The sequence below is a fragment of the Nocardioides oleivorans genome (genome assembly GCF_004137255.1).
GTDB classification, from domain to species: Bacteria; Actinomycetota; Actinomycetes; order Propionibacteriales; family Nocardioidaceae; genus Nocardioides; species Nocardioides oleivorans.
In genome coordinates this window covers 1974511-2422783 of sequence record NZ_SDWT01000001.1, presented here as the reverse complement: position 1 = coordinate 2422783, position 448273 = coordinate 1974511, and the positions used below count along the sequence as shown (strand labels likewise).

The window sequence follows — 448273 nt, the reverse complement described above, 5'->3', positions numbered from 1 at the left end:
GTGTTGAGCTCGAGGTAGGTGTCCTGCACGTCCTCGGGCATGGTCGCCGTGGTGCCGCGGGCCTGCGCGACCGCGTTCTCGTAGCTCGAGCCGGGCTCGATGCCGTAGTCGTCGGCGACCTGCATCGCCTGCGCCCGCAGGGTCAGCAGCTGCACGGTCCCCTGGCGGATGAAACCCATCGGCAGCTCGGTGCCGCTGGAGGCGAACTGGTCGCCCAGCGCCGTGCACATCTCCTCCGCGGTCTGGTCGACCTGGCGGACCGTGAGCTCCTCGTCGCCGACCCTGGCCGCGATGCCGGGGGCGGCACTGCCGCAGCCGGTCAGCAGGAGCCCGGCCACGACTGTCGTCGCGGCCGCCATCAGGCGAGGCTTGGTCACGGTCACTCCTTGCTCGAGGCGGCAGGGACGGCGGGAGCCGGTGCCGCAATGATGTCGTCGATCACACCGCGGGCCCATTCAAGCAGGGCCACGCCCGAGACCGGGTGCACGGGGAAGCCGGTGCCCTGCGGGCGCGGCACGAGGATCGTGCTGACCGGGGCCTTGACGACGCTGCGCGGGTGGAGCCGGTTGAGCCGTACGACGCGCGACTCGGGGAGGTCGACCGGCGCGAACCTGACGTACTTGCCGGCCACCGTCACCTCGCCCACGCCGACCTGGCGGCAGCGCGCGCGGAACCGCGCCACGATCAGCAGCGAGTCGACCGCCTCGGGCGGGTTGCCGTAGCGGTCGACGAGCTCGGCGCGGACCTCGTCGACGTCGTCGTCGGTGCGCACCTCGGCCAGGCGCTTGTAGATCTCGAGGCGCAGCCGCTCGCTCGGGATGTAGTCGTGCGGCAGGTGCGCGTCGACGGGCAGCTCGATGCGGACCTCGGCGGCCACCTCGTCCTCGCCGCCGCCCTTGAAGTCGGCCACCGCCTCGCCGACGAGGCGGACGTAGAGGTCGAAGCCGACGTCGGCGATGTGGCCGGACTGCTCACCGCCGAGCAGGTTGCCCGCGCCGCGGATCTCGAGGTCCTTCATCGCGATCGCCATGCCACCGCCGAGGTCGGAGTGCTGGGCCAGCGTCGCGAGGCGCTCGTGGGCGGTCTCGGTGAGCGGCTTCTCGGCCGGGTAGAGGAAGTAGGCGTAGGCCCGCTCGCGGGAGCGGCCGACGCGACCGCGCAGCTGGTGCAGCTGCGAGAGGCCGAGGGTGTCGGAGCGCTCGATGATCATGGTGTTGGCGTTGGACACGTCGAGGCCGGACTCGACGATCGTGGTGCACACGAGCACGTCGAAGCGCTTCTCCCAGAAGTCGAGCATCACCTGCTCGAGGGCGTGCTCGCCCATCTGGCCGTGCGCCGTCGCGACCCGCGCCTCGGGCACCAGCTCGCGGATCCGGGCGGCGGCCTTCTCGATCGACTGCACCCGGTTGTGGATGTAGAAGACCTGGCCCTCGCGCAGCAGCTCACGTCGCACGGCCGCGATCACCTGGCGGTCCTCGTAGGCGCCGACGTAGGTCAGGACCGGGTGCCGCTCCTCCGGCGGGGTGGTGATCGTGGACATCTCGCGGATGCCGGTCACCGCCATCTCGAGCGTGCGCGGGATCGGCGTCGCGCTCATCGAGAGCACGTCGACCGACGTGCGCATCCGCTTCATCTGCTCCTTGTGCTCGACACCGAAGCGCTGCTCCTCGTCGACGATGATCAGGCCGAGGTCCTTCATCCTGATCTCGGGGTTGAGCAGGCGGTGGGTGCCGACCACGATGTCGACCGAGCCGTCGGTGATGCCGGCGATGACCTCCTTGGCCTCCTTGTCGGTCTGGAACCGCGAGAGCCCCTTGATCACGACCGGGAAGCCCGACATCCGCTCGGCGAACGTCGACATGTGCTGGGTCACCAGCAGCGTCGTCGGCACCAGCACGGCGACCTGCTTGCCGTCCTGGACGGCCTTGAACGCCGCCCGGACCGCGATCTCGGTCTTGCCGTAGCCGACGTCGCCGCAGACCAGGCGGTCCATCGGCACCACCCGGCGCATGTCGGCCTTCACCTCGTCGACCGTCGTCAGCTGGTCGGCGGTCTCGGTGAACGGGAAGGCGTCCTCGAGCTCGCGCTGCCAGGGCGTGTCGGGGCCGTAGGCGTGGCCCTTGGTCGCCTGGCGGGCGGCGTACAGCTTGATCAGCTCGGCCGCGATCTCGCGCACCGCGCGGCGCGCCTTGTTCTTGCGCTTGGTCCAGTCGCCGCCGCCGAGCCGGTCGAGGCTGGGGTTCTCGCCGCCGACGTAGCGGGTGACCTGGTCGAGGGTGTCGGCCGGGACGTAGAGCATGTCGTTGGGCCCACCGCGCTTGCTGGGGCCGTACTCCAGGACGAGGTACTCGCGGACCGCGCCGCTGATCTCGCGCTGCCTCATCTCCACGAAGCGACCGACGCCGTGCTGCTCGTGCACGACGTAGTCGCCGGCCGTGAGCTCGAGCGGGTCGATCTGGCGCTTGCGGCGTGCCGGCATCTTGCGCATGTCGCGGGTCGAGGCCTTCTGCCCGGACAGGTCGTCGCCGGTGACGATCGCGATCCGTGCCTCGTCGTCGACCAGCCCGTTGACGACGTGGCCGCAGGTCACCGTGACGACGCCGGCACCGGCCGGCTCGCCCTCCTCGACCAGCCGCGCGGCGATGTCGTTCTCGCCGAGGAGCTCGACGAAGCGCTGGGCCGGACCGTGTCCGGCGTGGACCACGACGACCTCGACACCGTCGGTGACCCAGCCGCGGATGTCGTCGACGGCCTTCTGGAGGTCGCCGCGGTAGGCCTCGGCCGGGTGGGTGGGCAGGCTGCGGCCCGGGACGCCTCCACCGTCGGACGTGTCCGGACCCGGCTCGTCGTCGGTGTCGATCCCGAAGGGGCTCACGGACCACCACGCGTGGCCGAGCCCGAGGGCGTGCAGCCGCACGTCGGCGATCTCGCGGTAGGACGCCGCGCCGAGGTCGATCGGCGCGGTGCCACCGCCGGCGGCCGCGGCCCACGACGCACCGAGGAACTCCTCGCTGGTCGCGACCAGGTCGTGGGCGCGGGTGCGTGCCCGCTCGGGGTCGAGCACCAGCACGGTCGTGCCGGCCGGGAGCAGGTCGACGAGCAGCTCCATCGAGTCGACGAGCGCGGGGGCGAGGGACTCCATGCCCTCGACGGCGATGCCGGCGGCCATCTTGTCGGTGAGCTCGAGCAGCTGCGGGTGCGCCTGGCCGAGCTCCGCGGCGCGACGGCGTACGTCCTCGGTGAGCAGCAGCTCGCGGCACGGCGGCGCCCAGAGCCGGTCGACCTTCTCCAGCGTGCGCTGGTCGGCGACCGAGAAGGCGCGGATCTCCTCCACGTCGTCGCCCCAGAACTCCACGCGCAGCGGGTGCTCCTCGGTGGGCGGGAAGACGTCGACGATGCCGCCGCGCACGGCGAACTCGCCGCGGCGCTCCACCATGTCGACGCGCGAGTACGCCGCCTCCGCCAGCCCGCGCACGACCTCCTCGAGCGGGCGCGAGGTGCCCGCCACGAGCTCGACCGGCTCGATGTCGGCCAGGCCCGGGACCTGCGGTTGGAGCAGGCTGCGGATCGGGGCGACGACGACCTGGAGCGGCCCGTTGCTGGCGTCGGTGCCGGGGTGTCGCAGCCGGCGCAGCACCGCCAGCCGACGGCCGACCGTGTCGCTGCGCGGGCTGAGCCGTTCGTGCGGGAGCGTCTCCCAGCTCGGGTAGTAGGCCACGGCGTCGGGGTCGACCAGGTCGGCCAGCTCCTCGACGAGGTCCTCGGCCTCCCGCGACGTCGCAGTGACGGCGAGCACGGTGCGACCGCGCTCGACGAGGCCGTGCACGACGAACGGGCGGACCGCGCCGGGACCGGTGAGGTCGAGGGAGCCCTGCACGGACGCGTCGGCCAGTGCGCCGCCCAGGGTGGGCGCCGACACGAGGCGTCCCGCGACGGCGGTCAGGGGTGTGGCGGCGGGGGTGGCAGGAGGTGTGGCAGGAGGTGTGGCGGGGGGTGTGGGGGACACCGGGGCTCCCTTCGAGAGCACGCAGAACGACCCCAGACGCCGGGCGCATGGGGGTGTTTGAGAGTCTACGTCTGCTGTCCGACAGCGGCGCACGAGGGAATCGACGGGGCGACTCACCGGAAGCGGGGGGTTTGTCCCGGACGTCCTGCGGGTAGCAAGGACATCAACGCCGAGTGCCTGGCACTCGACGACCCAAGACGTTCACCTGAGAGGAACACGGGGACACATGCGCATCAATCGTCTCGTCGCCGGCGCGGTCAGCGCCGGCCTGCTCGGCCTCACGCCGATCGCCATCGCTTCGCCCAGCAGCGCCACGGAGAACCTGACCGCCACGGTCACGGCCACTCCGAGCTCCACCGCCGTCACCTACGGTGACGACTTCTACGTCAGCGTCGACCTGGTGGGCTCCGACGGCCGCAGCGTGAGCTACGGCAACTCCACGCTCTTCGCCATGGAGGCCGGCTCGGCCGCGTGGGTCCCGGTCGCCACCGGCCAGTACGCCTCGAGCTCGTTCTACGACGTGAAGCCCAAGGCCAACACCGCCTACAAGGTCGTCTACAACGGCTACGCCGCCACCTCGACCTATCAGAACAACTACGCCGCCGCGGAGTCCGCGCCCTTCACCATCGGCGTCGCGCGCAACGTGTCGATCGACCAGGCGAAGGCCAAGCTCACCGTCAAGGGCAAGGTCAAGCCGGACTACAAGAAGAAGAAGGTCAAGATCACGATCAAGAAGGGCAAGAAGTACGTCAAGTACAAGACGATCAAGACGGACAAGAAGTCCAAGTTCCAGATCCGTCTCCCTGCCCCGCGTCGTGGCAACAAGCTCTACTTCAAGATCACCGTCCCCGGTGACTCGAAGTTCCTGGGCTACAGCGAGGTCTGGTACACCTACAGCTACTGAGCCACCCAGCTGCCACCGACGGCGCGTCGTCCACAACTTTGGACGGCGCGCCGTCGTCGTACGTCTGGCACAGTTTCGTCATCGGCCCGACCGACCCCCGACCGACAGGACCCCCGGACATGAGCACGACCACACGCCTCCTCGCCGGCGTGACCACCGCAGCGCTGATCGGTGTCGTCCCCGTCGCCCTGAGCGCACCCGCCCGTGCGGCCGAGCCCGAGACCACCTACACAGTGGCCGAGCCGAGCATGACGGCCGTGGAGTACGGCGGGTCCTTCGACGTGGCGGTGGACCTCGACAGCACGACCGGCTACTCCCCCACGGGTGGTACGACGACCCTGCAGGCGCTCCCGGCCGGTGCGTCGTCGTGGACGACGGTGGCCACCAGCAGCTCGCCGGGCAGCGACTTCTACGCCGTGGAGCCGGCGATGAACACGACCTACAAGGTCGTCTACTCCGGCTTCACCGCCTCCTCGTCGTCGGCCGACAGCTTCGCCGCCAGCGAGTCCACGGAGTTCCAGGTCAGCGTCAGGCGCCGGATCACCCACCCGTCGGGCGGGCTCCTCCTCAAGGGCAAGGTGACGCCGGGCTACGCCCGCAAGAAGGTCACCATCAAGGCGAGCCGGTCGAGGACCGGCTCCTACAAGGTCTACCAGCGGATCCGCACCGACGGCGCGGGCAAGTACCGCATCAAGCTGCCGGCCCGCGACGGCATCTGGTACTGGCAGGTCTCGGTGCGCGGCGACGCGCGCTGGGGGGGCAACAGCTACATCTGGCAGACCGAGGTCTTCCACCGCGGCTGACGGCGAGCCGCGTCGCGCCGCTGCTCAGTCGCTCGCGGGCGGCGGCGGGCCCGCGTCCACCTCGGCCTGCGAGCGCAGGATGCAGAACTGGTTGCCCTCGGGGTCGGCGAACACGACCCACCCGGTGCCGGGGCCGTACTGCCCGCGCTGGTCGTCGAGCTCGGTGGCACCCATCGCGCGGACACGCTCGATCTCCTCGTCGCGACTGCCCTCGCGCGGACGCAGGTCGAAGTGGATCCGCTTGGCCGGCAGCACCTCGTCGGGCACCTCGATGAAGAGGATGCTGTGGCCCGTCCCGGGGTCGAGGATCATGCACTCCTCGTGGCCCGGCTCGTTGGGGTCGTCCTCGACGTCGACGTAGCCGAGGAGCTCCTTCCACCACTCCGAGAGCTGGTAGGCGTCCTGGCAGTCGACGGTCGTGTGCGACACGAAGGAGGTCATGGCCCCACGCTCGCGCGTCGTACCGCGGTCGCGCAACCGGATACCTGAGGACGCGGCGTACGTCCGACCCCCAGGATCCCGTACGCCAGGTCCTCAGGTGTCAGTCGGTGCCGTGGCGCCGGACGAAGTCGACGATCTCCTCGGCGAGCTCGGGGCGGCACACGATGAGGTCGGGCAGGGACGTGTCGTCCTCGTTGTAGACGATCGGCGAGCCGTCGACGCGGCTGCAGTGCAGGCCGGCCGCACGGGCGACCGCGACGGGCGCGGCGTTGTCCCACTGGTACTGGCCGCCGGCGTGGACGTAGGCGTCGGCGACGTCGCGCACCACGCTCATCACCTTCACGCCCGCACTGCCCATCGGGACGAGCTCGGCGTCGAGCTCGGCGGCCAATGCCTCGACGAAGGCCGGCGGACGGCTGCGCGAGACCGCGATGCGCGGGCGGTCGGAGGTGCGTGGCGGCACGACGCTCGGCCGGCCGGTGCTGAAGGTCTCCCCCAGGGCCGGCTGGGCGACGGCGCCGGCGACCAGGTCGCCGTCCTGCCAGAGCGCCACGTGGACGGCCCAGTCGTCGCGCGGCGGCTCGGAGAACTCACGGGTGCCGTCGAGCGGGTCGATGATCCACACGCGGCTCGCGGTCAGGCGCGACTTGTCGTCCGCGGCCTCCTCCGACAGCACCGAGTCGTCGGGGCGGTGCTGGGTGAGCACCCGGTCGAGCTCGGCCTGCGCAGCGGCGTCGCCGGCGTCCTTGAGCGCCTTGCCCTCGAGGCCGGCGGCCTCGGCACCGGCGCGTACGTCGAGCAGGACGGCACCGGCCCGCTCGGCCGCCCAGACGGCGAAGGCGTGGTCGTCGAGCGTGGTGGGGTCGATCATGGACGCCACCCTATCGACGTCCTTTCACCGCTCCCGACGTGCTCTCCCTGCGCGGTCGAGGCACCCGCCCGCCGCTGTCACCGGGGCGGTCGATCTGGTGCCACATCGCGACCGCCTCGAGCTGGTTGCGGGCGCCGAGCTTGGCCCGCAGCGCCTTCACGTGGCTGCGCACCGTGCCGTGCGCCACCCCCAGGGTGTCGCCGACCTCGGCGACCCGACGGCCGGAGGCGAGCAGCTCGAGCACGCGCCGCTGCTGCGGGGAGAGGGTCGCCATCATCGCGGTGATGCTGCGGCGACGGGCCAGCGCGCGGGCCCACGAGGCCTGGAGCGCGAGCCGGCCGGACGGGTCCATCGAGGACGTCCCGGCCATGAGGCGCTCGACGACCTCGGCGAGCTGGACCACCGAGGTCGTCACGGTGACCACGTCGACCGCGTCGCTCGCGAGGAGACCGCCCCACTGGACGGCGCCGTCGTCGGAGGTGACCACCACGACGCGTACGTCGCCCTCGCGGACGAGACGGGTGACCTGGTCCACCACCTCGGCCCCCTCGACGCCGTCGAGGATCACCACCAGGTGGCGCGTCTCCCCGGGAGCGGTGACTCCCGCGCCCCGGTCACGGATCGCCGGCTCCCACGCGTGGGCCTCCGCGCTCGTGCCCACCGACGACAGTGCGGCGGCGACTGCCTGCGCCACCAGCAGGTGGGGGGACACCACCCAGACGGGTCCCTGTGATGCCATCGCACCTCCCTCCCTGGCCGTGGACGGCTGACGGAGCAAGCCTCCCGGTTCGTGGGAGCGCTCCCGAGGGCCTGATACCAACGTGCACAGAATTGGGGACGGCTCAATTTCTCCCATCAGGTCTCGTGTAGGCCGCGCTGAGCGTGGATGTGCGGATCTCGAGGCCGGTCTTGCGGGCGCCTTGATGCTGGCTTGAGCGTTACTCCGGAGCCCCTGCGCAAAAGGGGCATAGACCACGTTTGCCGCATATCGGGTACCTGGCACACACTCCTCGACAACCCCCCACACGAGCTCCTCCGGTCAGCACCCGGCGCGGCTCAGCAGCTCGCTACATCCAGGCAACAACTCGATCAACGGCTCGATTCTCTGTGGGGGGAAAGACATGCGCGACACAGCGCAGTACGTGGGGGGACAGCACCAGCGCGTGGGGACGCGCGGTGTCGGTGTCCTGGCATTCATGGTCCTGGTGTGGACCGGGAGGGGCGGCCTGCCGTCCCTCGGGGCTGCGAGTGCGCAGTCCCAGTCGGTGGCGGACGGACTGGTCGGCGGCATCTTCGTCGCCGGCGCCGCGCTGGCCGCCGTGGTCAGCTGGCGTCGTCACCAGGCGACGGCCGGCTGGACCTTCGCCGTGGGGGCGCTGGTCGCCCTCCAGTCGCTGGTGGTGGCGCTGCCCGCCATCGCCAGCCCGCCGCCGCGGGTCGCGGCGGACTTCACGCTCCTGCTCGCCATCGGCCTCTTCGGCCTGGTGTGCGTGCTCGGCGCGCTCCGCGGCCTGCGCCGCGAGCCGCAGGTGGGCGACGACGTGTTCGGCGTCGGGATCGGGATGGGAGTGCTGGCCGCCGGCCACCTGCTCCTCCTGGTGCCGATGGACAGCCCGCCGCCGATGCCCATGCTCGTCCTGCTGGGCGTGCTGGTCAGCACGCACCTGCTCACGGTCGCCCTGGTCGCGGTCCAGCGGGTGCTGCCCGCCGCCACCGTCCGGCTCCTGGCCGCCACCGTCCTGGTGGTCGCCGCCGGGATGGTCGTGAAGCTCGCCGAGCTGCACGGCACCGCCTGGGACGTGCTCACCTCGCTCGGGTTCGCCGCCGTCGGCGCCACCTGGTCGGCTGCCGCGTGGGGCTGCATCCAGGGAGCCTCCGAGCGTCAGGCCGACCGGCAGCGCCGGGAGATCGCGTTCGCCGTCCAGGCGACCGAGCGCGATCGCCGCGAGCGGATGCACGAGCTGCGCAGCACGCTCGCCGGACTGGTGCAGGGGTCGTCGCTGCTCGACGACCTCGACCTGCCCGCCGAGACGCGGCAGCGGCTCCTGGGCTCCGTCCGACGCGAGCTCGACCGGATGATGCGCCTGGTCTCGGGCGAGGAGGAGCAGGCCACCGACATCGACCTCGAGGACGCGCTCGGCCGGATGGCCGACCTCCAGCACCTCAAGGGCCGCACCGTCGAGCTGCACACCAGCGGCGACGCGGTCCACGCCCGCTACGACACGCTCGCGGAGGTCGTCAACATCCTCGTCGACAACGCCGCGACGCACGGCGGGACCGACGTCAGCCGGATCGAGGTCGTCCAGCGCGACGAGGAGACCGTCGACATCACCGTGTCCGACCGGGGTCGCGGCATCGCCGAGGACGACCGCGAGCGGATCTTCGGCTGGGGCGACCGGGGCGAGGACTCCCCCGGTGAAGGCATCGGGCTGAACCTCGCGCAGCGCCTGGTGGAGGAGGAGGGCGGGTCGCTCCGGCTCGCCGAGGAGACGGGTCCCGGGTCCGCGTTCGTCATCTCCCTGCCGGCCGCGCGCCGGTCCTCGGAGAACGCCATCGACGCCGGCTCGCTCTTCCTCGAGGAGGTGGACCATGTCGCAGGGCACCTCGCGCGCTGACCACCGCGTCCTCATCGTCGACGACCACGTCCTGTTCGCGGAGTCGCTCGAGCTGGCCCTCTCCCTGGAGGGCTACGACGTACGCCGCCTCGAGCTGCCCGAGGAGGGTGGCTCGATGGCGACCGTGCGGTCCCTCGCGCTGCGGGCCAACCCCCGCACCGTGCTGCTCGACCTCGATCTCGGCAGGTTCGGCGACGGGATGAACCTCATCGCGCCGCTCGCCCGGGCCCACGCCAACGTCGTGGTGCTCACCGCGTCGGAGGACGTCGGCCGGTGGGGCGCGTGCATGCGGATGGGAGCGCGCAAGGTGCTCCCCAAGAGCGGCGCGCTCCAGCAGGCGCTCTCCACCGTGCGCCGCCTGCACCAGGGCCTCCCGGTCGTGACCCGCGAGGAGCTCGAGGGACTCCTCGAGGTCTGGGCCCGCGACCGTCAGGTCAGCGACGACATCCGGCGCCGCCTCGACCTGCTCACCCCGCGCGAGCGCCAGGTGCTCGGCTCGCTCATCGACGGGCACACCGTGCGCGACATCTCGCAGAAGAGCGTGGTCTCGGAGGCGACGGTCCGCACCCAGGTCAAGTCGATCCTCGGCAAGCTCGAGGTCTCCTCACAGCTCGCCGCGGTGGGGATGGCCAACCAGATCGGCTGGAAGGTCGGCGTGTGATGGGAGGCATCGGGGGGGTCCGGGTCTTCTCGGGCGGGCCGGTCGCAGCCGAGGAGCTGCGCGACATGACCGAGCGGCTGCGACACCGCGGACCGGACGCATCGGGGACGTGGACGGGCGACGGTGTCGGCCTGACCCACACCCGGATGGCCATCATCGACGAGCAGCACTCGCGCCAGCCGATGCAGTCCGCGGACGGCCGGTGGGTGGTGGTGCTCGACGGCGAGATCGTCAACCACGACAGCCTGCGGACCCAGCTGTCGTACCCCTTCGGCTCGCACGGCGACACCGAGGTCGTGGTCGCCGGGCTCTCGATCGAGGGGATCAGCTTCGTCGAGCGCCTGCGCGGCCAGTTCGCCCTGGTCGCCCACGACCGGCGCACCGACACCACGCACCTCGTGCGTGACCGGCTGGGGATCCTGCCGCTGCACTACCGCCACGTGCCCGGTGGCATCGCCTTCGCGTCCGAGGTGAAGGCCCTCCTGACGATCGGCCCGACCCCGGGCGTGGACCACCGCAGCCTCGACACCTACCTCGCCACCCACTACGTGCCGGCCCCGGACACCCTGTTCGAGGGGGTCAAGAAGGTGCGTCCCGCACACCGCGTGTCGGTGATGCCGGGTGGGCACCTCGAGGAGGTCCAGTACTGGACACCGCCGGAGTCCGACGCCGACGGCACCTGGACCGCCAGCGACGCGGTCGAGGCGGTCGGCGACGGCGTCCGCGAGGCCGTGCGCGGGGCCCTCGTGGCCGACGTGCCGGTGGGCGCCTACCTGTCCGGCGACCTCGGCAGCGCGCTCACGGTCGCCCAGATGCGGCAGCTGCGCGGTGACGAGCCGGTGCACACGTTCTCCGCCGGCCTCGGCGCGCCCACCGACGACGACCGGGCCTCGGCCCGTCGGGTCAGCGAGCTGCTCGGGACCCGCCACCACGAGGTGCACGTGCACCCGCACGAGCTCGAGGAGCTCTGGAGCAGGCTCACCTGGCACCGCGACGCCCCCATCTCCGACCTCGCCGACGTGGCGGCCTTCGGGCTGGCTCGTGCCGCGCGCGAGCACGTCGGCGTGGTGCTCTCCGGCGACGGCGGCGAGGAGCTCTTCGGCGGCCACGGGCGCTACCGCTACGCCCGCTTCGCCGAGCGGACGCTGGCCCTGCCGGCACCGATGCGCAGCCGGCTCGCCGGCTCCGTGCAGCGCCGGATGGGTGCGCCGTTCACCGCCGCCGAGCGGCACCGGCTGCTGGGGGCCGCAGCGCCCGCCGAGCGGCGTACGTCGCCCGCGCTGGGCAGCGACGCCGTCGACCGGATGCTGCGCCACGACCTGCGCCACGACCTGCCCGACCACCTCCTCGAGCGCTCGGACCGCATGTCGAAGGCCGCCTCGCTCGAGGTGCGACCGGCGCTGCTCGACCACCGGCTCGTCGAGCTGGCCTTCCGGCTGCCGACGTCGCTCAAGGTCCGAGCGGGCTCCACGCAGTGGGTGCTGCGCGAGGTCGCGCGCCCGCTGCTGCCGGACGAGGTCATCGACCCGCGCAGGTCCGCCTCGCGACCCGACCTGGCCGGCTGGATGCGCGACGGGCTGCGACGCGGCGCCCGCGACCGGCTCACCGGCTCCGGCTCCTGGGTCGCGCAGACCCTCGACCGGTCGCTCGTCGGCGACCTCGTCGACCGGCACGAGCGCGGCGACCGGACCGCCCGCGACGTCGACGTACGCCTCTGGACGCTGCTCGCCCTGGAGACCTGGCACGAGTGCTTCTTCGGCACGCCGCCGACGCTCCCGCTGCCGCGTCAGGCGTCGCCTGCGGTCACCCGGGTGCCGACGTCCTGATCACCACGGCCGCCGGTGCGCCGGCACTTCCACAGGACTGCACCCGGGCATGCTGCGACGGCCGAGGCGGGGGAACCTCGACCGCCGCTGCTGGTCCGGTGGAGGTCCGGGTGACGAGGCGTGGGGGTCCTCGTCACGCAATCGGCCACCTGCAGGACGTCCAGTGCCGTGATGGCCTAGACAGCGGACCAGCGGTGGTGCACATCTCGAGACTAGGTCTCGCCACCGGCGGTGCCCATCCCTCTGATCGGGTATCTCCCGGCCCTGCACGGCTTTCGCTCATTTGCGGCATGAACCGATCGGAAGTCGTTCCTAGGCTCGCCCCCAGATCAGCATCGGATCGCCTTGGGCGGCGATCCCCAGGGGGGTTGGTGGGGATGACTCAGGTCGTGAACGACGTGGTGGGCGCGGACACCGCCCTGCTGCGGACGCCGATCCCGGCGCCGCGTGGCATCCGTTCGGCAGCCCGGTTCGCGCCGGCCGACGTGCCCCTCCCCCAGCTCGTCGCGTCGATCCCGACGATCCCGTCGGTGTCCACCGTGCCGGTCTCGCCGGCGACGCTCGTGCGCCGCCCGTCGAGCGGCCTGGCACTCGCCCTCGACGTGCTGATCTCCCTCGCGCTCGCCGCGACGGCCGTGGCCCTCGGCATCGCGTCGGTCACCGTCGCAGCCGTCGCCGCAGCCGGGTGGCCACTCCTGCTCGTGGCCACCGGGCGCTACCGCCGCCCGGCCCTCGGCCAGGGACGCCTCGTCCGGCCCGGACTGGTCCTGCGCACCGGCGGACGCGCCGCCGTGGTCGCGCTGGCCGTGTCGCCGATGCTGTGGACCACCCACCTGATCGCCTTCGCCACGCTCGTCGCCGCGTGCGCGGTCGCCAGCGCGGTCCCCGCCTTCGTCGGCGTACGCCGCCGGGGCCTGCGCCTGGTCCTGGCCGGCCGTCCGCGCGACGTCCGCGAGGCCCTCGAGTCGATGTCGCCGGGCACGGGCCACGAGGTCGTCGCGGCCTGCCTGACCCGGACCTCGAAGGAGTCGCTGGGCGACCTGCCGACCTACGTCGGCTTCGAGAGCTCCTCGTCCGTGGCGCACCACCACGGCGCCGACGCGCTCGTCGTGCTCCCCGGGGCGGGCCTGGAGCCCGTCGAGGTGCGCCGGCTGCACTGGTCGCTCGCCGGCGTCGGCACCGAGCTCTACCTCGGCACCGGCCTCCTCGACGTCGAGCCGCAGCGCACCCGGGTCGTGTCGTCGGGTGGCCTCGACGTCCTGCACGTCACGCAGCCCGCGCTCGACGGTCCGCGTCGCCTGGTCAAGGACGTGGTCGAGCGCTCGGTCGCCCTCGTGGCCCTCGTCGTCGCGCTGCCGGTGCTCGCCGCGCTGTGCCTCGCGATCCGCCGCGAGACGCCCGGCCCGGCGATCTTCCGCCAGCAGCGCATCGGCCGCGACGGCGTGCCGTTCACCATGCTCAAGCTCCGCTCGATGGGGATCGAGGCGGAGGAGGAGAAGTCGGGCCTGTCCAACGAGGGCGACGGCGTCCTGTTCAAGATCCGGCTCGACCCGCGCATCACCCCGCTGGGACAGAAGCTCCGCAAGTTCTCCCTCGACGAGCTGCCGCAGCTGTGGAACGTCGTCCGGGGCGACATGTCGCTCGTCGGCCCGCGACCGGCGCTGCCGGGCGAGGTCGCCCGCTACGACGTCGACCCGCGCCGCCGCCTCGTGGTGAAGCCGGGGGTGACCGGGCTGTGGCAGGTGTCGGGACGCTCCGACCTCACCTGGGCCGAGTCGGTGCGCCTCGACCTGAAGTACGTCGACAACTGGTCGCTGCGACTCGATCTCACCATCCTGGCCCGCACCGTGCAGGCGGTCCTCGGGCACCGCGGGGCCTACTGACCGCTCTCGCGGCCGGCTGGTCCACACACCACAAGACCCACAACTGAACGAACTACCTGGTACACCGGCCGTGGGGGCGGCGACACTATGACGAAGAAGCCCGTGAAGGCGGGGGCACTGAGGCTCGTCCTGCTGGGGGCGGTGACGAGCCTGGTCCTCGCGGGCTGCGGCAACGACACGACACCGGACGACGGCTCCACGCCGTCGGCCGGTGCCTCCACGTCACCGGGCGCCGACGACGGCTCGTCGTCGGGGACGGGTGACGGCACGGGCAACGGGAAGGCCGGCGGCCGGGGTTCCGGCACGTCGTCGGGATCGCCGGGCGCCAGCCCGTCGACGCCCGGCTCCACGGACGGCTCCTCCACCGACGCCACCGACCCCACCGACTCCTCGACCGGCACCACCGGTGACGGCTCGGGCGCCGGGCTGGAGATGCCCGAGGCGCCGGAGGAGACGGTGGACAGCCTCTCCGAGCTCCTCGAGCCGGTGGGCTCGGCACCACTCGTGTCCACCCCGCTCCCCCGGGCCGCGCAGGCGCAGGGACGGCTGGTCGCGAGGTTCCCGACCGTGCTGCGCCCGGTGCGGTCCAGCCGGGTGGAGTCCAGCGCGATCTCCCCGTCCGCGGGCCGGCTCCAGGTCAGCCTGGTCGCCTCGTCGGCGCTCTCGCCCGAGCAGCTGCTGGTCGCCTACCGCGCCCGTCTCGCCGCTCGCGGGCTCGTCGAGCTCTCCACCCCGGTGACCGACCCGGGCTCGGTGGCCGCGGCCTTCCGGCGCGGCCGGAGCACGGTCACCATCACCGCGACCGGCGCCGGCGCGCGGACGTCGTACGTCGTCCACGCGACCCTGCACACCGGGGGCGAGTGAGCCGATGTACATCACCGTCCGCGACCGGCCCTCGTCCACCGACAAGGCCGCCGCCTCCGGCGCGTCGACCCGTCCACCGGTCGGCCGGGTCGTCATCGTCCTCGGCGTCGTCTCGCTGCTCACCGACGTCTCCTCGGAGTCGGTCTCGGCGATCCTGCCGCTCTACCTGACCATGGTCGTGGGCCTCTCGCCCGTGGCCTACGGCCTGATCGACGGCCTCTACCAAGGCGTCAGCGCGCTCGTCCGGCTCGGCGGCGGCTGGCTCTCGGACGCCTCCGACCGCCCGAAGTGGGTGGCCTTCCTCGGCTACGGCCTGTCCGCCGTCGCCCGCATCTTCCTGCTCTTCGCCTCCGGCGCCGCGGGCATCGCCGCCGTGGTGACGGCCGACCGCATCGGCAAGGGCATCCGCACCGCACCGCGCGACGCGATGATCAGCACCTCCACGCCCAGCGAACACCTGGGCCGGGCGTTCGGGGTGCACCGGATGCTCGACACGATCGGCGCCGCCCTCGGCCCGCTGATCGCGTTCGGGCTGCTCATGCTCGTGCCCGACGGCTACTCCGTCGTCCTGGTCGTCTCGCTCGCCTTCGCCCTCGCCGGCGTCGCCCTGCTGGGCCTGCTCGGACCGGACGTGCGGGCACGCCGCGAGCAGGAGAAGGCAGCCGCCCCGACGCCGCCGCCGTTCAAGTGGCGCGACCTGGCCGACCGTCGACTGCGCCCGCTCCTCGTCGTCTCCGGCGTGCTCGGCCTGCTGACCGTGGGCGACGGCTTCATCTACCTCGCGCTGCTCGACCACGGCGGGGTCAACGTGTCGTGGTTCCCGCTGTTCTACGTCGGCACCAACCTCGCCTACCTGCTGCTCGCGGTCCCGATCGGCCGGCTGTCCGACCGGATCGGCCGGGCCCGCATCCTCGTCGTGGGGCACCTCGCGCTGGTCGGCGCCTACCTCTGCTCGGTGCTGCCGACGTCGACGGCCGCCGCCACGGTCGGCACCCTCGCCCTGCTCGGCACCTTCTACGCCGCGACCGACGGCGTCATCGCGGCGATCGCGGGCCGGCTGGTCCCGGTGCAGGCGCGCACGAGCGGCATCGCCGCAGCCCAGACCGTCGTCGCCGTGGCCCGCATGCTCGCCTCCGCCGGCTTCGGCCTGCTGTGGTTCCTCCTCGGCCCGGCCGTCGCGATGGGCACCGTGGCCGCGCTGCTGGTGGTGGCGGTGCTCGCCGCGGCGACCCGGATCTCCCGCCTCGACGGAGCCGAGGTCACGCCGTGATGCGGTCGTGAGCACCCGCGTCCGCATCCTGGCGTTCATGGCCATCGTGGTGGTCCTGGTCGTCGGCGCCGGGGTCTACGTGCTGCGCGAGGGCAGCGAGGTCCGTGCCGAGCGGGCCGCGGAGCCCGCCGCCCCGCAGGCCCCGGTCGCCGACGTCGCCGACGGACCGCGGATCGTCTTCCGCCACACCGGCATCGACAACGAGTACGGCGTCGTGGCGATGGTCGCCCTCGACGACCCCAGCGGACCCCGCGCCTTCACCGGGGTGGCGTGCGACCGGGTCGCCGCCCGGCCCGACGGAGCCTCGTGCCTGGTCACCGACCGCGGGGTCGTGACGTCGTACGAGGACAAGGAGCTCGACGCCGACTGGGACGAGGTCGACACCACCGCGCTGCCCGGCATCCCGAGCCGCACCCGGCTCTCCCCCGACGGCACGCTGGCCGCGACTACGGTCTTCGTGTCCGGCCACTCCTACATGTCGACCGGCTTCTCCACCGCGACCGAGGTGCACGAGTTCGGCGGCGGCAAGCGGTGGGGCAACCTGGAGAAGTTCCAGCTCGTCATCGACGGCAGGCCGGTCAACCCGCTCGACCGCAACATCTGGGGAGTCACCTTCGTCGACGACCGAGCGTTCTACGCCACGGTCGGGACCGGGGGCACCACCTACCTGGTCCGGGGCGACCTCGAGGCGCGCACCCTGACGGCGGTCTCCGAGCACGCCGAGTGCCCGTCCATCTCGCCCGACGGCACCCGGGTCGCGTTCAAGGTCGACGTCGACCCCGGGCGCAAGATCGTGTGGCAGATCGCGGTCATGGACCTCGCGACCGGGGACCGCACGCTCCTCGCCGACGGACCGCGCGGCCTCGACGACCAGGTGGCCTGGCTCGACGACGACACGATCCTCTACGGCCTGCCCCGCGCCGACGAGCCGGGCGTCACCGACGTCTGGTCGGTCGCCGCCGCGGCCGACGCCACGCCGGAGCTGCTCATCGAGCAGGCGTGGTCGCCGACCGTCGTGCCGTGACCGGCTACTCCGTCGGCAGCGAGATCGCGGCGCCGTCGGCGTACCGGTTGCGGGCCCAGACGCTGCCGTTGGGCTGGCCGCGCCCGTGCAGGCTGTTGCTCGGCCCGAAGACGCCGCACTTGTTGGTGCTGCCGCGCGCGAAGACGTTGTCGGTCACGGTGAGGTTCGCGGTGTCCGGGTAGGGCTTGCCGGGGTAGTAGCCGGGATTGAGGCAGTAGCCGGCCTGCCGGTTGATCGACTGCCCGGTGCCGCTGAACGTCGAGGCGAGGAAGTTGTAGGTGATCGAGATGTTCTGGATCGGGTCGTAGTCGCCGTAGAAGCCGATCACCGCCGAGCACCCGGCGTCGTCCTCCGGGCTCGACACCGTCTCCCAGTCACCGCAGCTGCCGTAGTTGTGGTTGATCGTGAAGTTGCTGGTGCCGTTCCCGCCGAAGGCGTTGTAGTGGTAGGCGCCGCCGAGCTCCATGCCGTGCACCCAGCTGTCCTTGGCCACGCAGTTGAGCTCGCACTTGATCACGGCCTGGCCGCCGTGGGAGTTGACCCGGGTCGCGTAGAAGTTGGAGCGACCGAGGTTCTCCCAGAAGGGCAGGTCCGTCGGGGCGATCTCGGTGTCCTCGACGACCGTGGGTCCGTAGCTCGTCTTCTCCGCGAAGATCACGCCCTTGACCAGCGAGTTGCGGATCGTGACGCACGGGGTCGACGGCGAGGTGGTGCCGTTGCCGGCCTCGATCACGAGGGTGCTGTTGACCTGCTTGGAGTCGATGACGACGCCGCAGGAGCGGATGGTCGTGGGGCCGGTGTACGGCGTCAGGGTCACCGGCGCGCGGGTGTCACCGGGCAGGCCGTGCGGGTAGCCGGTGTTGTGGGGTCCGGGCCAGCAGCCGCCCCACGGGTCGGGTCCGCCGGGCGTGTTCGCCGCGCCCATGCACACTCCGTTGGGGGTCGGTGTCGCGGTCGGGGTGGTCGTCGTCCCGTCCCTGCCCGGTGCGAACCGCACGTCGACCCAGTAGTTGTCCTTCGACGGCGAGGCGTGGTTGGGGAACCCGGTGCCGCGCTTGGAGCGGTAGACGCCGTTCTTGCCCGCCTGGGCGGTGAGCTGGTCGGTCGAGCGGGTGTCGGCGAGACCGCGCCGGGTCACCGCGAAGCGTCCGCTCGCGGCGTAGGCCGAGACGACGTAGGTCTTGCCGGGCTTGAGCGCCACCGGCTGCGAGAACCGGACCTGCACCCAGCCGGTCCCCTTCGTCCTGGTGAACGACGCGCTGGCCAGCAGCGTGCCGCGTGAGCTCCAGAGCGAGCCGGTGCGCGGGGTGGCCGACTTCGCGCCGGCCATCTTCAGGACGCGGACACCGACCGCCGATCCGGCGACCTTCGGGGAGAACCGCATGCCGACCTCGCGCCTGGACCCGTGGTGCGAGCGGATCTTCGCCTTCGGCATGCCTCCCGGGAAGAGACCGACCGTGCTCGCCGCACGGGCCTCCTGCACCGAACCGCCGTCGAGCCGCTCCGGACCGGCGAGGGCGCCGTCCCCGGTGCTGACGGCCAGTCCCACGGCGACCACGCCGACCGTGACGAGGGCCAGCCTCGCTCGCAGCGGGAGCCGGTCCGGCCGGCTGGGGGGACGGACGGAGGGCATCGGGGACGAAGAGGGCATGGCGGATCACCTCGGGGGGCTCGGGGGTGCCGTCCGCCATCGTGCGACAGTCCCGGGACCCGTGCCAAGGGCAAACGGCTCGCGGGAGGCGACAAAGAATGGGTATATCCGCGCCTCGCAGGGCTGGTTCAGCCGGCGTCGACGGCCGCGGCGACCCAGGCCGGACCGCGCTCGGCGCGCATCAGCCGGGGCGACAGGAGCGCCTTCAGCGCCACCGTCGTGCCCGCCTTGCCGAGCGCGACACGGATGCCCTCGCGCGCGACCGTGAGCGCCCAGAAGGCCGAGCCCACGACGCGACCGCGGTGCCGGGAGACGAGGCGGACCCGGTTGGTCAGCAGCAGCGCCCGCAGGCCGGGAGCCGTGCCGGAGGGCCCCTCGAGGTGCACCGCCCGTGCCTCCGGCACGTAGCGGGTGCGCCAGCCCGCGTCGCGGACCCGCAGGCCGTAGTCGGTCTCCTCGGAGTAGAGGAACCACGACGGGTCCCACGGCCCGACCTCGGCCCAGCAGCGGGCGCTGATCAGCTGGGTCGAGCCCTCGGCCCAGTCGGTGTCGACCGCGGCGTCGTACGACGCCGGGTCGGTGACGACCTCGCCGAGCGCCGGGACCCGGCCGGCCCGCGTGGCGCCGAGGAAGGCCTCGCCCATGGCCCGGGTGAGGGTGGGCTCGCGCCGCAGCGACCAGATGAGGCGACCGCCCGCATCGGCCAGGCGCGGCACGGCGACCCCGACCCGCGGCTCGTCGAGGGCGTCCATCAACGTGGCCGCGCAGCCCGGCTCGAGCCGGACGTCGGGGTTGAGCACCAGGACGGCGTCGTGCGGCGCGGCGGCCGCCACCCCGGCGTTGATGCCGGCGGAGTAGCCGAGGTTGCCGCCGGTCTCGACCACGGTGGCTCCGGGCAGCAGCTCGCGCACCCGCGCGACGGTGTCGTCGGACGAGGCGTTGTCGGCGACCACGAGCTCCCAGTCGAGCCCCGCGAGGCCGGCGTCGAGCGAGGCGACGAGGGCGGGCAGGAGCGGAGCGCTGTCGTAGGTCACCACGACCACGGCCACCCGTCGGGCGCCTCCCCCGTCCACCACCTGACGAGAGTCGCAGCGCAGCGGTCCGGCCGCGCACGTCGAGCGTGGAACATCCCACAGATTGGGTGTGCGCATGCACGCCGTCGCTGGGATCGTCGAGGCGTGACCGGTCTCGACCACGTGCTCCTGACGCGCTTCAACCTGCCCACGGGCGGGGTGGAGGGGCTGGTGCGCGCCCGCGAGGGCTGGCTGCGCGAGCGGATCGACCTGTTCGAGCGCTACTGCGCACCGTCCGTGGCGGCCCAGCAGGGGGCGAAGGTCACCTGGATCGTCTACCTCGACCCCGCGAGCCCGGCGTGGCTGCTCGAGCGGATGGCGCCGTACGCCGCCAGCGGGCTGCTGCACCCGGTGCTGCGCGAGCACGTCGGCGTGCCCGAGCTGCGTGAGGACATCGCCGCCGCCGTCCCCGAGCCGGGTGAGGCGCTGCTGACGACCAACCTCGACAACGACGACGGCATCGCCGTCGACTTCTGCGCCCGGCTGCAGGCGGCTGCGTCCGCCACCACCCACACCCGGGCCGCGCTCTACGTCACGCGCGGCCTGGTGCTGTCCGACGACGGCCTCTTCCAGCTCGACGACCGGCACAACGCCTTCTGCTCGGTCCGCGAGGGCTGGGACGAGCCGGTGACGAGCTGGTCGGAGTACCACAACGAGCTGCCCCGCGTGATGCCGACGATCGAGCTCGACGGCTCGCCGTCCTGGCTCCAGGTGGTCCACGGTGGCAACGTCAGCAACCGCGTCCGCGGCCGCCTCGTCGCGCCCAGTGCCCACCGCAGCCGGTTCGCCGTGCCGCTCGAGGTGCGGGAGCCGTCGGCACGCGAGCTGCTGGTCGACCGCGCGGTGACCTCGCCGCTGCGGCGGGTCCGCGACGGCAGCCGGGCCACCGCCCGCCGGGCCGGCCTGCGGGTGCTCGGCAAGGACGGGTACGCCGACGCCAAGGCGACGCTGCGCACGATCCGCTCCGGCGGCCCGGACGGTTCGTCGCTGCTCAACCTGTGCTTCCACGGCATCGGCGAGCCCGCGCGCGAGCTCGAGCCGGGCGAGGAGTCGTACTGGATCGACGCTGCCACCTTCGCCGAGATCCTCGACGTGGTGAAGGGCCGACCCGAGGTGCGGCTGAGCTTCGACGACGCCAACGCCTCCGACGCCGAGATCGCGCTGCCCGAGCTCCGGGCCCGCGGGCTGACCGCGTCGTTCTTCGTGGTCGCCGGACGCCTCGACCAGCCCGGCAGCCTCACCACCGCCCAGGTGCGCGAGCTGCACGCCTCCGGCATGACCATCGGCAACCACGGCATGACCCACTGCCCGTGGCGCGGGCTCGACCGGCGTGACCAGGACGTCGAGTACGTCGCTGCGCGCGAGCAGATCGCCTCGGTGATCGGGGCACCGGTCCTCGACGCGGCCCTGCCGCTCGGCCGCTACGACCGGCGGGTGATCGACCGGCTCCAGGGGCTCGACTACCGCTCGGTCCACACCAGCGACCGGCGATGGGCGCGCGAGGGCAGCTGGATGCAGCCGCGCTACAGCCTCCACCGTGGCGACACCGCCGCCTGGGTCGAGCAGGAGCTGCTCCGTCCACCGTCGCCGGCGGCCCAGGCCAAGGGCGCCCTGGTCGGCGCCGCCAAGCGCTGGCGCTGAGCGCTCCCACATTTGGGGGAAGTCGCCCTCGCACGCGGCCCCGGGCGGCGGCCCGGGTGGTGGACTGGCGCGAGACCGTCCGGAGGGGGACACCGTGGGGCTGACGATCGCGTGCGTGTACAACGACGTCGAGGTGCGACGGCACTGCCTCGACCGCTCGATCGCCGCAGCCGCCACCAGCGGCGTCGAGGTGCAGTACCTCCCGATCGACAACACCACCCACCAGTTCGCCTCTGCCGGCGCGGCGCTCAACCACGCCGTGCGGCTCGCCGAGCACGACGTGGTCGTCCTCGCCCACCAGGACGTCTACCTCCACGACCTGCCCCGGCTGGCCGAGGCGGCCGCCGCCCTCGACGACCCGGACTGGGGCGTCCTGGGCTCCTGCGGCCTGACCTCCTCCGGCGAGCTCGTCGGCAGGCTCCGCGACCGGGTGATCCTCATCGGCGCGCCCGCGCCCGCCCCCGTCGAGGTCCAGACCCTCGACGAGGTGCTCCTCATGGCGCGCCGCGAGACGTTCCTCGAGCACCCGCTCAGCGAGGACCCGCTGCTCGCCTGGCACGCGTACGCCGTCGAGTACGCCCTGCGCATGCGGGCCCTCGGGCGCCGCGCGGGCGCCGTCGACACCGCGATCACGCACAACAGCCTCACCGTCAACCTCGCCCGTCTCGACGACGCGCACCTGCACGTGGGCGACCTGTTCCCGGCCGAGCTGCCGATCCGCACGACGTGCGGCACCGTGACCGGCCGGCGCGACTGGCGCGACCTCCCGGTGCTGCGATCGCAGCGGTGGCGCAGGACCTGGCTCAAGCAGTCCGCCGCGGCCGCGCGCGTCCACGCCGCGACCGGTCAGCAGGTGGTCATCGCCGACATCGCGCACGAGGTCGACGTCATCGACTTCTCCCACGGCGACCCGCTGCACCTGGTCAACGCCGACCCGACGGGCGCGTTCGCCCGGGTGGCCGGGGCGACGACCGTCCTCGACCGCCGCGACCGGCCGGTCGTGATGGCGGCGACCCGCCTCGACGCCGTCGCCGACACCGTGGCGCCGCTGTCCGAGCGCGACCACGTGCTCGTCACCGGACTCACCCTCTGCGACCTCCCCGGCCTGTGGCCGGCGCTCAGCGGGCAGCGGTCCTGGCTCGCCGGCGTCCAGTGGGGCGAGGTCTGGCTGGTCGGCGGACCGTCGGCGACGCACCTGCCGCAGGAGTGGGGCCGCCCGCAGGCCGTCCCGCTCCGCGTCGGCTGAGGCCGACGACCGAGGTCAGACCAGCGCGGGCGTGCGGTCGGCTGCCGCGGCGGTGCCCGCCTGCGGGTCCGGTTCGGCGTACGTCGTCGCCGAAGCCGTCGTGGCGACCGCGAGGCGGCGGTTGCGCCGGCGCTCGAGCCAGCAAACGAGCGCGATCGTGATCGCGGCGCCGCTCATCCCGGTGGCGGCCGCCGCACGGAGCGGGTTGCCGCCGATCTGGTAGATCAGCGGGGCCTTCGTGGCGGGGCGCGAGGAGACCCGCATCCCCGGGACGATGCCGAGCTCGTCCTGGCGGGTCGCCAGGGAGTCCGCGATCTCGGCGATGGTCGTGTCGGAGCGCCGGGTCACCTCCTCCGGCGTCGGAGCGGCCACCTGGACGTCGATGTAGCTCGCGGTCATCTCGCGCCGCCACTGGGTGCCGAGGTTGGGCACGCGCACCTGGACGCCGTCGGTGATCCCCTGGCCGACCATGTTGGTCTCGACCGACGCGGTCAGCATCGGGCTCTCGCCGCCGTTGACGTCGTCGACGACGACCCCGACGAACGGGTAGAGCGTGAACCGCGGGTCCTCGAGGTAGTTGGGGAACTCGGGGTCCTGGGGACCGATCAGCAGCACGTTGAACTGGGTCCAGTAGACGGGTTGCTGGTGGGTGGCGACGTAGACCATGCCGAGGCTGATCACGGCGCCGACGAGCATGACGTACCAGCGGCGCAGGGCCGCGACGATGAGGTCCCGGGACGTCATGGCTGGTGGTCGACCCGGCTCAGGCGCGCGAGGCGATGAAGTCGGTGAGGCTGCCGACGGTCTCGAAGACCTCGCCGGTGAAGTCCTCGTCGTCGATCTCGATGTCGAAGCGGTCCTCGAGGGCCGCGGCGAGCTCGACGACGCCGAGGGAGTCGAGCTCGGGCAGCTCGCCGAAGAGGCCGGTGTCGCGGGTCATCGACCCGGCGCGGTCCTCGATGCCGAGGGTGCGGGTGAGCACCTCGACGACCCCCGCGAGGGTGGTGTCGGTGGAGAGGTCGGTGCTGGCGGTCATGGCGGTGCTCCCTGGTGCTGTCGGTTCGGATGTCACGGGCTCTGGCGTCACAGGAGGACCTCGGCGGGCGCGTCGTGGCCGAGGAACGCGGTCGGGCTGGCGGTGAGGCCGTAGGCGCCGGCCTGGAAGATGACGACGAGGTCGTCCACCTCCGGGCGCGGCAGCTCGACGTGGTCGCCGAGCAGGTCGAGCGGGGTGCAGAGGCAGCCCACGACCGTGACCGGGGCGGCGTCCGACCCGGATCCCGTGTCGCCGAGCCGGTTGCCCAGCGCCATCGGGTAGTTGCGGCGGATCACCTGTCCGAAGTTGCCGGAGGCCGCGAGCTGGTGGTGCATGCCGCCGTCGACGACGGCGTACGCCTGTCCACGCGACTCCTTCACGTCGACCACGCGGGTGACGTAGACCCCCGACTCGCCGACGAGGTAGCGGCCGAGCTCGAGGCACACCTCGGCCTCGGGGAGCTTGTCGGCCACCTGCTCCTCGAGGAGCGCGCCGAGCTGCTCGCCGACGTGGGCGAGGTCGAGCCGCTCGTCCTTCTCGAAGTAGGGGATGCCGAAGCCGCCGCCGAGGTTGACGTAGCGCGCCTCGTCCGGGAGATGCGCGGCGAGCTCGAGGACCAGCTCGACGGTGCGGGCCTGGGCCTCGACGAGGATGTCGGCGCGGAGGTTCTGCGAGCCGGCGAAGACGTGGAAGCCGAGCACGTCGACGTCGGTGCGCGAGACCTCCCCGAGCAGGGAGGGCACCATCTCGGCGTCGACGCCGAACTGCTGGGGGCCGCCTCCCATCCGCATGCCGGAGCCCTTGACCGCGAAGGCCGGGTTGACCCGGATCGCGGCCCGCGGCAGCACCGCGAGCTCCTTGCCGGTGCGGACCAGACGCTGCATCTCGGTGCGCGACTCGACCTCGACGATGACGCCTGCGGCCACCGCCCGGCGCAGCTCGGCGTCGGTCTTGCCGGGGCCGGCGAAGCTGATCCGCGACGCGTCGTGGCCGGTGTCCAGCGCGACCGCGAGCTCGCCCGCAGAGGCGACGTCGAGGGAGTCGACGAGCCCGGACAGGTGCTGGACCACGGCGGGCATCGGGTTGGCCTTGACGGCGTACCCCAGTCCGACGCGGTCGGGCAGCGCGGCCCGCACCTCGGCGACCCGGGCCGTGATCGCGGCGCGGTCGTAGGCGAAGAAGGGCGTCGAGCCCACGCGCGCGGCCAGTCGGCCCAGCGGGATCCCGGCGACGACCAGCTCGCTGCCGTCGCGGCCGAACGCGGCCAGGTGGTCCTCGGTCCTCATGCCTGCTCCCCTGCTGTGTCGAGCGCTGTCTCGAGCTGCTGGCGCAGCAGCACCCGGTCGAACTTCCCGTTGGGACTGCGCGGCAGCTCGGGGCGTACGACGACCTCCGCCGGCACCATGTAGAGCGGGAGCGTTCGGCGCATGATCGCCAGCAGCTCGGTCGTGTCGACCGTGTCGCCGCCGTAGGGGCTCACGAGGAGCACCACCCGGTGGCCGAGGCCCGGCTCGGGCAGGCCGAGCGCGACGGCGTCGGTGACCAGGCCGGAGTCGTAGGCGACCTCCTCGATCTCCGTCGGGGAGACCCGGTAGCCGCTGGTCTTGATCATGTCGTCGGTGCGCCCGACGAAGTAGAGGTAGCCCTCCTCGTCGCTCACCACCCGGTCGCCGGACCACACCGCGAGCTCGGGCGCGCGCCAGTCGGACTCCGGTCCGGGCACCGGCTTGAAGCGCTCGGCGGTCTTCTCCGCGTTGCCCCAGTAGCCCATCGCGACGAGGGGGCCGCGGTGCACGAGCTCGCCCTCCTCGCCCGGCCCGCACGGCGTGCCGTCCGGCTTCACGACGAGGATCTCCGCGTTCGGGATCGCCTTGCCGATCGAGTCGGGGCGGGCGTCGACCTCGGCGGGGTCGAGGTAGGTGGAGCGGAACGCCTCGGTCAGGCCGTACATCAGGAACGGGCTGGCCGACGGGAAGATCTCGCGCAGCCGGTCGAGCGTCGCGCGCGGCATCCGGCCGCCGGTGTTGGCGAGGTAGCGCATCGACGCGGTCGCCTCCGGCGGCCACTCGACGGTGACCAGCTGCAGCCACAGCGGCGGCACGCAGGTGAGGCCCGTGACGCCGTGCTTCGCGCACAGCCTCGGCACGTCGCGCGGCAGCAGGTAGTTGAGCAGCACGACGTGAGCTCCGGCGGAGAAGGCGGTCGTGAGCTGGCTCAGGCCGGCGTCGAAGCTCAGCGGCAGCGCCGAGAGGATCACGTCGTCCTCGGAGTTCGCGAGGTAGGTGCTGACGCTCTCCGCGCCGACCAGCAGGTTGCGGTGGCTGAGCACGACGCCCTTCGGACGGCCGGTGCTGCCGGAGGTGTAGAGGATGGCGGCCATGTCGAGGTCGACGGTGGAGCCGGTCAGGTCGACGGGCGCGAGGTCGGCGAAGTCCGCCAGGGCGTGCACGAAACCGTCGGACGTGCCGGGCTCGGCGTCGACGAGCAGCACGTGCTCGAGGGCCGCGCACTCCTTCGCCTCCTCGCGCACCGACTCCCAGCGCTGGCGGGTCGTGACCAGCACCCGCACGCCGCAGTCGCCGAGGATGTAGGAGACCTGCGGCGCCTTGAGCACCGGGTTGACCGGCACGAAGACGCCGTCGGCGACCGAGGTGCCGAAGATCGAGGCGACGGTGTCCGGGCGCTTGTCGAGGAAGATCGCCACCCGGTCGCCGCGGTCGAGGCCGAGGTCGGCGAGGACGGCACCCAGGTGCGCGACGCGGTCCCAGAGCTCGGCATAGGTGAGCGACGAGCTGCCGTGGGTCAGTGCCGTGCGCTCGCTGCGCAGGTGCGCCTGCTCCTCGACGAGGTGGTGGAGGCGGGTGCGGGTCGCGGGTCGGGTCGGGTTCACCAGGGCACGCATGTCAGCTCGCTGTAGAGGTAGTCGATGGACGAGGCCGGGGTCTGGTGCGGGCTGCGGTACATCCGGCGGCGCGGCGCGCGCTGGGGCCGCGACAGGCGCGGCGGCCGGCCCGCGACGCGGTGCTCGGCGAGGGTCACGAGGGTGCGGTGCCGCAGGAGGAGGTGGCGGTACGGCGCGTGGCCGGCGCGGGCGAGCACGGCGGGGTCCGAGACGTGGAGCAGCGTCGCGAAGACCGGCATCCGCTTGCGCCGGTCGCGGCGAGCGACGACGTAGCAGGACTCCTCGCCCACCTGGACGACGAAGTGCCAGGCGGCGCCGGCGTGGCGGTGGTCGCGGTAGACCGCGAGCTCGTGCTCGGGCAGCGCCCGCTCGATGTCCGTGGGCCGGGTCAGCACCCGCACGCCCCGACGTGAGGGCAGCGGCACGTTGGGCACCATCGCCGAGGTCGTGTCGAGGAACTCGAAGCCGAGGCGGGTGTTGAGGTCGACGACGTTGCCGCTGGGCGACAGGTCGACGAAGTCGTAGCCCTTCTGGCGCAGCATCGCCCGCACCAGTCGTACGCCGTGGGCGCGGTGCTCCTCCAGCACGCACCACGCGGCGAGGTTGCAGACCTTGCGGGACCCGGTCCCGTCCGCCACCGGCCGCTCGGAGTAGAAGGCGAGGTAGACGCCGACGATGTCGTCGCCCTGGCGCAGGAGGAAGCCGTGGTTGGGCGCGTCGACGGTCCACGTCGGCAGCGCCGAGCGCGCCCACAGCCGGCCGCTGAGGCGACTGTTCAAGTGCCGGTGCAGGAACTCACCGACGGCCTGGACGTCCTCGTCCCGGATGGGAGCGACGTCCACCCCCCTGGGTCCGTCAACCATGGGACCACCGTAGGAACAAGCACGCCCCAGTCGCCCGGTGCGAGGACCACGTACCCCATTTGTGGGAAGGGGTCCACGAGCCCGGCCGACCGGCCCGAGGTCGTGGAACTCTCGGGGTCGAGCTGATCACGCAGAAGCAAGGGGGCAGCGTGGAGCTGCGGGTTTTCTGGCGCACGTTGGTGCGCCGCTGGTACCTCTCACTGGTGGTGCTGGCACTCACCGTCGGAGCGACCACCTACGTCGTGCGCGACGTGGTGGGTCCGACCTACGAGGCCGAGGGCTCGGCCCTGGTCTTCCCACCGGCGACGTCGATGAAGAAGGAGGGCGAGACCACCACGGTGGGCAACCCCTACCTCGAGCTGGCCGGCGTCAACCAGGCACGCGACGTGGTCATCCGGACACTGAAGTCGCGCACCGTCCAGACGCAGTTCGCGGAGGACTTCCCGGGCACGTCCTACGAGGCGACGCCCGACTTCACCAACAGCGCGCCGATCATCCTGTTCGACGTCGAGGGCGACACCACGGCCGGCACCTCGGCAGCGCTCGAGGAGCTGATGGGCCGGGTGCCGCAGATCCTCGACGACCTCCAGGGTGGCCTCGGGCTGCCGCAGGAGGGACTCGTCACGGCCCGCAAGCTGACCCAGGACTCGCGTCCGGCGGTGGTGCGCAAGGGCCAGATCCGTGCCGGTCTGATGACCACCGCGGTCGCGGGCGGTCTCGGCCTGCTGCTGCTGGCGCTCGTCGACTCGCTGCTGCTCGCCCGGGCCCGTTCCCGTGCGCTGCGGGCGGCCCGCGAGGCCGAGGAGGTCCGGCTCGCCGAGGAGGAGGCGGCGGCTGCGCCGCTCGACCCCTTCGACGACCCCTACGAGGACGCGTCCGAGGACGTGGCCGAGGACGAGGTGGACGACGAAGTGGACGACGAGGACGAGGTCGACGACCCGGTCGAGGTGGACGACGACGTCGAGGAGCCGGTCTACACCTACCGGATCCCGGTGGAGTCCGAGCTGGCGGTGAGCCCGGCCCGCTCGAAGTGGCTGCACAACGGCTCGGGTCCCCGTGACAGCCACCGCTTCCGGGACGCCCCGGTGGCCAAGCCCCGGACGAGAGCAGCCGGCAGGAACCGATGAACGACGCCGTCTCACGGCGCGGATTCGACGCGACGTCCCTGCTCACGATCTACCTCGTGCTGCTGTGGGGCATCCCGTCGTCGATGGTGGTGCCCTCGCTCGGCAGCGCGGGCAGCCCGTCGAACCTGCTCGGTGTCGGTGCGTTCTTCTGGTGGCTGTGGTTCCACGTGCGTCGCACCGAGCCGCACACCACCGGTTTCCAGCCGGTGCGGGCGGCGATGCTCGGCTGGCTGCTGGTGATGTTCCTGGTCTACGCCCACGCGATGTCCGGGCCGATCCCCGGTGACGAGGTCAGCGTCGCCGACAACGGGATCCTCCGGCTGCTCGGCATGGCCGGGATCCTGCTGCTCGCCAGCGACGGCATCACCACCTACGACCGGCTCCACACGCTGCTGCGTCGCCTCGCCCTCGCCGCCGGTGCGGTCGCCATCCTGGGCTTCGTCCAGTACGTCACCCACCAGCTGTGGATCGACCGTCTCTCCATCCCCGGGCTGACCTCGGCCGCCGTCACCGAGCTCGGGGCACGCGCCGGGTTCGCGCGCCCGAGCGGCACGTCGGCCAGCGCGATCGAGTACGGCGTGGTGCTGGCGATGGCGCTGCCACTGGTCATCTCCCTCGCCGGTGGGACCTACCACCGGTGGGCCTTCCGGCTGATGCTCGTGCCGATGATCCTCTCGATCTACCTCTCGGTCTCCCGCTCGGCCTACCTCTGCGCGGCCGTCGGGCTGCTCGTCCTCGCCTTCTCGTGGACCAACCGGCAGCGGCTCCAGGCGCTCGGGTTCATGGCGGTGGTGTCGACGGCGCTCTACGTCTCGGTGCCGGGCCTGCTCGGCGCGATCCTCGGGCTCTTCTCCAACGCCGACTCCGACCCGAGCGTCGCCTCGCGGACCGGCAGCTACGAGGTGGCCGGCGCGTTCATCGCCAACAGCCCGGTCCTGGGCCGTGGCTTCGGCACCTTCCTGCCCCGCTACTGGATCCTCGACAACGGCTACCTCGGCCTCCTCATCGAGGGCGGGGTCCTCGGCCTCGGCGGCCTGCTGCTCCTCCTCGCGACCGGTTTCTTCGCCGCTCGACGGGCCGGCAACGGCGTACCCCTCGAGGACCGGCAGCTCTCCCGTGCCCTGATGGCCTCGATCCTCGCCGGCGCCACGTCGTTCGCCTTCTTCGACACCTTCGCCTTCCCCCAGACCTCGGGGTGCGTGTTCCTGGTCCTCGGCGTCGCCGGCGCCATGCGACGGCTCGCGGTCGACGAGCCCGGCGCGCCCGAGCCCCAGGCCCCGGACGAGACGCCGGACGCCGAGCCGGACGCCGAGCCGGACGTCATGCGCTCGGCATCGCCCGTGGTCCCTCCCGCATGACGTCCTGACCGGGTTCCGTCTTCGCGGGACAAGGTCCGGTGGGCTCGCCCAGTGCGGTGTCCGTGATGTGCCACGCGCGTCGCCAGGACCACGCTGTCAGGTCGCCCGGAGCCCGCTGCTGACGATCGGCTGGTCGGCGGACACCGAGCGGTCGAGCACGTCGCCGAGACCCGCCTCGAACGTCTCCCAGGAGAACAGCTCCTCGGCACGCAGCGCCGCGCGGATGCCGAGGACCTGGCGGCGGTCCACGTCGGCGACGAGGCGGGACACCTCGCGGGCGAAGGACTCGATGTCCTCGCGCGGGACGAGGACGCCGGTGTCCCCGAGCTGGTGGGCGACCCCGCCGACGTCGAAGGCGACGACGGGCTTGCCCTGGAGCATCGCCTCCATCACGACGAGCGGGAAGGGGTCGTCTCGCGAGGGCAGGGTCATCACGTCGAACTCCGCCACGGCGGCGGACGGGTTCGCGGAGTGGCCGGGGAACTCGACACCGGCGATGGTCGCGGCCTCCGCCGGCGGCTCGCCGTCGCCGACCCAGACGAAGCGCAGGCTGCCGGGCGGCGAGCAGGAGACGAGGAGCCGGGCGACCTGGAGCCAGAGGTCCACGCCCTTGCGGTGCTCGACGGCGCCGACGCACCCCACGACGACTGGACGACGGGCCGCCGCCGGGAGCAGGGCTGCAGGAGCGGGTACGACGTCCAGCACCCGTGTCGCGTCAGGGATCGACAGCAGCAGGTCGACCTCGTCGCGTGGTGCGCCGAGCGCGACGAGGGCGTCGGCGACGCTGGGCGAGCACGCCACCAGGCGCACGCGCCCGGTCGGCAGGCCGGGGATGCCGACCCGGTCGAGGAACCCGCGGAGGACCTCGCCCGACTCGTGGACGTGCAGCACGGAGGGCTTGCGCAGGATCGACGCGGCACGGACGTAGCCGGCGGACGAGGTCGAGTTGACGTACACGACGTCGGGCCGGTGGGCGGCGACCACGGCGAGCGCGGTGGCGACCTCGAGGGTTCCGGCGACGCGGGTGCGGAGACGACCCTGCCGCGACCACAGGCGCCGCAGCACCCGCCACAGCGGGGGCACCCGGGTCGGCGCGACCCGGGCGAAGTCGTCGACGAGCGGGCCGGGGCGCTGCGAGACGATCCGCACCCGGTGACCCTGCTCGACGAGCCCGCGCGCCACGAGCGCGGCGATGCGGGGCGCCCCCGTGCGCGACGCCTCGTGGCTGACGAGGAGCACCCGGCTCATGACGTGGCCCCCGCCGCGCGAGCGCGCAGCGAGCGCGCCCGGCCGAGGAGGTCGCGCGCGGCCAGGTAGCCGACGTCGGCCAGGCGTTCCCACCACGCGTCGTCGTGGGCGAGGGTCGTGCGGTAGACCTCCTCCAGCGTGGCGGCACCCGCCTCCAGGCTGTACCGCTCGCGCACGAGGTCGACGCCCCACTGGCCACGTCCGCGGCGCTCGTCGGTGTCGAGCAACGGCTCGAGCTGGGTCCAGAGGTGCGCGACCGGGTCGGCCGGCGCAGTGGTGCCGTAGTAGCCGTCGACGAGGAACTGTCCGATGGTGTCGGGACCGGCGGCGAGGCTGAAGCCGTGGTCGCCGAGGACGACGAGCGGGCTGCCGTGGGCCATCACCCGCAGCGCGGATCCGCCCATCGCGAGCCCGACGTCGGCAGCGGCATAGGCAGGGCGGGGGTCGGCGAGCGCCCCGGTGAGGAGCACACCCTCGCGGCCGAGCTCGCGGTTGACCTCGGCCGCACGGCGGGCGACGGCTGCCATGCCGCTGCCGTCCCCGACCAGCACCAGCCGGGCGGCCGGCGCACCGGGCGCGAGCAGCGCGTCCATCGCGAGCATCAGCCCGGGAAGCTTGGCGACGCCGTGCTCCTGGCCCGGCGGGAGCTCGTCGATCCGGCCGACGACGACCAGCAGCAGCTCGTCCTCCCGGATGCCGAGCTCCGCCCGGAAGCCCTTGCCGGCGACCTCGTCGGGGTGGTCCTGGTCGAGGTCGACCGGCGGCTCGAGGAGGTAGGACCGGGCACCGTGCACCTCGACCGCCTCGCGGTGCAGCCCCCCGGTGCCGACGACCAGGGGCGTGCGACCGGTCGTGGTGAACTCGTTGTCCATCAGCCAGTTGAGCACCACCGGCACCCGCCGCCCGGACAGCCCACAGGCGAGGACGGCGCTGCGGCCCAGCCAGGCGGCGAAGACGTGCAGCACGTCGAGGTCGTGCTCGCGCGCGATCGCGGCCAGCTGTCGCGCCCGGCCGAAGAGCCCCGCGCCCGCCGGGATGCGTACGACGTCGAAGCCGGCCGCCTCGGCCCGCGGCAGCACCGACACCCGAGGCTGCTCGTCGACCGCCACCAGGACGACGTGGTGGCCCTGCGCCCGCAACGTGCGGGCGAGGTCGATCGCGTTGAGCGGGCAGCCGCCGAGGGCGAGGCCCTCGAGGACGAACCCGATGCGGAGCGGCGCGCTCACCGGTGCGCCCCACGGTGGCGCGGGCGACGCCCGGGCAGCCTGCGGAGCAGCCGGCCGACCTCCGGGAGGTCGTGCTCGATCATCGACCGGGCGGCCACGAGGTAGACCGCCACAGCCACGAGGCCGCCGGTCAGCAGCCCCATCCCGGGTCCGTCGATCACCCGGTCGCACACCCAGGCCGCGGCTCCGGCGACAGCCGCCGCACCGGCGGGGCGCAGCAGGGCCCGACCCATGGCCGCAGGCAGCGGGCCGAGCCCCGACCGCATCGCCCAGAGGTAGCCGGGCACGGAGACGAGGAGCACGACGACCACGTGGGCCCAGGCAGCACCGACCAGGCCGCCCACCTCGATGCCCCAGATCATCGCCGGCACGAGCGCGGTGATCCAGGCCACCTGCACGAGCAGCAGCTGCGTGGTCGCCCCGATCGCGACCAGCAGGTTGACGTAGAGCAGGGTGAAGGCGAAGCAGGCGCCGTAGACGGCGAGCACGGACAGCACCGGCCCGGCGGCGTCCCACTGGGCACCGAAGACGGTGTGGACGAGGCTCGGTGCCATCGCCACCGTGCAGAAGGCGATCGGGAAGGCCACCAGCGCGACCAGCCGGGTCGCCGAGACGAGCGACTCGACCAGCCGCTCCCGGTCGTCGCCGACACGGCCGAAGGCCGGGAGCACGACGCCGTTGAGCACCGAGCCGAGCACGGCCGTGGTCCAGTTAGCGACGTTGAAGGCGATCATGTAGACGCCCACCTGCTCGGCGGTCAGCAGCCGGCCGAGGACGAGGTAGTCGGCGTTGAGCAGCGTCCAGTTGATCAGGTTGGCCAGCGCCAGCGGCAGGCCGAAGCGCATCAGCGGCCCGACCAGTCCGCGCCGCCACTCCGGGCGGTAGCGACGCTCGAGGAAGTAGACGAACACCAGCCCGGTCACGACCTGCCCGACCACCCGCGACCACGCGAACGCGGTCGCACCCTGACCGAGCAGGGCCAGCACGACGAGCACGACGTTGGCCGGCACGAACCCGGCGAGCGTGCCGATGAGGATGCGGTCCTGGCGGAAGCCGCGCACGAGCTGCGCACCGGGCACGGCGAAGAGGCCGGTGAGTGCCAGGCAGATCGACATGACCCGGAGCGGCCCGGCCGCCGCGGGCATGCCGAGGAGGCTCGCGAGCGGACCGGCGAAGACGGCCATCAGTGTCGCCAGCGTGAAGCTGACGAGGATGGAGATCGACGACACCGTGCCGGCGATCTCGTCCGGCTCCATCACCGACCGCGCGACCGCGGAGGCCATGCCGAGCTCGGCCAGGCTGGTCACGACGACGAACACCGCCAGCGCGATCGCGAACACGCCGAACTCGTCCGGCGAGAAGATCCGCGCCACCACGGCGGTGACGAGGATGCCGGCGACGCGCATCACGATGTTGCCGGCCGCCGCCCAGACGACGCCGCGCCCGATGTCCCTGCGCAGGTCCTGCTCTGCTGCCTGCTCGGTCTCGGTCTCGGTCTCGGTACCGGTGTCGGTCTCGATCTCGACTTCGTTGTCGACCGGGTCCCCCGACACGGTCGTCTCCCCCACTGTCACGCGTCTGCCCCCTGGTCAGGTCGCGAACGGGTGCTCAGGCGTCATGGCGACGCCCGGAACACCACGTCCACGAAGTAGTTGGTGGAGTTCCACGACCCGTTGGGGAACCCTCCCGAGCTGCCGTAGCGGTAGCGGCCGTTGTTGCCGGCCGGTGCCGTCAGCGGACCCACGGTCCGCGCCGAGGCGAAGTAGTTGCCGGTGGCCGAGTAGCGACCGTTCGGCGCGAAGTAGGACACGACGTAGGTCGACCCGGCCGTGACCGCCACCGGCGTGGCGAACGTCGCCGTCTGCCAGCCCGTCGCGGTCTCGCCGGTGAAGGTGACCTGGCCGAGGCGGTTGCCGCTCGCGTCCCACACCGACCCGGTGTGGGTGCCGGTGTTGCCCGCGCCCTTGTAGAACTTCACCCCGGTGACGGTGCCGTCCTGCGACGGCGTGAACGCCGTCCCGAGCTCGACCGCGTCCGGGTCGTTGACCGCCGCTGTCGCCGGCGTGAGGCCGTCGAAGAGCGAGACCGTGTTGGGCGCCGCCGTGCGGAAGCTCCAGGTCTGCGTCGCCAGCGCCGCGCCCTCGGTCGAGGTCGCACCCGACAACGTCACGGTGTAGGGCGTGTCCGTCGCGAGAGCAGCGGTCGGCGTGAAGGTCACCGTCCTCCCGTCCGTCGACAGCGCAGCGGTGCCCGGCACGTTGGTGCTGCCGGTGGCGAGCGTCATCGACCAGCCGGTGGCCAGCGGTGCGGTGACCGTGATCGACGGCTTGGTAACGACGGCGACGTCCGTAGCCCCCGGGACCGGGGTCTGGGAGTCGACGGCGATGCTCGCCGCCTCCCGCTGGAAGACCAGGTCCACGTAGTAGTTCGCGGCACCCCACGAGTACGACGGGAACCCGCCGCCGCTCGCGTAGAGGTAGCGGCCGTTGTTGGCCGCCGGCGCCGTCAGGTCGCCGGCCGTCCACGGGTTGTCGAAGAAGTTCTGCGTGTAGGAGTAGTGGCCGGCGGGGGCGTAGTAGGAGACGACGTACTGCGTCCCGGCGGTGACCGCGATCGGCGTCGTCAGGTTCGCCGTCTGCCAGCCCGACGCGCTCTCACCGGTGAACGTCACCGTGGCCAGACGGGTGCCCGTCGAGCTCCACAGCGACCCGGTGTGGGTGCCCGTGTTGCCGGCTCCCTTGTAGAACCTGACGGCCGAGACGTAGCCGTTGCGGCTCGGGGTCACCACGACGCCGAGCTCCACCGGGGCGCCGTCGTCTGCCGACTCGACCGCGGGCACCTCGTCGCCGAACAGGCTCTGCGAGGTCAGCGAGTCGGAGCTGCGGGTGCTGAACGTCCACGCCTGCGGGGCCAGCGCGGCTCCGTCACGGGAGACCACACCGGTCAGCGAGACCGAGACGACCGCGTCGGCCGGAAGCTGGCCGGTCGGGGTCCAGGTGAGCAGGGTGCCGGCCGCGTCGAGGACGGCGCTGCCCGGCAGGGTGGACCCACCGCTGGTGACGGTCATCGTCCAGCCGGCCGCGTTGACCGGAGCCGTGAAGCCGACCTTGACCTTCGACCCGCGCGGGACGCTGGTCGCACCGGGCGCCGGGTCCTGCCCGGTCACCGCGATCGCGGGGGCGACCTTCTCGAAGACCACGTCGACGAGGTAGCTCGTCGTCGAGGAGTTGTTGGGGACGCCGGTGCCGTAGGTGTAGGCGCCGGCCGTCGAGGTCACCGTGAGCGGCGAGCGCGACAGGTTGGCGGCCGAGAACGCACCCGGCGTCGCCGAGTAGCGCCCGCCCGGGGCACGGTAGGAGGCGATGTAGGCCGTGTCCTTGCGGACCGTCACCGGCGAGGCGAAGGTCAGCGTCTGCCACCCGGTCGTCGACTCGTCGGTGAACGTCCCGGTCGCGAGCACCGATCCGTCGGCGGCCCAGAGCGTGCCGGTGTGCGAGCCGGTGTTGTTGACGCCCTTGTAGAACCGGATGCCGGTCACCTGACCGTTGGTGTCCGGGGTGAACCGGACGCCGAGGGTCACCGGGTCGCGGTCGGAGTCCTCCATCAGCGTCGGGGTCAGCGAGTCGTCGAAGAGCGTGCACGGGCAGACCCCGGGCGCGTTCGGCGGCTTGACGGTGGTGAAGGACCAGGTGTCGCCGGAGCTCACCGGGTTGCCCGAGGTGTCGGTGCCGCTCACCTTGGCGGTGTACTTCACGAAGCCCGCCAGGGCGGCGTTCGGGGTGAAGGTGACGGTGCGCGTCGTGGCGTCGTACGCCGTCGTGCCGGGCACGGTCGTGCCGTTGGCGTCCTTCAGGACGAGCGCCGCGGTGCCCGCGGTGAGGGGCTTGGAGTAGCGCGCACTGACCTTCGTCGTGGCGGGCACGCTGGAGGAGCCCGGCAGCGGTGACTGGTTGAGCGCGATCAGCGCCGAGCTGTCGGTCGTCGTGAAGCTCACGTCGACGTAGTAGTTGGCGTTCTGGTAGCTCTGGCTGGGGAACTGGCCGGGGTTGGCGAAGACGCCGCCCGCCGGGGCGCCGTAGCCGCCGTCGACCATCAGCGCCGCGGTCTCGCGCGGCTTGGCCGAGAAGCCCCAGCTCTCGAGCGCGTAGTTGCCGTTGGGCGCGGTGTAGGAGGCGATGTAGGTCTGACCCGCGGCTACCGCGACCGGCGTCGGGAAGGTCACGCTCTGCCAGCCGGTGGCCGACTCGCCGGAGAAGGTGGCCTGGCCGAGGCGCTCGCCGGCGCTCGACCAGAGCGATCCGACGTGGGTGCCGGAGTTGCCGGCGCCCTTGTAGAAGCGGACGCCGGTCACGAAGCCGTCGGCCAGCGGCACGAAGCGCACGCCGACCTCGACGCCCGCGGGGTCATTGGCGGCGGCGACCTTGGGCACCTCGTTGCCGAAGATGCTGCAGGGGCACTGGGCGTTGAAGGCGCGGGTGACCGCGGTGCCGATGTTGGCCGAGTCGTCCATCGCGCGGACCCGGATCGGCGAGCTGCCGAGCCCCTTCTGGCGGAAGGTGTAGGTCCACGACGTGGTGCCGGTGGCGGCACTCCACGAGACGCCGCCGTCGGTGGAGACCTCGACGCCCGCGACGCGGCCGCCGGTGTCGGCGGCAGTGCCGGTGACGGTGACGTTCTGGCCGTTGGGCTGGTTGACGCCCGCCGCCGGGCTGGCGATCGTGACGGTCGGCGCGACCGTGTCGGTCGACTTCGTCGCCGCGACCAGGCCGCTCATCAGCGTGGAGGGCTGGGCGCCCATGTCGGCGAACAGGTTCACCTGCGCCTGCTGCATGCGGACGTCGGCGGGCTCGGCCGTCCACGACGAGTCGTGGTAGGCGTCGAGGCCCCAGGCCCACTGCACGGTGCCGGCGCTGAAGACCAGCGCACCGCTGGGTGCCTTGTACATCGTCAGGTTGTGGCGCGTCGTGCCCGCGACCACGGTGTTGCCGAAGTCGGTGAGGTACTCGGGGACCGCACCGGTGGTCGTCGACAGGCGCACGAGTCCCGAGGGCCGCGAGCCGTTGTCGACGTCCTCGTTCGACTCGTAGCCGACGGTGTGCGGCGCGAGCGTCGCCATGCCGCTGGAGAGGTTGGCGATCGAGGTGTTGCGCCAGAGCCGGTACTTGCCCTCGGCGGCGCTCACCGTCATCGCGAGGTCGCTGAAGTTGACCTGGTACTGGGTGCCGATGAGCGCGTTCTCGGGCACGCCGGCGCCACGGCTGGTCGGTGCGAAGCGCGGGTCGCGCCACGTGCCGGTCCACTCCGGGTCCGGGTCGACCTTGTCGTTGCTCCACGTCTCCTTGTAGGACGTCAGCGTGCGGTAGGCGGTGCTCGTGCCGTCGATCGAGGGCTGGTAGCGCGTCTTCCAGTAGCCGTCGTTGCCGGACAGGAACTGGATGTTCACCCCGGCGTCGCGGGCGGCCTCGATGTTGGCGCGCTGCCCCTTGCTCCAGTACTCGTCGTGGCCGACGGTGAGGAAGACCTTGTGGTTCTTCAGCAACGTGCCGCGGCGATCGGTGTCGACGCCCGCGAAGTAGCTCACGTCGTAGCCGTTGCGCTCCATGAAGCGGACCATGGCGTACTCCGACGACATGAAGAAGTCGCGCCCGTGCTCGCGGCCACGGGTGAGCACCGGGCGGTTGTAGCTGACCTTGTAGGCGCGCCCGTGCGAGCCGCCGCCGTAGAAGTAGGCGCCGCCGTAGGTGTTGTAGGCCTGCCAGGTCGGGTCGGAGGTCTGGAAGAGCACGTCGGAGGTGCTCGAGTCGTCGCGCACGACGAACGTGATGTGGCTGCCGTCGCCGGTGGAGCGCTTGATGTGGGCGATGTAGACGCCCGACACGGCGGTCGACGGGACGGTCCAGCTGGCCGAGACCTTCCAGTTGCCGCAGTCGTAGAGGTCGGTCTGCACGTCGGTCACGCAGGCCGGCTGGATCTGCGGCAGCGAGGCGCTCGGCGTCACCGAGGCGACCTTGCGGGCGCCGAGGCCGCCGTAGTAGCCCATCCGGTAGATGTCGACGGTGTAGGCCGAGGCGGTGGTGTCGATCTTGAAGTCGACCTTCTGCCCGACGTTGACCGAGATGTCGGTCGCGAAGCCCTGGATCGCGGGGTCACCGGCGCCGTCGATCTCCCACACGTCGGGGTTGGTGCCCGGCTTGGAGTTCTCGCAGGCGATCTTGTTGCCGCCGGCGGCACACGGGTCGGCGGCGTTGGCGGCGCTCGGACCACCCAGCACGACCGGCCCCAGGAGGGCGTTGAGCGAGGCGACGAGCACGATCACGGCCGCCTTCACACCCCACGAACGTGACTTCCCCGTCAGCGTCATGCCCATGTCTCCACAACCCCTCGTCGCACGCCAGTCGCGCGATCCTGATCTTGGTCCGGCCCCGGTCGACCCCTCGGGGGTCGGGACCGGATATCCCCACAATTCGGTGTGGGCCTCACCCGTGGACGACGGTCGCCGCGGTGGCGGCCGCAGCGACCGCGGCGGCACCGCGCTGGCGCGGGATCCGTACGCCGCTGATGTGCAGCGGCGGCGGGTCGACGACCTTGCTGACCCGGTGCGCGGCAGCCGAGGCCAGGTCACGGCCCTTGAGGCTGTCGGCGTCGCGCGAGATGCACAGGTCACGCAGCGCCAGGTCGAGCGCGATCGTGAGCTGGTGGTCGTCGACGTGCTCGCCGTGCTTGGCCCGGCGGGGCACGAGGATCGGGAACTTGCCGTTCTCCAGGGCCATCAGCGCGATGCCGGTGCCGGCGTGCGCGACGACGACGTCGGCCTCGCTGATCGCCTGGCGCATCTCCTCGGACGGCACCTTTGCCCGCCCGTCGATGCCGAGCCCGCTGGTGTCGGTGCAGCCGGTCTGCCAGAGCACCTGCGCGCCGGCGGGCACCAGCGGCACCAGCCGCTCGAGCAGCCGGCGGAACCCGTAGTCCTCCTGGGTGCCGAGGCTGACCACCATCGACCGCACCGGACGCGGGTCGGTCGGGGCGACGTCGTACAGCTCCCAGGGCGAGGCGAGGTAGTGCCAGGCGCCCTTGTCGAGGTCGCTGGACTGGCTGAAGGTCTTGATGCCCGGCATCGCGGCCATCGCGCGACCCGACAGCGACGGCTCGTCGCGGCGGGTGGCGCTCTCGATGTAGACCGTCTCGATGCCGCGCATCCGTGCCTGCGGGAGCACCGCCAGCGCCAGGGCGGCGCCGGTGCTCACGACGAGGTGCACGTCGTGGAGGCGGAACAGCTTGCGGGCCGCGACGGTGTTGCGCGCGACCGCTCGCAGGTCGCGGGGCGGGCACGGCTCCATCCAGTGGACCTGCTCCCCCGCGAGCATCGACTCGGTCTGCGGGGTCCGCACGGTCACCCACACGACGTCCGTGCCGACGCCGAGGCGCGGGCGCAGGGTGTGGAGCTGCATCAGGTGGCCGCCGTCGTTGGCGACGAGCAGGGTGGTCACTTCGCGGTCCCTCCGTCCGTGGTCCCGACGACGTTGCGCAGCACCTCGACGACCCGGTCCTGCATGGCCTCGGTCAGGTGCGGGTGCATCGGCAGCGAGAGGATCTCGCCGGCCGCGCGCTCGGCCACCGGGGCGGTCCCGAGCCCCAGCCCGAGGTGGGCGTAGGCGCCGGTGAGGTGCACCGGGTAGGGGTAGTGGATGCCGGCGCCGACGCCGGCGCCGTTGAGCTCGGCGAGCACCCGGTCGCGGTCGGCGACGCGGACGACGTAGAGGTGCCACACGTGCTGGCCGTCGGCGCCGAGCAGCGGACGTCGTACGCCCGGGACGTCGGCGAGCAGCTGGTCGTAGCGGGCGGCGGCGCGCACGCGCAGCTCGTTCCACTTCTCCAGCCGGTCGAGCTTGGCACGGAGGTAGACCGCCTGGATCGTGTCGAGGCGGGAGTTCATGCCGATGACGTCGTGGACGTAGCGCACGGCCGAGCCGTGGTTGCGCAGCCGCCGGACCTCCGAGGCGATCGCGGCGTCGTCGGTGGTCACCGCCCCTGCGTCGCCGGCGGCACCGAGGTTCTTGCCGGGGTAGAAGCTGGTCGCACCGATCGTCGCCAGGCCACCCGAGCCGCGACCGCCGAGGCGGGCTCCCTGTGACTGGGCGGCGTCCTCGACGAGGGGCACGCCGGCGGCGTCGCAGACCTCCTTGAGCCGCGCCATCGGCGCGAGCTGCCCGAACAGGTGCACCGCGACCACGGCCTGGGTGCGGTCGGTGATCGCCGCCTCGACCAGGTCGGGGTCGATGAGCAGCCGCTCGTCGTCGCAGTCGACCAGCACCGGGACGGCGCCGATCCGCGAGACGGCCTCGGCCGTGGCGATGAAGGTGTTGGCCGGGAGGACGACCTCGCCCCCGGGGCCGACCCCGGCCGCGCGCAGGGCGAGCTCGAGCGCGTCGGTGCCGTTGCCGACGCCGACGGTGTGCTCGACGCCGACGAACTCGGAGTAGGCGTGCTCGAAGTCGGCGACCGGCGGGCCGTCGACGAAGGACGTCGTCGCGAAGACCGCGGCGATGCCGGCCTCGACCTCGGCCGCGACCTCGGCGTGCTGCGAGGCGAGGTCGACGAAGGGGACGTTGCTCATGTGAGGACTCCTGTGCGGATGGGTCGGGCGGGCACTCCGGCCCAGGTCTCGCCGGCAGGGACGTCGTGGAGCACGACGGCACCCATGCCGACGGTGGCGCCGGCGCCGATGTGGACGCCCTCGCGGATCGAGGCGTTCATGCCGATGTAGGCCGCCTCGCCGACCTCGACGTCGCCGCCGAGGGAGGCGCCGGCGCAGATCGTGGCGTAGTCGTGGACGGTGCAGCCGTGCGTGAGCGTCACCTGCGGCATCAGCACGACGTGGTCACCGACCTCGACGTCGGCGGTGAGCACCACCCCGTCGAGGGCGATCGAGCCCACTCCGATGTGGCAGCTGCCCGGCAGCACCACGCGCGGGTGGATCATCGAGCGGTAGCGCGAGGCGTCCATGCCGAGCATGCCGAGGCGCACGGCGACCCGCCTGCGGTGCCGGCCCTTGCCGAGGGTGAGCAGCACGCCGTGGTCCACGAGCTGGGTGACCAGGTCGACCGAGCCGATGACCGGGGTGAGCCCGTGCAGGGTGCCCCAGACCGCCGGGTTGTCGTCGACGATGTCGAGCGGGCCGTCCTGGTGCAGCAGCACCGCGACGGCGGTGGCCTCGCGCGCCAGTCCGCTGGCGCCGACCATCAGCAGGCCGCTCACGGTCGCCACGCCGTCGCGAGGGCGTCGCAGACCCGGGCCTGCTCGGCGTCGGTCATCTGGTGGAAGAGCGGCAGGATCAGCGTCTGGTCGTTGAGCCGCTCGGTGACCGGCAGCGGGACGTGCGACCGGTCGCGGTGAGCGGGCTGGCGGTGGGCCGCCATGATCCCGCGACGCGCGGAGATCCCGGCGTCGGCGAGGTGCATCATCAGCTCCTCGCGGTCGAGCGGGTGCTCGGGGAGCACCTCGAGCCAGCACGACTGGAAGTTGGTGGTGCCCCAGGCGGGGTCGCCGACCATCCGCAGCCCGGGCAGCTCGGCCACCGCGTCGGCGTACGTCGCTGCGAGCGCGCGGCGACGGGCGACCATCTCCGGGAGCCGGCCGAGCTGGACGATGCCGACGGCGGCCTGCAGGTCGGTCATCCGGTAGTTGAAGCCGACCTCGGCGTAGGACTCCGGCGGCGCGAGGACCGACGCGTGCCGATCGGCGGCCGAGACGCTCATCGCGTGCTCGCGCAGCTGCTTCGCGCGGGCCGCCCACTCAGGACGGGAGGTGGTGAGCATGCCGCCCTCACCGGTGGTGAGGAGCTTGCGCGGGTGGAAGGACCAGGCGGCGATCTCGGCCTCGGCACCGACCGGGCGCCCGTGCGAGGTCGAGCCCGCGGCGCAGGCGGCGTCCTCGATCACGACGATGCCGCGCGGGTCGCACCAGGCGCGGATGGCGCGGAGGTCGAGCGGGACGCCGCCCTGGTCCACAGCGATCACCGCGCGCGTCCGCGGGGTGACCACCGTGGCGATCGTGGCGGGGGTGAGGTTGCCGGTCGTCTCGTCGACGTCGGCGAAGACGGGCGTGGCGCCGACGTAGGTCGGGGCGTTGGCGGTCGCGACGAACGAGAACGACGGGACCACGACCTCGTCGCCGGGGCCGATGCCCGTGACGACGAGCGCGAGGTGGAGGGCCGTGGTGCAGTTGCTCACCGCGATCGCGTGGGCCGCCTGCTGGGAGGCGGCGAAGGCCTCCTCGAAGGCGGCGACCCGCGGACCCTGGGCGACCCAGCCGGAGCGGAGCACCTCTGAGACCGCGGCGACCTCCTCCTCGCCGAGCCACGGCTGCATCACGTTGATGCGGGTGAGCTGCTGGTCGAGGCTCATGACGCCACCGCCTGCGGGGTGCGACCGGCGGCGATCTCCTCGCGCTGCGGGCGCCACCACTCGACGAGGTCGCGGAGGCCGTCCTCGAGACCCGTCGCGGCGACGAAACCGAGGTCACGCTCGGCCGCGCACGTGTCGGCCAGGCGGCGGACTACGCCGTTCACCCCGCGCTCGGGCCCGTGCTCGACCGGCAGGTCCGAGCCCATGACCTTCAGCAGCGTCTCGGCCAGACCGAGGAGACTGGTCTCCTCGCCGCGAGCGATGTTGTAGACCCCCTCGACGACCGACGACGACGCCGCGAGCACGTTGGCCTGGGCGATGTCGGTGGTGAAGACGAAGTCCATCGTCTGTCGACCGTCGCCGAAGATCAGCGGCGGCAGGCCGTCGTCGATGCGCTCCATCCAGCGCACCAGCACCTCGGTGTAGAGGCCGTGGACGTCCATCCGCGGGCCGTAGACGTTGAAGTAGCGCAGCGCGACGTAGTCGAGCCCCTGCATCGCCCGGAAGCTCTTGAGCATGCCCTCGTTGAAGGTCTTGGCGGCCCCGTAGAACGTGTCGTTGGCGTAGGGGTGCTGCACCTCGGGCGTCGGGAACTCCTCGGCCAGGCCGTAGACGGAGGCCGACGAGGCGGCGACGATCTTGTCGACACCGGGCGTCGCGGCGGCGGCCTCGATCACGTTGAACGAGCCGTCGACGAGCACCTCGAGCGCGAGCCGCGGCTCCTCCGCGCATTGGGTGATCCGGATGGCGGCCTGGTGGAAGACCAGGTCGCACCCCTTCGTCAGGTCGTGGACCAGGTCGCGGTCGCGGATGTCGCCGCGCACGAGCGAGAAGCCGCTGCGGTCGATGGACTGCGCGAGGTTGGCCTCACGGCCGCGGACCAGGTTGTCGAGCACCCGGACCTCGGCGGCGCCGGCGTCGAAGAGCTGGTCGACGAGCGTGGAGCCGATGGTCCCGGCGCCTCCCGTGACGAGGGCGGTCGCCCCCTGGAGCGCGGTCATCGGACTCCCTCCAGGACCGACGAGGCGGCGGCCTGCTGCGGCACCGGCGGTGGTCCGGCGGGCACCATCACCCCGTCGGCGTACGTCGTCCCGGCCTGCTCGGCGAGCCGGTGCGAGGCCTGCTCGAGCACCTCGAGGACCCGGAGTCCGGCGCGACCGTCGGTCAGTGCCGGGCGTCCCTCGCGGATCGCGGCGGCGAACTCGGTCACCATCGCGCCGAGCGCCTCACGCTCGGGCAGCGCCGGCGACCAGGTGTCGCCGAGCCGGTAGGAGACGCGCGAGGCGGTCGGGTCCTCCCCGCCCACCGACGTACGGGCCAGGTCGACGCCGCGGTCGAAGACGCTCAGCCGCTGCTGCGGGTTGAGGTCGTCCCACAGCAGGGTGCGACGCGACCCGCCGATCACCATCTGGCGGATCTTGGTCGGGCTGAGCCAGTTGACGTGGACGTGCGCGAGGCCGTCGTCGGGCAGCGGGAGCGTCAGGTGGCCCACGCACGCGCGACCCGCGCCGATCGGGTCGGCACCCGTCGCGCCGATGCCGGTGCTCGGCAGCCCGCCCGGCAGGACGTGGTCGAGGATCGCGAGGTCGTGGGGCGCGAGGTCCCACAGCACGTCGATGTCGGGCTGCACGAGGCCGAGGTTGATCCGCACCGAGTCGATGAAGTGGATCTGGCCGAGCTCGCCGCTCTGCACGAGGTCGCGCATCTTCTGCACGACGGGCGTGTAGCAGAACGTGTGGTCGGTCATCAGGACCAGGCCCTGCGCCTCGGCCAGGTCGACCATCTCGCGGCCGCGGGCGACGCTGTCGGCCAGCGGCTTCTCGACGACCACGTGCTTGCCGGCGCGGAGGGCCTGCAGCGCGAGACCGTGGTGCGTGCGCGCCGGGGTGGCGATCGCGACGGCCTGGATCTCCGGGTCGTCGAGGACCCGCTCGAGGCTGTCGGTGACCCCGACGTGCGGGCCGGCGACCTTGCGGGCCCGGTCCAGGTCGAGGTCGCAGACCAGCTTGAGGTCCCAGTCGGGCGAGCCAGCGAAGTTGCGGACCAGGTTGGGTCCCCAGTAGCCGGCGCCGATCACGGCGATCCCCATGGGCTGGTGCGGGGTGGTGCTCATCGTGCTTCCTCCAGTCGTCCGTCGATCTCCACGTAGACCTCGCCCGAGACCGGGCAGATCCACCGGTCGCGGTTGTCGGACACCAGCGGCACTCCGCTGCGTCCGACCCACCCGACCTGTCGTGCGGGGGTGCCCACCACGAGGGCGTGGTCGGGCACGTCACGGGTCACCACCGACCCGGCACCGACGCTCGCCCAGCGGCCGATGCGCACCGGTGCGACGCACACGGCGCGGGCGCCGACAGCAGCGCCCTCCTCGATCGTCACGCCGACCGCCTCCCAGTCCTCGGCGCCCTTGCGGCGCCCGTCCGGCGTCACGGCGCGGGGGTAGGTGTCATTGGTCAGCACCACGGCGGGACCGATGAAGACGCCGTTGCCGAGCACCGCGGGCTCGTAGACGAGGGCCTGGTTCTGCACCTTGCAGCGCTCGCCGAGGCGGGCACCGGGGCCGATGTAGACCCCGCGACCCAGGATCGTGTCGGCGCCGACCTGGGCGCCGGACCGGACGACGGCCTGGTCCCAGACCTGGGCGCCGGGGCCGACGCGAGCGCCGTCCTCGACGGTCGCCGTCGGCGCGACGATGGTGCGGGCGCCCGAGTGGGGCCTCGCGCTGGACAGGGTCATGAGCGTGAGCTTTCGTCTCGTTGCCACGTGGTGAAGTCCCCAGCCCTCAGCGCCTTGCGGGCGCCGAGCTGGGAGGCGACGTGGATGGCCACGAACACCGGGAGTCGGAGTGCCAGGCCGGGGCGGCTGACCGCCAGGCCGAGCAGGGAGCGGGCGCCGGTGCGGGAGGCGGGACGGCGTACGCCGAGCTGCGCGGCCTGCGCGTTGCCCGTCACGATGCGGATCCGGCGGCGGACCAGGTCGCGCACGGTGCGCGGCGGGTGCACGACCGCGACCGCGCCGGGGACGATGCGGCGCTCGTCGCCGCTGAAGGAGTCGGACATGCCGAGGTCGTCGCTCATCATCCGCGGCAGCGCGGTGACGCGGGCCTGGCCCTGCTCGGAGAGGACGACGACGCCGCGTCCGAAGAGCCCGGCCTCGACCTGCGGGAGCGCCTCCCAGACGTCGTAGTACCAGCGCACCAGCGGTGAGCAGCCGGCCTTCGGCACGTCGCGCCGCGGCGCGGTCGCCAGGACCTGCTCGCGGGTGATCGGCTCGAGCAGCTGGAGCGCGTCGGCGCCGCTCAGCTGGATGTCGGCGTCGAGGTGGATCCGCGGGAAGACGTCGGTGGCGGCGTTGCCGACCCGGACGGCCTCGGCCTTGGACGGCTGCTGGATCTCGATGACCCGCGCGAACGGGTCGGCGCTGCGGGCGACGTCGGCGGTGCTGTCGGTGCAGCCGTTGCAGACCACGACGACGTCGAGGTCGTCAGCGGTCGTGCCCTCCCGCAGCGCACGGAGGTTGCGGCCGATCGAGGCTGCCTCGTTGTGCGCCGGGATGATGACGCTGGCAACTGCCATCTCAACTCCCCCAAGTCGCGTGCGCCGGACCCCACGTCCCGCGCACAGTCAGATCCTGTGGACCGCGGGGCCCCGAGTGGGGGCTCGTCGGGTGCTTTCGCCGAAATTGGGGAGTGCGGTGCCGACCTGGAGTCGTCAGCCGGGCTGGGCCATGGCGTAGGTGATGTCCAGCGAGCGCAGGTTGCGCAGCCCGAGGACGAGCAGGTCCATCTCCAGGACGGACCAGCCGTCGTCGACGGCCGTGCCGTCGACGGTGGTGCTCAGGGCGCGGTAGAGGTCGAGGGGTCGCTTGCGCAGCTCCTGGTGGAGCGTGGCCTCCATGGCCTGCTGGAGGTACTCGTGCTGCACCTCCGGCCCGGAGCCGTAGACGTACGCCGGGTCGGCGCCGTTGGTCGCGGCCAGGCGGGCGAAGGTGTCCCAGTCGACGGCGATCAGGTGGTCGACCCGCCGGCCCGACCAGGCCTCCACTGCCGCCACGGTGGCGCTGGGCCGCTCGTCGGCCGCCGTCGCCCGCACGCCGCTGCTCGCGGGCAGCGTGTCGACCCGCGCGGACAGGCCGTCGGCCGCGACCTCGACGAGCATCACGGCCTCGACCGACTGGTCGCCGTCGAGCCATGGCACGTCGGGACCCGCGGCGCCGGGGCGCGTGCCGACCATGAGGAAGGTCCGGCCCGCGGCCTCCGGCGGTCGGTCGGTCAGTCCGGCGAAGGCGCCGTCGATCCGCTCGAGGCGGCCCACGACGACGGCGTTGGCGAGGATCCCCGCGAGCGCGACGACGAGCACCAGGACGGCCACGACCCACGCCAGTCGGCGTACGACGCTCCGTCTGCGCCGGGTCGGCGGCTCGGGCGCGAGCGGCGGGTCCGAGGCGCGCCGGGGCGCGGGGATCCTGATGGTCCCCGGACCGGTCGTACCGCGCGGGCTCGCGCTGCTCGTCGCCATCGTGTCCTTCCCCCTCGCCGGCACCTCGCCGACCTCTCGACGCTAGGGGGCGACGGCCTCCGGCTCATGCCCCAGATGAGGGACACCGGTGCGCAGGGTCAGGAGTTGAAGCGCTGCTGGGTCTTCTCGAGGCCGTCGGTGATCAGCGACTCGATCGCGTCGGCGGCGTCGGCGACCTGGAACGGCAGCTCCTTGCGCTCGACGGTGGAGTAGTTGGACAGCACGAAGTCGGCGACGTCCTGGCGACCGGGCGGTCGGCCGATGCCGGCGCGGACCCGGTGGAAGTCGCCGGTGCCGAGCGAGGAGCGCATCGACTTGAGGCCGTTGTGGCCGTTGTCGCCGCCGCCGAGCTTGACCCGCAGCGTGCCGAAGGCGATGTCGAGCTCGTCGTGGATCGCGATGACGTGGTCGGGCGCGACCTTGTAGAAGGTGGCGAGGGCCTTCACCGGGCCGCCGGACTCGTTCATGTAGCCCCGGCCTCGGGCGAGCACGACCCGCGGTCCACCGATGGAGAGCCGGCCCTCGACGACGTCGGCGCGGCCCGACTTGTGCGACCGGAAGGGCGAGCCCATCCGCGAGGCCAGCTCGTCGGTGACCAGGTAGCCGATGTTGTGGCGGTGGCCGGCGTAGGACGGACCGGGGTTGCCGAGGCCGACGACCAGCCACACGTCGCTCGTCTCGCTGACCTGCTCGCTCACGTCCTCATCCTTCCATCGGCGCCGGCGCCACGTCGTCGTACCGCCTGTCCACCACGGGATGCAGACGAATGGGCACTTCCCTCGGTCGGCTGACCGGGGGAAGTGCCCATCTAGCGGCATCCCGTGGTGGACAGGCCACCACGGGATGCCGGTGGATCACTCGGAGTCGGTGCCCTCGGCAGCGTCCTCGGCGATGGCTTCTTCCTGGGCCTCGGCGATCTCGTCGTCGGACGGGTCGTGCTCGATGCCGGCCTCGGCCTCGGCCTCCTCCAGCTCGGCCTCGAGGGCCTCGGCGGAGATCTGCTCGGTCACGTTGACGATGAGCAGCTCCTCGTCGGCGAGCAGCGTGGTGCCCGACGGGAGGTCGAGGTCCTTGGCGAGGATCTGGGTGCCGATGGCAGCGCCCTCGACGGAGACCTCGAAGAACTCGGGGATGTGGGTGGCCTCGGCCTCGACGGAGACCACGGTGTTCTCGGTGACGACCAGGGTGTCGGGGGCGGCGTCGCCGGTGACGTGGATCGGGACGTCGACGGTGACCTTCTCGCCGCGGACGACGGCGACGAAGTCGAGGTGCTCGATGACGCGGCGGATCGGGTCGACCTGGATGTCCTTGGTCAGCGCGAGCTGCTCGGAGCCCTCGATGTCGAGCGCGAGGAGCGCGTTGGCGCCGCCGTGCTTGAGGGCCATCATCGTCTGGTGGCCGGGCAGGATCACGTGGACCGGCTCGTTGCCGTGGCCGTAGACGACGGCGGGGATCTTGTTGTCGCGGCGGATCCGGCGGGCCGCGCCCTTGCCGAACTCGGTGCGGGACTCGGCGACGATCTTCTCGGGGGCAGACATGGGGTTCTCCATCTGTCGGTGGGGTGGTCTTCTCGGGCCCTCTCGAGCCCTGGTCGGTGGGCCCGGCGCTCCGGAGACGACGAACGCCGCGCTCCGGATCGTGAGCGCGGCGCAGTGGATCTGACCGGCCCGTCGATCACGGAGTCCCAGTCGTACGTCTGAGCTCCCTCGCCGAGGCAACCCGGAAACCCTAGACCCGGCGACGGCCCCGGGTCGAATCCCGGGCGCGCGGCCCGACACCGGGCCCCTAGGGTGGCCGGGTGCCCCTGATGCTCCCCGAGGCGCGCGAGCGCGCCACCCTGCTGACCGACGTCCACACCGAGGTCCACCTCGACCTCACCTCGACCGACGACTTCCTCGTCGAGGCGACGATCTCCTTCGGCTGCACCCAGCCGGGAGCGACGTCGTTCCTCGAGCTCAACGGCGGCTCGGACGTCACCCTCGACGGACAGCCGGCGCCGTACGCCGACGGGCGCATCGCGCTGGCCGGCCTCGGCGCGACCAACACGGTCCGGGTCACCGCGCGGATGCCGTACGTCCACGACGGCGACGGCATGACCGAGACGATCGACCCGGCCGACGGCGAGCGCTACCTGTCGGCGCACACGTCGATGGACATCACCCAGAAGGTGATCCCCTGCTTCGACCAGCCCGACATCAAGTCCACCTTCTCCGTGTCGGTCACCGCTCCGTCGCACTGGACGGTCCTGGCCAACGGCGCCCTGGAGTCCCGCGACGGCGACACCTGGCGCTTCGCGACGACGCCGCCGTTCTCGACGTACCTCTTCACCGTCCAGGGCGGGCCGTGGGTCTCGGTCACTTGGGACGAGCCCTACGCCCCGGCGCCCGGCGGCACGCTGCCGTTCGGCTGGCACGCCCGCGCGTCGCAGGAGCGCGAGCTGCGCCGCGACGCCGACGAGCTCAGGCGGATCACCAGCGCGTGCTTCCAGCACTACACGACCGTCTTCGAGCCGGAGTACCCCTACGCCGACTACCAGCAGGTCTTCGCACCCGGCCTCAACTGGGGCGCCATGGAGTTCCCCGGCTGCGTCGTCTTCCGCGACTCCTTCCTCTCCCCCGGCACGCCGACCGAGCTGGAGAAGGAGTGGGTCGCCTCCACCATCGCGCACGAGATGGCGCACATGTGGTTCGGCGACCTGGTCACGATGAGGTGGTGGGAGGACTCATGGCTCAACGAGTCCTTCGCCGACTTCATGGGGTTCGACGTCGCGGGCATCGCGGCCGGCTACACCGATGCCTGGACCTCGGCCGCCATCACCCGCAAGCCGACCGGCTACCGCGCCGACCGCCGTCGATCGACGCACCCCATCGCGGAGGACACCGACAAGATCGTCGACGTCGACACCGCCTTCGCGAACTTCGACATGATCACCTACGCCAAGGGCAACTCCGCGCTCGCCCAGCTCGGGCACTGGCTCGGCGAGGAGGACTTCCTCGCCGGGGTGAACCGGCACCTCACCGCCCACGCCTTCGGCAACGCCGACCTCGCCGACTTCCTCGACTCCCTCGACGCCGCCACCGACAAGGACGTCCGCGGCTGGGCCGAGTCGTGGCTGCGCACGACCGGCTTCGACACCCTCGTCGTCACGCGTGAGGGCGACGTGCCCGTGCTGACCCGCGAGGGTTCGCGGTCGCACCGCATCACCGTGTCGGCGTACGACGACGCGATGGCGCTCGTCGGCACCGAGGACGTGCTGGTCGGGGACGAGCCCGTGCGGCTCGACGCCTTCGCCGGACGAGTCGTGGTGCCGAGCTCCGGCGACGAGACCTTCGCCGTGGTCCGACCCGACGACGAGTCGTGGGCCGCGATCACGGCCGGCCTGTCATCCGTGGAGTCCCCGTTGACCCGGGCGATGCTCTGGTGGACCGCCGTCGACCTGACCGAGGCCCACGTGATCCCGGTGGCCGACCTGGTCGCGCTCGCCGACCGCCACCTGCGGCCCGAGACGCACCCCGTCGTCTTCGAGGGCGTGATGCGCAACCTGCAGCTGATCGCGCGCCGCTACTCGACGCCGTCCGAGGTGGCCGGGCACCTTGCCGTGATCGCCGACATCGCTCGAGGGGCGGTCGATGGTGGCGACCCGGCCCTGGCGCCCGGCGCCTCCCGGGTGCTCGCCCGGCTCAGCGCCGACCGCGACTTCCTCGTCGGCTGGCTCGGCCAGGACGACGTCGACCCCAGCGTGCGCTGGGCCGCCGTGCACCGGCTCGCCGAGCTCGGCGACCCCTCGCACATCGACCCCGAGTCCGAGCGCGACAAGTCGGTCTCCGGCCACCACTCCGCGCTCCGCGCCCGGGCCGCGGTCCCGACGCCGGAGGCCAAGGAGGAGGTCTGGGGCAGGCTGATGGGCGGCGAGCTCGGCAACCACGAGTTCGACGCCGTCGGCGAGGGCTTCTGGGGCTGGGAGCAGGCCGACCTGCTGCGGCCCTACCTCCAGCGCTACGTCACCGACGGCCTCGACCTCGCCCGCCGATCCGGCCAGGCCATGTCGGACGTCATCGGCGACGCCTTCCCGACCCTGCCGCTCAGCGTCGACGTACGCCGCGAGCTCCGCGCCGCGGTCGCCTCGGCCCTTGAGGCCGGGGACGTGCCCACGGTCCTTGCGCGCTCGTGGAACGACTCGCTCGACGACCTCGACCGGACGTTCTGAGCGAGGGCGGTCACCGGATATCCGGTGACCGCCCCGCTTGTCGGCCCAGATCTGGGTGCCGAAGCGGGAGACTCGGGTGCACAGCACCCGGATCGGCTCAGGCGTGCCCGTCGAACATCGAGGTGACGGAGCCGTCCTCGAAGACCTCGCGGATGGCGCGGGCGATGAGGGGCGCGATCGAGAGCGTCGTGAGCTTGTCGAACTGCTTGTCCGCGGGGATCGGGAGCGTGTTGGTGACCACGACCTCGATGGCGGAGGAGTTCTTGAGCCGGTCGACGGCGGGGTCGGACAGGATCGGGTGGGTCGCGGCGATGACCACGCCCGCGGCACCGGCCTCGACGCAGGCCTCGGCCGCCTTCACGATCGTGCCGCCGGTGTCGATCATGTCGTCGGTCAGGATGCAGATCTTGCCGCTCACGTCACCGACGACGCGGTTGGCGACGACCTCGTTGGCCACGTCGATGCGACGGCTCTTGTGGATGAAGGCCAGCGGTGCGCCACCGAGGCGGGCCGACCAGCGCTCGGCGACCTTGATCCGGCCGGCGTCCGGCGAGACCACGGCGAGCGGCTGGTCGCCGTACTTCTGCTTGACGTAGTCGGTGAGGATCGGCAGCGCCATCAGGTGGTCGACGGGGCCGTCGAAGAAGCCCTGGATCTGGTCGGCGTGGAGGTCGACCGTGATGAGCCGGTCGGCTCCGGCGGTCTTGAACAGGTCGGCCATCAGCCGCGCCGAGATCGGCTCGCGGCCGCGGTGCTTCTTGTCCTGGCGGGCATAGCCGTAGAACGGCATGACGACGGTGATCCGCTTGGCCGACGCGCGCTTGAGGGCGTCGACCATGATCAGGTGCTCCATCACCCACTCGTTGATCGGAGCCGTGTGGCTCTGGATGACGAAGGCGTCGCACCCGCGCACCGACTCCTCGTAGCGGACGTAGAGCTCACCGTTGGCGAAGGCTCGTGCGTCCTGCGGGACGAGCCCGCACTCGAGGAGGTCGGCGACCTCGTGCGACAGCTCGGGGAAGGCCCGGCCACTGAAGACCATCAGGTTCTTCTCGGTGGTGCGCTTCATTCCGGTCACGCCACGCAACTCCTCGCTCGGGGGGCTGTTTCGGAGGTGTTCGGCATGATTCTGACCCACCCGCGGGCCATCCCCAAGACCGGGGTCACTGGTCGGTCACTCGGCGGACTTCTCCTGCTGTTCACGTGCCGTTCGGGCCGCCTCGCCCTGCGCCGTACCGGCCCGCTTCGACTCGCTCCAGCCCTCGAGGTTGCGCTGCGCGGAGGCGCTCACGGCCAGCGCACCGGCCGGCACGTTGCGGCGTACGGTCGTGCCACCCGCGGTGCCGGCCCCGTCCCCCACCGACACCGGCGCGACGAAGGTGTTGTTCGACCCGGTCCGGGCGTGGCGGCCGATGACGGTGCGGTGCTTGGCCACCCCGTCGTAGTTGGCGAAGATCGTCCCGGCGCCGATGTTGGTGCCCTCACCGATCTCGGCGTCGCCGACGTAGGACAGGTGCGGGACCTTGGCACCGTCGCCGATCTGCGCGTTCTTGGTCTCCACGAAGGTGCCGATCTTGCCCGCGATGCCGAGCTGCGTGCCGGGGCGGAGGTAGGCGAAGGGCCCGACGGTGGCCCGGTCGCCGATGACGGCGAGCTCTCCATGGGTGCGTACGACGCGAGCGCCGGCGCCGACCTCGCAGTCCTTCAGCGTCGTGTCGGGGCCGACCACGGCGTCCTCGCGCACGACGGTCGCGCCGAGGAGCTGGGTGCCGGGCAGGATCACCACGTCGGGCTCGAGCACAACGTCGGCCTCGATCCAGGTCGTCGCCGGGTCCATGACGGTCACGCCGTCCTTCATCCAGCGGGTGACGATGCGGCGGTTGAGCTCCTTGCCCAGGTCGGCGAGCTGCGCGCGGTCGTTGGCGCCCTCGGTCTGCGCGACGTCGTCGATCAGGTGCGCACCGACCGTGAGACCGTCCTCGCGGGCGATGCCGACGGCGTCGGTGAGGTAGTACTCGCCCTTGGCGTTGTCGTTGCCGATCCGCGGCAGCGCGGAGACGAGGAACTCGGCGTCGAAGGCGAGGATGCCGGAGTTGATCTCGTCGATCTCGCGCTGCTCCGGCGAGGCGTCCTTCTCCTCCACGATCGCCTCGACGTCGCCCTCGTGGTTGCGCACGATGCGGCCGTAGCCGAACGGGTTCGGCACCCGCCCGCTCAGGATGCTCACCGCGCGCTGGGCGGCCTCGTGCTCGGCGGCGAACGCCCGCAGCGACTCCCCCTCCAGCAGCGGGGTGTCACCGGCCGCGACGATCACGGTGCCGGTGGTCGTGCCGGACGCCTCCATCGCGATGCGTACGGCGTGCCCGGTGCCGTCCTGCGTCTCCTGGACCGCCAGCACGGCGTTCGGCATGAGGTCGATGATGTGCGGGCCCACCTGGTCGCGCTGGTGGCCCACGACGGCGACGACGCTGGTCGGCTCGACAGCCGCCACGGCGGTGAGCACGTGGCCGATCATGGAGCGACCGGCGACCGGGTGCAGCACCTTCATGGTCTTCGACTTCATGCGGGTGCCGCCGCCGGCGGCGAGGACGATGACGGTGAGGTTGTCCATGGCCGCAGTGTGTCACCGCCCGGTGACGGGCCGGCCCATCGAGTCGCACGCCGTCCCCGCACCCGCCCCTGGACTTCCACCCGCACGCGTGGAAATCCATCGCGGCGGCCCGGGCACGTCGGTGAGCATGGGGTGATGGAGGACGAGGACTACGCGCGCGGGCTGTTCCGCATCCTGGGCGCGCAGCCCGACCCGGACCTCGAGCCGGGACGCCTGGGCGACGACTGGATCGACCGCTCCGACGGCTTCGGCACGGAGGTGCAGGTGACGTCGGTCGAGGTGGTCCCGGGCCCGTACGGCGCGCAGCTCGAGGTCGGCTTCCGGCTCGAGGTCCCTCCGGGGCTCGACGTGCCCGAGGGCGGGTCCGTCCGGTTTCCGCTGGACGAGGAGTGGCGCGTGCTCTGCGGTTTCGCCGAGCCCGAGGACTACGCGCCACGCATCGCGAGCCGGCTGGTGCGGGCAGCGCGGGACCACGTGGTCGCCCACATCGAGCCACCGCGGCCCGGCTACGAGCCGCCGGCCTCGGACAAGCAGCGCGCGATCCTGCTGCACGTGCTCGGGCGGGTCGGAACGGTCGAGGAGCTGGGGACGGATCGCTTCGTCGTACGTCGCGGAGCGGACGGCCACGTCGAGCACGAGCGAGAGGTCACCGTGATCCTCACCCCGGAGCAGTGGGAGCAGGTCCTCCGCCGCCACGGCCCGGTGAGGCACGGCGGGTTCGACCATTACGAGGAGACGTTCGCCTCGGCGCCGGAGGAGGAGCGGTTCTGGGTCTTCTGGGAGGGCGACCTCGTGTCCTCGACCCGCGAGGAGCTACCACCGGCGACGACACCCTGGCCACCGCTGCGCGAGGTGAGGCAGCGGCTGGCCGAGGCGCGGGCGAGCGGCACGACGTACGGCTGGTTCGCCTACGAGCCCTTGCGGGACGAGGAGCTCCCCGGGTAGGAGTCGAACCTACGTCGCTAGTCCTGATTCAAAGTCAGGCGGGCCCTGCCGGCAGACCAACCGGGGATAGGCGACCAAGCCTAGGGCCCGCCTCGGGCGGGGCTGCCGAGGCCCGGCAGACCAACCGGGGCCGACACATCTTCACCACACCTCCACGCGGATCCGGGCGATCCCTGATGCCGGTGGGTACGACGCCCCGCTAGCGTGGCGGTCGTGACGGGGGAACTGACACCGGGGGCCGGACGGCCGCCGGTCATCGCGACTGCGGGCCTGACCAAGCACTACGGCTCGGTCCATGCGCTGACCGACCTGACGGTCGAGGTCGGGCCGGGCGTGACGGGTCTCGTCGGCGCCAACGGTGCCGGGAAGTCGACGCTGATCAAGATCCTGCTCGGCCTGCTCGAGCCGACGCGCGGTCACGCGCTGGTGCTCGGCCACGACATCGAGCACCAGGGCCAGGAGATCCGCCGGCTGGTCGGCTACATGCCCGAGCACGACTGCCTGCCGCCCGACGTCAGCGCCAGCGACTTCGTCGTGCACATGGCGCGGATGTCCGGGATGGGCGCCTCCGCCGCGCGTGAGCGGGCCGCCGACGTGCTGCGCCACGTGGGGCTCGACGAGGAGCGCTACCGGCCGATGGGCGGCTACTCCACCGGCATGAAGCAGCGCGCCAAGCTCGCCCAGGCGCTCGTGCACGACCCGCGGCTGGTCTTCCTCGACGAGCCGACCAACGGCCTCGACCCGGCCGCCCGCAACGACATGCTCCGCCTCGTCGGCCGCATCGGGAGCGACTTCGGCATCGCCGTCCTGGTCACCTCCCACCTGCTCGGCGAGCTCGAGCAGGTCAGCGACCACGTGATCGTCCTCGACGGCGGCAACCTGCTCCGGTCGAGCGCCACGACCGACTTCCTGCGCCAGACCGGGAGCCTGCTGGTCGAGGTCGTCGGCACCGAGACCGAGCGCGACCGGCTCGGCGAGGCCCTCGCCCAGCGCGGGCTGGCCTGCCGCCCGCGCGGCAAGGTGGTCGCGATCGACCCGCCGCCGCCCGAGCTCGCCGGGGAGGGTGTCGCCCACGACCTGATCCGCGACGTCGCGGCCGACCTCGGCCTCGGCCTGATGCGCCTCGAGCCCGACCGTGGTCACCTCGAGGACGTCTTCCTCGAAGGAGGCGTGCGTGTCTGACACGAGCGGACGCTCCGGCGTCATCCACGACCTCGGCTACCGCCACTACGACGGCGCCCGCGAGGGCACCGGCGCGATCGCGCGCACGCTGTTCGTCACCGGCCTGCGCCACGCGTACGGCCTGGGGCGCTCGGGCAAGTCGAAGGTGATGCCCTTCCTGCTGCTGGCCATGTCGGTGCTGCCGGCGGCGATCATCGTCGGCGTCGTGGTGCTCACCGGGCTCGGCAGCCTGCCGGTCACCTACGCCGACTTCACCAACCAGACCAACCTGCTCGTGAGCCTCTTCGCCGCGGCCCAGGCGCCCGTCCTCTTCTCCCGCGACCTGCGGCACCGCTCGATCGTGCTCTACCTCGCGCGCCCGCTGTCGGCATCGGTCTTCGCCCTCGTGCGCTGGCTCTCGCTCACCGTCGCGATCTTCCTCTTCACGCTGGTGCCGACCGCCCTCCTCCTCGCGGGCGCGCTGCTCGCCGGGCTCGACACGAGCGACCAGCTCAGCGACGTGGGCAAGGCCCTCCTCCTGCAGGTGGTGCTGGCCGCGCTGGTCGCCGGTCTGTCCGGGCTGATCTCGTCGGTCTCGCTGCGCCGCGGCTTCGCGGTCGTCGGCTCGGTGATGGTGCTGATCGTGCTCGCCTCGGTGGTCACCGTGATCCAGGCGATCTCCCGCGAGCAGGACTCCGAGGCCGTGGGCGTCTGGGCGGGGCTGCTCTCGCCGTGGTCGCTCTACAGCGGGCTCGGCCAGGCGTGGGACGCCGGCGTGCGCAACCCGGTGACGGTCGACGGCGCCTGGGCTCCGGCGTACGCCATCGTGGCCCTGCTGCTGGTCGGCGGCTGCCTCCTCGGGCTGGTCGCCCGCTTCCGGAAGGTGGGCTCGCGATGAGCGACCTGGTCCTCGAGTCGGCCTCGCGCTGGTTCGGCAACGTCGTCGCGGTCAACGACGTCTCGCTCTCCATCGGCCCCGGTGTCACCGGGCTGCTCGGCCCCAACGGTGCCGGCAAGACCACCTTGATGGCGATGATGGCGGGCTTCCTCGCCCCGTCCGCCGGCTCCGTCACGCTCGACGGGCAGCCGGTGTGGCGCAACACAGCGATCTACCGCCAGATCGGGCTGGTCCCCGAGAGGGAGCTGAGCTTCGGCTACCTCACCGGCCGCCAGTTCGTCCGCGCCAACGCCGACCTGCACAAGCTGCCCGACGCGGCCGCGGCCACCGAGCGGATCCTCGAGGTCGTCGACATGGTCGAGCCGGCTGCCCGCCGCCTCGACACGTACTCCAAGGGCATGCGACAGCGCGTGAAGATCGCCGCCGCGCTGGTCCACGACCCCGCCGTGCTGCTGCTCGACGAGCCGTTCAACGGCGTCGACCCGCGCCAGCGGATGCACCTGATGGACCTGCTCCGCCGCCTCGGCGACGAGGGCAGGACGGTGCTGTTCAGCTCGCACATCCTCGAGGAGGTCGAGCGGCTGGCGCGCCACATCGAGGTCGTCGTCTCCGGCCGGCACGCCGCCTCCGGCGACTTCGGCGCCATCCGGCGGCTGATGACCGACCGCCCGGTGCAGTACGCCGTCCGCTCGAGCGACAACCGCCGCCTGGCCGCGCTGCTCATGGCGGAGGCCTCGGTGCGCGCGGTGAGCCTGGGCAGCGAGCACCTCGACGTCCAGGTCGACGACCTCGGCAGCTTCGCCGTCGGGCTCCCCAGCCTGGCCCGGCAGCACGACCTGACCCTCTTCGAGCTCTCCCCCAGCGACGAGTCGCTGGAGAGCGTGTTCGCCTACCTGGTGGCCCGATGATCAACGCAACCATCGCCCGGCTCGCGCTCCAGGCGCTGCTCGGCCGACGCCGCTTCTACCTGCTGCTCGCCTTCCCGGTGCTGCTGATCGGGCTCGTCGCCCTGGTCGCCGCGCTCACCGACGGCGAGGCGGCCTACGAGCTCATCCCCGGCCTCGGCTACCCCTTGGTCCTGCCGCTCGTCGCGATCCTCGCGGCGTCGTCGGTGCTCGGGCCGGAGGTCGACGACGGCTCGATCGTCTACCTGCTCTCGAAGCCGGTCAGCCGGCACGGCATCGCGATCAGCAAGTGGCTGGTCGCCCTCGGAGCGACCCTGACGGCCGGCTCGCTGTCGATCTTCGTCGCCGCGCTCGTCACCGGCGACAGCACCCGGGCGGTCGCACTGCTGGTCGGCGCCGCCGTCGCCGGGACGGCGTACAGCGCCCTCTTCCTGGCCATCTCGTCGGTCACTCGCCACGCGGTGATCGCGTCGCTGATGTTCGTCCTGATCTGGGAGAGCCTGCTCGGCAACCTCTTCACCGGTGTCGCCTGGCTCAGCATCGGCCAGTGGGGCCTGCGGATCGGGCACGAGGTCTCCGACCAGCTGCCCGACCCGGCGAACCTCGCGTGGGCGATCATCGCCAGCGCGGTCGTGACGGTGGTCGGCGTGTTCTTCGCGGGCGACCGGTTGCGGTCCTTCTCGCTCCGCGGCGAGGACTGAGCCACGCCCTAGGCTGGGCGGATGAAGCGGCTCGTAGCACTGCTCGTCGTCCCCCTCGTGGCAGCCCTGCTGGCCACTCCGGCCGCTGCGGCACCGGCGCCTGACCGCGTCCAGGCCCGCGACGTGCGCGGCGTCGGCGTGTGGGAGATGCGTGGGGCCACGAAGGCGCTGCGGAAGTCGCGCGCCGGGTGGTACCACGCGTGGACGGCCGAGCCACCGGCGTACGTCGGCCGCACCCGCGCCGCGTTCGTGCCGATGATCTGGGGCGCGGGCTCCGTGACCGACGAGGCGCTCGCGTCGGCGAGGCAGCACGGTCCGTGGCTGCTCGGATTCAACGAGCCCGACCTCGGCGAGCAGGCGAACATGAGTGTCGAGCAGGCGCTCGACCTGTGGCCGCGGCTGGAGTCCACCGGTCTCCAGCTGGTCAGTCCCGCGGTCGCCTACGGCGGCGCCGACGCGGGCGGGTGGCTCGACGGCTTCATGAGCGGCGCCGAGCAGCGCGACCTGCGCGTCGACGCCGTCGCACTGCACTGGTACGGCGGCGACTGGCGGCCGCGGCGAGCCGTCGGGCAGCTCACCGACTACCTCGACGCCGTGCACGACCGCTACGGCAAGCCGATCTGGCTCACCGAGGTCGCCCTGATGCGCTTCGACGACGGACCGCGCGTGCCGTCCGGCAAGGTCCAGGCGCGCTTCGTGAGGCTGATGTCGCGAGCGCTCGCGGAGCGCGAGTGGGTGAGCCGGTGGGCGTGGTTCGGGCTGCCCGCCTCGGCGAAGGGCGCGAGCAGTGGCCTCTACCGGCCCGGCGCGCGACCGACCACGGTCGGCAAGGCCTACGCGGCACTGCCGTAGGCGGCCCTCACGTCCTGGCGGGCGCCGCAGGGATAGGCTCGATTTCGTGGACCTCCCCGTGATGCCGCCCGTGCAGCCGATGCTCGCGAAGAGCGTCAGCGGCGTGCCCGACCCGGCCAGGCACGGCGGGCTGAGCTTCGAGCCGAAGTGGGACGGCTTCCGCTGCCTGGTCTTCAAGGACGGCGACGAGATCGAGCTCGCGAGCCGCAACACCAAGCCGCTCACCCGCTACTTCCCCGAGGTCGTCGAGGCGTGCCGGCAGCAGCTGCCCGACCGCATCGTGCTCGACGGCGAGATCTTCGTCGGCCTCCAGGGGCCGGACGGCTGGCGGCTCGAGTTCGAGACGCTCCAGGAGCGCATCCACCCGGCCGCGAGCCGCGTCGACAAGCTCTCCGTGGAGACGCCCGCCGGCTTCGTCGCCTTCGACCTGCTGGCGCTCGGCGACGAGTCGTTCATGGACCGCCCGCTCTCCGAGCGCCGCGCCGCCCTCGTCGAGGCGCTGTCCGGGCTCGACGGCACCGGTCCGTGCTTCCTCACCCGCACCACCGAGGACCCCGCCGAGGCCGAGAGGTGGTTCGAGGCGTTCGAGGGAGCCGGCCTCGACGGTGTCGTCGCCAAGCCGCTCGGGTCGTCGTACGAGCCCAACAAGCGCACCATGCTCAAGATCAAGCACGAGCGCACCGCCGACGTGGTGCTGGCCGGCTACCGCGAGCACAAGACCTCGACCCCGGAGGAGCCGCTGATCGGCTCGCTGCTCCTGGGGCTGTACGACGACGACGGCGAGCTGCAGCACATCGGCGTCTCGGCCAGCTTCACCGCCGCGAAGCGGGCCGAGCTGTTCCACGAGCTGCAGCCGCTGGTCTGCGCCATCGCCGACCACCCGTGGGGCCGCTGGAACGAGTTCCTCACCGCCAACCCCGACCGCGTCCCCGGCACGCAGAGCCGCTGGAGCGCCGGCAAGGACCTCGGCTTCACCGCGCTGCGCCCCGAGCGGGTGCTCGAGGTGAAGTACGACCACATGGAGGGCCGCCGGTTCCGGCACACTGCGCACTTCAAACGGTGGCGCACCGACCGCGACCCGGAGAGCTGCGGCTACGCCCAGCTCGACGAACCGGCAGGCTACGACCTCACCAGGATCCTCAGCACCGACGCAGGCACGCACCCAGGAGGCACGCGATGACCGACGACATCCATGACGGGCAGGGCACCTACGACGTGGTGCTGCTCGTCGAGCAGGCACTCACCCCCGCCGACGCCCGGCAGGTCCGCTCGCTCCACTCCGAGATCGAGGACCAGGTCGTCTACCACGTCCTGCTGCCGCTCGAGGACGCCGCGGCCAGGGTCGAGGCGTCGATGGGCACACTCGGCGCCGGCGACCTGATGGCCGCCCCCGCGCTCACGATGACCGACGTCGACCTCGAGTCGCTGCGCCGCGAGTGCGAGGAGACGTCCTCGGCCGACCTCCAGCAGACGCTCAAGGTCATCGACGCCGCGGGCGGCACGGCGACCGGCAGGGTCACCTCCGAGCCGCCGGTCGACGCGCTGGCCGCGCTCGTCACGTCGGTCGATGCTCGCGAGGCGATCATCCTGACCCGCTCCCACGTCGTCGCGGAGTTCTTCCACGTCGACTGGACCTCGCGCGCCCGTCGCAAGCTCGGCGTACCCGTCCTCCACCTCATCGAGCACGAGAACTTCGACGAGCAGGCCTCCGGCACCGGCGAGGGCGTCACCGGCCTCTGACGGCCGGGCAGCCTGGCTCAGCGGCGCGTGATCCGGCGTACGACGGCTCGGCGCAGGATCGCGGCCGCCTCGCGCCCGCCGACGGTCTGGGCGAGCGGGGTCGAGCCGGCGCGGCGGGCCTGCTCGAGGTCGCGGCGCACCTGCTGGAGCGTGGACCGCTGGGTGTCGCGGGCCTCGCGGGCGGCGAGGGTCGACTCGGCCTTGGTGTGGTCGAAGGTGAGCGCGACGGCGTCGGCGTAGCGCGCGGTGTAGTCGGCGTGGACCTCGTCGAGCCGGGCGAGCGTGGCCTCGTCGTGCGGTGAGGTGGTCAGCACGCCGAGCAGCTGCCAGACCTCCTCGGCCATGTCCTTGAGCCAGTCGGGGGTGGCGACGTCGTCCCAGCCGAGCTGCGACTTGCGCATCGAGGGCTCGACGAAGTCGTCGACCGGGTGGTGGTCGGTGCTGGCCAGGTCGGTGTCGAAGGAGAGCGCGAGCTGCTCCTGCACCGGCGCCAGCGCGGCCCGCCAGTCGGCCAGCAGGTCGACGTACTTCACGAAGGCGCGCCTGGAGGCGCGGCCGGCCTGCTCGGTGAGGAGCGCGGCGTGCACCCAGCCGGCGACGTTGGACGTCTCCTTGGTCAGCCGCAGCTCGTCGGACTGGCTGGAGAGGTAGGCGATGTCGCGCGAGCCGACGACCTCGGCCGGGTGGCGCAGCGCGGTCAGCCAGCGCAGGTCGGCGCCGAGGTCCTTCGACGCCTCCTCCCAGGCCCGGGCGAACCAGAACGCGTGCGGGTCCTTGACGACGACCTGGTCGGCGTCGAGCTGGCCGGACAGCCACTCGCGGAGCTCGGCGGTGGTCTCGCCCGAGGCGAGGTAGTCGGCGACGAGCTGGACCGCGGCGGGTCGGCTGTCGATGTTGAAGAGCGCGAGCTCCTTGAGGTGGCGCTTGTGGAAGTCGATGACCCACTGCGGCTCGTAGAACCCGCGCGGGTTGGTCTCCGACGCCTCGACCTCGGGCTGCGGCACGTGCAGGCCGAGCCGCTTCAGGGTGCCGGCGAGGGAGCTGGTGCCGCTGCGGCCGGAACCGGACACCAGGACCAGCGGGGTGGAGGACATCGGCATGCGGCTCACCCTATCGGCCGCTCGCCCGGCCTCTAGGATCGTGGCGACCCGCTCGCAGAGACAGGACTGAGGGACACGTGGCGCTCACCGACAAGCTCGGGGGGAAGGTGCGCTCGGCCGTGCGCCGGGCCCGCCGCGACGGCCCGCTCGACATCGTCCTCGTCCTCTTCAACGCCGACGGGATGGGCGGCACCGCCCGGTCCGGCATCGAGCAGGCGAACGCGCTGGCCGGGCTCGGCGAGGGCCACCGGGTCCGCATCCTCAGCGTCACGCGGAGCGGTAGGTCGACCCACTACCGGCTGGCGGACGGCGTCGAGGTGACCTATCTCGTCGACGTACGCGGCCCGCGGCCCGTCGCGGTCGGCGGCGCCCACCCGGCCGAGCTCGCCGAGCGGGAGTCGGTGATCGTCCCGCGCAGCTGGGACGCGCTCTTCAACGGCCTCACCGATGCCACCCTGCGCGAGGCGCTCGGCAGCATCGACGCCGACGTCCTCGTCACCACCACCCCCGAGCTCCTCGCCGTGGTCGCGCAGCTCGCGCCTGCCGACGTCGCGCTGGTGCACCAGGAGCACCGCGCCTCCTCGAGCCGGGTCAACGACCTCGGCGCACTGCTGGAGTTCGCCCCGCGCGCCGACATCGTGGTCTCGCTGACCGAGTCGATGTCGCGCTGGCTCGCCGGGCGCCTCGGCGGTGCCGCGCCGGAGCTCCTCGTCATCCCGAACCCGCTGCCCGCCCAGGCACAGCAGCGGTCACCGCTCGACCAGAAGACCTTCGTGACGGCCGGCCGACTGGCGCCGGAGAAGCAGTTCGAGCACGTCGTCGACGCCTTCTGGCGCATCCGGGACGAGGTGCCGGGCTGGCGGCTGCGCATCTGGGGCGACGGCCCGCGCGCCGACAACCTCGCCGCCCAGGTCCGCAAGCTCGAGCTCGAGGACCGCGTCGACCTGCCCGGCTCGACCGACGACCTGGCCGCCGAGTGGGCGCGCACGAGCGTCGCCGTCCTCGCCTCGCGAGGTGAGGGCTACCCACTTGTGCTGCAGGAGGCGATGTCGGCGGGCGTGCCAACGGTGTCGTACGACTGCCCCTCCGGTCCGCGCGAGATCATCACCCCCGACGTCGACGGGCTGCTCGTCCCGCCCGGCTCCAAGGCGGCGCTGGCTGCCGCGATGCTGCGGATCGCGACCGACGACGAGCTCCGCACCCGTCTCGGCGCCGCTGCGCTCGAGCGCTCGAAGCGCTGGGACGGCCCGACGCTCGCCGCCCAGTGGGTCGACGTCTTCCGGCGCGCGGTCGCCCGCCGCGCCGACCCCCTCGCCCCGCGCCGCGTCCTGCACGGCCTGCGCCCGGGGCCGCTGGGTGACCTGCCCGAGACCACGGGCGCGCGCGGCGTCACCCCCGCCGAGTGCCGTACGACGACCCTGCGCGCGCTCACCTCGGCCGCCGCGGCGACCGGGGACGGGTGGTTCGTGATGCCCGCTCGCGGCCTCGACCCGCACCCGGTCGTCGTCGTCCCCTCGTCGCGGCGCGCCGCCTTCCTGAGCGCGCTGGCGGGCGGGGACGTGCCCGACTGGCTGTCGGTCCGCGACCCGGCCGAGCGCGGCTGGCCCGAGCGCCGCGGAACGGTCGCCGCGATGACCGCCGAGCTCGCGAAGGCCCGCACCGCCTCGCTCTTCCTCGAGCCGTGGCCGATGCGCGGCGGCCACGACGGCCTCCTGGGCGAGGGCGTGGAGATCGGCGTGCAGTTCTGGGAGGAGTCGCCCGAGGGAGACCTCCTCGCGCCGGGCCTCAACCGCTACGGCGACCGCGTGCCTGCCGGGTCGCCCCGCACCACGATCGCCGTCGAGGGAGTCGACGTACCCACCCTCGAGGTGATGGCGCTGCCCACCGTCGACGACTGCCGCTTCGACGTCGACGTCGTCTACACCTGGGTCGACGGCGACGACGAGGCGTGGCTCGACGCCCGCGACGAACGGCTCACCGGTCTCGGCCGGACGCCCGACCAGCGGGCCAGCGGGGTCGCGCGCTTCCGCAGCCGCGACGAGCTGCGCTACTCGATGCGCAGCATCCACCTCTTCGCCCCGTGGGTCCGGCGGATCCACCTCGTCACGGCCGGGCAGGTGCCGACGTGGCTCGACACCTCGCACGACAGGATCCGCCTCGTCGACCACCGCGACATCCTCCCGGCCTCCGCGCTGCCGACCTTCAGCTCGCACGCGATCGAGACCCGGCTGCACGCGGTGCCCGACCTCGCCGACCACTTCGTCTACGTCAACGACGACGTCTTCCTCGGCAGGCCGCGGCGCCCGGAGCACTTCTTCACGCCCGGTGGGCAGTACGCCGCCTTCGTCGCCGACCACCGCGCGGTCGGCCTCCCCGGCACCGACGACCGTCCCTACCTCTCGGCCGCGCAGAACAACCGCCGCGTGCTCGCCGATGCCTTCGGGGTCGCGCTGACCAACACGATGATGCACAGCCCGCACCCCCAGCGGCGCTCCGTCCTCGAGGAGGTCGCGGCCCGCTTCCCGGCCGAGGTGGCGGCCACCACGGACGCGCCGTTCCGCTCGGAGACCGACCTGTCGCTGCTGTCGTCCTTCGCGCAGAACTACGGCCTCGTCACCGGCCAGGCCTTCCGCGCCGGCGCCCACCACGGCTACGTCGACCTCGGCCACCAGCAGCTGCCCGTCCAGCTCAAGCAGATGCTCAAGCGCGACCGCGACTTCTTCTGCGTGGCCGACAACCACGTCTCCGCCTTCGACGCCGAGCGCGCCGACCGCCTGCTGCTCGACTTCCTGGCCGAGTACTTCCCGATCGCCGCCCCCTGGGAGCTCGCGTGAGCGGTGCGTGAGCCACATTCCTGACCGCCGGAATGTGGCTCACTCACCGCTGGCACGGGTGTCGGCGTACGACTGGCCGCTGGGCGGTGAGTGAGCCACATTCGTGACCGCCGGAATGTGGCTCACTCACCGCTCGTCTGCGTGCCGGCAGCGTGACCGGAGCACTCAGCACTCAGTCGGCGATCCGGTTGCCGTCCTCGTCCCAGTGGGACTCGACCTTCTTCGACGGCTGCACGCGGGGCGGCTCACCGGGCATCTTCGGGTGGTCGGGCGGGTAGTTCAGCTCGACGGGGTGGGCGTCCCAGAGGTCGAGGAGCGGCTGGAGCGAGTGGTGCTCGTCGTCGATCGTCGCCCAGGGGTCGCCGTGGGACGCGAGCCGCTCGGGCACGGTGAACAGGTTGAAGCCGCTCGGCGAGGTCAGCGTCGCGAGCTCGTCCCACGTGACCGGCGTCGAGACCGGAGCGCCGGCGATGGGTCGCAGGGAGTACGCCGACGCGATCGTGCGGTCGCGGGTGTTCTGGTTGAAGTCGACGAAGATCCGCTCCCCGCGCTCCTCCTTCCACCACGCGGTCGTCACGCCGTCGTCACGCTTCTCGAGCTCGCGGCCGAAGGCGATGGCCGCGTGGCGGACGGCCGCGAAGTCCCACTGCGGCTGGATCCGGACGTAGACGTGGATGCCCCGGTTGCCCGAGGTCTTGGCGAAGCCGGTCATGCCGAGGTCGGTGAGCAGCTCGCGCGCGACCCCGGCGACCCGCACCGCGTCGGTGAACGTCGTACCCGGCTGGGGGTCGAGGTCGATGCGCAGCTCGTCGGGGTGGTCCACGTCGTCACGCCGCACGGGCCACGGGTGGAACGTCAGCGTGCCCATGTGCGCGCACCAGACCGGCACCGCGATCTCGGTCGGGCAGATCTCGTCGGCGGTGCGACCGGAGGGGAACGTGATCGTCGCGGTCTCGAGGTAGTCGGGAGCGCCCTTCGGCACGCGCTTCTGGTAGAACGCGTCGGCGTTGCGGTCCTGCGGCCCGGTGGCGAGCCTCATCCCCTCGCGCACGCCCGACGTCCACCGCTCGAGGGCCGTCGGCCGGTCGCGCAGCGCGCGCATCAGCCCGTCCTCGACGCTGGCGAAGTACTCCGCGACCATCAGCTTGGTGACCTCGCCGGTGGTCTCGGTCGCCTCGTAGACGACGCGGTCGGGCGAGGAGACACGGACCTCCCGGTCGCCGGCCTGCACCATCACCGGCTTCGCAGCTGCCATGGCCACAACCTAGCCGTCCGACCCGCTGGTGTGCCGCCGTAGGCTGGAGGCATGGCCTACGACGTTCAGAAGACCGATGAGCAGTGGCGCGAGGAGCTCACGCCCGAGGAGTACGCCGTCCTGCGGCAGGCCGGCACGGAGCGCGCCTTCACCGGTGAGTACACCGACACCGAGACCGAGGGCACCTACTCGTGCAAGGCCTGCGGGTCGGAGCTGTTCACCAGCGACACCAAGTTCCACTCCGGCTGCGGCTGGCCGAGCTTCTACCAGCCGATGACCGACACGGTGGAGTACATCGAGGACAACACCCACGGCATGAAGCGCGTCGAGGTCCGCTGCGCCACCTGCGGCTCGCACCTCGGGCACGTCTTCCCCGACGGGTTCGGCACTCCCACCGGCGACCGCTACTGCATCAACTCGATCAGCATCTCGCTGAACAAGAAGTAGCCGCCGCCCGGCCTCGGTTTCGACACGGGCGCGGGCGCCCTGCTCGACCAGCGGCTTCGCGGGCGCCCGCTCGACCAGCGGCCACCCCCGCTGGTTGAGCAGCGAGGAACGAGCGTGTCGAAACCGAGGACCCAGCGGTGATCAGGTGGCCGGGACGAGGGCCGAGGTGACCGTCACCAGCCCGTCGCCCCAGGTCTCGTCGGCCCAGTCCTGGATCGAGCCGTCGTCGAAGACGACCTGCGCGTCGAGCGAGTCGGGCCGGAACGAGCCGCTGGTCAGCAGCCGGTCGCCCAGCTCGGCCTGGAGCTCGGTGTTGATCGCGTTGAGGTCGGCGTCGGTCTTCTCGACGGTCGTCACGCAGAGCATGCCGCCCCAGGTCTCGCGCAGGGTCGACTCGGCGCCCTCGGGGTCCTCGGTGACCGCGACGTTGATCGTGTTGCCGCTGAGCCACGCGGTCGCGTAGCCGGGCAGGGCCGAGGCGGCGGCGAGGGTGGCGTCCATGTCCTCGGGCGTCGCCTTCTGGGTGTCGGTCGTCGTCGCGTCGTCGCACGCGGCGGCGAGCGGGTCGTCGGTCGGCTCGCCCATCGTGTCGTAGAGCGCGGCCGGGATGGCGTCGGTGACGGCGAACTCGGTGCCGTCGTAGGTGCCGGTGAGGGCGTAGGAGCCCCACTTCGTGCCGGCGGCCTCCTCGAAGCCGACGTCGCCCCACTCGAAGTCCACGACCGCGGGCCCGCCGCACTGGGGCGGGTACGACTCGGCGACGGCACCCAGGCACAGCTGCGGACCACTGCCGTCGTCGAGCACCGTCACCAGGCCGCTGGTGCGCACCTCGCCGTCCGGCACCGGGTCGGGCGCCCCGTCCGGGGAGGCCGACGACGTCGGCTCGCCCGAGGCGGCCGGGTCGACGGCCTTCATCTCGTCCTCGGTCGAGCAGGCGGCCAGGGTGGAGAGCGCAGCGGCGGACAGGGCCAGGGCGGCGATGACGCGTGTGGGAGTCATGGTGGGTACGACGCTAGCGCGCCGCGACCCGTTCCCACGTCAGGCCGAGGCACCCCGGCAGGCCACCGGCAGGTGCGCCTCGCGCCACGCCTTGAAGCCACCGACCACGTCGGTCGCGTCGAGGCCGAGGCTGCGCAGCGCGTCGGCGGCCAGGCTCGAGGTGTAGCCCTCCTGGCACAGCACCAGGATGCGGGCGTCGTACGACGCCTCGGGGACGCGTGCCTCGGAGCGCGGGTCGAACCGCCACTCGAGCACGTTGCGCTCGACGACCATCGGCTCGACGGCGGGGTGGACCTCGCCCTCGGCCGCCCGCTGGGCGGCCGGCCTGATGTCGACGAGCAGCGCGCCGTCGAGCGCCTCGCGGTAGGCCGTCTCGACGTCGATGCGGAGCAGCCGCGAGCGGGCGTCGGCCAGCAGCGCGTCGACGCCGTCGTGCCTGACGGCCGGGCGCTCCTGCACCGCGCTCACCAGGACTCCCCGCGCTGCTCGACGCTGGTCACCTGGAGCCGGCCTCGGACGAGCTCGTAGCGGGTCATCGCGGCGAGCGACGGCGCGTAGGCGTGGAGCGAGACCGCCGTGGTGGTGCCGTGGTTGATCACGTCGTGGATGTGGCTGCCGTCGAACTCGCGGACCGCCCGCTCGCCCAGGGTCGAGGCGGTGGCGACACCGGTCCAGACGTACTCCGTGAGCTGGCCGGCGAGGGTCACGAAGGCGCCGCTGGCCGAGCCGTGGTCGTGCCAGCCGGTGCTCGAGCCGGCGGGCCAGGTGATCAGCCAGATGTCGGCACTGGACACCGAGCCGATGCGCACCCAGGTGCGCTCGGGGACGGTCAGGTCGACGGTGGCGAGCGGGTCGTGCGTGGCGAGGTAGTCGGCGAGGGCGTCACGGGCGACGTCGTCGCCGGTGGCGCGTGCGGTGGCGCGTGCTGCTGGGGCGGGGAAGGTGGCGGTCATGGCTACTCCTAAGAAACAATGTTGAGTAAGTTACTCTACATTGCGAGCGAGCCCGATCCCCGTCATTCCACGCGGAACGACGAGAGGCTTTCCCGATCAGGGCAGACGGTCGAGCAGGTCGCCCGGCGAGACACGGGCACCGGTGTAGAACGGCACCTCCTCGCGCACGTGGCGGCGGGCGTCGGACGCGCGCAGGTCACGCATCAGGTCGACGATGCGGTGGAGCTCGTCGGCCTCGAAGGCCAGCAGCCACTCGTAGTCCCCGAGGGCGAACGAGGCGACCGTGTTGGCCCGCACGTCGGCGTACCCCCGTGCCTGCTGGCCGTGCTGGGCGAGCATCCGGCGACGCTCGCCGTCGTCGAGGAGGTACCACTCGTAGGACCGGACGAACGGGTAGACGCAGATGTGCGCACGCGGCTCCTCATCGGCGAGGAAGGCCGGGATGTGCGACTTGTTGAACTCCGCGGGGCGGTGCAGCGCCATCTGGGACCAGACCGGCTCGAGGCGCCGGCCGAAGGCGGTGCGGCGGAAGGCGTTGTAGGCCGCCTGCAGCTGCTGGGAGTCGGCGGCGTGCCACCAGACCATGAGGTCGGCGTCGGCGCGGAGGCCGGACACGTCGTAGAGCCCGCGGACCGTGACGTCCTCGGTGCCGAGCTCCGCGAAGAACGCCTCGACCTCGGCGGCCTCACCGGCCCGGTCGGCGTCACCGAGCACGTCGCGCAGCCTGAACACCGACCACATCGTGTAGCGGATGGTGCTGTTGAGCTCCTTGGTGCGGGCGGCGTTGGTCTGCTCTGCGGGGGCGTCCGTGCTCATGCCCTCATTCTGCCGGGGCGAGCGAAGCCGCGGCACGGCGGGCCGAGCCGATCACGGCCGGGACGCCCACCCCGTCGTACGCCGCCCCGCACAGCGCGAGCCCCGGCAGGTCGGCGACCGCGGCGCGGATGCGCGCGACCCGGTCGAGGTGGCCGACGGCGTACTGCGGCAGGGCGCCGCCCCACCGCTGCACGTGCGAGTCGACGGGCCGGGCGGTGATGCCGGCTGTCGCGGCCAGGTCGGCGAGCGAGACCCGCACCAGCCCGTCGTCGCCGGCCTGGAGCGTGGCCTCCTCGCGGTGGCGGCCCAGCGACGTGCGCAGCACGACGACGTCGGGGTCGAGGTCGCGGACCCAACCCCACTTGGCGAAGGAGAACGTCGACGCCTTGATCGCGCGCCGCTCGACCGGAGGCACGAGGAAGCCGGAGCGCTCGAAGGCGGCGTCGGGCACGTCCGCCGTGCGGAAGGCGAGGGTCACCACGGCGACGCTGGCCGCCTCGATCGCCGCCAGCTCGCCCGCCGCACCGGGGGCGACCTCGGCCAGGAGCCGCGCGGTGGCGGCGGCAGGCGTGGCCAGCACGACCGCAGCGGCCGCGATGGTCTCGGGGTGCGTCGTGGGACCGACGGTGAGCGCCCACCCGTCAGGGGTACGCCGGAGGGCGCGGACGGTCGAGGAGGTCCGCACCTCGAACGAGCCGTCGGCGACGAGCGCGGGCAGGCGCCCCATCCCGCCGGGCAGCGAGGCGAAGACCGGGGCGGCCGAGGTCGGCACGGCGGCGGCCTGCTCGAGGACGCTCCCCCGCCGGGCCATCGCGAGCAGCTGCGGCACGGCCGCGGCCACGGAGATCTGCCGTGCGTGGCCGGCGTACACCCCACCGAGCAGCGGCTCGACGAGCCGGTCGACGACCTCGTCCCCCAGCCGCGCGGCGACCAGGTCGCCGACCGAGACGTCGTCGGGGACCTCGGTGTCGACCGTCTCGACGGAGGCGCGGGCCACCCCGTCCTTGCTCAGCACGCCGCTCGCGGCCAGCTGGCCGAGGTCGAACGGCACGCCCATCAGCGAGCGCGGCAGCGGGCGGAGCGCCCCACGCGACCACACGGCGGAGGTGGCGGGCGTCGGGTGGACGATCTCCGCGCCGATCTCGGCGGCGAGCGCGACACCCTCGGGCCGGCGGGCCAGCATGGCCTCGGCGCCGACGTCGACCCGCAGCCCGGCGACCTCGGCGGAGCGCAGCTTGCCGCCGACCTCGGGCGAGCCCTCGAGCAGCAGCACGTCGCGACCGGCGGCGGCGAGGTCACGGGCGGCGACCAGGCCGGCGATCCCGCCCCCGACGACCACCACGTCCCTGTTCCGCGCCACGGCCTCACCCTAGGGTGATGACCATGGAGACCAGTGGGGGCACCGACCGGATCGCGGTCCTGATCGACGGCGACAACACGCGACCGTCCTACGCCGACGACGTGCTGAGCGAGGTCGCGAAGTACGGCAACCCGACGATCAAGCGGGTCTACGGCGACTGGACCAACTCGCACCTCAACCAGTGGTCGCGCAAGCTCAACAGCCTCGGCCTCCGGGCGATGCACCAGAACGCCTTCACCACCAGCAAGAACTCCACCGACCTCGCGCTGGTCATCGACGCGATGGACCTGTTGTACGACGACCACGTCGAGGCGTTCGCGCTCGTCACGAGCGACAGCGACTTCACCAGCCTGGCGCACCGGCTGCGCGAGTCGGGCAAGACCGTCTACGTGCTCGGCGAGAGCAAGGCACCCGCCGCGCTGAAGAACGCGTGCGACAAGTTCATCGACCTCGGGGTCGTGCAGGACGGCAAGAAGCCCGAGCCGGAGCCCGAGGAGCAGCCCGACGACCAGCCCGAGGACGACGAGTCCGCGCCGGCGCCGATCAACCTCCAGAGCGCGCTCACCCGCGCGATCAACGCCGTCTCCGACGACGAGGGCTGGGTCCACCTCGGCTCCCTCGGCAACCAGCTCAACCGCACCCACCCGTCGTTCGACGCGCGGACCTTCGCCGGCCCGGGCGGCCGGCTGAGCACGCTCGTCGAGGCGCAGCCCTACCTCGTGACCGAGGGATCGGGCAACGCGCTGCGCGTCCGGCTCAAGGGCTCGTCCGCCCGCAAGCCCGCGGCCAGGCAGCCCGACGCGAAGAAGGCCCCCGCGAAGAAGGCGGCCGCGAAGAAGGCCCCCGCAGCGACGGCCGCCGCAGCGACCGCCCCCGCGAAGAAGGCGGCCCCCACGGCGAAGCCGGTCGTCACCCAGACGCAGAAGACCTGAGGGTCACAGTTCCGTCACGGCCTCGACCACCACGGAACCGGCTCCGACGCAGGTCGCGTCGGAGCGACATGAGCAGACTCCCCACGACGCGCCTGCGAGCAGCAGGCATCCTGACCGCGATCACCATGACGGCCGTCCTGGCCGCCTGCTCCTCCGGCTCGAGCGACGGCGGCACCTCCGCCGACATGTCGGAGCCCAGCGCGGGAGGCGGCTCGGACGCGGCGTCCTCGGAGCGGTCCGCGGCGGCACCGGAGGCCGCCTCTGACGAGGTCGGCGGATCGGGGGCCGAGGACGCGTCGGCGGGCAGGAGCGCGGCCACGCCCGAGCTGCAGCGCGCGGTCATCTCGAACGGCGCCGTCTCGCTGTCGACCGACGACGTGCGCAAGACCCGCCAGGAGGTGCAGCGGATCGTCGACGCCCAGGCCGGCGACGTGACCGAGGAGGACACCGAGAGCGACGAGGGGGGTACGACCTCCTACGCCCGGATCGTCCTCCGGGTGCCCAGCGCGAAGTTCGCCGCCACCATGGAGGCGCTCGAGGGCACGGCCACCCTGCGCTCGTCGAACCGCGGGTCGGAGGACGTCACGACCCAGGTGATCGACACCGGTGTCCGGGTGCGGGCCCAGGAGGCGAGCCTGAAGCGGGTCGAGCTCCTGCTCTCCGAGGCCGACACCCTCAAGGACGTCATCTGGATCGAGTCCCAGCTGACCAGCCGGCAGGCCGAGCTCGACTCGCTGAAGTCGCAGCAGTCCTACCTGAAGGACCAGACCTCCCTGTCCACGATCACCGTCGACATCTCCACCCAGCCGGTCGAGTCGGTCGAGGAGGACGACGACCAGCCGGCCGGCTTCCTCAGCGGCCTCGACGGCGGCATGAAGGCGATGGGCGCGATGCTCGTCGCGGTGCTGACGATCCTCGGCGCGCTGCTGCCCTTCGCGGTGGTGGCCCTGGTGCTCGGCCTCCCGCTCTGGCTCGTCGTACGCCGTCGCCGGGTCGCCGCGACGCCCGCCGAGGTCGTCGACGCCTGAGGGCTCGCCCGGTCCCGACGACGAGGAGCGGCCCGGCCTCCACTTCGCCCAAGGGAGGCCGGGCCGCGGGACCCGGGAGGGATCGCTCCCGGGCGTCGGGGTGGTCAGGCCGCGTCGTGCGCCTCGTCCGCGGTCGTGACAGTGGTCGCGCCCCGGTCGACCTCGGCGCCGTTGATCCGGCCGTCGAGGCGCGAGGGGTCGAGGTCGTCGCGGTGCAGCTTGGCGAAGGCCGAGCGGTGGAAGACGAGCGGGTGCTCACCGTCGCCGGCACCGACCTCGTGCACCTCGAGCAGTACGATGACGTGGTCGCCGGCGACGACCTCGTCATGGATCGAGCAGTCGTAGGTCGCGACGGCCTCGTCGAGGAGCACCGAGCCGTTCTCGGTGACCTTGAAGGGCAGGCCGGTGAAGCGCTCCTCGCGCGGCCCGGCGAGCTGGCGGCAGACCGCGTCGTGGTGGTCGGCGAGCACGCTGATGCCGAGCCGGTCGGCCTCGCGCAGCGACGGCCAGGTGGAGCTGGACGTCGCGATCGAGAACGACACGAGCGGCGGGTCGATGCTCACCGAGGTGAACGACGACGCGGCGATGCCGGTGAGCTGCCCCTTCACCGAGGCGGCGACGGCGACGACGCCGGACGGGAACGCGCCGAACGCGTCGCGCAGCGTGCGCTGGTCGAGGTCGGCGGCGCTCACGAGGCGGCCTTCTGGCTGCCGAACGGGACCGAGGCCCGTGCCGCGACGGGCGCGGGGTTGGTCCAGAGGCCGCGCTCCTCGAGGATCGGGAGCACGCCCTCACCGAACTGGTAGGCGCCCTCGAGGTGCGGGTACGCCGACAGCACGAGCTCGTCGATGCCGACCGCGTGGTACTCCTCGACGAGGTCGGCGACCTCCTCGTGGCTCCCGACCAGGGCGGTGCCGGCACCGCCGCGGACCAGGCCGACGCCGGCCCACAGGTTCGGGTGGATCTCGAGGCCGTCCTTGCTGCCGTTGTTGAGGGCGAGCATGTTCTGCTGGCCCACCGACTCCGAGCGCCGCAGGCCCTCCTGCACCCGGGCGATGTCCTCCTCGGCGATGCCGGCGAGCAGCCGGTCGGCCTCGGCCCACGCCTCCTCGGAGGTGTCGCGGGAGATCGTGTGGACGCGCAGGCCGTAGGTCAGCTCGCGACCCTGCTTCTCCCCCAGCTCCCTGATCCAGGCGATCTTCTTCGCGACCGCGGCCGGCGGCTCGCCCCAGGTGAGGTAGACGTCGGCGTGCTCGGCCGCGACCTCGCCGGCGGCGGGCGAGGAGCCGCCGAAGTAGATCTGCGGGATCGGGTCGGGCAGCTGCTGGAGCCGCGCCTGGTCGACGCGCAGGTGCTTGCCGGCGTACGTCACCTCTTCGCCGGTCCACAGACGGCGCACGATGGAGAGGAACTCCCCGCAACGCTCGTAGCGCTCGTCCTTGTCGAGGAAGTCACCGTAGGCGCGCTGCTCGTGCGACTCGCCGCCGGTGACCACGTTGAGGAGCAGCCGGCCGCCGGTGAGGTTCTGGAAGGTGGCGGCCATCTGCGCGGCGAGCGTCGGCGAGGTGAGCCCGGGCCGGAAGGCGACGAGGAACTTCAGCCGCTCCGAGAGCGGGGCGAGCATGGCCGTGGTCAGCCACGCGTCCTCGCACCAGGCCCCGGTCGGGGTGAGCGCGGCCTCGAAGCCGAGCTGCTCGGCACTGCGGGCGATCTGCCCGAGGTAGGGCACGCTCGCGGGCCGGCCCGCGACGCCGTGCTCGACGCCGTGGCCGCCGCTCACGACCTGGCGGCCGTCGCCGCCGTTGGTGGGCAGGAACCAGTGGAACTTCATGGCAGTCCTTTCATCCGTCGCTGGTCGAGCAACGTGGAGGGAGCGTGTCGAAACCGAGGCCGGTCGGCCTCAGAGCTGACCGTGGTTGGGCGGCGGCGTGCCGTCGACGGCGTACCGCCCGAGGTGCTGGACCTTCCAGGCAGCGGGGTCGTGGAGGGTGTGGGTGCGCGCGTTGCGCCAGTGCCGGTCGAGGTTGAGCGAGTCGAGGGCCGAGCGGGTGCCAGAGACCTCGAAGAGCCGGCTGGAGACCTCGACCGAGGTCTTCGCCGAGTGGGCACGGGCGGCGGCGACCGCGAGGCTGGCGGTGGCCACGGTGTCCGCGGTGAGGTCGGCGTCCGCCGCGTCGACGGCGCGAGCCGCCTCGCGCAGCAGCGCCTCCGAGGCCCGCACGTCGAGCTCCATCTGGCCCAGCGCCTGGACGACGAGCGGGTCGTCGGCGGCCCGCTCGACCTGGGCGTCGGGGTGGGGCCGTGACTTCGTGCGGACGAAGAGCGCGGCCTCGTCGAGCGCGGCCCGGGCGATGCCGACGTCGAGCGCGGCGTGCAGCACCTGGGCGAAGGCGCCGTAGGTCTGCGGTCCGGAGAAGGTGAGGTGGTACGGCGTGATGCGGGTGTCGTGCACCTCGACGTCGACCAGGTCGACGGTGCCGCTTGCGGTGGTGCGCTGGCCCATCCCGTTCCAGTCGTCGGTCACCGTGACGCCGGGCGCGTGCCGCTCGACCCACGCGACGTGCAGCGGACCCTCACCGGGTGCCGCGAGCGTGTCGAGGTGGGCGAGCACCGGGATCCAGTCGGCGAAGAGCGCACCGGTGCTGTAGCCCTTGGTCCCGTTGAGCGTCCAGCGCCCGTTGCCGACCGGCGTGAGCGCCGTGCGGATGTCGCGGACGTGGCGGGTGCCGGTCTCGGACTGCGCGTTGCCGAACCGCTTGCCGGCCAGCACCTCGCCGAAGAAGAACCGCTGCTGCTCGGGGGTGCCCTGGTGCCGCATCGCGTTGACGTACACGAAGTGGCTGTGCGGCACCTGCGCCACGCTCGGGTCGCCGGCGGCGAGGATCCGGAAGACCTCGACGAGGGTCTCGACGGCGAGCCCGGCGCCGCCGTGCTCGACCGGCACGGTCGCCGCGAGGAGCCCGGAGGCCGACAGCCGTTCGAGCTCGCGCGCGGGCAGGATCCGGTCCCGGTCGCGCTCGCTCGACGACGCGGCGAGGTCGGCGGCGATCTCGTGGGCGACCGCGAGCGCCTCGGGCGCGGAGAGGACGGGCACGTAGGCCGCCTCACCAGCCGGGTTGTCGGAGGCAGACGGGGTCCCCGCGGCGTTGTCCGGAGGAGCGGAGCGGGGGAGGAGAACGTCGTGGGGTGTCTTCATGCGACACGCTCCTGCTCGGCGGCCTCGAGCTCGCGCACGATCGGGAGGACCTCGCGGCCGAAGTGCTCGACCTCCTCCTGGAAGTGCAGGAAGCCGAGGAGGAACAGGTCGACGCCGCGACGCTTGAACTCGAGCATCCGGTGGGCGACCTGCTCGGGCGTGCCGACGAGACCGGTGCGGAAGCCGTCGTTGTACTGCACGAGGTCGGAGAAGTCGCTGTCCTGCCACATCCCCGTCTTGTCACCGGTCGACTGGCCGGCCTGCTTCACGGCGTCGCCGAAGCCCTGGACGGCTTCCGGGTTGGCCTTGGCGATGATCTCCGCGAGGGTCGCGTGGGCCTCCGCCTCGGTGTCGCGGGCGACCATGAAGCCGTTGACACCGAAGCGGACGGTCCGCCCGGCCGCGCGGGCGCTGGAGGTGACGCCCTCGATCTGCTGCGAGATGCCGTCAGGGGTGTTGCCGTTCGCGAAGTACCAGTCGCTCACCCGACCGGCCATCGCCTGCGCGACCGAGGAGTTGCCGCCCTGGAAGATCTCCGGCAGCGGGCGGCCCGGGAGGTCCAGCGGCTTGGGCTTCATGTCGAAGTCGTGCAGCTGGAAGAAGTCGCCGCGGAACTCGGCGGCGTCCTCGGTCCAGATCTCGCGGATGTAGGCGATGAACTCCTCCGCCATCCGGTAGCGCTCGCCGTGCTCGAGCCACCGCACCCCCATGTTGGTGGCCTCGTCCTTGAACCAGCCGGACACCACGTTGATCGCCGCGCGGCCGTTGCTCAGGTGGTCGGCGGTCGCGATGAACTTCGCGAGCACGCCCGGGTGCCACATGTAGGGGTGCACCGCCGAGATGACCTTGAGCCGTTCGGTGGCCAGCAGCAGCGCGAGGCTGAAGCTGGTCGCCTCGTGCTGGTAGGCCGCGCCGTAGGACGCGGTGTAGCGCACCTGCGTCAGGGCGTAGTCGAAGCCGCTGTTCTCCGCGGTCTGCGCGAGGCGCTTGTTGTAGTCGTAGTCCCAGCCGGTGCGCTGCTCGATGTCGGAGATGACGAGGCCACCGGACACGTTGGGGACCCAGTAGGCGAACTTCAGCGGCTCGCTCGGGGCCGGTCGTCTGGTGCTCATCGGTGCTCCTGGGGGGTGTTCATGATTTATCTCTATCGATCTTATAGACACAAATACCAGCGGCGGGCCTCGAAGTCCCGCACCCGCCCACTGGCGCTGTCGATCGGGTGACAGGTGACGCCTTGCAGCCAGAGCAGTGCAGCTGCGGGGCGCCACCTGTCTCCCATCGGAGCCGGTGCGTGACCGGTCAGCTCGTGGTGGCGGGCGCCCAGTCCTGTCGGCGGCGGGTGCCGCCGATCGACCAGGCGTAGGGCGGCGGGGTGCCGTTGACGACGTGGGCGCCGACGACCCGGGCCTTGAGGATGCGCGGGTTGTGCGAGGCCACGGTCCGGGCGTTGCGCCAGTGGCGGTCGAGCGCGAGCGGGCGCGCCGTGGCGGAGGCGCCGAGCGCGTCGAACAGGTCGGACGTCGCGCGGAGCACGAGCTCGGAGACCACGACCTGGGCCGTCGACGACTCGATCTCGCTGGCCTCGACCAGCCGGGCGACCTCGTCGGGGTCTGCCAGCACGGCGTCGGCCACGGCCTGGACGCTGCCCGCGACACGGAGCGTCGCGGCCTCGGCGGCGTACACCGCCGCGGCGATCTCGCCGATCCGGGCGAGCACCTGCGCGTCGTCGCGCACGCGCGGGGCGTTGGCGTGGGAGAAGTTGCGGGTGCGCTTCTGGACCGCGTCGACGACGTCGGCGAGCGCCGCCCTCGCGATGCCGGTCAGGGTCGCCAGGAGGTTCAGCTGGTAGAACGCGGTCTGGTAGGGGAAGCGCTCCTCGAAGGGCAGCACGTGGTCGGCCGGGACGCCGACGTTGTCGAAGGTCGTCGTGCCGCTGCCGGTGCCCTTCTGGCCGAAGCCGTTCCAGTCGTCGGACGTGGCGACGCCGGCGTCGCGCGTGTCGACCAGGGCGATCGCGGTCGGGTCCTCGACCTCGTCGGGGTGCCCGGGCCGGGCGATGCGGGCGTGCACGTCGGCCCACTCCGCGAAGATCGTGCCGGTCGTGTAGTACTTCGTGCCGTCGAGACGGTAGGACCCGTCGGCGCGCGGGCGGAGCACGGTGCGCGGCAGGTCGATGTCCGAGCCGACCTCCGACCACGCGTTGCCCGCGATCTCCCCGGCGGCGAAGCGGTCGAACCACACCCGCTGGTCGCTCGAGCGCGCGTGGTGCCACAGCCGGTCCTCGACGAGGGCGAAGTGGCCGCGGAAGGCCTGCGGCAGGTTCGCGTCGGCGGCGGCGAGGTCGATCCAGAGGGCGGCCAGGCCGACGAGGTCGACGCCGGCGCCACCGTGGGCGACCGGCACCCGCAGCGCACCGAAGCCGGCCGCCTTCAGGCGGGCGACCGCCTCGGCGGGCAGGACGCCGTCGAGCTCGCGCTGGAGGGCGCCCGCGCCGATCTCGGCGAACACGGCGGGCCAGTCGGCCCGCTCGGCCTCCTGGTCCTTGTCGGCGCTCGAGCGGGCCTTCCGGGGATCGTTCCGACTGAGGGTGGGTCGGACACGCAGGGTGGTCATGGGTGGGTTCCTCCCGTTTTGTATAGTTACTTAGTAGACTTTAGGGAGTCGTCGTCGCGGACCACGACTTCCCGGCAGCAGGTTTTGCCGACCACCACGCCAGATCACGTCAGAGCACGTCAGGACAGAGCAGGAGCAACGGGTGCGGATCGAACAGCTGGAGTACCTCGCGGCGGTGACCGAGCACGGGTCGCTGCGTCGCGCGAGCGAGGCGATGCACATCTCCCAGCCGGCGCTGAGCGAGGCGGTGACCAAGCTCGAGAAGGAGCTCGGCACGACCCTGCTCGACCGTCGGCGCACCGGCTCGCGGATCAGCCGCCAGGGCCTCGACCTGCTGCAGAGCATGACGGAGGTGCTCGAGGCGGTCGACCGGCTGCGCGAGGCCGCGGGCCAGCAGTCCGTACGCCGTCGCGACCTGCGCATAGGCACGGTGAACACCGCGTCGTCGAGCCTGCTCGCCCCGGCCCTGCGCGACCTGCACGCGCGGCACGGGTCCGGCGGCATCGAGGTCGTCAACGGCCGCCAGACCGACATCCAGCAGGGCCTGGCCGAGGGGTCGCTGGACCTCGGCCTGGTCAATGTGCTGCCCGGTGACGAGGTGCCGCCGACGCTCGTCGCGGACAAGCTCATCGAGGGCACGCCGGTCGCCTGCCTGCGCGCGGACCACCCGCTGACCTCCAAGGAGCGGGTCACCATCGACGAGCTGCGCGCCGAGCCCCACGTGCTGATGCGTCCCGGCTTCGTGATGCACCGCTACGCCCACCGGCTGTTCGCGGGTGCGCTGCCGGAGACGACGTACGCCACCGACGGGGCCGAGATGGGCAAGGCGATGGTCGCGGCGGGCCTGGGCCTGTCGATCCTGCCCGACTTCTCCATCACCGCCGACCCGCTGGTGCGTGCCGGGGTGCTGACGACGCGGCCGATCCAGACCGACCAGACGACCGTCACGCTGCTGATGCTGCGCCGTCGGGCCGAGCGGGTCTCGGAGCCGCTGCGCGACCTCCAGACCGCGCTCGTGCGGCAGTCGCGGGCCTACCTCGCCTCGCTCGAGCTGCCGGCGACCGGGTCGGACACGGCCCCGGTGACCTCGATCAGTAGCCGTGCACGAACTCGGTCAGCGCCGTGAGCTGACCGGGGTCGGTCGACGGGATGACTCCGTGGCCGAGGTTGAAGATGTGACCCCTGGCCGCGCGGCCGGCGTCGATGATCGCCGCCGCCCGCTGCGTCATCACCTCGGTCGGCGCGAACACCAGCGTCGGGTCGAGGTTGCCCTGGACGGCGCGGTCCCCCACCTGCGGGATCGCCAGCTCCAGCGGCGTACGCCAGTCGACGCCGACCACGTCGGCACCGGCCTCGCCCATCAGGCCGAGCAGGTTGGTGGTGCCGACGCCGAAGTGGATGCGCGGCACGCCGAGCTCCCCGGCCGCGCCGAGCACGCGCCGGGAGTGGGGCATCACCGACGCGCGGTAGTCCTCCGGGGTGAGCGCGCCCGCCCACGAGTCGAAGAGCTGGACCGCCGAGGCGCCCGCCTCGACCTGGATCCGGAGGTAGGCCGAGGCGATGCCGGCGATCTTGCGCATCAGCGCCTCCCACACGTCGGGGGCGCCGAACATCATCGCCTTGGTCTTCGCGTGCTCCTTCGAGGGACCGCCCTCGACGAGGTACGACGCGACGGTGAAGGGCGCGCCGGCGAAGCCGATCAGCGGCGTCGCGCCGAGCTCGGCGACGAGCTGGCGGACCGCGCGGGTGATGTAGGGGACGTGCTCGTCGACCAGGTCGGGGATCGCCTCGACGTCGGCGAGGGTGCGCACCGGTGAGGCGACGACCGGGCCGACGCCGGCCTTGATGTCGAGGTCGACGCCGACCGCCTTGAGCGGCAGCACGATGTCGGAGAAGAAGATCGCGGCGTCGACGCCGTAGCGGCGCACGGGCTGGAGGGTGATCTCGGTGACCAGGTCGGCGTCCATGCACGACTCGAGCATCCCGATGCCCTCGCGCACCCGGAGGTACTCCGGCAGCGAGCGACCCGCCTGCCGCATGAACCAGACCGGCGTGTGCGACGGCGCCTCCCCCCTCGCCGCGGCGAGGAACGGGCTCTGCGCGAGCCCCGGGTGGGGCGTGGGAACAGCGTCGGTCACCTCCGAATCTTCGCAGGTCAGGCGGCGTGGCGGCACATCCACGGGGACGTGGGCTGGCTTACCCTGACGTCATGGTGGCTCGTCACGAGACCCACCCGGGCAGTGCTGCCGCGGCTGGGCCCGCGGAGTTCCGCGCGGCGGTGGAGTCGATGCGTCGGGCCTCGCTGCGCCCGGAGGTCTTCTGCGAGGAGATGCCCGCGCCCCAGCGGATCGCACCGTGGTCGTCGGCCCTGAGCGGTGACGTGACGGTCGACGAGGAGGACCTCGGCACCGGTCGGCTGATCCTGCTGCACGACCCCGCGGGCAACGACGCGTGGGACGGCACCTTCCGCTGCGTGGCCTACGCCCGCGCGGACATCGACCCCGAGCTCGGCGCCGACCCGATGCTCGCCGCGGTCGGCTGGTCGTGGCTGACCGAGGCGCTCGTCGCGCACGGTGCCGCGTTCCACGCCGCATCCGGCACCGTCACCTGCGTGACCACCGAGAGCTTCGGCGGGATGGCCGACGAGGAGGGCACCGCCCAGGTCGAGATCCGGGCGTCGTGGACCCCCGACGTCGACGACGCCGGAGCGCTCGACATGACCCCGCACGTCGAGGCCTGGGGGGAGCTGATGTGCACGGCCGTCGGCCTGCCCCCCGTCCCCGAGGGCGTCATCGCCATCCCCAGCCGCCGCGGTCAGCGCGGCACCTGAACGATGTCGGAGACGCCGCACAGTCCTGACGCCGAGCCCGACAGCGAGCCCGGCACGGAGCCCGACGCTGGCCTCGAGCCGGCACCCGAGGCTCCCCCGGCCCCGCTGCTCGAGCTCCGCGACGGCCTGCCCGAGGTCGTCGACACCGACGCGGGGCTCCTCGAGGCCTGCGCCGCGCTCGCGGCCGCCACCGGACCGGTCGCCATCGACGCCGAGCGGGCCTCGGGCTACCGCTACTCCAACCGGGCCTACCTGATCCAGCTGCGGCGCGAGGGCGCCGGCACCTGGCTGATCGACCCGATCCCGATGACGACGCTCGCCCCGCTCCAGGAGGCGCTCGCCGGGTCCGAGTGGATCCTGCACGCGGCCACCCAGGACCTCCCCTGCCTGCGCGAGGTCGGCCTCGTCCCGACGAGCCTCTTCGACTCCGAGCTCGCCGGCCGGCTCCTCGGCTACCCGCGCGTCGGCCTCGCCACGCTCGTGGAGACGATCCTCGGACAGCGGATGCGCAAGGAGCACTCGGCGGCCGACTGGTCGACCCGGCCGCTGCCGAAGCCGTGGCTCGACTACGCCGCGCTCGACGTCGAGGTGCTGATCGAGCTGCGCGAGCACATGATCGGCGAGCTCGCCGAGGCCGGGAAGACCGAGTGGGCACGCCAGGAGTTCGAGAACCTCCTCGGTTTCGAGCCCGCCGTCCGGGTCGACGCGTGGCGGCGTACGTCCGGGGTGCACCGGCTGCGCGGGCGCCGGTCGCTGGCCGCCGCCAAGGCCCTGTGGGAGGCCCGCGACGAGATCGCCGCCGAGCGCGACGTCACCCCGGGCCGGATCCTGCCCGACTCCGCCATCGTCGTCGCCGCGACCGCGATGCCCACCGACCGCCGCTCGCTCCTGTCCCTGCAGGGCTTCCACGGTCGCGGCGCCAGCCGCTACTCCGCGAGCTGGGTCGACGCGCTCGCCAAGGTGCGCGAGATGTCCGAGGACGAGCTGCCGAGCCGGGCGCCCCGCGGGGACGGCCCGCCGCACCCGCGCACGTGGGCCGACCGCGACCCGGTCGCCGACCGCCGCTTCAAGGCCGCCCGCGAGTCGATGCTCAACCTCGCCGAGGTGAACCACCTCCCGGTGGAGAACCTGCTGACCCCCGACTACCTCCGCCGGCTCATGTGGGCGCCGCCCGCCACCCGGGAGCCGGCCGCCCTGGCCGAGGGCATCCGCGAGCAGCTGGCGTCGTACGGCGCGCGGCCGTGGCAGGCCGGGCTCGTCACCGGCGCACTGGTGGGTGCGGTCCTCGGCGCCGACCAGGCGGCCGACCAGGGAGCCGAGGACGCGCCGGCCTGAGGCCGCTCCTCGACCGTGAGTCTCCTGGAGACTCACGGCCCAGCGGTCACTCGACCGGGGTCTCGCTCGACTCGTCGTCGGTCGGCGTCTCGCTGGGCGTCTCGGTCTCCGTCTCCGGCGAGAGGATCGTCTGCGAGGCGGTGTCGATCTGCTCGGTGATCAGGTCGAGGTCCAGCACGCCGGGAGCGGTCACCATGCGCTCGAGGAACGGGGTCACCGCCTCGATCAGCTCGAGGCGCTGGTCGATGAACGGCGGGACCACCATGTAGCGGATGCTCGCGTTGAAGACCGCGGCGTCGGCCGGCTCGAGCTCGGGGGCGAGGAAGTCCTCGGAGGAGGCGACCTCGGTGTTGGCCGGCACGATGTAGCCCGTCTTGGCGACCGTGGCGCTCGCCGCGTCGGAGACGGCGTAGGCGATGAAGTCGGCCGCGTCGCCGGTCACCTTCGAGTCGGCGGAGAGGCAGAGGCCGGTGATGTCGCCGACCGTCGCGCGGTCGTTGATCGTGGGCATCGGCATGACGTCGAAGTCGAGCTTCTCGGCGTCACGCAGCTGGGGGGTCAGGTTGCGGAAACCGGCGATCATCGCGAGCTCGCCACGCTTGAACAGCTGCACCGGAGTCGCGCGGGCGAGCTGGGCGTTGGTCGGCGTGACGGTCGAGTCGCGGAGGATCGCGAGCGTCTGGCTCAACGCCTCGCGGGTGCCGTCGTCGGAGAAGGCGAGCGAGGTGGGCTCGCGGTCGTCGTTGAAGACCTGGCCACCGCCGGAGTAGATGAACGGCGCGAGCCCCTGGAGGGTCGGGTCGATCCACACGCCGCGACGGTCACCGCGCCGTGAGGCGAACCGCGCGGCCTCGCCGAACTCCGCCAGCGTCCAGCGGTCGCGCACGCCGTCGGAGTTGGCCGTCGGCACGTCGAGCTCGCGGCGCTCCATCTTGTCCCAGTCGACGAGCCTGGTGTTGTAGTAGATGACCATCGGCGAGATCGAGTACGCCATGCACTGCAGGTCGTCGTTCATCGCGAACGCGTCGACGGCGTCGCGCGAGAACCGGTCGCCGAAGTCGACGCCGCGCTCGTCGAGCAGCAGGCTCACGGGCTGGAGGGCCTCGGCGTCCACCAGCTGGCCGAGGTCGATGCGCGAGGTGAGGAAGGCGTCGGGACCGTTGCCGGCGAGGACGTCCTCGAGCGCGGACTCGTGGTCCGGCCACGACTTCAAGGTGACCTGGCGGGTGGTCGAGGTGGCGTTGAAGGAGTCGACGACGCTCTGGAAGGCCGCCACCTCCTCGTCGGTGCCGTAGGCGCCGAAGGTGACCTGGCGCGGCTTGTCGGTCGGCTTGCCGGTCTTGGTGGGCTGCGGGCTCGGCTGAGGCTCGGGGTCGGCGTCACCGGTGCACGCCGCGGTCGCCAGCGCGACCACCAGGGCACAGCCGGCGAAGGCACCTCGACGAAGGGTCGATCGGGAAGCAAGAGCACGAACCACGGCGTGACCCTATCCGGAGAGTCCACGCCGGGCAGCGACGACGGCGTCGAAGATCGCGCGGTCCAGGGCGGCACCCTCACGTCGTACGCCACCGCGGGCGAGGTGGACCAGCCGGTCGAGGCGCACCTCGCTCGGACGCCGCTGCGCGTCCCACCCGCCGGTGCCGACGTCCATCCAGTGACGCCCGTGGCGCGCCTCGTCCTCGGCGTCCCGGTCGTGGTCCTGGCTGGTGAGCATCAGCCCCACCCAGCCGTCGCTGTCGGCGTCCTCGGCGAGGACCAGCACCGGGCGGTCCTTGCCCTGGCTCGGGTCGTCCTCGTAGGGCACCCACGCCCACACGACCTCGCCCGGGTCGGGCTCGCCGTCGATCTCGGGCGCGTAGGGGAAGTCCACGTCGTCGGTCACGCCCCGAGCCTAGGGGCGGAGGATGAGCGAGTGCGCCGGACCGGGAGCGCCTCACGGCGCGTGGCCGCTCGTAGCGGCTAATTTCGGGACCCGGGGCTGCCACAGCCCGACGCACTCACTGACAGTTTAACGACCTACGGAAGCGTGTCCGCGATTTCCCCATGTCCGGCCGCCTCGAGCTGCTCGGACAGCGCGAGCATCCGGGAGATGTCGTCGTGCGAGCCGTCGAGGCTGGCGCGGCCGGCGGCGACGATGCGAGCGAACGCGGCCGCCCGGAACAGCGTCACGGCGAAGTCGCCGCGGGCGATGCCGCGCAGCACGTCGTCGACCATCAAGCGCAGCTCGTCGGGTCCGGGCGGGTCGGCTACACCGGCGACGACGCGCGCCACGTCGACCCTCCGCTGGCCGGCCTCGAACTCCGCCGCGACCCGCTCGGGGTCGGCGTACACCCACGAGCGGAGGAGGAACAGGCGCCAGAGGCAGCCGGCCAGGGTGTCGGCGGGCGCGCCCGACCAGACCTCGGCGAGGGTCTCGAGGCCCTCGGTCTCGGCGAGGTGCACGACCCGCTCGGCGAGCGCCGGGTCCTCCGACTCGCGTGCCCCGCGGACCAGGACCGTCGCGGCGAGGTCGCCCGCCTCGCGCACCTTGGCGGGGTCGGCGCCCCCGACGATGTCGGCGAAGAAGCCGTCGCCGGGGGTCATCGGGCGGTGGTGGATGCGATCGCTCACCGAGCCAGCCTAGGTGCCGACGCGGCCCATCACCTTGCGGATCCTCTGGTCGCTGACCTTCTCCCGGGTGCCGAGGCCCTGGGCGAAGAGCGAGACGCGGTACTCCTCGATCAGCCAACGCGCCTCACGCAGGTGCTCCGGCACCGGCTGCCCGTCGGGGAGCGCGGCGACCGCGTGCAGCCACGCCTCCTGCAGCCCGGACAGCTGGTCCATCAGCTGGCGGTCGCGGGCGACCTGTTGGTCGAGACGCTCGCGCCGGTACGCCACTGCGCTGAGGTAGCGGCTCACGTCACGCAGCCGCCTCGGTCCGGCATCCGCCACGAAGCCGGCCGTCATCAGCCGGCCGACCTGCGCGCGCATGTCGGTCAGGGCGGGCAGCGTCATCAGGTCGGCGCGTCCGGAGATGGCCTTGTCGGTCGTGCGCCACGACTCCAGCACCCGCATCACGTCGTGCACCGCGGCGCTCGTCCCGGCGGCCACGGCCTCGCGGGCGGCGGCGACCACGGCGTCGTACGCCTCCTCGTCCCGGACCGTCGGGCGGGCGTCGACCACCTCGCCGACGATCCCGGCGCGCAGGTCGTCGAGGAGGTCGGCGACCGAGGGGTACGGCGACCCGACGAGGGCGAGCTTGGCCCGCTGGTCGAGGCCGGCGGCGGCCAGCACGTCGTCGACGGGGGTGGCCGGACCGAGCGCGAGGAGCACGAGGCGTCGTACGCCGAGCCGGTGGTGGGCCGCGGCCTCGTCGGCCGTGGCGAGCACCTGCAGCCCGACGGTCGTGCCCTCGTCGACGAGGGCCGGGAAGCCGCGGACCTCGTGGCCCGCCCGCCGCTGGACGAAGGACTCCTCGACCGTGCCGAACGTCCAGGACGTCCGGCCCGTCGCGGTGATGCCCGAGTCGGCGGCGACGTCGGCCATCGCCTGCTCGAAGGTCGGCCGCAGCGGCTCCTTGAGCGCGTCGAGGTCCTTGCCGCGGCCGGCCTCCGCACCCTCCTCGGTCACGACGCGGTAGGTCGGCCGGAGGTGCGAGGGGACCTTCGACCAGTCCCACGACCCACGGTCGATCATCAGGCTGCGGGTGCTGCGGGCGAAGCGCTCGAGGGCGTCGAGCAGCGGCTCGGCGCCGGGAGGGATGGCGGCGAGGAACTCGCGCGCGGTGTTGGGTGCGGGGACCATCGAGACGCGGAGGTTCTTCGGCAGCGAGCGGATCAGCTCGGTGACGAGCTCCTCGCGCAGGCCCGGCACGAGCCAGGAGAAGTCGTCGGCCTCGATGCGGTTGAGCGTCGCGACGGGCACGTCGATGGTGAGCCCGTCGTCGACCGCCCCGGGCTCGAAGTGGTAGCTGATCGGGAAGGTCAGCCCGGCCTCGTCCGAGTCCTGCCACTGCGTGGGGAAGTCCGTCGCGCGGACGTCGTCGGCGGTGTCGTGGGTGAGCATCTCCGGGTCGAAGGTGAGCAGGTCGGCGCGCTTCTGCCGCGCGCGCTTCCACCACTGGTCGAAGTGCTGGCCGCTGACCACGTCGGCCCCGACGCGCTGGTCGTAGAACTCGAAGAGCGTCTCCTCGTCGACCACGATGTCGCGGCGCCGGGCGCGGTGCTCGAGCTCCTCGGCCTCCTCGAGCAGGCGGGCGTTCTCGGCGAGGAACCGGTGTCGCGAGTCCCACTCACGCTGCACCAGCGCGTGGCGGATGAACAGCTCGCGCGCGAGCGGCGGGTCGATGCGGCCGTACTGCACCAGCCGGTCGGCGACCAGCGGGACGCCGTACAACGTGACCCGCTCGCGGGCCATCACGGCCGCGCGCTTGCGCGACCAGTGCGGCTCGGAGAAGGTCCGCTTCACCAGGTGGGCGCCGAGGGTCTCGGCCCACTCGGGCTTGATCGCGGCGTTCTGCCGGGCCCACAGCCGCGAGGTCTCGACCAGCTCGGCGCCCATCACGAAGCCGGGGTTGGAGCCGCGGAGCACGCTGCCCGGGAAGATCGCGAACCGGGCGTTGCGGGCGCCGAGGTACTCCCGCATCGGGCGCCGCTCCCCCGGCCTGGCCTTCTCCCGCTCCTCGAGCGCGCCGATGTGGCTCAGCAGGCCGGACAGCAGCGCCTGGTGGATGCCGTCCTCGTCGGGGGTGTCGGACGGGTGCCCGACGTGGAGCTTCATCTCCTTGGCGACCTGGCGGAGCTGGGACTCGTAGTCCTGCCACTCGCGGATGCGCATGTAGTTGAGGTGCTCGCGCTTGCACATCCGGCGGAAGGCGCTCGACGAGAGCTCCTTCTGCTGCTCCTTGACGTGCCGCCACAGGTTGAGCCAGGTGAGGAAGTCGCTCGACTCGTGCTTGAACCGTGCGTGGAGCTGGTCGGCCTGCGCCCGCTGCTCCTCCGGACGCTCGCGGGGGTCCTGGATCGACAGCGCGGCCGAGATCACGAGCACGTCGCGCAGGCAGCCGAGGCGGTCGGCCTCGATGATCATCCGGCCCAGCCGGGGGTCGATCGGGAGGCGGGCCAGGCGCCTGCCGACCTCGGTGAGCCGTACGCCCTGCCGGGACGTCATGCGGTCGGGGCGACCGCCTGCCCTGTCCGCATGACGTTGCGGGGGCGCCTCGGTGGCGACCGCGCCGAGCTCCTCCAGCAGGTCGGTGCCGGCCTTGATGTTGCGGCGGTCGGGCGGCTCGACGAAGGGGAAGCGGGCGATGTCGCCGAGGCGGAGCGAGGCCATCTGGAGGATGACGCTGGCCAGGTTGGTCCGCAGGATCTCGGGGTCGGTGAACTCCGGCCGCGCCTCGAAGTCCTCCTCCGAGTAGAGCCGGATCGCGATGCCCTCCGACACGCGCCCGCAGCGGCCGGAGCGCTGGTTGGCGGAGGCCTGGCTGATGGGCTCGATCGGCAGGCGTTGCACCTTGGTGCGCACCGAGTAGCGGCTGATCCGCGCGACGCCGGTGTCGACGACGTACCGGATCCCGGGCACGGTCAGCGACGTCTCGGCGACGTTGGTGGCGAGCACCACGCGGCGCACGATCGAGGAGTGGCTGGAGAAGACCTTGTGCTGGTCGGCCGCGCTGAGGCGGGAGTAGAGCGGGACGATCTCCAGCCGGTCGCTCTTCAGGGCCTCGAACGCGTCGGCGGTGTCGCGGATCTCCCGCTCGCCCGGGAGGAAGACCAGCACGTCACCCGGGCCCTCCGCCGAGAGCTCGCGGACGGCGTCGAGGATCGCGTCGGTCTGGTCGCGCTGGACCGCCTCGCCCTCGTCGTCCTCCTCCGGCAGCTCCAGCAGCGGGCGGTAGCGGACCTCGACGGGGTAGGTGCGCCCCGAGACCTCGACCACGGGCGCCGAGAAGTGCGCGGCGAAGCGGTCGACGTCGATCGTGGCGCTGGTGATGATCACCTTGAGGTCGGGCCGGCGCGGCAGCAGGCGCTTGAGGTAGCCGAGCAGGAAGTCGATGTTGAGGCTGCGCTCGTGGGCCTCGTCGATGATGATCGTGTCGTACTTGCGCAGGTCACGGTCGCGCTGGAGCTCGGCCAGCAGGATGCCGTCGGTCATCAGCTTGACCCGGCTCGCACGGCTGGTCCGATCGGTGAACCGGACCTGGTAGCCGACCACGTCGCCGAGCTCGGTGCCGAGCTCCTCGGCGATGCGCTCGGCGACCGAGCGTGCAGCGATCCGGCGCGGCTGCGTGTGCCCGATCAGCTGGCCGCCGCCGTCCGACCCGAGGCCGCGGCCGAGCTCGAGGCAGATCTTCGGCAGCTGGGTGGTCTTCCCCGAGCCGGTCTCGCCGGCCACGATCACGACCTGGTGGTCGCGGATGGCCGCCGCGATGTCGTCGCGGCGCGCGGAGACCGGGAGCTCGGCGGGATAGGTGATCTTCACAGCGGGAGACATTCTCGCCCACTGCGGCAACCGGATTGTCCGGCCGGGTCGGGGTCAGGAGCTCGAGCCGCTGTCGTCGTCCTCGGGGGGCGTGGTCGGCTGCACCTGGCCGGGCATCCCACCGCCCTGGCCGAAGGCCGGGCCGCCGTTGCCGTCCCGGCCCGGCTGCCCGCCGGGTCCGTCGAGGTCGCCGCCCATCGGCCCGCGCTGCTGGCTGACGTTCCCGCGGTCGGGTCCGTCGTGGCCGATGGCGTGCACGGCGGTGACGCCGAGCCCACCGACGATGAGGCCGGCCAGCGCGGAGGCGACGAGCGCGCCGAGGCTGAAGGCGCGGTTGCCGTCGCCGCTGCGCGCCCGGCGGAAGCGCTCGCGGAAGCCGCGCCGGGCGCTCGGGTCGGCGACCGCGGCGGCCGGGACGGCGTACGCGGCCGTGGCGGGTGCAGCCGTGTCGGTTGCGGGAGCGGCGGGCTGGGCGGGGGCCTGGTCGGCGGGTGCGCCCTGGGGACGCACCGGCTGGGTCTCGTCGGTGGGCTGGACGCCCGGGGACTTGTCATCGGTCATGTGCCACACCGTCCGGCGCGACCCTGTGCGGGGCCTGTGGCGACGATCTGAGACAGCCGAGAAAAAGGCCGCCCGAGGATGTCGAGACGCGCGGCACGGCTCCGTCCCCGGGGTGGACGCGGCCACAATGGGCCGCACGACACCAAGGAGACCGACATGCCGAAGTACCTGCTCCTCAAGCACTACCGCGGCGCACCCACGGCGGTGAACGACCACCCGATGGACGAGTGGGCGCCCGAGGAGATCGACGCCCACATGGCCTTCATGGACGACTTCGGGAAGAGGCTGGAGGCCAACGGCGAGTACGTCGACGCGCAGGCGCTCGCCCCCGACGGCGCCTGGGTCAGGGCCGACGACGCCGGCACCGCACCGGTCACCGACGGCCCGTTCGCCGAGACGAAGGACCTCATCGCCGGGTGGTACGTCATCGACGTCGACGGCTGGGACCGCGCGGTCGAGCTCGCCACCGAGCTCTCGATGGCGCCCGGCAAGGACGGCAGGCCGATCCACGAGTGGCTCGAGGTGCGCCCGTTCTACGGTTCCCCGACGAGCACCGGCGACTGACCTGCCGATGACCGACGCCTTCGACGCTGCGACGCTGCGGCCGCTCGTGCCGCAGGTGATCGGCATCCTCGTCCGCCGCGGAGCTGACTTCGCGGCGGCCGAGGACGCCGTGCAGGAGGCGCTCGTCGACGCCTGGCGGACCTTCGGCGACGGCTCGGAGGCGGTGCCGCGCGACCTCAAGGGCTGGCTGGTCACCGCGGCGTGGCGACGGTTCCTCGACGTGGTGCGCTCCGCGTCCGCGCGGTCGCGGCGCGAGGTCACCGTCGACGCCGAGCCCGGACCGGGGCCGACCGAGGCCGCCGACGACACCCTGCGGGTGTTCTTCCTCTGCGCCCACCCTGCGCTGACGCCCGCGTCGGCGGTCGCGCTCACCCTGCGCGCCGTCGGCGGCCTCACCACGAGGCAGGTCGCCGAGGCCTACCTCGTCCCCGAGGCGACGATGGCGCAGCGCATCAGCCGGGCGAAGCGCACCGTGTCGACGGAGTCCTTCGACCGGCCGGGCGACCTCGCCACGGTCCGCCGGGTGCTCTACCTCGTCTTCAACGAGGGCTACACCGGCGACGTCGACCTCGCCGCCGAGGCGATCCGACTGACCCGGCAGCTCGCCGGGCTCGCCGGACCGGACGGGCAGGACCCGGAGACCGGCGGGCTGCTCGCGCTGATGCTCCTGCACCACGCCCGGCGCCCGGCGCGCACCCGCGACGACGGCACCCTCGTCCCCCTGGCCGACCAGGACCGCGCCCTCTGGGACACCGCGCTCGTGGAGGAGGGCGTCGCGATCCTGCAGGCCGCGCTGGCGCAGGACCGGAGAGGGGAGTTCCAGCTCCAGGCGGCGATCGCCGCCCTCCACGCAGACGCCCCGAGCGCCGAGGAGACCGACTGGGTGCAGATCGTGCAGTGGTACGACGAGCTGCTGGCGCTCACCGGCAGCCCGGTCGTGCGGCTCAACCGGGCCGTCGCCCTCGGCGAGGCCGACGGTGCCCGCGCAGGTCTCGCCGCGCTCGCCGAGGTCGACCCCGCCCTGCCGCGCCACCGGGCCGTGTCGGCGTACCTCCACGAGAGGGACGGCGACCTCGCGACCGCCGCACGGCTCTACGCCGAGGCTGCCGGGCTCGCGACCAACGCCGCCGAGCGGAACCACCTGGTGCGCCAGGCCGCCCGGCTCAACCGGCGCTGAGACGGTCGACAGGCGCGGCACAGGAAACGCACAGCAAGAATCGGCAAGATGCTGCCCATGCAGCAGCTCACCCGCCCCGACGGCACGCCCGTGCGGGTCCTCGTCGTGGACGACGAGGTCAACATCGCCGAGCTCCTCTCGATGGCCCTGCGCTACGAGGGCTGGGACCTCCAGATGGCGCACAACGGCACGGACGCGGTCGCGACGGCGCGCGACTTCCGGCCCGATGCCGTCGTCCTCGACATCATGCTGCCCGACTTCGACGGCCTCGAGGTGCTGCGCCGGATGCGCGCGGACGGCAACGACGTCCCCGTCCTCTTCCTCACCGCCAAGGACGCCGTCGAGGACCGCATCGCCGGCCTCACCGCCGGTGGCGACGACTACGTCACCAAGCCGTTCTCCCTGGAGGAGGTCGTGGCCCGGCTGCGCGGCCTGATCCGCCGTGGCGGCACCGCCGCACAGGCCGACGCCGGCAACATGCTGGTCGTCGGGGACCTCACCCTCGACGAGGACAGCCACGAGGTGCACCGCGCCGGCGACGAGATCAGCCTGACCGCGACCGAGTTCGAGCTGCTGCGCTTCCTCATGCGCAACCCCCGCCGGGTGCTGAGCAAGGCGCAGATCCTCGACCGCGTCTGGCAGTACGACTTCGGCGGGCAGGCCAACGTGGTCGAGCTCTACATCTCCTACCTCCGCAAGAAGGTCGACGCCGGCCGCGAGCCGATGATCCACACCATGCGCGGTGCGGGCTACGTGCTGAAGCCGGCGGGATGAGGCTGCCCGCCCTGCGGAGGCCACGGTTCCCGCTGACCCTCACCGCGCGGCTCGTGGCCGTCGCGGTGCTGCTGGTGGCCGTGACCGCCCTCGCCATCGGTACGGCGACGACGCTCGCGATGCGCCAGAGCCTCGACAAGCGGCTCGACGCCGATGTCGCCGACACCATGCGCACCCTGCTCGGCCCGGGCCGCGGTGGCCCGGGTGACTTCGGTGCGGGGCAGGAGTACGGCACCCTCTACGCCGGGTTCCTCGACGACGGTCCCGTGAAGGCCGGCGGCCAGGTGCTCAACCACGACGAGGACGATCGAGGACCGCGACGCACCTCGTTGACCGACGACCAGCTCGACGCGCTCTCCGGGCTCGAACCGTCGGACGACCCGCAGGACGTCACGATCCCCGGGCTCGGGGACTACCGCGTCCTCGTCACGGACCTGAGCGACGGCGTGGCGGTCGTCGGTCTCCCCTGCTCGGACGTCGACGCGACGATCAGCGACCTCGTGCGCCTCGAGCTGCTCGCCACCCTGCTCGGCGTGCTCGCCGCCGCGGGGGTCGGCTTCTGGGTCGTCCGCCGCCAGCTGGCCCCGCTGCGCGAGGTGTCGGCCACCGCCCACCGGGTCTCCGAGCTCCCCCTCGGCTCCGGCGAGATCCAGATCGGCGAGCGGGTGCCGGAGCGGCTCACCGACGACCGCACCGAGGTCGGCCAGGTCGGCGCCGCGCTCAACTCGATGCTCGACCACGTCGAGAGCTCGCTGGCCGAACGCCACCGCAGCGAGCAGCAGGTGCGCCAGTTCGTCGCCGACGCCTCCCACGAGCTGCGCACCCCGCTGGCCACGATCGCCGGCTACACCGAGCTCGCCCGCAAGCGGCCCGAGGCCACCGGCACCGCGCTCGACAAGGTCGAGACCGAGTCGGCCCGGATGACCGCGCTGGTCGAGGACCTGCTCCTGCTCGCGCGGCTCGACTCCGGGCGCCCCCTCGTGCGCGAGCCCGTGGACCTGTCGCGCCTGCTCATCGAGGCGGTCGACGACGCCCGGGTCGTCGACCCCGACCGGTCGTGGCGGCTGGCCCTGCCCGACGCCCCGATCACGGTCGAGGGCGACAGCGCCCGGCTGCACCAGGTCGTCAGCAACCTGCTCACCAACGGACGCAAGTACACCCCCGCCGGCAGCACGATCACGGTCACCGGGACGGCGTACGGCTTCACGGTGCACGACGACGGGCCCGGCTTCCCGCCCGAGCTGGCACCGCGCGCCTTCGAGCGCTTCGTCCGCGGGGACGCCTCGCGCAACCGTGCGGGCGGCGCCGGGCTCGGGCTGTCGCTGGTCGAGGCGATCGTCCACGCCCACGGTGGCTCGGTGTCCCTCCGCAGCGCGCCCGGTGACACCGTGATCACCGTCGCCCTGCCCGGGGCTCCCCAAGACCGTAACTCCGAGTTACAGTCGGACGCATGAGCCTGCGCAGCGTCTCCGACAAGGTCGTCGTCATCTCGGGTGCCGGGTCCGGCATCGGCCGGGCGCTGGCGCTGCGCGCCGCCCGCGGTGGAGGGCTCCTCGCGCTGTCCGACTGGAACGCCGAGGGCCTCGCCGAGACCGTGCGGCTGGCCGAGCACGCCGGTGCCACCAAGGTGCGCCACGACGTCGTCGACGTCTCCTCGCGGTCCGAGATGGCCGCCTGGGCCGAGGGGGTCGTCGAGGAGTTCGGCCGGGTCGACCTCGTCGTCAACAACGCCGGCGTCACGCTGACCGGCGACTTCACCGAGCTCACCTACGACGACCTCGACTGGATCGTCGGGGTCAACTTCCACGGCGTCGTCCACGGCTCCAAGGAGTTCCTCCCCCACCTCATCGCCTCGGGCAACGGAGCGCTGGTCAACATCTCCTCGCTGTTCGGGCTGGTCTCCGTCCCCGGGCAGTCGGCGTACAACGCCACCAAGTACGCCGTCCGCGGCCTGACCGAGGCGATCCGCGAGGAGATGCTCGTGGCCGGCCACCCGGTCACCGTCACCTGCGTCCACCCCGGCGGCATCCGCACCGGCATCAGCCGCAACGGCCGCAAGGCGGCCGGCCTCGACGGCGGCGCGATCGACGCGCTCTTCGAGAAGAAGCTCGCCAGGATGTCCCCGGACCGCGCGGCCGAGGTCATCCTCGACGGCGCCCTCGCCGGGAAGGCGCGCGTCCTGGTCGGCATCGACGCCCACGTGATCCACCACCTCGCCAAGCTCGCCGGCTCGCGCTACCAGGACGTCGTCGCACGCGTGACCTCGCGCATGCCCATCCGCTGACCCGGCGTCCGGCCGGCGTCTAGGTTGGGGGTCATGGAGCCCGGGGCCGCGATCCGCGTCGAGATGACGAAGTGGGGCGACCGGCCGCACTGGGAGTTCGACGGCATCTACCTCGGTGCGGACGAGCACGGCGAGTGGCTCGGCTTCCCCGAGGGCACGCTGAACCGTCGGCCCGGGCACGAGTTCGTCTCCTCCGTCGACGCCGTGACGCTGGTGACCGCGGACGGGTGGTACGTCCCGACGTTCCAGGCACCGGGCATCTGGTGCGACGTCTACATCGACGTCTCGACCCCCGCGAGGTGGGACGGCGACGTGCTGCGCGCGGTTGACCTCGACCTCGACGTGATCCGGATGTCACCCGAGCCGCTGGAGTCACCGGCCGACTGGATGGCGGGTCCGGGCGAGACCTTCATCGACGACGAGGACGAGTTCCTCGAGCACCAGGCGGCCTTCGGCTATCCCGCCGACGTCGTCGCCGCTGCGCGATCGACCGCCGACGGGCTGGTGCCGCTCGTGCGCGGCCACGCGGCGCCGTACGACGGCTCCCACCAGCGGTGGCTGGCGACGCTCAACGACCTGAGAGCCCGTCCCTGACCTTGCGGAGCGCCTTGCGCTCGGCGCGGGTCATCGCCCGGTAGGGCCCGACCAGGCGCGGTCCGGACAGCCGGCTCTCCAGCCTGCGGGCCTCCCGCTTCAGCGGCTGGGCGACGTACTCCCCCAGGATCACGCCGGAGGCCAGCGCGATCGCGACCGAGATCGCGGTCATCAGCGCCAGGATGCCCTGGGAGATCAGGTAGCCGCCGTCCGCGAGCCAGGTGAGGCCGCGGTAGATCGACAGGCCGGGCAGGAACGGCACGATCGCCGGCACCGCGACGACGAGCGGCGGGACCCGGACGCGACCGGCGACGGCGTAGGCCACGAGCCCGATGAAGAACGCGCTGGCACCTGCCGCGGCGACCCTGCCGAAGCCGTTGAGGGAGACCAGCTGGCCGATCAGGGCCGCGGCCGCGGTGGTGAGGCCGATCGGCAGCACGGCCCGGCGCGGGGCGTACGACGCGACGCTGAAGGCCGCCGCGGAGACGGCCGCGCCGACGAGGATCGTGGGGAGGTCGGAGTACTGCCGGCCGAGCTGGCCGGGCACCAGCGTCCCGAGCTCGAGGCCGACGCCGTTGGCGACCGAGATGCCGAGCGCGACGCCCGCGATGATGCCGGCGGTCGCCATCATCGCCTCGATCAGGCGGGCGCTGGAGGTCAGGTAGAAGCCCGTGAGCGCGTCCTGCACCGCGCCCATCAGGCCGATGCCGGCGAGCAGCATGATGATGTTGGCGGTCACGACGAGGGACGGATCGACGTCGATCGGGGACGCCGCGACGGCAGCCGCGATCAGGGTCGCGATCGCACCACCGGCGACCTGGAGGTAGAAGAACGGCAGCCGGCGGCGGGCCAGCGCCATCTGCACGCGGTCGATCAAGGCGGCCGCCACCGCGGCCACGGCGGACACCACGACGCCACCGCCGAGGAAGACGCCGACCGCGGCCGCCATCACCGCCCAGGCGATCGTCACGGCCCACCGGGGGAAGGCGTGGCCCAGCGAGACGATCGTGGCCATCCGCGAGCGCGCGAGGTAGACGTCGGCCTGGTCGGTGAGAATGTCGCGGACGAGGTGGTCGACCGCGGTGAGGTCCTCGTAGTCGATGTCGCGCTGCTGCACGTGCCGCATCATCAGCACGGGCACGTCGTCGGGCGAGCGCTGGAAGCTCATCGACAGCGCCGTGAAGGTGACGTCGACCTCGGCCGCCCGGAGGCCGAAGTGGTCGGCCACCGATCGCATGGTCGCGGTGACGTCGGCGGCCCCCGCGCCCGACGACAGCAGCATCTCGCCGACGCGCAGGCAGAGGTCCATCGTCAGGTGGGCCTCGCGGGCCAGCTCGGCCGCGCGCTGCTGCTCGGTCTGCTCCTCCGGCTCGTCCACCGGGCCATGGTGGCACCGGGGCGGGGACGAGCGTCACAGGGGTGATCCGTCGTGTCGCCGACACCCCTAGGCTGGTCGCCATGCGCATCGACTTCCACGCGTCGCCGCAGCCGACCCTCGGGGTGGAGTGGGAGTTCGCGCTGGTCGACCGCGTCAGCCGCGACCTGCGCAGCGTCGCCTCCGAGGTGCACGACCTCGCCGGTGGCCGGCTCGCCGAACCGGCCCGGCTGCACAAGGAGCTGCTGCGCAACACGGTCGAGGTGGTGACCGGGATCTGCGACACCGTCGGCGAGGCGATGACCGACCTGGCCGACACCCTGGCCGTCGTCGTCCCTGCTGCGCACGAGGTCGGCGTCGACCTGCTCGGGGCGGGGTCGCACCCCTTCGCCGACTGGTCGATGCAGCAGCTCACCGACGGCCACCGCTACGCCGAGCTAATCAACCGCACGCAGTGGTGGGGCCGTCAGATGCTGATCTGGGGCGTGCACGTCCACGTCGGGATGCCCGAGCGCGACCGGGTGATGCCGGTGCTCGCCTCGATGCTGACGACCTACCCCCACCTCCTCGCGCTGTCGGCGAGCTCGCCGATCTGGGCCGGCCAGGACACCGGCTACGCCTCCAACCGCGCGCTGATGTTCCAGCAGCTGCCGACCGCCGGGCTGCCCTTCGCCTTCGACACGTGGGCCGAGTTCGAGAAGTGCATCGGCGACCAGACCACGACCGGGATCATCGACTCGATGTCCGACGTCCGCTGGGACCTCCGGCCCGCGCCGCACCTCGGCACCCTCGAGCACCGCGTCTGCGACGGCATGTCCGACATCCGCGAGGTGGCCGCGATGACCGCCCTCGTGCACTGCCTCGTCGTCGACCTCGACACCCGGCTCGCCGCCGGCGAGCACCTGCCGACGATGCCGCCGTGGCAGGTCCAGGAGAACAAGTGGCGCGCGGCGCGCTACGGCCTCGAGGCGATCGTCATCGTCGACGACGCCAACCGGGAGCGGCTGGTGACCGAGGACCTCGACGACCTCCTGGAGCGGCTCACGCCCGTGGCCCGGCGCCTCGACTGCGAGGCCGAGCTGCGGACCGTCGCCGAGATCCCGCGGCGCGGGGCGTCGTACCAGCGACAGCGCACGGTCGCGCGCGAGTCCGGCGGCGACCTCGTCGCGGTCGTCGACGCGCTGGTCAGCGAGCTCACCGACTCCCTCAGCGATCCGTCCGGGGCCTGACGCGCCGGACACCTCCTTGTGGCGGTCGTCGCAGGGCGAGAGGATGCGCGGACTGCCCTCGAGCCGAGGGGGCCGGAGGAGGATCCCGTGGTCAACCCGATCGACCCGACGGCGACCGGCTTCCTGCTGGCCGAGAACCGCAACATGCCGATGCACGTCGGCGGCCTCCAGCTCTTCGAGAAGCCCGAGGGTGCGGGTCGCGGGTTCGCGCGCGAGATGTACGAGCAGATGAGCAACGTCGAGGAGATCGCCCCCCTCTTCCTCAAGCACCCGCACCGCTCGGCGCGCACCGCCGGACAGCTCGTCTGGCAGCCGGACGAGCAGTTCGACATCGAGCACCACGTCCGGCACAGCGCGCTGCCCCGGCCGGGTCGCGTCCGCGAGCTGCTCGAGCTCTGCTCGCGCCTGCACAGCACCCGCCTCGCCTGGGAGCGGCCGCTGTGGGAGGCGACGATCATCGAGGGCCTGCGCGACGGCCGGGTCGCGATGTACACCAAGACCCACCACGCCCTCGTCGACGGCGTCTCGGCGATGCGACTGCTCGCGAGCGTGCTCTCCACCGACCCCGACGAGCGCAACATGCCGGCGCCCTGGGCCCACCGCCCGCGCGCGCCGCAGGAGGAGCCGGTGAGCGACGGCGGTGCCTCGCTGGCCGACGTCTCGGCCACCACGGTGCGTACGGCGCTCGCGCTGGCGTCGGAGGCCGCCGGGATGCCCGGCGCGCTGATCCGCACGCTCAACAAGTCCGTCCGCAACGAGACCTCCGCGCTCTCGCTCTACGCCCCGCGCACGATGCTCAACCAGAACATCACCGGATCGCGCCGCTTCGCCGCGCAGGACTGGCCCGTCGAGCGGCTCCGCGGGGTCGGCAAGGCGACCGGCACGACGATCAACGACGTGGTGCTCGCGATGGTCAGCGGCGCGATGCGGACCTACCTCGCCGACCTCGACGCACTGCCCGAGACGTCGCTGATCTCGATGGTGCCGGTCGGGCTCAACGCCAAGCAGTCGCACCTCGCCTCCGGCGACGGCGGCAACGCCGTCGGCTCGGTCATGGTGCAGCTCGGCACCCACCTCGCCGACCCGGCCGACCGGCTCGCCGCGATCCACACCTCGATGAAGGACGGCAAGGAGAGCCTGTCGGCGATGACGCCGGCGCAGATCCTCGCGATGAGCGCGCTCGGTCAGGCGCCGGCCATCCTCGGTCCGGTCCTGCGGATGCAGGGCATCGTCCGCCCGCCCTACAACCTCATCGTGAGCAACGTCCCCGGCCCCCGGACCACCCACTACTGGAACGGCGCCCGCCTCGTCGGCACCTACCCGCTCTCCATCCCGATCAACGGCATGGCGCTCAACATCACGTGCACGTCGTACGACGGCAAGATGGCCTTCGGGCTCACCGGTTGCCGCCGCACGGTCCCCCACCTCCAGGTGCTGCTCCAGTACCTCGACGACGAGCTGGCGGCGCTGGAGAAGGCCGCGGGGGTCTAGGGCCACCTCCGTCTGGAGTCACCGGATATCCGGTGACTCCCCCGCTTGTCGGCCTGGATCTGGGGGGCGAAGCGTGAGTCTCACCGGATATCCGGTGACTCCCGAACCACCTCGAGCCCGCCGCCGAGCTGCTCGGCGACGGCGGTGAGGCGGGCGACCGTGATGTCGGCGACGGTGGCGAGGCCGGCGGCGTGGGCGTTGGAGCCCGGGCGGGTCGGCTCGGTGGAGTTGATGCTGAGGCAGCGTCGAGTGCCGCCGTCGGCGAGGTTGGCGAGGGCGACGGCGTGGCCGGTGGTGCCGCTGCCGGCGAAGGGATCGAGCACGACGACGTCGTCGGGCAGGGTGGCGAGGATCCGGCGGACCAGGCCGGTGGGCTTGGGCGACTCGAAGACGTGACCGACGAGTGCCTTGAGCTCGGCGACCGCGGAGTCGGTCGAGCCGATCTCCTCGGCCAGCCAGATGGTGCGCAGCTTCTTGCGCCGGCCGCCCTCGCGGTGCAGCCAGTCGCGCTGGAAGATGTCGGCGCGCTCGCCGCCCCGGCCGCGGATCACCCGGCACTCGAGGTCGTCGGGCCGCTCGTCGACCCGCGGCCGCGACCAGCGCCACACGGCCGCCCGGCCGTCGCCGAAGACCGGCGTGAGGGCCAGGGCACCGTCGAACGCGGTCGTGGACACGCGGCCGGTCACCGGGTCGCCGTACAGCTCGAAGTGCAGGGTCGGCGCGGTGCCGGGGTTGAACTTCTTGTTGGTGTTGCGCAGCGGCAGGTAGCGGAAGCGCCGCCCGTCCTCGGTGGTCTGCGGGAAGTCGCCCTCGTCGACCGCCTCGGTCGTGCTCGCGTCGACCGCGCAGCCGGGCAGGTGCCGGGCGTAGGCCAGGACGTACTCGTGGCTGGTCGCGAACCCGCGCCCGAGCTGGCGACCCTTCGGGTTGAGGTTGACCACGACCTGCGCCATGAAGTTGGCCTCGCCGAACACCTCGTCCATCAGCAGCCGCAGGTGGGCGACCTCGTTGTCGTCGATGCTGACGAACACCGCGCCGTGCGGCGCCAGGACCTCGCGCACCGCCTCTAGCCGGGGGCGCATCATCGCGGTCCAGGCGGCGTGCCGGCCGGCGTACCGGTCGGGGTGCGACCCGTCGCGGAAGCGGTCGGCGTACGCGAAGTCGTTGCCGGTGTTGTAGGGCGGGTCGGTGTAGACGACGTCGACCGAGCCGGGCGCCAGGCGCGGCAGCACGTCGAGGTTGTCGCCGGCGTGGAAGGTGTTCCACGGCTGCCCCGCGCGTGGGTACGACGACTCCTCGGGCACGTGCCGCAGCCTAGGGCGTCCGGGCCCGGGCGCGGGGTCACGATTCGGGGGCGGTGGTCCCAATATTCCCACCAGCCCCAGAGCGTCCTTTACTCTGGAACGCGTGACTGTCTTCGCCCGCAGCCCGCTGTCCCGCAAGCCTGCCCGCAGCCGCGTCCTGACGCTGGCCACCGCGGGCGTGCTCGTCACCGGCCTCGCTGCCACGGCCGGCATGGCTCCGTCGGCCGCCGACGACCGCAAGGCCTCCGACCGCGGCTCGCTCACCTCGCAGGGCGACAGCGGCTACCGCGGACGCAACCAGACCTCCGACGGCAGGCCGGGCACGCTCGTCGGACCGCCGGTCAGCATGCGTGCGCGCACGGCCACGGCGAAGAACGACGTCAGCTACGAGATCGCGCCCGGCGTCACGCTGCGCGAGTGGGACCAGGTCGACGGACGGCTGCCGGTGGGACAGGTGCGGATGAACCTGGTGAGCATCAGCCTCGACGCGCCCAACCTCAGCTTCGAGTCGCTCTCGCCGACCTACGTCACCAACCGCCTGAAGGTCAGCGAGTTCGGCGCCTGGAACAAGGCGCTGGTCGCGGTCAACGGCGACTTCTTCGACATTGGCCGGACGGACGCACCGCTCGGGGTCACGATCGACGACCAGCGAGGCATCCTCGGCGGCTCCCGCGACGGCTGGATCCCGGGGGTGAACTCGACGCTGTGGTTCGACGACTCGGGCCCCCACGTCAGCCCGCTGACCCTGGAGTACACGATCCGGCAGCGGAAGGCCTGGACGGTCAGCGGCATCAACCACCCCTCGATCCCCGCGGGGCAGATCGGCGTCTACACCTCCGACTGGCACCGCACCTCGGGCTACGAGGTCACCGCCGGGAAGAAGCGGGCGCGCGAGGTGGTCCTGCGCAAGAACAAGGTCATCTCGAACCGGCCCAAGCTCTCCAGCGGCAAGAAGATCGGCAAGAAGGACCGGGTGCTCATCGGCACCGGCCAGATGGCCGGCAAGCTCGCCACGCTCAAGAAGGGCAAGAAGCTCACGCTGTCCAAGCGCATCGTGGGCGGCCGGCCGAAGGTCGCGATCAGCGGCGACCGCCCCCTGCTCGTCAACGGCGTGCGCACCGTCATCAACGACACGATCGCGCACCCCCGCACGGCGGTCGGCATCGACGCCGACGGCCGCAAGCTGCTGATCCTGGTGGTCGACGGCCGCTCGGCGGTCAGCCGCGGCTACACGATGGTCGAGCTCGCCAACATCATGACCGCGCTCGGCGCGGAGAACGCCATCAACCTCGACGGCGGCGGCTCCTCGGCGATGTACACCCGCGCCGGCACCGGGGCGATGGGCATCGTCAACGAGCCCTCCGACGGCGGCGAGCGGCTGGTCGCGAACTCGTTCGGGGTGGTATACAACGGCGAGCTGCCGCCGGTCATCCCGATCCTGCCGACGACGCCGACGCCCACCCCGACGGTGCCGCCGACCACGGTCCCGCCGACCACGCCTCCGCCCTCGAAGGGCTGACGAGCAGCGCGGGTCAGGCGTTCGGCGCGGCGAACACGACGACGTACGTCACCGGCGCCAGGCACTGGACGGTGCTCTTGGGCAGCTTCGGCAGCACGGTGAAGCCCGCCTCGCCGGCGTCGATGGCGACGTTGCGCGGCGCCTCGCAGCCGATGCTGACGATCGCGCCGTAGGGCGTCGCGTCGGGCGAGGCCTGGGCGACCTGCGCCACCGTGTCGGCGATCGTGGCGTCGAAGCCGTTCTGGAGGCCGGCGGTGAAGTCGGTGACCGCCTGGTCGGTGTCGAGGGCGAACGCCATCTCCGACACCGAGCCGCCGGCGTCGGTCCGGCTGACGAGCTGCGCCTCGGTGACGCCGGCGGAGCCGATGGCCTCGATCGGGCCGTCGGTGCCGCTGCCGGAGTCGGGCTCCTCGCTCGTCGGCGTCTCCGAGGGAGTCTCCGAGGGAGTCCCGGACGTCGTCTCCGTCGGCGCGCCCGTCGAGCCGGCGGGGTCGGTGGCGGTGTCGTCGCCGGCGTCGGACCCGCAGGCCGACAGCCCGGCGACGAGGGCGAGACCGGCGACGAGGGCGGCTGGACGGGGGCGGCGCAGCCCGGACTTCAGTGACGTGTTCATGGTGGTTCGACGATAACCGGCGCGGTACGGCTCCCGGTGCAGGCTCGTGCTCTGGCAGGCTGGCGTCATGAGCGAGCAGGAGCCGGTGCGCGAGGCAGTGAGGTCGTACGCCGCCCGCCAGCCGCAGCTGGTGGCCGCGACGGGCGCGTGGGTGACGCTGGTGCGCACGCTCCTCGACGACGCCGGGATCGACTACCTGAGCGTCACCGGGCGCACCAAGAGCGTGGCGTCGTTCGCCGCGAAGGCCAACCGCACCGAGGGAGGCGAGCCGCTCTACCGCGACCCGCTCGAGCAGATCACCGACCAGATCGGCGTCCGCGTCATCACCTACGTCCACAGCGACGTCGCCGCCGTCGCCGAGCTGCTCGACGACGAGCTCACCATCCTCGACGACCGCGACCTCGGTGAGGAGATGGCACGCTCGGGCCGCTTCGGCTACGCCAGCCGCCACCTGCTCGTGCGGGGCGACGACGGCGAGGGGCACCAGGAGCTCGCCGGCGAGCGGGCCAGCATCCAGCTCCGCACGGTGCTGCAGCACGCGTGGGCCGAGTTCGAGCACGACATCCGCTACAAGGGCAGCGTCCCCGAGGACGCCGCCGCCGACCTCGACCGGCGCTTCACCCTCGCCGCCGGGCTGATCGAGCTGGCCGACCGGGAGTTCTCCACCATCCGCCGCCGGATCCAGGTCGCGGCCCCCGGGAGCACGCCCGAGGCCGAGGCCGACCACATCGTCGGCCAGGAGCTGGCGACCTTCCTCGCCGGCCACTACAGCGACGCCGGCTGGTCGCACACCGACCACTACGACTGGATCGCCGGGCTGCTCGCCCAGCTCGGCATCGACACCGTCGACGACCTCGCCGACCTGCTCACCTCGGTCGACGCCGACGCGGTGATCCGGCGGATGGGCTACCGCTACCCCGCCGGGGCCGTACGCCGTCTCGACGACGCGCTGCTGGCGATCTTCGGCGAGCAGTACGTCACCCTCGAGGGCAACAACCACCGCGTACCACTCCTGCGGGCTCGCCTCGAGAAGCTGACGACCCCCGAGACCTGAGGGCGGCCTTCAGGAACGCCCCATAGGGTTGCCTTATGAGCAGGCCATCCTGGACGACCCTCGCCCCCGTCGTGGCACTCGTGGTGCTCGTGCCGGCATGGTTCGCCCATCCCGAGAGCCCCGTGGTGCTGGGCGTCCTCGCCCTCCTGCTGGTCGGCGCGGTGCTGGCCGCGGTGCACCACGCCGAGGTCGTCGCGCACCGGGTCGGTGAGCCCTACGGCTCACTCGTGCTGGCGGTCGCGGTCACGATCATCGAGGTCGGCCTGATCGTCACGCTCATGGTGACCGCCGACAAGGACGCCTCCGGCCTGGCGCGTGACACCGTCTTCGCGGCCGTGATGATCACCGTCAACGGCATCGTCGGCATCTCGCTGCTCGTCGGCGCGCTCAAGCACCGCCTCGCGGTGTTCAACCCCGAGGGCACCGGAGCCGCGCTCGCGACCGTCATCGCGCTCGCCGTGCTCTGCCTCGTCGTGCCGTCCGTGACGACGTCGGAGCCAGGCCCGGAGTTCACCGGCGCCCAGCTGGCCTTCGCCGCGATCGCCTCGCTCGCCCTCTACGGCATGTTCGTCTTCACCCAGACCATCCGGCACCGCGACTTCTTCCTACCGGTGGAGCAGGGCCAGCACACCCCGACCGTGATGTCGTCGGGCGGGGGCGACTCCTTCGAGCACGCGCCGGTCGACCTCGACGAGGACGGGCACGCCGACCCGCCGACCGACCGCGCCGCCCTGGCCAGCCTCGGCCTGCTCGTCGTCTCGCTCGTCGCCGTCGTCGGGCTCGCCAAGATCGAGTCGCCCGCCATCGAGAACGGCGTCGCCGCGCTCGGCTTCCCCCAGGCCGTGGTCGGCGTCGTGATCGCGCTGCTCGTCCTCGCGCCGGAGACGATCGCGGCCGTCCGCGCGGCCGCCCGCAACCGGGTCCAGGTCAGCCTCAACCTCGCCCTCGGCTCGGCGATGGCCTCCATCGGCCTCACCATCCCCGCCATCGCGATCGCCAGCATCTGGCTGGAGGGCCCGCTCGAGCTCGGCCTCAACCAGCTCCAGACGGTCCTGCTCCTGCTGACCGCCGCGGTGGCCATCCTCACGGTGGTCCCCGGTCGCACCAAGCCGCTGCAGGGCGGGGTGCACCTCGTGCTCCTCGCGTCGTTCCTGTTCCTCACGATCGCGCCGTAGGCGGGACCGAGCGGCCACCACGAGCCACCGCAGCCACCGCAACGCACCACGGCCCGGCAGGATCACCTGCCGGGCCGTGTGGGCTGGACGATCAGCCGAAGTACTTCTTGTAGATCTTGTCGTAGCGGCCGTCCTCGCGGAGCTGGGCCAGCGTGCTGTTGATCGAGCGCAGCAGCGGGATGTTGCCGTCCTTCTTGACCGCCATGCCGTACTGCTCACCGGTGTCGAACTCGCGGGCCAGCTTGAGCGTGCGGTTCTGGGTGACGAACTCGCCCGAGACCGTGTTGTCGAGCATCGCCGCGTCGATCTCGCCGGCGTCGAGCGCGGCCTGGAGGCCCGCCGCGTCGGCGAAGGTGACGACCTCGGTGGTGTCGGGTGCGTAGTCGCCCATGAAGGTCTCGCCGGTCGTCTCCTTCTGCACGCCCACGCGCTGGCCGGCCAGCTCCTCGAGGGTGTCGAGGCCCGAGCCGCGAGGCGTGATCAGCGCCTGCTTGGCGTCGAAGTAGGGGCTGGAGAAGTCGAGGACGCGGGCCCGCTCACCGGTGATGGTCATCGCCGAGACGGCCACGTCGCACACGTCGTTGTTGAGCGAGTCGCCCGAGGTGATGTCGTCGAAGTCGACGTCGATGACGTCGAGGTCGACCTCCAGCTCGTCGGCGACCTCCTGGGCCAGGTCGACGTCGAAGCCGGCCAGCTTGCCCTTCTGCTCGTAGACGAACGGCGCGTAGGGGCTGTCGGTGCACACGGTGAGCGCGCCCTTGAAGACCAGGGACACGTCGCTGAGCGAGTCGGCCGACTGGCCGCTGGCGCTGCCGCCGCACGCGCTGAGCGTGAGCAGCAGGACAGCGGAGGAGAGGGCGGCACCGGCGATGCGGTGTCGTGGAGTGGTGCGGGTCATGGCTCAGTTCGCATTCACGGTGAGCGACTCGCGCAGTCGCATGAGGGCGTATTCGGTGATCTTCACGAGCGCACCCTTGGCCTGCTCGCGGTCGCGGGCGTCGAGGCTGATGATCGGTACGTCGGCGGGCAGGGCCAGCGCGGCGGCGATCTCCTCGGCGGGGTAGCGCGGAACGCCGTCGAACTCGTTGACGGCGACGATGAACGGGATGCCCTTGGACTCGAAGTAGTCCAGCGGCGAGAAGGACTCGTCGAGCCGGGCCACGTCGACCAGCACGATGGCGCCGATGGCGCCGCGGCACAGGTCGTCCCACATGAACCAGAAACGGCGCTGGCCGGGCGTGCCGAAGAGGTAGAGGACCAGGTCCTCCGCCAGGGTCAGTCGGCCGAAGTCCATGGCCACGGTGGTGGTGGCCTTGGTGGGCACGGCGGCGAGATCGTCGACGCCCTCGGACTCGTTGGTGACGAGTGCCTCGGTGCGCAGCGGGTCGATCTCCGAGACGGCGCCGACGAGCGTCGACTTGCCGACGCCGAAGCCGCCGGCAATGACGATCTTCGTCGACGCAGCCGCGCGCTGTGCCTTAGTAGTTTCGAAGTCCACGGAGGGTCCTTTCGATGAGCTCCAGACGCTCATCTGTCGACGTCTTCTCGGTGATGGTGGCCTGGATCCGGATCAAGCCCTGCTCGATGAGGTCACCCAGCAGCACCCGGGTGACGCCGATCGGCATCTTGGTCAGGGCCGAGACCTCGGCCACGGAACGGCGGTCGCAGACCTCGAGAACCTGCGCGGCGGAAGGGGTGAGGACGGGCGCCTCTGCACCAGCCTGGAGGCGCAGCGTGGCCTCCATGGCCAGGTCGACAGAGGTTGCCGTACGACCTGAGGTGATGGTGTAGGAGCGGATCAGACGAGGGGTGTACCCGTCGTCGTCAGGCTCGACTGGCGGCGTCATGGCACGGGACCGGTTCAGCCGCCCGTACCGACGCGGGCCTGGGCCTCGACGGTACGTCCCACGCGGTCGACGAGCAGGGCCATCTCGTAGCCCACCTGGCCGATGTCGGCCTCCTCGGTGGTGAGCACGGTGAGGTTGGACCCGTCACCGACGCTCATGAGCATCAGGAAGCCCATCTCCATCTCGACGATGGTCTGCATCACCGAGCCGCCCTCGAAGAGGCGGGCGGCGCCCACCGCGAGGCTGGCGAGTCCGGAGGAGACGGCCGCGACCTGCTCGGCGCGCTCACCCGGGATGCTGGTGCTCGAGGCCATCAGGAGGCCGTCGGCGGAGACCAGGATCGCGTGCGCGGCATCGGGGACGTCGTCCACGAAGCGCGACATCACCCAGTCGAGGTCGCGGTCGTCACCAGCGGCGCCGGGGACGGAGGTTTCGTAGCTCATGCGGGGCCTGCTTCCGTGTGCTGAGTGGAACTTTGGGCTGCAGCTCGACCACGGCTGACACCGGCCTTGTGGGCCTGGAGCCGGCGACGGATCGCTTCCGGGTCGCGCGTCTTGGCTGCAGTGGGCGGGGTAACGCTACCCGGAACGAGGCGCTCTCCGGGGGCACGACGAGGGAGTCCGGCGACGGTGGATTCGGCCACGGGAGCCTCCTCCGCGACGTGCTCGGCGATCTCCCATCCGCGGTCCACCTCGGTCTGGTGGAACTCGCCCTGGCCATCACCGGCGAGCCAGCCTGACCGCATGGACTTGAAGATCGGCGAGTCCCCGCCGATCCGGGCCGGCGCCACGCCCTCGGGCGAGATGCCGTTGCTCGCATGACCCGGCTCGTACGCCGTCTCGGCGCGGGCGGCCGGGGCGTCGTACGTCGGCTCGGCGAAGGCCGCGGGCTCCTCGACCGGGACCTCGGTCTCGGTCGAGGTCTCGGTGAAGGTCTCGGTGCGGGTCTCGGTGACGGTGGCCGTCTCCGCGACGGTCTCGGTGAGGGTGTCGCCGTAGCTCGGGGCGACCGGCTGCGCGGGCTCGGGCTCGTAGGCGACGACCGGCTGGTGGGCCGGCAGCTCCGGCTCCCAGGCGGGGGTCTCGGCCACCACCGGCTCGGGCTCGGGCTCGGGCTCCGGCTCGGGCTCGACGACCTGCGTGCTCGGCGTCCCGAGGCCCAGCGGGTCGTTGTAGTCGACCTCGACCTCGTCGTGCACGTGCGCGACGGGCTCGGCGACGACCGGCTCGGGCTCGACGACGGGCTCCTCGAAGCGCTCCTCGACGGGCTCATCGGCGACGGGCTCGTCGGCGACGGGCTCGTCGGCGACGGGCTCCTCGGCGATCTCCTCGGCCACGGGCTCCGCCACGACCGGCTCGGCCTCGGCCGGCTCCGCCGAGGACGGCTCGTCGTCGAAGGCGTCCGCGGGCAGCGGGTCGGACAGCGGGTCCGGAACCGGGCTGGAGGCGGTGGACGACTCGCGCGAACGGTAGGGCTCGAAGATCGGGGGCTCGACCGGCGCCTGCGCGACGGGCGTCTCCGCGACCGGAGCCTCCTCGACGGACTCCTCCGCGACGGGCTGCTCGACCGTCCCCTCCGACACGTGCTCCGACGCGGGCTCCGACACGTGCTCCGACGCGGGCTCGGACTCGGGCTCGGACGAGGTCTCGGCGGCAGCGGCCTCGGCAGCGCGGGCCTCGGCCTCGGCCTGGGCGCGCTGGCGGGCGGCGAGCGCCGTGATCGGGACGACCCGAGCGACCTTCTCCGCGGTCTTCTCGGCGGCCGGCTCCGACTCGGTGGTGTCCCCGGCGACGGGCTCGGCGGACGCGACGGGCGCGGCCGCGGGCTCCTCGACGGGCTTGGGCTCACGCTTGCCGAACAGCGGTCCCGTGACGCCGGAGGTCTCCGGCGGCAGGAAGGCGTCGGCGCCCGTGCGGGGCATGTTGGCGCCGGGCTCGCGGCGCGGGAGCAGGCTCTCGAGCGGCGGGCGGTCCTCGGTGACGACCGGGGCCTCGACGACCGGCTCGGGCTCGGGCGTCGGCGCGACGACCTTGGCCGCGGCGTCCTTCCTGGCGGCCTTCTCCGCAGCCTTGGCCTCGGCCTTCTCGGCGCGGGAGCGGTTGCGGGCCTCGCGCTTGGACTCCACGACCTCGGTCGCGGCGGCCGCGGCAACGGCAGGAGCGGCCGCGGCGGGAACCGGCGACTCGAGGGCCTCGGCCATCTCGCGCAGGCTGGCCGCCGGGGCCGGCGCACCGGTCTGCGGGAGCTCGGGCAGCACGGACGTCGGGAGCACGACGGTGGCCGTCATGCCGCCACCGGCGTTGCGCGACAGCGTCGCGACGATGCCGTGGCGCTCGGCGAGGCGGGAGACCACGAACAGGCCCATGCGGCGGGCGGTGTCCGGGGTGGCCTCGGCGCCGTGCTCGAGGTCGCGGTTGAGCTGCTCGAGCTCGGCCGGGGGCACGCCCAGGCCGGAGTCGGTGACGGTGATGGTGACGCCGTCGGTGCCGAGCTTGGCGGCGAGGCGGACCGGCTCGGCCGGCGGCGAGTAGGTGAGGGCGTTGTCCACCAGCTCGGTGAGCAGGTGCACGAGGTCGGCTGCGGCGTCGTCGCTGACCCGGGTGCCGATGTGCGACAGGATCTGCACGCGCTGGTAGTCCTGCACACCGGAGGTCGCGGCCTGGAGGGCCTCTCCGACGCTGAGGCTGAACTGGCCGGCGGCACGGTTCGGGGCGTCGGCGAGGATCAGGAGCGAGTCGGCCGTACGACGCATCCGCGAGGCGAGGTGGTCGAGGCGGAACAGCGACTCGAGTCGCTTGGGGTCTTCCTCGTCGTGCTCGAGGCGCTCGATCTGGGCGAGCTGCTGGTTGACCAGCGAGGTCGAGCGACGCGACAGCGTCACGAACATCGCGTTGACGGTCTGCCGCAGCTGGGCCTCGCCGGAGGCGAGGTGGATGGCCTGGCGGTGGAGGTCGTCGACCGCTCGCGCGACCTGGCCGATCTCCTCGTTGGTGGTGACGTCGATCGTCCTGATCGGCTCCGGCTCCTGACCGGAACGGATGCGGGCGACCGCGTCGGGCAGGCGGTGACGGGCGACCGCGAGGGCTCCGTCCCGCACCTTGCCGATCGGCTCGAGGAGGCTGCGGGCCACGAGGAGGGCCAGGAAGATCGCGGCGGCGAGGGCGGAGAGCGTGAGCAGCGCACCGAGGAGCGCGTTGCGCTGGGCAGCCGAGGCGGCGCTGTCGAGCGAGGCGGTGACACCTGAGATGAGGGTCTCGGTGATCGTGTCGTAGGACGTGTAGGCGTCGCGGCCGTCGAGGTTCGTGGCGGAGTTGTCACGGATCTCGTTGGCGTGCCGGGTGTTCTGCGTGCGGAGCTGGGACGTCTCGGCCTCGGCGCCCTCGACCGAACCGGCGAGACGGTCGATGGCGGCCGCCTCGACGCCGACCTCCGAGAAGAGGTCCTGCGAGGTGGACTGGGCCAGCGTGGTGGAGATCAGGCCCTGCTGGAGGGCGAGCGAGAGTCGACCGCTCATGGCCTGCGAGAGCTGCTCGAGGCGCGGCTCGGGCGTCTCCTGGGCGGCGTTCACGCTGGTGATGAGCTGGGAGACGCTCGACTCGAGCTGGCGGACCAGCGCGACCCAGGTGGCGGGGCCGAGGTTCTGGGCGCCGTCACCGCGGATGGCCTGGCTGAGGTCGAGGAGCGCGTCCACGTGCGCGGTCTGGAGCTCGTCGAGGTCGGCGGTGTCGCGGGCCTGGGTCAGCGCCTCGGCGTTGGTGACGATGTCGTCGATCGCGTCGATCTTGTCGCCCTGGCTGGCGGCGGAGTCGGACTGCGCGGCGACCATGGCGGACTCGGCGGCGGTCAGGTAGTCGACCGCGGGCTGGATGATCGTGACCTGCTGGGCGCTCCGCGAAGCCTGGCGCGAGTCGCCGTAGTCGCTCGCCACGCGCAGGCCGCCGAGGACACCGGCGAGGACCAGCGGCACGGCCAGGGCGAGCGCGATCTTGCGGCGCAGCGGCCAGCCGGCGACAGAACTACCCAAGCCCTTGGCGGGCCGGGCTGCATCCTGGGTCATGTGTGCCTCGCGGGGGTGGTAGCGGCTTCGGACGACGGAACCTGCGCCGGGCAGCACCCGGAGCAGACTCAACCTAAAGAGTCCGGCGACTTTCCGTGGCGTTTTGGAAGAACTGATGCGCAAGGGTGTAAAGGAGATCGTTCAACGTCTCGCTGAGCGTGGAACCGGCCCCACGAGCACCACGCACCACACCAGGGGTTCACCTCGCGGACCTTCCCCGATGCCGGATGTTGGGGCAGGGTGACCTTCCATGACCCTTCATCTCGGGAAGGGCCGGTCGCTCGCGTCCGCCCTTGTGTCCACCTTCGTCCTGACCCTCTCCGTGGTCGCCCTGCCCGCCGTCACGGCTCCGGCACAGGCCGCCACCCCGATCACCGTCAGCCAGGCCACCGGCCAGCAGACGGGTGCCACGCAGACCGTGCGCGGCTACGTCGTCGGGCAGCCGACGGCCACCAGCACCGTCGTACGCTCCGGCTTCCCCAGCGACTACGCGCTGGCGATCGCCGACTCGGCGTCGCAGACCAGCACCTCGTCGATGCTCTACGTGCAGGTCCCCTCGGCCTTCCGCGCGCAGTGGGGCCTGAAGTCGAACCCGTCGCTGATGGGCAAGCAGATCGACGTGACCGGCGCGCTGTCGGCGTACTTCTCCCACCCGGGCATGACCGGCACGTCGGCCTTCGCGGACGCCGGTGGCGCCACGACGCCCACCGACCCGCCGACGACCGACCCGACGACGCCACCGGGCGCGGTCGACAGCCCGTGGGACGACACCTACTACGCGCCGGCGGTCGGCAAGACCGGGTCCGCGCTCAAGAGCGCGCTCCACGAGATCATCGACGACAACACCCGGCTGTCCTACGACCAGGTCTGGACCGCGCTGAAGGACACCGACCAGGACCCGAGCAACACCGCCAACGTCCTCGAGCTCTACACCGGCAGGTCGATCTCGAAGAACAGCAACGGCGGCGGCACCGGCCAGTGGAACCGCGAGCACGTGTGGGCCCAGTCGCGCGGCGGCTTCTCCACCAGCGCCGGTCCGGGCACCGACCTGCACCACCTCCGCGCCGAGGACGTCCAGGTCAACGGCACCCGCGGCAACAAGGACTTCGACAACGGCGGCTCGACCGTCTCTGGCTGCTCGGGCTGCTACAGCGACTCCGACTCCTTCGAGCCGCGCGCCGCGGTCAAGGGCGACGTCGCGCGGATGCTCCTCTACATGGCCGTGCGCTACAACGGCGACGACGGCTTCAACGACCTGGAGATGAGCTCCACGGTCGGCAGCTCGTCGTCGCAGATCGGCGACCTGGAGACCCTGCTGGCCTGGAACGCCGCCGACCCCGTCGACGCCTTCGAGATGCGACGCAACGACCGCATCCACGCGCAGTGGCAGGGCAACCGCAACCCGTTCATCGACCACCCCGAGTGGGCGAGCGCGATCTGGAACTGATCTCCCGGCCCGCACCTCTGGTCACCCGGAGCGTGCGGGTGTAGGCAGGGTCGGGAGGGCCGCCACCAGGCAGTGTCCTCCCGACCCTCCCCCACCCAGGAGATCGACGTGGCCGCTCTCGACACCACCCAGCTGCTGACCGAGCTCGAGCCGGTGGTGGAGGAGAACCTCAACCGTCACCTGGGCATCGCCGACGAGTGGATGCCGCACGAGTACGTCCCGTGGAGCCTCGGGCGCGACTTCGCCGACCTGGGCGGCGACCCGTGGGAGGTCGCCCAGTCGCAGCTGTCGCCGATCGCGCGCACGGCGCTCGAGGTCAACCTGCTGACCGAGGACAACCTCCCGAGCTACCACCGCGAGATCGACCGTGCGTTCGGCCGGGACAGCGCCTGGGGGACGTGGGTGAACCGCTGGACCGCCGAGGAGGGCCGGCACGCCTTCTGCATCCGCGACTACCTCCTGGTCACCCGCGGCGTCGACCCCGTCGAGCTGGAGCGGGCCCGGATGGAGACGATGGAGTCCGGCTACGAGGCGCTCGACAAGTCCCTGCTCAACGTCTGCGCCTACGTCTCGTTCCAGGAGCTCGCCACCCGCATCTCGCACCGCAACACCGGCCGCTACACCGCCGAGCCCATCGCCGAGAAGCTGCTGAGCCGGGTCGCCAAGGACGAGAACCTGCACATGATCTTCTACCGCAACCTCGTCGCCGCGGCCCTCCAGCTCGCGCCCAGCCAGACGATGCGCGCGATCACCGAGGAGGTCGTCGACTTCCAGATGCCGGGCAGCGTGATCCCCGGCTTCTCACGCAAGGCCGTGCAGATGGCGAAGGCCGGGATCTACGACCTGCGCATCCACCACGACGACATCGTCACCCCGCTGCTGCGCCAGTGGGGCGTCTGGGACCTCGAGGACCTCGACGAGGACGGCGAGAAGGCGCGCGAGGAGCTCGCCGCCGCGGTGTCGGCCCTCGACGTCGAGGCCACCCGCTTCGTGGAGCGCCGCGCGGAGGCCGAGGCGAAGCGGGCGGCGCGCCAGTCGTCCTGACCACCGGGCATGCTCCTCCCATGAGCGAGCGCAACGTCCTCGGTGGCGAGCTGGACCCGTGCGGGACCGACCCGGTGACGGGCTACCACCGCGACGGCACGTGCACCGTCGGCCCGCGCGACGTCGGTCTCCATGCGATCTGCGCGGTGATGACCGAGGAGTTCCTCGCCCACCAGAAGGCGGTCGGCAACGACCTGTCGACCCCGCGCCCGGAGTGGAGCTTCCCCGGCCTGGTGCCGGGCGACCGCTGGTGCGTCGTCGCGACGCGCTGGCTCGATGCGTACGCCGACGGCCTCGCCGCCCCGGTCGTCCTGGCCGCGACCTCCGAGCGCGCGCTCGACGTCGTACCGCTCGAGGTGCTCCGGGCACACTCCGTCGACGTGCCGCCCGACCTCAGCGCGATGGAGTGAGACCGCTCGACCGGGTCAGTGGCTGTGCGGCGGGAGGACGGGGCCCTCGGACGGCTGGACGACGACGAAGCCCGGCCCCTGGAAGGCGTACTGGAACGCCTCGCCCGTGCCGCCACGCAGCATCGAGCGCATGTTCATCGAGCTGACCACCTGGGGCACCAGGTTGGCCGACCAGCACACGGCGGCGTTCATGTCGACGTAGGTCGGCGGGCCGGAGCAGTCGAGGATCAGGGGCTGGCCGTCGCTGGTCAGCGCGACGGTGCCGTGGCCCTGGATGAGGGTGTTGAACATCCCGCCGGTCATCATCCCGGCGCCCTTGACCCGGTGGACGTCGTAGTCGAGCGTCGCGTCCATCGCGAGCAGGGACGTCCCGTTGACCGACAGCCCGTCGCCCTCGAGGCCGACCAGGAAGATGTCCTTGGCGGTGTCGGCGAAGAAGACCTCGCCCTGGCCAGACACCGTCATCAGCGGCGTGTCCTCCGACGTCACGAGACGACGCATCATCTTGCCGACCGAGCCGGCCGACTTGTGCTCGAAGCTGACCTGGCCCTGGAAGGCGACCATCGAGCCCTTCGCCGCGAGCACCGGCTCGCCGAGCACCGTCCGCAACGTCTTGCGGTGGTGCAGGCTCCACCTCTCGGTGGTCGTGTTCTCCTGGTTGGCCTGGTCGAAGAGCTCGCTGCGCATGACAGCATCCTCACCAGATCCGGGCGCCCCAAACCTCAGGGCGCGCGGTTGCCCCGCCGCTCCTCCTGCTCGACGAGCCCGTCGAGGTCCTTGAGCCGGTCGAGACCGTTCACCGCACGCGACATCCGGTGGTTGCCGGCGAACGTCTCGCGGTGCCGGTCGAGGAACCACCAGTAGCCCGCGGTGAACGGGCACGCGTCCTCCCCCACCCGCACCTTGGGGTCGAAGCGGCACGAGCCGCAGTGGTCCGACATCTTGTTGATGTAGGCGCCGCCCGAGGTGTAGGGCTTGGTCATCATCGTGCCGCCGTCGGCGTGCTGGGACATGCCGACGACGTTCGGCACCATCACCCAGTCGTAGCCGTCGACGAAGGCGCGGTGGAACCAGTCGGTGACCTGCCGCGGCGACCAGCCGCGCTGGAGGGCGTAGGACCCCAGCACCATCAGCCGCGGGATGTGGTGCACCCAGCCGTGCTCGGCGACCTGGTCGAGGGTGTGCGAGAGGCAGTGGGCGTCGGTCGCGGCGGCGTCGAGCTCGGCGAACCACTGCGGCAGCCGTTCGGTCGCGCGCAGCTGGTTCTCGCCGCGGTAGGCGTCGCCCTGGTGCCAGTAGGTGTGCCAGACGTAGTCGCGCCACCCGAGGACCTGCCGGACGAAGCCCTCGACGCTGGCGATCGGCGCGCTCCCGGAGCGGTACGCCGTCTCGGCGCGCTCGACGACCTCGAGCGGGTCGAGCAGGCCGAGGTTCATCGGCGCGCTGACCAGGCTGTGGGCCATCCACGGGTCGCCCTCGAGGATCGCGTCCTCGTGGGCGCCGAACTCGGGCAACCGGTGCTCGACGAAGTGGTCGAGGGCGGCCAGCGCCTCGCGCCGGGTGGCGGGGAAGAGGCGGTCGCCGTCCCGCCCCAGGAAGGCGACCTGGCCGTCGCGCTCCCACCGGTCGAGGTCGTCGCGCACCTCGCCGTCGATGTCGTCCTCGGTCGGCCACCACGGCTCGGTCACACCGAGGGTCGTGGCCCCGCGGGGCGGCGGCTCGCGGTTGTCGTGGTCGAAGTTCCACCGACCGCCGGCCGGCTCGCCTCCATCGACCAGCACGCCGTGCGCGAGACGGGCACGCCGGTAGAAGTCCTCCATCAGCAGCCGCCTGCTCCCCCGCGCACCGGCCCAGCGCTCGAAGTCCTCGCGCGCGGTCGCGAAGCCGCGGGGCGGCAGGACGGTCACGTCGAGCCGCTCGACCAGTCCGAGGGCGGCGTAGGACGTCGGGTGCACGACCTCGACGTCGTCGAGCTCGCCCACCACCTCGGCGTACGTCTCCGACTGCACGTAGGTCATCCGGTTGCCGAAGTCGGCGGCGCGGTGGCGCATCGCGCTGAGCACGAGGTGCGCCTTGGCCCGGTGGAAGCGGCGCCGCCTCAGCACCGCCAGCGACTCGACCATCAGCAGCGGCCCGCGGTGGTCGTCGGTGAAGTGCGGTCCGAGCTGGTCGCCGAAGAGCCAGCGCGTGGTCATGCGGGTGACCCTAGGCCCGCTCGACCTCGCTCTGGAGCTTGAGCACGGTCGTGCCGTCGTCCTGCTCGATGACGTAGGCCGGGTCGTCGTCGCTGCCGTGCCGGGTGACCTTCTCGCCCTTGGTCGTGCGGGAGACGTCGCCGTGGTGCACCTCCGCGACCGTGCCCTCGGCCCACGAGGAGCCCCACTTCCACTTCACCGTGGTGCCGGTCCGGATCGCCATGCGACCCACCGTGCCACGACCGTCGCGGCGACGCGCCACCCCTAGGAGCGCACGTGCATCCGCTCACCTTGTGGGCCGAAGATCGCCAGCACCTCGGTGACGGTCGGCCCGGGGTTGCCGAGCCAGTGCGGTGTGCGGGTGTCGAACTCCACGACCTCGCCCGGTCCCAGCGTCATGTCGCGGGTGCCGAGGAGCAGGCGCACCCGGCCGCTCAGGACGTAGAGCCACTCGTAGCCCTCGTGGGTCCGCAGGGCCGGAGAGGGCTCGTCCTCGACCGGCATCAGGATCTTGTAGGACTGCAGGCCTCCCGGACGCCGGGTGAGCGAGATGAAGGTGCGCCCGTGGCGCACCACCGGCTTCGAGCGGATCCGCGGATCGCCCGTCTCCGGTGCGTCGACGAGCTCGTCGAGGGCGACGCGGTGGGCGCGCGCCAGGGGCAGGAGCAGCTCGAGGGTCGGCTTGCGCTGCCCGGCCTCGAGCCGCGACAGGGTGCTCACGGAGATGCCGGTCTCCTCGGCCAGGTCGCCGAGGGTGGCCTCGCGCTCGAGCCGCAGCTGGCGCAGCCGCGGGCCGACCCCGCGGAGCACGTCGTCGTCGTCCATGCCGAGCAGTTTGCCATTACAGCAAGAATGTTTGTCAATATCGCGAAGCGGTGTGCATCATCGTCAGCATGAGTGACGACATGACTTTCGACGTGGTGGTGGTCGGCGGCGGCGCAGCCGGCCTGAGCGGTGCGATGGCCCTGGGCCGATCGAGGCGATCGGTGCTGGTGATCGACGCCGGCGAGCCCCGCAACGCGCCCGCCGGCCACGCCCACAACTACCTCGGCCGCGAAGGCGTCAACCCGCTCGAGCTCCTCGAGATCGGCCGCACCGAGGTGGCGCAGTACGGCGTCGAGGTGCTCGCGGACCGGGTCGTCGGCCTGTCCGGCGAGGCCGGCGCCTTCCTCGTCACCACCGAGGGCGGCCGCCGGGTGACCGCACGCCGCATCCTCGTCGCCGGTGGCGTCACCGACGAGCTGCCCGACGTGCCGGGCCTCGCCGAGCGCTGGGGTGTCGACGTCCTGCACTGCCCCTACTGCCACGGCTGGGAGGTGCGCGACCAGCGGCTCGTCGTCCTCGGCACCTCGCCGATGGCCGGCCACCAGGGCCTGCTCTTCCGCCAGCTGTCCGACGACGTGACCCTGGTCGTCTTCGACGGCGTCGAGCTGCCCGACGAGGAGCTCGAGAAGATGGGTGCCATCGGTGTGACGATCGTGCACGGCACACCGCAGGAGGTCGTCACCGACGGCGACTCCCTGGTCGGCCTGCGGCTGGCCGACGGCTCGGTGCTCGAGCGCGACGCGATCGTCGTGGCGTCGAAGGTGCACGCGAAGGCCGACTTCCTCGCGCCGATCGGCGTCGAGACGGCGCCCTTCGAGATGAACGGCATCCCGTTCGGCACGGTCGTCCCGGTCGAGCCGACCGGCGCCACCTCCGTCCCCGGCATCTTCGCCGCCGGCAACATCACCGACGTGTCCATGATCCTGGTCGCCTCGGCCGCGCACGGCACCCGCGTCGGCGCCTGGATCAACGCCGAGCTCGCCGGCGAGGAGGCGGCTGCTGCGGTCGCCCGGAAGCGCGACGACTTCTTCGAGCGACCCGCGTGGGAGGAGCGCTACAGCGGCGACAAGGTCTGGAGCGGCAAGGTGAACGCCCAGCTCGCCGCCGAGGCGGCCGACCTGGCCCCGGGCCGCGCGCTCGACGTCGGGTGCGGCGAGGGCGGCGACGTCCTGTGGCTGGCCGAGCGGGGCTGGGAGGTCACCGCGTCCGACTTCGCCGAGGCGGCCCTCGCCCGCGTCGGCGAGCACGCCGCGGAGGCCGGGCTCGGCGACCGCGTCGAGACCCGCCTGGTCGACGTACGCACCTTCGATCCCGCCGGCGAGACCTGGGACCTGGTCACCGCCCACTTCGTGCACCTGCCCGACGGCGGCATGGTGGACGTCGTACGACGACTCGCCTCCGCGGTCGCACCGGGTGGCACGCTGCTCGTGGTCGGGCACGCGCCCGACGACGTCCACACCGGCCTCCGGCGTGGGCACCACTCGTTCATGCACACCGCCGACCAGCTGCTGCCGGCGGTCCCCGAGGACTTCGTCGTCGAGGTGTGCGAGTCCCGCCCCCGCACGCAGAAGCACCCGGAGACCGGCGAGGACATCGAGATCGCCGACGCGACCCTCCGAGTCCGCCGCCAGGGGTGAACCGTCGTCACCAGCGGGTGGGCAGGATGGTGACGTGAGCACGCACGCGTCCGCCGTCCCGCCCGTCCGCCAGTGGTGGACGCTCGCCCCGTTCCTCGTCGCGGTCATCGCGGTCGCCGGCATCGGCGGTCTCGCCGCGGCGTCCGCGCGGTCGACGTACGACGCTCTGGAGCTGCCTCCGTTCGCGCCGCCCGGGTGGCTGTTCGGGCCGGTGTGGTCGGTGCTCTACCTCTTCATCGGCGTCGCCGGGTGGCTGCTGTGGCGATCCCGTGGGTGGGACGGCGTGCTCTGGCTGTGGGTCGGGCAGCTGGTGCTCAACCTCGCGTGGACGCCGCTCTTCTTCTCCGCGGACCGCTACGTGCTCGCCCTCGTCGACATCGTGGCGCTCGACCTCGCGGTGGCCGCCCTCGTGGTGCTCGCCCGGCGGACGTCACGGGTCGCGGCGTGGCTGCTGGTGCCCTACCTCGCGTGGGTGCTGTTCGCGACGGCGCTGAACATCGGCATCGTCGTCCTCAACTGAGGCCGAGCCGGCCCAGCACCATTGCGGCGATCCGGTCGACGGGCAGCGCCGGGTCGACGTCCATCCCCTCCTCGTCCGCCTGGAGCGGCTCGAGGGTGTCGAGCTGCGACTCCAGCAGGCTCGGCGGCATGAAGTGCTGGCGCGCCTCCATCCTCTGCAGGAGCAGCCCCTTGTCGCCGGTGCAGTGCACGAAGAAGGTGCCTTCGCCGCCCCGGCGCAGCACGTCGCGGTAGGAGCGGCGCAGGGCGCTGCAGGTGATGATCGTCGGATCACCCTGCTGGTCGCGCTCGGCGGTCCAGTCCGCCAGAGATCCGAGCCAGCCCCAGCGGTCGTCGTCGGTGAGCGCGATGCCCTGGCGCATCTTCTCGACGTTGGCGGGCGGGTGGAAGTCGTCGCCCTCGGCCATCTCCCAGCCGAGTCGGTCGCGCACGGCCAGGGCGACGGTGGACTTCCCCGAACCGGAGACGCCCATGAAGACGAGGTGGAGCGGGCCCTCCCCCGTCATCCGACGGCCCAGACCCCGAGCGCGAGCACGAAGATCGACAGGCCGAGCGTGGTCTCCAGCACGGTCCACGTGCGCAGCGTGGTCTTCACGTCCATGCCGAAGAAGCGGCTCACCAGCCAGAAGCCCGAGTCGTTGACGTGCGACAGCACGGTGGCCCCGGCCGCGATCGCGAGCACCAGCGCGACGAGCTGGAGCGAGGACGGGTCGGCGTCGGCGACACCGGCCGAGATCAGGCCGGCCGTCGTCGTGAGCGCCACGGTCGCCGACCCCTGCGCCACGCGCAGGATGGTCGCGATCACGAAGGCCGAGACGATGAGCGGGAGGCCCAGGTCGGCGAGCGAGTCGGACAGCGCGGCACCGATGCCGCTGTAGCGCAGCACCCCGCCGAACATGCCGCCGGCACCGGTGATGAGGATGATCGCGCAGATCGGGCCGAGCGCGTCGTTGAGCAGGGTCTCCACCTCCTCGCGCGAGTGCCGCCGGATGGCGAGGGTGTACGTCGCGACGAGCAGGGCGATCAGCAGGGCGACCGGGGTCTGCCCGAGGAAGACCAGCGCGTCGACGAACCCGCCCTCCTCGCTGATCGAGCCGTTGGTGCGCAGGGTCGTGAACACGGTGTTGAGGCCGATGAGCACGAGCGGGAGCAGCAGGATCCCCAGCACGTGGGCGAACGCCGGCGGGTGCTCGGTGTCGGAGTCGCGGCCGCCGGTGAGCACGGAGTCGTCGATCGGGACGTGCACCTTGCCGAGCCACGCGGTGGTGACGACGTAGACGCCGACGATCCACGCGACCACGGCGATCACCACGCCGACGAGGAGCGTGAGGCCGATGCTGGCGCCCAGCTCGGTCGCGGCGGTGACCGGACCGGGGTGCGGCGGCACGATCGCGTGCATCGCCGCGAACGCACCGGCCGCGGGCAGGGCGTACATCAGCACGGAGCCGCCGAAGCGCCTGGCCACCGAGAAGATGATCGGCAGGAAGACCACGAGCCCGGCGTCGAAGAAGATCGGCAGGCCGAAGAGCAGGGCCGCGACGCCGAGCGCCAGGGGTGCGCGCTTCTCGCCGAACCTGCTGACGAGCGTGTCGGCGAGCACCTGGGCGCCGCCGGTCACCTCCAGCAGCCGACCGATCATCACGCCGAGGCCGACGAGCAGCGCCACTTGTCCGAGCGTGCTGCCGAACGCGGCGATGGCGATGGTCGGCACGTCGGCCACCGGCACACCGGCGGCGACGGCCGTGCCGAGGCTCACCAGCACGAGCGCGACGAACGCGTGCATCCGCAGGACGATGATCAGGACGAGCAGCAGGGCGACGGCCGCGGCGGCGATGAGCAGCAGGGTGCTCGAGCCGTAGACCGGGGTCATGGTGTCCACAGGAGAACCTCCGTGATGGGGTGCCCACACCCTAGGCTCTGAGTCGGACAGGCCGTCGCGCTGACCCCTGCGGGTGGGCCCAGCGAAAGGGCCCGTCTCGGTTGTCCACAGATCGTGTCAAGGGTCTGTTGTCAGGCCGTCTGCGCGGGCGATGGTCTAGACATGATCGTCTCCGGGAAGCTCGCCCTCGACCGCAACGCCCACGTCATGGCATCGGACACCCTGTCCTCGCGACTGGCGGACATCGAGGCACGCCGGAGAGCCGCCGAGTCCAGCGTGGGCTCCCTGCTCGCGTCGTGGCGCGGCGACGCGTCCTCGCACTTCAGCACGCGCTGGCAGGAGTGGGACGACGCCGCCAACGAGGTGATCGACTCCCTGTCCGCCCTGCTCGGCGCCCTCGACCTGGCTCGCGACGAGCTCGTCGACCTCGACGAGAGCATCGTCGTCCTCCCGCGCCAGCTCGGCCGCCGGCTCGGGTGAGCCCGGCATGACCGCCTACGACGTCGACCTCGACGAGCTGCGCGGCGCGGTCCGCGAGCTGGCGTCCTGCCACCGCGACCTGCTCGCCCTGGCCGCCGAGGTCGACCGGACACAGGCCGGCCTCGGCGACCACTGGCTGGGCGTGGCCGCCAACGCCGAGCGGTCGGCCTACGACACCTGGCGCGCGCACCGCGACGAGATGGTCACGGCCCTGTCGGCCCTGCGCGCGATCGCCGATGCGGCCGACGGCCACTACTCGCGTGCGGTCGCGGCGAACCTCGCGCGCTGGCGCCTCGTGGGCGCCTGACACCAGCTCCACGACGTGCGACGACCCGGCGGTCCTGACCGCCGGGTCGTCGCACGTCCTGCACTTCCCCGGGCCGGTTGTCCACAGATCGCTCGACGTGGGTGGTGGCACCGCCCCTCAGCCGCTGAGGGTGGAGGGGTGCGGATCAGTGTGGAGTGCGGAGGGTTCACGAGGGCGGCCGATGCCTGCCTGACGGCGAACCAGACATCGGCGGTGCTCACCCAGTCGCTCGGCGGGCGGCTGGGGGCGTACGCCGGCATGGCCGGCAACGACGCCACCTCGGCGTCCTTCGCAAGGGCGTACGACGCCGGTGCACCGGCCGCGCTCGCCGCACTGACCGACCTCACGCACGCGTTCATCGGGGCCGGCCGGCTGCTGGCGGCGACGGGCTCGGAGCACGCGAGGGCCGAGGCAGCGGCGGCCTTCACCGTGTCGGCGTACAACGGCGGGGCGCTGGACGACTCCTTCGTCCGCATCCGCCCGCCCCTGCCGCCCTCCAGCCTCGGAGCGCAGGAGGTCTCGCTCGGCCGGGTCGACGCGTGGATCCTCGACCAGGTCGAAGGGTTCGTCTGGCCCGGCGGCGACGTGCCGGCACTGCGGTCCGCCGCCACCGACTGGCGCCGCGCGGCGTCGTCCGCCGACGGCCTGGCTGACCAGGTCGACATCGCCGTCGCGTTCCTCGAGCCGCAACGCTCGCCCGAGGTCCCGGTCGCCACCGACGCCCTGGGCGAGCTGCGGTCCGTCGTCCTCGACACGGCCTGGCAGCTGACTTCGATCGCCACCGCGTGCGACGACTACGCCGACGCGATCGAGGACACCCGCGAGCGCACCCGTGCGCTGCTCGAGGAGATCGGGAAGATGGTCGTCGAGGGCGTCGCCATCTCGGCCTTCGTCACGGCCGTGTCCGGTGGCCTCGGCGGCGGCGCCTCCGCCGCAGCGGTGGTGGAGAAGATCCGCGAGAAGCTCCCCCGCTTCGTCGCCCTCCTCACCGCCCTCCGCGCCTCCGTCGCCACCGCCGCCGCCCGCCTCGAGCGCGTGCTCGACGACCTCGCCGACCTCCGCGCCCGCATCGGCGGGTGGCTCAGGGTGCCGGCGCGGGATGAGCGCGGTGAGCTGAAGAATCCGCTCGGGTGGTTCGCACGTGATCGCAAGCCCGGCTGGCTGAATGACCACGAAGTGCCGCCCGGGCACACGATGAAGGAGCATGTCGGCAAGACGACGGACGAGCTGGCGGAACGTCTCACCGACCATCCAAAACTTCCTCAGGCCTCGACCTTCGCCGACCAAGCGACCGCAGAGCGACTGATAGAGGCGGTGCTCGAGCGCCGTGTCGAAGACATCGACCAGTGGATCGCAGCGGGTGCTACCGGGCGCCTCACACTCGTCGAGGAAATGGGCGAGGTCACAGGTACGTCAGTGCTGCGAGACGGAACGGTGACGCACCCGACCGGCATGAGGGTGGTGCTCGTCCCCGACCAAGAAGCTTCGACTGGTTGGCGCATACTGACGTCCTTCCCGGACTGATCGAAGGAAGAAATGGAAGCTCTTGAGTACCTGATGTCCGCCTACTTCCACCAAGACTGGATCCTCGACGGTGGCGAATCCTCCGACACCGTGAGGGCATTCCTGGCCGCCGAGAAGTCGCAGCTGGTGATCGATTGTGCGCAGGAGATCGACGATCTTCTGGGCGAGAAGCTGGCTGAGGGGGAGATCGAGCGACGACTCACATCGTGGGGCGCCCAGTACCGAGCAGGCGACACCGATGCCGACTACCGCTCGTGGCTCATTGAGATTCGGGACCAGATCCGAGCGAGCGCTTCATCGTGACCGTCGAGGCCGACCTCACCAACAGGCTCGTCTCCGAAGCGTCGGAGCTGAAGCTCCTGCTCGATGCGCACCTCGAGGATCAGGAGGGCGAGATCCTGCCTTATCTGTTCATGGGCGACGTCGCGTCCTGGCTCGACGAGCAGAGCCGGAAGCAACCCGAGCGCGCATCGGCGATCGCGAGGTGGCTCGAGGGTGAGTTTGCCGAAGGCGACTTCGACGTCCGCAACCTCATCGACGTAGGAATTGTCGAGATGCTGCCCGCACTCCCCGATGGCGCGCCGGTGCTCGATCTGCTCGGCCCCGAGCTCCGCGCCCGCGCCGAGGTCGCGGGACTGATGTCGTGAGGGCAGGAACGAACCAGTTCTCAGATCCTCAGCCCACCTCACGGGCGGGCCTGGCCGAATCGATCGAGGCGGATGATCCCGACCTGATCAGCGAACGGCTGATCGCTCTGTCGTTGACGGACGTCGACCCCGACTGGCTCACCGGCCGATCGATCGAGCTCGCATCCCACCGATCACCTCAGGTGAGACGCGCCGCGGTCGTTGCTCTCGGACACATCGCGCGCGTCCATCGCGCGATCGATGCCGACGTCGTCCTTCCGCACCTCCGTGCGATGAGCGACGACCCCGAGCTGGCAGGCGCTGCCGCCGACGCACTCGATGACATCGAGATGTTCGCTGGCGACGTTCACGACCGGGGAACCGACGGGTAGGCGTTCCGACGTACTTGGAGCCCGAAGGATCCCCACGCACTGGACGGGTGCCGACCGCGCGACGAGACCCGGAACTACGAGGCCAACGACGACTTGATCTCCGTCTTCAGCACCTTGCCCACCTTCGAGCGAGGCAGGTCGTCCCAGACGTGGACCTCCTTGGGCGCCTTGACCGAGCCGATGCGCGCCTTCACGAAGGCGGTGAGCTCGGCTGGGTCGACCGACGCGGAGGCATGGGGTTGCACGACGACCACTACCCGCTCGCCCCACTTCTCGTCAGGCAGGCCGATGACCGCGCAGTCCTGGACCGCCTCGTGGGCCAGCACCGCCTGCTCGACCTCGGTCGAGTACACGTTGAAGCCGCCGGTGATGATCATGTCCTTGGCCCGGTCGACGATGTGGAGGAACCCCTCCTCGTCGAGGAACCCGATGTCGCCGGTGTGCAGCCACCCGTTGGCCAACGTCGAGGCCGTCTCGTCGGGGTTCCTCCAGTAGCCCGCCATCACCAGCGACGAGCGGGCACAGATCTCGCCCCGCTCCCCCGGCGGCACCGGTCGATCCGAGGAGTCGAGGATCGCGACCGTCACGAGGGGTGACGGGCGGCCGGCGGAGGTGAGGCGGGACGTGGCCACGGACCCGTCCGGGTTGAAGTGGTCGGCCGGCGGCATCATCGAGATCATCATCGGCGCCTCGGTCTGCCCGAAGAGCTGCGCCATCACCGGGCCGATCCGGGTCAGCGCCTCCTCGAGCCGCGACGCCGACATCGGCGCAGCGCCGTACCAGAAGCACTGGAGGCTCGACAGGTCCGTGCTCTCCAGCGCCGGACTGCTGAGCACCATGTAGATCAGCGTCGGCGGCAGGAACGTGTGGGTCACCCGGTGCGCGGCGACCAGGCCGAGGAAGGCGCCGACGTCCGGCGAGCGCATGATCACGACCTCCCCGCCGAGCGACAGCACCGGGAAGCACAGCACCCCGGCGGCGTGGGTGAGCGGCGCGAGCGCGAGGTAGACCGGCGGACCGTCGAAGGGATAGCCCATCAAGGTCAGCGCGGTCATCGTCTCGAGGTTGGTCGGCGTGAGCATCACGCCCTTGGGCCGGCCGGTCGTGCCGCCGGTGCCGACGAGCATCGCGAGCTCGTCGGCACCGGGGCGCTCGGGAAGGGCGGGCACCGCAGTGGGGTCACCGAGCGCCACGAACTGGTCGAACGCCAGCGAACCGTCGTCGACCCCGTCGAGGCAGACCCAGGTATGGACGCCCGGCAGGGCATCGCGGATCGCGGCCACGAGCGAGGAGAAGCCGGACTGGTAGACAACCACCTCGGCGCCGAAGAGCTCGAGCAGCTCCTGGTTCTCCGCGGCCTCGTTGCGCGGGTTGACCGGGCACCACACGCCTCCTGCGCGGCTGATCCCGAAGACGCACGTGAACGCCACCGGGTCGTTGGCCGACAGGATCGCGACCCGACCACCTGTGCCGAGGCCCCGCGCCACCAACGCGGCCGCGACGTCCCGCGACAGCCTCACCACGTCGGCGTACGACATCGAGGTGCCGTCGGTGGTGAGGCACGGGCGGTCAGCGCCGAGGCTGGCGCCCTTGTCGAGGTAGTCGTGCAGCCGCATGGGGGTACGCCGTCAGTCCTGCGTGGTCAGCACCGGCGACGACACCAGGCCGAACGACCGCAGCACACCGAGCAGCTCGTGGTGCCCGAACGCCTGGCAGCCCGACGCGAAGCCGACCCGCCTGGGCGGCTGCTGCAGCAGCGAGTAGGCGGCGTACGCCTGCATCAGTCCGGTCTGCTTGTAGTTGCTGTTCCCGTGGATGACGCAGTGCGCGCGGCCGAGCGGACCCGAGGCGTGGACCGAGTCGAGGGACTTGTTGACGCGCGGGTTCTCGCGCGGCGGCATCTGGTCCATCACCTGGCGCGCCGTCGCCGTCAGTGCAGCGGCCCGGTCGTCGGCGTTCATGTCCTTCGTGGCCTCGAGGGCACCCGCGACGATCTGCGGCACGCCGTTCATCAGAGCGGCGTTGAAGACACCGCCCTGCGCCTTGCAGTTGGCCACGCGGGGGTCTCGCTTGAACCACACCGGGTGCGAGGTGCCACCCCAGGGCAGGGACTGCGCCAGCTCGTGCTGACCGGGGACCACGAGCGGCACCAGCCCCTGCGCGGGGTCGAAGGGGACGTACGCGTTCTGCTCCAGGAAGTGCGCGGCGGACGAGGCGGCGTTAACGAGGATCGTCTCGGTCGAGGCGATCGTCGGGGAACCGCCCCAGAAGACGGCGATGTCGAGGGTGTCGAGGCCGGGCTTCTCGAGGCAGAGCTGCGCGGCGATCTCACCGGTGGTGTACATCTGCGCGATGCCGGGTGAGAGCAGCAACCCGGCCTCGGCGTACTGCTCGCCCCAGTTGGCGTCGCAGTCGAGCAGCCAGTCCTGCTCGCCGGTGGTGTCGGTGTAGTGCACGCCGGCCTTCAGCGCGGCCTCGACGACGGTGGGCCCGAGCGTGCTGAACGGGCCGACCGTGTTGCACACGACCGAGGCGCCGTCGAACAGCTCGGCCAGGCTCTCGACGTCGTGGTCGACGGTCCTGATCTCGTAGTCGGCGGTCTCGATGCCGGCGACGTTGGTCGACATCGAGGACTCGAGCTTCTCCTGGCTCCGGCCTGCCGCGACGAACGGCACGTTGTACTCGCGGAGGTACTCGCAGATCAGGCGGCCGGTGTAGCCGGACGCTCCGTAGACGACGACCTTCTTCTCACTCATGGCGATCTCCTCTGGTCTCTGGTGTCTCGTTGGTCCCGATCACATGCCCATGCCGCCGTCGACGGGCAGCCCTGCCCCGTTGACGAAGCGGGACTGGTCGGAGGCGAGGAACACCACGGCGTCGGCCATGTCCTCGACCTCGCCGAGTCGGCCGGACGGGGTCAGCTCGACGACCGCGCCGATGGCCGCCTCGACGCTGGGGTAGAGGCCGAGCTCGGCCATGTCGTTGGCGAGGCCGGCGCCCATCGCGGTCGGAACGAGCCCGGGGTAGACGCAGTTGACGCGGACGCCGTAGCCGAGCTTGCCCGACTCCATCGCGGCCACGCGGGTCATCCGGTCGACCGCGGACTTGGTGCCGGAGTAGATCGCGATCGCCGGGAAGGCGATGGTCGCGGCGACCGAGGCAATGTTGATGATCGAGCCGCCCTTGCCGGCCGCGCCGCCCGGGCGCATCGTGCGGAGCCCGTGCTTGAGGCCGAGCGCCGTGCCGAGGATGTTGACGTCGAGCATCCTGCGGATGTCGTCGGTCTGCACCTCGGTGATGAGACTGCTGATCTCGACGCCGGCGTTGTTGACCAGTACGTCGAGCCCGCCGAGCTGCTCGACGCACCCTGCCGTGGCCGCCTCCCAGCCGGCGTCGTCCGTCACGTCGAGGCGCGTGAACCCGTGGCCGTCGCCCAGGCTGGCGGCGGTGTCGGCACCCGCCTCGTTGACGTCGGCGATCATCACCTTCGCACCGGCCGCGGCCAGCGCGCGGGCCATGCCCTCGCCCAGTCCCTGGGCCCCTCCCGTCACCAGTGCGACGCGGCCGGTCAGGTCGATTCCAGTCATCCGGGGCTCCTCGAAGGTGGTCGGGCGATGTGTGGTGACCATCACAGTGACCCCGAATCTTGACGACTGTCAAGGAAATCTTTGGACACATGTCAAGAAAAGTCCGAGGGGCGTAGGATCATCGACATGGCCCCCACTCCTGCACCCGCTGTCGCCGACCCGGTGGCCTCCGCAGCGGCGCGCGTGAGCAAGCACGACAACCGGCGCGACCAGCTCGCGGAGTCGGCCCTCGTCACGCTCGGCAAGCTGGGCTACGCCAAGACCTCGCTGCGCGAGATCGCCCAGCACTCACCGTTCTCCCACGGGGTCGTGCACTACTACTTCGCCGACAAGCAGGAGCTGATCACCTACTGCGTGCGCTACTACAAGCGCACCTGCGTGACGCGCTACGACGAGATCGTGGAGACCTCGACGTCCGCGGCCGAGCTCCAGTCGCGCTTCGCCGCCAAGCTCGCCGAGACCATCCGCGAGGAGGGTCCGATGCACCAGCTCTGGTACGACCTGCGCAACCAGTCGATGTTCGAGCCGGCCCTCCGCGAGGTCGTGCTCGACATCGACGGCCAGCTCGAGGCGATGATCTGGCGCGTGGTGTCGAAGTACGCCGAGCTGGCGGACCAGGAGCCCGCCCTCGACCCGTCGACGACCTACGGCATGCTCGACGGGCTCTTCGTCCAGACGCTCCTGTCCTGGGCCACCGGCCCCGAGGACCACCGCGAGCACGCGCTGTCGATCCTCAGCGGGCGTGTCGACTCGCTCCTGCCGTCACTCCTGGCCTGACGGCGATTCCGGCGAGCAGCCGGGAGCATGCGAAAGGGCCGGTCCCGAAGGACCGGCCCTGTTCACGTGGGTCGAGCGTGGTGGCGTACGCCGCTCACTCGCTCTCACTCGCTCCAGGAGCGCGGGAGGCTGCTGTTGGCGATGCGGTTCTCCGCGTCGATCATCCAGGCGAGCTGCTCGATGCGCTCGAGGATGGTGTGGATCAGGTCGGCGGAGGTCGGGTCCTCGGAGTCGACCTCGTCGTGGATGCGCCGGCCCGTGCCGGCGACGGCGTACAGCGCGGCGACGATGAGGTTCACGCAGTCGCCCGTGTTGACCTCGTCGGCCGGGAACTCCGCGAGCGAGGACTGCTCGGCGACGGACTTCGCGCGGGCGTCGGGCGTGACGTAGACGGCGCGCATCCGCTCGGCGACGTCGTCGGAGAAGGCACGGGCGGCGTCGACGACCTCGTCGAGGACGAGGTGCATGTCGCGGAAGTTCTTGCCGACGACGTTCCAGTGGGCCTGCTTGCCCTGGAGGTGCAGGTCGGTCAGGTCGACGAGCAGCGCCTGGAGGTGGCCGGCGAGGCGCTCCGAGGCCTGGAAGGCGGGGTGCGCGGTGTGGGCCGTGGCGCTGGGGGTGGCGGTCTGGGTCATGGCTCTCCCTCGAGATCTGGGTCGGATCGGTGTGCTGACACCTACCTAACCGCCTTTTCTTGAACGATTCCAGTAAGGCGAGGCTGGCCTGAGCGTCCTCCGTCCCGCGCTGTAACGCCGGGTTCGTGGCTGTACCCACCCTGCTGCAGAGGGGTGGGTACAGCACGTAACCCGGCGTTACAGCGGTGCTGAGAGCCCGAATCAGAACGGGTTCAGCGTGATCCCGGCCTGGCGCGGGTCGCCGCTGTGCACCAGCGACTCCTGGGCCTGGACGTCGTCGAAGGCGAACCCGTAGGCCCGGCCGTCGACCATGTTCTGGTGGATCAGGCGCGAGTAGTGGTTGGTGATCGCACCCTGGTAGAAGTCCGACGCCGTGCCGCTGGGCTGGGTGTCGAGGCGGCCGAGCGTCGAGCGGTGCAGGGCCGCGCACAGCGTGCGGGCGATCGGGCCGACGACCTGGTCGTTGGGCGCGCCGAGGTTGCCGTCGCAGCCCCAGACGTTGCTGGTCGAGGGCTTCTGGAACGACGCGACCTGGGCGCCGGTGGTGTCGGTGAAGCTCATCGTGCTGCCGGAGGTGGTGCCGAAGAACTTCACGTCCGGGCGGTCACCGAACGGCTGCACGGTGAGCGTCCTGCTGGAGTACGCACCCCAGGCCTCGTCGATGTAGGGGGCGAGGTAGTCCGGGTCGAACGACCCCGAGTCCGCACCCTTGCCGGGGGCGAGCACGCGCAGCACGGTGCCGTCGCCGCGGGTGCGGATGAGGCCGTCCCAGCCGCCCTGGTCGCGCAGGCCGTTGATGACGGCGTCGCGGCCGCCGGCCTTGAGCCTGCCGGTCTCGAGGAAGTTGCCGTTGGCCTCGGTCACCGAGACGGCGTGCGGCACGGCGAACATGTCGACCTGCGAGCTGTTCAGCCAGAGCCCGGCGTCGTTGTAGGTGAACTCGCTCCAGTCGAACAGGATGTTCTCGGACGAGTCGCCCGGCGCCCACGGGGCGGGCTGCACGAGGCCGTCCGGGGTGAGCGAGAACGGCAGCTTCTCGCCGAAGGACATGTAGAGGCGACCCGAGAAGCCGCGAGGCACGTTGACGGTCGTGCTCGACCCGGAGCCGCCCATCTGGATCGACACGTCGGGCGCGGGGCTCGGCGGGTTGGTGCCGCCGGACCACGCGGTGAACGTGCCGTCCTGGCTGACGTAGCCGAGGCGGCCGGAGTTGAGGTCGACACCCACGACGTAGAGGAAGACGTCCTCCCCGCGCTGCGAGTTGTTGGTGATGTCGAAAGGCAGCCGGTCAGGACCGGCGGCGGTCGCCGGGGCGACCGGACTGGCCAGGGTGAAGCCGATCGCGAGGGCGACCAGCAGTCCGAGGAGCGCACGGAGGGAGCGCATGATGGAACCTCTTTCCCGAGAGATTGTGACGCCCATCACGCTATGAGAGCGCTTCCACCGCTGTCCAGCAGCTCACTCGGTCATGCTCCTCTGGTCATGCGGACCACTGCCGGAAGTGGTCCGGTCGGGTCGCGCCACTGACCTCAGAGGTGGTGGAGCTTGGCGTACGGCGGGCGGATGCGCACCGACTGCGCGCCGCAGTCGACGGTGACCGCGTGGCTGTCGACCTGGGTCACCCGGCCGAGTCCGTAGAGGTCGTGGGTGACCCGGTCACCCACCTCGAAGACCTCGATGTCGGGCTCGACAGCAGGCTTGAACGGACTGCTCGAGAGGTGCTTCGGCCGTGAGCCGCGCGAAGTGGTCATTTGCTTCGAGTATGCGCCCTACCAGCCAGAATGGCACCGTTCCGCACGATCCCGGGCCGCACCACGTCGGCGTACACGCCCAGGAAGGGCTCGCCCGCGCGGTTGGTCGGACGGCTCCGGACCAGCGCCGTGAGCAGCCGTGCGTCCCGCTCGCCGGTCACGGGGTGGTGGTCGATGACCGCGCACCGCGGCACCGGTCCCCCGATCCGGACGATCGCGCCGCCGACGCCCACCTCCGCGCCGAGCCACGAGTCCTCCACCCACGGCTCGTCGGTCTCGACCACGAGGTTTGCCCGGAACCGGGCCGAATCCACTGGTCCACCGACCTCCTCGGCGAGTGCGGCGAGCGAGGCGGTGCCGACGATCGTGACCGGTGCGGCGAACACGACGCCGCCACGAGGGGCCTCGGCCAGACGTACGTCGTTGCCGAGCAGGTCGCCCAGCAGCGCGGCGTGCGGACCCTCAGTGGGGCCAAGGGCACGGCCCTCCCCCAGTAGTCGCAGGTGACCGTCCGGCCGGTCGGCACCGGCTCGGCGGCGACCGACTCCCCGGACGGCAGCTCGAGCGAGAGGACCTCGCCGTCGTGCCGCGCGACGACGCTGATCAGTGACGGGTGCTGGACGGTGCGCAGCACCCGCCCGGCGCGTACGTCGACCACGCACCAGCGCCGGTCACCGACCGGGCCGTGCTCGTCGAGCTCCACGCGCTCGTGGGCGAGGTGCCGCATGCCCTTGACCGGCGAGTGGCCCGCTTCGCGGACGAGGAGCTCGGCGGGCATGCGGCCAGTCTCGCAGGCACGATCAGTCGTCGAGCTCGACCCGCAGCACCTCGCCGGTCTCGGCGTCGACGTCGACCGTGGTCTCGTCGGCGGTGTCCTCGTTGAGCTGGACCTCCCACACGGCGGTGCCGTTGTCGTCGGACAGGTCGACGCCGGTGACCGTGCCCTGGACCTCGCCCGCCGCGGCCTCGATCGCCGCCGCGTAGTCGAGCGAGGCACCGAGGAGCATCTCGCGCTCGGCCGCGTCGTCGGCGTCTTCGTCGGTGTCGGCGACCGGCCCGCGGGTGACCTCGGTGGCGTCGGCGCTGAGCTCGACGTCGTTCTCCACCCCGTCGGCGGTCACGATCGTGACGTCCCAGCCCTGACCGTCGTGGTCGACGGTGAAGACGGTGCCGTCGACCTCGCCGAGGGCGGTCCGGGCGGCGGTCTCCACGTCACCCTCGATCGTGGTGGTGCCTGCGCCGTCCGTCGTGCCGCTGTCGTCGGTCGTGCTGTTGTCGTCGGTCGTGCTGTTGTCGGTGGTCGACGTCTCGGAGGACGTGGTCGCGGGGGCGTCGTCGCTGTCGTCGTCCCCGCCGCAGGCGACCAGCCCGAGGGCGAGGGGCGCGAGGACGGCGGCGGTCGCGAGGCGGGTGCGGCGGCTGATGGTGTTCATCGTGGTTGCTCCTGTGGTCGACTTCTCGTGCGTACGACGACCACCGTGCCGGGAGGCGGGATAAGGCCGCTTCCCCCGCTCCTCAACGTGCGGTTAAGGCCTGTCCGTCGCCGAAGCAGACGTCAGGAGCCGAGGAGGCCCTTCACGTAGGCGGCCTGCCCGAGGTGCTGGAGGCAGTCGGACTGGATGCTGACCAGACGTGCTCCGGCGGTGACCGGTGGGTCCCATCGCTCGTCCACGACACGCTCGAGCTCGTCCTCGTCGACTCCCTCGAGGTAGCGCGCGGTCGCGAGGGTGACCTCGTGGTGGTACTCGGCCAGCAGGGCCGGGTCCTCGATGCGCAGGGCGTCGACCTGCTCACTGGTGTGGCCGTATCCGATGTCGTCGGTGCCGTTCGGAAGGCCGAAGCGCTCCTGGAACCTCTCCCACACCTGCTGCTCCCCCGCGAGGTCGGCGACGTGGTCGTCCTGCACCCGCGCGAGGTGCCAGAGCAGCCAGCCGACGGGGTTGCCGGTGCCGCCCGGTCGATCGTGGAGGGTGGCGTCGTCGAGACCGTCGACGAGGCCGGCGTACAGCTCGGTGATGCGGCCGAAGCCCTCGGTCAGCAGTCCACGGACGTCCATGACGACCTCACTCCACCGGGGTCGCCGCGCGGACCTGCGGCGCCTGCGACTGCTCGTCCTTCATGCCGTCGATCGCGGCGAGGACGCGCGCCCGCTCGTCGTCGTCGAGCGAGACCTGGGCCTTCGCGAGCCCCTCGTCGAGCTGCTGGGCGATGGTGTCGTCCTCCGCGCTGTACTGGTAGGAGCTCACCTCGTCGACCACGCGCTGGGCTGCCTCGACCGCTGCCTGCTGCTCTTCGTCCGTCATGCGATCCACGGTAGCCACGGCACCCGGCGACACCACGCCCGTCGGGGTGGCTAGCTCGCGGCGTAGGTCCAGAACGCCTCCATCACCGCGGTCGACTCCGGGCTGCCGAGCTCGACCTGGGTGAGGAGCACGTTGACCGAGCCGTGGCTCGGGATGACGTACGCCGACGTGCCGGTGCCGCCGACCCAGCCGTAGCGGCCGACGACGTTCCACGGCTCGCGGACCGAGGTGTCGACACCGCCGCCGTAGGCCCAGCCCTGGCCGTCGAGGAAGAACCCGCCCATCTCGCGGAGCTCCGGCGTCGTGTGGTCGGTCGTCATCTGACGGACAGATTCCGGCGCGAGCAGCCCACCGCCCCCAGCGAGCAGCATCCGGCCGAAGGCGAGCATGTCGTCGACGGTCGTGACGATGCCGCCGGCACCCGACGCGAACGGCGGCGGCTCGGCGAACGACCCGTCGGGCTCGTCGCTGACGGTCAGCTCGCCCCGGTCGTCGTGGCCGTGGAGGGTGGTGAACCGGTCCCGCTTGTCGGCCGGGACGTGGAAGCCGGAGTCGACCATGCCGAGCGGTTCGAGGATCCGCTCGGCCATGAGGGTCGCCAGGTCCTGGCCGGACGCCCGCGCGAGCAGCACGCCGAGCAGGTCGTAGGAGGCGTTGTAGGTCCAGCCGTCGCCGGGCTGGTGGATGAGGGGGATGCCCGAGAGGCGACGCACCCACTCGTCGGGCGCAGGCACCTTGTCGAGCTCCATCGACGCCTGGCCGAGCTGCTCGATCAGCGCCGGGACGACCGGGGTCTCAACCGTCGCGAAGCCGTGCCCGGAGGTGCTCGCGAGGACATGACGTCCGGTGATCGGGCGCTCCGCCGGCACGGTGTCGTCGAGCTCGCTGGTCGGCGTCCGCAGCACCCGGGGGTCGGCCAGCTCGGGCAGGAGGCCGGCGACCGGGTCGTCGAGGTCGAGCCTGCCGTCCTCGACGAGCATCATCGTCAGGGCGGCCATGAGCGGCTTCGTGATGGAGGCTCCCCGGGCGATCGACCCGCGCTGCATCGGCGTACCGCTCGTGCCCTGGCTGCCCAGCGCGACGACCTCGACGTCGTCGCCGCGCGCGACGAGCGCGACCAGTCCGGGGATCGCACCGGCGTCGACGTGGGGGCGGAGGACTGCCTCGAGACCGGCCATGCCCGCGACGCTACGCCTAGAGTCGCGCCATGGGACCCCTCGCTGCCGGCCCGGTTCTGCGCACCCGGTGACCCCCTCGCTCGACGAGCTCGCCGCGCGCGCCACCGACCTGCTCGCCCGGCCCGGGCGCGTCGTCCTCGGCATCACCGGGCCGCCCGGTGCAGGGAAGTCGACGCTGACCGCGTCGCTCCTGGCCGAGCTGGGGCCTGACGTCGCGCACCTGCCGATGGACGGCTTCCACCTGGACGACGTGCAGCTCGACCGGCTCGGGCGCCGCGACCGCAAGGGCGCGCCGGACACCTTCGACGTCGACGGCTACGTCTCCGCACTGTCCCGGCTGCACGCCTCGCCGGACCAGACGCTGCTCGCGCCCGGCTTCGAGCGCGGGCTCGAGCAACCGCTCGCCGCGGCCATCGCGATCGAGCCGTCCGCACGGCTGGTGGTGACGGAAGGCAACTACCTGCTGCTGCCCGGTGGCGGGTGGGAGCGCGTACGTCCCCTGCTGGCCGAGGTCTGGTACGTCGACGTGGACGACGACCTGCGCCTGGCTCGGTTGATCGCGCGGCACGAGCAGTTCGGCAAGTCGCCTGCCGAGGCGCGGGAGTGGGTGCTGCGCAGCGACGAGGCCAACGCCCGGCTCGTCGCCGCCACCCGCGACGCCGCCGACCTCGTGGTCGACCTCGACCGGTCCTGAGGTCAGGACGCGGCCCGTCGTCGCCCCCGGATCGCGCCGGCACGGACGTAGACGACTGTCGTGACGACGTTGAGCACGACCAGCGTGACGACGTACAGCGCGAGGTTCAGACCGGGCACGACGTCGGCGGGAAGCGTGTACGCCAGCACGACCCGCGCGACCGCGTCGAGCAGCGTGCCGGCCGCCCACCACGCCGACGAGGTGCGCCACATCCGGCGGAACCACGCGTCCTCTCGCCAGCGACGCTCCCAGTCACCGACCCAGCCACCGCGGCCCTCGATCATCGGCTTCGCGAACTGGTAGGCCAGCGGACGCTCGGCCCAGCGGAGGCTGGCGAGGAACCAGAAGCCGACGCCGCCGGTGACCAGGGCGTCCTTGGCGAGCAGGAACCGCTCGTCGCCGGGCAGCAGCGCGACGGCGAAGCTCGCGAACAGCAGCACGGTGAAGAACGCCTCGAGCCCGCCGGGCCGCTGCCCGCGCAGCAGCGAGACGCACGCCGGCAGCAGCGACACCACGGCGCCGACGACCAGCGCGGCGTACACGCTGACGCCGAGGTGGCGCAGCAGGTAGTAGAGCGCGGTGGATCCGGCGATGCCGATCACCGGCCGCAGGAGGGTCACGCCTCGGCCCTCGTCGCGCGGTCGAACAGCTCGACCAGCTCGGCGGCGTACGCCGTGCAGTCGAGGTCGGGCTCGGCCTGCAACCGGAACGGAACGACCTCGACGGCGCGCTGCACGGTCGTCGCCATCACGCTGACGTCGAAGGCCCGCATCTCGCCCGACTCCTGCCCGTCGCGCAGGATCCGCTCGAGGTGGCCGAGGTCGCTGGGCTCCTGCGTCGTCGCCCCGCCGGCACCGGCCATCGCCACCTGGAGCAGCGCCGACATCGGTGCTCGGTGGACGTCGGCGTACGACACGACGCCCTCGACGTACGCCGCGAGCCGGCCGCGCGCGGTCGACGCGGCCGCCACCCGTGCGCCGACGTGCGCCCCGATCCCCGCGACGACGTGCTGGACCAGTGCTGCGACGAGCTCGCCCTTGCCGGCGAAGTGATAGCTGATCAACCGGGTGCTGGACAGGCCGCCGCGCTCGGCGATGCGCGCGAAGGTGGCGCGCGCGAAGCCCTCCTCGGCGACCACGGCGATGGTCGCCTCGAGGATCTGCGCCCGTCGTGCTTCGGCGGTGACCGACCGTGTTACCTGCATGAGTAAACTCTACGTCGGACGGGTAACAGGCGCCAGACGTGCGACGATTCCGCCGGCACACCGGGGCGAGGAGGACAGGTGACGGTCAGCGGTCCGCCGCCCCTGCGCATCCACCAGCGCGAGGCCCTGGAGTCGCTCGCGCGGGCGTGGGACGGGTCCGATCGCCCGCGCGCCTGGGTCGTGCTGCCCCCGGGTGCGGGGAAGACCCGCGTCGGTCTCGAGGCCGTCGCCGACCGACTCCGGGCCGATCCCGCCGTGAAGGCCGTCGTGCTCGCCCCCAACACCGCGATCCAGTCCCAGTGGATCGCCGAGGCACGCGTCATGGGTCTCGACGCGAGTGACGACCGGTCGCTGGCCGCCGCCCTGACCTGCCTGACCTACCAGTCCCTCGCGGTCTTCGACTCCGAAGCGACCGACGCCGCGGTCACGGTTGTCGACCGACTCCATCCCAACGGCGTGGCGCTCTTCGACCGGATCCGCACGGAGCCCGACCTGGTGCTGGTCCTCGACGAGTGCCACCACCTGCTCGAGGTGTGGGGCCGGCTGCTGGCGGAGCTGCTCGAGGCGGTGTCGACCGCGCATGTCCTCGCCCTGACTGCCACCCCGCCCGAGAGCCTCACCGCCGAGCAGCGCGCCCTCGTCGACGAGCTGTTCGGGAGCATCCGCTACCGCGTGTCGGTGCCGGCGGTCGTCAAGGAGGGCCACCTCGCGCCCTTCGACGAGCTGGTCTGGCTGACCACGCCCACCCCGACCGAGGAGGACTGGCTCACCGGCGAGGCGCTCCGCTTCACCGAGCTCACCACCCTGCTCACCACGCCGGGCTTCGGGTCGGTCGGGTTCTACGAGTGGCTCACGGCGCGGTACGTCGACCCGGTGCCCGCCACGACCACGTGGGCGGCGCTCGCCGAGCGGGAGCCCGACCTCTGCGACGCGGCGCTGCGGATGCACCACGCAGGCCTGCTCGGGCTGCCCGTCGGCGCACGCTTGCGCGAGGAGCACCGCCACCCACCGTCCGCCGAGGACTGGGTCGGCCTCCTCGGCGACTGGCTGCTCCACCACGTCGCCGTCTCCTCCGACGTGCGGGACGCGGAGGTGCTGGCGACGGTGAAGGCAGCGCTGCCGTCGGTCGGCTACGCGTGGACCCGCCGGGGCGTACGTCGAGGGAGGTCCACCGTCGACCGGGTGCTGGCCCGGTCCTACGCCAAGCCGGGCGCGGCCGCCCAGATCATCGCGGCCGAGCATGCCGCGATCGGCGTACGAGCCCGGGTGCTGGTGCTGTGCGACCACGAGCGCGCGTCGGCGACGGTTCCGGTCACGCTCGACGGTGTCCAGGACGCCGAGGCCGGTTCGGCGGTGGCCGCACTCGAGGCGCTCCTCGCTGCGCCGGACACCGCGGTGCTCCAGCCGATGCTGGTCACCGGGTCCGTCGTCGCCGCCTCCGAGTCCACGCTGCGCGACCTCGTCGCCTTCGTCGCGACCCGCGACCCCCAGCTGGCCGGTCGGCTCGTCGTGTCGAGCGAGGGTGTCGTGGCGACGTGCACGGCGGGGTGGACCTCGCGGACCTGGGTCGGCCACGTCACCGCCTTCTTCGAGTCCGGCGGGACGCAGGTCCTCGTCGGCACCCGCGGGCTCCTCGGCGAGGGCTGGAACGCACGCGGCGTCTCCACCCTCATCGACCTCACCACCGCCACGACGCTGACGGCGGTCGTCCAGACCCGGGGACGGGCGCTGCGCACCGACCCGACCTGGCCGGAGAAGGTCGCCACCAACTGGACGGTCGTGTGCGTGTCGGAGGCGCACCCGAAGGGCGACAACGACTGGTTCCGACTGGTCCGCAAGCACCAGGGGTTCCACGGCGTCGACGCCGACGGGGACATCGTCGACGGGGTCGCCCACATCGACGCGTCCTTCTCCCCCTTCGCACCGCCGCCGGTCGCTTCGTTCGACGGCTACAACGCGCGGATGCTGGTCGCCGCGGCTGACCGCGACGCGATCCGCGACCTCTGGAGGGTGGGTGAGCCGTACCAGGACGTCACCCTGGCGTCGCTGCGCGTCCGGCGCTCTGCCGGCACCTCCCTCGCGCCTCCCGACCGCGTCGTGGTGCTCACGCCGGTCGCCCCCACGTGGCGCCTGACGTCGGACGGTCTGTCGACCGAGGCCGCGGTGCCGGACACCAGCTGGCGTACGCCGCTGTCGCTCGCCGCTGGCACAGCCGGCGTCGGCGGTGTCGCCGCCGTGCTCCCGGGCGTCGGGCAGTTGGTGGCCGCTGGCGCGCTCGGCGTCCTGGCCGCCGGCGGTGCCGTCATCAGCGGGCATCGGAACGCGGAGGTGCTCACGGCGTGGGTGCACTCGCAGCTCGCCCTGACCACCGGGGTACCCCCGCTCGAGGCGGTCGCCGCCGCCGTCGCGGACGCGCTCCTCGCCGCCGGACTGACGGGTGTGGGGGCGTCGGCCCTCGCCGCCGACGTCCACCCGGGCGGGGAGTACCGCTTCCGGCTCGTCGGTTCCGAAGCCGATGCCGAGGTGTTCGCCGCTGCCTTCGACGAGGCCATCGCCCCGGTCGGCGCGCCGCGCTACCTCGTGTCCCGCTGGACCTCGGCCCAGCTGAGGGACCCGGGCCGCCGGATCCGCACACGAGCCGGTGCCCGATCCGCCCTGGCCGCTGCCGCCCCGTCAGGTGAGGCGTGGCACCCCGTCCCCACTGTGCTCGGGCGCAACGCCACCAGCGCCGGTCACTACCTCGCGACCTGGCGCACCTGGGTCGGCGACGGCCGGCTGCTGGCGACGGCTCGGCCCGAGGGGGCCGGCATCCTGACTGCGGTGTCGGGCGAGGACCCGTTCGCCGCGACCACGGTCATGCGCCGCCAGTGGTCCTGACCGAGTGCAAGAACCGGTGCACGGCTCGCGACCCGCGCCCGTCCCTGCACGAAGGCTTTCGTGCAGCCGCGGCCGGGTCCACCCCGGGCACGCGAGAGCTTGCGCGCACGCTCAGATCCCGAGCCGCCGCGCCACGTCGTCGCCCGCCACGCGTCGTACGGTCTCCGGCTCACCGACGACGACCAGCTCGTCGGTCGCACGCGACATCCCGACATAGAGCCGTTCGCGAGCGCGGTCGCGCGACCCGTCCTCGTTGAGGCAGAGCACGACGGCACGGCGCTCGAGGCCCTTGCACCCGAGGACGTGGCCGTAGAAGACGTCGTCGTCCCAGAAGGTCTTCCAGTAGCCGTCCTGGTCGTGGAAGTCGGTGCGCTCGACCTGGGCCGGGTGGCGGTGTCCCGTCGTCAGCAGCGCGACGTGCTTCGGGTCCCAGCCGGCGTCGAGCAGCCGGTCCACCTCGTCGTCCGCCACTCCGAGCGGGTCCTCACCCGCAGCGTCGACGACACGGACGACTGGCCCCTCCCCGCCGCGGGAGTACATGCGGCTCGGCGCGAGCGGACCGAAGGACTCGTGGATCTGCCTGGTGTTGCGCAGGTTGTGGTCGAGCACCAGTGGGACGAGCGCGACCGGCGGCCGACCGAAGCGAGCGAAGATGCGCTGGTTCTCGTCGGAGTAGAGGTAGAGGCCACCCTCCTCCTCGTCACGCAGTGCACGGAGCACCGGTGTCCACCACGAGTCGGCGAAGTCCTGCGCCTCGTCCACGATGACCGCGTCGTACTTCTTGCCGTCGTCGAGGCCTGCCGCCAGCTCGGCCATCTGCGCCGGCAGGTGCTCCTCCCAGAACTGGCTGTCCTGCCGGTCGCCGTCGGCCGCGCCCCACTGGCGACCGAAGTCGTGGAAGGTCCCGACGAAGGCCGGACGGTGCTTCCGGTCCCAGGTCGCGACCTCGCGCTTGAGGTGCTCGGCCAGGCCGATCGAGTAGCAGAGCAGCGCGACGCGCTGGCGCGGTCGCTCGTGCCCGCCGCGGGTGAGCTCCTTGGCCTGCTGGAGCGCGAGCACGGTCTTGCCGCTTCCCGCCCCGCCGCGCACCTCCACCCGGTGGAGCAGCCGGGTGACCCGGAGGATCGTGGCCTGCTCGAGGGTCAGTCGGTCAGCGACCGCCGCGCGCTCGTCGGCCTCGGCGCGGACGTCGTACGACGTGGGCAGCCGGCCGGTCAGGATCTCCGCGATCTCGTCGACGTCGTCGGGCGTCGCGACCCGCTGCCCGTGGGTCATCTTCGTCGCGGTCTGACGGAGGCGCCCGACGAGGTGCGCCTGTTCGCCCTTGTCGTGGAGCGACCAGCGCGGCAGGTCAGGCAGGGCGAAGTCGTCGCCGAACTCGGAGTAGGGAGTCACGACGGCGTGCGACCACGCGACGCGGGTGCGGCTGCCCCAGCGTGCGTCGCGCTCGACGTAGGTGCGCAGGGCGTACTTCGCGTCGCGCGCCTGGTCGACCGGGTGGATCGGCGTGTCCTTGCCGCGACGCTTGATCCACCAGCCGTCGTCCCACCAGACGCTGCTGCCCTTCACCTCGAGCACGACGATGCCGATGCCGGGCATCAGCACGACGATGTCGGCCTCGTGGTCCTTGATCTCGTCGGTGAGGCGGAGGTTGGCAACGAGCACGTCGTTGTCACCGAGGCTGTCGCGCAGCCGCTCCCACACCTCCCGCTCCGAGTCAGTGGTGAAGGTCGGCGACTCCGGGATCAGGCGTGGCATGCGACCACCCCATCATCGAACGCGACCGGCCGCGTGCGGAACGCCCTCAACGGCCCGTCCCAGCCTCGTCCTCGTCGAACAGCGCGAGCTGGTCGAGCTGCGGCTTGCGGACGGGCCCGTCGACCAGCAACCTCAGTGCCCCACGCATCCGCGACGCCAGGTCACGGAGGTAGTCGTGGCGCGCCTGCTGCACCTTCTCCTTCGTGCGCCGGCCCTCCGCACGCGCGGCGCGCACCTTGGCCCTGGCTTCGCGGCGGCGCTGCTCGGTGATCCGGATCGCCTTGAGCATGAGCCCGGGGTCGTTGTCGTAGATCCGCAGCATCGCGATCGCACCGACCGACCCACGCTCCTCGCGCTCGAGCTCGGCCATCACGGCGTACGCCGTCGCGAAGCGGCTGCCCTTCGGCTCCCCCGAGGGCTCGCTCGCCGCACGCAGCGCCTCGGACAGCTCCTGCGCCCAGCCGTCGACCTGTGTGAGCAGCCGCTGGAGCTCGATCCCCACCGCGGAAGGAACTGCCGCGGCCAGCCCGAGCTCGCGGGTGACGCTGATCCGGCCACCCACCAGGACGAAGCTCAGGCCGAGCTCAGTCCCGTTGAGCCGGTTGACCTCGGCGAGCGCAGCCGACTCGTCCTCGACCCCGTCGACCAGCAGGCAGGTGAGCAGGGCGTGCGGAGCATGCTTGTTGACCAGGACCCAGACGCACGACTCGTCGGTCGGCAGGCCCAGGTCACCGTCGTCGTCCCACTCGAGCGTCTCGCCGTAGATCTCCGCCACGGCGAGGTCGATCACGGCCCGCACGTCGTCCGCGGAGGTGGCACGAACGACCGCGTCGAGGTCTGGCCGTTGCGCCCTCAGCGGCTTGGGCGGCAACGGCTTGAAGCCCGTGCGCTCAGGCTCGAGGCCCTCGGCCTCCAGGTAGACCGGGTGCAGCACGCCGTAGACCTCGCGCAGCGCCCGGACCACCACCACTGCGGCCCGATCGACCTCGCGCGGCTCCAGCTGGAGGCACACCTCGGACCTGCCGTCGGAGACGACCTGCACCCACAGGACACCATCCGCAAGTGTCACCTCGCACGTGGTCACCGCCTCGTGCTCCGGTCCGGTGTCGAGCGCCAGCCCGTCGCCATCCGCGAGCTCGGCGAGCCTGTCGGCCAGTCGCTGCCGGAATCCCCGCCACGCCGTGTCCACCGCGTCGTCCCACCGACGCTCGAGCTCGTCACTCATCTCATCGACCCCCGTCCGGATCGCCCCCGCGATCCCCACACCACGAACTCTAGGGAAGCCCACCGACACTGGGTCCTGCCTGGCGCGGGTGTAGGGCGCGTCCAGCCAGAGTCGACGTACGAGCGGGGTGCTGGCGCCCGAATCCGCACGAGTGGGGTCCATGAGCTGGCCGAGGGCGTGACGGGTGATCAGCTCCTGCGCCTTGGCTGAGAGCGCCTCCGCCTCGGGCTCGGAGTCGAGCATCAGTCCCGCTGAGCTCGTCGACTGATCCCCGCACCTCACCACTCTCTGTGAGGATCACGCCGTGCGCATCGGGACCTGGAACCTCGCCGGCCGCTGGTCGGACCACCACGCCACCCTGCTGCTCGACGCCGACTGCGACGTCTGGCTGCTGACCGAGGTGGGCGAACGGACCAGCCTGCCCGGCTACGCGCTCCACATGTCCGGGTCGCTGATGGCCCAGCGACGCAGGTGGGCCGGGATCGCGAGCCGGTTGCCGATGTCGTCGTGTCCCGACCCGCACCCCGCCAGCGCGTCCGCGACGATCGGCACGACGACGTACGTCAGCTCGATCCTGCCGTGGAAGGCGTGTGGGTCACGGCCGCCGTGGGTCGGGTCGCGTCACGTCGACAAGACCGCGCACGCGATCGACGACCTGCTCGTCCATCTCCGGGCAGCGCCGTCCCTCGTGTGGGGCGGCGACTGGAACCATGCGCTGAGCGGTCGGGAGTACGCCGGCTCCCTCGGTGGTCGCAGGGCACTGCAGTCCGCGCTGGCTGAGCTCGACCTCGACGTCCCGACCGCAGATCTCCCGCACGTGATCGACGGCCTGCTCAGCATCGACCACATCGCCGTGGCTCGTGGCTCGAGCGCCGTCGCGACGCGCATCGAGGCGTCGTACGACGGCAAGCGGCTCTCGGACCACGACGCCTACGTGGTGAAGACTTGAGCCCGACGTAGCGTCATGGTTTCGACTGGGCGCATGAACCGCTCGGTGCTCGCCTATCTCACGTCCTACGGCATCTCCTTCCTCGGCAACTCGGTCGCGGCCGTCGTCCTGCCGCTGGTCGTGCTGCAGACCACCGGAAGTGCGCTCGACGCCGGCCTCGTCGCGGCGGCCACTGCGCTGCCGGCGCTCGTGGCGGGGCTGTTCATGGGCAGCGTCGTCGACCGGTACGACCGGCGGTGGGTGTCCGTGCTGACCGACGTCATCTCCGGTGCGGCCGTCGCAGCGCTGCCGGTCACCGCGCTCTTCACGGACCTCAGCCTCGGCTGGTTCGTGCTGTTCGGCATCCTCGGGTCGTTCGGCGACGTACCCGGCCTCACCGCTCGCGAGGCCCTCCTCCTGCCGGTCGCGCGCCGCAGCACCTGGACCGTCGACCGGCTGGTCGGGCTCCGCGAGGGCACGGCCGCGATCACGATGATCGTCGGCCCGGCGATCGCGGCGGGCCTGGTCACCGTGCTGGACGGGACGGAGGCACTCTGGGTCACCGCCGGCATGTCCCTGCTGGCCGCCCTCATCACCCTCGTCCTTCCGCGCGACGTCGGCGTCATCGAGGTGTCGACGGTCGGTTCGTCGCCGCGCGCAGTGCTGGCCCACCTGGCCGAGGGATGGTCGCTGCTCTTCCTGCGCAGCCCGTTCCTGCTGACCGTCACGGCGCTCACGCTGGTCCTCGCCTCCTGCCTCGCCGCCGTCCAGGGGCTCCTGCTCCCGGTGCACTTCACGATGACGGGCGACGAGGGTCGGCTCGGCCTCGTCCTCAGCTCCCTGGCCGTCGGCATGCTGGTCGGGGCAGGCGTGTACGCCGCTGTCGGCACGCGGCTGCCGCGACGGGTCTGGCTGGTCGTCGGCCTGCTCGGCTCCGCGGCCGGGCTGCTCGTGATCGGCTCGCTGCCGTCGGTGTGGCTCGTCCTCGGCGGGGCCGCGATGGTCGGTACGTTCGGGGGCATGGTGAGCACCGTGCTCGGCGTCCTCATGACCGAGCGCATCCCCGAGCAGCTGCGCGGCCGAGTGACCGGCACCCAGAACGCCCTGCTCACCGTGGCGCCGTCCCTCGGCATCCTCGGGACCGCGGTGCTCGTCGACCAGGTCTCCGTGGAGGCGGCCGGCCTCGCGATCGGCGCGCTGTGGGCGGTCGTGGCAGTCGCCGCACTCTTCCTCCCGTCGCTGCGCGACCTCTCCTCGGCGCCCACCTCGACTCCGGACGCGGAGGTCGCGGCGTGAGGAGCAAGGAGGTCGCCGAGCTGGCAGGCGTCTCGGTCCGCACGCTCCGGCACTACCACCAGGTCGGCGTCCTCCCCGAGCCCGGCCGGGGCACCAACGGCTATCGCACCTATGAGCTCTCGCACGTCGCTCGGCTCCTCCGCATCCGGACCCTCGCCGAGCTCGGCGTACCCCTCGAGCGGATGGCCACGCTCCTCGACGATCCCGCCGACACCGCCAGCGCGGACCTGCTCGCCGACCTCGAGACCCAGCTGCGCGAGCGCATCGCCCACCTCGAGGGGCAGCTGCGACGGGTGAGCGAGCTCCGCACCTCGCGTGCGCGGCCGGACCTGACGCCCGCGCTGGCCGAGTTCCTCGAGGCGGTGGGCGGGGTGGAGGAGTCGGACCTGGCCGACCTTGAGCACGACGCCTCGGTCCTGCTGGCCCGTCTCTACGAGGCCGGCGGGACGCCTGACGACCTGCACGAGCTCGCGGCGGTGCTCAACGACGTACGCGGCAACAGCGAGTACGACGACTTCGCCGCCCGCTTCGAGGCGCTGCCCGCGGACGCCTCCGACGCCGACGTCCGTGCGGTCACGGAAGTCTTCATCGCGGCCTTCGGCCCGTCGCTGACGCAGCACGCCGACACGGCGATGGGCGGGCGGTTGCGGCAGCTCCGGGAGCAGGACGTGCCCGCCGTCGACCTCGACCCGCGGCTCAACGACGCCCAGGCAGCCGTGCTCCGGATGATCGGGGACACGCTCTGACGCGTGGCCGGCCGACAGCACACGTGTCCGAGATGTCGCCCCCGAACCCGCGGATCAGGGGCAGCTTCTCGGACACGTGTGGCGGTCAGTCAGACCGGTCGGAGCACGCAGACGCCCGCCGAGGGTGGGGTCCTCGGCGGGCGTCCTCAGGTGATCAACGCACCCCAGCGGCGCGGATCACCTCCTGCACGACGCGGTTGCCCGCGTCGTCCGAGGCCGTGGCGCGGAGCGAGAGGTGGGTGACCCTCGCCGGAATCCGCACCGAGCCTGACCACGAGCCGGCCCTCTCGGGGTCGAGCTCGACTCGCTGCCAGGTGGCCCCGTCGTCGTACGACACCTCGAGCGTCGCCTGCTTCCTCACCCGTCCCGCGCCCTCGACATCGGGCGGGAAGGCGGCGGAGAGCCCTATCTCCTGCCACCGACCGTTCAACCGACCGTTGAGGTCCGTGTCGAGCGAGTAGTCGAGCTGGAGCAGCGGCAGGTTGACCCAGTCGTCGGACTCGGTGGTCTGCGCACGGAACTCCCACTCGGTCGATGTACGTGTGCCGAGCTTCCACGCCGCCGGGCGGGTCGTGTCCATCTCGAAGCGGTAGTCGCCCCAGCCGTCGACTGCCGGCATGTCGGTCTGGATCGCCTGGGAGGGACCCTCGTCGACGAGCGTGGCGCCGGCGTAGAGGCGCGTCTCCACCGTCGATCCCTCGTCGAGCATCCCGCCGGTGACTCCGTCGACACCGGTGCTGGCGGTGGGCACGTTGACGGCGAAGAAGTTCCCGACCCGTCGCGGCTGCCAGTAGCCGGGTCCGGTGCGCGGCCGGACGACCGGGTCGAACCAGCTGCGGGTGACCTGCTCGCCGCGGCGGTACGACCGCTGCTCGCCGCGCAGCTCCCAGCCGCGGACGTCCTGCACGTCGTCGTACCACTCGGTCCCGCCCTGCGTGCTGACGTAGTCGGTGCGCTCGGTGCCGAGGTGCACCGGCTCGCTCTCCATCAGGCACGGCGGCCAGTTCCAGTCACGGCAGTCGCCGCGGCTCTCGATGGCCAGCCGGCCGGACTCGCCGACGAAGCGGTTGGTGATGGTGGCCAGGTCCTTCCTCGCCGGCTTCCACGCCAGCCCAGCCGGGATCTCGCCGTCGAACGAGCGGACCAGGTCGTAGACGTACGCCGCCTGCTCGGTGCCGTCGAGCTTGAGCGTCACCGGACGGCCGCGCTCGAGCTTGTCGACCAGCGGCTGCCCGTCGGCCTGCGCGAGGCTGAGGATCGGCAGGTCGGTTCCGCCGGCGTAGGCGACGTACCGGCCCGGGCGGTCGTTGACGACGACCACCACGCGGGCGCCGGCGCGGGCGGCGTTCTCGGCCACCTCGTAGGGCTCGATCGCGTCGGACCGCTGGACCAGCACCGCCTTGCCGCGGACGTCGCGGCCGGTGAAGTCACCGACCGAACCGGTGCCAACCGAGACCGCGGCAAGGCGGGTGGTGCCGTCCCAGCGACGCGCGGACGGCATGTTCATGGCGTCGAGCTCGCGACCGCCGACGGTGACGGACAGGAGCGGTGCCGTACGACGCCAGCGCGTCACGAACTCGTAGCGCGCGCCGGCGACCTTGCCGGTCGGCGCGGCGTACATGCGCTCGATCGCCGGCGAGATGTCGTACTGGTTGACGAAGGTCGCGAAGTCACCGCCGATCCCCGAGTCGTGCACGTAGCCGGGGCGGCGCGTGCCGTCGATGCTGGGTCGCGGCGTGCTGACCGAGATCTCCTTCGCCTTGCGGGCGTCGAGGACGAGCGTCTGGTCTGCCTCGCCGACCACGACGTGCGGGTTGCCGACGAGGGCGACGCCGCTCTCGTTCGCATCGACAGGGAGCCAGCTGGTGACGTTGTAGACGCCGGGCTGGAGCCGCTGCGTCGGCACCTGACCGGTGGCCGGGTCGAGCTCGAGGGTCTGCACGAACTGGTCCCCGTAGCGGTACATCGTCACGAACCCGCCGACCGGCTTGCCGCCGCGGTCGAGGGCGGTGATGTCGAGGTCGTAGCGCTCGGCCTCCTTGACCATCCCGACCGCGGTCTGCGCGAGCTGCTCGCCGCCGGAGGAGGCGACGATCGTGCCGGAGTACGTCGTCCCGGCCACGCCGTCGGTCGGGTTGCCGGTGACCGTGACGTCCGCGGTGCCGTTGGCGGGCACGGTGACCTGCTGCTGGCCGAGGCTCACGAGGCCGTCGGGCGCCGGCGTCAGCGCGTCGTCGGTGACGGCGGCGCTGAGGTCGAGCGTCACGTCGCTGTCGGTGAGGTTGGTGTAGGTGATCGTGCGCTCGACCGGGGTCGCCGGAGCGTCCCACGCGACGTACCCGAGCTCGACGGCTGCGGTTGCGACGACGTCTCCGAAAGCTGCCGACGGGACGTCGAGGCGACCGCCGCCGACCTGGTACGCCGTCTGCCCGGCGAGCGGCTTGGCGGTGCTGACGAGCGCGTCCTTGACCTGCGCGCCGGTCCAGCCGGGGTGCTGCTGCTTGATGATCGCGGCCGCACCGGCGACATGCGGCGTCGCCATCGACGTACCGGAGAGGGAGACGTACGACCCCTCGCCCTCGGCGGACGCCGACGAACGGGCGGCGAGGATGTCGACGCCGGGTGCCACGATCTCGGGCTTGACCACGGCGTCGCCGAGGCGCGGGCCCATGTCCTGGAAGTACGCCCGCTCGTCGTTGCCGTCGACCGCGCCGACGGTGAGCGCGGACTGAGCAGCGCCGGGCGAGCCGATGCCGCTGACCCGCCCGTAGTTGCCGGCCGCGATGACGAAGAGGGCACCGGTCGATGCGCTGAGCGAGTCGACCGCCAGCGCCATCGGGTCGGTGCCGTCGCTGGGCTCGGTGCTGCCGAGGCTCATCGAGACGACGGGGGCCACCGAGGCGCCCCACTCCATCCCCTCGATGATCCACGACTCGGCGCCGGAACCGGCGTCGTTGAGCACCTTGCCGATGGCGAGGTCGGCGCCGGGCGCAACGCCCTTCTCCTTGCCACCCGACGCGGCACCCGTGCCGGCGACGGTCGAGGCGACGTGGGTGCCGTGCCCGTTGACGTCGGTGATCTCCTCCCCGGGCACGAAGCTCCGGGTCTGCGCGAGCTGGTCCGCGACGTCCGGGTGCGTCGGGTCGATGCCGGTGTCCAACACGGCGACGGTCGTGCCGGTGCCGTCGAGGCCGTCGGCCCACGCCTCGGGTGCGCCGACCTGCGCGACGGAGTCGGCGAGGGATGCCTCGACCTTGCCGTCGAGGTGGATCTTGGCGATGCCGCCGGCGAAGCGGGCCTTGCTCTGCTGGGCCAGGTCCGCCCAGAAGTCGGTGGCCTCGTCCTTGCTGGCGGCGATCGCGGCACCGTGGATGCTGGTGAGCACGGCACTCTTCGTGGCGTGCTCGGGTGCCTGGCTCGAGGCAGCCCGGACGCCCGGGCCGTACTGGACGATCAGCGGGATGCTCGACACCGACGCGTCGTCGTACCCCTGCTCGACGAGCTCGGTCACGTTGAAGAGATCCGCGTCGAGGCGGTCCTGCGCGAGGAACGGAAGAGCGGAGTCCGGTACGACGTGGAGGTCGCCGCCGACGGTGTAGGTCTGGACGCCACCCGTGCTGCCCGGCGCGCGGTCGATGGTCACCGCGTCATCGACGAGCGTGACGACGTCGCCGGTGATCAGGGTGACCGACGTCTTCTTCGGCGCTGCGGGCTGCGGTGCGGCCTTGCCTTCCGGGCTGGCCGAGGCGCTGGGCACCGACAGCGCAGCGGCGGTGACCGCCAGCGCTGCGAGACCGGCGACGCCGGGGAGGGATCGGGACATCAGGGGTAGGTCCTTTCCGAGACGGGTGCGGCAGGCATGAACCTGCCATCGATGAGTACGCTGCTCAATGGCGGAGATACGCCATGACACATCTCCGCCTATGACCGTGCTCACCAGACGATCCGGAAGGCGGCAGCATGCTCGACGTGCTCGGACTGGATGCGACAGAGGAAGGCGCCTACCGCCGGCTGGTCGCGCTGCCCTCGGCGTCCGCAGAGGACCTGGCCTCGGCGATGACCCTGTCGGTCTCGTCATTGGCGTCGGCGCTCTCCGCCTTGGAGGCGAAAGGCCTGGTGGCCCGGTCGACGGGCCAACGCGACCACTTCGTCGCCTCTCCCCCGTCGCTCGCGCTGGGGTCGTTGATCGTGGAGCGCGAGGAGGAGATCCGCCGCGCCCAGCTCGAGCTCGGCCGGCTGACCGAGCAGTACCGCGGCTCGGTCGCCGACCGCACCGGCACGGACGTCGTGGACGTCGTACGAGGCCCGCAGGCCGTCGCCGACCGCTTCGCCCAGATGCAGCGCGGCGCGACCTCCGAGGTCGTCGCACTCGTGAAGTCGTCCGTTGCGATCGTGACGGCCGAGGAGAACTCCGCCTCCGAAGACGTGGCCCTCGCCCGCGGGGTGGCGTACCGCGTCGTACTCGAACGGGCCGCCTTCGAGCGGCCGGGCTTCATGGACCGGGTGGTCGAGTCGGTGGCCGCCGGCGAGACCGTGCGGGTGGCCGACTCGCTCCCCCTGCGGCTGATGATCGCCGACCGCTCCCTCGCTCTCCTGCCCCTCGCACCGACCGCCTCCGACGTCGGCGGGGGTGCGCTGCTCGTGCATGAGTCGGGGTTGCTGGATGCCCTGCTCCACCTCTTCGACCTCGTCTGGGCGTCGTCCAACGAGGTCCTGCCTTCCGGCGCGTTCCAGCCCTCCGACCAGATCGACGAGGTGGACGCCCGGATCCTGACTCTCCTGCTCGCCGGGCTCACCGACCAGGCGATCGGCGGTCAGCTGGGGATGTCGCTGCGTACGGTGCAGCGGCGGGTGTCGTCACTCATGGATCGGGCGTCTGTGGTGACGCGGTTCCAGCTCGGGCACGAGGCTTCGAGGCGGGGGTGGGTGGGGGCGTGAATCGTGTCCACGGGTTGCTCGCACATGCACGCGCGCGATTTCTCTCCGGGAGGTAGCGGAGAATCACCGGCTCGCTGAGCGATCTTCGGTGAGAATGACTCCGGTCGACCACGATGGGTCGCACGCAATCGCACACGCGGACGGGGAAGTCATGAGCACCACAGCCGAGCAGCGGATCTTCATCTCCTATCGGCGGAGTGACTGTCAGTCCCAGGCGAACGGGTTGAACGACGGTCTGCGCCACCGGCTCCCGGAGGCGCGGGTGTTCATGGACATCGACTCGATCCCGATCGGAGCCGACTTCGAGGAGCACATCCGTGGAGAGATCGAGCAGTGCCACGTTGCACTGATCCTCATCGGCGACAACTGGCTCGACGCCCGACCCGGGTCGAACCTCCGGCGGATCGACGAAGCCAATGACTTCGTCCGCCTCGAGGTGGAGTCCGCCCTCGCGGCCAAGCACCTCCGTGTCATCCCGGTGCTGGTCGAGGGCGCCACGATGCCGACACCGGACGAGCTGCCCGACAGCATCCAGCGGCTTGCGCGCCTGAACGCGTTCGAGATGTCGGACCAGCGTTGGAGCACCGACATCGAGCGCCTCACCCAGCAGCTGCGTCAGCTGAGTGGCCCCGCTACGACCACAGCCGCACCCGAGGCTGAGCCGACCATGTCGTTCTCCGACGTCGATGATGCGGCCATCCGCTACGCGATGACGACGTTGCCGGAGACCTTCAAGACCAAGGACCTGTCCGAGCACCCGGCAGTGCTGGCCACTCACACCGAGGTCTCGCAGCTGCGGAACTATCACACGATCATCGGTCGCTACCTCATGCAGCACCGGAGGAGCCTCGGTCTGGACGACCCCGGCAAGCCCGTCGACCAGCGCGCTCCGTGTGGGCCAAGAGCCGTACGACCCCGTCCTACCCCTCGCCTTCCGTCCCGGCGGCGGCGCCGCGGCCCTCGTACGCCCGGGCTCCTGCTCCCGCGCCGGCGCGGACGTCGTATCCCCCGGCGGCGACGTGGTCGCCGCAGGCTGATGCCTCTGCGCCCCAGAAGACGGGCCGCTCGACCAGGGCCATGATCCTCTGGTGCATCTTCACCATGGGGCTGGCGTCGTTTGCTGCACCCCTATGGGCGGCGAATCGTCGCCCGTACGACAAGACCTTCCGCAAGCGCATGCACATGCTCGCAGCGGGACTTGGGGCAGCCTCCTTGCTCGCGTTCGTTCTGGTCGGCTCGAGCCCCGAGGACGCCACCGGCTCGCCGACTGGCGCCGCTTCCGACGTCGGTGGCACGCTGCTCCTCCTGACCATCGCGGCCGGGGTCGCCGTCGTCCTGATCTTCAGGAAGCCGCAGGTCGCCCTCGCCGGCACCCAGTCCGTCCTCATGCGCCGCGATACTCGCGACCGCTATCGCGCCTTGGTCGAGAAGGATCGACCGCTGGCCAGGTCGATGCGCGTCGGACGGCCGGACGTCACGCGCGACTACGATGACGGCGGCCTGTTGGACGTGAACAGCGCGCCGTCCTACACCCTCGCTGAGCACGGCGGAATCAGCAGTGCCCAGGCTGACAAGCTCGTCGAGGTGCGCGGTCAACTGGGTCGCTACGTCAGCATGGACGAGGTGCTCGCCTACGTCGACCTCCCCGACCCAGCCGCCACCCGCCTGCGAGACGTCGCGGTCTTCGTCTAGTCCCTGGTGGGAACGTCGACGGCGTACCCGACGCGAGCCAGCATCCGCGGGATCGCCCGGATCGCGTCTCGATCCTTCTCACGCTCCGGCTCGTCGAGCTCCTCCCAGCCCACAAGCAGCGGATGTGTCTTTCGCTCGGGATTTTTGGGGCCGGACGAGTACGTCCATCCGTCGCGGATGAGGTCGCTCATCCAGCGGTCGTGCTCCTGTCGCGCAAGCACCTCCAACCGCTCATGACCAACCGGCATCACGTCGGGGTCCAGCGGACGGCCGAGCGGTACAAGCCCCGCTCCGATGTCGCCCAGGACGGTCCCGACGGCGACAGCAAAGCGCCGATTGGAGTCCTTGAGGCTTTCCGGCAGGTCGAGCCAGCCCACCAGCGACGGGTTGTCCCGGCTGGTGATGCCTCGCAGTCGCTCGTTGGCGCAGTAGTCCTCGTGCCGCGCCATGGCCATGAGCTCGATCCAGGAGTGACCGAAGAACGACTCCGGCTCGCGAAAGGCAGATCCCGCCGGGACCAGGACGATCTTGCCCGAGACGCCCTTCAGGTCCAGCACTGCTCGACCTCGCGGCAGGGTCGAGCAGACGAACACGTCCGTCACGTGGCGCTCCCCCGCCATGCTGAGCGCCGCGCTGAGCGCCGTACCGTCCAAGCCCTGACGGCACACCATGCCCACGGTGCACGACGTGGGGACGGTGGCGGCGGCGCTTACGACCGACCCCAGCCATGGCTGGGTCCGGAGCATCGGCTCCACGACAGCGGAGTACGTCTCAGCGCTGACATGGATACTGACGTGCGTTCCCTCCGCGAGGCGTCGCTGACACCAGCGCACGAGCACCCGTTGCGCAAGGGCACCCTCCCCGGTCAGGTACACCGCCGACGTCGGTCCGGCGAGTGAGCGGTCCACGACGTCGATGAAGGCGAGGGCCTTGCGGTCGTCGGCGTGGAAGAAGTCGAACGAGCCGGAGTCGCTGTTCTCCTCCACCTGGACCCGTCCCAGCACCGACCAGAGCGACTCGTCGTCGATCGCCGCGTGAACGGTCGTGGCGTCGCTGACCATGTGCGTCAGCACTTCGCAGACCTCGACGTTGACCGAGTCCAGTCCTGTCGTGACGACGACCTGCTGGGCAGTGTCCACACGACACCGCCGAAGCACACCCGGTTGGCGGGCATCGCCGATCACCACCAGAGCGCCTCGGTTCTGCACCTCCGCCAGCGCCGGATGAGCAGGGTCCGCCTCCAGGACGACCACCTTCTGGTCTCGCTCACGCAGGGCGCGAGCCAGCTCGGTCCCGGTCTCGCCCAGGCCGATGAGGACGACGTGGTCCCTGCCCCGCCACCGGAGGACGGCCCGCCGGATCTGCTGGCCCGCGACCGCAAGCACGGCGGCGAGCGTTGCAGCCGCGAGCGACAGGGGCGCCGTGAAACGAGCGATGTTGAGCGCCGCCGGGGGCTGGTCCAGATCGGTCTGCGTCTCCATGAAGAACAGCTGGATCGCTCCGAAGGCGGCGTCGGTCCGCGACATCGACGCCTCGGCGAGGTCGCGATAGCCGATGTAGCCGAGCAGCAGCGACAACGGGATGAGGACGACGCCCAACCAGACGCTGACGCGGTTGAGCGTTCCCATCGGTCTCCCTCGTTGACATCCGGTGATGCGCGATCACCCTAGAACCCACACCCGGCGCTTCGGGCCCGATCAGCTCCATGCGCCCGACCGTGTCAGTCCTCGACGACGTCCCCGAGCGTCGCCTCGACCTCGTCGTGCAGCTCGTCGAGGGTGTCCCAGAACTCCTGCTCGCCGATCGGGAACTCGATGGCGACACCCCGGTCGCTGAACCCGACCTCGAAGTAGCGGTCGTCATCCGTGATCACCCAGGCGTCGAGCTCGTAGTCGGCGGAGAGCCAGCCGCACAGGTCCTCGAGGTCATCGACCTCGGCCTCGGCCATCAACGCCTGCAGGTCGGCGAAGGCCTGCTCGGGCGTCCAGGTCGCGCCACACGCCTCGCAGCGGCGGCTGTAACCGGGATGCATGCACCCGACCCACGCGACCCACTCAGGGTCGCCCGCGCCGTCGTCGGGACCGGCGGGCATTCCAATTCCGAGGTGAGTCACCTCGGGGGACGAGCAGGAAGGACAGGTGCCCCGCGGCTGGTCGTACGACCGCGGTGCCTGCTGCCAAGGCGGAGGCATCATCTGGTCCTCACCAGGACGCACGCTCGTCACCGGCCGCCTCCGTAGCGGAGTGCGTACTCCTCGCTGGTGATCGCAGGGTCGAGGAACACCGCAGGGTCCAGCCCGATGAAGCGGTCGGGCGTGCGCAGCAGCGACGCCCAGACGTCGCTCGCCGTGGCACCACGTCGGCGGAGCGCAGGCGAGATGTACGAGGACTGATAGGCAAGGTTGTCGGGCGAGAGCACATGTACGACCGTGATCAGATCGGCCTTGACCTCGGCGTCTCGCTCGAGCTCGGCCGCCAGGAGCTGCTGGCGCACGAGCTGGTAGACCGGCTCGTGGAACAGGTCGGTCAGCTCGATGTCGGCGACGTCGATCGGGCTGGCGGGGTGGCGCAGCGCCGACTCGTAGCGCTTGAGCCGTGTCGGAGCCTTGGCGTCCGCCTTGGGATCGGCACCTCTGTATGTCTCCGTGAACTTCCACTCCACGAGCGCAAGAGCATCCCTACCGTCCGGGGTTGTGTAGGCGAAGGCAGCGTCGACGCTCGTGGACTGTGAGCCTCGCGTGACGCCCTCGCCGAAGTAGTCGCCCTTCCCGACGAACTCGAAGGTGAGGTAGCGGCCCTTCTCGGCGGCGTCGATCTCACCGAAGTCACGGATCTCGGCGATGTCCAGGACATCGCCGAAGGCGAGCTTGATCCGTTCCGGATCACTCATCATCTGGCCGAGCGCGTTGACGCACTGCACCTGGGACGACCGCAGGTGGTTGGTCGGCCCGCCGTCGATGGACTGGTGCCACGCGATCTGGTGCTGCTCGAAGAGCGCCAGGGCAGGCTCGCGCACCTCGGGCAGGAGGTTGTGCGTGGCCCAAGCCCTCGGCAGCGCGTAGTCCACCTCGACCATCGCGCCTCCCCGCGCCCGCACCTCACCGGGCGCCTTCGCCTCCGCTGGCAGGACCGCACTGGACTGCTTCCAGCGCTGGCCGAGGAGGTTGGACTCCCGCGCGTAGTTGCGCCGGGCCCTGGGGCGCCCGTCCGGCAGCCGCGACTCGTCGAGCGGGATCCACTCGCCGGTCAGGCTGATCTCGTAGATCTCCGCCTCGGCCACACCGGTGTCGATCTCCTTGAGCACGTCGCGCACCACGCACATCCGACGGATCATCTCCGACGACGCGCCTCGCTGCAGCGCCACGACGGGCACTACCTTCGGGCTCAGTACGTCGGGCAGCTCCATCTGCGGAGCAAGCCGTACGGCATTGCGCTGGTCGAGCATGCCTCGCAGGACGTCCACGGGTCGGTCGCCTTCGGACGCCGCCGCATCGAGCCAGCCCTGCAGGATGCGGGCATACATCGTGGCCTGGGCGACCACGTAGGCGATCGATCCCACGCCCAGCGGCTTGACCTCGACGGCCAGGACACGGCCGCCGTCGTCGACGGCGATCGCGTCGCACTCGTTGCCGAGTTTCGTGGGGACCTTGCTGAACCCCAGGTCCGCATTTTGAAGTGCCTCCAGGATCGGCTTCTGGCACGCCGACATGAACTCCTTCTTGAATGCCTTGTCCTTGAACGACGGTGTCACCTCGCGGTCCAGGACCACCCGGCCTACAGAGCGGAAAGAAGAGACCGCCGCCTGTACGGCACCTTCCTTGCGGCCGTGTGACTCAGCCGCGATCGGGATGATCCTGTCGAGGTAGAGCTCCACGGCGGGCCAGACGAGTGCGAGCTGGTCGACGGTCATCGAGGAGCTCCATGCCGGGTCGAAGCCACCATTCTTCTGGTGGGTCGTGTGCGCCTTCAGCTTGAACGAGCCGACCTTGGTGTGGTGGACGTCGAGCACCGACGTCAGGCCGACGTAGAGCGTGGCGTGCTCGGCCCCCGAAGTGGCCGCCCGGCGAAAACGCAGGTCGAGCGGGAAGAGCCCGCTCTTGGCGTACGCCGGCAGGGAGGACAGGAGGCCGTCGGGCGCGAAGTACTGCAGGAACTGCTCCGACACTCGACGGTCGTAGCGGATGTCGAAAGTGTTGCTCATGGTGTTTCCCCCGTTGCGTGTGCCCAAGGGTGGGCGTGGAAATGGTGCCTGTCGTCAGGACCGAGCGCCGGCAATTCGAGAAAGCTCCGAGGTGGGCTCCTAGCGCGGTACTGACTACAGAGGTTGATGACAGCTGGCTGGGTCTAGATGGGATGAAGACCTCCGGGTGAGGTGTTAAGCAACCACGCATTCGCATCTCAGGTCCCGCCGACGTGGACGAGATCGTCGACCAGGTCAGGGACATCGCAGATGTCTATCTGGTGCCGACAGGCCCTCACGCCTGGGAGTTGTCCAACAACCTCCCTGCGATGACCCAGGTCTACGGTGGCTTGGGACGCGTGTACCCACTCGGGCACGCGTGGGCGAGCGAACCGCGCCGGTCCCCCCTGCGATTTGCGTACGGTGCCGACGAGCGGCCGAGGGCGACCAACGAGCTGATCGACGATGCACTGAGAATGGCGACGGACGCCGGACTGTTTGACGTGGTGCGCAAGACGGAGCGCGCACGGCTTTCGGGCGTCGTCGCCGGGATCATCGCCGACCGGGCGATGGTCAAGCTCGAGGGCGGCATGGGCATCGTCCCGGACGCCTTGGCGTTCCCGGGCCTACCGCTCGAACGCCTGATGCGGGCAGGCCAGCGAGTGACCGGGCTCTGACGCCGGCGGATCGCCGCAGAAGGTGAGTGATGACGGTGCACGCGCGTGGCGGGTAATGCCTCCATTCGAACACTCCAGCCGCACGCCGGCTCCGCTACTGGATTCTGCCGGAGGGATCGCTCGAACTCGCGAAGGTCGGCGTCCACGACGACATGACCGTCTGAAGTCTGTTGCGCGAGTACCCAGTCGCCAGACACCTCGCCTGACAGGATTCCGATTGTGCGCGACTACGTAGCAGATCTCCCACCGTTCTCCATCCACATGAGCGACGGGCCCGAGGGCGGGCAGGAGTTCGGCTACTCCGACGGCCTGCTGGAACCACTCGGCCACGAGCTGCTGGTGTGGACACGTCCGACACACGGCATGGATCCTGGCCTCGACTGGCCGCGCGGGAGGCGCAGCGTCCAGCTCATGTGTCTTGACGTGCTCGACGCAGCCGCGCGCCGCACGTTCGCGATTGACGTGCCGATCGAGCGCAGCCTGCCCAACGGGACCATGTTTCTCACCGTTCGCAATCCCGAGACGGCCATCGAGTTGCGCGCGAACGCGCTGGCTCCCCACACTCCGGTGGCAGCTGTCTCCTGGGAACTGCGTCGCGACGACTTCGGTCCCCTGAGACCCATCGAGACTTCGCAGCTCTTCGACCTCATCGATAAGTGCCGCGAGCTCGTCGCCGCAGTGCCCCCGCACGCCGACGTACCTGCAGACCTCGTGGTCGACGCCGACGCACTCAGCGCGGAGAGCTTCTCAGCCGCGGGGTCGTTCGGTCCTGCCACTCCCCTCGTCCGTGCGCTCGCGGCATCGATGGCAACGGCCAGGGAGGAGGTGATGAGCGGTCTCGACCTCAACGCCAAGCACCTGCATCTCGCAAACGACCAGCAGCACCGAGTCGAGTCCAGCTTGTCGAGGGTCGGACGCGGTGCTGGCCGGTCGACCGCGCTGTCGAGGTGCGACGACCTGGCGGCCGGCCTGCTTGAGGACGTATCACCCGACCTGAACATCGACTTGGTCTCGACGTCTGTCCGCGTTGCCCTCAAGACTGCCGCACTGCATGACCTCCTGACCGTCGAGGGTCGGCAGCGCGGCTACGGCCCGTGGGAGACGACCCTATACTTTCCTGAGCGTCCCCCCGGCCAGACTGCTCCCGAGGACGTGATCTCCTTGGTCGCCAACGCCTTGGCGGCTGTTCCGCCGGCCGACGTGGCTGCACTCATCGACCGCCACGCCGAAAGCCGCGGGGTCGAGGACCTCGACGTCTATGGCATCACGCACCCGACCGGTCTCCCAGCCGGGCATCCCCTTCAGCGGCACTGGGAGGATGTCACCGGGCGCCTCGAACACGAGGTACGCGAGATGGTGACGACGCTTCTTTCGGCAACGGCTTGGCGCCACGAGGACGGTGAGCGTGACGACGACCTGTCGGCCTACGTCGGGTGGTCGGTCTTCGACGACTACGGCGACCTGCTTCCGCGTCTCCGCGAGCTGCTCCGGTTGGGCGATCGGCCCGCTGACTTCTTTGGCTGACCACCGAAGCCCGACTCGCTTGCTGTCACGCCCAGTGGACGTCTGCGAGAGTGAAACTCCAGTGAGGGCTCATGAAACTAGGACGTAGCTGATCGCGGTCCAACCCGCGCCAGGAGACGGACCCCGGCCCAGGACCACGCTGGGGATCTTCGCCACTGCGCCGGCTTCAGGGTCCGGATGTCCAGTCGACGTCCTCGGGCAAACAGGTTCTGGTGTTCAAGCCTTCCCCTCTTGTGAGCTCACATGAGGCGACGGCGCTACATCCCGCGCAGCATTCCAGCCGCGACTTCTCCATCCACGCCCACGAGCGCCACACGGTCTAGGAAGATATTGCGGTGTTCGCAGCTCGTCTCTGGCAGCAGCAGACATGCGTGGCACGCGGCCAGATTCAACCCGTCGCTTCCTGAGGGGCCCGACTCCGAACACACGGGGTCGTTCGAACACCAGCGCGCCCTTGTGACAGCCGTCCGCAGGATCTCGGCGAAGCGCTCTCCGTCCGCCAAGGCGGCAAGTCCGCCGAGGCTCCCGGCTGCGTCCGAAGAAGCTGTGTATACGAGAAAGCCAGCCTGCTCCTTCTCGGCATAGATGCGTTCCCGCAGCGCACCCACGGGGTACCCAGCATCGAGGCTGAGTTCTTTGAGGACCGCATGTGCGAGGGTGTGCACCGCGAGAAAGCGGGTGGTGGGCGTTTCCAAGGACGACGCACCGCTGTCGCTGTTCCTGGCTCCGAGTGCGGCGTCAAGTACCGTGCGACGCTCGATGGCTTCGTCTTCCGACTCCCAAGCAGCGATGAGCGGCTCATCCAGCCGCACGAAGACGCCTTCGCCAAAGATCTCGACGGCCGGCAACCAGTCGTGGCGGCGCAGGCTAAGCCCGGCTGCAGGCCCTTGTTCCGGGGCAACCGGAGTCACCCTTGAGAAGCCACTCAGAGCCCTGACCTCTCGTAGGCGCGTGACCTTTGAGACTTGCGTCAGAACCCCCGACAGACTCGGGGACACGTCCACGGCTATGCACTGGAACGAATCTTGTCGACCGCCGTTGTTGCCGTCGACCAGCGCTTGGTACTCCTCTGCACGGAGTTCCGCCTCGGTGGGCGGAGGGCCTGCCACAACACCCCGCCGTTGGGCCACTAGTGCCATGGCGCCTTCGACATCTATGTCACGATTTTTCGCTGCCTGCGCTTCTACAACGGTGCGCACTGCCGCATCGTCGAGCACCTCAAACGAGTCCCAGAGCTTGGTTACGAGGCGCGCACTCGGACTAGACCACGGTGGGATCGAAATGCTGGATCGCAAAGACGCGAACCACACGTTTGCGGAACCGCGCTGCAGGGCACGAAGGTTCTTGTCGCAGGCTTCAGGCTCAGAGCCGGGCAACCACGGACGCCGGCCGGAGCAGCCCTTGACCATGGCGACTGCGTTGCGCCCGAACGCACCTTCGAGGTCACTCGGCGGAACTCCACAGGAACACCTGATCACGATGTCCCCCAAGGAAGAAGATGTCCCGCGAGTCTCCAAGCGCAGGGAGTGCTCGGCGGACTCGTCCCAAGTGACGGCCCCCTCCACGCGGCGGTGAACCCATTGGAAGTACGGGAACTCCTCAAGATGTCCGTTCTCGCAACAGGCCACGAAACGTGACGGGGTTAGTTCGCGGATGCATTTCTGGCACTGCATTTTCTGGGCATCGAACTCCCAGAAACGCGCCAAGCGGCGGCACTCCGGGCAGTACTGGAATTCAGGAAAGCGGACAACAGGGACGTCTCCGCGTCGCGCGCCCGTGGAGGGCGCCCTGAACAGGGAGACTCCCAACGACCGCGCGAGCCGCGGCTCCTCGATCGGGGTGCACCTCCGGTCGTCCCACTCATCAAGGCCACAGATCAGGTAGCTGTGATCGCCCGATGGGAAGATTGCGCCGACCCCGAAAGTGGATACCAATTGGCTCTGCCGCACTCGTGTGTCCTCGGGCTTCATGGCGTGCGGGCCTCTCGTCTCACGTTAACCAAACGCAGTGTGCTCTCGCTGTCGACATTCCTGAGGCTCGTCAGGGTCGGCCAGGCGGGCCGGCTGGGTGGGAAGATTTCCACCAACGGTTCGTTGTCCGCACCTTGCATTTGGGCGCCTGCCGGGACCATCAGCGCCGCTTCCGGCGATCTCCACCCTGCGTACTTCGACACGTATCCATCGGCAACCGCATCCCGCCAGTGGTCCACCAGAGCGTCGATGGCTTGCAGCACCTCGTCCTCCTGCTCGGGCGCGATACTGCGGACGCGCTCCAAGACGCAAGCCAAGGCATCGTCCAGATCTGAGCGACTCACCTCGTCGACCATGCCCGCTGCTGAATCCGGCCGTGCGCCGGTAAGCAGGTGCCGGAGGAGGACTACAACCACGCCGTGCAGCCCACGGTCCAGGGCTCTGGGAGCGAAAGGCGTGGCACCGGTTGCCTCAACCTGCTGGTAGATCGAACGGTGATACGTGGTGAATGACTCAAAATGGGAGAGGTCCCTAGAGCGGCCAGCATTGAACAGGGTAATCACCAAACCGGGGTAGCGACGCCCTACTCGGCTAGTCGCTTGAATGTATTCCGACGTCGTCTGGGGTTGCCCGGAGACGACCATGAGGCCAAGTCGGTCGACATCCAGGCCGACAGAGATCATGTTCGTCGCCAGCACAGTGTCCGGAGATTCGGTAGATGGATAGGAAGTCTGCAGGGCATCGAGCTCGACGGGAATTTCGCTTGCTTTCTTCCGTGACGTCAGCTCTCGCGGATCTCGCGTCTTGCGCTCAGACTGCCCCAGCCGCGATGCGACGACCTTGATGCGGTCCCGGACGTCGTCGATGGTTGCGATGTAGGCCGCTCCTAGAACCCTTAGGCTGCCGAAGTAGCCGAGCAGCGTCCAGTAAGCATCCCGGACCTCGTCTGACACGTCCATCCCAGCTCCTGCTTGAAGGAGAGCTGCATAGGCACGAACCGTGAGGGTCGCGTGGCTCGCGCCTGGTGCCATCACGCCGACGTATTGCCGGGTGCCCTTCGTCGCCGATGACGCATCGACGGCAAAGAAGGAATCCCCTGCTTCGATTCCGGGTGGCGGGAACTGTCGCGACTCCCGGTTGAACACTGCGCGGACCTGCTGGGCAGATCGTCGAATGGTTGCCGTGGACGCCACCACCTTGGGAGCGGCACCCGTGTGCGGGTCGGTCGCAAGCCGGTCCACGGCGGTCTCGTACAAGCCAACCAATGTACCGAGCGGTCCACTGATCAGGTGCAACTCATCTTGGATGATCAGTTCGGGTGGGGCGTCTGTACCTCCTCCGAAGAGGCTGTTCGAATCGGCATTCCACGCCAGCATCGCAAACTTGTCGACGGTGCCGATGACTAAAGACGGTCTCTTCGCGTACACGTCTGTGTCAACCAATGCGACCGGCAGACCTGCCGCGAATGGGCAGGTGATCCCGGGACACTCAACTCGTAGTTCGTCGGCCGCCCTGTCAGCGACGTAGGCGGCCTCAGACAGCTTGCTCCCACACCATGGGCAACGCAGCAGTTGGACGGGATCCCCATTCTCCGGGGTGAGCCCGCGAGCTCTGTCACGCAGCGCCTTGCCGGCGTCCCTGACGTTGTTGGGCGTCGCTCCTTGTCCCACCCACAGCCCAATGGTGAAGGGCGACTTCGACGAGAGGTCCGGCTGCTCGGCCCGCCAAACCTCAAGTGCGCAGACGAGGCCCGCAGCCCGTTCGAATTGTTGAAGGGTCAGCAGCCGCAGGGTGTAGCGCATGAGGACACCCACGCCGCCCCCCTGCCGATCGCTGCCGGTCCCTCGCAAACGTCGAAGCACCAAGGTCAGTGAGATCAGGCCGAGGTAGGCCTCGGTCTTCCCCCCGCCGGTAGGGAACCACAGCACATCCGCGATCTCGCGATCGCTGCTGGCCGGGTTGACGACCCCTTCGATGTTCATCAGGATGAAGGCCATCTGGAACGGGCGCCACGCTGCGACGACGGCGTCGATGTGTCGCTCCGAACCGGTCCTCAGCACCTCCTGACGTTGCCTTTGGCTACGCATCGTCTCGTTCATGGCCGCGAACGCACGAGCGACCATCGCATCGCTCTCGAGGAGCGAGATGCCTCGCCGCATCCTTCGAGCGGCTGCCTGAGCTTCTCGGAGATGCCTCCCCGCTGTGTCTAGGTGGGCTCCGTCGAGAGACTTCAGGTCGATGCTGCGGTCGTGGATCCACGCTTCGTAGGTTTCGACCAATGCGTACAGGAGGGTTCTGTCGCCGGAGGCCAGCGTCTGCATATCCAGCGACGGCACATCAGCACGGCTGGCATCGGCCAAAGGCAGGTCGTGTTGGGGGAAGAATGTGGTCGTCAATTGACGGACCACGAGCCCTTCCTCCCATTCGACAGCGACGCCGTGACCTACAGCGAGGTTCCGCTGGCGGCGGTGTAGCAGCGCGCTACTCATCTCGTCCTCGTCCATGAATTCGGCGCTCGGGCTGGGACGCCGGTCCACGAACTCGCCATCCGGCGTGGAAACGACGAGCGAGGGCCGGAACCAGCAAGCACCGTCGGGTGCTCCCTGCAAGGGCTCTGACAAGTCGTTGAGCAGCACGATCGTCACACTTCGACGCCCGTCCTTCACCGGTCGGACCACATAGCGCAACACAAGGCCTTGTCCCAGGACGGACTGCCCGGACCCGGTGACCGCAAGGGTGAGGTCCACCTCAACGGGTCCGAATGAAATCCTGCTCCACGAATTGCTCGCAGGTTCTTCAGACACCCGCTCGTAACGATCGGCCTGCACCGTCACGTTGATCACCGGGGTAACGGCACTGACCGAGGTGGTCAGACCAATGGTCGATGGCCGACGCGTGTGGGCAAACGAAACACCCGGGTCGTAGGCAGCGTCCACCTCGGTTCCGGCGTCCTGATCAGTGTCGTCACCCAGCGTCGAGTCGGGTTGCGGTTCGGCCGAGGTGCCCCTTGGGTAGAGCACGCCAACAAGGAACCGTCTCAATGGCGCTTCGTCGATCAGCTCGTGCTCATGCGTGCCCTGGAGATCCGCCACCAGCGCCTCGACCATCATCCGACGCGCGTAGTACCACGCAGAAATGTCATTCACCGCCGCTGTCGCTCCATTCGATGTCGGCAAGTCCGGACAGCACCGGTACGAGCCGGAACCTGAGGGATTCGTCCGCAAACGTGGCCACATCCTCGATGTAGGCATTGGTAAGAGTTGGCCAACCGCGGCGTCGCCTCTCTAGCCCTCCGATGCGGCTCACAAGGTCGGTCCCGAATGCCTCGGTCGTCACGCTGACGGACTGACCGTCGATCTCCACCCTGTAGATGGGTCGCTCCAAAGTGGAGAGGACAGGATCAGGCGTCAGGCGAGCGGACCTCCCGACGAGGTACTTCACGTCCAGCATTCCGGCGGCCCCTGTCACACCGAGATCGCCGTCGACATCTCCATCGATGTCACCCATGCGCATCTCGAATGCCAACGTCTGCCACTTCTGCGGACCTCCGCGGATCCACCGTGCCCCCGCTGGTGGAGGCGGCTTGTGTAGCCGAACCATGCGATCGGAGGGTCCGGGCACTCTCAGAAGCAGATCCCTCGCCCGGGTTAGCGCAACGAACCGTCCCCTCGACTCCATCTCGGCCGTGCGGGATTGGCCCGGCGATAGATCCTCCACCAAGGCGACGTGGTCGAACTCCAAACCCTTGGCTCGGTGCACCGTCGACACCACCACATCTGCGTCGGGGATGGAGAGGAGTTCCGGGGCGAAGCTGAACCGTGCTCGGAGCGACGAAGCCAGAGCAACCTTGTCGATCTCCGTGCCACGCCCTGATACGACGGACCTAAGCGCTTGCCAAGCGACGGCCGTATCCACTTCGGGGGCGATGTGGCTCAGCAGATCCCGGAACTCATCCCGAGCCAGCGAGGCTGCGGGCGAGGCGAAGACAAGTGCTATCCAGGCCGCCAAGCACTGCTGCTGTGCGCCTCGATGCAGGGTCACCTTCAGCCCCATATCGCGCAGCGCCGACGCCACCAGCAGTGCGTGCCCGTTCGTCCCCGTCAGGAAGGCCTTGGTTCCCGACCGGGTTGCCAGCACGTCCCACGCCTCACCGGCGCTGCCAAGCGGAATCACTTCATTCCAGAAGTCCTCGACGTCATTGGGATCTGCTGTGTCGGCGCCCGACGTGCGGAGGCCAGCCGCGGCGACCGCGTCACGGCTCCGCGCGCGGTACTGGCCTCGCAGAAACACTGTCCGGGCTCCGTCGGCCCGTACTTGGTCGAGCAACTCGGACGAGGGGGTTCCTCCGCCTTCCTCCGCTAGCTGAAAATCATAGATCGCCTGCGCGGGGTCGCCTAGGAGGGTCATCCCAGCTTCCTTCGGAATTGATGCGAGAAGCGCCAACACGAAATCGGCTCGCACGCCCACTACGTCCTGCACCTCGTCGACCACGACATGCTCGATGTCCTCGCCGTCATCCCATTCGCCAGTTCTGAGTAGATCTGTTGCGCGAGCGACGCGTGCCTCGAAGGACGAGCTTGTCGCGTCATCCTCCGCATACCGACGCAGGATCAGGCCAGCCAAGGAATCGATAGTCCGCACCTGAACGGGCGGGACATCGTGTGCCTTAAGCCGAGCGTGGACAGCGTGCACAGCAGCGTTGGAGAAGCTCAGCACCAGCAGTCCGTTCACCGGGTCGACGCCCTCGTCGATGATCAGGTTCTCCACCAGACGGGCAACAACGTGAGTCTTCCCTGCCCCAGGCCCAGCAATGACGACCTGCCGTTCCGATGGGTCACAAGTGGCCACGCTCAACTGGTCGTCGTCGAGGCCGACACTGCTCAACGCTTCGTCCAGAGGTACTCGAACTCGTTGAACGCCAGCAAGTCGCCGTACTGATCGAAGTTGTCCTCCACGTTGACGATGAGAACCTCTTCGGACCCGCCATTAAGCGGACCCCTGAGCCCACGCCCGATCATCTGTTGGTAGACGTTCGGGCTGAATGTGGGTCTGGCGACGTACACCGCTCGCACCTGAGGAGCGTCGAAGCCCTGGGTGAGGACGTTGTAGTTAGTGATCACCCTGATGCGCCCGGCCTTGAACTCCTCGACGTAGTGACGGCGCACCGCAGGCTCGGTGTCCCCGGACACGGACACCGCGGGAACTCCACGCTCGGCCAGTAGCGCCGCCAGTACACGCGCGTTCTCTACCGACGGGGCGAAGGCGATCACCGTCCAGTCAACCGGCAACGAAGCGATGTGGTCCACCACTCGCTTCGTTCGCTCGAGGTCTGACCCCAGTTGCTCGGAGATTGTCGACGGCAGCTTCCGCGTCTTCTCGATGTCGGCCTTGTCCTGCTCGCTGAGAGTGACGTTGACTCCGTCGAGCACTTCGTGGCGCACCTGTGCGAGCACCCCCATGTCTTGAAGCTCTTCGTAAGGGTCCTCCTTGCGGAAGGCGCCCCGGTCGAGCCGATTGCCGTCGTACCGACCCACGAGCCGGTCTGTGTCCCCCTCCGAGGTGCCCCGGAACGGCGTGGCCGTCAGACCGAGCAGCGGACGTCGGACGTCCCTGTCGCGACCTCGACCGCCACGCCCCATCCAGTCCAGTACCTGGGTATAGGAGGACGCGATTGACGTGTGCGCCTCATCGATGACCACGATGGATGGGTCGCGCAGCCATTCGTACTCCTCCCCACGCTTCTGCAGGGACGACAGCTTGTCGACGGTGGCGATCACCAGCTGGAAGGTACCCGGCTCTTCCGGCACCTCGTTGCTGCCCCACAGCCGACCCAGACGCATGGGAACCTGAGGTCCGATGGCGCGCCAGACGTACGTCCAGGTCTCAGCCGCCTGCTCGCACAACTCGTCCGTCTGCGCGATCCACACCAAAGGCTTGTCTGGAGCGACCAGCTCCAGGGCCACGGCTCGGACGATGGCTTCCACGGTAACTCGCGTCTTGCCTGCCCCTGTCGGCAGCGAGACCATCCCGCGGTCTGGTCCGACCCCGCGCAGAAGGCCTTCGATTCGCTCGGTGACAAACTCCTGATAGTCGTGCAGTGGACTTAGCACTGCCGGTCCGTCAATCATCTCCACAGCGGCTCGTTGGCTGCCGGGGAACCCGGCCCAGTCGGCAGGAAAGCCCAATGCGTCCACCCATTGACGGGTCGGCCGACGCCCTGTCCACTCGCGGGGTGGGAGCAGTCCGTTGTCGTCAAGCGCAGGACGGAGCACCTTCAGGATTCCGACACCGTGGACCGCTCGGGCGAGAGCTGCCACCTGCGCGGGCGAGGCCTCACCAGTTGCTTGCTCGAGAACGGCGAGTGCTTGCGCGGGAACTGCACGTCGCAGCGCCTCCGCGCCGGCCGCCAGAACGAGCCTCTCGTTGTCGTCCTTGCAGCGCTTCACCTGCGTACGGAGCTTGTCAGTCTCGGCCCTTGCCATCGAGGCGAGCACCTGGTCTACGCCTTCTCGTCCGAGGCCAAGCCCCAGCGCTTCGGAGACCTGTGCGAGGCGATCGCGCGCCGTCTCGCCGGTCACGAAGAGTGTGCCGGCTTCCCGACGGAATGGCAGCCGCTTGGCTACCTGTCCCTTGGGCGTCGCCGTCATGCGTTCGATACGGCTTGCCGGCTGCAGCTTCAGATCTTGGTCCGCATTCTGCAGGCGGACCTTAAGCGGTGGGAACTCATCGGTCAGGTGGACCAACTCACCTGACGGTTCGACCACTACCTCCTCTTGGAGCAGGTCGTCGCCGAGGGGCATCCCATGTAGACGGACGAACTCGTCGAGATCCGCGGAGTCCTCCACAAGCAGGGCAGGGATACCCGCGTCGAGAAGCGAGTCGTAGGTGGTGGACGAACTGGTGACGCCGACGTTTTGCACCTCCACGGGTTGCCTGCTGTTGCCGACGGCCACCACCGGCGGCGAGGTCGTGAGAAGGTCGGCCGGACCGTGATACAGGCTCCACGCGTAGAAGTGGGAACGGTCCGCGTCCCGCTCCGGTGACCGCCAGGTATCGACAACCTGCTTCATCCGCCGCCACGTACCCGCGCCAAGTTCCTCGAGTGATGCCTTGACGCCGAGCAGTGACGCAGCATTCGACGCGATGTCCACGACCGGGAACACCTCGGCCTTGACGCCCTCCAGCGGGATCACGGTGTCCGATGGGCGAAGGGTTCCGTGCGAAGTCGCGAAGTGTGCGTTATGCCAGAGGAAGAAGGTCTCCGGGCCCACCACAGTGACAGACTCCCCGCGGTTTGCCACCCGCACAGGCTGTGGCAACGTGCGCCGGAGCAGTAGGTCGGTCACGATCCGTTTGGCCTCTGCGCTCATGAGCGTGACTGGCTGAAGCGGCCATGTCACGCTTGCGGGCATGGCGATCTCGGCCTTTTTGGGGTCGACGAACCTTGTGTTGTCCACGAAGGCCCGACGAGCCATCGCCTCCCACTCCTCGAACCACGGCTCGCTGAGCGTGCCATTTCGATTCAGCGGAACCTCCACCGCGCCGAAGTGTTGAAGCAGCTCGTCGTCGGACGCGTGGAACTTTGGGTCGATCAGGAAACCCGGGTCGCGACTCCCGTCGACGGGTACTAGCCGCCCACCGACGAAGGCGTCGCAGACCCTCACCCACTGTCCCTTGGCGGACCTGACACGCACCGACCTGACGAACTCGCCCGGGAGGTCCTCTTGGAGGATTTCGTCGATACTCCTTGGCGAAAGTTCGCGCATCACCCGCCAGATATCACTCCAGATCGCAGCATCGGCCGGGCTCTTCGCGCTGGCATGCCACCGGTGCAGCAGCTTCCGCAGTTCGCCGCTGAGGTCCATGAGCTTCACTCCCAAGACACCCAGTGCATCCGGGATTCCCGGACGCTTGGCGAGGTCGGGATCAACGAACGCGACGTCGGAGCTGTCATCTCCCGCCACGCGGACGAAGACGCGTCCCTTGGCAGGCGCGCTGAACGATCCGTCCTCGAGGCGCACGATCTTTGCTGCCCGCACCTGGGCCTGGACCCCGTACTGCAGCGCCTTGGGGTCTTGGCCTCGTCTCCGTCTGGTGAACTCCTCGATACCTGCGTCATCGGCGAAGACGTACTCGGCCAAGAGGATCGCGTCTGCCGACTCATCCACCGTTTCGTGTGCGATCAGCGCCTCGAGCCATTCAGAGAGTCCCGCTGCACTGTCCTCGATGACAGCACCTGCTCCCATCAGACGCGAAACCTTGAGTCGTCGTTCTTCGGGTGAGTACGCGGCACCTGCAACCCAATGGTCCAACGGCGCTGAGCGGGTCGCGGCCCACCTGTCCAGCCAGCCGCTGGCGCCCATATTCCCGACCCACTGGAGTTCCTTCGGCTTTCGCAGGTCGCCCGCGGCGTTCGGCACACACGCGACCTCCCTCATGTGGCTGAAGATGGGCCCGTTGATCTCCTCGTCAGCCCAGTTGCGTGCCTCCTTGGCGCCGAGCTCGCCACCACGGGACGGCAGCGCGTCCAGGATGCTCACCGCCTGGTCCGTGCCCCCGAAACGGATCAGGGCCGAACCGACCAACTGTGGGAGGACCTCGAGCAGTTCCCTGTTGAAGCTGCTGTCCAGGAGGTGACGGCGGTCGTCGCTCAGCTTCCACGGCGCATTCACGATGCCTGACAACGTCGTCTTCGTTTCGGTCGGGAAGTAGGCCCAGAAGGCACCGTCATTCTTCGACGGCGGGAACTGGACGGCGTACTGCACCTCTACGGACTGTCGCGCGGCAACATGGCCCGCCTCGGCGTAGGCGGCTCGCGATACCGCCACCTTCTTCGTGACGAGCGACCACGTGGTCGATGCCGTCCCCGAGGTGACGGTAACGAAGCCGTCACCACGGTCCCGCCGCTCGACGGTGCGGTCTCCCGCCATGATGGACGGCTGACCGTCAGGCCCGGTCACGTTACTTCGCATCCGAACCGTCTTGAGATGCGGGGAGAACAGAACAAACTCAGAAGGAAACTGTGCGAGTCGGGACGCCAGAGGCGTCACGTCCGTGTTCAGCGTGGCTACCACCACGGTGGACGCCCAATCCATGAGTTCTGCCAGTACGGGATCTGCATGCGCGCCGTCCCCCTGCGGATCCAGGACACGCGCAAGACGCATCACCGGATAGTGGTCCTCGTCGTACCCACGGCTCTGGAGCATCTCGGTCGACCACGCACGATCAAATCCGAAGGAGACTGTGCGACTGAAGACCTTGGGCGTGTCCGACACCGCCAGGATCGACTTGAAGCCGATTCCGAACTTGCCGATCTGGTCGTCGTCCTTGGCGGAGATGTCGGAAGCCAGGACTGATCGAATGCCTCGCTCAGTGAATGGCTCGCCGTCGTTGGCTACGTAAAGAGTCGTGTCGCTCAGGTAGACCTCGACGCGACCTCCCCCCTTGGCGGCGGCGTCCGTGGCGTTCTGAAGCAGTTCTTCGAACTGTCGCGACGAGTAGCCGCCTTGGGCGATGCGGCGCTCATTGTTCGCGTCCTGCCGCACCCGTGACGCATCCTCGGCGTACACGTTCAGGCACACCCGCGTCTGCTCGTCTACTACCCATGCCAGACCTGCCGAGCTAGCCTTCCAACCGTGCACTGTTCCCCCATAGTCACGCTTCCGGTACGGGGATGAATGTAGATCAGCCGTCCGACACACGCAGGAGAACAGCGACTCACCCGAGCGCTACACGGGATTGATACTCGCTCGATACTGCGGACTGCTGCACGGACAGATGACCGCAGCGGCACCGATCACATGTCGCACCCGTGCCGCGGTCACGAGCCTCCCGCAGTGACAGCCTGAAAGTCCTCCAACATCTGCGCCACAGTCCACACGGTCTGTGACGGCAGATATGCGCCATGGAGGTTGGCCGGTACAACAAGCGTCACGTTGCTATCGGCCATCTCTGTCGTCTGGCTTTCACTGATCGGCGCCTCTAACGTCAGTAGATGCTTGTGCGGGATTCGAGCGGCTTCACTCAGGATCTGACGCCATCGGTCCTTGCAGGTCGACTTGACCGCGAGCATGCGAAGACGCGCCTCGTCATAGGTGTTGTCGCGGTACGGGACTTCGCCCGGGACGAGGAAGTCCGGACGCACGTTGCCCTCTGTCCTGGGTTGCGCATCGAACGAGATCTCCCATGCCTCAAGGACTGCAGCTACATGGTTCTCGAGCGCGTGACCCGCGCGCGACTTGCGGCGCTGGAAGGCGCTCATGGCGAGCTTGAGTACCTGATCGACGTCGGTCGCCGCTTCGGCGATCTTCTCGGAGAGCACGTGCCGTTCAAAGGTGCGGAACAGGATCTCCTCGCGCTCCCACCACCCGAGGAGGGCCGCGTCAGGATCAACGCGCGAGTCCACGGCCGGCAAGGTCTCTCTCGCGAAGGCAGAGAACACCTTGGTCTGAGGGAAGGTCATCCCGAATCGTTCGACAAGGACATCGAGAAAGTTCTCGTCAGAGAGCTCAACCTCATAACCGAGGGCTTCCAGAAGTGCTCGCGACGTGAAGTTCAGGTCGACGCCAGACGGAGCGGTCTCAACATCGAATCGATCAGCGGGCTCCAGCCCGAACAGGACCTCCACCTGCTGCGCAAGGGTTGAACCCCCAGCGGCCACGATCACCAACAGGTCGCGTTGCGGATCTGACCGCGTCTTCGCGATGACCAGGAAGTCGCCGGACTTCGCCCGAGTCATGACTTCGATGCCAGCGGGATAGTAGAAGCGGTACTCGGTGCGAATCGGGTGCGCTTCGCGGGCGTCGTACCAGGTTGAGGTGCTGTCGACCACGAGCGGATCGTTGTCGTCCTCTAGATAGACGTAGGAGGTCGCGAACCTGCGGCCTCCGTTAGCTGGCGGCACGTCAAGCAGCTCGATCAGTGGCGCGACACCATTGAATTCATGCTGGTTTGACTTGGTGGGATCCGTCTCGACACTGCTGAGGTACTTCCCTGCAGCTCCGTCGAAGTAGTCCTCTAGCCTTGCGCTTGCAGCCACGCCACGTCGACTCTCTGGCTCGTTCCCCTCAACCAGCCCTCGAGCTGATCAACCGTCGAGTCGAAATCCTTCCGCGTCGCGCACTCCCACACGACCGCGACTCGCCAGCCTGCATCCTGAAGCAGACTTAAGTTGCGCCGATCCCGCTCGCGGTTAGCCATCAGTTTGTCGCGCCAGAACTCGGGCCGCGTGGCGGGGAGTTTGAAGTAGGGACACCCTTCATGGGCATGCCAGAAGCATCCGTTCACGAGCACAACCGCATGACGCGCGGGGAGCACGAGGTCGGGCCTACCCGGCAGGTTCCGATCGTGGAGCTTGTACCGGAAACCCCGGCGGTGCAAAGCCTTGCGGAGGACGACCTCAGGCTTGGTGTCCTTGCCGCGGATTCCAGACATCATGCGGCTGCGGACCTCGCGCGACACGATGTCCGGCATGTAGCGAGGCTAACCCGCGGCGGCGACCTCGCCTCGCTGGGCGTCCAGTACGGCCGCCACAAGTGTGGCAACAGCCTCGACTACTGGCACCACGACACTATTGCCGAACTGCTTGTAGGCCTGCGTGTCACTCACCGGAATCTCAAAGGAGTCCGGGAACCCCATAAGGCGCGCGCACTCACGCGGCGTGAGACGACGCGGCCGCAAGTCCGGTCCCTGATCAATAAGGATCTCCGAGCCGTCCTTGTAATAGCGCGCTGAAAGGGTCCGAGCGACATCGTTCCGGGTCACGAGCCCGAACCCAAAGCCGTTGCCGGCGGCGCTGTGCTTCTTCTTGTAATTCTGCAGGTACTCCCACAGCCTCGGGGTAAGGGTGTACTTGTCGGGCACGACATCTTCGGTGCCGTCGTCGCTGTGCAGCACGGCCTCCATGCTCGGGTTCGGCCCGTGGGGACCTTCGAGCACCAAGTCCTTGAACGAGAAGCCCGAGCCACCCGGGAACGCCGACTTGTCGAAACCGACCATAAAGATGCGGCGACGTCCCTGCGGCACGACTGCGCTGGCGTCGATCACCATCGGATGGAACTCGTAGCCGAGCTCATCCTCAAGCTTGGCCCGGATCACCTTGAACGTATTGCCCTTGTCGTGCGACACGAGGTTACGGACGTTCTCCAGCACGAACGCCCGCGGACGCTTCTCGGCGATGATGCGCGCGACGTCGAAGAACAGCGTCCCCTGCGTGGGGTCCTGGAAGCCGTGCGGTCGCCCGAGAGCGTTCTTCTTCGACACACCAGCGATGCTGAACGGCTGGCACGGGAAGCCGCCAACGAGCACGTCGTGGTCAGGAACCTCGGACGCCACGATCTCGCGGATGTCACCAGCGAAGACATGGTCACTGCCCTCGTCCGTTGGGTAGTTGGTCTCGTAAGTCTGACGAGCGAATCGGTCCCACTCAGACGTAAACACACACTCGCCACCAGCCCGCTCGAAACCGAGCCGACAGCCGCCGATTCCCGCGAAGAGGTCGATGAAGCGAAAGGCGGGGTCGGGATTCCGATCGATCGGACTGACAGTCTTGGTGACCACGGTGATGCCCTTTCAAAGCGTTCGACGACCCCACAGGCCCAGGTTAGACAGGCCCACTGACATTGGTGGGCTGAAGCGACGAGACACGCCGCGACCAGCCCACCACGTGTCAGATCAGCTGCAGCCGCTGGTGGACCCGCAGCCCTCGCACACGTAGCACGAACCAGCGGGACGCATCTTGGTCCCACACGTCATGCAGAGCGGCGAGTCGACGGCTGTACCGGTGAGCTGCTCGAACAGCTCGGCGGTGGTCTTGGCACCACCGGGGACCGGCTTGGCGGTGGCCTCGACGACGTCCTCGACCTCGACGACCTCGGCCACGACCGGAGCGGCAGGCGCCTCGACGAGCTCGGAGGCGTTGCCGGTCTCCTCCACGAGCGGCTCGTAGGAGCCGGTCTCGAGGTGGCGCTGGCGCTCGTCGGCGGAGTAGATGCCGAGAGCCGAGCGCTCGTCGAAGGACAGGTAGTCCAGGGCCAGGCGGCGGAAGATGTAGTCCATGATCGACTGCGACATCCGCACGTCGGGGTCGTCGGTGAGGCCGGCAGGCTCGAAGCGCAGGTTGGTGAACTTCGAGACGTAGGTCTCCAGCGGGACGCCGTACTGCAGGCCGATCGACACCGCGATCGAGAAGGCGTCCATCACGCCGGCCAGGGTCGAGCCCTGCTTGCCGAGCTTGAGGAAGACCTCGCCGAGCTGGCCGTCGTCGTGGGCGCCGGAGGTCATGTAACCCTCGGCACCGCCGACGGTGAACGACGTCGTGCGGGAGACGCGCGACTTCGGCAGGCGCTTGCGGACCGGGGCGTAGACGACCTTCTCCACGACCTTGGTCTCGACGGCCGCGTCGGCCGCAGCCTTGTCGGCCTCGTCCTTCTTGGCCTTGCCGCCACCGTCGGACAGAGGCTGGCCGACCTTGCAGTTGTCGCGGTAGACGGCCGTCGCCTTGAGGCCGAGCTTCCAGGACTGCATGTAGACGTCCTCGATCTCCTCGACCGTGGCGGTCTCGGGGAGGTTGACCGTCTTGGAGATCGCACCGGAGAGGAACGGCTGAGCGGCGGCCATCATCCTCACGTGGCCCATCGGCTTGAGCGAGCGGGCGCCCATCGCGGTGTCGAAGACCTCGTAGTGCTCGAGCTTGAGGCCGGGAGCGTCGATGACGTGGCCGTGCTCGGCGATGAAGGCGACGATCGCCTCGATCTGCTCCTCCTGGTAGCCCATCTTCTTCAGGGCCCGCGGGATCGTCTGGTTGACGATCTGCATGGAGCCGCCGCCGACGAGCTTCTTGAACTTCACCAGCGAGAAGTCGGGCTCGATGCCGGTCGTGTCGCAGTCCATCATGAAGCCGATGGTGCCGGTCGGCGCGAGCACGGAGGCCTGCGCGTTGCGGAAGCCGAACTTGTCCCCGAGCTTGACCACGTCGGCCCACGCCTGCGTGGCGAGCTTGTGGGTGCGGCCGTCCTCGGTGTGCAGCACGCGGACGACGTCGTTGGCCGCCTGGTGCTTGCGCATCACGCGCTTGTGGGCCTCGGCGTTGCGGGCGTAGCCGGCGTACGGGCCGACGATCCCGGCGAGCTCCGCGCTGCGCTTGTAGGACGTACCGGTCATGAGGGACGTGATCGCGGCAGCCATCGAGCGGCCACCCTCGGAGTCGTAGCCCAGGCCCATGGCCATGAGCAGCGCGCCGAGGTTGGCGTAGCCGATGCCGAGCTGGCGGTAGTCGCGGGTGGTCTGGCCGATCGGCTCGGTCGGGAAGTCGGCGAAGCAGATCGAGATGTCCATCGCGGTGATGATGAACTCGACGGCCTTGGCGAACAGGGCGGCGTCGAAGGTGTCGTCGTCCTTGAGGAACTTCAGCAGGTTCAGCGAGGCCAGGTTGCACGAGGAGTTGTCGAGCGACATGTACTCCGAGCACGGGTTGGACGCGGTGATGCGGCCGGTCTCGGGGTTGGTGTGCCAGTCGTTGATCGTGTCGTCGTACTGCAGGCCCGGGTCGGCGCAGGCCCAGGCGGCCTCGCTGATCTTGCGGAACAGGTCGCGGGCGTCGACGGTCTCGATGACCTCGCCGGTGCCGCGCGAGCGGAGGCCGAACTCGGTGCCGTCCTCGACGGCGCGCATGAACTCGTCGGTCACGCGGACGGAGTTGTTGGCGTTCTGGTACTGGACCGAGGTGATGTCGGCGCCGCCGAGGTCCATGTCGAACCCGGCGTCGCGGAGGGCGCGGATCTTGTCCTCCTCCTTCGCCTTCGTCATCACGAACTCCTCGATGTCCGGGTGGTCGACGTCGAGGACGACCATCTTGGCCGCACGACGCGTCGCGCCGCCCGACTTGATGGTGCCCGCGGAGGCGTCGGCGCCGCGCATGAAGGAGACGGGACCCGACGCCGTACCACCGGAGCTGAGCAGCTCCTTGGACGAGCGGATGCGGGAGAGGTTGAGGCCGGCACCGGAGCCGCCCTTGAAGATGAAGCCCTCCTCCTTGTACCAGTTGAGGATCGAGTCCATCGAGTCGTCCACCGAGAGGATGAAGCAGGCCGAGACCTGCTGCGGCGAGGCGGTGCCGACGTTGAACCACACGGGGCTGTTGAACGAGAAGTACTGGTTGACCAGGAGCCAGGTGAGCTCGTGCTCGAAGATCTCGGCGTCACCGGGGGTGGCGAAGTAGCCGTGGTCGACGCCGGCCTTCGTGTACGTCGTCACGATGCGGTCGATGAGCTGCTTGAGGCTCCACTCGCGGACGTCGGTGCCGACCGCGCCGCGGAAGTACTTGGTGGTGACGATCGTGGAGGCGTTGACCGACCAGGTGTCGGGGTACTCCACACCGCGCTGCTCGAAGACGGTCTCGCCGGTCTTCCAGTTGGTCTGGACGACGTCGCGGCGCTCCCAGGTGATCTCGTCGTAGGGGTGGGTGCCCTCGGTGCTGAAGACGCGCTCCAGCGTCAGACCCTTGCCCTTCGTCGCTCGCTTGCTACGGGCGCTCGCCGTCTCGGTCATTCGGGCTCCTCGTTCCCTCGTGGTGTGGTGGTGCTGATGTCCTGCATGTGCGTGCGGATGTCGTCCGCGGCGTTGGTAGGCCCGGCAGGCAGCTTCCCCACTACCTGCCGGGCCGTCTGTGGGTCAGCCCGTCGTGGCGGGCTGATCGTCTGCTGCGGCGCGTTCGAGCCGCAGCATCTTGATCTCGGCGTCGAAGTCGTCGGCCGACTCGAAGGCGCGGTAGACGCTTGCGAAGCGGAGGTACGCCACCTCGTCGAGCGCGCGCAGCGGCGCCAGGATCGCCAGGCCGACGTCGTTCGCGTCGAACTCGGCCTGGCCGCTCAGGCGCAGGGCGTCCTCGACGTCCTGGCCGAGGCAGGCGAGCTGGGCGTCGGTGACCGGGCGGCCCTTGCAGGCCTTGCGGACGCCGGCGATCGCCTTGTCGCGGTTGAAGGGCTCGGTCGCGCCGGAGCGCTTGAGCACCGTGAGCTGCATCTTCTCGACCGTGGTGAACCGGCGGTCGCACGCCGAGCACGTCCGGCGGCGGCGGATCGAACCGCCGTCGTCGGCGACACGCGAGTCGAGGACCTTGGTGTCCTCGTTCTTGCAGTAGGGACAGTGCATGGTGGTCCTCCTCTCGCGTCGTCAGGGCGCGCTTCATACACCCTCATAACAGGGTGCAGCTTGGGGATGTTCCTGTGGACAACTAGCCTCAAGCTGTGCGCTTCGGCCTCTAGCCTGTGCACCAGATGTGGATAACTACAGCGGTGTAACTACTAGATGTAGTGGTAACCGTACGCCCCGACCACAACGCTTGGCAAGCGAATGCGGAACCTCGACCGATCTGTTTCGGGGCATGCGCCTGACCTGCGGATATGTCGTCGGAACGCCGCGCCGAGGGGCGTGTCGACCCCTGCTCGAACGACCGGATGTTCGCCGGCCCTGCGCGGTTCGGGTGTCCCCCTCGGGTCACATCAGTCACAATGATCCCCGTGTCCACGGGGAAGCGAGCAGGGTCGAGGCGCGGCACTCGCCAGCCCCGGACACTGAACCGGACCGCCCTCCTCCTCGGGGCCGCGATCACGCTCTGCGTCGTGGCCTGGGGCTACCTCGTGTACGCCGCCATCGACTTCGGTACGGCGGCCCGCGGGGGCAGCTCGGGCGCCTGGGGCTTCATGGCCCTGGCCTGCCTCGGTGCGATCGCCTGCCTCTTCGTCGGCCTGCTGCTCCTCGCCCGGATGATGCGCGCCCTGGGGATCACGGCCGCGCCCGAATCCTCCGGCTCCCCCGGCTCCCCCGGCTCCGCGCCGGCCGCACCTCGCCCGGTCGGCGGGAAGCGCGCCGCTCGCTAGTGCGGTGCTGGTGACGCGGCATCCGCGTCACCACGACCGCACTCCGCGCGATCAGCGGATCACGAGCTGCGGCAGCGCCTCGACGACCTGGAGGTCGAAGCCGGGGCCGGCGACGGTCAGGGTGTCGGGGATCGCCTGCCAGTCGCCGTCGCCGATCCGGAACTCGCCGGAGTAGGTGGTGTCGAGGCTGACGACCACGTCGCCCGTGCTGGCGTAGGTGTGGGTCACGTCGAGGTCGGGGTGCGGCCGGCCCGGGCTCGCCGTCGTCGTGCTCGAGTCGTCGCCGAAGTGGAAGGTATACGTCGGGGTGGCGCGGAGCGTCACGTTCCTGCCGGCGACGGTGACCGAGCGGGTGATGACCTGGTTGTCGGTCGTGTAGAAGTTCGTCTCGAGGTTGACCAGCGTCTTGCCGCCCGGGGGTTGGACGACGAGGGCTGACGCCGGCCAGTCGTAGTTCTTGAAGGCACGGATCGCCAGCGCGGCGACGTCGACCTCCTGGATCTGGCTCTCGGGGACGCACACGTCGCCCACATCCGTGCCGTCCATGTAGACGTCGTGGACGAAGCCCTCCTCGCCGTTCTCGACACACTCGACGTGCTCGGCGCAGATCCCACCGTTGCCGCACTGGATCGTGACGACCCACGTGTGGCCGTCGCCAGCCGACGAGCTCTCGGTGTACTCGGCATAGGTCCACGCGCAGTCGGCCGAAACTTGCGACCATCCCACGCCCACGCAGCTGCCGGCTTGCGCGGGAGCCGCGACCAGGGCGACCAGCGCACTGGCGACTATTGCAAGGACCGCTAGAAGTCCGGCGACTCGTTGACTGTCCGGCATCACAGGATCCCGAAGTACGTGACTAGCCACCCTGACTGCGTCGTCTTCAAGATCACCCGAATCCGAGTGCTTCCGGCCGGATATGTCTCGGTCTTGCCAGTGTCACCGTGCTTGATCACGGTCTCCGCGACGTCTTGTGACACATCGTAGGTCGGCGGCTTGGCCGCGTAGCGCCGGATCTTTGTCACGGTGGTGCCGGCGAACTGTGCACTCCCGCCGGCCGCGTAGACCTGCTCCACGCTCTCAACGAAGCCCTGACATGCCTTGCAGTTCGGCGTCATCGCGTCGTACTCGGCCGTATCGCCGGTCACCTGCATCTCGTCGCCCGCCTTCACCCAGCGCCGGATGAAGTCCTCGGCACTCTCGACCTCGGGCGTCTCGGTCTCGGTCGGCTCCTCGGTGGGAGTCGCGGTCGAGGTCTCCGGCATCTGGGGCTTCGGCTCGGGGTCGTCGGAGCACCCGACCAGGAGCAGGGGCGCGAGAACGGCGAGCGCGAGTGCGCGGCGTACGTGCATGAGACGGCCTTCCCGAGAGCGTGGACGCAGTCAAGTTACCCATGACGGCGGCTCTCGAACCAGAGCGAAGGCAAAGCCTGTGGACGAGCACCCGGCCACACCGAAGACCCCGAAATGCGCCGAGGGGCGGGCCGATGGCCCGCCCCTCGCCTTCCCCTTGGTCCACCAGCCGGGGTCGAAGCGGCTGATGGAGGCCTTCGCGTCAGTCGGAGACGACTGGGACGCGGAGCTTCTGGCCAGCCGCGAGGCTGGCGGACTCGAGGGCGTTGAGCCGCTCGATCTCGGTCATCATCCCGCGGACGTCACCGTCGGTGGCGAGGTCGCTGGCGATCCCCCACAGGGTGTCACCGGGGGCCACCTGGACGATCTCGGTCGGCGCGGGCTGGCCGGCCGAGTCGGTGCCGACGGCGCCACCGGCGAGCATGATCGCCACGCCGAGGACCAGGAACAGCGAGATCAGGAAGACGACCATCCGGCCACGACGCGTCAATCGCACGGACGAGCGCGGGCGAGCGGCAGAGACGGTGTTGGTGGTGAAGACAGGTGCAAGGCTGAGGGTGCTCATGGTGTGGCCTCCTGGGGAAGATCAGCCGGGTCGTGTGATGACGAGGAATGTCTAGTGACAGCCACCGACAGCGGGTGGGCGTCGATCAGACGTTCGATCGAACATGTGTACGACGTTAGAGCACGTGTTCGAACGATGCAAGACTCCGGTCGAACAAATGTTCGGCGTGTCGCCCGCGCGGACAGCGCGACACGCAGGTTCGAACAGGTGTTTGATCCTGTGGTGCGATCCGGGCTACGGTGCACGGACAGCAGCCCGTACCGCCACGCGTCGAGAGGTTCCAGAGATGGCCAAGTCAGCGGACAAGAACGTCATCGAGATGCCGGACGGTCCCCCGGACGCCACGGGCCTGACCCCGCGCCAGCAGCGTGTGCTCGCCACGATCAAGGACTCGATCGAGTCCAAGGGCTACCCGCCGTCCATGCGCGAGATCGGCCAGGCCGTCGGCCTGACCTCCTCCTCCAGCGTCGCCCACCAGCTGCGCGTGCTCGAGAGCAAGGGCTTCCTCAAGCGTGACCCGAACCGGCCGCGCGCCCTCGAGGTCTTCCTGCCCGAGGTGATGGCAGCACGCCGCTCCATCTCCAGCGGCGACGACTCGAGCGTCGACGAGACCGGCATCGGCGACGTCGCCCCCACCGCGGTCAACATCCCGGTCGTCGGCCGGATCGCCGCCGGTGGCCCGATCCTCGCCGAGGAGCAGGTCACCGACGTCTTCCCGCTCCCCAAGCAGCTCGTCGGCGACGGCACGCTCTTCCTGCTCGAGGTCTCGGGTGACTCGATGGTCGACGCGGCCATCTGCAACGGCGACTACGTCGTTATCCGTCAGGAGCAGACGGCCGAGAACGGCCAGATCGTCGCCGCGATGATCGACGGAGAGGCCACGGTGAAGACCTTCCAGCGCAAGGACGGCCACGTCTGGCTGCTCCCGCACAACTCGGCGTACGACCCGATCCCCGGCGACAACGCCACGATCCTGGGTGTCGTGACCGCGGTGCTGCGCAGCCTCTGACGCCCACCCGCGAGGGCGTTGAAAGGTCCTCACCTGCGGGACACGATGGCCACATGAGCACCGTCAAGGAGTCCTACGACTACGTCATCGTCGGAGCAGGGGTCACGGCCGCGAGCGCGGTGAAGGGGATCAGGTCCCAGGACGAGGGCGGCACGATCGCGGTCCTCGGGTCGGAGCCCGCGAAGCCGCTCTACCGTCCGGACCTCTCCAAGGACCTCTGGCTCAGCGACGACAAGACCTTGGCCGACTCCGACCTGTCCGGCGACCTCGACGAGGACGACGCCGTCGACCTGGTCACCGACACGACCGTGACTGAGATCGACCCGGGTGCGCACGTCGTACGCCTCGCGGACGGTACGACGGTGGGATACGGCAAGCTCTTGCTCGCCACCGGCGCCGAGCCGCGCGTGCTCGGCATCGACCCCGGCCCCCGTGTCGTCTACTACCGGACCGCCGCCGACTACGACCGGCTGCGCGCGGTCGCCACGGAGGGCAGCCACGTCGTGGTCGTCGGGGGCGGCTACATCGGCTCGGAGATCACCTCTGCGCTCGTGCAGAACGGCGTCACCGTCACGCTCGTGCTGGACGTCGAGGACGTGCAGGAGGCGATGTTCCCGCGCGCACTGGCCGCTACCCTCAGCAAGGACTTCGCCGACCGGGGCGTGACGATCGTGCACGGCTCCGTCGAGGGCGGGCAGGAGCAGGACGGCGGTGTCCGCATCCGCCTCGACGACGGCACCGACATCACCGCCGACGGCGCGGTCGTCGGCGTGGGCGTGCTCCCCCGGACCGGGCTCGCCGAGGCAGCGGGCCTCGAGGTCGACAACGGCATCGTGGTCGACGAGCACCTGCGCACCAGCGCCGATGACGTGTACGCCGCGGGCGACGTGGCGTCGTACCCGGACGCGCTCCTGGGCCGGCGCCGCGTCGAGCACGTCGACCACGCCGAGAAGTCGGGCGAAGCCGCGGGCAAGGCGATGGCCGGCAGCGACGAGACCTACGACTACACGCCCTTCTTCTGGTCCGACATCCTCGACCGCGGCTACGAGGCCGTCGGCGAGACGAGGAGCGACCTCGACCTGATCGAGGACTGGAAGGACGGCGAGATCGGCACCGGCGTCGTCTACTACCTGAAGTCCGGGCACGTGCGCGGGGTGCTGCTCTGGAACGTGTGGGACAGCGTCGACCAGGCGCGCGAGCTGATCGCGGAGACGAAGGACGCACCGGTCGCCGACCCGGAGTCGCTGCGGGGGCGGATCGCCTTCGGCTAGCCTCGCGGCGATGTCACGCCCCGATCCCGAGCTCTTCCGTACCCGCCCCGGCAACCGGCGCCGGCTGACGCCGCCCGGAGAGGCGGAGCTCGACCGGCTCGCCGCCGCGGGCGAGAAGTCCGGTTGGCTGAGCCCGCTGGCGTACAACCTCACGATCAGCCACGGCCACCGGTTCGTCTGGTACCGCGTGGCCAAGGTCGCGACCCGCACGATCCGGCACCACTGCGAGAGCAACGGCGTGGTGCTCGACGTCGACCACGCGATGCGGATCCGCTACCCGCTGGCGTCGTACGCCGACTACTTCACGTTCGCATTCGTCCGCGACCCGCTCGACCGATTCGTGTCGGCGTGGCACGACAAGGTCGTGGACAACAACTACTACGACTTCGACCCCGCGACCCACGCGCGGATGCAGGTGGTCGAGGAGTTCGCCGCGTGGACCGCGACGCACGACCTGGCCGCCGTGCCCGGCACCGACCAGCACCTGACCCTCCAGAGCCGGATGATCGACCTCAACCGCGTCGACTTCATCGGCCGCCTCGAGACCTTCGACCGCGACTTCGCCGAGGTGTGCGAGCGGATCGGGGCGCCCGCCGTGCCGAGCGCGCCGAAGAACCAGACCGCGCCCGGCGGCCGCGACCAGCAGGTCTCCGCCGAGCTGCGCGCGCTGGTGACGCAGATGTACCGCCGCGACTACCAGCTCTTCGGCTACTCACCCGACCAGGCCTGACGGAGGACCGACATGGCACTCGACCGCCCCACCTTCAGCACGACCTCCCTCCGCGAGGGGTACGACATGGGAGAGGTCGACCAGGCCATCGACCTGATCTTCGACAACCTCGAGCTTCCCGAGCAGCGGTTCGGCGCCGAGCACATCATGGACCTGCGGTTCACCCCGGTGCGGCTGCGGCAGGGGTACGACATCGGCGAGGTCGACAGCTGGCTGGACCTCGCCGCCGCGGAGACCGCGCGCCGGGAGTCGGGTGGAGCAGCTCCCGAGCAGGCGCCTCCCGCGCCCGAGCCCGCGCCCGAGGTGCCGCAGCCGGCACCCACCCCGCAGCCGCAGGCGGCGCCCGCGCGGTCGTCGTACGAGCCCACGACCTCGTCCGCGATCACGGAGGTGAGCTCGGGCGGGCCCGCCCTCTACCTGATCCTCGCCGGCATCCTGGTGGTCATCGGCGTGGTGGTCTACGCGCTGGTCGCCTGACCCAGCCTCTTCAGCGCCTGGCGGACGAGCGCCGGGTCGGTGGTCGACCACATCGGCGGCAGCGACGCCTTGAGGAACCGGCCGTAGCGGGCGGTCTCCAGTCGCGGATCGAGGACGGCGACGATGCCGCGGTCGGTGGTCGTGCGGATCAGGCGGCCGGCACCCTGCGCCATCAGCAGCGCAGCATGGGTCGCGGCGACCTGCATGAAGCCGTTGCCGCCGGCTTGGTCGGCAGCCTTCTGGCGCGCCGACATCAGCGGGTCGTCGGGCCGTGGGAACGGGATCCGGTCGATGATCACGAGCTGGCAGGTGTCGCCGGGGACGTCGAGTCCCTGCCAGAGCGACAGCGTGCCGAACAGGCAGGTGTGCGGGTCCTCGACGAACTGCTTGGCGAGCTCCGGGAGCTGGGCGTCGCCCTGCGCGAGCGTGGTGAGGTGCGGCAGCCGCGCGCGCACGGCCTCGGCGGCGGTCTCGGCCGCGCGGCGGGACGAGAACAGGCCGAGCGTGCGGCCCTCGAGGGCGTCGACGAGCTCGCAGATCTCGTCGAGCTGCGCCTGCCCGAGGCCGTCGCGGCCGGGCTGAGGCAGGTGGCGGGCGACGTAGAGGATGGACTGCTGGCCGTAGTCGAACGGCGAGCCGACGTCGATGCCCTTCCACGGCAGCGCGTCCTCGGCGTCGGTGGTGGCGACCTGGTGGCCGATTCGCTCGGTGGGCTTGAGACCGAGCGAGGTGGCGACGGCGCCGAACTCGCCACCGAGCATCAGCGTGGCGCTGGTGAAGACGACCGTCTTGTCGGTGAGCAGCTTGTCGCGCATCGGGCCCCATACCTGCAGGGGCGCGACGTGCAGCCGCGCAGGTAACCGGTCGCGCGCCTCGCCGAGCCACAGCACGTCGGCCTGCGAACCCGCAGCCATCCGCTCGGCGTTGACGAAGACCTCCTGCACCATGCCCTTGGCCTGGGTGCGACCGGCGTCGCCCTCGCCACCACCGCCGCCGGACTCGCGCGGGTACGCCGACAGGCAGGCGCGCGCGGCGTCGCGGACGAGGACCAGTGCGTCGGACAGCTGCTGCGACACCTGGTCGATCCGCCCGGGCGGGGTCGCCTCGAAGGCCTCGGCCAGCTGCTGGGCGGCGTCCTCGAGGTCACCCGCCGGGTCGCCGTCCGCGTCGGCGGTCCAGCGGCTCGAGCGGCGGGCGGCGCGCTCGATGTCGGCGGCTGCGAGCTCGTCGGTCGCAGCCTGGGTGACGCGTGCGGTGAGCTCGTGCGCCTCGTCGATGACCACGGTGTCGTAGTCGGGGATCATCGGCACCTCCTCGATCGCGTCGATCGCGAGGAGCGAGTGGTTGGTGACGATCAGGTGGCTGCGCTGCGCCTTTTCGCGCGCGAGCTCGGCGAAGCACTCCGCGCCGAACGGGCACTTCGCGGCACCGAGGCACTCCCGGTGGCTGACCGAGACCTGGCGCCACTCACGATCGGTGTGGCGCGGAGCGTTGTCGCGCTCGCCGCTGGCCTTCTGCTCCGACTCCTCCTCGGCCCACGCCCGCAGCTCGAGGACCTTCTCGGCCATGGAGCCCATGGGCACGTCGACCAGGGTGCCCTGGTCGTCGGGGACGCCGGCCCGGATGCGGTGCAGGCACGCGTAGTTCGATCGCCCCTTCAGGACGGCGTACGACGTGTCGAGCCCGGGCACGTCCTTGACCGCCTCGACCAGTCGGGGCAGGTCGCGCTCGACGAGCTGGTGCTGGAGGGCGAGGGTCGCGGTGGCCACCACGACGCGCTTGTCGTGGAGCATCGCCGGGACGAGGTAGCCCAGCGACTTGCCGGTGCCGGTGCCGGCCTGGACGAGGAGGTGGCGACCGTCCTCCATCGCGTCGGCGACCTCCGTCGCCATCTGCACCTGGCCGTCGCGCTGCTGCCCGCCGAGGCCGGTGACCGCCTTGGCCAGCACGGTCGCGACTCGGCTGGTGGAGGTGTCGGGCTCAGGCACCAGAGCACCCTACGGGGCGGCGCCGACACCACGTCGTACGCCATCCACAAGCGGCGTCAGTAGTTCTTCTTGCGGCCGATCTGGCGCTCGATGCGCCGCTCGGGCTGGCCGAGGATCCGGGCCAGGATCTTCACGCGGTACTTGTAGGCGACCACGCCCAGCACGACGATCAACAGGATCCACAACATGGGCAGAGCCTACGCCGCCCGGGCAACGTCGTCCTGGACCCGTCGACGGGACCTTTGCACCCGAGTCTCCCGCTTGTCGGCCGAGATCCAGGCCGACAAGCGGGGCGGTCACCGGATATCCGGAGACTCCTGAGGCAGCAACCTCAGACGACGGCGCCGGAGTCCTCGGGGGTCCGGACGACCTTCTCGCGCTTGACCCGGCTCATCGGGAACCGCTGGTTGAGGTAGGTCAGCAGCGGGGTGGCCACGAAGACCGAGGACAGCGTGCCGATGATCAGGCCGACGAGGAGCGCGATGGCGAAGTCCTGGAGCGAGTCGCCGCCGATGAAGGCGAGTGCGGCGAGGATGAACATCGCGCCGAGGCCGGTGTTGACCGTGCGGGGCATGGTCTCGACGGACGCGGTGTTGGCCAGCTCCATGAAGTCGTCACCGGGCTTCGATCCCCACCAGCGCTCGCGGATGCGGTCGAAGACGACGACGGAGTCGTTGACCGACAGACCGACGATGGTCATCGCGGCGGCCAGGAAGATGCCGTCGATCGGCTTGCCGAGCCAGGCGAAGAGGCCGGTCACGAGGAGCACGTCGTGTGCCATCGCGAGGACGGCCGAGAGGCCGAAGGTCCACTTGAAGCGGATCGCGAGGTAGAGCAGCTGGGCGAGGAAGGCGACGCCGAACGCGATGAGCGCGTTGTTGCGCAGCTCCTTGCCGAGCGACGAGCCGATGGTCTGGTCGTCGACCTTGTCGACCGTGCCGCCGAGCTTGGCCAGCTCGGCCTCGATCTTCTGCTCCTCGTCGTTGCTGATCGACCCGGTGCGGACGGTGAAGTCGGCGGTGTCGGCGGTCTGCACGACGGCCTCGGGGAAGCCGGCGTCGGCCACCGCCTGGCGGGCCTGGTCGACGGTCATGTCCTTGCTCACGGAGTAGTCGAGCTGGCGACCACCGGTGAACTCGACGCCGAGGTTGAGGCCCTGGGTCGCGATGCCGGTGACGGCGAGGACGAGCGCGGCACCCGAGATGCTGAGCCAGATCTTGCGGCGCTTCATGATCTGCGGGTTCTTCCTCTCCAGCCACCTGCGCACGGCACCGACGTCGCTCAGGCCGGTGAGGCGGGGCCGGCGCGAGACCGGCTTGTTGGAGACGAGGAGGTCGCAGAGCACGCGGGCGATGATCAGCGCCGACACCATCGAGGCGACGACACCGATGGTCAGGGTGACACCGAAGCCCTTGATCGGGCCGGAGCCGAGGAAGAACAGCAGGCCCGCGGCGAGCAGGGTGGTGACGTTGGAGTCGATGATCGCGCTCCACGCCTTGTTGAAGCCGACGGCGAGGGCGCGCCTGAAGCCCGCGGACGGGTAGGCCTCGTACTCCTCCCTGGCTCTCTCGAAGACGAGGACGTTGGCATCGATCGCCATGCCGATGGCGAGCACGAAGCCTGCAAGGCCGGGCAGGGTCAGCGTCGACCCGAGCCCGACGAGCATGGCGTAGGCGAGCAGGGCGTAGGACGCCAGCGCGATGGTCGCGCCGAAGCCGACGAGGCGGTAGACGACGATGATGAAGAGACCGGTCAGGATGATGCCGATGATGCCGGCCTCGATCGACTGGTCGATCGCCGCGGCACCGAGCGAGGGGCCGACGAGGCGGTCGGAGATCGGCTTGAGCTCGAGGGGCAGCGAGCCGCCCTCGATGAGGGCAGCGAGGTCGCCGGCCTCGCTCGCGGTGTAGCTGCCGGTGATCTGGGTGCTGTCGCCGCGGATGCCGACGTCGCACCCGACGTCGGTGTTGACCTCGGGCGAGGAGATGACCTCACCGTCGAGCACGATCGCGATGCGTCGCTTCGGGTCGCCGGACGGGTTGCAGGCGGCCTTGCCGGTGATGTCGGCCCAGGTGTCGCCACCCTTGCCGTTGAAGTCGATCGCCACGACCCAGTCGACGCTGTTCTGCGGCTGCTGCGAGCTGGCGCCGGTGATCTCGTCGCCCTGGATGACCGTGGGGCCGATCTCGATCGTGTCGCCCTGGTCGGACGCCAGGACCTGGTTGTCCTTCTTGCTGGGCTCCGCGTCGGGCTGCGCGGTCGCGAGCACCTTGTGGATGGTCAGCTTCGCGGTCGACCCGATGCGCTCCTCGGCCCGCTGTGCCTCGGCGTCGCTGGTGACACCGGGGAGCTCGACGAGGATCCGGTTCTCACCCTGGCGGACCAGGGTCGACTCGGCGACACCGAGGGCGTCCACCCGGCCGCGGAGGACCTGCAGCGTCTTGTCGACGTTCTCGGCACTGGCAGGCGTGGCGTCGGTGCCCTCCGCCTCGAAGACGAACTGAGCGCCGCCCTTGAGGTCGAGACCGAGGTTGGGCTTGACGTTGACCGCGAGCGCCGCGCACCCGACCAGGAGGCCGAGCACGAGGAAGAAGCGGATCCAGACACCACGTGACATGCGCGACATACTCCCTCAGAGGAAACCCAACGCCCGAATCCGGGCGCCGGACGGGTCAACGCGTGACCCCGGTCGAAGGTTCCGGTGTCACGCGCGACGCAAAACGTCAGCGACTGTACGCCGCCAGCTCCCCCGCCAGGTCGGCGTTGGCCCTTCCGACGACGAGCGTGCCGTCGCCGGTGTGCTCCATCGAGCCGATCTCGGCCTCCTGGTGGATCCGGTTGACCAGGTCGCCGCGCTCGTAGGGCAGCAGCACGTCGAACTCGACCTGCGGGCGCGGCAGCTCGGACTCGATGGCCGCCAGGGCCTTCTCGATGCCCTCGCCGGTCTTCGCGCTGACCACGACGCTGTGCGGCTCGCGCGCCAGCAGCCGGCTGATCACCAGCGGGTCGGCGGCGTCGGCCTTGTTGATCACGATGATCTCGGGGACCTTGTTCGCGCCGATCTCGGCGAGCACCTCGCGCACCGCGGCGATCTGGCCCTCGGGGTCGGGGTGGGAGCCGTCGACGACGTGGAGCAGCAGGTCGGAGTCGGCGACCTCCTCCAGCGTCGAGCGGAACGCCTCGACCAGCCCGTGCGGCAGGTGGCGCACGAACCCGACGGTGTCGGACATCGTGTAGACGCGGCCGTCCGCGGTCGTCGTACGCCGCGTGGTGGGGTCGAGGGTCGCGAAGAGCGCGTCCTCGACGAGCACCCCGGCGTCGGTCAGCCGGTTGAGGAGCGAGGACTTGCCGGCGTTGGTGTAGCCGGCGATCGCGACGCTGGGGATGTGGTTGCGGCGACGTGACTGGCGCTTGACGTCGCGGGTGCTGCGCAGCTCCTTGAGCTCGCGGCGGAGCTTGGCGATCTTGGTGTTGATCCGCCGCCGGTCGGTCTCGATCTTCGTCTCACCGGGACCACGACCACCGATGCCGTCACCGCCGGCGGCGCGGCCACCGACCTGGCGGGAGAGGTTGCCACCCCAGCCGCGCAGCCGCTGCTTCATGTACTGCAGCTGGGCCAGCTCGACCTGCGCCTGGCCCTCCTTGCTCTTCGCGTGCTGGGCGAAGATGTCGAGGATCAGCGCCGTGCGGTCGACGACCTTGACCTTGATCTTGTCCTCGAGGTTCCGCAGCTGGCTGGGCGCGAGCTCACCGTCGCAGATGACGGTGTCGGCGCCGGTGGCCTGGACGATCTCGCGGATCGCCTCGACCTTGCCGCGCCCGATGTAGGTGGCGGGGTCGGGCGTCGAGCGTCGCTGGAAGACCGCCTCGAGCACCTCGGAGCCCGCGGTCTCGGCGAGCAGCGCGAGCTCGGCCATCGAGTTCTCCGCGTCGGTGACCGAACCGTCGGTCCACACGCCGACGAGCACGACCTTCTCGAGGCGGAGCTGGCGGTACTCGACCTCGGTGATGTCCTCGAGCTCGGTGCGCAGGGCGGCGACGCGGCGCAGGGCGTGGCGCTCGGCCAGCTCCTGGGCGCCGACGGTCAGCTCCTCGGGGTCGCCGTCGTCGTCGTAGCCGGACTCGCCCCACTCGTCGGAGGCGGTGTCGTCGAGCAGCTGGTCGTCGAGCTCGATGGTGTCGTCGTCCCAGGCGCGGGTCGCGTCGAGTGCGTCACGCAGCGTGAAGTCGGCGGCGGGGAGGTCAGGTGCGTTCGTCATATGCCCTCAAGCGTAGGTCGCGTGCCTGACCTGCGCGAACGAGTTTGCCCAGGGCGAACAGCCGGGGTTGCCGGGTCAGCGCTTGACCTTCACCTGGCGCGACCTCGCGGAGGCGCACATCGGCTGCTCCGGAGAGGTCACGGTGACGTAGTAGGTGCCGGCCCGCGCAGGACGCTTCATCGCGAACGCGCCGTTGGACTTCGCCGACACGACCATGACGCGGCGGTCGGCCTTCTTGTGCACGCGCCAGACCGTCACGGTGGCGCCCGTGCGGCAGCCGGTGGCGGGCGAGGTGATGGTGCCGCGGAGCTTGGTGCCCTTCACCTGCAGGCCCACCTCGCGCTGGTAGAGGCACGCGGTCGTGCAGCCCGGGATCTCGATCGGCTCGGGGGCCGGACCGGTCGTGGGGGCGGGTCCGGCGGTGGGCGTCGCCGGAGGGTTGGTCGGCGGGTTGGTCGGCGGGTTGGTGGTCGGCGGCGTCGTGGTCGGCGGCGTCGTGGGAGGGGTCGTGGGCGGGGTGGTGGGCTCGCCGGTCGGCGTGGGGTCGCAGGCGTCGCCGGTGCCGTCGCCGTCCGCGTCCTCCTGCCCGGGGTTCGACGTCTGCGGGCAGTTGTCGGAGAAGTCCTCCCACCCGTCGCCGTCCCAGTCGTAGAACGGCGGCTCGCACGGGTCCTGCGGGAGCGACTGGGCGGCGCCGGTCGGCTGCTCCGGCGCGACGGGGCACACGGTCGTGGGCGGCAGCATGCCGGGCGCGGGCGCCGACTCGGCCGAGGCGCCGGGCTGCGTGATGCCGAGCGCGGCCACGACCGCGATCGCCGTGCCGACGAAGACCTTGCTCCCGAGGTGCTCACCCATGGGTGGCCCGTTCCCCCACCCCGGCGGGGTCAAACCACCGCGAAGGTAAAGGAATCGGGCCCGGCGTCAGGCGCGGTGGCGACCCACCGGGGCGACCTCGTGCGTGCCGACCAGCGCCGTGTCGATGAACTCGTCGCAGGCGCCGCGGACGTCGTGGGGCGTGTGTCCGGGACCGACCACCACGACGCGTACGCCGGCGGCGTGCAGGCGGTGGACGAGGGGGAGCATCGAGGTCATGTCACCGACGATGACGAACTCGTCGATCGCGGCGTCGCGCGCGATGTCGACGGCGTCGATCGCCATGGCGACCAGCGCCTGCTCGTCGTCGTCGGCGAACTGGTGGAAGGAGTGGAGGCCCTGGCGGCGCATCCGGCCCACCCAGGCGCCGAGGTCCGAGCGGCTCCAGTCGGCGTAGGCCCGGCACACGTTGACCGTGCCGCGCTCGGCGAGGCGGGCCAGGAGGCCCGCGGCGACGTCGTCGTCGACGCGGCGGGCGTCGATGAGCACGGCGATCCGGCGGGCGTGCTCGGTCTCCTCCGCGGTCGGGCGGTGCGGCAGCGGAGGGGTGCGTGGGGCCGGGGCCTGGAGCGCCGGCGGGGCGGCGGGGGCGGCGGGGGCGGCGGGCGCACCCGTCGCGGACTCCGCGACCGGCGCCGCGGTGTCGATGCCCTCCTCGAGGACGGGGTCGGCGTGCTCCGTCACGGGAGCCGGCTCGACGGCTGGCTCGACGACGTCCTCGACGTCCTCGACCGGGGGCGCGACGCGCAGGACGCTGTCACGACGCAGGCGCTCCTGACGACCGGCCGTCATCCAGCGCCGGACGAGTGAGGCGAGCTCACCGTCGTCTGCGTCCTGGACGCGCACCGCGTCGTCGAACGTCGCTTCGCGCGACTGCGTCATGGTGGTCATGCCCCCGTTCTCCGAGCCGATGTGGTCGTCTTCACTCCCCTACGTGCATGACCATGCACCGTTCGTATAACGGACACGCCGAAATCGGCAGAACTGGCCCCGTCGGGCTAGACCAGCGGGGCGAGGGTCACCGCCGCCGGACACGGACCGCGCGGGACCGGTCGGCGCCGCAGAGCGGCTCGCCGGCGGAGCCGACGGTGGCGTAGTAGCGACCCGGCCTGCGCGGTGCCTGGGTGGCGTACGACCCGTTGCCGCGGGTGGTGACGACGAGCACCTTGCGGTCCCTCCTCGTCCGCGCGTGCCAGATGGTCACCGACACCTGGCTGCGGCAGCCGACCGCGACGGAGTCGACCTTGCCCCGGAGGCGGTGCTTCTTCCTCTGGTGGTCGAGCGTGACGGTGCGCGGATAGGCGCAGCCCTGGCTGCAGCCGGGGGTCCCGGGTGGCGGGCCGGGAGACGGGTCGCAGGCGTTGCCGACCCCGTCCGCGTCCCAGTCGGCCTGGTCGGGGTTGGCCGCGCTCGGGCAGTTGTCAGCCCGCTCGTCGACCCCGTCGCCGTCGGAGTCGCAGGTGCTCGGGGTGACGACCAGCGTCCAGTCGCGGAGGCGGACAGCCGCCGTCGAGGTGTCCGGGTTGGTCACCGTGAGCGCGTACGCGCCCTGGACCGGCGTGGTGTCGAAGGCGGACAGCGGCAGGAAGCCGGCGACCTGCGGGGGCTTGTAACGGCCGCCCGCGGGCGAGTTCGGGGACAGCGGCACAGCCGCCTCGTCGTCGAAGGTCAGGGAGTACGCCGAGGAGGGCGGGCTGGGAGGGTAGGCGCCCATCAGCTGGACGTCGACCCCTGCGTGGATGACGTGGATGTTCGGTCCGACGGCGTAGTCGACGAACGACAAGGACACGTCGAGGTCCGCGATGGTGAGGTCGCCGCGGCCGTCGGGGGCGGGCAGCGTGAACGAGCGGGTGACGGACTCACCCGGCGCCAGGTCGATCGGAGCGGCGAGGGCCGGCTGCGACAGCACGCACGGGACGGCCGCGCGGGCGGGCTCCGTCGTACCGGCACCGGCCAGCGTGGCAGCGGCCGTCACCATCGCGACGGCGACCGCCGTGCCTCGTCCCCCGGCCATGCGGAGCAGCGTAGACGCCCCGGGCGGTCGGACGGGTGGCTCAGCGGGCCCTGACGCGCACGCTCCGGGACCGGTCGGTGCCGCAGAGCGGCTCGCCGGCGGACCCGACAGTGGCGTAGTAGCGACCCGACCTGCGCGGTGCCTTGGTGGCGTACGACCCGTTGCTGCGGGTGGTGACGACGAGCACCTTCCGGTCCTGCGCCCTGCGCTTCTGCCAGAGGGTCACCGCCACCTGGCTGCGGCAGCCGACCGCGACCGAGTCGACCTCTCCCCGGAGCCGCTCCTGCTTCGCGCGGTGGGACAGGTCGACGGTGCGCGGGTAGGCGCACGTCCCGGAGCACCCGGGCGTCGACGGGACCTCGGTGACCGGCGGCGGAGGAGGAGCAGGAGCGGTCCCCGGCGTCGGGTCGCACGCGTTGCCGACGCCGTCACCGTCCCAGTCGGTCTGGTCGGTGGTCGCGACCGACGGGCAGTTGTCCGCGCCCTCGACGACCCCGTCGCCGTCGGAGTCGCAGTCGGCAGTGGTGATGCGCAGCTCGACGCCGTGCGCGCGGAAGCCGGGAGTCGCCGTCTGCGTGACCTCCACCTGCCAGGCACCGCGCGCGGGCAGCTGGTCGTGCACGGCGAGCGGGGTCCGCGGCCGCACCGACCCGGTCGTCTGGTCCAGCTCGGGTGGGGCCGGGGCCTCGTCGTCGAACGTCAGGTCGTAGGTCGCGTACGAGCCCCCCGACCCGAAGCCCGAGCGGAAGAGGTCACCTCGGGCGAGGTGGGACAGGGTGATCGTGACCGGGCCGTTGGCGTCGTAGGACTGCCCGTAGATCCTGACGTCGACGTCGGTCACCCGCGCATCGGGACCGGTCCACGTGCCACGCGGGACGTCGACCGTGAAGACCTGCTCCTGCCCTCCACCGCCGGAGGTCGACACGAAGGTCTGCGTGCACGGCACCGCGGCGGCGTACGCCGACGGGCCGGCCGTGACGGCCGACACGAGGCCCGCGCCCAGCAGCACCAGCACGGCACCCGCTCGCGTCGTCGTCCCCATGACAGGTGGACTACCCCGCCGGTGCCGGGTGAAACGTCAGCTCACTTGGGAGGCATCCGGATGCCGCCGTCGACGCGGATCGTCTCGCCGTTCATGTAGGAGTTCGTCAGGCACTCCACGACCATGCTCGCGAGCTCGGCGGCGTGGCCGAGGCGCTTGGGGAAGAGCACGTTGGCACCGAGGTTGGCCTTGAACTCGTCGGGATCGGGGAACGCGTCGTAGATCGGGGTGTCGATCAGGCCCGGCGCGACCGTGTTGAGCCGGATGCCGGCCGCGGACAGGTCGCGGGCGACCGGGAGGGTCATGCCGACGACCCCTCCCTTGGAGGCGGAGTAGGACGCCTGGCCGATCTGGCCGTCGAAGGCGGCGACCGAGGCGAGGTTGACGATCGCGCCGCGCTGGCCGTCGGCGTCCGGCTCGTTGCGGCTCATCACCGTTGCGGCCTGGCGCGTCATGTCGAAGGTGCCGATCAGGTTGATCTCGACGACCTTGCGGAAGGCGTCGAGGTCGTGGGCCTGCTCCAGGAGGCCGTCGCGACCGATGGTGCGCTGGGCCCAGCCGATGCCGGCGGAGTTCACGCAGGCGCGCAGCGGCGCGATCTCGGCAGCGGCCTCCACGGCGGCGGCGACCTGCTCGGTCCTGGTCACGTCGACCGAGGCGAACACGCCGCCGATCTCGGCCGCCAGGGCCTCGCCCTTCTCGGCGTTGAGGTCGGCGACGACGACCACGGCGCCCTTGGCTGCGAGGGCGCGCGCGACCGCGGCGCCGATGCCGCTCGCGCCGCCGGTGACGATGGCGGTCGATCCGGTGATGTCCATGCTGGGGAGCGTAGATGAGCCGGGTGCGCAACCGTACGGCGACTGCTGCCGCAGGCGCACCCGCCTCAGAGGTCGGTCTGCCCCTGGGCCACGAGGACGGCCGGCCCGGTCATCAGGATCCGGTCGTCGTCGGTCCAGGTGACGTGGAGGGTGCCGCCGGGCACGTCGACGCGGTACGCGGTCCCGCGCGGGGCGCCGTCGGCGAGGGCGGTCGCGACCGCCACCGCGCATGCGCCCGTGCCGCAGGAGCGGGTCTCGCCGGCCCCTCGCTCGTGCACGCGCATCGCGACGTGGTGCTCGCCGCGGCGCACGACGAACTCGACGTTGACCCCGTCGGGGTAGACCGCCGGGTCGTGCTCCGGCGCCTCGAGCAGGTGGCCGGCGTCGTCGAGGTCGTCGACGAACGCCACGGCGTGCGGGTTGCCCATCGACACGTGCAGCGCGGCCCAGCCCCGGCCGTCGACCGACACCTTCGTCTCCCCCAGCACCTGCGGCGTACCCATGTCGGCGGTGAGCTCCTGACCGGCGCGGTCGAGGACCTTCACGCCGTCACGCGTGCCGATCCGCATCGGGAACGACTCGCCCTGGTGGTCGTGGAGGTAGCGCGCGAAGACCCTGATGCCGTTGCCGCACATCTCGCTGACGGAGCCGTCGGAGTTGCGGTAGTCCATGAACCAGCCGTCCCCGTCGCCCGCCCGCACGGCGCGCAGCACGCCGTCGGCGCCGATCCCGGCCCGCCGGTCGCACAGCGCGCGCACCCGCTCCGCCGGCAGGTCGCCGTGGACCGTGCCGTCGGGGTCGGGCAGGACCACGAAGTCGTTCTCGGTGCCGTGGCCCTTGAGGAAGGGATAGCTCACGCCTCCAGTGTGGCAGGCGCGCGGGTGGTCACTTCTTGTCGACCACCGCGGCCGAGCCCTTGCCGCGTCGGCTCGGCTCGGCGACCGCGGTCAGCAGCGACTTCGGCCCGAACTCGATCGCCGTGGCCGCCCCGATCTCCGCGGCGCTGGTGAAGGCGTCACCGGCCGGGGCGAGGGTGTGGCCCAGCGCGGTGAGCGCGGCACCGTAGGCGTCGATGAAGGCCGGCTCCGCGGTGACGCTCGCCGTGTTGCGCTGGCTCGCCCGGGGCGCGGCGATGGCCTCCTCGATCGTCATGCCGAGGTCGATCCGGTTCACGATCATCTGCAGCACGGTCGTGATGATCGTGGAGCCGCCGGGCGAGCCCAGGGCGAGGAACGGCTTGCCGTCCTTGAGGATGATCGTGGGCGACATGGAGCTGCGCGGGCGCTTGCCCGGCTGGATCCGGTTCGGGTCGGCGGCGTCGTACACCGTCGAGAAGTCAGTCAGCTCGTTGTTGAGCAGGAAGCCGTGGCCGGGGACGGTGATGCCCGAACCGCCGGTCTGCTCGATCGTGAGGGTGTACTCCACGACGTTGCCCCACTTGTCGGCGACGGTGAGGTTGGTCGTCGAGATGTTCTCGGTGTCCTGGTCGACGACACCCTGCTTGGGCGTGGTGCCACAGATGCCGTCGTACGACGTCACGTCACCCGCAGCGACGGGCTTGGTCGCCGCCCTGGTCTGGTCGAGCGAGCACGCGCGCTCGGCGGCGTACTTCTTGTCGAGCAGCCGCTTCACCGGGACGTCGACGTAGGCGGGGTCGCCGACGTACTTCCCGCGGTCGGCGAAGGCGAGCGCGCTGGCCTCGAGGTAGTGGTGCAGCGCGGCCTCGGTCGTCATCGCGGAGAGGTTGTAGCGCTCGAGGATGTCGAGCGCCTCGCCGATGGTCGTGCCGCCCGACGACGACGGGGCCATGCCGTAGACGTCGTGCCCGCGGTAGGTCGACCTCGTGGCCTTCTGAGAGCGGACCTTGTAGTCACGCAGGTCGCGCGGCGTGAGGTAGCCCTTCGGCACCGGCAGCTTCGTCTTCTTCGAGGTGCGCGGCTTGCGCACCACGTCGGACATCAGCCGGGCGAGCGGGCCGCGGTAGAAGGTGGAGATGCCCTTGTCGGCGATCAGGTCGTAGGTGTCGGCGAGCTCGGGGTTGCGGAAGATCGAGCCGACCTTGGGCGCGTCGCCCTTCGGGAGGAACAGCTTCTTGGTGTCGGGGAAGGCCATGAAGCGCACGAGGTTGTCGAGCGTCTGCTGGCGGAAGGTCGGGTCGACCTTGAAGCCGCGCCGCGCGACCTTGGTCGCCGGGGCGAGGGCGTCGCCGAGCGAGAGGGTGCCCCAGTTGGCCAGCGCCTTGTCCCAGGTGGCGAGCGTTCCGGGGGTGCCGACGCTCACGCCGCTGGTGACCAGGTCGGGGGTGAAGGTGTACGGCGCCCCGGTGGCGGGGTCGATGAACGCGTCCTGCGGCATCTTGTTCGGCGCGGTCTCGCGGCCGTCGAGCGTGCGGACCTTGCCGGACTTGGCGTTGTAGTAGACGAAGTAGCCGCCGCCGCCGATGCCCGCGCTGTAGGGCTCGGTGACGCCGAGCGTCGCGGCCGCTGCCACGGCAGCGTCGACCGCGTTGCCGCCGGCCTTGAGCACGTTGAGCCCGGCGGCCGTCGCCTCGGGGTCGACGGTGGTGACCGCGCCGCCCTTGCCGATGGCGGTCGGCTTCTTGGCCGTCGGCCGGGCGACCGTGTCGGCGGCGTTCGCGGCTGCCCCGGCTCCGGGGCTGGCCGCGGTCGGGGTGGCGACGACGAGGCCGGCGAGGACACCGGTGACGGCGAGTGCGGCGATGGGGGTGCGGAGCTGCATGTTCGGTCCTCCCGAGAACGATGGGGTCCGTCCACCCTGCCGCCCGCGGGCCCCGCTGTCCACGACCGTCGGGAGGTGTCTCAGCGCACGACCGTGTAGCGACCGCACATGAAGTCGCGGTTGCGGGCGACCTCCTCGAGGCGCAGGTCGATGGCGCGCGGCAGCACCGGCGCGCCGGCGCCGAGGGTGCAGGGGGCGTACTGGACCCACACCTCGTCGAGCAGGCCGAGGTCGGCGAACTGGCCGACCAGCTCGCCGCCGCCCACGAGCCACACGTCCTCGTCCCCCGCGACCTCGACCGCCTGCGCGTGGACCTCGGCGATCGGCGCGTCCGTGAACGTCGTACCGGCCAGGGGTGCGAAGTCGCGGTGCGTCATCACGAAGTTGGGCAGCGTGCCCCAGGGCTGGTCGCTGTCGTCGTGGTCGAGGACCCACTGGCAGGTCGTCGCGCCCATGATGCTCGCCCCGATCTGCTTGCGGAACGTGGCGTAGTGCATCGGTCCGGCCTCGTCGATGTCGCGCGAGAGCAGCCAGTCGAGGGAGTGGTCCGGGGTCGCGATGAAGCCGTCGAGGGAGCTTGCGGTGTAGTAGATGGTCGCCATGCGGCCAGCGTCGCAGCGATCGGCCCTCGCGCGCTTGATTGAAATTGCTCGGCTACCGGACCAGGGCGTGGATGGCGGGCTCGGCCGCCTCGAGCGGGAGGTGGCCGAGGGTGATGAGCTGCGCCATCCCGTGGACCGTCGACCAGAGCGCCGCCGACAGCGCCATCGGGTCCCGCCCCTCGAAGCCCGGCTCCGTGACGAGCTGGGTGACCAGCCCGCCCAGCAGCTGCTCGTTGCGGGCGATCAGGGCGGCCATGTCCGAGGACGGGTCGTCGACCCCGCAGTAGTCCGGATCGAAGACGAGCGCGAAGCCCTGCGGGTGCGCAGCGGCGTAGCGCACGTAGGCCAGCCCCAGGGCCCGGACCTTCGCCACGGTCCCGTCGGCGGCCTCGGCCGCCGCCTCCTGGGCCGCGAGCAGGTCCGCCATCCCCCGCACGCCGAGGGCACCGAGGAGCGCGGCCCGGTCGCCGAAGTGGTGGTAGGGCGCGTTGTGGCTGACGCCGGCACGACGCGCGACCTCGCGCAGGCTGATCTTCGCCGCGGAGGTGGTCTCGAGCAGGTCGAGGGCTGCGTCCTCGAGGGCGGCCTGGAGATTGCCGTGGTGGTAGCCGCTCGCAGATCTTGACATGAGCAACATCCTACTCCAATGTGGACGTTGTCCAGATTCTTGTCACTGTCCAGATTCTCGCGAACGGAGCTCTCCCATGGCACACGTCCTCGTCATCGACGCCCACCCCGACGCCCAGTCCCTCACCGCGCAGCTGGCCGCGTCCTACGCCGCCGGCGCCGGCGACCACGCGGTCACGCTCGCGCTGCGCGACCTCGACTTCGACCTCACCCTCCGTACCGGCTACCGCACCCCGCAGCACCTCGAGCCGGACCTCGCCCGCGCCCAGGAGCTGCTCGAGTGGGCCGAGCACGTCGCGGTCTTCACCCCGGTGTGGTGGGGCTCGGTGCCGGCGCTGCTCAAGGGCTTCTTCGACCGCACGCTCGAGCGCGGCTGGGCCTTCCGCTACCGGGAGAACGGCATGCCCGAGGGGCTCCTCGCCGGGCGCACCGGCCGACTGGCCGTCACGTCGGACTCGCCCCGCTGGTACCTCCCGCTGGTCGGGGACACGACCGTGAAGCAGGTGCGCGGCCGGACCATGGAGTTCTGCGGGATCAAGCCGACGAGGCTGACCCGGTACGCCGACGTGCGCGGCCGCAGCGAGGAGCAGCTCGCCGCCTGGGTGCGCGAGGCGGCCGACCTGGGTGCGGCAGACGCCGCGCGACCGGGCCGGCCGGACCGCCTCGCGGGCGAGCGACGCGAGCTCACCGCTGCTGGTCGCTGAGCCCCGCGACCGCCTCGACCGCCCTCGCCACGCGGTCGGGGTCGTCGTGGGCCACCCAGACGATGCGCGGGTCCTTGCGGAACCAGGAGTCCTGGCGGCGCGCGAAGCGGCGGGTCGCGGCCTTGGTCTGCTCGATCGCCTCGGCCAGCGACCGGTCGCCGGCGAGGTGGGCGAGCACCTCGCGGTAGCCGATCGCCCGGTGCGCGGTGCGGCCGTTCTGGAGCCCCCTGGCCACCAGGGCCTCCACCTCCTCGACGAGCCCGCCCGCGAACATCTCCTCGACCCGCTGCTCGATGCGCGCGTCGAGGGTCGGCCGGTCGATGTCGACACCGACCTGCACGGTCAGCGGGTCGGCGTACTCCAGCTGCGGGAGGCTCGCGCTGTAGGGCCGGCCGGTGAGGGCCACGACCTCCAGTGCTCGTACGACGCGGCGCCCGTTGTCGGGCAGGATCGCCGCGGCCGCCTCGGGGTCGAGGCCCCGCAGGCGCTCGTGCAGGGCGTGGCCGCCGACCTCCTCGAGCTCGGCCTCGAGCTCGGCGCGCAGCGACTCGTCGGTGCCGGGGAACTCGAAGCGGTCGACGATCGCGCGGGTGTAGAGGGCGGATCCGCCGACGAGGACCGGCACGCGGTCGCGCTCACGGATGCCCGCGATCACCCCGCGGGCGAGGCCCTGGAACTCGGCGACCGTGGACGGCTCGGTGACCTCCAGGAGGTCGAGCAGGTGGTGCGGGATGCCGCGGCGCTCGGAGGCGGGGAGCTTCGCGGTGCCGACGTCCATGCCGCGGTAAACCTGCATCGCGTCGGTGTTGACCACCTCGCCGCCGAGCCGCTCGGCGAGGTCGAGGGAGAGCCCGGTCTTGCCCGACGCCGTGGCCCCGACGAGGGCGACGATCGGCTGGGGCATGGGCACATTGTCCATGTCTGGATAGGATTTTGGTCGTCGGAGTCACCGTCCCGCGGGGGCGGACCGGCATCCCTCGAGGAGGCAGCACATGTCGTTCCTGGACAAGGCCAAGGACAAGCTCACCAAGGCGGTCGACGACCACGGCGACACGATCGCCGACGGCATCGACAAGGCCGGCGCGTTCGCCAACGAGAAGACCGGCGGCAAGCACGCCGACAAGATCGACCAGGCCACCGGCAAGGCGCGCGACGCGCTCGACAAGCTGGACGGCAAGGACGACGACATCCCGCCGGCCACCCCGGCTCCCTGAGTTCATAGAGTCGGTCGGGTGAGCTTCGCACTCGTCCCGGCTTCCTACGTCTACCTGCTGCGGGGCTCGGGCCCCGACACCGAGGTGCTGCTGCAGCTGCGCCAGGGCACGCCGTACATGTCCGGGCACTGGGCGGCCGCAGCCGCCGGCCACGTCGAGCGGGGCGAGACGGCGTACGACGCTGCGCACCGCGAGGCGGCCGAGGAGCTCGGCGTGGGCGACGTCGACCTCGAGTTCGCCTTCACGATGCAGCGCACCGCGCACGCCGACGCGATCGACGAGCGGGTCGACTGGTTCTTCACCGCGCGCTCGTGGAGCGGCGAGCCGCGGATCATGGAGCCGCAGAAGTGCGCCTCGATCGAGTGGTTCCCCCTGTCGTCGCTCCCGACGCCGATGGTCCCGCACGAGGCGTACGCCCTCTCGCAGCTCGGGTCGGGGACGGCGTACCTCACCTTCGGCTGGTCTCCCCCGGCCTGACCCGCCCGGGGGGTGGTCTCGGCTGGCGCCGGAGGGCAGGATCGAGGGATGAGCGACGAGCACCTGCCCCCGATGCCCACCCCGTCCACCGAGGACCCCCAGCTCGTCCCGGGCGGAGTCGACGCCGACGCGCTGCACTCCGACACCGCCGACGAGGGCCTCGGGCGCGACCTGAGCCCCGACGACAACCCCGCCGTCGACGAGGTGCTGCCCGACGAGGTGGCCGAGCCCGACGACAAGACGCAGGAGCCCTCCGGCGAGGACGACGCGGAGTCCGGCACGACCGACTCCCCCTCCGCCGGCCAGGAGGCCGAGGACGGGTCGCCCGAGCCTCCGGCCTGAGGTCTCGCTTCCCGGCTCCCGCGTGAGGGCGGTCACCGGATATCCGGTGACCGCTCCGGGAGTGCGGTCCTGGTGACGCGACATCCACGTCAGGACGACCGCACTGGCCGTCATCCACAGCCCGGCCCGTACCCGTGGCGGCCGGGTGGCGCCCTGTCGCACGATCGTCCGCATGCCCGAACTCGAGTACGACGACCTGCTGGGGCTCCAGTCGGGCGTCATCACGCGTCGGCAGCTGGTCGACCTCGGCGCCGCTCCACACGACCTCGAACGGTTGCTGCGCAAGCGCGAGCTGGTCCGGGTCCACGACGGCGTGTTCGTCGACCACACCGGGGAGCGCACGTGGCTGCAACGCGCGTGGGTCGGCGTGCTCATCGCCTGGCCGGCGGCGCTCGCCGCCGACAGCGCGATCCGCGCCGAGGACGGTCCGGGACGGTCGGGCCGTGACGACTCGAGGATCCACGTCGCGGTCGACCGAGACCGCAGGGTGCGGCTTCCCCGGGGATACCGGCTGCACCGGATGTCCGGCCTGGACGAGAAGGTCAGGTGGAACGCCAGTCCGCCGCGGGTCCGGATCGAGGAGGCGCTGGTCGATCTCTCCTCGAAGGCGCGCGACGACTTCGCTGCGATCTCCGTCCTGGCCGATGCGATCCAGGCCCGCCGCACGACGGCGGCGCGCATCCGTGAGCGCCTCGACGACCGCGCTCGCCTGCCGCGGCGCGACTTCCTCCGCGGCGTCCTGAGGGACATCGACCGCGGGACGTGCTCGGTCCTCGAGCACGGCTACCTCACCCGGGTCGAGGCGCCGCACGGCATCCCGGTCGCGCGCCGCCAGCTCCGCGACTCGTCCAACGGCCCGCTCTACCGCGACGTGGCCTACGTCGACTTCGACCAGCTGGTCGAGCTCGACGGCCGTCTCTGGCACGACGGTGCCACCCAGCGCGACGCCGACCTCGAACGGGACCTCGATGCTGCGGTCGACCGGCTCAACACCGTCCGGGTGGGGTGGGGCCAGGTGTTCGAGCGCCCGTGCGCGACCGCGGCGCGGATCGGCGTACTCCTCGAGGCCCGGGGGTGGACCGGTCGCGCGAGGTCCTGCCCGGACTGCCGCGACGGCCTCCCGCTCGCCAGTTGAGGCCAGCGCGGTCCTGGTGACGTGGATGTCACGTCACCACGACCGCACAGGGGAAGGAGTCACCGGATATCCGGTGACCGCCCGCAGAGCGGCGAGGACCGCGCGGGGAACGCAGAGGCGCAGAGGACCCCAGCCCGAGGACGCGCTCAGCCGCAGGCAGGCGCGGGCGGGAGCGGAGCCGGTACGCCGACCGAGGGCATGCCGAGGCCGACGGACGAGGCGGCGGGGGGCGAGGACGTACGCCGCTCCCAGGCGTCGCCGGCGCGGGTGCGGCGTACGGACTGGATCGCGCCGTCGGCGACGAGGTGGTGGGGCGCGGCGTAGGTGATCTCGACGGTCACCATGTCGCCGGGACGCACCGAGTCGGCGGACACGGCGGAGAAGTCGGCGGCGAAGTGGACGAGCCGGTTGTCGGGCGCGCGGCCCGACAGGCGGTGGGTCTCGGTGTCCTTGCGGCCCTGGCCCTCGGCGACCATCAGCTCGACGGTCCGGCCCACCAGGGTCTTGTTCTCCGCCCAGGCGATCTCGTCGACGACCTCGGCGAGCCGCAGGTAGCGGTCCTTCACGACCTCCGGGGAGATCTGGTCGTCGAGCACGGCGGCCGGCGTCCCGGGGCGCTTGGAGTACTGGAAGGTGAAGGCCGAGGAGAAGCGGGCGGCCCGGACGACGTCGAGCGTGGCCTGGAAGTCCTCCTCGGTCTCGCCCGGGAAGCCGACGATGATGTCGGTGGTGATCGCGGCGTCGGGGATCGCGGCGCGCACGCGCTCGATGATCCCGAGGTACTTCGACTGGCGGTAGGAGCGGCGCATGTCGCGCAGCACCTTGTCGGACCCCGACTGCAGGGGCATGTGCAGAGACGGCATCACGTTGGGCGTCTCGGCCATCGCCTCGATGACGTCGTCGGTGAACTCGGCCGGGTGGGGTGAGGTGAACCGGACCCGCTCGAGGCCCTCGATCGCGCCGCACGCGCGCAGCAGCTTGGAGAACGCCTGGCGGTCGCCGAACTCCACGCCGTAGGCGTTGACGTTCTGCCCCAGCAGGGTCACCTCGGTGACGCCCTCGGCGACGAGGGCCTCGACCTCGGCGAGGATCTCGCCCGGCCGGCGGTCCTTCTCCTTGCCCCGCAGCGCGGGGACGATGCAGAAGGTGCACGTGTTGTTGCACCCGACCGACACCGACACCCAGGCGGCGTACGCCGACTCCCGCTTGGTCGGCAGCGTCGAGGGGAAGACCGAGAGGGACTCCAGGATCTCGACCTGGGCCTCCTCCTGCACCCGTGCGCGCTCCAGGAGCACCGGCAGCGAGCCGATGTTGTGGGTGCCGAAGACGACGTCGACCCACGGCGCCCGCGTCGTGATCGTGTCGCGGTCCTTCTGCGCCAGGCAGCCGCCGACGGCGATCTGCATGCCCGGGGTGACGGCCTTGACCGAGGCCAGCTGGCCCAGGTTGCCGTAGAGCTTGTTGTCGGCGTTCTCGCGGACCGCGCAGGTGTTGAAGACGACGACGTCGGCCTGCTCGGCGGAGCCGGCGCGGACGTAGCCGGCCTCCTCCAGCAGACCGCTGAGCCGCTCGGAGTCGTGCACGTTCATCTGGCAGCCGTGCGTCTTCACCTCGTAGGTGCGCGCATCGGTCACGGCAGCGGTTTCGGCGGTGGAGGTCATGGCGCACCCAGCGTACGGCGCTCGCGCGAGGCCGCGGGAATCGAGTTGACCGGGTCGGACCACGGATTCCGTGGTCCGAGAGACCCCGGTCGGACCATGGCGGTCTAGTCCATAAGGGTTGTTACGTAGTCCATTCGAGTAGTTAGGAACAGACTCGCGGGCCTTTTGACACAGCAACCCCTCAAGATCCTCTTGTTGATCCACAAACCGGTAACAACGAGAACTTCAGGATCCGGGGCCTGAGCTCGCTGAAACCCCGTCAGACCCGGGAGAAGCCATGACGCACGGATGCGCAGTGGACCGTCACAACACCGCACGGATCGCGGTCTCCACCTTGATCGGGCTGGTTGTTACCGTGCTGTTGCTCAGCATGTTCTCCTCCAGCGCCCACGCTTCCGCGAAGCCCGGTCACAAGGGTCGCCAGATCGCCGTCAAGGGCACGCTCGCCTCGCTCCCGCCGATCGTGCAGCCCGGCGCCTCCGCCGCCGCCCCGCAGAACACCGGCAGCATCCTCGCCACCTTCACCCCGGCCAGCCCCGGCCAGAAGGTCACGCTCGAGCGGAAGACCGCCAAGGGCTGGAAGCCGTACGCCACCGCGACCGAGGACGCCTGGGGCTCCGCGGCCTTCGCGCCGCGCCGCGGCACCTACCGCGCCTACACCACCTCCGACGGCCGCATGTGGGTCACCGGCACCGTGACCACCGAGCGCTGGGCCCCGGAGTTCGAGGACACCTTCTCCGGCGCCGGCCTCGACCCCGCCGTCTGGAACGACCAGAAGCGCGAGCACGAGAGCGTCTACGCCCCCCGCACCTGCGCCCGCACCGACCCCGCCGCCCGCCGCGTCCAGGACGGCGTCCTCCACCTCGGCGTCGCGGCCGACCCGCAGTACGCCGGCCAGACCTGCGACTACGTCAACAAGGGCGTCCCCGGCCAGAGCACGTACATGATCAACAGCCAGGTCGCCACGGAGTACACCCGCTCCTTCCGCCACGGCATCGTCGCCGCCCGCATGAAGCCCCAGCGCGCCAAGGGCATGCACTCCGGCTTCTGGCTGCTGCCCCAGGGCACGGAGTACGTCGACGGCCAGCCCGCCGGCGGCACCGAGATCGACGTGATGGAGTTCTTCGGCGAGAACGGCCGGGGCACCGAGACCATCGGCTCGCACGTCCACTACTACGAGGCCAACTGGAGCAAGGTCAGCCTCGGCGACTACTTCCCCACCGCACGCCGCGCGCTGACCTCCGGCAAGGACTGGTGGGACGAGTTCCACGTCTTCTCCGTCGAGTGGACTCCCCGCGAGTACATCTTCCGCGTCGACGGCCGCGAGTACTACCGCGAGTCGAAGGCCGTCTCGCAGGTCCCCCAGTACCTCGTCTTCTCGAACCTCACCTCGGACTACGAGCTCAAGAACCTCTCCGCGGACAACTTCGGCGAGACCGCGCAGGTCGACTGGGTGCGGGTCTTCGACGCCACCTCCCGCGCCTCGTCCAAGGTCACCCTGGGCCGCAAGGTCGCCCGCTCGTGACCGCCCAGCGCACGACCGCCAGCCGGGCCCTCCTCCCCACGCCTAGGCTCGCGGGCATGCCCCGTCTGCACGCGCTGGAGCTGGTCCCCGACGAGGCCGGCTGCGACGTCGTACGCCGTGACTGGCAGGCGCTGCGCGACGCAGGCCTGCCGTCCCAGCTCGACCACCGCGGCGCCACCAACAGCCCGCACCTCACGCTCGCATCGACCCCGGTGATCGGTGACGCCGTGCGCCGGCGCGCCGCCGACCTGCTCGCCGAGCACGTGCCGGCAGGAGTGCGTACGTCCGGGATCGCGCTGCTGGGCGGTGAGCGGGTCACCCTCGTCCGGCTCGTCACCGTGCCCGACGCGCTCACCCGCGCCGTGCTCGACGTGCGCGCCACGATGCCCTCGGTGGAGCACCTCGGCTGGCTCCCGCACATCACCCTGGCGCGTCGGCTGGACCGCTCGGACGTGGCCCGCGCGATGTCGGCCATCGCCCGCGAGGACGTCTCACTGACCCTCTCCGCGGTGCGCCACTGGGATCCCGACGCCGGAATCGTCACCACTTTGTAACAGCCCGTTGTGACCATGCTCAATGGCCCTTCGGGGTGACCTGCCGATAGGTTCCCCCTATGACCGCGCAGGAAACGGCCCCCGTCAGTGCCGGCCGGGGTGAGCCCCTCGTCGTGCTGAGCGGAGTCCAGAAGCACTTCGGACAGCTGCACGCCCTCAAGGACATCGAGCTCACCGTCAAGCGCGGGGAGGTCGTCGTGGTGATCGGACCCTCGGGCTCCGGCAAGTCGACGCTCTGCCGCACCATCAACCGCCTCGAGACCATCGACGAGGGCTCGATCACCCTCGACGGCAAGGACCTCCCCCAGGAGGGCAAGGCGCTCGCCGCGCTGCGCGCCGAGGTCGGCATGGTCTTCCAGAGCTTCAACCTCTTCGCCCACAAGACGATCCTGGAGAACGTCACCCTCGGCCCCATCAAGGTCCGCGGGGTCGCCAAGGCCGAGGCGGAGAAGAAGGCGCGCGAGCTCCTGGACCGCGTCGGCGTCGGCCACCAGGCCGAGAAGTACCCCGCCCAGCTCTCCGGCGGCCAGCAGCAGCGCGTGGCCATCGCCCGCGCCCTGGCCATGGAGCCGAAGGTGATGCTCTTCGACGAGCCGACCTCCGCGCTCGACCCGGAGATGATCAAGGAGGTCCTCGACGTGATGGTCTCCCTCGCCGAGCAGGGCATGACCATGGTCGTGGTCACCCACGAGATGGGCTTCGCCCGCACCGCCGCGCACCGCGTCGTCTTCATGGCCGACGGCGCGATCGTCGAGGAGAACACCCCGGAGGAGTTCTTCACCAACCCCGGCTCGGACCGCGCGAAGGACTTCCTCGGGAAGATCCTCAAGCACTGAGCCCCCTGTCTCGGGAACACCGCACCACCCCATCCCCAGAAACCCCAGACGGCCTCGGGCCGCCAACCGAAGGAGAGCAAGGATGAGATTCACCAGGACCAAGGCGATCATCGCCACGGCGGGATTGGCCCTGTCGCTCGCCGCCTGCGGCGACGCCGGAGGCGACGACAGCGAGGGCGCCGACGTCGACGTGGCCGAGGGCGCAGCCGACAGCTTCGACGACGGCACCGCCATGAAGGAGCTCGCCGACGCGGGCTCGATCACGATCGGCGTGAAGTACGACCAGCCGGGCATCGGCTTCAAGGGCGCCACCGACGACGCGCCCGTGGGCTTCGACCCGCAGATCGGCGAGATCCTCGCGGCGTCGCTCGGCATCGCGGCCGACGACATCACGTGGAAGGAGACCATCTCCGACAACCGTGAGCCCTTCCTCCAGGAGGGCGAGGTCGACCTCGTCATCGCGTCGTACTCCATCACCGACGAGCGTCGCGCGGTCGTCGGCCAGGCCGGCCCCTACTACGTCACCGGCCAGCAGCTCCTGGTCGCCGCGGACAGCGACATCGACAGCCTCGAGGACGTCAAGGGCAAGGAGGTCTGCTCGGTCACGGGCTCGACCTCGCTCGACAACATCCAGGCCGAGGGTGCGAAGCCCCGCGGCTTCGACACCTACTCCGAGTGCGTCGACCAGGTGCTCAGCGGCACCGTCGACGCGATGACCACCGACGGCGCGATCCTGCTCGGCTACGCCGCGGAGAACCCCGACGAGCTCAAGGTCGTCGTGGACCCGTTCTCCGAGGAGCGCTACGGCGTGGGCTACAGCCTCGACCGCCCGGAGATGTGCCAGTGGATAGTCGACACCCTCACCACCGCCGAGGAGGACGGTGACTGGGACGCAGCCTTCGAGGCCACGCTCGGCCAGTCCGGTGTGGACACCCCCGAGCCGCCGGCGATGGACGAGTGCCCGGCCGCCTGACGCACGACGACATCTGATCCATCCTGATAGGACGCCGGCGGGCCGAGGCCCGCCGGCGTCCGGCAGAGAGGAGCCCGCCGCATGGAAGCGGTGTTCTCGAACTTCGACGACTACCTGAAGGCCTTCGGCCTGACGATCGGACTGTTCGTGGTCTCCGGCGTCGCGTCGCTCGTCTGGGGCACCGTCCTGGCAGTGCTCCGCGTCGGTCCCGTCTCGGTCCTCAACAAGGCCGCGGCGGTCTACGTCACCCTGTTCCGCAACACGCCGCTGCTCATGATCTTCATATTCATGGCGATCGCGATGCCGAAGCTGGGCTACAACTTCAAGTTCGTCGAGGACGTGGAGATCGGCGGCTACAACATCTCCGCCTTCTTCGTCCGCGCGACCATCGCGCTGACCCTCTACACCTCGGCGTTCGTGTGCGAGGCGATGCGATCAGGCGTCAACGCCGTGCCGATCGGCCAGGCCGAGGCCGGCCGCGCGATCGGGCTCACCTTCTCGCAGTCCATGCGGCTGATCGTCCTCCCCCAGGCGTCTCGCGCCATCATCCCGCCGATGACCAGCGTGCAGATCGCGCTGCTCAAGAACACCTCGATCGCTGCCGCCTTCGGCATCGCCGAGGCGACCGCGACCATGCGCGGGCTCACCAACGGCAACGCGGACCAGCGGATCGGGATCTTCCTCGCCTTCGCGATCGGCTACGTCGTCGTGGTGGAGGTCATCTCCTTCTCGTCCCTCCTCGTCGAGCGAAAGGTGCGGGTGGCCCGATGAGCGCATCAGTCCTGTTCGACGCCCCGGGCCCGAAGACCGTCGCCCGCCATCGCATCTACACGGTCGTGAGCCTGCTGGCCGTCCTTGCGGTCGTTGCCTTCGCCGTCTGGACCCTCTACGACGAGGGCCAGCTCGCGTACGCCTACTGGGAGCCGTTCGTCACCCCGGACTACGTGCGGTTCATCCTCGTCGACGGCTTGCTGGAAACGCTCAAGATGGCGTTCTTCTCCGTCATCTTCGCCGTGGTCATCGGCCTCGTCTTCGGTGTCGGCAAGCTCTCCGACCACGCCTGGGTCCGCTGGCCGGCCTGGCTCTTCGTGGAGTTCTTCCGCGCGGTGCCCGTGCTCTTGCTGATGGTCTTCTCGTTCTTCCTGCTCTCCATCGGCGACGGGCCGCTCAGCTCCTTCTGGTGCGTGGTGATCGCGCTGACCCTCTACAACGGCTCGGTCCTCGCCGAGGTCTTCCGGGCAGGCATCAACGCAGTGCCGCAGGGGCAGGCCGAGGCGGCGTACGCCATCGGCATGCGCAAGACGCAGGTGATGACCTCGGTCCTGCTCCCGCAGGCCGTCAAGATCATGCTCCCGACGATCATCAGCCAGATGGTGGTGGCGCTGAAGGACACCAGCCTCGGCTACTACATCCTCGCTCCCGGCCTGACGGCTGTCGGCAAGCCGATCTACCTCGAGTTCCGCAACCAGGTGCAGGTGGCGATCGTGATCACCGCGATCTACATCATCGTCAACCTGCTGCTGACGTTCCTCGCGACGATGCTGCAGAAGAGGCTGGTGGGCGAGAAGAAGATGCTCGACGTCCCGATGGTCGGCGACGCGCAGACCGGGCGCGCCAGCGGGGGCATCTAGCGCTTCCGGGCGGTCACCCAGAGCCCGATCTCGCCCTCGATGACAGTCGTGCCGTCCGCACGCACGCCGCGGACGCGCACGGGGAGGTCGTACCCCTCACCGATCTCGCCGGTCCACTGCTCGGGGTCGGTCTCGGCGATGCACGTGATGTCCGAGGTCGCCTTGGCGGTGTAGGCGACCTCCATGCCCTTCGGGATCCAGCGCCGGTCCCGCGGGATCGTCGACTCCGCCAGCGCCCCCATCGCGGCCTCGAGGCCGTTGCACAGCGCGATCGCGTGCACGGTGCCGAGGTGGTTGTGCACGCCCCGTCGCTTGGGGATCACCAGCTCGGCGCGGTTGGGCTCGATCACGGTGAACCGCGGCCGGATGGTCGCGAAGTACGGTGCCTTCTGGCTGAAGGCGATCGAGAAGATCCGGTGGCCGAACGGCAGCGCCGAGGTCTTCTTCCAGAGGTCCAGGACGGCAGGCATGGACCTGAGGTTACCAGCGGGTAACTGATATCTGGGGACGAACTGGTAGGCGGATTCGTGGCCGGACCACCCACATCGTCCCTAGGTACCAGCAGACTGCAGGACCTCGACCCGGTTGCCGTGGGCGTCGAAGGAGTGGAACCGGACGAACCCGGGGAACGACGTCCGCTGGCTCTCGTCGACCTCAAACCCGAGCCCCCGCAGCCGCTGCGCCGTGCCGGCCAGGTCGCCGACGACGAAGGCCGGGTGCGCCTTCCTCGCCGGGGAGAACGGGTCCTCGACGCCGACGTGCAGCTCGGCCGCGACGGCACCCGAGTCGTCGTACGCCCGGAACCAGCACCCACCGCGCGCGACCAGGTCGGCCGGCTTCTCGACCTCGACCATGCCGAGGCCGTCGGCGTAGAACCGGCGCGCCCCGTCCTCGCCTCCGGGCGGACAGGCGACCTGGACGTGGTGCAGCCTCACGCGGTCGTCCTCGCGGGCTTGCGGGCCACGACGAAGATCCGGCGGAAGGGCAGGACGACCCGTCCGGCGGAGTCGGCGGGGTACGCCTCGCGCAGCCGGGCCTTGAACTCCTCCTCGAACCGCGGGCGGAGGTCGTCGGGCAGCGCCTGGAGCGTCGGGCGCGCGCCGGTGCCGGAGACCCAGGTGAAGACCGGGTCGTCACCGGTGAGGACGTGGAGGTACGTCGTCTCCCACGCGTCGACCTCGCAGCCGAGGTCGAGAAGGAGGCGGGCGTAGTCGGCCGGCCCGTGGCTCGTCGGGACGCGGGCGTCACGGGTGAACTCGGCGTAGGGCTCCTGCGCGGCGAGCTCGGTGCGGGTGGTGTGGCTGGGCTCGTCGAAGTTGCCGGGGACCTGGAAGGCGAACCAGCCGCCGGGCGCGACGCGGTCGAGCAGGCCGGGCAGGAGGTCGAGGTGCTCGGGCAGCCACTGGAGGGTCGCGTTGGACACGAGCACGTCGATGGGCGCGCGGAGCGCGAGCGGGTCGGGGGTGGCCCACGTGCGGAGGTCGTCGACCTGCCACGCGATGCCGTCGATCGCGCTGGCCTTCTCGATCATCTCCGGGCTGCTGTCGACGCCGGCGACCCTCGCGTCGGGCCACCGCTCCTTCAGCAGGCGGGTGAGGTTGCCGGGGCCGCACCCGAGGTCGACGACCGTCGCGGGAGCGTCGGCGTCGATCCGGCCGATCAGGTCGACGAACGGGCGCCCGCGCTCGTCGGCGTACTGCAGGTAGCGGTCGGGGTCCCAGGTGTGTGCCATCGGTTCATCCTCGCAGTCGAAGTATCTTGATGTCGAGATACATTCACCTTCGCCGACATTCGTCTTGATGTCAAGATTCTCGATCTGGCAAGATGTCGGCATGCGCGACGAGGTGGACGACCTGGTCGAGGCCTGGGGCCGCGAACGCGGCGACCTGGACCTCGCCCCCGTCGAGGTGTTCTCGCGCATCAGCCGGCTCGCGCGCCACCTCGACCTCGCGCGTCGCGACGCCTTCACCGCGCACGGCATCGAGTCGTGGGAGTTCGACGTGCTGGCCGCGCTCCGCCGGGCCGGCCAGCCCTACGAGCTCTCCCCCGGCCGGCTGCTGCGCGAGACGCTCGTGACCAGTGGGACGATGACCAACCGGGTCGACCGGCTCACCGCGCGCGGCCTCGTCGAGCGCCTCCCCGACCCGCACGACCGGCGCGGGGTGCTGGTGCGGCTCACGATCGAGGGCAAGGCCGCCGTCGACGGAGCCTTCGAGGCGCTCCTCGCCGCCGAGGCCGACCTGCTCGCCGAGCTCCCCGACAAGCAGCGCACCCACCTCGCCGGGCTCCTGCGCTCGCTCCTCGCGCCCTTCAGCTGACGGCGGGCCGCTCCTGGGAGGGCTGGTCCGTCGAGAGACGGGCAGGCCTACTCGACGAGCTCCGAGGCCTCGAGCCACTGCATCTCGAGCTCCTCCTTCTCGGCCGCGAGCTCGCCCAGCTGGCCGCCGACGCGGGCGAGGAGGTCGTAGTCGCCGAGGTTGGCCCCCATCTCGGCCTGGAGCTCCGCCTCGCGTACGGCGATGCGCTCGAGCTGCTTCTCCACGCGGGCCAGGATCTTTCGAGCGGCTCGGTCCTCGGAGGACCCGGGCCGCGCCTTGGCCGCGGACGACGGCACCTCGGCCGCGACGGGCGCCACCACCTGCGAGGTGCCGCCACTCGAGGAGCCGCCACTCGAGGAGCCGAGCGAGGCGGAGTCGGCGGACGCGGCGCGCCGCTCGAGGTACTCCTCGACGCCCCGCGGCAGCATCGAGACCTTCCCGTCGCCGAGCAGCGCCCAGACGGAGTCGGTGACGCGCTCGAGGAAGTACCGGTCGTGCGAGACGACAACCAGCGTTCCGGGCCAGGAGTCGAGGAAGTCCTCGAGGACGTTGAGGGTGTCGATGTCGAGGTCGTTGGTCGGCTCGTCGAGGAGCAGCACGTTGGGCTCGGTCAGCAGCAGCTTGAGCAGCTGGAAGCGACGCCGCTCGCCACCGGACAGGTCGCCGAGCCGCGCGGTCAGCCGGTCGCCGGTGAAGCCGAACCGCTCCAGCAGCGAGGTCGCCGTGAGCTCCTGGCCGTCGAGGGTCTTGGTGACGCGCCGGATCGACTCGACGGTCGGCAGCACCCGTCCCTCGGGGTCGACGTCGTCGAGCGCCTGGGTGAGGTGCTGCATCTGGATCGTGCGTCCGTGCTTGACCTTGCCCACGTCGGGCGCCAGCGTGCCGGCGATCAGCGACAGCAGCGAGGTCTTGCCGGCCCCGTTGACGCCGACGATCCCGACCCGGTCGCCGGGTCCGATGCGCCACGTGGCGTGGTCGAGCAGCACCCGCTCGCCGCGTTTGAGGTCGACGTCCTCGATGTCGACGACGTCCTTGCCGAGCCGCTGGCTGGCGAAGCGCTGGAGCTCCATCCGGTCGCGCGGCGGGGGCACGTCCTCGATCAGGGCGTTGGCGGCGTCGATGCGGAACTTCGGCTTCGACGTACGCGCCGGGGCGCCGCGCCGCAGCCAGGCGAGCTCCTTGCGGGCGAGGTTCAGCCGGCGCGTCTCGGAGGCGGCGGCCTGACGCGTGCGCTCGGCCTTCGCGAGGACGTACGCCGCGTAGCCGCCCTCGTAGGAGTCGACCGCGCCGTCGTGGACCTCCCACGTGGTCTGGCAGACCGCGTCGAGGAACCACCGGTCGTGGGTCACCACGATCAGCGCGCTCGGCAGGCTGACGAGGTGGGCCGCCAACCAGGCGACGGCCTCGACGTCGAGGTGGTTGGTCGGCTCGTCGAGGATGACCAGCTCGTGGCGCGAGAGCAGCAGCGCCGCGAGGGCGCAGCGTCGGCGCTCACCGCCGGAGAGGCCGACCACGGCGCGGTCGAGCGCGATGCCCGCGAGCAGCTCCTCGACGACCTGCCGGGTCGTCGGGTCGGCGGCCCACTCGTGGTCCTCACGACCTCCGAGCACGGCCTCGCGCACGCTGTGGGTGTCGACGAGCTCGTCGCCCTGGTGGAGGTAGCCGATCTCGACGCCGCGGGTGCGCGAGACGCGACCCGCGTCCGGCTCCTCGATCCCGGCCATCACCTCGAGCAGCGTGGTCTTGCCGTCGCCGTTGCGGCCGACGATGCCGACGCGCTCGCCGACCGAGATGCCGAGCGAGACGGAGTCGAGCAGCGGCCGGACTCCGTAGGACTTCGAGACCCGCTCGAGGTTGATGAGGTTCGCCATGACCGGCCGATCCTCTCAGGTGGCACCCAGCGGGCGCGGATCGGCGTACGACCGGGGTGGAGCGGTGCGTGACCCACATCCTGCTGGCGCGCAAGGTGGCTGTGCCACCGCCCACCGGCGCGCCGTACGACGACACGCAGGCGAGCGGTGAGTGAGCCACGTCCCGGGCGCCGGGAATGTGGCTCACTCACCGCTCACGACATCAGCTCAGCGGCTCGCCCGAGGCCGGCGCCGGGGCGGACGGGGCGGGGGCGGATCGGCGTACGACCGGGGTGGAGCGGTGCGTGACCCACATCCTGCTGCCGCGCAAGGTGGGTGTGCCACCGCCCACCGGCGCGTCGTCCGACGACACGCAGGCCAGCGGTGAGTGAGCCACGTCCCGGGCGCCGGGAATGTGGCTCACTCACCGCTCACGACATCAGCTGAGCGGCTCGCCCGAGGCCGGCGCCGGGGCGGACGCGGCGGGCGCGGCCGCGGTGGACGAGCCGAGGGACGGCGCCTCGGTGCCGGCGTACTTCTGGATCAGCGACTCGACGTCGAGGCCGGTCGTGGTCTTCAACAGCTCCATCGTCTGGACGAAGTTGTTGGTGACCTGCTTGGGCAGCTCGCCGGCGCCGTCGGCGGAGATGACGGTGAGCTTGTCGATGCTGCCCATCGGGCGGGCGAGCTCGGCGGCGACCTTGGGCATGACCTCGATCAGCATCTGCAGGACGGCGGCCTCGTTGTAGCCGGCGAAGGCGGCGGCCTTCTTGTCCATTGCCTCTGCCTCGGCGTTTCCGGCGGCCAGGATCGCGGCGGCCTTGGCCTCGCCCTCCGCGCGGGTGGCGTCGGCCTCCGCGACTCGGCGGGCCTTCTCGGCCTCACCGCGCTTGGCACCCTCGATGGCCTCGGCCTCGGCGAGCGCCGAACGGCGCGACTTCTCGCCCTCACCGGTCAGGCGGGCCTTCTCGGCCTCCGCCTCGGCGTTGGCGATCGAGGAGGCCTTGCGGGCCTCGGCCTCGAGGATCTCCGAGCTGCGGCGACCCTGGGCCTCGGTCTCGACGCGGTAGCGCTCGGCGTCGGCGGGCTTGCGGACCTCGGTGTCGAGCTGGCGCTCCTTGAGCGCGGCCTGGCGCACGGCGACCTTCTCCTGCTCGAGCAGGATCGCCTGGTCGCGGTCGGCCTGGGCGAGCGGCCCGGCGGCGGACGCCTGCGCGTTGGCCGCGTCGGTCTCGGCCTTGATCTCCGCGCTCTTCAGCGCGAGCGCACGCTGGGTGATCGCGATCTCCTGCTCGGCGGCGATGCGCGCCTGCTCCGCGGCCTGGCGGGCGTTGGCCTCGGCGATGGAGGCGAGCTGGTTGAGCTTGGCGGCCTCGGGACGACCGAGGTCGGCGAGGTAGGAGCCGTCGTCGGTGATGTCCTGGATCTGGAAGGTGTCGAGCACGAGTCCCTGGCCGGTCAGCGACGACTCGGACTCCTCGGCGACGCGCTGGGCGAAGGCCGCGCGGTCACGGATGATCTGCTCGACCGACATCGAGCCGACGATGGAGCGCAGCGCACCGGCGAGCACCTCCTGGGTGAAGGTCTCGATCTCCTGCTGCTGGGACAGGAAGCGCTGACCCGCGGCGCGGATGGAGTCCTCGTTGCCGCCGACCTTCACCAGCGCGACGCCGTCGAGGTTGAGCTTGATGCCCTGGCCCGACACGGCGCCGCGGATTTGGACCGAGATCCGGCGCGAGGAGAGGTCGAGGGTCGCGAGCCGCTGGACGAACGGGATGACGAACACCCCGCCGCCCATGACGACCTTCTGGCCGGACAGGTCGGTGGAGATCTCGCCCGTCTCCGGGTTGCGCACCTCTCCCTTGCCCTTGCGCCCGGTGATGATGAACGACTCGTTGGGGCCGGCCACCTTGTAGCGGGTGGTGACCAGCAGCGCGAGCAGCACCACGAGGACGACGAGGCCGATCACCGAGGTGACGACCGGGGAGAGACCGAACATGGAGGCTCCTGGAAGTGGAAGTTGGGGAGTCGGAAAGGATCAGGGGAGGAAGAGGGGTTCGACCTGGACGGCCGTGGGCGAGATGACCTGGGTGACGCTCACCTGCGTGCCGGCTGGTACGGCGACGCTGGAGCGGGCGTTGAGCCGGGTGAGGTGGCCGCCGACGCTGATGGAGACGACGCCGAAGCCGTCCTCGGGGATCGCGCTGACGACGTTGCCGATCTTCTCGACCATGTCGGAGGTGCGGACGGTGTCGGTCTCGCCGTCACCGTGGAGGAACGCCGATGCCCGGGCGGCACTCCAGCCGAGGAGGACACCGAGCACGAGGCCGACCACGAGGGCGACGGACGTGGAGCCCGTGACCGACAGCGTGATCGCGCCGCCGAAGCCGAGCGCGCCGAGGAAGCCGGCGAGCGCCTCGGTCGAGAAGAAGCCCGCGCTCAGTCCCTCGAAGGCGCCGTCGAAGATGTCACCGACGACCAGCGCCACGAGCAGCAGCCCGACGCCGACGGCGCCGACCACCAGGAACACGGTCACGATGTCTCCCCCACATCATCGAGCGGCATGGATGCCGCGCACAACATAGCCGCACTCTTCCCCGTCCTGCGCGGTTCACACCACCCGGTCCGGACCCCATGGCACGCCGGGCTGCGCGGGTCAGGAGACGACGTGCACTCCTGCGACGGGTCCCGTCGCGGTGAGTACGACGGGGTGGCCGGCGGCGGCCAGCCCGGTGCCGGTCGCGTGGGCGCCGTCGGCGGAGTCGCAGAGGAAGACGACGGTCGGGCCGGAGCCGCTGACGATGCCCCGCAACGCTCCCTCCGCCTCGCCCAGCTCGATGAGGTCGCCGAGCTCGGGCCGCAGGTCGATCGCCGGCTCCTGCAGGTCGTTGTGGAGCGCGCGGGCCACGCGCACGACCTCACCGGTCGCGAGCGCCTCGAGCAGCAGGTCCGCCGAGGCCGGGACCTCCGGGGCGTCGGGTCGCATGGCGTCGAAGTGGCGGTAGACCGCGGGAGTCGACAACCCGTCGGTGGACGGCACGGCCACCCACCACCAGGGCCCGGCGTCGTCGACCGGGCTCACGAGCTCGCCGCGACCCACGCCCCGCGCCGTACCTCCCACGAGCGAGAAGGGGACGTCGCTGCCGAGCCCGGCGGCCAGGGCGAGCAGGTCGTCGTCGCTGGTCTGGAGGTCGTGGAGGCGGTCGACGGCGAGGAGGGCGGCGGCTGCGTCGGCGGAGCCACCGGCCATCCCCCCGGCGAGCGGGATCGACTTGTCGAGCACCAGGTCGACGGGCAGCTCGCGGCCGTGATGGCGCTCCATCGCAGCGACGGCCTTGCGGATGAGGTTGTCGTCGTCGTCGGGGAGGCCGGCCAGGTCGATGTAGTCGGCGACCCGCATGGACAGCTGCACCGAGGCGGCCTCGGCGATCGCGAGGTCGTCGTAGATCGAGATCGCCTGGTAGACGGTGTCGAGCGGGTGGAAGCCGTCGTCGCGCACGCGGCCGACGCCGAGGTGCAGGTTGATCTTGGCCGGCGCCCGCACCGTGAGGTCGTGGGTCACCACGTGAGGCCCTCCGCGATCCGCGCGAAGTCGTCGACGGAGAGCACCTCGCCACGGGCGGTGGGGTCGACCCCGGCCTGCTCCAGCGCGGCCGTCGCGGCCTCGGCGGACCCGGCGAGGCCGCGTAGCGCCGCGCGGACTTGCTTGCGGCGCTGGGCGAAGGCGGCGTCGACGACGGCGAAGACCTGCTCCCGGGTGGCGGTGGTCCGCGGCGGATCGGTCCGGGTCCAGGCGACCAGCCCGGAGTCGACGTTGGGCGCCGGCCAGAAGACGTTGCGCCCGATCGCACCGGCACGCCTCACATCCGCGAACCACGCCGCCTTCACGCTGGGCACGCCGTAGGTCTTCGAGCCCGGTCCTGCGGCCAGCCGGTCGGCGACCTCGGCCTGCACCATCACCAGGCCGCGCTCGAGCGACGGCAGCAACGTGAGCAGGTGGATCAGCACGGGCACCGAGACGTTGTAGGGGAGGTTGGCTACCAGCGCGGTCGGCGGCGGTCCGGGCACCTCCTCGATGCGCATCGCGTCGGCCAGCACGACCTCGAAGTGGTCGACCTGCCCGGGGGCGTACGACGCGATGGTGGCCGGCAGCCGCTCGGCGAGGAGCGGGTCGACCTCGATCGCGATCACGCGCCGGGCAACCTCGAGGAGGGCGAGTGTCAGGGAGCCCAGGCCCGGGCCGACCTCGACCACGACGTCGTCCCCGGTGATGCCCGACTCGCGCACGATCCGGCGCACGGTGTTGGCGTCGATCACGAAGTTCTGGCCGCGCTGCTTGGTCGGCCGGAGGTCGAGCTCGGCGGCCAGCTGACGCACCTCGGCGGGCCCGAGGAGCCTCGGGCCCGGGTTGGTCGTCATGGAGCGGAAGCCTAGTCGGGCACCGGTCCCCCGGAGGAGGCGACGCGGGCCTGCAGCCGCTGGCGTACGCCGTCGAGCCAGTCGCCGACGCTGCGGCGGGCCTCGGGCGTGCCGGGGTAGCGGCAGCGCAGGTGCAGGCCGGAGGCGTTGACGACGAACCAGATCATCACGCCGTCGGTGCGGACGACGGCGGACACGTGCTGCGGCTCGAGCCCGGGAGGTACGGCGACGGGGAGCCGGCGGTTGTCGAGCCAGGAGACCGCGAAGTTGCCGGGCGTCATCGGCATCCCGCCGTAAGGGGCCATGATCGGCTCGAGCGGGTGCGAGCCGAGGACGACGGCCTCCTTGACCGCGCGGTGGCACGCGGCGGGGTCCGGCGAGGGCACCTCGATGACCGAGTTCGTGATGAACCAGCCGACCGAGTCGTGCCAGCGGTCGTCGTACCTGCTGTGCACCGGGAAGATCGCCCGCAGCGGCGCGGCCGCGCCGGAGAGGTCGTCGACGGCGGCGCACGCCTCGGCGAGGGAGACCGACAGCATGCTGGCGCCGATCCCGCGGCAGTGGCCCTCGAACGCGGCCAGCTGGTCGGTGTCGAGCACGTCGTGCACCTCGACCACCGCGGTGCGCGGCTCGCTGAGGTCGCCCAGGGGGAGCGGGAACGTCGGCATCGCCCCGTCGCCGGCGTCGAGGATCTCGCGCCAGCGGGTCACCACGTCCTCCGGCACCGGCGGGCGGGAGGAGAGCTCGTGGGTGTGGTCGGCGAAGGCGGGCGCGGGCGGCAGGTCCACCCCGGGCGGGCGGCCGCCGGCGAGGTCGGCGAGGCAGGTCGTCAGGTCGCGCACCAGCACCAGCAGCGACCAGGCGTCGACGTGCGAGTGGTCGGCGGCGATGACGACGGACGGCGGGCCGTCGGCCGGCTGCACCACGCAGAGCCGGTGCGACGGACGGGCGAACGGGGCGCACGCCTCGTCGAGGACCTCGCGCAGCCGGTCGCGGATGCCGACGCCCGGTTGGGCCGGGTGGTCGACCCAGCCGCCGCGCCGCAGCTCGATCTCGTGCAGCACCACCGAGCGGGGCGGCCGCGCGACGAACGCGGACCGCAGCGTGCCGTGCCGCTGCACGACCGCCTCCCAGGCCAGCGCGAGGGCGTCGTCGTCGACGCGCTCGGGCAGCGTGAACGCGACGGCCATCCACGACCCGCGCCGCTGGCCCTCCAGGACGTGGCGGCGCTGGTCGAAGGAGATCGGCAGCTCGCGGAGGTGGCCGACGCTGCCGCCGCGCTTCAGGACGTGGCTGCGCAGCTGCCCCTCGGGCAGGTGCACCTGGTCCACGATGGTGAGCCGCATCACGACGGAGTGTAGGCAGCCCCGGGCGGCTCCTAGGATGAGGACCCCGGCTGTCCTCCCTCCCGTCACCACCAGGAGCACCGTGCCCGTCCTCCGCCGACGCGACACCGTCCTCGACTTCGACCTGCGCGGCGACGCCGGCCCCGCCGTCGTACAGCTCCACGGGCTCACGTCGAGCCGGGCCCGCGAGGACCTGATCGCCGTCGACCTGGTGGGCGAGCTCGACGGCTGTCGCGTGCTGCGGTACGACGCCCGCGGGCACGGCCGGTCGACGGGCCCGCGGGACGCGACGGCGTACGGCTGGCCGACGCTCGCCGACGACCTCCTCGCCCTGGTGGCGCACGTGTTCCCCGGCGAGCAGGTGCACGGCGTCGGCAGCTCGATGGGCAGCGCGACGCTGCTCCACGCGGCGCCGGCCTCACCCTCGTCGTTCGCCGGCCTCACCCTCTGCATCCCGCCGACGGTGTGGGAGACACGGGTCGCCCAGGGCGCGGCCTACGAGGACTGCGCGGTGGTCGTCGAGACCCAGGGCGTCGATGCGCTCGTCGAGGCCGGGCGCGCCGCTCCGCACCCGCCGGCGGAGAACCCCGACAAGCCCGTCACGTGGCCCGACGTCGCGATCGACCTGCTGCCGACCGTCTTCCGGGGCGCGGCGCTCACCGACCTGCCCGACCGCTCGGTGCTGGCCGGGCTCGACGTGCCGGCGCTGATCCTCGCCTGGATCGAGGACCCGGCCCACCCGGTGAGCACCTCGGAGCAGCTGCACGACCTGCTGCCGCACAGCGAGCTGGTCGTCGCGCGGACCCACCCCGACGTACGGCTCTGGCCCGCGATGGTGGCCGAGCACGTCCACCGGGACGCGCCTGTAACGCCGGGTTGATGCTTGTACCCACCCCCCTGCAGCAGGGTGGGTACAACGATCAACCCGGCGTTACAGCGGTGCCAAGTACAGCGGTGCCAGGTTCAGCGAGGCAGGCCGAGCGCGGCGGCGCAGCCGGGCCAGGAGCCGTAGCCGCCGGTGGCGTCGCGGAGGCGGGTCGCCACGGCGATCTGCGTCTCGCGGGAGGCCTGGTGCGGGTAGCCCGTGCCGCCGTAGGCGCGCCACGTGCCGAGGTTGAACTGGAGTCCGCCGTAGTAGCCGTTGCCGGTGTTGATCGCCCAGTTGCCGCCGGACTCGCACTTCGCGAGGGAGTCCCACACGGTGCCGCCGTCGGCGAAGTTCGAGGTCGGCTGCTCCTTGGTGCCGACGCTGACGATCGTGGCGACGGGCTTGACCTGCACCGCGGCCCTGACCACCTTGCGGGCGACCAGCTCGCCGTTGACGAAGCGCAGCCGGTACGTCACGTTGCGGACGCCGTCGCTGCCCTCGCGCACGACCTCCTCCTCGCCCTCGTACATGTCGGGGTCCTCGCGCTCCACGACGGGCGCGTCGACGACCTCGCGCGCCACCCGCTTGGTGGCGATGCGGATCTGCTTGAGGACGACCTTGTCGCCGTCGGCGATCTCGGTGTCGAGTGCGGGGCTGACCTTGTCGTGCTTGCCGACCTCGATGCCCATCGAGGTGAGCACGTCGGCGACGGTGAGCGCGGCGACCTTCTTCTCCTCGACGGCCCGCGCGCCGAGCTTGATGCGGAGCACCTTCGGGGTGACGACGTCGAGCGAGAGGCCGCTGCGGCCGATCGAGGCGCTGCGGCTCGTGGACAGGTCCGCGCCGTCGAAGCGGCGGCCGATCTCGCCGAGCGCACTGGCGACGCTGGTGGAGTTGACCCAGTAGGTCTCGGAGTCGCCGTCGACGGAGATCTCCAGCGGGCGCCCGAACTGGACGGCGATGGCCGACCCGTCGGTCACGGTCTCATCGATCGCGGGGGCGACCAGGTCCTTGTCGGTGACCTCGACGCCCTCGGCGGCGAGCACGTCGCCGACGGTGCTGCCGATGGCGGAGACCTGGGTCGTCCGCCCGTCGAGCGTGAGGGTCACGTCCTTGCTGAGGGCTGCGTAGCCCACCGTCGTTCCAGCGACGGCTGCCACGACGACCGCCGAGAGGGCGGCCAGGACTGCCTTGGACCTGCTGAGCTGTGCGAATCGAGAGCGCACGGTTCTCCGAACGTCGTACTTCCCGGGCCTCGGGCGGCAGCACCCCCCGACCAGCCTGCGCAGCGCCTCGGTGGAGCAGGGTGAGGCGGTACGACGTGCGAGCGGGGGTCTCGCAGGACCGGCCCGATCCGGTCCCGTGCTGCCGTGAATCGCTCCCGATCCCGGCCAACAATCACAAGACGATAACGACGAGTGCCGGTGTCGCAAACTCGAACGACGAAAATCGTCGTCGGAATTGCCTACCAGGAGCCACCGAAGGCGGTCTCCGTGGTCGCGTCGATCGTCCGGCAGAGGGTCTCCAGGTCGGCCCCGAGGACGTCGGCCATCGCCCGGACGGTGACCGGGACGAGGTAGGAGGCGTTGGGGCGGCCGCGGTAGGGCGTGGGCGTCAGGTAGGGCGCGTCGGTCTCCACCAGCACCCGGTCGACCGGCGTGATCGCGAGCGCGTCCCGCAACGGCTGCGCGTTCTTGAAGGTGACGGTCCCGGCGAAGCTGAGGAAGGCCCCGCGGTCCAGGCACCTGCGTGCGAAGTCGGCGTCGCCGGAGAAGCAGTGCATCACCCAGCGCTCGGGCGCCCCTTCCTCGTCGATGACCCGGAGCACGTCGTCGTGGGCCTCGCGGTCGTGGATCACCAGCGTCTTGTCGAGCCGCTTGGCGATGTCGACGTGCCGGCGGAAGCTCTCCTCCTGCACGGCCCGGCCGTCGTCGCCGGTCCGGAAGGTGTCGAGCCCGGTCTCCCCCACGGCGCGCACCTTGTCGTGGGCCTGCGCCAACCGCTCGATCTCCTCGAGCGCGGCCTCGAGGTCGCCGGTCGCGGCCAGGCGCGGGGCCTCGTTGGGGTGCAGCGCGACGCCTGCGACGAGCGCCTCGTGGTCGGCGGCCGCCTGCACGGCCCACCGCGCGCCGGGCAGGTCGCAGCCGATCTGCACGATGCGTCGTACGCCGACCTCCGCAGCCGCGGCGATCGCGTCCTCGGTCGTGATCCAGTCGCCGTCGGCGATGTCGAGGTGGCAGTGGTTGTCGACCACCGGGTGCGGCAGCGGCTCCGGCGCCGGCGGGCGCTCGCGGTCGCGGCGGGCACCCGACCGCTCCTCCGTGGCGGCACGCGAGCGGGTCGGCCCGGGGTCGGGGTCAGCGGTGGACAACGTCGTACACCTCCCGCTTGGGCAGGCCGGCGCGCTTGGCGACCTCGGCGATCGCCTCCTTGCGGGTCGATCCGGACTCCTCCAGCGCGGTGACGGCGGCGCGGAGCGAGCCGGGGTCGGTATCGACGGCCGGGCCGCCGCTGGAGCCTTCGACGACGATCGTCACCTCGCCGCGCACGCCCTCCTTGGCCCACGCCACGAGCTCGCCGAGCGGGCCGCGGCGCACCTCCTCGTGGGTCTTGGTGAGCTCGCGGCACACCGCGGCGGGCCGGTCGTCGCCGAGCGCGTCGGCCATCGCGGTGAGCGCGGCCTCGGTGCGGTGGGGCGCCTCGAAGAAGACCATCGTCCGCTCCTCGGTGGCGAGCGCGGCGAGCCGGCGTCCGCGCTCCCCCGCCTTGCGCGGCAGGAACCCCTCGAAGCAGAACCGGTCGACCGGGAGGCCGCTGACGGCGAGCGCGGTGAGCACGGCGCTGGGGCCGGGAACGGCGGTGACGCGTACGTCGTGCTCGACCGCGGCGGCCACCAGCCGGTAGCCCGGGTCGGAGACGCTCGGCATCCCGGCGTCGGTCACGAGCACGACCCGCTCGCCGGCGAGGAGAGCCTCGAGCAGCACCGGGGTGCGCGCCTGCTCGTTGCCCTCGAAGTAGGACACGACGCGGCCGGACAGCGTGATCCCGACGTCGGCGCAGAGCCGCTTGAGCCGCCGGGTGTCCTCGGCGGCGACGACGTCGGCCCCCGACAGCTCGGCCGCGAGCCGCGGCGGCGCGTCTCCGGCCTGACCGATCGGGGTGCCCGCGAGGACCAGGACGCCAGACATGCGACCGATCATGTCAGGGGCGTCGCACCACCCTGAACCACCAGGTCTTCGACGCCTTGTTGCCGGCCGCGTCGCGGACCACGAGGCGGACGACGTGGCGCCCGGGCGCGAGTGCCTTCGACGGCCGCCACGTCACGAGCCCGCGCTTCGCGTCGTACTTAGTGCCGGTGGCCTTCCGGCCGTCGACGCGGAGCACGACGTCCTTCTTCCGCACCGTGGAGTCGCGGTCGCGCACGCGCACCTTGATCGTCGGGCGAGCCTCGGACGACGACCCGCGCGGCCCGAACGTCGAGATCCGCGGCGGGGTGCGATCGACAGTCGGCGGCAGCGTCGGCACGGTCGGCGGGGCACCGCCGCCGACGACGACCTGCACGCTGTCGCTCACCGACGTGTGGCCGGCGTGGGGCCCCGAGCCGTGCGTGACCGTCACGGTCGCGGTGTAGGTGCCGGGCTGCGCGTAGGTGTGGTCGGGGTCGGCGCCGGTCGCGGTGGTGCCGTCGCCGAAGCTCCAGACGTAGACGAGGTCGGAGGTGCTGGGCGCGAGGTCGGCGCAGGCGAGTCGACGCGAGGCGTCGGCCGGGTCGTGGACCACGAGCGAGACGGCCTTCGTGCCGGCCCGCACCGGCTTGGTGACCCCGACCAGCCCGCTCGCACCGCTGGCGTCGGTCGTGAAGAGCGGCCAGATCTCGTTGACCTCGGCGAACGGCTGCGTCTCGTCGAAGCGGAAGTGCACGCCGCCGTTGCCGGTGCCGCACGGCTGCTCGTGCACGTGCACCTGGTCGTAGGTCGTGCTCGCCTTCGCGCCGGTCACGCTCAGCGAGGTGTACGTCGACCCGCGACGGCGCACCATGGTCGCCTCGCCGGCCAGGGGGCCGTCCGCGGCGGTCCAGGCGGCGAAGGGCGCGAGCAGGCCGTGGGTGGTCACCTGCGTGGAGAACGCGGCGGTGAGCGACGCGCCGCCGGTGGCGAGGGCGTCGATGTCGGGCAGCGCTCCGTCGGCCGGGGGCTCGGTCGTGCCGCCGCCGGCCGCGACGGTGACCGGGAAGTCCTGGGCGTAGAGGCCACCGCGCCCGTCGCTCACCCGCAGCCGGACGACGTACTGGCCCGGGGCGGAGTAGTCGTGCATGGCGTGGTTCGTGGTGGCGCGGGCACCGCCGGCACCGAAGTCCCACGAGTAGCTCAGCGGGTCACCCTCGGCGTCGGTGGCGTTGGCGGTCGCGTGGAGGACGTTGGGGGTGACGCTGTCGAGCCCGACGACCGGGCTCGCGGTCGGCGCGGTGTTGCTCGCGTCGTCGGTGACGATGACCGTGCCCTCCATCATCCCGGCGTGCAGCGTGCACTCGTAGTTGTAGGTGCCGGCCTGGGTGAAGGTGTGGGAGAGGGTCTTGGCGCCGTCGGCCGGCACCCACGACTGGTGGAAGTCCCAGTCCCGGTCCCACGGGTCGACCTTGGGCTTCGACTTGAGGTCGTGCGCCTGGTTGGCCTGGTCGAACTCCCACACGACGGTGTCGCCGACCGCGATCGTGACGATGTTCCTGCCCGTGTCGACCGACTCCCAGCGGTTGAGCCCGGACGTCCCGGCGGCCGGGTCGATCGCGTCGACGACCCAGGTGCGACCCGCGGCCGCGGCACCCGTCGAGCCCGTCGAGGCCGTCGCAGCGACCCACGCCCCGGGCAGGACCGCGCAGAGGAGTGCGAGCACGGTGAGGACGGTGCGCGCCCTCGACGTCGTACGTGCGGCGGACCGGGCGTCGCGTGGCATGGAAACCTCTCGTCGGGGCGACCTGTCGAACGGAGTTCGCATGTCTGAATCGGTGCGACGAGTCTGCGATGTGGCCAGCGTCACGTCAAGGCCGCACCGCCCGACGTGGACAGCTCGCCGAGCCGATCCCCCGACGCCGCAGGGGACCGCGCGGGGCGGTCGACGAGGGTGCGGCTCTGGTTAGAGTTCCCGCGTGACTCCGACTGCCACCGAGCGGAACCGTCCGCGTTGGCGCTCGGAGGACCCGGCCCTCGGCTGGGTCGGCGCGATCTGCCTGGCCGCGCTGGCGTTCTTCCTGCGCCGCTGGCACCTCGGCACGCCGCACCAGTTCTCCTTCGACGAGACCTACTACGCCAAGGACGCCTGGTCGCTGCTCAACCACGGCTACGTGCTGAAGTACGTCGACGACGCCGACAAGACGATCCTCAACGGCAACGTCCTGGGGCTGTGGCAGGACGACCCGTCGATGATCGTCCACCCCGAGGTCGGCAAGTGGCTGATCGCGCTCGGCATCAAGGCCTGGGGCATGGACCCCACGGGCTGGCGGATGGCCTCGGCGATCGTCGGCTCGCTGATGGTGCTGGTGATGTGCCGCTTCGTGCGGCGGGTCACCGGCTCGACCGTGCTCGGCCTGGTCGCCGGCCTGCTGCTGAGCATCGACGGGCTCCAGCTCGTGCTGTCCCGCCTCGCGCTCCTCGACATCTTCCTGGCCTTCTTCATCCTCTGCGGCGTGCACTGCGTCGTCGCCGACCGGCAGTGGCTGCGCGACCGCCTCGCGTCCGGGCGGCACGGCCGGGCGCTGGGCCTGTGGCGGCCGTGGCTGCTCCTCGGCGGGATCATGTTCGGCCTCGCGTGCGGCACGAAGTGGTCGGCGGCCTACACGCTCGCCGTCTTCGGCCTGCTCGCCTGGCTGTGGAGCGCGGGCGCGCGCCGGGCCTTCGGCCAGAAGCGGCCACTGCTCCGCTCGATCTTCCTCGACGGCGCCCCGGCGTTCCTCGCGCTCGTCGGCGTCGCCCTAGTGACGTACGTCGTCTCGTGGACCGGCTGGCTCATCCACGCCGACGCCTACGAGCAGACGCTCAGCAACACGCAGTACACGACGTACGGCGGCGGCGAGCAGTGGCCGACGGCGACCGAGCCGGACGCGGAGGGCCTCGGCGAGGTCACCCAGTCGCTGAGGTCGCTGTGGCACTACCACCACGACGTCTACGCGTTCCACAGCCACTTCCTCAACGACTCGACCCACATCTACGCCTCCAAGCCGTCGACCTGGCTGCTCATGGGCCGCCCCGTGGGGGTCGACGCGCAGACCGACATCCAGCCCGGCTCGCAGGGCTGCGACGCCCCCAGCGGCTCGACCTGCATCCGGCAGATCCTGCTGCTCGGCAACCCGGTGATCTGGTGGGGCGGGTGCCTGGCGATGATCGCCTCGCTCCTGCTGTGGATCGGCGCGCGCGACTGGCGGCACGGCATCGCGGTGGTCGGACTGGCCAGCACGTGGCTGCCGTGGTTCCTCTACGACGACCGGCCGATCTTCTTCTTCTACGCGATCGCCTGCCTGCCGTTCATGGTGCTCTCGATCGCACTCGCGATGGGTCACCTGATCGGCACCTCCGACGTGCCCACCCCTCGTCGTACGTTCGGTGTGGTCGTCGCCGGGAGCTACACCGTGCTCGCCCTGATCGCCTTCGCGTGGTTCTGGCCGATCTGGACCGACGTGCTGCTCACGAAGTCGGAGTGGGACGCGCGGATCTGGTTCCGTCGCTGGATCTGACCTGCGGAAAGCACCTGTCAATTTCGGGCAAGCCAGCACGATCTTCCGAGTTTTCATCAAGATGACCCGGAATTCGCATCTCGGCCATTTCGCTGCGCGCGCCCGCGGCGCACCATGAGCAGGACAGACCGCTCGGGCCGAGCACAGTGAGGGGTGCGCGATGGGTTCCACGATGCTGCACATCTGCCTGGAGACCGAGGGGGCTCCGGCGGCCGACGGCGAGCACGAGGTCGGCGAGCGCTGGATCTGCGAGTGCGGCGGCAACTTCGTCTACCGCGAGGGCTTCAACGCCGCCCGCCCGTCCTTCTCGACCATGGGCTGGTGGCCCGCGCCGGCGATCCCGCGCCCGCGCAGCGCGATCGGCAACCTGATCCTCGGGCCCCGCAAGGGCTGACCCGCCGCCGGTCCACGCGACCGGCACCCAGACCGACAGGCCCCGTCCGGCCCCATACCGGACGGGGCCGTCGTCGTCCCGTGGCCGGCACGGGTCGGCGTACGTCAGTCGTCCCACGTGCGGGCGCGGACGAAGTCGACGAACCGCTCGGCCGGGGGCGCGAGCGGGCGGTCGGTGCGCCAGGAGAGGCCGATCGTGCGCGTCGCACCCGCCGAGGAGAGGGCGAGCCCGACCGAGCCCGACTGGCCGGCGAACGCCTCGGGCACGACCGCGACCCCGAGCCCGGCGGAGACCAGCCCCTCGATCGTCGCGAGGTCGGCGCTCTCGAAGGAGATCCGCGGCACGACACCGACCTCGGCGAACAGCGCCTGCACGATCACGCTGTGGGCGTAGCCCACCGGAGTGGTGACGAGCTCGTCGTCGGCCAGCTCGGCCAGGTCGACCCGCTTGCGGCCGCGGAGCCGGTGGGTCGGCGGCACCACGACGACCAGGCGCTCGCGTCGCACCGGCAGCCAGGCGAGGTCGTCGGAGCGGTCCATCGTGAGGCCGAGCTCGACCGTGCCCCGGTCGAGGTCGCGGCGGATCTCGTGCGCCGGCTCCTGGCTCAATGCCACCTTCAGCCCCGGGGCCTCCGCGTGGAACGCGCGCAGCAACCGGGGCACGAGGGTGGTGGCCATCGAGTCGAGGAAGGCCAGCCGGACGAGCCCGGTGTCGGGGTCGACGCGGTTGGCGAGCGTCGCGCGCAGCAGGTCGTGTCGGGCCACGAGGTCGTGCGCGGCCTCGAGCACCAGCTCGCCGTCGGCGGTCGGGGCGACGCCGGTGGGCAGCCGCTCGAAGATCCGCACGCCCAGCTCGTCCTCCAGCCGGCCGAGTGCTCGCGACAGCGTCGGCTGGCTCGTCCCGAGCGCCGAGGCCGCCTCGGTGACGTGGCCGAGCTCGCCGACCTGCAGCAGCCACTCGAGGTCGCGCACCAGCATGGGAGCATCATACGCCGGACGTATGCAAATCAGACGGGGTCGACATTGGACGCATGTGTCCGAGAGGTCGCACCATCGTCCGGTGACCACGACCGCCCACTCGTCCGACCTCGGGGAGACCACCCACCTCCCGGGCAGCGCCGGCTACCGCCGCGTGATGGTCGCGATGTTCCTCGCCGGGATGGCCACCTTCGTCGTGCTGTACGACGTCCAGGCACTGCTGCCGGACCTGGCCCGCGCCTACGCGGTGACGCCGGCGCGCGCGACGCTCGCGCTCTCCCTGACCACCGCGGCCCTGGCCGTCGCGCTCCTCGTCGCCGGTCCGGTCTCCGAGGTCGTCGGCCGCACCCGGCTGATCCACCTCTCCCTCTGGTCGGCCTCCGTCGTGGCCCTGGCCTGCGCGGTCGCACCGTCGTGGGAGTGGCTGCTGGCGCTGCGGACCCTGCAGGGCATCACGCTCGCCGGGCTGCCGGCGGTCGCGACGGCGTACCTCCGCGAGGAGCTGCACCACTCCGCGCACGGGCGGGCGTTCGGCCTCTACATCGGCGGCACCGCGCTCGGCGGGATGGCCGGCCGCATCGTGACGGCGCCGGTCGCCGACGTCGCCGGCTGGCGCTGGGGCCTCGCCGCCGCCGGCACCTTCGCCCTCGTGTGCGCCGCTCTCGTGGCCTGGCTCCTGCCGGCCTCGCGCCACTTCTCCCCCCGCTCGGCGGGGTTCGGCAGCGTGCTGACCGGCGCACGCGACGCGATGCGCGACCGAGCGCTCGTCGCGCTCTACGTGCTCGGCGGCTGCGGCATCGGCACGATGGTGGCGGTCTTCAACGGTCTGGGCTTCCGGCTGAGCGAGGCGCCCTACTCGCTGTCGGTCGGAGCCGTCAGCCTGGTCTACCTCGTCTACGCGCTCGGCAGCCTCAGCTCGGCGACGTCCGGCCGGGTGGCCGACCGGATCGGCCGTCGCGCGACCATCCCGGTCGGCTGCGCCTTCGCGCTCGGCGGCGTCTGGCTGACCCTCAGCGGGTCGCTGCCCTTCGTCGTGCTCGGCATGGCGGCGCTCACGATCGGCTTCTTCTGCATCCACGGCCTGGCCAGCGGCTGGGTGACCTCGCGCGCGCACCTCGCCGGGGTCAGCACCGGGCAGGCGGCGTCGTTCTACCTCTTCGCCTACTACGTCGGCGCCTCGGTGTTCGGCAACCTCGGCGCCGTCGCGTGGAGCCACGCCGGCTGGGACGGGGTGGTCGCCCTGGCCTCGGTCCTGCTGCTCACGGTCTGCGCGATGGTCGTCGTGCTGCGCCGTACGCCCGCACTCGTGCAGCCGACCTGACCCTCACCTGACCCGGCTCACCACGACCCGGGGAAGCGGGACGACCCCGCGATCGCCAGCAGGCTGAAGACCAGCGCGACACCGGTCGCGATCAGCAGCGTCTGGCCCACGTGCCGGCGGCTCGGGACGGCGAGCAGGCCCAGCCCGACTAGCAGCGCGAGCAGCGGCAGCACCCACACCGGCACGACGGCCGACAGCAGCCCCGCGACGAGGGCGAGGCCGATCCCGATGGCCGCCGCGCGCCCGAGAGGCACCGGACGGCTTCCCCGCCGCAGGCCCACCTCGGTCACCGGCCCGGACTCCGGCAGCTGGTCGGGCGCGAGGACGCGCAGCAGCAGGGTGATCGTGGCCGGGTCGGCCACCACGACGACGTCGCGGAACCGGTCGACGACCGCGTGCTGTCGCACGAGCTCGTCGAGACGGTGGCCGCGGTCGACGTCGGGGAACCGCACGGGCGCGAGCACGACCTCGGGGCGCGCGTCACGGCCCAGCGCCCGGACCACCCGCTTCGCCTCACCGGTCGGGGCGGTGAGCACGACCGTCGTGGAGCCGAGGCGACCGCGCACGCGCGACAGGTCGCCGTCGGTCGCCTGCGTGCTGACCACGAGGATCCGTTGGTAGTCGGTCACGTGCTGACCGTAGTCCGGGCGCCGACTCTGCGACGATGCTGGGCATGAAGCTCCTGCTCACCTCCGGCGGCGTCACCAACGCCAGCATCAGGTCCGCGCTGGTCGGGCTGCTCGGCAAGCCGATCGAGGAGTCGACGGCGCTCGGCATCCCCACGGCGCAGTGGGGCCACCCGATGTGCGGGCCGGCGTCGCTGCGCCGGTTCGTGGCCGACGGGACTCCCCCGACCATGACCGGCCTGGGCTGGAGGTCCGTCGGGATGCTCGAGCTCACCGCGCTCCCGACGATCGCCCGCGAGCGCTGGGAGCCCTGGGTCCGGGAGGCCGACGTGCTGCTCGTCGACGGCGGCGAGGCGACGTACCTCGCCCACTGGATGCGCGAGTCCGGCGTCCTGGACCTGCTGCCCGAGCTGGACGACACGGTCTGGGTCGGCGTCAGCGCCGGGAGCATGGTGCTGACGCCGCGGATCGGCGACCTGTTCGTCGAGTGGGAGGCCGCTCAGGGCGACCGGACGCTCGGCCTGGTCGACTTCTCGATCTTCCCGCACGTCGGCCTGTTCCCGGGCAACACCTTCGAGATCGCCGAGGAGTGGGCCGCCGGCCTCGGCAACCCGGCCTACGCCCTCGACGAGCAGTCGGCCGTCGTCGTCGACGGCGACCGGGTCGAGGTCGTCTCCGAGGGCGAGTGGCGGCACCTCGGTGGCTGACCGCGCCACGCCGTACCTCCGGGTCGACGTCGCCCGCCTGCGGGCCAACGTCGAGCGCGCGGCGACCTCGGCCGCCGAGGTCGGCGTCGTCCTCCGGCCGCACGCCAAGACCCACAAGTCCGCGGACATCGCCCGGCTCCAGCTGGCGTCGGGCGCCGTCGGGCTGACGGTCGCGACCGTCGGCGAGGCCGAGGCGTTCGCGGCGAGCGGCTGCACGGACCTGTTCATCGCCTATCCCCTGTGGTTGACCGACGCACTCGCGGCGCGGCTCCGGACGCTCGCGGGGTCCGGCACCCGGATCGCGATCGGGGTCGACTCGGTGGACGGCGCGCGGAGGGCCGCGTCCCGGCTCGCCGGCAGCGGCGTCGAGGTCGTCGTCGAGGTCGACTCGGGCCACCACCGCAGCGGCGCCGAACCGGCGTCCGCCGGCGAGGTCGCGCTCGCCGCCGCTCCCGTGGCGGTGCGCGGCGTGTTCACCTTCCCCGGACACTCCTACTCGCTCGACGGGCGCGCCGCGGCGGCCCGCGACGAGGCAGGCGCCCTCGCCACGGCGCGTACGTCGCTCGCGTCGGCAGGCGTCGCCGCGCAGGTCGTCAGCGGCGGGTCGACCCCGTCGCTCGAGCACGCCGACACCTCGGTGCTGACCGAGGTGCGGCCCGGCGTCTACGTCTTCGGCGACGCGCAGCAGTGGGAGCTCGGCGCGATGCCGTCCGACGACATCGCGCTGACGGCGGTGGCCACGGTCGTCAGCCACGCGGGCGGCCGCGCCGTGCTCGACGCCGGATCCAAGGTGCTCGGCGCGGACCGGGCGGCGTACGCCACCGGGTCCGGCCGGCTGCTCGACCACCCCGACGCGCGGATCGTCCAGCTCTCCGAGCACCACGCGGTCGCCGAGCTGCCCGGCCCGCTGCCCGCCCTCGGGAGCCGGGTGCTGGTCGTGCCGAACCACTGCTGCACCGCGGTCAACCTCGCCGACGAGCTGTGGCCGACCGGCCACGACACCCCATGGCCCGTGACGGCGCGGGGTCGCAACGCCTGACCCGCTCAGACATGACCCCCGATACCTGAGGACGGGGTGTACGAGTCCAGGGCCGGACGACGTACGCCACGTCCTCAGATGTCGGGGAAGGTGATGACCTGACGGAGGGCCCGGCCGTCGGCGAGGTCGTCCATGCCCTGGTTGACGTCGGCGAGCGCGATCGTCGAGGTGATGAGCTTCTCGACCGGGAGCCTGCCCGCCCGCCACAGCTCCACGAACGCCGGGATGTCGCGCGCAGGCACGGCCGAGCCGAGGTAGCTGCCGATGATCGAGCGGCCGCCGGCGACGAGCCGTAGCGGCGAGATGGTGGCCATCGGGGCTGCGGGTGGCAGGCCGACGGTGACCGTACGACCTCCCGGACCGGTGACGTCGACCGCGGTCTCGAAGGCGCGGACGTTGCCCGCCGCCTCGACGACGACGTCGGCGGCGAGACCGGACTCGACCGCCTCGGCCGGCGTGAGGGCACGGTGCGCGCCGAGAGCACGGGCCACGTCGAGCTTGTCGGCCGCGGCGTCGATGCCGACCACCGTGACGTCGTCGACGGAGAGCGCCGTCAGCAGCGCGGCCATGCCGACACCGCCGAGTCCGACCACCGCGACCGTGTCGCCGGGCCGCGGACGCCCCGCGTTGAGCACGGCGCCCCCACCGGTGAGGACCGCGCAGCCCAGCACCGCCGCGATCGCGGGAGGTACGTCGTCGCCGACCGGCACCACGGATCGCTCGTCGACGACCGCACGGGTCGCGAAGCCGGAGACACCGAGGTGGTGGCTGACGGTCTCGCCACCGCGCGAGATCCGCGACCCTCCACCGACCAGGTGCCCTGCCTCGTTGCTCGCGCTGCCGACGACGCATGGCCTGATGCCGTCGGTCCGGCAGCCCTCGCACTCGCCGCAGCGGGGCAGGAAGGTCATCACGACGCGCTGGCCGACGTCGAGCGCGCTGTCCGGGCCGACCGCCTCGACGCGACCGCACGCCTCGTGCCCGAGCAGCATCGGCACCGGGCGCGGGCGGTTGCCGTCGACGACCGACAGGTCGCTGTGGCAGATCCCGGCCGCCTCCATCCGCACAAGAACCTCACGTCCCACCGGCGGGTCGAGGTCGAGCTCCCCGACAGTGAGCGGCGTGCTGCTGGCGTAGGGCCTCTCGGCTCCGAGCACCTCGAGGACGGCGGCGGTGATCTTCACCCCGCCGACCCTAGGGGGTGGCGCACGCAGGAGCGTCCGGGTGCCTGGTCGCCGTCACGCGGTCGGCACGAGCTCCCACTCCTCGAGCGCGGCGCGCACCTGCTCGGCGGCGTCGATGTTGAGCGGGCCGCTGGTCCACATCGCGTAGGGCAGGTTGAGGAACCTCTCCTCCTCGACGGCGGGCAGGTCCCTGGTGGCCGGGTTGGCCTTCAGGACGGCAACCTTCTGCTCGAAGGTCTGGCCGGGGTAGTCGACGAAGACGAACGCCTCGGGCCGCGAGGCGGCGAGCCGCTCCCAGGAGACCTCGGTCCAGGTGTCCTCGAGGTCGGACATGGCGTTGACTCCGCCGCCGGCCTCGATGACCGCCTGGGGCGCGCCGAAGGCACCGGACGTGAAGACGGCCTTCTCGCCGCTGTCGAACACGAAGACGACCGGGTCCTCCTCGGCGCGCGGCGACGCGTCGAGCGCGTCGAGGCGGGCGTCGAAGTCGGCGACGACCTCCGTCGCCCTGTCCTGCGTGCCGGTGATGGCGCCGAGGTTGGTCATGTCCTCGCGCAGCGCGGTCCAGGGGTCGACGATGCCGCGGGCGTCGCTGCCGTCCTGGCGGCACGACTCGGTGAGGACGTACGCCGCGATGTCGCGCTGGGCGAGGCTGTCGGGGGTGAGCTGCTTGGTCTCGTCGTAGCCGTAGTTCCAGCCGGCGACCATGACGTCGGGCCGCGCGGCGATGACCGTCTCGAGGCTCGGGTAGTCGTCGGAGACCTGGTTGAGCCCGGCCACCGCGTCGCCGTAGTGCTCGGTGAGGACCTCCTGGTCGCGACCGATGCTGGACACCGCCGCCACCTGGTCCTCGGCGCCGAGGGCGAGCACCATCGAGATCAGGTTGCTGTCGTTGACGAAGAGGTCCTGCGCGGGCGTCGGGAACTCGACGTCGGTCCCGCAGTTGGACACCGACACGGTCGAGGCGTCCGCCGAGGACCCGGCCCCGGAGGACGAGCCGTCCTCATCGCCCGAGGAGCCGCAGCCGGCGAGGAGGAGGACCGACACGGCTGCGAGGACGCTGCCACCGGTCCGGGCGTGGTGGCTGGTGGTGCTTCTCATGGGTGCTGCTCCCTTTCATCGTGGCTGAACAGCAGGTGGGTCCTGCCGGTGAGGGGGTGGGTGACGCGGGTGGCGAGCACGCCGAACGCGTCGTGGAGGACGTGGGGCACGAGCACCTCGTCCGGGGTGCCGCAGGCGAAGACGCCGCCGTCGTGGAGCACGGCGATCCGGTCGCAGAAGGTCGCGGCGAGGTCGAGGTCGTGGATCGCGACCACGACGGTCTTCCCGAGTGACCGCACGAGCCGCATCAGGTCGAGCTGGTGGCGGATGTCGAGGTGGTTGGTGGGCTCGTCCAGCAGCAGCAGCGGTGCCCCCTGGGCCAGGCCCCGGGCGATCACCGCGCGACGGCGCTCGCCGCCCGAGAGCCGGTCGAGCGGCTGCTGGGCGGAGTGCTCCAGGTCGACAAGGCGCAGGGCCTCCTCGACCGCGGCTCGCGACTCGTCGTCCATCCCGCCGGACGCACGCAGGTGCGGCACTCGCCCGAGCGCGACCATCTCGACCACCAGCAGGTCGGCCGGGGCGGCTTCCTCCTGGGCGACGAACGCGATGCGTCGGGCGCGCTCACGCGACCGCATCGAGGAGAGCGGCACGCCGTCGAGGACGACCTCGCCCCTCGCGGCCGGACGTACGCCGGCGAGCGCCCGGAGCAGGGTCGACTTGCCGCTGCCGTTGGCGCCGACCAGCCCGAGCACCTCCCCCGGACGCACCTCGAGGTCGACCCCCGCCAGGATCGTGCGGCGGCCGATGGCGCACGAGACGTCACGCACCTCGAGGGCGGTCTTCGCCGCTGTCGGCGCAGCGACGTCGGCGGTGGTCATGACTCGCCTCCGAACCGGTAGGCCCGACGGCCCAGCAGCAGCAGGAAGATCGGGGCGCCGATCAGCCCGGTGACCACGCTCAGGGGGATCTCGGTCGGGCGTACGGCGACCCGGGTGATCACGTCGACCCACACCAGGAACAGCCCGCCCGCGAGCGCCGCCACCGGCAGGCTGGCGCGGTGTCGCGGGCCGACGAGGAGGCGCGAGAGGTGGGGCAGGACGAGACCGACGAACCCGATGCCCCCGGCGACCGCGACCAGGACGCCGACGAGCACGGAGAGCAGGACGAACAGTGCGATGCGCAGGGCGGGGACCGGGACACCGAGCGCAGCCGCCGTCTCGGGTCCGACCGCGAGGGCGTCGAGCCACCCGCTCGCCGACATCAGCAGCGCGAAGCAGGCGACCACCGTCACCAGCGGCAGCCACAGCTGGGCCCACGTGGTGCCCGACAGCGAGCCGAGGAGCCAGAACAGCACGGACTGCGCAGCCTGCGGCTCGGAGCTCTTGAACACCATGAAGCTGGCGATCGAGGAGAACGCAGCCGACAGCACCGTCCCGGTGAGCACCAGGCGCAGCGGCGTCAGACCGCCCTGGAGCAGGGCGATGCCGAACACGATCGCGGAGGCCGCCAGCGCGCCGAGGAGCGCACCGACCGACAGCGCCCACGTCCCGGCGCCCGAGAGCACGCCGAGGGTGATGACGGCCGTGGCACCGACGCTCGCGCCCGAGGAGACACCCAGGAGGTACGGGTCGGCCAGGGGGTTGCGGACGAGCGTCTGGATGCCGGCCCCGGCGACCGCGAGGCCCGCACCGACCACGAACCCGAGCAGGGTCCGCGGCAGCCGGAGCTCCCACACGATCGCGTCGTACGCCGGGTCCCGCGGGCCGTCGCCGAAGCGGGCCGCCAGCGCCTCGACGACGACGCCGACCGGAAGCGGCTCGGCACCGAAGCCGGTCGAGACCACCGCCGTGACCAGGATCGCCGGGACGAGGACGACGAGCGCGACCGGGACGGGGACACGCCTCGGGGCGCGGCGCGGGGGCGCAGCACGGAGCTGGTGCAAAGGGGGGCCTGCCGGTGTCGGGAGCTCAGATCGCGAAGCTCGTGTGATGGACCGAACCAGCAGGTTTTCGGACTCGGGGTCAACCGGACGAAGCGCCTTCCCAGACCTCTCGGTCCAGTGGCTGTGTGCTTCGCCCGTCGCCTCTTACCGCTGCGCGACAGTTCCGGATTCTCACCGGATTCCCTCACCCGACGTGCGGGTGTGACTGGCTCGCGGTCAATCTACACACGCGACCCCGGGGGCGCCACGCCCCGGCCCACGCCCCGCCGCCCGTCAGCGCAGGCCGCTGGACGTGAAGCCCTGCACGAAGAACCGCTGGAAGATCACGAACAGCACCAGCATCGGCGCGACGTTGACCAGCGCGTACGCCATCGTCGCGGTGTAGTCGGGCCCGTACTGGCCCTGGAGGTAGAGCAGGCCGATCGGCAGGGTGAACAGCTCGTTGTCCTTGAGGGCGATCAACGGCCAGGCGAAGTCGTTCCACGACGACAGCAGGCTCATGAAGAACAGCACGGCGACGAGCGGCTTGGCGTTGGGCAGGACGATGCGGCTGAAGGTCCGCCACTCCCCTGCCCCGTCGAGCCGGGCCGCGTCGAGCAGGTCACGAGGGATCCCCAGGAAGAACTGGCGCGCCAGGAACATCCCGAGCGCCGAGGCCGAGGTGGGCAGGATGACCGCCCAGTAGGTGCCGTAGAGCTGCAGCTCGGTGACGAGTCGGAACAGCGCCACCATGATGACCTGGACCGGCAGCACGAGCGTGCCGAGTGCGAGCACGAAGAGCGGGCTCGCCCCGCGGAAGCGCAGGTGCGCGAAGGCGTACCCGGCCATCAGGTTCGTGACCACCGTCAGGACGGCCACCGACAAGGAGACGGCCACGGAGTTGCCGAACCAGGTCCCGACCGGGAACGCCTCCAGCACGCGGCGGAAGTTGTCGGTGGTCAGGTCGCTGGGCAGGACGCCGACGCGACCACCCAGCAGGTCGCGGCGGCTCGAGAGCGCGACGACGACCATCCAGTACAGGGGGAACACGAGGACGAGGGCGACGACCGAGGCGGCGACGGTCCGGAGGAGCTTCATGCCTCACCGTCCCGTCCGCGGTTGAGGCGCCACTGGAGCGTCGTGAAGGCGAGGGTCGCGACCAGCAGCACCATGCCGACGGCCGCGGCGTAGCCCTGGTCGCGCTGGGTGAAGCCCTGCTCGTAGGCGTAGGTCACCAGCACCGAGGTCGAGTCCTCGGGACCGCCGCCGGTGAGGACGAAGACGAGGTCGAACACCTGGAAGGAGTAGATGACGTTGATGATGACGAGGAAGAAGGTCGCGGGTCGCAGCGCGGGGATGGTGACGTGCCTGAGCCGCTGCACCCACGACGCGCCGTCGAGCATCGCCGACTCGTGCAGCTGCGGGTCGGTGCCCTGCAGGGCCGTGAGGTAGATGAGCATGTTGAAGCCGACCCGCCACCACAGCGTCACGAGCACCACGGATGCGAACGCCCACGGACCGTCGGACTGCCAGGCCGGCTCCGAGAGGCCGAAGGACGCGAGGATGCTGTTGAGGACCCCGGTGTTCTCGTCGAAGAACAGCAGCCCCACGAGCGCCGTGGCCACCCCGGAGACCGCCATGGGCAGGATCAGCACGGTGCGGAAGAGCGGTCGCGCCGGCAGCGCCGCGTCGAGGAGCAGGGCCGCGGCGAGCCCGAGACCGATCGACAACGGCGTGACGACCACCGTGAACACCAGGGTGTTGAGGCTGGCCCGCCAGAACCGGGAGTCGCCGAGCAGCCGCGCGTAGTTGTCGAGGCCGATCCACGCACCCTGGCCGAACCCGTCGGTGCTCTGGAAGCTGATCACGACCGCCCACGCGAGCGGGAGGAAGACGAACAGTCCCAGCAGGAGTGCCGTCGGCGCGACGAAGGCGTACGCCGCGCGGGCCTCGACCCGAGCCGCCTGCCTCATCCGGCCGTTGCCTCCCCGATCCCCGAGGCGAGGCCGCGGATCGTGGCCTCCGTGCCCTGACCGCCGACGAAGGCTGCTTCAAGCTGGTCCTGCAGGACGGTGATGATGCTCGCCATCGAGGGCGAGGCGACCTGTCCGGAGTCCTGGGCCTGGACGGTGCTCGCCTGACCGACGAACACCGGCGACAGCTCGGGTCGGACCGCGAACTCGATGCCGCCCTCGACCAGGTCGGCGCGGGTCGGCAGGAGCGAGGCGCCCGCGCAGAACTGGCGCATCTGCTCGGCCTGGGTGACGTGGTCGAAGAACGCCGCGACGAGCTCGGGGTCGGCGTCGCGGGTGGCGACGAGCGCGTTGCCGCCGAAGTCGCCGCCGGCGCGGACGTTGCGCGGGGAGTACGTCGCCCCCCACTCGAAGTCGACCGTCGCCTCGGTGTCGGGCACCAGGAAGGCTCCGCCGAAGGTCATCGCCACGGTCTCGCCGTACCAGAGGTCGGCTGCGTAGGTGGTGGCCTTCACCGACGAGTTCGGCGGCACGAGGCGGTCCGGGAAGAACCGTTGGGTGAACTCCACCGCGGCTCGACCTGCGTCGGAGTCGATCGCGGGGGTGAGGAGGTCGTCCTCGAGGAACCGGCCGTCGGCCTCGAAGAGCCAGCTCAGCCACCGCGTGACGCCGTTGCCCTGCCAGTTGTAGGCGAAGGGGAACTTGTCGTCGGGAAGCGACCTGCGCAGCCGCCTGGCCACCTCGTCGAACTGGTCCCAGGTCCATGCCTCGTCGAGAGCCGTGGGCACCGCGTCGATGCCGGCCGTCTCCAGCGCCTGCTTGTTGTAGAGGATCACCGAGGTGTCGGTGTGGTGCGGGACGCCGAACGGCGAGCCGCCGTTCTGCACGGCCGCCCAGGCCTGGGGGGTGAAGCGGTCGGAGAAGCCGCTGTCGAGGTGGTCGGTGAGGTCGAGCAGCTGGCCCGCGCCCGCGTAGGCGCCGAACGAGTAGTACGGCACCCGGAACACGTCGGGTGCGTTGCCGGCCTGGATCTGGGCGTCGACGTTGGTGAACATCTGCTCGTAGGGCACCGCGTTCAGCTGCACGCTGGTTCCGGGGTTGGCCTTCTCGAAGGAGTCGATGGCGGACCGGAATCCGGCGAGCTCGCTCTCGGTGCCCCAGGTCGTGAAGGTGAGCGTGCGCGACCCGGTGGAGTCGTCGCTCGACCGCGTGAACCCGCATCCCGCGAGGGCTGCGGCGCCCGCCGCGGCGGAGGAGTAGGTGAGCAGGTGGCGGCGCGTGAGGTGCATGTCAGCCTTTCTGGGCTTCGGTGTCGGGACGGCGGTGCGAGACGGCCCGGAAGACCGGACCCACGAGGCGCCGCCAGGCGAACGGGACGAAGTTGTGCGCCCAGATGAGCGCGAAGTTGGCCAGCGCCGTCTGCGACTCCGCGCGTGGCGAGCGCAGCTGCCGGTAGACGACCCTGGCCGCCCGCTCCGGGCTGATCACGGGCGGCGGCGGCGCGTTCACCGCGCCGGCCGAGTCGAGGGCGTTGTCGTAGATGGGCGTGTCGACGCTGCCGGGTGCGACGTGGGCGATGTGCACGTGCGGCAGGTCGTCGTTCTCCAGCGCGAGCTGCTTGGCCAGCGCGCGCACGCCCCACTTCGAGACGACGTAGGGCGTCATGTCGGGGACGGTGACGTGCCCGAGGAGCGAGCCCACCAGGACGAGCACGCCGTGCTCCTGCTCGCGGAAGACGCGCACCACGTGTCGCGCGAGGATCGCCGAGCCCAGCAGGTTGGTCGTGATGACCGCGGTGAAGTCGTCCGGCGTGACCTCCTCGGCCCGCCCGTAGGTCACCACCCCGGCACAGTGGAAGACGGCATCGAGGTGTCCGTGGCGTGCCACGGCCAGCTGGACGACCTCTGCCACGCGCGCGTCGTCCGAGACGTCGGCGACGGCGACCGACGCGGAGGCGGCACCCACCGCCACGCACTCCGTCACGAGGTCCTGCAGCTCGGAGACGCTGCGGGCCAGCACCGTGACGTGGTCCCCGTGACGGGCCGCCTCGAGGGCGGTGGCCCGGCCGATCCCGCTCGAGGCCCCGGTGACCAGCACGACCTGGGCCTGGTCGACGGTCCGCGTCACCGGTCGCCTCCCCTGCGGCGCCAGCGCGGACGTCCACCCGCGCTGCGCCGTCGGCCGGACGGTGTCCACCCGCCCGACTCCGCCTCCCGCTCGGGGAACGCGATGATGGTGTTGCCGCTGTGGTCTGCCACGGCCGGTCCGCGCAGCACGACGCGTCGTACGAGGGGTGCCGCCAGCCGGTCGTAGAGCGGCGCACCCAGCCGGAACGCAGCGACCGCGGGTCGGTTCACGGGACCCACCTCCACGTGCCGGCGTGGCTTGTCCAGGCAGTCGACGACGGCGCGGGCGACCCGGGCGGCGCTCACCACCGGCGGCGGCGCGGAGCCGGCGCTGCCGGCGTAGGACGCGGCCTGGTCGTAGATCGGCGTGTCCACCGCACCGGGCGACACGAGGCAGACGTGGATCCTGCGCTCACGCCGGAGCTCCATCTGCAGCGCGCGGACCAGTCCGAGCTGTCCCCACTTGGCGGCGTTGTAGGCACCCATCTCGGGGACCGCGATGCGGGCCAGGAGCGAGCTGACCACGACGAGGTTGCCGTGGCCCTGCTGGCGGAAGACCGGGAGCACCGCGCGCACGAGGTGCGCCGTCCCCTGGATGGCGGTGCTCACGACCGCGTCGAGGACCTCGACCGGGACCTCGTCGACCTTCCCGTAGGCCATCACCTGTGCGGTGGTGACCACGGCGTCGAGACGGCCGAACCTCGCCATCACCTGGTCCACCGCCGCCGCCACCGAGGGACCGTCCGTCAGGTCGAGCGGCACCAGCATCGGCTCACCCGGCAGGGCGGCTGCCGCGCGCGCCAGGGCGCGGTCGTCGCGGGCCGCGATCGCCACACGGACGTCGCGGTCGTCCGCGGACAGCAGGGACGCGGTGGCCAGGCCGATGCCGGAGGTTCCTCCGACGACGAGCACCACGGGAGACGCCGAGGCCACGTGCAGCACCACCCTCGACCCCTTCCCCTACTTGGACATGTCGCCGAAGTTCGGTTGCCCATACTTCAACATGCTGATGAAGCACTAGCATCGTGGCCATGGCGCCCCCGCACCTCACCCCTGCAGAGGGGCGCTCCTCCCACGACCCGGCCCCGGCCCTGCTCTCCATCGGGGAGCTTGCCGCGCTGTCCGGGGTCGGGGCGACCACGCTCCGGTCGTGGGAGCAGCGGTTCGGGTTCCCGACGCCGGTGCGCACCAGCGGTGGGCAGCGGCGCTACCACGCGGCCGACCTCGACCGGGTCCGTCGAGTGGTCGAGGCGCGGGAGCGGGGGCTCAGGTTGGGCGCTGCCGTCGAGCTCGCCGAGCTCGCGGGCCAGGAGGGTCAGCAGTCGCTGTACGCCGACCTGCGTGCGTCCCACCCCCACGTCCAGCCGATCACGCTCGGCATCAAGGTGATGAAGGCCCTCACGTGGTCCATCGAGGACGAGTGCCTGGCCCACGCCTCACGCCCGCAGCTCTTCGGCTGCTTCCAGGACGAGCGGTCCTTCCGGCTGGCGGGCCGGCGCTGGCGGGAGCTCTCACGCTCGGCGAGCTCGGCCACCGCCTTCTCGAGCTTCGACCGGTCCGATCCGGCCGCGACCCCGGCCCGCGTCGCCCTGCCGCGGGACTCGCCCATGCTCAACGAGTGGTTCCTGGTCTGCGCCGACCGGCAGATGAGCGTCGTGCTGTCGGCGTGGGAGCCACCGCGCACCGGTGCCGACGACGCCCGACGCTTCGAGGTGCTGCTCAGCCTCGAGCCCGACGTGGTCCGGGATGCCGCGCGGTTCTGCAGCGACACGGCGCAGCGCCTCGGGGTGAGGCTGCCGGCGCCCGGCGCCGACGTCTCCGGGCTGGACGAGGATCCGCGCCGCTCCGCGTCGCTGCTGCGGCGCTTCGCGACGTACGCCGACTCCTGACACCGCACCTCCCGGCAGTGCTCGCGCAGTGTTTGCGGCAGTGTTCATCGGGGTGGTCACAGGGTGGGTCGTCGTTGGTTGACTCGAGGGACATCGACGAACGGAGCAGGTCATGGCAGGGAACCAGGACGATCGCGGCAAGGTCATCGAGCTCATCGGCCGGGCGGAGTCGGCGATGCTGACGACGATGACGGCGGACGGGGACCACGTCAGCCGGCCGATGGCCGTGCAGGAGGCCGAGTTCGACGGCGACCTGTGGTTCTTCACCTACGACGACTCCGACAAGGTGCAGCAGATCTCGGCGCACCCTCGGGTCAACGTCTCGCTGTCCAACGACAAGAAGAGCGAGTGGACGTCGATCGCCGGGACGGCCGAGGTCGTGCACGACCGGGCCAAGGCCGAGGAGCTGTGGGCCAAGCCGCTCGAGACGTGGTTCCCCGACGGCCTCGACACCCCCGGTCTCTGCCTGCTGAAGGTGCACGGCGAGACCGCCGAGTACTGGGACGCGGCCACCAGCAAGGCACGCCAGCTCCTCGGCATGGTCAAGGCGATCCGCAACGACGACCCTGACGAGTTCCCGGCCGAGAACCGCACCGTCGACCTGTGAGCGCCTGACGGCCCGGCGACCGCCGCCCCGGGGCGGCTAGGCGCTGCGGCTGCGGTTCTGCTCGTTCAGCTTCTTCTTGGCCGCGGAAGTCCCACCAGCGCGAGCAGCTTCCAGACTGCCCATCCGAGCAGTGCGAACAGGTTTCGCTTGGTGCGAGCCATGGGTGTTCTCCGTCCTACTTGTTCGTGGCGGCGCGGACGCGCCGTCGTGCGGTCGGTGCCGACGCGCGGGTGCGGCGGCCGGATGGGGCCGGTCCGCCGCACACCGCACGCGGTGGGCACTACTTCTTGAAGGCGTCCTTGACGTCCTCGCCGGCCGACTTGATGTCGGACTTCGTCTGGTCGGCCTTGCCCTCGGCCTTCAGGCTGTCGTTGTCGGTCGTCTCGCCGACGACCTCCTTGGCCTTGCCCACGAGGTCCTCGGCGGCGTTCTTGGCCTTGTCTGCCAGTCCCATCTGCTTCTCCTTCTTCTGGGTCGGGTGGTGCGGTGGTGCCTACCCCGGCGATCTGCCGGGGAAGTCGATGCGTGCCGTGGGTGCGTCAGCGGGCGCGCGGGAGCGCGCGCCCGCGGGAGGCGACCCGGAACTGCACGCTGCAGTGCAGGTCGTCGCGTCCGAGGGCACCTGCGAGCTGCGCCGACACCTCGTCGGCTCGGCGAGCCAGGAGCGCGAGGTCGGCGTCGGGTTCGATGACGGCACTGAGGGTGGCGACGAGCTGACCTCGGTCGCGTACGACGGCGCCCCGGGCCGATCGGACGCCGACGGTGGTCGCGAGGGCGTCAGCGGCGGCGTCGGCCACCTTGGAGCCGGCCACGTCGAGTCGGCCCGTGGCGTCGGACCCCCCGAGGACGAGGTGCTTCACGCGCGACCTGGTCAGGTGCGCGGCGATCCACCGGATCCCGACCAGGGCCAGGACGATGCCGACCAGCGCGGCGACCCATGCGAACCATGAGTCGTCGACCACCTGGGCCACCTGGCTCGTGTCGCTGGTGGCGAGCGGCTGGTGGCCGTTGATCGTCGCTCCGCTCCACCACCAGATGGATGCGGCGCCGCCGAGGACCAGCACGAGCGCCAGGAGGAAGGTCGCGGTGCGGTCGATGAGGAGTGTCTTGCGAGTCGTCATGGCAGTTCCTCAGATTCCGTCGTTCCGGATGGTGACCGCGAGCCGCGGCTTCCGTTCCAGTGCGTCGAGCGCGGGGCCGACGCGTGAGTCGATGTCGTCCTTGACCTGGCCGTTGCGGTCCTTGGCAGCCACGGAGTCCGCGGTGATGCGCACCTTGCGGCGGGTGGCCTTCACCCGGACGTCGGCAAGGGTGTCGGCACCCTGGAGGGCTGATTCGAGGACGTCTGCGAGGTCACGAGGACGCAGGTGCACGCCGGTGTTGGCCCTCAGCGCGAGGCCCTTCCGGGGCCGGCGCCTGAAGACGATGGGCAGCAGCAGCAGCCCCAGCGCCACCGCGACGATCCCCGACACGAGGACCAGGGCGGAGTCACCCGCGATGCCGTCACCGGCCTCGACGGCCGAGGAGATCCATGCCCGGTCCCTGACGACGTCCAGGGACACGAGGAGTGTCTGGACCCCCACGACTCCCAACCCGATGAAGGCGAGCGCGATCAGCTGGGCGACGAGCGGCGAGGCCCCGGTCCCCACCGGGGGCTTGGCGGCGCGCAACGCATCGTCAGCGCCGACGGCCGGCGCGGGGGGAGCCGCGACGCGCGACGTCGCGGTCGGGTCCACCTGGGCGTCTGCGGTGTCGCGGGTGGGGATGTCGGGTGTGGTGGTCATCGGTTCTTCCTTCTCCTGGTGCTCCTGGTGGGTCGCCGTCGCGGATCGGCTCGTGGGCGGGCTAGTGCACCCGGGCCTCGGTGGCCTCGAGGTGCACCACGTCGGCCACCGTGACGTCGACCCGCGTGACGGTGACGCCGGTGATGTCGGAGACCTGTCGGCTCACGTGCTCGCGCACCTGGGCGGCGACCTGGGCCAACGGCGTGGGCCAGGTCGCGGCCACCTCGACGGTGATTCGCGACGTGCCGCCCGCCACGACGGCCTCGGCGTGCGGCAGGCCCTTGCGCACCAGCTTGGTCCAGCCCGTGCGCGTGTCGATGACGGCCTCGATCTCGGACGTCGCGATGGAGGCGACGCGCTCGACGACCTTGTCGGCGATCACGGTGCGGCCGCGGTCGGCCGCGGGCGCGGTGGCCACGGCGTCAGCCACGGTCGCGCCGCCCCACGAGGGCGGAGAGGTCGACCTCTCCGTCGAAGTGTCCGCCGATCAGGTATCCGGCAGCACCCAGGACGAGGGCGATCAGGAATCCGGCGAACCCGCCGGCCGCGGCGGCGATCGCCAGCAGCAGGCCGGCGATGAGGCCGATGGTGGAAGTAGTCATGGTGTGCTCCTTGTCGGTGGACCCGATGACCGGGTCCGTCGTGGTGTCTGAATGGCTGGACGGCGTCCCGGGCGGGACGTCCCAGATCGGGGCGAGCAGGCTTCGCCGGTCGCGTCAGCCCCGTGGTGCGGGCGTGACGTCCTCGACGACCACCTCGACAGGCCCCCCGAGCAGGGTCGAGACGGTGTCGCGGACCTGACCGGCCACGGCCAGCACGTCGGAGCCCATCGCCACGGTCACGTGCACCTGGCTCGTGGCACCCAGCCGGATCCCGCTGACCCGCCGACCCGGCAGGTAGGTCCCCACCTCACCGAACGCGCCACCGTGCAGACCCGAGACCCCCGGCACCGCGAGCACGGCAGCAGCCACCAGGTCGGCAGTCGCGCCGTCACCCCCGGCCGGGACGTCGGGTCCGGTCACTGGACCCGCGGCTCGCTGACGGTGGCACCGGCCTCGGCGCCGTCGTCGTCGGACTCGATGTGGACGTCCTGGACCTCGATGTTGACCTCCACCACGTGCAGGCCCACCATCCGCTCCACCGCAGCGATCACGTTGCTACGGATCCCCGCAGCCAGGTCAGCGATCGCCACCCCGTACTCGGCGACCAGCTGGATGTCGATAGCGGCCTCCTTCTCGCCCACCTCGACCGAGATGCCCTGCGAGTGGTTGGTCGAGCTGCCCGGGATCCGCTCACGGATCGCACCCACCGCACGCGCCGTACCGCCACCCAGGGCGTAGACACCGGAGACCTCCTTGGTCGCCAGACCCGCGATCTTCGACACCACGGTGTCCGCGATCGTCGTACGACCCTGGGTCGAGTCCAGCTCGCCCGCCGAGACGGCCGTCTTCTCGATGCTCTTCTCGCTCACGTGATCAGTCCTTCTTCCTTGTTCGGTGTTCGGTGTTCGGTGTTCGTCGTCATTGCCCGCGCTCGGATCGTCCGTGGATCCGGCGGGGCCGGTGCTCGGTTGTCGTGCACCGTTCGAGAGTGAGACGAGGGCTGGTGCGCGATCGTCACGCCGATGTGACACAGGCCACGCCGACGCTTCGGGTCGGCCGGCGAGAGTGGCCCAGGTCACATCACGCCGGGCGTGACGATCGGTGCCCGCACCACGTCGTACATCCCCGGGGGCTGAAAGTGCGTCGCGACGGCAGGTGGCTCAGGGACACCCGGCCGTCGCGACGCATTCCCCCAGACACCCCTAGAGGTGGCAAAGTCGTCGAAACGCACAGCGTGCGTTCCAGCGCCGCTAGCCTCGGCAGCATCAAGCTCTCAAGCCATGGGGCCTTGACCGCGAGTCATGACTCGACGGAGCACCACCATGCCCCCTCCCGCACCAGCACCCCGCCCTGCCAGACACCGCACCGAGGACCCTGTCGCGCTGCGGCTCCGGCGAGCAGCAACAGGCGACCAGGAAGCGTTCGCTGAGCTCTACGACCTCATGTCCAGCCGGGTGCACGGGCTGGTCCTGCGCGTGCTGCGCGACCACCACCACGCCGAGGACGTCACCCAGGACGTGTTCGTCGAGGTCTGGCGCAAGTCAGCCAGCTTCGACCCCCTCCGCGGCTCGGCCCAGGGCTGGATCCTGGCCATGGCCCACCACCGCGCCGTCGATCGCGTCCGGTCGCACACCGCTCTCCAGCGCCGGGACGCCACGTGGCACCACGACCAGGACAGCGCCACGTCGCTCGACTCGACGGCCGACCTGGCCGGAGCGCACCTCGATGCCCTGGTGGTGCGCGAGGCCATGGCCCTCCTGCCGGCACCGCAGCGGCAGGCGCTCGAGCTGGCCTACCTGGACGGGCACACGTACAGCACCGTGGCGCGGCTGATGCAGGCTCCTGTGGGCACGACCAAGACGAGGATCAGGACCGCGCTGCGCAGCCTCGGGTCCCAGCTGCACGACCCGGACCTGATCACCGCCTGAGCCGTCGCGCAGACGCCGGGGAACAGCCTCGTCAAACTGTCGTGGGCCGCCTCGTCGAGACGTCCCCGCCCGCCCGAGCCTTCCGGACGAGTCGCTCCAGGATCCCGGCGACCCCGTCGCCCGCGCTCCCGTCGGCCGACTCGAGCAGCGTCTGGGCGATGTCGGCGACCTTGCGGTTGGCGAGCTGCGAGCACAGCCGCAGCCGCTCGAACGCCTCGTCGGCGGTGCAGTCCTCGGCCAGCATGATCATGCCCTTGGCCTGCTCGATGACCGGGGCGGCCACTGCCTTCCTGGTGAGGGCGTCCTCGACGTCGGCCTGGGTCTCGTCGCGACGCACCTGCGTCAGGTCGATGTAGTACCCCTGGATCTCGACCGTCCGGCCCTCGGCGTCGAGGAGCGACTTGCCCACGCTCACCACGGAGAGGACCTTCTTGTTCCGGTCCACGATGCGGTGGTAGCAGCTGTAGGTCCCGCCCTCACGGATCACGGCAGCGAAGACACCGGCGGCTCGCTCCCGGTCGCCGGGGTGCTTGTGGTGCATCAGCGCACCGGTCGTGGCCGGGATCTCTCGCGGCGCGTAGCCGTGGAGCTCGTAGAGGGCGTCCGACCAGTCCCACCGGTCACCGGCGACGTCGTAGGCGAAGGGGGCGACGATGCCGGGCGAGCGCTCGCCCGGGAAGGAATGGATGTCCACGGGCAGTCCGCGTCTTTCTCGTCATGACCAGCTGCCCGTGACCGACGACGGGCGTGGGCCAAGGATACCTGTCTCCCGGCGGGCGGCGACGTGCAGAAGCCCGGGTGGAACGGACGTGCGCCGAGCGCCTGAAAACGACGAGGGCCGCGCCTGCCTCCCTCGTCGGGATGGCGGGCACGGCCCGGTCCGGTGCTTCTCGGTGGAGCTGAGGGGATTCGAACCCCTGACCTTCTCATTGCGAACGAGACGCGCTACCAACTGCGCCACAGCCCCTCCACGCCTCACGGCGCGTCGCAAAGATACACGAGCCGTCGGCGCCGTTCCCAATCGACCCGATGAAGGTCCACCCGTGTGCGCTGACCTTCATCCGGCGCTGGGCGTGGGCCGGCCGACCAGGCCCCGGACTTCCACCCAGGCGGGTGGAATTCCACCGGACCCGGGGAGGGAGCGAAGGATCAGGCGCCGCTGGCGCGACGGCTCTCGTCGCTGGCGCGGGCCGCCTTGGCGGACTTCTCGGCGGAGCGCGCGATGGCGGAGTCCTCGTCGTTGCGACCGCTCGACCAGACGCCGGTCGAGTCCAGGTCGATCGTCGAGACGGTACGACGGCTCGCCGCCGGCTTGCTGACGTAGGTCGGGAGCGTCGTGGGGACCATGTCCCAGCCTCCCGCGACAGGCTCGGCGACCGGCTTAGCTACCGGCTGCTCGACGGGGGCCTCGACGACGGGCGAGTCGACGACGGGCGTCTCGACGGGGATCCGCGGGGACCCGGGGGTCACCGGGATCTCGCCGGTGAGGTCGAGGTCGTCCTGGTCGGGAGCCTCGTCGACCCGCGGCGGCGCACCGACCTCGATCGCGGAGCGACCCGCGCGCTCGGCGCGGACCGACACGCGGCAGGCGACGAGCCAGGCCACGAGGAGGGCGACGGGTCCGGCGACCCACGGCCAGGTGATGACGGAGAACGAGGCGAGGCCGACGACGACCACGTTGACGAGCAGGACCAGGGCGAGCACGTTGCGGCGGCGCTTCGCGGCACGTCGCGCGGACGCGCGCAGGTCGGCCGGCCGGGCGGCTGGTCGGGTCACCGGGCGGGAGGCCGGGCGAGCGGACGCCATGACCGGCTCGGGCTCGACGTGCTTCTTGGTCTCGACCGGCGGGCGGAGCGCGGCGCGGATCGGCGAGACGACCAGGCGCGCGTTGCGGCGGTCGACGGGCTCGCGACGGGCCAGCACACGCATCGTGTGGGAGAACTTGTCGACCGAGCGGCTGCGGACGACCTCGTCGTGGTGCTTGAGGGCCTTGGGGATCAGGTAGACGGCCCACGCCACGGCAAGGGCGACGAAGATGAGAGCGCTCAGGTCCACGACCCGAGCGTAGGAGCGCGGAGCACGAGCGAGGCGGATGTCAAGTGGTGTGTCGCAGAACTACTGGTGTGACTGATGTGTCGAGAGCCTCGCCAGGATGCCTCGCGGCACCTCCTCGACCGTCACTGCGAAGATCCGGTGGTCGCGCCACTCGCCGTCGATGTGGAGGAAGCGGGGGGCGTAACCGACCTGCTCGAGGCCGAGCTTCTCCACCACCCGCAGGGAGTTCGAGTTCTCCGGCCGCACGCAGATCTCGACGCGGTGCAGGCCGACCGAGCCGAAGCAGTGGTCGATCGCCAGCGCCACCGCGCGCGGCGCGACACCACGGCCGGCGACCTCGGCGGCGACCCAGTAGCCGATCGAGGCCCACTGCGCCGATCCCCTGGCCACGTTGCTCACCGTCACCTGCCCGGCGAACCTGCCGTCGACCTCGATGACGAACGGCAGGCAGGCGCCCTGCCGCGCCTGCTGCAGCAGCGACTTCGTCACCAGCTTGTACGACGACGGGCGGGGCGCCGACCCCGGCGGCACGGTCGCGTCCCACGGCCGCAGCCAGTCGTGGTTGCGCTGGCGCACGGCCTGCCACTCGTCGGCGTCGGACTTGCGCAGCGAGCGCAGGACCACGCCCTCGGACTCCAGGTGCGCGGGCCAGCCGGGAGAGGTCCCCGGCAAGGCGCTCAGTGGTCGCTCCCGACCGCTTGCTCGACCGCGTGGCGAACGACGTCCTCCAGCACGGACAGCCCGTCCTTCACGCCGCCGCGGGAGCCGGGGAGGTTGATGACGAGGCAGTCACCGGCGATCCCCGCGATGCCGCGCGAGAGCATCGCGGTCGGCACGCCCTTGGCCACGCCCGCGGCACGAATCGCCTCCGCGATGCCCGGCACCTCGCGGTCGAGGAGCGGGCGGGTCGCCTCCGGCGTACGGTCCGTCGGGGTCAGCCCCGTGCCGCCGGTCGTGAGGACGAGGCGTACGCCGTCGGCCACCGCCGCGGCGATCGCGTCGCGCACCGGGTCGCCGTCGGGCACGACGGCGGGGTCCGCGCACGCGAAGCCCTGGTCGCGCAGCCAGTCGGCGATGAGCGGTCCGGTCTCGTCGGCGTACACACCAGCCGCGGCACGGTTGGACGCGACGACGACGGCGGCGCGGAGGCTCATCGGGACCAGTCCCCCGACTTCCCGCCGGTCTTGGTCTCGACCTGGATGTCGGTGATGACCGCGGCCTTGTCGACGGCCTTGACCATGTCGACGACGGTGAGCGCCGCGACCGACACCGCGGTCAGGGCCTCCATCTCGACGCCGGTGCGGTCGGTGGTGCGGACGGTCGCGGTGATGTCGACGGACTCGTCGGTGACCTCGAGGTCGAGGCTCACCCCGGAGATCGAGAGCGGGTGGCACAGCGGGATCAGCGCCGGCGTCTGCTTGGCACCCATGATCCCGGCGATGCGGGCGACCGCCAGCGCGTCGCCCTTCGGCACGCCCTCGCCGCGCAGCAGCCCGACGACCGCCGGGCTGACGAGCACGCGGCCCGACGCGGACGCCGTACGAGCCGTGACCGCCTTGTCACCCACGTCGACCATCCGGGCGGCGCCACTCGCGTCGAGGTGGGTGAGCTCTCCCGGAGCCATCTCAGAACTCCTCGTCGAGCTTGCGGATCGCGACCATCTCACCGGCCGCGATCGCGGTCGTCGCGGCGGGCACCTCGATGAGGCAGTTGGCGGTGGCGAGGTCACCGATGAGGTGCGAGCCGTGGCCGCCGACCGGTGAGACGAACGTGCCGCCGCGGTCGGAGTCGTAGAGGCCGCGCACCATCTGCATCCTGCCGTCGGGCGAGGAGAGTCCGTGGGTGAGGCGCGCGCGGCTGGTCGGACGGACGTAGGGCAGCTTGCCCATCATCCGGCGGATCGCGGGCAGCACGAACATCTCGAAGGAGACGTAGGACGACACCGGGTTGCCGGGCAGCGTGAAGACCGGGGTGGCGTCCTCACCGACGGTGCCGAAGCCCTGCGGCTTGCCCGGCTGCATGCCGACGCCGCCGAACCACATCGTGCCGTGCTGCGACAGCGACTCCTTCACGACGTCGAAGTCGCCCTCGCTGACGCCGCCGCTGGTGACGACGATGTCGGCGCGGACCAGCTGGTCACTCAGCGCCTCGGTGAAGGCGTGCGCCTCGTCGGGCACGATGCCGACGCGGTAGGCGATGGCACCGGCGGCGCGGGCGGCCGCGGCCAGGAGGTAGGAGTTGCCGTCGTAGATCGAGTCGTGGCCCAGCGGGGTGCCGGGGTCGCGCAGCTCGGACCCGGTCGAGATGACCACGACGCGCGGGCGGGGACGGGTGCGTACGGTCGCGCGGCCGACCGCCGCGAGCATGCCGAGGTGGCGAGGACCGAGGACCGTGCCCTCCTCGAGCAGCATGTCGCCCTCGGCGATGTCGTCGCCGAGCGGACGGATGTGCTGGCCGGCCGTCGGTGCCTGGCCGATGCGCACGGACGCGACGCCGCGGTCGGTCCACTCGTAGGGCACGACCGCGGTGGCACCGGCCGGCACGGGTGCGCCGGTCATGATCTTCACGGCGCTGCCCGGCGAGAGGGCGAGGATCGAGGACTGCCCGGCACCGATCTCCCCGACGACCGGCAGCACGACGGGGTCGTCCTCGGTGGCGCCGGCGACGTCCTCGGCGACCACGGCGTAGCCGTCCATCGCGGAGTTGTCGAAGCTCGGCAGGGAGATCGCGGCGACGACGTCCTCGGCGAGAGCGAGGCCCAGGGCCTCCATCAACGGCTGCGGGAAGGCCGGCAGCGGGGAGATGGTGGCGAGGATGCGGTCGAGGTAGTCCCCGACGGGGAGCAGGCCGGGCGCTGTGGCGCGGTGCGGCCCGTGATCCGGCTCAGCCATGCTGCTCCTGCTCGTCGAGGATCGTGCCGCCCTCGACGCGCTTGGCGGAGCTCGCGTTGAGGGTGACCTCCCCGACGACCTTCACGCCGTGGCCGAAGGTCCAGTCGCCCTCGACGGTGAACGAGTCGGCCTCGCGCAGCGACGGCGCGCCCTCGGGGAAGCGCTTGTCGAAGTCACCGACGAGCTTGTAGAACTCGCCGTCGAGCGAGACGTAGGGCACCTCGTCGCCGGTCTGGTCGAGGACGAAGTCCTTGCCGATGTCGTAGACGTCGGAGCGCAGCACCAGCAGGTCGTCGGTGGTCTTGACCGGGACGAACCTGTCGCGGCCGACCTCGATCGTGCGGGCTCCCTCGAAGACCTCGATCGCCGCACCCATCGCGGTCTCGACCTGGATCACCTTCGGGGTCGACGCGTCGGCCGGGTCGAGGTGCTTCACGTTGCGGATCAGGGGCAGGCCGAGGATGCCGCCGCGGGCGTCGAGCGCGTCGGACATCGCCTGCAGGTCGAACCAGAGGTTGTTGGTCGAGCAGAACTGGTGCCGGCTGAGGTCGGCCAGCGCCTCCTTGTCGGCGTCGAGCGTCTGGGCAGACTCGCGCAGCACGATGCGGCCGTCGGACTTGCGGCGCGCGAAGTGCCCGCCCTTGCGGTCGGACGGCGTGCGACGCACGGCCTCGATGGCGAACGGCGCACCGCTCTGGGCGAACCAGCCGGCGACCCGCGCGTCGGGGACGGCGCCGAGGTTGTCGGAGTTGGAGACGAAGACGTAGCGGAATCCGGCGTCGATGAGACGGGCGAGCAGGCCGGTGCCGCGCAGCGCGGTGTAGAGGTCGCCATGGCCGGGCGGGCACCACTCGAGGTCAGGTGCCTTGGGGTAGGCGGCCGGCATCAGGTCGGCCTCGAGGAGCTTGGGCTCCTTGTTCTGCAGGAACTCCAGCGGCAGGCCGTCGACGGGCAGCTCGTCGTAGCGCTCGAGCGCGGCCATCGTGTCGGCCGAGGTGCGGAAGGAGTTCATGAACAGCAGCGGCAGCGTGGCGTCGTACTGCTGGCGCAGGTGCAGCACCTGCCGGGCGATGATGTCGAGGAAGCTCAGACCGCGGCGCACGCACAGCAGCGACTTCGCGCGCTCCATGCCCATCGACGTGCCGAGGCCGCCGTTGAGCTTGATCACGGCGGTCCGCCGGATGGCCTCGGTCGCGACGTCGTCGGGCACCTCGACGTCGGCCAGCGCCTCCATGTCGAGCGGGTCGATGGTGTCCTCGGCGATCATGCCGGTCTCACCGTGCTCGAGGAGTCGGTAGTAGTGCGCGAAGGTGTCGACCGCGACCTCGTCCACTCCGGCCGCACGCATCTTCTCGCGCGCCAGGGCGAGGCCCTGGGCATTGCCCTTGCTTCCCATGCTTCGATCGTAGGCTGCTCAGGTGGACACGCCACATCCCGGTGTTAGCACGGTCACCAAGGACGCCCTGCGCGACCAGCTGCGCGCTGCCCGCAAGCGCCGTCCGCTCGAGGCGGCCGCCCTCCTCGCGGCCTCCGTCGCGGACGTGGCCACGGAGTGGTCGGAGGTGCGCCGTGCCGCCACCGTGGCGGCGTACGTCTCCGTCGGCAGCGAGCCCGGCACCGGCCTCCTGCTCGACGCGCTCGTCGCCGCCGGCAAGCGCGTGCTCCTCCCGGTGGTGCTGCCCGGCCTCGACCTCGACTGGGCCGTCTACACCGGCCGCGACAGCCTCGCCCCGGCCGTGCGCGGGCTCTTCGAGCCGACCGGCGAGCGACTCGGTCGCGAGGCGATCGGCCAGGCCGACGTGGTCCTCGTGCCGGGGCTCGGGGTCTCCTCGACCGGCGAGCGGCTCGGCCAGGGCGGTGGCTGCTACGACCGGGCGCTCCCCCGCGTCACGCCCGGGACCCCCGTCGCCGTGGTGCTGTACGACGACGAGGTCGGGGTCGCGGTGCCCACCGAGCCCCACGACCTCCCGGTCGGCTTCGCGCTGACGGCGGGCGGCGTCGTACCCCTCGTGATCCCCGGCTGACCGGGGATCGCTGAACTTGTCAGGCATTGCAAGGGCCGACAAGTTGAGTGATCCCCGGCTGACCGGGGATCACGACTTCTACTCGGTGACGAGCGGCCGGAGCACGAGCGTGTCCTCCGCCGAGGCGAGGACCGCGTCGCGGGTGAAGGCCCAGGGCAGGGTCTCGCCGTCGACGTAGAGCTCGGTCTGGTCGGAGTAGTGCGACGAGGCCGGGTGCCCGGAGACGCCGGTGAGGTTGATCCAGCGCGAGTCGTCGAGGTCGGCCATCGAGACGACCATCCGCATCGACGGGGCGGCGGTGACCTCGTAGCCGTCGACGGCGTTCCACGAGGTGGCGTCGACGATCGCGCTGCCGCCGCCGACCTCCCAGCCGTCGCGGTTGAACAGCCGCTCGACCAGTCCCACGCCGGACTCGCCGAGGGTGGCGTTGTGGAGGTTCATCCGGTGCAGCCGGCCCCACTCCCACAGCCGGACGTCGCGCGCCTGGCGCCGGGTGAGCTCGTCGCGGGCGTCGAGGAGCGCCTGCCGCAGGATGTCGTCGCGGGTCTCGACCTCGTCGGTCTCGACGTCGTCCCACCACGGCCCGGCGGGCTCGGACAGCATCCGGCCGACGACCAGGAACCACCGGTCGCCGCCGTCGGGCCAGGTGCGCTGGCGCAGGTCGTCGTGGAAGGTCAGGTCGAGCAGGTTGCGCCAGACCACGTTGAAGTACGCCGCCGGCGCGCTGTCGGCCGGCGAGGTGAAGTCCCAGTCGCGCAGCAGGTTCTGGGCGTTGCGGTAGTAGCCGCCGGGCACGTCGATGTCGAGCAGGTAGGGCACGAGCTCCTCGGCCATCGGGTTGGTCGTGTCGAGCTGGAGCGCCGACATCTCGGCGACCGAGAGCTCCCCCTCCGCGGTCAGCACGTCGCGGATGCGGGTCGAGCGGTAGCCGTAGTCCCAGTCCTGGGTGAGGAGGTAGGGGTAGCGCGTGCCGATGACCGCCTGGTTCGCGGTCGCGATGAAGCCCTCCTCCGGGTCGAGCACGCTCGGCAGGCCGTCGAACGGGATGTCGTCGCCGGTCCAGTCGTTGGCGCTGTTCCAGCCCTCGACCGGCATCGTTCCGTCGTTGCCGCCGCCGCGGATCGGCACCCGTCCCGGCGCCTGGTAGCCGATGTGGCCGTCGCGGTCGGCGTAGACCAGGTTCTGCGACGGCACCGAGAAGTCGGCGGCCGCGGCGCGGAACGAGTCCCAGTCGCTCGCGCGGTTGAGCTCGAGGATGGCGTCGGCGGTCGGCGCGGGATCGAGCGCGGTCCACGCCAGCGCGACGGCGTACCCGCTCCCCCGGTCACCGTCGTCGTCGGCGGGCGCGTTGGCACCGACGGTCGCGAACTCCGACGACACGTCGCTGATGAGCGGCCCGTGCACGGTCTCGCGGACTCGCAGCGACACGTCGTCCTGCCCGCGCACCTCGATCGTCTCGGTGCGCACCTGCATCGGCTCCGTGGTGTCGTCGCGGACGTAGCGGTCGTCGCCCTCGGTCTTCTCCAGGAAGAGGTCGGTGACGTCGGGGCCGAGGTTGGTGAAGCCCCAGGCGATGTCGGCGTTGTGGCCGATGATCACGCCGGGCACGCCGGAGAAGGTGAAGCCCGCGGTGTCGAGGGTGCAGGCGTCCGACACCTCGCGGCAGTGCAGCCCCATCTGCATCCAGATGCCCGGCTGGCTGACGCCGAGGTGCGGGTCGTTGGCCAGGATCGGCATGCCGGTGGAGCTGTGCGCGCCGTCGACGACCCACGAGTTGCTGCCCAGCCCGCGGCCCTTGCCGAGCAGGTCGGGCATCGCCTCGACGCTCGCCTGCACGCCCTCGAGCGCGTCGACGACACCCCGGGGGTACGCCGGTCGCCGCGGGTTGCGGGTGCCGTTGGACGTCGCGTTCTGCTCGAAGACGCCGTCGACGACGCCGCCGCCGGAGACGATCGGCGGGTGCTCGTCGTAGGGGTAGTCGGGCCAGAGCTGGGCGATCTCGGCGTCGGTGTGGTCGAGCGAGAGCAGCACCCGGTCGACCTCGGCGTCCATGTTGCCGCGCAGGTCCCACGCCATCGCCTTGAGCCAGGCGAGCGAGTCGATCGGGTCCCACTCCTCGGGCGTGTAGTCGAGACCGGTCAGGCCGAGCACGGCGTACTCCGCCGACAGCTCCGAGGGCGACCGGTCGCCGATGTAGGCGTTGACCCCGGCGGCGTACGACGTCAGCGCGTCGCGCGTCGCCGGCTGCAGCAGCGCCCACTCCTGCTCGGCGACCCGGCGCCAGCCCATCGTGCGGACGAACCGGTCGGTCTCCAGCGTGGTGTCGCCGAACATCTCCGAGAGCCGGCCGGCCGTCACGTGGCGGCGGAAGTCCATCTCGAAGAACCGCTCGGACGCGTGCACGTAGCCCTGCGCGAACATCAGGTCGTCGTCGGTGTCGGCGTAGAGCTGCGGGATGCCGTTGCCGTCGCGGATCACCTCGACCGACGCCGACAGTCCCGGCACCTCGACCGCGCCGTCGACCTGCGGCAGCGGACGGCGTACGACGACCACGGCAGCCGCCGCGAGCACGAGCAGCACGACCACCAGCCCCACGGCGGTCCACGCGGTCCAGCGCACGGCGCGGGGCGCGCGTCGGAAGGTCTGCCACCAGCTGGTCCGGGGAGGGGCGGTCGCAGGCTCGGTCTGTGCGGAGGGCTCGGTCATCGGTTCGCATTGTGCCGTACCATTGGCAGTCGGTCGGCCCGAGTGCCAGCGCGTCGCGCCAGCCCCGTCGATCGTCCCCATCTCTCCTCGCAGTCGCTCTCGAAGGACCCACATGCCCACCTACCAGTACGCCTGCACCGAGTGCGGCCACGCGTTCGAGCAGTTCCAGAGCTTCAGCGACGACGCGCTCACCGTCTGCCCGGTGTGCGACGGCAAGCTGCGCAAGGTCTTCAACGCCGTCGGCGTGGTCTTCAAGGGCTCGGGCTTCTACCGCAACGACTCCCGCTCCACCACGTCGTCCTCCGACACCGCGTCGTCGAGCACGAAGAGCTCGGACACCTCGTCGTCCTCCTCCTCGACGCCGTCGACTTCGACGAGCGGCTCGAGCTCGTCGAGCTCGACCTCGTCGAGCAGCTCGTCCTCCTCGGACTGACCTCCCACCGCTGCTCGACCCGGGCGCCCTCGGCTCGCGGGCCCTGTGGAGAGCCCGAGCGGCACCGGGCCGATCCGGCCTAGCGTCGTCGGATGCTCCCGGGACTCCCACCAGCGCGACGCCGCCTGCGAGCCGTACGCCACCAGCTGCGGCGCCGTCGGCGGCTGGCCGCGGCCGTGCTGGCCGGGATCGCCGCCCTGGCCGCGATCCGCGCGATCGCGCCGCCGCCACCCGAGACCGTGTCCGTGCTGGTCGCGACAAGGGACCTGCCGTCGGGCACCCTCCTCGGCGACGACGACCTCGCGACCCGCGACTTCCCCTCGGACCTCGCACCTCCCGACGCCGCGGGCGAGGCGACCGGTCGCGTGCTGGCGGCACCGATCGGCCGTGGCGAGGTGCTGACCGACGCCCGGGTCGTGGGTCCGGGCCTGGCCGAGGCGCAGGCCGGCGACACGGTCCTGCCGGTCCGGCTGCCCGACGCCGGGATGGCGACGCTCCTGCGCCCGGGCGACGTCGTCGACCTGCTGGCGACCGACCCGGGCACGGGCGCCGCCACCACGATCGCGCGCGACGTGACCGTCCTGGCCACGCCCCGCGACGTACCTGAGGGGCCGGCCGGCGGCACCGGAGGTGCACTCGTCGTGATCGGCGCGTCTGCTCGAGAAGCCGTGGAGATCACGTCCGCGGCGCTCTCGCAGTTCCTGACGGTGTCGTGGGAGCGATAGCGTTCTGCCATTCACGCAGTCGGCCTCTCGGGGCCCAGCAAGAGGGAGCACCATGACTGGATTCAAGAACTTCATCCTCCGAGGCAACCTCGTCGAGCTCGCGGTGGCCGTCATCATGGGCACGTCGTTCGCCGCCGTGGTCACCGCCTTCACCGGCATGCTGCTCTCCGCGGTGAGCAAGGTGACCGGCGGCAACGAGCCGAACTTCGACACCTTCGCTCCGGGCGACGTCCTCATCGGACCGTTCCTGACGGCGCTGGTCGCCTTCGCCATCCTCGCGGCGGTCATCTACTTCTTCGTGGTCACGCCCTACACCCGCGCGAAGGACAAGTTCTTCCCCGCCGAGGAGAGCGGCACGCCCGCCGACGTCGCGCTCCTCGAGGAGATCCGCGACCTGCTCAAGTCCCGCGGTGGCGCCGTCTGAGCGACGCACGCACCACACGCGAACGGCCCGCCCCGGGAGGGAGGCGGGCCGTTCGTCATGTGCGGGTCGAGGGGGCTCAGCCGTGGTGGGGCGGCACCTGGTCGCGGTACCACGCGTCACCCTTGCCGGAGCGGTCCTCGCGGGCGTCGGTGTCGTCGGAGGTCTGCTCGGGCACGCCGTCCCCGAAGACAGCAGCCAGCCGGCGGCGGCGCTTCCACTCGGGCTCCTGCTCCGGAGCACCCTCCTGGTCGGAGCGGTCGCTCATGCGCAGACGCCGTAGATCCGGTCCTCGGGGTCGGTCGTCTCCGTGGGCGTGGTCGGCGTGCTGGGAGTCCCGCTGGGCGTCTCCGTGACGGTCTCCGACGGGGTCTCGGTCGGCGTCTCGCTCGGGGTCTCCGACGGGGTGCCCGACGGCGTACCGGTCGAAGACTCGCCGGCGCTGGGCGACTCCGACGATCCGGGCGGACCCTCGGCGCTGACGGAGGTGCCGCCGATGAGCTTGGCGGGCAGCTCCTTGTCCTGGGCGATCAGCTTCCAGATCTCGTCGGCCTGCTCGGTCCAGTAGACCCGGCCGAAGAAGCCGGAGTCGCGCGTGTAGTAGGCCGTGGGGAGCGTGACGAACTTGATCTTGTCCAGGCCGATGCCCTGCAGCTGCATCGCGACCTTGCCGAGGCGGGTGACGTTGGCGAACTCGTCGTCGGTGGTGAGCGACTTGGTGGCCGCGTCGAGGAACCGCACCACCTTGTCGAGGCGGGTCAGGGTGCCGGCGGAGAGCACCTCGCGCACGAGGGCACCGATGAACTCCTGCTGGCGTCGGATGCGCGAGATGTCGTTCTGCTGGATCAGGTCACCGACGTAGCGCGCTCGCACGTAGTCGAGGGCCTCGTCGCCGGTCAGCACGGACGGGTTGCCCTTGGGCACGAAGATGCTGTGCTTCGGGTCCTTGATGTCCTCGGGCACGCAGACCGGGACACCCCCCACCGCGTCGACCATCGAGCCGAAGCTGGCGAAGTCGACGACGATGAAGTGCTCGACCCGGATGCCGGTGTTCTCCTCGAGCTGGCGCATCGTGCAGAGCGGGCCGCCGACGCTGTAGGCGGCGTTCCAGATCACGTCCGTCACCGCCGGGGAGTCGCACCCGTCCTCGGGACGGTTGACGATCGAGTCGCGCGGGATGGAGACGGCGTACGCCCGACTGCGGTCGGCGGACAGGTGCACCAGGATCGTGGTGTCGGAGCCACCGCCACCCTCCTGGTCGATCCCGCAGCCGTCGCAGTCGCGGGAGTCCGAGCCCATCACCAGGATGTCGAGCGGCTCGCCGTTGCCGGTGTAGACCTCCTCGGGCCGCGCGTCCTCGTCGAGCGCGTCGGTGGAGACGCCCTCGATGTTGCCGTTGAGGTGGCGGATGAAGTAGACCGTGCTGAGCCCGGTGATGAGTGCGAGCACGAGCGCGCTGATCAGGACGACCCGTCCGACCGTGTGCTTGCGCTTGGCCTTGCCCTTGCGTTTGGGCGCGCTGTCGGGCGTCTCCGGGCGCGACTCATCGGACACGGGAGCTCACCTTCGACAGGGACGGGCGGTGCTGACCGCACTGAACCTACTTCACGATCACAAGATCACAGAGCCCGCGACTCCACGCCGCTTCTCGTCCCGGGCGGCGGAAAAGGCCTGATCAGGTGCGTCGCGCGGAGAGCAGGCCGATGAGCTCGTCGGCCATCTCGAGCTGCCTCGCGAGCCTCGCCCGACGCGCGGCGGCGTCCTCCTGGACGGCCGCGAGCGGGTCACTGCAGTCGCACTGAGCAGCATCGAGTTCGTCGACGTACGCCGTCGTGGCAGGATGCTGCCCGCCGTGCGCGCACGGCACGCCCCAGTAGCTCAGTGGATAGAGCAGCCGCCTCCTAAGCGAAAGGTCGCAAGTTCGACTCTTGCCTGGGGCACCCCCGCCACATCGCGCGCTACCGAACAGTCGGGTCGCCGGTCGGCGAGACCACGACCTGACTGTTCGGTAGCGCCGACGAGGGTCCTCGCCTGCTGCTCACGCGAGCGTGCGGAGCGTCCCGAACCCGCTGCGGTGGAACACCAGCGGGTGCGCGTTGTCCTCGGCCTGGTGCACGGCGTGCAGCTCGAGCAGGACGACCACGTGGTCGCCGGCCTCCACCTCGCGGTAGATCGTGCAGTCGAAGCTGGCGAGTCCCTCGTCGAGGGTGATCGCGCCCTCCGGCGTCGTGGTGAAGTCGAGCTCGTCGAAGCGGTGGTCCACCGGCCCGGCGAGGGCGCGGCACACCTCCGCGTGGTGGTCGGCGAGCACGGTCACCCCGATGTGGGACGAGCGGCGCAGGTCGGGCCACGTCTTCGAGGAGGTGGCCAGGCTGACCGACACCAACGGCGGGTCGAGGCTGACCGAGGTGAACGAGCTGGCGGCCAGGCCGATGGGACGGCCGTCGATCTCGGCGGCGAGCGCCACGACGCCGCTCGGGAACGTGCCGAACGCGTCGCGCAGGAGCCGGGGGTCGAGGTCCTGGTTGGTGGCCAGGCTGGTCATGGCGGTCATCGGGATCCGTTCGTGGGGGCTGTCGTGCGGGCCAGGAAGGTGGAGACGATCGGCCGGGTGGCGGCGAGCCAGTCGGCGTACGCCGCCGGGTCGTCGTGCTGGGCGTCGACCACGTAGAGCGCCTTGCCGGGGACGGTCCCGCCGATCTCCGTCAGCACGGGCCGGAGGGTCGTCTCCGGTGCGAGGGAGTGGGCGGGACTGCCCCCGAGCATGAGCGGCACGGCCAGTCCCGAGAGGCCGGTGCCGCCGGCGAACCGGTCGAGGAAGAGCTTGAGCAGCCCCGTGTAGGCGGCCTTGTAGGTCGGGCTGGCGACGACGACGAGGTCGGCGGCACCCACCTGCTTGACGAGGTCGGCGACGCCCGCGTCGGCCCAGTCGAGGATCGCCGGCCCCAGGGTGGCGAGGTCGACGACCAGGTCGGGCTCGGCACCGGTGAGCTCGTGCGCGACGTAGGTCGCGGCGGCGAGGGTGCGGCTCGCGGGCTTGGGGTTGCCGACGACGACGGCGGTGACGCTCATCGGGCGCCTCCCGCGGGGACGAGCACCGGCGGCAGCTCGGCGCCGAGCTTCAGCGACTCCAGGAACAGCACGATCGTGGCGGCCACCGAGCGGTGCGACACGTCGTTGAGGATGTCGTGCCGGCCACCCTCGACCAGCCACACGCGGGCGCCGGGGGCGGAGACGTACGACGCGATCGCGTCGGCCGCAGGCGTGATCCGGTCGGCCGTCCCGTGGACGACGAGCACGGGCTTGTCGGGCGCGGACAGCTCGACGGACGCCCACGGCAGTGGACGGTCGAGCGCCTCGCGGTCCAGGAGCACGTCGCCGTCGAGGACCGAGCGGTGCACCGGACAGGCGGTGCGGGCCTCGACCTGGTCGTCCCACGTGCCGTCCGCGGTCGAGCCGGGCAGCGCCACGCCTGCGATCACGGCTGCGTCGGCGGCCACCTCCCCCACGAGGGTGGCCGCCAGCGTGGCTCCGCTGTCGGCGCCGACGAGCACCTTCGGCGAGGGCAGCGACTCGTCGGCGAGCAGCTTCTCGACCCGCTCACGCGTGCCGGTGAGGTCGTCGAGGTCGACGGGGACCACGCGCACCTTGTAGGCGTCGGCGGAGAGCCGCTTGCCGAAGCGGGCGTACGCCGCGTCGGTCTCGCCGCGTCCGGGCAGGACGACGAGCGTGCCGCGCGGCGTGGCGCCGGCGGGCTCGTCCCAGGCGGTGACAGTCATGTTCGATCTCCTTCTCGGGTCGTCAGGTGGGGCGGGCTCAGGCCCAGCGCGAGGTGAACCAGTGCACGGCACCGGTCTCGGGGTCGTAGCTGCGGCGCGGGAGGGTCCCGATGTCGGCGCCGTAGACGTGGATGCCGACGACCGGCTGGTCGCCGCCGCACCGGACCTGGTGCACGTCGTCGTCGGTCGTGCAGCAGACGGTGACCTCGCCGGCGCCCCACTCGTCGGTGCCCTGGCCCACGAGGGGCACGTCGGGCGAGGTGGGCTTCTCGTAGCGGGTCTCGACCTCGACGCCGGAGTAGATGCCGACGACGCCCCAGGTCTCGTGGCCGTGGACCGGCGTTCCTTGGCCGACGTCCCAGACGGCGCTCGCGATGGAGAAGCTGCCGTCGGCCGCGACGTGCAGCGGGTACATCACGTAGCGGACCGGGTCGGGGGCCACCTGCTCGGCCGGCAGCTCGAAGCCCTCGGCGAGGGTGCGCTCGAGCTCGGTGCGGACGGCCGCCGTCAGGGCCTGCTCGTCGAGACCCCGGCCGATGAGGTCCTCGACGGTTCGTGCGAGCGCCGCGATCGCGGGCGTCTCGCTCTGGATCGGGACGATCTCCTGCTGCGCGGTCATGCGGACTCCTTCTTCCTGGCCTGGGCGGCCTTCCTGATGTCTTCGGCGTACGCCGTGATGCGGGCGTGGATGCCCGGGGCGGACACCGAGCGGGCGAGCGCGCTCACCTCGGCGTCGCTGTCGTGGTGGGGGCGTGCGGGTCGTGGGGCGGCGAGCACGTCCGCGAGGTCGGCCGGCACCCCCGTCGACCAGCTCTCGTCGAGCTCGGCGCGGCGCAGCACGCCGAGCGCGACGCCGAAGGCCGATCCCGGGAACCGGAGGGTCACCGACGGGTCGACGAGCCGGTGGTCGCACGCGAGGACGAGGTCCGCACCTGCACCGATCGCCGCGCCCTCGACCACGGCGACCGTGGTGCACGGCGCCGCGATCAGCCGCTCGAGCAGGTCACCGATCCGCAGGAAGCGCAGGACCAGGGTCGCGTCGGTCTCGTCCTCGAGGCCGCCGAGGTCGAACCCGGCGGCGAAGTGGCGGGCGTTGCCGCGCAGCACGAGCGCGTCGGGTCGCGCGGCGTCCACCTCGTCGAGGGTCGCGTGCAGCGACTCGACGAGCTCGGCGGACAGCGCGTTGGCACGCGTCGGCCGGTCGAGGGTGACGGTCCACACCGGACCGCGATCGACGATGACGGTCACGCCGACCACTCCCCTGCCCACTCCTCGACGACCTCCGGGTGGGCGCCGAGCCCGGGGGCGCCGCGCTCCAGTCGCGGTGCCAGTCCGGAGATGCGCACCGGGTAGACGACCGTCGGCGTCTCCCCCGCAACGGGGACGTCCAGCCGGGCGACCAGCCCGGTCGCCTCGACGTGGGGGTCGGCGAGCGCCTCACCGAAGGTGTTGACCGGACCGCACGGCACACCGCGCGCACGGAGCTCGGTCAGCCAGTGGGCGCGCTTCTCCTGGGCGAGCTGCTCACCGAGGAGGCCGGCGAGCTCGCGCTGGTGCTCCACGCGATCTCCCTGCGTGACGAAGCGCGGGTCGTGGACCAGGTGCGGGAGCCCGACCACCTCGGCGACGGCCGCCCAGAGCTTGTCGTTGCCGGCCGCGATCGTGAGGTCGCCGTCGGCGGCGGAGAAGCCCTGGTACGGCGCGTTGCGCGGGTGCGCCGTGCCGAGGCGCTCCGGCTCGCGGCCGGAGCCCCAGTACTCGCTCGTCTGCAGCGCGGACACCCCGATCAGGCAGTCCAGCATCGGCACGTCCAGCCGCACCGACGTGCCGCTCTCGCGGACCTGCGGCAGCATCGCGGCGATCGTGTAGGCGGCGTAGAGGCCCGCGGTGAAGTCCCCGACGGGCACGCCCGACTTGACCGGGTTCCCGTCCGGCTCACCGGTCACGCTCATCAGGCCGGACATCCCCTGGATCACGACGTCGTACGCCCCGTCGTTGACGTAGGGACTGCCCAACCCGTAGCCGGAGATCGACGCGTAGACGATCCCGCGGTGGCCGGCCGACACCTCGTCGTAGCCCAGGCCGAGCCGGTCGAGCACGCCCGGGCGGTAGTTCTCCACGACGACGTCGGCGGCGGCGACCAGCGAGCGCACCTCCGCGAGCTGGTCGGGATCCTTGAGGTCGGCGGTGATGCTGCGCTTGTTGCGGTTGACCGAGGCGAAGTTGTGGCTGAACGCGCCGCCGTCCTCGTCGCGGGCGAACGGCGGCCACGCCCGCATCTGGTCACCCGTGGGCGGCTCGACCTTGACCACGTCGGCACCGAGGTCGGCCAGGAGCATCCCGGCGAACGGACCGGCCGCGACGTGGGCGAGCTCGACGACCCGGACGCCGCTCAGGGGCAGGCCGAGGGCGGGACGGGGAGCTTCAGGAGGCACGGGCGGTCCCGGCACGGTGGGCGAGCTCCTGGCGGACCAGCGGCAGCAGGTCGCGGCCGTAGTCGATGGCGTCCTGGAGCGGGTCGTAGCCGCGGATCAGGACGGTGTTGACCCCGATCTCCACGTAGTCGAGGATCGCGGCCGCGACCGTCTCGGGCGAGCCGACGAGCGCGGTCGAGTTGCCGCCGCCGCCCACCGCCGTGGTGGTCGGCGTCCAGAGGCAACGGTCGTGCACGTCGCCCTTCTCGGCGACGGCGAGGAGCCGCTGCGAGCCGGCGTTCTGCGGGCCCCCACCCTGCGGGTGGATGCGGCCGACCTTCTCCTTGAAGGCCTTGCCGACGGAGCCGCTGATCGTGTCGAGGATGCCGTGCGCTCGCTCCCACGCCTCCTCGTCCGTGCGACCGAGGATCGGGCGGAAGGAGACGGAGATGCGCGGCGTCGTGCGCCCGGCGGCCGCGGCCTCGCGACCCACGGTCGCGATCTGCTCGCCGGTCTCGGCGAGGGGCTCGCCCCAGAGCATGTAGGTGTCGGCTCGCTTGGCGCCGACGGTGTACGCCGCCGGCGAGCTGCCGCCGAAGAACAGCTCGAGGTGTCGGTCCTCGTAGGGGCGGACCTGCGGGTCGAAGCCCTCGAAGCGGTAGTAGCTGCCCTCGAAGTCGCGCGGGCCCGTGGTGTCCCACGACTGGCGCAGGACCTGGAGGTACTCGTCGGTGCGGGCGTAGCGCTCGTCGTGCGGCAGGTAGTCGCCCTCGCGTCGCTGCTCGGTGTCGTTGCCGCCCGTCACGATGTTGAGCGCGACGCGGCCCTTCGAGAAGTGGTCGAGGGTGCTGAAGGTGCGCGAGGCCAGGGTCGGGTGCACGACGCCGGGACGGTGCGCGACGAGGAGGCCGAGCCGCTCGGTGTGGGCGGCGGCGTACGCCGCGACCTGGGTGCCCTCGGACCAGCCGGAGCCGTAGCCGATGAGGACCCGGTCGAAGCCGCCGTCCTCGTGGGCCTGCGCGAAGCGGGCCGTGTAGTCGGGGTCGACGACGGGTCCGGACGAGGGCCGGATCTCGGAGGAGTCGGCGGTGCCGATCATGCCGAGGATCTCGACGGAGTCGTAGGGCGCAGGGGTGGGCGAGGCGGTCATGGTGTTCCTTCTCTCGGGAGGGCTCAGGCGAGGGCGAGGCGCCGGTCGGCGCCGTTGCGGACCAGGTCGATGACGGGGGCGTACGACGTGGCGTCGGCCAGGGGGTCGAAGCCGCGGATGAGCAGGGTGGTGACGCCCAGCGCGACGTAGTCGAGGAGCGCGTCGGCGACCTGCTCCTGCGTGCCGACGAGGGCGGTGGAGTTGCCGGTGGCGCCGGTGACCTTCGCCAGCGCGGTCCACAGTCGCTTGTCGTGGACGTCGCCCTTGTCGGCGGCGTCGAGCAGGCGCTGCGAGCCGACGGCGTTGCGGCCGTCGAGCCCGAACGTGCGGCGGGTGGTGCCCCAGCGCTCCTGGGTGGCGGCGAGGATCTGCTCGGCGCGCGCCCAGGCCTCGGCCTCGGTGTCGGCGACGATGGGCCGGAGGCTGACGCTGAAGCGCGGGTCCCGGCCGTACGGCGCCGCTGCCGCCCGGACCTGGTCGATCCGCTCGCGGATGCCCTCGAGCGGCTCGCCCCAGAAGGCGTACGCGTCGGCGTGCTTGCCGCCGACCCGGATGGCGTCGTCCGACGCCCCGCCGAAGTAGATCGGGATGCCGCCCGGCGTGGGACGGACCGCCGACCACGCACCCTTCACGCGGTAGAACTCGCCCTCGTGGTCGAAGGGCTCGCTCGACTCCCACTCGCGGCGCAGGACGGTGAGGAAGTCGTCGGTGCGGCGGTAGCGGGTCGTCTTGTCGGAGAAGTCGCCGTCGCGGGCCTGGTCGACGTCGTCGCCGCCGGTGATGACGTGCATCGCGACCCGGCCGGGGTGGAAGGCGTCGAGGGTGGCGTAGGCGCGCGCGGCCAGGGTCGGGGCCAGGAAGCCCGGACGGTGGGCGAGCAGGACGCCGAGCCGCTCGGTCGACTGGAGGACGTGCGAGGCCACCAGGAAGCCGTCGGGGGTCGCCGACGAGTGCGCGATGAGGACCCGGTCGAAGCCCGCCGCCTCGTGCGCCTGCGCCAGGCGGGCGGCGTACGCCGGGTTGACGGTCGGCCCGACCGGGACGCCGGCCTCGGTCTGGGCCGAGATCCCGTCGACGCGGTTGTGCTCCGACGGGGCGTTGCTGGTCTCCTGCGTGGCGGTGATGCCGATGAGCTTGATGGTCATCAGGACTCCTGGGTCTCGGTGAGCTGGGCGCGCCACTCGCCGGCGACGTGGCACGCGGCCTCGCGCTCGTCGGTCAGCGCGACCGGCAGGGGCTGGATGGCGCACGCGTCGTGCGCGAAGCGGCAGCGGTTGGCGAAGACGCACGCGTCGGGAGAGGTCCACACCCGGGCGTCGGACGGCGGTCGCAGCTGGTCGGGCCGGAGCCGGTCGACGTGGGTGACGCTCGGGGCCGACGCGGTCAGCAGACCCGTGTAGGGGTGCGCCGGCTGCTCGAGGACGGCCTGGATCGGCCCCTGCTCCACGACGCGGCTGCGGTAGAAGACCGCGACCCGGTCCGCGATCCCGGCCAGCGAGCTGAGGTCGTGGGCGATGATCACGACCGCCAGGTCGAGCTCGCGGCGCAGCCGGTCGAGCAGGCTGAGGACGAGGTTGCGGTTCGACACGTCGAGCGCGGAGACGGGCTCGTCGCAGAACAGCAGCTGCGGGCGCGTCGAGATGGCCCGGGCCAGGGAGACGCGCTGGCGCTGGCCGCCCGAGAGCTGGCGAGGCCGTCGACCGAGCATGCTGTCCGGCTCGAGCCCGACGAGGCGCAGGGACTCCGCCACCCGCTCGTCACGCTCGGTCCGCGTCAGGGTGCCCGCGATGTCGAGCGGCTCGCGGACGAGGTCGGCGACGGTGAGGTCCGGGTCCAGCGAGCGCAGCGGGTCCTGGAAGACGAGCTGGACCTGGCCCGAGCGGCGGAAGTCGCGCAGGGCCCGTCCCTTCAGCGATCCCATGTCCTGGCCGTCGAACTCGATGCGGCCGGAGCGCGGCCGGACCAGGCCGACCGTGGCTCGCGCCAGGGTGGTCTTGCCCGAACCGGTCTCGCCGATGATCCCGACGATCTCGCCGGGGCGGACCTCGAGGGTGGCGTCGGTCAGGGCGGCGCCGGTGCCGAGGTGCGTGCCCTTGCGGGGACGGGCGTACGACACCGACAGGTCGGTGACCCGCAGCAGCGGGGCCACGCGCGCCGGCGCCTCGTTGATCGTCCCGACGTGCTCACGGGTGGCAGTCATGCGAGGGCTCCTTCGAGCTCGTCGATCCGGGCGCATCGGGCGGCCCGACCCTCACCGAGGTCGGTGAGGGCGATCGGGCCCGAGGTGCACTGGTCGGTGGCGAACCGGCAGCGCGGGGCGAACCGGCAGCCGGGCATGTCCTCGCCGACGGTGGGCGGCTGGCCGGGGATGATCTCGAGGGAGCGGCGCTCCCAGGTGCCGATCGTGGCGACTCCCATCAACGCCTGCGTGTAGGGGTGCCGGGGACGGGCGAGCACCTCCTCGGTGGTGCCGCTCTCGACGATCTCGCCGCCGTACATCACGAGGATCCGCTCGCAGGTCTCGGCCACGACGGCGAGGTCGTGGGTGACGAGCAGCAGCGAGAGGCCGTGCGTCTCCCGGAGCCGGTCGAGCAGGTCGAGGATCTCGGCCTGGATCACCACGTCGAGCGCGGTCGTGGCCTCGTCGGCGATGAGCAGCTCGGGCTCGCAGGAGACCGAGATGGCGATGAGGACGCGCTGCTGCATGCCGCCGGAGAGCTCGTGCGGGTACTGGTGGAAGACCCCCTCGGGGTCGTGCAGACCGACCTCGGCGAACAGCTCGACGGCCCGGCTGTGGGCATCACTCCGCGACATCCCACGCTTCACGCGCAGCTGCTCCGCGAGCTGGTGCCCGACCGTCAGCGACGGGTTGAGGTAGGACGCGGAGTCCTGGAACACCGCGCCGAGACGGGTGCCCCGCACGTCGTTCCACGTACGACGACTGGCGCCGGTCAGCTCGGTGCCACCCAGCACGATGCGGCCGTGGTCGATCTCCCCGGTCGCCGGCAGCAGGCCGAGCACGGAGCGGCAGGTGAGGGTCTTGCCGCTGCCGGACTCCCCCACCAGGCCGACGGACTCGCCGAGGCCGATCGAGAACGAGACGTCGTGGACGGCGACGAGGTGGTCGCCGACGGAGACCTGGAGGCCGCTCACCTCCAGGACCGGGCTGGCGGTCGGGCTCGTGGTCGGGCTCGTGGTCGGGTCAGACATGGGCGGTCTCCTTCCGCGCGGAGCGGGCGGTGGCGCGCGCGGCGCGGGACGGCGTACGACGACGGGGTGCGTCGCCGGTCGCCTCGCGCACCGCGTCGGCGAGCAGGTTGAGGGAGCCGACCGTGGCCATCATCAGGAGGCCGGGGAACACCGGCGCCCACGGCTGCTGGGCCAGGTAGTCCAGGTCGGAGGCGAGCATCCCGCCCCAGGTCGGGGCAGGCGGCGAGACGCCGAGGCCGAGGAACGAGAGCGACGCGACGACGAGGAGCGCGGACCCGGTGGCCTGGGCGGAGGTGACCGCCACGTTGGGCAGCACCTTGCTCCAGATGTGCTTGCGCAGGGTCCACCACTCGGTGGCGCCCATCAGCTCGGCCGCCTCGACGTACTGCTGGCGGCGCATGCCGAGCGCGACGGCGCGGGTGACGCGGTAGAAGATCGGGCTGATCAGCACGCCGATCGCGAACATCGCCTGCTGGAGCCCGTTGCCGAGCGTGCCGGCGACGGCGATGGCGAAGACCGTGAAGGGGAGGATCACCAGCGTGTCGCTGATCCGCAGCGTCAGCCACTCCAGGCGGGTGCCGAGCCACGCCGACGCGAGGCCCGACGGGACCCCGAGCACGGCGCCGATGACGACCGCCTCGAACGCGCCGACGACGGAGAGCCGGGTGCCGGACATCAGCCGGCTGAGCACGTCGCGGCCGACGTAGTCGGTGCCGAGCCAGTGCGCCGCGGACGGACCCTCGAGGACGTGGTCGGTGTACTGCTGGAGCGGGTCGTGCGGGGCGAGCGCACCGCCGAAGACGGTGAGGAAGGCGATCCCTGCGAGCACGACGAGCGCGAAGCGGGCCGACGGGATGCGCCAGAGGTTGCGGACGACGGTCATCGGAGCACCCCCTGGCGTCGGGCGGTCGGGTCGAGGGACTTCTGCAGCACGTTGACGATCGAGCTCGCGACGACCACGACGACGGCCGTGACGAGGAGCGTGCCGAGGACGACCGGTACGTCGCCGCGCTCGGCGGACTGCAGGGCGAGCTGCGCGACGCCCGGCAGGCCGAAGAGCCGCTCGGTGATCACGGCACCGCCGACGATCAGCGGGATCGCGAGGCCGATGACGGCCAGCGTCGGTCCGGCAGCGTTGCGCAGCACGTGCCCGAACAGCACCCGGGAGCGGCCGTAGCCGCGCATCTCGGCGCCGATCGCGTAGTTGTCGCCCAGTGCGGTGACCATCGACGTGCGCAGCTGCCGGGCGATCGAGGCAGCGACGTCGAGGCTGAGCGCCAGGGACGGCAGGATCGCGAACCGCAGCCACTGGGCGGGGTCCTGGTCGATGGGCACGTAGCCGCCCGAGGGCAGCAGCTGCAGCTTCACCGAGAAGACCACGATGAGGGCCATGCCGATGACGAACGGCGGCAGCGTGGCGAGCACCGAGCAGAACAGCGTGACCACGCGGTCGAAGGCGCCGCCGTTGCTCAGCGCGGCGCCGATCCCGGCGCCGCCGCCGATGATGATGGCGAGCACCAGGGCGAGTGCCGCGATGGAGAGGTCGACCGGGAGCGCCTGCTTGATGCTGTCGGCCACCGGGATCGTGGTGAACCACGACCGCCCGAGGTCGCCCTGCACCGCGCTGCCGACCCACGAGACGTACTGCTCGACCAGCGGTCGGTCGAGTCCGAACTCGTGGTTCATCCGGGCGATGTCGTCGGGGGTCGCGGTCTCGCCGAGCACCGCCGCGGCCGGGTTGCTGTCGCTCAGCGCGCCGAGGGCGAAGGTGATGACCGAGGCGAGCAGGAGCACCGTGACGGCGACCGCGAGGCCGCCGGCGACCGCGCGCACCAGGGGTACGACGCGGCGCGGGCGAGCCACTGCGGCGGCGGGCGAGTCGCCCGGCACCGGCGGCTGCAGGTCGGGCGGCGCCGTGCCTGCCTCGGGGGCGACGGTGAGGCTCACGCCGTGACGCCTTCGAAGCGCCGCAGGCTCGGCCGCGTCGGGAGCCCGCTGACGCCCTTGCGGGCGATGACGGCGGGGACGAGGGTCAGGAAGGTGTTCGGGAACGTCGTGACCGCGATCTTCGTCGCCTCCTGGAGCAGGGCGGGGTAGGTCGGGTCGTCGGTCGGCGTGTTCTTGACCTTCTCCAGCTGCGACTCGAGCTCGGGGCTGGAGATGCGGCCCGGGTTCATCAGGCCCTCGGCGCCGAAGAGCACCTGGAAGGCCTGCACGGGAGACTCACGGCCGGCGAAGCCGTCGTAGGCGAGCGCCTTGGAGTGCTCGAGGTAGACCAGCTGCGTGTGCTGGGTCGCCGGGATCGAGTCGATCGTCGCCTCGATGCCGACCTCCTTGAGCTGCGCCTGGATCAGCTCGACGGCCGCGTCGCTCTGGCCGCTGCTGGTGAAGACCGCCTTGATCGGGGTCTTGAGACCGGCGTCCTCGAGGATCTGGCGCGACTTGTCGGGGTCGTAGGCGTAGAGCGTCGCCAGCTCCGGGTTGTAGCCGACGTAGCCGGGCGGGAAGGGCTGGTAGCTGACGTCGCCGACACCGAAGGCCGCGACCTCCTTCAGCTTCTCGCGGTCGATGGCGTACTTCATCGCCTCGACGACCGCCGGGTCGTCGAAGGGCGCCATGGTCGCGTTCACGTCGAGGACGCTGACGAACATGGTGTCGATGACCTGCACGTCGAGGCCGGCGTCCTTGGCCTGCTGCAGCTGCGCGCCGCCGAGGCGGACGAGGTTGAACTGCCCGGAGCGGGCCGCGGCGACCGCGGTCGAGGGGTCGGGCTGCGGGTAGAGCTCGAAGTTCTCGACCTTGATCTCGTCGGCGGCGGAGAAGTTCGGGTTCTTCTTCAGCGTCGCGTGGTCGTTCTGCACGTAGGACGTCAGGGTGAACGGTCCGGAACCGGCCGGCTGGGTCGCCAGCGCGTCGACGTCCTTCTCGAAGGCGGCCGGGTTCACGACCATGCCGGTCTTGCCTGCGAAGAGGAGCGGGTACTGGTAGTCGACCTCGGTCAGCTCGATGACGACGTCGAGGTCGCCGTCCGCCTTGACCGACTTGATCGTCGCCATCTGCGGGGCGATCAGCGACCCGTCCTGGGTGCGACCGCGCTCGATCGACTTCGCGACCGCGGTGGCGTCGAGCGGGCTGCCGTCGCTGAACTTGAGGTCCGGCTGCAGGGTGAACGTCACCGACTTGCCGGAGGCGTCGTAGGTCCACTTCTCCGCCAGCCACGGCGAGGCGTTGCCCTGGTCGTCGAGGGCCGTGATGGCGTCGTAGGTCAGGGCGAGCATCTGCACGTCCGAGCCGGCCGACGAGGTGACCGGGTCCCAGGTGGTCGGGAGCTGCCAGGCCCACTTGATGGTGCCGGTGCCGCCGGCCGAGCCGCTGCCTCCGGCGGTCGAGGTGCCGCCGCAGGCCTCGAGGCCGAGCACGAGGCCGGCGGCGAGGCTGAGGCCGAGGAAGCCGCGGCGGGACGGGGTGAGGAGGGGGGTGCTGCTGGCGCGCGTCATGGTGGGCGTGTGCCTTTCGGGTCGGGTCGGTGTCGATCTGGGTCGAGTCGTACGACGGTGTGGGTGGGGGTGGTGCCGGCCGGGGTCAGCCGACGCGACGGGCCGCCGTGTGGCGGTTCTCCGGCACGGGCAGCCCGAGATGCCCGCGCAGGTGGGTGGAGTCGTAGGCGGCGCGGAAGACGCCGCGCTCCTGGAGGATCGGGACGACCTCGTCGACGATCCGGCGGAAGTTGGCCGGGTGGTCGAGGCCGATGTTGAAGCCGTCGCAGGCCCGGGCCTCCCACCACTCGACGAGCTTGTCGGCGACCGTGGTGGGCGACCCGACGAACTCGCTCTTGCGGAAGGCGCGGGTGGTCTCGACCGCCTGGCGAAGCGACCACCCGTTGTCGACCGCGCGCTGCGTCACGGCCTTGGCCTGGGTGTAGAACGAGCGCTCGCCGTGGACCAGCGCCTCGGCCGGGAACGGCGCGTCGAGGTCGTACTGGGTGAAGTCGTGCCAGCCGAAGGGGCGGCCGAACTCGCGCAGCGCGGCTCCGAAGGTGTGGTCGCGGTCGTTGTTGGCCGCCTCGATCTCGCGGGCGTCCTCGTCGGTGTCGCCGACGACGACCTTGATGCCCGGCATGACCACGAGGTGGTCGGGGTTGCGGCCGAACTTGTCGCGGGCGCGGGTCTTGATGTCGTCGTAGAACGCCTGCCCGCTGGGGATGTCGGGGGCGAAGGTGAAGATGCCCTCCCCCACGCTGGCGCCCAGGTCGCGGCCCTGGTCGGAGTCGCCGGCCTGGAAGACGACCGGGTGGCCCTGGGCCGAGCGCACCATGTTGAGCGGTCCGCGCACGGAGAAGTAGGTGCCCTCGTGGTCGAGCACGTGCTGCTTGCTGGCGTCGAGGAACTGGCCGGTCTCGCGGTCGCGGACGAAGGCGTCGTCCTCGTAGGAGTCCCACAGCGCCCGGGCGAGCTCGACGTACTCCTGCGCGCGGCCGTAACGGGTGTCGTAGTCGTAGTGCTCGTCGAGGCCGTAGTTGCCGGCCGTCCCGGCGTCGCCGGTCGTGACGACGTTCCAGCCGGCGCGGCCCTTGCTGATGAGGTCGAGGCTGCCGAAGCGGCGGACCAGGTTGAACGGGCTGTTGAAGCTCGTGGTCGCCGTCCCGACCAGGCCGATCCGGCTGGTCTGGGTGGCGAGCGCGCTCAGGAGCGTGAGCGGCTCGAGCCGGTTGAGGTAGTGCGGAGGGGAGAACGGCGTGATGAACTGGCTGTCGACGATGAAGACCAGGTCGAACTTGCCGCGCTCGGCCAGCTGGGCCATCTCGACGAACCAGTCGATGTTGACGCTGGCGTCGCCCGGGATCTCGGGGTCGAGCCACAGCGTGTGGCTGCCGGGCCCGCCCGTGCCGTACGGCACCGCTCCCAGGTGCATCTGCCTCGTGCCCATCGACTCCCTCTCGCGCTTGAATCACCTTTCTCTACCAACTTAGTGGACTTTTGTTGATCGATCCAACGCCGGTCCGTGATGCGTGTCATCACGCAGCGTGATCAATAGTCGACTAATCTGATCGACATGGAACGCATCCTTGACATCGGCCCCCTCCGCAGCCTCGTCGCGGTCGCCGACCACGGCGGCTTCCAGCGCGCGGCCGAGCGCCTGCACCTGAGCCAGGCCGGGGTCAGCCAGCACGTGCGCCGTCTCGAGTCCGCCACCGGGCTGCGGCTCGTGGAGCGGCACGGTCGCGGCTCGCGGTTCACCGCCGACGGCGAGCGCCTGCTAGCAGCGGCCCGGCGGATCCTCGCGGCTCACGACGAGGCGCTGCGTAACCTGACGGGGGCCGACCTCGAGATCACGATCGGCTCGACCGAGCACGCGGCCGCCCGGCTGCTGCCGTCCCTGTCGGCGTCGCTCGAAGACGCCGGGTCGGCCACCACGTTCCGCTACCGCATCGACCGCGGCGCCCGCCTGCGCGAGGGCCTCGCGTCCGGGCAGGTCGACCTCGCCCTGCTGCTCAACGCCGCCGACCACCCCGGCGCGGTGCCGGTCGGCGCGCTGGAGCTGACCTGGTACGCCGCCGAGACGTGGCGGCGTCCCACCCCACCCGACCCGGTGGCGGTCGTCGCCTTCGACAACCCGTGCGAGCTGCGCAAGCGCGCGCTCCAGACGCTGGCCGACCACGGCCTGCCCGCCACCATCGGCGCCGAGGCCACCCAGCTGGCCGGGGTGCAGGCGGCGGTCAGCGCCGGGCTCGGCGTCGCCCTGATGGCCCTCGACGAGGCCCCGCCGGGGATGGTCGCCGTCCCCGACCTGCCGGCGCCGGAGCCCCTGATGCTCTACGTCTGCCCGCGCGCCGGGCTCGCGGACGACGTCGTCGCGCTCGCGGCCGAGGCGGTGGCGAGCGTGCTCGCCGGACCGGTGGGCCGACCGGAGCTGGCGCTCGCGCCCTGAGCAACCTCACGGGGTCTCCGGCGCGGGCGTCGGGTCTGCGCGACTCCGGCGGACGTCAGATCAGTCCGGCTCGCACGGCGATCACGACGGCGTGGGTGTTGTTCGTCGCGCCCAGGGTCCGCCGGATCCTCCTGATGTCCTCGCGCACACCGCCGACGCGGACGCCGAGGTGTGATGCGATGCGTGAGCCGTTCCACCCCTGCGCCAGGTGCTGAAGGAGGACGGTGTCGGTGTCAGTGAGGGCCGAGATGTCCATCGGACGGGCCTCCTCTTTCGTGGGGGATGCGGTCACCGCAACGAGGGGCCACGCCTGATGGCGTGACCCCTCGCTGCAACCTGACCGGTCTCGCGGGCTCGGTCAGACTGCCTACCTCTTCGTGACCCGCACCGTGGTCTTGTAGAGGACGGTCCCCTTCCGGTCGAGGACGCGCAGGACCTTGCGGCCCGTCATGCCTCGAGGAACGACCGTGGTGATGGTCACCTTGCCGTCCTTCACCTTGGCCACGGCGAGCTTCCTGCCGCCCAGGGTGAGCTCGACCTTGTTCACCGACAGGTCGCGGATGCGGACCTTCAACCGCTGACCGGCCTTCACCTTGCCCTTGACCGTCACCTTCGGCTCCACCACCGGGGTCGGCGTCGGGGTGGGGGTCGGGGTGGCCGTCGACGTCGGGGTCGGGTTGGTCGTGGGGGTCGGGCTCGTGGTGGGCGGCGTCGGAGCCTCGGCGCTGTACTCGACGTCCACGAACGGCACGATCTTCGCCTGCTGCGGACCGAACGACAGGTACTTCACGTCGTTCATCCACCACGGGTTGCCGCGCGGGATGCGCGGGAACGCCTCCGTGACGATGCCACGGTCGAGCTGGACGTTGGCCAGTGCCGAGGAGTAGTCGATGACGATCTCGTTCTCACCGTCGACGAGGTAGTCGCTGACGTCGGCCACCGGGGTGGACCAGTTGAGGCCTCCGGTGTAGAGGTCGGTGCCCACCAGCGGGACCTGGTTGCCGCGTCCGTCGTCGATGGTCGGCTTGCCGACGCCTCCGACGTCCTTCGTGGCCTTGGTCGGGTTGGTGCTCTTCTCGCCGCCCACCTTCCGGCCGTTGATCCAGACCACCATCGAGTCCTCGAGGTCCTTGCCGAAGTCGAGGTAGGCGCCACTGGCCGAGCCGGCGTCCCAGTCGAACGTCGCCTCGTAGTGGCCCTTGCCGGAGACGGCCTTCCCGACCTCGGGGATCTTGTCCCAGGTCGTCAGGGTGTCGAGCTGGACGTCGATGTCGGTCACCACCGTGGAGGTCTTCCGGTTGGTGGTGGTCAGTCCGTCGATGGTCTCGGTGCGAGTCAGGTCGCCCTGGGTCGCGTTGGGACGCCACGACTCGACCGTGAGGTCCCAGTCGGTGATGTCGTACGCCCCGGGGACCTCGACCGCCTGGTCGATCACGGTGCCGTCACTGAGCTCCGCGGTGACCGTGCCCGACTCGGAGGTACGCATCGCGACCCCGTCCTCGGTGGCGTACGCCGAGTCGGCGTTGGTGTCGAGAATGTGCAGCTGGGCCTCGTCGACCTTCTCGAAGGCGAGGAGCTCGATGTTGTCGTAGTCGAGGTCGATCGGGACGATGGTCTTGCCGTCCTCCCACCGATAGTCGGCCAGCTGCGTCGTCTCACCGGTCCAGGAGTCGATGACGTACGGCACGAACAGTCCGTCCTGGACGATGTCGGTCTTGATGTTCTGGTTGTGCGTGGCGTTGCGGACGCTGGCCTTGTGGCTCTTGTCGAGGTAGTTGGCCGGGTCGTAGTTGTAGACGTAGAGGAACTGGTTTCCCTCCTCGTCCTCGCGGGTCTGCGTGAGCAGCTGCAGGTTGGGCTCGGGGAAGCCGGAGTAGGGCTCCACGCCGAGCTCCTGCAGCTTCTCCAGGACGTTGTCGTCATAACCGCCCGGCTGGGCGCTGAAGTAGTCGATGTCGTCGTAGACCGTGGCCTGGCGCACAGTGGGGAGGGTCTTGAGCTCGTCCATGACCTTCTTCAGCGCGACGTCCTTGCCGTCGTTGAAGGGCGTGCGGTTGCCGGCGTTCTCCAGGATCACGACCTTGAGGCCCTGCTTGGCCCACCGGCGGATCCGGTTGGCCGCCTCGAGGTCGAGCCAGTCCTGGTAGAGCACGATGGCCTTGTAGCCGGCCTTCTCGATCGTCTTGGTCGTCGTGTCGAAGTGGACGTCGTCGTCGAAGAGGAACTTCGGGCTGAAGTAGTCGTAGGTGTAGCCGTTGTCCTGCAGCTCGGTCGAGCGGTAGTAGACGCCCTGGTGGGCGTACTGCCAGTTCATGTTCCCGTTGTCGCTGCCGATGCCGGCGTTGTAGGCGACGCCGTGGATCCACTTCTGGTTGATGAAGCCGACGTCGGTGCGCGACTTGCCGGTCTGCAGGAGCTGCTGGACCCGGCCCATGTGGGCGTTGAACTCGTCGTAGTCGGAATATCCCGGGTTACGGGTGCCGAGCTGGCGGAACCCGGTGGCGTTGTGACCGGGCCAGGCGAAGCTGCCGAAGCTGTACCCGGCGCCCCACACGTGCCACACGATGCGCTGGAAGCCGGCGGCGTACTGGGCGTACGCGTCGTGCAGGTCCATCTGACGGGTTCCGCTGTAAGGGCCGAGCTGGGCGCCGGTCTCGGTGGAGAGCACCTTGTTCTCGAGCTTGGCGCCGCCCGTCCAGAGTCGCAGGATGTCGACGTTGTCGTACTGGTTGAAGTTCTCGGCCTCGGGGTAGTCGACGTCCATCGCCGGCTCCGACATCTCAAGCGGCCGGCCGTAGGAGATCTGGGCGCGGGTCTCGATGCCTACTGAGTTGAGCCAGGTCTTGAGTGGCTGGAGCATCCGCTCGCGGTACAGCTGGGTGAGCACGTCCTGGTAGTCGTTGATGATGCCCTGGCGCTTGATCTCCGCGCCGTCGAGCTTGTACGTGCCGGTGTTGCGCACCTCGTGGTACGGCGTGAAGGGGCTGGCGTTCACGTCCTGGAAGAGGAAGAGGTACGGCGTGATGTCGTAGCCCTTGCGCCTCTTGAACTCGGCGGCCATGTCCGCGGCCCACCAGGTCGCACCACCGGTGCCGAAGTTGATCTCGAGGGAGTCCATGAACAGCTGGACGTCGCCCTCGGCGATCTTCGCTCGCAGCGCGGGGTCCGCGAGGTAATGCTGCTCCCAGTAGGTCCGGAGCGCCTGGACCCCGCGCGTGTCGAAGTAGTTGGTCGCGTAGGCAGGCTGGGCGGACGGGCTGGAGGCGTGGTACGTGCCCTGGGTCCACACACCGAAGACCCGGTAGGTGCCGTCGTTGGGGGCGGTCCAGCTCAGATTCTGGGTCCAGGCGTCCGCGCCCTGCGTCACGTTGGCCTTGAGGTCGATGAAGCTGTTCGGGTCGACCGCGTTGCCCGTGGTCACCTTGTAGGCGTAGGCCGTGACGAACGTGGCGCCGGCGCGACGTGCGTTGGCAGCTGCCGGGACGGGCACGGTCGTCAGGGCCTGGCCGGCCGCCACGGTGCCCGTGCCGAGGGTGATGTTCTGCATCGCCTGCTGGCTCGCCGGGTCGAGGCCGGGCACGTTGGAGGTGGCCCAGTTGGTGCCCGAGGTGAGGTAGACCGCCATGCCCAGGTCGAGCATCTTGTTCATCATCAGGTTCCACTTGTGCGTCCACATGTCGGAGCCGTAGGCGTACTGCGCGTCTGGAGCGACGGCGTCGCTCTGCATGCACAGCTCCACGCCGCGGTATCCCGCGTCGTAGAGCGCCTGGATTTCTTCCAGCAGGGACTCGTCGGTGTTGGCCGCCTCGCCCAGCCACCAGCGCACGTCGGTGCTGTAGACCCGGTCGGGGTCGACGTACTTGCTCTCGAGCTCCTTGGCGAAGGCCGAGCTCTTCTTGACGACGGGTGCCGTGATGGCGGGCGCCGACGGCCGCGCCACCTCAGCGTGCGAGGGCGACGTGGTGGCCAGGAACACCGCCGGCGACGCCACGCCCAGCGCGAGCGCGGTCGAGAGCAGGCAGGTGACCGACCTGTTCCTCGGAGTGATTCTCACAGTTGCTCCTTCTCCCGGACAGCACTCACGCCGCCGAAGATTGAAACGATTCATTCTCGTGCCACCAACTGTGTCGGTCATCACATGCGGTCCACAAGGTGCGTCGGACGGCTTCTCCCTCCCGTCTGCCGATACCTGCTATTGCCGGCGCCGATAGGGCCCACGCTCGGGCGACGACGTCGCCCGGCGCGAGTCGCGACCGTGCTCCCGGTGGAGATAGTCACTATCTGCTCAAGGCATATGTCTGGGCGGCGACTCGGCAGCCCCGGATTGATACGTTCCCGCCAGCTGGCTGCCGTGCCCGAGGTCGACCGACCCCGCCGCAGCCGGACATCGACCGAGGAGGCCAGTTGATCGACCACGCTCGACTCCGACGCCTCGACCTCAACCTGCTGCACTCCCTCGACAGCCTCCTCCGCGAGCGGAACGTGTCTCGCGCAGCGTCGTCGGTCGGGGTGAGCCAGCCCGTGATGAGTGCCGCGCTCGCACGTCTCCGCCGACACTTCGACGACGAGCTGCTCGTGCGCAGGGGGAACACCTACGAGCTGACGTCGCTGGCCAGGCAGCTGCACCCGGGGGTGATCGACGCCCTCCGCGCGGTCGACCGGGTCATCGCCGCCAAGACCCGGTTCGACCCGAGCGTGGAGCACGAGTTCACCGTGGTGTGCGGCGAGGTGATCGCGGCGATCCTCCTGCCGCGCCTGTGCCTGGCCATGCAGGAGGCGGCTCCGGCCAGCACGCTCCGGGTGGTCGAGCCCGGTCAGCTCCGGGGCTCCGACATCGCCGACCACCTCGCGGCCAGTGTCGACGGCGTGTTCCTGCCCCACGGCTGGCTGTCGGGCCTGGAAAGCATCGATGTCCTCGACGACCAGTGGGTGTTCGCCGTCGCAGCCGACGACCCCACCCACCGTCTGACGGTCGAGGACCTCAACGAACGTCCCTGGGTGGTTGCCCAGGTCGGCGACAACACCGTCGCCCGTGGCATGCAGCAGATCCTGTCCGCCGGCATCCGCCCGCGCGCGGAGGTCATCGTGAGCGGCTCGATGAGCATGCCGTTCTTCCTTCGCGACAGCTCTCGCGTCGCCGTGATGGGGCGCCGGCTCATCACCGACATGGGCGACCTCTTCGGGATCCGGGAGGTACCGGGCCCGTGGGAGCTGGACTCGCTCAGGACGGCGTTCTGGTGGCACCCCAGCAGGCGCGAGGACCCGGCGCACCAGTGGCTGCGGATGCTCCTCGAGGACATGCTCGCGAACGACGTGACCTCGGCGCCGAGCGACGACTAGGCCCGGACCGCCCGCTCAGAGGGTCTCGAACCGGATTCCGGCCGCGGTGGCGAGCGTGCTTGCCGGAACCCGGCTCGCACTCACCTCGTAGGGCGCAGTCCGGCCACGTCGACGGTGCCGCCGGTCCAGGAGACCGAGAGGGTCTCCGCTGCGGCGAGGTCGGCGGCCAGGTCACGCCTCACCACCAGCTCGACGTCGCCCGCGCGGACGACCGTGGTGGCCGCGAGGTCGTGGACCGAGACGTCGCCGAGGTCCGGCACCGCCGCGGAGGTGCCGGTGCCGCGCGCCCTCGCGCCGGGATCGCGGACCGCCCGCGTGCCGTCCGCGGCCTGGACCTCCTCCACGGCCTCGGTGCCCCCGGTCGCGATCGCGGTGGCGAGGACGCCGACGCAGACCGGGTCGAGGAGGCCGTCGTAGACGTAGCGCGTCCCGAGCACGGAGTGCTCCATCACGCCGATCTCGTCGACGCCGGCGAGCCGGTCGGCCCGGTAGGTCAGCGGGACGAACAGCCCACCGCCAGCCGCGTCGCCCAGCAGGAAGCACTCGACGCCCACCTCGCCGGCCGGGTCGTCGAGCCGGAAGCTCGCGACCGGGTCACGGTCGACCACGCCGTCGTACCACTCCCGGGTCGGCAGCCACGCCGCCATCAGCTCCTGCTTGGTGGGGGTGATCGTCGCCTGGTGCATGAGGGCCATGGCCCCATGATGCTCCAGTCGGGTCGACTCAGAGGGTCTCGAACCGGATGCCGGCGGCCTGGAGCCGGGCGAGCAGCGCGTCGCCCATCGCGACCGCCGGGGTGACCTGGCCGGAGGTCTCGGGGTTGTCGTCGAGGGCCAGGCAGAGTGCGGCCTCGGACAGCATCTTCGCGGTCTCGGTGTAGCCGGGGTCGCCGCCCGAGACGCGGGTGCGGACGGTCTGGCCGCCCGCGTCACCGACGAAGTCGACGGTGAACCACGACTTCTCCCGCTTCGACGCGTCCGGACCGGACCCCTGAGGCACCTTGCCCTTGAGGAAGTCGCGCACCGGCTTCACCTGCGCGGCGACGGTGAGCGCGCCGACGCCGATCGCGCCGCCGGCGGCGTAGCGCAGCGTCTTGGTGCCTGCCCAGTGGGAGTAGCGGAACTTCGGGCCGTACGACGGCAGCCTGGCGCCGCTGCGCGCCACGATGATCGGGTCGATGGTCGGCAGCGGGAGCAGCCAGTAGCCGAGCACCGGGTCGCGGTGCGGCTTGCCGCCGACCGAGCGGGACGAGCGGCCGTCGGCCGGCTTGCCCTCGGCGCGGCGGCGATCGGCGTACGTCTTCTTCATCTGCTTCGCGCGGGCGAACTGGTCGAGGGCGGAGTGGAAGGTGCCGCCGGACGGCGTGCCGCCGGCGCGGACGACACCGCGCACCGTGATCGGCTGGTCGGACGGGAGCTGCTGCACGGTGTAGTAGGCCCCGACGTCGTGCGGGACGGAGTCGAAGCCGCACGCGTGGACGATCCGGGCGCCGGTGCGCACGGCGGTCTGGTGGTGCTCGAGGTAGGTCCGGTCGACGAACTCGGGCTCGCCGGTGAGGTCGAGGTAGTCGGTGCCGGCCTCGGCGCAGGCCGCGACGAGCGGGCCGCCGTTGGCGAGGTAGGGGCCGATCGTGGTGACCACGACGCGGGCCTGCCGCGCCACGTCGGCCAGGGCGGCGGGATCGGTGGCGTCGGCGACGAGCACCTGGACGTCGGGTGCGCCCAGGTCGCCCAGCCGACGACGTACGCCCTCGAGCTTGTCCGCGTTGCGGCCGGCGATCGCCCACCGCAGGCCGTCGGGCGCGTGGGCGGCGAGGTAGTCGGCGGTGAGCCCGCCGGTGAAGCCGGTCGCGCCGAACAGCACGATGTCGAAGGGCCTGTCGCTCATCGCGCCATCGTGCCACGCGCGCTGCCGGGAACCGGCGGGCCGCAGGGCCCGTCCCACGACCATGCACCTGCGCACGACCATCACCGGCATCGTCGCGCTGACCAGCCTGGCGGCCGCCGCCGGGGTCGGCTACGCGATCGGCCAGGACTCCGACCCCACGGGCACTGCCCCGCCGCCCCGCATCGCGCTCGCCAACGCCGACCTCACGACCACCGGGTCGTGCGACGCGCTCCTCCAGTCCTACGTCGACCGCGGCGTCGAGCAGGTCGGGGCCTACGGCTGGGTCGGCGACATGCGCATCTTCTCGTCGCAGGAGGGGGACGTCTCGATGCCGCTCTCCTCCAGCGCCGCAGGCGTCGAGCGGTCGATGCCGTCGACCTCGCGCACCACGAGCGACGAGTCCGGCACCAACGTCCAGGAGGCCGGCGTCGACGAGGCCGACGTGGTGAAGGTCGCGGGCTCGCTCCTGCTGCGGATGCGCGACGGGGAGCTGCTGGCCCACGACGTCTCCGGCGCCGCGCCCCGGTTGCTGTCGACCACCACGATCGCCGACTCGAGGACCACCAACCAGCCGCTCGACCCGGGCGGCGAGCTGCTCCTCGTCGGCGGCCGCGCGGTGGTCTTCGGTTCGACGGACACGGGCACGACGATCACGACGGTCGACCTGTCCGACCCCAGCTCACCGTCGATCGTCGACGTCACCAGGGTCAGCGGCCGCGCGACGGCGGCCCGGCTCACCGGCGACGTCGTGCGCGTCGTCGTGCAGACCGACCTGCCGCAGCTCGACTTCTCCTCGCCCAGCGGCGCCCTCGGCGAGCTGCGGTCGCGGCTCCACAACCGCTCGCTCGTGCGCGCCACCACGCTGGCCGACTGGCTCCCGACGATCGAGGGACAGCCAGCCGTCGACTGCGACGACGTCGCCGTGCCGACCGACACCGACCTCGCGCTCGGCACCACGACGGTGCTCGCGCTCGACCCGGCCTCGCCGTCCCTCCGGACCGCGACGGCGGTCGCGACGGACTCCGACACGGCCTACTTCTCGACCGACCGGTTCTACCTCGCCGCCGGCCAGCCGGCGTGGTGGGGCCCGTGGAGCGAGTGCATCGACTGCGGCACCGGGTCCCCGCAGGAGCCGAGCGGCACCACGCCGATCTTCGCGTTCGCGCTCGACGGGATGGAGGCGTCGTACGTCGCCTCGGGTGAGGTCGAGGGCACCATCGCGGACCGCTGGTCGATGGACGCCGTCGGCGGCTCGCTCCGGATCGCGGTCGGTCCGAGCGCCACCACCGGCACCTCGAACTCCGTGATCACGCTGCGCGAGGACGGCTCGGCCCTGGTCGAGGAGGGACGCGTCGACGACCTCGGGGTCGGGGAGGTGATCCAGTCGGTGCGGTGGTTCGACGACCTCGCGATCGTGGTGACCTTCCGCCAGACCGACCCGCTCTACGCGATCGACCTCACGAACGCGGCCGCACCGGTGCTGCTCGGCGAGCTGAAGATCCCCGGCTACTCCGACTACCTCCACCCGCTCGGCGAGCACCGGCTCATCGGCCTCGGCCAGGACGCCACCTCCGACGGGCTCGTCCAGGGCGCGCAGGCCGCGCTCTTCGACGTCACCGACCTCACCGACCCGCGCCAGATCGACGTCGTGCGCTACGACCCCGGCACGTGGGCGGGCGCGGGCAGCGACCCGCGCCAGTTCACCTGGTTGCCCGACCAGCGCGTCGCGCTCGCGGTCGTCAACGGCAGCACCGCGAAGGGGATGACCGGCTGGGTCTCGGTGCTCTCGCTCGCCGACGGGCGGATGTCCAACCGGATGGTCGAGGTCGAGCACGGCGAGGACGTGTACGACGTCCGCCTCGTGCCGCTCTCCTCCGGCAGGGTCGCGCTCGTGACCGGCTCGGACGTCTCGTTCCTGGCCCTGTGACGCGGCCGCTGCCGGACGTACCCTCACCTCTATGTGCCGCAACATCCGACCGCTCAACAACTTCGAGCCGCCCGCGACGCGTGACGAGGTGACCGCCGCCGCGCTGCAGTACGTTCGCAAGGTGGCCGGGACGACGAAGCCGTCCCAGGCCAACGAGGAGAGGTTCTACGCCGCGGTGAAGGAGATCGCACACATCACCGAGCACCTCCTCGACGACCTCGTCACCGCGGCGCCGCCGAAGAACCGCGAGGTCGAGGCGGCCAAGGCGCGGGCCCGCGCGCAGGCGCGCTACGCGTGATCCTGGCGTCCGCACCCACCGCTGAGGCCCTCGACCTGCTGGCCGGGCGGCCGCTGGTCGTGCTCACCGGCGCCGGCCTCTCGACCGACTCCGGGATCCCGGACTACCGCGGCCCGGGCGCGCCGACGCGGATGCCGATGACCTACCAGGAGTTCGTCGCGACGCCCGAGGCGCAGCAGCGCTACTGGGCGCGCAGCCACCTCGGCTGGCAGCGGATGGGCCGGGCGCTGCCGAACGACGGGCACCGGGCGCTCGCCGCGCTCGACCCCGACCTGCTGATCACGCAGAACGTCGACGGCCTCCACGAGGCCGCCGGGTCCCGCTCGGTCGTCGCCCTCCACGGCCGGGTGTCGGAGGTCATCTGCCTCGAATGCGGCACGACGTCGTCGCGCGCCGACCTCGAGCACGAGCTCGACGCCCTCAACCCGCAGTGGCTCGAGCGGCACGGCTGGGTCGAGTCGCGCCCCGACGGTGACGTCGACCTCGACGACACCGACGACTTCGTGGTGCCGCACTGCCCGTGCGGCGGCCCGCTCAAGCCGCACGTCGTCTTCTTCGGCGAGAACGTCCCCGCCGAGCGCGTGGCCCGCTGCTACGCCGCCGTCGAGGCGCTCGGCACCTCGGGCGCGCTCCTCGTGGCCGGGTCGTCCCTCACCGTCATGAGCGGCCTCCGGTTCGTGAAGCGCGCGGCTGCCGGGGGCACGCCGATCGTCATCGTGAACCGTGGCGAGACCCGCGGCGACGCGTTGGCGTCGTACAAGCTCGAGGTGGGGTGCAGCGAGTTCCTGACGAACCTCTGCACCCGAGTCTCCCGCTTGTCGGCCGAGATCTAGGCCGACAACCGGGGCGGTCACCGGATATCCGGTGACTCGAGCGCCAGCTCAGCGCCGCACGAAGATGTGCTCGGCGGCCTCGACCACGAGCTCGGCGGTCTCCCCGCCGGAGCCGATCAGGATGCCCTCGTCGGTGCGGGCGATGGTGACGGTCTTGCCGGGGAGGGCGCCGACGCGGCGGAGCAGGCCCATCAGCTCCTCGTCCTTCTGCATCTCCTCGGAGATCCGCTTCACGTGGACGCGCTGGTCCTCGGTGATGGCGGCTCCGGACAGCGGCTCGACGTTGTCCATGAAGTCCTCGCCGACGGTGTCGCCGAGCTCGTCGAGGCCGGGGATCGGGTTGCCGTAGGGCGACTCGGTGGGGTGGTCGAGCAGGTCGAGCAGGCGACGCTCGACGGTCTCCGACATCACGTGCTCCCAGCGGCACGCCTCGGCGTGCACGAGCTCCCAGTCGAGGCCGATCACGTCGGTGAGCAGCCGCTCGGCGAGGCGGTGCTTGCGCATCACGCGGGTCGCGAGGAGCAGTCCCTCCTCGGTGAGCTCGAGGTGGCGGTCGCCCTCGACCGTCAGCAGGCCGTCGCGCTCCATCCGGGCGACGGTCTGCGAGACGGTCGGGCCGGACTGGTGCAGCCGCTCGGCGATCCGGGCACGCAGCGGGACGATGTCCTCCTCCACGAGCTCGTAGATCGTGCGGAGGTACATCTCGGTGGTGTCGATCAGGTCACTCACAGGCTCATTGTGTCCCATCCGGCAACTGCCCCGCTCCACCCGCCCGTGGCACAGTGGCCCGGGTGAGCGAACTCATCGTCCCGCGACGTTTCTGCGGACCACCCGACTCGGGCAACGGGGGCTGGACGGCCGGTGCGCTGGCCGCTCTCGACGAGCCCGACTCGCCCGACAACCGGTGCGACAGCTGGCCCGCGATCGAGGTCTCGCTCCGCCAACCGCCACCCCTCGACACGCCCCTGCTCGTCAGCGAGGACGACGGGGTGACCACGGCGTCCTTCGGAGGTACGCCGATCGCGACCGCGCACCGCGTGGAGCGTGCGCTGGCCGAGGTGGAGCCGGTCTCCCCCGAGGCCGCCGCGGCCGCCTCGTCGTCCTACCCCGGGCTCGAGTTCCACCCCTTCCCCACGTGCTTCGCCTGCGGTACGTCGCGCGAGGAGGGCGACGGGCTGCGGATCTTCCCCGGCAGGGTCGGCGACGGCTCCGCCAGGGAGGGGGCGGGCGACCTGGTCGCGGCCGCCTGGACACCGCACCCGAGCCTCCACGAGGACTGGCACGCCTACGTCGACGAGCACCCGCGCGTGTCCGTCGCGGTGACCTGGGCGGCGCTCGACTGCATCGGCGGCTGGGCCGGCGACCTCTCCGAGCGGCTGATGGTGCTCGGCCGGATGACCGCACGGGTCGACGACCTGCCCGTGATCGGCGAGCCGCACGTCGTCGTCGGCGAGGGCCGCGGCCAGGACGGGCGCAAGACCTTCACCGCCTCGACGCTGTACGACGCCGACGGCCGGGTCGTCGCCACCGCCGAGCACACGTGGATCGCCGTCGACCCGGCGATGTTCGGCGGTCAGGTCCCGACGCGGTGACGGGTCCCGCGGACCGGGGTTTCGACGTGCCCGCGCGGAGTTGAGAGGATGGGGCGCATGGCTGATGTGAACGATCCAATCCGCAGCGACTGGTGGCGCCACGCCGTCGTCTACCAGGTCTACGTCCGCAGCTTCGCCGACAGCGACGGCGACGGCATCGGCGACCTCCCGGGCATCACGTCGCGGCTCCCGCACCTCGCGGACCTCGGCGTCGACGCCCTGTGGATCACGCCGTTCTACACCTCGCCCCAGCACGACCACGGCTACGACGTCGCCGACTACGAGGACGTCGACCCGCTCTTCGGCACGCTCGCCGACGCCGACGACCTGGTCGCCCGCGCGCACGAGCTCGGCCTGCGCGTCGTGGTCGACCTGGTGCCCAACCACACCTCCGACGAGCACGAGTGGTTCCGGGCCGCGCTGGCCGCCGGTCCGGGCAGCCCGGAGCGGGCGCGCTACCTCTTCCGCGACTCCCCCGAGGGCAAGCCGGACGGAACCCCTCCCAACAACTGGAGCTCGGTCTTCGGTGGCCCGGCGTGGACCCAGGTCGACGACGGCCAGTGGTACCTCCACCTCTTCGACTCCTCCCAGCCCGACCTCGACTGGCGCAACCCCGAGGTGCCCGCGATGTTCGAGGGCGTCCTGCGCTTCTGGCTCGACCGCGGTGTCGACGGCTTCCGGGTCGACGTCGCCCACGGCCTCTTCAAGGAGGCGTCCCTGCGCGACCAGGTCGTCGAGCCCGGCGGCACCCCCGTCAGCGGCGCCGGCGAGATGGTCGAGCGCAAGGTCACCGACGAGCCGATGTGGGACCAGCCCGAGGTGCACGAGGTCTACCGCTCGTGGCACCGGATCCTCGACGAGGCCGGCCCCGACCGGATGGCCGTCGCGGAGGCCTGGACCCAGACCGTCGAGTCGATGGCCGCCTTCGTGCGTCCCGACGAGCTCGACCAGACCTTCAACTTCGCCTGGCTGCTCGCCGACTGGTCGGCCGAGTCGTTCTCCGAGGTCATCACCAGCACGCTGGCCTCCGTCGACGGCGTCGGCGCGGCGCCGACGTGGGTGCTCAGCAACCACGACGTCGTACGCCACCCGACCCGCTACGGCGGCGGCGAGCAGGGCCTGGCCCGCGCCCGCGCCGCCACGCTGACCATGCTCGCGCTCCCCGGCTCGAGCTACCTCTACCAGGGCGAGGAGCTCGGCCTGGAGCAGGTCGACGTCGCACCCGAGGACCGGCAGGACCCGTCGTACCTCCGCACCGGCGAGGTCGGCCGCGACGGATGCCGGGTGCCGATCCCGTGGGGAGGCACCGAGGCGCCGTACGCCTTCGGGCCGGGCCACGAGCAGCCGTGGATCCCGCAGCCGGCCGAGTGGGCGACGCTCACGGTGGCCGCCCAGTCGACCGACCCCGCCTCGACGCTCGCGTTCTACACCGACGCGCTCCGGGTCCGCCGCGACTTCGCCTGGACCGCCGGCGAGGACGTGTCGATGATCGACCTCGGTGACGACGTCGTCGCGTTCACCCGCGGCCCGGTCACCGTCGTGCTCAACTGCGGCACGACCCCGGTCGATCTCCCCGCCGGCGAGCTGCTGCTGGCCAGCGGCCCGGTCGACGGCACGCTGCCGCCGGACACCGCCGCCTGGCTCCGCTGACGTCCCCGGATGCACGAAACCTGAGGACGTGGCGTACGTCCGGAAGCCCGGATCCCGTACGACACGTCCTCAGGTATCTGGGGGTCAGTCGTCGCTGAGCGCGGTGTTGTACGCCGTCAGCTGGGCGGAGAACGTCGCGAGGTCCTCGTCGGACCAGGCCCCGAGCCGCTCGTCGAAGCGGTCGCTGCGACGACGGCTCATCGCCTCGAGGCGCGAGCGGCCCTCGTCCGAGGCGTCGAGCAGGATCGCCCGACGGTCCTCGGGGTCGGGCATCCGCTCCACGAGGCCGAGGTCGACCAGTGCCTGCACCTGGCGGCTGACGCCACCCTTGTCCATCCCGAAGGCGTCGGAGAGGTCGGCGCCGCGCATCGGCCCCTCCTTCGCCAGGTGGGTGAGGATGAAGAAGGTCATCGGGTGCAGGTCGGGGTGCACCTCCCGGGCGCGCTCGCCGATCACCCTCTTGACGCGTCGGATCAGGGTGCCGACCTCGGCCTCGATGGCGCGGAGGTCGTCGTAGCGGGACCTGGTGGTCGTGCTCCTCGTGGTGCTCACGGCGGTCATTGTGGTGCTCACACCTGAGAAGCGGGTGAGACCGGGCTGACCTCGGCCATGAGCTCGTCGTCGCGCTTCACCGAGGTGCGCAGCGGCACCTCCTTGATGAAGAGCACCGCGATCAGCGCGCCGATGGCGAACGGCAGGGCCACGAGGAAGATGTGGCCGGTCGCGTCACCGAAGGCGCTCTCGAAGATCGCCCGCAGCGGAGCCGGCATGCCCGACACGTCGGGGATGCCGCCCTGGCTGTGGCCGACGGCGTCGGCGTACTCCGGGTGCGCGGCGAGCAGCTTGGCCAGCCCGGCCTGCACCGAGTCGGCGACCTGGGTCGAGAGCACGGCGCCGAGGGCGGCGATGCCGACCGAGCCACCGAGCGAGCGGAAGAACGCGACCACCGAGGAGCCGGCGCCCATGTCGGAGAGGGCGATGGTGTTCTGCACGGCGAGGACGAGGTTCTGCATCGTGGCGCCGAGGCCGAGGCCGAGGACCGCCATGAAGATGCCGGTGTGCCACAGCGGGGTGTCGGCGTCGATCGTGGAGAGCAGGCCGATGCCGAGGATGACCGCGACCATGCCGGCGACGAGCCAGCGCTTCCAGACACCGGTCGCGGAGATGATCCGACCGCTGGTGATGCTCGAGACGAGGAGGCCGCCGACCATGCAGATCGACATCAGGCCGGCCTCGGTCGGGCTCATGTCCTTGGCACGCTGGAAGTAAAGGCTGAGGTAGACCGTCGAGCCGAACATCGCGACACCGATCAGCACCGAGGCGACCGTGGCGAGGGTCAGCGTGCGGTCCTTGAAGAGGCGCAGCGGGATGACCGGATCCTTGGCCACGTTGGCCTCGACGTAGATCGCCGCGCCGATGACCGCGAGGGACCCGACGACGAGGAGGGCGCTGGTCGTCGAGACCCAGTCGAAGTTCTGGCCACCGAGGGAGACCCAGATGAGCAGGATCGAGACGCCGCCGACGAGGAGGAACGCGCCGAGGTAGTCGATCGAGACGTCGTCACGCTTGACGACGGGGAGGCGCAGGGTCTTCTGCAGGACCACGAAGGCCAGGGCCGCGACGGGGAGCCCGGCGAAGAAGCACCAGCGCCAGCCGACGGTGTCCACCAGCACGCCACCGACGAGCGGGCCGCTGACGGTCGCGAGGGCGAAGACGGCGCCGATGTAGCCGCTGTAGCGGCCACGCTCACGCGGGGAGACCATCGAGGCGATGACGACCTGGACGAGCGCGGTGAGGCCACCGACGCCGAGGCCCTGCACGACGCGGGCGCCGATCAGCACCTCCATCGAGGGCGCGAAGCCGGCGACGACGGAGCCGATCGAGAAGATGACCAGCGCCGACTGCACGAGGACCTTCTTGTCGAAGAGGTCGGCGAACTTGCCCCAGATCGGGGTGGTCGCGGTCATCGCGAGCATCGTCGCGACGACGACCCACGTGTAGCCGGTCTGGCTGCCCTTCAGGTCGTCGACGATGGTCGGCAGCGCGTTGCTGACGATCGTGGAGGAGAGCATCGCGACGAACATCGCGAGGAGGAGGCCGCTGAGCGCCTCGAGCACCTCGCGGTGGGTCATCTGGCCGTTCTGCTCGGCGCTGATGGTGGGAGCCTGTGTCACTGCATTGCCTGCGATTCTTGGTTGCCGTTCGCAATAGTTGTTGACCACAACTTTACGCCTCCGGCAACCATCCGGCCACTCGGCGACGACGAGACCTGCGCCACAACGGCGAACCGGCGTGGTGCCGTACCAAGAAGGGGCGGGGGCGCGGGGAAATGCAGCGACCCGCAGGCGTACTGCCCTCGGAAGAGGGCCCCGGCGGATGACAACCGGGCGCCTGCGGGTCGGGTGGCTGCGATGGATTCGCCGGCAGCTGTCGGCGGACCGGGCTGCCTAGCGGGCAGCCACCTCACTCATCCGAAAAGAACTCATTCTTCGGATCACCTCCCTTCTGTGTGCCTCGACCCTACGTCGCTGCACGCGGGCGCTCAACGCATTAACCCGCCGGCGGACTTGCACCTCACGCAACGTGATGTGGTCCGGTTGACCCACGCCCACCCACGAAAAGAAGGAGCCCCATGAGCTTGCCGTTCGCCATCCCGCGCCAGGTCAAGATCGGTGACGCGGCAGCGTTCGTCGGCACCACGCCCCGAGCGATCCGCCACTACCACGAGATCGGCCTGCTCCCCGAGCCCGAGCGGGGCACCGACGACCGACGCCGCTACGGGTACGACGACATGATCCGGCTGCTGTGGATCCGCCGGATGGCCGACGCGGGGATCGCCCTCGACGACGTGCGGGCCGCCTTCGCCGATCCGGCTCCCGCCGGCTCCGACGGCGACCACGAGGTCGCGGCGATCCTCGAGCGGTTGGAGGAGACCCTCGCCGCCCGCGAGGCCGAGCTGCAGGAGCAGCGGAGCGCCGTGCAGCGCATGCTCGCCGCAGGCAGCAGGAGGGGCCTGCTCTCCGACCTGGTGACCGCGCGCCTTGCGTCGGTGCCCGAGGGCTCCCTGCGCCAGGCGGACCTGGACACCCTGCTGGTCACCGAACGGATCTTCGGTCCGCTCGGCGCGGCCATCCAGGCCGGCCGGTTCGTCGCCCTGGCCGCCCACCCCGACCTGCAGGAGGAGTCCGACCGCGTGGACGCCGCCGAGGAGGCGCTGGACGACACGGTCGACGTCGACGACCCCCGCGTGGCAGAGGTGGCCGAGCGACGACACGCCTTCGAGCTGGCGCTGAACGCCGTCATCGAGGACTCCGGCCAGGCGGTGGAGGAAGAGAGGTTCTTCGACTCCTGGGAGGCCTCGCAGGCCGACGACGTCGACGCCGGACCCGGGTCCGGGCCGGGCTCGACGAGCGCCCTCGCGGCAGTCGAGAAGATGCCCTACGACTTCTCCCCGGCCCGTCTCCGGTGCATCGAGCTGGTGGCCGAGAAGCTCGCCGCCCAGGAGCCGGCCGCCCCCTAGGCCGGACCCGGGTGAGCAGTCAGCCGGCCACCGCCTCCCCCACGGCCGACTCGAACTGGGAGCGGTAGAGCCGGGCATAGGCGCCGTCGACCTCGAGCAGCTGCTCGTGCGAGCCCTGCTCGACGATCGAGCCGTCCTCCATGACGAGGATCAGGTCGGCGTCGCGGATGGTCGAGAGCCGGTGCGCGATCACGAACGACGTACGGTCCGAGCGGAGCGCGGCCATCGCCTGCTGGAGCAGCAGCTCGGTGCGGGTGTCGACCGACGAGGTGGCCTCGTCGAGGATCAGCAGCGCCGGGTCGGACAGGAAGGCCCGCGCGATGGTCACCAGCTGGCGCTCACCGGCCGAGAGGTTGGAGCCGTCCTCGTCGATGACCGTGTCGTAGCCGTCGGGTAGCGAGTGCACGAAGCGGTCGACGAAGGTCGCCCGGGCGGCTTCGAGGATCTGCTCCTCGGTGGCGTCGGGGCGGCCGTAGGCGATGTTGTCGCGGATCGACCCGGCGAAGAGCCACGTGTCCTGGAGCACCATCCCGATCCGGCTGCGCAGCACCCCCCGCGGGATCGAGGTGATGTCGACGCCGTCGATGAGGATCCGCCCGGACTGCGGGTCGTAGAACCGCATGACCAGGTTGACCATCGTGGTCTTGCCGGCGCCGGTCGGCCCGACGATCGCCACCGTGCTGCCGGGCTCCGCGACCAGCGACAGCCCGGAGATGAGCGGGCGCTCGGGGTCGTAGGAGAAGGCCACGTCCTCGAAGCGCACCTCGCCGTGGGCGTCGGCGGACTCGGCAGGACGACCGGTCGCCTCCACGCTCTCCTCCTCGGCGTCGAGCAGCTCGAAGACCCGCTCGGCCGACGCGACGCCCGACTGCAGCAGGTTGAGCATCGAGGCGACCTGCGTCAGCGGCTGGGTGAACTGGCGGGTGTACTGGATGAAGGCCTGCACGTCGCCGAGCGACATCGTGCCGCTGGCGACCCGGAGGCCACCGAGCACCGCGATGACGACGTAGTTGAGGTTCCCGACGAACATCATGATCGGCATGATCAGGCCGCTGACGAACTGGGCGGAGTACGACGCCTGGTAGAGCTCGTCGTTCTGCTCGGCGAACTTCCGCTCGGAGTCGGCCTGGCGACCGAAGACCTTGACGATCGAGTGCCCGGAGAAAGTCTCCTCGATGTGGGCGTTGAGCGTGCCGGTGCGCCGCCACTGCTGGATGAACATGCCCTGCGAGCGCTTCATCACCGCCGCCGTGACGAACATGGAGATCGGCACCGAGACGAGCGCGACCAGCGCGAGCAGCGGCGAGATGTAGAACATCATCGCGATCACCGCGAAGACCGTGAGCACCGAGGTGAGCATCTGGCTCATCGTCTGCTGGAGCGTCTGGCTGATGTTGTCGACGTCGTTGGTGGCGCGGCTCAGCAGCTCGCCGCGCGGCTGCTTGTCGAAGTAGCCGAGCGGGAGCCGGTTGACCTTGTCCTCCACCTCGGAGCGCATCCGCAGGACCGTCCCCTGCACGACGTCGTTCAGCAGGTAGCCGCCCAGCCAGGCGAGCAGCGATGCGGCGACGTACACCGCGAGCACGACCAGCAGCACGTCGGCGACGGCGGAGAAGTCGACGCCGTCGGTCAGCTTCATCGAGGCGAGCATGTCGGCACGATCGGTCTCGCCCTGCGCGCGCAGCGCCTCGATCGCCTGCTCCTGCGTCGCGCCGGAGCCGAGCACGTCCTTGCCGATCAGCCCGGCGAAGATCAGGTCGGTCGCCCGGCCCAGGATCTTCGGCCCGACCGCGGTGGCGACCACGCTGACCAGCGTCAGGACCACGACGGCGTACGCCTTGTGGCGCTCGGGACGCAGCCGCGCGAGCAGGCGCTTGAGCGACGGCCAGAACGTGTCGGCCTTCTGGCCGATCATCCCGCCGCCCATCGGGCCGCGGCCGGGACCGCCCGGGCCCTGCTGGACGCGCTCGGTCTCCTTCATCTGGCCGCCCTTCGCGGGGGCCTCCGACTGGGTGCTCATGCGACCTCCTCCGCCGTCATCTGGGACTGGACGATCTCCTGGTAGGTCGAGCACGTCTCGAGGAGCTCGTCGTGCGTGCCGGTGCCGACGACGGCGCCGTCCTCCATCACCACGATCCGGTCGGCGTGGCGGATGGTCGCGACGCGCTGCGCCACGATCACCACCGTCGAGTCACGGGTCACCGGTCTGAGCGCGGCCCGCAGCCGGGCGTCGGTGGTCAGGTCGAGCGCGGAGAAGGAGTCGTCGAAGAGATAGATCTCCGGGCGCCGGATCACCGCGCGGGCGATCGCCATCCGCTGCCGCTGGCCGCCGCTGAGGCTCGAGCCGCCCTGGGTGATCTCGGCGTCGAGCCGGTCGGGCATCGCCTCGACGAAGTCCTTCGCCTGGGCGATCTCGAGCGCCGACCACATCTCCTCCTCGGTGGCGTCGGGCTTGCCGTAGCGCAGGTTGTCGGCCACGGACCCCCGGAAGAGGAAGGCCTTCTGCGGCACGAGCCCGAGCCGCGACCAGAGGACCTCGGGCTCGATCTGGCGTACGTCGACCCCGCCGACGCGGACCGCGCCACCGGTCGCGTCGAACAGGCGCGGGACCAGGTTGACGAGGGTCGACTTGCCGGCACCGGTCGAGCCGACGATCGCCACGGTCTCCCCCGGGCTCGCCGTGATCGCGACCGAGCGCAGCACGGGCTCGTCGGCCCCTGGGTAGGCGAAGGTGACGTCGTCGAGCTCGAGCGTGAGCCGCCCGGGGAGCTCGGTCACGGCGTCGGCCGGCGGGACCACCGACGAGTCGGTCTCGAGGACCTCGGTGATGCGCTCGGCGCAGACGGCCGCGCGCGGCACCATCATGAGCATGAACATCGCCATCATCACCGACATGACGATCTGCATCAGGTAGGAGATGTAGGCGGTCAGGGCGCCGACCTCCATGTGCCCGTCCTCGACCCGGTGACCACCGAACCACAGCACGGCGACCATCGCGACGTTGGACACGATCATGACCGTCGGGAACATCGCGGCCTGCCAGCGGCCGGTGCGGACCGCGACGTCGGTGAGCTGCTGGTTGGCGTCGCCGAACCGCTCGGTCTCGTGCTCCTCGCGGACGAAGGCCCGCACGACGCGGACGCCGGTGATCTGCTCGCGCAGCAGCCGGTTCACCTCGTCGATGCGCACCTGCATGAGCCGGAAGCTCGGCACCATCTTGCGCACGATCAGGCCGATCGCGCCGCCGAGCACGGGCACGACGGCGAGGACGAGCCACGACAGGCCGATGTCCTCGCGGGCGGCCATGATGATGCCGCCGACCATCATGATCGGCGCCGACACCATGAGCGTGCCGCCCATCAGCACGAGCATCTGCACCTGCTGGACGTCGTTGGTCTCGCGGGTGATCAGCGAGGGGGCGCCGAAGTGCTGGACCTCGCGGGCGGAGAACGAGCCGACCCGGTGGAAGATCGCAGCGCGCAGGTCGCGACCGAAGCCCATCGCGTTGCGCGCCGAGAACCACACCGCGGTGATCGAGCAGACGATCTGCACGAGCGAGACGGCGAGCATGTAGCCGCCGTGGCGCAGGATGTAGCCGGTGTCCCCGGTGACGACGCCCTTGTCGATGATGTCGGCGTTGAGGCTCGGCAGGTAGAGCGCGGCCATGGTGCCGACGAACTGCAGTGCGACGACCGCCGACAGCGGGGCGGCGTACGGCTTGAGGTAGGTGCGGACGAGTCGGAGCAGCATCACGTGTCCTGGGTGGTCGAAGGGGTCTTGAGGACGCCGTTGAGGACGGTGTCGACGATGTCGGCCGCCGTGAGCGGGTGGCCGTCGGAGATGTGCGGGTGGGTGCCGGAGAAGGTCAGCAGCCGCACCATGTGCATCAGCTGGGCGGGCGGCACGCGCAGCTGGTCGCGATGGGGCTCGGCCAGCACCTGGAGGATCGCCGCGACGCGCTCGCGCTCGGCCTCCATGTGACGGCGCGCCTTCGGCGGGCCGATCATCCCCATCCTCGACATGAGGGTGAAGACGCGCTCGAAGCGGTGCTGGAAGAGCTCCACGACCTCGAGCAGGAGCGCGCCCAGCGGCTGGTCGGGGTCGACCTCCTGGAGCTGCGCGATGAACGGCTCGAGGTCGAGCGCCCGGTCGAGGGCCGCGGCGACCAGGTCGTCCTTGGAGTCGAAGACGCGGAAGATCGTGCCCTCCGCGATGCCGGCGGCGTCGGCGATCTGCTTGGTCGTCACGGTGCGGCCGTGCTCCACGAGCAGTGGGACGGTCGCGGTCACGAGGGCGGCCCGGCGGTCGTCGGGCGAGAGGGGCTTGGCACGAGGTGGCACGCGCTCCACTGTAAGTGAGTGAGCACTCACTCACAATCCGTTTTCGGGGATGCCGCCGGACCACGTCCCTGTGGTGTGCTCGCGGCATGAGCGCCATGGACAAGTTCCTGAACTCGAAGTTCATCGACCAGTACGGCGCCGCGCTGGCCCCGTCGTTCGACTTCGTCAACACCAGCGCGAGCGCCGAGCTCGACCTGCCGATCCCGCCGGAGGCGGTGAGCGCCGGGGTCCAGCAGCTGGTCGCCGACCTCGGCCACACCCTGGCCGGCGTGAGCCCGGACCAGCTCGAGCTCGCGGTCATCACGAAGAAGACGATGATGAGCTGGGAGAACGCCACCGGCATCGAGATCACGCCGACCCCGCAGGGCTCGCACGTCGCGATCTTCATGCAGAACATGCCCGGACGTCCGAAGGCGCTGCTCGACGGCAAGAAGAACAAGAAGATGGCGCAGAAGCTCGCCGACCAGATCCAGGCGAGCGCCCACGGCGCCTGACGCTCACTAGAGTGCCGCCGTGCGCGCGCGGCGGGGGCTCCAGGTCGGTGTGGTCCTGCTCGTCCTGGTGGCGCTGGGCGCCGGGATCGCGTTCGGCATCTCGAGCGCGCTCGGCATCCGGGTCGAGCCGAAGCAGGTCCCGGTCGAGGAGCTCGTCGCCGCGCCGCCGCGCGAGGCGGTGGCTCCCCCGCGCCTGACCGACGTCGCCGCACCCGACGGCGTACGCATGGACGCGGCGCTCGCCGAGCTCGACGACGCGACCGCCGGGGAGACCGAGGGGACCGCGACCCTCCGGGTGACGTACGACGACGGGGTGCCCGCAGCCGATCGGCAGGGCGACGACTCCTACCGCCTGACCGGAGCTCCCGAGCGGCTGCGCATCGCCGCGGGCAGCGAGACCGGCGCCGTCCGCGGCGTCTACGACCTGGCCGCCGCGGCGCGCGCCGGCCGTCCGTTGACCGAGCACCTCGGCGAGACCGTCACCTCCGAGCTGCCGTTCCGGATGGTCGACCTCGGCGCGGCAGGCGTCGACCCCGATCCCGAGCAGTGGCGTGGCGGGACCGACTACTCCCACTACTCCCGCGCGTTCGAGGACGTCTTCCTCGACGACGCGCCCTACATCGACCAGGCGGCGCTGGCCGAGGCTCGCGAGAGCGTCCTCGCCTACGCCCACCACGTGCTCGCGCAGGGCTACAACGCCGTCGCCGTCCCTGGCTTCCTCGACCACGTCACCTTCGACGCGATCCCGGAGGTCTACGCCGACGACCCGGCGTACGCCGCTCGCGCCGCGGCGATGCGCGACGCCTTCGGCCCGATCTACGCCGAGCTCGACGACCTCGGCCTCGACGTCTACCTCCGCACCGACATGCTCATCCTCAGCGAGCCGCTCGAGCGCTACCTCACGGACCGGTTCGACCTCGACACCGAGGACCCCGGGCTCTGGCAGGTCTACGAGGCGGCGCTCGACGAGATCTACACGCAGCTGCCGCAGCTGTCCGGCGTCGTGCTGCGCATCGGCGAGGGCGGGGGCATCTACAACTCCCCCGGCATCGACTACTACTCCGAGATCTCCGTGACCACGCCGAAGGCGGTCCGGGCGATGCTCGGCGCCTTCACCGAGCAGGCCGAGCGCGCCGACAAGGACGTCGTCTTCCGCACGTGGAGCGTCGGCGTCGGTGCGGTCGGCGACATGCACACCGACCCGGAGTCGTACGACGAGGTGCTGGCCGGCATCGACTCCCCGCGGCTCGTCGTGTCGACGAAGTACAGCCTCGGCGACTTCTACTCCTGGCTGCCGCTCAACGAGACCCTCGACCACGGCGACCAGCGGCGGATCGTCGAGCTCCAGAGCCGACGCGAGTTCGAGGCCTTCGGCGCGGTGCCCGACGACCTCGGCGTGCTGCACCAGATGGCGCTGCAGCGGTTCATCGCCGCCAATCCCCACGTCGAGGGCATCTGGACGTGGACCCAGGACGGCGGTCCGTGGCGAGCCGGGCCGAGGTCGCTGCTGCTGACGACCGGCTTCTGGCAGCTCTACGACCTCAACTCCGAGACCGCCGCCCGGCTCGCCCGCGACCCCGACGCGGACCCGGCCGGGCTCACCGCCGACTGGGTGCGACGCTGGTTCTCCACCGACCCCGACACCGTCGCCGCGATCACGCAGGCGATGTCGTACTCCCGCGAGGCGGTGACGCACGGGCAGTACGTCCCGCAGTTCGCCGAGGTGCGGGCCTTCGCGCTCGGCCTGGAGCCGCCGCCGCAGATGCTGCTCTTCGAGTGGGACATCCTCACCGGCGACTCGGCCGTGCTGGACGTCCTCTACGCGATCGCGCGCGACCACGGCGGGACCGACGGGCTCGACGGCGTCACGGCCGCGATCGACGACGGCCAGCACGCCGTCGACCTGGCGACGACGATGCGTGACCTCGTCGACCGGACCGATCCAGCGACGTACGACGACCCGGCGATGCGCGAGCAGCTGCTGGCCGCGCTCGACTACCAGGTCGACCTCTACGCGCTGCTCGGCGCCTACCGCGAGATGACGCTGCGCCACGCACTCTGGCTCGACACCGGCGAGGGCCGAGGGGTGTGGGAGACCGCTCGTGCCCGGTTCGACGCCGCCGCGACCGAGCACGAGGCGACGTACGGCGGCGACCTGGCGCTGCCGGCGTACAACCTCACCGCCGCGAGGATCGGCGAGGCGCGCGCCGCCCGTGACCTGCCGATGGCGTGGCTCGCCCGTGGCGGCCTGGCCCTCCTCGTGCTCGTGCTCGGGCTCACCCGGACCGGTCGGGCGCTCGTGCGCACGGCGGCGACACCGTGGCGCGAGCCGGGATCGATCACCAGGTGGCTCGTCGTGGCGATCCCCCTCGTCGCCGTCGTGTGGAGCCGGCTGGTCCTCACGTGGTTCCTCGCGCCGAGCCACCTGCTGCTCGTCGGGATCGGCTGGACGGTGCTCGCCCTGGTGGTCGTCGCCGCGTGCCGGTGGACCCGCTCGTGGCACGTCGCGGTGGCGGTCGGCGGCGCGGTGACGATCCGGTCGGTGGTCCTGCTGGCGGTGCTCGCGTGGCGCGGTCCGGGTGGCTACTGGTTCGCCTTCTGGACCGAGCCCGGCACGCGATCGGCGTACGTCGTCGTGGCGTTCGTGCTCGCGGGCTGGGTCCTCGCGGCCCTGCTCTGGTCGCTCGCCGCGCACGTCGGCCGACGGCGGGCGACGGCAGCGGTGCTGCACACCGTGGCGCTGACGTTGCTCGGCGTCGGCTCGCTCCTCCAGCTCGTCGGGCTCGAGGACGCGCTCACCGTCTGGAACGACCAGCTGGCGCTGCTGCCGTGGGGCATGGCGCGGATCCTCGGGATCACGACGTTCCTCGGCATCCCGACCACCCTGCCGACCTACGCGCTCGCGGCTGGGGGCGTGCTGCTCCTCGCGGCGGCCGCCTCGGGCCTGTCGCGCAGGCCAGCACGACCGGCCGACGGCTAGGGAGCCAGCCGCTCCGTGACCCAGCGCGAGCCGTCACGGCGGTAGACGAGCCGGTCGTGCATCCGGCTCGGTCGCCCCTGCCAGAACTCGACGACCTCGGGCGTCACGCGGTAGCCACCCCAGTGCGGCGGCACGGGGACCTCGGCGTCGGTCGGCTCGACGCCGAAGCGCTCCTCGACCTGGGCGTACGACGACGCGAGGTCGGCTCGCGAGGCGACCGGACGTGACTGGGCCGAGGCCCAAGCGCCGAGCTGGGCGCCGCGCGGGCGGGAGTGGAAGTAGGTCTCGACCTCGGCGTCGCCCAGGACGGAGGCGGTCCCCTCGACGCGCACCTGCCGCTCGAGCGGGTGCCACGGGAACAGCAGGGCGCAGTGCGGGTTGGCGGCGAGCTCGTCGCCCTTGCGCGAGGCCTGGTTGGTGAAGAAGACGAATCCGTCGGGACCAACGCCCTTGAGGAGGACCATCCGGCTCGACGGGCGGCCGTCGGGGGCCGAGGTCGCGAGCACCATCGCGTTGGGCTCGTGGACGCCCGCGTCGATGGACTGCTGGAGCCACCGCTCGAACATCCCGATCGGGTCGGCAGCCAGGTCGGGGACGTCCAGGCCCCCGCGGCCGTACTCCTCGCGCAGCGCGGACAGGTCCATGTCTGGACACTAACGGCCGGGTGCACAATGAGCCGACCCGCAGAAGGAGTGACCCATGACCGAGATCCACCACGGGCTCGAGGGCGTCATTGCGTTCGAGACGCAGATCGCCGAGCCCGACAAGGAGGGCTCCGCGCTGCGCTACCGCGGGGTCGACATCGAGGACCTCGTCGGCCGGGTGCCGTTCGAGAACGTCTGGGGACTCCTGGTCGACGGCTCCTACACCCCCGGCCTCCCGCCGGCCGAGCCCTACAACATCTCCATCCACACCGGTGACGTGCGTGCCGACGTGCAGGCCGCCGTCGCGATGCTCGCCCCGATGCTCGGCATGGGCCAGACCTACGACATCTCCGACGAGCAGGCGCGCCTCGACCTCTCCCGCGTCGCCGTCATGGTGCTGTCGTACGCCGCCCAGTCCGCGCGCGGCCTCGGCAAGCCGGTCGTCTCCCAGGCCGAGGTCGACCAGGGCAGGACCCTCGCCGAGCGGTTCCTGATCCGCTGGCGTGGCGAGGCCGACCCGAAGCACGCGCACGCGATCGACGCCTACTGGTCCTCGGCCGCCGAGCACGGCATGAACGCCTCCACCTTCACCGCCCGCGTGATCACCTCGACCGGCGCCGACGTGGCCGCCGCCTTCTCCGGTGCCATCGGCGCCATGTCCGGCCCGCTCCACGGGGGCGCGCCGTCGCGCGTGCTCGGGATGATCGAGGAGGTCGAGAAGCGCGACGGCGACGCCTCGACCTACGTCAAGGAGCTGCTCGACAGCGGCGAGCGACTGATGGGCTTCGGCCACCGCGTCTACCGCGCCGAGGACCCGCGCGCCCGGGTGCTCCGTCGCACCGCCAAGGAGCTCGACGCCCCTCGCTACGAGGTCGCCGAGGCGCTCGAGAAGGCCGCGCTCGCCGAGCTCCGCGAGCGCCGTCCCGACCGGGTGCTCGAGACCAACGTGGAGTTCTGGGCGGCGATCGTCCTCGACTTCGCCGAGGTGCCGGCGCGCATGTTCACCTCGATGTTCACGTGTGCGCGCACCGGCGGCTGGTCGGCCCACATCCTCGAGCAGAAGACGACGGGCCGCCTGATCCGCCCGTCCGCGGTCTACGCCGGTCCGAGCACGCGCCCGGCCAGCGAGGTCGACGGCTGGGACCGGGCCTGGGCCTGAGTCACCCGGCGGCGGGGGGCTGCTGCTGGGCGTAGTACCAGGACGTCAGGCCCTTGGCGCCCTGCCGCGTCAAGGAGAGGTGCACGTGGTCGCGGTGGCGCAGCGTGGGTGAGCACGACTTCCTCGTGCGGCAGCCCGAGCTGAGGTAGCGCTCGGGAGCGAAGCCGCGGTAGGAGGCGTACATCGTGTCGTTCCAGATGACGTACATGATGCCCATCCGGCGGGCCAGCGCGGCCGGCTCACCGGTGTCGTCGGGCGCGAAGAGCTCGTCGAGCAGTGCCTGCGCGAGCACCTGGTCGTCCGGGTTCGTGGCGTCGAGCAGCCAGTCGAAGGCGCGCGACTCCTTGTGCTCGCTGGTGCTCGTGCCCGTGCACGAGCGGCTGATCGGGCCGTAGCCACCACCCCGCGCGACCAGCCAGTCGGCCAGCGCGAGGATGCCCGGCTTGGGCTTCTGGCGGCACTTCGTCTGCGGCTGGTAGCCCGCGAACGGCTCGATCGGCATCACGTAGGGCGCGGACGACGTCACGATCCCCCGGCGGCCGTACGACGACTCGGCGGAGGCCGCGGCCGCGTGGCCGAGGAGCAGCCCGAGGACGAGGAGGACGGTCGTCGGGACGACGGCGCGCACGCGCATCGGTCGCACCACCTTCCCCAGGGATCACTCGTGACCCGAGGACCGTAGGCGGCGTGCGGAGCGGGCGTCAGGGGTTCGCGCGAACTACAGATCTGTAGTTCTCAGGAGCCGTCCGAAGCACCGGCTGAGGTCGCTGTCGGCGTAGTAGCCGAAGCCCGGGATCGGCTCGTAGCCCGAGGAGAGGTAGAGCTGGATCGCCTCCGGCTGCTTCATCCCGGTCTCGAGCACGAGGGCCTCGATCCCCTCGGCCGCAGCGGTGGTCTCGAGGTGCGCCAGCATCCGCCGGGCGAGGCCGCGACGTTGCGCCGCCGGGACGACGTACATCCGCTTCACCTCGGCGGTGACCTGCGCCCCGAGCGCCCTGACCGAGCTGCGCCGCCACGCGCCGGTCGCCACCGGGACGCCGTCGAGGTAGCCGACGTAGAAGCTGCCGAGGGGGTCCTCGAAGTCGCGGGCGTCGATGGGTGAGTCGTCGCGACCGCCGTAGCGCGCGACGTACTCCTCCTGGACGGCCTCCACCAGCAGCCGTGCGTCGGGATGGGTGATCGAGACCCGCTCGATCCGCAGGTCGTCACTCACGGTCCGGACCCTACGCCCGACCCCGGCCGCGACCCCAGCAACCCCACCCGTCCCCATCCGCCCCACAGTGGTTGCACAGGTCGACGCCCGCACAGGAATCTGTCGGATCGGCGTAACGCAGCAGGGGTGCGGCGACAGGTACCTGGTGACACACCCCCCACACCCCAAGGAGAAGGCATGAAGCAGCGACGCTTCCGCGCCGTCACCGCCCTGTTGTCGGTCCTCGCCCTGTCGGCCGTTGCCGCCCCCGCGCACGCCGGCGACCGCGGCGGAGACCGCGGCGACGGACCACGCCACAGCAGCCACGAGGGCCGCGGCCACCACTCCCACGGAGAGGGCCGCGGCTGGGGCCACTCCCGCGGACTCGGGATGACGGTGACCGAGGACGTCACCGCGATCCTCGACGCCGCTTCCGTCGAGGTCGAGGGATCCGGGGGCGCCCGCGTCGGCCGCGACGACGACGACCTCATCGTGATCAGCGTCGGCGGCCGCCACCGTGGCCACTGGAACGACTCCGACGACGAGTCCGACGACCGCCGCGGCAAGGGTGGCTCGAAGGGCGGCGACGGGTCGAACGCCGTCGTGACCTTCACCGGCAGCAGCGTGACCTCCGAGTGGACCGACGTCGACGTCGACCTCCGTGAGGGCGTCGTCACCGCCGAGGTCGACGGCGTCGAGGACGTCCCGGTCCTCACCGTCGTCAGGACCGACGACAACGACGACGACGACCGCGACTGGAAGCGGAGGAGCGGGTCGCACGACTCGTCGATCGAGTACCAGCTGACCGAGGAGTCGGCCGTCGTGCTCGGCGCCGTGGTCGGCACCGATGCGTTCGAGGCGGGCGACGTGTTCGCCACCGCCGGCGGATGCGGTCGCTGACGCGACCGACCGAAGGAGCCGCCGCATGAATCCCCAGGAACCCCGCCTCCCGGCGCTTCGTCTCGACGCGCCGGTGCTGGTCCCCGACCGGGCGTTCCTCATGCGGCTCTGCGCGGAGTCGGCCCAGTCCCCCACCCCCACCTGGGCCGACTCCGCCCTCGAACCACTGCTCGCCTCGTGGCGGCCGGTCATCGCGGCGGCCGCGGCGGCGGCAGTGGTGGCGGGAGGTACGACGATCGCCTCCCGCATCGGCGACGAGACGATCGTCCCCGCCCGCCCCGCGCCGACCACTCCCGCGATCCCCGGCCCCACGCACGGTCCGTCGAAGGCGCTGGTCCCACCGGCCGGACCGGGCTCGGGCGCCACCGGCGACCAGGACCGCGAGACGTCCGACGACACGACGGGCACCACCTCAGACGACGCCGCCGCCGACACGTCCGGCGACACGTCCGGCGACGCGCGCGGCACCGATCCCGGCGCCGAGCGCGAGGACGACACGTCCGGCTCCCGTCCGGGCACACGTCACGACGGACGCGACCGGGACGACGAGCGCGACGACGACCGTCACGGCGGTCGTGACGACGACCGCGACGGAGGTCGCGACGAGCACGACAGCGAGCACGACGGCGACTGGAACGGGACCCGCCACGGCGACGGCGGACGCGACGGCGACCGCCACGACGACGACCGGGGTGACCGCGAGGGCGACCGGTCCGACGAGGGCCACCAGGGCGACCAGGGCGACCAGGACCACTGGGACGGATCGACCCAGCCGTGAGCGACGACGCCACCGTCACGGCTGCCAAGGCCGGCGACCCGGACGCCTGGAACGAGCTCTACCTGGCGTACGCCGGCCGCCTGTTGCTGTGGTTGCGAGCACGGCAGGTCGCGGACTCGGCCGTCACCGCCGAGGACGTCGCCTCGGAGGCGTGGCTGGTCGCGGCCCGGCGCATCCGCCACTTCACCGGCACGCGCGAGGAGTTCGCGGGCTGGCTCTTCGGCATCGGCCGCAAGGTCAGCGCCAACCAGACCCGGCGCGGCGTCCTGCGCAGCACGGCCACCCTGCTCGACCACGACGGCAACGACGACCACCCAGTCGTCACCCCGCACGACGAGGTCGTCGGCCTCGACTGGGTCCGCGACCAGCTCGCCCGGCTGCCCAAGCGCGAGCGCGACGTGCTGGCGTGCATGGAGGTCGTCGGCCTCGACGTCGCCGCAACCGCGCAGGCGCTCGGCATGACCGCCGTCGCCGTCCGGGTCACCCGCCACCGCGGCCTCAAGCGGCTGCGCACCCGGATGGGCGACGACGTACGGCCCGACACGGAGACGTCAGTCGACGCCGAGGCGGATGACCAACACGCGGGTCAGCCGAGCGCCCTACCGGCACGGATGACATGATGGCGGACGTCTGACAGCGTCGTCAGGGCAGCCGTTCCGTCTTCCACGTGAGGTACCCATGACCGACGCACTGCAGATCCCCGCCGAGCTGATCCCGGCCGACGGCCGCTTCGGCGCCGGGCCGTCGAAGATCCAGACCAGCCACCTCGACGCGCTCGCCGCGACCGGCTCCGAGCTGATGGGCACGTCCCACCGCCAGGCCCCGGTGAAGAAGACCGTCGGCCGCGTCCGCGAGGGCCTCACCGCCCTGTTCGACGTGCCCGAGGGCTACGAGGTGGTGCTCGGCAACGGCGGTGCGACCGCCTTCTGGGACATCGCCTGCTTCGGCCTGATCCGCGAGAAGAGCCAGCACCTGACCTTCGGCGAGTTCTCCTCGAAGTTCGCCACGTCGGCCAAGAAGGCGCCGTGGCTGGCCGACCCCTCGGTCATCTCGAGCGACCCCGGCTCGCGCCCCGAGGCGGTCGCGGAGGACGGCGTCGACGCCTACGCATGGGCGCACAACGAGACCTCCACCGCCGTGATGGCGCCCGTACGACGCCCGGCGGGCGTGGCCGACGACGCGCTCGTGCTGGTCGACGCGACCTCCGGCGCCGGCGGCCTGCCGGTCGACCTGGAGCAGGTCGACGCCTACTACTTCGCCCCGCAGAAGTGCTTCGCCTCCGACGGCGGGCTCTGGATCGCCCTCATGTCGCCACGAGCACTGGCCCGGGCCGAGGAGATCGCCGCGACCGATCGCTACATCCCGCCGTTCTTCGACCTGCCGACCGCGATCGACAACTCCTCGAAGAACCAGACCTACAACACCCCGTCGGTCGCCACGCTCTTCCTCATGGCCGAGCAGCTCGACTGGATGAACAGCCTGGGCGGCCTCAAGGGCATGGTCGAGCGGACCACCGCGTCCTCCGACGCGCTCTACGGCTGGGCCGAGCGGACGGCGTACACCACCCCGTACGTCACCGACCCCGCCGACCGTTCGCTCGTGATCGGCACGATCGACTTCGACGACAGCATCGACGCCGCGGCGATCGCCGCGACCCTGCGGGCCAACGGCATCGTCGACACCGAGCCCTACCGCAAGCTCGGCCGCAACCAGCTGCGCATCGCGATGTATCCCGCGATCGACCCCGCCGACGTCGAGAAGCTCACGGCGGCGGTCGACTTCGTGGTCGCCAACAGCTGACGTCCCACCCCGCACGACACAGCACCGGCCCCCACCATCGCGGTGGGGGCCGTGCTCGTTGCGGCTGCGATCAGTTGTTGAGCGTGCCCGCGTCCACGACGATCGAGGTGTTCGGCACGCACAGCGCCCACACCGTCAGCGTCGAGGTGTACTGCGAGTTGCCGAAGACGATCCAGCCGTCGAGGCGACCGGGGCGCGGCTTGCCGGTGTCCCAGTTCATGCGGCCGGGGAACGACGACGAGACGAGGAAGCCGGTCTGCTTCTCGCTGACGCCGGACTCGCTGCCCTGCACCCCGCCGGAGATGGCGGTGTACTTCTGCGACTCGGTCGCGTCGTCGGCGCACGCGACCGTGGCGCTGCCGCCGCCGCCGTTGAGGTAGGTCATCGTGCGGTACTTCGCGCCGACGAGGCCGTCGGTGCCCTTGTCGCCCTTCTCGCCCTTGTCGCCCTTCTCGCCCTTGGCACCGGCAGCACCGGTGGCACCGGTCGCACCCGGGGCGCCGTCCTTGCCGGCGGCGCCGAGCTTGGCGGTGACCTCCTTGCTGAGGTGGTCGAGCTTGACGGCCTTGTCGGTGATCTTGCCGCCGTTGACCGAGCCCGCCGCCAGGTCCTGCGACTCGATGGACCGGTCCTTGATGTCGGCGCCGGTGAGGAGCGGACCGGCGACGGCGCCGGAGCCGGCACCCACGGCCAGGAGCGCGGCTGCGGCGAGGACGACGACGCCGCGCGAGCGCGCAGCAGTGAAGTTGGGCATGGTGGACTGACCCTTCGAACGAGGGCGGGCCGAGTGCCCGCCGCACGGCGCCGACGTCGAGGAAGCCGACCCCTTCGGGCGGCCCCACACCTCGAGGACGACCAGCGGAACGTATCGACGTCGACCCGGTTGTCAGGGTTCGCTTGACCAGAACTTGACGCCCCGACCCCTGCCTTCATCCGAACGGACGAGACCAGTGGTCCACCACACCGGACCTAGGTCCGCCGCCGGCGATGTATCAGGCGCGCAGCAGCTTGAGCACGGCTCGCTCGAGCGCCGCCTGGCGCGCGTCGTCGGAGTCGTACTTCGCGCGCACCGAGATGGTGCGACCGCGCTCGTAGGCCTCGACCACCCGCGGGTCGACGTACGACGACCGCGCGAGGGTGGGGGTGTTGCCGAGGAAGTCCGAGACCTCCTTCATCGCGCCCGAGACCGCCCGCTTGCGCGAGGCCTTGGTGTCACCGGGCTCGTCGGTCGAGGCGAGCACCGCCGCCGCGATCACGGTCGCGTGCCAGGTGCGGAAGTCCTTGGCGGTGGCATCGATCCCGAAGCAGGACCGGATGTAGTCGTTGACGTGGCCGGCGTCGATGTCCTTCCACTGCCGGCCGTCCTTCCACGCGAGGAGCTCGTCGCCTCCGCCGCGTCGACGGCGCATGATCTCGAGGGTGCCGATCGCCGAGGGGTCGTCGATGTCGATGCAGTGCTCGACACCGGACTTGCCGACGAAGCAGAACCGCAGACCGTTCGCGTGGCGGGTGACGTGGTCCTTGCGCAGCGTGGTCAGGCCGAACGAGCCGTTGGTGTCGGTGTAGACGTCGTTGCCGATCCGGAAGTAGCCGAGGTCGAGGAGCCGCACCGCGACCGCGCACGCGCGCTCGAGGGACATCCCCTCGGAGCCCATGTCGACCAGCACCCGCTCGCGCGCCTTCGACAGCGCCTTGCCGAAGCCGAGGATCCGGTCGAACTTCGCCGCGTCCCGGCTCGTGCGCCACTGCGGGTGGTAGAGGTACTGCTTGCGGCCGGCGTCGTCGATGCCGACCGCCTGCAGGTGGCCGTTGGGGTACGGCGTGATCCACACGTCCTGCCACGCCGGCGGGATCACGAGGTCCTTGCACCGCTGCACGTCCTCGGGCTCGAGCTTCAGCCCGTCGGCGTCGAGGTAGGTGAAGCCCTTGCCCGACCGTCTCCGGCTCCAGCCCGGCTGGTCGGGGGACGTGCGCCGGAGTCGTGGCATGGGATCGAAGGTAGTGCGACTCCGTCCCGCGCCGAACACCCACAGGGAGGGTTCGTCGCACCTCGCGCGAGGACTGTTGGCTGAAAACGCCGCCCGGCCCGCGCGCTCGTCGATACCCTCCACCGTGACCCTGGGGGAGGCGCTGGCGCGTCGCGACAACGCGCTCAACTTCATCCGGCTGGTCCTAGCGGCCGGAGTGATCGTCGGACACTCCTACCAGCTCGCCGACATCGCAGCTCCGACGATGTGGCTCAACCCTCGACTGCAGGAATGGGCGCTCAACGGCTTCTTCGCCGTCTCCGGTTACCTCATCGCCGGATCACGTGTGCGCCTCTCGTTCCGGGAGTTCCTCGAGCGCCGCGCGCGTCGCATCCTGCCGGGACTCTGGACCGTGCTGGTGGTCGTCGCCTTCGGCTTCGCGCCGATCATCTCGTGGCTGGCCGGCGAGGGCTGGGATCCCGTGTCTTCACTGACGTACGTGCTGCGGAACCTGGGGGTCGTCGTCGGTCAGGAGTTCATCGACCAGACCCTCACGCACGCACCCGGCACACCTCTCTGGAACGGGCCGCTCTGGACCTTGAGCTTCGAGATCGGTTGCTACCTCGCCTTCGGTCTCTTCCTGGGACTTCGGTGGGTCCGGCGGCACGGTGCACTCGTCTGCGCAGCCCTGCTCGTCGGTCTCATGACAGCTCACCCGTTCCTGATGGAGGAACCCGAGATCGGGCTCGTGTGGAAGAACATCGTGCGACTGACGTCGTTCTTCGCCGCGGGGGTGCTGTGCTGGTTCCTGCGGGACCGCCTCCCTAGCCGATGGTCGGTCGTCGTGGCGTGCACCGTCTGCCTGGGCGTCCTGTCCGCGGTCTCGGACGGGCAGTGGTACGGCCAGGTGTTCGCGGCCGTCGCGCTCCTGACCGCAGGTGGACTGCTGCCGATTCGCGTCGGAGCCACCAACGACATCTCCTACGGCGTCTACATCTACGGGTGGCCCGTGCAACAGGCCCTCGCTGATCTCGGCGCAGCAGGGCTCGGCATCTATGCCTACCAGGCACTCTCGCTCCTGCTCGTCATCCCGTTCGCGTGGGCCTCGTGGGTCCTGGTCGAGCGCAGATGGCTATCGCGACGCCGCGACGCGCTATCGGTCGACGTCCCGCAGGTGGCCCATCACGTGAGTGCCCGCGCCACCTGACTCACCGACCGGTCGGGGCTACGACTCGTGCGCCCGCAGGATCCGGCGCGCGAGCTCGGACTGGCTCGCGGACAGCAGCTGCTCGGGCACGCGGACGGGCGCGTGCCCGTCGAGGAAGAACGTGTAGACGAACATGTCGGGCTTCGGCGGCGTCGCCTGCGTGGCCGAGCCGAGCACTGCCTCGGTGACCAGGCCGCGGATCTCGTCGTCGCCGGCGGAGTCGAGGTCGACCTCCGCCGACTCCGTGCGGCCGGCGAATCCGCCGGAGCGCTCGACCCGGAGCCGACCGGCGGGCTGGCCGGTGGGGACCGGCGGCGCGGTGGTGCTGACGCCCACCTCGACGCCGACCTGCTGCCACGCCCCCCGCACCGCGTCGGCATGCTCCCCGGCGACCGCGACGGTGGCGGCCGCGAAGGTCGCGAAGTCGGCGCCCGGGGGTACGTCGTCGCCGACGAGGGCGTCGTACCAGATCCGACCGGCACCAACGATCGCCGTGCCGCCGACGGCGACCGCCGCGAGCTGGAAGGCCTTGTTCGGGATGCCTGAGTTGAGGTGGACGCCGCCGTTGTCGTCCTCGGTCTCGATGTAGTCGTCCATGTGGCCGACCTGCGGGTCCTTGCCGAGGTCGGGGTCGTCGTAGGCCGTGCCGGGGGCGGCCATGTCACGCAGCGCGCGGGCCAGGACCGCGGGCTTGAAGATCCCCTCCCCGATCAGCCAGTCGCCCTCGGCCGCCTGCTGTCCGAGGACGCGCTGCTTGAGGCAGGACGCGAACACGTCGGCGACCGACTCGTTGAGCGCGCCGGGCTGGCCCTGGTAGACGAGGCCGGCGGTGTGCTCGACGACCGCGTGGGTGAACTCGTGGGCGAGCACGTCGACAGGCTTGGTGAAGCGCTCGAACACGCGGCCGTCGCCGTCGCCGAAGACGAGCTGCGTGCCGTCCCAGAAGGCGTTGTCGTAGGCCGTGCCGTAGTGGACGGTCACGGTCACCGTGGCGCCGGCGCCGTCGTGGGAGTCACGACCGAGGTCGTCGGCATACATCTCGAGCGTGGCCGTGATGCCGGCGGCGGCCTCGTCGACCGCGAGGTCACCGGTGTCGGACTCACCGGCCGATCGCACCGGCGTGCCGGGCAGGTCGGTCGTGGACCCGGCGTCGTGGACGGTCCAGTCGGGATCGCCCGGGGCCGCGGTGGACGCCACCGCCCACGGGGGGAGGGCGGTGGCGCCACGTCGGGCCCTCAGCTCCTCGTCCCGCGCTGCCGCGTCCGGGCCGTCGATGCGCTCGGCGAGCCATGGGGGGATGAACGTGCAGTGCGGGTGGGGGGTCCGAGGAGCCATGGGGTCAGGTCTACCCCGCACGGGGGACAGCGGGGTAGACCTGAGTCTGGATCAGGCCATCAGCAGGGCTGGAAGCCGAAGGAGAAGTTCGCGATCGTGACGACCTGGTCGGGGTCGGCCGAGATCGTGCCGGTCTGCCGGTTGGAGTAGTTGATCGTGAACGAGGAGATCGTGCCGGGGTAGGTGATCGTCGCGTTGCCGTTGGCGCCCGAGGCGTTGTCGACCGCGGTGTTGCCGTTGGACTGGCGGATGGGGTCGGCCGAGGTCCCCGCACCCGTCAATCCGGCCGAGAGCGTCGGCTTGGAGAAGCCCGGGGTGAGCCAGACGGAGTCCCAGAAGTCGCCGGTGGTCGAGTCGATGTCGGTCAGCGTGAAGGTCAGGCCGGTGACCGGCTTGGTGAAGGTGAACGTGTAGTGCCCGAACGCGCCGGTGTTGGACGCCCGGGAGCTGAGACGCTGCGCCATGACCAGGCCGTAGGTGTTGAGGCCCCCGACCGGGTTCTGGATCGTGAAGTTGTCGTTGGTGCCGCCGTTGGCGTCGTTGCGCACGACCATGCCGGTGTCGTAGGTCGCCTTCACGGTCATGACGTTCGTCGGCTGGGCGCCGGTGCCGGCATTGAAGGTCACCGAGTAGTCGACCGCGCTGGACCGGTTCGGCGCCGTCGCGTTGGCCGCGGTGACCGTCACGGGGGCGCACGACGCCGCGAATGCCGGGACCGTGGTCGCGGTGGCGATCACCGGGACGCTCCAGGCGGCGGCGCGAGTGACCGAACGCCGCGTGGGGCGGGCGTCGGTCAGGTTCGCGATGTCGTACTTCATTGCTTTCTCCAGCGAGCTAGGCGATCCACGTGGATCTAGTTGATGGCTCAACGGTAAAGACGCTTTGCCTACGGCTCGGTAACTTCTGGAACACACCAGAGTTCATACTTTGGAACGTTTCCGAATTCCTTCGTTCATGTTGTGGTCTGGCTCACTCGCAGCGGCCGCTGGGCCCCGCTGCAGTGCCGCCGAAGTCTCGATTCGGTCCCCTCCGCACTAGACTTGCCGCGCTGCGGCCGTGCTGGCCGCGCCCGGCCCGACAAGCCGCTCGTTCCAGCCCGGAAGGCTCCTGCATGCCCACCCAGTCCCGCTCCGACCTGCGCAACGTCGCGATCGTCGCCCACGTCGACCACGGCAAGACCACGCTGGTGGACGCGATGCTCCGCCAGGCCGGCGCGTTCACCGCGCACCAGGCCGAGAGCGTCGCCGACCGGGTCATGGACTCCGGCGACCTCGAGCGCGAGAAGGGCATCACGATCCTCGCGAAGAACACCGCCGTCCACTACGCCGGTCCCGCCGGTGGCGGTCAGCCGATGGTCATCAACATCATCGACACCCCCGGCCACGCCGACTTCGGTGGCGAGGTCGAGCGAGGACTGTCGATGGTCGACGGCATCGTGCTGCTCGTCGACGCATCGGAGGGCCCGCTCCCCCAGACCCGCTTCGTGCTCCGCAAGGCGCTCAACGCCGACATGCCCGTGATCCTGGTCGTCAACAAGACCGACCGTGGCGACGCCCGCATCGCGGAGGTCGTCGACGAGTCCTACGAGCTCTTCATGGACCTGCTCGACGAGACCCACAGCCAGGACGCGCTGGACTTCCCGGTCGTCTACGCCTCGGGCAAGGCCGGCATCGCGTCCCTGACGGCGCCCGAGAACGGCACCATGCCGGAGGGCACCGACCTCGAGCCGCTCTTCAAGACGATCCTCGAGACCATCCCCGCCCCGCAGTACGACGAGGGCGCGCCGCTCCAGGCCCACGTCACCAACCTCGACTCCTCGCCGTTCCTCGGTCGCCTCGCGCTGCTGCGCATCCACCAGGGCCACCTGAAGAAGGGCCAGACCGTCGCGTGGATCAAGCGCGATGGCACGGTCAAGAACGTCCGGATCACCGAGCTTCTCGTCACCGAGGGCCTCGAGCGCGTCCCCGGCGAGTCCGCCGGCCCCGGCGACATCGTCGCCATCGCGGGCATCCCCGAGATCACCATCGGCGAGACCCTCGCCGACGCGGAGAACCCGATCGCGCTGCCGCTCATCCACGTCGACGACCCGGCCATCTCGATGACCATCGGCACCAACACCTCGCCCATGGTCGGCAAGGTCAAGGGCGCCAAGGTCACCGCGCGCCTGGTCAAGGACCGCCTCGACAGCGAGCTGATCGGCAACGTGTCGCTCCGCGTCCTGCCGACCGAGCGGCCCGACGCGTGGGAGGTCCAGGGCCGCGGCGAGCTCGCGCTGGCGATCCTCGTCGAGCAGATGCGTCGCGAGGGATTCGAGCTCACCGTCGGCAAGCCGCAGGTCGTCACCCGCGAGGTCGACGGCAAGGTCCACGAGCCCTTCGAGCGCCTGACGATCGACGCTCCGGAGGAGTACCTCGGCACCATCACCGAGCTCCTCGCGACCCGCAAGGGCCGCATGGAGGGCATGACCAACCACGGCACCGGCTGGGTGCGCATGGACTTCGTCGTCCCCTCGCGCGGCCTGATCGGCTTCCGCACCGAGTTCCTCACCGAGACCCGCGGCACAGGCATCGCCCACCACATCTCCGAGGGCTATCACCCCTGGGCCGGCGAGATCCGCTCGCGCAACAACGGATCGCTGGTGGCCGACCGCGCCGGTGCGGCGACGGCGTACGCCATGACGTCGCTGCAGGAGCGCGGCGTGCTCTTCGTCGAGCCCACCACCGACGTCTACGAGGGCATGATCGTCGGCGAGAACTCCCGCGCCGACGACATGGACGTCAACATCACCAAGGAGAAGCAGCAGACCAACATCCGGTCCGCCACCTCCGACAACTTCGAGAAGCTGATCCCGCCGAAGCGGCTCTCCCTCGAGCAGTGCCTGGAGTTCTGCCGCGAGGACGAGTGCGTCGAGGTCACGCCCGACATGGTGCGGATCCGCAAGGTCGTCCTCGACGCCAACGCGCGCGCCAAGACCGCCTCGCGGGCCCGCAAGGCCAGCAAGTAGTCCTGCCCGATGTCGCCCTGCTCCCCGGCCCGCGTCGACCCCGCTGACGGCGGGTACGACGACGGGCTGGGCGAGCGGCTGGCGACCTGGCTCGAGCAGCTGGGGCTCGCCGACCAGCTCGGTGCGGCCGGGCTGCCGACGTACGACCGCGCCCACGGCGAGGTCCGCTGGCGCGAGCCCGGGACGGTCGAGCTGTTGCCCGCCGACCGGCTGGTCGACCTCGACCGGCAGCTGCGTGCCCAGGGCGACGACCCCGCGCACGCCGTGCCGGTCGCGCTCGTCCGTCTCCGCCGCGAGGCCCGCATCCGTGCGGAGCTGCTCGACGGAGGGTGGCTCGACTACGCAGGTGTCGCCGCACTGCGTGGAGTCTCGGAGAACGCCGCGCGTTTCGCGCTGCACAAGGCGTCCGACCGACGAGCGGTGCTGCTCGTCCAGCAGGAGGGCGCGACGCTCGTGCCGTCGTTCCAGCTCGACGACGCCGGCGAGGTCCGCGACGAGCTCCTCACGATCCTCGAGACCCTGCTCGCCGCCGGGGTCGACCCCTGGCGTGCCTGGATCTGGCTCACGACGCCCGCTGCCCTCCTGGGCGGCGACGTGCCCCACCAGGCTGCCCGCGACCCCGAGGAGCTCCCGATCGTGCAGCGTGCCGCGGTCGCCCTCGGCGAGCGCGCTCGCGCGTCAGCCGTCCATCCAGTCCACTGAGCCGTTCCACTCGATGCGGACGTCGCTCGGGATCTCGAAGTAGTCGCGGACCAGCTGCTCCCACTCCTCGTGGTCGCCGTCGATCGCGAAGGACGGCCGCATGTCGTTCCACGGATAGGTCCATGGGATGTCGACGACTCCGTCCTCCTGCTCGAGGACCTGGGCGTCGACGTAGGCCCGCCACGCGTAGTTGTCGTTGACCTTGTCGAGCATCTCGTAGGCGAGCGTCGGGCCAACCACGAGACCGGCCCCGAGCAGCGCGGAGGCCAGCCACCTGGCGCCAGAAGCAGGTCGCGGAGCACGTAGGTCGACCCTCCCAGGACCCAGACCCGCTGCTCCGCGGGCCAACCACGAGAGCGCGACGAGCAGGGCGAGGTACTCACCGAAGAACCACGCCCGTCCGGGGAGGAGACCGCCGTAGACGGGAACCGCGAAGGCGAGTGCCGTCGCCCCCAGTGCCACCAGCTCTGCTGGGGTCACCCGTGCCGGCCGCAGCAGCCATATCGCTGCAACGAGGCAGACGATCGTCGACGCAGTGACGACGCCGCCCAACGGATAGCCGCCGAGTGCGCGATACCCCGCGCCGACCAGCACCAACACGGCACCCACTCCCCCCAGGAGCACGACGCGCCTCGTGGCCACGCCACGTGACGGGAGCGAGACCGCGATGGACGTCGCGACGTAGGCGAGCAACGGCACGAAGGCGACGAGTGCGAAGGCGAGGGCAACATCGGTCCTGGCGACGAGGCTGGCATCTGCCAGCTGTCGCTGGTCTGTGTCTGCAGTACGACTCCAGAGTCCCGGCGTGCTCGCCTTGAGCGCGACCGCAAGCAGCAGCGGGGGAAGGAGCGTCAGCAGCTGACGTCTCCGGATCGGTGTCCGCACCGCCACCAGCGCCGCCGACACCAGTGCGCCGAGCACCAGGGCAGCAAGGACCTCGTGGAACATCACGCCCACCAGCAACGACACCGCCGACCCGACCATCACCCGCGGCGGTGTCGCCAATCCATCTGCAGTCCTGAGCAGGGGTACGAGGCCGACGCTCACGAGGAAGAGGCCCGTGCAGTAGCCAGAGGACGCAGCGCCGAACAGCGCGAGCTGGGAGATGAGCCTGCGGTCCAGCGCGAGCAGGAGGAGGGGCGAGGCGGCAGCCACCAACGGGAGGACGAAGGACGGCAGGTCGCGCCGGACCGAACGTGGCACGAGGAAGCTCAGCCAGATGAGGGCTGTCGGAAAGAGCGAGGACAGCGCAACGGCGAAGTAGGCACGAGCAGCTCGCTCGTCCCCCGCCGCAGCCACCAACGACAGGACCGTGTCGGCGATGCGGCCGTTCTGGACGACGACATCGTGGTGGAGCATGTCCAGCACGTCGGCGAGCGACGTCAGACGTTCCCGACCCCGCAGGATGAAACCCATGTCGTCCAGCGCGAGCACGGATCGCTGGAACACCAGTCCCCAGAACCCCAACGACCCGATGAACAGCGCAGCGCAGAGACCACGCGGAAGCCGCTGGTCAACGCCCGTGTCCTCGTCGTCCGGTAACGACACAGGGACTGCCTCACTTCCATGCGGCCCGGTGCACGTCCGACCGAGCCAAGCCGGATGCGAGTGTGGCACGAGAGGGCGAGGGGACGGCGACGATCGCCCCAAAATCATACGGAGCGCGCGGTCTCCGGTGATCGCAGAGTCGGTGCCAGGACGATCAGTCCGAGCACCGGGAGAGCGGCGAGCAGCAGCAGTGCTCCGGTCATGCCGAGGGGCCCGCTGAGGCCGGCGATCACCGCGGAGCCGATGCTGCCGCCGATGAGGAACAACAGCGTGGACACGCCGAGCGCGACTCCGCGCACGTTCTCGTGGACTGCGTCACCGACCACCGCGCTGAGTGCCGGCTGACCGAGCCCGAACGCCACGGTCACGAAGACGATGCCGATCACCAGGATCGTGGCGCTCGCGAAGTGTGCGCCCAGTGCTGCCAGCAGGATCGCGCCGGACGCCACCAGCGCGGCGGCGCCGACGCTCCGCCCCGGCCCGACTCGCCGCAGCATCGGTCCCACGAGTCGTGGCACGAACAGCGCGATCGCGGCGCTCGGCAGCATCGCGACGCCGACCTGCCAGGCCTCCCAGCCCTCCGCCAGGAGGACCGCAGGCGTGGCGATCAACAGAGCGAACCACGACGCGGGGATGGAGGACGCCGACACCGCAGTGCGTACGACGGTCGCGTTGCGGATGACCTCGACCGGGAGGAACCCGTCGGGGCGCCGGCGCACGGTCGCGTGCACAGCCGGGACACCGGCGAACAGCAACACAGCGCCCAGCGCGGCGACGAGCAGGCCGGCGGACGGCGACTGGACGAGCAGCACCATCCCGGCTGCGGTGAGGCAGACCAGGATCGCGCCGACGACGTCCAGCTTGGCGCCGCTGCCGCCGGTCGGGAGGGCGCGCCAGATGAACGGCAGGACCAACGCACCGAGGATCGGCAGTGCCATCACGGCCCGCCACCCGAAGGCGGCCTCGACGACACCGCCCGCTAGCGGCCCGAGGCAACCCACCGCCGCCGAGACCCCGGCCAGGCGCCCGAAGGCGACCCCACGGATCTCGCCGGCGTACCGCGACGACAGGACCGCGACGCCCAGGGTCGGGAGCGCCGCCGCGCCGGCACCCTGCACCATCCGCGCGCCGAGCAGCACCTGGAAGGTGGGAGCGACCGCCGCCACGAGGGCGCCGATCGACATCAGCACCAAGCCCGCCAGCATCGGCCCGCGGAAGCCGACGAGGTCGGAGATGCGGCCGTAGAGGGCGGTCGTGACCGCGAGCATCAGGACGTAGAGGCTGATCGCCCAGGCCGCGAGGCCCGAGCTGATCCCGAAGTCCTTGCCCATGAGGGCGAGCGTCACCGCCGCGCTGGACGACCCGAGTCCCCCGAGCCCGAACAGCAGCCCGAGCAGGATCGAGATCCTGCGCGAGTCGTCAACGGGCTGGGTGGTGGTGTCCGCGGCAGTCATCGATCACGGACAACAGCGTGTTGCCAGGGGTTGTTCCCGGGCAACCGTCAGCAGATGACGGGCTGGAAGCTCATGTTCGAGATACCGATGAACGGGGATCCGGTCGCTGCCAGCGACTGGAAGTAGGTGAAGGAGACCGAGTTCACGATTCCCGCCCACGACACGTTGACGTTGCCAGTGGTCGAGGTCCCCGGACTGTTCCCCGAGGTGTTGGCGTTGGCCGCCCGGAAGGCAGTCGCCGGAGCGAGACCGTCACCCACGACGTTCGCAGGGCTGACGATCGTGTAACCGAACCCGCCGGTGTTGACCACGACGTTGTCGCTCCACCCGGAGCCGCCCGAGTCGACGTCCAGGAACGAGAAGCTGAGGTTCTTGATGTCCACCGGCAGGCCCGTGCTCGTCCGGGTGAACGCGAACGTGGCGGTCTGCGAGCTGCCGTTCGCCGACCCGCTGTAGAAGCGCAGGTTGCTGGTCTGGGCACCGGTGGCCGTGGTCGAGATCGTCCGGTTGTTGGCTGCGTTGGTGACACCTGAGACGGTCAGCGTCACCGTGACGGCACCGACGGTGGTGGAGGCGAACACGTTGCCGTTGCCGAGGGCGGACCAGGCCAGGGTCGTGGTCGGACATGCCGACGCCGCATACGCCGGAGCGGTCGCGGCAACCGCGACGACCGGAACGGTCCAGGCCGCCCCACGCACCATGGCGCGACGTGACGGACGCAGCGGCTCGTGAACAGTCGCCTTGCTGGACATGTCGATCAAGCTCCCCAACCCCACGGCGACCCCCACGGTCACCTGATGTGTCAAGGCTATGGGCGAACGTTCAACAAGATGGCAACAACAGATGGCGGTCTAGTCCACTTTGCCTGAGGAGTGGATCACCCCCGGGACGTCAGTCGCAGTTGACCTTGTAGCTCATGTTGCCGATCCACACGGCCTGCGTCCCGGTGTAGCTGTTGCGGCCCTGGATGCTCCAGTAGCGGAACTTGAACGTCGTGACGGCGCCGGTGAACCAGAAGTTGAGTCTCTGGCTGGCGGCCGCGTTGGAGTCCGGCGGCGTGTTGGCGAAGGTCTCCTGGCGCCACGGGTCCGCGATCGTCCCGCTGCCGGTCAGCGCCGACCCGAGCGAGGCGCTGTAAGGAGTGCTCGTCCCGTGGACGGCGATGGCGTCCCAGTAGTTGTAGGTGCGGTTGCCGCCGTTGCCCTGGCCGCTGGTATCGATGTCAGCGATGTCGAAGGTCAGGTTTCGGACCGCCCGCGAGAAGGTGACAGTGATGTCCTGGTAGGTCGACGGGTTCGATGCACCACCAGCACCGCGAGGTGCGTTCTCGAACTCGAGCCAGCCCGCGGTCATCACCGGGTCGCTCGTGCTGAAGTTGTAGGAGCCCAGCGACGTGTTCACCGGCGCGCTGCCGAACGTCACCGTGGTGCCGTCGCCACCGGACCTGGTAGCAAGGTTCATAGCGGTCGGCGTGGTCGAGTCGCATGACGCGGCATAGGCCGGTGCGGTGGCAGCGACCGCGATGACGGGCACTGTCCAAGCCGCGCCTCGAGCGATCGAGCGGCGCGTCGGGCGCGCGCTGAGAAGAGTTCCGTTGTGCGACATGCTGACTGAGCCCCCAGGGAGTACCGGCGGACCCCCACGGTCGCCTGTAGACCCGAAAGTAGGCGCGCGTCGGCCACAGGAAGGCAACAGAACGACATAGCCAGCGGCGTGGTTCCCTCAAGAAGTTCTCACGCGCAGGGCGCCTTGGGGTCAGCAGCCGATGGCGGTGAAGCTCAGGTTGCCCAGGTAGATGCGGTGGTACTGCGTGCCACCCGTGGCGTTCCAGTAGGTCAGCACGATGCGCTTGACGTCCGTGGCGGCAGTCGGAGACGTGGCGGTGAAGTCGACCGACACCTGGGCGCCGGCGGCGTTCTCGTTGACGTTGGCGTTGCTCGCGCGAAGCCACGGGTCCGCCTGGGTGCCGGATCCGGTGACCCCGTCGTTGGCGAAGCCGAAGCCCACGACGGCGTTGCTGGAGCTGTAGCCGACGAGCTCGACCCGGTCGGAGTACGCCGGGCTGGTGATCGTGTCGATGTCCGTCACCCAGAACTTCAGGCCCCGCACCGGACGCGAGAACGTGATGGTCACGTCCTGACGGTTCGCGCGTCCGATCGTGCTGGTGGCGTGGTAGAGCATGACGCCGCGTTCGCCGGCTCGCCCGCCGAGGCTGGTGACGACGGGGTCGGCCGTGGTGCCGGTGCCCGTGTTGGCCGGGATCGTCAGGTTGCGCGCAGCGTCGGGCACATTGGCGGTCGACGACGACACACTCGCGAACGTCACCCCCACTGCGCTGGAGTCGCCGGAGGTCACGCTGGCCGACGAGCTCCGTGCGTCGGTCCGGGAGTAGGAGGTCGTACCCCAACGAAGCACGTAGCCGTAGCGGTCCGAGCACGGCGAGGCCGCGAAGGCCGGAGCAGTCGCAGCGACCGAGACGACCGGCACCGTCCATGCCGCGGTGCGCACCACCGTCCGGCGCGAAGGATGCGGCAGGGATGCGCCGTGGTCGATGTTCGCGTTCAACGCGGATGTCCCCCGAGGTCCTGCGGAGCCGCTTCGTGGCCACCGCACTCGACGAGAATCCTAAGGAGGCTCCGTCCAACGAACGTCTACGTAAAATCTACGACTGATGCATACGACTTCTTGAGAGTGAGGCTCCTCCGGCGCGCTCAGCAGCCGCGCGCGGTGAAGCTGAAGTCGCTCAGCAAGATGCCCTGGGGACCGGACAGGACCGTGTTCCAGTACAGGATCTGGAACGAGGTGAAGCTCGCTCCGCCGGCGTAGCGCACCTGGACGTTGCCGGCACCGCTCGTGTCGACCAGGTTGCCGGTGGGGCCCGTGAACCTGAACGGTCCGTCGCCGGACGTCTCGGCGTTGAGGTTTCCCGCGCCGTCGACCTGGGCCGCCCGAGTGAAGTTGCCGGCACCTGGCGCCGGGTTGAACGCCACGCGGTCCCAGAAGTTCGCGTCGCGATCGATGTCGACGACAGTGAACGACAGGTTGCTGACGGCTCGACCGAAGGCGACCGTGATCGTCTGGTTCGACAGCGGATACGCGCCCAACGAGCCGTTCGAACGGATCGCGAGTCCCTGCTCGCCCGCTCCCAGGTTGCCGATGCCAGTGGTGGGCAGGACCGTCAGGTTGCTGTCGTAGCGCGTCGAGACCAGGACCGTGCTCGTGAACGTCACGTTGATGCCGTTGCCGCCGGCGCTGCCCGTCGCGACTGCCGTACCGACGTTCGGCGTCGCGGTCAGGCTGCCCGGCGGGGTGTAGGCGCTGACACCCCAGTCGATCCTGTAGGTCTGCGGGTCGCACGGCGAGGCGGCGAACGCCGGCGCCTGCGCGGCGACGGCGACGACCGGGACGGTCCACGCGGCACCACGCATCAACGTACGCCGCGAGGTCCCCGCGCCTCGCTCGTTGCCCATGTCGGTCATGACGACTTTCCCCCGCTTGAAGATCCGAGAGGTCCTTCACCCAAAGGTTAAGACATTCTCAAGAAGATCAACGAACTCTCAAGGTGCGCAACGAGCGTCATCGATGTGGGTCACGGCGCGGCGGATGCGCCAAGTCGCGGCGTTCGGGGTACGTCTGCGCCTACCCTGTCGGCCATGAGCACGTCGGACGGTGCCTCGCAGGGCGACGAGGCACTCGGCAGGTGGCTGGAAGCTCGCCAGCGCTCCAGGGCCGAGCACGAGGCGGAGCGGGACGCGACCCTCGCGTCGGACGCTGATCGCGAGCGGGTCTGCAACGTCCTGTCCGCTGCCTTCGCCGAGGGACGCCTGACGTCGACCGAGCTCGACGAGCGGACCACACAGGCGCTCGCGTCACGGACACACGGTCAGCTCGAGGACGTGCTCGACGGTCTTGCCGGTCCCGGGCAAGCGACCCTGTGGGCCACCAGGCCGGAGCGCGGCGTCCTCCCACGGATCGTCTTCTGGATCGTCGGCCTCTTCACGTCGCCGTTCGTCTTCATCGGGACGATGCTGCTGCTCTTCGGTGACGACATGGGCAGCCGCCTGTTCGGTGTCGTCTTCCTCGTGATCTTCCTGCCGGGGCTCATCGCCCTCTACCGCTGGGCGCACCCGCGCGGCTGACGGACCGTACGATCTGGGCCATGTCGTCGGCACCGGTCGCAGCGCTCGTCGTGGTGCTGACCCTGGTGGCTGTCCTGCTCGCCAGTGGGATCGCCAAGCTGCGGAACCGGACCGCCACGCGCGACGCATTCGACGCACTTCGGGTGCCCGGGCTGGTGCCGGCTGACGCAACAGCATCGGCGCTCCCGTGGGTGGAGATCGCGTTGGCGGTGCTCCTCGTGGTCGCTCCCACGGGCGTGCTCGCGCCGGTGGCCGTCCTGCTTCTCCTGCTGATGCTCACCTACACCGCCCTCATCGGCAGGGCTCTCGGGTTCGAGGAACCCGTGACGTGCTCCTGCTTCGGCAGCCTCGGTCGTCACGACGTCGACCGGACCACCCTCGGCCGCAACGTGCTGCTGTCCGTCCTGGCCGGCGTGGTCCTGTGGTTCGGACTCGACGGCGGCTCCGTGCCCTCGGCCCTCGCAGACCTCGACGCTGGCGGCTGGTGGGCACTCATCGCCTCGATGGCCGCGGCTGCCGTCGCCGTGCTCGTGCTCGGCGGTGGCTCGCCGGCACGTCACGTCCCGGACGACGAGCTCCTCGACTACGACCGCGACCGGATCCCGTACGGCGTGGTGACCGACTCGGCCGGGCGCACGTCCAACCTGTGGGAGCTGACGTCGACCCAGGCGCGGCTGGTGGTCGTGCTGAGTCCGGGGTGCGGTCCGTGCGTTCGCACGGCAGAGAGGCTCGACGAGCTTGCTGCCCGGCTGGCACCGGCCGTCGGGGTGGTGGCGGTCTACCCGGACGACGCGTCAGCAGCTGCCGCCACCGAGCACGCACGCGAGCTGACGTACTCCGAGCCCGACTCCAACATCCGCCGCGGCTTCTCGGTCGGCACCCCGGCTGCGATCCTGCTCGGCGCCGACGGCTTCCTCGCGGGCGGCCCGGTCGCCGGCGAGAAGGACGTGACCGCCTTCTTCGACGAGGTGCTCGACGCCGTCGCCGAGCAGTCCGACTCCTAGGATCGTGCCGTGACGTCTCCCCTCGTGTCCGTCATCGTGCCGTCCCACGGAGGCGCGCGTCGGCTCCCGGTCCTGTTCGCTGCCCTCGCGGCCCAGGTGGACGCCGAGTGGGAAGCCGTCGTCGTCATCGACGGGGACGTCGACGACTCGTCCGCAGTCGTGGACGCGGCAGCCGAACGACTCCCTGTCCGACGGATCACCTTCGAGGCCAACCGGGGCCGGTCTGCGGCTCTCAACGCCGGTTTCGCCCAGGCACAGGGTGACGTGCTGGTTCGCTGCGACGACGACCTCGTGCCCGCCCCCGACTACGTCTCGGGCCACGCCGCGGCACACGACGGTCGCCGCGTCGGCGTCGTGGGCCTCTACCGCAACGTGTATCCCGAGACCACCTATGCGCGGATCTACGGCCGCGCTTGGGACGCGCGCTTCCGGGACGAGGCCTACCGGGTCCCTCCCGACCAGGCGTGGCGCTACTGGGCAGGCAACGTCTCGGTGACCCGCGACATGTGGCACACCGTCGGGGAGTACGACACGACGTTCAGGGCCTACGGGTGGGAGGACGTCGACTGGGGCTACCGCTTGATGCAGGCGGGAGTGCCCGTCGTGCTCGATCCCGCGCTCGAGACCGAGCACCGCATCGCTGCGACGACCACGGCGATGCGGACGCAGCGTGCGTTCTACTCCGGTGCGGCACGTCACGTGTTCGAGGAGAAGCACCACATCGCGGCTGCCCCGACGAGGCCAGTGAACACGTGGCAGCGCATTGTCGCCGGGGTCGCAGCGGGGCTCGACGAGCGGCGCGCGGGACGGATCGGCACCCTGGTCGACTCCAGCGCCCGCTTGATGCCCGACCGAGCGGCCGCGAAGGTGATCGCACTGGCGATCGATGCAGCGTCGCGTGCCGGTCACCGCGCCGGCACCACTGCAGGTGCGATCTGATGCAGACGATCAGCGTCGTCATCCCCCACTACGGAGACCCGACGCCCACCCTCGAGCTCGTGCGCCAGATCCAGGGCCAGGAGGGCGCCGAGCAGGTGGAGATCATCGTCTCCGACGACGCCTCGCCACAGGCGTTCCCGGACACGCCCGGCGTCATCGTGGCTCGCAGGGACGTCAACGGCGGTTTCGGCGCCAACGTGAACGCGGGAGCCGCCACGGCCACGGGCGACGTGATCGTGGTGCTCAACAGCGACCTGACGCTCGAACCGTCCTTCCTGACCGAGATGCAGCGCGCAGCAGAGCAACACCCACGCGCAGTGCTCTCCCCACGCGTGGTGGACGAGAACGGCATCGAGGCCTGGACCGGGCGGTCGTTCCCGGGCGTGCGCCACCATGCAGCAGCCTGGCTCACCCCTCTGGCGCGGTTCCGGGCGACAAACGCGTGGCACCGAGCCGTCGGTCACGACGTCCGAGCCCGTGGGGCGGAGGCGGAGGTGGACTGGGTCGTCGGAGCGGTCATGTGGATCCCACTGGCTGACTTCCGCGAGGTCGGTGGGTTCGACGAGAGGTTCTTCATGAACTCCGAGGAGATCGACCTCCAGCGTCGCCTCCGCGAGCGCGGACTCACCGTCGTCGCACTTCGCGCCCCCACGGTCGTGCACGCGGGCGGTGGGTCGTCGCCGTCGGAGTCCCGCCGGCGATGGCTGGTCGAGGGGCAGATGCTGTACGCCGACAAGTGGGGATCGAAGCGCGGGCTGCAGGCCGCGCTCGCTGCGGCAACCGGTGCGAACTTCCTGGTCAACGTGGCCCGACGTGCTGCCGGACGCGACGTCCGACCGATAGCCGTCGCCCGCTCCGAGCTGTCGATGATCCGCGGTGACCGATGACGCGCGCGCTGGTCCTGTCCGAGCACGCGCTCGACTCGTGGAGCTCGCGCTACACGGCGGGCGAGGTGCCTGCTCCCCTGCCGTACGGCGTCAACGCGCTGGCCGACGACCTCGGTTGGAGGCTCGCAGGCTCGCGTCGTGCCGTGGATCCGCGGTGGAGCCGTCTCCGCGATGTCGTCGAGCACCGCGCCGGCTTTCCTGTCGAGCAGACGCTGCGCGGTGCTGGCGAGGCTCGACGGTCCGACCTCGTGCTCGCGCTGCTCGAGCAGCAGGGGGCCGCGGCAGCCCTCTCCCGACGCGCCAAGGTGCCGCCCTATGCGTCGACCCCGCTGGTCGTGTGGTCGTGCTGGCTCGCGGACGACCTGCGTTCGGCGGATCCCGATCAGCGCCAACGGTTGAAACGTCGCTTCGACGGCGCCGACCTGATCACCCACCTGTCCCGCCACGAGACCGAGATCTTCACGGACCTCGGGATCAGCGAGGACCGGCTCTTCCCGGTGACCTACGGCGTGAGCCACGAGTACTACGTCCCGGGCGACGGGCCACGCGACATCGAGCTGCTCGCCGTCGGGCAGGACCGAGGGCGCGACTACGGCACCCTGTTCGACGCCGTCCGCGGCACCGACCTCGTGCTCGATGTCGTGTGCAAGCCGGAGAACCTCGCCGACCTCGACGTGCCGGACAACGTCCGGGTGCACGGCATCATCCCGCTGAGGGACTACCGCCGGATGCTCCAGCGGGCCCAGGTCGTCGTCGTGCCGACTCGCGACCTGGCCTACCCGACCGGTTCGAGCGTGGCGCTGGAGTCGGCGTCGTCGGGTGCGTGCGTGGCCGTGACCGGCACCCGGGCGATGCGCGACTACTTCTCGGACGGCATCGACTCGCGGCTGGTGGACGAGGGCGACGCCGCGGGGTGGCGAGACGTGCTCACCGAGCTTCGTGGCGACGCTGGGCAGCGCGAACGACTGGGAGCAGCAGCTCGCAGGAGCGTCGAGACCCGCTTAAACGCGCGCCACATGTGGACCGAGCTCGCGGGTGTCATCCGCGAGCGCGGGATCATCTGACCCAGGTGCCGCGGATCGTCTCCTCGAACCGCGCACGCCCGTAGACCTCCTGCGCCCAGTCCTGCACCCGATCCGTGCGCTGCTGCTGGGCAGCGGTGTCGTCGAGCACGCTGACCAGGGCGTCGGCGAGGCCGTGCGGGTCGTCGACGAGACCGGCAAACAGGTCGTCGCCCTCGATGCCCTCGGCGCCGACGGTCGTCGTCACGACGGGGACCCCGTGGCAGAGCCCCTCGACCGTCTTGAACTTCACGCCCGCTCCCTGGAGGACGGGCACGAGGGCGACGGCCGCGGCGGCGTACTCGGCGTCGAGGTCGTCGACGAAGCCCGTGAGCGTGACCCCGTCACCAGCAGGCAGCTCGTCGACGCGGCTCCTCAGTGCGTCGAGCACGCCTCCTCCCACGAGGCGCAGGCGAGCCTCCGGACGGTGCTCGAGCACCCGGGGCCAGACGTGGTCGAGCGTCCAGAGCGCGGCCTTGTTGTTCTCGTCGCGCGCGAGGTAGGACACGACGATGACGACGGGCTCGGTGGCCGGCGTGTGCCGGGGCTCGGTGCCGTCGGACAGGGGCGGGTGGACGACGGTGTGCGGCGGGCCGCCGAGCAGCTCGGCGTCCTTGTGGCTGAAGACGAGCACCTCGTCGAGCTGCGCCACCATCGCCTTCTCGTGACCGCGGGACCGCTCCGCGACTCCCTCCCAGTAGCGGCGCTCCTCGTCGGTGTCCTGCGGCTCGCGCGAGAAGGACTGGCTCATCACGTCGTGGAAGGTGCCGGTGATCCGCGCGGTCGGGTTGAGCCGGCGCAGCAGACGCACGAGCCGGATGGACTCGGAGTACTGCAGGTCGATGACATCGGCCCCGCGCACCGCGGCGCGGGCCTCCCTCGACCGCAGCAGTCCGAGGATGAAGGCAGCCGAGGGCATGCCCGGGTCGCGACGGTGCCGGTACGTCGTGTCGGCCGAGAACGCGGCGCGGTTCAGCACCTTCCCGACGGGTCCGCGACCGGACTCGTGTCCGAGGAGCAGGAGCCGTCGCGGCACGCCAGGCTTCGTCGCCGACTCGCGGTTGAGCCGGTTGCCGACGGTGAGCATGGTCAGGTCGGTCTCGCGGTCGAGCAACCGCTGCAGCTCCAGCAGGTATCGGCCCCCGGCGTGCGGGACGCCCTCGTGACCGACGTGCATGCTGATCAGCACCACACGCGGACGGGTCACGTTCCGCATCCTCCCAGACGTCCCGCTCACTAGACTGCACAACCGTGACCCTCGGAGGAGCGCGATGAAGCGCCTGATCCTGGCCCCCCACATGGACGACGAGGCCATGGGGTGCGGCGGACTGATGGCGAAGCACCCCGACGAGTGCCTGGTCGTCGTGATGACCAACAGCGGCGAGGTCCGTGCGCAGGAGCATGCCGAGGCGATGAGGATCCTCGGGGTGTCCGAGTCGCGCGTCCTGGACTTCCCCGACGGGCAGACCCCGCAGCACATGACCGAGATGGTCGGCGCGATCGACGCGATCATGGCTGAGTACGAGCCGGAGGAGCTCTACCTCCCCTACCCGTCGCTCCACCAGGACCACATCGCCGTCTACGAGGCAGGGATGCGCTCGTGCCGGGTGTCGATGTCGCTGGACCACTGGTACCCGCCGAGCGTCTTCGTCTACGACATCGCGGTCTACGACGTGAACCTCTACCCGACCGACCTGCGGTGGAACGTCTTCGAGGCGCTCACCGAGGAGCAGATCACCGCCAAGGAGGCCGCCTGCCAGGCCTACCAGTCGGAGATCCCGACCGACGTGCACCCGATCAACAGCGTCCGCCAGATCGCCGGAGCGCTCGGGCAGGTCCGGCTGGTGCCCTACGCCGAGCAGTACGCCCTGGTCAGGACGGTCCGCAAGTGAAGGTCGCGATCCACCAGCCGGACCTCCTGCCGTGGCCGGGCTTCTGGTTCAAGATGCTCCACAGCGATCGCTTCGTCCTCGCCGTGCACGACCAGCTCCAGAAGCACTGGGTGCAGCGCCGGGTGATGATGCGCGAGTCGTGGGTGACGATGCCGCTCGAGTCGAAGCCGCACCTGATCCCCATCAACGAGACGATCGTGAAGCCCGGGTGGCAGGACCACCTCGAGAGCTCGATCACCGGCCGCTACCGCGGCGCGCGCCACTGGAAGGACCGCAGCGGCGACGTCTTCGAGATGATCCACGCGGTGGACTCCCACAACCTCGCCGACATCAATCACCAGCTCATCCTGTCGATGCGCGACTACCTCGGCATCACGACCGAGGTGGTGGTGACCGACCCGCCGCAGGAGAAGGCCGCCGACCGGGTGCTCGAGCAGCTCCAGATGGTCGGCGCGACGTCGTACCTCTCCGGCACCGGCGCCAAGGACTACCTCGGCGACGAGGCGCAGGCGAAGTTCCGCGAGCTCGGCATCGGCCTGGAGTTCTCCGACCACGAGAAGACGACCGGCGACTCCATCGTCACCGTGCTGATGGACTACGACGACCCGATGGAGGTCGTGTCGAAGGCGGCCGCGCCACACTGACTCCTACACGCGCTGACGCGCCCGCTCCGGCGTCGGCGCCTCCTCCTCCGATGCGGGCCGCGCCGCCAGCCCGAAGGCGCAGATCGCGACGAACATCGCGAAGTCGACGTTGTCGAACAGCCAGCCCGTCCCGTGGTCGTCGGACCACTCCGTGATGGAGATGTGCAGGTAGGCGAAGCCGACCACGACCAGTCCGAGCACTCGCGGCGCCCATCGCGTGCGGAGCGCAAGGACGATGCCCGCGAGCGGCAGCCAGATCTGGTGGTGGGGCCATGCGATCGGGGTGGCCACGACCGCGGCGCAGCCGAGGATGATCGCGGCCGCGACATCGTCTCCGACTCGCCGGGCACGCTCGGCGTTCCAGAACGCGAGGAGGACGAGCACGCCCCCAAGGAGCAACCACAAGATGCTTCGGGCCGAGCCGTCGACACCTGAGCGGGCGAGCGCGCCCATCACCGAGCTGTTGAAACGCAGCTCGACGTCACCGACGCGGCTGGTGTCGAACACGGCGTCCGTCCAGAACCGCCGCGAGTCTCCGGGCAGGACGGCCCAGGCGAGCAGGCCGCAGGCGGCGAAGGTTCCCATCGAGCTGGCGAGGGCGCGCCACTGCCGGGTGACGACGAACCATCCCCAGACGACCATCGGCGTGAGCTTGACCGCCGCGGCGAGTCCGACCAGCACGCCGCGGAACCGGTCCGGGACGAATCGGCCGATGTCGAGGATGATCAGGAGCGCGAGCACGAGGTTCACCTGGCCGGTGATCAGGTCGCTCTGCACCTGAACCGATCCGAGGAACGACCCGACTGCGAGACCGAGCACGATCAGCCGACCGGCCATGCTCCCGGGCCATCTGCGCGTGGTGACGACGAGACCGACCACAACGACAGCCACGACGACGCACATGGTCAGCCACAGGCGACCGACGGTCAGCGGCGCGAGCCAAGTGAGAGGACGCAGGACGATCGCGGAGAAGGGCGGGTACGTGAAGCCGTACCCGCCTCCGAGCGGATAGTCGTAGAGCTCGCCACCGGACGCGAGGTAGTTGATCGCCCCGATGTAGACGGAGATGTCGCCGTTCTCCCCGAGATCGCTGCTCGCTCCTAGTCGCCACCCACTGACGACCTGGCGAAGCGCGAACAGCCCGGCCAGGACCAGCAGCGTCCCCGTGAGCAGCGGCGGCATCGGCCGTCGCGCGCGCTGTTGAGTCATGGTGTGCCTCCAGCCCCGAGGGCGTCTTCGAGCGCGGCGATGACGCGGGAGCTGTCCGGCGCGAGGAACTTGCGCGCGAAGAGCACGTGCTCGGGCAACGTCAGCAGCGTCGCCACGTCCTCGTGCCCCATCGCACGGGGAAGGTCCCAGTCGCCCTCGGTCCAGTCGACATGGGTCAGCGTCGGTCCGACCGTCGCGGTGAGACCCTCGTCCATCGCGACGAGCAGCGTCTGGAAGAACGTCTCGTCCGGGAACTGGCTCCAGCGGAAGAACTCGGCGTAGTCGGGGTGCGATCCGTGGAAGGCCATCATCCGAGAGGCGGTGTCCCACGGCATGGCCCACCACTGCGACCCTCCCACGACCTGGCTGCGCACGTCCGGGCGCGGCCGACCGATGACACGCAGCACCTCGATCGCCCGCCGCAACCCGGTCTCCCGAAGGAGACGACGCGTCCACCCGACCAGCTCGCGGGCATTCATGTCCTGACGCGGCCGCAACAGGCGGAGGTTGCCCTTGGTCTCAGTCATCGGGATGCAGAAGTAGTCGAGCCGGTCTCGATGGTTGTCGGGCCACCGCTCGTCGAGGCGCCAGAGGTCCATGTTGACCAGATCCGGGTGGGACGACAGGTAGGCGTCGATCTGCGCGGTTGTCTTGATCGGATAGCTCTGACCGCTCAGCATCACGAGGTGGCCCGGCGTCCCGGCACCGAGGCAGGCGCGCACCATCGCGAGAGTCGCCTCGACCATCGACCAGGTGCCCCAGATGCACCTGACCCGAGGCTCGACAGCCACGACGTCCGACCGGGAGACGACGTCGCGCCACTCGCGGTCCACCGCCCGAGGGTCGAGGTGCAGCCAGAAGGTCGCATCCTCGTCGGCGAGCCTGTCGATGAGTCGTCCGACGTGGTCGGGCTGGTCGTGGGCGAGCACCAGGTAGTGCTTCCTCACCTCGGGCCTCCCCATCCGTTCCGGTCTCGTCGGTGAGCATCCTTCACTATCCTCACCGGATGCGACGCGACCTTGACAGGACTGGTCCGTCCGCAGGCCCGTCCGGGTCCCCTTGGATCTGGCTTCTTGCCGCCACGCTGATGACCGCGGTCTCGGCCGCGCAGAAGCTCCCGTGCTTGCGGGGCCGTGTGGACACCGACGTCCTGGCGACCGCGCAGTGCTACAGCGACGTGCCGTTGTTCTACGTCGGCCGTGGGCTGGCAGCCGACTTCGGCTGGTTGGGTCACCTGAACACGGGATTCCGCAACCTCGAGTACCCCCCGCTCATCAACCTCTTCATCGAGGCGAGCGCCAAGCTGACGCACGTCGTCCTCGGCATCACCCCCGCCGAGCTGGACCGTCGCTCGTCGATGTCCGGGCCGGATCTCTACGATCTCCCCGGCATGGCGGGTGAGGAACGCGCCTTCTTCCTCGTCACGTGTGCCCTTCTCCTCCTGGCTGTGCTGGCGACGGTGTGGATCGCCTGGTCGGCAGGATGGACGATCGGGGACCGCGTCTCGTGGGTGGTGCTGACACCCCTGGTGGTCCTCACCCTCACCCTGAACTGGGATGCCCTCGCCCTCCTCGCGACGGCACTCGCGCTGCTGGCGTGGCAGCGCGACCGGATGGCGTGGTTCGGGGTCTTCGTGGCACTGGGCACGGCGACCAAGCTCTTCCCCCTCGTCCTCCTCGCAGCGGGACTTCTCCTCGCGATCAGGGCTCGCTCGGTCCGAGCCCTTTCGCGCATGCTCTGCGCCTTCGCCGTCACCACCATCGTCGCGAACGCCCCGCTGTACGTGTCGAACCCGGAGGCGTGGCGCGAGTTCTGGGACACCAACACCGACAGGCCTGCGTCGTTCGGGTCAGCGTGGATGGCCATGCGCATGGTGGGGGTTCCCGTGAGCGCCGACCAGCTCAGCCTCGTTCTCGGCGGTGGGATGCTCGGCGCCTGGGCGGTCCTGAGCTTACTGACCTGGCGTCGCCTGATCGAGCCGACGTTCGAGGAGCTCTCGTTCGTCTTCCTCGTGGTCTTCTTCGTCCTCGGCAAGGTCTACTCGCCGCAGTACTCGCTGTGGGTCGCCCTGGCACTCCTGCTCGTCACCCGCAACCGGTGGCTCATCTGTCTCGTCGGAGCCGCGGAGACGTGGCACTACATCGCGACGTGGCTCTACATCCGGGAGTTCACCACCCCGCAGTCAGGCATCGACAAGACCTACTGGTCCTCGATCGTGATCAGGCTGACGGTCGAGGCAGTTGCGGTGCTCTACGTCATCGAGCGGGCTCGGCGACGGGCCAGGCTCGACGAGCCCGTTTCGTCCGAGCCGGTCACAGCCGCTTCCTGAGCTCATCGACGGTACGCCGGGCGACACGTCGTCCAGCGACGCGGGCCCTGTTGTAGGGGTCGGACGCCGGCGCGTGGAACTGGTAGTGGCGCAACGTCACCGGTTCGGGCAGCAGCGACGGCGAATCGGCGGCGGTGATGGCGGCGAAGGCCTTCCCCAGCCGCTCGCGGACCAGGTCACTGTTGTGGCGGGCCCGTACCCAGTCGCGACCCCGGGCAGCCCGGTCGTCGATGACCGCCCGGTCGTGCTCGAACCAGCTCATCGCCTCCAGGGTGCGGTCACACATGTCGACGACGTCCGAGTCTGCGATGACCGACGAGTGCTCCGGGAGCATGTACTCCTTGGCTCCATCGCCGGTGAACCCGACGACGTAGCACCCCGAGGCCATCGCTTCCGCACCCGGAAGGCCCACGCCCTCGCGCTCGGCTCCGAAGAGGAAGATCGCCGCACGCCCGAGCTCGTCGGCCACCTGCTGCTGCGTCATCCCGTCGATGAGGACGATCTGCCAGTCGCCCAGCCGGCCCGAGCGGCGCACGAGCTGGACCGCGCCGAGAAGGTCCTCGCGTCGGCGGCGCGGCATCAGCGCGATCCGCTTGTCCTTGCGCCCCGGCTGGAACCAGTCTTCGATCTGAACGGGCACGTTGTGCAGCGGGAAGCCGTCGTGACAGGCCCGCTCGAGGAACGTGTGGATCGCGTCGGACACGGTGATCGCCGCAGTCGCGTGCGGCCAACCGGGATAGTCACCGGGCTCGTCGGTGAGGAAGTCGGAGTTGGCGAACACGAAGTCCATGCCCTGGCAGAGCATCACGACCGGATACCCGTCCGACAGGAAGCTCCACTGGTTGCCGCCCGTCTCGGGCATCACCAGGACGTCGCCGGCAGCGAACCGGAGCTCAAGTCCGGTGTCGACGGGAGCGGTGGACCCCCAGGACTCGTAGGAGAATCCAGGGGTGCCGTGCCACACCCGGGCGTCGTGGCCGAGGGCGCACAAGTGCTCGACGTAGCGATAGATCACCTTGATGCCGCCGCTGGGTGTCGGGAGGTCGGGCGCCATGAACCGAATCACGTCCCGATTCAACCAGTCCCGCGTGCGAGGGAGTCGCTGATGACAGGATGGAGCCATGTCGGTCGTCGAGGAGGCAACTCGGTGCTGAACCTCCAAGGGGGCCTCGTGGAGCGCTCCGCGCGGCTCCTGGGCATCCCTCCCGGCACGGGCGAGCTGATCACGCTCGAGACGCGGCGAAAGCTGGTGCTCTCCATCGGCGGTTCGGTCGTGCTCTCGTTGCTCGACACGCTCGGTGTCCTCGCGATGCTGCCGATGATGCAGTACATCACTGCACAGGACCCCGACTCCGGAACACTCGGAGTGGTCAACCGCGTGCTGGGCCACCCGAGCGACGGTGCGCTGGTCGCCGTACTTGCCCTCATTATCGTCGGGGCCTTCGTGCTCAAGGACGTGTTCGCGGTGCTGTTCCGCTGGTGGCAGCTCAACTTCATGGCGAAGAACCAGGTGGCGATCCAGGCCCGCCTGCTCGAGGGCTACCTCGTCGGCCCCTACGCGTGGCACCTCACCAAGAACACCTCCGACAAGCTCTGGACCGTCAGCGGAGCGGTCGGGATGGGCTACACCAGCGGGCTGACCGCGACGCTCGGCTTCTTCACCGAGGTCCTGACCATCACCTTCATCTTCGTCTCGCTGCTCTTCGTGTCACCTGTCGCCACGGCGGCGGCCATCGTCTACTTCGGGTTGGCCGGGCTCGTGGTCCAGCGTGGGATCCGCCCGCGGATCCTCCACGCCAGCCAACGCAACCTCGAGGCGTCCCAGGCCGTGGCGAAGTCGTCACTGCAGTCCTTGACGGCGGTCAAGGAGATCAAGCTGCGCCACGCCCACGGGCCGTTCGTCGACACGTTCGCCGCGGCGAGCGACGAGGGGGCGAGAGCGAGTGCCACAGCCTCCTGGCTCGCGGAGATCCCCAAGTACTTCCTCGAGATCGTGTTCATCGTCGGCGTCGGCCTGCTGGCGATCGGCGCTTCGTCCGGTGGCTCCTCGACCCAGGGCCTGACCCTGATCGGCATCTTCGTCGCGGCGGGGACGCGCATCCTGCCGAGCGCAGTCCGCCTGATCAACGCACTTGCCGGCATCCGGTTTGCTCGTGCGCCGCTCACGCACCTGGTCACGGAGAACCGTGCGCTCCAGGACGAGCGGGACGCGGAGGTGGCGGCCCGGATCACGAACGTCGTGCCCACCGGTGACATCGAGGTGCGGGGGCTGACCTTCGCCTATGCCGATCAGCCCGAGGACCTCGTCCTCCGCGGCGTCGACCTCGACATCCCGCGTGGCCGGACCGTCGCGATGGTCGGTTCGAGCGGCGCCGGCAAGTCCACGTTCGTGGACATCCTGCTCGGGCTCCACCAACCTCGTGGCGGTTCGATCACCGCCGGGGGAACCAGCATCTTCGACAACCTTCCGGACTGGCAGCGCCAGCTCGCCGTCGTGCCTCAGGACGTGACGCTCCTCGACGAGACCTTGGGCGCGAACATCGCGTTCGACGAGGAGGTCGATGCCGGTCGGCTGGAGGAGGCCCTCGAGCGGGCGCAGCTGAGCGACCTGGTCAGGTCGCTACCACTCGGGCTGGAGACCGAGATCGGCGAACGAGGGGTCCGCCTGTCCGGCGGCCAGCGACAGCGGATCGGCATTGCGCGCGCCCTCTACCGCCGGCCACAGCTCCTCGTCCTCGACGAGGCCACGTCCGCGCTCGACAACGAGACCGAACGACGGCTCACGGAGACCATCGAGGCCCTGAAGGGCACCATGACGATGGTCATCGTCGCGCACCGCCTCTCGACGGTCCGTCACAGCGACCAGCTCATCTTCATGTCCGGGGGCAAGGTCGCCACGGTCGGAACGTTCGACGAGGTTGCGTCTCGCAACGCCGAGTTCGCCCGACTGGTCGAGCTGGGACAGCTGGCTCCCGCGACATCCAGCGAGACCCACGGATGAGCGTCATTCGATGCTCCGTGGTGATCCCCACCTACAACGCCGCGCACCTGATCGGTGAGCAGCTCGGCGCCCTCGCCGCCCAGGTCGGGGCTCCGGACTTCGAGGTCGTCGTCGCCGACAACGGCTCCACGGACGACCTGGCGGCGGCGGTGGGCCTGTGGACCGAGCGACTGGACGTCAGGATCGTCGATGCGTCGCGTGGCCGGGGCGTGTCGGTGGCGCGCAACGTCGGCATCGGCCACGCCACCAGCGACCGGATCCTGATCTGCGACGCGGACGACCGTGTCGCTCCGGGTTGGATCGCCGCGATGATGTGCGGACTGGACGATCATCCTCTCGTGAGCGGGCCCATCGAGACGACCCTGCTGTCGGGCAGGTCCGCGACCTGGGTCCCGATCGACCAGCGCACGACCGGTCTCTTCGAGACCTGGGGTGGGCGGACCTACGGCCTGGGCGGGAACGTCGGTCTGCGCTGCGAGGTCTGGGAACGCGTCGGGGGCTACGACGAGACCTACCCGGCCGGCGCGGAGGAGATCGACTTCGCCTGGCGCGCACACGACCTCGGCTATCGATTCGCCTACGTCGAGGAGGCGCTGGTCCACTACCGGATCCGCACCGACCTGAAGGGTGTGCTCCGACAGCAGTACAACTCGGGACGCGGCACCACCACGCTCTACAGCAAGTTCCGCCCGGCAGAGGTGTCGCCCAAGTCGGTCCGACGCCGGATCCACCACGAGCTCCTGCTGCTCAGGCGGTTCCCGTGGCTCGGGTCGGCCGACGACCGGCGGAGCTGGCTCACCCTGATGGCCTTCGAGGCCGGGAAGCTGGTCGAGGCACGCAACCTCGGATGCCCCGCTCCATGAGCCACGCCTTCACTAGGGTGGTCCTGTGACCCTCTTGCAACGTCTTGTCGAGGCGCCTCCTTCGCTCCGATGGCACCGCAGCAGCCTGATGTCGCGCCTGGTCTACCCTCGCGCGTTCGGCGCCTTCGGTGAAGGCACCGTCATCGTCCGCCCTCACATCATCCGCCGACCCCAACAGATCTTCGTCGGCGCGGGGGGCGCGATCTTCGAGGACGTCTGGCTGCAGTGCGAGAACGACGACAGCAGGATCACGATCGGCGACCGCGCCAACTTCGGTCGGTGCGTGGCCATCAGCTCGACCGATCCCGTGACGCTCGGCGATGACTGCCTCGTCGGCTTCGGCTCGCTCATCACCTCCGGCGACCACGACCGGGTGGACCGCCACCTGACCAAGCCGACCGGGCCGATCACGATCGGCAACTCGGTCTTCATCGGTCAGGGAGCGATCGTGCTCGGCGGAGTCAGCATCGGCGACGGCGCATCGGTGGGAGCCAACGCGGTGGTCACCCGTGACGTCGCGCCGGGCGACACCGTCGTCGGCATTCCCGCCCGCTCCGTCCGCGGATGAGCACGTGAGGTTGCTCCTGGTCAGTCCGGGATTCCACGGCTACCACGCGTCCATCGCCGCGGCCTTCATGGCGCGTGGCCACGACGTCACCACGCACGTGTACGACGACAACGGCGGGATGGTCGGGCGCGCCTGGCACCAGCTGCGTCACCAGCTCCCCCACAAGGTCGGCGCCGGCCGTCACCGCGGACTGGGCCGCGAGGCCACCGAGCGGGCGGTCGCCGCGGTTGCTGACGTGCGCCCCGAGGCGGTCGTGGTCGTCAAGGGCGACACCCTCGGCAGCGACTTCTGGGAGTCGATCGGCGGCCTCCCGCGCGTCACGTGGCTCTATGACGAGGTGCGTCGCACTCGCTGGACGATCGAGCGGCTTGCCGGCATCGGCCCGATCGCCACCTACTCGACCCTCGACGACGTCGACTTCGACGCAGCTGCTCTGGACACTCGGCACCTCCCGCTCGCCTATGACCATCGGCTGGTGCCCTCGCCCACCATTCGTCGAACGCCCGACGTGTCCTTCATCGGCGCGCGCTACCCGACCCGTGAGCAGGTGCTGACCCTGCTCCACGACCAGGGCGTCCCGGTCCGTGCCTACGGGCGCGACTGGTCGAGCCATCCGGTCGACCGACTCCGGACCTGGCGGCTGAACACGCCAGACATCCCCGCGGGCCGCGACCTCGCCCGCGCGACGGCGTACGACGTCATGGCTGCGTCGGCGGCCACGCTCAACCTGCACGGCGACCAGGACGGCTTCACGATGCGCACGTTCGAGGCAGCAGGCGTCGGCGGCGTCGAGCTGCTCGACCGGTCGGACGTCGAGGGTCTCTACGAACCGGGCAGAGAGGTGCTCACGTGGACCACACCAGAGGAGCTCACTGACATCTGTCGGCGCGCGCTCGCCGAACCGGAGTGGGCCGATGCCATACGGGCCGCAGCCCGTTCACGCACGCTGGCGCAACACACGTTCGACCACCGGGTCGCCGTCTTGGAGGATGCATGGGACACGGTCTGAGGCATCCCGCCGATCTCGTCGCGTGGCGTCGCTGGCACGAGTCGCGGCACCCGGTCCGTGGGCTGGCCCGAGCGGCGAAGTCCCGCCTCCGCCCGACGCCCGAGGGCGCGGTCGACCTGCTCACCCCCGGACCGGACGCGGAGGTCCTCGTCGCCGTCGAGGCGACACACGCAAGCGTGGACCGAGCCATTGTCGAACCGCTCAGGCACCTTCCCGCGGAGCGCACCGCGATCGTCGCTCCAGTCGGATGGCAGCCACCTGCTCCCTTCGCCGATCACCAGCGGCGCACGATCGCGCTCCCCGACGTGGCAGGGCTGCACGGGATCAGGGCCGTCCTGGCAGCCGGGCACTACACGGAGATCGGGACGGCTGCGTTCGAGCTCGCGGAGTCGCACGGTCTGCCGTTCTTCGTGTCGCAGCACGGAGCACTGACCCCGTTCGCGCCGCCGCTGCCGCGCGCGGCCCACCTGCTGGCGTGGAGCGAGCTCGACGGCGAGTTCTGGACCTCCGGTCGCGCGGACGTGACTGTGAGCGTCACCGGGAGTCAGCTGTTGTGGGGGGCGAGCCCGGGTCTGGACACGGGCTCGGAACGCCCAAGCGGACCAACGGCCGCGAGCGGGCCGCTGACCTATCTCGGGCAGGGGCACGCGGCGGAGATCTCACGGGCCCGCCTGGCGCGCGCGGCCCTCAGCACGTGTCGCGAGCACGGCGCCGTCTACCGGCCACACCCGTCCGAGCGTGACGTCACGTCACGAGCCGTGCTGGCGGCGTACGCCCGCGCAGGCGTCGTCGTCGACACCCGCGGCGTACCCCTGGCCGAGCTGGCCGCGCCGATCGTCAGCGTGTTCTCCACAGGTGTGCTCGAGGCGGCCGCACGTGGCCGCGATGCCTGGGTCGACTTCCCGCGTCCGCCCACATGGTTGGGCGAGTTCTGGGAGCGTTATGCCATGCACCGTCTCGGAACCCTCCCCACACCTCCCCCCGAGCAGCCTGCGCAGGAACCAGCTCGGCACATCGCCACGATCGTCGCGGACTCGGCGTCATGACGCTGTGCGTGATCCCCGCCCGCGGCGGATCGAAGGGCGTACCGCGCAAGAACCTGCTCGACGTGGGCGGCAAACCACTCATCGTGTGGACCATCGAACAGGCACTGGCCGTGCCCGAGCTCGACGTGCTGGTGTCCACCGACGACGAGGAGATCGCCGACGTCGCGCAGGCGGCCGGCGCGCGTGTCCCGTGGTTGCGGCCCGCGGACCTTGCTCAAGACACCACGCCGACCGAACCGGTCGTGCGCCACGCGATCCGACGCACCACTGAAGAACGCGGGCGGCCCGCCTCGGTGATGCTCCTGCAGGCGACCTCACCCGTGAGGCACGGCGACACCCTCACCCGCGCCCTGACCGAGTTCACCGCCACCGAGGTGGACTCGATGGTCGGTGTCGTCGAGCAACCGCCGTTCATCTGGCAGGCCGGCGACCCACCTACCGCGGCGTACGACGTGGCGGACCGACCGCGCCGGCAGGACCTGACACCGGACGCCCGGCGCTACCGCGAGACCGGGTCGCTCTACCTCACCCGGACCGAGGTCTACGAGCAGCACGACAACCGGCTCGGTGGGGTGATCGGCTTGTTCGTGATGGCCGAGGACGAGGGAGTCGACATCGACACCGAGCTCGACGTGGCTCTCGCCGCCAAGCTCCTGAGAGGCATGAACCGATGATGAACCTGCTGAGGCGCATCGCGTCGTTGCCCGGACTTCGCGCCGTTCTGCTTCGACCTGCCGTCCGAAGAGTCATTGCCTCGCTGCTCGCGCTGCGCTTCCTCAGGGCGGCGCTGCTGACCACGACACCCGCCAGGTTCGTCCTCGCAGAGCTCGTCACCTCGCGGGGCACCATCCGCAGCTGGGCGTTGCGCAACGGGGGGCGAGTCACCCTGCTCCACGGACGGGACCTCGAGGCATTCCACGAGCTGATGGTCGGCGGTGAGTACGTGCCCCCAGCCGAGCTCCAGGCGCGCCTGGCACGACCCAGCCGCATCGTGGACCTGGGCGGGAACATCGGCATGTTCGCCCACTGGGCCCACCAGCGATGGCCGGACGCGACGATCACGTCCTTCGAGCCGGATCCCGAGAACCTCGCGGTCTTCCGTGCCGGGATCTCGCCCGACCTGCCCATCGAGGTGGTCGGAGCCGCTGCCATGACGCAGTCGGGCCACGCCGTTCTCGGCGGCGGCACGGGCGCCGGCCGAACGGTCGAGTTCCGCGACGACCCCGTTCCGGGATCGCTGCCGGCCGTCGACATCTTCGATCACCTCGACGGCGTCGACTTCGTGAAGATGGACATCGAAGGTGGCGAGTGGCCGATCCTCAGTGACCCTCGGCTGGCTTCGCTGGGGCGCATGATGTGGGTCATCGAGTACCACCGGCGGGGCGCGCCGTTCCTGCCTGCCCACGACGCTGCTCGCCAGCTCTTCGAAGCGGCTGGCTTCACCGTGGGGCACGACCACCCGAACTACTGGGGGCACGGTGTCCTGTGGGCGTGGAAGGACTGAGCGCCTCCGCGTCCGGCGGTCTGACCACATCGAGCCGAACTGCTGGCTACGGTGGACCCATACGTTTCCTTGATGGAAGGTTCCGGCGTTGATCATCGAGCGTGACCTCACGCCCTACGTCGTCTACTCGGGCGACCCGGTCCTGCGCGCCCTGGAGAAGATCACCGCCAACAAGGCGCGGGTCATCTTCCTGGTCGACTCGCACGGCCACCTCGACGGCGTGCTGTCCGACGGCGACTTCCGGCGGTGGGTCAGCAGCGCCGCGAGCCTGACGACCGACGTGCCCGCGCTCGAGGCCGCCAACACCGCGCCCCGCAGCCTCCCGATCGGCAGCAGCCCCGCCGAGATCGCCCACGCCTTCGGCGCCGGGATCGACCACGTCGCCCTCGTCGACGACCGCGGCCACCTGGTCGCGATCGCGATCAACCGCGCCGACGAGCTCCGCATCGGCAAGCACGTGGTCGCCCCCGACGCGCCGGCCCTCCTGATCTCGGAGATCGGCATCAACCACCAGGGCGAGGTGTCCCTGGCCAAGCAGCTGGTCGACCTGTCCGTCGAGGCCGGCGCCGACATCGTGAAGTTCCAGCTGCGCGACATGGAGTCGCTCTACCGCCAGGGCTCGTCCGGCTCCGGCGGCGAGGACCTCGGCCCGCAGTACACCCTCGACCTCCTCGCGAAGTACAACCTCGACGCGGACGGCCTCTTCGAGGTCTTCGACCACTGCAAGGACGTCGGCATCGAGGTCATGTGCACGGCGTGGGACCCGGTGAGCGTCGACCGCCTCGTCGACTACGGCATCACCTCGCTCAAGGTCGCCTCCGCCGACATGACCAACCACGCCCTGCTGCGCCACATGGCTGCGAGCGGCACGCCGATGGTGATCTCGACCGGCATGTCCACCGAGGGCGAGATCCGCGAGACCGTCGACGTCGTCCGCAGCACCGGTGTCGCGCACGCCTTCCTGCACTGCCAGTCGACCTACCCGGCGCCCTTCAAGGACATCAACCTCGCCTACCTGACCAGGCTCGCCGAGCTCACCCAGGCGCCGGTCGGCTACTCCGGCCACGAGCGTGGCTTCCACGTGCCGGTCGCCGCGGTGGCGCTCGGCGCGCGGATCATCGAGAAGCACTTCACCATCGACCGCGGGCTCGAGGGCAACGACCACAAGGTCAGCCTGCTGCCCGACGAGTTCAAGGAGATGGTGCGGCGGGTCCGCGAGGTCGAGGAGGCACTCGGCACCAACGCCCCGCGTGCGGTGTCGACCGGCGAGATGATGAACCGCGTCAACCTCGCCAAGTCGCTCGTCGCCGCCCGCCGGATCGAGGTCGGCGAGGTGCTCACCGACGCCGACATCGACATCAAGAGCCCCGGCCGCGGCCTCCAGCCCAATGCGTACGACAGGCTCGTCGGCCGTACGACGACCCGCGCGCTCGAGGCCGGCGACTTCTTCTACGCCACCGACCTCGGGGACGCGGCGCCGAAGGGTCGCGCCTACGACTTCCGGCGCCCGTGGGGCCTGGCAGTCCGCTACCACGACATCGACGCGATGACGAAGGACACGACCCCGGACTTCCTGGAGTTCCACTTCTCCTACAAGGACCTCGACCTGCCGGTCGAGGAGGTCTTCGCGAAGTACGACGGCGGGCTGCCGATGGGCTTCACCACCCACTCCCCCGACCTCTTCGCCGGTGACTTCCTGCTCAACCTTGCCTCGACCGACGACGAGCACTGGGAGCGGTCGATCCGGGAGCTCCAGCGGGTCGTCGACACCACTCGCCAGATGCAGCAGTTCTTCACCCGCGACGCTGACGCCACGGGAGGGTCGGAGGGGCCGGTCATCGTGGCGAGCCTCGGCGGTTTCACCACCGACGCCTTCGTCGCTCCGGCCGAGCGCGAGGCGATGTACGCCCGGGTGGCCGAGGGGCTGGCCCGCGTCGACGACTCCGGCGTCCGCCTCTGTGCGCAGACGCTGCCGCCCTACCCGTGGTACATGGGCGGCCAGCTCTACTGCAACCTCTTCGTCGACCCGCGTGACACCGCCGAGTTCGCCGCTCGCCATGACCGCCGGCTGTGCTTCGACGTCTCGCACTCGAAGCTCTCGGCCAACTACCTCGGGATGTCGTTCGCCGACGCCACCGACCTCCTCGCCCCGCACACCGAGCACCTCCACCTCGTCGACGCCACCGGCGTGGACGGCGAGGGCGTGCAGGTCGGCGACGGCGAGATCGACTGGGCCGTGCTCGCCCAGCAGCTCGACGCCATGTCACCGGGGGTGAGCTTCATCCCGGAGATCTGGCAGGGCCACGTCAACGACGGCGAGGGCTTCTGGATCGCCCTGGAGCGGTTGGAGCAATGGTTCTGACCCCACCCACGGCCCTGTGGGCGGTCCCGGTCAGCAACATCGCCGGGGTGGCCAGGCACGTCCTCGACGTCGCCGCCAACGGGATCCCCGGCTGGCGGCTGGCGTTCCTCACCCCGCCGGGCGACCTCCCGGCCCGGCTGCGCGAGCTCGGGGCGGTCGTCCACGAGGCGCCGTTCGGGCCGGACCACGGGCTCGCCTCGTCGGTGAAGAGCGTGCGCGAGGTCGTACGACGTGAGCGACCGGCCGTCGTGCACACCCACCTGGCGTACGCCGACATCGTCGCCTCGCTCGCCGTCGGGCGTGGTCCCGCGCTCGTCACGACCGAGCACGGCATCGCCCGCGACGACGTCGTCTACCACCGCTCCGGCGCCAAGACCCGGGTGATGGCTGCCGCCCACACCGCGCGGCTGCTGCGCTTCGACGCGGCTGTCGCCGTCAGCCGGGCGACCGCCGACGCGATGGTGGAGAAGTGGCACCCGCGGAAGCCGATCACGGTCATCCACAACGGGGTCGACGTCGTGCCGGGCGCGTCGCCCACGACCGGGCTGCGGATCCTGTCGCTGGCACGCCTGTCGCCGGAGAAGCGCCTGCCCGCCCTCGTCGACGGCTTCGCCGAGCTGCGGCACACCCACCCCGAGGCACGACTCACCCTCGCCGGAGCCGGCGAGGAGGAGGCAGCCCTGCGCGCGCAGGTCGCCAGGCTCGGGCTCGGTGACGTGGTCGAGCTGCCGGGCTTCGTCGACCCCGAACCGGCCATGGCGAGCCACGACGTGCTCGCGATGATGTCGGTCTGGGAGAACTGCTCCTACGCCCTGCTCGACGCGGCCGCGCGCGGGATGGGCGTCGTCGCCAGCGACGTCGGTGGCAACCCCGAGATCCTGCCGTCGCGCGCGCTGGTCGCTGCTGAGGACCGGTCCGCCGTGGCTGCTGCCCTGTCGACCCAGGGACTGGACCTCGCCGCGCGCCCGGGGCTGGCCGGCTGGCCATCCGTCGCGGACATGTGCGAGCAGGTCGCCGGGACCTACGCCGCCCTCGGGGGACGGTCGTGAGCAAGCGCGTCGACTCACCGTGGAACCTGCCGGACAAGACGGTGGTCCGAGCCGACGAAGTGGACCGGGACATCCGGATCACGGACTTCGTGCTGATGGCACTGCTACCGATTCGCACGATCGAGGTGTCAGGGCTTCCGATCAACGAGTTCGCCATGGCCGGGCTCGTCACCCTCAGCCTGATGCGCCCCGCCCGGGGACGGGCCCGCGTGCCGGAGCTCGTGTTCCTGCTCATGGCCGCGCTGCTGGTGCTGCTCGTGTTCTCCGGGGTGGCAAACAATGTCGACTGGACCCGACGGGTCGGGCATGTCGGCATCCTCTGCGGGCTGATCTGGAGCCTGGGCACCGGGCGCGTGTCGCTGCGATCGGCTGGTCTCGGTCTGGCAACCGGGTTGGTCGCGGTGATCGGACTGGGGTACGTGGGGATCGGCGGTGCCACCTATGAGGGTCGGCTGACGGGATACCTGGGCGACCCCAACGCCGGCGCGTACTTCATCGTGACCCTCGGGATCCTGGCGATCTTCTTCTGCGACGATCGCTGGAAGGTGCGTCTCGTCGTCGCCGTTCCCGTGGTCGCCGGCCTGGTGCTCAGCTACTCCCGCACCGGCCTCCTCGCGGGTGCCTTTGCCGTCGTGTGGGTGCTGGCGGGGCGGAGGCTCGGCGCGATCGGCGGAGCTGCCATGGCGTTCGGGCTGGTCTGGATCGTCGACAACATCCCCAAGAGCCTGACCACCTTCGGTCCCTTCTCGGACAGGTCGGGCAGCGACGCCCTCCGCAACCGGATCATCGCCCAGGAACGCATCCAGATCTCCGACATGCCGTGGTACGGCCACGGGCCCGGCACCGCGCGGGTGAACATCAGGGACCTCGAGTTCTTCTTCCACAACAGCTATCTCGCGGCTCGCCAGGAGGGAGGATGGGGAGCCCTCCTGATCGTCCTGAGCCTGATGGTCGCGGGGTTCCTGTTGCTCTCGAAGCAGTCACGTCGAGGAGACCTCCAGGCCGCGGGCGTCCAGGCCGCGGTCATCTCGGTCGGGGTCATGGCCACCACCCTCGGCGAGGTGCTGCTCGACCTCCCGATGGCGATCGCCGTCGGGTTCGCGCTGGGCCAGAGACTGCACGCGGACGAGAGCCCACCTGATGGCTGAGCGCGTGTACCTCGCCGCCAACAATCCCGACCTCGGCGGCGGCGAGCAGATGCTGGTGCGCACCGCAGCCGCCCTGGTGGACCTCGGAACGCCCGTGACCGTCGTGGCCGGGGACTCCCCCAGCGACGTGCTCGACGCGGCCTTCGACGTCGGCGCCGACGTGGTGGCGATCCACGCGGACGGCCGGCGCGACTACCTGCGTGGTCTGCGCGCGTGGGACCGCCAGCACCGCGACGGCCTGCTCTGGTGCCACGGCCTCGTGCCCGCGCTCGCCACCGCCGGCCGTCGTCGACGCCTGGTCCACCTGCACCAGCTGCCTCGCAGCCGCGGCCAGTGGGCAGCACTCTCCGTCGCGCGCCGTCGCGCGGACCGGCTGCTGACCCCGTCGGCCCACCTGACCTCCCACGTGCCCGGTTCGCAGGTCTTCGCCAACTGGACCGACGAGGTGGACCGCGTGTCACGGCCCGACTCTCGGAACCACGTCGGGTTCCTGGGGCGCCTCGCCACCGACAAGGGCACCGACCTGGTCGCGAGGGCGGTGGGCCACCACCCCGACCTCGCGCTGGTCGTGGCAGGCGACGACAGGTGGGTCGCCGACGACCAGCTGCTGCCGGTGACCGACGCCCTCGCGACGCTGGGCGACAGGGTTCGCAGAGTGGGTCGGGTGACACCAGCGGACTTCTTCGCCCAGGTGGACCTCGCGGTCTTCCCCAGTCGCGTCCCGGAGTCGTTCGGGCTGGTCGTCGCCGAGGCGATGGCGGCCGGCATCCCGTTCGTCATCAGCGACGCCGGCGCCCTGCCCGAGGTCGCCGGCCCCGACCACCCCTGGATCGCGAGGACCGGTGACGCCGACGACCTCGCGCGCGCGATCGGCGACGCGCTCACGACCCCGGCGGACGGCGTACGCGCCGTGACCGACCGCGCCCGCGCGCGTTGGGAGGAGATGTACTCCCCCGAGGCCGGCCGCGAGCGGGTGCGCACCCTCCTCGCCGATCTGGGTGTGCGATGAAGGCGCACGGCCGCGTGGCGATCGCCCACGACTACCTCACCCAGCGCGGCGGCGCGGAGCGCGTCGTCCTCACGCTGATGAAGGCGTTCCCCGAGGCGCCGGTCCACACGACGCTCTACGACCCTGAGGGCACCTACCCGGAGTTCGCCGGGGCGGACGTGCGCACCTCGCCGCTGAACCGGATCGGACCGCTGCGCCGCGACCACCGCCTCGCCCTCCCGCTGCTGGCGCCCGCCTCGTCGCGGTTGCGGATCGACGCGGACGTCGTCGTCGCGTCGAGCAGCGGCTGGGCGCACGGCTTCGACACCGAGGCGCGCACGGTCGTCTACTGCCACAACCCGGCGCGCTGGCTCTACCAGACCGACGAGTACCTCGGCGGCACCGCGTGGCGCTCGCCGATCGGTCCGCCGCTGATGGCGCTGCGCCCGTTCCTCAAGAAGTGGGACCGCAGCCGAGCCGACAAGGTCGACGTCTACCTCGCCAACAGCCGCGTCGTGCAGCAGCGGATCCGGTCGACGTACGGCCGCGACGCCGAGCTGCTGCCGCCCCCGCACGGCATGGACGCCGCCGCTCCCCGCGAGCCGGTGCCCGAGCTCGAGGGCTGGGAGCCCGGCTACGCCCTCGTCGTCTCCCGCCTGCTCCCCTACAAGAACGTCGACGCCGTCATCGAGGCCGTGCGCGGCACCGACCGCCGGCTGGTCGTGGTGGGCCGCGGCCCCGAGGAGGCGCGCCTGCGGGCCACCCTGCCCGACAACGCACGCCTCCTGGGCGGGCTGAGCGACGCGCAGCTGCGAGCGGTGTACGCCGACGCCGGCGTGCTGGTGGCCGCCAGCCACGAGGACTTCGGGCTGACGCCGCTCGAGGCGGCGGCCTTCGCCGTCCCGGTGGTCGCGCTGCGCGGTGGCGGCTTCCTCGAGACCGTCCTCGAGGGTGAGACCGGCGTCTTCTTCGACAGTCCCGAGCCCGACCAGATCGCGGTAGGTCTGGCGATTTCCGACAAGCAGGACTGGGACGCTGAGAGACTGCTGGCGCGGGCCGAGGAGTTCGGCGAGGCACGCTTCATCGACAGGATCCGCACGATCGCGCTCGAGGAAGGGACGGGGGTCTAGGTGCGCCCGGAAGGCATCCGGCTGCTGCCGTGGCTGATCGCCGCCATCGACGTGGTCATGGTCGCGGTCGCGACCTTCCTCGCGATCCAGTTCCGCCTCACGCTGACCGTCTTCGAGACGACCGGCGACGTCCTCGAGAACACCGCCCTGGCGAGCGTCTTCTTCGGCGCCACGTGGCTGGTCATGCTCGTCTTCTTCGGCACCTACGAGCGCCACGTCTTCGGTGCCGGCACCGAGGAGTTCAAGCTCGTCGTCAACGCGTCGTTCTTCACCGGTGCTCTCGTGGCGACCATGGCGTACCTGATGCAGTACCCGCTCTCCCGCGGCTTCTTCGTCCTCTACTTCCCGATCGGCGTGCTGCTGCTGCTCGTCGGCCGCCTGGTCTCGCGCCGGATCATCCAGCGGCTGCGCCGGGCCGGGCACTTCAACGAGAAGGTGCTCCTCGTCGGGACGCCCGGCTACATCGGCGAGATCAGCACCGTCCTGGCCCGCGAGGGCTGGCTCGGCTACAAGGTCATCGGCTGCCTGGTGCCCAGCGACTACGCCGGACTCGAGCGCACGTCGGCCGGCATCCCCGTCCTGGGCCTCATCGACGAGGTCCGCGCGATCGTCGACGAGCACGGGCCTGACATCGTCTTCTTCACGGCCGGCGCGGTGAGCTCCTCCACCCAGCTGCGACGTCTCGCCTGGGACCTCGAGGACCACCAGCACGTCCAGATCATCGTGGCGCCCAACGTCACCGACGTCTCCAGCGAGCGCGTCCGCATCCGCCCAGTGGCTGGGCTGCCGCTGATGCACCTGGGTCGCTCGCGCTCCCAGCTCGCGACCAACGACGCCAAGCGGGCCTTCGACCTCGTCGGAGCGCTCCTGATCCTGGCCCTCGTGTGGCCGGTCCTGTTCGGGCTGATGCTCTGGATCAAGCGCACGGACGGCGGACCTGCGCTCTTCCGGCAGACCCGCGTCGGGCGCGAGGGCGTGGAGTTCACCTGCCTCAAGCTGCGCTCGATGCACATCGACGCCGAGGCGATGCTGGCCGAGATGGAGGCGCGTGACCACGTCCTCTTCAAGGACGCCGCGGACCCGCGCATCACGCGGCCGGGCAGGTTCATCCGCCGCTTCTCCCTCGACGAGCTGCCGCAGCTCTGGAACGTCGTACGCGGCGAGATGAGCCTCGTCGGTCCCCGTCCCCCGCTTGCCAGCGAGGTCGAGCAGTACGAGGACGACATGCTCCGCCGGCTCAACGTGCTGCCCGGCATGACCGGCCTCTGGCAGGTCTCCGGCCGCTCGGACCTGTCGTGGGAGGACACCGTCCGGCTCGACCTCTACTACGTCGACAACTGGTCGATGGTCCAGGACCTGCTGATCCTGGCGCGCACGGTCACGGCCGTGGTCGGCAGCCGCGGCGCCTACTGATCAGGACTTCCGGCCGAGCTTGGTCAGCTTGCGGCGTCCCTTGCCCGCGGTGGAGTACGCCTCCCGCGAGGCGTACTCGGCCTTGTAGCCGCCGTAGCCCCCGTAGCCGCCGTAGCCGCCACCGTAGGCGATGGCCGCAGCACCCTTGACCGGCGCCTTGTTCAGCACGACGCCGAGGAGCCGGCTGCCGACCTGGTCGAGGATGCGGCGGCAGTGCTGGCTCTGCTCGATCTGCGTCTTGCCGGCTGCCTGGACGAGCAGCGCACCGTCGCAGAAGGCGGAGAGCAGGCCCGCGTCGGTGACGGGCAGCAGGGGCGGCGCGTCGAGGATGACGAGGTAGTCGTGGGAGAGGTCCTCGATGAACTGCTTCATCCGCAGGGAGCCGAGGAGCTCGCTCGGGTTGGGCGGGATGCGGCCGGCGGGGAGCAGGCTGAGGTTGGACAGCCCGGAGCCGACGATGACGTCGCGGATGTCGACGTCTCCGGCGAGCGCCTGGGTGAGACCGACCGCGCCGTCGATCTCGAAGGTCGAGGCGATCATCGGCCTGCGGAGGTCGGCGTCGATCAGCAGCACCGGTGTGCCGGCCTGCGCGACCAGGCGCGCGATGTTGGACGACACCGTCGACTTCCCCTCGCCGGCGAGGGCCGAGGTCACCACGATGCGGCGTGGTTCGTTGTCGACGTCGACGAAGCGGAGGTTGGTGCGCAGCTGGCGGAAGGACTCCGCCGCGCGACCGAGGTCACCGCGCACCCCGCGGTGGCCGCGACCGAGCGCGTCCTCCTTGGGGATGATGCCGAGCACGGAGGAGCCGGTGGCCTCCTCGACGTGCTTCGCGGAGCGGATCCGGCGGTCGATCAGTCGACGGCCGACCAGGACGGCGTAGCAGAGGCCGAGGCCGGCGGCCGCGCCCTGCATCGCGCCCTTCTTGTAGTTGGGCGTGAAGGGCGCGCCCGGGAGCGCCGCCTCCTCGAGCGGCACGATCCGCGCGAGGGGGTCGCCCTTGGGCGTGGTGCCGCCGTTCTCGACCTGCGCCGCGTAGATGACCACCGCGTCGATGACGGCGTTGGCGAGGTCGCGGGCGTCGGTGGGAGAGGTGGAGACGGCAGTGACCGTGAGGGCGTTGACCGACGTGTCGACCGACGCCGAGAAGTTGCCGGCGATCGCCTCGGGCGGCACGTCGAGGCCGAGGTCGTCCACGACGAGCTGGGCGACCGGCAGCTTGGAGACGAGGAACGCGTAGAGGTTGGCCTTGTCCTCGGCGAGCTGGGCGTTGCCCTGCTCCTCACCCGCCGTGGTGGCGTTGCCGACCTTGACGAAGCCCGAGGCGTTGGCCGCGTAGAGCACCGGCTCGCGGGACGTCTTCGCGATCATGAGGAGCGATCCGAGGATGGTGCAGCCGATCAGCAACCAGACGTAGGCGCGGCTGAGCCGTACGAAGTCCCCGAACGTCATGACCGCGAGTCTAGGGCGTCCAACTCTGCGGACCGACCGAAACGACGACACGCGTGCTGGCACGATGGGACCTGCAACGACGACCCGTGCAGGAAGTCGCGGGCGGGAGGTGACCGTGGAGGAGCACGACCAGAGGGACGGGGAGCCCACCGACGATGCGCTCGGCGCGATCCCCATCGCGGCGCGCGTCCACCTGTCCCACACCGTCGTCCAGGCGCTCGCCGACCGGCACGGCGTCGACCTCCTGCACCTCAAGGGGCCGGCGGTCCTCCCGGGGCTGCGCGAGCCCGGCCGTCACTCCAGCGACGTCGACGTCCTGGTCCGCCCGAGCCACCTCCCCGCGCTGGTCACCGCACTGGAGTCGATCGGCTGGGAGCAGCGCACGACCTTCGCCACCGGCTCGGTCTTCGCCCACGCCGCGAACTGGTGGCACGACGACTGGGGCTGGGTCGACGTGCACCTCCACTGGCCGGGCGTGACGGTCGAGGCCGAGCGGGCCTACGACATCTTCGCCCGCGACCTGGTCCAGCACCCGATCGCGCACCGCCCCTGCCCCGTCCCCGGGGTGGCCGCCCAGCGCCTGATCCTGGTGCTCCACTCGGCCCGCTCCGGCGGCACGACCGACGTGCAGCACGCGTGGGAGGCGGCTGGTCCCGACGAGCAGGCTGCCGTCCGTGCCCTCGCGGTCGAGCTCGGCGCGGAGGTGGCGCTCGCCGCCGGCATCGGTGAGCTGGAGCAGCACCGCGACGACCCGACGTACCTCCTGTGGCGCCACTTCGTCCACGGCGGCACCCGGATCGACGAGTGGCGGGCGCGGTGGGCCGCCGCCCGGGGCGTGAAGGCCAAGTCGCACCTCCTGACCGCTGCGATGCGCGTCAACCAGGACCACCTCCGCATGGAGCTGGGCCGCCCGCCGACCAAGGAGGAGATCCGCGCCAAGCAGCGCGAGCGGCTGCACAAGCTGCGCAACGAGGTGCGGTCACGCGTGCGGGCGCGGGTGGGACAGCCATGACGATGCACTACCGGATCGCCGACGACGTCGCCTGGGTCAGCCAGGACGACCTCGACGGCGGCGACCTGCCGATGGCCTACATGACACGCGTGCCCGGTGGCCCGCCGATCCTGCTCGAGGGATCGGGGTGCATCGTGTGGCTCGCGCTCGCCGAGGGCGGGACCATCGAGGAGATCACCGCGCGCGCCGCCGAGCTGTCCGCGACCGACGCCGGGGACATCAAGGACGACGTGTTCGACCTGGTCGACCAGCTCGTGATCATCCGGCTCGCCGCCGAAGAAGAGCGCTGACGACCGCGCCGACGAGCGCACCCGTCGTGTTCGCGGCGACGTCGAGCCAGCTCGCCTCCCGGGCCAGGAACAGCCCCTGCACCGCCTCGATCGCCCCCGACGCCACGGCCGCGACCGCGGTCGCCCACCACCAGGGGCGCCTGATGACCAGCACCAGCGCGGCGCCCACCGGCACGAACAGCACCACGTTGAGCAGCACGCCGTAGTGCTCCGGCAGCGCCCAGTCGGGCGCGATCGGCACCTCGTAGCGGAAGAGGACGTAGAGCCGGACCGTCAGCCGGTTCAGCGCCCAGCCCCACGGGCCGCCGACCAGCACGGCCAGCGCGACGACGTACGCCGCTGCGAGGACGGCCAGCACCCGACGGTCACGCATCCAGCCCACGCGGACACCCTAGGGTGGGGACGTGACTGACGTGGGCCAGCCGGACGAGGTCGTCGTGCGCGCCCTCGGGGTGCCGGTCGGGATCCCCGCCACGGGAGACGCGGCGCGGCGGCTGCGGCACCAGTGGAGCCGCGCGCTCACCGACGAGCCCCCGACCACCTCGATCGACGTCAGCGAGATCGCCTCGGCCGACGACGTGGCCCACGACTACGCGATCACGACCCGCGTGACGATGGCCGCCCTCGACGCCACCGCCGGCCGGCGGATCAACCTGCACGCGGGCGCGGTCGCCGACGACGAGGGCCGGGTGCTGACGGTGATCGGCCCGTCGGGCTCGGGCAAGACCACCGCGATCCGCCTGCTGGCCTCGCGCCTGGGATACGTCTCGGACGAGACCACCTCGATCGACGAGCTGCTCGGCGTGCACGCGCACGCCAAGCCCCTGTCGGTCATCACCGATCCACTCGTGCCGCTGCACAAGGAGTCGCTCTCCCCCGACGAGCTCGACCTCGTCCGTGCACCCGACCAGGCGTGGCTGCACCGCATCGTGCTGCTCCACCGCGGCCTCGACGACGACGGCCTCGTGCCCCTCGACCAGGCCCACGCGATCGCCGAGATCGTCGAGCAGACGTCCTCGCTCGTGCAGCTCGAGCACCCGATCCTGCGGCTCGCCGACACGATCGACGCGTGCGGCGGCGTGTGGAGCCTGAAGTACGTCGAGCTCGAGGACTGGCTCGACGACCTCGTCGGCCTGCTCGACCTCGAGGGCCAGCCGCCGCCGGCCCGCCTGCACCACCCCGGCGCCGACGCGGGCGAGCCCGCACCGGGCGCCTGGACGCGTGCCGCGTGGCGCGACGCGGTGGAGTACGACGACGAGCTCGTGCTGATGGTCGACGACCGGGTCCACGTCCTCGCGGGCCTCGGCGTCGTGGTCTGGCTGGCCCTGGCCGACCCGGCCACGGTCGACGACCTCGTCGCCGAGGCGGAGGCCCTCTGGGGTGCTCACCCGGAGGCAGCCGCGCTCGTCGCCGACGCCCTCGCGGTGATGGCCGAGGCGGGCATGGTGCGGCCCCCGGCCTGAACCGTCCCGGGGAGGGCGCGGGTAACGTCCGCCACATGACCGCACGCCGCCAGCTGCCCACCGACGAGGCTCGCGACCTGCTCGCCCTGACCCGCGAGATCGCGACCAAGGAGCTCGCGCCGCGCTCGGCGGAGGCCGAGGCGACCGAGACCTTCCCGCGCGACGTCTTCGCGATGCTCGGGCAGGCGGGCCTGCTGTCGCTGCCGTACCCCGAGGAGCACGGCGGCGGCGAGCAGCCCTACGAGGTCTACCTCCAGGTGCTCGAGGAGATCGGCGCCGTCTGGGCCTCCGTCGGCGTCGGCGTCTCGGTGCACGCGCTCTCCTGCTTCGGCCTGGCCTACTACGGCACCGACGAGCAGCGCGCGGAGTGGCTCCCCGGCATGCTCTCCGGCGACCTGCTGGGCGCCTACTGCCTCTCCGAGCCGCACGCGGGCTCCGACCCCGCCGCGATGCGGACGACCGCCCGCCTCGACGGCGACTCCTACGTCATCAACGGCGCCAAGGCCTGGACCACCCACGGCGGGCACGCCGACTTCTACAAGGTGATGGCCCGGACCTCCGACGACCGCAACGGGATCTCGTGCTTCCTCGTCCCGGCCGATGCCGAGGGGCTGTCGGCCGACCCGCCCGAGCGCAAGATGGGGCTCACCGGCTCGGCCACCGCGACGATGCGCTTCGACAACGTCCGGATCCCCGTCGAGCGCCGGCTCGGCGCCGAGGGAGAGGGCCTCAAGATCGCGCTCGCCGGGCTCGACTCCGGGCGCCTCGGCATCGCCGCGGTGGCGACCGGGCTCGCCCAGGGCGCCCTCGACGCGGCGACGGCGTACGCCCGCGAGCGCGAGACCTTCGGCACCAGGATCATCGACCACCAGGGCCTGGCCTTCGTGCTCGCCGACATGGAGGCCGCGATCATCTCCGCCCGCGCGACGATGCTCCACGCCGCGCGCCTGCGCGACGCCGGGCTGCCGTTCTCCCGCGAGGCCTCGGTGGCCAAGCTCGTCGCCACCGACAACGCCATGAAGGTCACCACCGACGCCGTCCAGGTCCTCGGCGGCTACGGCTACACCCGCGACTTCCCCGTCGAGCGCTACATGCGCGAGGCGAAGGTGATGCAGATCTTCGAGGGCACCAACCAGATCCAGCGGATGGTCATCTCCCGCTCGTTGGCGAAGGACAACAACGGGCAGATCGCCTGAGGGAGGGCCTCAGACGTCGGTGACCCGCAGCCCGGCATGTGCCTTGTAGCGCCGGTTGACCGAGATCAGGTTGGCGGTGAAGGCCTCGACCTGGTGGGCGTTGCGCAGCCGGCCGCCGAAGAGACCCCGCATGCCGGGCACCACGTCGGCGAGCGCCTGGACGAGGTCGGTGGCCTCCCGGTCGTCGCCGAGCACGAGCACGTCGGTGTCGACCCGCTCCACCTCCGGGTCCTCGAGCAGCACGGCGCTGACGTTGTGGAACGCTCCGACGACGCGCGAGCGCGTGAGGATCGCGGCGGCCTGCTGGGTGGCCGAACCCTGCTCGACCGGCAGCGCGTAGGCCCCCTGCTTGTCGAAGCCCAGCGGGTTCACGCAGTCGACGACGACCTTGTCCGCGAGCACGTCCACGAGCGAGGCGAGCAGCTCCGCGTGCCCGTCCCACGGTACGACGACCAGCACGATGTCGCCGGCCGCCGCAGCCTCCGCGTTGCTGGCCCCCCGGACCCGGCCGACCGCGGCCAGGGTCTCGGCCGTCGAGGCAGCGCGGGACGCGTCCCGCGACCCGAGCACGACGTCCAGGCCTGCGGTGGCGAAGCGCCGGGCGAGCCCGCGGCCCTGGGGTCCAGTGCCGCCGAGGACGGCGATGGTCAGGTCGGACAGCGGGGAGGTCTCGTCGGATTCGCTCACCCGGCCGACGCTAGCGCTCCCACCGGACCGAGGCAGGGGCCGGGCGGGAGAGTTGCCTCACCCCGACGTGTGTTGTCGGCCGCGACCGGGCGAGCGAGCGTGGGGGCATGTCCAAGCGCATCGCATTCCTGACCGCATCCGAGGGCGTCGAGGAGGTCGAGCTGACGAAGCCGTGGCAGGCCGTCGTCGACGCCGGGCACACCGCCGAGCTCGTCTCGCTCGACGAGGGCGACGTCCAGCTCTTCGAGCACCTCGACAAGTCCAGCACCCAGCGGATCGACCGCCGCGTCAGCGACGTGTCGATCGGCGACTACGACGCCCTCGTCCTGCCCGGCGGCGTCGCCAACCCCGACGCCCTGCGAGCAGACGAGGACGCGGTCGCGTTCATCCGCGACTTCGTCGACTCGGGCAAGCCCGTCGCGGCGATCTGCCACGCGCCGTGGACCCTGGTCGAGGCCGACCGCGTCCGGGGAAAGCGGCTCGCCAGCTGGCCGAGCCTGCAGACCGACATCCGCAACGCCGGTGGCGAGTGGGTGGACGAGGAGGTCGTCGTCGACGGCAACCTGATCACCAGCCGCAACCCCGACGACATCCCCGCCTTCAACGACGCCCTGCTGGCGGCCCTGCCGGACTGAGCCCGGGCGGGACGATCCATGCGTCGCCCATCCGCCGTCAGCCGACGAGCCAGCGTCCCAGCAGCGTCCCGTCCTGCTCGAGCAGCAGGGCGGGACGCAGCGCCACGTCCACCTCGGCCCCGGTCGCGATGCGCGGGCCGTCCCCACCGATGAGCCGTGGCACGACGGTCCAGCACAGCTCGTCGACGACACCGGCGGCCAGCAGGTCGGCGAAGAGGGAGGGCCCTCCCTCGCAGAGCTGCTCGGTCCAGCCACGGGCGGCCAGCTGCTGCTTGAGCTCGACGAAGTCGATCTCCTCGCGCCCGAGCACCAGCACGTTCTCCTCGCCCAGGGCCGAGCGCGCCTCGGACAGGCCGTCGGAGGTCTCGACCGTCGCCATCAGCACGCGCCCACTGGGGGCCTCGCGCAGGTTCGGCGGGACGTCGGCCGATCGGCTCACGACCACGACCGGCACGCGCGGGACGTCGTACTCCTCGTCGCGGAGGGTGCCCGCGCCGACCACCAGGCAGTGGGCCCTCGCCCGCAGGGCGTCGAAGACCCGGGCGTCGGCGTCGTCGTTGATGCTCTTGCTCAACCCGTCGGAGCCGGTGGCGGCCCCGTCGACGGTGCTGACGAAGTTCACGCGGAGCCACGGATCGCCCATCGGAGCGTAGGCGTCGCGCAGGTCGTCGTCGGAGAGGTCGGCCAGCTGCTGGATCTTGAGTCGCTCGGTCACGCGCCTACTGTTGCACCGTGATCACGCTCGCCGACCTGGCCGCCCTCCAGAACGCCCATGGCGACGACTGGGCGAGCCCGGTCGCCCCGGTCGTCATCGACGGTCCGCACGGCCCCGTCTCCATCGGCGACGGCCCGGTCACGCTCATGGGCTGCGTGAACCTCTCGCGCGACTCGAGCTACCAGGAGAGCGTCGCCACCAGCCCGGAGGACGCCGTCCGGATGGGCCGGATCCAGGCGGCCCAGGGTGCCCAGGTGATCGACCTCGGCGCCGAGTCGAGCAACGAGGGGACGCTCCGGGTCTCGCCCGAGGACCAGGTCGCGATGCTCGTGCCGGCCGTGAAGGGCCTCGTCCAGGACGCGGTCGTCTCCGTCGAGACCTACGAGCCCGAAGTGGTCCGCGCCTGCCTCGACGCCGGTGCCCGCGTGCTCAACATGACCGGGCGCCAGCACGAGGAGGAGATGCTCACCCTCGCCGCGGAGTACGACGCCGCCGTCGTGATGTGCTTCGGCGAGACCGCCAACGTCCGCGAGATCTCCGACGTCCCGCCCGACGCCGACCCCATCCCGGTGCTCGTCGACCACTTCACGCCGCGTCTCGCGCGCGCCCGCGAGCTCGGCGTGGACAAGGTGGTCGTCGACCCCGGCATGGGCTTCGTCTACGGCAACCTGATGGACCCCATGACGCGTTCGCGCCACCAGACCCGGGTGCTGACCCAGACCTTCCGGCTGCGCCCCCTCGGCGTACCCGTCTGCAACGTGGTCCCCCACACCTACGACATCTTCGGCGACCAGTTCCGCAAGGCCGAGGGCTTCTACGCCATGTTCGCCGCCCTCGGCGGCACCCACCTCCTCCGGATCCACGAGGTCGCGCACCTGCGGGTCGTCCTCCGGGGCCTGGAGATGCTCGAGGTCCGCTGACCGGCACCACGAAGGCAGTTCGGTAGCCCGGTCTGCTCCCACGCTCACGCAGCGAGGCCGTGCCGCCCGACTGCCTGCATGGTGCGCCACTGGACGACCTCGGACATGGCCAAGGCGACCTGGTCCGGATGGAGCATCACGTCGGTCCAGGTGAACCGAAGCACGACCAGACCGAGCCGGGCCGCGCTCGTGTAGCGATCGACATCGCGCTGGAGTCCTGCCTTCGTCCAGTGGTGCTCGAGCGACTCCGCCTCGATCACGATGCCGAGCACTCGATCGAGGAGGTCGACGAAACCCACCCCGGGCACGTGCCCTTGGGCCCTCACGTCCAGCCCCGGGACGGTGATCGCGATGGCGTACAGGCAGGACTCGAAGGGGTTCGCCCTCAGACGTGAGGCGTGCCTCGCGACTCTCTGTGCCCGCGCGCGACCCGTGCGTGGGCTGCGGGCGGCAGCGAGGACCAGGTCGTCCTGGTCGAGGATGCCCTCTCGCAGCGCAGAGTCGGCGACGGAGAGCGCGACATCGAAGTCGTAGGACCGGGCGCAGTCGATGACCGTGCGCGTCCTGGAGGTCACGTTGCGACGACGCTCGCGATCAGAGAGGTCGGCCCAGTGGAGCTCGAAGCGCCCGGGAGGCTTGCGGGCGCTGCGCGGCAGGGTGATGCAGGGCCTGGGCGGATCGTGCTTCAGCTTCCAGCCGAACTCCTGCGCCGCGCTCCGGTGCGAGGCCGTGCCACCCGTCGCGGCGACGGCCTGCCTCGTCGCATCGGCGTCGGCGAGGCAGTACCGGTTGTGTCGAGGCTTGCGGACGTGGCCCCGGCCGATGGCACGCTCGAGCTCGGCTCGCGTGGTGCAGGCGACGAGCTCGCCGAAGGTCGCAACACCGCCCAGCTCGCGCAGCGCCTCGACCGGGTCCATGCCGACCAGACTTGCAGCGCTGGGCCGGGCGCGTCAGCGTCGTCCACAGGCATCCTGGAGGCAGTTCGGGGGCCCGAGGCCCACCGCGCACGCTCAGGACCTTCCGACGCCGGCCGAGCTGCCTTCATGGTGCTAGCGGAGGAAGGTCCGCACCCCGGCCACCAGGCCGCGGGCGTACCGCTCACGACCGCGGGCCGAGGTCATCACGCGCGCCTCGGCGGCGTTGCGCATGTTGCCGAGCTCGACCATCACGGTGGGTACGTCGCTGAGGTTGAGGGTGCCGAGGTCCGAGCGGACGTCGAGGCCGTCGCCGCCGGCGATGTAGTTCGCCACCGCGAAGTCGCGCGCCAGCAGGCCCGACTTCACCGCCGCGGCGAGGCGCAGCGAGGACCCGTGGATGTCGTCGGTCCACGGCGCCCGGTCGGCCGGCGCGATGACGTGGAAGCCGCGCGCGCCGGCGGCGTACGAGCCGTCGCCGTGGATCGAGATCTTGAGGTCGGCACCCACCGCGTTCCCGGCCCGGCCGCGGACGTCGACGCACGGACCCCACCGGTCCTGGCGGTTGCTGTGGCGGGTCAGCACCACGGTGGCGCCGAGCCTGCGCAGCCGCGTGGTCAGGGCGCGGGACACCTGCCAGGTGAAGGTGGCCTCCGGGTAACCCCCGTCGGTCGCCGTGCCGGTGGTGTTGCACGGCTTGGTGAACCCGCCGGCCGGCACCTGCCGGCCGATCTGCTCGGGGAAGTTGTGGTTGCCGAGCTGGTGCCCGGGGTCGATCACGACGACGCTCCCGTCGAGCGGCTTCGCGGCCCGCACCGCGACCAGCGGCGCCACCGGATCGGCGTGGGCAGCTCCGGGGACGAGGCTCGCCAGCAGCGCGACCACCAGCGCAGTGACCAGGCGGTGCATCAGCCGGAGTAGCCCTGGGGGTTCTGGGACTGCCAGCGCCAGGCGTCGACGGCCATCTCGTCGACGGTCTTCTTCGTGCTCCAGCCGAGCTCGCGGTTGGCCTTCGAGGGGTCGGCGTAGGACGTCGCGACGTCACCGGGTCGCCGGGCGACGACCTCGTAGGGGAGCTCGCGGCCGACGGCGCGCTCGAAGGCGTGGAGCAGCTCCAGCACGCTGGTGCCGTGGCCCGTGCCGAGGTTCCAGACGTTGACCCCCTCGGTGGTGGTCGTCAGCGCCTCGAGGGCGGCGACGTGGCCGGCGGCGAGGTCCTCGACGTGGATGTAGTCGCGCACCCCGGTGCCGTCGACGGTGTCGTAGTCGTCGCCGAAGACGGCGAGCTTCTCGCGCTTCCCGACCGCGACCTGGGCGATGAACGGCATCAGGTTGTTCGGGATGCCCGACGGGTCCTCGCCGATCGTGCCGGACTCGTGCGCGCCGACCGGGTTGAAGTAGCGCAGCAGCGCGAAGCGCAGGCTCGGGTCGGCGGCCGCCACGTCGCGCAGGATCTGCTCCTGCATCACCTTGGTCCAGCCGTAGGGGTTCGTGGCGAACGTGCGCCGGTCCTCGGTCGCTCCGGCCTGGTCGGTGCCGTAGACGGTGGCGCTGGAGGAGAAGACGAGCTTGTGGACGTCGTTCTTCTGCATCGCGCGCACGAGCGAGAAGGTCGAGCCGAGGTTGTTCTCGTAGTAGTCGAGCGGCTTGGCCACGCTCTCGCCGACCGCCTTGTAGCCGGCGAAGTGGATGACCGCGTCGAAGTCCTCGCTCGCGAAGAGGTGCTCGGTCTTGTCGTAGTCGCACAGGTCGAAGGAGTGCGTCGGGATGCTGGTCCCGGTGAGCGACTCCATCCGCCCGAGCACCGTCGGGTGCGCGTTGCTGAAGTTGTCGACGATGACCACGTCGTGGCCGGCCGCGACGAGCTGGATGACAGTGTGCGAGCCGATGTAGCCGGCGCCGCCGCTCACGAGGATCCTCATGGACCTCACCCTAACGACCGCCGACCCTGACAGACTGGCCGCATGCCGAGCGCTCTGATCACCGGAATCACAGGCCAGGACGGCCTCTACCTCGCCGAGCTGCTGCTCGAGAAGGGGTACGACGTCCACGGGCTGATCCGCGGCCAGAACAACCCGCGCCGCGAGCTCGTCGAGAGCCTCGTCCCCGACGTCCAGCTCCACAACGGCGACCTGACCGACCTCTCCAGCCTGATGCGAGCCATGCGCGACTCCGACCCCAGCGAGGTCTACAACCTCGGCGCGATCTCGTTCGTCGCCTACTCGTGGGAGAACGCCTTCGTCACCAGCGACGTGACCGGCATGGGCGTGCTCAACATGCTCGAGGCCGTCCGCCTCCACGCCGGCGACGACCCCTCGGGCATCCACTTCTACCAGGCCTCGAGCTCGGAGATGTTCGGCAAGGTGCAGGAGGTGCCCCAGTCGGAGAGCACCCTGCTGTGGCCCCGCTCGCCCTACGGCGTGAGCAAGGTCTACGGCCACTACATGACGATCAACTACCGCGAGTCCTACGGCATGCACGCCTCGTCGGGCATCCTGTTCAACCACGAGTCGCCGCGTCGCGGCCCCGAGTTCGTGACCCGCAAGATCAGCCAGGCCGTCGCCCGGATCAAGCTCGGGCTGCAGGACGACATCACCCTCGGCAACCTCGACGCCCGGCGCGACTGGGGCTTCGCCGGCGACTACGTCGAGGCCATGTGGCGGATGCTCCAGCAGGACGAGGCCGACGACTACGTCATCGCCACCGGCGAGACCTGGTCGATCCGCGACTACCTCGACCTCGCCTTCCAGCACATCGGCGTCGACGACTGGGAGCACCTGGTCAAGCAGGACCCGCGCTTCATGCGCCCGGCCGAGGTCGAGCTGCTGATCGGCGACGCGACCAAGGCCAAGGACAAGCTGGGCTGGACGCCGACGGTCTCCTTCGCCGAGCTCGTCGCGATGATGGTCGACAGCGACATCGCCGCCTTCAAGGCCGGCTGGTGACTGCGCGAGCCTTCATCACCGGCATCGGTGGCCAGGACGGCACCTACCTCGCCGAGCGCCTCGTCGCCGAGGGGTACGACGTCCACGCGCTCGTCTACACCTCCGACGGCCACCCGGCCCACTGCCCCGACGCGGTCGTGCTGCACAGCGGCGACCTGGGCGACGTGGAGGCGACCCGGCGCCTCGTGCTCGACCTCGCGCCGCGGGAGATCTACAACCTCGCCGCGATCAGCTCGGTCGCCCAGTCGTGGGAGCAGCCCGACGCCACGGCCCTCGTCAACGGCCACGCAGCGGTCGGGCTGATGGAGACCGCGCACCGGCTCGGCGACGTACGCCTCGTGCAGGCCTCCAGCGCCGAGATCTTCGGCGAGCCCGCCGAGTCTCCGCAGGACGAGGACACGCCAGTCGCGCCGGTGAACCCGTACGGCGCCGCCAAGGCGTTCGCCCACCTCTCGGCGCGGGTCTTCCGCCAGCGCGACCTGCACGTGTCGAGCGCGATCCTCTACAACCACGAGTCTCCCCGGCGCCACGAGCGCTTCGTGACGCGCAAGATCACCTCGACCGTGGCCGCGATCGCCAAGGGGGAGGCCGACGAGCTGGTCCTCGGCAACGTCGAGGCCCGTCGTGACTGGGGCTGGGCGCCCGACTACGTCGACGCGATGGTGCGCGCCGCCCGTGCCGACCAGCCGTCGGACTACGTCGTCGCCACCGGCCGGGCGCACTCCGTGCGCGAGTTCGTGGCCGCCGCCTTCGCCGCCGCCGGCATCACCGACTGGGAGCACCTCGTGCGGCAGGACGAGCGGTTCTTCCGCCCCGCCGACCCGACCGAGCTCGTCGGCGACGCCGGCCGTGCCCGAGAGGAGCTCGGCTGGGCGCCGACGGTGTCCTTCGAGGAGCTCGTGGCCCGGATGGTCGCCGCCGACCTCGACTGAACCCTGGCGGGCCCGTCGAGGCGCGGATCAGTCGAGCGGGATCTCCACCGCGTTGTCCCGGTCGACGACAGGGGCGTCGTCGGGGACCTCCACGTCACCGGCCCGGTCGAGGCTGAGCGCGAGCTCGCGGGTGCCGACCTTGGTCCAGCCGATCGTCGTGCGGAAGTCGTCGCGCTCGAGCTGCACCCACGGGTTGGCCTCGCCGGCGTCGAGCCCTGCGGCCTTGCGGGTCCAGCCGGCGTCCTCGAGCGCCGCGGCGGCCTGCTCGACCTGGCCGGCCTCGTCCCCGGAGCCGACCAGCACCGCACGCGCGAGGTAGTCCTGGGCCCGCCGGGTCGACATGCCCTTCTCGTCCACCCTCCCGGTCGCCTGCTCGACGGCCAGTCCGGACGAGGTGAGGGCGCCGGCCATCGCGCGGAGCTCGTCGTCGACCGACGACCTCATCGACTCGAGCGCGTCGGCCGACTCGTCGGCGGACGGCCCTCCTCCGCACGCCGCCAGCGCGAGCCCGAGGGTGAGGACGAGCAGCAACCGCAGCGGGAGACGGGTCATGCCGTCCATCATCACCGGCGCGCGGTCGTGTCCGAGCGCCCGGGCTGGTCGGCCGTCGGCTCCCGGTCCCACTCGGGGTCCTGCGGCGGGCCCCACCACGGGTCGTAGCTCTGGTCGACCACGTTGACGTCACCACCGTGGCCGTCGACGATGCGGCCGATGTTGTAGAGCGACTCGGAGTCGTTGTCGAGGTAGGAGCTGTGGGCGTCGCCGGTGTTGCGGATCCAGCTGCGGTCGACGTCCTCGGCGGCGAAGCGGGTCGCCTCGAAGTCCTCCGACGAGGGGTCGGTGCCGAGTCCCAGCCCGAACTTGCCGATCCAGCCCTCGTCGCCGAGCACGGCCACGAGGTCGCGGCTGTCGCGCCCGACGTAGACGTTGCCCTGCCCCAGGTCGGAGGCGGTGTCGGCCGGACCCGCGCCCGGGCTGCCGATCAGCACGACGTCGTTGACCGAACCGTTGCCGTGCGTGGCGTACGACGTCGTGGTGGAGCCGTAGCTGTGGCCGATCGCCGTGAGGTGGGCGGGGTCGTCGGAGCGCGACGCGCGCAGGCCGTCGATCGCCTCGGAGAGCTGGCGCCCGCCGTCCTCGGCGCGGCCCTCGGTGAAGGTGGCCAGGTCGGTCGGCCCGTGCGGGGCGTCGTAGCCGAGCCAGTACATCGCCGCCACGCTCGAGCCGTCGCCGTTGTAGCGGGTCGACTCGTAGAGGTTCATCATCTTGTCGGTGTAGCTCGTGGTGTCGGACATGTCGGTGTTGATGCCGGGCGTGAACACCGCGACGTCCTGGGCCGTGTCGAGGTCGCCGACCGCGATCGCCACCCGGCCGTCACCGTCGTAGGCCCCGGGGTCGTAGAGCCACAGCTGGCCGCCGGGCCGCACGCTCGGGTCGAGCGGGTCGGTGTAGGCGTCGGCGTTGGTGAGGGAGTCGCGCGCCTGCTCGGCGTTGGCGAGCACCTTCCCCTCGGACTCCGAGATCGTCCCGTCCGCACGCTTGGAGGCCAGGCGGGCGAGGTCGTCGTCGAGGAGCACCCGGTTGGCCTGATCGCGGGCGTCGGCCGGCAGCCCGTTGCCCTGCCCGATGCGGTCGGGGTAGGCCGCGATCACGGCCTCCCGCTCGGCCTCGGTGAGGCCGTCCCACCACGCCTTGGTCTCCGCCGGGCTGGCGCCGCTGCCCGGCGCACCCGGGCGGTTGATCGCCGCCTCCGCGAGCGGAGGGATGCCACCCTCGGCCGACGTCGACTCGGCCAGGGTGTCGGCGGCCTGGAAGACCTGGCGCAGCAGGGTCTCGTTGTCGCGGACGCGGCGCTGCAGGTCGTCGTCGGCGCGCACCAGCTCGGCGTACTCGCTGCGCAGCTCGGCCGCACGCTGGCGGAACGCCGCGATGTCGGCCTCCGTGGCGCCGGCGGCCGCGTTGATCTCGGCGATCAGCGCGTTGCGCCGGTCGTCGAGGGACCGCTTGCGCTCGAGGAGCTCCTCGTGGTCGCGCAGCAGGTCGCGCAGGGTGTCGGCGAACGCGGTCACGCCGCGGCCGACGCGACGGACGGTCGTGCCCATGGCGGCGTGCTCGCCGGACGCCTTCCCGGAGGCGACCTTGTAGGCGTCGTAGGCGCTGCCGGTCCAGCGGCCGAGGGTCTGCAGCTCCTTCGAACGGTCCGCGAACTCCTCGTAGCGGCCCGCCGCTGTGTAGAGCGTGGTGGCGAGGGCGTCGACGCCGCCGGGCTCGCCCTCGGGCTTCTTGATCTGTGCCGGCACCGACGCCGGGACCTCGATGGTCGTCATCGGGCCGGCCCCAGTCGTCCGTCGAGGTCGCTGAACTGGCGGTCCGCGGCGTCGTCCGACGTGGAGTAGTCGTTGCCGGTGGCCTTCAGCGCGCCGACGAAGCCCTGGGCGATCGCGGTGCTCTCACCGGCGAGCCCGGCCCACGTCGAGAAGAACGCCGTGGCGGCGCCCTGCACGCTCGGCGGCAGCGCGCCCGGCGAGGCGGCCCGGAAGTCCTTGGCGGTGGCGTCCATGAGCCGCTCCTGCGACTCCCACCCGGTCGTGCCCTTCTGGAGGACCTGCAGGTCCCAGACCAGCTGCTCGGTCATCGGTCCCCACCACCTGCGGACGAGCCCAGGGTCGCAGCGGCGGCGACCGCCCCGACGTGGACGAGTGCCGAGCGCATCCGCACCACGAGCCGCGTGGGCGAGGCGAGGACGACGTGGACCTCCTCGCGGCCGGGCTGTGCGGCCCGGCCGGCGATCACGCGCGGCAGGCCGTCGGTCGGGACGAGCGTGTGCCAGCCGTCGTCGGCGGCGAGCACCAGCTGCGCGCGCTCGAGGGCGGCGGAGGCCAGGAGCGGGTCGACCTGCTCGAAGGTCGCGGTGCCCTGCCAGCGCAGCGTGCCCGGTGCCACACCGGCGAACCAGACGTCGTCGAGGTGGGCCGGGTCGCCGCCGAGGCCGAGCTCGGCCCAGAACGCGGCGGCCTGGCCGCGGAGCGCCTCGCGGGCCTGCTCGGGATCGACCTCGGGCTCACCCTCCGGCACCACCTGCTCGAGCGTCGGCTCCTGCGGGAGCACGACGACGTCGATGTCGCCGTGGCGACGGAGCACCGTCGCCCAGAAGGGATCGTCGGCCACCGCACGCTCGGCGGCGCCTCCCTGCACGAACTCCACGCCTGTTGACTGGGGCACCCGAGACCTCCTGTGGCCGCGCTTGGTCGTCCTGTGTCCCCTACCTCCCCCGCCCGCGCCGGGTCGAAACGTCCTCGGCGCAGGTTGGGGAGGACGGCGGTGCGGTCGGCCTCAGCCGTGCTCCAGCCGTGCCTCAGCCGTGCTTCAAGAGGCCCAGGAGGTACTCGCCGTAGCCGCTCTTGCGCAGGGGCTCGGCCCGGGCCACGAGCTCGTCGTCGGACAGGAAGCCCATCCGCCAGGCGACCTCCTCGGGCGCGCCGACCTTGAAGCCCTGGCGTCCCTCGATGGTGCGGACGAAGTTGGAGGCGTCGTTGAGCGAGTCGAAGGTGCCCGTGTCGAGCCAGGCCGTGCCGCGCGGCAGAACCTCGACGTGGAGCCGGCCCTCCTCGAGGTAGCGCCGGTTGAGGTCGGTGATCTCCAGCTCGCCACGCGCTGACGGAGCCAGCTCGGCGGCGTACTGCACGACGTCGTTGTCGTAGAAGTAGAGCCCCGGGACGGCGAAGTCGCTCTTCGGGTGCTCGGGCTTCTCCTCCAGCGACAGCGCCCGTCCCTGGTCGTCGAACTCCACGACGCCGTACGCCCGGGGGTCGGCGACGTGGTAGCCGAAGACGGCGGCACCGTCGAGGTCCTTGAACCGCAGCAGCTGCGACCCCAGGCCCGAGCCGTAGAAGATGTTGTCGCCGAGGACGAGCGCCGCCCGCTCCGAGCCGATGTGGTCGGCACCGATGATGAAGGCCTGCGCGAGGCCGTCGGGGCTGGGCTGCACCGCGAAGGTGAGGTCGATGCCGAACTGCGAGCCGTCGCCGAGCAGCCGGTGGAAGCCGTCGGCCTCGTGCGGCGTGGTGATGATGAGGACGTCCTTGATCCCCGCGAGCATCAGCGTCGAGAGCGGGTAGTAGATCATCGGCTTGTCGTACACCGGGACCAGCTGCTTGCTGATGCCCTGGGTGATCGGGTGCAGTCGGGAGCCGGTGCCACCGGCCAGGATGATTCCGCGCATGGATGAACACTATGGCGTACGGGCCGGGGTCCCGTTTGGCACCATGTGGGCATGCCGTCCTCCCGCCGCACCCAGAAGCGACGGTTGATCCGGCCGGCCACCGTCATCGGCGGTCTGTTCCTCCTGGTGGTCGTGCTCGGACTGCTGGCGATCCCGTTCCTCAAGGCGCCCGGCAACGCCGAGGCCGCGAAGGCGGACCTGGAGGCCGCGCAGGCCTCGCTCAGCGCGGGTGACCTCGGGGCCGCTGCCACGAGCGTGGAGAGCGCACGCCACCACGCCGACGAGCTCCAGGTGGCCATGCAGGGCATCGGCGGTGACGTCTGGAGCCTCGTCCCCGTCGTGGGCCGGCCCGTGTCCGACGTACGCCACCTGGGCAACGCCCTCGAGGAGCTGACCGCGACCGCCGAGATCGCCGTCGACGTCTGGCCGACCGTGCACGGCAAGGACGCGACCCTCTTCGGGAACCGCTCGATCGACGTCGGCGCCCTCGACACGCTGGTGGGTGCGATCGGGGAGGCGAGCGCGAACCTCGACTCCGCCCAGCTCGAGCTCAGCCAGGTCAGCGACTCCGCGATGGGCGTCGGCACCCGGCTCGCCGACGCGCGCGACGAGGCGTCCGACGTCGTCGCCCCGCTCGCGGCCGGCGCCCGGCGCGCCGAGCCGCTCGCCGAGGCCCTGCCGGCCCTGTTCGGCATCGACGAGAAGCGGACCTACCTCCTGGCCCTGCTCAACCCGGCCGAGGAGCGGTTCTCCGGCGGCGCTCCGCTCACCATCGCCCCGATGGACGTCGCCGGCGGCAAGCTCACCCTCGGCGAGGCGCGCGACACCTCCGACCCGGACCTCTACCGCGTGGGTCGCTGGGACCGGGTCGAGGGCAACCCGTTCCACACCGGCAAGCTGCGCATCTCCACCGCGACGTTCGCCCCCGACTGGTCCGTCTCCGGTGAGGAGCTGCTGCGCGGCTGGGCCCGTCGCACCGGGCAGGAGGCCGACGGCCTGATCGCGGTCGACGTGGTCGCCCTCGCCGACATGCTGCGCATCACCGGCCCGGTGGAGGCGCCGACCTACGGCACCCTCGACGCCTCGAACTTCACCGAGAAGATGGTCGGCGACTACGACGCCTTCCCCGACAACGAGGCGCGCCACGACCTCAACCGTGCCATCGTGCCGGTCTTCGCCGAGCGCCTCTTCGAGCCCGGCAACGGCGTGGCGAAGATCGAGTCCCTGAGGGACTCCGCGCAGGGCCGCCACTTCGCGCTCTGGATGCGCGACCCCGACGTCCAGGCGGCGATCGCCGACATCGGACTGGCCGGCGAGCTCTCCGACACCGACCACGACTACGTCGCGGTCTTCAACCAGAACACCAACCAGTCCAAGGCCGACTACTGGCAGAAGCGCACCGTCGCCAGCGAGGTGACGCTGCGCGAGGACGGCTCGGCCAAGGTGCGGATGACCATCTCGGTCTTCAACGACTCCCCGCCCTACGGCGCGAACCAGATCTACGGCGACCCCCGCGGCGGCTCCAGCCGCACCCGCTGGAACGGCATGACCCTCGGTGTCTTCCTGCCCGACGGCGTGGAGATCACCAGCGCGACCGCCGCCGGCAAGGTCCAGGGCAACGGCACGTTCGACTACTACGGCCGTCCCTACAAGCTCCTCCGCCTGGTGCTGCCGCCGCAGACGACCCGCGAGGCCGTGCTGGAGTACGTCGTCCCTGCCGCCGCGGTCGCCCCCGGTGACGGCACGCTGACCTACCGGCTCGCGATGACGCCGCAGGGCATGGTCAACGCGCAGGCCGTGAAGGTCAGCGTCCAGTGGCCCGACGGGTACGACGTCGGCGAGCTCCCGGAGGGCTGGACGAGCAGCGGCGCCGGGCTGGCGACGTACGACTCCCCCGGATTGGTGACGCAGCCGAGCTTCACGCTCACCGGGTCGGCCGCGGGCGCCGGCGCACCCTAGACTCCCGGCCATGGAACGCCTTCTTGTGACCGGGGGCGCGGGGTTCATCGGATCGAACTTCGTGCACCACCTCGTCGAGCACACCGACCTCAACGTCACCGTCCTCGACAAGCTGACCTACGCCGCCTCGAAGGAGTCGCTGGCCGGGCTGCCCGAGGACCGGGTGCAGCTGGTCGTCGGCGACATCGCCGACGAGGAGACCGTCGACCCGCTGGTCGCGGCGCACGACGCGGTCGTCCACTACGCGGCGGAGTCGCACAACGACAACTCGCTCAACGACCCGAGCCCGTTCATCAAGACGAACATCCTCGGCACCTACACGATCCTCGAGGCGGTGCGGAAGCACGACAAGCGCCTCCACCACGTCTCGACCGACGAGGTCTACGGCGACCTCGAACTCGACGACCCGAAGCGCTTCACCGAGGACACGCCCTACAACCCGTCCTCGCCCTACTCCGCGTCGAAGGCCGGCTCCGACCACCTCGTGCGCGCCTGGGTCCGCAGCTTCGGCGTGCGGGCGACGGTGTCGAACTGCTCGAACAACTACGGCCCCTGGCAGCACATCGAGAAGTTCATCCCACGCCAGATCACCAACGTCATCGACGGCATCCGCCCCAAGCTCTACGGCTCGGGCGAGAACGTCCGCGACTGGATCCACGCCGACGACCACTCCTCGGCCGTCCTCACCATCCTCACCAAGGGCGAGATCGGCGAGACGTACCTGATCGGCGCCGACGGCGAGAAGAACAACCTCGAGGTCGTCCGCCTGATCCTCACGCTGATGGGCAAGGGCGCCGACGAGTTCGACCACGTCACCGACCGCGCCGGCCACGACCTGCGCTACGCCATCGAGTCCGGCAAGCTGCGCCAGGAGCTCGGCTGGCAGCCGCAGTTCCAGGACTTCGAGTCCGGCCTGGCCAACACCATCGCGTGGTACCAGGAGCACGAGGACTGGTGGCGCCCCCACAAGGACGCGACCGAGGCGAAGTACGCGCAGAAGGGCCAGTGATGGCTGAGGCCCGCACCAACGAGCTGCGCGTCGAGACGACCCCGATCCCGGGCCTGCTCGTCGTCCGGATGCCCCTGCACGGCGACGCCCGCGGCTGGTTCAAGGAGAACTGGCAGCGCGAGAAGATGGTGGCCCTCGGCCTGCCCGACTTCGGCCCCGTGCAGAACAACATCTCGTTCAACGCCTCCCGGGGCGCGACCCGCGGCATCCACACCGAGCCGTGGGACAAGTTCGTGTCGCTGGCGACCGGGCGGATCTTCGGCGCCTGGGTCGACATGCGCGAGGGCGAGTCGTTCGGCACGACCTTCTCGACCGAGGTCGACCCCTCGGTCGCCGTCTTCGTGCCGCGCGGGGTGGGCAACTCCTACCAGGCGCTCGAAGACGGCACCGCCTACACCTACCTCGTCAACGACCACTGGCGCCCCGGCGTGGCCTACCCGGCCCTCCACCTCGGCGACGAGACCGCGGGCATCCCGTGGCCGATCCCGCTCGACGAGGCGGAGATCTCCGAGAAGGACCACAACAACCCGCGCCTGGGTGACGTCGTGCCGATGAAGCCGAAGAAGACGCTCGTCGTGGGTGCCCTCGGCCAGCTCGGCCGCGCGCTCCACGCGGAGCACCCCGACGCCGACCGCGTCGACCTCTTCGCGGGCGAGGGCGTGACGTCGCTCGACCTGACCGACCCGGCCGCCGTGGCCGCCTGGCCGTGGCACGAGTACGCCCTGGTGCTCAACGCCGCGGCCTACACCGCCGTCGACGCCGCCGAGACCACCGAGGGCCGCGTCGCCGCCTGGGCGGCGAACTCGACCGCCCCCGCGACGTTGGCGCGGCTCGCGCGCGAGCACGGCTTCACGCTGGTGCACGTCTCGTCGGAGTACGTCTTCGACGGCACCGCCGCACTCGACCCCGGGCACACCGAGGACGAGCCGCTCTCGCCGCTCGGCGTCTACGCGCAGTCGAAGGCCGCCGGTGACCTCGCCGTCGGACTGGCCCCGCGCCACTACCTGATCCGCACCAGCTGGGTGATCGGCGACGGCAAGAACTTCGTGCGCACGATGCAGTCGCTCGCCGAGAAGGGCGTGTCGCCGAGCGTGGTCGACGACCAGGTCGGGCGGCTCACCTTCACCGAGGAGCTCGTCCGCGGCATCAGCCACCTGATCACGACGGGCGCTCCGTTCGGCACCTACAACCTCTCCAACGGCGGCCCGGCCATGTCGTGGCAAGAGATCGCCCAGGCGGTCTTCGAGCGCTCCGGCCGCAGCGCCGACGACGTCTCCGGGACCACCACGGAGGCGTACGCCGAGGGGGTGCTGGCGCAGGGCAACCCGTTCGCGCCGCGACCGCTCAACTCGGCGATGTCGCTGGAGAAGATCCGCGCCACCGGCTTCGAGCCCGAGGACGCGCTCGCCGCGCTCGACCGCTACCTGGGCTGACGCGGGCCGATGCGGGTCAGCGACGACCCGAGGTGACCTCGCGCAGCGCGGGGCGCACGTCGGCGAGGTAGACCAGCGCGGCGATGGTGAAGATCAGGTTGATGATGCCCAGCGGTGAGCCGAGCAGCACGAGCTGCGCGGCGAAGCCGAGGCCGGTGATCAGGCACCACGCCTGCTTGGTCAGCTTGCCCGCGGCGTCGTAGGCCTCGACGGAGAAGGTCAACGCGTTGACGAACGCGAAGCCCTTGATCGCGAGGGCGATCACGAGCACGCCCAGCATCAGCCAGCTCTCGAAGATCCACGGTTGCACAAGGACAGCGTAGGCGAAGGTGCGAAGGGCCTCCGTCCACCGGACGGAGGCCCTTCGTCTCAGAACAACGAGAGCTGACCCGGGTCAGCCTCGGCGGCTCTTCAGTCGCCGACCTTCTCGGCGGCCTCGACGACGGCCTGGGCAGCGTTCGTGGCGGTCTTCTTCGCCGCGGTGGCGGTGGCCTTGGCGCTGCTCTGGGCGGTCGCGGTCTTCTTCGCGGCGCTCTTGCGCGCGGTCGTCGCGGCGGCCTTCTTGCCGGCGGCCTTCTGGGTCGCCTTCTTGGCGGTCGGCCTGGGCTTCGGGGCGACCTTCGTGGCGGAGGTCCGGTCAGCGGCCGTGGCGGTGGCGTCCGCGGCCTTCCTGGCCTGGGTCGCGGTGGTCTTGGCCTTGGAGACCGTGGTCTTCGCGGACTCCCGGGCGGCGACGGTCGACTCCTGGCGACGGATCCGGCCCACGAGGGACTCGCCGCGCTTGACGAGGTCGGCGTAGGCAGCGTTCGCGGCCGCGACGTTGTCGTCGACCAGCGAGGAGACCTTGCCGGGGTAGGCCTGGAGCTCGGCGACGCGGGCCTCGACGGCGGCGCGACGAGCCTGGGCGTCCTTCGCGAGGGCGTCGACCCGGGCGTTGACGACGGCCTTGGGGTCGGCAGCGGTGCGCGTGGCGCGCTCCTGCACGGCCGCGACGCGCTTCTGCACGTCGGCGACGGCCTCGCGGACGGCCTCGACAGCGAGGTCGGTCACGCCGACACCGGCGAGGACGGGCTTGAGTGCCTGGTTCTTGAGGTTGGTGGCCATGTGGTTCTCCTTGGTTGGGTGCTGCTGGTCGGATGTGCTGGTCATGCAGGGTCGGTGGGTCGGGCGTCGCGCTCGTTGAGCGCCTGGAAGGACGCGTAGACGTCGAGCAGCGAGTGCTTCTGCCGCTCGGTGAGGCCGGCGTCCGCGAGGATCGCGAGCTCGACACCTCCCGCCTCGGCGGTGTCCGGGTGGACGATGCCGGCGCGCACGTAGAGCTGCTCGGCGGAGACCCGCAGGGCGCGGGCGAGCTGCTGGAGCACCTCGGCCGACGGCTTGCGGAGACCGCGCTCGATCTGGCTCAGGTAGGGGTTGCTGACCCCGACCTGGTCGGCGAGCTGTCGCAGCGACAGCTTGGCTGCGAGTCGCTGCTCCTTCAGGTAGTCGCCGAGCTCGCCGATCTTCTCCTTGACCATGCCTCCAGTGTGCTAACACTTGTTAGCAAAATGCAAACACCGGGACGGTGACCATCGTCACCAAGCCAATGGGAACTGGACTCCAGGTGCTAGCTAGAAGCAAGCACGGATCTCGCCGACGGGCTTCCCGCCGCCGAGGAGGTCGAGCCGGCCCGTGCCCTCGACGGCAGCGGCGTCCACGCCGTCCTCGGCCAGGACGCCCGAGCGACGCAGCGCCTCGGCCATCAGCACGGGGCGCACGCGCGGGGCGCCGTCGTCGGTCTTGAGCGCCCACGCCCGGCCGTCGGGCAGCGCGACGGCGTACACCGACTCGGCACCGGCCTTGCCGATCAGGCCCGGGACCGCCCGGTGGAGCGTCAGCTCGTCACGCGTCGTGCCGCTGACGAGCTCCGGGTGCCGGCGGATCGCCTCCGCGATGCGCTGCTCGGGACCCTCCGTCGCAGTGGCGAGCGCGGCGAACGCGCGGGCGAGCCCGGTCAGGGAGGTCGACAGGAGCGGTGCCCCGCAGCCGTCGACGGCGACGGTGTCGACCGGCTCGCCGGTCAGGCGGGCGAAGGTCTCGATGGTCGCCACCTGCAGGGGGTGGTGCGGGTCGAGGTAGGTCGCGGTGTCCCACCCGCGGACCACGCAGGTCGCGAGCATCGCCGCGTGCTTGCCCGAGCAGTTCATCAGGATCGGCGACTTCTCCCCGCCGGCCCGGAGCACGGCCTCGCGCGCCGCGTCGTCGAGCGGGTAGTCGGGCGGGGTCCGCAGGGCCGACTCGTCGAGCCCGGCAGACGCCAGCGTGCGACGTACGCCGTCCACGTGGAACGGCTCGCCGGAGTGCGAGGCGCAGGCCAGGGCGAGCAGGTCGTCGGGGAGGTCGAGGCCGAGCTCGACCATCGCCAGCGCCTGGATCGGCTTGTTGCTCGAGCGCGGCAGCACCGGCGCGACGACCTCGCCCACCGACCAGTCGACCGACCCGTCGGCAGCCAGCGCGACGATCGAGCCGTAGTGGTGGCCCTCCACGAATCCCGAGCGGACGATCTCAGCGACGACGGGCAGACCAGCGGCAGGCATGGGGCGCAGGCTATCTGCCACCAGTGAGAGGATGCGCGGGTGATCCAGCACTGCCCCACGCCGACCGAGCTCGACGACCTGGAGCTCCTGGTCTCCGGCGCCTACGCCCCCCTCGACCGCTTCAACGCACCCGGGAGCGCGGTCACCCTCGACCTGCCCGACGGCGCCGTCGAGGCCGAGCTCGTCGACCCCGAGGGGCTGCCGCTCGCCCGGGTCGCGGGCGACGGCACGCTGACCCCCCTGACCCACGCCCAGTACGGCCCCTTCCGCCGGCTGCACCTCACGCCCACGCAGGTGCGGGAGCAGCACGCCGGCGCCACGTTCGTCCCCGTCGTCGACGCGCTCACCGAGGCCGACCTCGACGAGCTGCGCAGCCTGGGCCGCGCGGTGCTCGTGGCATTGGTGGGCACCGGCACGGCCGAGCTCTCGCCCGTCGCGCTCGTGCGGGCCACCCTCGCCGCGGCCGAGCTGCTCGACGACGCCAGCGTGGTCGCCGTACCCCTCCCCTCGCACGGGGACGCCGACGCCGACCACGCCCTGGGCGCCCAGGTGCTCGAGACGTACGCCGCCGGCGACCCGGTCCACGCCCTCGCGGACAACGGCCTCGTGACCGGCGCCGGGGCTCCGTCGTCGACCAGCGACACCTTCCCCGCGGGGATCGCCGAGATCGTGGCCGCCGACCAGCCCGAGCCCGCCGACCAGGGCCTCGTGCTCTTCTTCACCGGCCTGTCCGGCAGCGGCAAGTCCACGCTGGCCCGGGCCCTGATGGACCTCCTGCTCGAGCAGGGGGGTCGCTCGGTCACCAGCCTCGACGGCGACGTCGTGCGCCGCAACCTCTCGGCCGGGCTCACCTTCTCCAAGGCCGACCGCGAGACCAACATCCGCCGGATCGGCTGGGTCGCCGCCGAGATCTCACGGCACGGCGGCGTGGCCGTGTGCTCGCCGATCGCGCCGTTCGCCGAGACCCGCGCGCAGGTGCGCGCGATGGTCGAGGACGCGGGCGGGGCGTTCTTCCTCGTCCACGTCGCGACGCCGCTCGAGGAGTGTGAGCGCCGCGACCGCAAGGGCCTCTACGCCAAGGCGCGTGCCGGCGAGATCCCCGAGTTCACCGGCATCTCCTCTCCCTACGAGGAGCCCGACGACGCCGCCGTGCGCGTCGACACGACCGGGCGCACCATCGAGGACGCCCTCGACGACGTGCTCGTCGCGCTCGACGAGGCCGGCTACCTCCACCTGACGGCCCAGCCGACGGACAGCCGTGCCTGACTCCCTCGCGGTGTTGTTCGTGTGCACCGCCAACATCTGCCGCTCACCCACGATGGAGCTGCTCGCGCGCGACCTCGCCGGCGGCGCGCGGATCTACTTCGGCAGCGCCGGCACGCACGCGCGTGACGGCGAGCCGATGAACCCCGACATGGTGGCGACCCTCCCGGCGCACGTCGACAGCAGCGAGTTCCGCAGCCAGCACCTCGAGGCCGCGCTGCTCACGGAGGCCGACCTGGTCCTCACCGCGACGTCGGTGCACCGGCAGTTCGTCCTCGACGACTTCCCCCAGCACCACCGCAAGCTCTTCACGCTCGGCCAGTTCGCCGAGACGATCGGGCAGATCCCCGACCTGCGCGGCCGGGAGCTGGTCACCGCCGCCGGCACCCGTCGCGCGCCGGCCGCGCCCGGGCACGACGTCGCCGACCCCTACCGGCGAGGCCAGGCGGCCGCGGAGCGGGCAAGGGGCACAATCACTGCCATGTTGAGCGACATCGTCCCCCGCCTCACCGCTCGGGAGTCCTGATGGACTGGATCACCGTCACGTTCTTCTCGATCCTCGCGGCGGGCTTCTTCGTCGGCATCGTGGTCGGCCTGACCGGCATGGGCGGCGGTGCGCTGATGACGCCCGCGCTGATCTTCCTCGGCGTGGGCGAGGCCGCCACGGTCGTCACCGCCGACCTGACGGCCGCGGCGATCTACAAGACCGGTGGCGCCATCGTGCACAAGCGCGAGGGCTCGCCCAACATGCAGCTGGCCAAGTGGTTGATGATCGGCTCGATCCCGATGGCCCTGCTCGGCCCCCACCTGGTGTCGTGGGTCGTCTCGCCCGAGGACATCGACGAGACGCTCAAGCTCTGCATCGGCTTCGCGCTGCTGCTGGCGGCGGCGACGTACGCCCTGCGCCTCTACCTCAACCTGCTCCGCGTCCGCGGCGGCGACCACCCCGACGACAACCCTGCGATCCGCCCGATCCCGACCCTCCTGGTCGGCGCCCTCGGCGGACTGCTCGTCGGCATCACCAGCGTCGGCTCGGGCTCGGTCATCATGATCGCGCTGCTGATGCTCTACCCGGGCCTGTCGGCGGTCCGCCTCGTCGGCACCGACCTCGTCCAGGCCGTCCCGCTCGTCATGGCCGCCGCGATCTCCAACATCGCCCTCCACGGCCTCGACTGGGCGATCCTCGTCCCGCTCGTGCTCGGCTCCGTGCCCGGCACGCTCATCGGCTCGGCCATCGCCCCGCGCGTCCCGCAGTCGTTCATCCGCCGCGGCATCGTCGTGGTGCTGACCATGAGCGGCGTGGCGCTCCTCGACAAGGCCGGCTGGGCCCCGCTCGGTGCGGGCGAGGACGAGACGCACCCGATCCTCATCGCCGGCGTCGGCCTCGCCGTCCTGCTCGTCCTCCCGGTGGTGTGGGGGTTCCTCCGCAAGTCCCAGGGCCTGCCGATGTTCGGATCCCCCACCATCGCCCAGCTCGAGGACCCGTCCTACCGCCCCGGCGTGGTCGGCATGAAGAAGGTCGACGACTCCGGTCCCTAGGCGCGGACGAAAGCTTGCGTGCACCCGCGGAAGGGCCGATCCTCGGCACGCCAGCGCCGAGCATGCGGCGTGTCGCGACAGCGTGTGCCGTGTCGGCCGGACCTCGGCGCAACAGCGGCCCTGTGGAGAGCTGTTCGCGTCATCGATCGGGGCACAGCACACTCGGCGGCATGGACCCGGTCGCCGCACTCACCCGCCTCGGCGGGATCGGGTCGACCGCGCAGATCCTGTCCCTCACCACGCGGAAACGTCTCCGTGACGCAGTCGCCGGAGGCCGGATCACCCACGTCTCCCGCGGTCGCTACGCCCTGCCGACGGCGGACCTGGCGCTGTCGGCGGCGACGGAGGTCGACGGCCACCTGCGGGGACTCAGCGCTGCCGCCCACTGGGGTTGGGAGATGAAGTGGCCGCCGCGCTGGCCCGAGCTGGCAGTCGCACGCAAGCCGGAGCACCCGGTCGACGCCTCGCTCACGATGGTCGAGCTGCCCCGCGACGAGGTGGATGGCTGGGCCACGAGCAAGCTCCGCACGGTCCTGGACTGTGCGAAGGAGCTCCCGTTCGACGAGGCGCTCGCCGTGGCTGACTCCGCCCTGCGGCACGGAGACGTCACGGGCGACGACCTGTCCCGGGTGCTGCGCCGCGACCTGCGTCCCGAGGTCCGTCGCGTGCTCGACCATGCGACGCCCCTCGCAGCCAACCCGTTCGAGTCCGTGCTCCGGGCCGTCCTCATCGAGGCCGGCATCGCCGTCGTGCCCCAGTGGGCCACGACCGTCCGCGGCGTCACCTACCACCCCGACCTCGCCGACCCGTTCCACGCGCTCGCCATCGAGGCCAACTCGTGGGCGCACCACGCGGGCAAGGTCGACCACGACGACGACTGCCGGCGATACAACGCCCTCGTCGTCGCTGGGTGGACGGTGCTGCGATTCACCTGGGAGCAGGTGATGTTCTCCCCGCACGAGGTCGTCGCCGACGTGCGGGACGCTCTCGAGCTGCCGGTCGCGGCCTGAGGGGCCGCTTCTCGGCCGCGCGGCCCTTGCGTGCGGCGAGTCGCGGACGTCGTACTGCGTGTCGCGGGACGACGCGCTCGGGTTGCGGCCTCAGGACAGCCCGAGGAGCTCCCGGCACTGAGCAGGCGTCATCGGGGACCGCTGAGCGATCCGGCCGAGGTCCACGGCTCGGGAGACGAGCTGGGCGTTGGACTCGACCGGTACGCCGCGGCTGATGGTGAGCACGTCCTCCATCCCGACGCGGAGGTGGCCGCCCATCGACAGGGATGCCATCGCGACGGCGAGGGTCGAGCGGCCGATGCCGGTGGCGGACCACGAGGTCACCTCCGGCGGGAGCGCCGCGACGCCGGCGACCAGCGCCGGGGCGGTGCCCGGCATGCCGCCGGGGACTCCCATCACGAAGTCGACGTGGACCTTGCCGCCGGCGGGGACGCCGTACTCCCGGACGAGGCGCCCGAGCGCGTGCACCTGGCCGAGGTCGAACAGCTCGAACTCCGGGGCGACGCCGCGCGACAGGGCGAGCTGGTAGAGGTCCTTCACGAAGGGCCACGGGTTGAGGAAGACGTCGTCACCGAAGTTCGTCGTGCCCATCGTCAGGCTGCACGAGTCGGGCTCGGCGTCGAGCACCCTCAGCCGCTCCTCGAGCGGGTCGTGCACCGATCCGCCGGTGGACAGCTGGACCACCAGGGAGGACGACGAGCGCACGGCGGCCACCCACTCGCGCAGCAGCCCCTGGTCGAGCGTCGGCGCGTGCGAGGTGTCGCGCACGTGGAGGTGGATCATCGCGGCGCCGGCCGCCTCGCACTCGGCGGCGGTGCGGGCGATCTCCTCGGGGGTGGTGGGGAGCTGCGGGCAGTCGGCCTTGGCGGTCTCGGCCCCGGTGGGGGCGACGGTGATCAGCAACACATCAGACATGGCGGCATCCTTGCACCATGCGTGCGGTCATCCAGCGGGTCCTCTCCGCCAGCGTCCGGGTCGACGGCGAGGTGGTCGGCGAGCTCGATCGACCCGGCCTGCTGGTCTACCTCGGCATCACCCACGACGACGGTGACGTGGAGGTCGCCTGGACCGCCCGCAAGGTCTGGGACCTGCGCCTGCTCCGCGAGGAGCGGAGCGCCAGCGACGTCGGGGCGCCGGTGCTCGTGGTCAGCCAGTTCACGCTGTACGGCGACGCGCGCAAGGGCCGTCGCCCCACCTGGCAGTCGGCCGCGCCGGGCCCGGTCAGCGAGCCGCTGTACGACGCCGTCTGCGCCGAGCTCGATCGCCTCGGCGCCCACGTCGAGCGAGGCCGGTTCGGGGCGGACATGCGGGTCGAGAGCGTCAACGACGGGCCGATCACGCTCGTCCTGGACTCGCCGTCCCGGGCGGTCGGGTAGTCACTGCTTGCCGGTCTCCCACGCGCGCGCCCAGTCGACCTCCATGTGCTCGGGCAGCTCGCCGTTGAAGCGCGGCAGCTCGTAGTCCGACGACAGCAGGCTCAGGATCAGGAACTCCGGGCGACCGGACGTGGGGCCCTCGAGCCGCTGGGTGACCTGGCCGTCGATGCGGAAGACGTACTCCTCGGGCGTCCACTCCACGGAGTAGACGTGGTACTGCTCGGACCAGTCGTCGCCGTACTTCTCGACGTCGGGGATCCAGCCCCCGACCGTCTGCTTCTTGCCGGCCTTGTCGAGGAAGTAGGTGAACTGCGTCAGGCCGCCGAGCGGGTGGTCGTCGCCGAAGTACTCCATGACGTCGATCTCGGCGCCGCCCTTCTGCGGGCCGCCGGACTGCTGCCCGCCGACCGCCTGCATCCAGAAGGCCGCGTGCTGGCCGCGCGCCGACTGCGTCCTGATCCGCGCGGCGGCGTAGCCGTAGGTGAAGGCGTAGCTCGCCTCGGTGCCGACGTGGCCGTTGAGCCGGTAGGGGAACTTCTTGCGGCGGCCGGGCAGCTGGCACTCGCCCTTCATGTCGGGGTCCTCGATGACGCTGAGCTGGAGCACCCCGTCGGTGACCTCGGCGGCGTCGGCGCCGGCGCGCGAGCACGTCCGTACGCCGATGTGGCCCTGCGTGCGCGACACCCAGGGCCCGCCCTCGACGTCGACGGAGTTCTCGTCGAAGTCGTCGGTGAAGGTCGCCTCGGGCGCGTCACTGGTCGAGACCTCGGTGCCGATGGCGTCCTCGCCCGACCCGACGACCACGTGGAGGTCACCGGACGCGGTGGACGTCAGCGCGACCTGCCCGTCGGCGTCGGTCTCCTGCTCGTCGACCTCGTCCCACCCGTCGTCGGTCCTGCCGTAGAGGGTGACGGTCGTGCCTTCATCGACGTCGGCGATGGTCGCGTCGACGACCCAGGCGGCGTCGGAGGCGGCCTCGGTGTCCTCGCCGTTGGCGGCGATCTGGGGCAGCACGCGCGCCTCGACGGCGTCGCTGGCGTCGTACGACGGCGGCGTGGCGGCCCCGTCGGAGGAGCATCCCGCCGTGACGAGGCCCACGGCGACGAGCCCTGCGAGCAGGCGCGAGGGAGCGTGGGAGCGGGACGAGGCACGGGGGGCACGACTCATCTGGCCAAGTCTGGCTGACCACGCCCGGGCAGGCGAATTCACCGAGCCGTGCCACGTCGCTACGATGAACGCTGCTGTCACTAGAGAGGCCCCCTCTTCACCATGACCAACACCCACGTCGACTACCAGCTGAGCCAGCTGGACCAGCTCGAGGCGGAGTCGATCCACATCTTCCGTGAGGTCGCCGCCGAGTTCGAGAAGCCGGTCCTGATGTTCTCGGGTGGCAAGGACTCCATCGTCATGCTCCGCCTCGCCGAGAAGGCCTTCTACCCGGCGAAGATCCCGTTCCCGATCCTGCAGGTGGACACGGGCCTGGACTTCCCCGAGGTCATGGAGACCCGCGACAACTGGGTCAACCGCCTCGGCGTGCGCCTGGTCGTGGCCTCGATCGACGACGCGATCGCCAACGGGGTCGTGGTCGACGACGGCAAGACCAGCCGCAACCGCATGCAGACCGGCACCCTGCTCAACGCCATCGAGGAGAACGGCTTCACCGCCGCCTTCGGTGGTGGCCGTCGCGACGAGGAGAAGGCCCGCGCCAAGGAGCGCGTCTACTCCCACCGCGACGAGTTCGGCCAGTGGGACCCGAAGATGCAGCGCCCCGAGCTGTGGAGCCTCTACAACGGCCGCCTGCACGCCGGCGAGCACATGCGGATCTTCCCGATCTCGAACTGGACCGAGCTCGACATCTGGGACTACATCGGCCGCGAGGGCATCGAGATCCCCGACATCTACTTCAGCCACCAGCGCCGCGTCTTCGAGCGCGACGGCATGCTGATGACCGAGACGCCGCTCAACCCGCTGCGCGCGGGCGAGGTCGCCGAGGAGCGCACGGTGCGCTTCCGCACCTGCGGCGACATCACCCTGACCGGCTGCGTGGAGTCCACCGCCAGCACGATCGACGAGATCATCGAGGAGGTCGCGGCTGCCCGGGTCACCGAGCGCGGCGCGACCCGCGGTGACGACCGGTTCAGCGAGGCGGCCATGGAAGACCGCAAGAAGGAAGGCTACTTCTGATGGGCGCCACAGATGGCCAGATGGACCTGCTCCGCTTCGCGACGGCGGGTTCGGTCGACGACGGCAAGTCGACCCTGATCGGTCGCCTGCTCTACGACAGCAAGTCGATCTTCGCCGACCAGCTCGAGGCCGTGGAGAAGACGTCCACGGACAAGGGCCACGGCTACGTCGACCTGTCGCTGCTCACCGACGGCCTGCGCTCGGAGCGCGAGCAGGGCATCACGATCGACGTCGCCTACCGCTACTTCGCAACCCCGAACCGCAAGTTCATCATCGCCGACACCCCGGGCCACGTGCAGTACACCCGCAACATGGTCACCGGTGCCTCGACCGCCGACCTCGGCCTCGTGCTCGTCGACGCCCGCCACGGCCTCACCGAGCAGTCGCGCCGCCACGCCGTGCTGCTCTCGCTGCTGCGCGTGCCGCACCTGGTCCTCTGCATCAACAAGATGGACCTCGTCGAGTGGTCGCAGGAGACCTACGAGCGGATCCACAGCGAGTTCACCCAGTTCGCGACGAAGCTCAACATCCCCGACCTCGAGGTCATCCCGATCTCCGCGCTCAACGGCGACAACGTCGTCGACCGCTCGGAGAACACGCCCTGGTACCACGGCCCGACGCTCATGCACCACCTCGAGCACGTGCACGTGGCCTCCGACCGCGACCTCGTCGACACGCGCTTCCCGGTGCAGTACGTCGTACGCCCCAAGTCCGACGAGCACCACGACTACCGCGGGTACGCCGGCCTGGTCGCGGGCGGCGTGCTGAAGAAGGGCGACGAGGTCATCGTGCTGCCCTCCGGCATGACGTCGAAGATCTCGGGCATCGACCTGTTCGACCGTGAGGTGGACGAGGCGTTCCCGCCGATGTCGGTGACGGTCCGGCTCGAGGACGACGTCGACGTCTCGCGCGGCGACATGATCGCCCGCGTCAAGAACGCGCCGAAGCCCAGCCAGGACATCGACGCGATGGTCTGCTGGATGACCAACGAGCCGCTGCGCCCGCGCCAGAAGCTCGCCATCAAGCACACCACGCGCACCGGTCGTGCCATGGTCAAGGACATCCAGTACCGCCTCGACGTGAACTCGCTGCACCGCGACCAGGAGGCCGGCGAGCTCGGGCTCAACGAGATCGGCCGTGTCCAGCTGCGCACCACCGTGCCGCTGCTGTGCGACCCCTACTCGAAGAACCGCACCACCGGCTCGTTCATCCTGATCGACGAGGCGACCGGCGTCACCGTCGGCGCCGGCATGATCAACAGCGGCAGCTGACGCCGCAGCCGGTTCGCTCCGGCACCCGATCAGCACCAGCAGGGCCCCGACCGCGCGGTCGGGGCCCTCTGTGTTGCCCGGTCGTAGGTGACCGGTGTCGTTTCACTTGCCAGAAAATGACACGTTGTTGGCAAACGTGACCCAGAATGTCGGAATGGACTCGCGTCATGCCGAGATGCTCGCCCAGACCGACCGCGTCGCACTGGGCCGTCGTCTGCGTTCTGCCCGCCAGGCCCGCGGCCTCACGCAGGGCGAGGTGGCCGCCGACCTCATGTCGATCGCCTACCTGTCGCGCATCGAGACCGGCCACCGCCGCCCCACCGCTCCGGCGCTCGAGGTGCTCGCCGAACGCCTCGGCGTGACCCCTGAGTCGCTGCTCGGCCTGGCGGACCGACGGGTGGTCGACGAGATCCGCCTGGCACTCGACTACGCCGAGCTGTCGCTGGAGTCGGGCCAGCCCGTCGATGCGGTGACCCACCTCGACCAGGCCATGGCCCAGATGACGTCGGCCAAGGTCGACGACATGCGCGACCGCGGGCGCCTCCTGCGCGCCCGCGCCCTCGAGGCGCTCGACAGCGTCGACGACGCCATCCTCGAGCTCGAGGTGCTGATCGACGACGAGCGCACCGACGGCCTGACCCGGATCAAGGCCGGCATCGCGATCAGTCGCATCTACCGCGAGTCCGGTGACCTGGGTCGCGCCATCGAGTGCGGTGAGCGGGTGATGACCCGCGTCGAGGAGACCGGCCTGGACTCCTCCGACGAGGCCGTGCAGCTGGCGGTCACCCTGGCCGCCGCCCACTTCGAGCGCGGGGACACCGGACACGCCGTGCGCATGTGCCGCAAGGCCATCTCCCGCGCGGAGTCGCTCGGCACGCCGCGGGCCCGCGCGTCCGCCTACTGGAACGCCAGCGCGATGCAGGCGCGTCGCGGCGACGTGGCGACCGCCGTCCCGCTCGCCGAGCGCGCGCTCGCCCTGCTCGGTGAGGGCCAGGACGCCCGCAACCTCGCGCTGCTGCGCGGCGAGGTGGGCCGTCTCCAGCTGGAGCTCGACCCGCCCGCCCTCGACGACGCGCGACGCAACCTCGAGCAGGCCGCCGCCGAGATGGAGTGGAGCGCGTCCACGTCGTCCGACCGGGCCCAGGTGCTGATCGGCCTCGCGCGTGCCGCGTTCCTCTCCGGAGACGTGTCGGCGAGCCGGGACCTGGTCTCCCAGGTGCACACCGTCGCCAACGGACACCTGCCACTCGCCGAGGCGGAGGCCTGGGCCCTGCTGGGCAGCACGCACGTGGCGGAGGGCGACACCGCAGAGGCGAGCTCGTGCTTCCAGCAGGCGGTGCTCACCCTGTCGGCCATCGGTGCCGACAAGGGTGCCGCGCAGCTGTGGTTCGACCTGGCCGACCTCCTCAACGGCATCGGGCAGGCCGAAGCGGCCTCGGACGCCTACCGGCGCGCGGCGGCGTCGACCGGGCTGCGGGCTCGCGTGGCGGTCACCACGTTCGCCCGCAGCTGAGGTCGGGCGTCAGTCAGCCCGAGCGGGCGTCAGCAGCACCAGCCGGTCCGAGCGGTCGTGTTGACCTGCGCGGCCTCGACGGGCCCGGCGAAGCCGGCCAGGCTGACGAGGGCGATGGTGGCGACGAGGATGCGGGTGGCCTTGCGGTTCATGGTGTCTCCAGGGGTGTGGGGTCGACGTGCGTGAGGGTGGAGCGGTCGGGCTTCAGGGGTGCCCGGGGATGGAGCAGCGGTGCCTGCGGTCAGCAGCACCAGCCGGTCCTGAGCGTCGTCGGGCCTGCCGGGGCGGCCTGCGCGGGAGCGGCCGTGCCGGCCAGGCTCACGAGGGCGATCGAGGCGAGGATCAGGCGGGCGGACTTGCTGTTCATGGGGATCTCCAGGGTTGTCTCGGGTGGGTGCTGACGCTGACGTGCGGGGTGTCGTGCGGGGTGTCGTGCGGGGTGTCTTACGGGGTCGTGCAGGTCGATCGGGTGGAGCTGGTCGTGCGTGGCGAGGTGCGCCGATCAGCAGCACCAGCCGGTCTTGAGCGTCGTCGGACGTGCCGGGGCGGCCTCGGCCGGAGCGGCCATGCCGGCCAGGCTGACGAGGGCGATCGAGGCGAGGATGACGCGGGCGGACTTGCTCTTCATGGGGGTCTCCAAGGGGTGGTGGTGCTGGATGGGTGGGCAAGCTCCCGAGTTCCTGCACGAGAAATAGTGTCAAAACTGATGCGGAGTCTTCTCTGGTTTGGCAAACTTGGGCAAGTCCCGTTGTCAATTCCCTGTGTCGACAGCGGTACGCACCTCGTGAACCCCCCTTCGCGAGAACACGCACCGGTCCCCACCCGGTTGCCGCCCGGACCCCCCGCTCCCCCCGCGGGGGGTCCCCGCACGTCCGGGGTCGGATGCCCGCGAGCGGGCGCGCTCGTAGGCCGCCGCCCCGGGCTGGGACAGCGGCCTCACGCAAGCGTCAGCGGGGCAGGATGACGGCGACCGTGGTGCCGACGCCCGGGGTGCTCTCGAGCGACACCTCGCCGCCGTGGGCCTCGACGATCGTCCGCACGATGTCGAGGCCGAGACCTGCTCCGGGGGCCTGGAGCCGCAGCGCGTTGGTGCCGCGGAAGAAGCGGTCGAAGACCCGCGCCACGTCGTCGGGATCGATGCCCCCGCCGGTGTCGGCGATGGTGAGCACGACGCGGTCGTGCCCGTCGGCCAGGGCGACGCGCACCTCGCCGCCACGCTGGCTGTAGAGGATCGCGTTGGCGAGCAGATTGTCCACGACGTGGCGCAGCCGCATCCCGTCGGCGACGACGGACACCGACGCAGGCTGCGCGAGCGTGAGGCGTACGCCGGCCCGCTCGGCGTCGGGTCCCGCCGCCTCGACCGCCTCGGCGACCGTGGTGACGAGGTCGAGCCGGTAGGGGTCGATGAGCGTGGAGCCGGCGGTGGCGCGGGTCGCGAAGAGCAGGTCGGCCACCAGGTGGGACAGCCGCAGCACGTTGCGGCGCGCGGCGACGACCTGGTGCCGCCCGTCGTCGGTCACGTCGGCGGACTCCTCGAGGAGCTCGAGGTAGGCCAGCGCGGAGGTCAGGGGCGTGCGGAGCTCGTGCGAGACCGTCGAGACGAAGTCGTCCTTGACCTTCTCCGCACGGATCTTGTCGGTGACGTCCTGGTAGGCGAGCGCGGCGCCGGCACAGGCACCGAAGCGGTCGCGGACCGAGCGGGCCGAGACGGACAGGGCGCGGCGCGTCTGCGGGTCCTCGCCGACCCAGAGGAGGAGGTCGTCGAACTCCTCCCCCGCCACCGCGCGCACCGTCGGCATCTCCTCCGAGGTCAGCGTCCGGGTCTGCTCGGCGTCGTAGAGGAAGCCGAGCTGTCCGACGCGACCGAGGTGGCCGTCGGGGAAGGCGAGCGCCATGAACTCGCTGTGGCGGGTGTTGTAGGCCTGGTAGGCACCGTCGGCGTCGAGCAGGAGCAGGCCGACCGCGACGGAGTCGAAGACGGCCTCCGCCCTGCGGCGCTCGGACTCGATCGTCTCCTCGGCGGCGTCGAGCCGCTCGACGAACGCGTGCCGCTCGGTGAGGTCGGCGATCTGGGAGATGAAGTGCATCGGGGTGCCGTCGGGGTCGCGCAGCAGCGCGACCGACAGGTCACCGATCACGATGGTGCCGTCGGCGCACACGTAGCGCTTGGTGATCCGGTAGGAGCTGATCTCGCCCGCCAGGCACTGCTCGACCAGCCGCATGTCGCTGGCGAGGTCGTCGGAGTGCGTGATGTCGTGGAAGCTGAGGGTCGCCATCACCTCGGGGTCGTAGCCGAGCATGTCGCACATCGCGACGTTGGCGAACTGGAAGTGTCCCTCGGGGGACACGATCGCCATCCCGACCGGGGAGTGCTCCACCGTCAGACGCCAGAGGTCGTCCGTGGGGAGCGCACGCGTCGTCACCGGCACGGCACACCTCCTCGCCTCGTCGGCCGCTACCCAACGGTACGAGTCACCGCGACGGTGCCGGCCGGCCTTGGGAGGATTCGAGGCGAAAATGCGGAGAACGCCTCCTGCGCACGTGGCGCAGGAGGCGTCTTCCTTGACGGTCCTGTGAGAGTCGGCCCTCGTTCAGGCGGAGACGAGCACCTGGACCTCGGCGACGGAGCCGGTGGCGGCCACGACGCGCGTGTCGACCGGCTCGGCCTTCGGCGCCAGCGTGCGCAGCGTCCACTCGCCGTCGCCGGCGAAGAACCGGAAGTGACCGGTCGCGGAGGTCGGCACCTCCGCGGTGAACTCGCCGGAGCGGTCGAGCAGCCGGACGTAGGCGTTCGGCACGGGCTCCTGGCCACGCAGGACCTGGCCCTGGATCACGGCCTCCTTGGCGACGTTGACGCCGTCGAGCGACAGGCCGCCCTCAGTGGCGCCGCACATCAGGCTTCACCGGGCTCGTCGCCGAGGGCCACGGGCACGCCCACGAGGGAGCCGTACTCGGTCCACGAACCGTCGTAGTTCTTCACGCTCTGGTGGCCGAGGAGCTCCTTGAGCACGAACCAGGTGAGCGAGGAGCGCTCGCCGATGCGGCACAGCGCGATCGTCTCCTTGGAGTCGTCGATGCCGACCTCGGCGTAGAGGGCCTTGAGCTCCTCGTCGGACTTGAAGGTGCCGTCGTCGTTGCAGTTCTTGCTCCACGGCACGTTGAGCGACGTCGGGACGTGGCCGGCGCGCTGGGCCTGCTCCTGCGGGAGGTGGGCCGGGGCGAGCAACCGACCGGCGTACTCGTCGGGGCTGCGCACGTCGATCAGGTTCTTCACGCCGATGGCGGCGACCGCCTCGTCGCGGAAGGCGCGGATCGAGTGGTCCTGCTCCGTGGCGGTGTACGACGTCGCGGCGCGGGTCGGCAGCTCGGAGACGAGCTCGCGGGAGTCGAGCTCCCACTTCTTGCGGCCGCCGTCGAGCAGCTTGACGTCCTGGTGGCCGTAGAGCTTGAAGTACCAGTAGGCGTAGGCAGCGAACCAGTTGTTGTTGCCGCCGTAGAGGACGACGGTGTCGTCGTTGGAGACACCTCGCTCGGAGAGGAGCGCCTCGAACTGCTCCTTGTTGACGAAGTCGCGACGGACCTGGTCCTGGAGGTCGGTCGTCCAGTCGAGCTTGATGGCGCCCTGGATGTGGCCCTTGTCGTAGGCGCTGGTGTCCTCGTCGACCTCGACGAGGACGATGCCGTCGGTGTCGAGGTTGTCCTCGACCCACTGGGCGGTGACGAGAGAGGTCTCGCGGCTCATGGTGGTGTGCTCCTTGCTGGTGGTGAACAGTCGGGGTGGATCAGGCGGTGACGCGACGGAGAAGCAGGTAGACCTCGCATCCCAGGCAGAAGGCGAAGACGGCGTTGAGCAGGGCGGCGACGAGCGCGAGCCCGACGGCGACCTGGCCCACGACGGTGGCGCCGGCCAGGAGTGCGACCAGCCCGACGAGGGCGAAGGCGAGGCCCACGGCCTGGGCGAAGCGCGGCGGCTGCGGGTCCTCCCACTCGGCGGGCGGTGCCAAGCGTGGTCGTACGACGGTGCGGAACAGCCAGGCGTGGGGCGTGTGCTGCACGCCGCGCACGGCGCCGAGCGCGAAGAGGGCGGCCTGCACGGCGAGCAGGACGACGTCGGCCGGCGAGGGCAGCAGCAGGACGGCGACCAGCACCACCGCGGTCAGGGCGGCGGTGAACTGCGGCCCGCGGGGGTCGATGCGGCCAGCCGGGGGGCGGACGACGCCGGGCGCGGTGTGGCTCGTGCTGGTGGACATGTCTCTCCTGAGGTCGGTCGGCGCGGCGCGAGGCCGGGCGCGCCGGGACGTCACCCGGCGCCGGGTCCCTCCCGCGAGCATAGTCCAGTTGATTGATGGACTTTGATGCTCAGGTCAGCGGGGGACCTCTACGACATTCGACACAGCGCCGAGCGCACGCGGCAGTGGTCGACTGCGCGTCGCTTGGTGAGCATGGTCGAGGACATGACGACGACAGTAGGCCGTCGTGCCCCGTGCTCCCCGGCTCGTCTCACGATGTGGCCCATGCATCCATATTCTGAGATCAGACCCGCGCGAGAGCGCTCAGGACCTGGTCGCGCGTCGGCGCCCCGGTCGCCCGGGTGACCTCGGCACCTGCCGCGTCGAGCACCAGGGTGGTCGGCGTGCGGAGGATGCCGAAGTCGCGCGTCGCGTCGAGGTGGTGCTCGGCGTCGACCTCGACGTGCGCGACACCCTCGACGATGCCCGTCACCTCGTCGAGGACCCGCCGGGTGGCGCGGCAGGGTGCGCAGAAGGCGCTCGAGAACTGCACCAGGGTGGCGCGCTCCCCCAGTGTCGCGCCGACCGCAGCGACGAGGTCCGCCCCCGGAAGCGACGCGGCGGGCATGGAGTCCGGGCCCGGGCCGGTGTCGGCTCCCGGGCGGCGTACGGCACGGGTGCCGCGGAAGCGGCCGTCCGTCGCGGCGCGCCACAGCCCGAGGCCGAGGGCGAGCACGACGGCGGCGACGACGATCCAGGCTCCGGTGCTCACGCAGGCCCAACGACGAGCCCCCGACGGTTGTTCCGCGGGTGGGGCGTCGGCCGGGGAGGGCGACGAGGCCCCGGGAGCTCGTCCCGGGGCCTCGCGGTGCTGCTGGAGCGGCGGTGCCGCGTCAGGTCAGCGCTTGATCTTCACCTTCTGCTCTAGGTCGCCCGACCCGACCTTGCCCTTGCCCTTCAGGGAGAACACCAGCCGGTGCTTGCCCTTGCCGAGCGGCTTGCTGAAGCGGACGGTGCCCTTGCCGCCGGTGATCGTGCCCTTGCCGATCTTCTTCAGCTTCGGCTCACCGTTCTTCGTCGTCCCGGTCTGCTCGTAGACGACGACGGACGCCTTCACCTTCTTGGCCTTGAGAGACTTCACCTTGAGGGTGAGCACCGCGGACCGGGCCGAGACCTTGGCCTTGAGCCTGGGCTGGAGGCCGACCTTCGCGCTCGCCTTGGTGAGCGCCTGGCCCTGCGCGAAGCCGGCGTCGTTGGTCACCCGCGCCGTGATCTTCTTGCCGAGGTGCTTCTTGGCGACCTTCAGCGAGGCGCCGGTGGCGACGACCTTGCCACCCACGAGCCACTCGTAGGTGAAGCGCGACGCGGCCTGGGTGTTCCAGCGTCCGGCGTCGACCCGCAGCGTCCTGCCGACCCAGGCGTCGCCGAGGATCTCGGGACGGTCGACGGCCTTGACGTCCTTCGACAGCGAGGCGGAGATGCCGGTGACGACCTGGCCGGGCTTCACCGTGATGGCGAGGGCATCCTCGGGCAGGGCGTTCTTCCACCACTCCGTGACGTGCAGGTAGGCACCGAAGGCGACGGTGTACTGGCCCGCCCACAACGTGCGCTCGTCGTAGGTGCCGTCGACCTCGACTCTCGCCGAGCCGGTCCCACGGTTGTCGCTGTCGGTGAAGATCACGTCGGCGTTCTCCGGCACGCCGCCCGCGTCGCTCGTCACGCTGCCGCTCACACCGCCGGCGACCGGCAGCGTGAAGTCCAGGGTCCCCGACGTCGCGGTGACGGTCGCCGCAGTGGCGAAGTCGAGCTTGTTGCCCGACCACGTCGTGCGGCGCGCGAAGTCGCCGTCCTCGCGAGGCTGCTCCGCGCCGCCGTCGCCGTCGGTGCCGTCCACCTCGATCTTGAACTGGGTCACGCCACCGATCCGGTCGAGCTCGGTGAAGAAGTACTGACCGGCCCGGTTGCTGTAGGTCGTGGCCACGACCTTCGAGTCGCGGGGGTCGGGAGTCGCGGTGTAGAGGTTGACCGGATAGCCGACGCCGACGCCCCCGAGCTCGTCGCGGACCGTGCCACGCACGTCGACGCCGTTCGGCGCGACCACCGGTGCGGCGGCCAGCGCGGCGTCGATGCCTGTGACGGCCTGACCCGGTGCGACCACGACAGGCGTTGCGGTCCCGGACGTCGACGCGTTGTTCCAGTACTCGGGGACGAACTCGCCGATCGGGTCTCGGAAGCTCACCGTCTGCGTACCGGTCCGGACGCCCTCGATGAGGTAGACGCCGCCTGCGTCGGTCCAGTCGCAACCACCGCTGCTGGCGCAGGCCTGGACCCGGTGGATCGGCGCACCGGCCTCGGTGGTGACCCGACCCGAGACGCTGCCGCCGGGCGCGAGCGTCACGACGCCGAGGTCGGCGCCCGCTGCGGTCGGCGTGACCACGTCCGCGGCGTCGATCGAGATCTTGTCGTTGAACCACTCCGAGGCGAGGTTCTTGCGCGTGCGGTTGTCGTAGCCGCTGAAGAACAGCTTGACCGGCACGTCCTCCGAGACGCGGAAGGCGCCCGACCGGTCGGCCGTCTCCCGGCCGAGCTGGACCCCTGTGGCGGCGTTGAACACGTCGATGCTGGCAGCGATCCCGCGCCCGTCGGACGTGCGGACCACGCCCGTCACGCTGGGGCTGCGGTCGACGGTCCAGGCGGGCAGCACCTGGGCTGCACCGGCGACGGTGACGACGTCGGCGGACGCCTCGTCGACCTTGTCGCGGTACCACTCACTGGCGTAGGCGGACGAGTCGAACTCGAGCTTGTAGGACCCGTCGGCCAGCGGCAGGTCGAAGGCGCCGTTGTCGAAGGAGTCGCCGGTGACGAACGAGCCGTCGAGGGTGTAGGCGGCGACGTAGCCGCTGGCGTAGTTGCCGGCCGGGTCGATCACGCTGCCGCTGACCGAGACGGCCGCGTTGGCGGGTGCGGCCAGGCCGACCGCCATGCCTGCGGCGGCCACCGAGGCGGCGACCCCTCCTGCGACGAGGCGCGCGAGGGCGCCTCTGGAAGATGAACTCATGTGCTGACTCCCCGTGGTGGTGAAGCCGGCCCGCGATGGGCCGGCAGGTCAGGGATCCCCTGACGGGAGCAGATCAAACCTCATCGGCCCGACGAGCTGTGCTCAGCCCCCGGCGAAGGGGGGCAGCAGCTCCACCACCGACCCGGGCGGTACGACGACCGCGGCCGGGTCCCGCGAGCCGACGGGCTGGTCGCCGAGGAGCACCGAGCACGCTCCGACCGTGCGGGCCATCCGGTCGCCCGGGTGCAGCGCCAGCACCTGCTCGACGAGGCCGGCCAGGGTCAGCCCAGGCTGGGCCTCGAAGGTGTCCGCCGAGGTGCCGGCAGCGGCCTTGGCGCCGGCCCAGTAGCGCACTGTGATCGTCCCAACACTGTGGTCCGGGTCAGGAGGAGCGCTCATGCGGGCTATCCTTCACCATCCCCCGGCATCACCCCACCGGCAGGCAGGAGGCTTCGTCATGAGCTCGCTCTTGCTGCTCACGGGCGCCCTGCAGCCCTCCGCCGAGGTGCTCCCGGGGCTCGCCCTCCTCGCGCACAACGTGAAGATCCTGCCCGCGCAGGGGAGCGCCCTGCTCGACGCGCCGGGCGCCGACCTCGTGCTCGTCGACGGGCGCCAGGACCTCGCGGCCGCCCGCGACCTGTGCCGCCTGATCCGCACGACCGGCACCGAGGCTCCCGTCCTGCTCGTCGTCACCGAGGGCGGCCTCGCCGTCGTCGCCCACGACTGGGGCATGGACGACGTGGTGCTGCACACCTGCGGCCCGGCCGAGCTCGACGCCCGGATCCGGCTCGCGATCGGGCGCAGCAGCGCCGCCAGCGCGGACGACCCGTCCGCCCACGTGATCCACCGTGGGGAGGTCGTCGTCGACGACGCCACCTACACCGCCCGCATCGGCGGTCGCGCGCTCGACCTCACCTACAAGGAGTTCGAGCTCCTGAAGTACCTCGCCCAGCACCCGGGCCGCGTCTTCAGCCGCGAGCAGCTCCTCCAGGAGGTCTGGGGCTACGACTACTTCGGCGGCACCCGCACCGTCGACGTTCACGTGCGGCGCCTGCGCGCCAAGCTCGGCACCGAGCACGAGCACCACATCGGCACGGTCCGCAACGTCGGCTACCGCTTCGTGGTGCCGAGCCGCGAGAAGGACTCCGAGGACGTCTCCCAGCACTCCGGCAAGGCCTGAGCTCAGCTCGCCGACATCCGCCCGTCGAGGTGCGCCGCGAGCGACTCGGCGGCGTGACCTGCCACCGCGTCGAGGCGGTACGACGTCGCCCGTCCGTCGCGACGGACGGTGAGCCGCGGCGGAGCGCCGTCGACGTACGCCACGTGCTCGACCTCGTGCCACGGCACGACCGTCGTCGCAGGGTCGCTCAGCAGCTCGAGGCCGCTGAGGTGCACCGAGTGGGCGAGCACCTGGTCGGGGGGTGTACGACGACCCAGCGGCGGCAGCGACACGAGCTCGCGCAGGGCGACCGGGCGCACGGCCAGGCCCGCCTCGGTGACGTGGACGACGCGTGGGGTCGGGCGGAGCTTCTGGCGGGCGGCCATGACCGAGAGCACCTGTGGCCCCGTGGGACCGATGACCGCCCGGGTGACGACCGGGTTCCACGTGCGGGAGATGCCCTCGGAGCGCAGCACCTCGAGCAGCCAGTCGGCCTGCGCCGGGTCGCCGGCCACGCCCCGCACGAGACCCGCCACGTCGACCTCGGTGCCGGTCTCGTCGACGATCACGTCGGTGCGGTCCCAGCGCAGCACGTGGGCGGCGTGGCCCGCGCTGACGAGGGCGGTGCGCACGAGCGCCTCGACGGCCTCCGTGAGCATCCCCTCGGCGGCCTCGGCGTCCTCCGCCTCGTCCGCGAGCGCCCGGGCCAGCTCGGGCCCACGGCCGCTCCCGACGAGGTGGAGCACGACGCTCAGGTCCACCGCACCCGTCGTGATCGCGTCGGCTGCCGCGACGACGGCGACCGCGCGCTCCTCGTCGCGGCGGCGGTTGCCGAACAGCACGGCCCGCTCCCACGCGACCGGGGCGAGCGCTTCCCGGCGGGCGTGGTGCGCCTCGACCCGGCCGATCGCGGCGGACGGGTCGACGAGCAGGAGCAGGGCCGGGTCGTCGGACGTGACGCCCTCCGGCCGGTCCTGGACGACGAGCTGCTCGAGCCGCGCGATCCGCGCCGCGGTCGGCGGGTGCGTGTCGAACGGTGAGCGGGCCTCGTCGTCGATCAGCCGGTCGGCATCGAGCGGCTCGCGCCCGGGGTCGGAGAGGAACGAGGCGTAGCCGGAGAACAGCCCGCGCGGGACCATCCCAGCCGAGGTCCCGATCGAGCCGTAGTCGCGCGCGAAGGTCTGCCAGGTCGACGTCGTGACGGCCGACGCGCGGAGGGCGGCGATGCCGACCTGCGTCCCGCCGAGCGTGGCCGCCCAGCGGTCGGCGTCGAGCTCCTGGTCGCGCCACAGCGCGTGGACCAGACGGGTGTAGGTCGCGAGGTGGCGCCGCGCAACCCGGCCGAGCACGTGGCGCGGGCCGAAGCCGTCGACCACCTCGACGAGCGCGACCAGGCCCCTGCGGCTGAGCCCGGACATCGCTGCGTGCCGCTCGCTGTGGTGGCCCAGCTCGTGGCCCAGCACCCACACGAGCTCGGCGCGGGTGAGCGTCTGGAGGAGCGGTACGCCGACGTGGAGGGTGCGGGTGCCCGCGCCGAGACCCAGGAGCCGGGAGTCCTCGGTGACACCGGCGGTGACGTCGACCACGAGGCGGATCTCGTCGGGTGCCCGCGTGCCGACGCCCTCGGCCGCCTTGCTCACCACGGCCCAGAGCTCCGGCTCGGCCATCAGCGAGACGGGCAGGCCCTCGGGCACGCCCGGGACCGAGCGGAGGATCCGCACGAGCGCGACGACCAGGGCCACGGCCGGCACCCCGACGAGCGCGACGACGAGCACCCCGACGAGCACCGCACCGGGGCTGTCGCTGCGTGCCACCCACGCGATCGCGGCGACGAGCACGACCAGCAGCACGGCCGCGAGCACGAGGATGCCGGCGAGCAGCGCCACGGCGGCGGTCGCGCGCAGTCGAGCCAGCATCCCGAGTCCTCACCTTCTCCTGAGCACATCCATGCTCCCCGAGCAACGGCCCGCGCGGGCCATTTTCGGCGAATCCGGTGGGTGGTCGGTGCTCACGCGGTCGCTAGGGTCGGGGCGTGGACCAGGTCATCGCCATCGCGGACGAGGCGGCTGCCGCCGACGGGGCCGACCCGCTCGACGAGGCGGCGCGCATGGCCCTCGCCGACGGCACGGCCGACGTCCTCGTGGACGACGACGCCTTCGCGCTCGTCCACGACGGTGACCTGTCGCTCGTCGTGCGCCCGTCGGCCCGCGGACGTGGCCTCGGGTCCGCCCTGCTGGCCCGCGCCTCGTCGTCGTACGGCACCGGGGTGACGGCGTGGTCGCACGGCAACCACCCCGCGGCGGCGGCGCTCGCCGCGAGCCACGGGTGGGAGCGGGTGCGCGACCTCTGGGTGATGCGCAGGCCCACCTCGACGCCCCTGCCCCCGCTCGAGGTGCCGCCGGGCGTGACGGTCCGGTCCTACCTCGACTCCGACGCCGACGACGTGGTCGCCGTCAACGCCGCCGCCTTCGCCCACCACCCCGAGCAGGGCTCGATGGATCGGGCCAACCTCGCCCGCCGGATGGCCGAGCCGTGGTTCGACCCCGCGGGCCTGCTCGTGGCCGAGGACGCGAGCGGGATGCTCGGCTTCCACTGGACCAAGCAGCACGACGCCCCGCTCGGTGAGGTGTACGTCGTCGGCGTCGCGCCGGCCGCGCAGGGTCGCGGCCTCGGGAAGGTGCTCACCCTGGCCGGGCTGCACCACCTCGCCGGGCTCGGCGTCCAGGAGGTCCTGCTCTACGTCGAGGCCGACAACGCCCCGGCGGTCGCGGTCTACTCACGCCTCGGGTTCGAGCACGAAGCAGCCGACACCCACGTGCAGTACGCCGGCCCGGGTCCGCGCGCCGCTGGCTGAGAGGGCGACCCTCAGCGGAGCGGGCGCACGTGGAGGCCGACCTCCGGGTCCACGACGACCTCCTGCGAGGCCGGCATCTCGTCGACCGTGAGGGCGGCGTCGACGGGGACGTTGCGCTTGACCACCGCGAGGGCGATCGGGCCGAGCTCGTGGTGGCGGGCGCTGGAGCCCACGAAGCCGACGTCGCGACCGTCGTGGGTCACCGGCGAGCCGGTCGGGGGGAGCCGGTTCTCCGAGCCGTCGAGGTGCAGCAGCACCAGCCGACGCGGCGGACGCCCGAGCGTGTGGACGCGCGCGACGGTCTCCTGGCCGCGGTAGCAGCCCTTGTCGAGATGGACGGCGGGACCGATCCAGCCGACCTCGTTGGGGATGGTGCGGTGGTCGGTGTCCAGGCCCAGGCGCGGCTCGCCGCGCTCGATCCGGAGGGCCTCGAAGGCCCAGAGCCCGGCAGCCGGGCCGGCGGCGTCGGCGTACGCCTCGAGCTTGTCGCGGGGCACCAGGTCGTACTTCCCGGCTCCCTCGCCCGGGCGCCACATCACCGCGAGGGCGTCGACCAGCGAGATCTCGACCCGGGTCATGAACTTCATCCGCTCGAGCCACTCGACCAGCGCGGCCCCGGCGCCGGGCTCGGTGTGGGCGGTGAACGCCTCGCCGTCGTCGACGCCGGTGAAGGCGTGCTCGACGTGGCCCTGGGGGCTCAGCACCAGCGCCTGGGTCCACACGCCGGGCGCGAGGCCCTCGAAGTACTGGGTCGTGAGGTTGTGCAGCCACGACAGCCGGTCGGGCCCGGAGACCCGGAGCACGTCGCGGTGGGACAGGTCGACGAAGCCCTCGCCGCGCGCGAGGCTGCGCTGCTCGGTGTTGAAGGAGCCGTAGTGCGCGGCCACCGGGGCGTCGATGCCGTCACCGGCGACGGCCCCGGGCAGGGACAGGAGGGGGCTTGCCATGCCCTCGAGTCTAGGTCTGCTCCGAAGTCGTGCCGCAGTCCGTGCACTGGCCGAAGACGGCGAGGTGGCCGACGTCCATGGTGAAGCCGTCGGCCGCGAGCGCCTCGACGAGCGGCGCGACGAGCTCGGGACCGTAGGAGCGCACCTTCTGGCAGCGGCGGCAGACCACGTGGACGTGCTCGTGCTCGAGGGTGGAGTGGTACGTCGGCGCCCGGTCGCTGAGGTGGGTGTGGCGCACCAGCCCGAGCTCCTCAAGCACCTCGAGCGTGCGGTAGACGGTGGAGGCGTTGACCGAGCTGACCTGCTCGCGGACGTGGCAGAGCACCTCGTCGGGAGTGGCGTGACGCAGCTCCTCGACGGCGCGCAGGATCAGCTGGCGCTGCGGGGTGAGCCGCAGGCCCTGCTCCCGGAGGCGCTGCGCCAGGTCGTCGCTCACGTGGTCATCCCCGCTGGAGGCGGGCCCACGTGTGCGGCTGGAGCTCCTGGCCCTGGGCCGCCATGTCGTAGGCGTAGAGCAGGTCGCCCTCCACGTTGCCGTACATCCGCGAGCCGGCCGTGACCTCCTTGGCGGTCTCGGTGAAGGAGACCCCGGCGGTGTGCATCTCGACCTTGCCCGCGTCGGCCTGGCCGTACCAGATCTCGGCGAAGCCCGTGTTGTGTGCCAGGAGGAGCTCGACCTTGCCGGGCTCCGGGCAGCGCAGGAAGCCGGACTCCATCGCCGCGTCGCGGACGAACTCGCCCTCCTCGTCGACGATCCAGGCGCGCGACATGTAGTGGAAGAACGGGCGGCCGTCGTGGGTGAAGATCAGCTCCTGGCCGAACTGGAACTTCTCGATCGTCGGGTAGTCGCCGTGACCGTTGCCGCGCCAGGTGCCGAGGAGCCAGGCGACGGGGCCGCAGTTGGGGTGCAGGTTGTCCGGCAGCTCGAAAGGCATGACCCACATCCTAATGTGGGGGCATGGCTCGTTCACTGGTCGTCAAGGTCACCTGCGGCGCCGACGACGCCGAGCGCTGCAACCAGGCCTTCACCGTCGCGGCGGCCGCGGCGGCCGCGGGCGCCGACGTCTCGCTGTGGTTCACGGGGGACGCAGCGTGGTTCGCGCTGCCGGGGCGGGCCGAGGAGTTCGCGCTGGAGCTCGCCACCCCGCTCGACCAGCTCATGGCGGCGGTGCTCACGTCGGGCACGATCACCGTGTGCTCCCAGTGCGCGGCGCGGCGCGGGATCGTCGAGGGCGACCTGCGCGAGGGGGTCACGATCGCCGGGGCCGCGGTCTTCGCCGAGCAGGTCCTCGGCGACGGCGTCCAGGCGCTCGTCTACTGACGTCGCGCGTCATCTGACGTTCACCTGACGGTGCCAGTATGGGTGCCATGTCCGACCCGGCCACCACCCTCGCCAGCGCCGCCTCCCCGTCCGTCGAGGAAGGTCCGGGCGACGAGCCCTTCATCGGGCACCCGAGCGAGACCTTCGACGTCGAGCCGCCCTACACGCCCGACGCGGCGGCGATCGAGGCCGTGGAGAAGTTCGAGGACCGCTTCATCGACCGCGAGGTCTCGTGGGTGCGCTTCAACCAGCGCGTGCTCGAGCTCGCGGAGAACCCCGACCTGCCGCTCCTGGAGCGCGCGCGGTTCCTGGCCATCTTCGCCAGCAACCTCGACGAGTTCTTCATGGTCCGCGTGGCCGGCCTCAAGCGGCGCATCGCCGCGGGCGTCGCCGTCCGCGCCGCCAGCGGCCTGATGCCGCGCGAGCAGATCGAGCAGCTGTGGTCCGACAGCCGCTCGCTGATGGAGCGGCACGCGCAGGCCTTCGTCGACCTGCTCCCCGAGCTCGGCAGCCAGGGCATCGAGATCGTCCGCTGGGACGAGCTCGACCGTGACGAGCAGAAGGTCTGCAAGAAGCTCTTCAAGGACCGGATCTTCCCTGTCCTCACCCCCCTCGCCGTCGACCCGGCCCACCCCTTCCCCTACATCTCCGGGCTGTCGCTCAACCTCGCGGTCGTCGTACGACACCCGGTGACGGGCACCGAGCACTTCGCGCGCGTGAAGGTGCCGCCGACCTTCGGCCGGTTCGTCGGCCTGGGCAACCAGCGGTTCGTGCCGATCGAGGACGTCATCGGCGAGCACCTCAAGAAGCTCTTCCCCGGCATGGACGTGCTCGGCGCACACACCTTCCGCGTCACCCGCAACGAAGACCTCGAGGTCGAGGAGGACGACGCGGAGAACCTGCTGAAGGCCCTCGAGAAGGAGCTCCAGCGCCGCCGGTTCGGCCCGCCGGTCCGGCTCGAGGTGGAGAAGTCGATCGACCCGAAGGTCCTCGAGCTGCTCGTCTCCGAGCTCGGCGTGCGCCACGACGAGGTCGTCTCGCTGCCCGGCCCGCTCGACCTCACCGGGCTGCACTCGATCGCCGACCTGCCGCGCGACGACCTGAAGTACGCCGCCTTCCTCCCCTCGACCCACCCGAGCCTGGCCGAGGTCGAGTCGTCGTCGCCGGTCGACGTGTTCGACTCGGTGTCGCGCCACGACGTGCTGCTGCACCACCCGTACGACTCCTTCGCCACGTCCGTGCAGCGCTTCCTGGAGCAGGCCGCGGCCGACCCCCACGTCCTCGCGATCAAGCAGACGCTCTACCGCACGTCGGGCGACAGCCCGATCATCGAGGCGCTCATCGACGCCGCCGAGGCCGGCAAGCAGGTGCTGGTGGTCGTCGAGATCAAGGCCCGCTTCGACGAGCAGGCCAACATCCGCTGGGCCCGCAAGCTCGAGCAGGCCGGCTGCCACGTGGTCTACGGCCTGGTCGGCCTGAAGACCCACTGCAAGCTGTCGATGGTCGTGCGCGACGAGCCCGAGGGCATCCGGCGCTACGTCCACCTCGGGACCGGCAACTACAACCCCAAGACCGCCCGCGTCTACGAGGATCTCGGCCTGCTCACGGCCAACCAGGAGATCGGCGAGGACGTCGCGCTCCTGTTCAACAACCTCTCCGGGATCAGCCGCAACCGCACCTACGACCACCTGCTCGTCGCCCCGCACAGCGTGCGCGAGGGCCTGGTCGTGCAGATCCACCAGGAGATCGCCCACCACCAGGCCGGCCGGCAGGCGGGGATCCGGATCAAGGCGAACTCGGTGGTCGACGAGGCGGTGATCGACGCTCTCTACCTCGCCTCGCAGGCCGGCGTGCGCGTCGAGCTGGTCATCCGCGGCATCTGCGCCCTGCGACCCGGCGTACCCGGCCTCTCCGAGACCATCCGGGTGCGCTCGATCCTGGGCCGGTTCCTCGAGCACAGCCGGATCTTCTGGTTCGAGAACGACGGCGACCCGGCGGCGTGGATCGGCTCGGCCGACATGATGCACCGCAACCTCGACCGTCGCGTCGAGGTGCTCGTCCGGCTGCGCGATCCGCACGTGGTGACCCAGGTCGGTGAGCTCCTCGACCTCTCGCTCGACGAGGCGACGACCGGGTGGGACCTCGGTGCCGACGGCCAGTGGGTGCTGCACACCGGTGAGCGGCACCTCCACGACGAGCTCATCGCGCGTCAGCGCGGCCGCCGCCGCTGACCCCTCGGCCGCGGCTTTCCGAGCGACACGCCGGGCGACACGCCGAGCGGCGTACCCGTGGCGCGCGGGTCCCGGTGGCCTGACGGCCGCGGGTTTGCATGTCGGGGCGAACGACCCCCTAATCTATTTCCCGGTTCATCCGCCCCCCGTTCGGAGTTCACCGTGCGTTTCAGGTTGCGTCCTGTCGACAGCTCGTTCTACGACCTCTTCACCGAGGCGGCCGCCCACCTCGTCGTCGGCTCCCAGCTCCTCAGCGAGATGCTCGCCGACGGTGCGCCCCGCGCCGACATCGCCCAGCGGATGCGCGAGGCAGAGCACGCCGCAGACGAGACGACCCACTCGATCATCCGGCGGGTCAACAGCACCTTCGTGACGCCCTTCGACCGCGAGGACATCTACAACCTCGCCTCGGCGCTCGACGACGTGATGGACATGATGGACGAGGCCGTCGACATGATCCTGCTCTACGAGGTCACCTGGCTGCCGGCCGAGACGACCGAGCAGGTCGAGGTGCTGCAGCGCTGCGCCGAGCTGACGTCGGCCGCGATGCCCAAGCTGGAGTCGATGGGCTCGCTCGACGAGTACTGGATCGAGATCAACCGGCTCGAGAACACCGGCGACAAGTCCTACCGCCGGATCCTCGCCAACCTCTTCAGCGGCGACCACAAGGCCCTCGAGGTCATGAAGCTCAAGGACATCGTCGAGTCGCTCGAGGGGGCGATCGACGCGTTCGAGAAGGTCGCCAACATCGTGGAGCAGATCGCCGTCAAGGAGTCCTGACTCCATGGAGATCGGCATCATCATCGCCGTCGTCGTCGTGGCCCTGGTCTTCGACTACACCAACGGCTTCCACGACGCGGCCAACGCGATCGCCACCTCCGTCTCGACCGGTGCGCTCAAGCCGCGCGTCGCGCTCGCGATGGCGGCCATCATGAACTTCGTCGGCGCCTTCCTCGGCCAGAAGGTCGCGCACACCGTCTCCGACACCATCGACCCGGGACCCGGCAGCCACGGACTGGTGATCGTGATGTGCGGCCTGCTCGGCGCGATCACCTGGAACCTCGTCACCTGGTACTACGGCCTGCCGTCGTCCTCCTCGCACGCGCTCATCGGCGGGCTGGTCGGCGCCGCTGTCGTCGCCGGCGCCACCGCCAACTGGGCGCTGGTGGTCGAGAAGGTCGTCATCCCGATGTTCCTCTCGCCGGTCGTGGCCTTCGGGCTCGGCTTCGCGCTGATGCTCGCGATCATGTGGATCTTCCGCCGGGCCAACCCCAGCAAGGCGCACCGCGGCTTCAAGGTCGCGCAGACCGTCTCCGCGGCGGCGATGGCGCTCGGCCACGGCCTGCAGGACGCCCAGAAGACGATGGGCGTGATCTTCCTGGCACTGCTCACCGGCGGCTACGTCTCCGAGTCCGACGGCCTCCCGCTCTGGGTGATCCTCGCCGCGGCCACCGCGATCTCGCTCGGCACCTGGTCGGGCGGCTGGCGGATCATGCGCACCCTCGGCCGTCGCATCATCCACCTCGACCCGGCCCGCGGGTTCGCCGCGGAGTCCGTGGCCGCCTCGGTGCTCTACACGACGTCGTACGTCTTCGAGGCGCCCATCTCGACCACCCACACGATCACCTCCGCGGTCATGGGCGTCGGCGCCACCAAGCGCCTCTCCGCCGTCCGCTGGGGCGTCGCGAAGTCGATCCTCACCGCCTGGGTGCTCACCTTCCCGGCCGCCGCGGCCGCCGCCGCCCTCTGCTACACGGTCGCCCGCCTCTTCCTCCCCTGACGCCGCCCCACCCCTCCTCCCTCCCTCTCCCGATATCTGAGGACGTGACGTACGTAGGGACGGGTACCGGACGTACGTAGCGTCCTCAGGTATCCCGTGTCGGCCGATCAGGCGGCGCGTCGGCGGTGAGCCAGCAGCCGCTCGCGGTCGTACGTCGACAGGGCGCGGCGAGCATCGACCGTCGTCGTGTCCTTCCACGACCGTGGAGGGTCGATGGTCCACCTGCGCTCGGCGGACGGGAGGCGTGAGGCGCGGCCGTATGCCTCCCGAAGTCTCCGCGAGAACGGCGAGCGATCCGCGAGGTCGCTGGCCATCATCGTGGCCCCCTCGAGGCCGATGCTCCGGTAGGCGGCCTCCTTCTCGATGTCGCGGTGCCGGACGGAGCCCGCAAGGTGAAGTCCTCCGTCGTACATGCCGTAGACCCCGGCAGCCGGATCGATCGCGTCGGGCGTCCCGATGAACCTGCCTCTCTGGTCGAAGACCGGACGATTCATCAGTGGGAGCACTCCCAGCTCGCGCTCCCAGGTCAGCTGCAGGACCGGCTCCATCGGCGACCAGCAGTTCTCGTCGAGAAACCCCAGGACCCGGCGGACGCGCTCCACTCCCTGACGAGCGACGAGGTGGCGGTCGACGAAGGCGCGAAGCTCGGCCACGGAGACGAGATCGTTGAAGGCGGCCATGTCAAAGGCGACGACGGCGGCCTCGTCGCTCGCGGCCTTGCGCATCGAGTAGCTCACGGACCACAGTGCTCCGGTCAGCCTGACTCCGCCGCTGCGAGTGAGGTTCGCCGGGGTCACCACTTCCTGGGAGATCTCCAGACCTGCTCGCGGACGTGCTCGATGTCCGCTTCCCACAGCCAAGGGGACGGGCCGGAGATCACCATCCGAGCCGACGCCGGTGAACCAGACACCGCCTAGCCACCAGAGTGCCGCCCATCCCGTGACGCCACCTCGCGCCGGCAGCTGCGCAGCAGCCTCCACGACGCGCTGGTCCGGTTCGGTCGCGTCGACGTCCACAGGGATCCACAGGTTGTGCCCGACCTGCCTCCACCGGCCGGACCGCGTGCCCCAGTGGGTAGGTCCTGCCAAGCCCGAGTCATCGCGGCGGCTGGGCCAGCAGGGTCCCGGCCGCAGCCCCTCGCGCGGCCCAGCCCCGACGATGGGCCACGCCCCTGAGGTCCACGTGTCTGGGTGCACGCCAGAATCGTGGCCCGTGACCGGCATGGCTCGCTGCAGTCATCCACAGAGCAACGTGCTCGCCCCGCACCGCTATCTGAGGACGCGGCGTACGGACTTCACCCGGATCGACGTACGTCACGTCCTCAGGTAGCGGGTGGGAGGCGGACCGCCCGGATGTCTAGGGACGTCCTGGTGGGCAAACCCCCCGATCGACCCACCAGGACGTCCCTAGATATCCGGTGGTGGAAGGGGAACGGGAACGGGGAAAGGACGGACGGCGCAGGTGGTGCTCAGCCGAAGCGGCCGGAGATGTAGGCCTCGGTGGCCTCGTTGTCCGGGTTGGCGAACATCTTCTGGGTGGAGTTGAACTCCACCAGGTGGCCGGGCTGGCCGGCGGCCTTGAGGTTGAAGAACCCGGTCTCGTCGGAGACGCGGGCGGCCTGCTGCATGTTGTGGGTGACGATGACGATCGTGTACTCGGACTTGAGCTCGTGGATCAGGTCCTCGATGGCCGAGGTCGAGATCGGGTCGAGCGCGGAGCACGGCTCGTCCATCAGGAGCACCTCGGGCTGGACCGCGATCGCGCGGGCGATGCACAGGCGCTGCTGCTGGCCACCTGACAGGCCCATGCCGGGCTTGCCGAGGCGGTCCTTGACCTCGTTCCAGAGGTTGGCGCCCTTGAGCGAGCGCTCGACGATCTCGTCGGCCTCGGCCTTCTTCATCTTCTTCGAGTTGAGGCGGTTGCCGGCGAGGATGTTGTCGTAGATCGACATCGTCGGGAACGGGTTGGGCCGCTGGAAGACCATGCCGATCTGGCGGCGTACGGCGACCGGGTCGACCGCGGAGTCGTAGAGCGACTGGCCGTCGACCATCACCTTGCCCTCCACGCGGGCACCCGGGATGACCTCGTGCATCCGGTTGAGCGAGCGCAGGAAGGTCGACTTGCCGCAGCCCGACGGGCCGATGAAGGCGGTGACCGAGCGCGCCTTGATGGTCATGCTGACGCCCTGCACGGCGAGGAAGTCGCCGTAGTAGATGTCGAGGTCGTCGACGGTGATGCTCTTGGCCATGGGGGTGAGTCTCTCTTGTCTGTCGTTCGGGCTCAGTGGCCGGTCTTGGGGGCGAAGATCTTGCCGATGATGCGCGCGGCGAGGTTCAGAACCATCACGATCACGATCAGCACCAGGGCACCGCCCCAGGCCATCTCGATGCCGGGCCGGATCCCGCCGGGGACCTCGGCGATGCCGGGGTTGGCGTTCTGCGTGTAGATCAGCACCGGCAGGGTGGTCATGCGGCCGTCGAACACGTTGAAGTTCGTGCGCGTGGTCAGACCGGCGATCAGCAGCAGCGGCGCGGTCTCACCGACGACGCGGGCGATCGAGAGCGTGACACCGGTGACGATGCCGCCGAGGGCCGTCGGGAGGACGACCTTGACGATCGTGCGCCACTTCGGCACGCCCAGGGCGTACGCCGCCTCGCGCAGCTCGGCGGGCACGAGGCGCAGCATCTCCTCGGTCGAGCGGACGACGATCGGGATCATCAGCAGCGAGAGCGCCACCGAGCCGCCGATGCCCACACGGGTCGAGGGGCCGAACAGCAGGATGAACAGGGCGAAGGCGAACAGTCCGGCGACGATCGAGGGGATGCCGGTCATGACGTCGACCAGGAAGGTGATCCAGCGGGCGAGGCGCTTGCCCTTGCCGTACTCGATCAGGTAGATCGCGGCCATGATGCCGATCGGCACCGAGATGATCGCCGCGAACAGGGTGATCAGCACCGTGCCGATCAGCGCGTGGTAGATGCCCACCTCCTGGTCGAGGCTGGTGCGGTACATCGAGTACGTCAGGAAGGTCGAGTTGATCGCGGGCAGGCCGCGGTCGACGACCGTCCAGAGCAGCGAGACCAGCGGCACGATCGCCACCAAGCAGGCGGCCCAGACCAGGCCGGTCACCATCCGGTCCGCGGCGCCGCGGCGCCCCTCCACCACGCGCGACCACAGCGGCAGCGCGACCAGGTAGACCAGGCCGGTCAGCAGCGCCCAGCCGACGACGCCCCACCCGAGCAGCAGCATCGGCAGCGCCCCGGCGGCGATCGCCACGACGGCGACCAGCAGCGGCGCGAAGCGCGGCAGGCGCGCGGCGGTGAACGAGACCGGCTCCGAGCGGGGCCGGACGGGAGCAGCAGTGGTGCTCATCGAGCCAGCTTCCTCTCGTTGCGGGTGACGATCCAACGGGCCGCGAAGTTGACCAGGAACGTCACGAGGAACAGCACCAGGCCGGTCGCGATCAGCACCTGGATCTTGCCCGGGGTGCCCTCCTTGTAGTTGGAGGCGATGTTGGACGCGATGGACGCGGGGTTGGTGCTCGAGATCAGGTTGAACGAGATGCCGCCACCGGCAGAGAGCACCATGGCGACGGCCATCGTCTCGCCGAGGGCGCGGCCCAGGCCGAGCATCACGGCGGAGACCATGCCCGAGCGGGCGTAGGGGAAGACGGCCATCCGGACCATCTCCCAGCGCGTGGCGCCGAGGGCCAGCGCGGCCTCCTCGTGCAGCCGCGGGGTCTGCGAGAAGACCTCGCGGGAGATCGCGGTGATGATCGGGATGATCATGATCGCCAGCACCAGGCCGGCGGTGAGGATCGTACGACCGGTGCCGGACGCCGGGCCGGCGAAGAACGGGAGCCAGCCGGCGTTCTCGTCGAGCCAGACGTAGACGGGCTTGAGCTGCGGCGCCAGCACGCTGATGCCCCACAGGCCGAACACCACGGACGGCACGGCCGCCAGCAGGTCGATGACGTAGGCGATGGGGGTCGCGACCCGCTTGGGCGCGTAGTGGCTCACCACCAGCGCGATGCCCCAGGCGAGCGGGACGGCCACGATGAGGGCGATGATCGCCGCCAGCACCGTGCCGAAGAGCAGCGGCGCGACGTAGCCCCAGAAGTTGCTGGCATCGCCGTAGAACTCGGCGGGCTTGGCGAGCCCCGGGATGCCCTCGATCGCCAGGAAGATGAAGACCCCGGCCAGCGCGACCAGGATGGCGATCCCGGCGGCCAGCGCGAAGCCGGAGAAGACCCTGTCGCCGACCCGGGCCTTGGCCTGGCCGGTGTCCTCAGCAACAACAGTGGTTGCCACTCGCTACCTCACTCAGTCGTTTCATGCGTCGGTGCGGCGGGCCGGTTGCCCGACCCGCCGCACGCGGCGATGGGTGGTCGGAGCGCGCTCCGACCCAGGGAATCAGCCCGCGGTGATCGCGTCCACGATGGACTGCGCACGCTCGGCGACCGAGGAGGACAGCGGCGCCGAGCCGGCCTCGTCGGCAGCGGCCTGCTGGCCCTCGTCGGACACGATGTAGGACAGGTAGCCCTTGACCAGGTCGGCCTCGGCCTGGTCCTCGTAGGTCTGGCAGGCGATGAGGTAGCTCAGCAGGACGACCGGGTAGGCGCCCGCCTCGGTCGAGGTGCGGTCGATGTCGACGGCCATGTCGACGTCGGCACGGCCCTCGGCGGCCGGGGAGGTCTCCACGACGATCGCGGCGCCCTCGGCGGACGGGGCGACGTACTCCTCGCCGACCTTGACCGACACGACGGACAGGTCGCCGACCTGGCTCTCGTCGGCGTAGCCGATGGTGCCGGTGCCGCCGGAGACGGCCGAGATGACACCGGAGGTGCCCTCGGCGGCCTCGCCACCCTTGACCGGGAAGGCGTCCTCGGCCTCGTAGGACCACGACGAGCTGGCCTTGCCGAGGTAGTCGGTGAAGTTCTTCGTGGTGCCCGAGTCGTCCGAGCGGTGCACGGGCGTGATCGCCGTGTCCGGGAGGTCGGCGTCGGGGTTCTGGTCGGCGATCGCCGGGTCGTTCCACGTGGTGATCTTGTTGTCGAAGATCTGCGCGATCGTGTCGGCGTCGAGGTTGAGCGCGTCCACGCCCTCGAGGTTGAACGTCACCGCGATCGGCGAGACGTAGGCCGGGACCTCGATCGGGTCGGTGCCGCCGCAGCGGTCCTTGGCGCCGGTGAGCTCGCCCTCGTCGTCGCTGAGGTAGGAGTCGGAGCCGGCGAAGCTGACGCCGCCGCTGATGAAGTTGGTGCGACCGTCGCCGGAGCCGACCGGGTCGTAGTTGACGGTCACGTTGCCGTCGTTCATGCCCTGGAAGCCGGTGGCCCAGGCGCCCTGCGCCTTCTCCTGCGAGGAGGCGCCGGCGCCGTTGAGGTCACCCGACAGGCCGCCGGAGGTGTCGCTGGAGTCGCTGCCGGAGTCCGTGCCGGCGTCGCTCTCGTTGCCGGCACCGCAGGCGGTGAGCGAGATCGAGAGGGCGAGGACGGCGACGCTGGGGGCGAGCGCCTTGCGGAAAGAAGTGCGGTTCACTTCGAGTGCTCCTGAAGTCTGATGAGTGCTGACACCGGTGAAGGTAGGGACGTCAGGAGAACGAGCGCGTCGCCGTCGGTGAACGCACGATGAACTCGGACAGGCCGGATGGCGTCGCGCATCCGTGCATGAGACGGCGATCACGTGAACTCGCCCGGGAGGCCTTGACGACGGCCTCACCGGAGGTCTAACCGGGCCTGATCAGGGCTGCAGGACCTCGGTCGCGACGACCCGGCCCTTGCGGTGGTGCACGACCAGCATCGCACCCGGCTCCAGCTTCACCTCGGGCACCCGCAGCGCGTCGAGGACGGTCGGCAGGACCGGCCGGTGGGTGCAGAGGACCGAGCTGGCACCGCCGTCCATCAGGGAGTCGACCAGGTCGACGATCCCGTCGACGGAGGCGTCCTCCTCGCTGAGGTCGTCGTAGAGCTTCACCGGCCAGCCCGTGGTGTCGACGTACGGCGTCACCGTCTGCACGCAGCGGAGGCTGGAGGAGGTGTGGGCGGAGGTCACGTCGAAGGCGGCGAGCAGGGGCACGAGCCGCTGGGCCTGGGCCTCGCCGAGCTGGACGAGCGGTCGCCGGCGGTCGTCCCGCTTCCAGCTGCCGCGGGCGCGCGCCTTGCCGTGGCGCAGCACGACCAGTGCACGGGTCTTGCGCCGCAGCGCCTGGGCCTCGGTGAGCGTCTCGCGGTCGTGGGGATAGGTCAGCCGGCGCATCGCGGCCTTCCACTCCACCCACTCGACGCGGTCGATCTCGTCGTTGGCGCGGTAGCGCCGGACGTCGTCGCTGCCGACCACGCGCGCAACCCAGTAGTCCACGCGCTTCCAGCGCCCGCTGGCCATCCGATAGCGCTGGTGCGTCAGCGCGGGACCGAGCCGGACGTCGAGCCCGGTCTCCTCGGCGACCTCGCGGACGGCGGCGGTGACGACGTGCTCGCCCGGGTCGAGCTTGCCCTTGGGGAACGACCAGTCGTCGTACTTCGGCCGGTGCACGAGCAGCACCTCACCACCCTTGCGGGTCACCACGGCACCGGCAGCGCGCACGTCGCGGGGCTCCATGGAAGTAGTGTCACACCCATTCCCGACCTCTGAGGAGCCCGCCCGTGCCACGACGTGCCGTGCTGGCCCTCGTGGTCGCGCTGGTGGTGGTCGTGGGTGGCCTCGTCGCGTGGCGCTCGGGATCGTCGCCCACGCCGCTGAGCCGGGCGCTGGAGCTGGCGCCGTCGTCCACCAGCCGCTTCTCGTGGACCGACTGGGAGGGCGTACGCCGCGAGGTGGGCGCCGAGGTCGGGGCGAGCTCGTCGGGCGACGAGGTCGACTCCTTCGTCTCGGAAGCCTTCGGAGGCGACCTCACCTCTATGTCGGCGCTGGGCACGTCGGCCGGGACGATGCAGGACGAGCTCGGCCTGTCCCCCGCCACGCTGTCGTGGGAGCTGCTGGCCCAGTCGGGCGAGGGCGCCGTGGAGATGATGGGTGTCGGTGAGGACGTCGACCTCGACGACCTCGCCGGCCGGCTCGACGAGCTGGGCTGGACCGCTCCCGAGGACGACGACGGCGTGTGGGTCGGCGGCACGGACGTGCTGGCGAGCGTCGGAGCCCTCACTCCGGAGCTCCAGCACGTCGCGCTGCTGCGCGACCTCGACCTCGTGCTCGCCTCCGACCAGGTGGCCTACCTCGAGCAGGCCGTGCAGGTCGCGACGGGCGACGCGGACGGCGCCGACGACCTCGCCGACCTCGCCGGTGGCCTCGAGGACCCGGTCGCGGCGGCCGTCTACAGCGGGGACTACGCCTGCGAGGAGCTCGCGATGGCCCAGGCCGACGACGACGCGCAGGCCGAGGCCGACCAGCTCGTCGCGGCAGCGGGCGGCGTACATCCCCTGACGGGGTTCGCGACGGGCCTGCTCCCGGGCGGTGACGTCCGGGCCCTGCTGCAGGTCGAGGACGCGGACGACGCACCGGACGACGCCGACGCGCGTGCGGAGCTGGCCTCGGGCCCGGCTCCCGGCCAGGGCGGGGAGTTCGCGGACCGGTTCACCCTCGAGGGGGCGAGCGCGGAGGGACGCGTGGTCACGCTCGACCTGCGCCCGCAGGAGGGCGAGTACGTGCTCTCGGACCTCACCAGCGGCCCGGTGCTGTTCGCGACCTGCTGAGCAGGTGACGCGGGATCAGTCGATGGGCTTGCGCGGGGTGACCCCGAGCAGCGCGTCGATCTCCTCCTGGGAGAGGTGCTCCTCGGACTCGCTGGCCGCGATGATGAGGGTCGTGGTCAGCTCGACCTCGCTGAGGAGGTCGCCGTCCTCGAGGGTCACGTCGAACTGGTCGTGCATGTCACCCTCCTCCTCCACGCCGGACGGATCTTCCGACTCTAGGCGTTGGCTCCCAGTCTGGCGCAGCGCCACGTCCGTGTGTATGACCCGAACGTGCTACTAGTCTGCCTCGAAAAGGACTCCGGCCCCAGCCCTCGAAGGGATGGGGCCGAAGCCTTGATCAGATCTGGAACAGGTCCAGACGCAGCAGATCAGACCGGACGAACGTTCTCCGCCTGCGGGCCCTTCGGGCCCTGGGTGACGTCGAACTCGACCTTCTGGTTCTCATCCAGCGACTTGTAGCCGTTGGTCTGGATGGCCGAGTAGTGCACGAAGACGTCGTCGCCGCCGTCCTCCTGCGCGATGAAGCCGAAACCCTTCTCGGCGTTGAACCACTTAACGGTGCCCTGAGCCATGATGCTCGTTACTCCTTTGTCGGGGCGAGAGCCGCCACCTCGGCGACCCACACCAGATGCGGTGACACGCCGCTTGCGACTCACGAGCTGGCAGGGCCCGAAGAAGAAAACGCCGTTGGATCACAAACTCCGCGGGCGTCGACCTGCTGGAACTTGCACCTGTTGCACTCCAAACCCTACCAACTTTTCGGCCCGCGTCACCTGTCCGTAAGTACTGAGTGGTGAACGTTCGACCAACGGGCCCGCCGCAGGGGTGAGCGGCAGTTCCTGACAGCATCGTGAGCGTGACCAGCCCCGCACTCCCCCGTATCGCCGTCTGTGGCATCAGCCTGGAGGCGTCGACGTTCTCCCCGGCACTCACCACCGCAGCGATGCTGTCGCCGCGTCGGGGCCGCGAGGTGCTCGACGCCTGGCCGTTCTGGAGCGCCGGCGGATCGCTCGCCGCCCGGGCCGACTGGATCGGGATCCTCCAGGCCCGCAACATCGCGGGCGGCGCGATCCCCGCCGACGACTACGCCCAGCTCATGGCGGAGATCCTCGCCGGGCTGGTGGCCGCGGTCGCCGAGGCGCCGCTCGACGGGCTGGTCCTCGACATCCACGGAGCCGCCAGCGTGGTCGGCCTCGACGACATGGAGGGCGACCTCGCCGTCGCCGTGCGGGCCGTCGTGGGCCCCGACTGCCTCATCAGCAGCGGGATGGACCTGCACGGCAACGTGTCCCGGACACTGGCGGAGACCGTCGACCTGTTGACGACGTACCGCACCGCCCCGCACGTGGACTGGCAGGAGACCAAGGAGCGCGCCGTGACCAACCTCGTCGAGCGGCTCGCGCTGCCGGCCGGCCGACGCCGGCCCGCCAAGGCGTGGGTGCCGGTGCCGATCCTGCTGCCGGGGGAGATGACCAGCACCCGGCAGGAGCCCGCGGCCAGCCTCTACGCACGGGTGCCCGGGATCGAGGCGCTCGACGGCGTCCTCGACGCCGGGATCTGGATCGGCTACCCGTGGGCGGACGAGCCGCGCAACTGCGCCGTCGTGATGGTCGTCGGGGACGACCCCGACCTCGCGATGGCCGAGGCGACCGGGCTCGCCCGCGACCTCTGGGCACGCCGCGAGGAGTTCGGCTTCGTCGCGCCGACCGGCTCGCTCGAGGAGGTGCTGGCCGCCGCGATCGCGTCGCCGGTGCGGCCCTACTTCATCTCCGACTCGGGGGACAACCCCACCGCAGGAGGGGCCGGCGACGTCACCTGGACGCTCGCCGAGCTGCTGGCCAGCGAGGAGCTCGCAGCCAGCGGCAAGCGCGCCGTCTACGCCTCCCTCCCCGACAGCCACGGTGCCCTCGCCGCCGCCGAGGCGGGGGTCGGGGCGGACGTGCGCCTCACGCTCGGTGCGCGCGTCGACGACCGGCCGGCGCCGCCGGTGCAGGTCGCGGGGCAGGTCGTCGCGGTCGTGCCGGGCGAGGACAACCTCGAGGTCGTGGTCCGCACGCCGTCCGTCGACGTGATCGTCACGCGACGGCGTCGGCCCTACCACCTCGAGGGCGACTTCACCCGTCTCGGGCTCGACCCGCGCAGCGCCGACATCGTCGTGGTGAAGATCGGCTACCTCGAGCCCGAGCTGTTCGACATGGCGGCCGACTGGATGCTCGCGCTCACGCCCGGCGGCGTCGACCAGGACCTCGCCCGGCTGGGCCACCGACGGGTGCAGCGGCCGATGTTCCCGCTCGACGACGTGTCCGGTGTCGATCCGGTCGCCGGTGCCGTCCTCTTCCCGGGCGACACGGCGAGCTGACCTCAGCGGCCCAGCGCCGCCATCACGTCGGCCAGGACCTCGGCGCTGGTCACCTCGCGCGGGCCGTCGTCGTAGCCCGCGGACACGCCCGCGGAGGCGACCGTGCCGGGCGCGCGCAGGTGGACCTCGCGCGCTCCCGTGGCCGCCACGACGGCGGCGACGTTGGCCGGGCGTACGCCGCCGCCCACCGCGATCCGCACGTCCTCGCCGCCGCGCGCGACGAGGTCGGCGAGCTCCGGCAGGTGGTCGAGCGCCGGGCCGGGACCCCCGCTCGTGAGCACCCGGCTGACACCGAGGTCACCGAGGAGCGCCAGCCCCGACGCCTTGTCGGGCACCGAGTCGAAGGCCTTGTGGAAGGTGACCGGGGCGTCCCCGCACGCGGCCACGAGTCGTCGTACGGCACCCGCGTCGACGTGGCCGTCGGGCTCGAGGGTGCCGATCACGAAGCCGAGCCGGGTGCCCGGGTCGACGGCGCTGCGCAGCGCCTCGACGTCGGCGACCATCACGTCGACGTCCTCGGCGCCGTGCACGAAGTCGCCCGGTCGCGAGCGGACCAGCACCCGGATCTCGAGGCCCGGCGCCGCGGCGGCGCAGTGCCGGACGAACCCCGGCGTGGGCGTCGTACCGCCCTGGGCGAGGCCGGCGCACACCTCCAGCGCGTCGGCCCCGGCCTCCGCCGCGAGCCGGGCGCCGCCGACGTCCTCGAGGCAGATCTCGACCAGGGTGTGGGTCTCGCTCATGGGCCACACGCTATGCCGACCCGCGGACTCCGATATTTTCTCTGCGTCATCCACTTCTGAGCAGGAGATCCCGTGAGCGTCCTCGTCTTCCACAAGCCGACCCCCGAGGGGGCCGAGGCCGTCCGTGCCGGCGCCCAGCAGGCCGCGTTCTTCGGCACCACGCTGGTGGTGCACAACGTCCCGCTCGACGCCGCGGAGGCCGAGGAGGTCGTCGCGCTCGCGTCGGGCGCCGCGACCGGTGCGGGCGTGGAGTTCATCACCGTGCTCGGCCCGGACGACGGCGGCACCGGTGTCGACGAGTTCCTCGCCGCCGCGGCGGAGCCCGGGGTCGACCTGCTCGTGCTCGGCATCCGGCACCGCACGCCGGTCGGCAAGCTGATCCTCGGCAGCACCGAGCAGCAGATCCTGCTCGACGCCCCGCGCCCGGTGCTCGCGGTCAAGGCCTGACGGCGCGCACGCCGAGCGCGGCTGAGGCCGCCTCGGCGTCGGTGGTCAGTGCCGTTCGTCGCTCGGGTCGACGACGTGAGGGTCACCCACTGTGACGTCGGAGACGTGGACGTGGCCGAGGGTGACGGGAAGGTCGTCGCCGGCCGGTCGCTCGCCGAGCAGCGAGGTGAGCACCTCGCGTCCGAGCTCGCGCGCGAGGTCGCCGATCGGCAGGATCTCGGTGCCGTACTGCACGTAGAGCTCGATGGTCACGGCGGTGAGCTCCCCGTCCCGGTCGACGTCGAGCAGGATGCGTCCCACGGCGGCGCCGACGAGGTGCCGGTCGAGGTGCTCGCGCATCGCCCCGATGATCGCCAGCGTCGACACGCGGAGGTAGTCGTGCGGCGCGTGCGCTCGCACGAGGTGGGAGCGGCGGGGTGCGGCCAGTGCTCGCGTCAGGACCCGGTCGGCGATCTCGACCCGCCGCGGGTGCTGCATGGCGCGGAGCTGTCGGGCGGCCTCGTCGAGTCCCGCCTCGCCCCGCCGCAGCTCGATGCCGTCGGGCACCGGCTCAAGGTCGCTCATCGCCACTGCTCCATCCTGATCGCGAGGGTACGTCGTGCCCGGTGCAGCTGTCCGCGCACCACCGTAGGCGTGGTGTCGAGGACGTGGGAGATCTCGGCGTAGCTCATGTCCTCGAGCTCGCGCAGGACCCAGCACGCGCGTTGCGTCCACGGCAGCTCGCTCAGGGCGAGCTGGAGGGTCTCCCACAGCTCGCGTGTCAGGAGGGCGCGCTCGGGGTCACCCTCTCCCCTGTCGGTGAGCGTCGTGCGGGCATCACCTCGTGAGAGCGGCTCGAGGATCTCGTTGTCGACGGCGAGGGGGCGTCGACGCCGACGCCGGTCCAGCGCCGTGCGCTGGACGATCGTGAACAGCCACGTCTGCACCTTGGAGGTGCCACGGAACTCCGGCAGCGCCTGCCACGCCTTCACCCACGCGTCCTGCACCACGTCCTCGGCGAGCACCGGGTCGTCGGCGAGCATGTGGGTCGCGAACCGCAACGTCCCGGGGAAGAGGCGGTCGAAGAGCTCCTCGAACGCCGCCCGGTCGCCGAGGCCGGCGCGTCGCGCCAGGGCGTTGTCCGACGCCTCCACCACGGGGGCCTCGGGCCGTCCACCGTCGATCGACAAGTCCCACCCCTGCACCCGGGTGCGACCCGGGCGGCCGGCACCGCCTCATCCTGACAGAACCGCCAAGTGTGCCGTCCATCACACGAGCGTGACGATCGCCCATCCGATCTCGTCTCACCTACGAATGGTCGGCGTACACACCACGCCGAGAAGCGCGTGCACGACCAGTGCACCAGAGCACGAAAGCAGGACTGATCACGTGAGCGAGAAGAGCATCGAGAAGACGGCCGTCTCGGCGGGCGAGCTGGACTCGACCCAGGGTCGTACGACGATCGCGGACACCGTGGTGTCGAAGATCGCGGGTCTGGCGACCAAGGAGGTCTCCGGTGTCTACGCCCTGGGTGGCGGTACGGCGCGTGCGGTGGGTGCGATCCGTGAGCGGATCCCGGGCAGCTCGACCAACCACTCGCAGGGCATCTCGGTCGAGGTGGGCGAGAAGGAGGCCGCTATCGACATCCAGCTGGTCGCCGAGTACGGGGTGGCGATCGCTGACCTGGCTGCGGGGATCCGTAGCAACGTGATCGCTGCGGTGGAGCGGATGGTGGGCCTGCACGTGGTGGAGGTCAACATCGAGGTCCAGGACGTCCACATCGAGTCCGACGACGACGGTGCCGAGACCGGCGCCACCGTCAGCGAGCCGCGGGTCCAGTGACCCGACCCGACGTCCCGCCCGGGAGCAACAGCCCGGCCGGGGGCGAGATCCCGGCCGGGGGTGACGGCGCGACTGCCGACCTGGTGGCTGCTGCCGTGCTCTCGGTGCCGGGGGTCTCGGGTCTGCACGGTGGCGCGTTCGGTGAGGTGGGGACCTACCTGCCGGGTCGGCGGGTCAGCGGGATCCGGCTGGGTGCCACGAGCCAGGTGCACGTGACCGTGGCGATGGGCTCCGACGTGCTGGCCGTGGCCGGTCAGGTCCGCGACACCGTCTCGACCCTGCTCGGGGGGCCTGTCGAGGTGGTCGTCGAGGACGTCACGCCCGCGGTACCGCACTGATGTCGACGAGCGGACCGGCCGCGGGGCGCAGCACCTCACGAGGACCGGACGACCCGGTCCTGCGCGTGCAGTGGCTGCGCGAGCGCCGCGCCGTGATCCGTGACCACCACCCCGACCGGGGCGGCGACCCCGAGGCGATGCGCAGCCGGCTCGAGGAGCTGGACGCCCGCTACGCACGACTGGAGTCCCCACTGGGTGACCGTCGCCCGTCCGCAGGCCCGCGGCACCGTCAGGCCGGTCGCGTCGCGCGGAAGGTCCGACGCGGACTCCGCACGATGCGGCGCGCGGGGCAGGCCCGCATCCCCCGGGGCTGGCCCGGCAGCCGGCGCTACTTCGACCTCTGACCCCGGACCACCAGGTCCACCGACAAGGAGCACACCATGACTACTTCCACCATCGGCCTCATCGCCGGCCTCCTCCTGGCGATCGCCGCCGTTGCCGGCGGCTTCACCGGCTTCCTGATCGCCGTCGTCCTCGGCACCGCGGGCTACCTCATCGGTGGCCACTTCGACGGAGAGGTCGACCTCTCCGCCCTCGTCGGGCGGCGCGACCGTGGCTGACCCGCACGCGGGCAGCGACCGGACGCCCGTGCCGGTCGCCGAGCGTGGTCGCACCGTCGTGGCCGACAAGGTCGTCGAACGGGTCGCGTCCATCGCCACGGCCGAGGTCGAGGCCGTCATCGACACCCGCACGGGCTGGACCAGGCTGGTCCGCAAGGGCCTGCCGCACGCCGAGGCCGTCGTCGCCGGAGGCACGTCGCGGATCACCGTCGCCGTGGCTGCCACCTGGCCCACCCCGCTGGCGCAGGTCGCCGCCCAGGTGCGCGAGAACGTCACCCGGCAGGTCGCCCACATCACCGGAGTCACCGTCGCTCGGGTCGACGTCACGGTCGCCGACGTCGTCCACCTGGACTCGCCCGCTCCGCGCATCCGCTGACCCGCTCCCTCCGCACGGGCCGAGCCGCGTGCGACCTCCCCACACCTCGAAAGCAGAGCTGATGACCACCACCCCCGACCAGACCAGCCGCGGCCCGACGGCCGGCACCCCCGGTGCCACGTCCGGCGCCACTCCCGGCGGCGCGACCGGCGCGACCGGCACGACCGGCACGAAGGCCGACGTCGCCGCACCGCCCGCGCCCGTGGTCGCACCCGAGGACGCCCTGCAGGCCGCGAAGGCACCGGTGGGGACCGGCGCCTCGCCGCTGTTCGCCCAGCTCGTGGCACTCGGGCTCGTCTGCCTCGGCGTGGTCGGGGTCCAGGCCCTGCTGGTCACCCTCGACCTGGCGACCGGTCCGTCGTGGATCGACGCCGTCGTCGACGCCGCTGACGGCGTCGCGGGGCGCTCCGTGCCGGTCCTCGTCGGCGGCGTCGTCGCCGTCGTGCTCGGTGTCCTGCTGCTCCCGGTCGTGGTGCGGCGGCGCCCGCGCAAGGGTCTCGCGCTCCGGGCCAGCACCGGCGTGCACCTGCGACGGCGCGACCTGGCCCGCGTCATCACGTCCTCGCTGGAGGGCACCACCTCGGTCACCGACTGCTCGGTGAAGGCGAAGCGTCGCACGGTCCGCGTGGTGGCCACCTCGGTCGCGAACCCGGACCAGAACGCCGTCATCGAGTCCGAGATCGGCACCCGTGCCGACGCCGTCCTCAGCTCCCTGGAGCGCGCGCCACGACTGCGCGTCACCGTCCGCAACGATGGAATGTGAGCCCCCGACATGACGACACGCAAGACGCTCCTGATCGATCGCACCGCCACGCTGGTGCTCGCCCTCGCCCTCGTCGCCGGAGGCCTCACGGCCATCTGGTGGTGGTCGGGTGCGACGATCGCCGGCCGCCAGCTGCCCGGCACCACCGACACGGCCGACGTCGCCGCGATCGTGGACACCCCGTGGTTCAGCTGGGTGGCCGCGCTCGTCGGCATCCTGCTCGCCGCGATCGGCGTCCGCTGGATCGCCGCGCACCTGACGAGTGCCCGGGTCCGCCACCTCACGCTCCGCGGCTCGGACGCCACCGGCCGGCTCGACGTGGCCGGCTCCAAGGTCGCCGGCGCGGCAGCCGACGCGCTGGCCCACACGGTCGGCGTCCGCTCCGCGAAGGGCTCGGTCGTGCGCGACCGCGGCCAGCTCGTCGCCCACCTCGACGCCGTCATCGAGCCGGAGGCCGACCTCGCGCTGCTGGCCCGGCGCGCGGACGAGGTCTCCGCCCAGCTCGCCGGCGCCCTGGAGCGCGACGACCTGCACTGCAGCGTCCAGCTGCGCGTCGCCGGACTCGGACGGGCGCTCCCGCGCACGCGCTGAGCGGCGCGCACCCACACGTCCTCGGCGCCGCCGAGGCAGAGCACCACCACATCCAGAGAAGGAGCACGTCATGGGAATCGCAGACAAGGCCCAGAACGCCGCCGAGAACCTGATCGGCAAGGCCAAGGAGGTCGTCGGCGACGCGACCGACAACGACAGCCTCAAGGCCGAGGGCAAGACCGACCAGACCAAGTCCGACCTCAAGTCGGCTGGCGAGAACGTCAAGGACGCCTTCAAGAAGTGATCGCGCGAGCCGCCGGCGTCCCACCGGACGCCGGCGGACCGTCACGACCCGGGCTCGACGTCCGGGACTGCGCATCTGGAAGGATGCGGGCTCGGAGCATGGGGTCGACCGGCCGTCGCCGAGCGGCGCCTCCCATGACCCCGGGCCTCTAGCTCAATTGGCAGAGCAGCGGACTTTTAATCCGTTAGTTCAGGGTTCGAGTCCCTGGAGGCCTACCGGTGCCTCGCCCGCCCCGAGCGGGCGGAGGTGAACTCTCGGCGACATTTGGGTGACGACGGCACACTTGCCGCGACGCCCCCACGAGCGCCAGGAGCCCCATGTCCACGCCACCGTCCCCGGCCACCGCACGCCGCACGCCGACACGACTCCCGGTCTGGGCCTTCCTCGTCGCCACCGCCGCCCTCATCGGCGGCGCCGCCTTCCTCGCCAGCGCGTTCCTCGAGCGGCCGATCGCCGACCCGGAGGGCAGCTTCCTCGGGCCGTCGTGGGTCCGGCTGCCCGTCCTGTGCCTGTCGGCGATCGTGATCGACCTGCTCCCGCGCGCGCTGTGGCAGGGACGCCTGAACCCGGCGCGCACGTGGGACGCCGTGGTCCTGCGGGCCCGCACGCACTGGACGCGCGCACGCCTGCAGCTCGTGGTCGTCGGGATCTCGTGCTTCTACGTCGTCTACGTCTCCTACCGCAACCTCAAGTCGCTGCTGCCGCTCCTGCACGACGAGAAGTACGACCGTGAGCTGAGGCTGCTCGACCGGTTCCTGCTGTTCGGCCACGATCCCGCCACCCTGCTCCACGACCTCCTCGGCACGGACGTCACCGCCCACGTCCTCTCCGCGGTCTACCTCACCTACATCCCGCTGGTGGCGGTCCTGGTGACGGCCTGGCTGGTGTGGTCGCGGATCGGCTACGGCTGGTGGTTCGTCACCGCGCAGGGCATCGCGTGGACCCTCGGCGCCGTCTCCTACTACCTGCTGCCCACGCTGGGCCCCGGGATCATGTACCCGTGGCTCACCAGCGACCTGGCCGCCACGGGGGCGTCCGACCTGATGGACTCGCTGGTCTACTCCCGACAGGGGTTCCTGTGGGGCGGCGGTGAGTACCAGGGCGTCGCGGGCTTCGCGAGCCTGCACACCGCGATCGCCCTCCTGTGGGCGCTGATGGCCAGCGCGACGATCCGCAGCCGGGCGATCCGCACGGTCTTCTGGGTCAACTTCGCCCTGACGGTCGTCGCCACCCTCTACTTCGGCTGGCACTACATCGCCGACGACCTCGCCGGTGCCGCCATCGCGCTGATCGCGTTCCGGGTCGGAGCGCGGGTGACGGGTCAACGCGGGCTCCGCGCGCCGGAGGCCGATATTGCCAGCGGCCGCGCCGTGGTCTCCCCCACCCGCTGATCCCGCACCTCCACGAACGACACGACCTCCCCGGGACAGCCCGGGGAGGTCGTCTGCGCCTGCGGACGTCGTACGACGTCGCGGCCGGGGTCAGCCGGCGTCGTGCACGCCGCGCACGCCGGAGTCGGTGAGCTCCGCCTCGCGGATGGCGGCGGCCTCGAGCTCCTGGCGACGGGTCTCCTCGACCATCGCCCGGGTGGCGTCGTAGATGCCGGGGTCGGAGACGAGGTCGGCGGCACCGCCGCGCAGCCGCGCGAGGGCGGCACGGGCGAAGATCTGCTGCTCGGTCGTCGTGCGCTCGGAGCGGTTGTTGCTGACGAAGGTGATCGCCCAGCGCATGAGGGCGGAAACCTGGTTCTTGAAGCCGGTCAGGTAGACCAGGTGGACGCTGAGCCACATCAGCCAGGCGAGGATGCCGCTGAGCCGGACCTTGCCGACCATCGCGACCGCACGGAAGCGGCTGATGATCGCCATGGAGCCCTTGTCGAAGTACTTGAACGGCCCCTGGGGCTGCTTGTCCTCGACGCGGTTCCTGATCTCCTTGGCGGCGTACTTGGCACCCTGGATCGCGACCTGCGCGACACCGGGGAGGTTGTCGAGGGCGATCATGTCGCCGACGACGAAGACCTCGGGGTGGCCGGGCAGCGTGAGGTCGGGGTTGACCGCGATCCGGCCGGCCCGGTCGAGCGGGGCGCCGGTCTGCTCGGACAGGGTCCGGCCGAGCGGGTTGGCCTGCACGCCGGCGGCCCAGATCTTGGTGACGCTCGAGATGCGCTCGACGCGGCCGTCCTTGAACTTCATCTCGAGGCCGCGCTCGTCGACGTCGGTGACCATCGCACCGAGCATGACCTCCACGCCGAGCTTCTCCAGCTCGGCCTGGGCCTTCTCGCCGAGCTTGGCGCCGAAGGGCGGGAGCACCTGCGGCGCGGCGTCGACGAGCACCACGCGGGCCTCGCGGGTGTTGATCGCGCGGAAGTCCTTGCGGAGCGTGTTGTGGGCGAGCTCGGCGATCTGGCCGGCCATCTCCACGCCCGTGGGCCCGGCGCCGACGACGACGAAGGTCAGGTGGTGGTCGACGTTCTCGCCGCGGGTGGCACCGAGCTCGGCCATCTCGAACGCGCCGAAGATGCGCCCGCGCAGCTCGAGGGCGTCGTCGATGCTCTTCATGCCGGGGGCGAACTCGGCGAAGTGGTCGTTGCCGAAGTAGGACTGGCTGGCACCCGCGGCGACGAGCAGCGAGTCGTACGACGTCACGGTGTCGCGGCCGAGCACCCGGGACGTGACGGTCCTGGCCTCGAGGTCGATGGCGGTGACCTCGCCGAGGATCACCTTGGCGTTGTCCTGGCCGCTCAGCACCTCGCGGGTCGGCGGCGCGATCTCGCCCTCGGAGAGGATGCCGGTCGCCACCTGGTAGAGCAGCGGCTGGAAGAGGTGGTGGGTCGTCTTCGCGATCATCGTGACGTCGACGTCGGCGCGGCGCAGCGCCTTGGTCCCGAAGAGCCCACCGAACCCTGAGCCGATCACGACCACCTTGTGGCGGGGCGTCTGCGTCGTGGTCATGGGGCTCTCCTGTTGTCGTGTGCGGGACGTGTGGTGCTGCTTCCACCATTGTCCTCCTGACCTCGCGCGACCGCGAAACGCGGGTGCGTCTCGTTGCTCACACGACCCGTTCGGAGCCTCGAAGAACTATGGTGACCGTCGAGGTTTGAACCATCTGTCCCATGGGTACCGAGACACCCACTGGACTGTCCACCCCCTCTGAAAAGAGTCCCGGTGCCGCTGAGCTCAGAGCTGACGCTTGCGTCATCGCCGCGCGCTGCGGCCGACGCGCGTCGCTGGGTCAGCGACGTGTGCCGCAAGCTCGAGCGGGCCGACCTGGTCGAGTGCGCCGAGCTCGGCGTCTCGGAACTGGTGGCCAACGCCATCATCCACGCGACCGCGCCCTACAAGGTCCGGGTCCGCGGGACCGCGAGCCACCCGCGCATCGAGGTGGTCGACGGCTCCACCAGCCCGCCCGTCCCGCCGGTGCTGCCGGCGCCGCGCGGTGGTGACGAGCTCGAGCTGCTGCTGACCTTCGGTCGCGGGCTGGCGATGGTGGCGCAGTGCTCGGTGGCCTGGGGCGCGACCATCGAGGCCGACGGCAAGGTCGTCTGGTTCGAGCCGTCGGACGAGATGGCCGACGAGGCCGCCGCGGAGTGGGTCGTCGACCACCACGACGAGCCCGGGCCCGAGCCGACCAGCGAGGCGGCCGTGGAGGTGCGACTCCTGGGCGTCGACGTCGGCCTCTACTCCGCCCTCGCCCGGCAGTACAACGAGCTGCGCCGCGAGCTGCGCCTGCTCTCCCTGTCGCACCAGTCCGACTACCCCCTCGCCGGTGACCTGACGTCGATGTTCGCCAACTTCGAGCGCCAGTTCCCCGACAGCTACCGCCTCCAGCTGCGCGACGCCCAGGAGCGCCGGCTGCCGCAGGTCGACCTCACCTTCGCGATGATGCGCGAGTCGGCGCCGATCCTGGTGACCATGACCGAGATGTTCGACGTCGCCGACGCCTTCTGCCGCGCGGAGAGGCTGCTCTCCATGGCGCGCACGGCGCCGCAGCGCACGCTCCACAACTGGATCCTCGGCGAGCTCATCCATCAGCTCGACGGCGCGGCCGCCGAGCCCTGGCGCGGTCACCAGCGCTCGACGGCCACCTCGACAAGCCAGGTCGGGTGAGCGCGCGGCCGCTGCGTGCCGCGGACCTCGTGGTCGTGGCCGTCGGCGGTGCCGTCGGCGCACTGCTGCGCCTCGCCGTCGACTCCGCGGCCCCCGACACGCTCCTACCGTGGCCGACGCTCGGGATCAACGTGGTCGGGGCCTTCGCGCTGGGCGCGCTGCCGGCGCTCACGGTCGTACGCCGCTCGCCCCGTGCCGCGGCGGCGCTCGGCCCGGGCGTGCTCGGCGGGTTCACCACCGTGTCGGCGTGGGCCGGCCAGGTGCGCTCGCTCGCCGACGACGGCCACCTGGTCGTCGCCGGCACCTACCTCGCGATCACCCTGGGCGCCGGGCTGCTCGCGGCCGCGCTGGGCCAGCGGCTCTCGCACCGCCCCGAGCCCGAGGAGGCCCTCCGGTGACGGCGCTGCTCGTCGCGCTCGGCGCCGCGGTCGGCGCTCCGCTGCGGTTCGTCCTCGCGCGCCTCGACGGCAGGTTCCCCACCGGGATGCTGCTGGTCAACGTGCTCGGATCGGGTCTCTTCGGCGTCTTCGGGGCGCTCTCGCTCGGCGACGAGGCGTGGGCGCTGCTCGGCACCGGCTTCTGCGGCGGCTTCACGTCGTTCTCGACCTTCGCCGTGCAGTCCGTCGACCGCCACGGACGGGTCCGGGTGTCGTACGTCGTGGCGACGACCGTGCTCGCGGTGGCGGCCTGCGCGTCCGGATGGTGGCTCGGGACCGCACTGGACTAGCCCACTTCGAAGGTAAAATCTTTGACGCGTGTCAAGACCGGCCCGGTCAGCCCCAGCCCAGCTCGTGGAGACGCCCGTCGTCGAGGCCGAAGTGGTGGGCGACCTCGTGCACGACGGTGATCCGGACCTCCTGCTCGAGGTCCTGCTCGGTGTCGGCCATGTCGAGCAGCGGACCCCGGAACAGCAGGATCCGGTCCGGCAGCATGCCGGCGTGGTTGGCCTGGCGCTCGGTCAGCGCGAGGCCGTCGTAGAGGCCGAGGAGGTCGGGGTCCTCGGGAGGTGCGTCGTCCTCGACGAGCACCACGACGTTCTCGACGAGGGCCGCGAGCTCGTCCGGCAGGCCGTCCAGCGCGCGGTCGACCATCGCGTCGAACGCGGCGGGGTCGAGGTCGATCGGCATGCCCACAGCGTAGGGAGGCGTGGGAAACGGCCGGGCCCGGAACGCACATCAGGGTGGGCCCGAAGGCCCACCCTGATGTTGTCTGCGACCCCGACGGGACTCGAACCCGCGGCCTCCGCCGTGACAGGGCGGCGCGCTAACCAACTGCGCTACGGGGCCAGGTGTTGCTCGTTGTTGCTGGGTCGTGCTGGTGAAGCGTCGGAACTCTAACCCATGCCGTTCGGCTGCACCCAATCGGCGTCCGCACGCGGCCTGGCAGCACCCCCAACCGGATTCGAACCGGCGCTACCGCCGTGAAAGGGCGGGGTCCTGGGCCGCTAGACGATGGGGGCCAGCTCGGCCGGGACGCACCCGGTCGGGCGACGCCCAGCATAGGGCCAGCACTCGTCGCGATCCCAACCCGCGAGGGGCGCCACGAGCGGACCGACGGGCGGCCTGATCACCGCCCGACCGGACGGCCGGACAGCCCTTCGGGTGACCAACCCTTGTCCAACCACCACGAGTTCAGACTGGGGGACCACACTGACGGCGTGTCAGTTCCGAGACGATGCGAACATTGACGGCCTTGTTTACTAATCTTGTCCCATGACCGAGAAGCCGCGTGAGCTTCGTTTCCTCGTCGTCGACGACAACGAGGACATTCGCGACGTCTTCTGCCGCCTCGTCGAGCGCGCCGGCCACGTGGCCTCCACCGCGAGCGACGGGCAGGAGGCCGTGGAGACGCTCCAGGGCGAGACCTTCGACGTCATGCTGCTCGACCTGACCATGCCCCGCATGAACGGCGTCGACGTCGTGCGCTGGCTGAGGTCCCACCCGGACGTCGCCCCGGACCTCAAGATCGTGGTCATCAGCGCCTGGGCCGGGGAGCACCGAGCGGTCCTCCAGGAGCTCGGAATCGTCTCAGTCATGCAGAAGCCGCTGCGCATTCAGCAATTGACTGATCTGATTAGCGAGACACTTCGCGACACAGAGTTCTGAACCCGGTCCCTGAACGCACCATTCGGGTACAGGGCTCCGTGACGCTTCCGGAGTCCGCGACCGACCCTGAATGCTCCACGGGACCGGCCTCCGGTGGGTGTCGTGCGCGTCCGATCGGGCGTGCGTCAACTCAACCCCCTGGAGAAAACCATGATGAACCGCATCCGCACCCGCATCGAGGCCAAGCGCAACGCCACCGCCATGCAGGCCGTGTACCTGTGGCGCCCGGCCCCGCCGCGCGGCTGAACACGGGTGATTCACCTCACGTGACTCACGCACCGTGATGCACCTGGACAGCGTCGAGTCGGCCGGCGGCCGGCTCGGCGCTGTCCTCTCAGCGCCCCGCTCCGGACTCGTCCGGATCGGCCCCGGAGGTCCGTGGCTGGCCACGACTCCCGAGCTCGTCAGGCAGGTCCTCACCACTCCGTCGCACTTCGACTTCCCCGGGGACGTCAGCCGCAGCGGCGACCTCTCAGGCAGCACCGCCGACACGCGGTCCGGGCACACCGTCTTCGCACCCGTCACGCCGGCGCAGGTGGCGCGCGGGTCCGAGGTCTTCGCACGCGAGTGGGCCGCGGCACTCGACGACCACGACCGCACGCACCCCCGGAGCCCGTACGACGCCATGGTCCTGCTGCGGCGTCCGGTGGCCCGCTCGACGACCGCGGCCGTGCTCCCCTCGATCGAGCCGTCCCGACGCGACCGCATCGGCGACCTCGTGCTCGCCTGGATCGACGCGCTGGGCCCGGTCATCTCCGCGCGCCGACCTCCCGGCCGGTGGAGCCGGAAGCGGCGCACGGAGGAGGCCGCGCGCACCGCACTGGAGGACGCGCTCGAGGCCGTCCCCGACCGCGACCAGTCAGCCGGAGAGCTCGCCGCCTTGCTGGCGGCCGGCATCCAGGTCCCGATCGCCGCCGGGGCATTCCTCCTGGCCTGGCTCGGCAGCACCGGTTCCGGGGACGTCGACCCGACGCACGCGGTGTGGGAGACCCTCCGCCTGACCCCTCCGACGTGGATCACCGTGCGCGTCGCCACGCAGGACGTGGAGGTCGGCGGCCAGTCGGTGAGGGCGGGGGCGATGGTCTTCGTCAGCCCCTTGCTCCTCGGCCGTCGCGCCGACCTCGTGCCCGGTGACGACCCGAGCCTCTTCCTGCCCGCCCGGTGGAGCGTCGACGGCCGGCGGCCCGGTGCCTGGCTCCCGTTCGGGGCCGGGCCGCACGCCTGCCCCGGACGCAACCTCGGCATGGCCCAGCTGGTGCATCTCGCGCAATGGGGTACTGCTCATGAGATCGAGTTGAGCCAACGAGCGACAATCGACCAGAGTCGGGGAATCGCGCCCTCGCCCTGCCGCTTCACCGTCGCACCGAGAAGGGAGCCGTCAGCGTGACCGAGCATCCCTCCATCCAGGACCTGTCGACGTGGACCCCCGTGTCTGCTGCGGCGGCGACGCTGGCGGACGCGATCCTCGACGGCGGCACCAGCGTTGACGAGGCCATCAGCCTGACGGCCGGCCACCTCCTGTCGGGCCCCAAGGTCGAGGTGGTCGTGGTCGCCCTCACGAGCTTCACCCCCGAGGACACCACGCACTGGGTGCGGCTCGGGGGGCGTGCCTACCTCCGGGAATGGACCCGCCCGGGCTCCGAGGTCAACCTCCTGCCCCCGCCCGACGCCGGCCCCGACGCCGCGCTGACCATGCCGTGGCTCTCCGCGCATGCCCGCCGGGACGGGCTCATGGTCGTGACGGACCGCGACCTCCTGCCCGAGGAGGCCGCCCAGGACCGCCTCGAGCTCACCCGGGTCGACGTCCGCTCCCTCGCCGCCACCACGCTGCTGTCCCGCGGCGAGATGTTCGGCAGCATCTCCGCCGCCACGAGCGAGGTCGGGCGGTGGCCCGAGGAGGTCATCGCGGACCTCCGACTGCTCAACTCCGCCGTCATCGCCCGGATCAACCTCGAGCGCTCCCGCCGTGCCCTCGCCGAGGCCATCGAGGCCGGCGCCGAGGCCCAGCTGGCCTACCAGCAGTTCTTCGGCTCGGTCGGCCACGAGCTGCGCACCCCGCTCGCGGCGGTCCTCGGCTACACCGAGGTCCTGCTCGACGACGCCGAGCACGGCACCCCGGAGGTCGTCGCCAAGGGGATGCTCCGCGACGGGCCGGTCATCGTCCGGGCGTGCGAGCAGCTGCTCTCGGTCGTCGACAGCCTCCTCGGCGCCGGTCGTACCCTCTCCGAGGACGACCAGCGCCAGCACGTCTCCATCGCCGACGCGGTCGCCGACGTCGTGCACTGGCACCGCACCCCGGCCCGCACGGCCCACGTGGAGATCCTCAACGAGGTCGATCCCGCGGTGACCGTGTGGGCGCACGCGTCCGGCGTACGCCAGGTGCTGACCAACCTCCTCGGCAACGCCGTCACCCACCACCGCCACCCCGGCGGGGGCACGGTGCACCTGTCGGCGCAGCGCCTGCTCGGCGAGAGCGGTCGCCCGATGGTGCGGATCATCGTGCGCGACGACGGCCCGGGGCTGGCCCCGGAGCAGATGGAGCACGTCTTCGAGCCCTTCGTCCGCTTCGCCGAGCGCGACACCAAGGGCAGCGGGCTGGGACTGTCGATCTCGCGGACCATCGCCGAGCGCGACGGCGGTGCCGTCCGCGGGGAGTCGCGACTCGGGTCGGGCTCGAGCTTCTGGCTGGAGCTGCCCGCCGACGCCGCCGGGGACCGCGCCTAGGCGATCTCGCGCCCGCGGGCCGATTCCGTACCGGTGCGCGCGCTCATGTACGCTTTGTCGCGCTTGGGCAGGTAGCTCAGTTGGTACGAGCGATCGCCTGAAAAGTGATAGGTCGGCGGTTCGACCCCGCCCCTGCCCACAAGCCAGAAGGGCCCCGATCGCGTCCCGATCGGGGCCCTTCTGCATGTGCCGCCGGCACGTCGGGGTCAGCCGAAGCGGCCGTTGACGTAGTCGCTGGTGCGCTCGTCGCGCGGGCTGGTGAACATGGCCTCGGTGTCGCCGTGCTCGACGATCACGCCGGGGGTGCCCTGGGAGGCCAGGAAGAACGCGCACGTGTCGGAGACGCGCGCGGCCTGCTGCATGTTGTGCGTGACGATGACGATCGTGACCTGCTGGGCGAGGTCCTTCATCGTCTCCTCGATCACCCGGGTCGAGGTCGGGTCGAGGGCCGAGCAGGGCTCGTCCATGAGCAGCACGCGGGGCTTGATCGCGAGCGAGCGCGCGATGCAGAGGCGCTGCTGCTGACCGCCGGAGAGGCCGCCACCGGGGCTGTCGAGACGGTCCTTGACCTCGTTCCAGAGGCCACCGCGGACGAGACACTCCTCGACGAGCTCCTCCTTGGCCGACCTGCCCACCTTGGTGCCGGTGAGGCGCAGTCCGGCGATCACGTTCTCGCGGATCGACATCGCGGGGAACGGGTTGGGCTTCTGGAAGACCATCCCGATGTTGCGACGGGCGTCGGTGAGCTTCTTCTGCGGGTCGTAGATGTCCTCGCCGTCGAGCAGGACCTCGCCGGCGAGCGCCGCGGACGGCACCAGCTCGTGCATCCGGTTGAGGATGCGCAGGAAGGTCGACTTGCCACACCCGGACGGGCCGATCAGCGCGGTGATGCCCGAGGCCGGCATGGTCAGCGAGACCCGGTCGAGGACCTGGTGGTTGCCGAACCACGCGGTGATGTCGCGTGCCTCGAGGGCAGCCGGTCCGGTGCCCGGCCCGGAGGGGGCGGGCGGGGTGGTCGGGGTGGTCGGCAACGTGGTCTGCGTCATGGGGTTCTTCTTCGGTTCGTGGTGCGTGCGGAGGTGGAGGCGGGCGGCCGTCAGCGAGCCGCCCGCCTCCCGTTCGTGGGTGGTGCGGTCAGGAACGGACGGTCACGAGATGGTGATCGTCAGCTTCAGCTTGGAGGCCTTGAACGCCGAGCTGCCGGCGTACTCGACGACGAGCTTGTTCTTGCCCTTCTTCAGGCCCTTGATGTTCGTGACCTTGGCGACGCCGTTCTTGACCTTGCCCTTGGCGACGACCTTCTTGCCCAGCTTGATCGTGAACTTGCCGGCAGCCTTGCCGTCTGCGGACTCGGTGACCTTGATGGTGCCCGAGACCTTCGCGCCGGCCTTGTAGGACTTCTTGAAGGTCGACTTCAGCTTGGTCGGCGCCTTGGTCGTCGCCGGCGGGGTCACCGTGGTCGCCGCGACCGTCACCGGGGTGGCTGCCGACTGCGAGGCGAGGAAGACCGAGCTGCCGCTGGGAGCGAACTTCGCGACGACGGTGTGCGCGCCCGCCGCGATGCCGGTCAGCGCCTTGGTGGCCTTGCCACCCGTGAGCGGGACCGGGGTGCCGGTGGGGGTGGCCGCACCGTCGAGGAAGAACGAGACGAGGCCGTCGGCGACGGTGCTGCCGGAGGCGACCGTGGCGGTGAGGCTGAGCGCACCGGCCGAGGCGGAGGTGCCCGCAACGGTCGTGGTGGTGGCGATCTGCTGGGTCGCGAGGTTGGTGGTCGGGTCCTGGGTCGGGACGCCACAGACGCCGCCCTGGGTCTTGGGGAGCAGCTGCTCGAAGCCGGCCGCCGTGATCAGGGGCTTGGCCGCGGCCGAGCAGATGAAGCCGGCGTCGCCGAAGATCGCGGTGATCTCGGGCTTGGCGACGTCACCCTGGCGCACCACGTTGTAGAGCGCGCGAGCAGCGGAGAAGCCGCCCTCGATGCGGAGGGGCGCGCCGATGACCGAGTTCCGGCCGATGGAGAACGGCGCGACGGCGTTGGGGTCGTTCTGGACCTGGGCCGGGTCGTGCTCCTGGACCGAGGCCACGGTGCCGGCCAAGGTGACGTCCGTGCCACCGTTGGCGGCCTTGAGCTGGTCGAGGAAGAACGAGCGCGTGCCCGAGCCGCTCTGCGGGATCTTCGGGGCGATGACGCCCGCCGTGCCACCGAGCTGGCTCCAGTTGGTGACCGTGCCGGAGTAGATGCGCACCATGTCGGCGGGGCTGATCGACGCCGGCGCGTTGCTGGTCTTCGCGGTGGCCAGGGCCAGCGAGTCCTTGGCGAACGGGAAGGCTTGGAGACCGGCCTGCTTCTCTGCGGCGTTGAGGGCCGAGGACGAGCGCGCGAAGTCGATGTCGGTCTTGTTGCCGGCACCGTAGAGGGTGCTCTTGCCCGCGCCGGAGCCGTTGGGCCGCGTGGCCGCGGCCTCGTTGGGGAGGTTGATCGTCGCGGCGCCGCCCGCGGGGGCGGTGGCGTTCCAGCTGACCAGCTTGCCGGCCGGGTTGGAGGCGTTGTAGCCGGCGACGCCGGCGTTGCCGTCGGCGAGGTAGGCCAGCGCGAACTCGGAGGTGTCGGAGCCGACGCCGATGACGTCGGAGGCGGCGGGCGTGTACGGCGCCGCGGGGTCAGCCATGGCCGGGGCAGCGAGCGACAGCGACGCGGCCACGACGGCCGCGGTGCTCACGCCGGCAAAGAGCCTGCGAACAGACATGTTGTGTTCCTTCTGTGTGTGGTGCTGGTTGGGTGATGGCACTACATGAGGTTGGGCAGGAGCCGCATGACCACGTCGGTGGTGAGCCAGGCGACGGCGATCACGACAGGTGTCGTGACCACCCAGACGAGGGCAGTGGAGAACCGCTGCCGGGCGGCGATGACCCCGAGCGTCAGCGCCAGGAGCAGCCCCAGGCACAGCGTCAGCAGCGGCATGACCGCTCCGGACTCCGTACCCATCGCCTGCTCCGGTTCAGGGACCACGCGGGGCAGGCCCGCGGGGGTGGGGAACGCCTCGTCGGCCTCGGCGTCCACGTAGACGACCCGGCCCGGGGACAGCGACGGCAGCCGTGAGCCGCTCGCCTCCCCGCTCACCAGGACGAGCCGCGCGGCGCCGTCGGGACGGGGCTGGGGAAGCGGGTCACCGGCACGGCGTACGCCGATCACGCGGAAGCGGACCTCGCCCTGTGCCGTCGTGACGTTGACCTGGTCGCCCTCGACGAGGCTGCCGATGCGAGCGAAGGGGGCGCCGTACGTGCTCGCCCGGCCGAACACCGCGGAGGTTCCCTCCTGGCCCGGGAGCACGGTGTTGCGGAGGTGACCGGGACCGTCGAGGAGGTCACCGGACGCGGTGCCCTCCACCACGACCTGCTCGACACCGATGTGCGGGATCGAGAGGGTGGCGACGGGCTTGCCGACCTCGGTGACCGGACCGATCGGGGCGGTGGCGGCCGCCAGCTCGCCACGGAACTCGGCGTAGAGCCGGTCCTGGGCGCGGTCCTGCGCGAGCCCACCGAGGTAGAGCATCTGCGCGATCATCCAGCCGGCGACCAGGCACACCATGACCGACGTGGTCGACACGACGGACCAGAGGTCGTCACCCCGGGCAGGCGCCGGCGCGACGTCGGTACGGCGCGCGACCGAGGCCTTGTCGCCGCGTGCGGGGTCGGGCGCCGGGCCGGGTGCGGGAGGGCGCTGCGTCGTCATCGTCACAACCGCCTCCGCCGCAGGTGGCGCAGCCGGACCAGGTTCGCCGCGACGGCGCTGACGAGCGCGACGAGGAGGAGGAGCGGGAGCATCCGCTCGGCCACCGGGGAGGAGACCTCCGTCGTCGGCGGCATGGCCACGAGCTCCTGCTCGTCGGCCCTGCCGTCGGTCTTGTCGCCCTTGCCGTCGCCCTTGCCGTCGCCCTTGCCGTCGCCCTTGCCGTCGCCCGCGTCGGTGGGCTGCTCCTCCTCGGAGCCGCCGGTGCCCACCTCGGTCACGCTGCCGGGACCGGGGTCGGTGCTGCCTCCCGTGCCGCCGGTCCCCCCGGTTCCGCCGGTGCCCGAGCCGCCGTCACCGGACCCGTCGCCCTCGGTGACGCCCTTCTGGTCGGCGACCTCGGTCGCCACGGCCTGTGCCTGCTTCCACAGCGGCGCGGTGACGCCCGACCTGGTGATCGACAGGAAGCCGGGCGGGAGCTGTCCGTTGCCGTAGCCGCTCTTCTGCCCCTCGGTCGTCGAGATCCGGATGAACTCGGCCACCTTGGCGGCGTCGTCCTTCGGCAGGTTCGCCGTGCGCGCCGCGGTGTAGACGATCATCGTGCCGGGGTAGGCGTTGGCCTTGACGACCTCGGCCATGTCGAGCGTGAACGGGGTGTCGCCGTCCTCGGCGGGCTCCGCGAGGCGGATGGCGCGGGCCATGGTGCTCGGGGTGGGCGCCACGAAGTTCTTGCCGGTCGTCGCCAGCGCCGCCTGGGCCAGGCCCAGCCGCTCCGCGTCGCCGGTGGAGACGAGGCCCAGCATGAAGCGGGTGCCGACGCCCTGGCGGTCGACCCGTCCGATCTTCCAGGGGTCCGAGCTCGTCGCGCGGTCGCACTTGGTCTGCACGTTCGGCCAGGCGTCGAGCACGCCCTCGGCGATCTTGCGCAGCGACGTCACCGGTGCTGCGACCTGGGTGAAGTACGGAGCCGGGTTCTGCTGGTAGCACTCCTGCTCGGACGGAGCCACGTAGTCGTCGAGCAGCGGCCACTCGGGGGTCGGCAACGAGATCTTCTTGTAGCTCGGGTTGACCTTCATCCCCCACGGGTCGGCCTTGCCGTTCACGAAGGCCGCCGCGTCCTTGTCGTGGGCGATGTAGGACGTCAGCGACTGCATCACGTCGCTCCCCTCGGACAGCGACAGCATCGTCGCGGCGGCCTCGCGGGCGACCGTGTCGAGCCCGGGGTTGAGCTTCTGGAACTCCGGGTCGAGGTTGATCGACGTCGGGTTGGCGCTCATCCCGGGGTGTCCGCGACCCCGCTCGCTGGCGACGTAGGACTGCGTGAGGAGCTTGGCGATCAGGCGCGCGTTGAGCTTGAGGTCGGTGTACTCGCCGGCGTTGCCCGGCCGGTCGATGATGTAGCCGACCGAGAAGCCGGTGACCGCCGTCGGTGCGTAGGCCACCGGGTCGGCGCCCTTGGTGTCGTGCTCGCTCGAGACGAACGCCGCCACGCCGCCGCCGTTCTCGGCGAGGTTGAAGCCGGCCTCGTCGGACATCTTGTTGTGCTGGAACTTGAAGCGCTTCTTGTCCAGGCAGTAGGCCGGCGACCACTGGAGCGAGGCCTGGGCCATCAGCTCGGAGCCGTAGAAGCCGGTCGGCGCCCTCGAGTCGAGCACGTCGCAGGCGTCCGGGGGGAGGCCGAAGCCCAGGGGGATCGAGATGCGGTTGCGCCAGTTGGACGCGGACCACCACAGCTGCCCCGAGACGGCGAGATCCACACCCTCGTTGGCGTAGTTGCTCGCGCCGGACGCGAAGCGACCCGCCTTGGAGCACTCGCGGTCGTCGGTGACGCAGGAGATGCCGGTGATCGGGATCACCACGACCGAGCACGCGACGGTGTCCGAGCAGCCGAGCGACTCGTTCTCGACGTCGGTGCGGACCTCGAACTTCACCGACCCGTTGCCCTCGGTGTCGGAGAACGCGGCCATCTCGGCGGGCGGGAAGGCGGCGCCGACCGCGGCCTCGGGCGCCATCGTCTCGGCCGTGCAGGAGGCGTAGACCGTGCCGTTCGCGGCACGGAAGGGCGTGATGTGGGTGGAGAACGTCGGCGGGTCGTTGCACTCGGCCGGGGCAGGGACCAGGCCGCTCTTGGCGGCGCGGTCGGCCTCGGTGCCGTACGCGTCCTGCTGCCACACCGCCTGCGAGGCGTCCATCGACTGGCTGCGCTGGATGCGTGAGGAGGTCCAGCACGTCTCCGGAGACAGCTGCTGGTCGGGCGACAGGCTCGGGTCGTCGAGCCCGCGACACTGCAGGATGACGACCGGGTACTCCTGGAGCATCCCCAGCTCGCCGAACGGGCTCGCCGCGCGGCCGCCCGACGGGTGCGCACCGGTCCAGTCGATCTGGATGCGTTCGCGGCCGCGGAGCTGCGTCGTGCGGTTGGCCGTGACGGTGACGTCGCGCGAGTCGATCTCGATCTGCTGGCCGTCGAAGACGATCGACCGGGTGAGGTGCTTGGTCTGGGTGAAGGCCGGCTCGTCGTCGGCAGCCGCGGCGGCCGAGGTCGTACCGACGACCCCGAGCGAGGCGGGGAGGGTGACCGTGAGCCCCAGCAGGGCGACCGCCAGGAGGCGGGAGCGATCCAGGAGGCGCTTCATCGGGCCGCACCCCGACGTCGTACGCCGCGCGCGATGAGGAGTCCGGGCACGAGGATCAGGGCGAGCAGCTCGAGCGCGGCCAGCGCGCCGAAGGCACGGTCGTCGCCGGGCCGGCCGGCCGACAGCTCGGTGGGCGTGGCGTAGATCGGGTCGGTCGTGGTGCCGGCGGCGTCGGTCGTGCCTCCTCCCCCTCCCCCACCGCTGGTGGGGACGGTTTCGCCGGTGACCGGGTCGACCTCGGTGGGCGCGCCGGCGCCCCCGCCCCCGCCTCCGCCTCCGCCGTCACCGGTGGTCCCGGCGCCGCCGCCGTTCTTCGCGCCGCCGGTCCTGCCGTTGCCGGACCCGGAGCCCGAGTCGGCCGGCTGGCCCTCGTCGGTCGACGGCTCGCCGGTGCCGGTGGCCGTGCCGCACGGGCCCTGGCCCTCCTCGTCGCACGCCGCGGGCTGCGGGGCGATCTTGGCGAGGCGGTTCTCCTTGAGGTTGCCCGCGACGAAGGTCGGGTTGTTGCACTTGGTCGCGTCGCGGTTCTCGATGTCGACGGCCGGATCGGCGGCCTTGAGCTTGGCCAGCTGGGTGAAGCCGGCCTGCACGAGGTTGAGCGGCAGCGGCGAGTAGCCGTAGGGGCCGGCCTTGGCCTGGCCCTCGCACAGCGAGTAGTACATGAAGTCGCCCAGCGTCTGGCGCTTGGCGGTCGACATGCGCTGGTCGCTCGCGCCGGTCGGGATGATCATGTAGCTGTAGGACGAGAGCGGGTAGGCCCGCGGGTCGGTGGCGTTGTAGACGCCGTCCAGGATCTGCGTGAGGTAGAGCGGCGAGGACTGGTCCTCGTTGATCTTGGCCTTGGTCAGCGCCACCGCGACGTTGTACTGGGTCGGCTCGACGTAGTAGCCGCCCTCGTTGAGGACCTTGACGACCGGGTAGTCCTTGTTGAGCGGGTAGGCGTACTCGACGTAGCCGATCGTGCCGTTGCCGGCGAAGCCGGAGATCGTGTTCATGACCTGGTCGGAGCCCGACTGGGCGAGCATCCGGCCCTTGCGCGGGTAGTAGGACGTGAAGCCGCTCTTGCCGAAGTAGGGACGCCAGACGTCGGGGTACTCGGCGTCCATCCAGGTGGTCAGCTGCGCCGTCGTGCCTGAGCCGTCGGAGCGCACGACCGGCGTGATCGCGAGCTTCGGGAAGGCGCGGCCGTTGTTGTCCTCGGTGATGGCCGGGTCGGACCAGTCGGTGATCACGCCGGTGAAGATCTTGGTCAGCGTCTCCCCCGACAGGCGCAGGTTGCGGACCAGCTCGTTGCCGATCTTGAGCTGGTAGGTGAAGGCGGTGCCGCCGGCGACGATCGGCAGGTAGGCGAACTCGCGGCCGTTGCTGTTGTCGGCGTTGCCGAACTCGTCGACGCCCGGGTAGGGGATCTCGGAGATGCCGAAGTCGGTGACGTTCTGCGCGAAGTTCTTGCGGCCCTGCGAGGAGCCACCGCCGTTGTAGGTGACCTTCATGCCGAGCGCGTCGACGTCGGAGATCCACTGCTGCACGATGACCTCGGACCAGGTGGAGCCGGACCCCTCGATCTGGGCGTACGCCGCGCGCGGGGTCGCGTTGCCGAGGCCGTCCGATCCCGGCTCGTCGGCGTGGGCGGCGGCGCCGAGGCCGGACAGCGCCACGAGCGCGGCAGCCAGCACGACCGCGCCGAGGCGGTGGAAACGGTGGTTCATCAGGACTCCTCAGCGGTGCGCTTCGCGCGGGTCGTACGGCGGGGGCGGGCGCTGGCGCGCGGGGGACGGGCGACGAGGCGGGCGATCACGAAGAGCACCAGCACGAGGACGAGCAGGACGGTGGCGGCGGCGAAGGCGCGCTCGATGTCCATCGGCTCGGGGCTGCGCGCGCCCTTGAAGATGTAGAGGGGCAGCGAGTTCATGACGCCGTCGGTCGGGTCGGTGACGAAGAACGTCGCGACGCCCGAGGTCAGCAGCACCGGCGACGTCTCGCCGACGCCGCGGGCGACGCCGAGGATCAGGGCAGTCGCCAGACCCGGGCGGGCGGTGGGGAGCACGACGTGCCACACGGTCCGCCAGCGGCTCGCGCCCAGCGCCAGGCTGGCCTCGCGCAGGCCGCCGGGCACGACGCGGAGGACCACGTCGGCGGCGCGCGCGATGATCGGGAGCATCATCACCGAGAGCGCCATGGCGGCGGCGAAGCCCGACCTGGGGAAGCCGAGGGCGACGATCAGCACCGTGTAGACGAAGAGGCCGGCGACGATCGAGGGCAGCGCGGTCATCGCCTCCACGATCGTGCGGACGACGACCGCGAACCGGCCGCCGACCTCGGTCATGAAGACCGCGGTGCCGATGCCCAGCGGCAGGGTCACGGCGATCGCGATGCCGAGCTCGATGGCCGAGCCGAGGATCGCGTGGCCGATGCCGCCCCGGTCGAAGGGGTCGCGTGGTCCGACCCCGGCCATGTCGTCGATGAAGAAGTTGAGGTGGAGCAGCGGCTCCCAGCCGCGGTAGACCACGAAGACCACGGTGCTGACGAGCGCAGCGCCGACGACGAGGGCTCCCGAGGTGACGACGCCGCTGACCACGCGGTCGACCACGTCGACCCGGCGGCCGGTCATCGAGGTGGTGACCGCGCTCATCACCAGGCCCAGGACGAACCACGCGACGAGCAGCCAGGCGGGACCGGCCAGCGGCAGCAGCCGCTGGGTGACGATCCAGGCCAGTGCGAACGCACCCACCCAGGCGCCGACGACGGTGAACCTCTCCTCGGCCGTCGGCCTGCCGAGGCTCGCCCTCCGCACCGCCGGCGGGGCGTCGAGGTCGCGGACGGGCAGGTACGTCGTCGCGGTGCGGGTCGTCGTACCCGTCGCGGTCGTGTCGTGCGCGGTGCGGTCCTGCGTGGTGCTCATGCGTCCGTCCCCGCTCCCGAGCGGCTGCGCGACACGATCACCGCGGCCAGCGTGTTGACGACGAGGGTGATGAGGAAGAGCACGAAGCCGGCGGTGAGCAGCGCGGACAGCTGGGCGGCGCTCGCGTCGCCGAAGCGACCCGCGATCAGTGCGCTGACCGAGCTCGTGCCGACCTCGAGGATGCGCGGCTTGATGATGAAGTCGGGCGAGATGATCAGCAGGACGGCGATGGTCTCGCCGAGCGCGCGGCCCAGGCCCAGCATCGTGCCGCCGATGATGCCGCCGCGGCCGAAGGGCAGCACGACCGCACGGATCATCCCCCAGCGGGTGGCGCCGAGCGCGAGGGCCGCCTCCTTCTCACCGGGAGGCGTCTGGGAGAAGACCTGGCGCATCACCGCGCACGACATCGGGAGCACCATCATCGCGACGGCGATGCCGGCGCAGAACGCGCTGCCGATGTAGCGCGACTGGTCCCAGACGGCGGCGTCCGGGTCGGCGTCGACCGCGAAGAGCGGGATCCAGCCGAGGTTCTGGTGGAGCCACAGGCTGAACGCCGCCGCGTGGGGCATGACGAGGAAGTAGCCCCACATCCCGTAGATGATCGAGGGGACGGCGGCCATCAGGTCGACCAGCGAGACGAGGGTCGGCTTGATGCCGGCGGGGGCGTACTCGCTGATGAAGAGGGCGGTCAGCAGCGCCAGCGGGAAGGCGAACGCCATCGCGACGCCGGCGATCGAGACCGTGCCGACCAGCACCGCGGCGATGCCCAGGACGTCGGACTCCGGCTGCCAGGCGCTCTCGGTGAAGAAGCTCCAGCCGTAGCGCTCGAGGGTCGGCACGGACTGCCAGGCGAGGAAGACGCCGATGCCGCCGGTGACCACGAGCACCGTCGCGCCGATGGTGCGGGCACTGAGCTCGAACACCCGGTCGGCGCCGGTGGCCTTGCGGGAGAGCCGACGCGGTGTCGGTCGACCCGTGGGCAGGACAGAGTCCTGGGCAGGGAGAGTGGTGGTCACGGCTGACTTTCGAACGGACCCGAGGAGCTTGCTGACGGTGTGCGCTCCAGTCGGCCGGTGATCGAGGCGGCTGGTGAGCGCCGCAAGCATCAGGTGCCATTCGGAACGGATGCGCCGTCACAGGTGAACGACGGGCCAACGGTTGACCGTCACCGGAGGAACGAAATCGCCGGCATGGCCGATCCGGACCACCTCCTCCCTCCGTGGTGACCAGTGGTGCCGGTCCGGAAGGATGGTGGGGTGCTCCCCCGCCTCGAGGTCGTCCGTCGGCTGCGCCCGTTCGACCTCCTCGCGCCGGGCGCCGACCCCCACGCCTCCGGGACCAGTGCGCTCCCGCGCGTGGCGCCATACGTCGCCGCGACGGCCGCCGTGACGAGCGGCGAGGTGGCCCTCCACCTCGCCGGCCACCGACTGGCCGCGACCCTGGACGACGGGTCGGTGTCGCTCACGACCGCCGGACCCGACGGCGCGCGCGAGCTGCGCAGCCGGCGCTTCCACCGCGCGGTCGAGCCCACCGGCCTCGGCGTCACGCTGACCGGCACCCACCTGACGGCGTGGAGCCGCGAGGCCGACGGCTGGGTCGCGCGCGCCCGGCACGACCTCCGCGACGTCGTCGACACCCGCGACGAGGCCGCGCTCGCCGACCTCCACGTCTCGTTCCCCGGCGACGGTGGCATGGCCGGCGGCTTCGGCCAGCTCGGCCTGCGCGACGTCCGGTTCGTCACCGAGGAGGACGGCAGCCCGTGGCGTGACGGCGACGACCTGTTCCTGACCGCGACCTCGGCCGGGCCCGGCTTCTTCGACACCGCCCACACGAGCGTGTGGCGCCTCGACCCGGCCGGACCCACGCTCGAGCACTCGGCCGACCTCTTCTTCCGCCGGCCCGACCGACCCGGCGTCTTCGGCGACCACGCCACCCACCTGGTCCGCAGCTCCGGGGACGGCCCCGGTCGGTGGCTGGTGGCGACCAGTACGTGGGGCGACTTCGAGCAGCCGACCACGCGCGCCGGGCGTCGTACGGCGTCGGGGTTGCGGGTCACCCTCGCCGAGTCCGCTGCCAACCTGCTGCGAGGGACCCACGTGCTCGACACCCGCGAGCTGCCGCTGCCCACCGACGGCCTCGACTCGATCGCGACGTGGGACCCGCACCTCGTGCGGCGCGACGACGGATGGCTCGTCGGCTTCGTGAGCGCGAGGAAGTTCTTCGACTTCCACCCCGGTCTCGCCGGCGGACCGGCCCTCGACGACCTGCGCCTGCTCGGCGCGGCCACTGACCGCCGCGCGACGGAGGGCACGACGATCCTCGACGTCGACGGCCGGCTGGTGGTCCTGGCCAGCGACGGTCGTGACTCGCACCGGGGCCAGCGCGGTCGCTTCCCCGTCTTCGACCTGGCGATGGGCGAGGTCGGCGTGCTCGACGCGTCGTACCCCACGAACCTGCCGTGGCCGACCCTCGCGCGGGTCGACGACACGTGGCTGATGGCCACCTTCAACGGCCGGCCGGCGGGCGGGAAGCTCCTCGGCTACGGCACCCACGGCGACCTCGTGGTGATGCGGAGCACCTGATCTCGCAGGGCTACCCTGAGGTGATCGCGGTCACCACCCCTCGACCGCGCTGACCAGGCTCGCACACCCCGCGGCCGCCCCCACGAGAAAAGGATCCACAGCATGTCTGGAGCAGGCACTTCCGGAGTCGACGTCTTCGACCTCGGCAGCGAGCACGAGCAGGTCGTCTTCTGCAACGACCACGCGACCGGGCTCCGCGCCATCGTCGCGATCCACTCCACGGCACTCGGGCCCGGCCTCGGCGGGACGCGGTTCTACCCCTACGCCAGCACCGACGACGCGATCGTCGACGTGCTCAACCTCTCGCGCGGCATGTCCTACAAGAACGCGCTGGCCGGCCTCGACCTCGGCGGCGGCAAGGCCGTCATCATCGGCGACCCCGCCGAGCTCAAGACCGAGGCCCTGCTGCGCGCCTACGGCCGCTTCGTGCAGTCGCTCAACGGCCGCTACTTCACCGCCTGCGACGTGGGCACCTACTCCGAGGACATGGACCACATCGCCCGCGAGTGCGACTTCGTCACCGGCCGCACCGTCGCGCACGGCGGCGCCGGCGACAGCTCGGTGCTGACGGCCTACGGCGTCTTCCAGGGCATGCGCGCCTCGGCCGAGCACCTGTGGGGCGAGCCCACGCTCGCCGGCCGCACCGTCGGCGTCGCCGGGGTCGGCAAGGTGGGCAAGCACCTCGTGCGCCACCTCGTCGAGGACGGCGCCACCGTCGTGGTCACCGACGTGCACGCACCGTCGGTCGTCGCGATCCGCGAGGCCTTCCCGCAGGTGCAGGGCGTCGGGTCCACCGACGAGCTCGTCCGCAGCCAGCTCGACGTGTACGCCCCGTGCGCGATGGGCGGCGCGATCACCGACGAGGTGCTCGACGTGCTCACCGCCCGGGTCATCTGCGGCGCGGCCAACAACCAGCTCGCCCACCCCGGCATCGAGAAGCAGGTCGAGGAGCGCGGCATCCTCTACGCCCCCGACTACTGCGTGAACTCCGGCGGCGTGATCCAGGTCGCCGACGAGCTCGAGGGCTTCTCCTTCGAGCGCGCGCAGCAGCGCGCGTCGGGCATCTTCGACACCACGCGCAAGGTCCTCGCGCTCGCAAGGACCGACGGCGTCACCACGGCCGAGGCGGCGGACCGCCTCGCCGAGCGCCGGATGCGCGAGGTCGGCCGGCTGCGCGGCATCCACCTCTGACGAGCCCGACGCCAGGGTCGGCGCGTCTGCACAGGGCATCGTGCAGGGGCGCCGACCCGGCGTCGCTTCCGCGTGCAGCAGAGCAGAGCCTGGATCACCTGAGGGCGCGGTCGTACGCCCGCTCACCCGGGGTGCCGGGCGAGATGGTCAGGTGCGCTCAGTCAGTGCTCACGACGACGAGGATCGGCATAGTCCGACCACTCGTCCTCGTCCGGCTCGACGTCGGTCGTCGCCGGATGGGACTTGTCGTTCCCGTGCAGCTCATTCGCCAACGCGCCGAAGTCCGTCTCGTGAGTCCGGTACTTCAGGTCGCGTGCGACCTTCGTCTGCTTCGCCTTCGCTCGGCCGCGCCCCATAGGGTCGACCCCCTCGCACACTTGGCCGGGGCTGCCGAGGAGCACCTCGACGCGCCCGGTCTGATCGGTTACATATCGTGGGGACAACGCTACCTGAGCGGTGGGTGTTCCCGCACACCGTGGTCCGGCAATTCGTCACCGGGGCCCCGAAATTGTCACCAACCGGGGTGCTGGCCCTCGAGGACCACACGCCCGCCGTGGTCGGCGTCGCCGCGGACCTCGCCCGCGACCCAGGCCCGGATGCCGTGGCCGGCGAGCACGGAGATCGCCGTGTCGACCGACTCCGGGGCGGTCAGCGACACCATGCCGACGCCGCAGTTCAAGGTGGCCTCGAGGTCGGCCTGCGGCACGTCGCCCACGCGTCGTACGACGTCGAAGACCGGCTGCGGCGTCCACGTCGAGCGGTCGATGCGGGCAGACAGCTCCTGCGGCATCACGCGCTCGAGGTTGGCCGCCAGGCCGCCGCCGGTGACGTGCGACATCGCGTGGGTCTCGGTGCGGTCGGCGAGGTCGAGGCAGGCCTTGGCGTAGATCCGGGTGGGCTCGAGGAGCTCCTCGCCCAGCGTGCGGCCGAAGTCGTCGACCTGGCGCTCGACGGTCCAGCCGGCCTGGTTGAGCAGGACGTGGCGCACGAGCGAGTAGCCGTTGGAGTGCAGGCCGCTGGCCTCCATCGCGATGACCACGTCGCCGGGGCGGACGCGGCCCGGGCCCAGGAGCTTGCTGGCCTCGACCACGCCGGTCGTGGCGCCGGCGACGTCGTAGTCGTCGGGGTCGAGCAGGCCCGGGTGCTCGGCGGTCTCGCCGCCGATGAGCGCGCACCCGGCGACGACGCACGCCTCGGCGATGCCCTTGACGATGGCGGCGATGCGCTCGGGCACGACGCGCCCGCAGGCGATGTAGTCGGTCATGAAGAGCGGCTCGGCGCCGCAGACGACGAGGTCGTCGACGACCATTCCGACGAGGTCGAAGCCGATGGTGTCGTGGACGTCCATCAGCTGCGCGATCGCGACCTTGGTGCCGACGCCGTCGGTCGAGGTGGCCAGCAGCGGCGCCTCGTAGCGGGTCAGCGCCGAGGCGTCGAAGAGCCCGGCGAAGCCACCCAGGCCGCCGATCACCTCGGGGCGCCGGGCCTTCTCGACCCAGCCCTTCATCAGGTCGATCGCGCGGTCGGCCGCCTCGATCGAGACCCCGGCGGCAGCGTAGGCCCCTTCAGGTGCGGCGGGCTGGTCGGTCAACGGGGCTCCCTCGGTGGCGGTGCGGGTGTCGATCAGGGGTTGTTGAGGACCGGCAGCGCGCGGCCCATCGTCGGCGACTGCAGCGTCGCCTCGAGCAGGTGCTTGCCCAGCAGGCTCTCGTCGGGCAGCTCGATGGGGTACTGGCCGGTGAAGCAGGCCTGGCAGAGCTGGTCGGCCGGCTGCTTGGTGGCCTCGATCATGCCCTCGAGCGAGATGTAGCCGAGGCTGTCGGCGCCGACGCTCGCGGCGATCTCGTCGACGTCGAGGCCGTTGGCGATGAGCTCGGCGCGGGTCGCGAAGTCGATGCCGTAGAAGCACGGCCACTTCACCGGCGGGCTGGAGATCCGGACGTGCACCTCGAGCGCGCCGGCCTCGCGGAGCATCCGCACCTGGGCGCGCTGGGTGTTGCCGCGCACGATCGAGTCGTCGACCACGACGATCCGCTTGCCGCGGATCATGTGCTCGAGGGCGTTGAGCTTGAGCCGGATGCCGAGCTGGCGCAGGGTCTGGCTGGGCTGGATGAACGTCCGGCCGACGTAGGCGTTCTTCACGAAGCCCTGGCCGAACGGGATGCCGGACTCGGCGGCGTACCCGGACGCGGCGGGCGTGCCCGACTCAGGGACCGGCATCACGAGGTCGGCGTCGACGGGGAACTCGCGGGCGAGGCGGCGGCCCATCTCGACGCGCGCCTCGTGGACGTTGCGGCCGTTGATCGTCGCGTCCGGACGGGCGAGGTAGACGTACTCGAACACGCAGCCCTTGCGCTCCGGCTCGGCGAACTTGTGCGAGCGCAGGCCGTTCTCGTCGATCACGAGCATCTCGCCGGGCTCGACCTCGCGCACCACGCTGGCGCCGATGGTGGCCAGGGCGGCGTCCTCGCTGGCGACGACCCAGCCGCGGTCGAGCCGGCCGAGGACGAGTGGCCGGATGCCCTGCGGGTCGCGGGCGGCGTAGAGGGTGTTCTCGTTCATCCACACGAAGCAGTACGCCCCGCGCAGCTGCGGGAGCACCTCGAGCGCGCGCTGCTCGAGCGAGGTGTCGGGGTGGTGAGCCAGCAGGGCGGTGACGAGGCTGGTGTCGTTGGTGGCACCCTCGACGCCCTTGATGTCGAGCTCGCCGGCCGGGCCGGGCATGGCCGTGACCATGTCGCGGAGCTCGGCGGTGTTGATCAGGTTGCCGTTGTGGCCCAGCGCGATCGAGCCGTCGGCGGTGGGCCGGAAGGTCGGCTGGGCGTTGTGCCACGTGCTCGCGCCGGTGGTCGAGTAGCGCGAGTGGCCGATCGCGAGGTGGCCCTTGAGCGAGTCGAGCGTCGACTCGTCGAAGACCTGCGAGACCAGGCCCATGTCCTTGTAGACGAGGATCTGGCGGCCGTTGCTGACCGCGATGCCCGCCGACTCCTGGCCGCGGTGCTGCAACGCGTAGAGGCCGAAGTAGGTCAGCTTGGCGACGTCCTCGCCGGGCGCCCAGACGCCGAAGACGCCGCAGGCGTCCTGCGGGCCCTGGTCCTGCGGGTCGAGGGCCGTGGTCAGGCGGCCGTCGCCACCAGTCCGCTTGCTCATCTGGTAGGGCACGGCCATCAGTCTACGGGCGATCAGGGGCGGCCCACGACTCGACGCGACTGCTGCTCACCCACTGGTCACCCGAGGAGCGAGCGCAGCCGGTGGAGGGCGAGCCGGGCGGCGGCCCGCCCCGACGCCGGGAGGGGTACGACGTCGAGGAGCGGGTGCGGACGCGTCCAGGACGGGTCGGAGGGCAGGGCGCCCTCGGGACCGGCGTAGCGAGGCGTGCTCGCCCGCCCGACGGCCTCCTCGACGCCGAGGAGCGGGCCTCCGGTCGTGGGCGTCCACGTGTGCTCCGGACGGCAGACCATGTCGTGGCGCAGCGACTCGATGAGCGCGGTGACGGTGTGGAACGGCGCGGTCGTGGCGAGTGCGGTGGCGATGCCGACCAGGCCCGCCGGCGCGACGGGCGCAGGCACCCGGAGACGCGGCAGCCCCGCCTCGCGGGCGCACGCGCGCATCAGGTCGGGGTAGGGCAGGACGTCGGGCCCGCCGATGTCGACCGCACCGCTGAGCCGTCCGACGAGCGCGTCGTCGAAGGCCCGCAGGACGTCGGACACGGCGACCGGCTGGACGCTGCTGTGCATCCACGTGGGCACCGGCTGGACGAGGAAGAGCGTGGCGATCTGCCGGACGATCTCGTAGGACGTCGAGCCGGCGCCGAGCACGACGCCCGCCCGGAGGGCGACGGCGCGGTCCGTGGCGCCGAGCAGGATCCGCTCGACCTCCAGGCGCGAGGCGATGTGGGCGGAGAGCTGGGTCTCCGGCACGTCGGGGACGAGGCCGGAGAGGTAGACGAGGTGGTGCACGCCGGTCGCGGCCTCGGCCACCGTCTGCGCTGCCCACCGGTCGCGGTCGGAGAAGTCGGTGCGGTCGAGGGAGTGGACGAGGTAGACGACGGCCTCTGCTCCCTCCATAGCCTCGGCGACGGCGGCGGGGTCGGTGACGTCGCAGCTGATCGCCCGCACCCGGTCGTCCCAGCCGAACCGGTCCGGGTCGGGGACCGAGCGCGAGGCCGCGACCACCTCGTGGCCGCGCTCGACGAGGTGCGGGACCAGGCGGGAGCCGACGTAGCCTGTCGCGCCGAGGACGAGGACCCTCACGCCGCCTCTTCGCCGAGGTGCTGGAGGAGGTTGCGCGAGAAGACCGTGCCCATGTGCTTCACGACGGACGCCATCAGCCGCTCGACGGCCGGTCGCGCGAGGCCGGGCAGCGGGAGGTCGCACGCGATCTGGAGGTCGATGCTGACAGCCGTCCCGCCGGAGGCGTCGTCGGCGAGCTCGTAGGTGCCCATCACCGACGTCATCTCGTCCGGCCGCTCGGGGTCGTGGGTGAACCGGATCCGGTGCATCGGCTCGAGGTCCATCACCTCGGTGAACATCGGCGCCACCGAGATGCCGAGCACCGGCAGGGTGGCCATCCGCCAGGTCCACCGGTCGCCCTCGACGTCGATGCGGGTGACGTAGGGCGTCATCCGCGCGATCAGCGCGGCGTCGGTCAGGACCTCCCACACCTCGGCCCGGCTCGACTGCAGGACCGCGGAGGAGCGGTCGCGCGCACGGAAGGTCGCCATGTCCCCACGCTACCGACGCCGGCCTCGTGGCGACTCACCCGCGCAGCGGTGAGGGGGACAACTTTCCGAGCGTCGGACCCTGAGTCACCCACCGCTCGGGCGGAGGATCAGCGCGGCAGGGCGCCCAGGTTGCGCAGGAGGAAGGCCTCGGCCTTGACGACCTTCTCGAACTCGGCGAGGTGGAGGCCCTCGTTGGCACCGTGGGCGCGGGTGTCGGGGTCCTCGACGCCGGTGACCAGCACGCTGGCCTGCGGGAACGCCTCGAGGAACTCGGCGATGAACGGGATCGAGCCGCCGACGCCCATGTCGACGGGGGCGGTGCCGTCCCAGGCCTCGGCGAAGGCGGCCCGCGCGGCGTCGTACGCCGGACCGCTGGCGTCGATCTGCGTGGCCTCGCCGGTGTCGACGACGGTCGTGGTGAGGGTGGCGCCCCAGGGCGTGTGCTCCTCGAGGTGGGCCTGGAGGCACGCGACGGCGTTGGCGGTGGTGTCGCCGGGCGCGATGCGCATCGAGATGCGGCAGCGCGCGGCCGGGACGAGGGTGTTGGAGGCGCCCTCGACCTTGGGCGCGTCGAAGCCGGTGATGCTGATCGACGGCTTGGTCCACAGGCGCTCGACGATCGACCCGGAGCCGATCCACTCGATGCCCTCGGCACCACCGGACTCGGCGCGGAGCCGGGCCTCGGGGTACTCCACGTCGGCGGCGGGGCCGGAGTGCAGGCCCTCGACGGCGACGTTCCCGGCGTCGTCGTTGAGGCTGGCGATGAGGCGGCTCAGCGTCATGATCGAGTCGGGCACGAGCCCGCCCCACATGCCCGAGTGCACGGCGTGGGTGAGCGTGCGGACCTCGACGTCCATCCGGACGAGGCCGCGCAGCGACGTGGTGAGCGCGGGCTCGCCGATGTCCCAGTTGCCGGAGTCGGCGATGACGATGACGTCCGCGGCGAGGCGGTCCCGGTGGGCGTCCAGCAGGTCGACGAGCGTGTCCGAGCCGACCTCCTCCTCGCCCTCGATGAACATCACGAGGTTGACCGGGAGGTCTTCGCCGAAGATGCGCACGGCGCCGAGGTGCGCGGCGATGCCGGCCTTGTCGTCGGCCGCACCGCGTCCGTAGAGGCGGTCGCCGCGCTCGGTGGGCTCCCACGGCGGGGAGTCCCAGTCGGCGTGGTCGTTCTCCGGCTGGACGTCGTGGTGGGCGTAGAGCAGCACGGTGGGCGCGCCCTCGGGGCCGGCCTTCCTGGCGATCACGGCCGGCGGCGCACCGTCGTACGCCCTCACGATCTCGGTGTCGAAGCCCTCGGCCGCGAAGAGGTCGCGCGTCGCCTCGGCGCTGCGCTCGACCTCGCCGGCGCGGGCGGGGTCGGCGGAGACGGACTGGATGCGGACCAGGTCCTCGAGGTCACGGCGGAGGCCGGGCATGACCTCGGCGAGACGAGCGGCGATGTCGACAGTCATGTCACGACCCTAGCCGGGAGCGACGGAGTCGCTGACGGCGTGGGTCGGGAGGTTGAGCAAGCCCGCGGGTGAGCTTGCGAACCCGTGTCAGGCGCGTCGAAACCAACACCCTTCCTCTTACGAGTCGAGGGTCGCCCACTCGCCGCTGCGCTTCTCCATCATCAGCTGGCGCTCGGCGTCGTTGAACCCGAGCCGGCGGTAGATCCCGATGGCCTCGCCGTCGGTGTCGGCGACGATCACGAGACGGCGTACGTCGAGGTGGTCGAGCGCGTGCTGGCCCGCGGCGTGGACGACGGCCGCGGCCAGCCCCTTGCGGCGGTGGTCGGGGTGGGTCTCGACGCTCTGGTAGCGCGCGACGCCGTCCTCGGTGACGAAGATCCCGGCGGTGGAGACGACCACGTCGTCGACGAACGCGCCGAACCGCTTGCCGCGACCGGCGTCGACGAGCCGGCGCTCCTGGGCGTTCTTCTGCCGGGCGTAGGTCATGAAGGTGTCCTCGGGCGTCTGCGGGTAGAGCTGCTGGCTCAGCCGGGCGCGGCCCTCCCAGTCCTCGTCGGTCGTGACCTCGCGGACCTCGGCCTCGACCTTCCGGGGGAGGTTCACCCGGGAGGCGGTGAGGACCGTGGCGACGTCGACGACCAGGCCGGCCGCCTCGAAGGCGGCCCGCGCCTCGTCCGTGAGCTCGGCGGTGTCGATGCCGATGCTGACGTGGTCGGCCTCCGGGAACTCGGTGTGGAACGCGCCCACGACCTCCTTCTCGCCGCCGGGGACGGGCGGCTGGGCGAGGAGGATGAAGTTGCCCCAGAAGTAGGACGGGTTCTCCGGCGAGCGGACGACGAGGTGGGTGCCGCGGTCCTCGACGAGGCTCCCGGAGGAGGTCAGGAGGGCGAGGTCGGTGCGGAAGCCGAGTGAGCTGACGTGCATGGGCGAAACCTAGCCGGAGACGACGTTGACCAGCGGTTCGCCGGTCGCGCGGCGGCGGAGCTGGTCGCGGACGAGCGCGGCGATGCGGGGCAGCATCGCCGTCGTGCCGCCGGCGATGTGCGGCGTGATGAGAACGCCGGGGGCGTCCCAGAGCGGGTGCCCGTCGGGCAGCGGCTCGGGGTCGGTGACGTCGAGGGCGAAGCGGAGCCGGCCGGCCTCGCGGAGGACCGCCTCGGTGTCGACGACCGGTCCGCGCGCGACGTTGACCACGAGCGCCCCGTCGGGCAGCAGCGCGAGCGTCTCGGCGCCGAGCAGGCCGCGCGTGGCGTCGCTGAGCGGGACCAGGGCCACGACCACGTCCTGGTCGGGCAGCAACGAGTGCAGCTCGTCGATGCCGCGCACCCGGCCGACGAGGTCGTCGTCGCGCTCGCGGGTGGCGACGGCGGTGACGACCGCCTTCATCGGCAGCAGCCGCTCGGCGAGCGCGCGGCCGATCGAGCCGTAGCCCAGGACCATCACCCGCGAGTCGGCGAGCGAGCGGCGCATCTTGTCGGTCTCCCAGTGGCCGTGGCTCCGCACGGCCTCGGGGATGCCACGGAGGCTGGCGAGGACCAGACCGACGGCGTGCTCGGCGGTCGCGTCGTCGTGCACGCCGCTCGCGTTGCAGAGCGTGACGCCGACCCGCAGTCGCTCCAGCACACCGTCGTACCCCGCGCTCTGCAGCTGCACGACCTTCAGGCCCTGCAGCCGGCCGGCCTGGTCGAGGACACCGGCACTGGTCGCGTAGTGCGGGACCCAGAGGTCGACGTCGCCCTCGGGCGGCGGACCGTCACCGTTCCAGACCGCGACCTCGACGCCGTCGACCGGGCCGACGGCGTCGGCGAGCGTGCGGGAGGAGATGACGGCCTTCACTGCGGTGCTCCATCGGTCAGGGGGAGGTACGGGGACAGGTCGGTGCGCTCGCCGCTCGCGGCCACCTTGCCGGAGTCGACCGCCTCGGCCCACGTCGTACGACCGGTGGCGACCGCCAGCCATGTCTCGGCGTCGGTCTCGATGACGGCCGGCGGCGTGCCACGCGTGTGGCGGACGCCCGGGATGGCCTGGACCGCGGCGAAGGGCGGGACGCGCACCTCGACGGACCTGCCGGGCGCGCGGGTCTCCAGGACGGCGAGGTAGTGCTTCACGCGAGCCTTCACGTCCGCGGACTCGAGCTCGGCTGCGGTCAGGACCTTGAGGCGTGCGGGCACGTCACCAAGTTATGCGATGGAGTCGAGGACCTTCACGCAGGCCGCCCAGGCGTCGCTGGTGGGGTCGATCACCCCGAAGTGGCCGCCGGTGACCTCGACCAGCGTGGCCTCCGCGCCCGCGGACGTGGCGGCGTCGACGTAGGCCTCCGACTGCTCGACGGGCACGACGTCGTCGTCGCTCGCGTGGACCGCCCACACCGGCACGTCGAGCGGCACCTGGGTGAGCGGGTCTGCCTGCTCGTAGGTCGTCGCGTCCGGGTCACCGAGGAACGCGAGCGCGGCGTCGGACCCGAGGTGCTGCGCGACCGCGGCCGCCAGGTCGACGACCCCGGCCTGGCTGACGACGTGGGTCAGGGCCGGCCCGCCCGCCCACCGGTCGAAGCGCCCGCGGGCACCGGCCCAGGTCGCGAGGTGGCCGCCGGCGGAGTGTCCGAGCGTGACCACCGGACCGTCGACGCCGGTCGCGACCGCACCGATGGCGGCGTGGACGTCGTCGAGGGTCTCGGGGAAGCCGCCGCCGTTGCCGACCCGGCGGTACTCCACGTTGGCGGCCGTCCACCCGCGACCGACCAGGTCCTCGGCCAGCGGTGCGCCGTAGTCGGCGCCGTACTGCGCCTTCCAGAAGCCGCCGTGGATGACCACGACCAGCCCCCGGCTCACGCCGTCCGGCGTGTGCAGGTCGACCCACTGGCTGGGGTCGTCGCCGTAGGTGATCCGCTCCACGCCGTCGCGCTCTCCGCTCACGGTCCCCACCCTGCCCGACGGGCGGTCGGAGCAGGCGGCCAGGGCCGCGGTGGCCAGCCCGACGGCCGGGAGGGCGAGCAGGGTACGACGACGCATGCCGGTGGTTCGGAGCCGCGCGTCGGACCGATCGGTCCGCGCCGGCGTGGTCACTCCTCCGTGCCGGGTCCGGGGTGTGAGGTGCTGTCGGCGTCGGGGTAGGGCTGGACGACCTGGAGCAGCAGGTACGTCCGGCGCTCGGGGTCGCGCCCGCGGGTCCGGTCGGCCCAGGCGTCGATCAGGTCGTCGACCTCCTGGCGCAGCTCCTGGGCCTCCTCGTCGGTGAGCTTGAGGACGTGGTCGGAGGTCGAGAAGACCCCGCTCCCCTTCGGTCGGTCGATGACGAAGGTGCGGTCGATGACGGCGTGCATCCGGGCGAGCTGGCTGGACCGGAAGACCTCGACCGCGGCACGCCCGCCGGGCTCGTCGGCCATCGAGCCGAGGTTGACGGTGTAGCCCGCGGGCGCGGCCGCGCGCCACACGCGGTCACGCTTGTCACGGGCCTCCTCCGGCGCCTCCTCGACCAGGCCGTACTTGGCGAGCTGGCGCAGGTGGAAACTCGCCTGGTTGGCCGGGATGTCGAGCAGGCGGGCGATGTCGGCGGCGCGCACCGGACCCGACGCGGCGAGCTCGTCGAGGATCCGGTTGCGGACGGGGTGGGCGATCGCGCGCAGCACGCGGGGATCGCCCAAGGGTCGGGACTCGGCCATGCGCGCACCCTACCGAATTGCGCACGCACTATTGCGCAACACAACGTGCGCAACATATGGTGCGGATATGCCCGGATACCGCCAGCTCTCGAAGAACCGCGACTTCACCGTCCTCTGGATCGGGGACACCGTCAGCGAGCTCGGCAGCGCGCTGTCGATGTTCGTCTTCCCGCTCATCGCCTACGCGCTGAGCGGTTCGGCCCTCACCGCGGCGGTCGTCGAGGCGGCCTACCTCGGCGGGCTCTGCGCCACCCTGCTGCCGGCCGGGGTCCTCGCCGACCGGGTCGACCGCAAGCGGCTCATGCTGGCGTCGAGCGCGGCGGGCTGCGCGGCGTACACCTCGCTCGCGGTCGCCGGCGCGAGCGGCCACCTCACGCTCCCCCACCTCGTCGCCGCCGCTCTCGTGTCGGGTGTCGCGGCGGGCGTGTTCAACCCCGCGCAGATGTCGGCGATCCGGTCGGTCGTCTCGACCGAGGACCTGCCGACCGCGCTCAGCCAGAACCAGGCGCGCCAGCACGTCGCCTCGCTGCTCGGCGGGCCGCTGGGCGGAGCGTTGTACGCCGTCACGCGCTGGCTGCCGTTCGCCGTCGACGCGGTCACCTTCGCGATCGCGTGCGTCACCGTGAGCCGGGTCCGGACCGACCTGTCGGCCCCGCACCGCACCCGTGAGCCGCTGCGACAACAGCTCACCGAGGGCTTCCGGTTCATGTGGGCGCGACCGTTCTTCCGGACGCTGATGGCGTGGTCGTCGCTGACCAACTTGGTGACCAACGCGATCTTCTTCGTGGTCGTGCTGCGGATGGTGCAGGAAGGCGTGCCAGCCGCCCAGATCGGCCTGGTCTCGACCGCAGCCGGCGTCGGCGGGATCCTCGGCGCGGTGCTCGCGCCGACCCTGATCCACCGGCTGGCGACCGGGCGGCTGACCGTCCTGATCGGCTGGATGTGCTGCCTGCCGCTGGTGCCCCTCGCCTTCTCCGCCAGCGTGTGGACCGCCTGCGTGAGCACCTTCTTCCTGCTGCTGCTCAACCCGGTCGGCAACGCCGGCATCGGGTCGTACCGGATGGCCGTCACGCCCGAGCACCTCCAGGGTCGCGTCGGGTCGACCAGCCAGTTCGTGTCGATGTCGGTGATGCCGCTCGCCCCGCTGCTCGGCGGCTACCTGCTCGAGCACCGGGGCGGGACCTTCGCGATCGGGGTCCTCGTCGTCGCGACCGCCCTGCTCGCCGTGCTGCTCACCTCGAGCCGGACGATCCGCTCGGTGCCCAAGCCGTCGGAGTGGGTCATCGAGCCGGCAGCGCCGGTGCTGGCTGCCTAGCCCGCGGTCGCCGCCGTGGTGGGGCAGGGAGTCACCGGATATCCGGTGACTCCCCCGCTTGTCGGCCCAGATCTGGGTGCCGAACCGGGAGACTCGGGTGCCAAGTCCTCATCCGACGCGCGAGAACCGGCCGCCCACCTCGGCGACCTTGTCGGCCAGCTCGACCGGCGACTCGACCGTGAAGTCCGCCCCCGAGCCGGCGAGCACCATGACCGGCCAGTCGAGGTCGTCGAC

Annotated in this window: 431 protein-coding genes, 7 tRNA genes, 2 pseudogenes and 1 riboswitch (2 of these 441 running past the window's edge); of the genes and pseudogenes, 180 read left to right on the top strand and 260 right to left on the bottom strand. The window is 71.3% G+C overall.

Going from position 1 to position 448273, the window contains the following annotated elements; translation table 11 throughout:
- Positions 1 to 377, bottom strand: the 5' portion of a protein-coding gene (locus tag EUA93_RS11520) for a hypothetical protein (RefSeq protein WP_129400266.1). 304 nt of this gene lie to the left of the window's left edge; the window shows 377 of its 681 coding nt (coding positions 1-377); the start codon lies at positions 375 to 377; the stop codon falls past the left edge of the window.
- A gap of 2 nt (positions 378 to 379) precedes the next feature.
- Positions 380 to 3919: a transcription-repair coupling factor gene (gene mfd / locus EUA93_RS11515; protein ID WP_242497438.1), complete on the bottom strand. Its 3540-nt coding sequence runs from the start codon at positions 3917 to 3919 to the stop codon at positions 380 to 382.
- A 313-nt stretch (positions 3920 to 4232) separates the two neighbouring features.
- Here mfd and EUA93_RS21585 point away from each other — a divergent pair, with 313 nt between their 5' ends.
- Positions 4233 to 4910 carry a hypothetical protein gene (locus EUA93_RS21585; protein WP_165355136.1) on the top strand — a complete coding sequence of 226 codons (678 nt, stop codon included), beginning with the start codon at positions 4233 to 4235 and terminating at the stop codon, positions 4908 to 4910.
- A 119-nt stretch (positions 4911 to 5029) separates the two neighbouring features.
- A complete protein-coding gene (locus tag EUA93_RS11505) occupies positions 5030 to 5713 on the top strand; it encodes a hypothetical protein (RefSeq protein WP_129400265.1) in 684 nt (227 codons plus the stop codon).
- Positions 5714 to 5737: 24 nt separating this feature from the next.
- Here EUA93_RS11505 and EUA93_RS11500 read toward each other — a convergent pair whose 3' ends face one another.
- The 3 genes from EUA93_RS11500 to EUA93_RS11490 form a co-directional block, all read right to left on the bottom strand.
- Positions 5738 to 6154, bottom strand: coding sequence for a VOC family protein (locus tag EUA93_RS11500; RefSeq protein ID WP_129400264.1), 417 nt, complete (start codon positions 6152 to 6154; stop codon positions 5738 to 5740).
- A gap of 100 nt (positions 6155 to 6254) precedes the next feature.
- Entirely contained in the window at positions 6255 to 7025 is a 771-nt protein-coding gene (locus tag EUA93_RS11495) for a 3'(2'),5'-bisphosphate nucleotidase CysQ (protein ID WP_129400263.1), read from the bottom strand.
- A 10-nt stretch (positions 7026 to 7035) separates the two neighbouring features.
- A complete protein-coding gene (locus EUA93_RS11490) occupies positions 7036 to 7764 on the bottom strand; it encodes a helix-turn-helix transcriptional regulator (protein ID WP_165355135.1) in 729 nt (242 codons plus the stop codon).
- Between the two features lie 382 nt (positions 7765 to 8146).
- On the opposite strand from EUA93_RS11490, the gene EUA93_RS11485 reads away from it, so the two are divergent.
- The 7 genes from EUA93_RS11485 to EUA93_RS11455 all read left to right on the top strand — a co-directional run bounded on the left by EUA93_RS11485 (position 8147) and on the right by EUA93_RS11455 (position 17168).
- Positions 8147 to 9640: a sensor histidine kinase gene (locus EUA93_RS11485; protein WP_129400261.1), complete on the top strand. Its 1494-nt coding sequence runs from the start codon at positions 8147 to 8149 to the stop codon at positions 9638 to 9640.
- A complete protein-coding gene (locus EUA93_RS11480; RefSeq protein ID WP_129400260.1) occupies positions 9615 to 10301 on the top strand; it encodes a LuxR C-terminal-related transcriptional regulator in 687 nt (228 codons plus the stop codon). The genes EUA93_RS11485 and EUA93_RS11480 overlap by 26 nt, the downstream gene beginning before the upstream one ends.
- Positions 10301 to 12127, top strand: a complete 1827-nt coding sequence (gene asnB / locus EUA93_RS11475; RefSeq protein WP_129400259.1) for an asparagine synthase (glutamine-hydrolyzing) — start codon at positions 10301 to 10303, stop codon at positions 12125 to 12127. The genes EUA93_RS11480 and asnB overlap by 1 nt, the downstream gene beginning before the upstream one ends.
- A 377-nt stretch (positions 12128 to 12504) precedes the next feature.
- Positions 12505 to 14010, top strand: a complete 1506-nt coding sequence (locus EUA93_RS11470) for an exopolysaccharide biosynthesis polyprenyl glycosylphosphotransferase (protein ID WP_165355134.1) — start codon at positions 12505 to 12507, stop codon at positions 14008 to 14010.
- Positions 14011 to 14097: 87 nt separating this feature from the next.
- A complete protein-coding gene (locus tag EUA93_RS11465; protein ID WP_129400257.1) occupies positions 14098 to 14874 on the top strand; it encodes a hypothetical protein in 777 nt (258 codons plus the stop codon).
- Positions 14875 to 14878: 4 nt separating this feature from the next.
- Positions 14879 to 16144: an MFS transporter gene (locus tag EUA93_RS11460; RefSeq protein WP_129400256.1), complete on the top strand. Its 1266-nt coding sequence runs from the start codon at positions 14879 to 14881 to the stop codon at positions 16142 to 16144.
- A 7-nt stretch (positions 16145 to 16151) separates the two neighbouring features.
- A complete protein-coding gene (locus tag EUA93_RS11455; protein ID WP_129400255.1) occupies positions 16152 to 17168 on the top strand; it encodes a TolB family protein in 1017 nt (338 codons plus the stop codon).
- 4 nt (positions 17169 to 17172) lie between these two features.
- Here the strand turns inward: EUA93_RS11455 and EUA93_RS11450 are convergent, their stop codons facing one another.
- Together EUA93_RS11450 and EUA93_RS11445 are read right to left on the bottom strand one after the other, a co-directional pair.
- Complete coding sequence (locus EUA93_RS11450; protein ID WP_129400254.1) at positions 17173 to 18819, bottom strand: DUF4082 domain-containing protein; 1647 nt, start codon at positions 18817 to 18819, stop codon at positions 17173 to 17175.
- A 128-nt stretch (positions 18820 to 18947) separates the two neighbouring features.
- A complete protein-coding gene (locus EUA93_RS11445; protein ID WP_242497329.1) occupies positions 18948 to 19895 on the bottom strand; it encodes a glycosyltransferase family 2 protein in 948 nt (315 codons plus the stop codon).
- A gap of 102 nt (positions 19896 to 19997) precedes the next feature.
- On the opposite strand from EUA93_RS11445, the gene EUA93_RS11440 reads away from it, so the two are divergent.
- On the top strand, positions 19998 to 21533 hold the full coding sequence (locus EUA93_RS11440) for a glycosyltransferase (RefSeq protein WP_129400252.1): 1536 nt from the start codon (positions 19998 to 20000) through the stop codon (positions 21531 to 21533).
- A 94-nt stretch (positions 21534 to 21627) separates the two neighbouring features.
- Positions 21628 to 22779: a glycosyltransferase gene (locus EUA93_RS11435; RefSeq protein ID WP_165355133.1), complete on the top strand. Its 1152-nt coding sequence runs from the start codon at positions 21628 to 21630 to the stop codon at positions 22777 to 22779.
- A 15-nt stretch (positions 22780 to 22794) separates the two neighbouring features.
- On the opposite strand, the gene EUA93_RS11430 is transcribed toward EUA93_RS11435, so the two are convergent.
- From EUA93_RS11430 to EUA93_RS11410, 5 genes are read right to left on the bottom strand one after another with little or no spacing between them, the layout of a single operon-like run.
- Positions 22795 to 23523, bottom strand: coding sequence for a hypothetical protein (locus EUA93_RS11430; RefSeq protein WP_129400250.1), 729 nt, complete (start codon positions 23521 to 23523; stop codon positions 22795 to 22797).
- A 19-nt stretch (positions 23524 to 23542) separates the two neighbouring features.
- Entirely contained in the window at positions 23543 to 23815 is a 273-nt protein-coding gene (locus tag EUA93_RS11425) for an acyl carrier protein (RefSeq protein WP_129400249.1), read from the bottom strand.
- Positions 23816 to 23862: 47 nt separating this feature from the next.
- Positions 23863 to 25101, bottom strand: coding sequence for a pyridoxal-dependent decarboxylase, exosortase A system-associated (locus EUA93_RS11420; protein WP_129400248.1), 1239 nt, complete (start codon positions 25099 to 25101; stop codon positions 23863 to 23865).
- Positions 25098 to 26717, bottom strand: a complete 1620-nt coding sequence (locus tag EUA93_RS11415) for an acyl-CoA ligase (AMP-forming), exosortase A system-associated (RefSeq protein WP_129400247.1) — start codon at positions 26715 to 26717, stop codon at positions 25098 to 25100. Before EUA93_RS11415 ends, EUA93_RS11420 begins: the two co-directional genes overlap by 4 nt.
- The gene (locus tag EUA93_RS11410) at positions 26702 to 27580 is read right to left on the bottom strand and encodes a hypothetical protein (RefSeq protein ID WP_207208666.1); all 879 of its coding nucleotides are present in this window, start codon (positions 27578 to 27580) and stop codon (positions 26702 to 26704) included. Before EUA93_RS11410 ends, EUA93_RS11415 begins: the two co-directional genes overlap by 16 nt.
- A gap of 149 nt (positions 27581 to 27729) precedes the next feature.
- Between EUA93_RS11410 and EUA93_RS11405 the strand changes: the two genes are divergently transcribed.
- Together EUA93_RS11405 and EUA93_RS11400 are read left to right on the top strand one after the other, a co-directional pair.
- On the top strand, positions 27730 to 28707 hold the full coding sequence (locus EUA93_RS11405) for a hypothetical protein (protein ID WP_129400246.1): 978 nt from the start codon (positions 27730 to 27732) through the stop codon (positions 28705 to 28707).
- Positions 28704 to 30065, top strand: coding sequence for an O-antigen ligase family protein (locus EUA93_RS11400; RefSeq protein WP_129400245.1), 1362 nt, complete (start codon positions 28704 to 28706; stop codon positions 30063 to 30065). The genes EUA93_RS11405 and EUA93_RS11400 overlap by 4 nt, the downstream gene beginning before the upstream one ends.
- Positions 30066 to 30161: 96 nt before the next feature.
- On the opposite strand, the gene EUA93_RS11395 is transcribed toward EUA93_RS11400, so the two are convergent.
- The 15 genes from EUA93_RS11395 to EUA93_RS11325 form a co-directional block, all read right to left on the bottom strand.
- On the bottom strand, positions 30162 to 31313 hold the full coding sequence (locus tag EUA93_RS11395; RefSeq protein WP_129400244.1) for a glycosyltransferase: 1152 nt from the start codon (positions 31311 to 31313) through the stop codon (positions 30162 to 30164).
- Positions 31310 to 32539, bottom strand: a complete 1230-nt coding sequence (locus EUA93_RS11390; RefSeq protein ID WP_165355132.1) for a glycosyltransferase — start codon at positions 32537 to 32539, stop codon at positions 31310 to 31312. Before EUA93_RS11390 ends, EUA93_RS11395 begins: the two co-directional genes overlap by 4 nt.
- Positions 32536 to 34107 carry a lipopolysaccharide biosynthesis protein gene (locus EUA93_RS11385; protein WP_207208665.1) on the bottom strand — a complete coding sequence of 524 codons (1572 nt, stop codon included), beginning with the start codon at positions 34105 to 34107 and terminating at the stop codon, positions 32536 to 32538. The genes EUA93_RS11390 and EUA93_RS11385 overlap by 4 nt, the downstream gene beginning before the upstream one ends.
- A gap of 47 nt (positions 34108 to 34154) precedes the next feature.
- Positions 34155 to 38900, bottom strand: coding sequence for a DUF4082 domain-containing protein (locus tag EUA93_RS11380; protein ID WP_207208664.1), 4746 nt, complete (start codon positions 38898 to 38900; stop codon positions 34155 to 34157).
- Between the two features lie 115 nt (positions 38901 to 39015).
- Positions 39016 to 40026: a glycosyltransferase gene (locus EUA93_RS11375; protein ID WP_129400241.1), complete on the bottom strand. Its 1011-nt coding sequence runs from the start codon at positions 40024 to 40026 to the stop codon at positions 39016 to 39018.
- Positions 40023 to 41153, bottom strand: coding sequence for a DegT/DnrJ/EryC1/StrS family aminotransferase (locus EUA93_RS11370; protein WP_129400240.1), 1131 nt, complete (start codon positions 41151 to 41153; stop codon positions 40023 to 40025). Before EUA93_RS11370 ends, EUA93_RS11375 begins: the two co-directional genes overlap by 4 nt.
- Positions 41150 to 41794 carry an LbetaH domain-containing protein gene (locus EUA93_RS22040; protein WP_242497328.1) on the bottom strand — a complete coding sequence of 215 codons (645 nt, stop codon included), beginning with the start codon at positions 41792 to 41794 and terminating at the stop codon, positions 41150 to 41152. Before EUA93_RS22040 ends, EUA93_RS11370 begins: the two co-directional genes overlap by 4 nt.
- Entirely contained in the window at positions 41791 to 42942 is a 1152-nt protein-coding gene (locus EUA93_RS11360; protein WP_129400239.1) for a DegT/DnrJ/EryC1/StrS family aminotransferase, read from the bottom strand. The genes EUA93_RS22040 and EUA93_RS11360 overlap by 4 nt, the downstream gene beginning before the upstream one ends.
- Complete coding sequence (locus tag EUA93_RS11355; protein ID WP_129400238.1) at positions 42939 to 43943, bottom strand: NAD-dependent epimerase/dehydratase family protein; 1005 nt, start codon at positions 43941 to 43943, stop codon at positions 42939 to 42941. Before EUA93_RS11355 ends, EUA93_RS11360 begins: the two co-directional genes overlap by 4 nt.
- Positions 43940 to 45055, bottom strand: a complete 1116-nt coding sequence (locus tag EUA93_RS11350; protein WP_129400237.1) for a Gfo/Idh/MocA family protein — start codon at positions 45053 to 45055, stop codon at positions 43940 to 43942. The genes EUA93_RS11355 and EUA93_RS11350 overlap by 4 nt, the downstream gene beginning before the upstream one ends.
- Positions 45052 to 45678, bottom strand: a complete 627-nt coding sequence (locus EUA93_RS11345) for an acyltransferase (protein WP_129400236.1) — start codon at positions 45676 to 45678, stop codon at positions 45052 to 45054. The genes EUA93_RS11350 and EUA93_RS11345 overlap by 4 nt, the downstream gene beginning before the upstream one ends.
- Positions 45675 to 46517, bottom strand: coding sequence for a glycosyltransferase family 2 protein (locus EUA93_RS11340; protein ID WP_129400235.1), 843 nt, complete (start codon positions 46515 to 46517; stop codon positions 45675 to 45677). The genes EUA93_RS11345 and EUA93_RS11340 overlap by 4 nt, the downstream gene beginning before the upstream one ends.
- 135 nt (positions 46518 to 46652) lie before the next feature.
- The gene (locus tag EUA93_RS11335; RefSeq protein WP_129400234.1) at positions 46653 to 47459 is read right to left on the bottom strand and encodes a hypothetical protein; all 807 of its coding nucleotides are present in this window, start codon (positions 47457 to 47459) and stop codon (positions 46653 to 46655) included.
- 98 nt (positions 47460 to 47557) lie between these two features.
- Entirely contained in the window at positions 47558 to 48157 is a 600-nt protein-coding gene (gene pth, locus EUA93_RS11330) for an aminoacyl-tRNA hydrolase (RefSeq protein WP_242497327.1), read from the bottom strand.
- Between the two features lie 156 nt (positions 48158 to 48313).
- Positions 48314 to 48997: a 50S ribosomal protein L25/general stress protein Ctc gene (locus EUA93_RS11325; RefSeq protein ID WP_129400232.1), complete on the bottom strand. Its 684-nt coding sequence runs from the start codon at positions 48995 to 48997 to the stop codon at positions 48314 to 48316.
- Between the two features lie 269 nt (positions 48998 to 49266).
- Between EUA93_RS11325 and pepN the strand changes: the two genes are divergently transcribed.
- The gene (gene pepN, locus EUA93_RS11320; protein ID WP_242497437.1) at positions 49267 to 51666 is read left to right on the top strand and encodes an aminopeptidase N; all 2400 of its coding nucleotides are present in this window, start codon (positions 49267 to 49269) and stop codon (positions 51664 to 51666) included.
- Positions 51667 to 51763: 97 nt separating this feature from the next.
- Here pepN and EUA93_RS11315 read toward each other — a convergent pair whose 3' ends face one another.
- Both EUA93_RS11315 and glmU read right to left on the bottom strand, forming a co-directional pair.
- Positions 51764 to 52735 carry a ribose-phosphate diphosphokinase gene (locus EUA93_RS11315; RefSeq protein ID WP_129401200.1) on the bottom strand — a complete coding sequence of 324 codons (972 nt, stop codon included), beginning with the start codon at positions 52733 to 52735 and terminating at the stop codon, positions 51764 to 51766.
- Between the two features lie 105 nt (positions 52736 to 52840).
- On the bottom strand, positions 52841 to 54277 hold the full coding sequence (gene glmU, locus EUA93_RS11310) for a bifunctional UDP-N-acetylglucosamine diphosphorylase/glucosamine-1-phosphate N-acetyltransferase GlmU (RefSeq protein WP_129400230.1): 1437 nt from the start codon (positions 54275 to 54277) through the stop codon (positions 52841 to 52843).
- Positions 54278 to 54412: 135 nt separating this feature from the next.
- On the opposite strand from glmU, the gene EUA93_RS11305 reads away from it, so the two are divergent.
- Positions 54413 to 55222: a hypothetical protein gene (locus tag EUA93_RS11305; RefSeq protein ID WP_129400229.1), complete on the top strand. Its 810-nt coding sequence runs from the start codon at positions 54413 to 54415 to the stop codon at positions 55220 to 55222.
- Here EUA93_RS11305 and EUA93_RS11300 read toward each other — a convergent pair.
- Positions 55211 to 55289 (bottom strand) — tRNA-Gln (locus EUA93_RS11300). The two genes, EUA93_RS11305 and EUA93_RS11300, sit on opposite strands and share 12 nt — an antisense overlap.
- Before the next feature lie 146 nt (positions 55290 to 55435).
- On the opposite strand from EUA93_RS11300, the gene EUA93_RS11295 reads away from it, so the two are divergent.
- The 7 genes from EUA93_RS11295 to EUA93_RS11265 are packed head-to-tail and all read left to right on the top strand — an operon-like array spanning position 55436 to position 61479.
- Positions 55436 to 56404 carry an ABC transporter ATP-binding protein gene (locus EUA93_RS11295; RefSeq protein WP_242497326.1) on the top strand — a complete coding sequence of 323 codons (969 nt, stop codon included), beginning with the start codon at positions 55436 to 55438 and terminating at the stop codon, positions 56402 to 56404.
- Positions 56397 to 57281 carry an ABC transporter permease gene (locus EUA93_RS11290; RefSeq protein ID WP_129400228.1) on the top strand — a complete coding sequence of 295 codons (885 nt, stop codon included), beginning with the start codon at positions 56397 to 56399 and terminating at the stop codon, positions 57279 to 57281. Before EUA93_RS11295 ends, EUA93_RS11290 begins: the two co-directional genes overlap by 8 nt.
- Positions 57278 to 58189 (top strand): ABC transporter ATP-binding protein, encoded by a 912-nt coding sequence (locus tag EUA93_RS11285; protein WP_129400227.1) that lies wholly within the window; start codon positions 57278 to 57280, stop codon positions 58187 to 58189. Before EUA93_RS11290 ends, EUA93_RS11285 begins: the two co-directional genes overlap by 4 nt.
- Positions 58186 to 58887, top strand: a complete 702-nt coding sequence (locus EUA93_RS11280; RefSeq protein WP_129400226.1) for an ABC transporter permease — start codon at positions 58186 to 58188, stop codon at positions 58885 to 58887. Before EUA93_RS11285 ends, EUA93_RS11280 begins: the two co-directional genes overlap by 4 nt.
- 21 nt (positions 58888 to 58908) lie before the next feature.
- On the top strand, positions 58909 to 59739 hold the full coding sequence (locus EUA93_RS11275) for a glycosyl hydrolase (RefSeq protein WP_129400225.1): 831 nt from the start codon (positions 58909 to 58911) through the stop codon (positions 59737 to 59739).
- Between the two features lie 46 nt (positions 59740 to 59785).
- Positions 59786 to 60919 carry an ATP-dependent DNA ligase gene (locus EUA93_RS11270; RefSeq protein ID WP_207208663.1) on the top strand — a complete coding sequence of 378 codons (1134 nt, stop codon included), beginning with the start codon at positions 59786 to 59788 and terminating at the stop codon, positions 60917 to 60919.
- Positions 60916 to 61479, top strand: coding sequence for a hypothetical protein (locus EUA93_RS11265; protein WP_129400224.1), 564 nt, complete (start codon positions 60916 to 60918; stop codon positions 61477 to 61479). The genes EUA93_RS11270 and EUA93_RS11265 overlap by 4 nt, the downstream gene beginning before the upstream one ends.
- A 17-nt stretch (positions 61480 to 61496) precedes the next feature.
- On the opposite strand, the gene EUA93_RS11260 is transcribed toward EUA93_RS11265, so the two are convergent.
- Complete coding sequence (locus tag EUA93_RS11260; RefSeq protein ID WP_129400223.1) at positions 61497 to 62579, bottom strand: sulfotransferase family protein; 1083 nt, start codon at positions 62577 to 62579, stop codon at positions 61497 to 61499.
- A 77-nt stretch (positions 62580 to 62656) separates the two neighbouring features.
- On the opposite strand from EUA93_RS11260, the gene EUA93_RS11255 reads away from it, so the two are divergent.
- On the top strand, positions 62657 to 65413 hold the full coding sequence (locus EUA93_RS11255; protein WP_129400222.1) for a stealth conserved region 3 domain-containing protein: 2757 nt from the start codon (positions 62657 to 62659) through the stop codon (positions 65411 to 65413).
- 172 nt (positions 65414 to 65585) lie between these two features.
- Here the strand turns inward: EUA93_RS11255 and EUA93_RS11250 are convergent, their stop codons facing one another.
- Entirely contained in the window at positions 65586 to 66668 is a 1083-nt protein-coding gene (locus EUA93_RS11250) for a DNA polymerase domain-containing protein (RefSeq protein ID WP_129400221.1), read from the bottom strand.
- A 51-nt stretch (positions 66669 to 66719) separates the two neighbouring features.
- On the opposite strand from EUA93_RS11250, the gene msrB reads away from it, so the two are divergent.
- Positions 66720 to 67115 (top strand): peptide-methionine (R)-S-oxide reductase MsrB, encoded by a 396-nt coding sequence (gene msrB, locus EUA93_RS11245; RefSeq protein ID WP_090967768.1) that lies wholly within the window; start codon positions 66720 to 66722, stop codon positions 67113 to 67115.
- A 141-nt stretch (positions 67116 to 67256) separates the two neighbouring features.
- On the opposite strand, the gene EUA93_RS11240 is transcribed toward msrB, so the two are convergent.
- The 5 genes from EUA93_RS11240 to hemG form a co-directional block, all read right to left on the bottom strand.
- A complete protein-coding gene (locus EUA93_RS11240) occupies positions 67257 to 68114 on the bottom strand; it encodes a hypothetical protein (protein WP_129400220.1) in 858 nt (285 codons plus the stop codon).
- A 39-nt stretch (positions 68115 to 68153) separates the two neighbouring features.
- A complete protein-coding gene (locus EUA93_RS11235) occupies positions 68154 to 68582 on the bottom strand; it encodes a rhodanese-like domain-containing protein (protein ID WP_242497325.1) in 429 nt (142 codons plus the stop codon).
- Entirely contained in the window at positions 68579 to 69067 is a 489-nt protein-coding gene (locus EUA93_RS11230) for a cysteine dioxygenase (protein WP_129400219.1), read from the bottom strand. Before EUA93_RS11230 ends, EUA93_RS11235 begins: the two co-directional genes overlap by 4 nt.
- Before the next feature lie 96 nt (positions 69068 to 69163).
- Positions 69164 to 69883: a hydrogen peroxide-dependent heme synthase gene (gene hemQ / locus EUA93_RS11225; RefSeq protein ID WP_129400218.1), complete on the bottom strand. Its 720-nt coding sequence runs from the start codon at positions 69881 to 69883 to the stop codon at positions 69164 to 69166.
- Between the two features lie 4 nt (positions 69884 to 69887).
- Positions 69888 to 71243: a protoporphyrinogen oxidase gene (hemG, locus tag EUA93_RS11220; RefSeq protein WP_207208662.1), complete on the bottom strand. Its 1356-nt coding sequence runs from the start codon at positions 71241 to 71243 to the stop codon at positions 69888 to 69890.
- Positions 71244 to 71266: 23 nt separating this feature from the next.
- Here hemG and EUA93_RS11215 point away from each other — a divergent pair, with 23 nt between their 5' ends.
- Positions 71267 to 72175 carry an NYN domain-containing protein gene (locus EUA93_RS11215; RefSeq protein ID WP_129400217.1) on the top strand — a complete coding sequence of 303 codons (909 nt, stop codon included), beginning with the start codon at positions 71267 to 71269 and terminating at the stop codon, positions 72173 to 72175.
- Between the two features lie 68 nt (positions 72176 to 72243).
- Positions 72244 to 73203: a DUF4349 domain-containing protein gene (locus tag EUA93_RS11210; protein ID WP_129400216.1), complete on the top strand. Its 960-nt coding sequence runs from the start codon at positions 72244 to 72246 to the stop codon at positions 73201 to 73203.
- Positions 73204 to 73307: 104 nt separating this feature from the next.
- Here EUA93_RS11210 and EUA93_RS11205 read toward each other — a convergent pair whose 3' ends face one another.
- The 5 genes from EUA93_RS11205 to EUA93_RS11185 form a co-directional block, all read right to left on the bottom strand.
- Positions 73308 to 73895: a flavin reductase family protein gene (locus tag EUA93_RS11205; RefSeq protein ID WP_129400215.1), complete on the bottom strand. Its 588-nt coding sequence runs from the start codon at positions 73893 to 73895 to the stop codon at positions 73308 to 73310.
- Positions 73892 to 75034, bottom strand: coding sequence for an LLM class flavin-dependent oxidoreductase (locus EUA93_RS11200; protein WP_129400214.1), 1143 nt, complete (start codon positions 75032 to 75034; stop codon positions 73892 to 73894). The genes EUA93_RS11205 and EUA93_RS11200 overlap by 4 nt, the downstream gene beginning before the upstream one ends.
- A gap of 69 nt (positions 75035 to 75103) precedes the next feature.
- The gene (locus EUA93_RS11195) at positions 75104 to 76399 is read right to left on the bottom strand and encodes an SfnB family sulfur acquisition oxidoreductase (RefSeq protein WP_129400213.1); all 1296 of its coding nucleotides are present in this window, start codon (positions 76397 to 76399) and stop codon (positions 75104 to 75106) included.
- Positions 76396 to 77511 carry a dimethylsulfone monooxygenase SfnG gene (gene sfnG / locus EUA93_RS11190; protein ID WP_129400212.1) on the bottom strand — a complete coding sequence of 372 codons (1116 nt, stop codon included), beginning with the start codon at positions 77509 to 77511 and terminating at the stop codon, positions 76396 to 76398. Before sfnG ends, EUA93_RS11195 begins: the two co-directional genes overlap by 4 nt.
- A 187-nt stretch (positions 77512 to 77698) precedes the next feature.
- Entirely contained in the window at positions 77699 to 79012 is a 1314-nt protein-coding gene (locus EUA93_RS11185; RefSeq protein WP_129400211.1) for an acyl-CoA dehydrogenase family protein, read from the bottom strand.
- A 142-nt stretch (positions 79013 to 79154) separates the two neighbouring features.
- Here EUA93_RS11185 and EUA93_RS11180 point away from each other — a divergent pair, with 142 nt between their 5' ends.
- Positions 79155 to 80138 carry a LysR family transcriptional regulator gene (locus tag EUA93_RS11180; RefSeq protein WP_129400210.1) on the top strand — a complete coding sequence of 328 codons (984 nt, stop codon included), beginning with the start codon at positions 79155 to 79157 and terminating at the stop codon, positions 80136 to 80138.
- Here EUA93_RS11180 and hemE read toward each other — a convergent pair.
- Positions 80104 to 81150 (bottom strand): uroporphyrinogen decarboxylase, encoded by a 1047-nt coding sequence (gene hemE / locus EUA93_RS11175; RefSeq protein ID WP_207208661.1) that lies wholly within the window; start codon positions 81148 to 81150, stop codon positions 80104 to 80106. The genes EUA93_RS11180 and hemE overlap by 35 nt on opposite strands.
- A 71-nt stretch (positions 81151 to 81221) precedes the next feature.
- Between hemE and EUA93_RS11170 the strand changes: the two genes are divergently transcribed.
- Positions 81222 to 81842, top strand: coding sequence for a DUF3000 domain-containing protein (locus EUA93_RS11170; RefSeq protein WP_129400208.1), 621 nt, complete (start codon positions 81222 to 81224; stop codon positions 81840 to 81842).
- Between the two features lie 3 nt (positions 81843 to 81845).
- Complete coding sequence (locus EUA93_RS11165) at positions 81846 to 83177, top strand: HRDC domain-containing protein (RefSeq protein ID WP_129400207.1); 1332 nt, start codon at positions 81846 to 81848, stop codon at positions 83175 to 83177.
- A 46-nt stretch (positions 83178 to 83223) separates the two neighbouring features.
- On the opposite strand, the gene EUA93_RS11160 is transcribed toward EUA93_RS11165, so the two are convergent.
- The 5 genes from EUA93_RS11160 to EUA93_RS11140 all read right to left on the bottom strand — a co-directional run bounded on the left by EUA93_RS11160 (position 83224) and on the right by EUA93_RS11140 (position 90200).
- A complete protein-coding gene (locus tag EUA93_RS11160) occupies positions 83224 to 84654 on the bottom strand; it encodes an extracellular solute-binding protein (RefSeq protein ID WP_129400206.1) in 1431 nt (476 codons plus the stop codon).
- A 9-nt stretch (positions 84655 to 84663) separates the two neighbouring features.
- Positions 84664 to 85059, bottom strand: a complete 396-nt coding sequence (locus EUA93_RS11155; protein ID WP_129400205.1) for a type II toxin-antitoxin system PemK/MazF family toxin — start codon at positions 85057 to 85059, stop codon at positions 84664 to 84666.
- Between the two features lie 134 nt (positions 85060 to 85193).
- Entirely contained in the window at positions 85194 to 85787 is a 594-nt protein-coding gene (locus EUA93_RS11150; protein ID WP_242497324.1) for a hypothetical protein, read from the bottom strand.
- A gap of 9 nt (positions 85788 to 85796) precedes the next feature.
- The gene (hrpA, locus tag EUA93_RS11145) at positions 85797 to 89651 is read right to left on the bottom strand and encodes an ATP-dependent RNA helicase HrpA (protein WP_129400204.1); all 3855 of its coding nucleotides are present in this window, start codon (positions 89649 to 89651) and stop codon (positions 85797 to 85799) included.
- 42 nt (positions 89652 to 89693) lie between these two features.
- Positions 89694 to 90200: a hypothetical protein gene (locus tag EUA93_RS11140; protein ID WP_129400203.1), complete on the bottom strand. Its 507-nt coding sequence runs from the start codon at positions 90198 to 90200 to the stop codon at positions 89694 to 89696.
- 156 nt (positions 90201 to 90356) lie between these two features.
- On the opposite strand from EUA93_RS11140, the gene EUA93_RS11135 reads away from it, so the two are divergent.
- The 6 genes from EUA93_RS11135 to EUA93_RS11110 are packed head-to-tail and all read left to right on the top strand — an operon-like array spanning position 90357 to position 95593.
- The gene (locus EUA93_RS11135; RefSeq protein WP_129400202.1) at positions 90357 to 90764 is read left to right on the top strand and encodes a YciI family protein; all 408 of its coding nucleotides are present in this window, start codon (positions 90357 to 90359) and stop codon (positions 90762 to 90764) included.
- A 7-nt stretch (positions 90765 to 90771) separates the two neighbouring features.
- The gene (locus EUA93_RS11130; protein ID WP_129400201.1) at positions 90772 to 91941 is read left to right on the top strand and encodes an RNA polymerase sigma factor; all 1170 of its coding nucleotides are present in this window, start codon (positions 90772 to 90774) and stop codon (positions 91939 to 91941) included.
- A 48-nt stretch (positions 91942 to 91989) separates the two neighbouring features.
- Entirely contained in the window at positions 91990 to 92715 is a 726-nt protein-coding gene (locus EUA93_RS11125) for a response regulator transcription factor (RefSeq protein ID WP_129400200.1), read from the top strand.
- Positions 92712 to 94169: a sensor histidine kinase gene (locus EUA93_RS11120; RefSeq protein ID WP_129400199.1), complete on the top strand. Its 1458-nt coding sequence runs from the start codon at positions 92712 to 92714 to the stop codon at positions 94167 to 94169. Before EUA93_RS11125 ends, EUA93_RS11120 begins: the two co-directional genes overlap by 4 nt.
- Positions 94166 to 94999, top strand: a complete 834-nt coding sequence (locus EUA93_RS11115; protein ID WP_242497323.1) for an SDR family NAD(P)-dependent oxidoreductase — start codon at positions 94166 to 94168, stop codon at positions 94997 to 94999. Before EUA93_RS11120 ends, EUA93_RS11115 begins: the two co-directional genes overlap by 4 nt.
- A gap of 33 nt (positions 95000 to 95032) precedes the next feature.
- Complete coding sequence (locus EUA93_RS11110) at positions 95033 to 95593, top strand: ribonuclease FAU-1 family protein (protein WP_129400198.1); 561 nt, start codon at positions 95033 to 95035, stop codon at positions 95591 to 95593.
- On the opposite strand, the gene EUA93_RS11105 is transcribed toward EUA93_RS11110, so the two are convergent.
- On the bottom strand, positions 95568 to 96971 hold the full coding sequence (locus EUA93_RS11105; RefSeq protein ID WP_242497322.1) for a threonine/serine exporter family protein: 1404 nt from the start codon (positions 96969 to 96971) through the stop codon (positions 95568 to 95570). The genes EUA93_RS11110 and EUA93_RS11105 overlap by 26 nt on opposite strands.
- A gap of 80 nt (positions 96972 to 97051) precedes the next feature.
- Here EUA93_RS11105 and EUA93_RS11100 point away from each other — a divergent pair, with 80 nt between their 5' ends.
- Together EUA93_RS11100 and EUA93_RS11095 are read left to right on the top strand one after the other, a co-directional pair.
- Entirely contained in the window at positions 97052 to 98197 is a 1146-nt protein-coding gene (locus EUA93_RS11100; protein WP_129400197.1) for a glutamate--cysteine ligase, read from the top strand.
- Between the two features lie 87 nt (positions 98198 to 98284).
- Entirely contained in the window at positions 98285 to 99688 is a 1404-nt protein-coding gene (locus tag EUA93_RS11095) for a WS/DGAT/MGAT family O-acyltransferase (RefSeq protein WP_129400196.1), read from the top strand.
- Between the two features lie 80 nt (positions 99689 to 99768).
- Here the strand turns inward: EUA93_RS11095 and EUA93_RS11090 are convergent, their stop codons facing one another.
- Positions 99769 to 100992, bottom strand: coding sequence for a site-specific DNA-methyltransferase (locus tag EUA93_RS11090; RefSeq protein WP_275937874.1), 1224 nt, complete (start codon positions 100990 to 100992; stop codon positions 99769 to 99771).
- A 103-nt stretch (positions 100993 to 101095) separates the two neighbouring features.
- Here EUA93_RS11090 and EUA93_RS11085 point away from each other — a divergent pair, with 103 nt between their 5' ends.
- The gene (locus EUA93_RS11085; RefSeq protein ID WP_129400194.1) at positions 101096 to 102511 is read left to right on the top strand and encodes a phosphodiester glycosidase family protein; all 1416 of its coding nucleotides are present in this window, start codon (positions 101096 to 101098) and stop codon (positions 102509 to 102511) included.
- Positions 102512 to 102524: 13 nt separating this feature from the next.
- On the opposite strand, the gene EUA93_RS11080 is transcribed toward EUA93_RS11085, so the two are convergent.
- Complete coding sequence (locus EUA93_RS11080) at positions 102525 to 103124, bottom strand: hypothetical protein (RefSeq protein ID WP_129400193.1); 600 nt, start codon at positions 103122 to 103124, stop codon at positions 102525 to 102527.
- A 67-nt stretch (positions 103125 to 103191) separates the two neighbouring features.
- On the opposite strand from EUA93_RS11080, the gene EUA93_RS11075 reads away from it, so the two are divergent.
- Together EUA93_RS11075 and EUA93_RS11070 are read left to right on the top strand one after the other, a co-directional pair.
- A complete protein-coding gene (locus EUA93_RS11075) occupies positions 103192 to 104178 on the top strand; it encodes a GTP pyrophosphokinase (RefSeq protein ID WP_129400192.1) in 987 nt (328 codons plus the stop codon).
- 35 nt (positions 104179 to 104213) lie between these two features.
- Positions 104214 to 105353, top strand: a complete 1140-nt coding sequence (locus EUA93_RS11070; protein ID WP_129400191.1) for a calcium:cation antiporter — start codon at positions 104214 to 104216, stop codon at positions 105351 to 105353.
- A 91-nt stretch (positions 105354 to 105444) separates the two neighbouring features.
- Here EUA93_RS11070 and EUA93_RS11065 read toward each other — a convergent pair whose 3' ends face one another.
- The 5 genes from EUA93_RS11065 to EUA93_RS11045 are packed head-to-tail and all read right to left on the bottom strand — an operon-like array spanning position 105445 to position 111257.
- Entirely contained in the window at positions 105445 to 106251 is an 807-nt protein-coding gene (locus EUA93_RS11065; protein WP_129400190.1) for an ABC transporter substrate-binding protein, read from the bottom strand.
- Positions 106252 to 106254: 3 nt separating this feature from the next.
- Entirely contained in the window at positions 106255 to 106851 is a 597-nt protein-coding gene (locus EUA93_RS11060; protein WP_056906137.1) for a GTP-binding protein, read from the bottom strand.
- Entirely contained in the window at positions 106832 to 107200 is a 369-nt protein-coding gene (locus EUA93_RS11055) for a DUF742 domain-containing protein (RefSeq protein ID WP_129400189.1), read from the bottom strand. Before EUA93_RS11055 ends, EUA93_RS11060 begins: the two co-directional genes overlap by 20 nt.
- A gap of 14 nt (positions 107201 to 107214) precedes the next feature.
- Complete coding sequence (locus tag EUA93_RS11050) at positions 107215 to 107643, bottom strand: roadblock/LC7 domain-containing protein (RefSeq protein ID WP_090967801.1); 429 nt, start codon at positions 107641 to 107643, stop codon at positions 107215 to 107217.
- A complete protein-coding gene (locus EUA93_RS11045) occupies positions 107640 to 111257 on the bottom strand; it encodes a sensor histidine kinase (protein WP_129400188.1) in 3618 nt (1205 codons plus the stop codon). Before EUA93_RS11045 ends, EUA93_RS11050 begins: the two co-directional genes overlap by 4 nt.
- Positions 111258 to 111507: 250 nt before the next feature.
- Between EUA93_RS11045 and EUA93_RS11040 the strand changes: the two genes are divergently transcribed.
- The 3 genes from EUA93_RS11040 to EUA93_RS11030 all read left to right on the top strand — a co-directional run bounded on the left by EUA93_RS11040 (position 111508) and on the right by EUA93_RS11030 (position 114158).
- Positions 111508 to 112704 (top strand): endonuclease, encoded by a 1197-nt coding sequence (locus EUA93_RS11040; RefSeq protein ID WP_129400187.1) that lies wholly within the window; start codon positions 111508 to 111510, stop codon positions 112702 to 112704.
- Positions 112705 to 112812: 108 nt separating this feature from the next.
- Positions 112813 to 113748 (top strand): acyl-ACP desaturase, encoded by a 936-nt coding sequence (locus tag EUA93_RS11035; RefSeq protein WP_129400186.1) that lies wholly within the window; start codon positions 112813 to 112815, stop codon positions 113746 to 113748.
- Between the two features lie 20 nt (positions 113749 to 113768).
- A complete protein-coding gene (locus EUA93_RS11030; protein WP_129400185.1) occupies positions 113769 to 114158 on the top strand; it encodes a DUF2237 family protein in 390 nt (129 codons plus the stop codon).
- A 15-nt stretch (positions 114159 to 114173) separates the two neighbouring features.
- Here EUA93_RS11030 and EUA93_RS11025 read toward each other — a convergent pair whose 3' ends face one another.
- From EUA93_RS11025 to EUA93_RS11010, 4 genes are read right to left on the bottom strand one after another with little or no spacing between them, the layout of a single operon-like run.
- Positions 114174 to 114845: an AIM24 family protein gene (locus EUA93_RS11025; RefSeq protein ID WP_129400184.1), complete on the bottom strand. Its 672-nt coding sequence runs from the start codon at positions 114843 to 114845 to the stop codon at positions 114174 to 114176.
- 35 nt (positions 114846 to 114880) lie between these two features.
- Positions 114881 to 116353: a cryptochrome/photolyase family protein gene (locus EUA93_RS11020; RefSeq protein ID WP_129400183.1), complete on the bottom strand. Its 1473-nt coding sequence runs from the start codon at positions 116351 to 116353 to the stop codon at positions 114881 to 114883.
- A gap of 10 nt (positions 116354 to 116363) precedes the next feature.
- Positions 116364 to 116576: a hypervirulence associated TUDOR domain-containing protein gene (locus EUA93_RS11015; protein ID WP_129400182.1), complete on the bottom strand. Its 213-nt coding sequence runs from the start codon at positions 116574 to 116576 to the stop codon at positions 116364 to 116366.
- Positions 116577 to 116617: 41 nt separating this feature from the next.
- Positions 116618 to 117178, bottom strand: coding sequence for a helix-turn-helix domain-containing protein (locus tag EUA93_RS11010; protein WP_129400181.1), 561 nt, complete (start codon positions 117176 to 117178; stop codon positions 116618 to 116620).
- A 68-nt stretch (positions 117179 to 117246) separates the two neighbouring features.
- Here EUA93_RS11010 and EUA93_RS22035 point away from each other — a divergent pair, with 68 nt between their 5' ends.
- Together EUA93_RS22035 and EUA93_RS11000 are read left to right on the top strand one after the other, a co-directional pair.
- Complete coding sequence (locus EUA93_RS22035; protein ID WP_129400180.1) at positions 117247 to 118815, top strand: bifunctional NAD(P)/FAD-dependent oxidoreductase/class I SAM-dependent methyltransferase; 1569 nt, start codon at positions 117247 to 117249, stop codon at positions 118813 to 118815.
- 34 nt (positions 118816 to 118849) lie between these two features.
- Positions 118850 to 119335, top strand: coding sequence for a TspO/MBR family protein (locus EUA93_RS11000; protein WP_129400179.1), 486 nt, complete (start codon positions 118850 to 118852; stop codon positions 119333 to 119335).
- Here EUA93_RS11000 and EUA93_RS10995 read toward each other — a convergent pair.
- Together EUA93_RS10995 and EUA93_RS10990 are read right to left on the bottom strand one after the other, a co-directional pair.
- A complete protein-coding gene (locus tag EUA93_RS10995; protein ID WP_129400178.1) occupies positions 119328 to 119840 on the bottom strand; it encodes a gluconokinase in 513 nt (170 codons plus the stop codon). The two genes, EUA93_RS11000 and EUA93_RS10995, sit on opposite strands and share 8 nt — an antisense overlap.
- Positions 119837 to 121204, bottom strand: coding sequence for a GntP family permease (locus EUA93_RS10990; RefSeq protein ID WP_242497436.1), 1368 nt, complete (start codon positions 121202 to 121204; stop codon positions 119837 to 119839). The genes EUA93_RS10995 and EUA93_RS10990 overlap by 4 nt, the downstream gene beginning before the upstream one ends.
- A 171-nt stretch (positions 121205 to 121375) precedes the next feature.
- Here EUA93_RS10990 and EUA93_RS10985 point away from each other — a divergent pair, with 171 nt between their 5' ends.
- The 6 genes from EUA93_RS10985 to EUA93_RS10960 all read left to right on the top strand — a co-directional run bounded on the left by EUA93_RS10985 (position 121376) and on the right by EUA93_RS10960 (position 124542).
- Complete coding sequence (locus EUA93_RS10985) at positions 121376 to 121693, top strand: WXG100 family type VII secretion target (RefSeq protein ID WP_129400176.1); 318 nt, start codon at positions 121376 to 121378, stop codon at positions 121691 to 121693.
- Between the two features lie 7 nt (positions 121694 to 121700).
- Positions 121701 to 122000, top strand: a complete 300-nt coding sequence (locus EUA93_RS10980; protein ID WP_129400175.1) for a WXG100 family type VII secretion target — start codon at positions 121701 to 121703, stop codon at positions 121998 to 122000.
- 213 nt (positions 122001 to 122213) lie between these two features.
- Complete coding sequence (locus tag EUA93_RS10975) at positions 122214 to 123524, top strand: RNase A-like domain-containing protein (protein ID WP_129400174.1); 1311 nt, start codon at positions 122214 to 122216, stop codon at positions 123522 to 123524.
- 12 nt (positions 123525 to 123536) lie between these two features.
- Positions 123537 to 123827 (top strand): contact-dependent growth inhibition system immunity protein, encoded by a 291-nt coding sequence (locus tag EUA93_RS10970; RefSeq protein WP_275937873.1) that lies wholly within the window; start codon positions 123537 to 123539, stop codon positions 123825 to 123827.
- The gene (locus EUA93_RS10965) at positions 123824 to 124171 is read left to right on the top strand and encodes a DUF7674 family protein (protein ID WP_129400172.1); all 348 of its coding nucleotides are present in this window, start codon (positions 123824 to 123826) and stop codon (positions 124169 to 124171) included. The genes EUA93_RS10970 and EUA93_RS10965 overlap by 4 nt, the downstream gene beginning before the upstream one ends.
- Entirely contained in the window at positions 124168 to 124542 is a 375-nt protein-coding gene (locus tag EUA93_RS10960) for a hypothetical protein (protein WP_129400171.1), read from the top strand. Before EUA93_RS10965 ends, EUA93_RS10960 begins: the two co-directional genes overlap by 4 nt.
- Before the next feature lie 74 nt (positions 124543 to 124616).
- Here the strand turns inward: EUA93_RS10960 and EUA93_RS10955 are convergent, their stop codons facing one another.
- Genes EUA93_RS10955 through EUA93_RS10945 form a run of 3 tightly spaced genes read right to left on the bottom strand, consistent with a single transcriptional unit; the run spans position 124617 to position 128129 of the window.
- Positions 124617 to 126158 carry an acyl-CoA synthetase gene (locus EUA93_RS10955; RefSeq protein WP_129400170.1) on the bottom strand — a complete coding sequence of 514 codons (1542 nt, stop codon included), beginning with the start codon at positions 126156 to 126158 and terminating at the stop codon, positions 124617 to 124619.
- A gap of 12 nt (positions 126159 to 126170) precedes the next feature.
- A complete protein-coding gene (locus EUA93_RS10950; RefSeq protein ID WP_129400169.1) occupies positions 126171 to 127298 on the bottom strand; it encodes a DUF5938 domain-containing protein in 1128 nt (375 codons plus the stop codon).
- A 39-nt stretch (positions 127299 to 127337) separates the two neighbouring features.
- Positions 127338 to 128129, bottom strand: coding sequence for an SDR family NAD(P)-dependent oxidoreductase (locus tag EUA93_RS10945; RefSeq protein ID WP_129400168.1), 792 nt, complete (start codon positions 128127 to 128129; stop codon positions 127338 to 127340).
- A gap of 126 nt (positions 128130 to 128255) precedes the next feature.
- Here EUA93_RS10945 and EUA93_RS10940 point away from each other — a divergent pair, with 126 nt between their 5' ends.
- Entirely contained in the window at positions 128256 to 128906 is a 651-nt protein-coding gene (locus EUA93_RS10940) for a TetR/AcrR family transcriptional regulator (RefSeq protein ID WP_129400167.1), read from the top strand.
- 104 nt (positions 128907 to 129010) lie between these two features.
- On the opposite strand, the gene EUA93_RS10935 is transcribed toward EUA93_RS10940, so the two are convergent.
- The 9 genes and pseudogenes from EUA93_RS10935 to EUA93_RS10900 form a co-directional block, all read right to left on the bottom strand.
- Entirely contained in the window at positions 129011 to 129541 is a 531-nt protein-coding gene (locus EUA93_RS10935) for a Dps family protein (RefSeq protein ID WP_129400166.1), read from the bottom strand.
- A gap of 201 nt (positions 129542 to 129742) precedes the next feature.
- Positions 129743 to 130927, bottom strand: a complete 1185-nt coding sequence (locus EUA93_RS10930; RefSeq protein ID WP_129400165.1) for a beta-1,3-glucanase family protein — start codon at positions 130925 to 130927, stop codon at positions 129743 to 129745.
- Between the two features lie 143 nt (positions 130928 to 131070).
- Positions 131071 to 131292, bottom strand: a complete 222-nt coding sequence (locus tag EUA93_RS10925) for a hypothetical protein (RefSeq protein ID WP_129400164.1) — start codon at positions 131290 to 131292, stop codon at positions 131071 to 131073.
- A complete protein-coding gene (locus EUA93_RS22030) occupies positions 131289 to 131678 on the bottom strand; it encodes an MOSC domain-containing protein (RefSeq protein WP_242497321.1) in 390 nt (129 codons plus the stop codon). Before EUA93_RS22030 ends, EUA93_RS10925 begins: the two co-directional genes overlap by 4 nt.
- 206 nt (positions 131679 to 131884) lie before the next feature.
- Positions 131885 to 132019: pseudogene (locus EUA93_RS22025) on the bottom strand (MOSC N-terminal beta barrel domain-containing protein); the annotation flags it as partial.
- Positions 132020 to 132092: 73 nt separating this feature from the next.
- Positions 132093 to 132725, bottom strand: coding sequence for a PepSY domain-containing protein (locus EUA93_RS10915; protein WP_129400163.1), 633 nt, complete (start codon positions 132723 to 132725; stop codon positions 132093 to 132095).
- 122 nt (positions 132726 to 132847) lie between these two features.
- Complete coding sequence (locus EUA93_RS10910) at positions 132848 to 133348, bottom strand: mycothiol transferase (protein WP_129400162.1); 501 nt, start codon at positions 133346 to 133348, stop codon at positions 132848 to 132850.
- 7 nt (positions 133349 to 133355) lie between these two features.
- Positions 133356 to 133595 carry a hypothetical protein gene (locus EUA93_RS10905; RefSeq protein WP_129400161.1) on the bottom strand — a complete coding sequence of 80 codons (240 nt, stop codon included), beginning with the start codon at positions 133593 to 133595 and terminating at the stop codon, positions 133356 to 133358.
- Between the two features lie 50 nt (positions 133596 to 133645).
- Complete coding sequence (locus tag EUA93_RS10900; RefSeq protein WP_129400160.1) at positions 133646 to 134773, bottom strand: serine hydrolase domain-containing protein; 1128 nt, start codon at positions 134771 to 134773, stop codon at positions 133646 to 133648.
- Between the two features lie 67 nt (positions 134774 to 134840).
- Between EUA93_RS10900 and EUA93_RS10895 the strand changes: the two genes are divergently transcribed.
- On the top strand, positions 134841 to 135467 hold the full coding sequence (locus tag EUA93_RS10895; protein ID WP_242497320.1) for a nucleoside/nucleotide kinase family protein: 627 nt from the start codon (positions 134841 to 134843) through the stop codon (positions 135465 to 135467).
- Positions 135468 to 135469: 2 nt separating this feature from the next.
- Here the strand turns inward: EUA93_RS10895 and EUA93_RS10890 are convergent, their stop codons facing one another.
- Complete coding sequence (locus tag EUA93_RS10890) at positions 135470 to 136087, bottom strand: VC0807 family protein (RefSeq protein WP_129400158.1); 618 nt, start codon at positions 136085 to 136087, stop codon at positions 135470 to 135472.
- Positions 136084 to 136671, bottom strand: a complete 588-nt coding sequence (locus EUA93_RS10885; RefSeq protein WP_129400157.1) for a TetR family transcriptional regulator — start codon at positions 136669 to 136671, stop codon at positions 136084 to 136086. The genes EUA93_RS10890 and EUA93_RS10885 overlap by 4 nt, the downstream gene beginning before the upstream one ends.
- A gap of 78 nt (positions 136672 to 136749) precedes the next feature.
- On the opposite strand from EUA93_RS10885, the gene EUA93_RS10880 reads away from it, so the two are divergent.
- Positions 136750 to 139548 (top strand): DEAD/DEAH box helicase family protein, encoded by a 2799-nt coding sequence (locus tag EUA93_RS10880; RefSeq protein WP_165355131.1) that lies wholly within the window; start codon positions 136750 to 136752, stop codon positions 139546 to 139548.
- 111 nt (positions 139549 to 139659) lie between these two features.
- Here EUA93_RS10880 and EUA93_RS10875 read toward each other — a convergent pair whose 3' ends face one another.
- The 3 genes and pseudogenes from EUA93_RS10875 to EUA93_RS22315 all read right to left on the bottom strand — a co-directional run.
- Positions 139660 to 141306, bottom strand: coding sequence for a nuclease-related domain-containing DEAD/DEAH box helicase (locus tag EUA93_RS10875; RefSeq protein WP_129400156.1), 1647 nt, complete (start codon positions 141304 to 141306; stop codon positions 139660 to 139662).
- 46 nt (positions 141307 to 141352) lie between these two features.
- Entirely contained in the window at positions 141353 to 142531 is a 1179-nt protein-coding gene (locus EUA93_RS21580; RefSeq protein WP_165354997.1) for a T3SS (YopN, CesT) and YbjN peptide-binding chaperone 1, read from the bottom strand.
- A 174-nt stretch (positions 142532 to 142705) separates the two neighbouring features.
- A pseudogene (locus tag EUA93_RS22315) lies at positions 142706 to 142774 on the bottom strand (DUF2786 domain-containing protein); the annotation flags it as partial.
- 61 nt (positions 142775 to 142835) lie between these two features.
- Here EUA93_RS22315 and EUA93_RS10865 point away from each other — a divergent pair.
- From EUA93_RS10865 to EUA93_RS10855, 3 genes are read left to right on the top strand one after another with little or no spacing between them, the layout of a single operon-like run.
- Positions 142836 to 143480: an endonuclease/exonuclease/phosphatase family protein gene (locus EUA93_RS10865; protein WP_129400155.1), complete on the top strand. Its 645-nt coding sequence runs from the start codon at positions 142836 to 142838 to the stop codon at positions 143478 to 143480.
- Positions 143481 to 143513: 33 nt separating this feature from the next.
- Positions 143514 to 144755 (top strand): MFS transporter, encoded by a 1242-nt coding sequence (locus EUA93_RS10860; protein WP_129400154.1) that lies wholly within the window; start codon positions 143514 to 143516, stop codon positions 144753 to 144755.
- Positions 144752 to 145501: a MerR family transcriptional regulator gene (locus EUA93_RS10855; RefSeq protein WP_129400153.1), complete on the top strand. Its 750-nt coding sequence runs from the start codon at positions 144752 to 144754 to the stop codon at positions 145499 to 145501. Before EUA93_RS10860 ends, EUA93_RS10855 begins: the two co-directional genes overlap by 4 nt.
- Positions 145502 to 145655: 154 nt before the next feature.
- Here EUA93_RS10855 and EUA93_RS10850 read toward each other — a convergent pair whose 3' ends face one another.
- Entirely contained in the window at positions 145656 to 149324 is a 3669-nt protein-coding gene (locus tag EUA93_RS10850; RefSeq protein WP_165355130.1) for a S8 family serine peptidase, read from the bottom strand.
- Between the two features lie 137 nt (positions 149325 to 149461).
- Here EUA93_RS10850 and EUA93_RS10845 point away from each other — a divergent pair, with 137 nt between their 5' ends.
- The 3 genes from EUA93_RS10845 to EUA93_RS10835 all read left to right on the top strand — a co-directional run bounded on the left by EUA93_RS10845 (position 149462) and on the right by EUA93_RS10835 (position 152131).
- Complete coding sequence (locus EUA93_RS10845) at positions 149462 to 150439, top strand: helix-turn-helix domain-containing protein (protein WP_129400151.1); 978 nt, start codon at positions 149462 to 149464, stop codon at positions 150437 to 150439.
- 151 nt (positions 150440 to 150590) lie between these two features.
- Positions 150591 to 151520, top strand: coding sequence for a toll/interleukin-1 receptor domain-containing protein (locus tag EUA93_RS10840; protein WP_165355129.1), 930 nt, complete (start codon positions 150591 to 150593; stop codon positions 151518 to 151520).
- Entirely contained in the window at positions 151517 to 152131 is a 615-nt protein-coding gene (locus EUA93_RS10835; protein WP_129400149.1) for a ComEA family DNA-binding protein, read from the top strand. Before EUA93_RS10840 ends, EUA93_RS10835 begins: the two co-directional genes overlap by 4 nt.
- Here EUA93_RS10835 and EUA93_RS10830 read toward each other — a convergent pair.
- From EUA93_RS10830 to EUA93_RS10820, 3 genes are all read right to left on the bottom strand, one after another.
- Positions 152128 to 153759, bottom strand: a complete 1632-nt coding sequence (locus EUA93_RS10830) for an NAD-binding protein (protein ID WP_129400148.1) — start codon at positions 153757 to 153759, stop codon at positions 152128 to 152130. The genes EUA93_RS10835 and EUA93_RS10830 overlap by 4 nt on opposite strands.
- Before the next feature lie 92 nt (positions 153760 to 153851).
- The gene (locus EUA93_RS10825; protein WP_129400147.1) at positions 153852 to 154223 is read right to left on the bottom strand and encodes a hypothetical protein; all 372 of its coding nucleotides are present in this window, start codon (positions 154221 to 154223) and stop codon (positions 153852 to 153854) included.
- 128 nt (positions 154224 to 154351) lie between these two features.
- Positions 154352 to 156331 carry a PGN_0703 family putative restriction endonuclease gene (locus EUA93_RS10820; protein ID WP_129400146.1) on the bottom strand — a complete coding sequence of 660 codons (1980 nt, stop codon included), beginning with the start codon at positions 156329 to 156331 and terminating at the stop codon, positions 154352 to 154354.
- 212 nt (positions 156332 to 156543) lie between these two features.
- On the opposite strand from EUA93_RS10820, the gene EUA93_RS10815 reads away from it, so the two are divergent.
- Together EUA93_RS10815 and EUA93_RS10810 are read left to right on the top strand one after the other, a co-directional pair.
- Positions 156544 to 156987: a hypothetical protein gene (locus tag EUA93_RS10815; protein WP_129400145.1), complete on the top strand. Its 444-nt coding sequence runs from the start codon at positions 156544 to 156546 to the stop codon at positions 156985 to 156987.
- Positions 156988 to 157206: 219 nt separating this feature from the next.
- Entirely contained in the window at positions 157207 to 158511 is a 1305-nt protein-coding gene (locus tag EUA93_RS10810; protein ID WP_129400144.1) for a hypothetical protein, read from the top strand.
- Positions 158512 to 158768: 257 nt separating this feature from the next.
- Here the strand turns inward: EUA93_RS10810 and drmB are convergent, their stop codons facing one another.
- The 9 genes from drmB to nrdR all read right to left on the bottom strand — a co-directional run bounded on the left by drmB (position 158769) and on the right by nrdR (position 176630).
- Entirely contained in the window at positions 158769 to 160481 is a 1713-nt protein-coding gene (drmB, locus tag EUA93_RS10805) for a DUF1998 domain-containing protein (RefSeq protein ID WP_129400143.1), read from the bottom strand.
- Positions 160478 to 163591: a helicase-related protein gene (locus EUA93_RS10800; protein WP_165355128.1), complete on the bottom strand. Its 3114-nt coding sequence runs from the start codon at positions 163589 to 163591 to the stop codon at positions 160478 to 160480. Before EUA93_RS10800 ends, drmB begins: the two co-directional genes overlap by 4 nt.
- A gap of 28 nt (positions 163592 to 163619) precedes the next feature.
- Entirely contained in the window at positions 163620 to 165335 is a 1716-nt protein-coding gene (locus tag EUA93_RS10795; protein ID WP_275937888.1) for a UvrD-helicase domain-containing protein, read from the bottom strand.
- 26 nt (positions 165336 to 165361) lie between these two features.
- Entirely contained in the window at positions 165362 to 170062 is a 4701-nt protein-coding gene (locus EUA93_RS10790) for a sacsin N-terminal ATP-binding-like domain-containing protein (RefSeq protein ID WP_129400140.1), read from the bottom strand.
- 239 nt (positions 170063 to 170301) lie between these two features.
- Positions 170302 to 171519, bottom strand: a complete 1218-nt coding sequence (locus EUA93_RS10785) for a type II restriction endonuclease (RefSeq protein ID WP_129400139.1) — start codon at positions 171517 to 171519, stop codon at positions 170302 to 170304.
- Positions 171498 to 171953 carry a very short patch repair endonuclease gene (locus EUA93_RS10780; RefSeq protein WP_129400138.1) on the bottom strand — a complete coding sequence of 152 codons (456 nt, stop codon included), beginning with the start codon at positions 171951 to 171953 and terminating at the stop codon, positions 171498 to 171500. Before EUA93_RS10780 ends, EUA93_RS10785 begins: the two co-directional genes overlap by 22 nt.
- A gap of 9 nt (positions 171954 to 171962) precedes the next feature.
- Positions 171963 to 173039, bottom strand: a complete 1077-nt coding sequence (dcm, locus tag EUA93_RS10775; RefSeq protein ID WP_275937872.1) for a DNA (cytosine-5-)-methyltransferase — start codon at positions 173037 to 173039, stop codon at positions 171963 to 171965.
- A gap of 114 nt (positions 173040 to 173153) precedes the next feature.
- Positions 173154 to 176027, bottom strand: a complete 2874-nt coding sequence (locus tag EUA93_RS10770; RefSeq protein WP_129400136.1) for a vitamin B12-dependent ribonucleotide reductase — start codon at positions 176025 to 176027, stop codon at positions 173154 to 173156.
- A 123-nt stretch (positions 176028 to 176150) separates the two neighbouring features.
- On the bottom strand, positions 176151 to 176630 hold the full coding sequence (nrdR, locus tag EUA93_RS10765; RefSeq protein WP_129400135.1) for a transcriptional regulator NrdR: 480 nt from the start codon (positions 176628 to 176630) through the stop codon (positions 176151 to 176153).
- Positions 176631 to 177100: 470 nt separating this feature from the next.
- Here nrdR and EUA93_RS10760 point away from each other — a divergent pair, with 470 nt between their 5' ends.
- Entirely contained in the window at positions 177101 to 177358 is a 258-nt protein-coding gene (locus EUA93_RS10760) for a hypothetical protein (protein ID WP_129400134.1), read from the top strand.
- Between the two features lie 51 nt (positions 177359 to 177409).
- Here the strand turns inward: EUA93_RS10760 and EUA93_RS10755 are convergent, their stop codons facing one another.
- The 3 genes from EUA93_RS10755 to EUA93_RS10745 all read right to left on the bottom strand — a co-directional run bounded on the left by EUA93_RS10755 (position 177410) and on the right by EUA93_RS10745 (position 179272).
- Complete coding sequence (locus EUA93_RS10755) at positions 177410 to 178090, bottom strand: PKD domain-containing protein (RefSeq protein ID WP_129400133.1); 681 nt, start codon at positions 178088 to 178090, stop codon at positions 177410 to 177412.
- Between the two features lie 101 nt (positions 178091 to 178191).
- Positions 178192 to 178707, bottom strand: a complete 516-nt coding sequence (locus EUA93_RS10750; protein WP_129400132.1) for a hypothetical protein — start codon at positions 178705 to 178707, stop codon at positions 178192 to 178194.
- Positions 178708 to 178909: 202 nt separating this feature from the next.
- Positions 178910 to 179272, bottom strand: coding sequence for a LysM peptidoglycan-binding domain-containing protein (locus tag EUA93_RS10745; protein ID WP_129400131.1), 363 nt, complete (start codon positions 179270 to 179272; stop codon positions 178910 to 178912).
- 286 nt (positions 179273 to 179558) lie between these two features.
- On the opposite strand from EUA93_RS10745, the gene lexA reads away from it, so the two are divergent.
- Genes lexA through EUA93_RS10725 form a run of 4 tightly spaced genes read left to right on the top strand, consistent with a single transcriptional unit; the run spans position 179559 to position 182759 of the window.
- Complete coding sequence (gene lexA, locus EUA93_RS10740) at positions 179559 to 180281, top strand: transcriptional repressor LexA (RefSeq protein ID WP_129400130.1); 723 nt, start codon at positions 179559 to 179561, stop codon at positions 180279 to 180281.
- Between the two features lie 53 nt (positions 180282 to 180334).
- Positions 180335 to 181552, top strand: coding sequence for an NAD(P)/FAD-dependent oxidoreductase (locus EUA93_RS10735; protein WP_129400129.1), 1218 nt, complete (start codon positions 180335 to 180337; stop codon positions 181550 to 181552).
- Between the two features lie 10 nt (positions 181553 to 181562).
- Positions 181563 to 182282, top strand: a complete 720-nt coding sequence (locus EUA93_RS10730; protein WP_129400128.1) for a sulfotransferase family protein — start codon at positions 181563 to 181565, stop codon at positions 182280 to 182282.
- A 12-nt stretch (positions 182283 to 182294) separates the two neighbouring features.
- Positions 182295 to 182759 carry a DivIVA domain-containing protein gene (locus tag EUA93_RS10725; RefSeq protein ID WP_242497319.1) on the top strand — a complete coding sequence of 155 codons (465 nt, stop codon included), beginning with the start codon at positions 182295 to 182297 and terminating at the stop codon, positions 182757 to 182759.
- Here the strand turns inward: EUA93_RS10725 and EUA93_RS10720 are convergent.
- The 13 genes from EUA93_RS10720 to EUA93_RS10665 form a co-directional block, all read right to left on the bottom strand.
- Positions 182741 to 184747 (bottom strand): ATP-dependent DNA helicase, encoded by a 2007-nt coding sequence (locus EUA93_RS10720; RefSeq protein ID WP_242497318.1) that lies wholly within the window; start codon positions 184745 to 184747, stop codon positions 182741 to 182743. The two genes, EUA93_RS10725 and EUA93_RS10720, sit on opposite strands and share 19 nt — an antisense overlap.
- Positions 184748 to 184803: 56 nt before the next feature.
- Entirely contained in the window at positions 184804 to 184935 is a 132-nt protein-coding gene (locus EUA93_RS22235; protein ID WP_275937871.1) for a hypothetical protein, read from the bottom strand.
- A gap of 143 nt (positions 184936 to 185078) precedes the next feature.
- On the bottom strand, positions 185079 to 187364 hold the full coding sequence (secD, locus tag EUA93_RS10715; protein WP_129400127.1) for a protein translocase subunit SecD: 2286 nt from the start codon (positions 187362 to 187364) through the stop codon (positions 185079 to 185081).
- A 106-nt stretch (positions 187365 to 187470) separates the two neighbouring features.
- Complete coding sequence (hflX, locus tag EUA93_RS10710; protein ID WP_129400126.1) at positions 187471 to 189006, bottom strand: GTPase HflX; 1536 nt, start codon at positions 189004 to 189006, stop codon at positions 187471 to 187473.
- 75 nt (positions 189007 to 189081) lie between these two features.
- Positions 189082 to 189861 (bottom strand): thrombospondin type 3 repeat-containing protein, encoded by a 780-nt coding sequence (locus EUA93_RS22270; RefSeq protein WP_207208659.1) that lies wholly within the window; start codon positions 189859 to 189861, stop codon positions 189082 to 189084.
- 66 nt (positions 189862 to 189927) lie between these two features.
- Positions 189928 to 190770: an NYN domain-containing protein gene (locus EUA93_RS10700; RefSeq protein ID WP_129400125.1), complete on the bottom strand. Its 843-nt coding sequence runs from the start codon at positions 190768 to 190770 to the stop codon at positions 189928 to 189930.
- A gap of 127 nt (positions 190771 to 190897) precedes the next feature.
- A complete protein-coding gene (locus EUA93_RS22310; protein ID WP_129400124.1) occupies positions 190898 to 191893 on the bottom strand; it encodes a thrombospondin type 3 repeat-containing protein in 996 nt (331 codons plus the stop codon).
- A gap of 40 nt (positions 191894 to 191933) precedes the next feature.
- Positions 191934 to 192935 carry a hypothetical protein gene (locus EUA93_RS10690; protein WP_129400123.1) on the bottom strand — a complete coding sequence of 334 codons (1002 nt, stop codon included), beginning with the start codon at positions 192933 to 192935 and terminating at the stop codon, positions 191934 to 191936.
- A 41-nt stretch (positions 192936 to 192976) separates the two neighbouring features.
- The gene (locus tag EUA93_RS10685; protein ID WP_129400122.1) at positions 192977 to 193753 is read right to left on the bottom strand and encodes an SDR family NAD(P)-dependent oxidoreductase; all 777 of its coding nucleotides are present in this window, start codon (positions 193751 to 193753) and stop codon (positions 192977 to 192979) included.
- Between the two features lie 65 nt (positions 193754 to 193818).
- Positions 193819 to 194610: a diaminopimelate epimerase gene (gene dapF / locus EUA93_RS10680; protein WP_129400121.1), complete on the bottom strand. Its 792-nt coding sequence runs from the start codon at positions 194608 to 194610 to the stop codon at positions 193819 to 193821.
- Positions 194611 to 194638: 28 nt separating this feature from the next.
- Positions 194639 to 196492, bottom strand: coding sequence for a gamma-glutamyltransferase (gene ggt / locus EUA93_RS10675; protein ID WP_129400120.1), 1854 nt, complete (start codon positions 196490 to 196492; stop codon positions 194639 to 194641).
- An 80-nt stretch (positions 196493 to 196572) separates the two neighbouring features.
- Positions 196573 to 197094 carry a dihydrofolate reductase family protein gene (locus EUA93_RS10670; RefSeq protein ID WP_129400119.1) on the bottom strand — a complete coding sequence of 174 codons (522 nt, stop codon included), beginning with the start codon at positions 197092 to 197094 and terminating at the stop codon, positions 196573 to 196575.
- A 52-nt stretch (positions 197095 to 197146) separates the two neighbouring features.
- A complete protein-coding gene (locus EUA93_RS10665; RefSeq protein WP_165355126.1) occupies positions 197147 to 197722 on the bottom strand; it encodes a TetR/AcrR family transcriptional regulator in 576 nt (191 codons plus the stop codon).
- A gap of 76 nt (positions 197723 to 197798) precedes the next feature.
- On the opposite strand from EUA93_RS10665, the gene EUA93_RS10660 reads away from it, so the two are divergent.
- Positions 197799 to 198425, top strand: a complete 627-nt coding sequence (locus tag EUA93_RS10660) for an NAD(P)H-dependent oxidoreductase (RefSeq protein ID WP_165355125.1) — start codon at positions 197799 to 197801, stop codon at positions 198423 to 198425.
- Here the strand turns inward: EUA93_RS10660 and miaA are convergent.
- Positions 198406 to 199329 (bottom strand): tRNA (adenosine(37)-N6)-dimethylallyltransferase MiaA, encoded by a 924-nt coding sequence (gene miaA, locus EUA93_RS10655; RefSeq protein WP_129400116.1) that lies wholly within the window; start codon positions 199327 to 199329, stop codon positions 198406 to 198408. The two genes, EUA93_RS10660 and miaA, sit on opposite strands and share 20 nt — an antisense overlap.
- An 88-nt stretch (positions 199330 to 199417) precedes the next feature.
- Between miaA and EUA93_RS10650 the strand changes: the two genes are divergently transcribed.
- The 4 genes from EUA93_RS10650 (at position 199418) to EUA93_RS10635 (ending at position 201593) form a co-directional block, all read left to right on the top strand.
- Positions 199418 to 199639 carry an antitoxin gene (locus tag EUA93_RS10650; protein WP_129400115.1) on the top strand — a complete coding sequence of 74 codons (222 nt, stop codon included), beginning with the start codon at positions 199418 to 199420 and terminating at the stop codon, positions 199637 to 199639.
- A gap of 18 nt (positions 199640 to 199657) precedes the next feature.
- Positions 199658 to 200116, top strand: a complete 459-nt coding sequence (locus EUA93_RS10645; protein WP_129400114.1) for an NUDIX hydrolase — start codon at positions 199658 to 199660, stop codon at positions 200114 to 200116.
- Positions 200117 to 200164: 48 nt separating this feature from the next.
- Complete coding sequence (locus tag EUA93_RS10640; RefSeq protein ID WP_129400113.1) at positions 200165 to 200458, top strand: hypothetical protein; 294 nt, start codon at positions 200165 to 200167, stop codon at positions 200456 to 200458.
- A gap of 172 nt (positions 200459 to 200630) precedes the next feature.
- The gene (locus tag EUA93_RS10635) at positions 200631 to 201593 is read left to right on the top strand and encodes a type IV toxin-antitoxin system AbiEi family antitoxin domain-containing protein (RefSeq protein ID WP_129400112.1); all 963 of its coding nucleotides are present in this window, start codon (positions 200631 to 200633) and stop codon (positions 201591 to 201593) included.
- Positions 201594 to 201739: 146 nt separating this feature from the next.
- Here EUA93_RS10635 and miaB read toward each other — a convergent pair whose 3' ends face one another.
- Entirely contained in the window at positions 201740 to 203254 is a 1515-nt protein-coding gene (miaB, locus tag EUA93_RS10630) for a tRNA (N6-isopentenyl adenosine(37)-C2)-methylthiotransferase MiaB (protein WP_129400111.1), read from the bottom strand.
- Positions 203255 to 203624: 370 nt separating this feature from the next.
- On the opposite strand from miaB, the gene EUA93_RS10625 reads away from it, so the two are divergent.
- From EUA93_RS10625 to EUA93_RS10600, 6 genes are all read left to right on the top strand, one after another.
- A complete protein-coding gene (locus EUA93_RS10625; protein ID WP_129400110.1) occupies positions 203625 to 204779 on the top strand; it encodes a glycoside hydrolase family 16 protein in 1155 nt (384 codons plus the stop codon).
- Between the two features lie 56 nt (positions 204780 to 204835).
- Complete coding sequence (locus tag EUA93_RS10620) at positions 204836 to 205333, top strand: 2'-5' RNA ligase family protein (protein WP_129400109.1); 498 nt, start codon at positions 204836 to 204838, stop codon at positions 205331 to 205333.
- Between the two features lie 59 nt (positions 205334 to 205392).
- The gene (locus EUA93_RS10615) at positions 205393 to 206169 is read left to right on the top strand and encodes an amino acid ABC transporter ATP-binding protein (protein WP_129400108.1); all 777 of its coding nucleotides are present in this window, start codon (positions 205393 to 205395) and stop codon (positions 206167 to 206169) included.
- Positions 206170 to 206251: 82 nt separating this feature from the next.
- Positions 206252 to 207142, top strand: coding sequence for a glutamate ABC transporter substrate-binding protein (locus EUA93_RS10610; protein ID WP_129400107.1), 891 nt, complete (start codon positions 206252 to 206254; stop codon positions 207140 to 207142).
- 81 nt (positions 207143 to 207223) lie between these two features.
- Positions 207224 to 207913 (top strand): amino acid ABC transporter permease, encoded by a 690-nt coding sequence (locus EUA93_RS10605; protein ID WP_129400106.1) that lies wholly within the window; start codon positions 207224 to 207226, stop codon positions 207911 to 207913.
- A complete protein-coding gene (locus EUA93_RS10600) occupies positions 207910 to 208773 on the top strand; it encodes an amino acid ABC transporter permease (protein ID WP_129400105.1) in 864 nt (287 codons plus the stop codon). Before EUA93_RS10605 ends, EUA93_RS10600 begins: the two co-directional genes overlap by 4 nt.
- Here EUA93_RS10600 and EUA93_RS10595 read toward each other — a convergent pair.
- The 3 genes from EUA93_RS10595 to EUA93_RS10585 form a co-directional block, all read right to left on the bottom strand.
- Positions 208770 to 209243: a hotdog fold domain-containing protein gene (locus EUA93_RS10595; RefSeq protein WP_129400104.1), complete on the bottom strand. Its 474-nt coding sequence runs from the start codon at positions 209241 to 209243 to the stop codon at positions 208770 to 208772. The two genes, EUA93_RS10600 and EUA93_RS10595, sit on opposite strands and share 4 nt — an antisense overlap.
- A gap of 81 nt (positions 209244 to 209324) precedes the next feature.
- The gene (locus EUA93_RS10590; RefSeq protein WP_129400103.1) at positions 209325 to 209708 is read right to left on the bottom strand and encodes a VOC family protein; all 384 of its coding nucleotides are present in this window, start codon (positions 209706 to 209708) and stop codon (positions 209325 to 209327) included.
- On the bottom strand, positions 209705 to 210505 hold the full coding sequence (locus EUA93_RS10585; protein ID WP_129400102.1) for a trans-aconitate 2-methyltransferase: 801 nt from the start codon (positions 210503 to 210505) through the stop codon (positions 209705 to 209707). Before EUA93_RS10585 ends, EUA93_RS10590 begins: the two co-directional genes overlap by 4 nt.
- 100 nt (positions 210506 to 210605) lie before the next feature.
- Between EUA93_RS10585 and EUA93_RS10580 the strand changes: the two genes are divergently transcribed.
- Positions 210606 to 211091 (top strand): MarR family winged helix-turn-helix transcriptional regulator, encoded by a 486-nt coding sequence (locus EUA93_RS10580; RefSeq protein ID WP_129400101.1) that lies wholly within the window; start codon positions 210606 to 210608, stop codon positions 211089 to 211091.
- 47 nt (positions 211092 to 211138) lie between these two features.
- Here EUA93_RS10580 and EUA93_RS10575 read toward each other — a convergent pair whose 3' ends face one another.
- From EUA93_RS10575 to EUA93_RS10550, 6 genes are all read right to left on the bottom strand, one after another.
- Entirely contained in the window at positions 211139 to 212962 is a 1824-nt protein-coding gene (locus EUA93_RS10575; protein ID WP_129400100.1) for an ABC-F family ATP-binding cassette domain-containing protein, read from the bottom strand.
- 418 nt (positions 212963 to 213380) lie between these two features.
- Positions 213381 to 214940, bottom strand: coding sequence for a flotillin family protein (locus EUA93_RS10570; RefSeq protein WP_129400099.1), 1560 nt, complete (start codon positions 214938 to 214940; stop codon positions 213381 to 213383).
- A gap of 39 nt (positions 214941 to 214979) precedes the next feature.
- Positions 214980 to 215477 carry a hypothetical protein gene (locus EUA93_RS10565; RefSeq protein WP_129400098.1) on the bottom strand — a complete coding sequence of 166 codons (498 nt, stop codon included), beginning with the start codon at positions 215475 to 215477 and terminating at the stop codon, positions 214980 to 214982.
- Positions 215478 to 215597: 120 nt separating this feature from the next.
- The gene (locus tag EUA93_RS10560) at positions 215598 to 216506 is read right to left on the bottom strand and encodes a 4-(cytidine 5'-diphospho)-2-C-methyl-D-erythritol kinase (RefSeq protein ID WP_129400097.1); all 909 of its coding nucleotides are present in this window, start codon (positions 216504 to 216506) and stop codon (positions 215598 to 215600) included.
- Entirely contained in the window at positions 216500 to 217360 is an 861-nt protein-coding gene (gene rsmA / locus EUA93_RS10555) for a 16S rRNA (adenine(1518)-N(6)/adenine(1519)-N(6))-dimethyltransferase RsmA (protein WP_129400096.1), read from the bottom strand. The genes EUA93_RS10560 and rsmA overlap by 7 nt, the downstream gene beginning before the upstream one ends.
- A gap of 11 nt (positions 217361 to 217371) precedes the next feature.
- A complete protein-coding gene (locus EUA93_RS10550; RefSeq protein ID WP_129400095.1) occupies positions 217372 to 218706 on the bottom strand; it encodes a condensation domain-containing protein in 1335 nt (444 codons plus the stop codon).
- 82 nt (positions 218707 to 218788) lie between these two features.
- On the opposite strand from EUA93_RS10550, the gene EUA93_RS10545 reads away from it, so the two are divergent.
- Positions 218789 to 219586, top strand: coding sequence for an alpha/beta fold hydrolase (locus EUA93_RS10545; RefSeq protein ID WP_242497317.1), 798 nt, complete (start codon positions 218789 to 218791; stop codon positions 219584 to 219586).
- Between the two features lie 83 nt (positions 219587 to 219669).
- Here EUA93_RS10545 and EUA93_RS22230 read toward each other — a convergent pair whose 3' ends face one another.
- The 4 genes from EUA93_RS22230 to EUA93_RS10525 form a co-directional block, all read right to left on the bottom strand.
- Positions 219670 to 220800 (bottom strand): resuscitation-promoting factor, encoded by a 1131-nt coding sequence (locus EUA93_RS22230; protein WP_129400093.1) that lies wholly within the window; start codon positions 220798 to 220800, stop codon positions 219670 to 219672.
- Positions 220801 to 221039: 239 nt separating this feature from the next.
- Positions 221040 to 221945, bottom strand: coding sequence for a TatD family hydrolase (locus EUA93_RS10535; RefSeq protein WP_129400092.1), 906 nt, complete (start codon positions 221943 to 221945; stop codon positions 221040 to 221042).
- On the bottom strand, positions 221932 to 222762 hold the full coding sequence (rsmI, locus tag EUA93_RS10530) for a 16S rRNA (cytidine(1402)-2'-O)-methyltransferase (protein WP_129400091.1): 831 nt from the start codon (positions 222760 to 222762) through the stop codon (positions 221932 to 221934). Before rsmI ends, EUA93_RS10535 begins: the two co-directional genes overlap by 14 nt.
- A gap of 13 nt (positions 222763 to 222775) precedes the next feature.
- On the bottom strand, positions 222776 to 224524 hold the full coding sequence (locus EUA93_RS10525; RefSeq protein WP_165355124.1) for a PKD domain-containing protein: 1749 nt from the start codon (positions 224522 to 224524) through the stop codon (positions 222776 to 222778).
- A gap of 193 nt (positions 224525 to 224717) precedes the next feature.
- On the opposite strand from EUA93_RS10525, the gene EUA93_RS10520 reads away from it, so the two are divergent.
- Together EUA93_RS10520 and EUA93_RS10515 are read left to right on the top strand one after the other, a co-directional pair.
- Positions 224718 to 226298, top strand: a complete 1581-nt coding sequence (locus EUA93_RS10520) for a dolichyl-phosphate-mannose--protein mannosyltransferase (RefSeq protein ID WP_129400089.1) — start codon at positions 224718 to 224720, stop codon at positions 226296 to 226298.
- A 160-nt stretch (positions 226299 to 226458) separates the two neighbouring features.
- On the top strand, positions 226459 to 226692 hold the full coding sequence (locus EUA93_RS10515; RefSeq protein WP_129400088.1) for a hypothetical protein: 234 nt from the start codon (positions 226459 to 226461) through the stop codon (positions 226690 to 226692).
- Positions 226693 to 226796: 104 nt separating this feature from the next.
- Here EUA93_RS10515 and EUA93_RS10510 read toward each other — a convergent pair whose 3' ends face one another.
- Positions 226797 to 227669 (bottom strand): LysR family transcriptional regulator, encoded by an 873-nt coding sequence (locus EUA93_RS10510; RefSeq protein WP_129400087.1) that lies wholly within the window; start codon positions 227667 to 227669, stop codon positions 226797 to 226799.
- Positions 227670 to 227751: 82 nt separating this feature from the next.
- On the opposite strand from EUA93_RS10510, the gene EUA93_RS10505 reads away from it, so the two are divergent.
- A complete protein-coding gene (locus EUA93_RS10505) occupies positions 227752 to 228990 on the top strand; it encodes an MFS transporter (protein WP_242497316.1) in 1239 nt (412 codons plus the stop codon).
- 17 nt (positions 228991 to 229007) lie between these two features.
- Here the strand turns inward: EUA93_RS10505 and EUA93_RS10500 are convergent, their stop codons facing one another.
- Positions 229008 to 229619: a hypothetical protein gene (locus EUA93_RS10500; protein ID WP_129400085.1), complete on the bottom strand. Its 612-nt coding sequence runs from the start codon at positions 229617 to 229619 to the stop codon at positions 229008 to 229010.
- A gap of 44 nt (positions 229620 to 229663) precedes the next feature.
- On the opposite strand from EUA93_RS10500, the gene EUA93_RS10495 reads away from it, so the two are divergent.
- Entirely contained in the window at positions 229664 to 230323 is a 660-nt protein-coding gene (locus tag EUA93_RS10495) for a Type 1 glutamine amidotransferase-like domain-containing protein (protein WP_129400084.1), read from the top strand.
- Entirely contained in the window at positions 230316 to 231362 is a 1047-nt protein-coding gene (locus tag EUA93_RS10490) for an alanine racemase (protein ID WP_129400083.1), read from the top strand. Before EUA93_RS10495 ends, EUA93_RS10490 begins: the two co-directional genes overlap by 8 nt.
- A gap of 74 nt (positions 231363 to 231436) precedes the next feature.
- On the opposite strand, the gene EUA93_RS10485 is transcribed toward EUA93_RS10490, so the two are convergent.
- The 9 genes from EUA93_RS10485 to EUA93_RS10445 all read right to left on the bottom strand — a co-directional run bounded on the left by EUA93_RS10485 (position 231437) and on the right by EUA93_RS10445 (position 240552).
- Positions 231437 to 232546: an alcohol dehydrogenase catalytic domain-containing protein gene (locus EUA93_RS10485; protein ID WP_129400082.1), complete on the bottom strand. Its 1110-nt coding sequence runs from the start codon at positions 232544 to 232546 to the stop codon at positions 231437 to 231439.
- Positions 232547 to 232600: 54 nt separating this feature from the next.
- Entirely contained in the window at positions 232601 to 233647 is a 1047-nt protein-coding gene (locus EUA93_RS10480; protein WP_129400081.1) for an ABC transporter substrate-binding protein, read from the bottom strand.
- Entirely contained in the window at positions 233644 to 234465 is an 822-nt protein-coding gene (locus EUA93_RS10475; RefSeq protein WP_129400080.1) for an ABC transporter ATP-binding protein, read from the bottom strand. Before EUA93_RS10475 ends, EUA93_RS10480 begins: the two co-directional genes overlap by 4 nt.
- Complete coding sequence (locus EUA93_RS10470; protein WP_420819077.1) at positions 234462 to 235445, bottom strand: FecCD family ABC transporter permease; 984 nt, start codon at positions 235443 to 235445, stop codon at positions 234462 to 234464. Before EUA93_RS10470 ends, EUA93_RS10475 begins: the two co-directional genes overlap by 4 nt.
- 125 nt (positions 235446 to 235570) lie before the next feature.
- A riboswitch (cobalamin riboswitch) is annotated at positions 235571 to 235754 on the bottom strand.
- Between the two features lie 48 nt (positions 235755 to 235802).
- Complete coding sequence (locus EUA93_RS10465; RefSeq protein WP_129400078.1) at positions 235803 to 236606, bottom strand: carbohydrate ABC transporter permease; 804 nt, start codon at positions 236604 to 236606, stop codon at positions 235803 to 235805.
- On the bottom strand, positions 236603 to 237481 hold the full coding sequence (locus EUA93_RS10460) for a carbohydrate ABC transporter permease (protein ID WP_129400077.1): 879 nt from the start codon (positions 237479 to 237481) through the stop codon (positions 236603 to 236605). Before EUA93_RS10460 ends, EUA93_RS10465 begins: the two co-directional genes overlap by 4 nt.
- Positions 237478 to 238770, bottom strand: a complete 1293-nt coding sequence (locus tag EUA93_RS10455) for an ABC transporter substrate-binding protein (RefSeq protein WP_129400076.1) — start codon at positions 238768 to 238770, stop codon at positions 237478 to 237480. The genes EUA93_RS10460 and EUA93_RS10455 overlap by 4 nt, the downstream gene beginning before the upstream one ends.
- Before the next feature lies 1 nt (position 238771).
- Complete coding sequence (locus EUA93_RS10450) at positions 238772 to 239608, bottom strand: SDR family NAD(P)-dependent oxidoreductase (protein ID WP_165355123.1); 837 nt, start codon at positions 239606 to 239608, stop codon at positions 238772 to 238774.
- The gene (locus tag EUA93_RS10445) at positions 239605 to 240552 is read right to left on the bottom strand and encodes an SDR family NAD(P)-dependent oxidoreductase (RefSeq protein ID WP_129400074.1); all 948 of its coding nucleotides are present in this window, start codon (positions 240550 to 240552) and stop codon (positions 239605 to 239607) included. The genes EUA93_RS10450 and EUA93_RS10445 overlap by 4 nt, the downstream gene beginning before the upstream one ends.
- Positions 240553 to 240638: 86 nt before the next feature.
- Here EUA93_RS10445 and EUA93_RS10440 point away from each other — a divergent pair, with 86 nt between their 5' ends.
- Both EUA93_RS10440 and EUA93_RS10435 read left to right on the top strand, forming a co-directional pair.
- Positions 240639 to 241496, top strand: coding sequence for a MerR family transcriptional regulator (locus tag EUA93_RS10440; RefSeq protein ID WP_129400073.1), 858 nt, complete (start codon positions 240639 to 240641; stop codon positions 241494 to 241496).
- 112 nt (positions 241497 to 241608) lie between these two features.
- Positions 241609 to 242103 carry a pyridoxamine 5'-phosphate oxidase family protein gene (locus EUA93_RS10435; protein WP_129400072.1) on the top strand — a complete coding sequence of 165 codons (495 nt, stop codon included), beginning with the start codon at positions 241609 to 241611 and terminating at the stop codon, positions 242101 to 242103.
- Positions 242104 to 242383: 280 nt separating this feature from the next.
- Here EUA93_RS10435 and EUA93_RS10430 read toward each other — a convergent pair whose 3' ends face one another.
- From EUA93_RS10430 to EUA93_RS10400, 7 genes are all read right to left on the bottom strand, one after another.
- Complete coding sequence (locus tag EUA93_RS10430; RefSeq protein ID WP_129400071.1) at positions 242384 to 242557, bottom strand: CsbD family protein; 174 nt, start codon at positions 242555 to 242557, stop codon at positions 242384 to 242386.
- 85 nt (positions 242558 to 242642) lie between these two features.
- Positions 242643 to 243224 (bottom strand): hypothetical protein, encoded by a 582-nt coding sequence (locus EUA93_RS10425; RefSeq protein ID WP_129400070.1) that lies wholly within the window; start codon positions 243222 to 243224, stop codon positions 242643 to 242645.
- A gap of 9 nt (positions 243225 to 243233) precedes the next feature.
- Positions 243234 to 243887 (bottom strand): Asp23/Gls24 family envelope stress response protein, encoded by a 654-nt coding sequence (locus EUA93_RS10420; protein ID WP_129400069.1) that lies wholly within the window; start codon positions 243885 to 243887, stop codon positions 243234 to 243236.
- A gap of 61 nt (positions 243888 to 243948) precedes the next feature.
- Complete coding sequence (locus EUA93_RS10415; RefSeq protein ID WP_207208657.1) at positions 243949 to 244305, bottom strand: Asp23/Gls24 family envelope stress response protein; 357 nt, start codon at positions 244303 to 244305, stop codon at positions 243949 to 243951.
- Positions 244306 to 244309: 4 nt separating this feature from the next.
- Positions 244310 to 244489, bottom strand: coding sequence for a hypothetical protein (locus tag EUA93_RS10410; protein WP_129400067.1), 180 nt, complete (start codon positions 244487 to 244489; stop codon positions 244310 to 244312).
- 114 nt (positions 244490 to 244603) lie between these two features.
- Positions 244604 to 244909 (bottom strand): hypothetical protein, encoded by a 306-nt coding sequence (locus EUA93_RS10405; RefSeq protein ID WP_129400066.1) that lies wholly within the window; start codon positions 244907 to 244909, stop codon positions 244604 to 244606.
- Positions 244906 to 245358, bottom strand: coding sequence for an Asp23/Gls24 family envelope stress response protein (locus EUA93_RS10400; protein WP_129400065.1), 453 nt, complete (start codon positions 245356 to 245358; stop codon positions 244906 to 244908). The genes EUA93_RS10405 and EUA93_RS10400 overlap by 4 nt, the downstream gene beginning before the upstream one ends.
- A 432-nt stretch (positions 245359 to 245790) precedes the next feature.
- Here EUA93_RS10400 and EUA93_RS10395 point away from each other — a divergent pair, with 432 nt between their 5' ends.
- Complete coding sequence (locus tag EUA93_RS10395; RefSeq protein WP_338036346.1) at positions 245791 to 246417, top strand: sigma-70 family RNA polymerase sigma factor; 627 nt, start codon at positions 245791 to 245793, stop codon at positions 246415 to 246417.
- 31 nt (positions 246418 to 246448) lie between these two features.
- Here the strand turns inward: EUA93_RS10395 and EUA93_RS10390 are convergent, their stop codons facing one another.
- The 8 genes from EUA93_RS10390 to EUA93_RS10355 form a co-directional block, all read right to left on the bottom strand.
- Positions 246449 to 247111, bottom strand: a complete 663-nt coding sequence (locus tag EUA93_RS10390; RefSeq protein WP_129400063.1) for a PAS and ANTAR domain-containing protein — start codon at positions 247109 to 247111, stop codon at positions 246449 to 246451.
- Positions 247112 to 247311: 200 nt separating this feature from the next.
- A tRNA-Ala gene (locus EUA93_RS10385) sits at positions 247312 to 247384 on the bottom strand.
- Positions 247385 to 247566: 182 nt separating this feature from the next.
- Positions 247567 to 248472: a divisome protein SepX/GlpR gene (gene sepX / locus EUA93_RS10380; protein ID WP_129400062.1), complete on the bottom strand. Its 906-nt coding sequence runs from the start codon at positions 248470 to 248472 to the stop codon at positions 247567 to 247569.
- 60 nt (positions 248473 to 248532) lie between these two features.
- Complete coding sequence (locus tag EUA93_RS10375) at positions 248533 to 249144, bottom strand: GNAT family N-acetyltransferase (RefSeq protein WP_207208655.1); 612 nt, start codon at positions 249142 to 249144, stop codon at positions 248533 to 248535.
- Positions 249145 to 249149: 5 nt separating this feature from the next.
- Positions 249150 to 249626: a MogA/MoaB family molybdenum cofactor biosynthesis protein gene (locus tag EUA93_RS10370; RefSeq protein WP_129400061.1), complete on the bottom strand. Its 477-nt coding sequence runs from the start codon at positions 249624 to 249626 to the stop codon at positions 249150 to 249152.
- Complete coding sequence (gene moaC / locus EUA93_RS10365) at positions 249623 to 250096, bottom strand: cyclic pyranopterin monophosphate synthase MoaC (protein WP_129400060.1); 474 nt, start codon at positions 250094 to 250096, stop codon at positions 249623 to 249625. The genes EUA93_RS10370 and moaC overlap by 4 nt, the downstream gene beginning before the upstream one ends.
- Before the next feature lies 1 nt (position 250097).
- On the bottom strand, positions 250098 to 251363 hold the full coding sequence (glp, locus tag EUA93_RS10360; RefSeq protein WP_129400059.1) for a molybdotransferase-like divisome protein Glp: 1266 nt from the start codon (positions 251361 to 251363) through the stop codon (positions 250098 to 250100).
- Positions 251356 to 252759, bottom strand: coding sequence for a UTP--glucose-1-phosphate uridylyltransferase (locus EUA93_RS10355; RefSeq protein ID WP_129400058.1), 1404 nt, complete (start codon positions 252757 to 252759; stop codon positions 251356 to 251358). Before EUA93_RS10355 ends, glp begins: the two co-directional genes overlap by 8 nt.
- A 22-nt stretch (positions 252760 to 252781) precedes the next feature.
- On the opposite strand from EUA93_RS10355, the gene EUA93_RS10350 reads away from it, so the two are divergent.
- Positions 252782 to 253387 (top strand): 5-formyltetrahydrofolate cyclo-ligase, encoded by a 606-nt coding sequence (locus tag EUA93_RS10350; RefSeq protein WP_129400057.1) that lies wholly within the window; start codon positions 252782 to 252784, stop codon positions 253385 to 253387.
- A 78-nt stretch (positions 253388 to 253465) separates the two neighbouring features.
- Here EUA93_RS10350 and EUA93_RS10345 read toward each other — a convergent pair whose 3' ends face one another.
- The gene (locus tag EUA93_RS10345; RefSeq protein ID WP_129400056.1) at positions 253466 to 256093 is read right to left on the bottom strand and encodes a penicillin acylase family protein; all 2628 of its coding nucleotides are present in this window, start codon (positions 256091 to 256093) and stop codon (positions 253466 to 253468) included.
- Positions 256094 to 256205: 112 nt separating this feature from the next.
- Between EUA93_RS10345 and EUA93_RS10340 the strand changes: the two genes are divergently transcribed.
- The 3 genes from EUA93_RS10340 (at position 256206) to EUA93_RS10330 (ending at position 257675) form a co-directional block, all read left to right on the top strand.
- Entirely contained in the window at positions 256206 to 256526 is a 321-nt protein-coding gene (locus EUA93_RS10340) for an FmdB family zinc ribbon protein (protein WP_129400055.1), read from the top strand.
- 92 nt (positions 256527 to 256618) lie between these two features.
- A complete protein-coding gene (locus EUA93_RS10335; RefSeq protein ID WP_129400054.1) occupies positions 256619 to 257251 on the top strand; it encodes an SAF domain-containing protein in 633 nt (210 codons plus the stop codon).
- Positions 257252 to 257303: 52 nt separating this feature from the next.
- Positions 257304 to 257675: an MscL family protein gene (locus EUA93_RS10330; RefSeq protein ID WP_129400053.1), complete on the top strand. Its 372-nt coding sequence runs from the start codon at positions 257304 to 257306 to the stop codon at positions 257673 to 257675.
- Positions 257676 to 257751: 76 nt separating this feature from the next.
- Here the strand turns inward: EUA93_RS10330 and EUA93_RS10325 are convergent, their stop codons facing one another.
- The 3 genes from EUA93_RS10325 to EUA93_RS10315 all read right to left on the bottom strand — a co-directional run bounded on the left by EUA93_RS10325 (position 257752) and on the right by EUA93_RS10315 (position 259539).
- Positions 257752 to 257940 (bottom strand): hypothetical protein, encoded by a 189-nt coding sequence (locus EUA93_RS10325; RefSeq protein ID WP_129400052.1) that lies wholly within the window; start codon positions 257938 to 257940, stop codon positions 257752 to 257754.
- Entirely contained in the window at positions 257937 to 259226 is a 1290-nt protein-coding gene (locus EUA93_RS10320) for an LCP family protein (protein ID WP_129400051.1), read from the bottom strand. The genes EUA93_RS10325 and EUA93_RS10320 overlap by 4 nt, the downstream gene beginning before the upstream one ends.
- Before the next feature lie 121 nt (positions 259227 to 259347).
- Positions 259348 to 259539, bottom strand: coding sequence for a hypothetical protein (locus tag EUA93_RS10315; RefSeq protein ID WP_129400050.1), 192 nt, complete (start codon positions 259537 to 259539; stop codon positions 259348 to 259350).
- On the opposite strand from EUA93_RS10315, the gene EUA93_RS10310 reads away from it, so the two are divergent.
- Positions 259540 to 259612, top strand: a tRNA-Arg gene (locus EUA93_RS10310).
- Between the two features lie 98 nt (positions 259613 to 259710).
- Here the strand turns inward: EUA93_RS10310 and EUA93_RS10305 are convergent.
- The 14 genes from EUA93_RS10305 to EUA93_RS10240 all read right to left on the bottom strand — a co-directional run bounded on the left by EUA93_RS10305 (position 259711) and on the right by EUA93_RS10240 (position 273151).
- Positions 259711 to 260226 (bottom strand): flavin reductase family protein, encoded by a 516-nt coding sequence (locus EUA93_RS10305; protein WP_207208654.1) that lies wholly within the window; start codon positions 260224 to 260226, stop codon positions 259711 to 259713.
- On the bottom strand, positions 260223 to 260744 hold the full coding sequence (locus EUA93_RS10300) for an NADPH-dependent FMN reductase (RefSeq protein ID WP_129400049.1): 522 nt from the start codon (positions 260742 to 260744) through the stop codon (positions 260223 to 260225). The genes EUA93_RS10305 and EUA93_RS10300 overlap by 4 nt, the downstream gene beginning before the upstream one ends.
- Positions 260741 to 261451: an alpha/beta hydrolase gene (locus tag EUA93_RS10295; RefSeq protein ID WP_129400048.1), complete on the bottom strand. Its 711-nt coding sequence runs from the start codon at positions 261449 to 261451 to the stop codon at positions 260741 to 260743. Before EUA93_RS10295 ends, EUA93_RS10300 begins: the two co-directional genes overlap by 4 nt.
- A 37-nt stretch (positions 261452 to 261488) precedes the next feature.
- A complete protein-coding gene (locus EUA93_RS10290; RefSeq protein WP_129400047.1) occupies positions 261489 to 262070 on the bottom strand; it encodes a cysteine dioxygenase family protein in 582 nt (193 codons plus the stop codon).
- Positions 262067 to 262699 carry an enoyl-CoA hydratase/isomerase family protein gene (locus EUA93_RS10285; protein WP_165355122.1) on the bottom strand — a complete coding sequence of 211 codons (633 nt, stop codon included), beginning with the start codon at positions 262697 to 262699 and terminating at the stop codon, positions 262067 to 262069. The genes EUA93_RS10290 and EUA93_RS10285 overlap by 4 nt, the downstream gene beginning before the upstream one ends.
- On the bottom strand, positions 262696 to 263886 hold the full coding sequence (locus tag EUA93_RS10280; protein WP_129400045.1) for a CaiB/BaiF CoA transferase family protein: 1191 nt from the start codon (positions 263884 to 263886) through the stop codon (positions 262696 to 262698). Before EUA93_RS10280 ends, EUA93_RS10285 begins: the two co-directional genes overlap by 4 nt.
- A complete protein-coding gene (locus EUA93_RS10275; RefSeq protein WP_129400044.1) occupies positions 263876 to 265015 on the bottom strand; it encodes an LLM class flavin-dependent oxidoreductase in 1140 nt (379 codons plus the stop codon). The genes EUA93_RS10280 and EUA93_RS10275 overlap by 11 nt, the downstream gene beginning before the upstream one ends.
- 23 nt (positions 265016 to 265038) lie before the next feature.
- Positions 265039 to 266160 (bottom strand): LLM class flavin-dependent oxidoreductase, encoded by a 1122-nt coding sequence (locus EUA93_RS10270; protein ID WP_129400043.1) that lies wholly within the window; start codon positions 266158 to 266160, stop codon positions 265039 to 265041.
- Positions 266160 to 267215, bottom strand: coding sequence for an ABC transporter ATP-binding protein (locus EUA93_RS10265; protein ID WP_129400042.1), 1056 nt, complete (start codon positions 267213 to 267215; stop codon positions 266160 to 266162). The genes EUA93_RS10270 and EUA93_RS10265 overlap by 1 nt, the downstream gene beginning before the upstream one ends.
- A complete protein-coding gene (locus EUA93_RS10260) occupies positions 267212 to 268225 on the bottom strand; it encodes an ABC transporter ATP-binding protein (protein ID WP_129400041.1) in 1014 nt (337 codons plus the stop codon). The genes EUA93_RS10265 and EUA93_RS10260 overlap by 4 nt, the downstream gene beginning before the upstream one ends.
- Positions 268218 to 269108, bottom strand: coding sequence for an ABC transporter permease (locus tag EUA93_RS10255; protein WP_129400040.1), 891 nt, complete (start codon positions 269106 to 269108; stop codon positions 268218 to 268220). Before EUA93_RS10255 ends, EUA93_RS10260 begins: the two co-directional genes overlap by 8 nt.
- The gene (locus tag EUA93_RS10250; RefSeq protein ID WP_207208653.1) at positions 269105 to 270172 is read right to left on the bottom strand and encodes an ABC transporter permease; all 1068 of its coding nucleotides are present in this window, start codon (positions 270170 to 270172) and stop codon (positions 269105 to 269107) included. The genes EUA93_RS10255 and EUA93_RS10250 overlap by 4 nt, the downstream gene beginning before the upstream one ends.
- Positions 270169 to 271722: an ABC transporter substrate-binding protein gene (locus EUA93_RS10245; RefSeq protein ID WP_129400039.1), complete on the bottom strand. Its 1554-nt coding sequence runs from the start codon at positions 271720 to 271722 to the stop codon at positions 270169 to 270171. Before EUA93_RS10245 ends, EUA93_RS10250 begins: the two co-directional genes overlap by 4 nt.
- Positions 271723 to 271807: 85 nt before the next feature.
- Positions 271808 to 273151: an NtaA/DmoA family FMN-dependent monooxygenase gene (locus tag EUA93_RS10240; protein WP_129400038.1), complete on the bottom strand. Its 1344-nt coding sequence runs from the start codon at positions 273149 to 273151 to the stop codon at positions 271808 to 271810.
- 126 nt (positions 273152 to 273277) lie between these two features.
- Here EUA93_RS10240 and EUA93_RS10235 point away from each other — a divergent pair, with 126 nt between their 5' ends.
- A complete protein-coding gene (locus tag EUA93_RS10235) occupies positions 273278 to 274153 on the top strand; it encodes a LysR family transcriptional regulator (protein WP_129400037.1) in 876 nt (291 codons plus the stop codon).
- A gap of 55 nt (positions 274154 to 274208) precedes the next feature.
- Here EUA93_RS10235 and EUA93_RS10230 read toward each other — a convergent pair whose 3' ends face one another.
- A complete protein-coding gene (locus EUA93_RS10230; protein WP_129400036.1) occupies positions 274209 to 274409 on the bottom strand; it encodes a helix-turn-helix domain-containing protein in 201 nt (66 codons plus the stop codon).
- A 111-nt stretch (positions 274410 to 274520) separates the two neighbouring features.
- On the bottom strand, positions 274521 to 278207 hold the full coding sequence (locus EUA93_RS10225) for a glycosyl hydrolase (protein WP_207208652.1): 3687 nt from the start codon (positions 278205 to 278207) through the stop codon (positions 274521 to 274523).
- Between the two features lie 350 nt (positions 278208 to 278557).
- On the opposite strand from EUA93_RS10225, the gene EUA93_RS10220 reads away from it, so the two are divergent.
- On the top strand, positions 278558 to 279493 hold the full coding sequence (locus tag EUA93_RS10220; RefSeq protein WP_129400034.1) for a LysR family transcriptional regulator: 936 nt from the start codon (positions 278558 to 278560) through the stop codon (positions 279491 to 279493).
- An 80-nt stretch (positions 279494 to 279573) separates the two neighbouring features.
- On the opposite strand, the gene EUA93_RS10215 is transcribed toward EUA93_RS10220, so the two are convergent.
- Positions 279574 to 280188 (bottom strand): maltokinase N-terminal cap-like domain-containing protein, encoded by a 615-nt coding sequence (locus EUA93_RS10215; protein WP_129400033.1) that lies wholly within the window; start codon positions 280186 to 280188, stop codon positions 279574 to 279576.
- Positions 280189 to 280216: 28 nt separating this feature from the next.
- A complete protein-coding gene (locus EUA93_RS10210; protein WP_129400032.1) occupies positions 280217 to 281380 on the bottom strand; it encodes a saccharopine dehydrogenase family protein in 1164 nt (387 codons plus the stop codon).
- Between the two features lie 61 nt (positions 281381 to 281441).
- Here EUA93_RS10210 and EUA93_RS10205 point away from each other — a divergent pair, with 61 nt between their 5' ends.
- From EUA93_RS10205 to EUA93_RS10195, 3 genes are read left to right on the top strand one after another with little or no spacing between them, the layout of a single operon-like run.
- Positions 281442 to 283307: a beta-propeller domain-containing protein gene (locus EUA93_RS10205; RefSeq protein ID WP_165355121.1), complete on the top strand. Its 1866-nt coding sequence runs from the start codon at positions 281442 to 281444 to the stop codon at positions 283305 to 283307.
- 31 nt (positions 283308 to 283338) lie between these two features.
- On the top strand, positions 283339 to 283605 hold the full coding sequence (locus EUA93_RS10200) for a DUF2277 domain-containing protein (RefSeq protein ID WP_129400030.1): 267 nt from the start codon (positions 283339 to 283341) through the stop codon (positions 283603 to 283605).
- On the top strand, positions 283602 to 284438 hold the full coding sequence (locus EUA93_RS10195; protein WP_129400029.1) for a Sir2 family NAD-dependent protein deacetylase: 837 nt from the start codon (positions 283602 to 283604) through the stop codon (positions 284436 to 284438). The genes EUA93_RS10200 and EUA93_RS10195 overlap by 4 nt, the downstream gene beginning before the upstream one ends.
- A 48-nt stretch (positions 284439 to 284486) precedes the next feature.
- Here EUA93_RS10195 and EUA93_RS10190 read toward each other — a convergent pair whose 3' ends face one another.
- On the bottom strand, positions 284487 to 285167 hold the full coding sequence (locus tag EUA93_RS10190) for an iron-dependent transcriptional repressor DtxR (protein ID WP_129400028.1): 681 nt from the start codon (positions 285165 to 285167) through the stop codon (positions 284487 to 284489).
- 62 nt (positions 285168 to 285229) lie between these two features.
- Between EUA93_RS10190 and EUA93_RS10185 the strand changes: the two genes are divergently transcribed.
- The gene (locus EUA93_RS10185) at positions 285230 to 286030 is read left to right on the top strand and encodes a hotdog family protein (RefSeq protein ID WP_207208651.1); all 801 of its coding nucleotides are present in this window, start codon (positions 285230 to 285232) and stop codon (positions 286028 to 286030) included.
- Between the two features lie 57 nt (positions 286031 to 286087).
- Positions 286088 to 287680 (top strand): glycoside hydrolase family 13 protein, encoded by a 1593-nt coding sequence (locus tag EUA93_RS10180; RefSeq protein WP_207208650.1) that lies wholly within the window; start codon positions 286088 to 286090, stop codon positions 287678 to 287680.
- Positions 287681 to 287764: 84 nt separating this feature from the next.
- Here EUA93_RS10180 and EUA93_RS10175 read toward each other — a convergent pair whose 3' ends face one another.
- On the bottom strand, positions 287765 to 288232 hold the full coding sequence (locus EUA93_RS10175; protein WP_165355120.1) for a MarR family winged helix-turn-helix transcriptional regulator: 468 nt from the start codon (positions 288230 to 288232) through the stop codon (positions 287765 to 287767).
- Between the two features lie 17 nt (positions 288233 to 288249).
- Complete coding sequence (locus tag EUA93_RS10170; protein ID WP_338036345.1) at positions 288250 to 289854, bottom strand: MDR family MFS transporter; 1605 nt, start codon at positions 289852 to 289854, stop codon at positions 288250 to 288252.
- Positions 289855 to 290312: 458 nt separating this feature from the next.
- Between EUA93_RS10170 and EUA93_RS10165 the strand changes: the two genes are divergently transcribed.
- Positions 290313 to 291200, top strand: a complete 888-nt coding sequence (locus tag EUA93_RS10165; protein WP_129400024.1) for a MerR family transcriptional regulator — start codon at positions 290313 to 290315, stop codon at positions 291198 to 291200.
- Positions 291201 to 291219: 19 nt separating this feature from the next.
- Here the strand turns inward: EUA93_RS10165 and EUA93_RS10160 are convergent, their stop codons facing one another.
- The 3 genes from EUA93_RS10160 to EUA93_RS10150 are packed head-to-tail and all read right to left on the bottom strand — an operon-like array spanning position 291220 to position 295540.
- Entirely contained in the window at positions 291220 to 293220 is a 2001-nt protein-coding gene (locus tag EUA93_RS10160; protein WP_129400023.1) for an ABC transporter ATP-binding protein, read from the bottom strand.
- A complete protein-coding gene (locus tag EUA93_RS10155) occupies positions 293217 to 294950 on the bottom strand; it encodes an ABC transporter ATP-binding protein (RefSeq protein ID WP_129400022.1) in 1734 nt (577 codons plus the stop codon). Before EUA93_RS10155 ends, EUA93_RS10160 begins: the two co-directional genes overlap by 4 nt.
- The gene (locus EUA93_RS10150) at positions 294950 to 295540 is read right to left on the bottom strand and encodes a TetR/AcrR family transcriptional regulator (RefSeq protein WP_129400021.1); all 591 of its coding nucleotides are present in this window, start codon (positions 295538 to 295540) and stop codon (positions 294950 to 294952) included. Before EUA93_RS10150 ends, EUA93_RS10155 begins: the two co-directional genes overlap by 1 nt.
- Before the next feature lie 86 nt (positions 295541 to 295626).
- On the opposite strand from EUA93_RS10150, the gene EUA93_RS10145 reads away from it, so the two are divergent.
- Both EUA93_RS10145 and EUA93_RS10140 read left to right on the top strand, forming a co-directional pair.
- A complete protein-coding gene (locus EUA93_RS10145; protein ID WP_129400020.1) occupies positions 295627 to 296034 on the top strand; it encodes a hypothetical protein in 408 nt (135 codons plus the stop codon).
- A gap of 19 nt (positions 296035 to 296053) precedes the next feature.
- The gene (locus EUA93_RS10140; RefSeq protein WP_129400019.1) at positions 296054 to 299014 is read left to right on the top strand and encodes a hypothetical protein; all 2961 of its coding nucleotides are present in this window, start codon (positions 296054 to 296056) and stop codon (positions 299012 to 299014) included.
- On the opposite strand, the gene pdxH is transcribed toward EUA93_RS10140, so the two are convergent.
- Positions 299011 to 299658, bottom strand: a complete 648-nt coding sequence (gene pdxH, locus EUA93_RS10135; RefSeq protein WP_129400018.1) for a pyridoxamine 5'-phosphate oxidase — start codon at positions 299656 to 299658, stop codon at positions 299011 to 299013. The genes EUA93_RS10140 and pdxH overlap by 4 nt on opposite strands.
- A gap of 55 nt (positions 299659 to 299713) precedes the next feature.
- Here pdxH and EUA93_RS10130 point away from each other — a divergent pair, with 55 nt between their 5' ends.
- Entirely contained in the window at positions 299714 to 300817 is a 1104-nt protein-coding gene (locus tag EUA93_RS10130; RefSeq protein ID WP_129400017.1) for a citrate synthase 2, read from the top strand.
- 1 nt (position 300818) lies between these two features.
- Here the strand turns inward: EUA93_RS10130 and EUA93_RS10125 are convergent, their stop codons facing one another.
- Both EUA93_RS10125 and EUA93_RS10120 read right to left on the bottom strand, forming a co-directional pair.
- Positions 300819 to 301451 (bottom strand): VldE C-terminal domain-containing protein, encoded by a 633-nt coding sequence (locus EUA93_RS10125; protein ID WP_129400016.1) that lies wholly within the window; start codon positions 301449 to 301451, stop codon positions 300819 to 300821.
- Between the two features lie 84 nt (positions 301452 to 301535).
- A complete protein-coding gene (locus EUA93_RS10120; protein ID WP_242497315.1) occupies positions 301536 to 302030 on the bottom strand; it encodes a GNAT family N-acetyltransferase in 495 nt (164 codons plus the stop codon).
- 177 nt (positions 302031 to 302207) lie between these two features.
- Between EUA93_RS10120 and EUA93_RS10115 the strand changes: the two genes are divergently transcribed.
- From EUA93_RS10115 to serC, 4 genes are read left to right on the top strand one after another with little or no spacing between them, the layout of a single operon-like run.
- A complete protein-coding gene (locus tag EUA93_RS10115; RefSeq protein WP_129400014.1) occupies positions 302208 to 302909 on the top strand; it encodes a hypothetical protein in 702 nt (233 codons plus the stop codon).
- A 25-nt stretch (positions 302910 to 302934) separates the two neighbouring features.
- Positions 302935 to 303687 carry a hypothetical protein gene (locus EUA93_RS10110; protein WP_129400013.1) on the top strand — a complete coding sequence of 251 codons (753 nt, stop codon included), beginning with the start codon at positions 302935 to 302937 and terminating at the stop codon, positions 303685 to 303687.
- Positions 303684 to 304307 (top strand): RNA polymerase sigma factor, encoded by a 624-nt coding sequence (locus tag EUA93_RS10105; protein WP_165355119.1) that lies wholly within the window; start codon positions 303684 to 303686, stop codon positions 304305 to 304307. The genes EUA93_RS10110 and EUA93_RS10105 overlap by 4 nt, the downstream gene beginning before the upstream one ends.
- A gap of 58 nt (positions 304308 to 304365) precedes the next feature.
- On the top strand, positions 304366 to 305487 hold the full coding sequence (gene serC, locus EUA93_RS10100) for a phosphoserine transaminase (protein WP_129400011.1): 1122 nt from the start codon (positions 304366 to 304368) through the stop codon (positions 305485 to 305487).
- A 70-nt stretch (positions 305488 to 305557) separates the two neighbouring features.
- Here the strand turns inward: serC and EUA93_RS21785 are convergent, their stop codons facing one another.
- Positions 305558 to 306241: a hypothetical protein gene (locus EUA93_RS21785; RefSeq protein WP_129400010.1), complete on the bottom strand. Its 684-nt coding sequence runs from the start codon at positions 306239 to 306241 to the stop codon at positions 305558 to 305560.
- Positions 306242 to 306479: 238 nt separating this feature from the next.
- The gene (locus EUA93_RS10090; protein ID WP_129400009.1) at positions 306480 to 307475 is read right to left on the bottom strand and encodes a DNA topoisomerase IB; all 996 of its coding nucleotides are present in this window, start codon (positions 307473 to 307475) and stop codon (positions 306480 to 306482) included.
- Positions 307476 to 307599: 124 nt separating this feature from the next.
- Between EUA93_RS10090 and EUA93_RS10085 the strand changes: the two genes are divergently transcribed.
- Positions 307600 to 308661, top strand: coding sequence for an acyltransferase family protein (locus EUA93_RS10085; protein ID WP_165355118.1), 1062 nt, complete (start codon positions 307600 to 307602; stop codon positions 308659 to 308661).
- Between the two features lie 18 nt (positions 308662 to 308679).
- Here the strand turns inward: EUA93_RS10085 and EUA93_RS10080 are convergent, their stop codons facing one another.
- Positions 308680 to 309996 carry a protealysin inhibitor emfourin gene (locus EUA93_RS10080; protein ID WP_129400007.1) on the bottom strand — a complete coding sequence of 439 codons (1317 nt, stop codon included), beginning with the start codon at positions 309994 to 309996 and terminating at the stop codon, positions 308680 to 308682.
- A gap of 59 nt (positions 309997 to 310055) precedes the next feature.
- Positions 310056 to 310814 (bottom strand): hypothetical protein, encoded by a 759-nt coding sequence (locus EUA93_RS10075; RefSeq protein WP_129400006.1) that lies wholly within the window; start codon positions 310812 to 310814, stop codon positions 310056 to 310058.
- A 293-nt stretch (positions 310815 to 311107) separates the two neighbouring features.
- Here EUA93_RS10075 and typA point away from each other — a divergent pair, with 293 nt between their 5' ends.
- Entirely contained in the window at positions 311108 to 313000 is a 1893-nt protein-coding gene (typA, locus tag EUA93_RS10070; RefSeq protein WP_129400005.1) for a translational GTPase TypA, read from the top strand.
- A 9-nt stretch (positions 313001 to 313009) separates the two neighbouring features.
- Entirely contained in the window at positions 313010 to 313702 is a 693-nt protein-coding gene (locus EUA93_RS10065; RefSeq protein WP_129400004.1) for a hypothetical protein, read from the top strand.
- Here the strand turns inward: EUA93_RS10065 and EUA93_RS10060 are convergent.
- The 6 genes from EUA93_RS10060 to EUA93_RS10035 form a co-directional block, all read right to left on the bottom strand.
- Positions 313679 to 315151, bottom strand: coding sequence for a hypothetical protein (locus EUA93_RS10060; protein ID WP_129400003.1), 1473 nt, complete (start codon positions 315149 to 315151; stop codon positions 313679 to 313681). The genes EUA93_RS10065 and EUA93_RS10060 overlap by 24 nt on opposite strands.
- Positions 315152 to 315354: 203 nt before the next feature.
- A complete protein-coding gene (locus EUA93_RS10055; protein ID WP_129400002.1) occupies positions 315355 to 316704 on the bottom strand; it encodes an MFS transporter in 1350 nt (449 codons plus the stop codon).
- Between the two features lie 47 nt (positions 316705 to 316751).
- The gene (locus tag EUA93_RS10050; protein WP_129400001.1) at positions 316752 to 317456 is read right to left on the bottom strand and encodes a hypothetical protein; all 705 of its coding nucleotides are present in this window, start codon (positions 317454 to 317456) and stop codon (positions 316752 to 316754) included.
- A gap of 139 nt (positions 317457 to 317595) precedes the next feature.
- Entirely contained in the window at positions 317596 to 318165 is a 570-nt protein-coding gene (locus EUA93_RS10045; protein WP_129400000.1) for a hypothetical protein, read from the bottom strand.
- A gap of 294 nt (positions 318166 to 318459) precedes the next feature.
- The gene (locus EUA93_RS10040; protein WP_129399999.1) at positions 318460 to 318993 is read right to left on the bottom strand and encodes a hypothetical protein; all 534 of its coding nucleotides are present in this window, start codon (positions 318991 to 318993) and stop codon (positions 318460 to 318462) included.
- Between the two features lie 422 nt (positions 318994 to 319415).
- On the bottom strand, positions 319416 to 320183 hold the full coding sequence (locus EUA93_RS10035) for a hypothetical protein (protein WP_129399998.1): 768 nt from the start codon (positions 320181 to 320183) through the stop codon (positions 319416 to 319418).
- Positions 320184 to 320357: 174 nt separating this feature from the next.
- Between EUA93_RS10035 and EUA93_RS10030 the strand changes: the two genes are divergently transcribed.
- From EUA93_RS10030 to EUA93_RS10010, 5 genes are read left to right on the top strand one after another with little or no spacing between them, the layout of a single operon-like run.
- On the top strand, positions 320358 to 320843 hold the full coding sequence (locus tag EUA93_RS10030) for a DUF1707 SHOCT-like domain-containing protein (protein ID WP_129399997.1): 486 nt from the start codon (positions 320358 to 320360) through the stop codon (positions 320841 to 320843).
- 20 nt (positions 320844 to 320863) lie between these two features.
- Positions 320864 to 321847, top strand: coding sequence for a TlpA family protein disulfide reductase (locus EUA93_RS10025; RefSeq protein WP_129399996.1), 984 nt, complete (start codon positions 320864 to 320866; stop codon positions 321845 to 321847).
- A 9-nt stretch (positions 321848 to 321856) separates the two neighbouring features.
- Positions 321857 to 322786 (top strand): glycosyltransferase family 2 protein, encoded by a 930-nt coding sequence (locus EUA93_RS10020; RefSeq protein WP_242497314.1) that lies wholly within the window; start codon positions 321857 to 321859, stop codon positions 322784 to 322786.
- Positions 322786 to 323673, top strand: coding sequence for a glycosyltransferase family 2 protein (locus tag EUA93_RS10015; protein WP_129399995.1), 888 nt, complete (start codon positions 322786 to 322788; stop codon positions 323671 to 323673). The genes EUA93_RS10020 and EUA93_RS10015 overlap by 1 nt, the downstream gene beginning before the upstream one ends.
- On the top strand, positions 323670 to 324737 hold the full coding sequence (locus EUA93_RS10010; RefSeq protein WP_129399994.1) for a glycosyltransferase: 1068 nt from the start codon (positions 323670 to 323672) through the stop codon (positions 324735 to 324737). The genes EUA93_RS10015 and EUA93_RS10010 overlap by 4 nt, the downstream gene beginning before the upstream one ends.
- On the opposite strand, the gene EUA93_RS10005 is transcribed toward EUA93_RS10010, so the two are convergent.
- Positions 324730 to 325941 carry a glycosyltransferase gene (locus EUA93_RS10005; protein WP_165355117.1) on the bottom strand — a complete coding sequence of 404 codons (1212 nt, stop codon included), beginning with the start codon at positions 325939 to 325941 and terminating at the stop codon, positions 324730 to 324732. The genes EUA93_RS10010 and EUA93_RS10005 overlap by 8 nt on opposite strands.
- Before the next feature lie 64 nt (positions 325942 to 326005).
- Between EUA93_RS10005 and EUA93_RS10000 the strand changes: the two genes are divergently transcribed.
- On the top strand, positions 326006 to 326626 hold the full coding sequence (locus tag EUA93_RS10000) for a PIG-L deacetylase family protein (protein WP_165355116.1): 621 nt from the start codon (positions 326006 to 326008) through the stop codon (positions 326624 to 326626).
- On the top strand, positions 326623 to 327270 hold the full coding sequence (locus EUA93_RS09995; protein WP_129399991.1) for a WbqC family protein: 648 nt from the start codon (positions 326623 to 326625) through the stop codon (positions 327268 to 327270). The genes EUA93_RS10000 and EUA93_RS09995 overlap by 4 nt, the downstream gene beginning before the upstream one ends.
- A 3-nt stretch (positions 327271 to 327273) precedes the next feature.
- Here the strand turns inward: EUA93_RS09995 and EUA93_RS09990 are convergent, their stop codons facing one another.
- Together EUA93_RS09990 and EUA93_RS09985 are read right to left on the bottom strand one after the other, a co-directional pair.
- A complete protein-coding gene (locus tag EUA93_RS09990; protein WP_129399990.1) occupies positions 327274 to 328479 on the bottom strand; it encodes a glycosyltransferase 87 family protein in 1206 nt (401 codons plus the stop codon).
- Positions 328476 to 329426, bottom strand: coding sequence for a beta-1,6-N-acetylglucosaminyltransferase (locus EUA93_RS09985; RefSeq protein WP_165355115.1), 951 nt, complete (start codon positions 329424 to 329426; stop codon positions 328476 to 328478). Before EUA93_RS09985 ends, EUA93_RS09990 begins: the two co-directional genes overlap by 4 nt.
- A 188-nt stretch (positions 329427 to 329614) precedes the next feature.
- Here EUA93_RS09985 and EUA93_RS09980 point away from each other — a divergent pair, with 188 nt between their 5' ends.
- Positions 329615 to 330808, top strand: coding sequence for a glycosyltransferase 87 family protein (locus EUA93_RS09980; RefSeq protein WP_165355114.1), 1194 nt, complete (start codon positions 329615 to 329617; stop codon positions 330806 to 330808).
- On the opposite strand, the gene EUA93_RS09975 is transcribed toward EUA93_RS09980, so the two are convergent.
- Entirely contained in the window at positions 330792 to 331874 is a 1083-nt protein-coding gene (locus EUA93_RS09975; RefSeq protein ID WP_129399987.1) for a glycosyltransferase, read from the bottom strand. The two genes, EUA93_RS09980 and EUA93_RS09975, sit on opposite strands and share 17 nt — an antisense overlap.
- Before the next feature lie 81 nt (positions 331875 to 331955).
- Here EUA93_RS09975 and EUA93_RS09970 point away from each other — a divergent pair, with 81 nt between their 5' ends.
- From EUA93_RS09970 to EUA93_RS09910, 13 genes are all read left to right on the top strand, one after another.
- Positions 331956 to 333809 carry an ABC transporter ATP-binding protein gene (locus tag EUA93_RS09970; RefSeq protein WP_165355113.1) on the top strand — a complete coding sequence of 618 codons (1854 nt, stop codon included), beginning with the start codon at positions 331956 to 331958 and terminating at the stop codon, positions 333807 to 333809.
- Positions 333810 to 333826: 17 nt separating this feature from the next.
- Entirely contained in the window at positions 333827 to 334672 is an 846-nt protein-coding gene (locus EUA93_RS09965; RefSeq protein ID WP_165355112.1) for a glycosyltransferase family 2 protein, read from the top strand.
- A gap of 25 nt (positions 334673 to 334697) precedes the next feature.
- Complete coding sequence (locus EUA93_RS22225) at positions 334698 to 335240, top strand: acyltransferase (RefSeq protein WP_275937869.1); 543 nt, start codon at positions 334698 to 334700, stop codon at positions 335238 to 335240.
- Positions 335241 to 335244: 4 nt separating this feature from the next.
- A complete protein-coding gene (locus EUA93_RS09955; RefSeq protein WP_207208649.1) occupies positions 335245 to 336249 on the top strand; it encodes a CgeB family protein in 1005 nt (334 codons plus the stop codon).
- A 305-nt stretch (positions 336250 to 336554) separates the two neighbouring features.
- Entirely contained in the window at positions 336555 to 337295 is a 741-nt protein-coding gene (locus EUA93_RS09950) for a hypothetical protein (RefSeq protein ID WP_129399984.1), read from the top strand.
- Entirely contained in the window at positions 337292 to 337969 is a 678-nt protein-coding gene (locus EUA93_RS09945; protein ID WP_129399983.1) for an acylneuraminate cytidylyltransferase family protein, read from the top strand. The genes EUA93_RS09950 and EUA93_RS09945 overlap by 4 nt, the downstream gene beginning before the upstream one ends.
- Entirely contained in the window at positions 337966 to 338799 is an 834-nt protein-coding gene (locus tag EUA93_RS09940; RefSeq protein WP_129399982.1) for an FkbM family methyltransferase, read from the top strand. The genes EUA93_RS09945 and EUA93_RS09940 overlap by 4 nt, the downstream gene beginning before the upstream one ends.
- A gap of 88 nt (positions 338800 to 338887) precedes the next feature.
- Entirely contained in the window at positions 338888 to 341161 is a 2274-nt protein-coding gene (locus EUA93_RS09935) for an N-acetylneuraminate synthase family protein (RefSeq protein WP_129399981.1), read from the top strand.
- A complete protein-coding gene (locus EUA93_RS09930; RefSeq protein ID WP_129399980.1) occupies positions 341152 to 342210 on the top strand; it encodes a glycosyltransferase family 4 protein in 1059 nt (352 codons plus the stop codon). The genes EUA93_RS09935 and EUA93_RS09930 overlap by 10 nt, the downstream gene beginning before the upstream one ends.
- On the top strand, positions 342207 to 343358 hold the full coding sequence (locus tag EUA93_RS09925) for an O-antigen ligase family protein (RefSeq protein WP_129399979.1): 1152 nt from the start codon (positions 342207 to 342209) through the stop codon (positions 343356 to 343358). The genes EUA93_RS09930 and EUA93_RS09925 overlap by 4 nt, the downstream gene beginning before the upstream one ends.
- Complete coding sequence (locus EUA93_RS09920; protein ID WP_129399978.1) at positions 343351 to 344367, top strand: glycosyltransferase family 4 protein; 1017 nt, start codon at positions 343351 to 343353, stop codon at positions 344365 to 344367. Before EUA93_RS09925 ends, EUA93_RS09920 begins: the two co-directional genes overlap by 8 nt.
- On the top strand, positions 344364 to 345476 hold the full coding sequence (locus tag EUA93_RS09915) for a glycosyltransferase (protein WP_129399977.1): 1113 nt from the start codon (positions 344364 to 344366) through the stop codon (positions 345474 to 345476). Before EUA93_RS09920 ends, EUA93_RS09915 begins: the two co-directional genes overlap by 4 nt.
- Positions 345477 to 346889: a sugar transferase gene (locus EUA93_RS09910; RefSeq protein WP_207208648.1), complete on the top strand. Its 1413-nt coding sequence runs from the start codon at positions 345477 to 345479 to the stop codon at positions 346887 to 346889.
- Here the strand turns inward: EUA93_RS09910 and EUA93_RS09905 are convergent, their stop codons facing one another.
- Entirely contained in the window at positions 346890 to 348341 is a 1452-nt protein-coding gene (locus tag EUA93_RS09905) for a tyrosine-protein kinase domain-containing protein (protein ID WP_129399976.1), read from the bottom strand.
- 115 nt (positions 348342 to 348456) lie between these two features.
- Between EUA93_RS09905 and EUA93_RS09900 the strand changes: the two genes are divergently transcribed.
- Complete coding sequence (locus EUA93_RS09900; protein ID WP_165355111.1) at positions 348457 to 349353, top strand: nucleotidyltransferase family protein; 897 nt, start codon at positions 348457 to 348459, stop codon at positions 349351 to 349353.
- Positions 349350 to 349643 (top strand): PqqD family protein, encoded by a 294-nt coding sequence (locus EUA93_RS09895; protein ID WP_129399974.1) that lies wholly within the window; start codon positions 349350 to 349352, stop codon positions 349641 to 349643. The genes EUA93_RS09900 and EUA93_RS09895 overlap by 4 nt, the downstream gene beginning before the upstream one ends.
- Here EUA93_RS09895 and EUA93_RS09890 read toward each other — a convergent pair.
- Positions 349612 to 350016 carry a VanZ family protein gene (locus EUA93_RS09890; protein ID WP_242497433.1) on the bottom strand — a complete coding sequence of 135 codons (405 nt, stop codon included), beginning with the start codon at positions 350014 to 350016 and terminating at the stop codon, positions 349612 to 349614. The two genes, EUA93_RS09895 and EUA93_RS09890, sit on opposite strands and share 32 nt — an antisense overlap.
- Before the next feature lie 31 nt (positions 350017 to 350047).
- Here EUA93_RS09890 and EUA93_RS09885 point away from each other — a divergent pair, with 31 nt between their 5' ends.
- Together EUA93_RS09885 and EUA93_RS09880 are read left to right on the top strand one after the other, a co-directional pair.
- On the top strand, positions 350048 to 351106 hold the full coding sequence (locus EUA93_RS09885; RefSeq protein ID WP_129399972.1) for a hypothetical protein: 1059 nt from the start codon (positions 350048 to 350050) through the stop codon (positions 351104 to 351106).
- A gap of 35 nt (positions 351107 to 351141) precedes the next feature.
- Positions 351142 to 352302 carry an acyl-CoA dehydrogenase family protein gene (locus EUA93_RS09880; RefSeq protein ID WP_129399971.1) on the top strand — a complete coding sequence of 387 codons (1161 nt, stop codon included), beginning with the start codon at positions 351142 to 351144 and terminating at the stop codon, positions 352300 to 352302.
- Between the two features lie 9 nt (positions 352303 to 352311).
- Here the strand turns inward: EUA93_RS09880 and npdG are convergent, their stop codons facing one another.
- Positions 352312 to 352989 (bottom strand): NADPH-dependent F420 reductase, encoded by a 678-nt coding sequence (gene npdG, locus EUA93_RS09875; RefSeq protein WP_129399970.1) that lies wholly within the window; start codon positions 352987 to 352989, stop codon positions 352312 to 352314.
- Positions 352990 to 353096: 107 nt separating this feature from the next.
- Between npdG and EUA93_RS09870 the strand changes: the two genes are divergently transcribed.
- A complete protein-coding gene (locus EUA93_RS09870; protein ID WP_129399969.1) occupies positions 353097 to 353624 on the top strand; it encodes a type 1 glutamine amidotransferase domain-containing protein in 528 nt (175 codons plus the stop codon).
- Positions 353625 to 353661: 37 nt separating this feature from the next.
- Here the strand turns inward: EUA93_RS09870 and EUA93_RS09865 are convergent, their stop codons facing one another.
- Positions 353662 to 354339, bottom strand: coding sequence for a dihydrofolate reductase family protein (locus EUA93_RS09865; RefSeq protein WP_242497313.1), 678 nt, complete (start codon positions 354337 to 354339; stop codon positions 353662 to 353664).
- Between the two features lie 17 nt (positions 354340 to 354356).
- Between EUA93_RS09865 and EUA93_RS09860 the strand changes: the two genes are divergently transcribed.
- Positions 354357 to 355259: a dihydropteroate synthase gene (locus EUA93_RS09860; RefSeq protein WP_129399968.1), complete on the top strand. Its 903-nt coding sequence runs from the start codon at positions 354357 to 354359 to the stop codon at positions 355257 to 355259.
- Positions 355260 to 355303: 44 nt separating this feature from the next.
- Here EUA93_RS09860 and EUA93_RS09855 read toward each other — a convergent pair whose 3' ends face one another.
- The 3 genes from EUA93_RS09855 to galE all read right to left on the bottom strand — a co-directional run bounded on the left by EUA93_RS09855 (position 355304) and on the right by galE (position 358095).
- Entirely contained in the window at positions 355304 to 356176 is an 873-nt protein-coding gene (locus tag EUA93_RS09855) for a hypothetical protein (RefSeq protein ID WP_129399967.1), read from the bottom strand.
- Positions 356177 to 356308: 132 nt separating this feature from the next.
- Positions 356309 to 357082: an N-acetylmuramoyl-L-alanine amidase family protein gene (locus EUA93_RS09850; protein WP_129399966.1), complete on the bottom strand. Its 774-nt coding sequence runs from the start codon at positions 357080 to 357082 to the stop codon at positions 356309 to 356311.
- On the bottom strand, positions 357082 to 358095 hold the full coding sequence (gene galE / locus EUA93_RS09845; protein WP_129399965.1) for a UDP-glucose 4-epimerase GalE: 1014 nt from the start codon (positions 358093 to 358095) through the stop codon (positions 357082 to 357084). Before galE ends, EUA93_RS09850 begins: the two co-directional genes overlap by 1 nt.
- A 42-nt stretch (positions 358096 to 358137) precedes the next feature.
- On the opposite strand from galE, the gene gmd reads away from it, so the two are divergent.
- Positions 358138 to 359118 (top strand): GDP-mannose 4,6-dehydratase, encoded by a 981-nt coding sequence (gene gmd, locus EUA93_RS09840; RefSeq protein ID WP_129399964.1) that lies wholly within the window; start codon positions 358138 to 358140, stop codon positions 359116 to 359118.
- Positions 359115 to 360050 (top strand): GDP-mannose 4,6-dehydratase, encoded by a 936-nt coding sequence (locus tag EUA93_RS09835; RefSeq protein WP_242497312.1) that lies wholly within the window; start codon positions 359115 to 359117, stop codon positions 360048 to 360050. Before gmd ends, EUA93_RS09835 begins: the two co-directional genes overlap by 4 nt.
- Positions 360051 to 360077: 27 nt before the next feature.
- Here the strand turns inward: EUA93_RS09835 and EUA93_RS09830 are convergent, their stop codons facing one another.
- From EUA93_RS09830 to rfbA, 5 genes are all read right to left on the bottom strand, one after another.
- Positions 360078 to 360602: a hypothetical protein gene (locus EUA93_RS09830; RefSeq protein ID WP_129399963.1), complete on the bottom strand. Its 525-nt coding sequence runs from the start codon at positions 360600 to 360602 to the stop codon at positions 360078 to 360080.
- A gap of 11 nt (positions 360603 to 360613) precedes the next feature.
- Positions 360614 to 362377, bottom strand: coding sequence for an alpha/beta hydrolase (locus tag EUA93_RS09825; RefSeq protein ID WP_129399962.1), 1764 nt, complete (start codon positions 362375 to 362377; stop codon positions 360614 to 360616).
- Positions 362374 to 362685 carry a hypothetical protein gene (locus EUA93_RS09820; protein WP_129399961.1) on the bottom strand — a complete coding sequence of 104 codons (312 nt, stop codon included), beginning with the start codon at positions 362683 to 362685 and terminating at the stop codon, positions 362374 to 362376. The genes EUA93_RS09825 and EUA93_RS09820 overlap by 4 nt, the downstream gene beginning before the upstream one ends.
- The gene (locus EUA93_RS09815; protein WP_129399960.1) at positions 362682 to 363272 is read right to left on the bottom strand and encodes a hypothetical protein; all 591 of its coding nucleotides are present in this window, start codon (positions 363270 to 363272) and stop codon (positions 362682 to 362684) included. Before EUA93_RS09815 ends, EUA93_RS09820 begins: the two co-directional genes overlap by 4 nt.
- 133 nt (positions 363273 to 363405) lie before the next feature.
- A complete protein-coding gene (gene rfbA, locus EUA93_RS09810; RefSeq protein ID WP_129399959.1) occupies positions 363406 to 364272 on the bottom strand; it encodes a glucose-1-phosphate thymidylyltransferase RfbA in 867 nt (288 codons plus the stop codon).
- Positions 364273 to 364323: 51 nt separating this feature from the next.
- Between rfbA and EUA93_RS09805 the strand changes: the two genes are divergently transcribed.
- The 3 genes from EUA93_RS09805 to EUA93_RS09795 are packed head-to-tail and all read left to right on the top strand — an operon-like array spanning position 364324 to position 368673.
- Positions 364324 to 366231 carry a DUF4012 domain-containing protein gene (locus tag EUA93_RS09805; protein WP_129399958.1) on the top strand — a complete coding sequence of 636 codons (1908 nt, stop codon included), beginning with the start codon at positions 364324 to 364326 and terminating at the stop codon, positions 366229 to 366231.
- Between the two features lie 10 nt (positions 366232 to 366241).
- Positions 366242 to 367240, top strand: a complete 999-nt coding sequence (gene rfbB / locus EUA93_RS09800) for a dTDP-glucose 4,6-dehydratase (protein ID WP_129399957.1) — start codon at positions 366242 to 366244, stop codon at positions 367238 to 367240.
- Entirely contained in the window at positions 367240 to 368673 is a 1434-nt protein-coding gene (locus EUA93_RS09795) for a sugar nucleotide-binding protein (protein WP_129399956.1), read from the top strand. Before rfbB ends, EUA93_RS09795 begins: the two co-directional genes overlap by 1 nt.
- Positions 368674 to 368689: 16 nt before the next feature.
- On the opposite strand, the gene EUA93_RS09790 is transcribed toward EUA93_RS09795, so the two are convergent.
- The 4 genes from EUA93_RS09790 to EUA93_RS09775 form a co-directional block, all read right to left on the bottom strand.
- Positions 368690 to 368983, bottom strand: a complete 294-nt coding sequence (locus tag EUA93_RS09790) for a DUF2516 family protein (protein ID WP_207208647.1) — start codon at positions 368981 to 368983, stop codon at positions 368690 to 368692.
- A 101-nt stretch (positions 368984 to 369084) separates the two neighbouring features.
- Positions 369085 to 369822 (bottom strand): hypothetical protein, encoded by a 738-nt coding sequence (locus EUA93_RS09785; protein ID WP_129399955.1) that lies wholly within the window; start codon positions 369820 to 369822, stop codon positions 369085 to 369087.
- On the bottom strand, positions 369819 to 370190 hold the full coding sequence (locus tag EUA93_RS09780; protein WP_129399954.1) for a helix-turn-helix domain-containing protein: 372 nt from the start codon (positions 370188 to 370190) through the stop codon (positions 369819 to 369821). The genes EUA93_RS09785 and EUA93_RS09780 overlap by 4 nt, the downstream gene beginning before the upstream one ends.
- Positions 370191 to 370283: 93 nt before the next feature.
- Entirely contained in the window at positions 370284 to 371249 is a 966-nt protein-coding gene (locus tag EUA93_RS09775; RefSeq protein ID WP_129399953.1) for an asparaginase, read from the bottom strand.
- Positions 371250 to 371288: 39 nt separating this feature from the next.
- On the opposite strand from EUA93_RS09775, the gene cysC reads away from it, so the two are divergent.
- The 4 genes from cysC (at position 371289) to EUA93_RS09760 (ending at position 375061) form a co-directional block, all read left to right on the top strand.
- The gene (cysC, locus tag EUA93_RS09770) at positions 371289 to 372515 is read left to right on the top strand and encodes an adenylyl-sulfate kinase (protein WP_242497311.1); all 1227 of its coding nucleotides are present in this window, start codon (positions 371289 to 371291) and stop codon (positions 372513 to 372515) included.
- Positions 372508 to 373038 (top strand): arsenate reductase/protein-tyrosine-phosphatase family protein, encoded by a 531-nt coding sequence (locus EUA93_RS21990; RefSeq protein WP_165355110.1) that lies wholly within the window; start codon positions 372508 to 372510, stop codon positions 373036 to 373038. The genes cysC and EUA93_RS21990 overlap by 8 nt, the downstream gene beginning before the upstream one ends.
- The gene (locus EUA93_RS09765) at positions 373038 to 374051 is read left to right on the top strand and encodes a sulfite exporter TauE/SafE family protein (protein WP_242497310.1); all 1014 of its coding nucleotides are present in this window, start codon (positions 373038 to 373040) and stop codon (positions 374049 to 374051) included. Before EUA93_RS21990 ends, EUA93_RS09765 begins: the two co-directional genes overlap by 1 nt.
- A 170-nt stretch (positions 374052 to 374221) precedes the next feature.
- Positions 374222 to 375061, top strand: coding sequence for an endonuclease domain-containing protein (locus tag EUA93_RS09760; protein WP_165355109.1), 840 nt, complete (start codon positions 374222 to 374224; stop codon positions 375059 to 375061).
- A gap of 90 nt (positions 375062 to 375151) precedes the next feature.
- On the opposite strand, the gene EUA93_RS09755 is transcribed toward EUA93_RS09760, so the two are convergent.
- The gene (locus EUA93_RS09755; RefSeq protein WP_129399950.1) at positions 375152 to 375976 is read right to left on the bottom strand and encodes a beta-keto acid cleavage family enzyme; all 825 of its coding nucleotides are present in this window, start codon (positions 375974 to 375976) and stop codon (positions 375152 to 375154) included.
- A gap of 17 nt (positions 375977 to 375993) precedes the next feature.
- On the opposite strand from EUA93_RS09755, the gene dtd reads away from it, so the two are divergent.
- Positions 375994 to 376437 carry a D-aminoacyl-tRNA deacylase gene (gene dtd / locus EUA93_RS09750; RefSeq protein ID WP_129399949.1) on the top strand — a complete coding sequence of 148 codons (444 nt, stop codon included), beginning with the start codon at positions 375994 to 375996 and terminating at the stop codon, positions 376435 to 376437.
- Here dtd and EUA93_RS09745 read toward each other — a convergent pair whose 3' ends face one another.
- On the bottom strand, positions 376438 to 377604 hold the full coding sequence (locus EUA93_RS09745; RefSeq protein WP_129399948.1) for a glycoside hydrolase family 16 protein: 1167 nt from the start codon (positions 377602 to 377604) through the stop codon (positions 376438 to 376440).
- Positions 377605 to 377706: 102 nt separating this feature from the next.
- Here EUA93_RS09745 and cysD point away from each other — a divergent pair, with 102 nt between their 5' ends.
- From cysD to EUA93_RS09730, 3 genes are all read left to right on the top strand, one after another.
- Positions 377707 to 378621 carry a sulfate adenylyltransferase subunit CysD gene (cysD, locus tag EUA93_RS09740; RefSeq protein ID WP_129399947.1) on the top strand — a complete coding sequence of 305 codons (915 nt, stop codon included), beginning with the start codon at positions 377707 to 377709 and terminating at the stop codon, positions 378619 to 378621.
- On the top strand, positions 378621 to 379892 hold the full coding sequence (locus tag EUA93_RS09735) for a sulfate adenylyltransferase subunit 1 (protein WP_242497309.1): 1272 nt from the start codon (positions 378621 to 378623) through the stop codon (positions 379890 to 379892). The genes cysD and EUA93_RS09735 overlap by 1 nt, the downstream gene beginning before the upstream one ends.
- Before the next feature lie 154 nt (positions 379893 to 380046).
- On the top strand, positions 380047 to 381405 hold the full coding sequence (locus tag EUA93_RS09730; RefSeq protein WP_129399946.1) for a helix-turn-helix domain-containing protein: 1359 nt from the start codon (positions 380047 to 380049) through the stop codon (positions 381403 to 381405).
- Positions 381406 to 381434: 29 nt separating this feature from the next.
- On the opposite strand, the gene EUA93_RS22220 is transcribed toward EUA93_RS09730, so the two are convergent.
- From EUA93_RS22220 to EUA93_RS09695, 10 genes are all read right to left on the bottom strand, one after another.
- Positions 381435 to 381557 carry a hypothetical protein gene (locus tag EUA93_RS22220; protein WP_275937868.1) on the bottom strand — a complete coding sequence of 41 codons (123 nt, stop codon included), beginning with the start codon at positions 381555 to 381557 and terminating at the stop codon, positions 381435 to 381437.
- Between the two features lie 89 nt (positions 381558 to 381646).
- Positions 381647 to 381772 carry a hypothetical protein gene (locus tag EUA93_RS22215; protein ID WP_275937867.1) on the bottom strand — a complete coding sequence of 42 codons (126 nt, stop codon included), beginning with the start codon at positions 381770 to 381772 and terminating at the stop codon, positions 381647 to 381649.
- A gap of 135 nt (positions 381773 to 381907) precedes the next feature.
- On the bottom strand, positions 381908 to 382033 hold the full coding sequence (locus tag EUA93_RS22210) for a hypothetical protein (RefSeq protein WP_275937866.1): 126 nt from the start codon (positions 382031 to 382033) through the stop codon (positions 381908 to 381910).
- Between the two features lie 319 nt (positions 382034 to 382352).
- Positions 382353 to 383834, bottom strand: coding sequence for a sensor histidine kinase (locus EUA93_RS09725; protein WP_129399945.1), 1482 nt, complete (start codon positions 383832 to 383834; stop codon positions 382353 to 382355).
- Positions 383835 to 383996: 162 nt separating this feature from the next.
- Positions 383997 to 384299: a DUF1416 domain-containing protein gene (locus tag EUA93_RS09720; protein ID WP_129399944.1), complete on the bottom strand. Its 303-nt coding sequence runs from the start codon at positions 384297 to 384299 to the stop codon at positions 383997 to 383999.
- On the bottom strand, positions 384299 to 385147 hold the full coding sequence (locus EUA93_RS09715; RefSeq protein ID WP_129399943.1) for a sulfurtransferase: 849 nt from the start codon (positions 385145 to 385147) through the stop codon (positions 384299 to 384301). Before EUA93_RS09715 ends, EUA93_RS09720 begins: the two co-directional genes overlap by 1 nt.
- Before the next feature lie 40 nt (positions 385148 to 385187).
- Positions 385188 to 385655 (bottom strand): DUF4395 domain-containing protein, encoded by a 468-nt coding sequence (locus EUA93_RS09710; protein WP_129399942.1) that lies wholly within the window; start codon positions 385653 to 385655, stop codon positions 385188 to 385190.
- A 283-nt stretch (positions 385656 to 385938) separates the two neighbouring features.
- Complete coding sequence (locus tag EUA93_RS09705; protein WP_129399941.1) at positions 385939 to 386406, bottom strand: TlpA family protein disulfide reductase; 468 nt, start codon at positions 386404 to 386406, stop codon at positions 385939 to 385941.
- A 126-nt stretch (positions 386407 to 386532) separates the two neighbouring features.
- On the bottom strand, positions 386533 to 388692 hold the full coding sequence (locus EUA93_RS09700; protein WP_129399940.1) for a carboxypeptidase regulatory-like domain-containing protein: 2160 nt from the start codon (positions 388690 to 388692) through the stop codon (positions 386533 to 386535).
- A gap of 102 nt (positions 388693 to 388794) precedes the next feature.
- Positions 388795 to 389091 carry a MoaD/ThiS family protein gene (locus EUA93_RS09695; protein ID WP_129399939.1) on the bottom strand — a complete coding sequence of 99 codons (297 nt, stop codon included), beginning with the start codon at positions 389089 to 389091 and terminating at the stop codon, positions 388795 to 388797.
- A gap of 58 nt (positions 389092 to 389149) precedes the next feature.
- Here EUA93_RS09695 and EUA93_RS09690 point away from each other — a divergent pair, with 58 nt between their 5' ends.
- Entirely contained in the window at positions 389150 to 389872 is a 723-nt protein-coding gene (locus EUA93_RS09690) for a winged helix-turn-helix transcriptional regulator (protein ID WP_129399938.1), read from the top strand.
- Positions 389873 to 389874: 2 nt separating this feature from the next.
- Here EUA93_RS09690 and EUA93_RS09685 read toward each other — a convergent pair whose 3' ends face one another.
- Positions 389875 to 391767, bottom strand: a complete 1893-nt coding sequence (locus EUA93_RS09685) for a M48 family metallopeptidase (protein WP_129399937.1) — start codon at positions 391765 to 391767, stop codon at positions 389875 to 389877.
- Positions 391768 to 391883: 116 nt separating this feature from the next.
- On the opposite strand from EUA93_RS09685, the gene mshD reads away from it, so the two are divergent.
- Entirely contained in the window at positions 391884 to 392705 is an 822-nt protein-coding gene (gene mshD, locus EUA93_RS09680; protein WP_129399936.1) for a mycothiol synthase, read from the top strand.
- An 11-nt stretch (positions 392706 to 392716) separates the two neighbouring features.
- Here mshD and ygfZ read toward each other — a convergent pair whose 3' ends face one another.
- From ygfZ to EUA93_RS09665, 3 genes are read right to left on the bottom strand one after another with little or no spacing between them, the layout of a single operon-like run.
- The gene (gene ygfZ, locus EUA93_RS09675; protein ID WP_129399935.1) at positions 392717 to 393652 is read right to left on the bottom strand and encodes a CAF17-like 4Fe-4S cluster assembly/insertion protein YgfZ; all 936 of its coding nucleotides are present in this window, start codon (positions 393650 to 393652) and stop codon (positions 392717 to 392719) included.
- A gap of 10 nt (positions 393653 to 393662) precedes the next feature.
- Complete coding sequence (locus EUA93_RS09670) at positions 393663 to 394088, bottom strand: Fur family transcriptional regulator (protein ID WP_129399934.1); 426 nt, start codon at positions 394086 to 394088, stop codon at positions 393663 to 393665.
- A gap of 4 nt (positions 394089 to 394092) precedes the next feature.
- Entirely contained in the window at positions 394093 to 394587 is a 495-nt protein-coding gene (locus tag EUA93_RS09665; RefSeq protein WP_129399933.1) for a heme-binding beta-barrel domain-containing protein, read from the bottom strand.
- 23 nt (positions 394588 to 394610) lie between these two features.
- On the opposite strand from EUA93_RS09665, the gene EUA93_RS09660 reads away from it, so the two are divergent.
- From EUA93_RS09660 to EUA93_RS09645, 4 genes are all read left to right on the top strand, one after another.
- The gene (locus EUA93_RS09660) at positions 394611 to 394973 is read left to right on the top strand and encodes a DsrE family protein (RefSeq protein ID WP_129399932.1); all 363 of its coding nucleotides are present in this window, start codon (positions 394611 to 394613) and stop codon (positions 394971 to 394973) included.
- 47 nt (positions 394974 to 395020) lie between these two features.
- On the top strand, positions 395021 to 397204 hold the full coding sequence (locus tag EUA93_RS09655) for an RNA degradosome polyphosphate kinase (protein ID WP_207208646.1): 2184 nt from the start codon (positions 395021 to 395023) through the stop codon (positions 397202 to 397204).
- Between the two features lie 162 nt (positions 397205 to 397366).
- A complete protein-coding gene (locus tag EUA93_RS09650; RefSeq protein ID WP_129399930.1) occupies positions 397367 to 397984 on the top strand; it encodes a DUF47 domain-containing protein in 618 nt (205 codons plus the stop codon).
- A 4-nt stretch (positions 397985 to 397988) separates the two neighbouring features.
- Entirely contained in the window at positions 397989 to 398984 is a 996-nt protein-coding gene (locus EUA93_RS09645; protein WP_129399929.1) for an inorganic phosphate transporter, read from the top strand.
- A gap of 107 nt (positions 398985 to 399091) precedes the next feature.
- Here the strand turns inward: EUA93_RS09645 and EUA93_RS09640 are convergent, their stop codons facing one another.
- The 6 genes from EUA93_RS09640 to EUA93_RS09615 all read right to left on the bottom strand — a co-directional run bounded on the left by EUA93_RS09640 (position 399092) and on the right by EUA93_RS09615 (position 405583).
- A complete protein-coding gene (locus EUA93_RS09640; protein WP_129399928.1) occupies positions 399092 to 400000 on the bottom strand; it encodes a hypothetical protein in 909 nt (302 codons plus the stop codon).
- A gap of 452 nt (positions 400001 to 400452) precedes the next feature.
- Positions 400453 to 401232: a phosphate ABC transporter ATP-binding protein PstB gene (gene pstB / locus EUA93_RS09635; protein WP_090968049.1), complete on the bottom strand. Its 780-nt coding sequence runs from the start codon at positions 401230 to 401232 to the stop codon at positions 400453 to 400455.
- A gap of 32 nt (positions 401233 to 401264) precedes the next feature.
- Positions 401265 to 402356, bottom strand: coding sequence for a phosphate ABC transporter permease PstA (gene pstA / locus EUA93_RS09630; protein ID WP_129399927.1), 1092 nt, complete (start codon positions 402354 to 402356; stop codon positions 401265 to 401267).
- Positions 402353 to 403294: a phosphate ABC transporter permease subunit PstC gene (gene pstC / locus EUA93_RS09625; protein ID WP_129399926.1), complete on the bottom strand. Its 942-nt coding sequence runs from the start codon at positions 403292 to 403294 to the stop codon at positions 402353 to 402355. Before pstC (EUA93_RS09625) ends, pstA (EUA93_RS09630) begins: the two co-directional genes overlap by 4 nt.
- A gap of 102 nt (positions 403295 to 403396) precedes the next feature.
- Entirely contained in the window at positions 403397 to 404524 is a 1128-nt protein-coding gene (gene pstS / locus EUA93_RS09620) for a phosphate ABC transporter substrate-binding protein PstS (RefSeq protein ID WP_129399925.1), read from the bottom strand.
- A gap of 201 nt (positions 404525 to 404725) precedes the next feature.
- Complete coding sequence (locus tag EUA93_RS09615) at positions 404726 to 405583, bottom strand: NUDIX hydrolase (RefSeq protein ID WP_129399924.1); 858 nt, start codon at positions 405581 to 405583, stop codon at positions 404726 to 404728.
- A gap of 44 nt (positions 405584 to 405627) precedes the next feature.
- Here EUA93_RS09615 and EUA93_RS09610 point away from each other — a divergent pair, with 44 nt between their 5' ends.
- A complete protein-coding gene (locus EUA93_RS09610; RefSeq protein ID WP_129399923.1) occupies positions 405628 to 406674 on the top strand; it encodes a hypothetical protein in 1047 nt (348 codons plus the stop codon).
- 15 nt (positions 406675 to 406689) lie between these two features.
- Here EUA93_RS09610 and EUA93_RS21565 read toward each other — a convergent pair whose 3' ends face one another.
- Together EUA93_RS21565 and EUA93_RS09605 are read right to left on the bottom strand one after the other, a co-directional pair.
- The gene (locus tag EUA93_RS21565) at positions 406690 to 406851 is read right to left on the bottom strand and encodes a hypothetical protein (protein WP_165355108.1); all 162 of its coding nucleotides are present in this window, start codon (positions 406849 to 406851) and stop codon (positions 406690 to 406692) included.
- 191 nt (positions 406852 to 407042) lie between these two features.
- Positions 407043 to 407246, bottom strand: a complete 204-nt coding sequence (locus EUA93_RS09605) for a cold-shock protein (protein ID WP_107698594.1) — start codon at positions 407244 to 407246, stop codon at positions 407043 to 407045.
- A 284-nt stretch (positions 407247 to 407530) separates the two neighbouring features.
- On the opposite strand from EUA93_RS09605, the gene EUA93_RS09600 reads away from it, so the two are divergent.
- Positions 407531 to 409033 carry a M81 family metallopeptidase gene (locus tag EUA93_RS09600; protein ID WP_129399922.1) on the top strand — a complete coding sequence of 501 codons (1503 nt, stop codon included), beginning with the start codon at positions 407531 to 407533 and terminating at the stop codon, positions 409031 to 409033.
- Positions 409034 to 409035: 2 nt separating this feature from the next.
- Here the strand turns inward: EUA93_RS09600 and EUA93_RS09595 are convergent, their stop codons facing one another.
- Positions 409036 to 409773 carry a copper homeostasis protein CutC gene (locus EUA93_RS09595; RefSeq protein WP_129399921.1) on the bottom strand — a complete coding sequence of 246 codons (738 nt, stop codon included), beginning with the start codon at positions 409771 to 409773 and terminating at the stop codon, positions 409036 to 409038.
- Between the two features lie 72 nt (positions 409774 to 409845).
- Between EUA93_RS09595 and EUA93_RS09590 the strand changes: the two genes are divergently transcribed.
- Entirely contained in the window at positions 409846 to 410220 is a 375-nt protein-coding gene (locus EUA93_RS09590) for a universal stress protein (RefSeq protein WP_129399920.1), read from the top strand.
- A 45-nt stretch (positions 410221 to 410265) separates the two neighbouring features.
- Here EUA93_RS09590 and EUA93_RS09585 read toward each other — a convergent pair whose 3' ends face one another.
- Entirely contained in the window at positions 410266 to 410784 is a 519-nt protein-coding gene (locus tag EUA93_RS09585; protein WP_129399919.1) for a hypothetical protein, read from the bottom strand.
- Complete coding sequence (locus EUA93_RS09580) at positions 410781 to 411389, bottom strand: RNA polymerase sigma factor (protein WP_207208645.1); 609 nt, start codon at positions 411387 to 411389, stop codon at positions 410781 to 410783. The genes EUA93_RS09585 and EUA93_RS09580 overlap by 4 nt, the downstream gene beginning before the upstream one ends.
- A gap of 199 nt (positions 411390 to 411588) precedes the next feature.
- Here EUA93_RS09580 and EUA93_RS09575 point away from each other — a divergent pair, with 199 nt between their 5' ends.
- The 10 genes from EUA93_RS09575 to EUA93_RS09530 all read left to right on the top strand — a co-directional run bounded on the left by EUA93_RS09575 (position 411589) and on the right by EUA93_RS09530 (position 416304).
- On the top strand, positions 411589 to 412041 hold the full coding sequence (locus EUA93_RS09575; RefSeq protein WP_242497308.1) for an Asp23/Gls24 family envelope stress response protein: 453 nt from the start codon (positions 411589 to 411591) through the stop codon (positions 412039 to 412041).
- Positions 412038 to 412379, top strand: coding sequence for an Asp23/Gls24 family envelope stress response protein (locus EUA93_RS09570; protein WP_242497307.1), 342 nt, complete (start codon positions 412038 to 412040; stop codon positions 412377 to 412379). The genes EUA93_RS09575 and EUA93_RS09570 overlap by 4 nt, the downstream gene beginning before the upstream one ends.
- Positions 412379 to 412723: a hypothetical protein gene (locus EUA93_RS09565; RefSeq protein WP_129399917.1), complete on the top strand. Its 345-nt coding sequence runs from the start codon at positions 412379 to 412381 to the stop codon at positions 412721 to 412723. Before EUA93_RS09570 ends, EUA93_RS09565 begins: the two co-directional genes overlap by 1 nt.
- A 36-nt stretch (positions 412724 to 412759) precedes the next feature.
- On the top strand, positions 412760 to 412939 hold the full coding sequence (locus tag EUA93_RS09560; protein WP_129399916.1) for a hypothetical protein: 180 nt from the start codon (positions 412760 to 412762) through the stop codon (positions 412937 to 412939).
- The gene (locus tag EUA93_RS09555) at positions 412932 to 413315 is read left to right on the top strand and encodes an Asp23/Gls24 family envelope stress response protein (RefSeq protein ID WP_165355107.1); all 384 of its coding nucleotides are present in this window, start codon (positions 412932 to 412934) and stop codon (positions 413313 to 413315) included. Before EUA93_RS09560 ends, EUA93_RS09555 begins: the two co-directional genes overlap by 8 nt.
- A gap of 61 nt (positions 413316 to 413376) precedes the next feature.
- Positions 413377 to 414078 carry a hypothetical protein gene (locus EUA93_RS09550; protein ID WP_129399914.1) on the top strand — a complete coding sequence of 234 codons (702 nt, stop codon included), beginning with the start codon at positions 413377 to 413379 and terminating at the stop codon, positions 414076 to 414078.
- A 9-nt stretch (positions 414079 to 414087) separates the two neighbouring features.
- The gene (locus tag EUA93_RS09545; protein WP_129399913.1) at positions 414088 to 414669 is read left to right on the top strand and encodes an Asp23/Gls24 family envelope stress response protein; all 582 of its coding nucleotides are present in this window, start codon (positions 414088 to 414090) and stop codon (positions 414667 to 414669) included.
- 70 nt (positions 414670 to 414739) lie between these two features.
- Positions 414740 to 414913 (top strand): CsbD family protein, encoded by a 174-nt coding sequence (locus tag EUA93_RS09540; RefSeq protein WP_129399912.1) that lies wholly within the window; start codon positions 414740 to 414742, stop codon positions 414911 to 414913.
- A 142-nt stretch (positions 414914 to 415055) separates the two neighbouring features.
- A tRNA-Lys gene (locus EUA93_RS09535) sits at positions 415056 to 415128 on the top strand.
- A gap of 102 nt (positions 415129 to 415230) precedes the next feature.
- Positions 415231 to 416304, top strand: coding sequence for a phosphatase PAP2 family protein (locus EUA93_RS09530; RefSeq protein ID WP_129399911.1), 1074 nt, complete (start codon positions 415231 to 415233; stop codon positions 416302 to 416304).
- A 90-nt stretch (positions 416305 to 416394) separates the two neighbouring features.
- On the opposite strand, the gene EUA93_RS09525 is transcribed toward EUA93_RS09530, so the two are convergent.
- A complete protein-coding gene (locus EUA93_RS09525) occupies positions 416395 to 417864 on the bottom strand; it encodes an NAD(P)/FAD-dependent oxidoreductase (protein ID WP_129399910.1) in 1470 nt (489 codons plus the stop codon).
- 213 nt (positions 417865 to 418077) lie between these two features.
- Between EUA93_RS09525 and EUA93_RS09520 the strand changes: the two genes are divergently transcribed.
- From EUA93_RS09520 to EUA93_RS09510, 3 genes are read left to right on the top strand one after another with little or no spacing between them, the layout of a single operon-like run.
- Positions 418078 to 419019: an ATP-binding protein gene (locus EUA93_RS09520; protein ID WP_129399909.1), complete on the top strand. Its 942-nt coding sequence runs from the start codon at positions 418078 to 418080 to the stop codon at positions 419017 to 419019.
- Complete coding sequence (locus tag EUA93_RS09515) at positions 419016 to 419417, top strand: FluC/FEX family fluoride channel (protein ID WP_129399908.1); 402 nt, start codon at positions 419016 to 419018, stop codon at positions 419415 to 419417. The genes EUA93_RS09520 and EUA93_RS09515 overlap by 4 nt, the downstream gene beginning before the upstream one ends.
- On the top strand, positions 419414 to 419746 hold the full coding sequence (locus EUA93_RS09510; RefSeq protein WP_129399907.1) for a fluoride efflux transporter FluC: 333 nt from the start codon (positions 419414 to 419416) through the stop codon (positions 419744 to 419746). Before EUA93_RS09515 ends, EUA93_RS09510 begins: the two co-directional genes overlap by 4 nt.
- Positions 419747 to 419792: 46 nt before the next feature.
- On the opposite strand, the gene EUA93_RS09505 is transcribed toward EUA93_RS09510, so the two are convergent.
- The 3 genes from EUA93_RS09505 to EUA93_RS09495 all read right to left on the bottom strand — a co-directional run bounded on the left by EUA93_RS09505 (position 419793) and on the right by EUA93_RS09495 (position 420478).
- Positions 419793 to 420146, bottom strand: coding sequence for a metallopeptidase family protein (locus EUA93_RS09505; protein WP_129399906.1), 354 nt, complete (start codon positions 420144 to 420146; stop codon positions 419793 to 419795).
- A gap of 85 nt (positions 420147 to 420231) precedes the next feature.
- Positions 420232 to 420305 (bottom strand) — tRNA-Asp (locus EUA93_RS09500).
- Positions 420306 to 420405: 100 nt separating this feature from the next.
- Positions 420406 to 420478: transfer RNA gene (locus EUA93_RS09495), tRNA-Glu, on the bottom strand.
- A gap of 253 nt (positions 420479 to 420731) precedes the next feature.
- Between EUA93_RS09495 and EUA93_RS09490 the strand changes: the two genes are divergently transcribed.
- The 4 genes from EUA93_RS09490 (at position 420732) to EUA93_RS09475 (ending at position 423987) form a co-directional block, all read left to right on the top strand.
- Positions 420732 to 421124, top strand: a complete 393-nt coding sequence (locus tag EUA93_RS09490) for a response regulator (protein ID WP_129399905.1) — start codon at positions 420732 to 420734, stop codon at positions 421122 to 421124.
- A 283-nt stretch (positions 421125 to 421407) separates the two neighbouring features.
- Positions 421408 to 422511, top strand: coding sequence for a cytochrome P450 (locus EUA93_RS09485; RefSeq protein ID WP_242497432.1), 1104 nt, complete (start codon positions 421408 to 421410; stop codon positions 422509 to 422511).
- The gene (locus EUA93_RS09480) at positions 422508 to 423848 is read left to right on the top strand and encodes a sensor histidine kinase (protein WP_129399903.1); all 1341 of its coding nucleotides are present in this window, start codon (positions 422508 to 422510) and stop codon (positions 423846 to 423848) included. The genes EUA93_RS09485 and EUA93_RS09480 overlap by 4 nt, the downstream gene beginning before the upstream one ends.
- Positions 423849 to 423913: 65 nt before the next feature.
- Positions 423914 to 423987, top strand: a tRNA-Phe gene (locus EUA93_RS09475).
- A gap of 67 nt (positions 423988 to 424054) precedes the next feature.
- Here the strand turns inward: EUA93_RS09475 and EUA93_RS09470 are convergent.
- The 7 genes from EUA93_RS09470 to pstC (EUA93_RS09440) form a co-directional block, all read right to left on the bottom strand.
- Positions 424055 to 424894, bottom strand: a complete 840-nt coding sequence (locus tag EUA93_RS09470) for a phosphate ABC transporter ATP-binding protein (protein WP_129399902.1) — start codon at positions 424892 to 424894, stop codon at positions 424055 to 424057.
- A gap of 102 nt (positions 424895 to 424996) precedes the next feature.
- Positions 424997 to 426592, bottom strand: coding sequence for an Ig-like domain repeat protein (locus EUA93_RS09465; RefSeq protein WP_129399901.1), 1596 nt, complete (start codon positions 426590 to 426592; stop codon positions 424997 to 424999).
- Between the two features lie 41 nt (positions 426593 to 426633).
- Positions 426634 to 427578 carry a sortase gene (locus tag EUA93_RS09460; protein ID WP_129399900.1) on the bottom strand — a complete coding sequence of 315 codons (945 nt, stop codon included), beginning with the start codon at positions 427576 to 427578 and terminating at the stop codon, positions 426634 to 426636.
- 2 nt (positions 427579 to 427580) lie between these two features.
- The gene (locus EUA93_RS09455; protein WP_129399899.1) at positions 427581 to 430211 is read right to left on the bottom strand and encodes a hypothetical protein; all 2631 of its coding nucleotides are present in this window, start codon (positions 430209 to 430211) and stop codon (positions 427581 to 427583) included.
- Positions 430208 to 431920, bottom strand: a complete 1713-nt coding sequence (locus EUA93_RS22205) for a substrate-binding domain-containing protein (RefSeq protein ID WP_129399898.1) — start codon at positions 431918 to 431920, stop codon at positions 430208 to 430210. The genes EUA93_RS09455 and EUA93_RS22205 overlap by 4 nt, the downstream gene beginning before the upstream one ends.
- Entirely contained in the window at positions 431920 to 433113 is a 1194-nt protein-coding gene (pstA, locus tag EUA93_RS09445) for a phosphate ABC transporter permease PstA (protein WP_129399897.1), read from the bottom strand. Before pstA (EUA93_RS09445) ends, EUA93_RS22205 begins: the two co-directional genes overlap by 1 nt.
- Positions 433110 to 434129 (bottom strand): phosphate ABC transporter permease subunit PstC, encoded by a 1020-nt coding sequence (pstC, locus tag EUA93_RS09440; protein WP_242497306.1) that lies wholly within the window; start codon positions 434127 to 434129, stop codon positions 433110 to 433112. The genes pstA (EUA93_RS09445) and pstC (EUA93_RS09440) overlap by 4 nt, the downstream gene beginning before the upstream one ends.
- Positions 434130 to 434369: 240 nt before the next feature.
- On the opposite strand from pstC (EUA93_RS09440), the gene EUA93_RS09435 reads away from it, so the two are divergent.
- Together EUA93_RS09435 and EUA93_RS09430 are read left to right on the top strand one after the other, a co-directional pair.
- A complete protein-coding gene (locus EUA93_RS09435) occupies positions 434370 to 435695 on the top strand; it encodes a hypothetical protein (RefSeq protein ID WP_129399895.1) in 1326 nt (441 codons plus the stop codon).
- A 102-nt stretch (positions 435696 to 435797) separates the two neighbouring features.
- Positions 435798 to 436886, top strand: coding sequence for a Glu/Leu/Phe/Val family dehydrogenase (locus EUA93_RS09430; RefSeq protein ID WP_129399894.1), 1089 nt, complete (start codon positions 435798 to 435800; stop codon positions 436884 to 436886).
- A 161-nt stretch (positions 436887 to 437047) separates the two neighbouring features.
- Here EUA93_RS09430 and EUA93_RS09425 read toward each other — a convergent pair whose 3' ends face one another.
- From EUA93_RS09425 to EUA93_RS09375, 11 genes are all read right to left on the bottom strand, one after another.
- A complete protein-coding gene (locus EUA93_RS09425) occupies positions 437048 to 437242 on the bottom strand; it encodes a DUF3073 domain-containing protein (RefSeq protein ID WP_129401175.1) in 195 nt (64 codons plus the stop codon).
- A gap of 155 nt (positions 437243 to 437397) precedes the next feature.
- Positions 437398 to 438477, bottom strand: coding sequence for a phosphoribosylformylglycinamidine cyclo-ligase (gene purM, locus EUA93_RS09420; RefSeq protein ID WP_129399893.1), 1080 nt, complete (start codon positions 438475 to 438477; stop codon positions 437398 to 437400).
- Positions 438478 to 438509: 32 nt separating this feature from the next.
- Positions 438510 to 440054, bottom strand: coding sequence for an amidophosphoribosyltransferase (gene purF / locus EUA93_RS09415; protein ID WP_242497305.1), 1545 nt, complete (start codon positions 440052 to 440054; stop codon positions 438510 to 438512).
- Positions 440055 to 440113: 59 nt separating this feature from the next.
- Positions 440114 to 441139, bottom strand: a complete 1026-nt coding sequence (locus tag EUA93_RS09410; protein WP_165355106.1) for an NAD(P)H-binding protein — start codon at positions 441137 to 441139, stop codon at positions 440114 to 440116.
- Positions 441136 to 441609, bottom strand: a complete 474-nt coding sequence (locus EUA93_RS09405) for an SRPBCC family protein (RefSeq protein WP_129399891.1) — start codon at positions 441607 to 441609, stop codon at positions 441136 to 441138. Before EUA93_RS09405 ends, EUA93_RS09410 begins: the two co-directional genes overlap by 4 nt.
- Before the next feature lie 107 nt (positions 441610 to 441716).
- Positions 441717 to 443063 (bottom strand): dipeptidase, encoded by a 1347-nt coding sequence (locus EUA93_RS09400; protein WP_129399890.1) that lies wholly within the window; start codon positions 443061 to 443063, stop codon positions 441717 to 441719.
- A gap of 117 nt (positions 443064 to 443180) precedes the next feature.
- Positions 443181 to 443987: a GNAT family N-acetyltransferase gene (locus tag EUA93_RS09395; RefSeq protein WP_129399889.1), complete on the bottom strand. Its 807-nt coding sequence runs from the start codon at positions 443985 to 443987 to the stop codon at positions 443181 to 443183.
- Between the two features lie 9 nt (positions 443988 to 443996).
- The gene (locus tag EUA93_RS09390) at positions 443997 to 444899 is read right to left on the bottom strand and encodes a 2-hydroxyacid dehydrogenase (RefSeq protein ID WP_207208798.1); all 903 of its coding nucleotides are present in this window, start codon (positions 444897 to 444899) and stop codon (positions 443997 to 443999) included.
- Positions 444896 to 445234 carry a sterol carrier family protein gene (locus tag EUA93_RS09385; RefSeq protein ID WP_129399887.1) on the bottom strand — a complete coding sequence of 113 codons (339 nt, stop codon included), beginning with the start codon at positions 445232 to 445234 and terminating at the stop codon, positions 444896 to 444898. The genes EUA93_RS09390 and EUA93_RS09385 overlap by 4 nt, the downstream gene beginning before the upstream one ends.
- Before the next feature lie 9 nt (positions 445235 to 445243).
- A complete protein-coding gene (locus EUA93_RS09380) occupies positions 445244 to 446074 on the bottom strand; it encodes an alpha/beta hydrolase (RefSeq protein WP_129399886.1) in 831 nt (276 codons plus the stop codon).
- Positions 446075 to 446124: 50 nt separating this feature from the next.
- On the bottom strand, positions 446125 to 446724 hold the full coding sequence (locus EUA93_RS09375) for a winged helix-turn-helix domain-containing protein (RefSeq protein WP_129399885.1): 600 nt from the start codon (positions 446722 to 446724) through the stop codon (positions 446125 to 446127).
- A 67-nt stretch (positions 446725 to 446791) separates the two neighbouring features.
- Between EUA93_RS09375 and EUA93_RS09370 the strand changes: the two genes are divergently transcribed.
- Entirely contained in the window at positions 446792 to 448039 is a 1248-nt protein-coding gene (locus EUA93_RS09370) for an MFS transporter (RefSeq protein WP_129399884.1), read from the top strand.
- A gap of 108 nt (positions 448040 to 448147) precedes the next feature.
- Here EUA93_RS09370 and EUA93_RS09365 read toward each other — a convergent pair whose 3' ends face one another.
- Positions 448148 to 448273 carry the final stretch of a helix-turn-helix transcriptional regulator gene (locus EUA93_RS09365; protein WP_207208644.1) on the bottom strand. 822 nt of this gene lie beyond the right edge of the window, so only the last 126 of its 948 coding nucleotides appear in the window; its start codon lies off the right edge, out of view; its stop codon occupies positions 448148 to 448150.

What these genes read in the sequence shown, in the direction of transcription:
- EUA93_RS11260 (WP_129400223.1), bottom strand. Translation starts at nt 62,579, where the DNA reads ATGCCGATGTCCTCCACCCCGCTGGTCCTGGTGTCCGGTTCCGGCCGC.
- EUA93_RS11065 (WP_129400190.1), bottom strand. Translation starts at nt 106,251, where the DNA reads ATGACCCGCACCACTCCACGACACCGCATCGCCGGTGCCGCCCTCTCC.
- EUA93_RS10055 (WP_129400002.1), bottom strand. Translation starts at nt 316,704, where the DNA reads ATGACTGCCGCGGACACCACCACCCAGCCCGTTGACGACTCGCGCAGG.
- EUA93_RS21565 (WP_165355108.1), bottom strand. Translation starts at nt 406,851, where the DNA reads ATGCACGACCAGTTCGACGTGACCCTCGAGGACGGCGACCTCCTCAGC.
- EUA93_RS10525 (WP_165355124.1), bottom strand. Translation starts at nt 224,524, where the DNA reads ATGCCACGCGACGCCCGGTCCGCCGCACGTACGACGTCGAGGGCGCGC.
- EUA93_RS10835 (WP_129400149.1), top strand. Translation starts at nt 151,517, where the DNA reads ATGATCCTCTGGTGCATCTTCACCATGGGGCTGGCGTCGTTTGCTGCA.
- EUA93_RS10290 (WP_129400047.1), bottom strand. Translation starts at nt 262,070, where the DNA reads ATGACCGCGCAGCAGGAGATCGTCCCGATCCAGAGCGAGACGCCCGCG.
- EUA93_RS10075 (WP_129400006.1), bottom strand. Translation starts at nt 310,814, where the DNA reads ATGAAGTACGACATCGCGAACCTGACCGACGCCCGCCCCACGCGGCGT.
- EUA93_RS10145 (WP_129400020.1), top strand. Translation starts at nt 295,627, where the DNA reads ATGAGCGCCATGGACAAGTTCCTGAACTCGAAGTTCATCGACCAGTAC.
- EUA93_RS11460 (WP_129400256.1), top strand. Translation starts at nt 14,879, where the DNA reads ATGTACATCACCGTCCGCGACCGGCCCTCGTCCACCGACAAGGCCGCC.
- EUA93_RS11490 (WP_165355135.1), bottom strand. Translation starts at nt 7,764, where the DNA reads ATGGCATCACAGGGACCCGTCTGGGTGGTGTCCCCCCACCTGCTGGTG.
- EUA93_RS09855 (WP_129399967.1), bottom strand. Translation starts at nt 356,176, where the DNA reads ATGGACCCGGTCGAGGCGCTGCGCGAGCTGGGCGGTGTTGCGACCTTC.
- EUA93_RS10395 (WP_338036346.1), top strand. Translation starts at nt 245,791, where the DNA reads ATGACTCGACGGAGCACCACCATGCCCCCTCCCGCACCAGCACCCCGC.
- EUA93_RS09655 (WP_207208646.1), top strand. Translation starts at nt 395,021, where the DNA reads ATGTCCGACCCGGCCACCACCCTCGCCAGCGCCGCCTCCCCGTCCGTC.
- hemQ (WP_129400218.1), bottom strand. Translation starts at nt 69,883, where the DNA reads ATGAGCACGGACGCCCCCGCAGAGCAGACCAACGCCGCCCGCACCAAG.
- miaB (WP_129400111.1), bottom strand. Translation starts at nt 203,254, where the DNA reads ATGACCTCCACCGCCGAAACCGCTGCCGTGACCGATGCGCGCACCTAC.
- EUA93_RS11285 (WP_129400227.1), top strand. Translation starts at nt 57,278, where the DNA reads ATGAGCGACCTGGTCCTCGAGTCGGCCTCGCGCTGGTTCGGCAACGTC.
- EUA93_RS10750 (WP_129400132.1), bottom strand. Translation starts at nt 178,707, where the DNA reads ATGCACGTACGCCGCGCACTCGCGCTCGCCGTTCTCGCGCCCCTGCTC.
- EUA93_RS09915 (WP_129399977.1), top strand. Translation starts at nt 344,364, where the DNA reads ATGAAGGCGCACGGCCGCGTGGCGATCGCCCACGACTACCTCACCCAG.
- EUA93_RS10245 (WP_129400039.1), bottom strand. Translation starts at nt 271,722, where the DNA reads ATGACGCGCGCCAGCAGCACCCCCCTCCTCACCCCGTCCCGCCGCGGC.
- EUA93_RS11315 (WP_129401200.1), bottom strand. Translation starts at nt 52,735, where the DNA reads ATGAAGCGCACCACCGAGAAGAACCTGATGGTCTTCAGTGGCCGGGCC.
- EUA93_RS21585 (WP_165355136.1), top strand. Translation starts at nt 4,233, where the DNA reads ATGCGCATCAATCGTCTCGTCGCCGGCGCGGTCAGCGCCGGCCTGCTC.
- EUA93_RS11110 (WP_129400198.1), top strand. Translation starts at nt 95,033, where the DNA reads ATGGAGCCCGGGGCCGCGATCCGCGTCGAGATGACGAAGTGGGGCGAC.
- serC (WP_129400011.1), top strand. Translation starts at nt 304,366, where the DNA reads ATGACCGACGCACTGCAGATCCCCGCCGAGCTGATCCCGGCCGACGGC.
- EUA93_RS21580 (WP_165354997.1), bottom strand. Translation starts at nt 142,531, where the DNA reads ATGAGTGACGAGCTCGAGCGTCGGTGGGACGACGCGGTGGACACGGCG.
- EUA93_RS10425 (WP_129400070.1), bottom strand. Translation starts at nt 243,224, where the DNA reads ATGACGACTCGCAAGACACTCCTCATCGACCGCACCGCGACCTTCCTC.
- pstA (WP_129399927.1), bottom strand. Translation starts at nt 402,356, where the DNA reads ATGAGCACCACTGCTGCTCCCGTCCGGCCCCGCTCGGAGCCGGTCTCG.
- EUA93_RS10700 (WP_129400125.1), bottom strand. Translation starts at nt 190,770, where the DNA reads ATGACCACCATGACGCAGTCGCGCGAAGCGACGTTCGACGACGCGGTG.
- EUA93_RS10410 (WP_129400067.1), bottom strand. Translation starts at nt 244,489, where the DNA reads ATGACTACTTCCACCATCGGCCTCATCGCCGGCCTGCTGCTGGCGATC.
- EUA93_RS09820 (WP_129399961.1), bottom strand. Translation starts at nt 362,685, where the DNA reads ATGACCGAGCAGCTGGTCTGGGACCTGCAGGTCCTCCAGAAGGGCACG.
- EUA93_RS10050 (WP_129400001.1), bottom strand. Translation starts at nt 317,456, where the DNA reads ATGTCCAGCAAGGCGACTGTTCACGAGCCGCTGCGTCCGTCACGTCGC.
- hrpA (WP_129400204.1), bottom strand. Translation starts at nt 89,651, where the DNA reads ATGTCTCCCGCTGTGAAGATCACCTATCCCGCCGAGCTCCCGGTCTCC.
- EUA93_RS10305 (WP_207208654.1), bottom strand. Translation starts at nt 260,226, where the DNA reads ATGACCGCCATGACCAGCCTGGCCACCAACCAGGACCTCGACCCCCGG.
- EUA93_RS10205 (WP_165355121.1), top strand. Translation starts at nt 281,442, where the DNA reads ATGCACCTGCGCACGACCATCACCGGCATCGTCGCGCTGACCAGCCTG.
- EUA93_RS11265 (WP_129400224.1), top strand. Translation starts at nt 60,916, where the DNA reads ATGACCGACGACATCCATGACGGGCAGGGCACCTACGACGTGGTGCTG.
- EUA93_RS10730 (WP_129400128.1), top strand. Translation starts at nt 181,563, where the DNA reads ATGTCACGCCCCGATCCCGAGCTCTTCCGTACCCGCCCCGGCAACCGG.
- galE (WP_129399965.1), bottom strand. Translation starts at nt 358,095, where the DNA reads ATGAGGATCCTCGTGAGCGGCGGCGCCGGCTACATCGGCTCGCACACT.
- EUA93_RS11305 (WP_129400229.1), top strand. Translation starts at nt 54,413, where the DNA reads ATGGAGGACGAGGACTACGCGCGCGGGCTGTTCCGCATCCTGGGCGCG.
- EUA93_RS11350 (WP_129400237.1), bottom strand. Translation starts at nt 45,055, where the DNA reads ATGAGCACCACCCCGCACCAGCCCATGGGGATCGCCGTGATCGGCGCC.
- drmB (WP_129400143.1), bottom strand. Translation starts at nt 160,481, where the DNA reads ATGAAGCCCGAGGACACACGAGTGCGGCAGAGCCAATTGGTATCCACT.
- EUA93_RS09785 (WP_129399955.1), bottom strand. Translation starts at nt 369,822, where the DNA reads ATGACCAGCACATCCGACCAGCAGCACCCAACCAAGGAGAACCACATG.
- EUA93_RS11170 (WP_129400208.1), top strand. Translation starts at nt 81,222, where the DNA reads ATGGTGGCTCGTCACGAGACCCACCCGGGCAGTGCTGCCGCGGCTGGG.
- EUA93_RS22270 (WP_207208659.1), bottom strand. Translation starts at nt 189,861, where the DNA reads ATGGGTGAGCACCTCGGGAGCAAGGTCTTCGTCGGCACGGCGATCGCG.
- EUA93_RS10940 (WP_129400167.1), top strand. Translation starts at nt 128,256, where the DNA reads ATGGCCCCCACTCCTGCACCCGCTGTCGCCGACCCGGTGGCCTCCGCA.
- EUA93_RS09505 (WP_129399906.1), bottom strand. Translation starts at nt 420,146, where the DNA reads ATGCCGATCGACCTCGACCCCGCCGCGTTCGACGCGATGGTCGACCGC.
- glp (WP_129400059.1), bottom strand. Translation starts at nt 251,363, where the DNA reads ATGGCTGAGCCGGATCACGGGCCGCACCGCGCCACAGCGCCCGGCCTG.
- EUA93_RS11055 (WP_129400189.1), bottom strand. Translation starts at nt 107,200, where the DNA reads ATGACGCCGCCAGTCGAGCCTGACGACGACGGGTACACCCCTCGTCTG.
- EUA93_RS11070 (WP_129400191.1), top strand. Translation starts at nt 104,214, where the DNA reads ATGAGCAGGCCATCCTGGACGACCCTCGCCCCCGTCGTGGCACTCGTG.
- EUA93_RS09805 (WP_129399958.1), top strand. Translation starts at nt 364,324, where the DNA reads ATGCCGTCCTCCCGCCGCACCCAGAAGCGACGGTTGATCCGGCCGGCC.
- EUA93_RS10125 (WP_129400016.1), bottom strand. Translation starts at nt 301,451, where the DNA reads ATGCGCGTGCGCGCCGTCGTCCCGACGACCGTCCTCCTCGTCCTCGGG.
- EUA93_RS09685 (WP_129399937.1), bottom strand. Translation starts at nt 391,767, where the DNA reads ATGCTGGCTCGACTGCGCGCGACCGCCGCCGTGGCGCTGCTCGCCGGC.
- EUA93_RS10475 (WP_129400080.1), bottom strand. Translation starts at nt 234,465, where the DNA reads ATGACCACCGCCGACGTCGCTGCGCCGACAGCGGCGAAGACCGCCCTC.
- EUA93_RS11355 (WP_129400238.1), bottom strand. Translation starts at nt 43,943, where the DNA reads ATGACCGCGCTCCAGGGGGCGACCGCCCTCGTCACGGGAGGCGCCGGG.
- EUA93_RS11015 (WP_129400182.1), bottom strand. Translation starts at nt 116,576, where the DNA reads ATGGCGATCCGGACCGGCACCACGGTGAAGTGGAAGTGGGGCTCCTCG.
- gmd (WP_129399964.1), top strand. Translation starts at nt 358,138, where the DNA reads ATGCCGAGCGCTCTGATCACCGGAATCACAGGCCAGGACGGCCTCTAC.
- EUA93_RS10660 (WP_165355125.1), top strand. Translation starts at nt 197,799, where the DNA reads ATGGCACACGTCCTCGTCATCGACGCCCACCCCGACGCCCAGTCCCTC.
- EUA93_RS11210 (WP_129400216.1), top strand. Translation starts at nt 72,244, where the DNA reads ATGAGCAGACTCCCCACGACGCGCCTGCGAGCAGCAGGCATCCTGACC.
- EUA93_RS10825 (WP_129400147.1), bottom strand. Translation starts at nt 154,223, where the DNA reads ATGCCCGCCGGTCCCGACGACGGCGCGGGCGACCCTGAGTGGGTCGCG.
- EUA93_RS10035 (WP_129399998.1), bottom strand. Translation starts at nt 320,183, where the DNA reads ATGACCGACATGGGCAACGAGCGAGGCGCGGGGACCTCGCGGCGTACG.
- EUA93_RS10885 (WP_129400157.1), bottom strand. Translation starts at nt 136,671, where the DNA reads ATGCAGGTAACACGGTCGGTCACCGCCGAAGCACGACGGGCGCAGATC.
- pdxH (WP_129400018.1), bottom strand. Translation starts at nt 299,658, where the DNA reads ATGGACCTGTCCGCGCTGCGCGAGGAGTACGGCCGCGGGGGCCTGGAC.
- EUA93_RS10255 (WP_129400040.1), bottom strand. Translation starts at nt 269,108, where the DNA reads ATGACCGTCGTCCGCAACCTCTGGCGCATCCCGTCGGCCCGCTTCGCG.
- EUA93_RS09940 (WP_129399982.1), top strand. Translation starts at nt 337,966, where the DNA reads ATGATGAACCTGCTGAGGCGCATCGCGTCGTTGCCCGGACTTCGCGCC.
- EUA93_RS10970 (WP_275937873.1), top strand. Translation starts at nt 123,537, where the DNA reads ATGGAAGCTCTTGAGTACCTGATGTCCGCCTACTTCCACCAAGACTGG.
- sfnG (WP_129400212.1), bottom strand. Translation starts at nt 77,511, where the DNA reads ATGAGCACCAGACGACCGGCCCCGAGCGAGCCGCTGAAGTTCGCCTAC.
- EUA93_RS09945 (WP_129399983.1), top strand. Translation starts at nt 337,292, where the DNA reads ATGACGCTGTGCGTGATCCCCGCCCGCGGCGGATCGAAGGGCGTACCG.
- EUA93_RS11195 (WP_129400213.1), bottom strand. Translation starts at nt 76,399, where the DNA reads ATGAAGACACCCCACGACGTTCTCCTCCCCCGCTCCGCTCCTCCGGAC.
- EUA93_RS10780 (WP_129400138.1), bottom strand. Translation starts at nt 171,953, where the DNA reads ATGCCGGACATCGTGTCGCGCGAGGTCCGCAGCCGCATGATGTCTGGA.
- rsmA (WP_129400096.1), bottom strand. Translation starts at nt 217,360, where the DNA reads ATGACGACCAACCCGGGCCCGAGGCTCCTCGGGCCCGCCGAGGTGCGT.
- EUA93_RS10600 (WP_129400105.1), top strand. Translation starts at nt 207,910, where the DNA reads ATGAGCGCATCAGTCCTGTTCGACGCCCCGGGCCCGAAGACCGTCGCC.
- EUA93_RS09745 (WP_129399948.1), bottom strand. Translation starts at nt 377,604, where the DNA reads ATGAGTCGTGCCCCCCGTGCCTCGTCCCGCTCCCACGCTCCCTCGCGC.
- EUA93_RS10585 (WP_129400102.1), bottom strand. Translation starts at nt 210,505, where the DNA reads ATGGCACACACCTGGGACCCCGACCGCTACCTGCAGTACGCCGACGAG.
- EUA93_RS11100 (WP_129400197.1), top strand. Translation starts at nt 97,052, where the DNA reads ATGCGCATCGACTTCCACGCGTCGCCGCAGCCGACCCTCGGGGTGGAG.
- EUA93_RS10955 (WP_129400170.1), bottom strand. Translation starts at nt 126,158, where the DNA reads ATGCGGCTGCACGACTACCTCGACAAGGGCGCCAGCCTCGGCGCTGAC.
- EUA93_RS11020 (WP_129400183.1), bottom strand. Translation starts at nt 116,353, where the DNA reads ATGACCACGCGCTGGCTCTTCGGCGACCAGCTCGGACCGCACTTCACC.
- EUA93_RS10025 (WP_129399996.1), top strand. Translation starts at nt 320,864, where the DNA reads ATGTCGTCGGCACCGGTCGCAGCGCTCGTCGTGGTGCTGACCCTGGTG.
- EUA93_RS11120 (WP_129400199.1), top strand. Translation starts at nt 92,712, where the DNA reads ATGAGGCTGCCCGCCCTGCGGAGGCCACGGTTCCCGCTGACCCTCACC.
- EUA93_RS10900 (WP_129400160.1), bottom strand. Translation starts at nt 134,773, where the DNA reads ATGGCCGGTCTCGAGGCAGTCCTCCGCCCCCACGTCGACGCCGGTGCG.
- EUA93_RS10875 (WP_129400156.1), bottom strand. Translation starts at nt 141,306, where the DNA reads ATGCCACGCCTGATCCCGGAGTCGCCGACCTTCACCACTGACTCGGAG.
- EUA93_RS10685 (WP_129400122.1), bottom strand. Translation starts at nt 193,753, where the DNA reads ATGGACATCACCGGATCGACCGCCATCGTCACCGGCGGCGCGAGCGGC.
- pstB (WP_090968049.1), bottom strand. Translation starts at nt 401,232, where the DNA reads ATGGCCAAGAGCATCACCGTCGACGACCTCGACATCTACTACGGCGAC.
- EUA93_RS10065 (WP_129400004.1), top strand. Translation starts at nt 313,010, where the DNA reads ATGTCGCCCTGCTCCCCGGCCCGCGTCGACCCCGCTGACGGCGGGTAC.
- EUA93_RS11050 (WP_090967801.1), bottom strand. Translation starts at nt 107,643, where the DNA reads ATGAGCTACGAAACCTCCGTCCCCGGCGCCGCTGGTGACGACCGCGAC.
- EUA93_RS10230 (WP_129400036.1), bottom strand. Translation starts at nt 274,409, where the DNA reads ATGGACATCTCGGCCCTCACTGACACCGACACCGTCCTCCTTCAGCAC.
- EUA93_RS11465 (WP_129400257.1), top strand. Translation starts at nt 14,098, where the DNA reads ATGACGAAGAAGCCCGTGAAGGCGGGGGCACTGAGGCTCGTCCTGCTG.
- EUA93_RS10465 (WP_129400078.1), bottom strand. Translation starts at nt 236,606, where the DNA reads ATGAAGCTCCTCCGGACCGTCGCCGCCTCGGTCGTCGCCCTCGTCCTC.
- EUA93_RS10910 (WP_129400162.1), bottom strand. Translation starts at nt 133,348, where the DNA reads ATGGACGTCCGTGGACTGCTGACCGAGGGCTTCGGCCGCATCACCGAG.
- EUA93_RS10000 (WP_165355116.1), top strand. Translation starts at nt 326,006, where the DNA reads ATGAAGCGCCTGATCCTGGCCCCCCACATGGACGACGAGGCCATGGGG.
- EUA93_RS09890 (WP_242497433.1), bottom strand. Translation starts at nt 350,016, where the DNA reads ATGCGTGACCGTCGGGTGCTGGCCGTCCTCGCAGCGGCGTACGTCGTC.
- EUA93_RS10430 (WP_129400071.1), bottom strand. Translation starts at nt 242,557, where the DNA reads ATGGGACTGGCAGACAAGGCCAAGAACGCCGCCGAGGACCTCGTGGGC.
- EUA93_RS11140 (WP_129400203.1), bottom strand. Translation starts at nt 90,200, where the DNA reads ATGACCGATGACAAGTCCCCGGGCGTCCAGCCCACCGACGAGACCCAG.
- EUA93_RS10300 (WP_129400049.1), bottom strand. Translation starts at nt 260,744, where the DNA reads ATGAGCGTCACCGCCGTCGTCGTCGGCAACCCCAAGCCCGCGAGCCGC.
- EUA93_RS10155 (WP_129400022.1), bottom strand. Translation starts at nt 294,950, where the DNA reads ATGCTGCTCCGACTCGTCCGCACCTACCTCAAGCCGTACGCCGCCCCG.
- EUA93_RS09755 (WP_129399950.1), bottom strand. Translation starts at nt 375,976, where the DNA reads ATGTCTGATGTGTTGCTGATCACCGTCGCCCCCACCGGGGCCGAGACC.
- cysD (WP_129399947.1), top strand. Translation starts at nt 377,707, where the DNA reads ATGACCAACACCCACGTCGACTACCAGCTGAGCCAGCTGGACCAGCTC.
- EUA93_RS10200 (WP_129400030.1), top strand. Translation starts at nt 283,339, where the DNA reads ATGTGCCGCAACATCCGACCGCTCAACAACTTCGAGCCGCCCGCGACG.
- EUA93_RS11450 (WP_129400254.1), bottom strand. Translation starts at nt 18,819, where the DNA reads ATGCCCTCTTCGTCCCCGATGCCCTCCGTCCGTCCCCCCAGCCGGCCG.
- EUA93_RS10515 (WP_129400088.1), top strand. Translation starts at nt 226,459, where the DNA reads ATGGGTTCCACGATGCTGCACATCTGCCTGGAGACCGAGGGGGCTCCG.
- EUA93_RS10990 (WP_242497436.1), bottom strand. Translation starts at nt 121,204, where the DNA reads ATGACCCCGGTCTACGGCTCGAGCACCCTGCTGCTCATCGCCGCCGCG.
- EUA93_RS22220 (WP_275937868.1), bottom strand. Translation starts at nt 381,557, where the DNA reads ATGAACCGCAAGGCCACCCGCATCCTCGTCGCCACCATCGCCCTCGTC.
- EUA93_RS09990 (WP_129399990.1), bottom strand. Translation starts at nt 328,479, where the DNA reads ATGACTCAACAGCGCGCGCGACGGCCGATGCCGCCGCTGCTCACGGGG.
- EUA93_RS09690 (WP_129399938.1), top strand. Translation starts at nt 389,150, where the DNA reads ATGAGCTCGCTCTTGCTGCTCACGGGCGCCCTGCAGCCCTCCGCCGAG.
- EUA93_RS10130 (WP_129400017.1), top strand. Translation starts at nt 299,714, where the DNA reads ATGACCGAGATCCACCACGGGCTCGAGGGCGTCATTGCGTTCGAGACG.
- EUA93_RS11115 (WP_242497323.1), top strand. Translation starts at nt 94,166, where the DNA reads ATGAGCCTGCGCAGCGTCTCCGACAAGGTCGTCGTCATCTCGGGTGCC.
- EUA93_RS09550 (WP_129399914.1), top strand. Translation starts at nt 413,377, where the DNA reads ATGACCACCACCCCCGACCAGACCAGCCGCGGCCCGACGGCCGGCACC.
- EUA93_RS09375 (WP_129399885.1), bottom strand. Translation starts at nt 446,724, where the DNA reads ATGGCCGAGTCCCGACCCTTGGGCGATCCCCGCGTGCTGCGCGCGATC.
- EUA93_RS09405 (WP_129399891.1), bottom strand. Translation starts at nt 441,609, where the DNA reads ATGGCGACCTTCCGTGCGCGCGACCGCTCCTCCGCGGTCCTGCAGTCG.
- EUA93_RS09660 (WP_129399932.1), top strand. Translation starts at nt 394,611, where the DNA reads ATGGCTCGTTCACTGGTCGTCAAGGTCACCTGCGGCGCCGACGACGCC.
- EUA93_RS10260 (WP_129400041.1), bottom strand. Translation starts at nt 268,225, where the DNA reads ATGTCTGACCCGACCACGAGCCCGACCACGAGCCCGACCGCCAGCCCG.
- EUA93_RS22310 (WP_129400124.1), bottom strand. Translation starts at nt 191,893, where the DNA reads ATGGCCGGGGGACGAGGCACGGCGGTCGCCGTCGCGATGGTGACGGCC.
- EUA93_RS10435 (WP_129400072.1), top strand. Translation starts at nt 241,609, where the DNA reads ATGGCAGGGAACCAGGACGATCGCGGCAAGGTCATCGAGCTCATCGGC.
- EUA93_RS09765 (WP_242497310.1), top strand. Translation starts at nt 373,038, where the DNA reads ATGGACTGGATCACCGTCACGTTCTTCTCGATCCTCGCGGCGGGCTTC.
- EUA93_RS11030 (WP_129400185.1), top strand. Translation starts at nt 113,769, where the DNA reads ATGAGCGAGCGCAACGTCCTCGGTGGCGAGCTGGACCCGTGCGGGACC.
- EUA93_RS11400 (WP_129400245.1), top strand. Translation starts at nt 28,704, where the DNA reads ATGAACGACGCCGTCTCACGGCGCGGATTCGACGCGACGTCCCTGCTC.
- rsmI (WP_129400091.1), bottom strand. Translation starts at nt 222,762, where the DNA reads ATGTCTGGCGTCCTGGTCCTCGCGGGCACCCCGATCGGTCAGGCCGGA.
- EUA93_RS10335 (WP_129400054.1), top strand. Translation starts at nt 256,619, where the DNA reads ATGCTCCCGGGACTCCCACCAGCGCGACGCCGCCTGCGAGCCGTACGC.
- EUA93_RS09545 (WP_129399913.1), top strand. Translation starts at nt 414,088, where the DNA reads ATGACGACACGCAAGACGCTCCTGATCGATCGCACCGCCACGCTGGTG.
- EUA93_RS10355 (WP_129400058.1), bottom strand. Translation starts at nt 252,759, where the DNA reads ATGGGAAGCAAGGGCAATGCCCAGGGCCTCGCCCTGGCGCGCGAGAAG.
- purF (WP_242497305.1), bottom strand. Translation starts at nt 440,054, where the DNA reads ATGGCCGTGCCCTACCAGATGAGCAAGCGGACTGGTGGCGACGGCCGC.
- EUA93_RS11480 (WP_129400260.1), top strand. Translation starts at nt 9,615, where the DNA reads ATGTCGCAGGGCACCTCGCGCGCTGACCACCGCGTCCTCATCGTCGAC.
- asnB (WP_129400259.1), top strand. Translation starts at nt 10,301, where the DNA reads ATGGGAGGCATCGGGGGGGTCCGGGTCTTCTCGGGCGGGCCGGTCGCA.
- EUA93_RS10860 (WP_129400154.1), top strand. Translation starts at nt 143,514, where the DNA reads ATGAACCGCTCGGTGCTCGCCTATCTCACGTCCTACGGCATCTCCTTC.
- EUA93_RS11280 (WP_129400226.1), top strand. Translation starts at nt 58,186, where the DNA reads ATGATCAACGCAACCATCGCCCGGCTCGCGCTCCAGGCGCTGCTCGGC.
- EUA93_RS10275 (WP_129400044.1), bottom strand. Translation starts at nt 265,015, where the DNA reads ATGACCGCCTCGCCCACCCCTGCGCCCTACGACTCCGTCGAGATCCTC.
- EUA93_RS10615 (WP_129400108.1), top strand. Translation starts at nt 205,393, where the DNA reads ATGACCGCGCAGGAAACGGCCCCCGTCAGTGCCGGCCGGGGTGAGCCC.
- EUA93_RS11370 (WP_129400240.1), bottom strand. Translation starts at nt 41,153, where the DNA reads ATGAGCAACGTCCCCTTCGTCGACCTCGCCTCGCAGCACGCCGAGGTC.
- EUA93_RS10570 (WP_129400099.1), bottom strand. Translation starts at nt 214,940, where the DNA reads ATGTTCGGTCTCTCCCCGGTCGTCACCTCGGTGATCGGCCTCGTCGTC.
- EUA93_RS10980 (WP_129400175.1), top strand. Translation starts at nt 121,701, where the DNA reads ATGACCGCCTACGACGTCGACCTCGACGAGCTGCGCGGCGCGGTCCGC.
- EUA93_RS11415 (WP_129400247.1), bottom strand. Translation starts at nt 26,717, where the DNA reads ATGCGTGCCCTGGTGAACCCGACCCGACCCGCGACCCGCACCCGCCTC.
- EUA93_RS09560 (WP_129399916.1), top strand. Translation starts at nt 412,760, where the DNA reads ATGACTACTTCCACCATCGGCCTCATCGCCGGCCTCCTCCTGGCGATC.
- EUA93_RS10650 (WP_129400115.1), top strand. Translation starts at nt 199,418, where the DNA reads ATGTCGTTCCTGGACAAGGCCAAGGACAAGCTCACCAAGGCGGTCGAC.
- EUA93_RS22215 (WP_275937867.1), bottom strand. Translation starts at nt 381,772, where the DNA reads ATGAACAGCAAGTCCGCCCGCCTGATCCTCGCCTCGATCGCCCTCGTG.
- EUA93_RS10010 (WP_129399994.1), top strand. Translation starts at nt 323,670, where the DNA reads ATGACGCGCGCGCTGGTCCTGTCCGAGCACGCGCTCGACTCGTGGAGC.
- EUA93_RS11425 (WP_129400249.1), bottom strand. Translation starts at nt 23,815, where the DNA reads ATGACCGCCAGCACCGACCTCTCCACCGACACCACCCTCGCGGGGGTC.
- EUA93_RS11185 (WP_129400211.1), bottom strand. Translation starts at nt 79,012, where the DNA reads ATGACCACCCTGCGTGTCCGACCCACCCTCAGTCGGAACGATCCCCGG.
- EUA93_RS10830 (WP_129400148.1), bottom strand. Translation starts at nt 153,759, where the DNA reads ATGGGAACGCTCAACCGCGTCAGCGTCTGGTTGGGCGTCGTCCTCATC.
- EUA93_RS11240 (WP_129400220.1), bottom strand. Translation starts at nt 68,114, where the DNA reads ATGACTCCCACACGCGTCATCGCCGCCCTGGCCCTGTCCGCCGCTGCG.
- EUA93_RS11495 (WP_129400263.1), bottom strand. Translation starts at nt 7,025, where the DNA reads ATGATCGACCCCACCACGCTCGACGACCACGCCTTCGCCGTCTGGGCG.
- EUA93_RS09665 (WP_129399933.1), bottom strand. Translation starts at nt 394,587, where the DNA reads ATGCCTTTCGAGCTGCCGGACAACCTGCACCCCAACTGCGGCCCCGTC.
- EUA93_RS10925 (WP_129400164.1), bottom strand. Translation starts at nt 131,292, where the DNA reads ATGACCACTTCGCGCGGCTCACGGCCGAAGCACCTCTCGAGCAGTCCG.
- EUA93_RS09540 (WP_129399912.1), top strand. Translation starts at nt 414,740, where the DNA reads ATGGGAATCGCAGACAAGGCCCAGAACGCCGCCGAGAACCTGATCGGC.
- EUA93_RS09895 (WP_129399974.1), top strand. Translation starts at nt 349,350, where the DNA reads ATGACGATGCACTACCGGATCGCCGACGACGTCGCCTGGGTCAGCCAG.
- EUA93_RS11505 (WP_129400265.1), top strand. Translation starts at nt 5,030, where the DNA reads ATGAGCACGACCACACGCCTCCTCGCCGGCGTGACCACCGCAGCGCTG.
- EUA93_RS10580 (WP_129400101.1), top strand. Translation starts at nt 210,606, where the DNA reads ATGCGCGACGAGGTGGACGACCTGGTCGAGGCCTGGGGCCGCGAACGC.
- EUA93_RS11410 (WP_207208666.1), bottom strand. Translation starts at nt 27,580, where the DNA reads ATGGTTGACGGACCCAGGGGGGTGGACGTCGCTCCCATCCGGGACGAG.
- EUA93_RS09905 (WP_129399976.1), bottom strand. Translation starts at nt 348,341, where the DNA reads ATGACGTTCGGGGACTTCGTACGGCTCAGCCGCGCCTACGTCTGGTTG.
- EUA93_RS09605 (WP_107698594.1), bottom strand. Translation starts at nt 407,246, where the DNA reads ATGGCTCAGGGCACCGTTAAGTGGTTCAACGCCGAGAAGGGTTTCGGC.
- EUA93_RS09490 (WP_129399905.1), top strand. Translation starts at nt 420,732, where the DNA reads ATGACCGAGAAGCCGCGTGAGCTTCGTTTCCTCGTCGTCGACGACAAC.
- EUA93_RS09465 (WP_129399901.1), bottom strand. Translation starts at nt 426,592, where the DNA reads ATGTCTGTTCGCAGGCTCTTTGCCGGCGTGAGCACCGCGGCCGTCGTG.
- EUA93_RS10240 (WP_129400038.1), bottom strand. Translation starts at nt 273,151, where the DNA reads ATGGGCACGAGGCAGATGCACCTGGGAGCGGTGCCGTACGGCACGGGC.
- EUA93_RS10370 (WP_129400061.1), bottom strand. Translation starts at nt 249,626, where the DNA reads ATGAGCCTCCGCGCCGCCGTCGTCGTCGCGTCCAACCGTGCCGCGGCT.
- EUA93_RS10210 (WP_129400032.1), bottom strand. Translation starts at nt 281,380, where the DNA reads ATGAGCGACAGGCCCTTCGACATCGTGCTGTTCGGCGCGACCGGCTTC.
- EUA93_RS10180 (WP_207208650.1), top strand. Translation starts at nt 286,088, where the DNA reads ATGGCTGATGTGAACGATCCAATCCGCAGCGACTGGTGGCGCCACGCC.
- EUA93_RS09880 (WP_129399971.1), top strand. Translation starts at nt 351,142, where the DNA reads ATGACCGCACGCCGCCAGCTGCCCACCGACGAGGCTCGCGACCTGCTC.
- EUA93_RS09700 (WP_129399940.1), bottom strand. Translation starts at nt 388,692, where the DNA reads ATGAGTTCATCTTCCAGAGGCGCCCTCGCGCGCCTCGTCGCAGGAGGG.
- EUA93_RS10935 (WP_129400166.1), bottom strand. Translation starts at nt 129,541, where the DNA reads ATGACCCAGACCGCCACCCCCAGCGCCACGGCCCACACCGCGCACCCC.
- EUA93_RS09645 (WP_129399929.1), top strand. Translation starts at nt 397,989, where the DNA reads ATGGAGATCGGCATCATCATCGCCGTCGTCGTCGTGGCCCTGGTCTTC.
- EUA93_RS10745 (WP_129400131.1), bottom strand. Translation starts at nt 179,272, where the DNA reads ATGAGCACCCTCAGCCTTGCACCTGTCTTCACCACCAACACCGTCTCT.
- EUA93_RS09850 (WP_129399966.1), bottom strand. Translation starts at nt 357,082, where the DNA reads ATGCACCGCCTGGTCACTGCGCTGGTGGTCGCGCTGCTGGCGAGCCTC.
- EUA93_RS09370 (WP_129399884.1), top strand. Translation starts at nt 446,792, where the DNA reads ATGCCCGGATACCGCCAGCTCTCGAAGAACCGCGACTTCACCGTCCTC.
- EUA93_RS10735 (WP_129400129.1), top strand. Translation starts at nt 180,335, where the DNA reads ATGAGCACCGTCAAGGAGTCCTACGACTACGTCATCGTCGGAGCAGGG.
- EUA93_RS10330 (WP_129400053.1), top strand. Translation starts at nt 257,304, where the DNA reads ATGACTGGATTCAAGAACTTCATCCTCCGAGGCAACCTCGTCGAGCTC.
- EUA93_RS11470 (WP_165355134.1), top strand. Translation starts at nt 12,505, where the DNA reads ATGACTCAGGTCGTGAACGACGTGGTGGGCGCGGACACCGCCCTGCTG.
- EUA93_RS09430 (WP_129399894.1), top strand. Translation starts at nt 435,798, where the DNA reads ATGTCTGGAGCAGGCACTTCCGGAGTCGACGTCTTCGACCTCGGCAGC.
- EUA93_RS09870 (WP_129399969.1), top strand. Translation starts at nt 353,097, where the DNA reads ATGTCCAAGCGCATCGCATTCCTGACCGCATCCGAGGGCGTCGAGGAG.
- EUA93_RS09585 (WP_129399919.1), bottom strand. Translation starts at nt 410,784, where the DNA reads ATGAGCGACCTTGAGCCGGTGCCCGACGGCATCGAGCTGCGGCGGGGC.
- EUA93_RS09830 (WP_129399963.1), bottom strand. Translation starts at nt 360,602, where the DNA reads ATGACCCGTCTCCCGCTGCGGTTGCTGCTCGTCCTCACCCTCGGGCTC.
- EUA93_RS10090 (WP_129400009.1), bottom strand. Translation starts at nt 307,475, where the DNA reads ATGCCACGACTCCGGCGCACGTCCCCCGACCAGCCGGGCTGGAGCCGG.
- EUA93_RS10845 (WP_129400151.1), top strand. Translation starts at nt 149,462, where the DNA reads ATGCTCGACGTGCTCGGACTGGATGCGACAGAGGAAGGCGCCTACCGC.
- EUA93_RS11485 (WP_129400261.1), top strand. Translation starts at nt 8,147, where the DNA reads ATGCGCGACACAGCGCAGTACGTGGGGGGACAGCACCAGCGCGTGGGG.
- EUA93_RS10945 (WP_129400168.1), bottom strand. Translation starts at nt 128,129, where the DNA reads ATGACTGGAATCGACCTGACCGGCCGCGTCGCACTGGTGACGGGAGGG.
- EUA93_RS10640 (WP_129400113.1), top strand. Translation starts at nt 200,165, where the DNA reads ATGAGCGACGAGCACCTGCCCCCGATGCCCACCCCGTCCACCGAGGAC.
- EUA93_RS11200 (WP_129400214.1), bottom strand. Translation starts at nt 75,034, where the DNA reads ATGAAGTTCCACTGGTTCCTGCCCACCAACGGCGGCGACGGCCGCCAG.
- EUA93_RS10110 (WP_129400013.1), top strand. Translation starts at nt 302,935, where the DNA reads ATGAATCCCCAGGAACCCCGCCTCCCGGCGCTTCGTCTCGACGCGCCG.
- EUA93_RS09460 (WP_129399900.1), bottom strand. Translation starts at nt 427,578, where the DNA reads ATGACGACGCAGCGCCCTCCCGCACCCGGCCCGGCGCCCGACCCCGCA.
- EUA93_RS10495 (WP_129400084.1), top strand. Translation starts at nt 229,664, where the DNA reads ATGAAGCTCCTGCTCACCTCCGGCGGCGTCACCAACGCCAGCATCAGG.
- msrB (WP_090967768.1), top strand. Translation starts at nt 66,720, where the DNA reads ATGGCCTACGACGTTCAGAAGACCGATGAGCAGTGGCGCGAGGAGCTC.
- EUA93_RS09920 (WP_129399978.1), top strand. Translation starts at nt 343,351, where the DNA reads ATGGCTGAGCGCGTGTACCTCGCCGCCAACAATCCCGACCTCGGCGGC.
- EUA93_RS11335 (WP_129400234.1), bottom strand. Translation starts at nt 47,459, where the DNA reads ATGGCGACGAGCAGCGCGAGCCCGCGCGGTACGACCGGTCCGGGGACC.
- EUA93_RS09565 (WP_129399917.1), top strand. Translation starts at nt 412,379, where the DNA reads ATGTCGACGAGCGGACCGGCCGCGGGGCGCAGCACCTCACGAGGACCG.
- EUA93_RS11040 (WP_129400187.1), top strand. Translation starts at nt 111,508, where the DNA reads ATGACCCTTCATCTCGGGAAGGGCCGGTCGCTCGCGTCCGCCCTTGTG.
- EUA93_RS10325 (WP_129400052.1), bottom strand. Translation starts at nt 257,940, where the DNA reads ATGAGCGACCGCTCCGACCAGGAGGGTGCTCCGGAGCAGGAGCCCGAG.
- EUA93_RS09825 (WP_129399962.1), bottom strand. Translation starts at nt 362,377, where the DNA reads ATGACGACCATCGAGGTCCCGGCGTCGGTGCCGGCACAGATCAAGAAG.
- secD (WP_129400127.1), bottom strand. Translation starts at nt 187,364, where the DNA reads ATGTCACGTGGTGTCTGGATCCGCTTCTTCCTCGTGCTCGGCCTCCTG.
- lexA (WP_129400130.1), top strand. Translation starts at nt 179,559, where the DNA reads ATGGCCAAGTCAGCGGACAAGAACGTCATCGAGATGCCGGACGGTCCC.
- pstA (WP_129399897.1), bottom strand. Translation starts at nt 433,113, where the DNA reads ATGAGCACCACGCAGGACCGCACCGCGCACGACACGACCGCGACGGGT.
- EUA93_RS10030 (WP_129399997.1), top strand. Translation starts at nt 320,358, where the DNA reads ATGAGCACGTCGGACGGTGCCTCGCAGGGCGACGAGGCACTCGGCAGG.
- EUA93_RS10670 (WP_129400119.1), bottom strand. Translation starts at nt 197,094, where the DNA reads ATGGCGACCATCTACTACACCGCAAGCTCCCTCGACGGCTTCATCGCG.
- EUA93_RS10460 (WP_129400077.1), bottom strand. Translation starts at nt 237,481, where the DNA reads ATGAGGCAGGCGGCTCGGGTCGAGGCCCGCGCGGCGTACGCCTTCGTC.
- EUA93_RS11045 (WP_129400188.1), bottom strand. Translation starts at nt 111,257, where the DNA reads ATGACCCAGGATGCAGCCCGGCCCGCCAAGGGCTTGGGTAGTTCTGTC.
- EUA93_RS09720 (WP_129399944.1), bottom strand. Translation starts at nt 384,299, where the DNA reads ATGTGCGGCGCCACTGAGGGCGGCCTGTCGCTCGACGGCGTCAACGTC.
- EUA93_RS10160 (WP_129400023.1), bottom strand. Translation starts at nt 293,220, where the DNA reads ATGAGCACCCAGTCGGAGGCCCCCGCGAAGGGCGGCCAGATGAAGGAG.
- EUA93_RS09525 (WP_129399910.1), bottom strand. Translation starts at nt 417,864, where the DNA reads ATGACCACGACGCAGACGCCCCGCCACAAGGTGGTCGTGATCGGCTCA.
- EUA93_RS11325 (WP_129400232.1), bottom strand. Translation starts at nt 48,997, where the DNA reads ATGTCTGCCCCCGAGAAGATCGTCGCCGAGTCCCGCACCGAGTTCGGC.
- EUA93_RS09595 (WP_129399921.1), bottom strand. Translation starts at nt 409,773, where the DNA reads ATGAGCGAGACCCACACCCTGGTCGAGATCTGCCTCGAGGACGTCGGC.
- EUA93_RS10625 (WP_129400110.1), top strand. Translation starts at nt 203,625, where the DNA reads ATGTTCTCCTCCAGCGCCCACGCTTCCGCGAAGCCCGGTCACAAGGGT.
- EUA93_RS10905 (WP_129400161.1), bottom strand. Translation starts at nt 133,595, where the DNA reads ATGACGGACGAAGAGCAGCAGGCAGCGGTCGAGGCAGCCCAGCGCGTG.
- EUA93_RS22205 (WP_129399898.1), bottom strand. Translation starts at nt 431,920, where the DNA reads ATGAACCACCGTTTCCACCGCCTCGGCGCGGTCGTGCTGGCTGCCGCG.
- EUA93_RS10080 (WP_129400007.1), bottom strand. Translation starts at nt 309,996, where the DNA reads ATGGCTCCTCGGACCCCCCACCCGCACTGCACGTTCATCCCCCCATGG.
- EUA93_RS11250 (WP_129400221.1), bottom strand. Translation starts at nt 66,668, where the DNA reads ATGGCAGCTGCGAAGCCGGTGATGGTGCAGGCCGGCGACCGGGAGGTC.
- EUA93_RS10770 (WP_129400136.1), bottom strand. Translation starts at nt 176,027, where the DNA reads ATGACCGAGACGGCGAGCGCCCGTAGCAAGCGAGCGACGAAGGGCAAG.
- EUA93_RS10840 (WP_165355129.1), top strand. Translation starts at nt 150,591, where the DNA reads ATGAGCACCACAGCCGAGCAGCGGATCTTCATCTCCTATCGGCGGAGT.
- EUA93_RS11340 (WP_129400235.1), bottom strand. Translation starts at nt 46,517, where the DNA reads ATGGCAGTTGCCAGCGTCATCATCCCGGCGCACAACGAGGCAGCCTCG.
- EUA93_RS11075 (WP_129400192.1), top strand. Translation starts at nt 103,192, where the DNA reads ATGAGCGAGCAGGAGCCGGTGCGCGAGGCAGTGAGGTCGTACGCCGCC.
- EUA93_RS10665 (WP_165355126.1), bottom strand. Translation starts at nt 197,722, where the DNA reads ATGTCAAGATCTGCGAGCGGCTACCACCACGGCAATCTCCAGGCCGCC.
- EUA93_RS10015 (WP_129399995.1), top strand. Translation starts at nt 322,786, where the DNA reads ATGCAGACGATCAGCGTCGTCATCCCCCACTACGGAGACCCGACGCCC.
- EUA93_RS09775 (WP_129399953.1), bottom strand. Translation starts at nt 371,249, where the DNA reads ATGCCTGCCGCTGGTCTGCCCGTCGTCGCTGAGATCGTCCGCTCGGGA.
- glmU (WP_129400230.1), bottom strand. Translation starts at nt 54,277, where the DNA reads ATGGACAACCTCACCGTCATCGTCCTCGCCGCCGGCGGCGGCACCCGC.
- dtd (WP_129399949.1), top strand. Translation starts at nt 375,994, where the DNA reads ATGCGTGCGGTCATCCAGCGGGTCCTCTCCGCCAGCGTCCGGGTCGAC.
- EUA93_RS10480 (WP_129400081.1), bottom strand. Translation starts at nt 233,647, where the DNA reads ATGAGAAGCACCACCAGCCACCACGCCCGGACCGGTGGCAGCGTCCTC.
- EUA93_RS09530 (WP_129399911.1), top strand. Translation starts at nt 415,231, where the DNA reads ATGTCCACGCCACCGTCCCCGGCCACCGCACGCCGCACGCCGACACGA.
- EUA93_RS22210 (WP_275937866.1), bottom strand. Translation starts at nt 382,033, where the DNA reads ATGAAGAGCAAGTCCGCCCGCGTCATCCTCGCCTCGATCGCCCTCGTC.
- EUA93_RS09395 (WP_129399889.1), bottom strand. Translation starts at nt 443,987, where the DNA reads ATGCACGTCAGCTCACTCGGCTTCCGCACCGACCTCGCCCTCCTGACC.
- EUA93_RS10610 (WP_129400107.1), top strand. Translation starts at nt 206,252, where the DNA reads ATGAGATTCACCAGGACCAAGGCGATCATCGCCACGGCGGGATTGGCC.
- rfbA (WP_129399959.1), bottom strand. Translation starts at nt 364,272, where the DNA reads ATGCGCGGAATCATCCTGGCCGGTGGCACCGGCTCCCGACTGCACCCG.
- EUA93_RS10045 (WP_129400000.1), bottom strand. Translation starts at nt 318,165, where the DNA reads ATGAACCTTGCTACCAGGTCCGGTGGCGACGGCACCACGGTGACGTTC.
- hflX (WP_129400126.1), bottom strand. Translation starts at nt 189,006, where the DNA reads ATGACGAACGCACCTGACCTCCCCGCCGCCGACTTCACGCTGCGTGAC.
- EUA93_RS11025 (WP_129400184.1), bottom strand. Translation starts at nt 114,845, where the DNA reads ATGCGCAGCGAGCTCTTCGACCAGGCCAACCAGGAGAACACGACCACC.
- ggt (WP_129400120.1), bottom strand. Translation starts at nt 196,492, where the DNA reads ATGCAGCTCCGCACCCCCATCGCCGCACTCGCCGTCACCGGTGTCCTC.
- pepN (WP_242497437.1), top strand. Translation starts at nt 49,267, where the DNA reads ATGCTCCCCGAGGCGCGCGAGCGCGCCACCCTGCTGACCGACGTCCAC.
- ygfZ (WP_129399935.1), bottom strand. Translation starts at nt 393,652, where the DNA reads ATGGCAAGCCCCCTCCTGTCCCTGCCCGGGGCCGTCGCCGGTGACGGC.
- EUA93_RS09425 (WP_129401175.1), bottom strand. Translation starts at nt 437,242, where the DNA reads ATGGGGCGCGGCCGAGCGAAGGCGAAGCAGACGAAGGTCGCACGCGAC.
- miaA (WP_129400116.1), bottom strand. Translation starts at nt 199,329, where the DNA reads ATGCCCCAGCCGATCGTCGCCCTCGTCGGGGCCACGGCGTCGGGCAAG.
- EUA93_RS10265 (WP_129400042.1), bottom strand. Translation starts at nt 267,215, where the DNA reads ATGACTGCCACCCGTGAGCACGTCGGGACGATCAACGAGGCGCCGGCG.
- EUA93_RS10690 (WP_129400123.1), bottom strand. Translation starts at nt 192,935, where the DNA reads ATGGGGACGACGACGCGAGCGGGTGCCGTGCTGGTGCTGCTGGGCGCG.
- EUA93_RS22235 (WP_275937871.1), bottom strand. Translation starts at nt 184,935, where the DNA reads ATGTTGTGGATCCTGTTGATCGTCGTGCTGGGCGTGGTCGCCTACAAG.
- EUA93_RS11500 (WP_129400264.1), bottom strand. Translation starts at nt 6,154, where the DNA reads ATGACCTCCTTCGTGTCGCACACGACCGTCGACTGCCAGGACGCCTAC.
- EUA93_RS11360 (WP_129400239.1), bottom strand. Translation starts at nt 42,942, where the DNA reads ATGAGCCTCGACCAGCAGCTCACCCGCATCAACGTGATGCAGCCGTGG.
- EUA93_RS10510 (WP_129400087.1), bottom strand. Translation starts at nt 227,669, where the DNA reads ATGCTGGTGCGCGACCTCGAGTGGCTGCTGCAGGTCGGCGAGCTCGGC.
- EUA93_RS10725 (WP_242497319.1), top strand. Translation starts at nt 182,295, where the DNA reads ATGGCACTCGACCGCCCCACCTTCAGCACGACCTCCCTCCGCGAGGGG.
- moaC (WP_129400060.1), bottom strand. Translation starts at nt 250,096, where the DNA reads ATGGCTCCGGGAGAGCTCACCCACCTCGACGCGAGTGGCGCCGCCCGG.
- EUA93_RS11135 (WP_129400202.1), top strand. Translation starts at nt 90,357, where the DNA reads ATGCCGAAGTACCTGCTCCTCAAGCACTACCGCGGCGCACCCACGGCG.
- EUA93_RS10595 (WP_129400104.1), bottom strand. Translation starts at nt 209,243, where the DNA reads ATGCCTGCCGTCCTGGACCTCTGGAAGAAGACCTCGGCGCTGCCGTTC.
- EUA93_RS10985 (WP_129400176.1), top strand. Translation starts at nt 121,376, where the DNA reads ATGATCGTCTCCGGGAAGCTCGCCCTCGACCGCAACGCCCACGTCATG.
- EUA93_RS21785 (WP_129400010.1), bottom strand. Translation starts at nt 306,241, where the DNA reads ATGCCCAACTTCACTGCTGCGCGCTCGCGCGGCGTCGTCGTCCTCGCC.
- EUA93_RS11165 (WP_129400207.1), top strand. Translation starts at nt 81,846, where the DNA reads ATGTCGGAGACGCCGCACAGTCCTGACGCCGAGCCCGACAGCGAGCCC.
- EUA93_RS10620 (WP_129400109.1), top strand. Translation starts at nt 204,836, where the DNA reads ATGCCCCGTCTGCACGCGCTGGAGCTGGTCCCCGACGAGGCCGGCTGC.
- EUA93_RS11130 (WP_129400201.1), top strand. Translation starts at nt 90,772, where the DNA reads ATGACCGACGCCTTCGACGCTGCGACGCTGCGGCCGCTCGTGCCGCAG.
- EUA93_RS09760 (WP_165355109.1), top strand. Translation starts at nt 374,222, where the DNA reads ATGGACCCGGTCGCCGCACTCACCCGCCTCGGCGGGATCGGGTCGACC.
- EUA93_RS10420 (WP_129400069.1), bottom strand. Translation starts at nt 243,887, where the DNA reads ATGACCACCACACCCGACATCCCCACCCGCGACACCGCAGACGCCCAG.
- EUA93_RS09930 (WP_129399980.1), top strand. Translation starts at nt 341,152, where the DNA reads ATGGTTCTGACCCCACCCACGGCCCTGTGGGCGGTCCCGGTCAGCAAC.
- nrdR (WP_129400135.1), bottom strand. Translation starts at nt 176,630, where the DNA reads ATGCACTGTCCCTACTGCAAGAACGAGGACACCAAGGTCCTCGACTCG.
- EUA93_RS11430 (WP_129400250.1), bottom strand. Translation starts at nt 23,523, where the DNA reads ATGACGTCCCGGGACCTCATCGTCGCGGCCCTGCGCCGCTGGTACGTC.
- EUA93_RS09455 (WP_129399899.1), bottom strand. Translation starts at nt 430,211, where the DNA reads ATGAAGCGCCTCCTGGATCGCTCCCGCCTCCTGGCGGTCGCCCTGCTG.
- EUA93_RS11230 (WP_129400219.1), bottom strand. Translation starts at nt 69,067, where the DNA reads ATGACCGCCACCTTCCCCGCCCCAGCAGCACGCGCCACCGCACGCGCC.
- EUA93_RS09780 (WP_129399954.1), bottom strand. Translation starts at nt 370,190, where the DNA reads ATGGTCAAGGAGAAGATCGGCGAGCTCGGCGACTACCTGAAGGAGCAG.
- typA (WP_129400005.1), top strand. Translation starts at nt 311,108, where the DNA reads ATGCCCACCCAGTCCCGCTCCGACCTGCGCAACGTCGCGATCGTCGCC.
- EUA93_RS10270 (WP_129400043.1), bottom strand. Translation starts at nt 266,160, where the DNA reads ATGACCATCAAGCTCATCGGCATCACCGCCACGCAGGAGACCAGCAAC.
- EUA93_RS10165 (WP_129400024.1), top strand. Translation starts at nt 290,313, where the DNA reads ATGAGCTTGCCGTTCGCCATCCCGCGCCAGGTCAAGATCGGTGACGCG.
- EUA93_RS09615 (WP_129399924.1), bottom strand. Translation starts at nt 405,583, where the DNA reads ATGGAGCCCCGCGACGTGCGCGCTGCCGGTGCCGTGGTGACCCGCAAG.
- EUA93_RS22035 (WP_129400180.1), top strand. Translation starts at nt 117,247, where the DNA reads ATGAGTGACGACATGACTTTCGACGTGGTGGTGGTCGGCGGCGGCGCA.
- EUA93_RS11395 (WP_129400244.1), bottom strand. Translation starts at nt 31,313, where the DNA reads ATGAGCCGGGTGCTCCTCGTCAGCCACGAGGCGTCGCGCACGGGGGCG.
- EUA93_RS11420 (WP_129400248.1), bottom strand. Translation starts at nt 25,101, where the DNA reads ATGAGGACCGAGGACCACCTGGCCGCGTTCGGCCGCGACGGCAGCGAG.
- EUA93_RS09400 (WP_129399890.1), bottom strand. Translation starts at nt 443,063, where the DNA reads ATGACTGTCGACATCGCCGCTCGTCTCGCCGAGGTCATGCCCGGCCTC.
- EUA93_RS11215 (WP_129400217.1), top strand. Translation starts at nt 71,267, where the DNA reads ATGGAGACCAGTGGGGGCACCGACCGGATCGCGGTCCTGATCGACGGC.
- EUA93_RS10215 (WP_129400033.1), bottom strand. Translation starts at nt 280,188, where the DNA reads ATGGCCCTCATGCACCAGGCGACGATCACCCCCACCAAGCAGGAGCTG.
- EUA93_RS10550 (WP_129400095.1), bottom strand. Translation starts at nt 218,706, where the DNA reads ATGCGGCTCACCATCGTGGACCAGGTGCACCTGCCCGAGGGGCAGCTG.
- EUA93_RS09485 (WP_242497432.1), top strand. Translation starts at nt 421,408, where the DNA reads ATGCACCTGGACAGCGTCGAGTCGGCCGGCGGCCGGCTCGGCGCTGTC.
- EUA93_RS10440 (WP_129400073.1), top strand. Translation starts at nt 240,639, where the DNA reads ATGGCGCCCCCGCACCTCACCCCTGCAGAGGGGCGCTCCTCCCACGAC.
- EUA93_RS09380 (WP_129399886.1), bottom strand. Translation starts at nt 446,074, where the DNA reads ATGCGTCGTCGTACCCTGCTCGCCCTCCCGGCCGTCGGGCTGGCCACC.
- EUA93_RS11345 (WP_129400236.1), bottom strand. Translation starts at nt 45,678, where the DNA reads ATGACCCTGTCCAGCGCGAGGCCCCACTCGGGCGCCCGCACCATCGTC.
- rfbB (WP_129399957.1), top strand. Translation starts at nt 366,242, where the DNA reads ATGGAACGCCTTCTTGTGACCGGGGGCGCGGGGTTCATCGGATCGAAC.
- EUA93_RS10235 (WP_129400037.1), top strand. Translation starts at nt 273,278, where the DNA reads ATGGAACGCATCCTTGACATCGGCCCCCTCCGCAGCCTCGTCGCGGTC.
- EUA93_RS11125 (WP_129400200.1), top strand. Translation starts at nt 91,990, where the DNA reads ATGCTGCCCATGCAGCAGCTCACCCGCCCCGACGGCACGCCCGTGCGG.
- EUA93_RS10800 (WP_165355128.1), bottom strand. Translation starts at nt 163,591, where the DNA reads ATGATGGTCGAGGCGCTGGTGGCGGATCTCCAGGGCACGCATGAGCAC.
- EUA93_RS10995 (WP_129400178.1), bottom strand. Translation starts at nt 119,840, where the DNA reads ATGACGGGGGAGGGCCCGCTCCACCTCGTCTTCATGGGCGTCTCCGGT.
- EUA93_RS10915 (WP_129400163.1), bottom strand. Translation starts at nt 132,725, where the DNA reads ATGAACACCATCAGCCGCCGCACCCGCCTCGCGACCGCCGCCGTCCTC.
- EUA93_RS10950 (WP_129400169.1), bottom strand. Translation starts at nt 127,298, where the DNA reads ATGAGTGAGAAGAAGGTCGTCGTCTACGGAGCGTCCGGCTACACCGGC.
- EUA93_RS10635 (WP_129400112.1), top strand. Translation starts at nt 200,631, where the DNA reads ATGCCCGAACTCGAGTACGACGACCTGCTGGGGCTCCAGTCGGGCGTC.
- EUA93_RS09730 (WP_129399946.1), top strand. Translation starts at nt 380,047, where the DNA reads ATGGACTCGCGTCATGCCGAGATGCTCGCCCAGACCGACCGCGTCGCA.
- EUA93_RS10930 (WP_129400165.1), bottom strand. Translation starts at nt 130,927, where the DNA reads ATGCGCTCCCTCCGTGCGCTCCTCGGACTGCTGGTCGCCCTCGCGATC.
- EUA93_RS10820 (WP_129400146.1), bottom strand. Translation starts at nt 156,331, where the DNA reads ATGAGCAACACTTTCGACATCCGCTACGACCGTCGAGTGTCGGAGCAG.
- EUA93_RS11380 (WP_207208664.1), bottom strand. Translation starts at nt 38,900, where the DNA reads ATGACGCTGACGGGGAAGTCACGTTCGTGGGGTGTGAAGGCGGCCGTG.
- EUA93_RS10345 (WP_129400056.1), bottom strand. Translation starts at nt 256,093, where the DNA reads ATGACCGAGCCCTCCGCACAGACCGAGCCTGCGACCGCCCCTCCCCGG.
- EUA93_RS10605 (WP_129400106.1), top strand. Translation starts at nt 207,224, where the DNA reads ATGGAAGCGGTGTTCTCGAACTTCGACGACTACCTGAAGGCCTTCGGC.
- EUA93_RS09795 (WP_129399956.1), top strand. Translation starts at nt 367,240, where the DNA reads ATGGCTGAGGCCCGCACCAACGAGCTGCGCGTCGAGACGACCCCGATC.
- EUA93_RS10850 (WP_165355130.1), bottom strand. Translation starts at nt 149,324, where the DNA reads ATGTCCCGATCCCTCCCCGGCGTCGCCGGTCTCGCAGCGCTGGCGGTC.
- EUA93_RS09715 (WP_129399943.1), bottom strand. Translation starts at nt 385,147, where the DNA reads ATGAGCCGCGAGACCTCTCTCGTCACCGCCCAGTGGGTCGAGGACAAC.
- EUA93_RS09470 (WP_129399902.1), bottom strand. Translation starts at nt 424,894, where the DNA reads ATGACGCAGACCACGTTGCCGACCACCCCGACCACCCCGCCCGCCCCC.
- EUA93_RS10295 (WP_129400048.1), bottom strand. Translation starts at nt 261,451, where the DNA reads ATGACTGTCACCGCCTGGGACGAGCCCGCCGGCGCCACGCCGCGCGGC.
- EUA93_RS09695 (WP_129399939.1), bottom strand. Translation starts at nt 389,091, where the DNA reads ATGAGCGCTCCTCCTGACCCGGACCACAGTGTTGGGACGATCACAGTG.
- EUA93_RS10455 (WP_129400076.1), bottom strand. Translation starts at nt 238,770, where the DNA reads ATGCACCTCACGCGCCGCCACCTGCTCACCTACTCCTCCGCCGCGGCG.
- EUA93_RS11275 (WP_129400225.1), top strand. Translation starts at nt 58,909, where the DNA reads ATGAAGCGGCTCGTAGCACTGCTCGTCGTCCCCCTCGTGGCAGCCCTG.
- EUA93_RS10115 (WP_129400014.1), top strand. Translation starts at nt 302,208, where the DNA reads ATGAAGCAGCGACGCTTCCGCGCCGTCACCGCCCTGTTGTCGGTCCTC.
- EUA93_RS10575 (WP_129400100.1), bottom strand. Translation starts at nt 212,962, where the DNA reads ATGGCGAACCTCATCAACCTCGAGCGGGTCTCGAAGTCCTACGGAGTC.
- EUA93_RS11010 (WP_129400181.1), bottom strand. Translation starts at nt 117,178, where the DNA reads ATGGACGACGACGACGTGCTCCGCGGGGTCGGCCCGCGGCTGCGCCAG.
- EUA93_RS11080 (WP_129400193.1), bottom strand. Translation starts at nt 103,124, where the DNA reads ATGAACACGTCACTGAAGTCCGGGCTGCGCCGCCCCCGTCCAGCCGCC.
- EUA93_RS10340 (WP_129400055.1), top strand. Translation starts at nt 256,206, where the DNA reads ATGCCCACCTACCAGTACGCCTGCACCGAGTGCGGCCACGCGTTCGAG.
- EUA93_RS09710 (WP_129399942.1), bottom strand. Translation starts at nt 385,655, where the DNA reads ATGTCCACCAGCACGAGCCACACCGCGCCCGGCGTCGTCCGCCCCCCG.
- EUA93_RS09735 (WP_242497309.1), top strand. Translation starts at nt 378,621, where the DNA reads ATGGGCGCCACAGATGGCCAGATGGACCTGCTCCGCTTCGCGACGGCG.